At 61.1% G+C, this 459999-nt stretch carries 433 protein-coding genes, 5 tRNA genes, 1 other RNA gene and 1 riboswitch (2 of these 440 only partly in view); of the genes, 191 read left to right on the top strand and 248 right to left on the bottom strand.

Going from position 1 to position 459999, the window contains the following annotated elements; all coding sequences use genetic code 11:
• Positions 1-641, top strand: the 3' portion of a protein-coding gene (locus tag HBO05_RS05500) for a virulence factor family protein (RefSeq protein WP_172311984.1). Its footprint begins 640 nt before the window's first position; the window shows 641 of its 1281 coding nt (coding positions 641-1281); its start codon lies off the left edge, out of view; its stop codon occupies positions 639-641.
• A 111-nt stretch (positions 642-752) separates the two neighbouring features.
• Here HBO05_RS05500 and HBO05_RS05505 read toward each other — a convergent pair whose 3' ends face one another.
• Positions 753-2654, bottom strand: coding sequence for a potassium transporter Kup (locus HBO05_RS05505; RefSeq protein WP_172311986.1), 1902 nt, complete (start codon positions 2652-2654; stop codon positions 753-755).
• Between the two features lie 321 nt (positions 2655-2975).
• Here HBO05_RS05505 and rimO point away from each other — a divergent pair, with 321 nt between their 5' ends.
• The 5 genes from rimO to tsaA all read left to right on the top strand — a co-directional run bounded on the left by rimO (position 2976) and on the right by tsaA (position 6911).
• Positions 2976-4304 carry a 30S ribosomal protein S12 methylthiotransferase RimO gene (gene rimO / locus HBO05_RS05510; RefSeq protein ID WP_169851201.1) on the top strand — a complete coding sequence of 443 codons (1329 nt, stop codon included), beginning with the start codon at positions 2976-2978 and terminating at the stop codon, positions 4302-4304.
• Between the two features lie 103 nt (positions 4305-4407).
• Positions 4408-4878 (top strand): GNAT family N-acetyltransferase, encoded by a 471-nt coding sequence (locus tag HBO05_RS05515; RefSeq protein WP_169954599.1) that lies wholly within the window; start codon positions 4408-4410, stop codon positions 4876-4878.
• Between the two features lie 95 nt (positions 4879-4973).
• The gene (locus tag HBO05_RS05520; protein WP_170041858.1) at positions 4974-5684 is read left to right on the top strand and encodes an rRNA pseudouridine synthase; all 711 of its coding nucleotides are present in this window, start codon (positions 4974-4976) and stop codon (positions 5682-5684) included.
• 66 nt (positions 5685-5750) lie between these two features.
• On the top strand, positions 5751-6212 hold the full coding sequence (locus HBO05_RS05525) for a DUF1456 family protein (RefSeq protein WP_057439364.1): 462 nt from the start codon (positions 5751-5753) through the stop codon (positions 6210-6212).
• Between the two features lie 3 nt (positions 6213-6215).
• Positions 6216-6911, top strand: a complete 696-nt coding sequence (tsaA, locus tag HBO05_RS05530) for a tRNA (N6-threonylcarbamoyladenosine(37)-N6)-methyltransferase TrmO (RefSeq protein WP_172311988.1) — start codon at positions 6216-6218, stop codon at positions 6909-6911.
• 147 nt (positions 6912-7058) lie between these two features.
• Here tsaA and fpr read toward each other — a convergent pair whose 3' ends face one another.
• A complete protein-coding gene (fpr, locus tag HBO05_RS05535) occupies positions 7059-7838 on the bottom strand; it encodes a ferredoxin-NADP reductase (RefSeq protein WP_003172178.1) in 780 nt (259 codons plus the stop codon).
• Between the two features lie 125 nt (positions 7839-7963).
• Between fpr and HBO05_RS05540 the strand changes: the two genes are divergently transcribed.
• The gene (locus HBO05_RS05540; RefSeq protein ID WP_169954596.1) at positions 7964-8890 is read left to right on the top strand and encodes a LysR family transcriptional regulator; all 927 of its coding nucleotides are present in this window, start codon (positions 7964-7966) and stop codon (positions 8888-8890) included.
• Here the strand turns inward: HBO05_RS05540 and HBO05_RS05545 are convergent.
• The 3 genes from HBO05_RS05545 to HBO05_RS05555 all read right to left on the bottom strand — a co-directional run bounded on the left by HBO05_RS05545 (position 8887) and on the right by HBO05_RS05555 (position 10847).
• Positions 8887-9249: a diacylglycerol kinase gene (locus tag HBO05_RS05545; RefSeq protein WP_169954595.1), complete on the bottom strand. Its 363-nt coding sequence runs from the start codon at positions 9247-9249 to the stop codon at positions 8887-8889. The two genes, HBO05_RS05540 and HBO05_RS05545, sit on opposite strands and share 4 nt — an antisense overlap.
• Positions 9250-9323: 74 nt before the next feature.
• On the bottom strand, positions 9324-9974 hold the full coding sequence (gene erdR / locus HBO05_RS05550; RefSeq protein ID WP_169954594.1) for a response regulator transcription factor ErdR: 651 nt from the start codon (positions 9972-9974) through the stop codon (positions 9324-9326).
• 162 nt (positions 9975-10136) lie between these two features.
• On the bottom strand, positions 10137-10847 hold the full coding sequence (locus tag HBO05_RS05555) for a tRNA-uridine aminocarboxypropyltransferase (protein ID WP_169954593.1): 711 nt from the start codon (positions 10845-10847) through the stop codon (positions 10137-10139).
• Between the two features lie 194 nt (positions 10848-11041).
• On the opposite strand from HBO05_RS05555, the gene HBO05_RS05560 reads away from it, so the two are divergent.
• On the top strand, positions 11042-11476 hold the full coding sequence (locus HBO05_RS05560; RefSeq protein WP_169954592.1) for a PA3611 family quorum-sensing-regulated virulence factor: 435 nt from the start codon (positions 11042-11044) through the stop codon (positions 11474-11476).
• A 264-nt stretch (positions 11477-11740) separates the two neighbouring features.
• A complete protein-coding gene (locus HBO05_RS05565; RefSeq protein ID WP_172311990.1) occupies positions 11741-12853 on the top strand; it encodes a TIGR00730 family Rossman fold protein in 1113 nt (370 codons plus the stop codon).
• A 193-nt stretch (positions 12854-13046) separates the two neighbouring features.
• Here HBO05_RS05565 and recX read toward each other — a convergent pair whose 3' ends face one another.
• The 23 genes from recX to HBO05_RS05680 all read right to left on the bottom strand — a co-directional run bounded on the left by recX (position 13047) and on the right by HBO05_RS05680 (position 28391).
• A complete protein-coding gene (gene recX, locus HBO05_RS05570; RefSeq protein ID WP_172311992.1) occupies positions 13047-13514 on the bottom strand; it encodes a recombination regulator RecX in 468 nt (155 codons plus the stop codon).
• An 8-nt stretch (positions 13515-13522) separates the two neighbouring features.
• Complete coding sequence (gene recA, locus HBO05_RS05575) at positions 13523-14581, bottom strand: recombinase RecA (RefSeq protein ID WP_029295312.1); 1059 nt, start codon at positions 14579-14581, stop codon at positions 13523-13525.
• Positions 14582-14664: 83 nt separating this feature from the next.
• Positions 14665-15165: a CinA family protein gene (locus HBO05_RS05580; RefSeq protein WP_169954590.1), complete on the bottom strand. Its 501-nt coding sequence runs from the start codon at positions 15163-15165 to the stop codon at positions 14665-14667.
• 81 nt (positions 15166-15246) lie between these two features.
• Complete coding sequence (locus HBO05_RS05585; protein WP_262381379.1) at positions 15247-15732, bottom strand: lysis protein; 486 nt, start codon at positions 15730-15732, stop codon at positions 15247-15249.
• Between the two features lie 8 nt (positions 15733-15740).
• Complete coding sequence (locus tag HBO05_RS05590; protein ID WP_172312363.1) at positions 15741-16289, bottom strand: glycoside hydrolase family 19 protein; 549 nt, start codon at positions 16287-16289, stop codon at positions 15741-15743.
• A gap of 20 nt (positions 16290-16309) precedes the next feature.
• Positions 16310-17320 carry a contractile injection system protein, VgrG/Pvc8 family gene (locus HBO05_RS05595; RefSeq protein ID WP_172311996.1) on the bottom strand — a complete coding sequence of 337 codons (1011 nt, stop codon included), beginning with the start codon at positions 17318-17320 and terminating at the stop codon, positions 16310-16312.
• A gap of 9 nt (positions 17321-17329) precedes the next feature.
• The gene (locus HBO05_RS05600; protein WP_172311998.1) at positions 17330-17542 is read right to left on the bottom strand and encodes a tail protein X; all 213 of its coding nucleotides are present in this window, start codon (positions 17540-17542) and stop codon (positions 17330-17332) included.
• Positions 17535-17918 carry a phage tail protein gene (locus HBO05_RS05605; RefSeq protein WP_172312000.1) on the bottom strand — a complete coding sequence of 128 codons (384 nt, stop codon included), beginning with the start codon at positions 17916-17918 and terminating at the stop codon, positions 17535-17537. The genes HBO05_RS05600 and HBO05_RS05605 overlap by 8 nt, the downstream gene beginning before the upstream one ends.
• Positions 17918-19276 carry a tail tape measure protein gene (locus HBO05_RS29220; RefSeq protein WP_262381380.1) on the bottom strand — a complete coding sequence of 453 codons (1359 nt, stop codon included), beginning with the start codon at positions 19274-19276 and terminating at the stop codon, positions 17918-17920. The genes HBO05_RS05605 and HBO05_RS29220 overlap by 1 nt, the downstream gene beginning before the upstream one ends.
• A gap of 128 nt (positions 19277-19404) precedes the next feature.
• Positions 19405-19971: a phage tail assembly protein gene (locus HBO05_RS05615; RefSeq protein WP_170041849.1), complete on the bottom strand. Its 567-nt coding sequence runs from the start codon at positions 19969-19971 to the stop codon at positions 19405-19407.
• 108 nt (positions 19972-20079) lie between these two features.
• Complete coding sequence (locus HBO05_RS05620; protein ID WP_170041848.1) at positions 20080-20586, bottom strand: phage major tail tube protein; 507 nt, start codon at positions 20584-20586, stop codon at positions 20080-20082.
• Positions 20586-21752 (bottom strand): phage tail protein, encoded by a 1167-nt coding sequence (locus HBO05_RS05625; RefSeq protein WP_169954582.1) that lies wholly within the window; start codon positions 21750-21752, stop codon positions 20586-20588. Before HBO05_RS05625 ends, HBO05_RS05620 begins: the two co-directional genes overlap by 1 nt.
• Before the next feature lie 2 nt (positions 21753-21754).
• Positions 21755-21958 carry a hypothetical protein gene (locus HBO05_RS05630; protein WP_170041847.1) on the bottom strand — a complete coding sequence of 68 codons (204 nt, stop codon included), beginning with the start codon at positions 21956-21958 and terminating at the stop codon, positions 21755-21757.
• A 90-nt stretch (positions 21959-22048) separates the two neighbouring features.
• Entirely contained in the window at positions 22049-22285 is a 237-nt protein-coding gene (locus tag HBO05_RS05635; RefSeq protein WP_169954581.1) for a tail fiber assembly protein, read from the bottom strand.
• Between the two features lie 11 nt (positions 22286-22296).
• Positions 22297-23049, bottom strand: a complete 753-nt coding sequence (locus HBO05_RS05640; RefSeq protein ID WP_169954580.1) for a hypothetical protein — start codon at positions 23047-23049, stop codon at positions 22297-22299.
• Positions 23050-23082: 33 nt separating this feature from the next.
• Positions 23083-23616, bottom strand: a complete 534-nt coding sequence (locus tag HBO05_RS05645; protein WP_172312002.1) for a phage tail protein — start codon at positions 23614-23616, stop codon at positions 23083-23085.
• Positions 23613-24251 carry a phage tail protein I gene (locus tag HBO05_RS05650; protein ID WP_172312004.1) on the bottom strand — a complete coding sequence of 213 codons (639 nt, stop codon included), beginning with the start codon at positions 24249-24251 and terminating at the stop codon, positions 23613-23615. Before HBO05_RS05650 ends, HBO05_RS05645 begins: the two co-directional genes overlap by 4 nt.
• Positions 24248-25243, bottom strand: a complete 996-nt coding sequence (locus tag HBO05_RS05655; RefSeq protein WP_172312006.1) for a baseplate J/gp47 family protein — start codon at positions 25241-25243, stop codon at positions 24248-24250. The genes HBO05_RS05650 and HBO05_RS05655 overlap by 4 nt, the downstream gene beginning before the upstream one ends.
• On the bottom strand, positions 25240-25572 hold the full coding sequence (locus tag HBO05_RS05660; RefSeq protein ID WP_057439347.1) for a hypothetical protein: 333 nt from the start codon (positions 25570-25572) through the stop codon (positions 25240-25242). The genes HBO05_RS05655 and HBO05_RS05660 overlap by 4 nt, the downstream gene beginning before the upstream one ends.
• A 9-nt stretch (positions 25573-25581) precedes the next feature.
• The gene (locus tag HBO05_RS05665; protein ID WP_172312008.1) at positions 25582-26193 is read right to left on the bottom strand and encodes a phage baseplate assembly protein V; all 612 of its coding nucleotides are present in this window, start codon (positions 26191-26193) and stop codon (positions 25582-25584) included.
• A gap of 3 nt (positions 26194-26196) precedes the next feature.
• Positions 26197-26709, bottom strand: coding sequence for a hypothetical protein (locus HBO05_RS05670; RefSeq protein ID WP_172312010.1), 513 nt, complete (start codon positions 26707-26709; stop codon positions 26197-26199).
• Between the two features lie 21 nt (positions 26710-26730).
• Positions 26731-27063 (bottom strand): phage holin family protein, encoded by a 333-nt coding sequence (locus tag HBO05_RS05675; protein WP_032858418.1) that lies wholly within the window; start codon positions 27061-27063, stop codon positions 26731-26733.
• A 599-nt stretch (positions 27064-27662) separates the two neighbouring features.
• Complete coding sequence (locus tag HBO05_RS05680; protein WP_169954574.1) at positions 27663-28391, bottom strand: XRE family transcriptional regulator; 729 nt, start codon at positions 28389-28391, stop codon at positions 27663-27665.
• A 198-nt stretch (positions 28392-28589) separates the two neighbouring features.
• Between HBO05_RS05680 and mutS the strand changes: the two genes are divergently transcribed.
• Positions 28590-31181 (top strand): DNA mismatch repair protein MutS, encoded by a 2592-nt coding sequence (mutS, locus tag HBO05_RS05685; protein WP_170041840.1) that lies wholly within the window; start codon positions 28590-28592, stop codon positions 31179-31181.
• 142 nt (positions 31182-31323) lie between these two features.
• Positions 31324-31647: a ferredoxin FdxA gene (gene fdxA, locus HBO05_RS05690; protein ID WP_003208688.1), complete on the top strand. Its 324-nt coding sequence runs from the start codon at positions 31324-31326 to the stop codon at positions 31645-31647.
• 497 nt (positions 31648-32144) lie between these two features.
• Here the strand turns inward: fdxA and apbC are convergent, their stop codons facing one another.
• A complete protein-coding gene (gene apbC / locus HBO05_RS05695) occupies positions 32145-33239 on the bottom strand; it encodes an iron-sulfur cluster carrier protein ApbC (RefSeq protein WP_172312012.1) in 1095 nt (364 codons plus the stop codon).
• Positions 33240-33410: 171 nt separating this feature from the next.
• Between apbC and metG the strand changes: the two genes are divergently transcribed.
• The 8 genes from metG (at position 33411) to HBO05_RS05735 (ending at position 40320) form a co-directional block, all read left to right on the top strand.
• On the top strand, positions 33411-35462 hold the full coding sequence (metG, locus tag HBO05_RS05700) for a methionine--tRNA ligase (RefSeq protein ID WP_169954436.1): 2052 nt from the start codon (positions 33411-33413) through the stop codon (positions 35460-35462).
• Between the two features lie 106 nt (positions 35463-35568).
• Positions 35569-36120 (top strand): Rnf-Nqr domain containing protein, encoded by a 552-nt coding sequence (locus HBO05_RS05705; RefSeq protein WP_170041838.1) that lies wholly within the window; start codon positions 35569-35571, stop codon positions 36118-36120.
• Positions 36117-37325 (top strand): electron transport complex subunit RsxB, encoded by a 1209-nt coding sequence (gene rsxB, locus HBO05_RS05710; protein ID WP_172312014.1) that lies wholly within the window; start codon positions 36117-36119, stop codon positions 37323-37325. The genes HBO05_RS05705 and rsxB overlap by 4 nt, the downstream gene beginning before the upstream one ends.
• The gene (locus HBO05_RS05715) at positions 37312-38277 is read left to right on the top strand and encodes an RnfABCDGE type electron transport complex subunit D (protein WP_170041836.1); all 966 of its coding nucleotides are present in this window, start codon (positions 37312-37314) and stop codon (positions 38275-38277) included. Before rsxB ends, HBO05_RS05715 begins: the two co-directional genes overlap by 14 nt.
• A complete protein-coding gene (locus tag HBO05_RS05720) occupies positions 38274-38879 on the top strand; it encodes an RnfABCDGE type electron transport complex subunit G (RefSeq protein ID WP_169954440.1) in 606 nt (201 codons plus the stop codon). The genes HBO05_RS05715 and HBO05_RS05720 overlap by 4 nt, the downstream gene beginning before the upstream one ends.
• Complete coding sequence (locus tag HBO05_RS05725) at positions 38872-39375, top strand: Rnf-Nqr domain containing protein (protein ID WP_170056803.1); 504 nt, start codon at positions 38872-38874, stop codon at positions 39373-39375. The genes HBO05_RS05720 and HBO05_RS05725 overlap by 8 nt, the downstream gene beginning before the upstream one ends.
• 16 nt (positions 39376-39391) lie before the next feature.
• Positions 39392-40030: an endonuclease III gene (gene nth, locus HBO05_RS05730; protein WP_169954442.1), complete on the top strand. Its 639-nt coding sequence runs from the start codon at positions 39392-39394 to the stop codon at positions 40028-40030.
• A 107-nt stretch (positions 40031-40137) separates the two neighbouring features.
• The gene (locus HBO05_RS05735; RefSeq protein ID WP_169954443.1) at positions 40138-40320 is read left to right on the top strand and encodes a hypothetical protein; all 183 of its coding nucleotides are present in this window, start codon (positions 40138-40140) and stop codon (positions 40318-40320) included.
• Between the two features lie 62 nt (positions 40321-40382).
• Here the strand turns inward: HBO05_RS05735 and HBO05_RS05740 are convergent, their stop codons facing one another.
• From HBO05_RS05740 to HBO05_RS05750, 3 genes are all read right to left on the bottom strand, one after another.
• Positions 40383-41015 carry a response regulator transcription factor gene (locus HBO05_RS05740; RefSeq protein ID WP_169954444.1) on the bottom strand — a complete coding sequence of 211 codons (633 nt, stop codon included), beginning with the start codon at positions 41013-41015 and terminating at the stop codon, positions 40383-40385.
• Positions 41016-41638: 623 nt separating this feature from the next.
• Positions 41639-42856: an argininosuccinate synthase gene (locus HBO05_RS05745; protein ID WP_029295244.1), complete on the bottom strand. Its 1218-nt coding sequence runs from the start codon at positions 42854-42856 to the stop codon at positions 41639-41641.
• Positions 42857-42984: 128 nt separating this feature from the next.
• A complete protein-coding gene (locus tag HBO05_RS05750; protein ID WP_169954445.1) occupies positions 42985-43893 on the bottom strand; it encodes an OmpA family protein in 909 nt (302 codons plus the stop codon).
• A gap of 156 nt (positions 43894-44049) precedes the next feature.
• On the opposite strand from HBO05_RS05750, the gene pyrC reads away from it, so the two are divergent.
• Both pyrC and rnt read left to right on the top strand, forming a co-directional pair.
• Positions 44050-45096 carry a dihydroorotase gene (gene pyrC, locus HBO05_RS05755; protein ID WP_032858441.1) on the top strand — a complete coding sequence of 349 codons (1047 nt, stop codon included), beginning with the start codon at positions 44050-44052 and terminating at the stop codon, positions 45094-45096.
• Complete coding sequence (rnt, locus tag HBO05_RS05760) at positions 45093-45764, top strand: ribonuclease T (RefSeq protein WP_029295237.1); 672 nt, start codon at positions 45093-45095, stop codon at positions 45762-45764. The genes pyrC and rnt overlap by 4 nt, the downstream gene beginning before the upstream one ends.
• Before the next feature lie 71 nt (positions 45765-45835).
• Here rnt and HBO05_RS05765 read toward each other — a convergent pair whose 3' ends face one another.
• Complete coding sequence (locus HBO05_RS05765) at positions 45836-46438, bottom strand: peroxiredoxin (protein WP_032858443.1); 603 nt, start codon at positions 46436-46438, stop codon at positions 45836-45838.
• A 235-nt stretch (positions 46439-46673) separates the two neighbouring features.
• On the opposite strand from HBO05_RS05765, the gene HBO05_RS05770 reads away from it, so the two are divergent.
• Both HBO05_RS05770 and bfr read left to right on the top strand, forming a co-directional pair.
• The gene (locus HBO05_RS05770; protein WP_038442994.1) at positions 46674-46892 is read left to right on the top strand and encodes a bacterioferritin-associated ferredoxin; all 219 of its coding nucleotides are present in this window, start codon (positions 46674-46676) and stop codon (positions 46890-46892) included.
• 201 nt (positions 46893-47093) lie between these two features.
• Positions 47094-47564, top strand: a complete 471-nt coding sequence (bfr, locus tag HBO05_RS05775; protein WP_038442996.1) for a bacterioferritin — start codon at positions 47094-47096, stop codon at positions 47562-47564.
• Between the two features lie 79 nt (positions 47565-47643).
• Here bfr and grxD read toward each other — a convergent pair whose 3' ends face one another.
• Positions 47644-47982 (bottom strand): Grx4 family monothiol glutaredoxin, encoded by a 339-nt coding sequence (grxD, locus tag HBO05_RS05780; protein ID WP_172312015.1) that lies wholly within the window; start codon positions 47980-47982, stop codon positions 47644-47646.
• 103 nt (positions 47983-48085) lie between these two features.
• Complete coding sequence (locus HBO05_RS05785) at positions 48086-50194, bottom strand: molybdopterin oxidoreductase family protein (RefSeq protein ID WP_169954447.1); 2109 nt, start codon at positions 50192-50194, stop codon at positions 48086-48088.
• Between the two features lie 435 nt (positions 50195-50629).
• On the opposite strand from HBO05_RS05785, the gene argF reads away from it, so the two are divergent.
• Both argF and HBO05_RS05795 read left to right on the top strand, forming a co-directional pair.
• Complete coding sequence (gene argF, locus HBO05_RS05790; protein WP_169954448.1) at positions 50630-51550, top strand: ornithine carbamoyltransferase; 921 nt, start codon at positions 50630-50632, stop codon at positions 51548-51550.
• Complete coding sequence (locus HBO05_RS05795) at positions 51547-52656, top strand: ABC transporter ATP-binding protein (protein ID WP_169954449.1); 1110 nt, start codon at positions 51547-51549, stop codon at positions 52654-52656. Before argF ends, HBO05_RS05795 begins: the two co-directional genes overlap by 4 nt.
• A gap of 157 nt (positions 52657-52813) precedes the next feature.
• Here the strand turns inward: HBO05_RS05795 and ybaK are convergent, their stop codons facing one another.
• A complete protein-coding gene (gene ybaK / locus HBO05_RS05800; protein ID WP_170041832.1) occupies positions 52814-53284 on the bottom strand; it encodes a Cys-tRNA(Pro) deacylase in 471 nt (156 codons plus the stop codon).
• Between the two features lie 371 nt (positions 53285-53655).
• Between ybaK and HBO05_RS05805 the strand changes: the two genes are divergently transcribed.
• The 11 genes from HBO05_RS05805 to HBO05_RS05855 all read left to right on the top strand — a co-directional run bounded on the left by HBO05_RS05805 (position 53656) and on the right by HBO05_RS05855 (position 66124).
• Positions 53656-54510 carry an MIP/aquaporin family protein gene (locus HBO05_RS05805; RefSeq protein ID WP_169954451.1) on the top strand — a complete coding sequence of 285 codons (855 nt, stop codon included), beginning with the start codon at positions 53656-53658 and terminating at the stop codon, positions 54508-54510.
• Positions 54511-54589: 79 nt separating this feature from the next.
• On the top strand, positions 54590-56095 hold the full coding sequence (gene glpK / locus HBO05_RS05810; RefSeq protein WP_169954452.1) for a glycerol kinase GlpK: 1506 nt from the start codon (positions 54590-54592) through the stop codon (positions 56093-56095).
• A gap of 97 nt (positions 56096-56192) precedes the next feature.
• Positions 56193-56948, top strand: coding sequence for a DeoR/GlpR family transcriptional regulator (locus tag HBO05_RS05815; RefSeq protein WP_038443004.1), 756 nt, complete (start codon positions 56193-56195; stop codon positions 56946-56948).
• Positions 56949-57241: 293 nt separating this feature from the next.
• Complete coding sequence (gene glpD / locus HBO05_RS05820; protein ID WP_170041831.1) at positions 57242-58780, top strand: glycerol-3-phosphate dehydrogenase; 1539 nt, start codon at positions 57242-57244, stop codon at positions 58778-58780.
• Positions 58781-59100: 320 nt separating this feature from the next.
• A complete protein-coding gene (locus HBO05_RS05825) occupies positions 59101-60033 on the top strand; it encodes a glutamate/aspartate ABC transporter substrate-binding protein (protein WP_169954454.1) in 933 nt (310 codons plus the stop codon).
• 192 nt (positions 60034-60225) lie between these two features.
• The gene (locus HBO05_RS05830) at positions 60226-60972 is read left to right on the top strand and encodes an amino acid ABC transporter permease (protein ID WP_169954455.1); all 747 of its coding nucleotides are present in this window, start codon (positions 60226-60228) and stop codon (positions 60970-60972) included.
• Positions 60972-61643: an ABC transporter permease subunit gene (locus HBO05_RS05835; RefSeq protein ID WP_169954456.1), complete on the top strand. Its 672-nt coding sequence runs from the start codon at positions 60972-60974 to the stop codon at positions 61641-61643. The genes HBO05_RS05830 and HBO05_RS05835 overlap by 1 nt, the downstream gene beginning before the upstream one ends.
• Positions 61640-62374, top strand: a complete 735-nt coding sequence (locus HBO05_RS05840; protein ID WP_170041829.1) for an amino acid ABC transporter ATP-binding protein — start codon at positions 61640-61642, stop codon at positions 62372-62374. The genes HBO05_RS05835 and HBO05_RS05840 overlap by 4 nt, the downstream gene beginning before the upstream one ends.
• A 162-nt stretch (positions 62375-62536) precedes the next feature.
• A complete protein-coding gene (locus HBO05_RS05845) occupies positions 62537-64438 on the top strand; it encodes an ATP-binding protein (protein WP_170056801.1) in 1902 nt (633 codons plus the stop codon).
• The gene (locus tag HBO05_RS05850; protein ID WP_170041828.1) at positions 64435-65775 is read left to right on the top strand and encodes a sigma-54 dependent transcriptional regulator; all 1341 of its coding nucleotides are present in this window, start codon (positions 64435-64437) and stop codon (positions 65773-65775) included. The genes HBO05_RS05845 and HBO05_RS05850 overlap by 4 nt, the downstream gene beginning before the upstream one ends.
• 10 nt (positions 65776-65785) lie before the next feature.
• Complete coding sequence (locus tag HBO05_RS05855; protein WP_057438356.1) at positions 65786-66124, top strand: GlpM family protein; 339 nt, start codon at positions 65786-65788, stop codon at positions 66122-66124.
• 1089 nt (positions 66125-67213) lie between these two features.
• Here HBO05_RS05855 and HBO05_RS05860 read toward each other — a convergent pair.
• The 6 genes from HBO05_RS05860 to HBO05_RS05885 form a co-directional block, all read right to left on the bottom strand.
• On the bottom strand, positions 67214-68611 hold the full coding sequence (locus HBO05_RS05860; RefSeq protein ID WP_170041827.1) for a sigma-54 dependent transcriptional regulator: 1398 nt from the start codon (positions 68609-68611) through the stop codon (positions 67214-67216).
• Positions 68601-70379: an ATP-binding protein gene (locus HBO05_RS05865; protein ID WP_169954461.1), complete on the bottom strand. Its 1779-nt coding sequence runs from the start codon at positions 70377-70379 to the stop codon at positions 68601-68603. Before HBO05_RS05865 ends, HBO05_RS05860 begins: the two co-directional genes overlap by 11 nt.
• Positions 70376-71503, bottom strand: coding sequence for a GNAT family N-acetyltransferase (locus HBO05_RS05870; RefSeq protein ID WP_172312017.1), 1128 nt, complete (start codon positions 71501-71503; stop codon positions 70376-70378). Before HBO05_RS05870 ends, HBO05_RS05865 begins: the two co-directional genes overlap by 4 nt.
• 95 nt (positions 71504-71598) lie before the next feature.
• A complete protein-coding gene (locus HBO05_RS05875) occupies positions 71599-72453 on the bottom strand; it encodes an alpha/beta fold hydrolase (RefSeq protein ID WP_170041825.1) in 855 nt (284 codons plus the stop codon).
• Positions 72450-73844 (bottom strand): aminotransferase class III-fold pyridoxal phosphate-dependent enzyme, encoded by a 1395-nt coding sequence (locus HBO05_RS05880; protein WP_057958587.1) that lies wholly within the window; start codon positions 73842-73844, stop codon positions 72450-72452. Before HBO05_RS05880 ends, HBO05_RS05875 begins: the two co-directional genes overlap by 4 nt.
• Entirely contained in the window at positions 73837-74535 is a 699-nt protein-coding gene (locus HBO05_RS05885; protein ID WP_172312019.1) for an MtnX-like HAD-IB family phosphatase, read from the bottom strand. Before HBO05_RS05885 ends, HBO05_RS05880 begins: the two co-directional genes overlap by 8 nt.
• Positions 74536-74765: 230 nt before the next feature.
• Between HBO05_RS05885 and HBO05_RS05890 the strand changes: the two genes are divergently transcribed.
• Positions 74766-75530, top strand: coding sequence for a MipA/OmpV family protein (locus HBO05_RS05890; RefSeq protein ID WP_172312021.1), 765 nt, complete (start codon positions 74766-74768; stop codon positions 75528-75530).
• Between the two features lie 154 nt (positions 75531-75684).
• Here HBO05_RS05890 and HBO05_RS05895 read toward each other — a convergent pair whose 3' ends face one another.
• The 5 genes from HBO05_RS05895 to HBO05_RS05915 all read right to left on the bottom strand — a co-directional run bounded on the left by HBO05_RS05895 (position 75685) and on the right by HBO05_RS05915 (position 79318).
• Positions 75685-76083: an EamA family transporter gene (locus tag HBO05_RS05895; protein ID WP_169954565.1), complete on the bottom strand. Its 399-nt coding sequence runs from the start codon at positions 76081-76083 to the stop codon at positions 75685-75687.
• 11 nt (positions 76084-76094) lie between these two features.
• Complete coding sequence (locus HBO05_RS05900) at positions 76095-76475, bottom strand: transporter (RefSeq protein WP_170041822.1); 381 nt, start codon at positions 76473-76475, stop codon at positions 76095-76097.
• Positions 76472-77392, bottom strand: a complete 921-nt coding sequence (locus tag HBO05_RS05905) for an arginase (RefSeq protein WP_172312023.1) — start codon at positions 77390-77392, stop codon at positions 76472-76474. The genes HBO05_RS05900 and HBO05_RS05905 overlap by 4 nt, the downstream gene beginning before the upstream one ends.
• Before the next feature lie 191 nt (positions 77393-77583).
• Positions 77584-78237 (bottom strand): DsbA family oxidoreductase, encoded by a 654-nt coding sequence (locus tag HBO05_RS05910; protein ID WP_172312025.1) that lies wholly within the window; start codon positions 78235-78237, stop codon positions 77584-77586.
• A 61-nt stretch (positions 78238-78298) separates the two neighbouring features.
• Positions 78299-79318, bottom strand: coding sequence for an alpha/beta hydrolase (locus tag HBO05_RS05915; RefSeq protein ID WP_172312027.1), 1020 nt, complete (start codon positions 79316-79318; stop codon positions 78299-78301).
• Between the two features lie 182 nt (positions 79319-79500).
• On the opposite strand from HBO05_RS05915, the gene metR reads away from it, so the two are divergent.
• Positions 79501-80418: a transcriptional regulator MetR gene (metR, locus tag HBO05_RS05920; RefSeq protein WP_032859924.1), complete on the top strand. Its 918-nt coding sequence runs from the start codon at positions 79501-79503 to the stop codon at positions 80416-80418.
• A 4-nt stretch (positions 80419-80422) separates the two neighbouring features.
• On the opposite strand, the gene HBO05_RS05925 is transcribed toward metR, so the two are convergent.
• From HBO05_RS05925 to HBO05_RS05940, 4 genes are all read right to left on the bottom strand, one after another.
• Complete coding sequence (locus HBO05_RS05925) at positions 80423-81061, bottom strand: LysE family translocator (RefSeq protein ID WP_169954470.1); 639 nt, start codon at positions 81059-81061, stop codon at positions 80423-80425.
• A gap of 25 nt (positions 81062-81086) precedes the next feature.
• Positions 81087-81500, bottom strand: coding sequence for an NUDIX domain-containing protein (locus tag HBO05_RS05930; RefSeq protein WP_170041817.1), 414 nt, complete (start codon positions 81498-81500; stop codon positions 81087-81089).
• Positions 81501-81602: 102 nt separating this feature from the next.
• The gene (locus tag HBO05_RS05935) at positions 81603-82931 is read right to left on the bottom strand and encodes an HD domain-containing phosphohydrolase (protein WP_169954472.1); all 1329 of its coding nucleotides are present in this window, start codon (positions 82929-82931) and stop codon (positions 81603-81605) included.
• Between the two features lie 142 nt (positions 82932-83073).
• A complete protein-coding gene (locus HBO05_RS05940) occupies positions 83074-83346 on the bottom strand; it encodes a type B 50S ribosomal protein L31 (protein WP_169954473.1) in 273 nt (90 codons plus the stop codon).
• A 278-nt stretch (positions 83347-83624) separates the two neighbouring features.
• Between HBO05_RS05940 and HBO05_RS05945 the strand changes: the two genes are divergently transcribed.
• Together HBO05_RS05945 and HBO05_RS05950 are read left to right on the top strand one after the other, a co-directional pair.
• Positions 83625-85244 carry an FMN-binding glutamate synthase family protein gene (locus tag HBO05_RS05945; RefSeq protein WP_169954474.1) on the top strand — a complete coding sequence of 540 codons (1620 nt, stop codon included), beginning with the start codon at positions 83625-83627 and terminating at the stop codon, positions 85242-85244.
• An 11-nt stretch (positions 85245-85255) separates the two neighbouring features.
• Entirely contained in the window at positions 85256-85540 is a 285-nt protein-coding gene (locus HBO05_RS05950) for a putative quinol monooxygenase (RefSeq protein WP_169954475.1), read from the top strand.
• 38 nt (positions 85541-85578) lie between these two features.
• Here the strand turns inward: HBO05_RS05950 and HBO05_RS05955 are convergent, their stop codons facing one another.
• Genes HBO05_RS05955 through HBO05_RS05965 form a run of 3 tightly spaced genes read right to left on the bottom strand, consistent with a single transcriptional unit; the run spans position 85579 to position 88402 of the window.
• Complete coding sequence (locus tag HBO05_RS05955; protein WP_172312029.1) at positions 85579-87072, bottom strand: glucosyltransferase domain-containing protein; 1494 nt, start codon at positions 87070-87072, stop codon at positions 85579-85581.
• Positions 87073-87095: 23 nt separating this feature from the next.
• On the bottom strand, positions 87096-88031 hold the full coding sequence (locus HBO05_RS05960; RefSeq protein WP_170041813.1) for a glycosyltransferase family 2 protein: 936 nt from the start codon (positions 88029-88031) through the stop codon (positions 87096-87098).
• Positions 88028-88402: a GtrA family protein gene (locus HBO05_RS05965; RefSeq protein ID WP_172312031.1), complete on the bottom strand. Its 375-nt coding sequence runs from the start codon at positions 88400-88402 to the stop codon at positions 88028-88030. Before HBO05_RS05965 ends, HBO05_RS05960 begins: the two co-directional genes overlap by 4 nt.
• A gap of 263 nt (positions 88403-88665) precedes the next feature.
• Between HBO05_RS05965 and HBO05_RS05970 the strand changes: the two genes are divergently transcribed.
• Together HBO05_RS05970 and HBO05_RS05975 are read left to right on the top strand one after the other, a co-directional pair.
• A complete protein-coding gene (locus HBO05_RS05970) occupies positions 88666-89802 on the top strand; it encodes an OpgC domain-containing protein (protein ID WP_172312033.1) in 1137 nt (378 codons plus the stop codon).
• 62 nt (positions 89803-89864) lie between these two features.
• Entirely contained in the window at positions 89865-96347 is a 6483-nt protein-coding gene (locus HBO05_RS05975; RefSeq protein ID WP_172312035.1) for an NEL-type E3 ubiquitin ligase domain-containing protein, read from the top strand.
• A 48-nt stretch (positions 96348-96395) separates the two neighbouring features.
• Here the strand turns inward: HBO05_RS05975 and HBO05_RS05980 are convergent, their stop codons facing one another.
• Complete coding sequence (locus HBO05_RS05980; RefSeq protein ID WP_170041809.1) at positions 96396-97814, bottom strand: amino acid permease; 1419 nt, start codon at positions 97812-97814, stop codon at positions 96396-96398.
• Positions 97815-98415: 601 nt separating this feature from the next.
• Here HBO05_RS05980 and HBO05_RS05985 point away from each other — a divergent pair.
• Both HBO05_RS05985 and HBO05_RS05990 read left to right on the top strand, forming a co-directional pair.
• Positions 98416-101547, top strand: coding sequence for a transglycosylase domain-containing protein (locus tag HBO05_RS05985; RefSeq protein WP_172312037.1), 3132 nt, complete (start codon positions 98416-98418; stop codon positions 101545-101547).
• Between the two features lie 118 nt (positions 101548-101665).
• Positions 101666-106678: an NEL-type E3 ubiquitin ligase domain-containing protein gene (locus tag HBO05_RS05990; protein ID WP_172312039.1), complete on the top strand. Its 5013-nt coding sequence runs from the start codon at positions 101666-101668 to the stop codon at positions 106676-106678.
• On the opposite strand, the gene HBO05_RS05995 is transcribed toward HBO05_RS05990, so the two are convergent.
• The 6 genes from HBO05_RS05995 to HBO05_RS06020 all read right to left on the bottom strand — a co-directional run bounded on the left by HBO05_RS05995 (position 106668) and on the right by HBO05_RS06020 (position 113110).
• Positions 106668-107411, bottom strand: coding sequence for a molecular chaperone (locus tag HBO05_RS05995; RefSeq protein ID WP_170056790.1), 744 nt, complete (start codon positions 107409-107411; stop codon positions 106668-106670). The genes HBO05_RS05990 and HBO05_RS05995 overlap by 11 nt on opposite strands.
• Before the next feature lie 14 nt (positions 107412-107425).
• Entirely contained in the window at positions 107426-107953 is a 528-nt protein-coding gene (locus HBO05_RS06000) for a CS1 type fimbrial major subunit (RefSeq protein WP_169954485.1), read from the bottom strand.
• Positions 107953-108690 (bottom strand): molecular chaperone, encoded by a 738-nt coding sequence (locus HBO05_RS06005; RefSeq protein ID WP_169954486.1) that lies wholly within the window; start codon positions 108688-108690, stop codon positions 107953-107955. Before HBO05_RS06005 ends, HBO05_RS06000 begins: the two co-directional genes overlap by 1 nt.
• 15 nt (positions 108691-108705) lie before the next feature.
• Positions 108706-109944, bottom strand: a complete 1239-nt coding sequence (locus HBO05_RS06010) for a hypothetical protein (protein ID WP_172312041.1) — start codon at positions 109942-109944, stop codon at positions 108706-108708.
• 26 nt (positions 109945-109970) lie between these two features.
• Positions 109971-112496 carry a TcfC E-set like domain-containing protein gene (locus HBO05_RS06015; protein ID WP_169954487.1) on the bottom strand — a complete coding sequence of 842 codons (2526 nt, stop codon included), beginning with the start codon at positions 112494-112496 and terminating at the stop codon, positions 109971-109973.
• Positions 112497-112615: 119 nt separating this feature from the next.
• Positions 112616-113110, bottom strand: a complete 495-nt coding sequence (locus HBO05_RS06020) for a CS1 type fimbrial major subunit (protein ID WP_169954488.1) — start codon at positions 113108-113110, stop codon at positions 112616-112618.
• A 522-nt stretch (positions 113111-113632) separates the two neighbouring features.
• Here HBO05_RS06020 and HBO05_RS06025 point away from each other — a divergent pair.
• Both HBO05_RS06025 and HBO05_RS06030 read left to right on the top strand, forming a co-directional pair.
• The gene (locus HBO05_RS06025; protein WP_169954489.1) at positions 113633-114205 is read left to right on the top strand and encodes a PadR family transcriptional regulator; all 573 of its coding nucleotides are present in this window, start codon (positions 113633-113635) and stop codon (positions 114203-114205) included.
• Entirely contained in the window at positions 114202-114969 is a 768-nt protein-coding gene (locus HBO05_RS06030) for a siderophore-interacting protein (protein ID WP_172312043.1), read from the top strand. The genes HBO05_RS06025 and HBO05_RS06030 overlap by 4 nt, the downstream gene beginning before the upstream one ends.
• A gap of 106 nt (positions 114970-115075) precedes the next feature.
• On the opposite strand, the gene HBO05_RS06035 is transcribed toward HBO05_RS06030, so the two are convergent.
• Positions 115076-115702, bottom strand: coding sequence for a Pr6Pr family membrane protein (locus tag HBO05_RS06035; protein ID WP_172312045.1), 627 nt, complete (start codon positions 115700-115702; stop codon positions 115076-115078).
• A gap of 4 nt (positions 115703-115706) precedes the next feature.
• Positions 115707-115940 carry a VF530 family protein gene (locus HBO05_RS06040; RefSeq protein ID WP_057438302.1) on the bottom strand — a complete coding sequence of 78 codons (234 nt, stop codon included), beginning with the start codon at positions 115938-115940 and terminating at the stop codon, positions 115707-115709.
• Positions 115941-116236: 296 nt separating this feature from the next.
• Between HBO05_RS06040 and HBO05_RS06045 the strand changes: the two genes are divergently transcribed.
• The 3 genes from HBO05_RS06045 (at position 116237) to HBO05_RS06055 (ending at position 123080) form a co-directional block, all read left to right on the top strand.
• Entirely contained in the window at positions 116237-118255 is a 2019-nt protein-coding gene (locus HBO05_RS06045; protein ID WP_172312047.1) for a TonB-dependent receptor, read from the top strand.
• A gap of 975 nt (positions 118256-119230) precedes the next feature.
• Complete coding sequence (locus HBO05_RS06050; protein ID WP_172312365.1) at positions 119231-120568, top strand: carbohydrate porin; 1338 nt, start codon at positions 119231-119233, stop codon at positions 120566-120568.
• Positions 120569-120668: 100 nt separating this feature from the next.
• A complete protein-coding gene (locus tag HBO05_RS06055; RefSeq protein WP_172312049.1) occupies positions 120669-123080 on the top strand; it encodes a glucose/quinate/shikimate family membrane-bound PQQ-dependent dehydrogenase in 2412 nt (803 codons plus the stop codon).
• A 202-nt stretch (positions 123081-123282) separates the two neighbouring features.
• Here HBO05_RS06055 and HBO05_RS06060 read toward each other — a convergent pair whose 3' ends face one another.
• Positions 123283-125619 (bottom strand): bifunctional diguanylate cyclase/phosphodiesterase, encoded by a 2337-nt coding sequence (locus HBO05_RS06060; RefSeq protein WP_170041801.1) that lies wholly within the window; start codon positions 125617-125619, stop codon positions 123283-123285.
• Positions 125620-126019: 400 nt separating this feature from the next.
• On the opposite strand from HBO05_RS06060, the gene lon reads away from it, so the two are divergent.
• From lon to cmoB, 5 genes are all read left to right on the top strand, one after another.
• A complete protein-coding gene (gene lon / locus HBO05_RS06065) occupies positions 126020-128440 on the top strand; it encodes an endopeptidase La (protein WP_262376934.1) in 2421 nt (806 codons plus the stop codon).
• A 183-nt stretch (positions 128441-128623) separates the two neighbouring features.
• Entirely contained in the window at positions 128624-129016 is a 393-nt protein-coding gene (locus tag HBO05_RS06070) for a protease inhibitor I42 family protein (RefSeq protein WP_169954495.1), read from the top strand.
• Between the two features lies 1 nt (position 129017).
• Entirely contained in the window at positions 129018-129674 is a 657-nt protein-coding gene (locus HBO05_RS06075) for a lysoplasmalogenase (RefSeq protein WP_169954496.1), read from the top strand.
• A gap of 36 nt (positions 129675-129710) precedes the next feature.
• Positions 129711-130454 carry a carboxy-S-adenosyl-L-methionine synthase CmoA gene (gene cmoA / locus HBO05_RS06080; protein WP_169954497.1) on the top strand — a complete coding sequence of 248 codons (744 nt, stop codon included), beginning with the start codon at positions 129711-129713 and terminating at the stop codon, positions 130452-130454.
• Positions 130451-131407, top strand: coding sequence for a tRNA 5-methoxyuridine(34)/uridine 5-oxyacetic acid(34) synthase CmoB (cmoB, locus tag HBO05_RS06085; RefSeq protein ID WP_170041800.1), 957 nt, complete (start codon positions 130451-130453; stop codon positions 131405-131407). Before cmoA ends, cmoB begins: the two co-directional genes overlap by 4 nt.
• 146 nt (positions 131408-131553) lie before the next feature.
• Here the strand turns inward: cmoB and tadA are convergent, their stop codons facing one another.
• The 10 genes from tadA to lptF form a co-directional block, all read right to left on the bottom strand.
• On the bottom strand, positions 131554-132051 hold the full coding sequence (tadA, locus tag HBO05_RS06090; protein WP_169954499.1) for a tRNA adenosine(34) deaminase TadA: 498 nt from the start codon (positions 132049-132051) through the stop codon (positions 131554-131556).
• Positions 132051-133430, bottom strand: a complete 1380-nt coding sequence (locus HBO05_RS06095; RefSeq protein WP_169954500.1) for a multicopper oxidase family protein — start codon at positions 133428-133430, stop codon at positions 132051-132053. Before HBO05_RS06095 ends, tadA begins: the two co-directional genes overlap by 1 nt.
• Positions 133431-133662: 232 nt before the next feature.
• Positions 133663-134406 (bottom strand): pyridoxine 5'-phosphate synthase, encoded by a 744-nt coding sequence (gene pdxJ / locus HBO05_RS06100; RefSeq protein WP_170041799.1) that lies wholly within the window; start codon positions 134404-134406, stop codon positions 133663-133665.
• A 51-nt stretch (positions 134407-134457) separates the two neighbouring features.
• A complete protein-coding gene (recO, locus tag HBO05_RS06105) occupies positions 134458-135147 on the bottom strand; it encodes a DNA repair protein RecO (protein WP_169954502.1) in 690 nt (229 codons plus the stop codon).
• Between the two features lie 188 nt (positions 135148-135335).
• A complete protein-coding gene (era, locus tag HBO05_RS06110; RefSeq protein WP_029297473.1) occupies positions 135336-136238 on the bottom strand; it encodes a GTPase Era in 903 nt (300 codons plus the stop codon).
• On the bottom strand, positions 136231-136920 hold the full coding sequence (gene rnc / locus HBO05_RS06115; protein ID WP_029297476.1) for a ribonuclease III: 690 nt from the start codon (positions 136918-136920) through the stop codon (positions 136231-136233). Before rnc ends, era begins: the two co-directional genes overlap by 8 nt.
• Before the next feature lie 154 nt (positions 136921-137074).
• Complete coding sequence (gene lepB, locus HBO05_RS06120) at positions 137075-137929, bottom strand: signal peptidase I (protein ID WP_032859965.1); 855 nt, start codon at positions 137927-137929, stop codon at positions 137075-137077.
• A gap of 5 nt (positions 137930-137934) precedes the next feature.
• Positions 137935-139734 carry a translation elongation factor 4 gene (lepA, locus tag HBO05_RS06125; protein WP_003210439.1) on the bottom strand — a complete coding sequence of 600 codons (1800 nt, stop codon included), beginning with the start codon at positions 139732-139734 and terminating at the stop codon, positions 137935-137937.
• 152 nt (positions 139735-139886) lie between these two features.
• Positions 139887-140966 (bottom strand): LPS export ABC transporter permease LptG, encoded by a 1080-nt coding sequence (gene lptG / locus HBO05_RS06130; RefSeq protein WP_169954503.1) that lies wholly within the window; start codon positions 140964-140966, stop codon positions 139887-139889.
• Entirely contained in the window at positions 140959-142077 is a 1119-nt protein-coding gene (gene lptF, locus HBO05_RS06135; protein ID WP_169954504.1) for an LPS export ABC transporter permease LptF, read from the bottom strand. The genes lptG and lptF overlap by 8 nt, the downstream gene beginning before the upstream one ends.
• 282 nt (positions 142078-142359) lie before the next feature.
• Here lptF and HBO05_RS06140 point away from each other — a divergent pair, with 282 nt between their 5' ends.
• From HBO05_RS06140 to rlmF, 5 genes are all read left to right on the top strand, one after another.
• The gene (locus HBO05_RS06140; RefSeq protein ID WP_169954505.1) at positions 142360-143850 is read left to right on the top strand and encodes a leucyl aminopeptidase; all 1491 of its coding nucleotides are present in this window, start codon (positions 142360-142362) and stop codon (positions 143848-143850) included.
• 155 nt (positions 143851-144005) lie between these two features.
• A complete protein-coding gene (locus HBO05_RS06145) occupies positions 144006-144434 on the top strand; it encodes a DNA polymerase III subunit chi (protein WP_169954506.1) in 429 nt (142 codons plus the stop codon).
• 7 nt (positions 144435-144441) lie between these two features.
• Positions 144442-144834, top strand: a complete 393-nt coding sequence (locus tag HBO05_RS06150) for a DNA polymerase III subunit chi (protein ID WP_169954507.1) — start codon at positions 144442-144444, stop codon at positions 144832-144834.
• Between the two features lie 142 nt (positions 144835-144976).
• Positions 144977-147823: a valine--tRNA ligase gene (locus HBO05_RS06155; protein ID WP_169954508.1), complete on the top strand. Its 2847-nt coding sequence runs from the start codon at positions 144977-144979 to the stop codon at positions 147821-147823.
• A gap of 216 nt (positions 147824-148039) precedes the next feature.
• A complete protein-coding gene (gene rlmF / locus HBO05_RS06160) occupies positions 148040-149056 on the top strand; it encodes a 23S rRNA (adenine(1618)-N(6))-methyltransferase RlmF (RefSeq protein WP_169954509.1) in 1017 nt (338 codons plus the stop codon).
• Positions 149057-149122: 66 nt separating this feature from the next.
• Here rlmF and HBO05_RS06165 read toward each other — a convergent pair whose 3' ends face one another.
• On the bottom strand, positions 149123-149404 hold the full coding sequence (locus HBO05_RS06165) for an HU family DNA-binding protein (protein WP_169954510.1): 282 nt from the start codon (positions 149402-149404) through the stop codon (positions 149123-149125).
• 396 nt (positions 149405-149800) lie between these two features.
• On the opposite strand from HBO05_RS06165, the gene yejK reads away from it, so the two are divergent.
• Both yejK and HBO05_RS06175 read left to right on the top strand, forming a co-directional pair.
• Positions 149801-150805 carry a nucleoid-associated protein YejK gene (gene yejK, locus HBO05_RS06170; protein ID WP_169954511.1) on the top strand — a complete coding sequence of 335 codons (1005 nt, stop codon included), beginning with the start codon at positions 149801-149803 and terminating at the stop codon, positions 150803-150805.
• Positions 150805-151158, top strand: coding sequence for a glutaredoxin family protein (locus HBO05_RS06175; protein WP_169954512.1), 354 nt, complete (start codon positions 150805-150807; stop codon positions 151156-151158). The genes yejK and HBO05_RS06175 overlap by 1 nt, the downstream gene beginning before the upstream one ends.
• A gap of 109 nt (positions 151159-151267) precedes the next feature.
• Here HBO05_RS06175 and HBO05_RS06180 read toward each other — a convergent pair whose 3' ends face one another.
• From HBO05_RS06180 to HBO05_RS06200, 5 genes are all read right to left on the bottom strand, one after another.
• A complete protein-coding gene (locus tag HBO05_RS06180; RefSeq protein WP_172312051.1) occupies positions 151268-152197 on the bottom strand; it encodes a glutathione S-transferase family protein in 930 nt (309 codons plus the stop codon).
• An 81-nt stretch (positions 152198-152278) separates the two neighbouring features.
• Positions 152279-152563, bottom strand: a complete 285-nt coding sequence (locus HBO05_RS06185; RefSeq protein ID WP_346266476.1) for a GIY-YIG nuclease family protein — start codon at positions 152561-152563, stop codon at positions 152279-152281.
• Positions 152564-152599: 36 nt separating this feature from the next.
• Positions 152600-153070 (bottom strand): nuclear transport factor 2 family protein, encoded by a 471-nt coding sequence (locus HBO05_RS06190; protein WP_169954515.1) that lies wholly within the window; start codon positions 153068-153070, stop codon positions 152600-152602.
• A 96-nt stretch (positions 153071-153166) separates the two neighbouring features.
• Positions 153167-153802 carry a response regulator transcription factor gene (locus HBO05_RS06195; protein WP_169954516.1) on the bottom strand — a complete coding sequence of 212 codons (636 nt, stop codon included), beginning with the start codon at positions 153800-153802 and terminating at the stop codon, positions 153167-153169.
• Positions 153803-153996: 194 nt separating this feature from the next.
• Positions 153997-154806 carry a response regulator gene (locus HBO05_RS06200; RefSeq protein ID WP_172312053.1) on the bottom strand — a complete coding sequence of 270 codons (810 nt, stop codon included), beginning with the start codon at positions 154804-154806 and terminating at the stop codon, positions 153997-153999.
• Positions 154807-155203: 397 nt separating this feature from the next.
• Here HBO05_RS06200 and HBO05_RS06205 point away from each other — a divergent pair, with 397 nt between their 5' ends.
• The 8 genes from HBO05_RS06205 to HBO05_RS06240 all read left to right on the top strand — a co-directional run bounded on the left by HBO05_RS06205 (position 155204) and on the right by HBO05_RS06240 (position 163011).
• On the top strand, positions 155204-155824 hold the full coding sequence (locus HBO05_RS06205; protein ID WP_172312055.1) for a DUF1120 domain-containing protein: 621 nt from the start codon (positions 155204-155206) through the stop codon (positions 155822-155824).
• Positions 155825-155856: 32 nt separating this feature from the next.
• Positions 155857-156477, top strand: a complete 621-nt coding sequence (locus HBO05_RS06210) for a DUF1120 domain-containing protein (RefSeq protein ID WP_169954519.1) — start codon at positions 155857-155859, stop codon at positions 156475-156477.
• A 25-nt stretch (positions 156478-156502) separates the two neighbouring features.
• Positions 156503-157123 carry a DUF1120 domain-containing protein gene (locus tag HBO05_RS06215; RefSeq protein WP_169954520.1) on the top strand — a complete coding sequence of 207 codons (621 nt, stop codon included), beginning with the start codon at positions 156503-156505 and terminating at the stop codon, positions 157121-157123.
• A 90-nt stretch (positions 157124-157213) separates the two neighbouring features.
• A complete protein-coding gene (locus tag HBO05_RS06220) occupies positions 157214-157840 on the top strand; it encodes a DUF1120 domain-containing protein (protein ID WP_170041794.1) in 627 nt (208 codons plus the stop codon).
• Between the two features lie 33 nt (positions 157841-157873).
• Entirely contained in the window at positions 157874-158575 is a 702-nt protein-coding gene (locus tag HBO05_RS06225; RefSeq protein ID WP_169954522.1) for a fimbria/pilus chaperone family protein, read from the top strand.
• Between the two features lie 193 nt (positions 158576-158768).
• Positions 158769-161192 (top strand): fimbria/pilus outer membrane usher protein, encoded by a 2424-nt coding sequence (locus tag HBO05_RS06230; protein ID WP_172312057.1) that lies wholly within the window; start codon positions 158769-158771, stop codon positions 161190-161192.
• Between the two features lie 11 nt (positions 161193-161203).
• Positions 161204-162346, top strand: coding sequence for a DUF1120 domain-containing protein (locus HBO05_RS06235; protein ID WP_170041791.1), 1143 nt, complete (start codon positions 161204-161206; stop codon positions 162344-162346).
• A gap of 17 nt (positions 162347-162363) precedes the next feature.
• On the top strand, positions 162364-163011 hold the full coding sequence (locus HBO05_RS06240) for a DUF1120 domain-containing protein (RefSeq protein WP_170056777.1): 648 nt from the start codon (positions 162364-162366) through the stop codon (positions 163009-163011).
• On the opposite strand, the gene HBO05_RS06245 is transcribed toward HBO05_RS06240, so the two are convergent.
• Positions 163008-164288, bottom strand: coding sequence for a CynX/NimT family MFS transporter (locus tag HBO05_RS06245; protein WP_172312059.1), 1281 nt, complete (start codon positions 164286-164288; stop codon positions 163008-163010). The two genes, HBO05_RS06240 and HBO05_RS06245, sit on opposite strands and share 4 nt — an antisense overlap.
• Complete coding sequence (locus HBO05_RS06250) at positions 164278-164937, bottom strand: FadR/GntR family transcriptional regulator (RefSeq protein ID WP_172312061.1); 660 nt, start codon at positions 164935-164937, stop codon at positions 164278-164280. The genes HBO05_RS06245 and HBO05_RS06250 overlap by 11 nt, the downstream gene beginning before the upstream one ends.
• Positions 164938-165096: 159 nt before the next feature.
• Here HBO05_RS06250 and HBO05_RS06255 point away from each other — a divergent pair, with 159 nt between their 5' ends.
• Both HBO05_RS06255 and HBO05_RS06260 read left to right on the top strand, forming a co-directional pair.
• A complete protein-coding gene (locus HBO05_RS06255; RefSeq protein WP_169954528.1) occupies positions 165097-165408 on the top strand; it encodes a type II toxin-antitoxin system MqsR family toxin in 312 nt (103 codons plus the stop codon).
• Positions 165405-165899, top strand: a complete 495-nt coding sequence (locus HBO05_RS06260; RefSeq protein WP_170056775.1) for a type II toxin-antitoxin system MqsA family antitoxin — start codon at positions 165405-165407, stop codon at positions 165897-165899. The genes HBO05_RS06255 and HBO05_RS06260 overlap by 4 nt, the downstream gene beginning before the upstream one ends.
• A gap of 56 nt (positions 165900-165955) precedes the next feature.
• Here the strand turns inward: HBO05_RS06260 and HBO05_RS06265 are convergent, their stop codons facing one another.
• The 4 genes from HBO05_RS06265 to HBO05_RS06280 form a co-directional block, all read right to left on the bottom strand.
• Positions 165956-166720 (bottom strand): amino acid ABC transporter ATP-binding protein, encoded by a 765-nt coding sequence (locus tag HBO05_RS06265; protein ID WP_169954530.1) that lies wholly within the window; start codon positions 166718-166720, stop codon positions 165956-165958.
• A gap of 11 nt (positions 166721-166731) precedes the next feature.
• On the bottom strand, positions 166732-167829 hold the full coding sequence (locus HBO05_RS06270; protein WP_172312063.1) for an amino acid ABC transporter permease: 1098 nt from the start codon (positions 167827-167829) through the stop codon (positions 166732-166734).
• Positions 167830-167839: 10 nt separating this feature from the next.
• Positions 167840-169021, bottom strand: coding sequence for an amino acid ABC transporter permease (locus HBO05_RS06275; RefSeq protein ID WP_170041785.1), 1182 nt, complete (start codon positions 169019-169021; stop codon positions 167840-167842).
• A gap of 72 nt (positions 169022-169093) precedes the next feature.
• Positions 169094-170125 (bottom strand): amino acid ABC transporter substrate-binding protein, encoded by a 1032-nt coding sequence (locus HBO05_RS06280; protein ID WP_169954533.1) that lies wholly within the window; start codon positions 170123-170125, stop codon positions 169094-169096.
• 344 nt (positions 170126-170469) lie between these two features.
• On the opposite strand from HBO05_RS06280, the gene HBO05_RS06285 reads away from it, so the two are divergent.
• The 3 genes from HBO05_RS06285 to HBO05_RS06295 all read left to right on the top strand — a co-directional run bounded on the left by HBO05_RS06285 (position 170470) and on the right by HBO05_RS06295 (position 173971).
• Complete coding sequence (locus HBO05_RS06285) at positions 170470-171144, top strand: alpha/beta fold hydrolase (RefSeq protein ID WP_169954534.1); 675 nt, start codon at positions 170470-170472, stop codon at positions 171142-171144.
• A 78-nt stretch (positions 171145-171222) separates the two neighbouring features.
• Positions 171223-172698, top strand: coding sequence for an ATP-dependent RNA helicase RhlB (gene rhlB, locus HBO05_RS06290; RefSeq protein ID WP_172312065.1), 1476 nt, complete (start codon positions 171223-171225; stop codon positions 172696-172698).
• A 145-nt stretch (positions 172699-172843) separates the two neighbouring features.
• Positions 172844-173971: an FAD-binding oxidoreductase gene (locus tag HBO05_RS06295; RefSeq protein WP_170056773.1), complete on the top strand. Its 1128-nt coding sequence runs from the start codon at positions 172844-172846 to the stop codon at positions 173969-173971.
• 17 nt (positions 173972-173988) lie between these two features.
• Here HBO05_RS06295 and HBO05_RS06300 read toward each other — a convergent pair whose 3' ends face one another.
• The 7 genes from HBO05_RS06300 to HBO05_RS06330 form a co-directional block, all read right to left on the bottom strand.
• Complete coding sequence (locus HBO05_RS06300) at positions 173989-178917, bottom strand: RHS repeat-associated core domain-containing protein (RefSeq protein ID WP_346343153.1); 4929 nt, start codon at positions 178915-178917, stop codon at positions 173989-173991.
• Between the two features lie 36 nt (positions 178918-178953).
• Entirely contained in the window at positions 178954-180912 is a 1959-nt protein-coding gene (locus HBO05_RS06305) for a hypothetical protein (protein ID WP_172312067.1), read from the bottom strand.
• Positions 180913-181135: 223 nt separating this feature from the next.
• Positions 181136-181582 carry a molybdopterin synthase catalytic subunit MoaE gene (gene moaE, locus HBO05_RS06310; RefSeq protein WP_169954539.1) on the bottom strand — a complete coding sequence of 149 codons (447 nt, stop codon included), beginning with the start codon at positions 181580-181582 and terminating at the stop codon, positions 181136-181138.
• Between the two features lie 2 nt (positions 181583-181584).
• A complete protein-coding gene (moaD, locus tag HBO05_RS06315; RefSeq protein ID WP_169954540.1) occupies positions 181585-181827 on the bottom strand; it encodes a molybdopterin converting factor subunit 1 in 243 nt (80 codons plus the stop codon).
• Positions 181824-182297: a cyclic pyranopterin monophosphate synthase MoaC gene (gene moaC / locus HBO05_RS06320; protein WP_057438233.1), complete on the bottom strand. Its 474-nt coding sequence runs from the start codon at positions 182295-182297 to the stop codon at positions 181824-181826. Before moaC ends, moaD begins: the two co-directional genes overlap by 4 nt.
• A gap of 149 nt (positions 182298-182446) precedes the next feature.
• Positions 182447-183841, bottom strand: a complete 1395-nt coding sequence (locus HBO05_RS06325) for a PhoH family protein (RefSeq protein ID WP_169954541.1) — start codon at positions 183839-183841, stop codon at positions 182447-182449.
• 323 nt (positions 183842-184164) lie between these two features.
• Entirely contained in the window at positions 184165-185289 is a 1125-nt protein-coding gene (locus HBO05_RS06330) for a polysaccharide deacetylase family protein (RefSeq protein ID WP_169954542.1), read from the bottom strand.
• A gap of 147 nt (positions 185290-185436) precedes the next feature.
• Between HBO05_RS06330 and yaaA the strand changes: the two genes are divergently transcribed.
• The 13 genes from yaaA to HBO05_RS06395 all read left to right on the top strand — a co-directional run bounded on the left by yaaA (position 185437) and on the right by HBO05_RS06395 (position 203626).
• A complete protein-coding gene (yaaA, locus tag HBO05_RS06335; RefSeq protein ID WP_172312069.1) occupies positions 185437-186216 on the top strand; it encodes a peroxide stress protein YaaA in 780 nt (259 codons plus the stop codon).
• A gap of 813 nt (positions 186217-187029) precedes the next feature.
• Complete coding sequence (locus HBO05_RS06340; protein WP_172312071.1) at positions 187030-188346, top strand: nucleotide sugar dehydrogenase; 1317 nt, start codon at positions 187030-187032, stop codon at positions 188344-188346.
• Between the two features lie 145 nt (positions 188347-188491).
• A complete protein-coding gene (gene alg8, locus HBO05_RS06345) occupies positions 188492-189976 on the top strand; it encodes a mannuronan synthase (RefSeq protein WP_169954569.1) in 1485 nt (494 codons plus the stop codon).
• 37 nt (positions 189977-190013) lie between these two features.
• On the top strand, positions 190014-191183 hold the full coding sequence (locus HBO05_RS06350; RefSeq protein ID WP_172312073.1) for an alginate biosynthesis protein Alg44: 1170 nt from the start codon (positions 190014-190016) through the stop codon (positions 191181-191183).
• Between the two features lie 164 nt (positions 191184-191347).
• Positions 191348-192727: an alginate biosynthesis TPR repeat lipoprotein AlgK gene (algK, locus tag HBO05_RS06355; RefSeq protein WP_170056769.1), complete on the top strand. Its 1380-nt coding sequence runs from the start codon at positions 191348-191350 to the stop codon at positions 192725-192727.
• Positions 192724-194211, top strand: a complete 1488-nt coding sequence (locus HBO05_RS06360; RefSeq protein ID WP_172312075.1) for an alginate export family protein — start codon at positions 192724-192726, stop codon at positions 194209-194211. Before algK ends, HBO05_RS06360 begins: the two co-directional genes overlap by 4 nt.
• On the top strand, positions 194211-195800 hold the full coding sequence (gene algG / locus HBO05_RS06365) for a mannuronan 5-epimerase AlgG (RefSeq protein ID WP_172312077.1): 1590 nt from the start codon (positions 194211-194213) through the stop codon (positions 195798-195800). Before HBO05_RS06360 ends, algG begins: the two co-directional genes overlap by 1 nt.
• A gap of 11 nt (positions 195801-195811) precedes the next feature.
• Positions 195812-197260 carry an alginate O-acetyltransferase gene (locus tag HBO05_RS06370; RefSeq protein ID WP_169954549.1) on the top strand — a complete coding sequence of 483 codons (1449 nt, stop codon included), beginning with the start codon at positions 195812-195814 and terminating at the stop codon, positions 197258-197260.
• Positions 197261-197268: 8 nt separating this feature from the next.
• Positions 197269-198369 carry a mannuronate-specific alginate lyase gene (locus tag HBO05_RS06375; RefSeq protein WP_169954550.1) on the top strand — a complete coding sequence of 367 codons (1101 nt, stop codon included), beginning with the start codon at positions 197269-197271 and terminating at the stop codon, positions 198367-198369.
• Positions 198370-198584: 215 nt separating this feature from the next.
• Positions 198585-200117 carry an MBOAT family protein gene (locus HBO05_RS06380; protein ID WP_169954551.1) on the top strand — a complete coding sequence of 511 codons (1533 nt, stop codon included), beginning with the start codon at positions 198585-198587 and terminating at the stop codon, positions 200115-200117.
• Positions 200118-200128: 11 nt separating this feature from the next.
• Positions 200129-201319 (top strand): alginate O-acetyltransferase, encoded by a 1191-nt coding sequence (locus HBO05_RS06385; protein ID WP_172312079.1) that lies wholly within the window; start codon positions 200129-200131, stop codon positions 201317-201319.
• A gap of 16 nt (positions 201320-201335) precedes the next feature.
• The gene (locus HBO05_RS06390; RefSeq protein ID WP_172312081.1) at positions 201336-201989 is read left to right on the top strand and encodes an alginate O-acetyltransferase AlgF; all 654 of its coding nucleotides are present in this window, start codon (positions 201336-201338) and stop codon (positions 201987-201989) included.
• Between the two features lie 185 nt (positions 201990-202174).
• Positions 202175-203626: a mannose-1-phosphate guanylyltransferase/mannose-6-phosphate isomerase gene (locus HBO05_RS06395; protein WP_169954554.1), complete on the top strand. Its 1452-nt coding sequence runs from the start codon at positions 202175-202177 to the stop codon at positions 203624-203626.
• Between the two features lie 111 nt (positions 203627-203737).
• Here the strand turns inward: HBO05_RS06395 and HBO05_RS06400 are convergent, their stop codons facing one another.
• Positions 203738-206476 carry a DUF6543 domain-containing protein gene (locus tag HBO05_RS06400; protein WP_172312083.1) on the bottom strand — a complete coding sequence of 913 codons (2739 nt, stop codon included), beginning with the start codon at positions 206474-206476 and terminating at the stop codon, positions 203738-203740.
• A gap of 203 nt (positions 206477-206679) precedes the next feature.
• Here HBO05_RS06400 and HBO05_RS06405 point away from each other — a divergent pair, with 203 nt between their 5' ends.
• Positions 206680-207144 (top strand): multidrug transporter, encoded by a 465-nt coding sequence (locus tag HBO05_RS06405; RefSeq protein ID WP_172312085.1) that lies wholly within the window; start codon positions 206680-206682, stop codon positions 207142-207144.
• A gap of 20 nt (positions 207145-207164) precedes the next feature.
• Entirely contained in the window at positions 207165-207977 is an 813-nt protein-coding gene (locus HBO05_RS06410) for an SDR family oxidoreductase (protein WP_172312087.1), read from the top strand.
• Positions 207978-208018: 41 nt separating this feature from the next.
• Here the strand turns inward: HBO05_RS06410 and HBO05_RS06415 are convergent, their stop codons facing one another.
• Positions 208019-208873 (bottom strand): LysR family transcriptional regulator, encoded by an 855-nt coding sequence (locus tag HBO05_RS06415; protein WP_170056765.1) that lies wholly within the window; start codon positions 208871-208873, stop codon positions 208019-208021.
• 110 nt (positions 208874-208983) lie between these two features.
• Between HBO05_RS06415 and HBO05_RS06420 the strand changes: the two genes are divergently transcribed.
• A complete protein-coding gene (locus HBO05_RS06420) occupies positions 208984-210171 on the top strand; it encodes an MFS transporter (protein ID WP_172312089.1) in 1188 nt (395 codons plus the stop codon).
• The gene (locus HBO05_RS06425; RefSeq protein ID WP_172312368.1) at positions 210171-210575 is read left to right on the top strand and encodes a DUF4440 domain-containing protein; all 405 of its coding nucleotides are present in this window, start codon (positions 210171-210173) and stop codon (positions 210573-210575) included. The genes HBO05_RS06420 and HBO05_RS06425 overlap by 1 nt, the downstream gene beginning before the upstream one ends.
• A gap of 100 nt (positions 210576-210675) precedes the next feature.
• Here HBO05_RS06425 and HBO05_RS06430 read toward each other — a convergent pair whose 3' ends face one another.
• The 4 genes from HBO05_RS06430 to HBO05_RS06445 are packed head-to-tail and all read right to left on the bottom strand — an operon-like array spanning position 210676 to position 215443.
• Complete coding sequence (locus HBO05_RS06430; protein WP_170041768.1) at positions 210676-211536, bottom strand: HlyD family secretion protein; 861 nt, start codon at positions 211534-211536, stop codon at positions 210676-210678.
• A gap of 10 nt (positions 211537-211546) precedes the next feature.
• Positions 211547-211747: a DUF1656 domain-containing protein gene (locus tag HBO05_RS06435; protein ID WP_029297878.1), complete on the bottom strand. Its 201-nt coding sequence runs from the start codon at positions 211745-211747 to the stop codon at positions 211547-211549.
• Positions 211737-213920, bottom strand: coding sequence for an FUSC family protein (locus HBO05_RS06440; protein ID WP_169954561.1), 2184 nt, complete (start codon positions 213918-213920; stop codon positions 211737-211739). The genes HBO05_RS06435 and HBO05_RS06440 overlap by 11 nt, the downstream gene beginning before the upstream one ends.
• An 11-nt stretch (positions 213921-213931) precedes the next feature.
• On the bottom strand, positions 213932-215443 hold the full coding sequence (locus HBO05_RS06445; protein WP_172312091.1) for an efflux transporter outer membrane subunit: 1512 nt from the start codon (positions 215441-215443) through the stop codon (positions 213932-213934).
• Between the two features lie 181 nt (positions 215444-215624).
• On the opposite strand from HBO05_RS06445, the gene HBO05_RS06450 reads away from it, so the two are divergent.
• From HBO05_RS06450 to HBO05_RS06470, 5 genes are all read left to right on the top strand, one after another.
• Positions 215625-216593, top strand: a complete 969-nt coding sequence (locus HBO05_RS06450) for a LysR family transcriptional regulator (protein ID WP_169954563.1) — start codon at positions 215625-215627, stop codon at positions 216591-216593.
• A gap of 133 nt (positions 216594-216726) precedes the next feature.
• Positions 216727-217701 carry a D-glycerate dehydrogenase gene (locus tag HBO05_RS06455; RefSeq protein WP_170056761.1) on the top strand — a complete coding sequence of 325 codons (975 nt, stop codon included), beginning with the start codon at positions 216727-216729 and terminating at the stop codon, positions 217699-217701.
• A 98-nt stretch (positions 217702-217799) separates the two neighbouring features.
• A complete protein-coding gene (locus HBO05_RS06460) occupies positions 217800-218702 on the top strand; it encodes a chemotaxis protein (protein ID WP_057438202.1) in 903 nt (300 codons plus the stop codon).
• A gap of 3 nt (positions 218703-218705) precedes the next feature.
• The gene (locus tag HBO05_RS06465; RefSeq protein WP_169956327.1) at positions 218706-219188 is read left to right on the top strand and encodes a GNAT family N-acetyltransferase; all 483 of its coding nucleotides are present in this window, start codon (positions 218706-218708) and stop codon (positions 219186-219188) included.
• Between the two features lie 108 nt (positions 219189-219296).
• Positions 219297-220040 (top strand): YkgJ family cysteine cluster protein, encoded by a 744-nt coding sequence (locus tag HBO05_RS06470; RefSeq protein ID WP_170041764.1) that lies wholly within the window; start codon positions 219297-219299, stop codon positions 220038-220040.
• 71 nt (positions 220041-220111) lie between these two features.
• Here HBO05_RS06470 and HBO05_RS06475 read toward each other — a convergent pair whose 3' ends face one another.
• The 3 genes from HBO05_RS06475 to HBO05_RS06485 all read right to left on the bottom strand — a co-directional run bounded on the left by HBO05_RS06475 (position 220112) and on the right by HBO05_RS06485 (position 223364).
• Positions 220112-221686 (bottom strand): PAS domain-containing methyl-accepting chemotaxis protein, encoded by a 1575-nt coding sequence (locus HBO05_RS06475; protein ID WP_172312093.1) that lies wholly within the window; start codon positions 221684-221686, stop codon positions 220112-220114.
• Between the two features lie 97 nt (positions 221687-221783).
• Positions 221784-222992 carry a transporter substrate-binding domain-containing protein gene (locus tag HBO05_RS06480; protein WP_172312095.1) on the bottom strand — a complete coding sequence of 403 codons (1209 nt, stop codon included), beginning with the start codon at positions 222990-222992 and terminating at the stop codon, positions 221784-221786.
• A 138-nt stretch (positions 222993-223130) separates the two neighbouring features.
• A complete protein-coding gene (locus HBO05_RS06485) occupies positions 223131-223364 on the bottom strand; it encodes a hypothetical protein (RefSeq protein WP_057438192.1) in 234 nt (77 codons plus the stop codon).
• A 215-nt stretch (positions 223365-223579) separates the two neighbouring features.
• On the opposite strand from HBO05_RS06485, the gene HBO05_RS06490 reads away from it, so the two are divergent.
• The 6 genes from HBO05_RS06490 (at position 223580) to HBO05_RS06515 (ending at position 233166) form a co-directional block, all read left to right on the top strand.
• A complete protein-coding gene (locus tag HBO05_RS06490) occupies positions 223580-224746 on the top strand; it encodes an efflux RND transporter periplasmic adaptor subunit (RefSeq protein WP_170041761.1) in 1167 nt (388 codons plus the stop codon).
• Positions 224743-227838, top strand: coding sequence for a multidrug efflux RND transporter permease subunit (locus HBO05_RS06495; RefSeq protein WP_172312097.1), 3096 nt, complete (start codon positions 224743-224745; stop codon positions 227836-227838). Before HBO05_RS06490 ends, HBO05_RS06495 begins: the two co-directional genes overlap by 4 nt.
• 9 nt (positions 227839-227847) lie before the next feature.
• Positions 227848-228525: a heavy metal response regulator transcription factor gene (locus HBO05_RS06500; protein ID WP_169956339.1), complete on the top strand. Its 678-nt coding sequence runs from the start codon at positions 227848-227850 to the stop codon at positions 228523-228525.
• Positions 228515-229879, top strand: a complete 1365-nt coding sequence (locus HBO05_RS06505) for a heavy metal sensor histidine kinase (RefSeq protein WP_169956341.1) — start codon at positions 228515-228517, stop codon at positions 229877-229879. Before HBO05_RS06500 ends, HBO05_RS06505 begins: the two co-directional genes overlap by 11 nt.
• 380 nt (positions 229880-230259) lie before the next feature.
• Positions 230260-231582, top strand: coding sequence for an OprD family porin (locus tag HBO05_RS06510; protein WP_169956342.1), 1323 nt, complete (start codon positions 230260-230262; stop codon positions 231580-231582).
• An 84-nt stretch (positions 231583-231666) separates the two neighbouring features.
• A complete protein-coding gene (locus HBO05_RS06515; protein WP_169956344.1) occupies positions 231667-233166 on the top strand; it encodes a sensor domain-containing diguanylate cyclase in 1500 nt (499 codons plus the stop codon).
• Positions 233167-233322: 156 nt separating this feature from the next.
• Here the strand turns inward: HBO05_RS06515 and lpxC are convergent, their stop codons facing one another.
• From lpxC to rsmI, 18 genes are all read right to left on the bottom strand, one after another.
• Positions 233323-234234, bottom strand: a complete 912-nt coding sequence (lpxC, locus tag HBO05_RS06520; RefSeq protein WP_029297841.1) for a UDP-3-O-acyl-N-acetylglucosamine deacetylase — start codon at positions 234232-234234, stop codon at positions 233323-233325.
• Between the two features lie 112 nt (positions 234235-234346).
• Positions 234347-235537 (bottom strand): cell division protein FtsZ, encoded by a 1191-nt coding sequence (ftsZ, locus tag HBO05_RS06525; RefSeq protein ID WP_057444456.1) that lies wholly within the window; start codon positions 235535-235537, stop codon positions 234347-234349.
• Positions 235538-235601: 64 nt separating this feature from the next.
• Complete coding sequence (gene ftsA / locus HBO05_RS06530) at positions 235602-236861, bottom strand: cell division protein FtsA (protein WP_029297837.1); 1260 nt, start codon at positions 236859-236861, stop codon at positions 235602-235604.
• 15 nt (positions 236862-236876) lie between these two features.
• Positions 236877-237743, bottom strand: a complete 867-nt coding sequence (locus HBO05_RS06535) for a cell division protein FtsQ/DivIB (RefSeq protein ID WP_169956346.1) — start codon at positions 237741-237743, stop codon at positions 236877-236879.
• Between the two features lie 4 nt (positions 237744-237747).
• Positions 237748-238719: a D-alanine--D-alanine ligase gene (locus HBO05_RS06540; RefSeq protein WP_169956349.1), complete on the bottom strand. Its 972-nt coding sequence runs from the start codon at positions 238717-238719 to the stop codon at positions 237748-237750.
• Positions 238716-240167 (bottom strand): UDP-N-acetylmuramate--L-alanine ligase, encoded by a 1452-nt coding sequence (gene murC / locus HBO05_RS06545; protein WP_029297832.1) that lies wholly within the window; start codon positions 240165-240167, stop codon positions 238716-238718. The genes HBO05_RS06540 and murC overlap by 4 nt, the downstream gene beginning before the upstream one ends.
• Positions 240160-241230, bottom strand: coding sequence for an undecaprenyldiphospho-muramoylpentapeptide beta-N-acetylglucosaminyltransferase (gene murG / locus HBO05_RS06550; RefSeq protein WP_169956351.1), 1071 nt, complete (start codon positions 241228-241230; stop codon positions 240160-240162). The genes murC and murG overlap by 8 nt, the downstream gene beginning before the upstream one ends.
• On the bottom strand, positions 241220-242431 hold the full coding sequence (ftsW, locus tag HBO05_RS06555; protein ID WP_169956403.1) for a putative lipid II flippase FtsW: 1212 nt from the start codon (positions 242429-242431) through the stop codon (positions 241220-241222). The genes murG and ftsW overlap by 11 nt, the downstream gene beginning before the upstream one ends.
• Before the next feature lie 8 nt (positions 242432-242439).
• Positions 242440-243786: a UDP-N-acetylmuramoyl-L-alanine--D-glutamate ligase gene (gene murD, locus HBO05_RS06560; RefSeq protein WP_172312099.1), complete on the bottom strand. Its 1347-nt coding sequence runs from the start codon at positions 243784-243786 to the stop codon at positions 242440-242442.
• A 6-nt stretch (positions 243787-243792) separates the two neighbouring features.
• The gene (mraY, locus tag HBO05_RS06565) at positions 243793-244875 is read right to left on the bottom strand and encodes a phospho-N-acetylmuramoyl-pentapeptide-transferase (protein WP_029297824.1); all 1083 of its coding nucleotides are present in this window, start codon (positions 244873-244875) and stop codon (positions 243793-243795) included.
• Entirely contained in the window at positions 244875-246245 is a 1371-nt protein-coding gene (gene murF / locus HBO05_RS06570; RefSeq protein ID WP_170056752.1) for a UDP-N-acetylmuramoyl-tripeptide--D-alanyl-D-alanine ligase, read from the bottom strand. Before murF ends, mraY begins: the two co-directional genes overlap by 1 nt.
• Complete coding sequence (locus tag HBO05_RS06575; protein ID WP_169956355.1) at positions 246238-247701, bottom strand: UDP-N-acetylmuramoyl-L-alanyl-D-glutamate--2,6-diaminopimelate ligase; 1464 nt, start codon at positions 247699-247701, stop codon at positions 246238-246240. The genes murF and HBO05_RS06575 overlap by 8 nt, the downstream gene beginning before the upstream one ends.
• Positions 247701-249443 carry a penicillin-binding protein 2 gene (locus HBO05_RS06580; RefSeq protein ID WP_169956405.1) on the bottom strand — a complete coding sequence of 581 codons (1743 nt, stop codon included), beginning with the start codon at positions 249441-249443 and terminating at the stop codon, positions 247701-247703. Before HBO05_RS06580 ends, HBO05_RS06575 begins: the two co-directional genes overlap by 1 nt.
• Positions 249443-249736 carry a cell division protein FtsL gene (ftsL, locus tag HBO05_RS06585; RefSeq protein ID WP_169956357.1) on the bottom strand — a complete coding sequence of 98 codons (294 nt, stop codon included), beginning with the start codon at positions 249734-249736 and terminating at the stop codon, positions 249443-249445. Before ftsL ends, HBO05_RS06580 begins: the two co-directional genes overlap by 1 nt.
• Entirely contained in the window at positions 249733-250674 is a 942-nt protein-coding gene (gene rsmH / locus HBO05_RS06590; protein ID WP_170041953.1) for a 16S rRNA (cytosine(1402)-N(4))-methyltransferase RsmH, read from the bottom strand. Before rsmH ends, ftsL begins: the two co-directional genes overlap by 4 nt.
• 2 nt (positions 250675-250676) lie before the next feature.
• Positions 250677-251132: a division/cell wall cluster transcriptional repressor MraZ gene (gene mraZ / locus HBO05_RS06595; protein WP_003171868.1), complete on the bottom strand. Its 456-nt coding sequence runs from the start codon at positions 251130-251132 to the stop codon at positions 250677-250679.
• A 355-nt stretch (positions 251133-251487) separates the two neighbouring features.
• Positions 251488-251841, bottom strand: an RNA gene (gene rnpB, locus HBO05_RS06600) — RNase P RNA component class A.
• A 95-nt stretch (positions 251842-251936) separates the two neighbouring features.
• Complete coding sequence (gene rsmI, locus HBO05_RS06605; RefSeq protein ID WP_169956359.1) at positions 251937-252809, bottom strand: 16S rRNA (cytidine(1402)-2'-O)-methyltransferase; 873 nt, start codon at positions 252807-252809, stop codon at positions 251937-251939.
• A 219-nt stretch (positions 252810-253028) separates the two neighbouring features.
• Here rsmI and HBO05_RS06610 point away from each other — a divergent pair, with 219 nt between their 5' ends.
• From HBO05_RS06610 to HBO05_RS06625, 4 genes are all read left to right on the top strand, one after another.
• Positions 253029-254840 (top strand): penicillin-binding protein activator, encoded by a 1812-nt coding sequence (locus HBO05_RS06610; RefSeq protein WP_169956361.1) that lies wholly within the window; start codon positions 253029-253031, stop codon positions 254838-254840.
• Positions 254840-255211, top strand: coding sequence for a YraN family protein (locus HBO05_RS06615; protein WP_172312101.1), 372 nt, complete (start codon positions 254840-254842; stop codon positions 255209-255211). The genes HBO05_RS06610 and HBO05_RS06615 overlap by 1 nt, the downstream gene beginning before the upstream one ends.
• Before the next feature lie 104 nt (positions 255212-255315).
• A complete protein-coding gene (locus tag HBO05_RS06620; protein ID WP_003171862.1) occupies positions 255316-255909 on the top strand; it encodes a phosphoheptose isomerase in 594 nt (197 codons plus the stop codon).
• Positions 255906-256487, top strand: a complete 582-nt coding sequence (locus HBO05_RS06625) for a BON domain-containing protein (protein WP_169956365.1) — start codon at positions 255906-255908, stop codon at positions 256485-256487. Before HBO05_RS06620 ends, HBO05_RS06625 begins: the two co-directional genes overlap by 4 nt.
• Before the next feature lie 68 nt (positions 256488-256555).
• Here HBO05_RS06625 and HBO05_RS06630 read toward each other — a convergent pair whose 3' ends face one another.
• The 8 genes from HBO05_RS06630 to HBO05_RS06665 all read right to left on the bottom strand — a co-directional run bounded on the left by HBO05_RS06630 (position 256556) and on the right by HBO05_RS06665 (position 269471).
• Positions 256556-257317 carry an OmpA family protein gene (locus HBO05_RS06630; protein ID WP_029297808.1) on the bottom strand — a complete coding sequence of 254 codons (762 nt, stop codon included), beginning with the start codon at positions 257315-257317 and terminating at the stop codon, positions 256556-256558.
• Positions 257318-257483: 166 nt separating this feature from the next.
• Complete coding sequence (locus tag HBO05_RS06635; RefSeq protein WP_172312103.1) at positions 257484-258128, bottom strand: MBL fold metallo-hydrolase; 645 nt, start codon at positions 258126-258128, stop codon at positions 257484-257486.
• Between the two features lie 12 nt (positions 258129-258140).
• On the bottom strand, positions 258141-260330 hold the full coding sequence (locus HBO05_RS06640) for an OsmC domain/YcaO domain-containing protein (RefSeq protein ID WP_172312105.1): 2190 nt from the start codon (positions 260328-260330) through the stop codon (positions 258141-258143).
• 72 nt (positions 260331-260402) lie between these two features.
• Entirely contained in the window at positions 260403-263141 is a 2739-nt protein-coding gene (locus HBO05_RS06645; protein ID WP_172312107.1) for a LuxR C-terminal-related transcriptional regulator, read from the bottom strand.
• A 256-nt stretch (positions 263142-263397) separates the two neighbouring features.
• Positions 263398-264762: a DUF1329 domain-containing protein gene (locus HBO05_RS06650; protein ID WP_169956372.1), complete on the bottom strand. Its 1365-nt coding sequence runs from the start codon at positions 264760-264762 to the stop codon at positions 263398-263400.
• A 42-nt stretch (positions 264763-264804) separates the two neighbouring features.
• Complete coding sequence (locus HBO05_RS06655) at positions 264805-266676, bottom strand: DUF1302 domain-containing protein (protein ID WP_170041750.1); 1872 nt, start codon at positions 266674-266676, stop codon at positions 264805-264807.
• Positions 266677-267012: 336 nt separating this feature from the next.
• On the bottom strand, positions 267013-268695 hold the full coding sequence (locus HBO05_RS06660; protein ID WP_170056745.1) for a fatty acid--CoA ligase: 1683 nt from the start codon (positions 268693-268695) through the stop codon (positions 267013-267015).
• 146 nt (positions 268696-268841) lie between these two features.
• Positions 268842-269471 carry a LysE family transporter gene (locus HBO05_RS06665; protein ID WP_169956378.1) on the bottom strand — a complete coding sequence of 210 codons (630 nt, stop codon included), beginning with the start codon at positions 269469-269471 and terminating at the stop codon, positions 268842-268844.
• 84 nt (positions 269472-269555) lie between these two features.
• Between HBO05_RS06665 and HBO05_RS06670 the strand changes: the two genes are divergently transcribed.
• The 3 genes from HBO05_RS06670 to HBO05_RS06680 all read left to right on the top strand — a co-directional run bounded on the left by HBO05_RS06670 (position 269556) and on the right by HBO05_RS06680 (position 272396).
• Positions 269556-270521: a 2-hydroxyacid dehydrogenase gene (locus HBO05_RS06670; protein ID WP_172312109.1), complete on the top strand. Its 966-nt coding sequence runs from the start codon at positions 269556-269558 to the stop codon at positions 270519-270521.
• 31 nt (positions 270522-270552) lie between these two features.
• Positions 270553-271551, top strand: a complete 999-nt coding sequence (locus tag HBO05_RS06675; RefSeq protein WP_172312111.1) for a class I SAM-dependent methyltransferase — start codon at positions 270553-270555, stop codon at positions 271549-271551.
• 51 nt (positions 271552-271602) lie between these two features.
• Positions 271603-271722, top strand: a riboswitch (yybP-ykoY riboswitch).
• An 89-nt stretch (positions 271723-271811) separates the two neighbouring features.
• Positions 271812-272396 carry a TMEM165/GDT1 family protein gene (locus HBO05_RS06680; RefSeq protein WP_029297789.1) on the top strand — a complete coding sequence of 195 codons (585 nt, stop codon included), beginning with the start codon at positions 271812-271814 and terminating at the stop codon, positions 272394-272396.
• 122 nt (positions 272397-272518) lie between these two features.
• Here the strand turns inward: HBO05_RS06680 and HBO05_RS06685 are convergent, their stop codons facing one another.
• Positions 272519-273337 carry a M48 family metallopeptidase gene (locus HBO05_RS06685; RefSeq protein WP_172312113.1) on the bottom strand — a complete coding sequence of 273 codons (819 nt, stop codon included), beginning with the start codon at positions 273335-273337 and terminating at the stop codon, positions 272519-272521.
• 217 nt (positions 273338-273554) lie between these two features.
• On the opposite strand from HBO05_RS06685, the gene HBO05_RS06690 reads away from it, so the two are divergent.
• The gene (locus HBO05_RS06690) at positions 273555-275696 is read left to right on the top strand and encodes a methyl-accepting chemotaxis protein (RefSeq protein ID WP_172312115.1); all 2142 of its coding nucleotides are present in this window, start codon (positions 273555-273557) and stop codon (positions 275694-275696) included.
• 130 nt (positions 275697-275826) lie between these two features.
• On the opposite strand, the gene HBO05_RS06695 is transcribed toward HBO05_RS06690, so the two are convergent.
• Genes HBO05_RS06695 through HBO05_RS06705 form a run of 3 tightly spaced genes read right to left on the bottom strand, consistent with a single transcriptional unit; the run spans position 275827 to position 276939 of the window.
• Entirely contained in the window at positions 275827-276447 is a 621-nt protein-coding gene (locus tag HBO05_RS06695) for an SOS response-associated peptidase (RefSeq protein WP_169956388.1), read from the bottom strand.
• Between the two features lie 36 nt (positions 276448-276483).
• Positions 276484-276744 (bottom strand): DUF2007 domain-containing protein, encoded by a 261-nt coding sequence (locus tag HBO05_RS06700; protein ID WP_029297781.1) that lies wholly within the window; start codon positions 276742-276744, stop codon positions 276484-276486.
• A gap of 12 nt (positions 276745-276756) precedes the next feature.
• Positions 276757-276939, bottom strand: coding sequence for a CPXCG motif-containing cysteine-rich protein (locus HBO05_RS06705; protein WP_029297780.1), 183 nt, complete (start codon positions 276937-276939; stop codon positions 276757-276759).
• Between the two features lie 143 nt (positions 276940-277082).
• On the opposite strand from HBO05_RS06705, the gene HBO05_RS06710 reads away from it, so the two are divergent.
• Positions 277083-278246 carry a 1-acyl-sn-glycerol-3-phosphate acyltransferase gene (locus HBO05_RS06710; RefSeq protein WP_169956393.1) on the top strand — a complete coding sequence of 388 codons (1164 nt, stop codon included), beginning with the start codon at positions 277083-277085 and terminating at the stop codon, positions 278244-278246.
• A gap of 134 nt (positions 278247-278380) precedes the next feature.
• On the opposite strand, the gene HBO05_RS06715 is transcribed toward HBO05_RS06710, so the two are convergent.
• On the bottom strand, positions 278381-278638 hold the full coding sequence (locus tag HBO05_RS06715) for a hypothetical protein (RefSeq protein WP_169956395.1): 258 nt from the start codon (positions 278636-278638) through the stop codon (positions 278381-278383).
• Positions 278639-278821: 183 nt separating this feature from the next.
• Between HBO05_RS06715 and HBO05_RS06720 the strand changes: the two genes are divergently transcribed.
• Positions 278822-279031, top strand: coding sequence for a hypothetical protein (locus tag HBO05_RS06720; protein ID WP_032860067.1), 210 nt, complete (start codon positions 278822-278824; stop codon positions 279029-279031).
• Positions 279032-279088: 57 nt separating this feature from the next.
• On the opposite strand, the gene HBO05_RS06725 is transcribed toward HBO05_RS06720, so the two are convergent.
• Positions 279089-279676 (bottom strand): YajG family lipoprotein, encoded by a 588-nt coding sequence (locus HBO05_RS06725; RefSeq protein ID WP_172312117.1) that lies wholly within the window; start codon positions 279674-279676, stop codon positions 279089-279091.
• Positions 279677-279846: 170 nt separating this feature from the next.
• On the opposite strand from HBO05_RS06725, the gene HBO05_RS06730 reads away from it, so the two are divergent.
• Together HBO05_RS06730 and mqo are read left to right on the top strand one after the other, a co-directional pair.
• Positions 279847-280083: a hypothetical protein gene (locus tag HBO05_RS06730; protein ID WP_169956397.1), complete on the top strand. Its 237-nt coding sequence runs from the start codon at positions 279847-279849 to the stop codon at positions 280081-280083.
• A 733-nt stretch (positions 280084-280816) separates the two neighbouring features.
• A complete protein-coding gene (gene mqo, locus HBO05_RS06735) occupies positions 280817-282325 on the top strand; it encodes a malate dehydrogenase (quinone) (protein ID WP_169956399.1) in 1509 nt (502 codons plus the stop codon).
• A gap of 69 nt (positions 282326-282394) precedes the next feature.
• Here mqo and HBO05_RS06740 read toward each other — a convergent pair whose 3' ends face one another.
• The 3 genes from HBO05_RS06740 to HBO05_RS06750 form a co-directional block, all read right to left on the bottom strand.
• On the bottom strand, positions 282395-282682 hold the full coding sequence (locus HBO05_RS06740; protein WP_169956401.1) for a PA4642 family protein: 288 nt from the start codon (positions 282680-282682) through the stop codon (positions 282395-282397).
• A gap of 230 nt (positions 282683-282912) precedes the next feature.
• Positions 282913-283380 (bottom strand): WbuC family cupin fold metalloprotein, encoded by a 468-nt coding sequence (locus HBO05_RS06745; RefSeq protein WP_169950856.1) that lies wholly within the window; start codon positions 283378-283380, stop codon positions 282913-282915.
• A 3-nt stretch (positions 283381-283383) separates the two neighbouring features.
• On the bottom strand, positions 283384-283941 hold the full coding sequence (locus tag HBO05_RS06750; RefSeq protein ID WP_078046900.1) for a hypoxanthine-guanine phosphoribosyltransferase: 558 nt from the start codon (positions 283939-283941) through the stop codon (positions 283384-283386).
• A 163-nt stretch (positions 283942-284104) separates the two neighbouring features.
• Here HBO05_RS06750 and upp point away from each other — a divergent pair, with 163 nt between their 5' ends.
• Both upp and HBO05_RS06760 read left to right on the top strand, forming a co-directional pair.
• On the top strand, positions 284105-284743 hold the full coding sequence (gene upp, locus HBO05_RS06755) for a uracil phosphoribosyltransferase (RefSeq protein WP_029291751.1): 639 nt from the start codon (positions 284105-284107) through the stop codon (positions 284741-284743).
• A 2-nt stretch (positions 284744-284745) separates the two neighbouring features.
• Positions 284746-286020 (top strand): uracil-xanthine permease family protein, encoded by a 1275-nt coding sequence (locus HBO05_RS06760; protein WP_169950858.1) that lies wholly within the window; start codon positions 284746-284748, stop codon positions 286018-286020.
• A 130-nt stretch (positions 286021-286150) separates the two neighbouring features.
• Here HBO05_RS06760 and hisC read toward each other — a convergent pair whose 3' ends face one another.
• From hisC to HBO05_RS06810, 10 genes are all read right to left on the bottom strand, one after another.
• Entirely contained in the window at positions 286151-287203 is a 1053-nt protein-coding gene (gene hisC / locus HBO05_RS06765; RefSeq protein ID WP_172312119.1) for a histidinol-phosphate transaminase, read from the bottom strand.
• Positions 287204-287206: 3 nt separating this feature from the next.
• Positions 287207-288523, bottom strand: coding sequence for a histidinol dehydrogenase (gene hisD / locus HBO05_RS06770; protein ID WP_169950862.1), 1317 nt, complete (start codon positions 288521-288523; stop codon positions 287207-287209).
• A gap of 127 nt (positions 288524-288650) precedes the next feature.
• Positions 288651-289286 carry an ATP phosphoribosyltransferase gene (gene hisG / locus HBO05_RS06775; RefSeq protein ID WP_003188599.1) on the bottom strand — a complete coding sequence of 212 codons (636 nt, stop codon included), beginning with the start codon at positions 289284-289286 and terminating at the stop codon, positions 288651-288653.
• Positions 289287-289442: 156 nt separating this feature from the next.
• Positions 289443-290708, bottom strand: coding sequence for a UDP-N-acetylglucosamine 1-carboxyvinyltransferase (gene murA / locus HBO05_RS06780; protein WP_029291769.1), 1266 nt, complete (start codon positions 290706-290708; stop codon positions 289443-289445).
• A 23-nt stretch (positions 290709-290731) separates the two neighbouring features.
• Positions 290732-290971, bottom strand: a complete 240-nt coding sequence (locus HBO05_RS06785) for a BolA family protein (protein ID WP_010567702.1) — start codon at positions 290969-290971, stop codon at positions 290732-290734.
• 114 nt (positions 290972-291085) lie between these two features.
• Positions 291086-291391 (bottom strand): STAS domain-containing protein, encoded by a 306-nt coding sequence (locus HBO05_RS06790; RefSeq protein WP_169950867.1) that lies wholly within the window; start codon positions 291389-291391, stop codon positions 291086-291088.
• Positions 291388-292041 (bottom strand): ABC transporter substrate-binding protein, encoded by a 654-nt coding sequence (locus tag HBO05_RS06795; protein ID WP_169950869.1) that lies wholly within the window; start codon positions 292039-292041, stop codon positions 291388-291390. Before HBO05_RS06795 ends, HBO05_RS06790 begins: the two co-directional genes overlap by 4 nt.
• 11 nt (positions 292042-292052) lie before the next feature.
• Positions 292053-292520: an outer membrane lipid asymmetry maintenance protein MlaD gene (gene mlaD, locus HBO05_RS06800; protein WP_076963541.1), complete on the bottom strand. Its 468-nt coding sequence runs from the start codon at positions 292518-292520 to the stop codon at positions 292053-292055.
• Positions 292520-293317: a lipid asymmetry maintenance ABC transporter permease subunit MlaE gene (mlaE, locus tag HBO05_RS06805; protein ID WP_170056740.1), complete on the bottom strand. Its 798-nt coding sequence runs from the start codon at positions 293315-293317 to the stop codon at positions 292520-292522. The genes mlaD and mlaE overlap by 1 nt, the downstream gene beginning before the upstream one ends.
• Positions 293317-294126, bottom strand: a complete 810-nt coding sequence (locus HBO05_RS06810) for an ATP-binding cassette domain-containing protein (RefSeq protein ID WP_038443322.1) — start codon at positions 294124-294126, stop codon at positions 293317-293319. The genes mlaE and HBO05_RS06810 overlap by 1 nt, the downstream gene beginning before the upstream one ends.
• A gap of 288 nt (positions 294127-294414) precedes the next feature.
• Here HBO05_RS06810 and HBO05_RS06815 point away from each other — a divergent pair, with 288 nt between their 5' ends.
• The 10 genes from HBO05_RS06815 to HBO05_RS06860 all read left to right on the top strand — a co-directional run bounded on the left by HBO05_RS06815 (position 294415) and on the right by HBO05_RS06860 (position 301425).
• Positions 294415-295389 carry a KpsF/GutQ family sugar-phosphate isomerase gene (locus tag HBO05_RS06815; protein ID WP_169950873.1) on the top strand — a complete coding sequence of 325 codons (975 nt, stop codon included), beginning with the start codon at positions 294415-294417 and terminating at the stop codon, positions 295387-295389.
• A complete protein-coding gene (locus tag HBO05_RS06820; protein WP_032860082.1) occupies positions 295390-295914 on the top strand; it encodes an HAD family hydrolase in 525 nt (174 codons plus the stop codon).
• 8 nt (positions 295915-295922) lie between these two features.
• Complete coding sequence (gene lptC, locus HBO05_RS06825; protein WP_169950875.1) at positions 295923-296495, top strand: LPS export ABC transporter periplasmic protein LptC; 573 nt, start codon at positions 295923-295925, stop codon at positions 296493-296495.
• On the top strand, positions 296482-297015 hold the full coding sequence (gene lptA / locus HBO05_RS06830; protein WP_169950877.1) for a lipopolysaccharide transport periplasmic protein LptA: 534 nt from the start codon (positions 296482-296484) through the stop codon (positions 297013-297015). Before lptC ends, lptA begins: the two co-directional genes overlap by 14 nt.
• The gene (gene lptB, locus HBO05_RS06835) at positions 297015-297740 is read left to right on the top strand and encodes an LPS export ABC transporter ATP-binding protein (RefSeq protein ID WP_029291791.1); all 726 of its coding nucleotides are present in this window, start codon (positions 297015-297017) and stop codon (positions 297738-297740) included. Before lptA ends, lptB begins: the two co-directional genes overlap by 1 nt.
• Before the next feature lie 184 nt (positions 297741-297924).
• Positions 297925-299418: an RNA polymerase factor sigma-54 gene (locus tag HBO05_RS06840; RefSeq protein ID WP_169950879.1), complete on the top strand. Its 1494-nt coding sequence runs from the start codon at positions 297925-297927 to the stop codon at positions 299416-299418.
• A gap of 75 nt (positions 299419-299493) precedes the next feature.
• Complete coding sequence (gene raiA, locus HBO05_RS06845) at positions 299494-299799, top strand: ribosome-associated translation inhibitor RaiA (RefSeq protein ID WP_032860085.1); 306 nt, start codon at positions 299494-299496, stop codon at positions 299797-299799.
• 12 nt (positions 299800-299811) lie between these two features.
• Positions 299812-300276 (top strand): PTS IIA-like nitrogen regulatory protein PtsN, encoded by a 465-nt coding sequence (gene ptsN / locus HBO05_RS06850; protein WP_029291796.1) that lies wholly within the window; start codon positions 299812-299814, stop codon positions 300274-300276.
• Between the two features lie 2 nt (positions 300277-300278).
• Positions 300279-301136, top strand: coding sequence for an RNase adapter RapZ (gene rapZ / locus HBO05_RS06855; RefSeq protein ID WP_169950881.1), 858 nt, complete (start codon positions 300279-300281; stop codon positions 301134-301136).
• 16 nt (positions 301137-301152) lie between these two features.
• Positions 301153-301425 carry an HPr family phosphocarrier protein gene (locus HBO05_RS06860; RefSeq protein WP_170041742.1) on the top strand — a complete coding sequence of 91 codons (273 nt, stop codon included), beginning with the start codon at positions 301153-301155 and terminating at the stop codon, positions 301423-301425.
• A gap of 121 nt (positions 301426-301546) precedes the next feature.
• Here the strand turns inward: HBO05_RS06860 and HBO05_RS06865 are convergent, their stop codons facing one another.
• The 6 genes from HBO05_RS06865 to pmbA all read right to left on the bottom strand — a co-directional run bounded on the left by HBO05_RS06865 (position 301547) and on the right by pmbA (position 306818).
• Positions 301547-302440 carry a ZIP family metal transporter gene (locus tag HBO05_RS06865; protein ID WP_169950885.1) on the bottom strand — a complete coding sequence of 298 codons (894 nt, stop codon included), beginning with the start codon at positions 302438-302440 and terminating at the stop codon, positions 301547-301549.
• Positions 302441-302471: 31 nt separating this feature from the next.
• Positions 302472-303083: a superoxide dismutase gene (locus tag HBO05_RS06870; RefSeq protein ID WP_169950887.1), complete on the bottom strand. Its 612-nt coding sequence runs from the start codon at positions 303081-303083 to the stop codon at positions 302472-302474.
• Between the two features lies 1 nt (position 303084).
• On the bottom strand, positions 303085-303528 hold the full coding sequence (locus HBO05_RS06875) for a hypothetical protein (RefSeq protein ID WP_170056738.1): 444 nt from the start codon (positions 303526-303528) through the stop codon (positions 303085-303087).
• Positions 303529-303555: 27 nt separating this feature from the next.
• Positions 303556-304932 carry a class II fumarate hydratase gene (locus HBO05_RS06880; protein ID WP_169950891.1) on the bottom strand — a complete coding sequence of 459 codons (1377 nt, stop codon included), beginning with the start codon at positions 304930-304932 and terminating at the stop codon, positions 303556-303558.
• On the bottom strand, positions 304925-305320 hold the full coding sequence (locus HBO05_RS06885) for a FagA protein (RefSeq protein WP_169950894.1): 396 nt from the start codon (positions 305318-305320) through the stop codon (positions 304925-304927). Before HBO05_RS06885 ends, HBO05_RS06880 begins: the two co-directional genes overlap by 8 nt.
• Positions 305321-305471: 151 nt before the next feature.
• A complete protein-coding gene (gene pmbA / locus HBO05_RS06890) occupies positions 305472-306818 on the bottom strand; it encodes a metalloprotease PmbA (RefSeq protein ID WP_169950896.1) in 1347 nt (448 codons plus the stop codon).
• A 108-nt stretch (positions 306819-306926) separates the two neighbouring features.
• Here pmbA and yjgA point away from each other — a divergent pair, with 108 nt between their 5' ends.
• Positions 306927-307448, top strand: a complete 522-nt coding sequence (yjgA, locus tag HBO05_RS06895) for a ribosome biogenesis factor YjgA (protein WP_029291815.1) — start codon at positions 306927-306929, stop codon at positions 307446-307448.
• Positions 307449-307493: 45 nt separating this feature from the next.
• Here the strand turns inward: yjgA and tldD are convergent, their stop codons facing one another.
• The 8 genes from tldD to mreB all read right to left on the bottom strand — a co-directional run bounded on the left by tldD (position 307494) and on the right by mreB (position 318656).
• Positions 307494-308936 carry a metalloprotease TldD gene (gene tldD, locus HBO05_RS06900; RefSeq protein ID WP_169950898.1) on the bottom strand — a complete coding sequence of 481 codons (1443 nt, stop codon included), beginning with the start codon at positions 308934-308936 and terminating at the stop codon, positions 307494-307496.
• 16 nt (positions 308937-308952) lie between these two features.
• Positions 308953-309801 (bottom strand): carbon-nitrogen hydrolase family protein, encoded by an 849-nt coding sequence (locus HBO05_RS06905; protein ID WP_169950900.1) that lies wholly within the window; start codon positions 309799-309801, stop codon positions 308953-308955.
• Positions 309802-309849: 48 nt separating this feature from the next.
• Positions 309850-313665 (bottom strand): YhdP family protein, encoded by a 3816-nt coding sequence (locus tag HBO05_RS06910; protein WP_170056737.1) that lies wholly within the window; start codon positions 313663-313665, stop codon positions 309850-309852.
• A 75-nt stretch (positions 313666-313740) separates the two neighbouring features.
• Positions 313741-315198, bottom strand: coding sequence for a ribonuclease G (gene rng, locus HBO05_RS06915; protein ID WP_169950904.1), 1458 nt, complete (start codon positions 315196-315198; stop codon positions 313741-313743).
• Between the two features lie 69 nt (positions 315199-315267).
• A complete protein-coding gene (locus HBO05_RS06920; RefSeq protein WP_169950906.1) occupies positions 315268-315864 on the bottom strand; it encodes a nucleoside triphosphate pyrophosphatase in 597 nt (198 codons plus the stop codon).
• A gap of 50 nt (positions 315865-315914) precedes the next feature.
• Positions 315915-316403, bottom strand: a complete 489-nt coding sequence (gene mreD, locus HBO05_RS06925) for a rod shape-determining protein MreD (protein ID WP_169950909.1) — start codon at positions 316401-316403, stop codon at positions 315915-315917.
• Entirely contained in the window at positions 316403-317479 is a 1077-nt protein-coding gene (gene mreC / locus HBO05_RS06930) for a rod shape-determining protein MreC (RefSeq protein WP_172312370.1), read from the bottom strand. Before mreC ends, mreD begins: the two co-directional genes overlap by 1 nt.
• A gap of 139 nt (positions 317480-317618) precedes the next feature.
• On the bottom strand, positions 317619-318656 hold the full coding sequence (gene mreB, locus HBO05_RS06935) for a rod shape-determining protein MreB (protein ID WP_002555108.1): 1038 nt from the start codon (positions 318654-318656) through the stop codon (positions 317619-317621).
• Between the two features lie 210 nt (positions 318657-318866).
• Here mreB and gatC point away from each other — a divergent pair, with 210 nt between their 5' ends.
• From gatC to HBO05_RS06965, 6 genes are all read left to right on the top strand, one after another.
• A complete protein-coding gene (gene gatC / locus HBO05_RS06940) occupies positions 318867-319154 on the top strand; it encodes an Asp-tRNA(Asn)/Glu-tRNA(Gln) amidotransferase subunit GatC (RefSeq protein WP_003216077.1) in 288 nt (95 codons plus the stop codon).
• 16 nt (positions 319155-319170) lie between these two features.
• Entirely contained in the window at positions 319171-320622 is a 1452-nt protein-coding gene (gene gatA, locus HBO05_RS06945; protein ID WP_169950911.1) for an Asp-tRNA(Asn)/Glu-tRNA(Gln) amidotransferase subunit GatA, read from the top strand.
• A 10-nt stretch (positions 320623-320632) separates the two neighbouring features.
• Positions 320633-322078 (top strand): Asp-tRNA(Asn)/Glu-tRNA(Gln) amidotransferase subunit GatB, encoded by a 1446-nt coding sequence (gene gatB / locus HBO05_RS06950; protein WP_169950913.1) that lies wholly within the window; start codon positions 320633-320635, stop codon positions 322076-322078.
• A gap of 157 nt (positions 322079-322235) precedes the next feature.
• Positions 322236-322607 (top strand): septal ring lytic transglycosylase RlpA family protein, encoded by a 372-nt coding sequence (locus tag HBO05_RS06955; RefSeq protein ID WP_169950915.1) that lies wholly within the window; start codon positions 322236-322238, stop codon positions 322605-322607.
• 59 nt (positions 322608-322666) lie between these two features.
• Positions 322667-323716, top strand: a complete 1050-nt coding sequence (locus HBO05_RS06960) for a calcium/sodium antiporter (protein WP_169951388.1) — start codon at positions 322667-322669, stop codon at positions 323714-323716.
• Entirely contained in the window at positions 323713-324120 is a 408-nt protein-coding gene (locus tag HBO05_RS06965) for a carboxymuconolactone decarboxylase family protein (RefSeq protein ID WP_170041738.1), read from the top strand. The genes HBO05_RS06960 and HBO05_RS06965 overlap by 4 nt, the downstream gene beginning before the upstream one ends.
• Positions 324121-324163: 43 nt before the next feature.
• Here HBO05_RS06965 and HBO05_RS06970 read toward each other — a convergent pair whose 3' ends face one another.
• The gene (locus tag HBO05_RS06970) at positions 324164-325105 is read right to left on the bottom strand and encodes an AEC family transporter (protein WP_169950919.1); all 942 of its coding nucleotides are present in this window, start codon (positions 325103-325105) and stop codon (positions 324164-324166) included.
• Positions 325106-325379: 274 nt separating this feature from the next.
• On the opposite strand from HBO05_RS06970, the gene HBO05_RS06975 reads away from it, so the two are divergent.
• From HBO05_RS06975 to HBO05_RS06985, 3 genes are read left to right on the top strand one after another with little or no spacing between them, the layout of a single operon-like run.
• Entirely contained in the window at positions 325380-325979 is a 600-nt protein-coding gene (locus HBO05_RS06975) for a GNAT family N-acetyltransferase (RefSeq protein ID WP_172312121.1), read from the top strand.
• A gap of 27 nt (positions 325980-326006) precedes the next feature.
• Positions 326007-326870: a 1-acyl-sn-glycerol-3-phosphate acyltransferase gene (locus HBO05_RS06980; RefSeq protein WP_172312123.1), complete on the top strand. Its 864-nt coding sequence runs from the start codon at positions 326007-326009 to the stop codon at positions 326868-326870.
• Entirely contained in the window at positions 326867-327571 is a 705-nt protein-coding gene (locus HBO05_RS06985; protein WP_172312125.1) for an HAD family hydrolase, read from the top strand. The genes HBO05_RS06980 and HBO05_RS06985 overlap by 4 nt, the downstream gene beginning before the upstream one ends.
• A 6-nt stretch (positions 327572-327577) precedes the next feature.
• On the opposite strand, the gene garD is transcribed toward HBO05_RS06985, so the two are convergent.
• The 4 genes from garD to kdgD all read right to left on the bottom strand — a co-directional run bounded on the left by garD (position 327578) and on the right by kdgD (position 333026).
• Positions 327578-329131 (bottom strand): galactarate dehydratase, encoded by a 1554-nt coding sequence (gene garD / locus HBO05_RS06990; RefSeq protein WP_170041735.1) that lies wholly within the window; start codon positions 329129-329131, stop codon positions 327578-327580.
• Positions 329132-329143: 12 nt separating this feature from the next.
• A complete protein-coding gene (locus HBO05_RS06995) occupies positions 329144-330508 on the bottom strand; it encodes an MFS transporter (RefSeq protein WP_169950930.1) in 1365 nt (454 codons plus the stop codon).
• 106 nt (positions 330509-330614) lie between these two features.
• Positions 330615-332060, bottom strand: a complete 1446-nt coding sequence (locus HBO05_RS07000) for an aldehyde dehydrogenase family protein (RefSeq protein WP_170056728.1) — start codon at positions 332058-332060, stop codon at positions 330615-330617.
• 54 nt (positions 332061-332114) lie between these two features.
• Positions 332115-333026 (bottom strand): 5-dehydro-4-deoxyglucarate dehydratase, encoded by a 912-nt coding sequence (gene kdgD / locus HBO05_RS07005; RefSeq protein WP_172312127.1) that lies wholly within the window; start codon positions 333024-333026, stop codon positions 332115-332117.
• 227 nt (positions 333027-333253) lie between these two features.
• Between kdgD and HBO05_RS07010 the strand changes: the two genes are divergently transcribed.
• A complete protein-coding gene (locus tag HBO05_RS07010) occupies positions 333254-334411 on the top strand; it encodes a phospholipase (protein WP_170041733.1) in 1158 nt (385 codons plus the stop codon).
• A gap of 192 nt (positions 334412-334603) precedes the next feature.
• Positions 334604-334801, top strand: a complete 198-nt coding sequence (locus tag HBO05_RS07015; RefSeq protein WP_169950937.1) for a hypothetical protein — start codon at positions 334604-334606, stop codon at positions 334799-334801.
• Between the two features lie 24 nt (positions 334802-334825).
• Here HBO05_RS07015 and HBO05_RS07020 read toward each other — a convergent pair whose 3' ends face one another.
• From HBO05_RS07020 to rplM, 8 genes are all read right to left on the bottom strand, one after another.
• On the bottom strand, positions 334826-335575 hold the full coding sequence (locus HBO05_RS07020; RefSeq protein ID WP_169950939.1) for a FadR/GntR family transcriptional regulator: 750 nt from the start codon (positions 335573-335575) through the stop codon (positions 334826-334828).
• 158 nt (positions 335576-335733) lie between these two features.
• Positions 335734-336147 (bottom strand): ClpXP protease specificity-enhancing factor, encoded by a 414-nt coding sequence (locus HBO05_RS07025; RefSeq protein ID WP_057438071.1) that lies wholly within the window; start codon positions 336145-336147, stop codon positions 335734-335736.
• Between the two features lie 17 nt (positions 336148-336164).
• Complete coding sequence (locus HBO05_RS07030; protein WP_027604841.1) at positions 336165-336782, bottom strand: glutathione S-transferase N-terminal domain-containing protein; 618 nt, start codon at positions 336780-336782, stop codon at positions 336165-336167.
• A gap of 150 nt (positions 336783-336932) precedes the next feature.
• The gene (locus HBO05_RS07035; RefSeq protein WP_169950943.1) at positions 336933-337712 is read right to left on the bottom strand and encodes a cytochrome c1; all 780 of its coding nucleotides are present in this window, start codon (positions 337710-337712) and stop codon (positions 336933-336935) included.
• Complete coding sequence (locus HBO05_RS07040; protein WP_003188526.1) at positions 337712-338923, bottom strand: cytochrome bc complex cytochrome b subunit; 1212 nt, start codon at positions 338921-338923, stop codon at positions 337712-337714. Before HBO05_RS07040 ends, HBO05_RS07035 begins: the two co-directional genes overlap by 1 nt.
• Positions 338923-339516 carry a ubiquinol-cytochrome c reductase iron-sulfur subunit gene (gene petA / locus HBO05_RS07045; RefSeq protein WP_038443372.1) on the bottom strand — a complete coding sequence of 198 codons (594 nt, stop codon included), beginning with the start codon at positions 339514-339516 and terminating at the stop codon, positions 338923-338925. Before petA ends, HBO05_RS07040 begins: the two co-directional genes overlap by 1 nt.
• A 267-nt stretch (positions 339517-339783) precedes the next feature.
• Entirely contained in the window at positions 339784-340176 is a 393-nt protein-coding gene (gene rpsI, locus HBO05_RS07050) for a 30S ribosomal protein S9 (protein WP_003171743.1), read from the bottom strand.
• Positions 340177-340190: 14 nt separating this feature from the next.
• Entirely contained in the window at positions 340191-340619 is a 429-nt protein-coding gene (gene rplM / locus HBO05_RS07055; RefSeq protein ID WP_029291908.1) for a 50S ribosomal protein L13, read from the bottom strand.
• Positions 340620-340867: 248 nt separating this feature from the next.
• Here rplM and HBO05_RS07060 point away from each other — a divergent pair, with 248 nt between their 5' ends.
• A complete protein-coding gene (locus HBO05_RS07060; RefSeq protein ID WP_172312129.1) occupies positions 340868-341908 on the top strand; it encodes an NADP(H)-dependent aldo-keto reductase in 1041 nt (346 codons plus the stop codon).
• Between the two features lie 97 nt (positions 341909-342005).
• Here HBO05_RS07060 and HBO05_RS07065 read toward each other — a convergent pair whose 3' ends face one another.
• Complete coding sequence (locus tag HBO05_RS07065; RefSeq protein ID WP_172312131.1) at positions 342006-343142, bottom strand: acyl-CoA dehydrogenase family protein; 1137 nt, start codon at positions 343140-343142, stop codon at positions 342006-342008.
• Between the two features lie 220 nt (positions 343143-343362).
• Between HBO05_RS07065 and HBO05_RS07070 the strand changes: the two genes are divergently transcribed.
• Positions 343363-344283 (top strand): GlxA family transcriptional regulator, encoded by a 921-nt coding sequence (locus HBO05_RS07070; RefSeq protein ID WP_169951391.1) that lies wholly within the window; start codon positions 343363-343365, stop codon positions 344281-344283.
• Positions 344284-344412: 129 nt separating this feature from the next.
• Here HBO05_RS07070 and zapE read toward each other — a convergent pair whose 3' ends face one another.
• The 3 genes from zapE to HBO05_RS07085 form a co-directional block, all read right to left on the bottom strand.
• A complete protein-coding gene (gene zapE, locus HBO05_RS07075; RefSeq protein WP_115129004.1) occupies positions 344413-345507 on the bottom strand; it encodes a cell division protein ZapE in 1095 nt (364 codons plus the stop codon).
• Between the two features lie 79 nt (positions 345508-345586).
• Positions 345587-346942, bottom strand: coding sequence for a tryptophan--tRNA ligase (locus HBO05_RS07080; RefSeq protein WP_172312133.1), 1356 nt, complete (start codon positions 346940-346942; stop codon positions 345587-345589).
• A gap of 24 nt (positions 346943-346966) precedes the next feature.
• Complete coding sequence (locus tag HBO05_RS07085; protein ID WP_172312372.1) at positions 346967-347596, bottom strand: alpha/beta fold hydrolase; 630 nt, start codon at positions 347594-347596, stop codon at positions 346967-346969.
• A 147-nt stretch (positions 347597-347743) separates the two neighbouring features.
• Here HBO05_RS07085 and HBO05_RS07090 point away from each other — a divergent pair, with 147 nt between their 5' ends.
• Positions 347744-348181 carry a DUF1043 family protein gene (locus tag HBO05_RS07090; protein WP_029291922.1) on the top strand — a complete coding sequence of 146 codons (438 nt, stop codon included), beginning with the start codon at positions 347744-347746 and terminating at the stop codon, positions 348179-348181.
• Between the two features lie 198 nt (positions 348182-348379).
• Here HBO05_RS07090 and HBO05_RS07095 read toward each other — a convergent pair whose 3' ends face one another.
• Complete coding sequence (locus tag HBO05_RS07095; RefSeq protein WP_029291924.1) at positions 348380-348940, bottom strand: response regulator transcription factor; 561 nt, start codon at positions 348938-348940, stop codon at positions 348380-348382.
• Positions 348933-350195 carry an ATP-binding protein gene (locus HBO05_RS07100; RefSeq protein ID WP_169950955.1) on the bottom strand — a complete coding sequence of 421 codons (1263 nt, stop codon included), beginning with the start codon at positions 350193-350195 and terminating at the stop codon, positions 348933-348935. Before HBO05_RS07100 ends, HBO05_RS07095 begins: the two co-directional genes overlap by 8 nt.
• Before the next feature lie 227 nt (positions 350196-350422).
• On the opposite strand from HBO05_RS07100, the gene HBO05_RS07105 reads away from it, so the two are divergent.
• The 12 genes from HBO05_RS07105 (at position 350423) to HBO05_RS07160 (ending at position 367018) form a co-directional block, all read left to right on the top strand.
• On the top strand, positions 350423-351130 hold the full coding sequence (locus HBO05_RS07105) for an SIMPL domain-containing protein (protein ID WP_172312135.1): 708 nt from the start codon (positions 350423-350425) through the stop codon (positions 351128-351130).
• A gap of 86 nt (positions 351131-351216) precedes the next feature.
• Positions 351217-352818, top strand: coding sequence for an ABC transporter substrate-binding protein (locus HBO05_RS07110; RefSeq protein WP_076964039.1), 1602 nt, complete (start codon positions 351217-351219; stop codon positions 352816-352818).
• Between the two features lie 258 nt (positions 352819-353076).
• On the top strand, positions 353077-354702 hold the full coding sequence (locus tag HBO05_RS07115; RefSeq protein ID WP_169950957.1) for an ABC transporter substrate-binding protein: 1626 nt from the start codon (positions 353077-353079) through the stop codon (positions 354700-354702).
• 306 nt (positions 354703-355008) lie between these two features.
• Positions 355009-356613 (top strand): ABC transporter substrate-binding protein, encoded by a 1605-nt coding sequence (locus HBO05_RS07120; RefSeq protein ID WP_172312137.1) that lies wholly within the window; start codon positions 355009-355011, stop codon positions 356611-356613.
• 170 nt (positions 356614-356783) lie between these two features.
• Complete coding sequence (locus tag HBO05_RS07125; RefSeq protein WP_169950959.1) at positions 356784-358187, top strand: OprD family outer membrane porin; 1404 nt, start codon at positions 356784-356786, stop codon at positions 358185-358187.
• Between the two features lie 80 nt (positions 358188-358267).
• Complete coding sequence (locus tag HBO05_RS07130; protein ID WP_169950960.1) at positions 358268-359863, top strand: ABC transporter substrate-binding protein; 1596 nt, start codon at positions 358268-358270, stop codon at positions 359861-359863.
• Between the two features lie 73 nt (positions 359864-359936).
• Entirely contained in the window at positions 359937-360947 is a 1011-nt protein-coding gene (locus tag HBO05_RS07135) for an ABC transporter permease subunit (RefSeq protein ID WP_032860135.1), read from the top strand.
• Between the two features lie 10 nt (positions 360948-360957).
• Positions 360958-361869, top strand: coding sequence for an ABC transporter permease subunit (locus HBO05_RS07140; protein ID WP_169950961.1), 912 nt, complete (start codon positions 360958-360960; stop codon positions 361867-361869).
• A 10-nt stretch (positions 361870-361879) separates the two neighbouring features.
• Entirely contained in the window at positions 361880-362848 is a 969-nt protein-coding gene (locus HBO05_RS07145; protein WP_169950963.1) for an ABC transporter ATP-binding protein, read from the top strand.
• Entirely contained in the window at positions 362848-363819 is a 972-nt protein-coding gene (locus tag HBO05_RS07150; RefSeq protein ID WP_057958423.1) for a peptide ABC transporter ATP-binding protein, read from the top strand. Before HBO05_RS07145 ends, HBO05_RS07150 begins: the two co-directional genes overlap by 1 nt.
• A gap of 341 nt (positions 363820-364160) precedes the next feature.
• Positions 364161-366419 carry a TonB-dependent siderophore receptor gene (locus tag HBO05_RS07155; RefSeq protein WP_169950965.1) on the top strand — a complete coding sequence of 753 codons (2259 nt, stop codon included), beginning with the start codon at positions 364161-364163 and terminating at the stop codon, positions 366417-366419.
• Between the two features lie 260 nt (positions 366420-366679).
• A complete protein-coding gene (locus HBO05_RS07160; RefSeq protein WP_169950967.1) occupies positions 366680-367018 on the top strand; it encodes a hypothetical protein in 339 nt (112 codons plus the stop codon).
• A gap of 64 nt (positions 367019-367082) precedes the next feature.
• On the opposite strand, the gene HBO05_RS07165 is transcribed toward HBO05_RS07160, so the two are convergent.
• Entirely contained in the window at positions 367083-368666 is a 1584-nt protein-coding gene (locus tag HBO05_RS07165; RefSeq protein WP_169950969.1) for a peptide chain release factor 3, read from the bottom strand.
• 331 nt (positions 368667-368997) lie between these two features.
• Here HBO05_RS07165 and HBO05_RS07170 point away from each other — a divergent pair, with 331 nt between their 5' ends.
• The 5 genes from HBO05_RS07170 to HBO05_RS07190 all read left to right on the top strand — a co-directional run bounded on the left by HBO05_RS07170 (position 368998) and on the right by HBO05_RS07190 (position 374038).
• The gene (locus HBO05_RS07170) at positions 368998-369714 is read left to right on the top strand and encodes an ABC transporter permease (RefSeq protein WP_169950971.1); all 717 of its coding nucleotides are present in this window, start codon (positions 368998-369000) and stop codon (positions 369712-369714) included.
• Positions 369715-369734: 20 nt separating this feature from the next.
• Positions 369735-370628: a glycine betaine ABC transporter substrate-binding protein gene (locus tag HBO05_RS07175; RefSeq protein WP_169950973.1), complete on the top strand. Its 894-nt coding sequence runs from the start codon at positions 369735-369737 to the stop codon at positions 370626-370628.
• 13 nt (positions 370629-370641) lie between these two features.
• Positions 370642-371295, top strand: a complete 654-nt coding sequence (locus HBO05_RS07180; protein ID WP_027604864.1) for an ABC transporter permease — start codon at positions 370642-370644, stop codon at positions 371293-371295.
• On the top strand, positions 371292-372449 hold the full coding sequence (locus tag HBO05_RS07185; protein ID WP_029291958.1) for an ABC transporter ATP-binding protein: 1158 nt from the start codon (positions 371292-371294) through the stop codon (positions 372447-372449). Before HBO05_RS07180 ends, HBO05_RS07185 begins: the two co-directional genes overlap by 4 nt.
• Before the next feature lie 425 nt (positions 372450-372874).
• Positions 372875-374038: a type III PLP-dependent enzyme gene (locus HBO05_RS07190; RefSeq protein ID WP_032861941.1), complete on the top strand. Its 1164-nt coding sequence runs from the start codon at positions 372875-372877 to the stop codon at positions 374036-374038.
• A gap of 26 nt (positions 374039-374064) precedes the next feature.
• Here the strand turns inward: HBO05_RS07190 and HBO05_RS07195 are convergent, their stop codons facing one another.
• Positions 374065-374811, bottom strand: coding sequence for a tetratricopeptide repeat protein (locus tag HBO05_RS07195; protein WP_169950975.1), 747 nt, complete (start codon positions 374809-374811; stop codon positions 374065-374067).
• A 2-nt stretch (positions 374812-374813) separates the two neighbouring features.
• On the bottom strand, positions 374814-375494 hold the full coding sequence (locus HBO05_RS07200; RefSeq protein ID WP_172312139.1) for a Fe2+-dependent dioxygenase: 681 nt from the start codon (positions 375492-375494) through the stop codon (positions 374814-374816).
• 216 nt (positions 375495-375710) lie between these two features.
• On the opposite strand from HBO05_RS07200, the gene HBO05_RS07205 reads away from it, so the two are divergent.
• Positions 375711-378014 carry a TonB-dependent siderophore receptor gene (locus HBO05_RS07205; RefSeq protein ID WP_172312141.1) on the top strand — a complete coding sequence of 768 codons (2304 nt, stop codon included), beginning with the start codon at positions 375711-375713 and terminating at the stop codon, positions 378012-378014.
• A gap of 137 nt (positions 378015-378151) precedes the next feature.
• Positions 378152-380674, top strand: coding sequence for a sulfite reductase flavoprotein subunit alpha (locus HBO05_RS07210; RefSeq protein ID WP_172312143.1), 2523 nt, complete (start codon positions 378152-378154; stop codon positions 380672-380674).
• Positions 380675-380719: 45 nt separating this feature from the next.
• Here the strand turns inward: HBO05_RS07210 and HBO05_RS07215 are convergent, their stop codons facing one another.
• The 4 genes from HBO05_RS07215 to ptsP all read right to left on the bottom strand — a co-directional run bounded on the left by HBO05_RS07215 (position 380720) and on the right by ptsP (position 387858).
• Positions 380720-382261, bottom strand: coding sequence for an alkaline phosphatase D family protein (locus HBO05_RS07215; protein WP_169950983.1), 1542 nt, complete (start codon positions 382259-382261; stop codon positions 380720-380722).
• A gap of 78 nt (positions 382262-382339) precedes the next feature.
• A complete protein-coding gene (locus tag HBO05_RS07220; RefSeq protein ID WP_172312145.1) occupies positions 382340-384046 on the bottom strand; it encodes a PTS fructose-like transporter subunit IIB in 1707 nt (568 codons plus the stop codon).
• Positions 384047-384057: 11 nt separating this feature from the next.
• A complete protein-coding gene (pfkB, locus tag HBO05_RS07225) occupies positions 384058-384999 on the bottom strand; it encodes a 1-phosphofructokinase (protein ID WP_170056715.1) in 942 nt (313 codons plus the stop codon).
• Positions 385000-387858, bottom strand: coding sequence for a phosphoenolpyruvate--protein phosphotransferase (gene ptsP, locus HBO05_RS07230; protein ID WP_172312147.1), 2859 nt, complete (start codon positions 387856-387858; stop codon positions 385000-385002). It lies immediately after the preceding gene.
• A 283-nt stretch (positions 387859-388141) separates the two neighbouring features.
• Here ptsP and cra point away from each other — a divergent pair, with 283 nt between their 5' ends.
• Together cra and HBO05_RS07240 are read left to right on the top strand one after the other, a co-directional pair.
• Positions 388142-389137, top strand: a complete 996-nt coding sequence (gene cra, locus HBO05_RS07235) for a catabolite repressor/activator (RefSeq protein WP_169950992.1) — start codon at positions 388142-388144, stop codon at positions 389135-389137.
• A 2-nt stretch (positions 389138-389139) separates the two neighbouring features.
• Complete coding sequence (locus tag HBO05_RS07240) at positions 389140-389943, top strand: TatD family hydrolase (protein WP_172312149.1); 804 nt, start codon at positions 389140-389142, stop codon at positions 389941-389943.
• Here the strand turns inward: HBO05_RS07240 and HBO05_RS07245 are convergent.
• The 5 genes from HBO05_RS07245 to HBO05_RS07265 all read right to left on the bottom strand — a co-directional run bounded on the left by HBO05_RS07245 (position 389863) and on the right by HBO05_RS07265 (position 396381).
• Positions 389863-390303: a hypothetical protein gene (locus HBO05_RS07245; RefSeq protein WP_169950995.1), complete on the bottom strand. Its 441-nt coding sequence runs from the start codon at positions 390301-390303 to the stop codon at positions 389863-389865. The two genes, HBO05_RS07240 and HBO05_RS07245, sit on opposite strands and share 81 nt — an antisense overlap.
• A 129-nt stretch (positions 390304-390432) precedes the next feature.
• Positions 390433-392463: a methyl-accepting chemotaxis protein gene (locus tag HBO05_RS07250; protein WP_172312151.1), complete on the bottom strand. Its 2031-nt coding sequence runs from the start codon at positions 392461-392463 to the stop codon at positions 390433-390435.
• Between the two features lie 299 nt (positions 392464-392762).
• Positions 392763-393599 (bottom strand): regulatory signaling modulator protein AmpE, encoded by an 837-nt coding sequence (ampE, locus tag HBO05_RS07255; protein WP_170056712.1) that lies wholly within the window; start codon positions 393597-393599, stop codon positions 392763-392765.
• Positions 393596-394159: a 1,6-anhydro-N-acetylmuramyl-L-alanine amidase AmpD gene (ampD, locus tag HBO05_RS07260; protein ID WP_169951005.1), complete on the bottom strand. Its 564-nt coding sequence runs from the start codon at positions 394157-394159 to the stop codon at positions 393596-393598. Before ampD ends, ampE begins: the two co-directional genes overlap by 4 nt.
• 62 nt (positions 394160-394221) lie before the next feature.
• Positions 394222-396381: a DUF1631 domain-containing protein gene (locus HBO05_RS07265; RefSeq protein ID WP_169951008.1), complete on the bottom strand. Its 2160-nt coding sequence runs from the start codon at positions 396379-396381 to the stop codon at positions 394222-394224.
• A gap of 269 nt (positions 396382-396650) precedes the next feature.
• Here HBO05_RS07265 and nadC point away from each other — a divergent pair, with 269 nt between their 5' ends.
• A complete protein-coding gene (gene nadC / locus HBO05_RS07270; protein WP_170041720.1) occupies positions 396651-397499 on the top strand; it encodes a carboxylating nicotinate-nucleotide diphosphorylase in 849 nt (282 codons plus the stop codon).
• A gap of 78 nt (positions 397500-397577) precedes the next feature.
• Here nadC and HBO05_RS07275 read toward each other — a convergent pair whose 3' ends face one another.
• On the bottom strand, positions 397578-397883 hold the full coding sequence (locus HBO05_RS07275) for a DUF6388 family protein (protein ID WP_169951014.1): 306 nt from the start codon (positions 397881-397883) through the stop codon (positions 397578-397580).
• A 403-nt stretch (positions 397884-398286) separates the two neighbouring features.
• Between HBO05_RS07275 and HBO05_RS07280 the strand changes: the two genes are divergently transcribed.
• Positions 398287-398502: a hypothetical protein gene (locus HBO05_RS07280; protein ID WP_172312153.1), complete on the top strand. Its 216-nt coding sequence runs from the start codon at positions 398287-398289 to the stop codon at positions 398500-398502.
• Positions 398503-398563: 61 nt separating this feature from the next.
• Here HBO05_RS07280 and HBO05_RS07285 read toward each other — a convergent pair whose 3' ends face one another.
• The 31 genes from HBO05_RS07285 to HBO05_RS07435 form a co-directional block, all read right to left on the bottom strand.
• Positions 398564-399964 carry a tail fiber domain-containing protein gene (locus HBO05_RS07285; protein ID WP_172312155.1) on the bottom strand — a complete coding sequence of 467 codons (1401 nt, stop codon included), beginning with the start codon at positions 399962-399964 and terminating at the stop codon, positions 398564-398566.
• Positions 399961-400683 (bottom strand): hypothetical protein, encoded by a 723-nt coding sequence (locus HBO05_RS07290; RefSeq protein ID WP_172312157.1) that lies wholly within the window; start codon positions 400681-400683, stop codon positions 399961-399963. The genes HBO05_RS07285 and HBO05_RS07290 overlap by 4 nt, the downstream gene beginning before the upstream one ends.
• 25 nt (positions 400684-400708) lie before the next feature.
• On the bottom strand, positions 400709-402331 hold the full coding sequence (gene terL, locus HBO05_RS07295; protein ID WP_172312159.1) for a phage terminase large subunit: 1623 nt from the start codon (positions 402329-402331) through the stop codon (positions 400709-400711).
• Entirely contained in the window at positions 402321-402659 is a 339-nt protein-coding gene (locus HBO05_RS07300; protein WP_172312161.1) for a hypothetical protein, read from the bottom strand. Before HBO05_RS07300 ends, terL begins: the two co-directional genes overlap by 11 nt.
• A complete protein-coding gene (locus HBO05_RS07305; protein WP_172312163.1) occupies positions 402659-405199 on the bottom strand; it encodes a hypothetical protein in 2541 nt (846 codons plus the stop codon). Before HBO05_RS07305 ends, HBO05_RS07300 begins: the two co-directional genes overlap by 1 nt.
• Before the next feature lie 63 nt (positions 405200-405262).
• Entirely contained in the window at positions 405263-407182 is a 1920-nt protein-coding gene (locus tag HBO05_RS07310; RefSeq protein WP_172312165.1) for a hypothetical protein, read from the bottom strand.
• Positions 407179-409197: a hypothetical protein gene (locus tag HBO05_RS07315; RefSeq protein WP_172312167.1), complete on the bottom strand. Its 2019-nt coding sequence runs from the start codon at positions 409195-409197 to the stop codon at positions 407179-407181. The genes HBO05_RS07310 and HBO05_RS07315 overlap by 4 nt, the downstream gene beginning before the upstream one ends.
• Positions 409197-409715 (bottom strand): hypothetical protein, encoded by a 519-nt coding sequence (locus HBO05_RS07320; protein WP_262381382.1) that lies wholly within the window; start codon positions 409713-409715, stop codon positions 409197-409199. The genes HBO05_RS07315 and HBO05_RS07320 overlap by 1 nt, the downstream gene beginning before the upstream one ends.
• A 1-nt stretch (position 409716) precedes the next feature.
• On the bottom strand, positions 409717-410160 hold the full coding sequence (locus HBO05_RS07325; protein WP_172312169.1) for a GNAT family N-acetyltransferase: 444 nt from the start codon (positions 410158-410160) through the stop codon (positions 409717-409719).
• A gap of 10 nt (positions 410161-410170) precedes the next feature.
• A complete protein-coding gene (locus HBO05_RS07330) occupies positions 410171-412321 on the bottom strand; it encodes a hypothetical protein (RefSeq protein WP_172312171.1) in 2151 nt (716 codons plus the stop codon).
• A 2-nt stretch (positions 412322-412323) separates the two neighbouring features.
• Positions 412324-412908 (bottom strand): hypothetical protein, encoded by a 585-nt coding sequence (locus tag HBO05_RS07335; RefSeq protein ID WP_172312173.1) that lies wholly within the window; start codon positions 412906-412908, stop codon positions 412324-412326.
• 74 nt (positions 412909-412982) lie between these two features.
• Positions 412983-413507 carry a hypothetical protein gene (locus HBO05_RS07340; RefSeq protein WP_172312175.1) on the bottom strand — a complete coding sequence of 175 codons (525 nt, stop codon included), beginning with the start codon at positions 413505-413507 and terminating at the stop codon, positions 412983-412985.
• Positions 413508-413549: 42 nt separating this feature from the next.
• Positions 413550-414416, bottom strand: coding sequence for a phage capsid protein (locus HBO05_RS07345; protein WP_172312177.1), 867 nt, complete (start codon positions 414414-414416; stop codon positions 413550-413552).
• A 198-nt stretch (positions 414417-414614) separates the two neighbouring features.
• Entirely contained in the window at positions 414615-415460 is an 846-nt protein-coding gene (locus tag HBO05_RS07350) for a hypothetical protein (RefSeq protein WP_172312178.1), read from the bottom strand.
• A 2-nt stretch (positions 415461-415462) separates the two neighbouring features.
• On the bottom strand, positions 415463-415702 hold the full coding sequence (locus tag HBO05_RS07355) for a hypothetical protein (protein ID WP_172312180.1): 240 nt from the start codon (positions 415700-415702) through the stop codon (positions 415463-415465).
• A complete protein-coding gene (locus HBO05_RS07360) occupies positions 415699-417291 on the bottom strand; it encodes a portal protein (protein ID WP_172312182.1) in 1593 nt (530 codons plus the stop codon). Before HBO05_RS07360 ends, HBO05_RS07355 begins: the two co-directional genes overlap by 4 nt.
• Entirely contained in the window at positions 417288-417491 is a 204-nt protein-coding gene (locus HBO05_RS07365; protein ID WP_172312184.1) for a hypothetical protein, read from the bottom strand. The genes HBO05_RS07360 and HBO05_RS07365 overlap by 4 nt, the downstream gene beginning before the upstream one ends.
• 4 nt (positions 417492-417495) lie before the next feature.
• The gene (locus tag HBO05_RS07370) at positions 417496-417897 is read right to left on the bottom strand and encodes a hypothetical protein (RefSeq protein ID WP_172312186.1); all 402 of its coding nucleotides are present in this window, start codon (positions 417895-417897) and stop codon (positions 417496-417498) included.
• Between the two features lie 71 nt (positions 417898-417968).
• Positions 417969-418406, bottom strand: a complete 438-nt coding sequence (locus tag HBO05_RS29225) for a lysis protein (protein WP_262381383.1) — start codon at positions 418404-418406, stop codon at positions 417969-417971.
• Between the two features lie 10 nt (positions 418407-418416).
• Positions 418417-418644 carry a hypothetical protein gene (locus HBO05_RS07380; RefSeq protein WP_172312190.1) on the bottom strand — a complete coding sequence of 76 codons (228 nt, stop codon included), beginning with the start codon at positions 418642-418644 and terminating at the stop codon, positions 418417-418419.
• Positions 418645-418670: 26 nt separating this feature from the next.
• Entirely contained in the window at positions 418671-419141 is a 471-nt protein-coding gene (locus HBO05_RS07385; protein ID WP_172312192.1) for a lysozyme, read from the bottom strand.
• Positions 419138-419347 (bottom strand): hypothetical protein, encoded by a 210-nt coding sequence (locus HBO05_RS07390; protein ID WP_236299026.1) that lies wholly within the window; start codon positions 419345-419347, stop codon positions 419138-419140. The genes HBO05_RS07385 and HBO05_RS07390 overlap by 4 nt, the downstream gene beginning before the upstream one ends.
• 92 nt (positions 419348-419439) lie before the next feature.
• Positions 419440-419835 (bottom strand): hypothetical protein, encoded by a 396-nt coding sequence (locus HBO05_RS07395; RefSeq protein WP_172312196.1) that lies wholly within the window; start codon positions 419833-419835, stop codon positions 419440-419442.
• Between the two features lie 12 nt (positions 419836-419847).
• The gene (locus HBO05_RS07400) at positions 419848-420234 is read right to left on the bottom strand and encodes a hypothetical protein (protein ID WP_172312198.1); all 387 of its coding nucleotides are present in this window, start codon (positions 420232-420234) and stop codon (positions 419848-419850) included.
• 2 nt (positions 420235-420236) lie between these two features.
• Complete coding sequence (locus HBO05_RS07405; protein WP_172312200.1) at positions 420237-420533, bottom strand: hypothetical protein; 297 nt, start codon at positions 420531-420533, stop codon at positions 420237-420239.
• Complete coding sequence (locus HBO05_RS07410; protein ID WP_172312202.1) at positions 420530-420802, bottom strand: hypothetical protein; 273 nt, start codon at positions 420800-420802, stop codon at positions 420530-420532. Before HBO05_RS07410 ends, HBO05_RS07405 begins: the two co-directional genes overlap by 4 nt.
• Positions 420799-421242, bottom strand: coding sequence for a RusA family crossover junction endodeoxyribonuclease (locus HBO05_RS07415; RefSeq protein ID WP_172312204.1), 444 nt, complete (start codon positions 421240-421242; stop codon positions 420799-420801). The genes HBO05_RS07410 and HBO05_RS07415 overlap by 4 nt, the downstream gene beginning before the upstream one ends.
• A complete protein-coding gene (locus HBO05_RS07420) occupies positions 421235-421954 on the bottom strand; it encodes a replication protein P (RefSeq protein ID WP_172312206.1) in 720 nt (239 codons plus the stop codon). Before HBO05_RS07420 ends, HBO05_RS07415 begins: the two co-directional genes overlap by 8 nt.
• Positions 421881-422558, bottom strand: a complete 678-nt coding sequence (locus HBO05_RS07425; RefSeq protein ID WP_172312208.1) for a DnaT-like ssDNA-binding domain-containing protein — start codon at positions 422556-422558, stop codon at positions 421881-421883. Before HBO05_RS07425 ends, HBO05_RS07420 begins: the two co-directional genes overlap by 74 nt.
• A 98-nt stretch (positions 422559-422656) precedes the next feature.
• Positions 422657-422965: a CII family transcriptional regulator gene (locus HBO05_RS07430; RefSeq protein ID WP_172312210.1), complete on the bottom strand. Its 309-nt coding sequence runs from the start codon at positions 422963-422965 to the stop codon at positions 422657-422659.
• Between the two features lie 2 nt (positions 422966-422967).
• Positions 422968-423156 (bottom strand): hypothetical protein, encoded by a 189-nt coding sequence (locus tag HBO05_RS07435; RefSeq protein ID WP_044272759.1) that lies wholly within the window; start codon positions 423154-423156, stop codon positions 422968-422970.
• 101 nt (positions 423157-423257) lie between these two features.
• Between HBO05_RS07435 and HBO05_RS07440 the strand changes: the two genes are divergently transcribed.
• The 17 genes from HBO05_RS07440 to HBO05_RS07520 all read left to right on the top strand — a co-directional run bounded on the left by HBO05_RS07440 (position 423258) and on the right by HBO05_RS07520 (position 433166).
• A complete protein-coding gene (locus HBO05_RS07440) occupies positions 423258-423935 on the top strand; it encodes an XRE family transcriptional regulator (protein WP_172312212.1) in 678 nt (225 codons plus the stop codon).
• Positions 423935-424588 (top strand): hypothetical protein, encoded by a 654-nt coding sequence (locus HBO05_RS07445; protein ID WP_172312214.1) that lies wholly within the window; start codon positions 423935-423937, stop codon positions 424586-424588. The genes HBO05_RS07440 and HBO05_RS07445 overlap by 1 nt, the downstream gene beginning before the upstream one ends.
• Positions 424589-425068: 480 nt before the next feature.
• Positions 425069-425341 (top strand): hypothetical protein, encoded by a 273-nt coding sequence (locus tag HBO05_RS07450; protein ID WP_120732045.1) that lies wholly within the window; start codon positions 425069-425071, stop codon positions 425339-425341.
• Positions 425338-425568: a hypothetical protein gene (locus tag HBO05_RS07455; protein WP_172312216.1), complete on the top strand. Its 231-nt coding sequence runs from the start codon at positions 425338-425340 to the stop codon at positions 425566-425568. The genes HBO05_RS07450 and HBO05_RS07455 overlap by 4 nt, the downstream gene beginning before the upstream one ends.
• Positions 425569-425695: 127 nt before the next feature.
• Positions 425696-426079, top strand: coding sequence for a hypothetical protein (locus tag HBO05_RS07460; protein ID WP_172312218.1), 384 nt, complete (start codon positions 425696-425698; stop codon positions 426077-426079).
• Positions 426080-426243: 164 nt separating this feature from the next.
• Positions 426244-426579, top strand: a complete 336-nt coding sequence (locus HBO05_RS07465) for a hypothetical protein (RefSeq protein ID WP_172312219.1) — start codon at positions 426244-426246, stop codon at positions 426577-426579.
• Entirely contained in the window at positions 426576-427388 is an 813-nt protein-coding gene (locus tag HBO05_RS07470) for a PD-(D/E)XK nuclease-like domain-containing protein (RefSeq protein ID WP_172312221.1), read from the top strand. The genes HBO05_RS07465 and HBO05_RS07470 overlap by 4 nt, the downstream gene beginning before the upstream one ends.
• Positions 427385-428269 carry a recombinase RecT gene (locus HBO05_RS07475; protein ID WP_172312223.1) on the top strand — a complete coding sequence of 295 codons (885 nt, stop codon included), beginning with the start codon at positions 427385-427387 and terminating at the stop codon, positions 428267-428269. The genes HBO05_RS07470 and HBO05_RS07475 overlap by 4 nt, the downstream gene beginning before the upstream one ends.
• Before the next feature lie 6 nt (positions 428270-428275).
• On the top strand, positions 428276-428476 hold the full coding sequence (locus tag HBO05_RS07480; protein WP_172312225.1) for a hypothetical protein: 201 nt from the start codon (positions 428276-428278) through the stop codon (positions 428474-428476).
• 9 nt (positions 428477-428485) lie between these two features.
• Entirely contained in the window at positions 428486-429304 is an 819-nt protein-coding gene (locus HBO05_RS07485; RefSeq protein ID WP_172312226.1) for a DNA translocase FtsK, read from the top strand.
• Between the two features lie 64 nt (positions 429305-429368).
• On the top strand, positions 429369-431045 hold the full coding sequence (locus tag HBO05_RS07490) for a DNA cytosine methyltransferase (protein WP_172312227.1): 1677 nt from the start codon (positions 429369-429371) through the stop codon (positions 431043-431045).
• Positions 431042-431374 carry a hypothetical protein gene (locus HBO05_RS29230; protein WP_262381385.1) on the top strand — a complete coding sequence of 111 codons (333 nt, stop codon included), beginning with the start codon at positions 431042-431044 and terminating at the stop codon, positions 431372-431374. The genes HBO05_RS07490 and HBO05_RS29230 overlap by 4 nt, the downstream gene beginning before the upstream one ends.
• On the top strand, positions 431371-431547 hold the full coding sequence (locus HBO05_RS07500) for a hypothetical protein (RefSeq protein ID WP_172312229.1): 177 nt from the start codon (positions 431371-431373) through the stop codon (positions 431545-431547). Before HBO05_RS29230 ends, HBO05_RS07500 begins: the two co-directional genes overlap by 4 nt.
• Positions 431540-432034 (top strand): hypothetical protein, encoded by a 495-nt coding sequence (locus HBO05_RS07505; protein ID WP_172312231.1) that lies wholly within the window; start codon positions 431540-431542, stop codon positions 432032-432034. The genes HBO05_RS07500 and HBO05_RS07505 overlap by 8 nt, the downstream gene beginning before the upstream one ends.
• Before the next feature lie 67 nt (positions 432035-432101).
• The gene (locus tag HBO05_RS07510) at positions 432102-432341 is read left to right on the top strand and encodes a hypothetical protein (protein ID WP_172312233.1); all 240 of its coding nucleotides are present in this window, start codon (positions 432102-432104) and stop codon (positions 432339-432341) included.
• Positions 432338-432838, top strand: a complete 501-nt coding sequence (locus HBO05_RS07515) for a hypothetical protein (RefSeq protein WP_172312235.1) — start codon at positions 432338-432340, stop codon at positions 432836-432838. The genes HBO05_RS07510 and HBO05_RS07515 overlap by 4 nt, the downstream gene beginning before the upstream one ends.
• Positions 432839-432917: 79 nt before the next feature.
• Positions 432918-433166, top strand: a complete 249-nt coding sequence (locus tag HBO05_RS07520; RefSeq protein WP_172312237.1) for an AlpA family transcriptional regulator — start codon at positions 432918-432920, stop codon at positions 433164-433166.
• Here HBO05_RS07520 and HBO05_RS07525 read toward each other — a convergent pair.
• The 4 genes from HBO05_RS07525 to HBO05_RS07540 form a co-directional block, all read right to left on the bottom strand.
• Positions 433136-434368, bottom strand: coding sequence for an integrase arm-type DNA-binding domain-containing protein (locus HBO05_RS07525; protein ID WP_172312239.1), 1233 nt, complete (start codon positions 434366-434368; stop codon positions 433136-433138). The genes HBO05_RS07520 and HBO05_RS07525 overlap by 31 nt on opposite strands.
• 167 nt (positions 434369-434535) lie before the next feature.
• A tRNA-Thr gene (locus HBO05_RS07530) sits at positions 434536-434608 on the bottom strand.
• Positions 434609-434647: 39 nt separating this feature from the next.
• Complete coding sequence (locus HBO05_RS07535; RefSeq protein ID WP_172312241.1) at positions 434648-436054, bottom strand: O-antigen ligase family protein; 1407 nt, start codon at positions 436052-436054, stop codon at positions 434648-434650.
• A 63-nt stretch (positions 436055-436117) separates the two neighbouring features.
• Complete coding sequence (locus HBO05_RS07540; RefSeq protein ID WP_172312378.1) at positions 436118-436528, bottom strand: pilin; 411 nt, start codon at positions 436526-436528, stop codon at positions 436118-436120.
• A gap of 203 nt (positions 436529-436731) precedes the next feature.
• On the opposite strand from HBO05_RS07540, the gene HBO05_RS07545 reads away from it, so the two are divergent.
• Genes HBO05_RS07545 through yacG form a run of 4 tightly spaced genes read left to right on the top strand, consistent with a single transcriptional unit; the run spans position 436732 to position 439647 of the window.
• On the top strand, positions 436732-437952 hold the full coding sequence (locus HBO05_RS07545; protein WP_172312243.1) for a type II secretion system F family protein: 1221 nt from the start codon (positions 436732-436734) through the stop codon (positions 437950-437952).
• An 8-nt stretch (positions 437953-437960) separates the two neighbouring features.
• Positions 437961-438827: an A24 family peptidase gene (locus HBO05_RS07550; RefSeq protein ID WP_275942349.1), complete on the top strand. Its 867-nt coding sequence runs from the start codon at positions 437961-437963 to the stop codon at positions 438825-438827.
• Positions 438824-439447 (top strand): dephospho-CoA kinase, encoded by a 624-nt coding sequence (gene coaE, locus HBO05_RS07555; RefSeq protein ID WP_172312247.1) that lies wholly within the window; start codon positions 438824-438826, stop codon positions 439445-439447. Before HBO05_RS07550 ends, coaE begins: the two co-directional genes overlap by 4 nt.
• Complete coding sequence (gene yacG, locus HBO05_RS07560) at positions 439444-439647, top strand: DNA gyrase inhibitor YacG (RefSeq protein ID WP_092238375.1); 204 nt, start codon at positions 439444-439446, stop codon at positions 439645-439647. The genes coaE and yacG overlap by 4 nt, the downstream gene beginning before the upstream one ends.
• Here the strand turns inward: yacG and HBO05_RS07565 are convergent.
• The 3 genes from HBO05_RS07565 to HBO05_RS07575 all read right to left on the bottom strand — a co-directional run bounded on the left by HBO05_RS07565 (position 439644) and on the right by HBO05_RS07575 (position 441076).
• The gene (locus tag HBO05_RS07565; RefSeq protein WP_057441062.1) at positions 439644-439859 is read right to left on the bottom strand and encodes a hypothetical protein; all 216 of its coding nucleotides are present in this window, start codon (positions 439857-439859) and stop codon (positions 439644-439646) included. The two genes, yacG and HBO05_RS07565, sit on opposite strands and share 4 nt — an antisense overlap.
• A 63-nt stretch (positions 439860-439922) precedes the next feature.
• Entirely contained in the window at positions 439923-440612 is a 690-nt protein-coding gene (locus tag HBO05_RS07570) for an energy-coupling factor ABC transporter permease (RefSeq protein WP_170041715.1), read from the bottom strand.
• Positions 440609-441076, bottom strand: a complete 468-nt coding sequence (locus HBO05_RS07575) for an FAD/FMN-containing dehydrogenase (RefSeq protein ID WP_172312249.1) — start codon at positions 441074-441076, stop codon at positions 440609-440611. The genes HBO05_RS07570 and HBO05_RS07575 overlap by 4 nt, the downstream gene beginning before the upstream one ends.
• Before the next feature lie 102 nt (positions 441077-441178).
• Here HBO05_RS07575 and HBO05_RS07580 point away from each other — a divergent pair, with 102 nt between their 5' ends.
• From HBO05_RS07580 to HBO05_RS07590, 3 genes are read left to right on the top strand one after another with little or no spacing between them, the layout of a single operon-like run.
• Positions 441179-441808, top strand: coding sequence for a DUF1780 domain-containing protein (locus HBO05_RS07580; RefSeq protein WP_029292005.1), 630 nt, complete (start codon positions 441179-441181; stop codon positions 441806-441808).
• Positions 441809-441847: 39 nt separating this feature from the next.
• Positions 441848-442021: a DUF3094 family protein gene (locus tag HBO05_RS07585; protein ID WP_169951032.1), complete on the top strand. Its 174-nt coding sequence runs from the start codon at positions 441848-441850 to the stop codon at positions 442019-442021.
• A 60-nt stretch (positions 442022-442081) separates the two neighbouring features.
• Positions 442082-443380, top strand: coding sequence for an NAD(P)/FAD-dependent oxidoreductase (locus HBO05_RS07590; RefSeq protein ID WP_172312251.1), 1299 nt, complete (start codon positions 442082-442084; stop codon positions 443378-443380).
• A gap of 130 nt (positions 443381-443510) precedes the next feature.
• Here HBO05_RS07590 and HBO05_RS07595 read toward each other — a convergent pair.
• The 7 genes from HBO05_RS07595 to rluD form a co-directional block, all read right to left on the bottom strand.
• A tRNA-Pro gene (locus HBO05_RS07595) sits at positions 443511-443587 on the bottom strand.
• A gap of 96 nt (positions 443588-443683) precedes the next feature.
• A tRNA-Lys gene (locus HBO05_RS07600) sits at positions 443684-443759 on the bottom strand.
• A gap of 5 nt (positions 443760-443764) precedes the next feature.
• Positions 443765-443841, bottom strand: a tRNA-Pro gene (locus HBO05_RS07605).
• Between the two features lie 9 nt (positions 443842-443850).
• Positions 443851-443926, bottom strand: a tRNA-Asn gene (locus tag HBO05_RS07610).
• Between the two features lie 300 nt (positions 443927-444226).
• Positions 444227-446791, bottom strand: coding sequence for an ATP-dependent chaperone ClpB (gene clpB / locus HBO05_RS07615; RefSeq protein ID WP_092230488.1), 2565 nt, complete (start codon positions 446789-446791; stop codon positions 444227-444229).
• Positions 446792-446945: 154 nt separating this feature from the next.
• Positions 446946-447671, bottom strand: coding sequence for a peptidoglycan editing factor PgeF (gene pgeF / locus HBO05_RS07620; protein ID WP_172312253.1), 726 nt, complete (start codon positions 447669-447671; stop codon positions 446946-446948).
• A complete protein-coding gene (gene rluD, locus HBO05_RS07625; protein WP_029292014.1) occupies positions 447668-448630 on the bottom strand; it encodes a 23S rRNA pseudouridine(1911/1915/1917) synthase RluD in 963 nt (320 codons plus the stop codon). Before rluD ends, pgeF begins: the two co-directional genes overlap by 4 nt.
• Before the next feature lie 149 nt (positions 448631-448779).
• On the opposite strand from rluD, the gene HBO05_RS07630 reads away from it, so the two are divergent.
• Together HBO05_RS07630 and HBO05_RS07635 are read left to right on the top strand one after the other, a co-directional pair.
• A complete protein-coding gene (locus HBO05_RS07630) occupies positions 448780-449805 on the top strand; it encodes an outer membrane protein assembly factor BamD (protein WP_169951038.1) in 1026 nt (341 codons plus the stop codon).
• Positions 449806-449931: 126 nt separating this feature from the next.
• Positions 449932-450165, top strand: a complete 234-nt coding sequence (locus HBO05_RS07635) for a PP0621 family protein (RefSeq protein ID WP_169951040.1) — start codon at positions 449932-449934, stop codon at positions 450163-450165.
• Between the two features lie 27 nt (positions 450166-450192).
• Here HBO05_RS07635 and thiO read toward each other — a convergent pair whose 3' ends face one another.
• From thiO to pilV, 5 genes are read right to left on the bottom strand one after another with little or no spacing between them, the layout of a single operon-like run.
• Positions 450193-451290 carry a glycine oxidase ThiO gene (thiO, locus tag HBO05_RS07640; protein WP_172312255.1) on the bottom strand — a complete coding sequence of 366 codons (1098 nt, stop codon included), beginning with the start codon at positions 451288-451290 and terminating at the stop codon, positions 450193-450195.
• Positions 451291-451349: 59 nt separating this feature from the next.
• A complete protein-coding gene (locus HBO05_RS07645) occupies positions 451350-451748 on the bottom strand; it encodes a type IV pilin protein (RefSeq protein ID WP_169951045.1) in 399 nt (132 codons plus the stop codon).
• A 12-nt stretch (positions 451749-451760) separates the two neighbouring features.
• Positions 451761-452252, bottom strand: coding sequence for a PilX N-terminal domain-containing pilus assembly protein (locus HBO05_RS07650; RefSeq protein WP_169951047.1), 492 nt, complete (start codon positions 452250-452252; stop codon positions 451761-451763).
• 34 nt (positions 452253-452286) lie between these two features.
• Entirely contained in the window at positions 452287-452994 is a 708-nt protein-coding gene (locus tag HBO05_RS07655; protein ID WP_172312257.1) for a pilus assembly protein PilW, read from the bottom strand.
• Positions 452991-453476, bottom strand: coding sequence for a type IV pilus modification protein PilV (gene pilV, locus HBO05_RS07660; protein ID WP_170057083.1), 486 nt, complete (start codon positions 453474-453476; stop codon positions 452991-452993). Before pilV ends, HBO05_RS07655 begins: the two co-directional genes overlap by 4 nt.
• Before the next feature lie 192 nt (positions 453477-453668).
• On the opposite strand from pilV, the gene HBO05_RS07665 reads away from it, so the two are divergent.
• Positions 453669-454247: a GspH/FimT family pseudopilin gene (locus HBO05_RS07665; protein ID WP_169951051.1), complete on the top strand. Its 579-nt coding sequence runs from the start codon at positions 453669-453671 to the stop codon at positions 454245-454247.
• Here HBO05_RS07665 and ispH read toward each other — a convergent pair.
• From ispH to ribF, 5 genes are all read right to left on the bottom strand, one after another.
• Entirely contained in the window at positions 454201-455148 is a 948-nt protein-coding gene (ispH, locus tag HBO05_RS07670; RefSeq protein WP_032861885.1) for a 4-hydroxy-3-methylbut-2-enyl diphosphate reductase, read from the bottom strand. The two genes, HBO05_RS07665 and ispH, sit on opposite strands and share 47 nt — an antisense overlap.
• A gap of 121 nt (positions 455149-455269) precedes the next feature.
• Entirely contained in the window at positions 455270-455707 is a 438-nt protein-coding gene (gene fkpB, locus HBO05_RS07675; RefSeq protein WP_169951398.1) for an FKBP-type peptidyl-prolyl cis-trans isomerase, read from the bottom strand.
• A 7-nt stretch (positions 455708-455714) separates the two neighbouring features.
• A complete protein-coding gene (lspA, locus tag HBO05_RS07680) occupies positions 455715-456224 on the bottom strand; it encodes a signal peptidase II (RefSeq protein WP_169951053.1) in 510 nt (169 codons plus the stop codon).
• Positions 456217-459048 carry an isoleucine--tRNA ligase gene (gene ileS, locus HBO05_RS07685; RefSeq protein WP_172312259.1) on the bottom strand — a complete coding sequence of 944 codons (2832 nt, stop codon included), beginning with the start codon at positions 459046-459048 and terminating at the stop codon, positions 456217-456219. Before ileS ends, lspA begins: the two co-directional genes overlap by 8 nt.
• Positions 459049-459061: 13 nt before the next feature.
• On the bottom strand, positions 459062-459999 hold the 3' portion of the coding sequence (gene ribF, locus HBO05_RS07690; RefSeq protein ID WP_057441100.1) for a bifunctional riboflavin kinase/FAD synthetase. The gene runs 1 nt beyond the window's last position; 938 of the gene's 939 nt are visible here — the last part of the coding sequence; the start codon is cut by the window's right edge — 2 of its three bases fall inside, at positions 459998-459999; the stop codon is at positions 459062-459064.

The raw sequence follows: 459999 nt of genomic DNA on the forward strand, positions 1-459999 counted from the left end.
CGGACAATGGCGGCCTGGCGATCCCGGTGGTGGAAGTGCCGGCCGGCCAGGCCAAGGACACCGTGACCCTGTTCCTTTCCGGTGACGGCGGTTGGCGCGACCTCGACCGCGACGTGGCTGGCGAGATGGCCAAGATCGGCTACCCCGTGGTCGGCATCGATACCCTGCGCTATTACTGGCAGCACAAAAGCCCGGAGCAGAGCGCCAAGGACCTGACCGAGCTGATGCAGCACTATCGGCAGAAATGGGGCACCAAGCGCTTTGTGCTGACGGGTTACTCGTTCGGCGCCGATGTATTGCCGGCCATCTACAACCGCCTGCCGGAAGCCGAACAGCAACGGGTAGACGCGATAATCCTGCTGGCCTTTGCCCGCACGGGCAGCTTTGAGATCGAAGTGGAAGGCTGGCTCGGCAATGCCGGCAAGGAAGCCGCCACCGGCCCGGAAATGGCCAAGCTGCCGGCGACCAAGGTGGTGTGCATCTACGGTGAGGAAGAAGTCGACGAGAGCGGCTGCACCGACAAGAGCGCCGTGGGCGAAGCCATGAAGTTACCGGGCGGCCATCACTTCGACGAGAACTACCCGGCACTGGCCAAGCGCCTGGTGGATATCATCGAGAAGCGCCAGGTCAAGACCGAGTAATACCCCATCACGGTAGGATCTGGCTTGCCGGCTCCTCAAGGTGATCAGCCAGTTTCCCAAGGCACAAAAAAGCCCCCGCTGCCGCATGGCAACGGGGGCTTTTTGTTGGAGTTACATTTCTACCTGGGTCCCCAACTCAATCACCCGGTTCACCGGCAACTTGAAGAAACGCAGGTTGCCGTTGGCGTTCTTCAGCATGAAAGCAAACAACCCCTCGCGCCAGCGCGCCATGCCTTCGAGCTTGGAGGCGATGACCGTCTCGCGGCTGAGGAAGTAGGTGGTACGCATAGGACTGAAGTCCAGGTCGTCCAGATGGCAAAGCTTCAGGGCTTCGGGCACGTCCGGCTCATCGGTAAAGCCAAAATGCAGGATCACCCGGAAGAAACCGTCGCCATAGGAATCCACTTCGAAGCGGCGCTGGGCCGGGACGCGCGGGATATCTTCATAGGCCACCGTCAGCAGCACCACCTGCTCGTGCAGCACCTGGTTGTGCAGCAGGTTATGCAGCAAGGCGTGGGGCACCGCGTCCGGGCGGGCGGTGAGGAACACCGCCGTGCCCTGCACGCGATGAGGCGGCTGGACGCGGATGCTGCTGATAAAGATCGGCAGCGGTAATCCGCCCTCATCCAGGCGTTCCACCAGCAATTGCTTGCCGCGCTTCCAGGTGGTCATCAGCACAAACAGCACAATCCCCGCCAACACCGGGAATGCACCGCCCTGCACCACTTTCGGCACGTTGGCCGCAAAGAACAGGCCATCCACCAGCAAAAAGCCCAGCAATACGGGCACGGCCAGGACCGGCGGCCATTTCCACAACAGCAGCATCACGGCGGAAACCAGGATGGTGGTCATCAACATGGTCCCGGTCACAGCTACCCCGTAGGCCGAGGCCAGGGCGCCCGAGGACTCGAAGCCCAGCACCAGCAGGATCACGCCGACCATCAGCGACCAGTTCACCGCGCCGATATAGATCTGGCCCTGCTCGGCGCTGGAAGTGTGCTGGATATGCATGCGCGGGATGTAGCCGAGCTGGATCGCCTGGCGCGTCAACGAGAACGCACCGGAAATCACTGCCTGGGAAGCAATCACCGTGGCCAGGGTGGACAAGCCCACCAGCGGCAGCAAGGCCCAGCTTGGCGCCAGCAGGTAGAACGGGTTGCGCGCGGCCTCGGGGTCACCGAGCAACATCGCGCCCTGGCCAAAATAGTTGAGCACCAGCGCCGGCAGCACCAGGATGAACCAGGCCCGGGCAATGGGTTTGCGGCCGAAGTGGCCCATGTCGGCATACAGCGCTTCGGCGCCGGTCAAGGCCAGCACCACGGCGCCGAGGATTGCTACGCCGATACCCGGATGGACCATGAAGAAACGCACACCCCACATCGGGTTCATCGCGTTGAGCACTTCGGGGTGCTGGACGATGCCATAGACGCCCAGGCCGCCCAGCACCAAAAACCAGGTGACCATCACCGGCCCGAACAGCTTGCCGATGCGGTCGGTGCCATGTTTCTGGATCAGGAACAGCCCTACCAGCACCACCAACGCCACGGGCACGACCCAATGCTCAAGGCCGTCGAACGCCAGTTCCAAGCCCTCGATGGCCGACAACACCGAAATCGCCGGGGTGATCATGCTGTCGCCATAGAACAGCGCCGCGCCACACAGGCCGCACACCACCAGGAAACTGCGCAGCCGCGGATGATTGCCCGCCGCCCGTCGGGCCAGCGCCGTCAGCGCCATGATGCCGCCCTCGCCCTGGTTGTCGGCGCGCAGCACGAACAACATGTACTTGATGGACACCACCCAGATCAACGACCAGAAGATCAGCGCCAGGATCCCCAGCACCCCATCATGATTGACCTGCACCCCATAACTGCCGGAAAACACCTCTTTAAGGGTGTAGAGCGGGCTGGTGCCGATATCGCCATAAACCACCCCGACCGCCGCCACCAACATGCCGATTGGCTTTGCGCTGGAATGCCCGGCACCCGCCGCCTGACTATTTACCTGACCCATCAACCACTCCCGCCCTTTTGACCTGAGGTCTTTTATAAACAGCCCAGCTATACACTTAAGCCCAAAGCTAAGCTATACACAGCATGTGCCGCTGTACTTCTGGTAACAGATTATTTGTTGACTACCAACCTAACCCCGGTGCAACGGCGCGCAGCATAGCGCAGCACTCGTCGTATTTCCCTGCATAAAGCTGGTCAAGTGCGTTTCCCGTCGCTAGAATTGCGCACTTTTTGATCAGAGGCACATCAAGTGCCCGTCCGCTGCCCTGTCGTGCCCGACTGGCGGCGTCATTCAATACCGAGGTTAGACATGTCCACCACCATCGCAAAAGCCAACCCCAAGGTTGGCTTTGTTTCCCTGGGTTGCCCGAAGGCGCTCGTCGACTCCGAGCGCATCCTCACGCAACTGCGCATGGAAGGCTACGACGTCGTGTCCACTTATCAGGACGCCGATGTGGTGGTGGTCAACACCTGTGGCTTCATTGACTCAGCCAAGGCAGAGTCTCTGGAAGTGATCGGCGAAGCCATCAAGGAAAACGGCAAGGTCATCGTCACCGGCTGCATGGGTGTGGAAGAAGGCAATATCCGCAACGTGCACCCAAGCGTGCTGGCCGTGACCGGTCCGCAGCAATACGAGCAGGTGGTCAACGCCGTGCACGAGGTAGTGCCGCCGCGCCAGGACCACAACCCGCTGATCGACCTGGTGCCACCACAGGGCATCAAGCTGACCCCGCGGCATTATGCGTACCTGAAGATTTCCGAAGGCTGCAACCACAGCTGCAGCTTCTGCATCATCCCGTCGATGCGCGGCAAGCTGGTCAGCCGCCCGGTGGGCGATGTACTGGACGAGGCCCAGCGCCTGGTCAAGTCTGGCGTCAAGGAACTGCTGGTGATCTCCCAGGACACCAGCGCCTACGGCGTCGATGTGAAGTACCGCACCGGTTTCTGGAACGGCGCGCCGGTGAAAACCCGCATGACCGAACTGTGCGAAGCCCTGAGCAGCCTGGGTGTGTGGGTGCGCCTGCACTACGTGTACCCTTACCCGCACGTCGACGAATTGATCCCGTTGATGGCCGCCGGCAAAATCCTGCCGTACCTGGACATCCCGTTCCAGCACGCCAGCCCCAAAGTGCTCAAGGCCATGAAACGCCCGGCCTTCGAAGACAAGACCCTGGCGCGCATCAAGAACTGGCGCCAGATATGCCCCGAGCTGATCATCCGCTCGACCTTTATCGTCGGCTTCCCCGGCGAAACCGAAGAAGACTTCCAGTACCTGCTGGACTGGCTGACTGAAGCCCAGCTGGATCGCGTCGGCTGCTTCCAGTACTCGCCGGTGGAAGGTGCCCCGGCCAACCTGCTGGACCTGGCCGTGGTGCCGGATGACGTCAAGCAAGACCGCTGGGAGCGCTTCATGGCCCATCAACAGGCCATCAGCTCGGCCCGCCTGCAACTGCGTATCGGCAAGGAAATCGAAGTGCTGATCGACGAAGTGGACGAGCAAGGCGCGGTCGGCCGTTGCTTCTTCGACGCACCGGAAATCGACGGCAATGTATTTATCGATGACGCCAGCGGCCTCAAGCCAGGCGACAAGGTCTGGTGCACGGTCACCGACGCCGACGAGTACGACCTCTGGGCGCAAAAACGCGACTAAGCTGTAAAAAATTGAAAAAGCCCTGCTTCTGGACAAGATGCGGGGCTTTTTTAGGTCTATCGTTTGCCCCATCAACGCCAACAAGCAGCAAGGAGCAGCGGGCATGGGCCAGCACTCGGTCATCCACACCCCAAAAACCAGCGACTACCCGGAGCTGACCCGGATCTGGGAGGCCTCGGTGCGCGCCACCCATGACTTCCTGCCGCAAAGCTACATCGAACGCCTCAGGCACCTGGTGCTGACGCGCTACCTGGATGCCGTGATGTTGATCTGCACCAAGGACGCGCGCCAACGGATCACCGGGTTTGCCGGCGTTGCGGCGGGCAAGGTGGAAATGCTGTTCATCGACCCGCACTACCGGGGCCAGGGCCTGGGCCGGCAGTTGCTGCACTATGCCATTACCTCGATGAATGCCGATGAGCTGGACGTCAACGAACAAAACCCCCAGGCCCTGGGCTTCTATATCAAGCAGGGTTTTGAAGTGATCGGGCGCACCGAGCATGACGGCATGGGGCAGCCTTATCCGTTGCTGCATATGCGTTTGCGCCAGGCCCAGCAAACACGCAGTGGCTGACACCTCCCACAAAAAGCAACTGCGGCGAAATGGGGCCGGGATTAACCGGCTCCAGGCAGGTACAATAGCTGCCCCCTTTTGTTACGGCCCTTGTCATGACTGACCCCATACGCCTCTCCAAACGCCTTATCGAACTGGTCGGTTGCTCCCGTCGGGAGGCCGAGCTGTTCATCGAAGGCGGCTGGGTCTCGGTGGATGGCGAAGTGATCGATGAACCGCAGTTCAAGGTCACGACACAAAAAGTCGAACTTGATCCCGAGGCCAAGGCCACCGCTCCAGAGCCGGTGACTATCCTGTTTCATGCGCCGGCCGGCGTGGACGTCGACAGCGCGATGCAGTCCCTCAGCGCCGAGACCCTGTCCGAGGAGCACCGCTTCAGCAAGCGCCCGCTCAAGGGCCACTTCCTGCGCCTGACCGCCAGCGCCGACCTGCAAGCCAAGGCCAGCGGCCTGTTGGTGTTTACCCAGGACTGGAAGATCCTGCGCAAGCTGACGGCCGACGCCGCCAAGATCGAGCAGGAGTATGTGGTTGAAGTCTCAGGCGACGTGGCCGCGCACGGCCTGAACCGCCTCGCCCACGGCCTGATGTACAAAGGCAAGGAGTTGCCTGCAGTCAAAGCCAGCTGGCAGAACGAGAACCGCCTGCGCTTTGCCCTGAAAAACCCGCAGCCCGGCATCATTGCCCTGTTCTGCGAAGCCATTGGCCTGAAGGTTGTGGCCATTCGCCGCATCCGCATTGGCGGCGTGTCCATCGGCAAGGTGCCGGTCGGCCAGTGGCGCTACATGTCCGGCAAAGAAAAGTTCTAAGCCACCCTATCTCTCGACCTCGCCCGCCCGGGCGAGGTCTACAGTCGAATACCAGGATTGCCCACCATGATTCACAACGACGTACTGCGCAGCGTGCGCTACATGCTCGACATCAGCGACAACAAGATGGTCGAGATCATCAAGATCGGCGGCATGGAAGTGTCCAAGGACGACCTGCTGACCTACCTCAAGAAAGACGAGGAAGAAGGCTTCGTGTTCTGCCCTGACGAAGTCATGGCGCACTTCCTCGATGGCCTGGTGATCTTCAAGCGCGGCAAGGACGAAAGCCGTCCACCGCAGCCGATCGAAACCCCGGTGACCAACAACATCATCCTCAAGAAACTGCGCGTGGCCTTCGAACTCAAGGAAGACGACATGCACGCCATCCTCAAGGCAGCCGAGTTCCCGGTGTCCAAGCCGGAACTGAGCGCGCTGTTCCGCAAGTTCGGCCACACCAACTATCGCCCGTGTGGCGACCAGTTGCTGCGTAACTTCCTCAAGGGCCTGACCCTGCGGGTTCGCGCGTAAGCTATGAGTTACAACGTCTCGCCCATCGGCTTCGTACGCTCCTGTTTCAAGGAGAAGTTCGCCATCCCGCGCCAGCCACAACTGGCGCCCGCCGCCCGCGGCGTGTTGGAGTTGGTCGCGCCGTTCGACCAGGGTGAGGCAGTACAGGGCCTGGAGCAGGTCAGCCATGTGTGGCTGCTGTTCCTGTTTCATCAGGCCCTGGAAGACAAGCCGCGCTTGAAAGTGCGCCCGCCACGCCTGGGCGGCAACACGTCCATGGGCGTATTTGCCACCCGCGCGACCCATCGCCCCAATGGCATTGGCCAGTCAGTGGTCAAGCTGGACAAGGTAGAGCCGGGCCGGCTGTGGATTTCCGGGATCGATCTGCTCGATGGCACGCCGGTCCTGGATATCAAGCCGTATGTGCCCTATGCCGACATCATCGACACCGCCACCAACAGCATCGCCAGCAGCGCACCACCGCTGATTCCTGTGCAGTGGCTCAAGACCGCCCTGCACCAGGCTCACAGCCACGGCCAGCGCCTGGACGAGCCGCTGGTAGAGCTGATTGAGCAGTGTCTGGCGCAGGATCCACGGCCGGCGTATCAGACGCCAGGGCCGGAGCGCGAATATGGAGTGCGCTTCTGGGATGTGGATGTGCGTTGGCACTATCCCGAGGCGGGGATGATTTGTGTGCTTGAAGTGGTTGCGGCCGAATAAACGCCAAAAACAAATATGGGAGCTGGCCGGTGTAGGAGCTGGCTTGCCTGCGATGGCATCACTGTGGTGTAACTGATACACCGAGGTGCCTATATCGCAGGCAAGCCAGCTCCTACACCGGGCAGCTCCCACATTTTTTGACCGCGTTTATTTCTCGACGAACGCACGTTCGATCAGGTAGTCACCCGGCTCACGCATGCGTGGCGAAACCTTCAGGCCGAAGCTGTTCAGCACTTCGCTGGTCTCGTCGAGCATGCTCGGGCTACCGCACAGCATGGCGCGGTCGTCTTCAGGATTGATCGGCGGCAGGCCGATATCGCTGAACAGCTTGCCGCTGCGCATCAGGTCGGTGAGGCGGCCTTCGTTTTCGAACGGCTCGCGGGTCACGGTCGGGTAGTAGATCAACTTTTCACGCAGCGCTTCGCCGAAGAACTCGTTCTGTGGCAGGTGCTCGGTGATGAATTCGCGGTAAGCGACTTCGTTGACGTAACGCACGCCGTGGCACAGGATCACTTTTTCAAAGCGCTCGTAGGTTTCCGGGTCCTGGATCACGCTCATGAATGGCGCAAGACCAGTACCGGTGCTGAGCAGATACAGGTGTTTGCCCGGCTTCAGATCGTCGAGCACCAGGGTGCCCGTCGGTTTTTTGCTGATGATGATCTCGTCGCCTTCCTTCAAATGCTGCAATTGGGAAGTCAGCGGGCCATCCGGGACCTTGATGCTGAAGAACTCCAGATGCTCTTCCCAGTTCGGGCTGGCAATGGAGTAAGCACGCATGAGCGGGCGGCCGTTGGGCTGCTGCAGGCCGATCATCACGAACTGACCGTTCTCGAAGCGCAGGCCCGGATCGCGGGTGCACTTGAAGCTGAACAGAGTGTCGTTCCAGTGATGAACACTGAGGACACGCTCGTGGTTCATGTTGCTCATGTACGGGGAACTCCTGGAAATGGGTCTGCGCCAAAATGATAGGTGCGCAATTGCACAGTATTCTAATGGCGGCGACAATATCTGTTAACTGGATTATTAAGATAAGGGTTATCGGTTATATCGATATGCGATTTACTCTCCGTCAACTGCAAGTCTTCGTCGCCGTCGCCCAGCAGGAAAGTGTGTCACGCGCTGCTGGCCTTCTGGCCTTATCTCAATCCGCCGCCAGCACCTCGATCACCGAGCTGGAGCGCCAATCCAGCTGCCAATTGTTCGACCGCGCCGGTAAACGCCTGAGCCTCAACGCCCTGGGTCATCAGTTGCTGCCCCAGGCGGTGGCGCTGCTGGACCAGGCCAAGGAAATCGAAGACCTGCTCAACGGCAAGTCCGGCTTCGGCTCCCTGGCAGTCGGCGCGACCCTGACCATCGGCAATTACCTGGCCACACTGCTGATCGGCAGTTTCATGCAGCAGCATCCCGAGAGCCAGGTGAAGCTGCATGTACAGAACACTGCGCATATCGTGCATCAGGTTGCGCATTACGAAATTGATCTGGGTCTAATCGAAGGTGACTGCAGCCACCCGGACATTGAGGTGCAAACCTGGGTCGAGGATGAACTGGTGGTGTTCTGTGCGCCCCAGCATCCCCTGGCCCTGCGTGGCCAGGCGAGCATGGAGCAGTTGACCCATGAAGCCTGGATCCTGCGGGAGCAGGGCTCCGGGACGCGCCTGACGTTTGATCAGGCCATGCGCCATCATCGCAGCGCGCTGAATATCCGCCTGGAGCTGGAGCACACCGAGGCGATCAAGCGCGCCGTGGAGTCGGGATTGGGGATTGGCTGCATTTCCCGCCTGGCGCTACGGGATGCGTTCCGGCGCGGCAGCCTGGTGCCCGTCGAGACCCCGGACCTGGACCTGGCCCGGCAGTTCTACTTTATCTGGCATAAACAGAAGTACCAGACCTCGGCCATGCGCGAGTTCCTCGAACTGTGCCGCGCCTTTACCGCCGGGGTGCAGCGCAGCGACGAGATCGTGCTGCCGAATATCGCCTAGATCAGGATCACGGCCCACACCACGGTAATCATGGTCAGCGCGACGAATTGCGCGGCGCTGCCCATGTCCTTGGCGTTTTTCGACAAGGGGTGGCGATCCAGGGAGATCCGGTCGATGGCCGCTTCCACCGCCGAGTTGAGCAACTCGACAATCAACGCAAGCAAGCACACGGCAATCAACAGTGCGCGCTCTACACGGCTGACGCTGAGGAAAAAGCTCAACGGAATCAGGATAACGTTGAGCAACACCAACTGACGAAAAGCCGCCTCGCCGGTGAAAGCGGCACGCAGGCCATCGAGGGAATAGCCCCCGGCGTTGAAGATACGTTTGATACCGGTTTGACCCTTGAAAGGCGACATAGGTAGGCAACTGAGCAAAAAAGATGGAAGGAAGCTAGAGCACGCCAAGTCAAAAAAGCGTGAATCGAGCAGGCCTATGAGTGGGAAATTGACTCAAGTTGTTGCAACAGCAGCGCCGCCTGGGTGCGGGTGCGCACGCCCAGCTTACGGAAGATCGCGGTAACGTGTGCCTTGATGGTCGCTTCAGACACGCTCAGCTCATAGGCGATCTGCTTGTTCAGCAAGCCCTCGCAGACCATGGTCAATACACGAAACTGCTGTGGCGTGAGGCTGGCGAGCCCTTCCTGGGCGGCCTTGGCTTCGGCGGACACGTTGATTTCTTCGAATGCCTGCGGCGGCCATGAGACATCACCGTCCAACACCGTGCGCACCGCTGCTTGAATCTGCTCCATGGAGCTGGACTTGGGGATAAAACCACTGGCCCCGAACTCGCGGGAACGCACTACGACGTCTGCCTCTTCCTGGGCCGACACCATCACCACCGGAATCTGCGGGTATTGCCCGCGCAACAGCACCAGGCCGGAAAACCCGTAGGCACCGGGCATGTTCAGGTCCAGCAGCACCAGATCCCAATCGGTCTTGTCAGTCAGGCGGGCTTCCAGCTCAGCGATGCTGCCCACTTCCACCAGGCGGACGTCCGGGCCCAGGCCCAGTGTGACGGCCTGGTGCAGCGCGCTGCGAAAAAGCGGGTGGTCATCGGCAATCAGGATTTCGTATGTGGCCATTTATTAAATGATCCTGTTTTTTATGGGAGCACCGATGGGTTCGGTGCTCGCCAACGTACAAGGTGCCAGCCAGCGGCTGTCACGAACAGTTACGCTTGATGGCATTTTAGCCGGCTCAGGCGATGCAGTGCCATCATGCAAAGGTCATCTGACCCCGAAGTCCTACAGATAAGGTGCCAGACGGGTGTGGACACTGTCCGTCGGATCCAGCGCCAACTGGAACTTGGCCGCCAGGTAATGGGTACTGAAAACATCCAGGTAGGCGTCCAGCACTTCGCTGGCCTGCTGGTCCTCGGCCAGTTCCAGGCACAACGCGGCCACTTCGGCGGTGCAGAAGTGGTCATCACGCTTGGAGCGGCGCAATTTGTAGCGCGAAAGCTGCTCCGGCTCCAGGCTCAGTACCGGCAGGTGCTCCAGATACGGGCTCTTGCGAAACATCTTGCGCGCTTCGCTCCAGGTGCCGTCCAGCAGGATAAACAACGGGCGCTTGCCCTGCGCCACCTTCACCTCGCTGACCACCCGCTGCGGCGCCACAAACTCGCCGGGAAAGACGATGTAGGGCTGCCATTGCGGGTCGGCCAGCAGCGCCAGCAACTCAGGTTCGACGGCCGTGCGCGTCCAGGGGAAGGCGCTGGTGTCTTCGATCACATCAGCGATCAGCCAACCGGTATTGCTGGGCTTCATCGGCTCCACATCGTGCATCAACAGGCACATGGCCGACCTGGCCTGGACCTTGGGACGCCAGGCGCACAGGCAGTATTGGGGGATCACTCGGCATCTGGGGCAACGTTCGGCACGCGAGCCGCGTGCGACAAAGGGGCTGACGGCACGGGCCAGGCGCTGGGTACGCAGACGGAACACCGCGTGGCTCATAGCGGGTGCCGTTGTGAAGCGATGAAAATCGACACGGACAAAACTCGGGGGCAGGCAAAAGTGCCAGCAGTTTACCAGAGCCGCCCCGCCAATACGCCTGGCCGTCGCGGCGACAGGTCACCTATAATCCTGCGCCACTGAACGCATAGCGCAGTGATGGGTCTATGGACCAGTAACCGAATCAGGAGAGTTTCATGCTGCGTCTTATGTTGCGTCTTGCCGCCCCGACCGTCGCCCTGGCGCTGGTATTGCCCTTGGGCGCCCAGGCAGCCTCCCTGGTGGAGCTGCAAATGAACAAGAAACTGCAAAGCGTCGCGGCAGAAAGCAACAAAGACCTGCCCAGGGAAATTGATGAGCAAACCCTGGAAGTGGCCTACACCGTCGAAGGCATGCAACTGATTGACCACTTGAGCGTGCTGCCCGAGCGCGCCGAGCAAATGCGCGCCAACCCCAAAGCCGTGTACTTCCAACTGGGACAAAGCGTTTGCCTGAACAAAGGCTATCGCGAGTTGATGGCCAAGGGCGCCGTGATGCGCTACGAAATCACCGAAAACAAGACCAACCGGCCAGTGGCCTCGGTCAAGTTCGTCGAGACTGATTGCCCGGCCCCGGCCAAGAAGAAAAAGTAAGCCCCCTCTCCCACGCGCCGTTGGCCAACGGCGCGACAGCTCCCGCCCGCAAAACCTCGATCAATGCCCATTAAGTTATTGCCAGACAAGACTTTAGGGGCTCATGATCGAGCGATCCGGTAACATTTCCAGGGCAAAAAAGGTTGCCCTCGCGTGACTTGCAGTGCAAAGGTTTTTAACCACAAGGAACATACAGAGCCTGTTTCGTCGCCGTCAGCAGCCTGCAAGCAAGACGCCGGGGCTCTGTAACGAAGGAGAAGCTGAATGCCTGATCAACCGAATGACCTGCTGTCCCGTCATTTTCCAGAAAACGGGACCGACCTTACACAACAGGTCGAAGCGCAACTCAAGCTGATTGCCCCCAGCAGCCCGAATATCTCCCTGTATCGCGACATGATCCTCACCGTGCTGCGCATGGCCCAGGACGACCGCGACCGCTGGAACGCCAAGATCACATTGAAGGCGATAAATGAACTGGACCATGCGTTTCGCGTGCTCGAACAGTTCAAGGGCCGACGCAAGGTCACCGTCTTCGGCTCGGCCCGCACACCAGTGGAAAGCCCGCTCTATGCCCTGGCGCGGGAAGTGGGCGCAGCCCTGGCCCGCTCGGATCTGATGGTCATTACCGGCGGCGGCGGCGGCATCATGGCCGCGGCCCACGAAGGGGCGGGCCTGGAACACAGCCTGGGGTTCAATATCACCCTGCCCTTTGAGCAGCATGCCAACCCGACCATTGATGGCACGGAAAACCTGCTGTCATTTCACTTCTTCTTTACCCGCAAGCTGTTTTTCGTCAAGGAAGCTGATGGGTTGGTGCTCTGCCCCGGCGGCTTCGGCACCCTGGATGAAGCGCTGGAAGTCCTGACGTTGATCCAGACCGGCAAGAGCCCGTTGGTGCCTGTGGTGCTGCTGGACGAGCCCGGCGGCGGTTTCTGGAAAGGTGCCCTGGAGTTTGTTCGCAACCAACTGGAGGCCAACCGCTACATCTTGCCCACCGATCTCAAGCTGGTACGCCTGGTTCACAGCGCTGAAGAGGCGGTGCATGAAATCAACCAGTTCTATGCCAACTTCCATTCCACTCGCTGGTTGAAGCGCCAGTTCGTGGTGCGCATGAACCATCCGCTCAGCGAGCAGGCAATGGCGCATATACAGACGGCCTTCGCTGATCTGCGGCTCAGTGATGACTTCCAGCAACTGCCCTACGGGGGCGAAGAGCACGATGAAGCACGCTTCAGCCACCTGACGCGCCTGGTGTTCAACTTCACCGGGCGGAACCAGGGGCGGTTGCGGGAGTTGGTGGATTACATCAACCTGCCGGAGAACTGGGCTGAGGCTCAGGGTAAAGCACAGCAACGGGTAGCGCCGGAACCGGCGTGATGCCGTAAAACACAAAAAAGGCCCGCTATTTTCATAGCGGGCCTTTTTTTAGTGCTGTTTTATGTGGGAGCTGTCGAGCCCCTGCGAGGCGCGATGGCGGCGTGTCAGGCAATACACTATTCGCTGTGAGGCCACCATCGCAGCCTCGCAGGAGTTCGACAGCTCCCACCTTTGATCGTCGCTTGCCGAAGAATCAGTCGTCCAGATCTCGACCGCTCAACAGCCGGCTGATCATCTCCATCGAAAACCCGCGATAACTCAAAAAACGCCCTTGCTTGGCACGCTCACGGGCATCAATAGGCAGATGGCCAGCAAATTTGCGGCGCCAGGTGTCTTCCAGTTGTGTTTGCCAACTGATGCCACACTCGCGCAGTGCCAGATCGATATCCGCGCGCAGCAAGCCCCGCTGACTCAGCTCCTCGCGAATCCGCGCAGGCCCGTAGCCCGAGCGTGCCCGGTAGGAAACAAAACTTTCGAGATATCGGGCTTCGGAAAGCAGCCCCTCTTCCGTCAGGCGGTCGAGGGCTGTTTCAATCATTTCGGGAGGGGCGCCACGCTGACGCAATTTACGCGTCAGCTCGACACGACCATGCTCGCGTCGTGCGAGCAGGTCCATTGCCGTACGCCGTACGGCAACCAGCGTATCGAGTACAACTGTCATCGTTGGACTCAGATATCAGCGTCGGCTTCTGCCATGTCATCAACAGGTTCACGGTTAGCCGCAGCCTTGACGTCTGGCGCCGGGGTCAGCAGCTTGTCGCGGATTTGCTTCTCAAGGGTCGCCGCGATATCCGGGTTGTCCTGCAGGAACTTGGCCGAGTTGGCCTTGCCCTGACCGATCTTGCTGCCGTTGTAGGCATACCAGGCACCGGACTTCTCGACAAAACCGTGCAGCACGCCCAGGTCGATCATCTCGCCGTTCAGGTAGATACCCTTGCCGTAGAGAATCTGGAACTCAGCCTGACGGAATGGCGGGGCTACCTTGTTCTTCACCACCTTGACGCGGGTTTCGCTACCGACAACCTCGTCACCTTCCTTCACCGCGCCGGTACGGCGGATGTCCAGACGGACCGAAGCGTAGAACTTCAGCGCGTTACCACCGGTGGTGGTTTCCGGGCTGCCGAACATTACGCCGATCTTCATCCGGATCTGGTTGATGAAGATCACCAGGCAGTTGGCGTTCTTGATGTTACCGGTGATTTTACGCAGGGCCTGGGACATCAGACGGGCTTGCAGGCCGACGTGCATGTCGCCCATTTCGCCTTCGATCTCGGCCTTCGGCACCAGGGCCGCCACGGAGTCGACCACGATCACGTCGATGGCGTTGGAGCGCACCAGCATGTCGGTGATTTCCAGGGCTTGTTCGCCAGTGTCCGGCTGCGAAACCAGCAGGTCGTCGACATTGACGCCCAGCTTGCCCGCGTATTCAGGATCCAGGGCGTGCTCGGCATCGACGAACGCGCAGGTGGCGCCCATTTTTTGGGCCTGGGCAATCACCGACAGGGTCAGGGTGGTTTTACCAGAAGACTCTGGACCGTAGATTTCAACGATACGGCCTTTTGGCAGGCCGCCAATGCCGAGCGCGATGTCCAGACCCAGAGAGCCAGTGGAAATAGCCGGGATCGCCTGACGGTCGTGATCGCCCATACGCATTACGGCACCCTTGCCGAATTGACGTTCGATCTGACCCAGGGCCGCAGCCAAGGCTTTCTTCTTGTTGTCGTCCATTAAAGTCCTCACGTAATCAATAAGGCCTGACGGCCAACACCTGTATAAGTAGACAGTATTGTTCCATAAAGATCGGGGATCGCCTACCCCTGATTTTCTATTTCTGCTGCAGCTCGTCGCAACAGCCCCTCTAATGCGGCCTTTACCGTTTGTCGGCGGACCTCGTCGCGGTTGCCGGGGAAGTGCTGGCACTCGGCCGTAACCTCTTCGCCGACGCCCCAGGCCAGCCATACGGTGCCCACCGGTTTGTCCGGCGAGCCGCCATCGGGGCCCGCCACACCACTGACCGCCACGGCAAACCGCGCCAGGCTTTTTTCCTGGGCGCCCCGGGCCATGGCCTCGACCACTTCACGGCTGACCGCGCCGACCTTGGGGAACAAACCCTGTGGCACATTCAGCTGGCGGGTCTTCTGCCGATTGGAATAGGTCACGTACCCGGCCTCGAACCAGGCCGAACTCCCCGGAATACGGGTGATGGCTTCGGCAATACCACCACCGGTGCAGGACTCGGCGGTGGTGACGTGGGCATTGAGCACCTGCAAACGCCGGCCAAGTTCGGCGGCGAGTTGGGTAATTTCCTTCACGGTCGTCTCCAGGAAAGTGCGGGGGTTTGCCTACCCTACAGGAGCCCATCGGCCACGCAAGGTGCAGACGGGTTCATCGACTTACCGGGAGATGACCTGCACATAGGCCTGGCAGGCCCGCAACGCGATCAATCCGTCATCGCCGGCATCGGTGATGCCGATAATTCGTTGAGCATGCGCCGGGTCAAGTCGGCCTCGCGCGGCGCCATGAACCACGCTGCCGGCAGCGGTGGCTGGCATTGCGTGGCTGTTGGCGGGGTCGGCGGCGTCGAGAAGGACTGACAAGCGCACATCAGCAGTGGCCAGCCGGTCGCGCAGATAAACCTGGTGACGCTGTGCATCGTTCAACTCCCGGGTGTGTTGTTGATCGCTGGCCTGAAGCTGTTGCTCCAACGCCTGGCGCCTGTGCTGTTCAGCCCGGTATTGGCCCAGCGCCGCCTGGCTTTGTCGGTTGAGCACCTCTGAATGCCGCGCAGCCTGGCGTTCAAAGGCAAGGCCATGGCGCCAGGCCTGGACCTGCCAGCTGGCCGCCGCCGGGATGACCATCAGCAGGACAACAGCCAGCATGCGCCAGCTCAACTGCATAACACCGCCCTCGCCTTCGCCCACAATTGCTGGCGATGCTCCAACCCATTGAGGCCGCCATTGATCCGGCGGGTGATGGCGGTGAACTGGTCCTGGTCCGCCAATTCATTCAAGCCATTGCTGTGCCAGAACCAGGCGGCGGATTCCGCCGCCCATTGCGGTTGTTCCAGCAGTTCGGGGAAATGCAGCAGACGTTCATCGCCAAACAGCGCCCGGCTGCAGGCCAGGTAATTGCGCCGCCCGGTAATCTGGATCAAGCCGCGGCCCCGGTACTTCTGGCCGTCACCGTCGGCGTCGGGAGTGTTGCCCAGGCGTGCAGCCAAGGTGCCCGTGTCGTATTTGCTCAGGTAGTGCTCGCCGCCCAGTTCACGCACGTAACGCAGCTCGCCGGACTCGTGCCCGACCTGGGCGATAAAGGCCGCCATCCGCTTAGGCCCGGTGATGTGTCGATGGAGCATGGCGGCGTTCAGCGCCAAAATAAAAACGCCCGCTTGGGCGCGGGCGTTAGGCAGGATCTGTTGCAACTGCGTCAGCGTCATCATCCTTGATCTCCAACCATTTAAGAGGCCAATCCACGGGCCATGATCGAACTGCGATACCCCGTCGCGGTGTCGCCTGCGTGGGTCACCTTGTCAATCGACCAACGCCCCTGCATATACCCCGGCCAGGTTTCATCCAGCAGCAACAGCCCTTCGGCGGACAGCAACGGGTTACCAGGGCAGTCGATAGTGATGCTCAAACCTTCACGCCCCACCCGGCGCAACTCGCCCTGTGCCACTGAGCGCGCTTCGGTTTCACTCTGGCACCGTTGGCGCAACGTCTTGAACGGTGCGATCCCCACCTCGACCACGCGCTGGCGAGAGGCCGCGGCATCCCACCAACTGACACGGCAACCCTGGTATTTGGCCCGCGCATTTTCATCAACCCGGGCACTGATAAACGCCTGCTCGCCGGGACGGTTGTCATGGGTCACCGACAGCCGCACATCCGGCAGTTGCTGGCCCGAGAGCGACTTGACCTGGCCGCTTTCCGCCAGCACATACAGCTCGTTGACCGGCTTGGTCACCGCGTTGTAACGCCCGGCCAGGCGGGTGATAAAGCCCATGTCGGTCTCGTTGGACTGGTCGATATGATCAATCGCAATCCCATCCAGCGACGGCGCCACCCTGGGCGAAAACCCATGCCGCGTCGCCAGTTGGCGAAACAGCGCACCGAGGGTCGTGGGCCCATGGCTGGCGGAACGGCGCTGGCGGTAGCCACTCTGGTCCATCACGCTGAACGGCGCCGCCGTGGCCACGATCACCAGGCGCATGGGAAACAGGTAAGGTGTGCGCTGGGTAATCACAAACTCGCCTTTTTCCACCAGGCCCGACTCGCGGTAACCCACGCGCAAACCGATCTTGGCGCCCAGGCTAGGCAGGCCTTCCAGGCCCTCGATGTTGATGGTCAGTTCCAGGCGGTCGGATTCGATCCCCGCCGCATCGGTGTGCTTCCACTGCATCAGCCGCGGGTTGATCAGAGCTGCGTTGGCGCCATAAATCTCCACGACCGGGGTAAATCCCATTGCCATGCTGCCTCCTTAATCCCAGGCCGAAATGGGCTTTGCAACACCCGGTTGCGCGTCCATCTCGGGCACGATCACCCCTACGCCCGCCGGCAACACCGGGCCATGCTCGGCAAGCCCGGGGTTCAAGCGCCAGAGGGTTTCTTCGGCTGCGTCATCGCACCGTCCAAGCTCGCGGTAAAGCAGCAGGTTGACCGAATCACCGGCAATACTTCGCACTCTACGCATTGATAAATTCCTCCAGCACCAGCGACCAATTGATCAACATGGCAGTGCCGTCGTCGATCACATTGGCCTGGTTTTCCGTGAGCCCGGTAATGCGCCACAGGCCCCAGTTGCGGCCGATGCCATCAACCAACGGCAGCGGTGCCCGTGCATCCTGCAAGGCGCGCAATTGGTCCAGGCGCTGCATGCCAACGGCCGCCATGGCGGTGCCGGCGAAGGTCAGTTTTTCCAGCTTCTGGCCGTTTTGCCGCGACTGGGGCTTGCTGGCAATAATCTCCAGGTCACCCCAGCCGCCATCACTGCTGCGCTGGAGCGTGGAATAGGCGAACCCTCGGGACAGCCCGAAAATAAAGTCGCCCAGCACCATCTGCTGTCGCATTAATCACCTCCATCGGTCAGTGCCGCGTTGCGCCGAACCGCCAGTGAATCGCTGAGCATCGGCACGCATTGGTTTTGCAGGGTTTGCAGGACCCGGTCGACCACCTGCTGGGCGTCGGCGGGGTTGACGCCGGTGATCTGGATGCTCGGTGCCAGGGTGACCTGGACGTTGTCCGAGCGGGCGCTGTTGAGCTCTTTGCTCACTGCATCGGGCGATGGCAGGCGATTGCTGGAAGGGAAGAGTTTCTCCCCCAGCCAGGTGCCCGCTTCGCCGCCCAACAGGCCGCCGATCAGGCCACCGACGGCAGTGCCAACGCCTGGCAAAACCAGGGTACCAAGGGCTGCGCCGGCAGTGGCGCCGGCCCATGCACCGCCGGCAGTGCCGAGGCTACTGCCAACCGCTTGCAGGTCGCCATTGCGCACACCTTGGACGAGGTTGACGGCGGTGTCGGCGTAGCGCAGCGGCGCAAGGGATCGAGTGCCGACGGACTCCAGTTTGGTCATCGTTGAAACCAGGCTGGAGGGGATAGTCTTGGGCAAAACGAGCGCTGGAGCGCTGAGCAACAGCGGCCCACGAACGGGTGAAACAAGCGCCTTGGATGAACGCTCGCCCAGGCGCGGAGCGGGCCGATCAGCTTGAAACGACGCACCATGAAAACCCACTTTGGGCCCGTCAAACGCCTTGCTGGCCTGTCCAAAAAAACGCTGCAGCGTTGCCATTGACCCAGCAATGCTGCTGCCGACGCGGGTGGTTTTTTTCGACGACGACCGCTCCGTGAGTCTCTCGCGCAGCGTTTTTTTCGGCAGAAAACGCGCACGTCCCTTCAAGGTTTCGGTTGCCCCTGGGCAGCAGCAATCCTTGCTATCGTCGCGGAACAGTTTCCCCACGCCGGGCAACTTGCCAAGCGTCACATCGACAGCCTTGCCCGTTAACCGGCTCCTGGCCGTCTCGAGATAGCCCTCCCCCAACCACTTTGCCCCCTTGGTGTACCAGGAGTCCGCTGCCGGCTCCTTGTCTTGGGTGGCCTCTGGAGCCACAGGGACGGAGCTTGCAGCGACACCACCGAGCAGGGAGCCGCCCGTGATAAACAGGGTGCCATTAAGGGTTTCCAGGCTCTCGCGCAGGCGCACCTGTTCTTCGGTCAACGCGTGGATATGCAGGCTGGCATTGGCCAGGGCCAGGCTCAGCTCAGACGGCGGTTCTGTTGCGCCGCCCACACTGGTGGCACCAACCAGACTTTCGTCCTGTGCTTCAAGCAGACCCGGCAGTTGCAAGGCTCCACTTTCGGCCAATGCGGGAAAGGTCATCCAGCGCTTGTCTTCGTCGGCGAGCTTGAGCGTATATCGAGGGTCTTGCATCTCGCTCTACTCCTATTTGACGCCAAGGCGATTGATCGCGATGTCGTAGCGGCGCAATGCTTTTGCGGCATCCCATTCAAGAATTTCCGCTTCGTTTACCGAGTAAACCAGCGGTACAACATCGAGGATTACTTCGATATCGCGCTGCGAAAGAAGTCCGCCGGTTTGTTTAAAAAATCGTCGATGCGCTCCTGCAGCTCCGTCCAGTCCGGCACGGTCAGGCCGTCCAGGTCGGGGATCATCAGGCCGGTGCAGTGCGAGGTAATGAACTCGGCGCGCTCTTTGTTGGTGGCGAGCTTTTTCATCACCTTGGTGGCGCGCAGGGCGGGCATTTCCAGGGTGACGCTGGTCAACACGCGGCCGGCCACGTCCAGTGGCAGCAGCAGTTGCACCTGTTCGCCGGGCTCGGTGGAACCTTCCAGGAAGAACGAAGCCGGGCGCGTCGACAGGTCGTGCACGTACTGCACGATGCTCACGTAGTCCGGGCGCTTGAGTTGGTCGAGTTCTTTTTCCGAAAGGCCGGTGGCCAGCTTGGCCAGTTCGAAGAATTGATCGTCCTCGTCATCGCCCGCACGGGCCAGCGCCTGTTTTTGTGGGGCGTAGAACAAGGGTTTGAGTTGGATCTGCTCGATCGTCGCACCGCTGTCGGCGGTGATGGGCGCCAGCAGAATATGCAGGGGTGGCTTCCAGGCCATGGGCGAAATTCCTTGATGAACAATGTTGAACACGTGGACACGGTCAATGTGGGAGCTGGCGTGCCTGCTCCCACACTGGCCGTGCCTATTTCCGATTCGTGGAAAGGTTTACGGCATCAACACCGCACGCCGGGCATCGCCGAGGATGTCGACGCCGTTGAGCACAAACTTTTGGGTGCGCACGTCGATGTCGATCACCGGCACGCCGTTGTCCAGGCGATGGTAGGTGCGGCAGGACAGATCCAGGGTGGTGGTCGCCTTTTCGCCCATCTTCAGCTTGGCTTCCTCCAGGGATTTGAGCTTGCCGCCGACGGTGTGGTAGGTGAAGTAGGTCTTGCCGTCCTGGTCCTGGCCCGCTTCGCGCACGTTGAGCAGGATGTCTTCGCCCAGGCGCACGCCCAGGGCCAGCATGATTTCGGGACCGGCGCCTTGCAGCACCAGCTTGGCGTTCAGCACCTTGGCACTCTTGGCCATTTCCTCGGCGATAAAGCGCCCGCCGGACATGGGCTCCATGTCGAACTCGATCTTCGGCGGGGTGAATTCCTCGACGGTCGCCGACAGCGGCAGGCCCTGGAGGGTGGCCGCAATGGCCTGTCTTACTCGGTTGGTAAACATTAGAGAACGTCCTCCAGGAATTGCTCGATGATTTCATCGCGGGCATTGAGTTGATAAACCATGTGTTCGTTCGGCGCGTAGCGGCCGTAGTCGATCACGATGAACCAGGTGCCGTTCTTGTACTTCTCGACACTGTTGAGTTCCGGGTGCAGGTACACGCTGCCACCGGGGATGGTTTCGTCGGCCACCAGGGTTTGCAGCCAGTCGTTGATGCGCTTGACCTCCTGGTCCATGAACGACTTGGTCAGGTTGTGCGCCATGGCTTTCTGCCCGGCCTTGACCAGCTTGCGGCTGATGGCGTCTTCCAGGCCGACATAGCTGATGAACTTGCCGGTGACGGAGCGGTTACCCAGCAGCGAGAAGCCACCGAGGACGGTGCGCGCGTAGTAGCTCACGCCGTAGCGGTTGAGCAGGTCGCCTTCGGTGGAGGTGTCGAGGATGTTGTACTCGACCACGCGGGAAACATCTTCGGCGAAGGTCACCTGATTGCCCGGGCTTTCCCACTGCTTGACCTTGGCCAATGCGGCGATGGCCAGGGACGACGGCGCGAGGAACACGTTTTTCTTCGCCGCCTTGGAGTACACCGACGGCATGTTGTGCACCAGCAGGCAGCGGTCGAAACCCAGGCCTTCGCCACCCAGCTCGCCGCTGTAGGTCACTTGGTCGGCGACGCTGGCGTCTTTGCCGTCCAGCACCACACGGGCCTTGATGCGCTTGCCGAACGCGGCAAATTCACCGGCCACAGCCTTGGTCCCGGTAAAGCCCGGGGCGCCGATGATGGTCAGGTCTTCGGGCACGCTGCCAAGCGCCGCGAGGCCCAGTTTGCGACCGGTCACCGGCTCATTGCCGCCGATCACGTTGTTGAGGGTATCGGCCGGGGTCGCGCCCTCTTCGACGATCACCACATACACCGGCACCTTGACCACTTTGAGGATCTGGTACACCGCATGAAACAGCGTGCCCGACTCGGCGCCGGTGGGGTCCAGCAGCGCCTGGGCGGTGAAGCTGTTGATACGGAACGGGGCGTTTTTCGGGATCGACAGGTGCGCATTGGGCGCGGTGCCGACCAGGCCGATCACGTTGTCACCCAGGCCACCCATGGCCTCGGGGGATTCGCTGGCATTGACGGTGATGCCGTTATGCTCGAAGTTCAAAACCTCAGCCATGATTATTCAGCCTTCTTGGTGACGGCCTTCTTGGCCGGTGGGGTGTCTTGGGCGGCAGCCAGCACGCTGGTCAATTCCAGGCGGCCGGCGGTGCGCAGGGCGGTTGCTTCGACGTCCAGCAGGTCCAATTCCTGGCCGACGGTGGACCAGTGGCCACCTCCGGTGGGGAATGGGATGAGGACGGTGTAGGTTTGGCGGTTGGCCATGGGGGGAATTCTCCGGGTGCAAAAAGCGCAAAACCCCTGCGGGAGGGGCTTTGGGCGGGCGAAAAAAAACCGCTGTCGCGGTGGGGTGAGTTACTTCAGGAAGGCCGGTTTTTCAGGCCAGATCACAGCATCCGGGTCGGCGCCCTGGTCGGGGATATCGCGCAGTGCCTTGCGGTAGGCGACGAACACCGGGCGGTCTTTATCCGCCATGGGGTAATCCGGCATTGCCGCATAATCGCTGGCGGCCAGATCGGCGTCGCGCGATGCTCGAATGACACTCCATTTAATCAACGGATGCAGTTCAGCAGATGCAAATACAGGTTTCATCAAAGGTCTCCTTAACCCAAAGCCAGCATGCAAGACCAGTCGGCCGGATTAGTCACGACACCGGTACAGGCACCAGCAAGCATGACCTCGACTGTCCCACCGACAGAAACACGTTCCGGGTGCATGATCATGTACTGACCAAACACGCCGGCCGGCTGGATTGCCAAAGAACACCAACGCCATTTGCCCGACTCAGCACCCGTCGCCCAAGTGCCCCTGATCTCGCCCTCAACCACCCGGACAAAGGCGCCCATCGTCAGCATCGAGTTCAAAAGCAGGGTCCCGCCACCACTTGGCCGTGCGGCGTCGATGGAATGTGGAAACGCAAGCCACGGGCTTCCGAGGTTGTCCGACCATTTCATCTGCCAGACATGGATAGGGTTTCGCCAAAAGTCGGCAGCGTGGATTTCGAAGTCCGGGAACTGCTCGCGTACATCGGCTTGCACTTCTCGCATAAAGTCGACATCGGCCTGGGGGCGACCCGCACTCTGTGACGTAGCGACGATCGAACGCAGTTTGGTAGTAGTGACCTGCTGATGAACATCCCAGCCATCAACCAAGTTGCCATTGGCGTCCGGGACCATGGTGAAGTTTTTCGTAATCGCCAGCCTGGGCAAACGTTGATTCAGGCTGGCGAGCTGTTCGCGGTAGGTTTGTTGTGCAACTTCAAGGGCGCGGTCAATCTCGCCAATCTTGCCAGTCACAACACCCGTCAGATTATTTGCCGCGCTGACAACCGCGGCCAATTGCTGTTCAGTACTCAATGTTCAAACTCCTTGTAGTGCATTGATCTTGTGTTAAGCCTTCGCTTCAAGCGCCATCAATCGGAATAAAACTCCGACTCCTCGCGCCATGTTGTCGATGCTCGCCGCCGAGAGCGACGCCAACTCATCCACCATTAGGATGTTGAGGTTTTCCGAGCCCACGATCACGGTGACGCTATCCGCCGGCAACGGCGAAATATCCAACGTGAACTTCTGTAGCACCCGCGCCGCCGCCGCCTTATACGTCAGCAACTGCCCCGCCACCGAATACACGGCCAACAGCGTCCCGCTGGCGAGATAAAACCCAAACTCGCCAATCTCATATTCGCCATCGCCATCAAACAGCGCGGCCATGCGCAGTTGGCGCTGGCCCAGGTCTTCGTAGTCCACAATGGCTACGCGCTGGCGCTCATTGCGCAGGGAGGTTTCGTTGCCGGTGGGGTTGTAGCGGCCGGTGCCGGCGGCGATGTGGGTGATTTCGCCTTTCAAGCCTTGGTTCTTTGCCTGCAGCACTTCATCCAAACCCTTGGAGGTGAAGCGCACCAGGCGCGTGATGTCATCGGTCATGGCTGCGCCCTGAGGTCGTAGTCGTTAATGGTGTAGTGCTGGGCGATGCCGGCACTGTTTAGCCTTGAACTCAATGCGAGTTCCGGCAGCGCGCCCCACAACGACAACTCGCCGTCGCTCAGTGCACGGTGGGTGGCGCCGGTCATCGGCAGCCCACCGAACACTTCGTGCACCAGGGTGATGGTGGCCAGATCGCGCTCGCTTTTGGCCGCGTTGATGCGGCGGATCAGGCGGTTGTGGTCGCCACTGGACCAACTGCGGCCGATGATCGCCTGCACGTCAAAGGTGTAGGGCTGGGCCTGCGGGCGCTGTTGGTACCAGGCCAGAATATTGGGGGTAAACCCCAGGGATTCGACCGCGTGGCTCAACGCCTTGGGCGTGCCGGCCTGGCGCTGGATTTGCCAGGACAGGGCGACCGTGAGGCGTTTTTCGGTTTCGCTGGCAGACGCATTCCATTCGCTGACGCCACGGTCGGCGGCCAGGTAAGGCAGGAACGGCGCGGGCGTTTGCAGCGGGTTCATCAACGCCGGGAATGGCGGGGCGACCCGTTCGAGCAGTCGGCCAAAGCCCAGGTCCAGCGCCTTCTCCAGCGGTGAGCTGTTGGCGGGCAACAGGCTGGGAGATTGTTCAGTCATAAGCTGCGCACCTCCACCTCGACACCCATGCAATACGGGGCCTGGAATGCCGTGGTGATAATCGGCGCCAGCGGTTCGAGAATCTCCAACTGCGCCGCCCCGGCGGTGTGGATGGTGTAGTCGATCCAGCTCGGGTCCACGCGCCCTTCCAGGCAGTGGCAGGATTCGGCATAGGTTTGCAGTAGCTGCTGGGCCGCCACTTGCGTCAGCCCCGAGTCGGGGCCGGCGTTGATCTTGGCCACCACGCGGATCTTGTACGGCACGATCTGCGCGCCCTGCACCGTCACCCAATCGGTTTCCGGACGTACATCGGGCCGGGCGAAATGACGCCGCACCCCTTCAAGCAAATCTGCCGACGGCGTGCCATTGCCGGTACGAGACAGCACGGTGACCATCACTTGCCCAGGTGCGGTGCGCCGGGCGTTGCCGTCCTTGACCTGGGCGGCATAGCCATCCGGGTCGAAGGTATAGCTGACGGTGACCACCCCCGCCGCAGTACCGTGGACTTTCACCACCGGCCGTTCGCCGAGGGTAAAGACCTCGCGCCGATACTGCATGCGCGAACCAGCGGCCGGCGCGTGGGGTGCCAGGTAGTAGCGCAGCCGGGCATCGTCATCGCTTTCGAGGGTCGGCGGCACCGGCGGGAACGCCGCCGGGTCGCCGGGGTCGAGCACCTGGCGCTCCAGGCCCATATCGGCCAGGCGCGCATCCAGGTTGCTGCCGTTGGCCCACCACGCCAGCATCTGCTGGATGCGCGCGTTGTACTTGCGCTCATGGGTTTGCAGGCGCACACAAAACGCCTCCAGGGCCAGGGTCAGCAACTCGCTCTCATTGTCCAGGCTGACCTTGAGCTTGGCCGCGCTTTGCGGGGCGCGGGCGGCGACATAGTCGACGACAAACGCCTTGAACTGCGCCAGTAACGGCTCGAATTCGTCGACGGCGATCAGGTCGGGCGGCGCCAATTGGTTCTGCCCGGGGATCAACATGCTCATGTCACCACCTCGAAGGATTGCTTGCGGTTTTTCCAGGTCCCGGCAAACCGCAGCAACAGGCCAGCGCCCTGGCGATTGGCGACGATGACTTGCGGATCAAAATCGGCGATGCCGTTCTGTGGGTTGTAAAAAGCCTGGGCGGCGTGGCTTTGGGCGAGGATCAACAGGTCATCGCCCAGGTTCTGCCCCAGAAGTTGCGGGATCAGCGAACCGTACAGCGGGCGTTTCTGCCGTGTGCCCAAAGGTGTGGTCAGGGCCCGGGTGGCGCGCTGGACAAATTGCGGCCAGTCGTCCACCACGGCCCCGGTGTTTCTCTCTATTCCGATCATGGCAAATCCTTATGCCGTGCTGATAACTCGGCCCTGGTGGTCCACCACCGGGCCACTCAAGTGCACGCCGGACGCATCCAGCAGCAGGCCAACTGCACCGACCTGCACGCTGATGGTTGCGGCGGTCATGACCAAACGGGCGGCGCCCAGACTCATTTCCACCTGCTCGCGTGAGCCGCTGAATGCCGTGGGCCCATTGTTCCAATCCAGTACATGACCGGCGGCGTCGTAGGCGCTTTGCGTGCCGTCCGGATAACGCCGGCTCGTGAGGCTGACCACACTGGACAGCGGCGGGAAGCGATCACTGTTGAGGCCAAACAGCGCCACCGACTGCCCGCCGCCCTCGCCGCCACCGTAGTTGAGCAGCAGGCATTGCTCACCCACGGTGGGAATCCGCGTTTCCGTCTGCGCCCCGGCGCTGGGGTTGAAAAAACGAATCGCCGGGGTCAGCAATTCGCCATGCCTGACCTTGCAGGTATTGCTGGCCGCGTCGACCTCCTGGCATACGCCGATCCGGCAAAAACTCTCGGCGCGCCGATAGAGGTCCTCAAGCTGGGTTTCCATCTGCGCCAGGCGCTCGACGATGGGCGCCAGTTGCAGGCGTAACAGTGCATCGAACATGGGCTACTCCTGCAATGGCCGGTATTGATCGGGGTCGTCGATATTCGACACCTCCCAGGTGCAGGCAAACAGCGGCTTGCCGATAGGGTCGTCAAGCAGCGGCGGGCCGAGATAGAGGGTTTGGTTGAAGGACACGGTCCAACTGTCGTAGTGAGTGTCGGCCCCCACCAGGGTCAACGGCAGCGCAACGATATTGACGGGCACATCGCACTGGGCCGCCGGCAACTGCCAACGATTATCCAGCACCAGGTCCATCAGCCGGCTCGCCAGGTCACAGGCATCAAAAGGCTGCGCGCCCTGGGCGGACATGACCTTGAGCGAGATCGACAGCACATGGGCCTTGCGCCCCTCCAGGGAACGGACGCCTGGGCCATTACGCTCGACGGTAATTGCCACGCAGGGTTCATCCGCCGCGAGGATGCTCGGCGGGCTGCCCACCCGTAGCTCGGGAAACGCCGTACGCAGGGCCTGGCCGATGGCTATCGGCAGTTGTGAAGGTTTTTCAATGAGGGTCATGGTGTGGCTTCCTTGCAACGATCACTTTGAGTCCGGGGGCTGGTTGACCCCGATGCGCTTGGCGGCCCAGCGCTCATAAAGGCCGATAGCGACATCGGCGCCGGCCATGGCGGTCAAGCAACCCAGGGCACCGGCCGTCCAGATCGACATGCCGGCGGCGTACAACAGCATCAACGCCGATACCCCGCACACCATGCACGCCCCGGAACGCAGGGCCAGGCGGCGCACCAGTGACCAACCGCGGGCGCCCTCCTTGTCGGCGCGCCACATCTCCCCGGATACACCGCCAATCAGGGCCAGAATAATCACCAGCCAGATAGGCATTTCTGCCAACGCTTGCTGCTCGTTTGTCATGTCACGCCTCCTGGAATGCGTAAAACCGGCAGATGGCCGGTGCTTTGTTAAATAGATGGATGGGGGTGTCGGTAGGCATTCCAAAAAGCCCGGTGGCCCGGGCTTTTCAGTAATGCGGTCCTTGGATCTTTCGGCGCTACTGGCGCGGTACGGATCTTTCCTCGATGTTTTTCCGACCACGATCCCTGTCTGCCGGATAACTGCTTGTGGTGCTTTACGCTGCACACCCGGGTCAGTTGCCAACCCTCTGAACCGTCAAGGCCGGTTCATCGCTGCCTGTTGTAAAACCGTGAAACTAAAGAGCGTCGGCATCCTTGCCGGTGTTGCCTGGCGTCCTTGCCATCACTCGGTGGCGTCCATGCCAGTGTTGCGTGCCTTCCTTGTCTTCCTTGGCAGCATCCTTGCCGCCTCCACCAGGCCTTGTTGGCTGGCTTGAGATGGAGAATATGCATGTATGCATATACAGTCAATGCATAAATGCATTTATATCGCCACCAAAAATGCGTTAACGCATAAAACCCTTATATAGCGGACACTTGCGGTTTTGCACAGACGAAAAAAAGCCCGCTCGTGGGCGGGCTGTTTCTTACGGAGCGAGGTTAACGGGCGTACATGCCCCACCAGAAAACGTGACCGAGGATGCTGATCTGCTCCTCCTGGATATCCTGGAAGCTGTAGTCCTCATCCGGATGCTCGTCACGATTGAAACTGCGCAAGCGAATCCCCGACGGCAGGCGATAGAGTTGTTTGACCCGCAATTGACCGTTGTGATTGATGGCATACAAGTCACCATCCACGATATCGCCGATCCCGCTCTTGCCGGCATTCACCCCCACCGTCGCCCCGTCGCGCAACACCGGCAGCATGCTGTTGCCACGCACCGTCACACACTTGGCCTGGTCGAACTGCACACCGTTATGCCGCAGGCTGCGCTTACCAAAACGCAGGCTGGCCTTCTCGCTTTCCTCGATGACGAATCTTCCTGATCCAGCAGCCAATTCAACCTCGCGCAAAAAGGGGATCGACACCTCGTCATCATTAACGGGCGTGTCGTCGTCCCACAGGCTTATATCCTTGAGCTCCGAATGCATCGGATCGCGTTCATCCTGCCACGCCGGCCCCGCGCGCCCGCGCAACTGGTCGGTGCTCACCCGGAAGTAATCGGCAATACGCGAGATGTGCTTGTCCGACGGATCAACGATCTTGCCGCTGAGAATCCGGGACAGAGTGGATTGAGGCACGCCGGTACGCCGGTGAAGCTCCGTGGGGGAGATCCCGTCGCGAGCGAGCAGCTCTCTTAAGACGATAGAAACGTTGCGTTTTTGCATAAATGGGATAGTGACGGGAGTTTTTGGGGTTGGCAAATGCTAATTTGCATATTTTGTGCATGGTGCATGCGGTTGTACCTGGCCGTTTGTGAACTGCGAAGCACTGACCTCACATGTTAACCTTGCCGCCATCGCAAAAAATGCTGGGCCAAGCGCCCCCTTTGCCCCATCACTTTCAACGAATTTGCCTACTACCCAATGAGTAAAAATACGTCCGATCTGTCCTCCCACACCCCAATGATGCAGCAGTACTGGCGCCTGAAAAACCAGCACCCTGATCAGTTGATGTTTTATCGCATGGGCGACTTCTACGAGATCTTCTATGAAGATGCGAAGAAGGCCGCCAAGTTGCTGGATATCACCCTGACCGCGCGCGGGCAGTCGGCTGGGCAGGCGATTCCGATGTGTGGGATTCCCTATCATTCGTTGGAAGGTTACCTGGCCAAGCTGGTCAAGCTGGGTGAGTCGGTGGTGATCTGTGAGCAGATCGGCGACCCGGCGACCAGCAAGGGGCCGGTGGAGCGTCAGGTGGTGCGGATCATTACGCCGGGGACGGTGAGTGATGAGGCGCTGCTGGATGAGCGGCGCGACAATCTGATCGCTGCGGTGCTGGGGGATGAGCGGCTGTTCGGCCTGGCGGTGCTGGATATCACCAGTGGCAATTTCACCGTCCTGGAGATCAAGGGCTGGGAGAACCTGCTGGCGGAGCTGGAGCGTATCAATCCGGTGGAGTTGATGATCCCGGATGATTGGCCCAAGGATCTGCCGGCGGAAAAACGCCGTGGGGCCAAGCGTCGCGCGCCGTGGGATTTTGAGCGCGATTCGGCGCTGAAAAGCCTGTGCCAGCAATTCTCCGTACAGGATCTGAAAGGTTTTGGTTGCGAGACCCTGACCCTGGCCATCGGCGCTGCCGGTTGCCTGCTCAATTATGCGAAGGAAACCCAGCGCACCGCCCTGCCGCATTTACGCAGCCTGCGCCATGAGCGCCTGGACGACACGGTAGTGCTCGATGGTGCCAGCCGGCGCAACCTGGAACTGGACACCAACCTGGCCGGTGGGCGCGACAATACCCTGCAGTCGGTCGTCGACCGTTGCCAGACCGCCATGGGCAGCCGTTTGCTGACCCGTTGGCTGAACCGCCCGCTGCGCGATTTGACCGTGCTGCAGGCGCGCCAGTCTTCTATTACCTGCCTGCTGGACGGCTACCGCTTTGAAAAGCTGCAACCGCAGCTCAAGGAAATTGGCGATATCGAGCGGATTCTTGCGCGGATCGGCCTGCGTAATGCCCGCCCGCGTGACCTGGCGCGCCTGCGTGACGCGCTGGGTGTGCTGCCCGAGCTGCAACAGGCGATGACCGAGCTGGAAGCGCCGCACCTGCAACAACTTGCTGTCACGGCCGGCACTTACCCGGAACTGGCTGCGCTGCTGGAAAAAGCCATTATCGACAACCCGCCCGCGATCATCCGCGACGGCGGCGTGCTGAAGACCGGTTACGACAGTGAGCTGGATGAGCTGCAGGCCTTGAGCGAAAACGCCGGGCAGTTCCTGATCGACCTGGAAGCCCGCGAAAAAGCCCGCACCGGCCTGGCCAACCTGAAGGTCGGCTACAACCGCGTGCACGGCTACTTTATTGAGTTGCCGAGCAAGCAGGCCGAGCAGGCCCCGATTGATTACCAACGTCGCCAAACCCTTAAAGGTGCCGAGCGCTTTATCACCCCTGAGCTCAAAGAGTTCGAAGACAAGGCGCTGTCGGCCAAGAGCCGCGCCCTGGCCCGGGAAAAAATGCTCTATGAGGCCTTGCTCGAAGACCTGATCGGCCAGCTCGCGCCGTTGCAGGACACCGCTGCGGCCCTGGCCGAGCTGGATGTATTGAGCAACCTTGCCGAGCGCGCGCTGAACCTTGACCTGAACTGCCCGCGTTTTGTCAGCGAGCCGTGCATGCGCATTGTCCAGGGCCGCCATCCGGTGGTGGAGCAAGTGCTGACCACCCCGTTCGTGGCCAACGACCTGTCGCTGGACGACGATACGCGCATGCTGGTGATCACCGGTCCGAACATGGGCGGTAAATCCACCTACATGCGCCAGACCGCATTGATCGTGCTGCTGGCGCATATCGGCAGCTTCGTGCCGGCGGCCAGTTGCGAGTTGTCTCTGGTGGACCGCATCTTCACCCGTATCGGTTCCAGTGATGACCTGGCCGGTGGCCGTTCGACCTTTATGGTGGAAATGAGCGAAACCGCCAATATCCTGCACAACGCCAGCGACCGCAGCCTGGTGCTGATGGATGAAGTGGGGCGCGGCACCAGCACTTTCGACGGCCTGTCGCTGGCCTGGGCGGCCGCCGAGCGCCTGGCACACTTGCGGGCCTATACGCTGTTCGCCACCCACTACTTCGAATTGACCGTGCTGCCGGAAAGCGAGCCATTGGTGGCCAACGTGCATCTCAATGCCACCGAGCACAACGAACGCATCGTGTTCCTGCACCACGTGCTGCCAGGGCCGGCCAGCCAGAGTTACGGCCTGGCCGTGGCCCAGTTGGCCGGTGTGCCGAACGATGTGATCCTGCGCGCCCGCGAGCACCTCAGCCGCCTGGAAACCACCGCCCTGCCCCACGAAACCGTGGTGGCCAGCCCAGCCAAGGCCGCCAGTAAACCGGGTGTGCCGATGCAGAGTGATATGTTCGCCAGCCTGCCTCACCCCGTGCTGGATGAGTTGGCAAAGCTTGACCTGGACGACTTGACTCCACGAAAAGCGTTGGAATTGCTCTATGCACTGAAGACACGGGTCTAACGCAGACGCTTGCAAGCTGATAGAATCTCGCGCGGTTTGGGATGCTGCGGGCTTTTAGCCTGGCCTGCAGACTATCGCTCCCAAACCTCGCGAGCCCTGCCACAAGGGGTTTCGCTGCCGCCGCCTGAGGAGAAAATTAGAAATGACCTTCGTCGTCACCGACAACTGCATCAAGTGCAAGTACACCGACTGCGTAGAAGTGTGTCCGGTGGACTGCTTTTACGAAGGGCCGAACTTCCTGGTAATCCACCCGGATGAGTGCATTGACTGCGCCCTGTGTGAGCCAGAATGCCCGGCCGTTGCGATTTTCTCCGAGGATGAAGTCCCGGCAGAGATGCAGGAATTTATTCAGTTGAACGTCGAGCTGGCGGAAATCTGGCCCAACATCACTGAGCGCAAAGACCCGATGCCGGATGCGGCAGAGTGGGATGGCAAAAAAGGCAAGATCGCAGACCTCGAGCGCTGATCGCGTCGATGTCCTCTAAAAGGCCCCTTGCGGGCCTTTTTGCATTTCTACGGGGTGGATTTCACTTTTCTACGGGCAAAAAAAAGGGGCGGTTTGACCCGCCCACATTTTTTCCCTAGTCCCTGTGTTCCTTTTCATCGTCCTGATGAATCGCATCCTGCGAACTTCCCTGAGTCATCGTTCCTTGATGACTGTGTCAATCCGTGGACACAGGGCTGATATTAGAGACTTCCCGAACAAGTTCAACGGGATCCATTCGCAAGCACAACCTGCCACGCTCCTCAAACAGAAATAAATAAACCTTACTTTTCAAATAGTTATAAATATGCACAGGTAATTCGAGACGTCCCGGCGCGGTTAAAAAACCAAACACTTACTCAAAAGTAAGCGAATGCTTACAACGCCCATTAGGAAAATGCACACCCGACCGCCCAAAAGGTTTACGCCAGGCAAGAAAAAGCCCCGACAGGGTCGAGGCTTTTCTGCCTTCAGGCCGATCAGTCGTCGCTGACAGTGATGGTCGGCATTGCCTGGGTGCTGGCTTCCTGCAAGACAATCCGCGCCCCGACGTGACGGGCCAGTTCCTGGTAGATCATGGCGATCTGTCCATCGGGTTCGGCAACTACCGTCGGCCTGCCGCCATCGGCCTGCTCGCGAATGCCCATCGACAGCGGCAACGACGCCAGCAATTCAACATCATATTGGGTGGCGAGCTTTTCGCCGCCGCCTTCACCGAACAAATGCTCGGCGTGACCGCAGTTGGAGCAGATGTGCACCGCCATGTTTTCCACGACGCCCAGCACCGGGATGTTGACCTTGCGGAACATTTCCACGCCTTTGCGCGCATCCAGTAACGCCAGGTCCTGGGGCGTGGTGACGATCACCGAGCCTGCCACCGGTACTTTCTGCGCCAGGGTCAGCTGGATATCGCCAGTGCCTGGTGGCATATCGATCACCAGGTAGTCCAGGTTGCCCCAGCCGGTCTGCATCACCAACTGCATCAAGGCCCCGGATACCATGGGCCCGCGCCACACCATCGGGGTGTTGTCATCGGTGAGGAAGGCCATCGACATCACTTCCACGCCATGGGCCTGGATCGGCACGAACCACTTCTGGTCCTTGATCTTGGGCCGCGAACCTTCGGCGATGCCAAACATCACACCTTGGCTGGGGCCATAGATATCGGCGTCGAGGATGCCCACCCGCGCGCCCTCACGGGCCAGGGCCAGGGCCAGGTTGGCCGCCGTGGTCGACTTGCCCACGCCGCCCTTGCCGGATGCCACGGCCACCACGTTCTTGACGTTGGCCAGGCCCGGGATCTGCGCCTGGGCCTTGTGCGCAGCGATCACGCATTGGATGTCGACCTTGGCCGAGCGCACGCCATCCAGGCCTTCAATGGCCATTTGCAGCATCTGTGCCCAACCACTCTTGAACAGACCTGCGGCGTAGCCCAGTTCAAGCTGGACCGAAACCTGGTCGCCCTGCACATCAATGGCCCGGACACAGCCGGCGCTGACCGGGTCCTGGTTCAGATAGGGGTCGGTGTACTGGCGAAGAACGGCTTCCACCGCTGCGCGATTGACGGCGCTCATGGGCTACTCCCGGAAAAGACAGACTAAAACAGGCGGCTATCCTAACCGTTCCGAGGCGTGAGGGGCATGCTTTCGCGACATTGGAAAACCCTGAAACAGCCTCACGGGGTGAAATAAATTTCCCGGCGCTTTATAGTGGCCGACCTCCGTTTCATCAAGTAGCCGAGCCCCATGTCCGAGCCACGCAAGATCCTCGTCACCAGCGCCCTGCCCTATGCCAATGGTTCCATCCATCTTGGCCATATGCTTGAGTACATCCAGACCGATATGTGGGTGCGCTTCCAGAAGCATCGCGGCAATCAATGCATTTATGTCTGCGCGGACGACGCCCACGGTTCGGCCATCATGTTGCGCGCCGAAAAGGAAGGCATCACCCCGGAACAACTGATCGCCAACGTCCAGGCTGAACACAGCGCCGACTTTGCCGAGTTCCTGGTGGATTTCGACAACTTCCACTCGACCCACGCCGAAGAAAACCGCGAGCTGTCGAGCCAGATCTACCTCAAGCTGCGTGACGCCGGGCACATTGCCACCCGCTCGATCACCCAGTATTTCGACCCGGAAAAGAAAATGTTCCTGGCCGACCGCTTCATCAAGGGCACCTGCCCCAAGTGCGGCACCGAAGACCAGTACGGCGACAACTGCGAAAAATGCGGCGCCACCTACGCGCCGACCGACCTTAAGGATCCGAAGTCGGCGATTTCGGGCGCCACCCCGGTGCTCAAGGATTCCCAGCACTTTTTCTTCAAGCTCCCGGATTTCCAGGAAATGCTGCAAGCCTGGACCCGCAGCGGCACCCTGCAGGACGCCGTAGCCAACAAGATCGCCGAATGGCTGGATGCCGGCCTGCAACAGTGGGACATCTCCCGCGATGCGCCGTATTTCGGCTTCGAGATCCCCGATGAGCCGGGCAAGTACTTCTATGTGTGGCTGGACGCGCCGATCGGCTACATGGCCAGCTTCAAGAACCTCTGCGACCGCACGCCAGAGTTGGATTTCGACGCGTTCTGGGGCAAGGACTCCACCGCCGAGCTGTACCACTTCATCGGCAAGGACATTGTCAATTTCCACGCCCTGTTCTGGCCGGCGATGCTCGAAGGTTCGGGCTACCGCAAGCCGACCGGCATCGCCGTACACGGTTACCTGACGGTCAATGGCCAGAAGATGTCCAAGTCCCGTGGCACCTTTATCAAGGCGCGCACCTACCTGGACCACCTGTCGCCGGAGTACCTGCGCTACTACTACGCGTCCAAGCTGGGCCGCGGCGTCGACGACCTGGACCTGAACCTGGAAGACTTCGTGCAGAAGGTCAACTCGGACCTGGTGGGCAAGGTGGTCAACATCGCCAGCCGTTGCGCCGGGTTTATCCACAAGGGCAATGCTGGCGTGATGGTGCCGGTCAACGCCGCACCGGAGCTGACCGATGCCTTCCTGGCAGCCGCGCCAAGCATTGCCGACGCCTATGAAGCCCGCGACTTTGCCCGCGCCATGCGCGAGATCATGGGCCTGGCCGACCGCGCCAACGCCTGGATCGCCGACAAAGCGCCGTGGTCGCTGAACAAGCAGGAAGGCAAGCAGGATGAAGTCCAGGCCATCTGCGCCACCGGCATCAACCTGTTCCGCCAGTTGGTGATCTTCCTCAAGCCGGTGCTGCCGTTGCTGGCCGCTGACGCCGAGGCCTTCCTCAACGTTGCGCCGTTGACCTGGAATGACCACGCCAGCCTGCTCAACAACCATCAGCTCAACGAGTTCAAGCCGCTGATGACCCGTATCGACCCGGTCAAGGTGCAGGCCATGACGGACGCGTCCAAGGAAGACCTGACCGCCAGCCAGACCGACACCGGCGAAGCCGCCCCGGCCGGCAATGGCGAGCTGGCCAAGGATCCGTTGTCACCGGAAATCGACTTCGACGCCTTTGCCGCCGTGGACCTGCGGGTTGCACTGATCATCAAGGCCGAAGCCGTGGAAGGTGCCGACAAGCTGTTGCGCCTGACCCTGGATATCGGCGACGAGCAACGCAACGTGTTCTCCGGGATCAAGAGTGCCTACCCGGACCCGTCCAAGCTCGATGGTCGACTGACCATGATGATCGCCAACCTCAAGCCACGAAAAATGAAGTTCGGCATCTCCGAGGGCATGGTGATGGCAGCCGGCCCTGGCGGTGAAGAAATCTACCTGCTCAGCCCCGACAGCGGCGCCAAGCCTGGCCAGCGCATCAAGTAACCCGAAGCGCCCTGTCGCGGTGATTGGCCGCGACAGGGCGGTTTGCGCTAGTACCCTCTCCCTGCTTGCCGGATAATCAGGCCCTGTTTGCTTAACCGGCTCGACCATGACCGAACTGCTTGTCGCCCTTCTCTGCGCCGCCCTGATCAGCCATTACCTGCTGCGCCTGGCGCTGCCTGGAGATCCCGGGGTGGAGCGACTGCGGGTACACGCCCTTGGGTTGGCGACCACGCTGTTGATGGTGCTGACGGGTGTTTCGAGCTACCTGCTTGTTCATTTCGTGTTGCAACCCTTGGCGCTGGACGCGTTATGGCTGTTTGCCTATGTGCCCGTGGCAATCCTGTTGAGCCAGCCGTTGCTGAATGGGCTTTCGCGCCACGTGCCCGCCCTGCCCGTCGATGGCTTATGGGTGCCACTGCTGGCTAACGCCGGCGTGCTCAGCGTGGTACTCCTGGGCCCGGGCAACGCCAGCCAACTGATCTACAGCCTGGGCATCGGCCCGGCGTTCTGGCTGACCTTCAGCCTGTTCAGCGATTTGCGCCAGCGAATAGATGAAAACGATATCCCCCAGCCCTTTAAAGGCCTGCCCGTGGACCTGCTCAGTGCCGGGCTGATGGCCGTGGCATTCCTGGGCTTAAACGCAATGATCAAACCATGAGCCTGATTCAACGTATCGACGCCCTGCTGCCCCAAACCCAATGCGGCAAATGCGGGCACCACGGTTGCAGGCCCTACGCCGAAGGCATCGCCCAGGGCGAGGCCATCAACAAGTGCCCGCCGGGCGGCCCCGAAACCATTGCCGAACTGGCGCAGTTGTTGAACCTGGTACCGCTGGAGCTGGACAGTTCCCGTGGTGAAGCCCCGGCGCAGATCGCCTTTATCCGCGAGGCCGAGTGCATCGGCTGCACCAAGTGCATCCAGGCCTGCCCGGTGGATGCGATTGTCGGCGCGGCCAAGCTGATGCATACCGTGATCGTGGATGAATGCACCGGCTGCGACTTGTGTGTGGCTCCCTGCCCGGTGGACTGCATCGACATGCTGCCGCTGCCCCTGGCCGCGGTGCTGCCGATTGTCGCGGGCTACGCGATTACTGCCGAGGAGCGCCAGGCGCGCGGGACCAAGCGTGATCGCGCCCGCCGTCGCTTCGAGCAACGCAACGCAAGGCTGCAACGCGAGGAAGAACACAAGCTGGCGGAGCGCCTGGCCCGCAGCAAACGCCCGGCCCCCATCGTGCAGGCCAATAGCGACCCATTGCAGGCCGCCATCGAACGCATGCGCGCACAAAAAGCCGCAGAGATCGACACAGCGTTAAAAAAAGCCAAGGTCAACCTGGCAATGAGCCGGGCGCAACTGCACAAATCCCTGAAAGCCTTTGGCCATCCGCCGACCTTTGAGCAGCAGTCGCAGTTGATCATCCTGCAGCAGCAGTTTGAGTCCGCCGAACAGGCATTGACCGCCCTCGAAGCGAACGCCCCCACAGTGGCGTCCCCCCAGGCCAGTAAAGACCCTGAGCTCAAGCGCGCAAAAATCCAGCTGGCCATGCGTCGCGCCGAGCTGAAAAAGGCCCAGGACGCACTGGCCGATGCAGAGCAACTGACCACACTCGGCGCAGCCCTGGCCGCCGCCGAACGGGTGTTGCACGCAGCCGAAGAAAAATCCGAGCAGCCCCGGCCGGACCTGCAACGTATCGAGAAACGGCCCATCGACCGTCACCTGCGCCAGTTGAAGACCGCCCTGGCCTATGCCCGCGCCGATCTGAGCAAACTTGAGCGCCAGCCCACCAGCAGTGCCGCCGAGCTGACGGATGCCAGGCTGCGCGTGGATGAAGCCCAACGGCAAGTAGATAGTCATGTCAGCGCCTGAGGTGGTTGATCGCCAGCAACACGCCATGCAGCGATTATTGCTGGCCACAACGCCCGGCGTGCTGGTGCTGTTCTGGCTGTATGGCTGGGGCGTGCTGATCAATCTGTTGCTGGCCGGCAGCTGTGCATGGGCCGTCGAAGCCGGTGTGCGCCAAGTGCGCGGCCATGATTCCCGCGACTTGGGCGGCCTGGTCAGCGCGGTGTTGCTGGCCTTGGCGCTACCACCTTATTGCCCGTGGTGGTTATGCCTGGGCGCTGTCAGCAGTGGCTTGCTGTTGGGCAAACACCTGTATGGCGGCAAGCAAAACCCCTTCAACCCGGCCATGCTCGGTTATGCGTTGATGCTGCTGGCCTTTCCCCAGCCAATGACCCATTGGCCGGCGTCCCACGGCCTGGACCTGCTGGCCGGCCTGCAACAAGTGTTCGGCCTGCACGGCGAGACCGCCGATGCCTGGGCCCGGGCCACTGCGTTGGACGCCTTGCGCATCAATAACAGCCTGACTGTCGACGAGCTGTTTGCCCGCCACCCGGCTTTCGGCCAGCTCGCAGGTAAAGGCACTGAGTGGGTGAACCTGGCATTTCTCGCTGGCGGCCTCTATTTACTGCAGCAACGGGTCTTCAGCTGGCATGCGCCGGTGGGCATGCTCGCCAGCCTGTTTGTCATCAGCCTGCTGTGCTGGAACGGCTCGGGTTCGGACTCCCATGGCTCGCCGCTGTTTCACCTGCTGACCGGAGCCACTATGCTCGGGGCCTTCTTTATCGTCACCGAGCCGGTGTCGGGTGCAAAAAGTGCGCGGGCGCGCTTGTTGTTTGGGGTGGGCGTGGGATTGCTGACCTATCTGGTCCGCACCTGGGGCAGCTACCCGGATGGCGTGGCGTTCGCGGTGCTGATGATGAACCTGGCAGTGCCGGCACTGGAGCGCTGGACGCGGCCGCAGGCGGTGGAAGCATGAAGCGCACCTCGCAAGCCTTGAGCGTGCTTTTGATCGCCGCCGGCGCGGTAGGCCTGACCCTTGGCCTGCAACAGCTGACCGCCAAGCCCATTGCCGCGCAGCAGCGTGAAATGCAAAGCCGGGCGTTGCTGGATGTACTGCCTGCTGGCAGTTATGACAATCAACCGTTGGAACGCCCCTTGGACGTTACTTCGGCAATGCTGGACAACAGCCAACTGCTGGGAGCTTACCTCGCGACCTTGGCCGGCAAACCCAGCTCCGTGGTGCTGCGCTCCCAGGTCGAGGGTTATGGTGGCCGCATCCAATTGCTAATTGCCATCGACCGCAACGCCAAGCTGCTCGGGGTCAAGACCCTGGCACACACGGAAACGCCCACGCTGGGCGGGCATATCGGCGAACCCGGCAATCCCTGGCTTGCCTCATTCAAGGGGCTGTCGCAGGAAAATCCACAGGCTTGGGCGCTGAAGAAAGACAGCGGCCAGTTCGACCAAATGGCCGGTGCGACCATCACGTCCCGCGCCGTGATCAACGCGATCCACGATGCCCTGCGGTATTTTGACGAGCACCGCCAGGCCCTGCTGGAGCGCACCGACCATGACTAAGCCATTGGTCCTCGGCAACCTGTTGCTGCTACCGGCGCTGCTGGGTGTCAGTGACACGCCGGCGAGTGCTGCAACGTTCTGGGTTATGTGGACGCTGATCATGATGCTCCATGGCTGGAGCTGCGGCTGGGTGCGCAATCGCCTCAGTGGCCAGTGGCAGCTGATGGCCAATGTATTACTGGCCACCACCTGGGTCAGTTGCGCCAACCTAGTGGCGCAGGCAGTGGCCTTTGCCCCGTCTACGGGCCTGGGGGCATACCTGGCCTTGATCGGCCTGCAATGCGTGCTGCTTGAGCACGAAGGCCTGTTCGCCGCCCACCAGCGCAGGGCACAACTTAAACTGTTCGCGCTAGTAACCGGGCTACTGGCTGCAATCACCCTCTCGCGCTTGTTACTCGGCAGTAGCATCGCCACCCTCGCCCCCACAGGGTTTATCCTGCTCGGGTTGCTGCTCGCCGGGTGGCAGGCCTGGACCCAACGCCACACACCACATTGAAGGAACCGCTCGCCCAATGAACGCCGCAAAACGCCTGGAGATCTTTCGTCGGTTTCACGAGGACAACCCCGAGCCCAAGACCGAACTGGCCTACTCATCGCCGTTCGAGTTGCTGATTGCCGTGATCCTGTCTGCGCAATCGACGGATGTGGGCGTCAACAAGGCCACGGCCAAGCTGTTTCCCGTGGCCAACACCCCGGCTGCTATCCACGCCCTGGGAGTCGAAGGATTGTCGCAGTACATCAAGACCATTGGCCTGTACAACAGCAAGGCGAAAAACGTCATTGAAACCTGCCGACTACTGGTCGAGTTGCATAACGGTGAAGTGCCAGAGACCCGCGAAGCACTTGAAGCCCTGCCCGGCGTAGGCCGCAAGACGGCCAATGTGGTGCTCAATACGGCGTTTCGCCAATTGACCATGGCGGTGGACACCCATATTTTCCGTGTCAGCAATCGCACGGGAATCGCGCCGGGCAAGAATGTGGTGGAGGTCGAAAAGCAATTGATGAAGTTTGTGCCAAAGCCTTACCTGCTCGACTCCCACCACTGGCTGATCCTGCACGGTCGGTATGTGTGTCAGGCCCGCAAGCCGCGCTGTGGCAGCTGCCGCATCGAAGACTTGTGCGAATACAAGGAAAAGACGTCGGACGATTGAGCAATCATTGGTTTTATTGATCAGTCGATTGAAAAAATCTTTTTTACCCGGTGCACGATTGTCGATATAAGGAGCGCCAACGGCAGTCTTAGCCTGGAGTTAACCTTATGAGCACTGGCAAAGAACAACTGGATGTAGAAGAAGACTTTGTGGCCGCAGACACGGACGAGGCAGCCGAGGCGCCTGTAGAAGTTGCCAAGACCAATTTGAGCAAACGCCGCACCATCGACAACCTTCTGGAAGAGCGACGCTTGCAAAAACAGTTGGCCGATTACGATTTCGATCTCTAGCCAAACGATCACACAGAAGCCTCCGCCATGGAGGCTTTTTTCTGCCTGTTGCTCCCTGCTTCTTAAACCAGGCCGTTACGCTGGGCAAGCTCGATCAGGTCCACCAGGGACCGGGCGTTGAGCTTGAGCAGCAAGCGCGTCTTGTACGTGCTCACAGTCTTGTTGCTGAGGAACATGCCATCAGCGATCTCTTTGTTGGTCTTCCCCTGGGCCAGTTGCTGCAGCACCATCATCTCCCGGCCTGAAAGCCGCTCGACCATGTCGGCTTCGCAGGTATTACCCTGGCTGGAACGCACCGAGTTGAGTGCCTGGTTGGGGAAGTAGCTGTAGCCGGACAGCACCGCCTTGATCGCGCTCAGCAACTCGGTCAGATCCTGTTGCTTGCACACGTAGCCAGCCGCGCCCGCGTGCATGCAGCGCATGGAGAAGTGGCCCGGCGCCTGCGACGTCAACACCAATACCTTGAAGGGTTGCGCCTGCTTGGTGGAAGACAGGCGACAAATAACTTCCAAACCGTCAAGTTTGGGGATTCCAATATCCAGGATGACAATATCCGGCATATGCTCCCGCGCTAGTTGCAACGCGTCGACTCCGTTATCGGTCTCTGCAACGACCTCATAACCATGACGTTCCATTAGCATGCGTACAGCAAGGCGAATGACGGGATGATCATCCACGATCAGCACTTTATTCATGGGCAAGTCCAATTTCGCTGTTCGAATTATTCAGAACCAGCACAATAGCCTAGTCGTTTCCTCCTTGGCATAGCACTCCCCCCCAAGTAACGACAAGCAGAGACCCAACCCACAAAGTTATGAGAATAGGCCTACAAAAAAACGCCTATATGGATGCGTGGGTTATTGTTTGGCCTTTCAGAACTTTCCGTGAGCAAACATATTTTGAGCAAAAAAACGCCTGCCAAACCAGCAAAAGTAAACACGACGCACGCCACTTTCAGGAAATGCCCCTTGCCAGGGTTGTACCCGCAGGGACCAATACAGAAAAACACCTCTCGGAAAAGTTCCATGGAAAAATTCACTACTAACCATGTACCGAACCATCTGACAGATAATTCCTAAGATAAAACCAGATACCTGATCCGTCCTACTAATTAACCGAATGAATTTAAACACAAATACTCATATACGGTTAACCTACCAACTTCCAGATACAAAAATCACAAGCAACCCATAATAAACAGCAACACCCTCAACATCAGAAAAAATATTAAACATGATTAAACAACAACGCCCAAAATTACAGTCAAAAAAAATGGCCCCTCATTCGAGGGACCACTTTTTATCCAGCCTGGACGACATCAGAACAACTTGCGGCCCTTGTTGGCCGCAATGCGCATGCGCAGAGCGTTGAGCTTGATGAAGCCAGCGGCGTCGGCCTGGTTGTAGGCGCCGCCATCTTCTTCAAAGGTCGCGATGTTGGCGTCGAACAGCGACTCATCGGACTTGCGACCGGTGACAATCACGTTGCCCTTGTACAGCTTCAGGCGCACAACGCCGTTCACATGGACCTGGGACGCGTCGATCATCTGTTGCAGCATCAGGCGCTCAGGGCTCCACCAGTAGCCGGTGTAGATCAGGCTGGCGTACTTGGGCATCAGCTCGTCCTTGAGATGAGCCACTTCACGGTCCAAGGTGATGGACTCGATGGCGCGGTGAGCGCGCAGCATGATGGTGCCACCCGGGGTTTCGTAGCAGCCACGGGACTTCATGCCCACGTAGCGGTTTTCGACGATATCCAGACGGCCGATACCGTGCTCGCCACCGATACGGTTCAGGGTCGCCAGTACGGTGGCCGGAGTCATTTCGACACCGTCCAGCGCAACGATGTCGCCGTTGCGGTAGGTCAGTTCCAGGTACTGCGGCTTGTCAGGAGCGTTCTCCGGGGAGACGGTCCATTTCCACATGTCTTCTTCGTGCTCGGTCCAGGTGTCTTCCAGTACGCCGCCTTCATAGGAAATGTGCAGGAGGTTGGCATCCATCGAGTACGGGGACTTTTTCTTACCGTGGCGCTCGATCGGGATGGCGTGCTTTTCAGCGTAATCCATCAGCTTTTCACGGGACAGCAGGTCCCACTCACGCCAAGGAGCAATCACTTTCACGCCTGGCTTCAAGGCATAGGCGCCCAGTTCGAAACGCACCTGGTCGTTGCCCTTGCCGGTGGCACCATGGGAAATGGCGTCTGCACCGGTTTCATTGGCAATTTCGATCAGGCGCTTGGCGATCAGAGGACGTGCGATGGAAGTACCCAGCAGGTACTCGCCTTCGTAGACGGTGTTGGCGCGAAACATCGGGAAAACGAAATCGCGGACGAATTCTTCGCGCAGGTCGTCAATGTAGATCTCTTTGACGCCCATGGCTTGCGCCTTGGCTCGTGCAGGTTCGACCTCTTCGCCCTGACCCAGGTCAGCGGTAAAGGTCACCACTTCACAGTTATAAGTATCCTGCAGCCACTTGAGGATCACCGAAGTGTCCAGGCCGCCGGAATACGCGAGAACGACCTTGTTTACGTCGGCCATGCCATCACTCCACGGGGTTTTACGGAAAGGCGTCGATTCTACCGATCAAAACCGTGAAATTACAGGGGCGCGACAGCAAATGAAGATAAAGCGACAGATTATGTCGGGCGAGCGACGAATGGCCGCACCTAAGAGGTCGCTGCCGCATTCGCCGGGCCCGCAGCCTGAGGCGCCGGTTTTTCAGGGGCAGGCACGCGGTCGAGGTGGATATTCACCCGTCGGTTCTTCGCCCGGTTGGCCGGATTGGTATTGGGTACCAAGGGATAACGTTCACCGTGGAAGCGCAGGACGATCTGCGATTCGGGAATGCCATTGGCCTTGAAGAAGTCCATCACGGCCAAGCCCCGGCGTCGGGACAGGTCACGATTGGTCAGGCGGTTGCCGCTGTTGTCCGAGTGGCCGTCCAGCTCGATATGGTTGACCGTAGGATCGGCCTTGATGAACTCAAGCATCACCATCAACTTGGCCTTGGCGGCCGGGTCCAGGTCGATGCCGCCGCCCGGAAAGCCGACTTCAGCCTGCTTGACCTGCTCGAAGTTCATCGGCAGCAACTTCGCGGTACACAACTGGTAGTCGCTGTAGGCCTTGTTAAAGCGTACCGGCAGCAGGCGGATCTCCGAATAACCGCCATCCCGCGAATAGTGGCGCACGGTCGGGCTGCGGCCATCGAGCAAGCCATTGAACAGGCGCCCGGCCTGGGCCTGGGAACTGTTGAACAGCACATCACCACTGCCGGCCCGCACGGCGCCGAGGTTGATATCACCGCGCCCAGGCTGCCACGGCGCGGCCGCCGCCAATAGTGTTGCAGAGCCGACGCCCAACGCACCGTTGTAGGCTTTCAAACGAAATGTCGCCTGCTCGCCGGCCCGGCGCACGAACTCACCCGAACCAAAATCGGCGATAGGTTGGCTCAAGCGGCACTCGAACTTGTCGCCTTCCACCTTCCACTCAATATTTTCCAGGCGCGTCTGGAACGTCAGGGCCATCGCGGGCAGGCTGGCGAACACGCTGAGCAGGGCTAGATATTGCTGGCGCACGGGCGGCTCCACTGGTTTCTACAACACAACAAGGCGTCATACATCGTTAAGGCATACCCAGGGATATCGGTCGCGTCCTGCAAAACTTGATAGCGAGTGCCTGCAAGAGTCTTTTCCGGTAGCATTCCCACCAGATTGACCCGCCTGGAATCCCCAATGTCCGACCGCCTGACCCTGCTGCGTCCCGACGACTGGCATATTCATCTTCGCGATGGTGCTGCGTTGCCCCAAACCGTGGCCGATGTTGCGCGCACGTTTGGCCGCGCCATCATCATGCCTAACCTGGTACCTCCGGTGCGCAATGCCGCAGAAGCCGACGCCTATCGCCAGCGCATCCTCGCTGCGCGGCCGGCCGGCAGCCGCTTCGAACCGTTGATGGTGCTCTACCTGACCGACCGCACCCAGCCCGCCGAAATCCGCGAGGCCAAGGCCAGCGGTTTCGTACACGCCGCCAAGCTGTATCCGGCCGGCGCCACGACCAACTCCGACTCCGGCGTGACCAGTATCGACAAGATCCTGCCCGCCATCGAAGCCATGGCCGAAGTGGGCATGCCGCTGCTGATCCACGGTGAAGTCACCCGTGGCGATGTCGATGTGTTCGATCGCGAGAAGATCTTCATCGACGAACACATGCGCCGTGTGGTCGAACTGTTCCCGACCCTCAAGGTGGTGTTCGAGCACATCACCACCGCAGACGCCGTGCAGTTCGTCACCGAGGCGTCGGCCAACGTCGGCGCGACCATCACCGCGCATCACCTGCTGTACAACCGCAACCACATGCTGGTGGGCGGGATCCGGCCGCACTTCTATTGCCTGCCGATCCTCAAGCGCAACACCCACCAGGTGGCGTTGCTCGATGCGGCTACCAGTGGCAGTGCGAAGTTCTTCCTCGGCACCGACTCGGCGCCCCACGCCCAGCACGCCAAGGAAGCGGCCTGCGGCTGTGCCGGCTGCTACACCGCTTATGCGGCGATCGAGCTGTACGCCGAGGCCTTCGAGGCGCGTAACGCCCTGGACAAACTCGAGGCTTTCGCCAGCCTCAATGGCCCGCGCTTCTACGGCCTGCCGGCGAATACCGACCGTATTACCCTGGTCCGTGAAGACTGGACCGCCCCCACCAGCCTGCCATTTGGCGAGCTGACCGTTATCCCGCTGCGCGCCGGTGAAACACTGCGCTGGCGCCTGCTGGAGGAACACAAGTGAGTGAAGACCATTACGACGACGAACAGGAACACGGTGGCGGCGGTTCGCGCCATCCGATGGCCGAGCGTTTTCGCGGCTATCTGCCTGTCGTTATCGACGTAGAAACCGGCGGCTTCAATTGCGCTACCGATGCGCTGCTGGAAATTGCAGCAACCACCATCGGCATGGACGAACAGGGCTTTGTGTATCCAGAACACACCCATTTCTTCCGCGTCGAGCCGTTTGAAGGCGCCAACATCGAAGCCGCAGCCCTGGAATTCACCGGGATCAAGCTCGACCATCCGTTGCGCATGGCCGTCAGCGAAGAAGCGGCATTGACCGATATCTTCCGTGGCGTTCGCAAGGCCCTGAAGGCCAACGGCTGCAAACGCGCGATCCTGGTCGGCCACAACAGCAGCTTCGACCTGGGCTTCCTCAACGCCGCCGTGGCGCGCCTGGACATGAAGCGCAACCCGTTTCACCCGTTCTCCAGCTTTGACACCGCCACCCTGGCTGGCCTGGCTTATGGCCAGACCGTACTGGCCAAGGCGTGCCAGGCAGCCGGTATCGACTTCGACGGTCGCGAGGCCCACTCAGCTCGCTACGACACCGAGAAGACTGCCGATCTGTTCTGCGGCATCGTCAACCGCTGGAAGCAGATGGGCGGCTGGGAAGATTTCAGCGACTGATTGAATCGCCAAATCCCACGCATAAAAAAACCGGCCCTCTCAGGCCGGTTTTTTTTCACCGCGAACCTGGCTTACAGCTTGCCAGCGTTCTCGGTCAGGTAAGCCGCAACGCCTGCTGGCGAAGCGTTCATGCCTTTGTCGCCTTTTTTCCAGTTGGCTGGGCAGACTTCGCCGTGCTCTTCGTGGAATTGCAGAGCGTCGACCAGGCGGATCAGCTCTTCCATGTTACGGCCCAGCGGCAGGTCGTTGATGATCTGCGAGCGCACAACGCCCTTGTCGTCGATCAGGAACGCGCCACGGAAAGCCACGCCGCCTTCGGACTCAACGTCGTAGGCCTTGGCGATGTCGTGCTTCATGTCGGCAGCCATGGTGTATTTGACTTTGCCGATGCCGCCATCATTGATAGCGGTGTTGCGCCAGGCGTTGTGGGTGAAATGGGAGTCGATGGAAACGGCGACCACTTCAACGTTACGCGCCTTGAAATCGTCCATGCGGTGATCCAGGGCGATCAGCTCGGACGGGCAGACGAAGGTGAAGTCCAGCGGATAGAAGAACACCAGGCCGTATTTGCCTTTGATGGCTTCAGACAGCTTGAAGCTGTCAACGATTTCGCCATTGCCGAGGACGGCTGGGACGTCGAAATCCGGGGCTTGTTTGCCGACGAGTACGCTCATTGGTTATCTCCTGATGGTAATTGAAGTAAATGGACCGCCCTTGAGTCTGCCGCGAATTGACGACAGGCCTGTGACGCGATCACGCTTCGTAAAGACCGACCATCATACCTGAAAAAAGCCGTTCGTCAGTGTGGGGGCCAGGGCGGGCAACGGTTTGAGAAAGCACTTTGACAATCATTCTCGTTAACATTAAGATCCATCGCACTTAAGCCTTAAACCGCGATGGTTCTCCCTTATGTATGTCTGCCTCTGCACTGGCGTCACCGACGGACAAATCCGCGAAGCGATCTATGAAGGTTGCTGCAGCTACAAGGAAGTGCGTGAAACCACCGGCGTTGCCAGCCAATGTGGCAAATGTGCCTGCCTTGCCAAGCAAGTGGTACGGGAAACCCTGACAAAACTGCAGGTAGCCCAGGCGGCGATCCCCTACTCGGCAGAATTTACACACGCCTGAAACAGCCTATTTTAAAGAACCGGACTTAGTGTCCGGTTTTTTTATGCCTGTAATTCAAATAGTTAGGGCCAAGACGCGGAACACAAACATTCTTATTCCGATTAATTTTCATTTATTATTCAATAACTTAGGTTTGACACCAGTAATTGCGCAGCTCAAACTCCGCCCTATATACAACGAACACAGGGCAGGACCCCAATCATGAAAGGCGACATCTCAGTCATCCAGCAACTCAACAAAATCCTTGCCAATGAACTGGTCGCGATCAATCAGTACTTCCTGCATGCACGCATGTATGACGATTGGGGTCTGGAAAAGCTCGGCAAGCGTGAGTACAAGGAATCGATCAAGGCCATGAAGGACGCAGACGCGCTGATCAAGCGCATCCTGTTCCTCGAAGGCCTGCCGAACGTCCAGGACCTGGGCAAGCTGAACATCGGCGAGCACACCCTGGAAATGCTCAACAGCGACCTGGGCTTCGAGCGCAAGAGCCATGCCGACCTCAAGGCCGCCATCGCCCATTGCGAAACCAAGGGCGACTTCGGCAGCCGCGAACTGCTGGAAGACATCCTCGAAGACCAGGAAGAACATATCGACTGGCTGGAAACCCAAGTTGGCCTGATCGACAAAGTGACCCTGGAGAACTACCTGCAATCGCAAATGGGTGAATAACCCATCGCCTGCCGGTAAACATCAGGCACAAAAAAGCCCCGCTCTCGAATGAGAAGCGGGGCTTTTTATTGCGCGCCAATTACGCTTCGGTCTTGGCCGCCGCTTTTTCAGCAGCATCCTTGATCAGCGTTTGCAACGAACCATCAGCCGCCATTTCGGTGATGATGTCGCTACCGCCGACCAGCTCACCGGCCACCCACAGTTGTGGGAAAGTAGGCCAGTTGGCGTACTTGGGCAGATTGGCGCGGATTTCCGGGTTTTGCAGGATATCGACGTAAGCGAACTTTTCGCCACACTGCATGACAGCCTGGGAGGCCTTCGCGGAGAAGCCGCACTGCGGGGCATTCGGCGCGCCCTTCATGTAAAGCAGAATGGTGTTGTTAGCAATCTGCTCTTTAATCGTTTCGATGATATCCATGGAACACCTCGGCTGGAACTTTGCGACTCACAGGTCGGCACGGTGGCGCATTGTAACGCAAAATCCCAGCGTGGTGCTCGGGCTCCCCGACAGACTCACTGCGTCACGCCGCCGCGACCTGCACCGGCACGCCATTCAATGCCGCGTTGCCCGACAACTCATCCAACTGCCGCTCATCCGTCAGGTCGTTGGCACTGGCCCCCGGCTGCGCGCTGGCAATGTTCATGTGCACGCCCGGCCGGTCATGACCCCAACCGTGGGGCAGGCTGACCACACCGGGCATCATCTCCAGGCTGGCCAGCACTTGCACCTCGATCATGCCGATCCGCGAACTGACCCGCACACGCTGCCCGTCACTGAGCTGGCGATTGGCTAAGTCATCCGGGTGCATCAGCAACTGGTGCCGCGGCTTGCCCTTCACCAGCCGGTGATAGTTATGCATCCATGAATTATTGCTGCGTACGTGCCGGCGGCCGATCAACAGCAACTCATCGACCTTGGGCAACGGCAATGCGGCAAACCGCGCCAGGTCCGCGAGGATCACTGCTGGCGCCGCCTGCACCCGACCATTGGCGGTTTTCAAGCGCGCGGCCAGGTTGGCCTTCAGCGGCCCCAGGTCCAGGCCGTGGGGATGCTCGGCCAACATCGCCACTGACAACTTGTGCGTGGAGGCGTCGCCATAGGCTCCCGCCCGCAGGCCCAGGTCAATCATCTGCGCCGGCGCCAGGGTCGGCTTGAGCGGGTTGCCGGTGCGGGCCGCAAACGCTTGGGCCAGGCCGACGAAAATCTCCCAGTCGTGCAGTGCACCCTCGGGCTTGGGCAGAATCGCCCGGTTGAAGCGCGTGACATTGCGCACTGCAAACATGTTGAAGGTGGTGTCGTAGTGATCGTTTTCCAGGGCCGAGGTCGATGGCAGGATCAGGTCGGCATAGCGTGTGGTCTCGTTGATATACAGATCGACACTGACCATGAACTCCAGGCCGTCCAGCGCCTGCTCGAGTTGCCGCCCATTGGGCGTGGACAGCACCGGATTGCCAGCCACTGTCACAAGTGCGCGGATTTGTCCTTCGCCCTCGGTGAGCATTTCTTCGGCCAGGGCCGACACCGGCAACTCGCCACTGTACTCGGGACGCCCGGACACCCGGCTCTGCCAACGATTGAAGTGCCCGCCGGACGTGGCCGCCACCAGGTCTACCGCAGGCTCAGTGCACAAGGCACCGCCGACCCGGTCCAGATTGCCGGTAACCAGATTGATCAACTGCACCAGCCAGTGGCACAAGGTACCGAACGCCTGGGTCGACACCCCCATGCGCCCGTAACAGACGGCCTTGTCTGCCGCCGCAAAATCCCGCGCCAACTGGCGAATCTGCTCGGCCGGCACCGCGCATTGCGCGCTCATGGCCTCGGCGGTAAAGCCCGCGACAGCGCGGCGCACCTCGTCCAGACCATCCACCGGCAAGTGGCTGTCGCGGGTCAGGTGCTCGTTGAACAATGTGTTGAGTAACCCAAACAGCAACGCCGCATCGCCACCGGGGCGCACAAACAGATGCTGGTCGGCCATGGCCGCCGTCTCACTGCGCCGGGGGTCGACCACCACCACTTTGCCGCCACGTGCCTGAATGGCCTTCAGGCGTTTCTCCACGTCCGGCACGGTCATGATGCTGCCATTGGAGGCCAGTGGATTGCCGCCAAGGATCAGCATGAAGTCGGTCTGGTCGATATCCGGGATGGGCAGCAACAGGCCATGGCCGTACATCAGGTGGCTGGAAAGGTGATGGGGCAACTGGTCTACCGATGTCGCAGAGAAGCGGTTGCGCGTCTTCAACTGCCCGAGGAAGTAATTGCTGTGGGTCATCAAGCCATAGTTATGCACGCTGGGGTTGCCCTGATACACCGCCACCGCATTGTGCCCATGCCGTGCCTGGATCCCCGCCAGCCGTTCGGCCACCAGGGCGAAGGCCTCGTCCCAGGGGATCGGCTGCCATTCGCTGCCCACCCGCAACATGGGTTGGTGCAGGCGATCGGGATCGTTCTGAATATCCTGTAGGGCCACGGCCTTGGGGCAGATATGGCCGCGGCTGAAGGTGTCCTGTGCATCACCCTTGATCGAGGTGATGGCAATACTGCCATCATCCGAGGTGGTGGTTTCCAGGGTCAGGCCGCAGATGGCTTCGCACAGGTGGCAGGCACGGTGATGGAGAGTCTTGGTCATGGCCAGTCTCTTTATTAGGGCTTTGGCCCGACTATGAGCCGCGCCCATCGGCGGCGCCAGCAACGTTCGCCCCGTGAATCAACGGGCATCAGGCCAGGCCATGGGTAAGCATGAGCAAATGTTTCAGAAACCTCCCACACCGCCCAGGAAACCGACCCAACCTGGCCCGGGGCCGTCATCACACATTGCAAAAGGTCGCGGCGCCAGTGTACAAATGACCCGCTGCTGTCCGTAAACAGGCCTCAAAAGTGCAATTCCCGCCCCTTTGAACACCCCTAAAAAACCGTAGCCTATTGGTAAGACGCGACATTTAGTGTCAATATCGCGCCTTCCCCTATTTCGTCGCCCCGTGCGGCTTTCGCCGCAGGTCTCGCCCGTTGTCACAATAAACAAGGCTTTGAGTATCTGCGGTCTGTTGCAAAAAGGTAGTTAATGATGAGCGCAAGGCACTTTCTCTCCCTGATGGATTGCACGCCCGAAGAGCTGGTCAGCGTGATCCGTCGAGGCATTGAGCTTAAAGACCTGCGTAATCGCGGCGTACTGTTCGAGCCTTTGAAAAACCGCGTACTCGGGATGATTTTCGAGAAATCGTCCACCCGTACCCGCCTGTCCTTCGAAGCCGGCATGATCCAGCTCGGGGGCCAGGCCATTTTCCTGTCGCCACGGGACACCCAACTGGGCCGTGGCGAGCCGATCAGCGATTGCGCCATCGTCATGTCGCGCATGCTCGATGCGGTGATGATCCGTACCTTCGCCCACAGCACCCTCACCGAATTTGCCGCCAACTCGCGGGTGCCGGTGATCAACGGCCTGTCCGATGACCTGCATCCCTGCCAGTTGCTCGCCGATATGCAGACGTTCCTCGAACATCGCGGCTCGATCCAGGGCAAGACCGTGGCCTGGATCGGCGATGGCAACAACATGTGCAACAGCTATATAGAAGCGGCGATCCAGTTCGACTTCCATCTGCGCATCGCCTGCCCCGAGGGCTATGAGCCGAGCGCCGAATTCCTGGCCAAGGCCGACGCCCGCGTACAAATCGTGCGCGACCCGAAGGACGCCGTGATCGGCGCGCACCTGGTGAGTACCGACGTCTGGACCTCCATGGGCCAGGAAGACGAGACCGCCAAGCGCTTGGCCCTGTTCGCACCTTATCAAGTCACCCGCGAATTGCTCGACCTCGCCGCGCCGGATGTGCTGTTCATGCACTGCCTGCCGGCCCATCGCGGCGAAGAAATCAGCCTCGACCTGTTGGACGACTCGCGCTCCGTCGCCTGGGACCAGGCAGAAAACCGCCTGCACGCCCAGAAGGCCTTGCTGGAGTTCCTGGTCCCACCGGCGTACCACCACGCATGAGCCAGCCACTTCTGCTGAATCTACGCAATCTGGCATGCGGCTATCAGGACCAACGGGTGGTGCAGAACCTCAACCTGCACCTTAACGCCGGCGATATCGGTTGCCTGCTGGGCTCCTCGGGCTGCGGCAAAACCACTACCCTGCGGGCGATTGCCGGGTTCGAACCGGTGCACGAAGGTGAGATCAACCTGGCCGGCGAAGTGATCTCCAGCGCCGGCTTTACCCTGGCACCGGAGAAACGTCGCATTGGCATGGTGTTCCAGGACTACGCGCTATTTCCGCACCTCTGCGTGGCCGACAACATTGGCTTCGGCATTCGCAAACACCCGCACAAAGAGCGCGTGGTCGCCGAGCTGCTGGAATTGGTCAACCTGAAGAACCTGGGCAAGCGCTTCCCCCACGAACTGTCTGGCGGCCAGCAACAGCGCGTGGCCCTGGCCCGTGCGTTGGCGCCGGAGCCGCAATTGCTGCTGTTGGACGAACCCTTTTCCAACCTTGACGGTGAACTGCGGCGCAAGCTCAGCCATGAAGTGCGCGACATCCTCAAGGCGCGTGGCACCAGTGCGATCCTGGTCACCCATGACCAGGAAGAAGCGTTTGCCGTGAGCGATCACGTCGGCGTGTTCAAGGAAGGCCGGCTGGAGCAGTGGGATACGCCCTACAACCTCTATCACGAACCGCTGACACCCTATGTCGCGAGCTTTATTGGCCAGGGTTATTTCATCCGTGGCCAGTTGAGCACGCCGGAGTCGGTCAGCACCGAGTTGGGCGAGTTGCGCGGTAATCGTGCCTATACCTGGCCGACTGGCTCTGCGGTAGACGTTTTGCTGCGCCCGGATGACATCGTGTATGCACCGGACAGCGCCTTGAAAGCGCAGATTGTCGGCAAGACCTTCCTGGGTGCCTCGACCTTGTACCGCTTACAGTTGCCGACCGGCGCCCAGCTGGAATCGATTTTCCCCAGCCATGCCGATCATCAGGTGGGTGCGCAGGTGGGGATCCGCGTGGCGGCCGAACACCTGGTGCTGTTCCAGGCCTCGGGGAGCACGGCGGCGCAGATTCCGCAGGTGGAGTCCGGCGTGCGGCGCTACAGCACTGCCAGCTGAAGAAACCGAATCCAAAATGTGTACAGGCTTGTGTGGGAGCCTGGCTTGCCCGCGATGCAGGCGCCTCGGGTTGTCAGCTACAGCGAGGTGATGCTATCGCAGGCAAGCCAGCTCCCACAGAGGCTCGCTCCCACATTTGATCCCACCGTTATTGAATTCAAGCCCGGCCAATCGGCGCAAATTTGCCCTGGGTCTGCTCGGCCAACACCGCCGCCGCCAACTCCACTTCCAAGCCCCTCCTACCCGCACTGACAAAAATTGTCGCAAAAGGCTGTGCGCTCTCATCGATGAAGGTGCGCAAGCGTTTCTTCTGCCCCAGCGGGCTGATTCCTCCCAACAAATAGCCGGTGGAACGCTGCGCCGCCGCGGGGTCGGCCATTTCGACTTTCTTCACCCCTGCCGCGTGCGCCAGGGCCTTCAAATCCAGACTTCCGACGACCGGCACCACCGCCACCAATAACTCGCTCTTTTCGCTGCTGGCGAGCAGGGTCTTGAACACCCGCGCCGGGTCGAGACTCAACTTCTCCGCGGCCTCCAGGCCATAAGAGGCAGCCTTGGGGTCATGTTCGTAACTGTGGATACGATGTTCGGCGCGAACTTTTTTCAACAAGTCCAATGCGGGTGTCATGGGGGCTCCAGGCTCGGGGGAAACGTGGAAAAGCAGGCCACCGATTCTAGGACAAACCCAGGCAAAACGCTCTAGTGCAGGGCGCTGTGCGACGAATCCGCGCAGATCCTGGCCACGCTCGCCGCCCATTGCGTCGCCTTGTTGCGGCGATCATTCACCGTGTTAATAGTTTGAAAATGACCGACCGTTCACTTTCGACCTTTGACAGCGGTGTTTCTTGTCTATATTTTTTCGTTTCCGAATACTGTAGGAATCTATCCACAGTGTCCGAGCAGTAAGCCGTGACCAGGATGGGGATCCTCGTCGCGGTGAAAATCGCGCACCGCCCGTTGTGGCACCGCGCCAGACAAGAAAAAAAATCGAGGTTTTCAATGACAACTGCTCTTCAACAGCCTTCTCTTTCAAGCCAATGCATGGCCGAGTTCCTCGGCACAGCGCTGCTGATCTTCTTCGGCACCGGCTGTGTCGCTGCGCTCAAGGTCGCGGGTGCCAGCTTTGGCTTGTGGGAAATCAGCATCATCTGGGGGATCGGCGTGAGCATGGCGATCTACCTGAGCGCCGGCATTTCCGGGGCTCATCTCAATCCAGCCGTCAGTATCGCGCTGTGCATCTTTGCCGATTTCGACAAGCGCAAACTGCCCTTCTACATCATTGCCCAGGTTGCCGGCGCCTTTTGCTCGGCCGCGCTGGTCTACACGCTCTACAGCAACCTGTTTTTCGATTACGAACAAACTCACCAGATGGTCCGCGGCTCCGCAGCCAGCCTGGAGCTGGCCTCGGTGTTCTCTACCTACCCCCACGCCTTGCTGAATACAGCCCAGGCGTTCCTGGTGGAAATGGTCATCACCGCCATCCTCATGGGCGTGATCATGGCCTTGACCGACGACAACAATGGCTTGCCCCGTGGCCCGCTGGCCCCGCTGCTGATCGGTTTGCTGATCGCGGTGATCGGCAGCGCCATGGGCCCGCTGACCGGGTTTGCGATGAACCCGGCACGGGATTTCGGCCCTAAACTGATGACGTTTTTCGCCGGTTGGGGTGAAATGGCCTTCACCGGCGGGCGCGATATTCCTTATTTCCTGATTCCGATCTTTGCACCGATTGTCGGTGCCTGCCTCGGCGCTGCGGCCTATCGCGGGTTGATTGCCCGCCATCTGCCCAACGCCACAGCGGCTACAACTGATGCAGCCGAAACCGCCGCCAGCGGTAACACCCGAACTTCCTGAAAGCGGTAGCCTGGGCCCTTCTGCCCCTTTGCGGCCCAGGCTACTTACCCATTCCCTTTTTCCGTCCAAGGCAATCGACATGACCGACACACAGAATAAGAACTACATCATTGCCCTCGATCAGGGCACCACCAGTTCCCGGGCGATCATCTTTGATCGTGACGCCAACGTGGTGTGCACCGCCCAACGCGAATTCGTCCAGCACTACCCGCAAGCCGGCTGGGTCGAGCACGACCCGATGGAAATCTTCGCCACCCAAAGTGCCGTGATGGTCGAGGCCCTGGCACAAGCCGGCCTGCATCACGACCAGGTTGCCGCCATCGGCATCACCAACCAGCGTGAAACCACGGTGGTCTGGGACAAGATCACCGGCCGCCCGATCTACAACGCCATCGTCTGGCAGTGCCGACGCAGCACCGAGATCTGCCAGCAGCTCAAGCGCGACGGCCATGAGCAATACATCAGCGACACCACCGGCCTGGTCACCGACCCGTACTTCTCCGGCACCAAGCTGAAGTGGATCCTCGATAACGTCGAAGGCAGCCGCGAACGCGCGCGCAACGGCGAACTGCTGTTCGGCACCATCGACAGCTGGCTTATCTGGAAATTTACCGGCGGCAAGACCCACGTCACCGACTACACCAACGCCTCGCGCACCATGCTCTTCAACATCCACACCCTGGAGTGGGATGCGAAGATGCTCGAGGTGCTGGACATCCCGCGGGAAATGCTGCCGCAAGTGAAGTCCTCCTCGGAAATCTATGGCCGCACCAAAAGCGGGATTGCCATCGGCGGCATTGCCGGTGACCAGCAAGCCGCTCTGTTCGGCCAGATGTGCGTCGAGCCGGGCCAGGCGAAAAATACCTACGGCACCGGCTGCTTCCTGCTGATGAACACCGGCGACAAGGCCGTCAAGTCCCAGCACGGCATGCTCACCACCATCGCCTGCGGCCCCCGTGGCGAAGTGGCCTACGCGCTCGAAGGCGCGGTGTTCAACGGCGGCTCCACCGTGCAGTGGCTGCGCGACGAACTGAAGATCATCAACGACGCCCACGACACCGAATACTTCGCCAACAAGGTCAAGGACAGCAACGGCGTATACCTGGTGCCGGCGTTCACCGGCCTGGGCGCTCCGTACTGGGACCCCTATGCCCGTGGTGCGCTGTTCGGCCTGACCCGTGGCGTACGCGTGGATCACATTATTCGTGCAGCCCTGGAGTCGATTGCCTACCAGACCCGCGACGTGCTCGACGCCATGCAGCAGGACTCCGGCGAACGCCTCAAATCCCTGCGGGTGGACGGCGGTGCGGTGGCCAATAACTTCTTGATGCAGTTCCAGGCCGATATCCTCGGCACCCAGGTCGAGCGCCCGCAAATGCGCGAGACCACGGCGTTGGGCGCGGCCTACCTGGCCGGCCTGGCCTGTGGTTTCTGGGGCAGCCTGGATGAATTGCGTGGCAAGGCGGTGATCGAGCGCGAATTCGAACCGCAACTGGACGAGGCAGCCAAAGAAAAACTCTACGCCGGCTGGAAAAAAGCGGTCAGCCGCACCCGCGACTGGGAACCCCACGAAGGCGCCGAATAAGCCACGCGCCGGACCCACTTAGGGTTGTAACTGGCAGGGAGCAGATTCCTGCGTCATCATGGGCCACTTTTTTGTACGGCAGCCCAAAGGACGCCCCATGAATCTGCCTCCCCGTCAGCAGCAAATCCTCGAACTGGTCCGCGAACGCGGCTACGTCAGTATCGAGGAAATGGCGCAGCTGTTCGTTGTGACCCCGCAAACCATCCGCCGCGACATCAACCAACTGGCCGAAGCCAACCTGCTGCGTCGCTACCACGGCGGCGCCGCCTATGACTCCAGCGTCGAAAACACCGAGTACGCCATGCGTGCCGACCAGATGCGCGATGAAAAACAGCGTATCGGCGAAGCCATTGCCGCACAGATCCCCGATCATGCCTCGCTGTTCATCAATATCGGCACCACCACCGAATCCATCGCCCGGGCGCTGCTCAACCACAGCCACCTGAAGATCATCACCAACAACCTCAACGTCGCCATGATGCTCAGCGCCAAGGACGACTTTGACGTGCTGCTGACTGGCGGCAATGTGCGCCGTGACGGCGGCGTGGTGGGCCAGGCCAGCGTGGACTTCATCAACCAGTTCAAGGTCGACTTCGCCCTGGTGGGTATCAGCGGCATCGATGAGGACGGCAGCCTGCTCGACTTCGATTACCAGGAAGTGCGGGTTTCCCAGGCGATCATTGCCAATGCACGCAAGGTGATCCTGGCGGCGGACTCGAGCAAATTCGGGCGCAATGCCATGATTCGCCTGGGGCCGATCAGCTTGATTGATTGCCTGGTCACCGATCAGCAGCCGGTGCCGGCGCTGGTGCAGTTGTTGAGCCAGAACAAGATTCGCCTGGAAGTCGTCTGATCTGGCCCTGAGATCTCTGGCGCCTGGACCACCTTCATCGCGGGCAAGCCCGCTCCCACAGTTGGAATGCGTTCAACCTGTGGGAGCGGGCTTGCCCGCGATGGCAACCTAAAGAGCAACAACCCTCTTGAGCCAGCAGCAGGCTCAATGTTCACAATTTTTCCTTTCCCCGCCCTTCGATGAGTTTTTTCAATCGAAGTCGACTGGCTGTGCCCGCGTTTATAGGCTACCATTTTCGCAAATGAACATTAATGTTCGAATTCAAATATAAATAAAGATCGCGAGGCCAGCCGATGACCCCTTCTACCTTGCCTGCTCCACCCCTTGCCGAAGTCTATGATGTTGCCGTTATCGGTGGTGGGATCAATGGCGTGGGCATCGCGGCAGACGCGGCCGGTCGCGGCCTGTCGGTATTCCTTTGCGAAAAGGACGACCTGGCCAGCCACACCTCGTCCGCCAGCAGCAAGCTGATCCACGGCGGCCTGCGCTATCTTGAACATTACGAATTCCGCCTGGTGCGCGAGGCCCTGGCCGAACGCGAAGTGCTGCTGGCCAAGGCTCCGCACATCGTCAAGCAGATGCGCTTTGTGCTGCCCCATCGCCCGCACCTGCGCCCGGCCTGGATGATTCGCGCCGGCCTGTTCCTGTATGACCACCTCGGCAAGCGCGAAAAACTCGCAGGTTCCAAGAGCCTGAAGTTCGGTGCCGACAGCCCGCTGAAAAGCGAGATCACCAAGGGCTTCGAATACTCCGACTGCTGGGTCGACGACGCACGCCTGGTAGTACTCAATGCCATGGCCGCCCGGGAAAAAGGTGCGCATATCCACACCCAGACCCGCTGCGTCAGCGCCCGTCGCAGCAAGGGCCTGTGGCACCTGCACCTGGAACGCGCCGATGGCAGCCTGTTGTCGATCCGCGCCAAGGCCCTGGTGAATGCGGCCGGCCCGTGGGTCGCCAAATTCATCAAGGATGACTTGAAGCTCGATTCGCCCTACGGCATCCGCCTGATCCAGGGTAGCCACCTGATCGTGCCAAAACTGTACGAAGGCGCCCATGCGCACATCCTGCAGAACGAGGATGGGCGTATCGTCTTCACCATTCCGTACCTCAACCACCTGACCATCATCGGCACCACCGACCGTGAGTACACCGGCGACCCAGCGAAAGTGGCGATCACCGAAGGTGAAACGGACTACATGCTCAAGGTGGTCAATGCCCACTTCAAGCAGCAGTTGAGTCGCGACGATATCGTGCACACCTATTCCGGCGTGCGTCCGCTGTGCAACGACGAGTCGGATAACCCGTCGGCCATCACCCGCGACTACACCCTGGCGCTGTCCGGTACTGGCGAGGAAGCGCCGATCCTGTCGGTGTTCGGCGGCAAGCTGACCACCTACCGCAAGCTTGCCGAGTCGGCCCTGGCGCAACTGGCCCCGTACTTCCCGCATATCAAGCCAAGCTGGACGGCCAAGGCCAGCCTGCCCGGCGGCGAAGACATGAGCACCCCAGAAGCCCTGGCCTCGGACATTCGCAGCAAGTTCGAGTGGATCCCCAGCGAAATCGCCCGCCGCTGGTCGACCACCTATGGCAGCCGCACCTGGCGCCTGCTCGAAGGCGTGCAATCGCTGGCCGACCTGGGCGAACACCTGGGTGGTGGCCTGTACACCCGGGAAGTCGACTACCTGTGCGCCGAGGAATGGGCGACCCAGGCCTACGACATCCTGTGGCGCCGCACCAAACTGGGGCTGTTCACCACCTCCGAGGAGCAGGAAAACCTGCAGCGCTACCTGGTCAAGGTCGAGCAGAACCGCAACAAGATCGAAGCGGCCTGAGTGACAAAGCCCCTGCACCGAAAGGTCCAGGGGCTTTTTTTGGCTCGCACATCGTAAGCAGACTCCTACAAATTCGGTTTTCCGAACGCGATACCTCCCCCTATTCGGTTTGCCGGACTTAAACACCGGATAAACATCGTCACATAAAGTTAATCACCATATAAATCATATAGTTAGATCTTTATTAGCAGTCTGGCACGACTCATGCTCTACACTTGGGACGTGTTTGCCTGAGATGCTTCAGGAGCCGTCACAGGCATTCGCTGTATCGAAAGAGCCGTCCAGGCTTCATAAAAAAAACAAATGTCGAGGAAGTATTGATGCGTATCGTTCCCCATATTTTGGGCGCAGCCATTGCTGCCGCTCTGATTAGCACTCCAGTCTTCGCCGCCGAACTGACCGGCACGCTGAAGAAAATCAAAGAGTCGGGCACCATCACCCTGGGCCACCGCGACGCCTCCATTCCGTTTTCCTACATTGCGGATGGTTCGGGCAAGCCAGTGGGCTACTCCCACGACATTCAACTGGCCATCGTCAAAGCTGTCGAGAAAGACCTCGGCATGAAGGAAGGCGAGCTGAAGGTCAAATACAACCTGGTCACGTCGCAAACCCGTATCCCGCTGGTGCAGAACGGCACCGTGGACGTTGAGTGTGGTTCCACCACCAACAACGTTGAGCGTCAGCAACAAGTCGACTTCTCCGTCGGCATCTTCGAAATCGGTACCCGTCTGCTGTCCAAAAAGGACTCGACCTACAAGGATTTCGCTGACCTCAAGGGCAAGAACGTCGTGACCACCGCCGGCACCACGTCCGAGCGCATTCTCAAGTCCATGAACGCTGATAAGCAGATGGGCATGAACGTGATCTCCGCCAAGGACCACGGTGAGTCCTTCCAGATGCTGGAAAGCGGCCGCGCCGTTGCCTTCATGATGGACGATGCGCTGCTGGCCGGTGAAATGGCCAAGGCCAAGACGCCTACCGACTGGGCCGTGACCGGCACGCCGCAATCCTTCGAAATCTACGGCTGCATGGTTCGCAAAGGCGATGCACCGTTCAAGAAGGCTGTGGATGACGCCATCATCGCCACCTACAAGTCTGGCGCAATCAACGACATCTACACCAAGTGGTTCAGCTCGCCGATCCCACCAAAAGGCCTGAACCTGATGTTCCCGATGAGCGACGAACTCAAGGCCCTGATCGCCAATCCGACCGACAAAGCGGCGGACGACAAAACGGCTGAAAAAAAGTCCTGATTCCGAACTAACCTTATCCCCTGGGGGAGCCAACCCTCCCTCAGGTGCCTGTTACTACCTGCTGGCATTATTTGGAACACTCGACCTGGCGGTTTGCGAGCCGATCGTGTGTGTCTGACGTTCACCGTCAGGCGGGAATGGATCTTCCCCAAGCGGGTGCTTGTACATCGATCGATTTCGGGGGAGACCCTAATGAATTACAACTGGGACTGGGGCGTATTCTTCAAGTCCACCGGCGTGGGCAGCGAGACTTATCTCGACTGGTTCATCTCCGGTTTGGGCTGGACCATCGCCATCGCCGTCGTGGCATGGATCGTCGCCTTGCTACTGGGCTCGATGCTGGGTGTGATGCGCACGATGCCTAACCGCCTCGTAGCCGGTATCGCCACCTGCTACGTGGAACTGTTTCGTAACGTGCCGCTGCTGGTTCAGCTGTTCATCTGGTACTTCCTGGTACCTGACCTGCTGCCACAAAACCTGCAGGACTGGTACAAACAAGACTTGAACCCGACCACCTCGGCCTACCTGAGCGTTGTCGTGTGCCTGGGCCTGTTCACCGCCGCCCGCGTATGTGAACAAGTGCGTACCGGTATCCAGGCGCTGCCTCGCGGCCAGGAAGCCGCCGCGCGTGCCATGGGTTTCAGCCTGTCACAGATCTACTGGAACGTGCTGCTGCCCCAGGCCTACCGGATCATCATCCCGCCGCTTACCTCGGAATTCCTCAACGTGTTCAAGAACTCCTCCGTGGCGTCCTTGATCGGCCTGATGGAATTGCTGGCACAAACCAAGCAGACCGCCGAATTCTCGGCCAACCTGTTTGAAGCCTTCACCCTGGCCACGCTGATCTACTTCACCCTGAACATGAGCCTGATGCTGCTGATGCGCCTGGTCGAGAAGAAAGTCGCGGTGCCTGGCCTGATTTCCGTGGGGGGCAAATAATGGACTTCGATTTCAGCGGCATTATCCCAGCCATGCCCGGCCTGTGGAACGGCATGGTCATGACCTTGAAGCTGATGGTCATGGGCGTGGTCGGCGGTATCTTCCTCGGTACCATCCTGGCCTTGATGCGCCTGTCCTCCAGCAAACTGCTGTCGCGCGTGGCCGGCGCCTATGTGAACTACTTCCGCTCGATCCCGCTGCTGTTGGTGATCACCTGGTTCTACCTGGCGGTACCATTCGTATTGCGCTGGATCACTGGCGAAGACACGCCAATCGGTGCATTCACCTCCTGCGTCGTGGCCTTCATGATGTTCGAGGCGGCGTACTTCTGCGAAATCGTGCGGGCCGGCGTGCAGTCGATCCCCAAGGGCCAGATGGCTGCGGCACAAGCGATGGGCATGACCTACAGCCAGACCATGCGCCTGATCATCCTGCCCCAGGCGTTTCGCAAGATGACCCCGCTGCTGCTGCAGCAGAGCATCATCCTGTTCCAGGACACCTCGCTGGTCTACACCGTGGGCCTGGTGGACTTCCTCAACTCCGCCCGCTCCAACGGCGACATTATCGGCCGCTCCAATGAGTTCCTGATCTTTGCCGGTGTCGTCTACTTCATCATCAGCTTTGCCGCCTCGCTGCTGGTCAAGCGTCTGCAAAAAAGGTTTGCCGTATGATCTCTATCAAGAACATCAACAAGTGGTATGGCGACTTCCAGGTGCTGACCGATTGCAGCACTGATGTCAAAAAAGGCGAAGTGATCGTGGTGTGCGGGCCATCCGGCTCGGGCAAGTCCACCCTGATCAAGTGCGTCAACGCCCTGGAACCGTTCCAGAAAGGTGACGTTGTGGTCGACGGCACCTCGATTGCCGACCCGAAGACCAACCTGCCGAAACTGCGCTCGCGCGTGGGCATGGTGTTCCAGCACTTCGAACTGTTCCCGCACATGACCATCATAAAGAACCTGACCGTCGCACAGGTGAAGGTGTTGGGCCGCAGCGAAGAAGAGGCCAAGAAGAAAGCCCTGCAATTGCTCGAACGCGTGGGCCTGTCGGCGCACCAGGACAAGCATCCAGGCCAGCTTTCCGGCGGCCAGCAACAGCGCGTGGCGATTGCCCGTGCCCTGGCCATGGACCCGATCGTCATGCTGTTCGACGAACCGACTTCGGCCCTGGACCCGGAGATGGTCAACGAAGTGCTGGACGTGATGGTGCAACTGGCCCAGGAAGGCATGACCATGATGTGCGTGACCCACGAAATGGGCTTCGCCCGCAGAGTGGCCGACCGTGTGATCTTCATGGATGCCGGCAAGATCATCGAAGACTGCCCTAAAGATGAGTTCTTCGGCGATATCAGCGCCCGTTCCGAACGTGCGCAGCACTTCCTCGAGAAAATCCTGCAGCACTAAGCACAACACAGCGTCCACTGTAGAAACCGGGCCCTGTGGGAGCGGGCTTGCCCGCGATTGCGGCGTATCAGTCAACCTGTCTGTGGTTGACCTACCGTCATCGCGGGCAAGCCTGCTCCCACACCGGTCCAGGCAAGCGCTGGTTGACCCAAGGCATCTGTGATGAAATGCGACCCCACCCTCTATCGCGCCGCGCCGCCATCACTTGCCGTGAAGCCTCGTCTGATTCGCCAGTTGTTCCTGCCGCCCCTGATCATCCTGTTGATGATCGGCCTGGGTTTTATCGGCTTCTGGACCAGCGAGCACTACGGCATCCGCACCCTGGGCGAGAACGGCGAGCGTCAGTTGGAGCTGCATGCGCGCACGGTCGAGAGTGAGATCAGCAAATACACCTACCTGCCCAGCCTGCTGGAACTGGAATCCAGCGTCTCCAGGCTGTTGGCCGAGCCAAGCCCGGAACACCGGCAAGCCGTCAACGAATACCTCGAAGGCCTGAACCGGCGTAGCCGCAGTCGGGCGATTTATGTGATGGACACCACCGGCCGTGTGATGGCCACCAGCAACTGGCGCGATGTTGACAGCTACCTGGGTGAAGACCTGTCGTTCCGCGCCTATTTCCAGAACGCCGTGCGTGGCCAGCCCGGCCGTTTCTATGGCATCGGCAGCACCAATGGCGAACCCGGCTACTACCTGGCCCATGGCCTGGAAGAACGCGGCAAGATCATTGGCGTCGCGGTGGTCAAAGTGCGCCTCGAAGCGCTGGAAGAACGCTGGCAGCGCGCGCGCCTGGAAGCTTTTGTCAGCGATGAGAACGGCATCATCATCCTCTCCAGCGACCCGGCGCGCCGGCTCAAGGCCGTGCGCCCGCTGAGCGACGATACCAAGGAGCGCCTGGCTCGCAGCCTGCAATATTACTGGGCGACCCTCAACGAACTGCAACCCCTGGCCCGCGAACAGCTGGATGCTGGTACCGAGAAGCTGACGTTCCCGGCCAACAGTGAAGTGGTGACCGACGACCAGGAAGTCACCTACCTCGCCCAGACCCGACCGCTGAACGACACGCCGTGGAACTTCACCCTGCTCACCCCGCTCAACGACCTGCGCCAGGCGGCGATCAACCAGGGCATCCTCGTCGCCGTGGCCTTTGCCCTGGTGGCGTTCCTGCTGATTGCCTGGAACGAGCGACGCAAGGTGATCGCCACGCGCCTGGCTGCCCGCGAGGCCCTGCAAGAAGCCAACAACCAGCTGGAGCGGCGGATTGCCGAGCGCACCGCCGACCTGCGGGCCAGCAACGAACGGCTCAAGGCGCAGATCCGCGAACGCCGCCAGGCCGAAGAAACCCTGCGCCGGGCCCAGGACGAATTGGTCCAGGCCGGCAAACTGGCGGCCATCGGCCAGATGTCCACCAGCATCGCCCATGAACTGAACCAGCCCCTGGCGGCCCTGCGCACCTTGTCCGGCAACACCGTGCGCTTCCTGGAACGCGGAGCCCTGGATACTGCCAGCACCAATCTCAAGACCATCAACGAACTGATCGACCGCATGGGCCGCATCACCGCCAGCCTGCGCTCGTTTGCCCGACGCGGCGACGACCAGGGCGAAGCCAGCCTGGGCAAGGCCGTGGATGCGGCGTTCCAGGTCCTGGGCAGCCGCCTCGACAGCCTGCCGCTGACCGTCCACCGTGGTTTTAGCCAGGCCCTGTTGCAGATCGACCAGACACGCCTGGAGCAGATCCTGGTCAACCTGATCGGCAACGCCCTGGATGCGATGCACGCCCAACCCGCCCCCGAGTTGTGGCTGGAAAGCGATATCAGCGACGGAAAATATCGCCTGCGGGTGCGGGACAACGGGCATGGCATCGACCCTGAGACCCGCAAGCATCTGTTCGAACCCTTTTTTACCACCAAACCCGGCGAGCAAGGGCTGGGCCTGGGCCTGACCCTGTCGGCCAGCCTTGCAGCGGCCACCGGCGGCAACCTGGCCGTCGAGCCCCCGGCCGTTGGTGGTACGGCCTTTGTCCTGAGCCTGCCCCTGGCAGGCCATCAACCCGGCGAATCGATATGAACAGCCAACCCAATACCGAACTGACCGTGCTGATCGTCGAAGACGATCCCCATGTGTTGCTCGGCTGCCAGCAAGCCCTGGCCCTGGAAGATATTCCCAGCGTCGGCGTGGCCAGCGCCGAAGAGGCTCTCAAACGTGTCGGCGAAAACTTTGCCGGCATTGTGATCAGCGATATCCGCTTGCCCGGTATCGACGGCCTGGAGCTGTTGACCCGCCTCAAGGCCCTGGATAAAAGCCTGCCGGTGGTGCTGATCACCGGCCACGGCGATATTTCCATGGCCGTGGGCGCGATGCGCAACGGTGCCTATGACTTCATGGAAAAACCCTTTTCCCCGGAGCGCCTGGTAGACGTGGTGCGCCGCGCCCTCGAACAGCGCGGCCTGGCCCGGGAGGTCTGGGCGCTACGCCGGCAACTGGCCGAGCGTGACTCCCTGGAAGGCCGGATCATCGGGCGCTCGCCGGCGATGCAGAACCTGCGCGAGCTGATCGCCAACGTCGCCGACACCTCGGCCAACGTGCTGATCGAAGGCGAGACCGGCACCGGCAAGGAGCTGGTCGCCCGCTGCCTGCACGACTTCAGCCGCCGCCACGCCCACCAGTTCGTCGCCCTGAACTGCGGTGGCCTGCCGGAAAACCTGTTCGAAAGCGAGATTTTCGGCCACGAAGCCAACGCCTTTACCGGCGCGGGCAAACGGCGGATCGGCAAGATCGAACATGCCCACGAGGGCACGCTGTTCCTCGACGAAGTGGAAAGCATGCCGATGAACCTGCAGATCAAACTGCTGCGGGTCTTGCAGGAGCGCACCCTGGAACGCCTGGGTTCGAACCAGAGCGTGGCCGTGGATTGCCGGGTGATCGCCGCCACCAAGTCCGACCTCGACGAATTGAGTCGCGCCAACCAGTTCCGCAGCGACCTGTACTACCGCCTGAACGTGGTCACCCTGGAACTGCCGCCGCTGCGCGAGCGTCGTGAAGATATCCTGCAACTGTTCGAACACTTCCTGCAGCAGTCCTCCCTGCGCTTTGACCGCATCGCCCCGGAACTGGACAACCAGACCCTGTCCAGCCTGATGAGCCACGACTGGCCCGGCAACGTGCGAGAACTGCGCAACGTCGCCGAACGTTTTGCCCTGGGCCTGCCGGCCTTCAAGAAAAGCGGCACCAGCCCCGACAACCATGGCCTGGCCTTTACCGAGGCGGTGGAAGCCTTTGAACGCAACCTGCTCAGCGACGCCCTGCAACGCAGCGGCGGCAACCTGACCCAGGCCAGCCTGGAACTGGGAATGGCCAAGACCACCCTGTTCGACAAGGTCAAGAAATACGGCCTGAGCCATTAAGGAGAACTGCGTGGATTTAGTCTTCAAGGCCGCCCTCGGTGCGGCGGTGGTATTGCTCCTGGCGGTGCTGGCCAAAACCAAGAACTATTACATCGCCGGCCTGGTGCCGCTGTTTCCGACCTTTGCCCTGATCGCCCACTACATCGTCGGCAAGGGCCGGTCGGTAGACGATCTGAAGACCACCATCGTGTTCGGCATGTGGTCGATCATTCCGTACTTTGTGTACCTGGCGACGCTGTACGTGATGGTCGATCGCATGCGCCTGGAGGCCTCACTGGCGGTGGCCGCAGTGGCGTGGTTGATGGCGGCGACGGTGCTGGTGAGTGTGTGGATTCGAATCCACGCCTGACACTCCACCGCTCCCCTGTGGGAACTGGACCAACTCGACACCCCCATAAAACCGAGCTGCCTACATCGCAGCCTCGCTAAAGCTCGACAGCTCCCACATTTGCTCCGTGTGCCTCCCCAATCCCTTGTAGGAGCTGTCGAGCCCCGGCGAGGCTGCGATAGGATCAACTCGGTACACCTGCAAAACCGAGCTGCCTGCATCGCAGCCTCGCTAAAGCTCGACAGCTCCCACATTTGCTCCGTGTGCCTCCCCAATCCCTTGTAGGAGCTGTCGAGCCCCGGCGAGGCTGCGATGGGATCGACTCGGTACACCTGCAAAACCCAGTCGCCTGCATCGCAGCCTCGCTAAAGCTCGACAGCTCCCACATTTGCTCCGTGTGCCTCCCCAATCCCTTGTAGGAGCTGTCGAGCCCCGGCGAAGCGGCGATAGGATCAACTCGGTACACCCATAAAACCCAGTCGCCTGCATCGCAGCCTCGCTAAAGCTCGACAGCTCCCACATTTGCTCAGTGTGTATCCCCAATCCCTTGTAGGAGCTGTCGAGCCCCGGCGAGGCTGCGATGGGATCGACTCGGTACACCCATAAAACCCAGTTGCCTGCATCGCCGCCTCGCTAAAGCTCGACAGCTCCCACACTTGCTCCGTGTGCCTCCCCAATCCCTTGTAGGAGCTGTCGAGCCCCGGCGAGGCGGCGATGGGATCAACTCGGTATACCTACAAAACCGAGCTGCCCGCATCGCCGCCTCGCTAAAGCTCGACAGCTCCCACACTTGCTCCGTGTGCCTCCCCAATCCCTTGTAGGAGCTGTCGAGCCCCGGCGAGGCGGCGATGGGATCGACTCGGTACACCTGCAAAACCCAGTTGCCCGCATCGCAGCCTCGCTAAAGCTCGACAGCTCCCACACTTGCTCCGTGTCCTTCCCCGATCCCTTGTAGGAGCTGTCGAGCCCCGGCGAGGCTGCGATAGGATCAACTCGGTACACCCATAAAACCGAATTGCCCGCATCGCAGCCTCGCTAAAGCTCGACCGCTCCCACATTTGCTCAGTGTGCTTCCCCGAACCCTCATGGGAGCTGTGTGACTCCCAGGGCTCAGCGCACGATCTTGTCAATCTGGATGCCGAGCTTTTTCAAGCGGTACCAGAAGCTGCGCTCGGAGATCCCGATCCTTGACGCCGCAGCCGCCTGCACCCCATTGCTCTCCTGCAACGCCGCCAGGATGTACGCCTTCTCCACTTCTGCCAGCGCCGCATCCAGGTCCCGAGGCACGCCCGGGCCTTCGCTGAGAATCGTCGTCACATCACCCGCCGTCGGCTGGGACGCAAACAGATAGGCCGGCAGGTCAATGTCCTCGATCACCGGGCTGGCCGCCACGATGGTCGCGCGCTCCACGCAGTTTTGCAGCTCGCGGATATTGCCCGGCCAGTTGTAGGCGGCCATGGCCTGCAAGGCATCTGCGCTGAAGCCGGTGATGCGTTTGCCGGCTGTGGCGCTCAGGCTGCGGGCAAAGTGCCGGGCCAGGGGGGCGATGTCTTCGACACGCTCGCGCAGGGCGGGCAGCGGGATCGGGAAGACGTTGAGACGGTAGTAGAGATCCTCGCGAAACTCCTTGTTCGCCACCGCATCCAGAAGGTTCTTGTTGGTGGCGGCGATCACCCGCACATCCACCTTGCGTTCACGCGGGTCACCCACCGGCTCGATCACCCGCTCCTGCAAGGCGCGCAGGATCTTGGCCTGCAACGCCAAGGGCATATCGCCTACTTCGTCGAGAAACAGCGTGCCCTTGTCCGCCTGCATGAAGCGCCCTACCCGGTCAGCCACGGCGCCGGTAAACGCGCCTTTGCGATGACCGAACATTTCGCTTTCCAGCAAGCCTTCGGGGATTGCCGCGCAATTGACCGCCACAAAGGGTTTGTCTGCACGGTTGCCATGCTTGTGAATGGCGCGGGCGACCATTTCCTTGCCGGTGCCGCTTTCGCCGGTCAGCAAGATGGTGGCATTGCTCTCGCGCACCGAATCCACCGCCTGTAACACCCGGCGAAACGCCGGGCTGTCACCCACCAGGCTGTCGAACTGGGCGTGCTCATCAAGCTCGGCGCGCAGCCGTGCGTTGTCGCGCATGATGTCGCGAAACTGCAAGGCCTTGGCCACGGTGATGTCCAGCTCGTCGATATCGAAGGGCTTGGCAATGTAGTCGTAGGCACCATTGCGCATCGACTGCACGGCATTTTTCACCGTGCTGTAGGCCGTCATCACGATCACCGGCAACTGCGGGTAGCGCACCTTGATCTCGGCCAGCAGTTGCGGGCCGTCCATGCCGGGCATGCGCCAGTCGCTGATCACCAGGTCGATGTCTTCCTGCTCCAGCAACTTGAGGGCATGCAGGCCGTTGCCGGCGATAAACACCTGGATCTCGTTCTGGCTCAGGGCCGACGCCAGCAAGTCGCAGAGCTTGGGCTCGTCGTCGACCACCAATATGTTATGCGTCATGACTGTCCTCGTCGTCGCCGTCATCTTCACCGTTGGCCGGTATGTACAGGCTGAAGGTAGCACCCGCATCCTTCTCGCTGGTGCACTCGATGCGGCCATCGTGACTTTCCATGATTGAGTAGACTTTCGCCAGGCCCAGACCGGTGCCCGAGGCCTTGGTGGTGACGAAGGGGGTAAAGATCCGCTCGATCATTTCCGGCGCGATGCCCGGGCCGCTGTCGCTGATGCTGATCACCGTGAAGTGTTCGACGCGGCTGATGCCCAACGTCAGGCGCCCACCCTCGGGCATGGCATCGACGGCATTGAGGATCAGGTTCAGGCACGCCTGCTTGATTTGCTTGGCGTCCACATACAGGGTCGCGCCGGGCGCCTGGTCGTCGAGGTGCGCGTCGATGGCATGACTGGCCAGCTCCGGCGCGCAGAAACCGAGGATTTCTTGCGCCAGCGGCCGCGCCAGTTGCTGGCTGCGCAGCGGTTCGCTGGGCTTGGCAAAGTCGAGGAAGTCGGTGATCAGGTCATTGATCCGGCTGACTTCGCTGATCACGTATTCCAGGTGGCGCTTGTCGGTCTCCGGTAGATCGGCGCGGCGGTGCAGCAGTTGGGTCGCCGTCTTGATGATGCCCAGGGGGTTGCGGATTTCATGGGCCAGGCCCATCGCCACTTCGCCCAGGGCATGCAGGCGATCGCGGCGCCGCAGTTGCGCTTCGAGGTGATGCAACTCACCCAGGCGTTCGGTCATGTGGTTGAAAGTGCTGCTCAGTTGCGCCAGCTCGTCACCGCCGGTGACGGCCACGCGGTGCTGGTAGTTGCCGCTGATCACCGCGCTCACGCCCTGGGACAACTCGCGCAGCGGCCGCGTCAGGTGCCGGGAAACCAGCACCCCGGCGCCCAGGGACAAGGCAGAGCTGAGCAGGAAGATCAGCACGAACAGATTGCTCTGGTTCACCAGCCCCACCAGGCTGGTGTGGCGCAGCAGGCCACTGAAGATCACACCCTGCAACTCGCCGGTGTCATTGAAGATCGGCCAGTACAGGCCGCTGTAGTTGCTGGTGAACTGTTCGCTGGGCTGCTTGGTGCTGCGCAGCAGGGTTTCCACGGATTTCGGCACGCGGGTCGGGTGGTCTTCAAAACGCTGGGTAGAGAAGATCTCCGAGAAACCATCGGTATTGGCCAGGTACAGGCGCAAGTCCAGGGAATGCACCTCGGCGACACTGGTCAGGAAACTGCTGTCCAGGTAGGTGCCGACCAGCAGTTCATAGTCGACGCCATCCTGGCTGGTCTCGAACGACGAAATCACGGCCCCGGTGGCCACGCCGCCGACCTGCACGGTTTGCAGTACGGCATTGGGAGCGAGGCTGATTTGTTTCACCACATCATCGCCCACGGTGCTGAACATCACCTTGCTGTCACTGCTGCGAATCAGCGTCACCACGTCAATATCAGTGGCGCTGGCAATGTCCGCGATCAAACGGTCATGACGCATCGCTTCATGGCTGGAGGGCGGACGCACATACCGCAGGAAGATCTGCGCCACACGGGCGTTGTCGTGCAGGATGTCGCTGACTTCATCCTTGACGATGCGGGTCGACTCTTGCAGCCAGATGCGCACGTTACTGTCGAAAATCTGCGACAGGGTGGTGGCTGCCAGCTCCGCGGCGATCATCGTCGGGATCACCGTCACCAGCCAGAACGCCAACACCAGCTTGCGCTGCAGGCTCCAGCGGGAAATGGCAAACGGGCGGGCTTTCTGGCGGGTTTTGGCAATCATCGGGTTTCGCTTATTGCAGCAGCCATGGCAGGGTCGGATCGGTCCGGGCGAATAAACATTCTTACCAGCTTGAGCAGGGTGTCGAGCAGACGGTTGCGATGCTGGAAGAACAGCGCATTACCCGCGAACTCGCAGCCCAGGCGTAGCTTACTGGCATACCCGGCCTGCCCGCACTCATACAACGCAATATTGTGCGCGATGCAGTAGTCGACGTTGGTCAGCCAACTGCGAAAGTACAGGTTATGTTCGCGGCTGTGGGCCAGGTCGTGGGCAAAGAACTTGTCGATCAGCCGGTGCTGGTCCAGCAGCACCAGGTTGAACGCCACCAGTTGCCCGTCCACCCAGTAAAGTACACAGCGCGCCCGTTGTTCAAGCTGGGCGAGCACCTGGCTGAAATACCCGGCGGGCAGGCGTTCGAATTGCAGGTCAGCGCGGGCCAGCGTGGCCTCGTAGAGGCGCATGATATCCGGCAGCACATCATCGATATTGTCCCGCCACTCCACCTGCGGCCCCGGCGCGCGCAGCTTGCGCCGCAAGTCCTTGCGCGTGGATTTGCCCAGGGAGCCCAGGTAGGCATCCACCGAACCGTAGGGCAGCGGCAACAGCCCGGTAGGCAGGCTCGGCATGCTGTGCAGGCCGGCAGCCTTGCAGCTGTCGGCCCAGTCCGGGTCCAGGGTCGGGGCGTCCTTGACGGCCAGCAAGCCGATGCCAAAGGCATCGGCATCCCGGCGCGCGGCGGCCAGCAGGTGTGCCAACAACGCGCCACGGCGTGAAGCGGGCACGTGGCTGGCGACACCGGCATGGCATTGCTCGGCCACCGGCGAGCCGATCGCATACAGGCCCAGGCGCAAAACCCCGGGCCGCCAGCGCTCCAGGCGTTGGGTAAAGCGTTTGGCGATGCCCGACACGGTGGTGTCGAGGCGGTAATGGGTGATGAACGCCGGGGCAACGGCCAGCAGTTGCCCATCCTCATAAAGGGCCAGGTAGCGCCATTGGAAATCCTCGATGGCGGCGTTTTCCACGGCAACGTAGTAGTCCCAATCTTCCAGGGCCTGGGGAAAGCAGTCGTTCCAGGCGCTGCGGTCGATGGCTTGGATAGTTGAATAGGCTTTAGTGCTGATCACAGCGTTTCCTTCATCTAAAAACACCGCGTAAACCGGGCCATATGCGTCATCGTTCACGACCATCGCGGGCAAGCCCGCTCCCACAGGTGGCGGTGTCAAGCCCGGAGATATTCGTCCACAGGGGTGGTGTGTTGTTCAATAAAGTCCGCACTCAGCTCGATCACCCGCCGGTATTGCAGGTCAACGGTGATCATGTGGTAGCAGTTGTCCAACAGGATCTTGGTCACCGGGCCGCCCAGGTGGCGTTCCACGTAGTCGGCGTTCCAGCGGCTGGTGATGTCGTCCTCGATGGAGTGCAGGACCAGCGCCGGGGTCTTGATCGACGGCATGCGTTTTTTCACCACCGCGTTCATCCAGTGCAGCTCGCGTACGGTGACGCCCTCCATGGTCAACAACCCGGCCTCGCTGCTCTCGCCCTCTTTCATCTGCCGCTCGACGATGGCCCGCAGGCGTTCGTTCTTGATGCCGTAGGGCGGCTTCTCGGTAAAACGGAACAGGCGCACGCCGAACGGAATACGGATCAGCAACGGCGTGATGAAAGCAAATTTGTTGATGCTCCAGCCGTCGTACTTGAGGGTCGTGGAGTACATCAGCAACCCGGCGACCTGGCCCGCAAACTCCGAAGCCAGGTACATCGACATCACCGCGCCCATGGACAAGCCACCGACGAACACCTGCGCATGGCGCTGCTGCACGCCGACAAAGGTCTTGCGCACACCCTCGTACCAGTCGCGCCAGCCGGTGGCCTGCAGGTCTTCGTTGCCCCCGCAGTGCCCGGCCAGGGTGGGCACGTACACCGTGCAGTTGCCCGCCTTGGCCAGGCCCTGGGCGACCCGACGCAACTCGGTCGGGGTGCCGGTCAGGCCGTGGATCAACAGGATCCCGACCGGACCGTTGCCGAGAACGAAGCCGGCGTTGCCTTCGCCGAGATCGATATCGGCCAGGCTCACCGCTTCATCGCTCGGGTCAGCAGTTGCTCCAGCAGCTTCAGGCCCAGGTCGATTTCCGGGTAGCTGATTTCCAGGGACGGCGCCAGGGTGATCACGTTCTTGTAGTAGCCGCCCACATCGAGGATCAACCCGAGTTTCTGGCCGTCGACCAGCATGTCGCCTTTCATGCCCTCGTCAACCATGTAGTCCAGGGTCGCCTTGTCCGGGGTGAAGCCATCGGGGCCGCAGATTTCGCAGCGCAGGGCCAGGCCCAGGCCATCGACGTCGCCGATGATCGGGAAGCGCTTTTGCAACTCTTGCAGGCCTTCCAGGAAGTATTTGCCCTTGGCCATGACCATCGCGCCGTAGTCGACTTCGCTGGTCATCTTGAACATTTCCAGGCCCACCGCCGTACCCAGCGGGTTGGAGGCAAAGGTGGAGTGGGTGGAACCCGGCGGGAAGACTTTCGGGTTGATCAACTCTTCCTTGGCCCAGATGCCGCCCAGGGGGTTGAGGCCATTGGTCAGGGCTTTACCGAACACGATCACGTCCGGCTGCACATCGAAGTGTTCGATCGACCACAACTTGCCGGTGCGCCAGAAGCCCATCTGGATTTCATCGACCACCATCAGGATGCCGTGCTGGTCGAGCACCTGCTTGAGTTCGCTGTAGAAGTTCATCGGCGGGATCACGTAGCCGCCGGTGCCCTGGATCGGCTCGACGTAGAACGCTGCGTACTCGCTCTGGCCGACTTTCGGGTCCCACACACCGTTGTATTCAGTCTCGAACAGGCGCGCGAACTGCTGCACGCAGTGGCTGCCGTATTCTTCCTTGGTCATGCCCTTGGGGCCACGGAAGTGGTACGGGAACGGGATGAAGTTGGCGCGTTCGCCGAAGTGGCCGTAGCGACGACGGTAGCGGTAGCTGGAGGTGATGGACGACGCGCCAAGGGTGCGCCCGTGGTAGCCGCCCTCGAAGGCGAACATCAGGCTCTTGCCGTTGGTGGCGTTACGTACGACCTTGAGCGAATCCTCGATGGACTGCGAACCGCCGACGTTGAAATGCACCCGGCCATCAAGGCCGAATTTTTTCTTGGCGTCCACCGCGATCATTTCCGACAGCTCGATCTTGCCCTTGTGCAGGTACTGGCTGGCGATTTGCGGCAGGGTGTCGATCTGCTGTTTCAGCGCATTGTTCAGGCGCGGGTTGGCGTAGCCGAAGTTGACCGCCGAGTACCACATTTGCAGGTCGAGGTAGGCCTGGTCTTCGGTGTCCCACACGTAGGAGCCTTCGCAACGGCTGAAGATACGCGGTGGGTCGATGTAGTGGACGGTGTCGCCGTAGGAGCAGTACTTGGCTTCTTTATCCAGCAGAACCTGGTCTTCGGCGGTAGCGATACGGATATCAGACATGATGAAAGAGTTCCTGATTTTCAAAAGTGAAATGGGTGGCGTTGGCGGCGATGCCCTGGGGCAGCTTGGCCAGCAAGGCCGGCAGTTCGGCAAAGGTGTCGAAGCGCAGATGGGGGATGGCGTGGGCCTGGCAGTATTGGGCCAGGCTGCCCTTGGCGAAGACGAAATCGGCGGTGGTCGACACGCACATATCGGACTTGCCGTCGCCGATCACCAGCACCCGTTTGTTACGCGGGGTGGACTTGCATTTGCAGTTGCCCGAGGCCGCGCGGCAGGCGTCGCTGGCATGGGGGAAGTCGATGCGCCAGCTGTTCTGGTCAACCTGGCGCAGGCGGTTGGCGATGATCGGCAGCAAGGTCACGTAGTTGCGCGAAAGGATCCGCGCGATGCCTTGCTCGATGCCGTCGCTGACCACCTCAAGGGACGCGCCCTGGCCCAGGACATGGTCGACGAAGTCCGGGAAGTCCGGGTCGATCTCGACGGTGTCGAAATACGCCAGCAGTTCGGCCGGGCTCGCCTTGATCAGCGCCAGTTGGCGGCTCAGGCATTCGCGCGAACCGATATGGCCTTCCAGCCATTGCTGCTCGATGGTTTCCCATTCGGGGCCGGCGAAGCGTTGGAGAACATTGTCGATGACATCGGTGGGTGTGATGGTCCCATCGAAGTCACACACGATATGCCAGTCATTCATCTGCGTTTACCTTGGATGCTAGCGCGCTGATGCGCCGTTACCAGGGATAGAGCAGGGACTGTGCCAAGTGGGCAAAACCCAGCAGGGCTGGGGCTCGCGGGCATGGATAGGTGATAAAGGCTGCGGCGAAGCTACAAATTTTGTAGGTCGCTACAAACAACATGAGTGCTTGCACAAGCCCCCGCGCCTGCGCGTTCATGCGCGCATGTTTTGCAAGAGGAGCAAGCAATATGTTCAGGGTGACTTCGCTGGTATTCGCCGGCGTCCTGGGGCTGTGGATGAACTCGGCAGCGGCGGCCGGCATCAGCGGCGAGGTGGGCCTGGGCTTGAGCTATCAGCCACGGGAACCCGCCGCCAGCCGTTATCAGACTGTGCCTGTGCCCTACTTCGACCTGGATTGGGGAGATGTCAGCCTCGATACCGATGACGGCCTGACCTGGCGCGCGCTCGACAGCAATGGCTTGAGTGCCGGGCCGTACCTCAATTACCTGCCGGGACGCACGGCCAACGGGCCGCTACAGGGCTTGCGGGATGTGTCGGACATGGCCGAGGTCGGCGGTTTTATCCAGTACGCGCCTGCCGACTTCTGGCGGGTCTATGCGCAACTGGGCCGGGCTGTGGGCGGTGCCCGCGAGCAGAGCGGCGTGCTCGGCAAGTTGGGTGGGGAGTTGGGCTACCCGCTGGGCGGCGCAGTGATTGGCAGCACGGGCCTGGTCGCGCATTTTGCCGACGGCCGCCAGACCCAGACATTTTTCGGGGTGGATGAGCATGATGCGACAGACTCCGGGATCCGTCCGTACAGCGCCAGCGGCGGGTTCCAGAACCTGACCCTGACCCAGAGCGTGCAGATCCCCCTGGCACCGAAGTGGACGTTACTGACCAGTGCCAGTTGGGTGCATCTGCTGGGATCGGCGGCCGACAGCAGCATCGTGCGCCAGACCGGCGAGGTCAACCAGGGACAGGTGCAGACGGCGATCAGCTATACCTTCGATTGATTGTCTCAAGGGCGACACCCATCAAAATGTGGGAGCTGGCTTGCCTGCGATAGCCTCACCGCGGTGTAACTGAGACACCGAGGCGCCTGCATCGCAGGCAAGCCAGCTCCCACACAAGCCCGCTCACACATTTAGTCCGTATTTCACAGGGCACTCAGTTTTCTTCGCCCTCGGCCAGCAGTGCAATCCCGCCAATAATCACCACCACGCCCACCCAATGCAGCAAGCTGATGTGCTCGCCCAACCCCAGCCAGGAGCCGAGCAACACCACCACAAACACCAGCGAGCTCAAGGGGAAGGCCAGGGACAGGCTGCTGCGTCGCAGGATTAGCATCCACACAAAGAACGCGCCGATATAGCAGGCAATCGCCGCCAGGATCCCCGGGTTGACCGCCACCGCCGCCAACCACTGCCAACTGAAATCCATCTGCCCTATCTGATCGCCGGCCACCTTGGTAAACAGCTGCCCGGCGCTTTCGGTGAGGATCAACAACGCCCATAACACTACGGTGCCCAGGCGCCCATGCAGCCAGCCAACCGGACGGATAGTCATCTCTTGCGCACTCATGATTGTGCTCCTGCTACAGCCACCAACATCACGCCGGCGGTAATCACCATCGTGCCCAACCAGCGCCGGCGGCTGACGGTTTCGCCCAGCACCACTTTGCCCGCCAGCACCACCCCGCAATAGGCCAGCGCGGCGGCCGGGAACAGCAGGCTCAACGGCGCGCGGGACAAGGCTTCGAGCCAGACGAAAAATTCGATGACATAGGCGCCGATGCCCGCCCACAGCAACGGCGCATTGAACACCTGGCCCCAGAAGGCACTCAGGCGAAACCCGCCGGAAAGCTCCGGCAAGCGGTCCAGGCCCAGTTTGAAACACAACTGGCCGATCACATCGAGCACGATGGAAAAGGCCACCAACAACACCACGGTCAGGGTCACGGAAACAGCTCCTCGAACAGGTTGATCAACGCTTCATTGGTGGTCGCGTTACGCAGCAGGTCGTCGTCGCTCCAGCGTTCGGCCGGTGGCTGGTCGGACTTGGCTTCCCAGCGTTTGAACGCGTTGCTGAACGTAGGCCGGGCAAACTCGCCACACACGTCGATGCCAATAATCCGCTTGCTCGCCGCCAACGCACGCAGGGCTTGCAACAGGTGCGTCAGGCGCATGCCGCCCTGGTCCCAATTGGTGGCCGCGTCTTCGCTGGCCAGCACGTCCTTGTCGAGGGTGATCCATACCGCCTCGGTGGGCAGGCTGGCGATCATTTGCTCAAGGAATGCAGGCCAGTCGAGCTCAGCGAGATTGCGCCAGTGCAGGTGGTTTTCCTGCTGTGCATGGCCGGCGCCATCCCCAACCCGGCCCCAGACTTTCGACGGCGCGTGCTGCCAGGGAAACAACTGCAGGTGCCCGCGCTTCAGGGCGCCAAGATTGCCGCCACGCAGTTGCGGGTTGTGCAGGTCATCGCTGCACGGGCCGAGGGTGACGATGCGCTTGATCGCCGGCATCTTCAGGGCCTGGTTGACCCACGAGCCGCAGTGCCGGCGCGGGGCCAGGCGTACCCAGTCGGGGTGGTTGTCGAAGTGGATCAGGCTGATCGGCTGTTGCACTTCGGCGAGAAAGGCCGGGGTCAGGTGGTGGTAGTCGCCGGAGCCGACAAAGAAGATTTCCGGCCGCGCCGTGCTCGGCCGGGGCCGTTGGGCCAGGCGCTGGGCAAAGCGTTTCCAGGTTTTTTCGGTGGACCACAGGCGCAGTTTCGGGCCCAGGTCGAGCAAATCCAGGCGCGTGGCCTGACCACTGGCCAGACGCCGGGCGATGGGTGCCTGGGCTGTGAGGCTGTGGTCGAGATCGAGAATATTCAAGGTAATGTTTCACCCCTTGGCAGTGCCCAACCGCACGCCGGCTGGGCTTTAGGGGGGTAATGCAAGGGATGGGCCAGGAGCCAATGTGGAAACGGGCTTGCTCGCGAAGGCGGTGGGTCAGTTAAGAGATACTTAGCTGATATACCGCTTTCGCGGGCAAGCCCGCTCCCACCTTTGGCCGGTGGTGTTTGTTAGCTTTTGGCTTCGTTGATGATCTGGCGGATCGCCCCCACAAACGCTTCAGCCGGCTGTCCGCCGCTGACCGCGTACTGGTCGTTGAACACGATGGTCGGCACCGAACTCACCCCGCGCGATACCCACAGTTGCTCCTGCTCGCGCACCTTTGCGGCGTACTCGTCCGAAGCCAGAATCTCGGCTGCGCGCTTGAGGTCCAGGCCAACGCTCTGGGCAATGATTGCCAGCGTGGCGTGGTCGGACGGGTCCTGGCCATCGCTGAAGTAAGCCTTGAACAACGCGTGCTTGAGGTTGTACTGCAAGCCCTCAAGCCCAGCCCAATGCAGCAGGCGATGGGCGTCGAAGGTGTTGTAGATACGACTTTGGCCATCGGTACGGAACGCAAAGCCCAACGCGGTGCCCAGGTCGCGGATGCGCGCGCGGTTGGCCTGGGACTCTTCGGCAGTGGAGCCGTATTTCTCGCTGATGTGCTCCACGATATTCTGCCCTTCGGCAGGCATGTTCGGGTTCAGTTCGAACGGCTGGAAGTGGATCTCGGCCTGCACTTCGGCGCCCAGCTGGTCCAGGGCCTCGGTCAGGCCGCGCAGGCCGATGACGCACCAGGGGCAGGACACGTCGCTGACGAAATCGATTTTCAGGGAAGTACTCATTCAGGCAACCTCGCAGGCATTACACGCCATAAATGTCGCACCATACACCCCTACGCGCCGCTCATAAAACCTTGGAAGGCGGCGCGGGATCAACCTGCGCCCAATGCGCCGCCTCTTCGCGGTGGGCTTGCAGGTACGGCAACACCGCCGCCAGCAACGGCGCCTTGAACGCTTCCTGGAACCGATGGGCCAGACCCGGGATCAGCCGCAACTGGCTGCCCTGGATATGCGCCGCCAGGTGCACCCCATGCATCACCGGCAGCAATGGATCGGCCGTGCCATGCACCACCAGGGTCGGCACCCGCAGTTGGTTGAGCAGCGGCACGCGGCTCGGTTCGGCAAGGATCGCCATGATCTGGCGCTTCACACCCTCGGGATTGAACGCCCGGTCATAGGACTGCGCAGCCTGCTGCAACAACGCCTGGCGATCATCCTTGACCTCGGGGCTGCCCAGGGCCGCCAGCAAGTCGGCCTGCTGCTCCAGGGCCACTTCGCGGTTGGGCGCACTGCGCCGTGACAACAGTTGTACCAGCGCGGCATTCGGCGCAGGCAGGCCTTCGGCACCGGAGCTGGTCATGATCAGGGTCAGGCTTTCCACGCGCTGCGGGGCCATGGCCGCCAGGTGCTGGGCGATCATCCCACCCATGCTCGCGCCCAGCACATGGAACTGGCGCACCTGCAACGCATCCATCAATCCCAGGGCGTCGTCGGCCATGTCGGTCAGGGTGTAGGGCGCGGCCACCGGCAGGCCGAGTTTGTAGCGCAACACTTCAAAGGTCAGGTTGGCGCTGGCCGGGGCCTGACGCCAGGTGGACAGGCCGACGTCGCGGTTGTCGTAGCGGATCACCCGAAAACCTTGTTGGCACAAGGCAACCACCACCTCGTCCGGCCAATGGATCAACTGCCCGCCCAAGCCCATCACCAGCAGCAACGCTGGGTCAGAAGCACGGCCAATGCTCTGGTACGCCAGGCTCACCTCGTCCAGGTCGACCCGCTCAGTCGGGACATTGACATCACATCGAGACGCCGCAAAAGACGGCAGGCCGACCAGTAAGGCAGCCAGTAAAAGCAACACGCGCATGAAAAACACCGAAACGCAGAACCCCAGTAGAGCGCGAGTCTGATGAAGTTTGTTCAAGCGCGCTGCCACAGTTACGTGACAGTTTGATGAAGAGCGCCCAGCGGTCATGGTCGACAGATTTGCCAACATGAGACAAACTCACGCTATCCGAACTTGTCACAAATTGTCTTCATGGAGAGCCCGTGCTCGAAATCCGTCATCTCAAGACCCTGCACGCCTTGCGCGAAGCCGACAGCCTGGTGGAAGCCGCCGAGCGCCTGCACCTGACCCAGTCGGCGTTGTCCCACCAGTTCAAGGAGCTGGAAGAGCGCATGGGCATGCCGCTGTTTGTGCGCAAGACCAAGCCGGTGCGCTTCACCAGCGCCGGCCTGCGCCTGCTGCAACTGGCGGATGCCACCCTGCCGCTGCTGCGCGGTGCCGAACGGGATATTGCGCGCCTGGCCGGCGGTACTGCCGGGCGCCTGCATATGGCGATCGAATGCCACAGCTGCTTCCAGTGGCTGATGCCGACCATCGACCAGTTCCGCGATGCCTGGCCGGAAGTCGAGCTGGACCTGGCCTCCGGCTTTGCCTTCGCCCCGCTGCCAGCCCTGGCCCGTGGCGACCTGGACCTGGTGGTGACCTCCGACCCGCTGGAGCTGGCGGGCATCACCTATGTGCCGTTGTTCACCTATGAAGCGATGCTCGCCGTGGCCAACCAGCACGCCCTGGCGAACAAGCCATACATCGTGCCCGAGGATTTGCTCAGCGAAACCCTGATTACCTACCCGGTGGAGCGCGACCGCCTGGACATTTTCACCCGTTTCCTGGAACCGGCCGACGTCGAACCCGCCCAGGTGCGCACCTCGGAGCTGACGGTGATGATGATGCAACTGGTGGCCAGCGGACGCGGCGTGTGTGGCATGCCCCACTGGGCGCTGCACGAGTACAGCTCGCGGGGTTATGTGAAGGCCAAGCGGCTGGGGGAGAAGGGTCTGTTCGCCACGCTGTACGCCGGGATCCGCGCAGATATGCTGGATGCGCCGTACATGCGCGACTTCTTGCTGACGGCCAAGGACACGTCGTTTTCGACCCTGGATGGGGTCAGCGCGGTGCGGTGACGGCTCACGCGCTGCGCCGTTGCTCCAGCATCAGGCGCACCGCCAGGGCGGCCAGCACAAACCCCATGAAGTAACGCTGCACCGCCAGCCACGTGGGGTTGTGGATAAACCAGGCGGCGATGCTGGCGGCGCACAGCGAGATCAGCAGGTTGACCACAAAGCTGACGCTGATCTGGGTAAAACCCAGCATCAGGCTCTGGGTGAAGACCGAGCCGTGCTCCGGGGTGATGAACTGCGGGAATACCGACAGGTAGAACACCGCGATTTTCGGGTTCAGCGCACTGGTCAAAAAGCCCATGGTCACCAGCTTGCGCGGTGAGTCGGCGGGCAGTTGCTGGGCCTCGAACGGCGAACGCGCGCCCGGTTTCACCGCCTGCCAGGCCAGCCACAGCAGGTACAGCGCGCCGGCCCACTTCAGCACTTCATAGGCCACCGGCACCGTAAGAAACACCGCGGTCAAACCGGCAGCGGCGGCAAACAGGTGTACAAAAAAACCCGCGACCACCCCCAGCAACGACGTCACCCCAGCCTTGCGGCCCTGGCAGATCGAACGGGAGATCAAATAGATCATGTTCGGGCCGGGTGTCAGCACCAGTAGCAGCGAGGCGGCGGCAAAAATCAGCAGGTCATTGAGGGGGATCACGGCTCAGTCCTTTGCGCCCGACAGTTCAGGCAGTGGTAGTCAGCGATGCGCGATAGAACGGCAGGATCAGGTCACGTGTCAAGGGCGCCAACTGCAGGCCGCCATCGCCGGCCGGGTCGATCCAGCGCACTTCTTCGATCTCGGCGGCGGGTGTCACCGGCACATCGATCCGTACTTCAAACAACTCGGCCTCCACGGTAAACCCCGGCTCATTGGCCGCTGGCGCCGAGAAGTGGCCAAGGTACTGCGCCGCTGCCGGGTCGATCCGCAGACCAAGTTCTTCGTGCAGCTCACGCGCCAGGGCCTGCGCCGGTTGCTCGCCCGCGTCGATCTTGCCGCCCGGCTGCATGAAGGCCAGGGTGCCGCGCTTGCGCACCAGTAGAGTCTGGCCGTCGCTGCCGATCAACAGGGCGGCGGCGATACGGATGGTCTTGGACATGAAAAAAACGCCTTGGAGTAAAGGGCGCAAAGGATCACACGGCTGCCCTGTTCCTCGCAATGAATGTAGGAACCGGCTTGCCGGTTCCTACAGAGTTTCGGGTTACTCGGCTTCCTTGATGAACACGCTGTACTTGGCGCCCTCCATGGCTTCAAAGGCGATCAACTTGTCCACCAGCGGCAGGTTCAGCACCTTGCCGGCGTTGAGCAGCAGCATGCCGTTGTCGGCATTGAGGTTGCGCGCCAAGACCATGCCTTCGGCCAGTTCGCGAGTGCCAAGCACCTTGACCATCGGGTCGCCCAGGGTCACGTCGCTGAGGAAGGCCGCGCAGGCCTGGACGAAGTCTTCGACCATGTCCGGGTCATACAGGCGCCCGGCGTATTTGCGGATGTACAGCAGCGCCTCGTCGCTGTTCATCTGCCGCTCAAGGATCAGGCCGCGCTGCAGTTCGATAAAGTCCACCGCCAGCTTTAGCAGGCGCGAGCCAAAGGGAATTGCCTCGCCCTTGAGATGGTCGGGGAAACCACTGCCGTCCCAGCGTTCCTGGTGATGGCGGATCAGCCGCGCGGCGTCCTTCATCGGCTCCAGGGTCATCAACAGCGACTCGCTCTGTGTGGAGTACTCGCGAAAGCGCTCGCGGTCGGTGCTGTGCAGCAAGTCCGAGGGCGCGACCATCATGCTGTCGCTCCAGCTCAACTTGCCGATGTTGTACAGCGCCGCAGCCATGGTCAGGTCGCGGCTGCTGGCATCGTCCAGGCCATGGAGCACGCACCAGGTGCGGACCAGCTCGATGATCTGCCGATTGGTCTGCTTGCTGCGCGGCAGGCGCAGGTTGGCCAGCAGCGAGAACACCTCAGTGCCGGTGGCGTAGCTGTGCTTGAGTTCTTCGTAGGCCAGGTCGAGCATGTCGGCGGTCTGCTGCAATTCACTGGTGCGCGAAACCACGCGTTTTTCCAAGGATGCATTGAGTTGCTTGAGCTCCTCGTTCTGCTGGCGGATCAGTTGCTCAAGACGCAGGCGCTCCCGTTCGGAATGCTGGTGGGCCAGGGACTGACGCAGGGCCAGCAGCAGTTCTTCATCCTTCCAGGGTTTGCTCAGGTAGCGGTAGATCTGCCCTTCGTTGATCGCCTTGATGATCAGGGTCAGGTCAGTCTCGCCGGTCAACAACAGGCGCACCGTTTGGGGATAGGCGTGATGGATCTGCGCCAGCAGCGTGGCCCCGTCCATATCCGGCAGGCGTGCGGCACTCATCACCAGGTCCACGGGCTGGCGCGCCAGAATGGCCAGGGCCTCGGCCGCCGTGGTGGCGCTGCACAGTTCAAAGGGCTCCAGGCGCAGCAGCTGCGCGAGGCGGTCATGCACGTCCGGGTGGGTGTCGATCAACAGCACCACGGGACGATCGGTTTCAGAAAAGGTAACTGACTCTCCCACGGGACACCTCGGATCTAGTCGCGTCGGTGTGCGCTTCCTACGGTCAAGGTAACAGCCTCCTGGCTATTACCTAGTAGTTTAGTCAGTTTTCAGTCGGTAGTGGCTAAATGATGCCATTTGCCACCAGTGTGCCTTAAGCCCCTTAGGCCTCAGCTGCTTTGCCGGACGAACTAAACGAGGCGAAGCGCTTGTTGAAGCCAGCGATCCGTCCTTCGACCTGGGTCTTGCGCTGCTGGCCGGTGTAGATCGGGTGGGATGCGCTGGACACGTCTAGGGCCATATAGGGGTAAGTGTTGCCATCGCTGTGTTGGTAGGTGCGGTCCGTGTCGACTGTGGAGCCGATCAGGAAAAACACATCGGCGGCAGTATCGTGGAACAGCACGGTGCGGTAGTCGGGATGGATACCAGCTTTCATAGGGCCTCCAGGGCGTTCGGGCAGAATCAATACGTTATACAGTAACACAAATAATGCACCCAAACGAGAACGTATTGCAATACCGATAGAAGCCCGGGTTCTATGTGGTTGCCCCGGCAAGGACCTCGCCCGTAAGCTGGGACTCCGTGAGAGCACAGGCATCCATAGCCTGGAGATCCTTGCAGGAGCTGGCTTGCCAGCGATAGCGCGATCGAAAACGCCATTGCCGGCCAGCCGGCTCCCGCAGGTTAGAAAGAGTCCGAACCCAAGGAAACCGTATGAGCCTGTCGTTGCTTAGCCGTTATGCATTCTTTGCCGTGTGTGTGATTTTCACCCTCGCCAGCCTCCCCTTTATCCAACACGAATGGCTGTGGCCCTTTACCCTGGTGACCGGCGTGCTCAGCCTGATCGGCGTGTTCGACCTGCTGCAAAGCCCCCACGCGGTGCGCCGCAATTACCCGATCCTGGGCAATATCCGCTACCTGGTGGAAGGCATCCGCCCGGAAATCCGCCAGTACCTGCTGGAGTCCGACAGCGATGCCCTGCCCTTCTCCCGGGCCCAGCGTTCGCTGGTGTATTCGCGGGCCAAGAATGAAAGCGCCGACAAACCCTTCGGCACCCTGATCGACGTGTATCAGTCCGGCTTCGAATTTATCGGCCACTCCATGCGCCCGGCCCCGTTGAGCGACCCCAGCGCATTTCGCGTGATGGTCGGCGGCCCGCAGTGCACGCAGCCGTATTCGGCGTCGGTGTTCAATATCTCGGCGATGAGTTTCGGCTCGTTGAGCGCCAATGCCATCCGCGCCCTCAACCAGGGGGCCAAGCTCGGCAACTTCGCCCATGACACTGGCGAAGGCAGCATCAGTGCCTACCACCGGGAAAACGGCGGCGACCTGACTTGGGAGCTGGGCAGCGGCTACTTCGGCTGCCGCACCAGCGACGGCCGTTTCGACCCGCAACGCTTTGCCGTGCAGGCGCAAAACCCGCAAGTGCGGATGATCGAAATCAAGATGAGCCAGGGCGCCAAGCCCGGTCACGGGGGGATCCTGCCCAAGCACAAGGTGACCAAGGAAATCGCCGAGACCCGCGGCATTTTGATGGGCGAAGATTGCATCTCGCCATCCCGCCACAGCGCGTTTTCCACGCCGATTGAACTGATGCACTTTATCGCCCAGTTGCGTGAGCTGTCGGGCGGCAAGCCGGTGGGCTTCAAGTTCTGCCTGGGCCACCCGTGGGAGTTCATGGGCATTGCCAAGGCCATGCTGGAAACCGGGATCCTGCCGGACTTTATCGTGGTCGACGGCAAGGAAGGCGGCACTGGCGCTGCGCCCGTGGAATTCACCGACCACATCGGCGTGCCCCTGCGCGAAGGCCTGCTGTTTGTGCACAACACCCTGGTGGGCCTGAACCTGCGCGACAAGATCAAACTGGGCGCCAGCGGCAAGATCGTCAGCGCCTTCGATATCGCCAGCGTGCTGGCCATCGGCGCCGACTGGGCCAACTCGGCCCGGGGCTTTATGTTCGCCATCGGCTGTATCCAGTCGCAGTCTTGCCACACCAACAAATGCCCGACCGGCGTGGCCACCCAGGACCCTTTGCGCCAACGCGCACTGGTGGTGCCGGACAAGGCCCAGCGGGTGTTCAACTTCCACCGCAACACCCTCAAGGCCCTGGCGGAAATGCTCGCGGCGGCCGGCCTTGATCATCCGTCGCAATTGTCGGCCAAGCACCTGGTACGGCGCATGTCGGCCACCGAGATCAAACTGTTTTCGCAGTTGCATGTGTTCTTAAAGCCTGGGGAACTGCTGACCGGCGAAGTGAACGGCGAGTTTTATTCGCGTATGTGGCAGATGGCGCGAGCCGACAGTTTCGAGCCCCATGAAGTAGAAGCTGCCTAAGGACCGATCTGATGTTGAAAGTTATTGCTGAAGACTTTATCCAACCCGAACACCTGGACACCGTGCGCCCCTGGTACGCCGAACTGGTGGAAAAAACCCGCCAGGAACCGCTGTGCATTGCCTACGACTTGTTCATCGACCAGAAAGACCCGGGGCACTTTATCTTTATCGAGCAATGGCCCGACCAGGCCGCGCTGGATGCGCACTGCCAGACCGAACACTTCACCCGCCTGGTGCCGCAGATCAATGCGTATCAGGCCAGGCCGTGCCGGGTGTTGTTGATGGATGGGTTTTAAATAATCTCCCGCTGCCGATCATCGATTCGGCAGCGGCTCTAGGGGATGTCATTGTAGTTTTCGGAATCGCGTATTTCTTTCATGACAATGTACCCCCCTTCAGAGGTCACATAAATCGAATAGAACTTACTGTCCACCACAGGCGAACCCACGCCATTTAAAGCAACCAACTTGTTAAAAACATCACGCTTACCGCCAACAACATTATTGATTCCCAACCGAGGAAAAAAGTGAGGATGCAGCAAGACGTTAGCATTACTCAAAATATACCTCAGTGCTGGCATATAGGTCATGGCATCGTGCCCCCGAGGTAGCCAGTTACCCCCCGTTTGTGGACCTACAAAATAAAATACCGGTACCAATCCCAGCTGTTTTTCCGAAACAATGTCTTTTGCAATGTATTGAGCCATCGCCATCTCAAGCTCTTTTTTCGCGATAATTACCTGACCATAGGCATAACAAAAGGCAAACATGAACAACACCGGAACTACCAACACCCATCGAGCGGCTAGCCAAGCTCGCCCCAGCACCTCATAGTTCAAATACAAGACAAGAATCAAGACAGCGGAAAATCCGATGTAATTTCTTGCATCCAGATTTGGCTCCACGAGAAACAGCATGACGCCAGGGATACTTAACAGCAATATTGGAAAACCAAGCAAATACACAGCCAGCACTATAACTCTGCTGAGTACTCCTCCTGGCATATCAACGATATTTTTCATAAATAAAACAAACGCAAACGTCGCTACAAGCAGCAACAAAACAGTAAAATAAATTGCCCCAGGGTTAACCAATAGACCAACCTGTTCCATAGCGAAGATCAGTTTTTGACCCGCTACCTCAAGCCATCTAGCGTCAAAAACACTCAAGTTCCCTCGTCCATCCACAGTCAACTGGTAGGCAGTCAGAGCATAGATCAGGCTTCCTGCAGTCAGTTGCACAAACCTCTGCGTAGCTAATGACAAAGCTTTAACGGTAGAAATCCTATTTTTTACTCCACAGACGAATTCAACAATGCTCAAGCCAACAAACAGCGACAGGGTGGGCTGGTACAAGCTCAATGAAATAGCTATCAATAATGCGGATGCAAAACCCCGATAAACCACATGCTCAATAGTGCAGGTAATTGCATAAATGATCGCAACAACCGCCAACACCATGCCTGGACCATCAAACTGATAAGTCAGATTGCCCAAGAAAAAGGGGTTGCATAAAATGGGCAACACCACCAGGCAACTTAAAATACAGGGGCGAGTAAAATACCACAGGGTCAACCGCGTCATGGCCAATGCAAGTGCGAATACAGATATCAACAGCGGCAGAGGAAATATATTGGTTGTACCACCGGTAAACGTCAAGACCCTATGCAACACTTCAAGCAAGATCCGGCCTTGATTTTTCCACGCTTCTTGCGCCTGATGCAAAGCTCGCCAATTATCATCGACATAGGCATAGTCCGCATGAACAAGTGGATAAATATAAGCGAAGGAAAGCACTACAAACACTATCATTATTTCTTTTCGGCTCAACTCCCTTTGATTCCACATCGCACCTACCTCCGAGCCATGTTCCGAACTACTTCTTTCACTACATACCTCGGCCGATGCTTAGCCTCCATATAGATCCGCCCCACATACTCCCCCAATATGCCTATTCCGATCAGTTGCACGCCCCCCAGAAAGAGGATCGCCGTCATCAACGACGGATACCCCGGCACCTCATTGCCAAACAGCAACTTGTCGACAATCAGGTACCCCGCATACCCCAGTGCCAATAACGAAATACCGGCACCGATATAACTCCATAACCGCAACGGCAAGGTACTGAACGAAGTGATGCCCTCCAGCGCCAGGTTCCACAACTTCCAGGCATTGAATTTGCTCTGGCCAGCCACCCGTGAGGCCCGGTCATATTCGACAATCGCCACGGTGAACCCGGCCCAGGACAACACGCCCTTCATGAACAGTTGCTGCTCTGGCAGCGCCTTGATCACGTCCACCACCTTGCGGTCCATCAGGCGGAAGTCGCCGACGTTTTCTTCGATATGGGTGTAAGCGATGCGATTGAGCAGGTGGTAGAACAGCGAGGCGCTGTGGCGTTTTAGGTAGCCATCGCTGGAGCGGTCGCGGCGTTTGGCCAGGACCACATCGGCGCCCTGCTGCCATTTCTCGATCAGGCAAGCAACCACCTCCACCGGGTCTTGCAGGTCGGCGTCCATCGGCACCACCGCCTCGCCACTGGCGTACTCAAGGCCGGCAAACAACGCCGGTTCCTTGCCGAAGTTGCGCGAAAAGTTGATCAGCACCACGTTGCGATCAAGCAGCGCGATATCCCTGGCGATCTCCAGCGTGCGGTCGGTGCTGCCATCGTTGATAAAGACGATCTCGACCTCATGCTCCAGCAGCGATGGCTCGCGGCGTATGGCCTGGTAGAACGGCTCGATCGCCAGTTCTTCATTGAACAACGGCACGATCAGCGAAAGCCTCATGATTCAGGCCTGCGAAACACCAGGTACTTGGACAGCAGGAAGCCACACAACAGGCTACTGAGGGAAAACACCACCACCGTGGCCAGGCCGGGCAATCGCCAATAGTCACCCATCCAGCCGACCACCAGACTCAAACTGCCCAGGCACAGCATGAATAACAGGTAGCGGCCAAGCGAAGCGGATACCCCAAAGGTGAACGTGGCATTCACAAAAAACGAGAAGCTCGCCGCCACGCAAAACGCCAGGAAATTGCTCAAGGCCTGGCTCAGGTCAAGCGCTGCCCGGAGCACGAAAAAAAGCTGCCAGTGGATCACTGTGTTGGCGATGCCAATCACCGTATAGCTGGAGAACCCTATCCATAGTCTGCTCATGCCACCATCACGCCTCGTTGCCTATCGCAGCCGATAGGCAAGCAAGCCATGCTCACAAAAGCCCGTCTACTGTCAGAAATAACAGGTAGCAGCGCTTATACGACCAACGGCATGACCCTTTCGGGCAATTGAGACATTCAGTAATACCCAACCTTTGCAATTGCTTACAAATACCGCCAACCTGCGCCGGCCCGACGTACGGCGCGTACCATTGCCGACCATCCCGGGTCATTACTTAACGACTTGTTCAAGAGCCCGCAGCCATGCTTAACGGACGCGACCCGCGCATCGATTTTTTTCGGGGCCTGGCGTTGATCTTCATTTTCTGGGATCACGTGCCCCACAACCCGCTCGGTCAGATCACCCTGCGCAATTTTGGTTTCAGCGACGCCGCCGAGGTCTTTGTGTTCCTCGCCGGCTACGCCTCGGTGCTGGCCTACAGCAAGGTGTTGCAGCGCGAAGGCTACCCGATGGCCTGCCTGAAAATCCTGCGCCGCGCCTGGGTGTTGTATGTGGTGCATATCTTTTTGCTGGCGATGCTGATGGGCATCGTGTTCTTCGCCAACAGCAAGGTAGAAACCCGCGACCTGGTGCAGGAAATGGGCCTGACCCACTTCATCACCAACCCACAACAAGCCCTGACCGATGAATTGCTGCTGCGCTTCAAGCCCAACCTGATGGACCCGTTGCCGCTGTATATCGTGTTGCTGCTGGGCTTGCCGCTGGTGCTGCCGGTGCTGGTACGCAAGCCCCTGGCGGTGGTAGTGGTGTCGATGGTGGTGTACCTGCTGGCGCCACGGCTGGGCTGGAACCTGGCGGCGATTGCCGATGGCGTGTGGTACTTCAACCCGGTGACCTGGCAGTTCCTGTTCGTCCTCGGCGGTGCGGCGGCGATCCGCGCAGGTATGCCCCGCGCACCACAAACCCGGCCATTGCACAGGCAGCCGCTGTTTCTTGGCGCGACGGCCTATACGCTGCTGGCTGGGGTGATCACCCTGTCCTGGCGCTGGCCCGAAATCCACGATGCCGTGATGCCGGCCGTGTTGAGTGAGCTGCTGTACCCCATCAGCAAGACCGACCTGTCGCCGGTACGCCTGCTGCACTTCCTGGCCCTGGCCTATGTCACCGCCAAGCTGCTGCCCGGCCGGGGCTGGACGCAAAACTGGCTGGCGCAACAAAGCTGCCGCATGGGGCGCTACTCCCTGGAGGTGTTCTGCCTGGGGGTGCTGCTGGCGCCGCTGGCTGACATGCTCAACGCCCAGGTCGACGACGCCTGGCCGATGCAGATATTCAGTGCGCTGCTGGGCCTGGTGTTGATGGCCGGGCTGGCGGCGTGGCTGGAGTTCAACAAGCAGTTGAACCAGGCCCAACGCAGTGAGGGCCGCCCGTTAAATAGTTAGGCCCCGGGCGCGCATGCGCAGTGCTTCCATCTGCCTTCCACTTATCGTGAAAGGTAGAGCGCATGCCGACTCATCATTTACTCAACGGCCTGTCTGGCAATCTGCAATCGAGTACCTCCTGGGCCCAGCAACAGGCGCTGGAGCTGATCCAGCGCAATGTGACCCAAGCCCTACAGGGCCTGGACACCGAAGAACAACAGCGTTTCGTGCAACTGCAACGCCAGGCCCACGCGGCGCTGGCGGCCGTTGAAAGCGAAAAAGAACGGGTGGTGCGTTCCTTCAAGGCCGATGGCCTGGCGCAGTTGCGCAGCCGGATCGGCGGGCGCGATCCCGAGCAGTACCGCTTCGACACCACCTACATTGAAAAAATCGAGCAACCCTTACCCTGGGATCGCCAGCCCGGCAGCCACATCCGCACGCCGCGCCGCTCCGATATCGATTACCGCGAAATCGAACACGTCAAGAGCATGTCCCTGTGGGAAGCAGCCTGTGTGAACTTCGGCTTCACCTCAGGCCTGCGCCAGGACTCCGGCTACAGTCTGGTCGACGCCAGCAAAGTGGTGGGCCCCGACGGCGATCGCAGTCTCAAGGCCCGGGAGTTTATCGCCATCGCCCGCGAGCTGGACCTGGGCCACCAACTGCAAGTGAAGATCAAGGCCACCCTCGATCAGCAGGGTACGCTGCGCCGCTTGATGGGCGTGGCAGCGCAGGCCCTGTTGCAGTTCGATGCCCTGGACGCCTGGCGCAACCGCGCCCATAACGGCCTGACGCAAACGGTGTACGCAAGCCTCACCGCCTCGCTCGATGGCAGCGGGCCGCCACTGGCGGTCGAGAGCCTGAGCCTGACCTCGGGCGTCACCCCGATTGCCGCCGTGCCCTTCGTGCCCTGGGAGAGCGCCATTCCCGTGCCGCTCCTGCTGATCCGCGTGGCCAGCCTCGGGGTGCTGTCGTATTTCCCTTTCCGCCCCGGCGGTGCGTTTCGCTACCACCCCGACGCGCGCGCGGCAGAAGCCGACTTTCGCCGGCAACTGCGCGACAGCCATCGCCAGGACGACCTCGGCTGGTTTGCCCGGCAACTGCCGCTGGTGGGGCTGTCGGTGTTCAAGCCGTTGCTGACCCTGGAGAAGCGCCCCGAAGGCCTGAACTGGCTGGCCGGCAAGCTGTACGACGGGTTTCACGCAGCCTTCCCCGAACGCACCCTCGACGACATCCGCTTCGCCGCCGATCCACCCAGAGGCCCCGCCGAAACCCTGCTGCAAACCCTGACTTATCGGCAGGTCCAGCGCTGCCAGGCCGATATGGACACCCTGGCCAACACCCGCTCCGAAGCCGATTGGCAAGCACTCAAGGACGCCGCTGCGGCCATCGCCGCCGAAGTCCTGCAACTGCTGCTCACGCCCCTGCCCGGCGGAGTCACCGGAATGAACCGGGTGATGCAACTGGCGGTGCTGGGCAGCATGACCTACAGCGTCAGCGTGGGCCTGAATGAAGCAGCCAAGGGCGATGCCAGCAGCTTTGCCACGACCCTCAGCGATGTCGCCGACCTGGCCATCAGCGGGCGCCTGATCAGCATCGCCGGCAGGGTCCATCGCCAGCGCATGCTCGAACACCTGCAGCGCCTGGGCAACCCGCGCAAGGTGACCCGGCCCGACGGGGTCGATGAACTGTGGAAGCCTGACGCGCACCCCTACGCCCATGACGAGCCTTACCTGCTGGAGGGCAAGACTGCCGATGCCCTGTGCGTATTCGACGTGCAGGGCAAGCAGTACGTCAAGCTGCACCATGAACAGCAGACCCAGGTCGCCGAAGTCACCCACGACCAGCAAACCCAGCGCTACGTGCTCAAGAACGGGCGCAGCAGCTACAAGCCACCCATCGTGTTCGACCCGGCGCTGCAAGCCTGGACCTTCGACCTGCATAACGCCCAGGCCCTGTCGGATACCCAGTTGCTGCGACAGATGCTGCCCGGCGACTCCTCGAACATCACCCAGCTCGACCTCGAGCAAATGTTGCTCTGCACCGCCACCTCCCGTGCAACCCTCGACAAGGTATGGCACGGCGAGCCGGCGCCGTTGAACCTGATCGAAGGTGTGCGGCGCCTGCAAGCCGACCAACTGATCCAGCACATCATCGGGCGCTTCCATCAAGCCGGTTATCTACCGCCCTATGGCGACAGCGTAGTGCTGTGCCTGCTGACCCAGTTGCCCGAATGGCCGGCCACCGCCCTACTGAGCATCCGCGATCCGCAGCGCAGCGTGATCGAGACCTTCGGCAAAAGCACCCAGCCACTGCTCGAGCCGACGACCATTACGATCATCCGCAACGAAGACGGCAGCTACCAAAGCGAAGAGGATAGCGGCCAGGTGCCTTACCGCGCCGAACCGCTGTTGGGCCTGGTGATCAGCCTGCAACCCGGCACCTCGCAACTGGGCCTGAGCAACCAACCCGATGCCACACCGGCCCAGCGGATCATGGCGGTGCGCCAGGCCGTGGTCGCCCTGGCACGCCAGGAGCGCCTGACGCTGTTTGCCGCGCTGGTCAGTTACGCCGGCTATGAAAAACCCGAGCAACTGCCGCCCGCCGCTGTGCGCCGCTTCCTGCCCGTCAAGGCCTCCGCGCCGCTGGTAGCCGTCACACCGCTGCTGAAAAAACTGCGCGACCTCAACCGCCCCCTGTCTGCAGCCCTGCTGGAACGGCTGCTGGAACAACAGCCGCTGACACCCCGCCAACAACGGGCCTACCTGCAAGGTGGGGAACTGCCCGGCGCCTTTCGTGAATTGCTGGACAACCACCGCACTTGCCTGCGCATCGACGCGGCCATCGATGGCCTGTACCACCCACGGTTATTCAACAACGACGCCGACCAATGGGCCAGGGAGTTCGCCTCGGCCCTGGTACGCCAGCGGCTCCAGCGCGGCTTCGTGATTACCGAGGTGCGCGACGGCGGGATCGCCAAACCCTATCGCTCCAGCGGTCCTGACGATCTCACCGTGGAGCTGCGCCACAGCGGCGAGGGCCACTATGAAGCCTATGACATGCGTAACGCGGGCACGATCGCCGTAACCCCGGCCGTCGACAGTTTCTACCTGGCCATCGGTTCGGTGTTGCAACCCCATGAGCGGGAACTGCTGGGCATGGCCAGCGTGACCGACGCCCCAGGCCTGCGAAACACCTTGGGCAAGTACATGAGCGACCAGCGCAACCCGCAAGGCTATGTGCGCCTGGCCGACGGTTCGCTGAAGCAATACGAGCACACCCTGTCTCTGCCGGCCAAACTGCTGCCCGATACCCAGGGGCTGTATTCCCATGAGGGCGAGCATTACCTGCCGTTGTTTGGCTCGCTGTACCGCGTCATCTATGACCAGCGGGTTTTCCGGTGGCGGCTCAAGCACCCGGACAAGATTGGCGTCGATACGCCCACCCTGGAACACAACCGTGAAGGGGCCTGGCGTCTGTCCAGCGAGAACCCCATGGAATGGGACGAGCATCGACTGCTGTACCGCCTGGGGGGTGACCACCAACTGGTCGACGAGGGCGAAGCTGCGAAAATCATCGCCCTGACCGACACCCCGGCCCACGTGCTGCGCCAGGTCCACCGCAGCGGCCGGCCGGCCCCGCCGATGCTTGCCGATACCTGTAAGCGCTTCAGGATGGACCAGCAGATCACCCAGTTCATCGTCTCGCTCTATCAGGTGCCCAGCACCTCGGTCGCCAACCCGGACCTGCGCCTGCTGATCCTCACCAGCCTGCCAGGCTGGCCCGCCAGCCACGTGCTGGAGATTGTCGGCAGCGCCAGCCCCCTGCGCTACCCAACAAACCAAGCACCCGGGGCCAAGGTGGTACAAGTCACCGACCAGGACATCAGGAGCCCAGGGCTCCTGGAAAAACTCGTCACCGACGACGACCTTGCCCTGGCCCTGCTCGGCGAGCTGCCGCAAACCCTGGAACAGCGCCTGGTCCAACTGATCAACCGGATGGTCGAATACACTGAGCGCGAGCGTGGGCAAATCCTCGAATCCATGTACCAGCGCAGCGAGGCCGCAACCACCGCCCAGGAGCGCCCCGTCAAGACCCAGTACCCGGCGCTGCCGAACAACGCGGTCAAGGCGATTCTCGGCCATGCCTCGCCGCGGGAACTCAAGCAACTGCATGAAAAAAACCAACTGAGCCTGCGCCTGTCAGAACAGGCGCGCCTGACAACCCATGACTTGCGCCTCAACCGTGCCTTCGAAGGCTTGTATGTGGACGCCTGCGCCAATGCCGACAGCGACCGGATCACGCTGTACCTGCTGCGCCGGCTGCCGACCTGGCCGAAGAACCTGCGCGTCGATATCCGCGAATGGGACGACCAGGGACGCCTGCTGGAAACAGCGGGGCACCTGGCGGGTTCGTCACGCAAGACCGTGGCCAGGACCAACCGTGGATATCAGGCCTATGACGAACACGGCAAGACACTCGGCCAACCGTCGACCCGATTGCTGATGGTCATTCTCAGCACCTTGTCCGCTGCCGAGCAGGTGTTGCTGGAGGCTGACACCGACAGCGCGATTGCCGAGTTGCGCCGCCAGATCGCCGAGCAGGCCCTGGCTCGCCGCGTGGAGATCAAGGGCCTGCTGGATATCCCGCACTTGCAGCCCTGGATGCAACCGCCCATGGGCCTGGATCGTTCGTTCCTGGTGTACCCGCTGTGGCAGCGCCTCTGGCCGTTTCACGGGCCACGGCCGCCGAACCTGGTAGCCAAGGTCCAGGAGCTGTACCCGCGCTTGGGCAATGCCGATGCACGCAGCTTCCTGAGCGCGTTGAACATGACCGACCCGGAAAAACTGCTCGAACTGGAACGGCTGAAAGCCGAGTACCAGGCCATGGATACGCAACTGACGCGCTGGAGCGAAACCCCTGTGGCGGCCGACAACCCTCTGATCGACCCGTTGGGCACCGGCCGGGGCAGGCGGCGCTATATCGCCTCCCAACTGTGTGCGGCATGGCGCCGGGAAACCTCCACGGTGTACATGGCCGGCCTGTTCAACGTACCGTCACTGGAGTTGCAACTGGACGACGAAGGCTTGCCACCGGCCTCGTTCATAACCGGGACCAGCGGTTTCGATCACATTCAATTCCTGCGGATTTCCGGTAACGCGTTCCCCGCTTCGGGGCCGGACTTTTTGACCAAGTTCACCGGGCTCGCAGTGCTGCGCCTGGATTGTTACCTGACGGAACTGCCCAGCGCGGTCACCGATATGACCACGCTCAACCACCTTGACCTGAACGACAACGACCTTCGCCTGACCGAAGACGCCGTGCAACGCCTGGCCGGCATGGTCAATCTGCAACACCTCGACCTCAACGATAATCCGGACCTGGACCTGACCCCGGATGTCAGCCAAATGAGCCGGCTACGCCGCCTGCGCCTGGCCAACACCGGCATCAGCCAATGGCCGATCGGCGCCGGCACCCTGCCGGTTTTGGAGGAGTTGCACCTGCAGACCAACTCGATTAGCACCATTCCCGAAGAAGTGTTCACCAACCCGTGGCTGCAAGCCGCCAATCGCAACACCTTTTTGCATGAGAACCCGCTGACCGCCGAGACCCTGGCACGCATCGACCGCTACTACCTCGAGACCGGTATTCGCCTGGGTGGCCAACTGCGCACCCCCGCCCATGCCCCAGCGACGCCGAATGACTTCGACACCTGGCTGACCGACATCGCCGAGAAGGACGTAACGCCGCGCCGACAATTGTGGGAACAGCTCAAGGCCAATGAAACGGCGAGTGCCGATGATGTATTCCGCGTGCTGCGTGACCTGAAGAATACGCACGCCTACCGCAACAAAAAGTTGAGGCCTGGCCTGACCAAGCGAGTCTGGACCTTGTTGCAGGCCATGGGCGAGTCGACGCAACTGCGCAACGCGGTGTGCCTCAACACCTACGGCTCCGGCAACTGCGGCGACAGTGTGCTGCTGGCCTTTACCAACATGGAACTGCACCACCGGATCCATCAGGCCAAGTTGCAACCGCGCAGTTATCTGGCTGACCGGGCGTTGCTGGAATTGGCCGAGAGTTGCTTCTACCTCAACCAACTGGACCACTTTGCCGACCAGTTCATTCTCGAGCGCGAGCGTGCCGGGCTGCCTGTCGATCCGGCCGAGGTCACGGTATACCTGCGCAGCCAATTGGCCAGTGAATTCAAATTGCCGTTTTATCCGCTGGAGCTGCTGTACACCGTGGATGACTATGTCACCGATGAGGTGGTGGGCCGGGCACGCAGCACCCTGCGCAGACTCGGCCAATCACCGGCCGTGCAGGAGGCGATTTTGATGAGTGAGTTCTGGATTGAGTATTTGGCCAACAGTCATCCGGAGCCTTTTATCACGGTCAAGCAAGCCGTGAGCTACAAGGTCAGCCTGTTGAATCGGGAACTCCAGGACAAGCGTTCGCAGGTATTTCTGGAGCGCCGCCAGGCACTGGTTGACCTGGAAACCAGCGAACATAACCGCCTGGTCCGGCAGTTGACAGAGGGCACGCAACGGGCGCTGATGCGCACCTGAACCTGGGCCGGCCTGTCGCAGGTGACAGGCCGGCCAGGGCTCAAGGGTTTACGCCGAACGCTGTGAGCCGACGCCGGCCTGGGTCGGTTGCAGCTTGAACACGTAGAACAGCACGGTCAGGAACAGCAGGAACACCGGCCCGACATACAGCGCGATACGGGTATCGGGGAAGTACGCCATCAGGCCCACCACCAGCACCAGGAACGCCAGGGCCAGGTACGAACTGACCGGGTACAGCCACATGCGGTACTTCAAGGCCTTCTGTTCGGCCGGGCTCAGGCTTTTGCGGAACTTGAGCTGGGCCAGCAGGATCATCACCCAGGTCCAGATCGCGCCGAAGGTGGCGATGGAAGTGACCCAGACGAAGACCTTGTCCGGCACCAGGTAGTTGAGCAGCACGCCCAGCAGCAGGGCGAAGATCGACAGCAGCAGCGCATTGCGGGGTACGCCATTGCGCGAGGTGGTGCCGAAGGTCGCCGGGGCCTGGCCGTTCTGCGCCAGGCTGTAGAGCATGCGCCCGGTGCTGAAGATCCCGCCGTTGCACGACGACAGCGCGGCGGTGATCACCACGAAGTTGATGATGCCGGCGGCAGTCTTGATGCCCAGGCGCTCGAAGGTCATCACAAACGGGCTGCCCTGGGTGCCGATTTCATTCCATGGGTAGATCGACAGGATCACGAACAACGCACCGACGTAGAACAGCAGAATGCGCCAGAACACCGAGCCAATGGCATTGGGGATGGTTTTTTGCGGGTTCTTCGCTTCACCGGCGGTCAGGCCGATCATTTCCACGCCCAGGTAGGCAAACATCACCATCTGCAAGGACATCAACACACCCTGCACGCCATTGGGCATGAAGCCACCGTGGGCCCACAGGTTGGAAATCCCCAGCGCCACGCCGTCGTTGCCGAAACCAAAGGCAATGATACCGACGCCGCCAATCACCATGGCAATGATGGTGACGATCTTGATCAGGGCGAACCAGAACTCGAACTCACCGAAGGCCTTGACCGCGATCAGGTTGATGGTGCCCATGCTGATCAGGGCGGCCAGGGCCCAGATCCAGCGCGGTGTATCGGGGAACCAGACGCCCATGTACACGGCGACGGCGGTGATTTCTGCAACGCAGGTCACCAGCCACAGGAACCAGTAGTTCCAACCGGTCAAAAAGCCCGCCAACGGGCCGAGGTAGTCCTGGGCGTAACGGCTGAAGGAGCCGGCCACCGGGTTGTGTACGGCCATCTCACCGAGGGCGCGCATGATCACCAGGATCGCCAGGCCGCCGATGATGTACGAGAGCATGATTGCCGGGCCGGCCATTTCAATGGCCTTGGCCGAACCAAGGAACAGACCGACACCGATACAGGCGCCGAGCGCCATCAAGCGAATATGCCGTTCGCCGAGTTCGCGTTTGAGCGGGCCGCCGGAAGCGGTCTCGCCGTGGGGCTGATGGTTGCCAACAGGCATAGGGGTACAACCTCATTTTGTTATTGGATTGAACCACCGAGTCTCGGGCGTACCAGCGGGTGGGCTCGTACGCCTGGGTCACCGGGCCTACCTTGTGGGCAGATCCGTCTGACAGGAAAACCGGCCAGATCAGCGGGCGTGCAGTATAAAAAGCTCCCTATAGAGCTTTTCACTCAATAAACGGCAAAATTCAGCGAGAACTCTCGGCAAAAGCCGATATGACGGCGAGGCATCATCTGCCTGGAACGCCGTTCTCCCTGGAAAACGGCGGCGAGTATTGCACAGCATGGGTGCAGCGTCATGCCCCTACCCTGGTCGCATTTACCAATCGCAAAGGCTCTAGAACGGCACTTCGCCCTCAGGCCAGGGCGGCGCGTCAAAGAACAGCTCGCGCGCCATGCGCAAGTGGATTTCGCCGCGATGAATCGCCAGGGTCTGCGTCACGCGCCCGCTCTGCCCGGCCTGGATGCTGCGAAAGGCCGCGCCCGCTGCCGTCGGTGGTAGTCGGTCATGGCCGGCGCAGACAAATTCCTTGCGTGGACCAATCAGCGACTACGCTTGAAACAAGTCCGATCAATCTGCGTGAATGGATCAATCGACTATGGGTGTTTTATGGCAAACCGATTCGACCCAGGCTGCGGTGCCAACCGACAGTGCGGATGAACCGCCTTTGCCACAAAAAACCCGCCCACGCCGCTTCGGCTGGCGCATGTTCTGGCTGTTGCTGGTGATGCTGCTGATCGGCCTGGCCTATGCCGCGTCCCGGGAAATGCGCACCTCCAAGTGGCAGGCCCGGGAATTCAGCCGGATCGCCGCCACCCTCAGTTACCAGGTGCAGCCCGGCCCGAGCGCGGCGATTGTCTACCCCGGCGCCGGCCCCTTCGACAAACGCCTGGGCTACAGTGCCCTGAGTGATTTTCTGCCACGCCTGCTCAAGCGCAATTACCTGATCCAGAGCCAGGCGCAGTTCTCCCAGGCCTTGCTCGACTACAGCCGCCAGGGGCTGTTTGTGCCCTATGACGAGAAGATCCAGGCAGGCCTGACGATCAGCGATTGCCGCGCCGAGCCGCTGTACCAGTTCAGCTACCCGCAGCAGTTCTATCCGACCTTTGCCGCGATCCCGCCGGTGGTGGTCAACAGCCTGCTGTTTATCGAGAACCGCGAGCTGCTCGACCCCGCCCAGCCCCAGGCCAACCCCGCCGTGGACTGGCCGCGTTTTGCCAAGGCCGCCTGGTCGCAGGTGGCCCGGCTGCTGCACCTGCCGGGCCAGACTGCAGGCGGCAGCACCCTGGCCACGCAGTTGGAGAAATATCGCCACTCGCCCGACGGGCTGACACTGTCGGGTGGCGAGAAGATCCGCCAGATGATTTCCGCCAGCGTGCGCACCTACCTGGACGGCCCCCAGACGCTGGTAGCGCGCCAGGCGATCGTGCGCGATTACCTCAACAGCGTGCCGCTGTCGGCGGTGCCCGGGCATGGTGAAGTGCATGGTATGGCCGAAGGCTTGCGGGTCTGGTACGGCGCCGACTTCAACCGGACCAACAGCCTGCTGGCCAGTGACGACCCCAAGGATCTTGCGCAAAAAGGCCTGGCCCTACGTGAAGTGCTGTCGCTGACCATCGCCCAGCGCCGTCCTTCCCACTACCTGTCAAAGGGCCGCGACGAGCTGGCCAGCCTCACCGACAGCCATATCCGCCTGCTGGCGCAGAACGCGGTGATCGATCCGGCCTTGGCCAGCGCCGCCCTGGCCAGCCAGGTCACTTACCGCAACTGGCAGCAGCAACCGACCCTGCAGCCCATAGAAACCAACAAGGGCATCAGTGTCGCGCGCAGCCGCCTGGCCGCCCTGCTCGATCGCCCGCTGTACGACCTCGACCGCCTCGACCTGGCCGCCACCAGCACCCTGCAAAGCGATCTGCAAAGCCAGGCCACCGCGTACCTCAAGCAATTGGCCGACCCGGCCTTCGCCGGCCAGCTCGGCCTGCTCGGGCCGCGTCTGCTGACCCCCGCCAGCACGGCCCAGGTGCGCTATAGCTTCACCCTCTACGAAATGACCGCCGACGGCGCCCGGGTGCGGGTGCAGACCGACAACACCGACCAGCCCTTCGATATCAATGAAAGCAGCAAGCTGGAACTGGGCTCCACCGCCAAGCTGCGGGTGCTGACCACCTACCTGCAAATCATCAGCGAACTGCACCAACGCTATGCCGACCAGAGCCCGGCGGCGCTGAAAAAAGTCGCCATCGACGAGCAGGACCGCCTGACACGCTGGGCCGTGGATTACCTGGTGCAGAACAGTGACCGCAACCTGCCGACGATGCTCGCCGCAGCCCTGGACCGGCACTACTCCGCCAGCCCCGGCGAAAGTTTTTTCACAGGGGGCGGCCTGCATCACTTCCATAACTTTCGCAACGAAGACAACGGCCGCAACCCGACCTTGCGCGAGGCGCTACGCGAGTCGATCAACCTGCCATTTATCCGCCTGATGCGCGACCTGGTGCGCTACAGCACCTACCAGGGCGCCAACAACAGCGCCGAACTGCTCAAGGACGACAGCGACCCGCGCCGCCAGGAATACCTGGCCAAATTCGCCGACCGCGAGGGCACCACCTTTTTGCTGCGGTTCTGGAAAAAGTACCGTAACAAGGACACCCAGGCGCGCCTCGACACCTTTCTCGACAGCCTGCACCCCACCGCCATCCGCCTGGCCGCCGTACACCGCTACCTGTTGCCGCAGGCCAGCCAGCAAAGTTTCAACAGTTTTGTGCGCGCCCACCTCAATGACCCCACGGCCCGCGCCAAACTCAGCGACGAACGCCTGGCCAACCTCTACCAGAACTACGGCCCCGGTGCCTACGACTTGCCGGACCAGGGCTATATCGCCAAGGTCCATCCCCTGGACCTGTGGTTGCTCGGCTACCTGCTGCAACACCCCGACGCCACCTTCACCCAGGCGGTGGCGGCCAGCACGCACGAGCGCCAGGAGGTCTACAGCTGGCTGTTCAAGAGCCGGCACAAGAGCGCGCGGGACAGCCGCATCCGCACCATGCTGGAGATCGAGGCCTTCCTGGATATCCACCAGCGCTGGCAACAGGTGGGCTACCCGTTCGACCATCTGGTACCGTCCCTCGCCACCGCCATCGGCAGTTCCGGCGATCGCCCGGCCGCGCTCGCCGAACTGGTGGGGATTATTCTCAACGACGGTATCCGCCAGCCGACACTGCGCATCGACAGCCTGCACTTTGCCGCCGGCACGCCTTACGACACACGCCTGGTCAACGACCCCGAGCGCGGCAAGCGGGTGATGCCCAGCGCCGTGGCCACGGCCCTGCGCGAGGCGCTGTCGCAAGTGGTGGATGCCGGTACCGCCAAGCGCGTGGCCGGCAGTTTCAAGCTGGCCGACGGCACACCACTGGCCATGGGTGGCAAGACTGGCACCGGCGACAACCGCATCGAAGCCATCGGGGCCGGCGGGCGCGTGCTCAGCTCCAAGGCCATCAACCGCACGGCGACGTTTGTGTTCTATATCGGCGAGCACCATTTCGGCACCTTGACCGCCTTCGTCCCCGGCGCCACGGCCCAGGGCTTCAGTTTCACCTCGGCCTTGCCGGTGCAGGTGCTCAAGGGCATGGCGCCGATCCTCACGCCTTATCTGCAACCGGGCAGCCACACCTTGTGTGCCCCCGCCTCAATGGCGCTGAACCAGGGCGGTAACCGGCTGTTTTCAAGGTGATGAATTTTGAACGGTTCGCCTGTGTAAGCGGCCTGTTGGACCCAGTATTCAAACTTATTCTCGGCCCCAGCCCAAAATAGACTGAAGCGCTTTCATGGCTCTTTTCAGGATCTGTTGCATGGCTGATTTACTCCCTTCCCCGCGCCCGGCCACGTTTCAAGGCCGGCACTACCCATTGCTTGAAAGTGCCCTGCCGCCGTGGCTGAAAACCACCGCCCCGCACCGCCTGGATGCCTTGCAGGCCGTCGGGCTCCAGGACCCGGCGCCCTACCCGAACGCCGCGCCGGCACAGCACGCCAACCTGCGGCAGGCTATCGCCGGCCACTGGCAAGCCCTCAACACCCTGGATAAGCGCCTCCAGCCCCTCAATGATCTGTATGCCTACGCCGAGCGCATCCTGGGCGGCGCGCTAAGCGCCGACTATGGCCCGATTGATGTGCGCAACACCTATGTGCGCCTGTATGCCAAAGCGTCGACAGCCTGGTGGGTACATGACTTCAAGTCAGGCGTCACCAGCCATACGCTGTCGCTGCTGGATGCGGCGCTGCATAACTTTGCCGCCACCGACAGCTTTGTCGACTATGCCTTCCTGTCTGGCGCCGATGCCCGTGGGCAGCAGCGCAGCCTGACCTTCAAGCACAAGACCCGCGGCACGCCCCTGACCGCCGAGGGTTTCAAGCAACTGTGCCGCGCACTGAACATCGGCGGGCACTACCGTGAACATCTGAAGATTGTCATGGGTGTCTACAACCCCACGGTGGCCCGCGACCTGCGCCGCCAGGTGATCGCCCAGCACCAAGCCGCGTTGAAGGCCGCCGCCCACCTGGCCCTGGTCAAGGGCGACCTGGCCCAGGATGCCTGTGACGAAGTGCTCGCGCTGATCGCTGGCAACACCGCCCTGCGCCTGGATGGCCAGGTGCTTGCCGGCCACACCCTGGACCTGATGAACACGCGCCTGACCGGCATCCTGCTGTTCTGCGCCACGCCCCACTCGGCGGCGCGGGTGATTGCCTATGTGCCGGACGACCCCGCGCACCCCCTCAAGCAATACCCCACGCCCCTGGCCTTCATCCACGAACTGACCCGCCAGTTGCGTGACAGCGAACGCTATCAGGTGTTCTTCAGCCGCTTTGTCGACCATGATCAGCGCGGCTTTTTTTTCGCCAACCTCAATACCCGCCTGAGCCGGGTGCAGTGGCGCGCCAAAGCCGCGACCGATAGCCAACCGACCTGGCAAGACACGCCCCTGGACCATCCCCACCTGCAATTCCATGTGCAGCCCATTGCCGACGACTACCAGAACCGCGCGCATTCAAGCGGCAACAATGACCTGTGGCACTACCGTTACCGGGTGCACCTGAACAAAGTGCTCAATGACGCCCAGGACATTGCCGTCTCGACCAGCCGCGTCGACCGCCTGGCCCGCCAGGCCTGGTGGGACAACCTGGGGCGAATCCTCGGCGATATCCTCAACGCTGCCTTGCAAGTGCTCACCCCGTTTGTGCCGGGGCTGGGGGAAGTGATGCTCGCCTACACCGCCTATCAGCTCACCGACCAGGTGTTCGAGGGGGTGCTCGACTGGGCCCAGGGCCGGGGCACAGAGGCGGCGCAGCATTTGATCGGGGTGGCCCAGGACCTGGTGCAGTTCGGCCTGTTCGCCGCCGGCATCCAGGTGGCGGCGCCGCTGCGCCTCAAGCTGTCGGCGTTTGTCGAAGGGCTCACGCCAGTGACGCTCGCCGACGGCCGCCGGCGCCTGTGGAACCCGGACCTGGCGCCCTATGTCGCCGACCCGGGCGCACCCGCAGATCAACCGTTAATGCGCCACGAGGGTGCGCAGTATCAGGTGCAACACGGGCGCATCGTCCACCCGCGCCGCGCGGATGCCTACCGGCCCCACGTGCATCGGCGCGGCAATGGCATCGTGGTGCATGAAGCCGAGCAGCCGCAAACCTGGGACAGCTCCACCCTGATGCGCCGCCTCGGGCCCAGGGCCGAGGCTTTCAGCGCCGCGCAACTGGAGCAGATCCGCCGCACCAGTGGCTGCGATGACGACCAGTTGCGCGGCCTGTACCTGCATGAGCAGCCTCTGCCGCCGTTGCTGGCCGACACCCTGAACCGCTTCGAGGCCTACGCCAGCGCACAACAGGCCAGCGCGCAAATCCGCGCAGGCATGCCCCTGGCCCCAGACTCCGCCTGGTTCGAGCAAACCGTCACCGAACTGGAGGGCTGGCCCCAGGACAAGGCCCTGCAAGTGTTCCTCAGCGCCAGCCTGAGCGGCGATTCGCACCGCTACGGTAACCTCGCTGCGGCGCCTGCCGACACCCTGCGCCTGAGTGTGGCGCAAGTCATGTCCGGCCAGTTGCCGGAACAGGTACTGGCTTTTCTCGATGAGCCGCAAACCCGTGCCCTGCTCGGCGCCCAGGTGCCCAAGGCCCAGCAAGTGCAACACCTGCGCGAGCAACTGGCGGCCTACGTCACCCGCCAGGCGCCAGAGATCGGCCAGTACGCCCATCATCTGCGCGAGCTGTCCGATGAGCCGGGTGTCCGCCTGCTGCGCGAGCATTTCGCGCAGATGGATTCGAGCGTGGCGCGGGCCTTGCTCGCCACTGCCGATGAAGCCGAGCGCAACCTGATGGCGACCCAGGGGCGCCTGCCGCTGCGCTTGAAAAACCTCGCCCGCGAATTGCACTTCAGCGCCGGCACCAGCCACGCCTATGAAGGTTTCTACTTCCCCTGGCGCCAGAGTATCGACAGCGAACGCATGCTGCTCGGCACCCTCAAACGCCACAGCGATTGGTTTGCCGACCTGCACCTGCAAATCCGCGAGCACAGCGCAGATGGCCGGCTGCGCTGCGAGGCAGGGCCGGCCAACGCCAGTACCCGGCGCATCCTGGTCAGGAAAGACCACCTGGGCTACGAAGTGCGCGATGCCGAGCACCGCAAGCTGCATGACCTCGACACCCTGTACGAAGCCCTGCTGCACGCCGCCCCCCTCGACAGCCGCCGGGCCCTGGGCCTTGGCCCCGGCCAGGGCGAAGGTTTACGGCATTGGCTGCTGACCACCCTGGAGCCTCTGGCCGAACGCCGCGCCGCCCTGGCCCAACCGCCGGTCCCAAGCCACGCCGACCCGCAAACGCTGAAGCTGCTCGGCAAACCCATACCCGTGCGCACTGCGGTACTCAGAAGTGCAGACGCGTTGATCCTGAACGCCTTGAAGACAGTCTTTGCGCACCAGAGCGAAGCGCGCATCCTGGCCTTTATGGACAAGGTCGGCCACGAGCAGATCGGCCCCCGGGTCAACCAGTTAATCGTTGAACATTACCGTCTGGACGGCGATCTGGCGCACTGGTCGCGCCAGCCGGGGCATCATCCGCCCGCCATGGAACGGGAGTTGCGCAGTTTCATTCAGGGGCAAGTTCTCGAATGCTGGCAGGACCAGATCCGCGCCGCCACCGAGCCCCTCGGCTCGCGCCTGGACCTCAGCGGCGTGACACTGCCCGATACGCTGCCGCCGTTGCGCGCCGACTTCAGCCATGTCACGGAGCTGAACCTGATCCGCAGTCAGTTCGGCCCGGCCCACGGCCAGTTCCTGCAGCACTTCCCGCAACTGTCGGCCCTGTATCTGGCAGAGAACCCGCTGGCCCGCCTGCCTGAGGCTATCCGCGAGCTGCGCCACCTGGAAGACCTCGACCTGGCCGGGTGCCCGCTGACTTTGCCGGTCGAAGACATCACCCGCCTGAAAAACCTGCGCTACCTGCGGCGCCTCAAGCTCAACAACACCCGCGCCCAGCAAGCGCCGGACATCGGGCGCATGCGCGACCTGATACACCTGGACCTCAGCCACAGCCCAATCAAACGCTGGCCCGAAGGACTGTTCGAGGTGCCGCGACCGGCGCCGTTCTTCTTGAACCTGCAAGGCACCGCGATCACCCGCCTGCCCGCGGTGGCCCTGGGCAGTCGCGAAGCCGCGCTGGTGGCCCGCACCTACCTCAACCGCTCGGCGCTGGACGCCCTGCAACGCGAACAGTTCAAAGCCTACCGCGCGTCGGTCGGCCTGGACCCGGAGCGCACCTATGAACCTCGCGGCGATTGCACGCCGTGGCTGAACTACCTGTCGCCGGCCGCCCGGGAAGAAGCCCGGCAAGTCTGGGACGCGCTGGAGCACGAACATGGCTCCCAGGGTTTGTTCGAGGTGCTCAAGGCCCTGGAGCAGCCGGAGGTGTTCCAGACCCCGCAAGATCAACAACGCTACGCCGCCAACCACCGCCAGTTGACGCAGCAGGTGTGGCTCTTGCTGCAAGCGGCGGTGGTCGACACGCCGCTGCGCAAACGGTTGTTCGAGATGGCCAGCTTCCCCAGCAACTGCCCGGATGCGGGGACGCAGATTTTCAATGAACTGGGGGTCGAGGTGCTGCTCTACCAGATCGAGCACCAGGCGCAGACGCCAGAGGCGCATGAACTGCAACTGGCCACCCTGATCAGGGGCCGGGCGCGCCTGCAACAGCTCAACGATGTGATCCGCACCGATGTGCAACAACGCCTGGCGCCGGTCGCCGAGGGCGGCCAGGGCCTGCGGTTTCTCACCGAAGTGGTCGACGGCGTGGCCGGCCAGGTCGATGAGGTAGAAATCTACCTGGCCTACCAGACCGCACTTGCCGTGCGCCTGGACCTGCCGTGGATCGCCGAGCATATGCTGTACCGCAGCACCGCCCGGGTCAGCGCCGCGCAGATTGACGCGGCCTATGCCCGGGTGCAGGAGCTGGGAAACGGCGACGGTCTGGTCAACCGCATGCTGCTGGACCCGCACTGGCGCGCCTGGCTGCAAAAGCGCTATGCCGGCCAATACGCCGAACAGCAGCAGTGGCTCAGGACCCAGCATGAGCAGTTGCTTGATCTGCAAGAGATGTGGGAACAGGTGCCGCAGAAAGTACCGTTACCCGCACAGATCGCTGCCCTGGCCAAGGCGCAGGGCATGACCGAGTCGAACCTGGCAGACCCGCTGAAATTCCAAGCTGCCTGCGAAAAACGTGAGGAGGAACTGGGCTACAACGCCGAGGAGTGGATGCGCCAGCGCACCCGCACCGCCTTGATGGCGGCGCGAGAGCTGCGTAATCGCCGGGCTAGCCGCTGATTTCAATCACCCTTTCGGCCGCGCCTTCCACCAGGAAAAACCGATAGATCCGCCCGGCCTGTTTGTCGAAGCTGAACACCCGGCCAGGGAAGATGTGGTTCTTGGTCACGGGCGCGCAGTCCAGGCGATCGGCCACGGCGCAGTCCTTGAACTCGTCTACCACCACCACGGTGTTACCGGCGTTGCGCAAGGTGTAGCGCTGGCCACCGTTCTCGACACGGGTGTCGAAGCGGCTCTGGCTGGGGCGTACGAAGAACACCGTGCCGTAGCCGGACATCACCCGCACCCCGCCCGCCAGCGAGGCCTCATAGGCGGCGCGGTCTTCGTCGCTGACACCGAATTCGTCGTCCTTCTCCGGCGCCACCGGCAGGTAGCGCACGCGGAAGTAACGCTCGCGGTCGCGCTCGCCCATAAACAGCAGGCGCGTGCTCTGCATGGCGTTGGCCGGCACGATCAGGCGCGCCGGGCTGGCCATCAGGCCATCGCGTACCAGGCCAGTGCCGGCCTGGTCCTTGAGCGGCACTTCGTCATAGCTGCCGTCGGGTTTGTAGAGCATTTCGGTGATGTCGACCTTGACGAACGCGGTGCTGGTGCCGCCATTGAACACGCGCTTGAGGTAAGTGTTCTTGTCGCCGTTCATGTAGTCGTAGAAGTCACCGACATTGATCGCCGGTCCCGCCTGGGCATTCAGCGACCACAGGCACATTCCCAGTGCTGCAAACAGGTATTTCATAAGCACCTCATTGATTACGGGCGCAGCGCGTCGAAGATCAGATGCACACTGCCAAAATAGTCGCCGGCCACATAACCGTCCTCGGGCTCGACGGCGGAAATTTCCAGCTGCACACGTTTGCCGGCCCGCGCTTGCTCGGCAGAGACCACTTGGGTATCGGTCAAATCCAGCAACTGGCCGTTGAACTCGACATTGAGCAGGATCAGGCGCCGGCCATTGGACAGGGTCGGCAACTGGCCCAGGCGCGCGACAATGCCGCCGCCGCTGTTCTTCACGTCGAACTGTTCGCGCAGCGGCTTGAGCGTGCGGGTCACCAGGTTCCAGGTCATTTCCTGCTGGCGCTCAAGGAACGCGGGGCGGATCGGCAGCACATAAAAGTCTGCGGTGGGAATGCTCACCGTGACGTCAAACACCTGTTCTTCGCGAATCGCCAGGGCCTGGGTACTGAGCAGGGCCACGGCGAGCAGCAGCAGGGTTGCCGTCAGCACCTTGCACAATTTGCCCGAGCGGCGCGGGGGTTCGGGGGCGCGTTGAATGATCATCAGCCTTTGACCTCGTAGTGTTTTTTCGCGCGGCCCTCGACCAGCGTAAAGCGGTAGGTACGCCCGGCCTCTTTGGCAAAGCTGAAGCTGCGCCCCGGCAGGATGTGGTTCTTGGTCACGGGCAGGCACTCCTGGGTCTGGCCAGTGGGGCAGTCCTTGAACTGATCCACCACCACCACGCTGTTGCCGTCGTTGTGCAGGCCATAGGCGTCGTTGCGCTCATCGACACGGGTGGCGAAGCGGCTGTGTTTGGGCCGCACGAAAAACACCGTGCCAAACCCGGCCAGTACCGTGACCCCGGCGGACAGGCTATTTTTGTAGGTCTCGCGCTCTTCACTGGACACCACAAAGCCGTCTTCGGGCTCTGGCATCACCGGCACAAAACGCAGGCGGAAATAACGCTCCTTGTCGCGCTGGCCGAGGTACAGCAGGCGCGTGCCCTGCATGCCATTGGCCGGCACGATCAGCCGCGCCGGGGTCGCCACCAAGCCGTCACGGGCGGTGTTTTCGGGGTTGCTTTTAAGTTCGACTTCTTCGGAAGTGCCGTCGGCGTTGTAGACAATCTCCATCACCGACACCTTGATAAACGCCGTGCTGTCGCCGCTGTTGAACACCCGCTTGAGGTAGGTGCTCTTGTCCTCAGCCAGGTAGTCGTAGAACACGCCGACATTGATGTTCGGCGCGCCCATCGACAGCGGCAGCCAGCAGAGCGTGCACAGCGCCAACAGATATTTCATACCCATACACCTCATTTAAAGCTCCGAATCCCAGACCACCGTGACCTGGCCCGCATAGGTGGTGCCGCCACGCTCCAGCATCTGGTCGGCGTACTCTTTCTTGACCTCGAAGTGCAACGTGCCGGGCCGGCGGTTGACGTAGAAAGTCGGTTGCAACATCTCGGTGCCGACGCCACTGAGCAACAGCGGTTGGCGGATCACCCCGGCGCCATCCTCACGGTTGAGGCCGTGGGGCAGGCTGACGGCGACATCCACCGGCACCTCGTGACCGTCGCTGGTGTTGCGCAAGGCACAGGTGTCGCCGATCACCCGCTCGCAGGTCATCTGCATTTTGAAGCGTGACGAGGCAGAGATATTGAAGGTCTGGTCGCGAAACAGCCGCGCCGGTTTGCGGCCCTGGTTGACCCAGGCTTGCCAGCCGCCCTGGGGCACCAACTCGACGCGGTTGCCGCCCGGCGGGACCTCCACCTGGAGTTGGTGCTGCACTTCTAGGTTGAAGTTGAAGGTCAGTTGGTTGTCGGTGGGGATCAGCACATCACCAAAGTCATAGTCACCCCGTGGCCCCAGGGTGTAGGTCAGGCTGCCGGTGTACTCGCCACTGGACATACCCAAGGGGTTGGGCGTGCGGATCTCATAGGCGTACTCCATTTGGTAGATACGCATGTAGTCAAGGTCCTGGGACGGCTTGCGACTGCACACCCCGGCGCCTTCCGGGACGATCCAGAAGTAGGTCGCCGTTTGCCGACCCGCCGCAAGGTGGCCAGTACTGACGCAAGGGCTTGGGGCCCTGAGCCATTGAGTCGTCCAAAAAAACCCCGGTTGGGCCCAGCCCGACACGCCCGGCGGATAGGAAACCTGCCACAGCCCACCGAAGCCGGCGATGCGCATCTGCACGGTCTCCACTTCCCCGGTGCGGGTGTGGGTGACTTGTGCATCACGCCAACTGGAGGGCACCTGCACCATAAAACCCTGGCGCTCATCTTCGTGGTTGGCCTGGATCGGCGCGTTGCTCAGGGCGTCGAACGCCGGGATCCGCAGGCTGAACAAGTTCAGCGCCTTGCACTGGCTGGGAATGTGCGACTGACAGATAGAACTGACCGGCGTGGTATTGCGAAACGTGTTCACAAAAGGGTTGCCAGGGTCCGGGGTAAATACCGCCGTGATGTCCTGGGTCAGGGCCAGCGCCGTGGAGCTGCACAACAGTGCCGCGCCCGCGGCCCCAAGCTGGGTGATCAAGGTGCTGATACGTCTCATGGTGCTAGGCAATCTCGTCATGACCCTCAACCTGCGGTCTGAGTGGTAAAGGTGGAATCGGCCAGGGTGTCCGGCGTGCAGCGCAGGTCGCCGATCATCAGCACGTCGTCGGCCTCCCGCGCGCCGCTGGTGTCGAGGCGGAACTGGCAGAGCAGGCGGTTATCGCGGCGCACTTCGAGGGTGGGCGAGCTGGCGTTCATTTCCAGGGAGAAGAACCCGTCGACCTCGCTCACCCCACGGCTGGCGTGGTTGATGATGTGATGGCCCTTGAGCGGCTTGCCCTCGGGGTCCACCAGGCGCCCGAGCACCGTGACACTGCGCATCACGCTGACCTTGCGGTAGTCCACGCCACCCTTGTTCAGGTGGTAGGCAGCGCGCGGCGGCTGGATACTGGCCGCAGGCGCGTGGTTGCCGTCGAAGTCGAAGCTGACCGAGCTACCCTTGTAGGCGGTGATCGGAATAAAGTTGCGCCCCGGACGCAGGACCGTGCTGCCACCGCTCAAGTCATCGGCGCGCAGGACGATGTCATCGACATCGGTTTCTACGTCGACAATCATTCCCGAGCCCGCGCCGGAGTATTGGCTGGTCAGCACCATCCGGTTGCCGCCTAAGGCGAAGGTGCTGTCCAGGTTCAGGCCACCGGTGAGGTCGTTGTTAAACGATGAGCGCTGGACAAAACCATCACCATTGACGCTGTCGGTCTGGAAGCTGGCCATGCCCGACAGGCCCACGCCATAGGTGTCGGCCAGCACCGTGCCCGAGACGCTTTGCAGCACGTGGTCTTGCAGGTCGCGGCGGTAGCTCAGCGAGGCATTGTTGTCACGTTCGCCCTCGCGGGAGGTGCGCGTGCCGATACTCGCCGCCCACTGCTCGCCTGGGCCGCCCAGGGCCAGGCTGACGCTCAGGTCGACCCCACGGTTACGCTTGTCGCCAGTGCTGGCACTGGCCGGGCGGTCGAACAGCGACAAGCGCCAGTTGGCGTCGCTGCCAAACAGATGGCTGCGTTCGTTCCAGCCCAGGTCCAGGCCGGTACCTTGCACATTGCCTTCGCTGTAGGACAGCCGCGCGCTGATGGAGCGCAGGTTGCTCAAGCGATGGCTGAGAGAGACCGACGACAGGCTGGTCTGGCCGACAAACACATCGCGCTGGCGAATGCGCGTACCGTCGGGCAGGGTTTCGTAGGTGTTGCGGGTATCCAGCCAACTGCGGGTGTGGCTGAACACCACGCTGCCCAGGCCGTAGTTATAGAGGCTGTTGAGGTCCACGCCGGTGCCGTAGTCATCGGTCTGGTAGACGTTGGCGTAGAGGCTGAAGTTATTGGCCAGGCTCCAGTCGATGGACGTGCCGTACTGCATGCTGTCCTTGACCTGGCGCCCGGACAGCCCAAGCACCACTCGTGGGTGCGCCAGGTAGTTGACCGAGGCTCCGGCGGTCAGGTCGCCGCTGGACTGGTTGTCCCAGTTGCTCAGCAGCTTGCTTTCCTGGCCGGCAAACACGTTATAGCGCCAGCGGTTGTCGAGGTTGCGCCAGTTGTTGGGCTTGTACACCAACTCCTGGGTGGTGTTGGTGACCTGGCCGTCTTCGAGCAGGCGCACTTCCACTTCATAGATCCCGCCGGGCAACGGCCGCGTATCCAGGCTTTGCAGGCCAGTGCCGACCGCCTGGGTGTTGATCAGCAGGCCGTTGCGGTAGATCTCCACCGAACCCTGGCGGTTGGCGGTGACGTAGATGGGGTAGATGCTCGGCTTGGGGTTGCTGATCATCAGGCTGTCGGAGCTGCCATACATCACGCCTACGGCGGTGTCGGGGCTGGCGCCGAAGGTACGCAGTTGGCGGGTCAGGCCTTCGGCGTTGGGCGTGAAGTAACCCAGGCGCAGGAATTGCCCGTGCAATTCACGCTGGCCGTAGAGCGAGTACACCGCGTGGTTGAGGTCGTCATCATCCGGCCCGCCCAGGCGCGAGAACTGCATGTTCAAGACCTGGTTCCAGTTACCCAGGCTGCCGCTGGCATCCAGGCCCAGGCGTCCGCCGAGGTCCTGGCCCTGGCCGCCGCTGATATTGAGTTGGTTACGCACGATCAAGCCGCTGCTGCCTGCGGTGGGCAGGGTGTAGTACTGGGATTGGAGGCCATCGCGCTCGGCGTTCTCGGTCAGCAAGGTGACCAGGGACTTTTCCAGGTTGTAGTGCACTGCCAGCAATTGCTCCGGGCAATCAGTGGCGCAGGTGCCCAGGGACACGCCCTGCTTGAGGTAGTCACCCCAGCGGTCGCGGTCGATGTCCTTGATCACACTGCCTTCGTGGTCAGTGAAATCCAGCAGGGTCAGGCGGTCATCGCGGGTCAGGACGATCATCGCCTCGGACACAAACTCCTGGTCCAGTTCGACCCGTACCGCCAATGGCACATCAAAAAAATGTTCTTCAAAGTCCGCCGGTAAACCCTTGGCCTGGGACAGCAAACTTCTTGGGGTTGTGCCAGTTGCCGCGTCAGCTGCAAACGCCCCCGTACAAAACAACAAGGCAAGCGCTGCCGCGATGAGAATCATCGGGAACATGAACGGATACTCTGATTACGCTCAGGGGAAGACTTGAATACCGATCAACCGACAGCGGCTGCCTGTCGATCGGTAGAGGTCAAGCAACAAGCCAGGACTTATTGATCAACGCGCCGCGCTCAAGGGTTGGAGACGCGTGGCACGTGGTCGAACACCACGGTGAAGTCGGTGGTGAACAGGCCCGCATCGGTGTCGGCTGGCTTGGCAGCGGCGACCACCATGTCGGCCTGGGTGCCTGGGGTCGAGCTGGCGTCATCGACAACTTGCTGCGGGTTAGCGGTCAGAGTCACGCCGTTGAAGGTGGTGGTCAGGGGAATGGAGGAAGTGCCGTTAGTCAGGGAAGCCGGGCCACCCTGGATGTAGGCGTTGATCGAACCGTCGGTGTTTTTTACCGCATAAGTGGCCCGCAGCGAGCTCAACTGACCGGTGACGGTGTTGTAGGTCATGGTTTCGTCCTTACCGAAGTCCGGATCCAGCGGCTGGGCGTGGAACTGCTTGGTAGGAATCGAGGCCTTGATGTTGATCACGCTGGTGGCTTCACCGGCAGCAAACACGCTGGAGGAAGCGACGGCCAGCAAGGCCAGTGGCAGGGCGAGAGCAGTTTTTTTCAGCATCGTTAAATACCTGTTGGTGCTTTTTAAGTAAGTTAAAGATTCGAGTCGATCGAAACTTCACGCCGCGCAAAAAACCTAACTTTCAATGAAGAGGTCGAGTCCTAAGACGCAAGTAAATGATCAACCGAATTCAACTTCAGGTAAGCCAGCAAATTCCGTGTAACACGTAGTTTCCAGCCCTTATACACAGGCAGAAAAAAACCTTGCTCCTCAATAAATCACGGACTAACTGTCATACATGGAAGACAACTGAAACCTGTTTAACTTACATACTGCAAACATCATTCCGTCAGAAATGTATTACATGCACCCGCACAACTAATCATCACTCGATTTAGAGCAAAGACTCCACGCCTTATTTAAGCCGATAACTCGTTAGTTTGTAGTGGATATTGCAATTATTTGACGTGGCAGACCGGGTACCGCAGGCAGGAGTGCCAGCCTACCGTTCGTCAGAACACATTGCTCGAACCATAAGATATATCTTACGTTATGTCTTAGATAACCACAGAGAGCAGCACAATGAGAGACCATCATTCCCACCGTGAACCCGGTGACGGCCGCGACGGCTTCGAGAAACGCCCAGGCCGCGAGCGCGGTGGCCGAGGCCCGCGGGTCTTTGCCCCCGGCGACCTGAAAATCCTCCTGCCAGCGCTGATCGCCCAGCAGCCGTGCCACGGCTACGACCTGATCCGCCAGATCGAAGGGCTGTTCGACGGTGCCTACAGCCCCAGCCCCGGAGTGATCTACCCCACCCTGACCTTTCTCGAAGAGAGCGAATTGATCAGTGGCGACGCCGAGGGCGGGAAAAAACGCTACACAATCACCGACGCCGGACGTCTCTTCTTGAGCGAACAGAAAATTGCCCTGGACGGTGTGCGCATGCGCATCGACGTGAGCAAGCGTTCGCTGCGCGGCCATGACCGGCCACCGGAGATCCACGAGGCGGTGCATAACCTGCGCCATGCCTTGCAACTGCACCACGGGCGCTGGAGCCCGGCAGAAATCACGCGTGTCGCGGAGCTGCTCAACAGCACCGCCCAAGCCATTGTGGATGGCCCCGCCGTCCAACCTGTACAGGGGAAAAGTGAATGAACAAGCCCGTCATCCACCGCGTCACCCACGAGATTAAACGCCGCTGCCTGGACGTACTGCGGGTGGTCGATATCACCCCGCGCATGCGCCGCATCACCCTGGGTGGCGAGCAACTGGCCGGGTTTGTCAGCCTGGGCAGCGATGACCATATCAAGCTGCTGTTCCCGCAGAACGCCGCTGAATTGGCTGCGCTGCAAAGCCCGACCTTCGCCATCAAGGGCGAAGGCCCACAACCGGCGATGCGCGACTACACGCCACGGCGTTTCGACCTGGCCATTGGCGAGTTGGATATCGACTTTGTGCTGCATGGCGACGGCCCGGCGTCGACCTGGGCCGAACAGGCTGCCGTCGGCCAACACCTGTACATCGGCGGGCCACGGGGCTCGATGATCGTGCCGGATATCTTCGACAGCTACCTGCTGGTGGGCGACGAAACCGCGATCCCGGCCATTGCCCGGCGCCTGGAAGAACTGCCGGCCGGGCGCACGGTGCTGGCGGTGATTGAAATTGCCGATGTGCATGAAAAGCAGGCGCTTGGCAGTGCGGCTAATGTCGAGGTGATCTGGGTGGTGCGCGGGGTCGATGACCTGCTGAGCACCGTGGAGAACCTGCAGCTACCGGGTGGATCGCTGTATGCCTGGGTCGCCACCGAGACCAAGCTATCGCGCCAGGTTCGGCGGGTGCTGCTGGATAAACATCAGCTTAACGACGAGTTCGTCAAGGCGGTAGGCTACTGGCGGGCTGAGGGCAGCAGCGAAGAATAGGACTCACTCGGTCAAAATGTGGGAGCGGGCTTGCCCGCGATTGCGCTGTATCAGTCGGCACATTTGCTACTGATCCACTGCAATCGCGGGCAAGCCCGCTCCCACATTAGTTCTTGGTTGCCCTGGGGAGCTTGTCCAGCCCTACTATCGCCAACGCCACCGCCACAAACCCCAGCAATATCCCCCCTGCATTCATAAACACCTGTGGATAACCCAAGGTGCCTACATCAATAAACGGGTACTGATACTGCCCCAGCACATGCCCGCGCAGCAGCACATAAACGAAATACACCAGCGGGTAAATCACCCAGTAGCCGATGTGCCCGAGGCGCAACGTGCCCTTGGGCACGCACCACCACCAATAGCCGAGGAACAGCAGCGGCATCACGTCGTGGAGCAGTTCGTCGGCGATGAACTGCCAGCCCTCGGGGCTCCACAAATGCCGCAGCAGCACACTATAGGCCAGCCCTACGACCACGATGCTCACGGTTACGCCGCTGCTGACCGCAGGCTGTAGGAAGAAACTGCGCCCGGCCGAAGGCCGACTCACCAGTGCATAACTCAGCACCACCGCCGCCAGGGTGTTGCTCAGCACCGTGAAGAAACTGAAGAAATTCACCAACCCGCCCAACAGGCTGGCATCGACCAGCCAACGTGAGTAGAGGATCAAGTATTGCTGGATCGCCAGGCCTGCCCAACCGGCCAGCGCCGCTGCCGCCACATACCGCTTCATGGGATCAGTCCAGCGGGCGTTTGGTGCGCATCAGCTTGACGTACAGGCCTTCGACCTTCTCCCGCGCCCACGGGGTCTTGCGCAAGAAGGTGAGGCTGGACTTGATGCTCGGGTCGTTTTTGAAGCAGCGGATATCGATGCGCTCGGCCAGGCCTTCCCATTCGTAATGCGCCACCAGTGCGGTGAGCACCTGTTCCAGGGTAACGCCGTGCAGGGGGTTGTTGTTCGATGCGGTCATGCCGGGCCTTTGCCAAGTAAATAAAGAGGAAGCCGCGCACCTTAGCCGAGAGGCCAGGCAGGTGGAAGCATTGCCATGATTGTAGGCCCACTCCCGAACCAATGTAGGAGCAAGCTTGCTCGCGAAAAACGTAGGAGCACTGCGTGTATTCAGGCTGCCCGCGTCATCGTAGACGATCTTCGCGAGCAAGCTCGCTCCTACAGGGGTTTATGAAAAGTTCCGCTTCCCGGAGGAAAAAGAGATGTTATATTGTAACCATTCATATCCAACCTCTCTGCTTTGCCAAGGAACCCCCGATGTCCCTCTCCCCTCTCTGGCGCCTGACCCCGCTGGCCGCTGCCCTGCTGATCAGTACCCAGGCCCACGCCCTGGAACTGCAACCCCAAGTCATCACCGGCAACCCGCTGGGCAGCCAACAACTGGCCTCGCCAAGCACCGTGCTGGAAGGCGATGACCTGACCCTGCAACAAAAAGGCAGCCTGGGCGAAACCCTGAACAAGCAGCCTGGGGTGTCGTCGTCGTACTTCGGCCCCGGTGCCAGCCGCCCGATCATCCGTGGCCAGGATGGCGACCGCATTCGCATCCTGCGCAATGGTGTCGGCGCGCTGGATGCCTCGTCGTTGTCGTATGACCATGCGGTGCCGCTGGACCCGGTCAACGTCGAGCGCATCGAGATCGTCCGTGGCCCGGCCGCCCTGCTCTACGGCGGCAGCGCCATCGGCGGGGTGGTCAATACCTTCGACAACCGCATCCCCACCGAAGCCATCGAAGGCATCCATGGCGCGGGCGAACTGCGCTACGGCGGCGCCGATACCACCCGCAGCAGCGCGGGCAAACTGGAGGCCGGCAACGGCACCTTCGCCCTGCACCTGGATGCCAGCGCACGGCAATTCAACGACCTGAAAATCCCAGGTTACGCCCGTAGCCGCCATGCTGCGGAAAGCGAAAACGGCCCCGGCAAAAACGGCCGCCTGGGCAACAGCGACGGGCGTCAGGACAGTGGTGCAGTGGGCGGTTCCTACACGTGGGACGACGGTTACGCCGGGCTGTCCTACAGCAACTCCGACAGCAACTACGGCTCGCCCGCCGAACAGGACGTGCGCATCCGCATGCAGCAGGAGCACTACGCCTTCGCGTCCGAGATCCGCAACCTGCAAGGCCCGTTTACCTCGGTCAAACTCGACGCCGGCTACACCGACTACGAACACCGGGAAATCGAAGGCGGCGAAACCGGCACCACCTTCAAGAACAAGGGCTATGAAGCGCGCATCGAGGCGCGGCACCAGCCCTTGGGGCCGTTCGATGGCATCCTCGGTGCCCAGGTCAGCCGTAGCGAATTTTCCGCACTGGGCGAGGAAGCTTTCGTACCGCAAACCGATACCAATGCCGGCGCGCTGTTTATCCTTGAAGAAATGCAGGCCACCGAACGCCTGAAACTGAGCCTGGGCGGGCGCCTGGAACACACCACCGTCGACCCGGATGGCAAAGGCAACGAGCGGTTTGCCAATGCCAACAGCTCCAGCAGCTTCACTGCCGGCAGCCTGTCGTCGGGTGCGGTCTACACCCTGACCCCGATCTGGTCGCTGGCCGCGACCCTGGGCTACACCGAACGCGCGCCGACCTTCTACGAGTTGTATGCCAATGGCGCCCACGTCGCCACCGGCACCTATGAAGTGGGCGATGCCAAGCTGTCCAAGGAAAAAGCCGTGGCCAGCGACCTGGCGCTGCGCTTTGACAATGGCACGCACAAGGGCAGTGTTGGCGTGTTCTACAGCCACTTTTCCAACTACATCGGCCTGCTGAACAGCGGTCGCACCTTGAATGACGAGGGCGAAGAGGCTGCCGATGGCATCCCGGAATACACCTACTCGGGTGTGCGCGCACGTTTCGTCGGCTTCGAAGCCCAGGACCATTGGAAACTTGGCGAAAGTGCCTACGGTAAATTTGCCCTGGAACTGTCGGGCGACTACACCCGCGCCACCAACCTGGATACTGGCGAAGCCCTGCCACGGATTGCTCCGCTGCGTCTGAACAGCGGCTTGCTGTGGGAACTGGATCGCTGGCAGGCGCGCATTGATGTTGAGCACGCTGCTGGCCAGGGCCGGGTGCCTAGCAACGAAAGCGGCACCGATGGCTACACCACGTTGGGCGCCAGTGCCGGCTATCGCTTCAACCTGGGCGGCAGCCAGTGGCTGGCGTTCGTCAACGGCGAGAACCTGACTAACCAGACCGTGCGCTATGCCAGCTCGATCCTGCGCGATATCGCGCCGGCGCCAGGCCGTAGTGTGCAGGTGGGCCTGCGCACGACCTTCTAACAGACAGTGATGTTCAGCCTGTGGGAGCTATGTGTTGTCTAGCCAAACCCGTGCTGCAAACGAGCCCCCTGTGGGAGCGGGCTTGCCCGCGATGGCGGTGGGTCAGCCAGCTTATCCGGTGCTGACACAACGCTATCGCAGGCTAGCCAGCTCCCACATTAAATTGAGTTGTCTAGCCAAACCCGTGCTGCAAACGAGCCCCCCTGTGGGAGCGGGCTTGCCCGCGATGGCGGTGGGTCAGCCAGCTTATCCGGTGCTGACACAACGCTATCGCAGGCTAGCCAGCTCCCACATTAAATTGTGTGGTCTAGCCAAACTCGTGCTGTAAACGAGATCCCCTGTGGGAGTGGGCTTGCCCGCGATGGCGGTGGGTCGGCCAGCTTATCCGGTGCTGACACAACGCTATCGCCGGCAAGCCAGCTCCCACATTAAATTCTGTTGTCTAGCCAAACCCGTGCTGCAAACGAGCCCCCCTGTGGGAGCGGGCTTGCCCGCGATGGCGGTGGGTCAGCCAGCTTATCCGGTGCTGACACAACGCTATCGCAGGCTAGCCAGCTCCCACATTAAATTGTGTTGTCTAGCCAAACTCGTGCTGTAAACGAGATCCCCTGTGGGAGCGGGCTTGCCCGCGATGGCGTTGGCTCAGCCAGCTTATCCGGTGCTGACACAACGCTATCGCTGGCAAGCCAGCTCCCACATTAAATTGTGTTGTCTAGCCAAACCCGTGCTGTAAACGAGCCCCCCTGTGGGAGTGGGCAAGCCTGCTCCCACATCGCTCTGCGGTATCTGCGCCGACTGTTACCAAATCCGAAATAATCCATCTTGCGATTAGCCCTTTCTCTCCCCGAGCCGGCGCTTTATCCTTGCCTGCAACAAACTGAAACGTTTCATCATTCAGCCAGACCTGACGAGCGTCCATCCCCCGGCCGCCGTTTGCGTACTAAAACCAAAAACTATTAAGACCTGCCCTTGCCTATGCCTGCTTTCCCAACACTGCGCCTGTGCGCTGCGCTGCTGCCTTTGTGCCTGATCGACTGCGCCCAGGCCGTCCCTGCCTTTGACCATGAGTCCCCGTGGATGCTGGGTGATCTTGGCGGTTCCCGGACAGCGCTGTCTGAGCAAGGCTATGACTTCAAGATCGACTACACAGGCGAGATGGGCAGCAACCTGCAAGGCGGCTCGGACCATGACCGCACCGCTCGCTATAGCGACCAGTGGGCCTTCGGCAGCCACTTGGATCTGCAGAAGATCCTCGGCTGGCACGACGCCGAGTTCCAACTGACGATCACCGAGCGCAGTGGCAATAACATCAGCAACGACCGCATCAACGACCCGCGGGTCGGCGGCTTTACCTCGTCCCAGGAAGTCTGGGGCCGTGGCCAGACCTGGCGCCTGACGCAGATGTGGTACCAGCAGAAATTCTTCGACCAGAAACTGGATATCAAAGCTGGGCGTTTTGGCGAAGGCGAAGACTTCAACAGCTTCCCCTGCGACTTTCAGAACCTGGCGTTCTGCGGCTCCCAGGTGGGCAATTGGGTCGGTGGCATCTGGTACAACTGGCCGGTGAGCCAATGGGCGCTGCGGGTCAAATACCACCTGACGCCCGAGCTGTACGCGCAAATCGGCGCCTTTGAGCAGAACCCGTCCAACCTCGATCGCGGCAATGGCTTCAAGCTCAGCGGCAGCGGCACCCAGGGCGCCCTGTTACCGGTGGAGCTGGTGTGGACGCCAACGTTCCACGACCTGCCGGGCGAATACCGCGCCGGCTACTACTACAGCAGCGCCAAGGCCAGCGATGTGTACAAGGACCGCCACGACCAACCCGCCGCCGTCAGTGGCGAGGCCTATCGCAGCGCCTCCAGCAAGCATGGCGTGTGGCTGGGTGTGCAGCAGCAAGTCACCAGCCTGGCCAGTGACCACTCCCGTGGCTTGAGCGTGTTCGCCAACGCGACGATGCACGATAAGAAAACCAACGCTGTGGATAACTATGTGCAGGCAGGTGTGGTCTACAAAGGCCCCTTCGATGCCCGCGCCCGCGACGATATCGGCTTTGCCGTGGCCCGCGTGCACGTCAACCCGGCCTATCGCAAGAACGCCAAGGCCCGCAACCAGGCCCGTGCGCTCTACGATTTTGACGACGGCGCGTACCTGCCGGTGCAAGACACCGAATACAGCGCCGAGCTCTATTACGGCGTGCACGTCAGCAACTGGCTGACCGTGCGCCCGAACCTGCAATACATCCGTCATCCGGGGGCCGTCGCCCAGGTGGATGACGCGCTGGTCGGCGGGATCAAGCTGCAAGCGTCCTTTTGAATCGCAATAAACGCAATTAGCCCTGAACCAAGCCTGTGCGCAAACGTCATCTACAGTGAACAAGCGCGGGACTACCTTAAACGTCACGGAGAATCACACTATGAGCACTGATGGTGCTTCAAGTCCAAGCCGCCTGCTGCCCAGGTTGCTGGGGATCTTGCTGCTGATCATGGGCCTGGCCTTGTTGGCCGGGGGCATCAAGCTGAGCATGCTCGGCGGGTCGCTGTACTACCTGCTGGCCGGTATCGGCATCACCCTGACCGGCCTCCTGCTGCTGGCCACGCGCCGCGCGGCGCTGGGCCTGTACGCGGTGGTGCTGTTCGCCAGTACGCTGTGGGCCCTGTGGGAAGTCGGCCTGGACTGGTGGCAACTGGTGCCGCGCCTGGCCCTGCTGTTCGCCTTGGGCATCGTCATGCTGCTGCCGTGGTTGCGCCGTCCCCTGCTGCGTGGCCAACCCGCCCCGCTGGGCACCGGCGCGCTGAGCGTGGCCGTGGTGCTGGCCGGCGCAACCGCCATCGCCAGCCAGTTCACCAACCCCGGTGAAATCAAGGGCCAACTGGACCGCGACGCGGTACCGGGCATGACCAATGCCGCGCCGGCCCAGGCCGATGGCGACTGGAATTCCTATGGCCGCTCGGCCTTCGGTGACCGTTACTCGCCGCTGGCGCAGATCACCCCGCAAAATGCCCACAAGCTGGTACCGGCCTGGACTTATCGCACCGGCGACCTGCCTGGCCCGGGCGACCCCGGCGAAACCACTGCGGAAAACACCCCGCTGAAAGTCAACGGCATGCTCTACGTGTGTACCCCGCACAGCCAGGTGATTGCCCTTGACCCGGATACCGGCAAGGAAATCTGGCGTTTCGACCCCAAGCTCTCGACGCAAAAAGCCGCGAACTTCAAGGGTTGGGCACACATGACCTGCCGTGGCGTGTCGTATCACGATGACGCAGCCTATGCCGCCACCGAGCAAAGCCCGGCCACCGGCGCCGCTGCGCCAGCCGCCAATGCCTGCCCGCGCCGCATCTTCCTGCCGACTGCCGACACCCGCCTGATCGCCCTGAACGCCGACACCGGCAAGATGTGTGAAGACTTCGGCGACAAAGGCCAGGTCGACCTGGGCGCCAACATCGGCACGTTCGCCCCCGGTGGCTACTACTCCACCTCGCCGCCAGCCGTCACCAAGAACCTGGTGGTGATTGGCGGTCACGTCACCGATAACGTCTCCACCGACGAGCCGAGCGGCGTGATCCGCGCGTTCGACGTGCACACCGGCAAGCTGGTGTGGAACTGGGACAGCGGCAACCCGGACGACACCACGCCGATTGCCGAAGGCAAGACCTACACCCGCAACTCGCCCAACATGTGGTCGATGTTCGCGGTCGATGAAAAACTCGGCATGCTCTACCTGCCGATGGGCAACCAGACCCCGGACCAGTTCGGTGGCTACCGTACCCCGGCTTCCGAGCTGCATGCTGCCGGCCTGACTGCCCTGGATATCGACAGCGGTAAAGTGCGCTGGCACTTCCAGTTCACTCACCATGACCTGTGGGACATGGACGTGGGCGGCCAGCCAAGCCTGATCGACATCAAGACCGCCGCCGGCGTGAAGCAAGCCGTGATGGCCTCGACCAAGCAAGGCAGCATCTACGTGCTCGACCGCGCAACGGGCGAGCCGGTGGTGCCGATCAACGAAATCCCGGTACCGCAAGGCGCGGTCGCGGGCGATCACACCTCGCCAACCCAGCCCAAGTCCGACCTCAACTTCATGCCACCGCCCCTCAAGGAACGTGACATGTGGGGCGTGACCCCGTTCGACCAACTGCTGTGCCGGATCGACTTCAAGTCCCTGCGCTACGACGGCCCGTTCACCCCGCCCTCGCTGCAAGGCTCGATCGTCTACCCAGGCAACTTCGGCGTGTTCGACTGGGGCGGCATCTCGGTTGACCCGGTACGCCAGATCGCGTTCGTCAACCCAAGCTACATGGCGTTCAAGTCGACCATGATCCCGGCGGAAAAAATCGCCGCCATGGGCCCGCGTGTCAGCGAGACCGAAGGCGTGCAGCCGAACAAAGGCACGCCTTATGGCGTGGTCCTGGAAGCGATGCTCTCGCCCATGGGCCTGCCGTGCCAGGCGCCGGCCTGGGGTTATGTGGCCGCTGTGGACTTGACCAACAACAAGACCATCTGGATGCACAAGAACGGCACCGTGCGTGACAGCTCGCCAGTGCCCATCCCCCTGAGCATGGGCGTGCCAAGCCTGGGCGGGACCTTCACCACGGCCGGTGGCGTGTCCTTCCTCAGCGGTACCCTCGACCAGTACCTGCGTGCCTATGACGTGAAAAACGGCAAGCAACTGTGGGAAGGCCGCCTGCCTGCGGGCGCGCAAACCACCCCGATGACCTACACCGGCAAGGACGGCAAGCAATACGTGCTGGTCGTGGCGGGCGGTCATGGTTCCCTGGGGACCAAGCAGGGTGACTATGTGATGGCGTTCAAGCTGGCGGATTAAGCGACAGCTGCAACAAAAAACCCCGGGATTCCGGGGTTTTTTATTTGAAATACCGCTCAAATGTGGGAGCTGGCTTGCCTGCGATAGCGGTGGGTCAGTGCAACATATGCCAACTGATCCACCGCTATCGCAGGCAAGCCAGCTCCCACACAAGCCCTCTCCCACATAAGCCCTCTCCCACATGTTGACCGCGCCGGGCCCGTCACACCGTGCTGCGATCGCGGCGCATCCACATCTCAAAGGCCATGGCATTCAATGGCCGGCTGATCAGGTAGCCCTGGGCGGTATCGCAATTCCATTGTTTGAGCAGCCTCAGGCTGGGTTCGAACTCCACCCCTTCGGCCACCACCTTGAGCCCCAGGTTGTGGCTCATCTCGATGGTCGAACGCACGATCACCGCGTCGCCGCTGGTGCTGTCGAGGTTGCGCACGAACGACTGGTCGATCTTCAGTTCCTGCACCGGCAAGCGCTGCAATTGGGCCAGGGACGAGTAGCCGGTACCGAAGTCGTCCACCGACAGGCTGATGCCACAGCCGCGCAATTGCTCGAGAATGCGCAACGCCTGTTCCGGGTTGTGCATGATCGCGCTTTCGGTGATTTCGAAAATCAACTGCCCGGCCAGCACCCCGTGCAGTTCCAGCAGCTCGGTGACCCGTGGTGCCAGCCCTTCATCGCCCAGGTCGTCCACCGAAATATTCAGCGACAGCTGCACTTCCAGCCCACGCACGCTCCACTCTGCCAACTGGCGGATCGCCTCTTCGATCACCCAGTGCGTCAGGCTGGCCATGCTGCCGGAGCGTTCGGCCAGGGGGATGAATTCGGCGGGGGACACCAGGCCCAGGGTCGGGTGCTGCCAGCGCAACAGCGCCTCGGCCTGGCGCACATAGCCGTGGCGCAGGTCGAGCTTGGGTTGATAGCACAGGAACAGTTCGTCTTCGATGGCGGCGCGGCGCAGGTCGCGGATCAGGCTGATCTGGCGTTGATGGGCGAGGTCGCGGTCCTGTTGGTAAATCTGTAAATAGCCAGGCAGCGCGGCCGCGTCGTGACGGGCAATGGCGGCGCGGCTGATCAACTCTTCGACCTGCTGGCCATCCTCGGGGTAGGCGGCAATACCCATGCTCACTTCGTGGCGTAGTTCGTCGCCACCGACCCGCTGCGGCTCGGTCAACAGGCTGTACAGGCGGTCGGCGCGGGCCACGGCGCTGTCGAGCTTGGTGTTTTCCAGCAATACGAGGAATTCGCTGCCGGTAATGCGCGCCGCCGAATCCCCCGCCGCCAGGCTCGACAGCAGGCAGCGGCTGGCCTCACGCAGCATTTCCTCGACGCCCTGGGGGCCAAAGCCTTCGTTGATCACCCGGTAGTTTTCAATCCCCAGGTACAGCACTACCACCGGCCGCCGTGCACTGATCGCACTGCCCAGGCGTTCCATGGCCAGCGCGCGGTTGGGCAGGCCGGTCAGCGCATCGTGCAGGGCGTTGTGCGCCAACTGCCGCTCACGTACGGCAATGCCGCTTTGCATCGCGTTGAAGGCCCGGGCCAGCAGGCCGAACTCATCTTTGCCGCGCACCGCCACTGGGGTGCGGTAATCCCCGCCGCCAATACGCTCGGCCGCCTGCACCAGGGCATCGAGAGGGCGGGACACGCGGCGCGCCATCAACAGCGCGCCCACCAGCGAGACCAGCAGGGCTGCCAGGGCGATGCCGAGAAACTGCCGGTCCAGCGGCGCAAAGGATTGCAGGGCATGGTCCAGCGGGCTTTGCAGCAAAGCCATGACTTGCCCGCCATCACCGGTGTTGGCCAGGGGCAGGACCTGGCTGAGAAAACGCTGGCCGTGCAATTCGCTCATCTGCGCCAGCTCGGCGGTACTCGATTCCTGCAGCGCCTGGATGATGGCCGGGCGGTCGGCCGAGGGCTGGGTGCTGAACAGGGTGCCCGGCTGCCCCTGGTCCATGCTCATGAACGACACCTCCAGATTGCTCAGGGAGCGCAATTCGGCGGCAAACACCTCATCCATGGAAAAGCCCATGACCACCCGCGCAATGGGCAGCGGGTCCAGCACCTCTTCCTGCACCAGCAAAAACGGCTGGCCGGCCAGGGCGACGATCAACATTTGCAGGGAGTTGCGCCGGGCATGACGCAGTGCATCGGCATAGGGGAAGGCTTGCTGCGCCGGCACGCCAGCCAGAGTGCTGACGATGACCTGGCCATCGAGCCCCAGCACAAACACCTCGCTGGAACGGATCCCGCTGCCATGCCGGCGCAGGGCCGCGAGGATCGGTGCCGGCTGGCCCTCGGCGACCGCGCGGCGAAATTGCTCGTCCACCGTCAGCCAGTCCAGGCCGTATTGCAGGCGCCGTCCGCGCAGGTCCAGCAGGCGCTCGAACACCCGGCTGCCGGTCTCCAGTTGCACCTGGGCCTGGTTTTCCACGGCGCGGGTGGTGGCAACCTTCACGGCGAAGTACACCGCGCCCACCACCACTAGCAGCAATAACCCCAACACCCCGACCAGCCGCGTCTGGAAAGCGTGGCGCCACTTCATTCGCTTGCCTCCTGGCAGCGTGCCCGCGCCCCAGCTCAAGCGTCCTTTTGTCATACGCATCCCTCGCGACTGCAGACCCGGTGTCAAATAAATGCCCGTTCTCTCGGGGCATTTGGAAAACCCAGATTAGCCGCAGCCGGGCAGAAGTAAACCTAATAAATGCGGGCGCCTGGCTGACATTATTTTGACGACAGATCACCGTCTAAACCCCGCAGGCAGGCCTCAAATCGCCGTGTTTTTTTGCGCAAGAGAGTGCCGGTGCGCGGTGACTTGCCCGTTCCCGCAGCGGCACCGCGCTGACGTCGAAATATCATGCAATTTGTTGCTAACCACCCGCCGCCATTGAAACCACCGCTCACCTGCCCCATCTAACCTCCATACTTCACTATGCAGGTGCCCCATGAGCGACCAGCAAGAATTCCCCGATATCGACCTCAACGACTACGCCGACCCCGAAAACGCACAAACCCCGTCGTCCAACACCGGCCTGGCCCTGCCTGGGCAAAACCTGCCGGACAAGGTCTATATCATCCCGATCCACAACCGGCCGTTCTTCCCGGCGCAAGTGTTGCCGGTGATCGTCAATGAAGAACCCTGGGCCGAGACCCTGGAGCTGGTGAGCAAATCCGACCATCACTCCCTCGCGCTGTTCTTCATGGATACGCCGCCCGAAGACCCACGGCATTTCGACACCTCCGCCCTGCCGCTGTACGGCACTCTGGTCAAGGTGCATCACGCCAGCCGCGAAAACGGCAAGCTGCAATTCGTTGCCCAGGGCCTGACCCGCGTGCGCATCAAGACCTGGCTCAAGCATCACCGCCCACCGTACCTGGTGGAAGTCGAGTACCCGCACCAGCCCAGCGAGCCGACCGATGAGGTCAAGGCCTACGGCATGGCGCTGATCAATGCGATCAAGGAGTTGCTGCCGCTCAACCCGCTGTACAGCGAAGAGCTGAAGAACTACCTCAACCGCTTCAGCCCCAACGACCCGTCGCCCCTGACCGACTTCGCCGCCGCGCTGACCTCGGCCACCGGCAACGAGTTGCAGGAAGTGCTGGACTGCGTGCCGATGCTCAAGCGCATGGAAAAAGTCTTGCCGATGCTGCGCAAAGAGGTGGAAGTTGCGCGCCTGCAAAAGGAAATCTCCGCCGAGGTGAACCGCAAGATCGGCGAGCACCAGCGCGAGTTCTTCCTCAAGGAACAGCTCAAGGTGATCCAGCAAGAGCTGGGGCTGACCAAGGACGATCGCAGTGCCGACGTCGAGCAGTTCGAGCAACGCCTGGAAGGCAAGGTGCTGCCGGCCCAGGCGCAGAAACGCATCGATGAAGAGCTGAACAAGCTGTCGATCCTCGAGACCGGGTCGCCGGAGTACGCGGTGACGCGCAATTACCTGGACTGGGCCACCTCGGTGCCGTGGGGCGTGTATGGCGAGGACAAGCTCGACCTCAAGCACGCACGCAAAGTCCTGGATAAACACCATGCGGGGCTGGACGACATCAAGAGTCGCATCCTCGAGTTCCTTGCCGTGGGCGCCTATAAAGGCGAAGTCGCCGGCTCCATCGTGCTGCTGGTGGGACCGCCGGGCGTGGGCAAGACCAGCGTCGGCAAATCGATTGCCGAGTCCCTGGGGCGGCCGTTCTACCGCTTCAGCGTCGGCGGCATGCGCGACGAGGCCGAGATCAAGGGCCATCGCCGCACCTACATCGGCGCCCTGCCGGGCAAGCTGGTGCAGGCGCTCAAAGATGTAGAAGTGATGAACCCGGTGATCATGCTCGACGAGATCGACAAGATGGGCCAGAGCTACCAGGGCGACCCGGCGTCGGCCCTGCTGGAAACCCTCGACCCGGAACAGAACGTCGAATTCCTCGACCACTACCTGGACCTGCGCCTGGACCTGTCCAAAGTGCTGTTCGTGTGTACCGCCAACACCCTGGACTCGATCCCCGGCCCGTTGCTGGACCGCATGGAAGTGATTCGCCTGTCGGGTTACATCACCGAAGAAAAAGTCGCCATCGCCAAGCGCCACCTGTGGCCCAAGCAGCTGGAAAAAGCCGGTGTGGCAAAAACCAGCCTGAGCATCACCGACGGCGCCCTGCGCGCGTTGATCGACGGCTATGCCCGCGAAGCCGGGGTGCGCCAGTTGGAGAAGCAACTGGGCAAGCTGGTACGCAAAGCGGTGGTCAAGCTGCTGGATGAGCCGGACTCGGTGATCAAGATCGGCAACAAGGACCTGGAAAGCTCCCTGGGCATGCCGGTGTTCCGTAACGAGCAGGTACTGTCGGGCACGGGTGTCATCACCGGCCTGGCCTGGACCAGCATGGGCGGCGCCACCTTGCCGATCGAGGCGACGCGCATCCACACGCTCAATCGCGGCTTCAAGCTCACCGGGCAGTTGGGTGAAGTGATGAAGGAATCCGCCGAAATCGCCTACAGCTACATCAGTTCCAACCTGAAGTCGTTTGGCGGTGACCCGAAGTTCTTCGACGAAGCCTTCGTGCACCTGCACGTGCCGGAAGGCGCCACGCCCAAGGACGGCCCAAGTGCCGGGGTGACCATGGCCAGTGCGTTGCTCTCGCTGGCACGCAACCAGCCGCCGAAAAAAGGCGTGGCCATGACCGGCGAACTGACCCTGACCGGGCATGTACTGCCGATTGGCGGTGTGCGCGAGAAGGTAATTGCGGCGCGGCGGCAGAAGATTCACGAGTTGATCCTGCCAGAGCCTAACCGTGGCAGCTTCGAGGAATTGCCGGAGTACCTCAAAGAGGGCATGACGGTGCACTTTGCCAAGCGGTTTGCGGATGTGGCGAAGGTGTTGTTCTGATAGTTCTGTAGCGCCTGCACTGGCCTCATCGCGGGCAAGCCCGCTCCTACAGTTGGAATGCGTACTCTGTAGGAGCGGGCTTGCCCGCGATAGGGCCAGCACGGCCAACATCACCCCCCTGCTGTAACACCTTGTCTCATCTTCGGTTATGCTCGCCCTTCGTCGCCAATAAACGGAGCCTTCATGACCGCTGCCCGCCTGCTTCTTGCGCTAAGCCTCGCCCTGCTCGGGGCTTGCGCCAGTGCACCGAAGCAAAACGTCACCGTCGAAAAACAGAGCGCCTGCCCGCTCAAGCTCAAGGCCGGGCAAAACCTGACCCTGACCTTGCCGAGCAACCCCACCACCGGTTATCGCTGGGCGATCCAGGATTCGGCAGGCGGCGTGCTGCGCAGCCTCGGCCCCGAGGTCTACAGCAACCCCGAGGACGCCGGCGTGGTGGGTGCCGCCGGGCAATCCACCTGGCGCTTCCAGGCCTTTACCCCAGGCAGTGGCCGCCTGCGCCTGACTTCCCAACAACCCTGGGCCCCGGAAGTGAATCCGGTGGACACCTTTGACTGCGCCATTACGGTGAACTGATATGCCATGGATGATTCTTGCGTTGATGGGTGCCGGTACCTTTATCTACGGTCTGAGCACGCATGCCACCTTGCTTTGCCTGTTGGTCAAGCCGCTACCGGTGCTGGCGATGCTGGGCTGGCTGCATGACGCGCCGCCCAGCGACTATCGACGCTGGATCAGCCTGGGGTTGATTTTCTCCGTAGTGGGCGATGTGTTGCTGGCCTGGCCCGGCGACCTGTTTATCTTCGGCCTGGGCGCGTTTTTGTTCGCGCACCTGGCGTACCTCAAGGCCTACTTCAGCGACTGCCGCCGCCCGGCCCTGTTGCCACTGGCCCTGGCGCTGGGGGTTGGGGCAATTTTGTTGAGCATCCTGATTTCCCACGGCCTGGGCGATTTGCTGATTCCGGTGGTGGTGTACGCGTTGGTGATCAGCGCCATGCTCTGGCGTGCGCTGGCTCGCCTGGGCAGCGACGTGCCCAAGCGCTCGGCACAGCTGGCGGCCATCGGCGCGGCGTTGTTTGTGTTTTCCGACACCCTGATCGGCATCAACCGCTTTGTGGTGACCTTCGATGCGGCGCCGTATCTGTTGATCATCACCTACTGGTTGGGGCAATGGGGCATCACCGCATCGGCTTTCCATCAGACAACCCGCGCATCGCCTCGCCAACCTGGCTAAAATGCCGGCCTTTTCCACTTCGTCGCCGGAACAGCCGTGAGCAAAGAACCCGATCGCCTATTCGCCCAGCCCTTGCCCCAGGTGCCGGACTTCGCCTTTAACGAGGACGTGGTGCGGGTGTTCCCGGATATGATCAAGCGTTCGGTGCCCGGTTACCCGACCATTGTCGAGAACCTCGGCGTACTGGCGGCGCAGTTCGCCCAGCCGGGCAGTGTGCTGTATGACCTGGGTTCGTCCCTGGGCGCGGTGACCCAGGCCCTGCGGCGCCATGTGCGCACCGACGGCTGCCGGGTGATCGCTGTGGATAACTCGGCGGCGATGGTCGAGCGCTGCCGCGAATACCTCAACGGCCAGGACTCGATGTTCCAGGAGCTGCTGCCGGTGGAGGTGATCGAAGGCGATATCCTCGCCCTGCAGTTCCAGCCGGCCTCGGTGGTGGCGCTGAATTTCACTCTGCAATTTATCGCCCCCGAGGAGCGCCTGGCGCTGCTTGGGCGGATTCGCCAGGCGCTGCTGCCGGGTGGCGCGCTGATTCTCTCGGAAAAACTGCGTTTCAATGATCCCGAAGAACATGCATTGCTCACCGATCTGCACGTGGCGTTCAAGCGCGCCAACGGCTACAGCGAACTGGAAATCGCCCAGAAGCGCAGCGCCATCGAAAACGTCATGAAGCCCGACAGCCTCGAGGAACACCGTGAACGCCTGCTGGCGGCCGGGTTCTCGAAAGTCGTGCCGTGGTTCCAGTGTCTTAACTTTGCCTCGTTGATTGCCTTGCCATGATTGATCTGTCTCCCCTCGCCCGCCATCTGGTCGGCACTCCCCTGGCCGTATGGGCCCAGGGCCTGCAAGCACAACTCGATGCAAAGATGGAAAAGGGCCATGGCGACCTGGCCCGCTGGCAAAGTGCGCTGGACGCCTTGCCCAAGATCCTGCCAAGCAAAATCGACCTGCTGAACGGCCTGACCCTGGACACCGATTGCGATGACGCAACCCGTGAGCAGATGCATGCCGCGCTGATGGGCCTGAGCCCGTGGCGCAAGGGGCCGTTCAACCTGTTCGGGGTGCATGTGGACACCGAATGGCGCTCGGACTGGAAATGGTCGCGGGTCGCGCCGCACCTGAACCTCAAAGGCAAGCGCATCCTCGATGTGGGCTGTGGCAACGGTTATTACATGTGGCGCATGCTCGGCGCCGGCGCCGACAGTGTGATTGGCGTGGATCCCAACTGGCTGTTCTTCTGCCAGTTCCAGGCGGTGCAGCGCTACCTGTCGGCCCCCAACGCCTGGCACCTGCCGTTCCCGTTCGAGGACCTGCCGCCGAACATGGAAGGTTTCGACACGGTGTTCTCCATGGGCGTGTTCTACCATCGCCGCTCGCCGATCGAGCATTTGCTGGCGCTCAAGGATTGCCTGGTCAAGGGTGGCGAACTGGTGCTGGAGACGTTGGTGATCGAGGGTGATCAACAACAGGTACTGGTGCCAGAAGACCGTTACGCACAGATGCGTAATGTGTGGTTCCTGCCTTCGGTGCCGGCGTTGATGCTCTGGCTGCGGCGTGCCGGGTTCAGCGAAGTGCGTTGCGTGGATGTGAGCGTGACCACGGTCGAGGAACAGCGTGGGACAGAGTGGATGAAGTATCAGTCCTTGAGTGACTTCCTCGACCCTGAAGATCACAGCAAGACGATTGAAGGGCTGCCGGCGCCGATGCGCGCGGTGATTATCGCCAAGAAGTAACCCCCAATCGCCCTGAGAAAATGCAGATCAAGAATGTGGGAGCTGGCTTGCCTGCGATAGCGGTGGGTCAGCTACACATTTGGCAACTGGCAGACCGCTATCGCAGGCAAGCCAGCTCCCACAGTGATTGGGTTTTCACATTGAGATCAGGTGCTGGGCTTGGCCCTTCTGGCCTTGAAGAACTCACTCAACACCGTCCCACACTCCTCGGCCAGTACCCCGCCTTCATACAACACCCGGTGATTGAGAAAGCCCTGGCTGAAGAACTGCCCCTGGCTCTGCACAATCCCGGCCTTGGGCTCCAGCGCGCCGTACACCACCCGGGCGATGCGCGAGTGGACGATCAGCCCGGCGCACATGCTGCACGGCTCAAGGGTCACGTACAGCGTGCTGCCCGGCAGGCGGTAGTTGCTGACGGCCTGGGCCGCCGCGCGGATGGCGACCATCTCGGCATGGGCGCTGGGGTCGCTGCCGCTGATCGGGCAGTTGAAGCCGCGCCCGATGATTTCGCCGTCCTGCACCAGCACCGCGCCTACCGGTACTTCACCCAGGGCCGCGCCCTGGGCGGCAAGAGCCAGGGCTTCACGCATGAAGTCCTGGTCACGGCTGCGGTCGATGATCGCCGTGGGGCGAATCTGGCGCATCACGCCACCTCGATGGCGGCCATCAGGCCGGTTTCCATGTGGTCGATCACATGGCAATGGAACATCCACACCCCGGGGTTATCCGCCACCAACGCCACGCGGGCGCGCTCGTTCTTGCCCAGCAGGTAGGTGTCGGTGAAGTACGGCGTCACTTTATGGCGGTTCGAGGCGATGACCTTGAAGCTCATGCCATGCAGATGGATCGGGTGCTGGTACTGGGTCATGTTTTTCAATTCAAAGATGTAGCTCTTGCCCAACTCGAGCTTGGCAATCGGCCGGTCGGCGCAGGTCTTGTCGGTGATATCCCAGGCCTGGCCGTTGATCTGCCACAGGCTCGGCGGCCTGTTTTCGACGTTGACCGAGACCGAGCCGACCCATTCGAAATTGAAGTTGAGTTTCTCGGCATTGGCCAGGTCCGGCTCGGCAATCGGGTTGGCCGGCAACGCGGGCGGCCACTCGCCCGGCGCATCAGTATTAGCCACCGAGCGGAAGGTACCCAGGCGCACCGGGCCATTGCGGATCGACAGCTCTTCGCCGGCCGGCGGAGCCTTGATTGCCAGGCAGATGCGCATGCCCGGGCCTAGCCAGTATTCCTTGCCCAAAGGCCGTGGCTCGATGGGGTTGCCGTCCAGCGCGTAGATCTGCGCCTGGGCGTTGGGAATGTTCAGGCGATAGGTCAGGGTGTTGTCGAGGTTGAGCAGGCGCACCCGGGTGATTTGCCCGGCAGGCAGGTCGATGACCGCCTGCGGCACACCGTTGATGGTCGACAGGCGCCCGGCCGTACCGCCACGGGCTGCTTCGCGGGGGATGCTGAACTCGACAAATTCACCCTGCTCGTCGATATGCCAGTTTTTCAGGCTCAGGGTGCGTTCGTGCTGGAAGCCGGTGGGCTCGCGCTCCTCGACAATCAATGGGCCGACCAGGCCACGGCCCAGTTCTTCGCTGCTGCTGACATGGGGGTGATACCAGTAGCTGCCGGCGTCGGGCACGCGGAACTGGTAGTCGAAATACTCGCCAGGCAGTACCGGCAATTGCGAGACGTACGGCACGCCGTCCATTTCCAGGGGCAGGCGGATGCCGTGCCAGTGGATGGTGGTGGCAACGGGCAGGTGGTTGATAAAGCGCACCCGCAGCCATTCGCCCTGGCGTACACGCAACTCGGTGCCCGGCGCCGAGGGGCCAAAGGCCCAGGCTTGGGTCTTGTGTCCCGGCACCAGTTCCACGTCCAACGGTGCGGCAATCAACTCGTAATCACGCCCGGCGCTGGCGTCCGCGACTTTCCCCAGCCAGTAGCGATAGGCGCCACCGGCACCGACACCCACCACTGCCAGGCCGGCGAGGCCACCAAGGATTTGTCGACGGGAAAAGGATCGGGACACAACAACCTCACGGATCTGCGCGGGCCCAGGGCCCGCAAAGGGCAAATACGATACACCCCTGCCGGCTAAACAGTAAGGCTTCGCATTGCCGCATGTGGGAAAGGGCTTGTGTAGGAGCGGGCTTGCCCGCGATAGCGCTGTGTCAGTCAATAGAGGTATCGACTGAAACTCCCTTATCGCGGGCAAGCCCGCTCCTACACAAGCCCGTCCCACGTTGGATCTTCAGCGTTGGTTAGGGCTTGGCGGCGGCCAGGATCAGCGCTTTCATCTCAGCGACCGCGCCCTTGAAACCGACGAACAGCGCATGGGCGACCAGGGCGTGGCCGATGTTCAGTTCGTTGACGCCCTTGATCGCCGCCACGGCTTCGACGTTGTGGTAGTGCAGGCCATGGCCGGCGTTGACCACCAGGCCCTCACGCAGGCCGCAGGCCACGCCATCGATGATGCGTTGCAGTTCGTCGGCGACTTCGGTCGGGGTTGTGGCATCGGCGTAGCGCCCGGTGTGCAACTCAATGGCCGGGGCGCCCACACGGCGCGAGGCTTCGATCTGCCGTTCGTCGGCGTCGATAAACAGCGAGACTTCACTGCCGATCTGCGACAGGCGCTCGACGGCGGCTTTGATCCGCGCTTCCTGGCCGGCCACATCCAGGCCGCCTTCGGTGGTCAGTTCCTGGCGGGTTTCCGGGACCAGGCAGATATGTGCCGGGCGGATGCGCTCGGCGAAGGCCATCATTTCTTCGGTGATGCCCATTTCGAAGTTCATGCGGGTTTGCAGCACGTCCTTGAGCACCAGTACGTCGCGCTCCTGGATGTGCCGGCGGTCTTCGCGCAGGTGCACGGTGATCCCGTCGGCGCCTGCTTCTTCGGCATCCAGCGCAGCCTTCACCGGATCAGGGTAGCGAGTGCCCCGGGCCTGGCGCAGGGTGGCGACGTGGTCGATGTTGACGCCAAGAAGAATGCGATTGCTGGTGGTCACGGAAGCGCTCCTGAAAAGGGAAAGAATCGGTGCACAGCATACACGGGGATGTCAGGGCTTTCGAAACAACTCGCGACTGACCAGCGGCCGACCGCCCAGATGCACGGCCAGGGCCTGGCGCATCAGGCGCTTGGCGGCAGACAGGGCACCAGGCGCTGTCCAGTCAGCCTCGCTCATGGCCAGCAGTTCGGTGCCCTGGAACAGGCCCGGTTGCAGCAGATAGACGCGCTCCAGCCCGGCGTCCACTTGCAGGCGGTACATGCCGTCGCTGGCGATTGGCTCGCCGTGCAGGTCGTTGCTCAGTTCAAAACCGTAGCCCAGGTCGTCGAGCAGGCGCCATTCGAAGGCACGCAACAGCGGCTCCAGGGGACGGCCTTCGGCCAGGGCCAGCAAGGTGGCGGCGTAGTGATCGAACACCGCGGGGTGCGGGTCTTCGGCGGGCAGCAGGCGGATCAGCAATTCGTTGAGGTACAGGCCACTGAACAGCGCCTCGCCATTGAGCCAGGCCGAGGTGCCGATGCTTTCCAGGCGGCCGACGTTTTTCAGCTCACCCTTGCCGCGAAACTCCACCTCCAGGGCCACGAATGGCCGCGCCAACGTGCCCGCCTTGCCCCGCGCGCTGCGCAGTACCGCGCGTAGCCGGCCTTGGGGCGTGAGGAAGTCCACCAGGGCGCTGGTCTCGCGGTAGGCGCGGCTGTGCAGGACGTAGGCGGGTTGGCTGGGGGGTGGGGATTGGGACATGAATGTCTCTTCGCAGAACTTAAGAACAGCGATAAACCAATGTGGGACCTGTCTTGTGTGGGAGCTGGCTTGCCTGCGATGCAGACGCCTCGATGTGTCACGTAGACCGAGGCGATGCTATCGCAGGCAAGCCAGCTCCCACACAAGCCCGCTCCCACATTTTGTCCTGCGGTGTTACTGGTGACTGATTACAGGTCGCCGTAGCCCAGGGAGCGCAGTGCGCGCTCATCATCAGACCAGCCACCCTTAACCTTCACCCACAGGTTAAGCATGATCTTGGAATCGAACAGCAATTCCATGTCCTTGCGCGCCTCGGTGCCGATGCGCTTGATGCGCTCGCCCTTGTCGCCAATGATGATTTTTTTCTGGCCGTCACGTTCGACGAGGATCAGCGCATGGATATGCAGGGTCTTGCCCTGCTGCTTGAACTCTTCGATTTCCACGGTGATCTGGTACGGCAGCTCGGCACCCATCTGGCGCATGATTTTCTCGCGTACCAGTTCGGCGGCGAGGAAACGGCTGCTGCGGTCGGTGATCTGGTCTTCCGGGAAGAAGTGCTCGTTCTCCGGCAGGTAGCCGGCGATCACCCGCTCCAGGGCTTCGAGGTTGTGCCCGTGCTGGGCCGAGATCGGCATGATCTGGGCGTTCGGCAGTTGTTCCTGCAACCAGCTCAGGTGCGGCATCAACTCGGCTTTGTCTTCGATACGGTCGGTCTTGTTCAGCGCGACGATCAACGGGCCGGTGACATACTGCACACGCTCCAGCACCATCTGGTCCTCATCGGTCCACTTGGTGCGGTCAACCACGAAGATCACCACGTCGACGTCTTTCAACGCCGCCGAAGCGGTCTTGTTCATGTAGCGGTTCAGGGCTTTCTCGCCGCCTTTGTGCATGCCCGGGGTGTCGACATAGACCGCTTGCACGTTGCCTTCGGTCTTGATGCCCAGCATGTTGTGGCGGGTGGTCTGCGGCTTGCGCGAGGTGATCGCCAGCTTCTGCCCCAGGATATGGTTGAGCAGCGTGGACTTGCCCACGTTGGGACGGCCGACGATGGCAACATAGCCACAGCGTGTTGCGGTTGAATCAGTCATGGCCATTCTCCACGCCCAGGGCAATCAGTGCTGCAGCGGCCGCTACCTGTTCGGCAATACGACGGCTCACACCCTGACCTCGGCTTTTTTCGTTCAATAAGGTGACTTCGCATTCGACGAAGAACACACGGCAATGCGGCTCACCCTGGATATCCACCACTTCGTAGCGTGGCAGTTCGCAGCCGCGCGACTGCAAAAATTCCTGCAAGCGGGTCTTGGGATCCTTGTTGGTATCCACCAGGGTCAGGCTGTCGATTTCCGACGCCAGCCAGGCCATGACCCGCTCCTTGGCCACTTCCATCCCGGCATCGAGATAGATCGCGCCGATCAGGGCTTCCAGGGCATCGGCCAGGATCGACTCGCGGCGGAAACCGCCGCTTTTCAACTCGCCGGAACCCAGGCGCAGGTATTCGCCCAAGTCAAAACCACGGGCCAGGACGGCCAGGGTCTCGCCTTTCACCAGGCGCGCGCGCAGGCGCGACAACTGGCCTTCACGGGCCAGGGGGAAGCGGTTGAACAGGGCTTCGCCAGCGGCGAAGTTGAGGATGGCATCACCGAGGAATTCCAGGCGTTCGTTGTTGCGCCCGGCAAAACTGCGGTGTGTGAGGGCAAGGACCATCAATTCCTGGTCCTTGAAGGTGTAGCCGAGCTGACGCTCAAGACGACTCAAAGAAACGCTCACGGTTTACCTACTTTCAGTACGTGGCGGCAAAGGCCATCGACGATTAACGCTGTGTTCAAATTCAAATCCTGGCAATGCTGTGTGTTGCTCGAGGCCGGACCAATGTCCAAGCCCCAGAAAAGCATTCGGCGCTGTGTTCACAGCGCCGCATGGATTACTTGATCAGCCCCACCCGCGAGAAGTTCGGCAGGTGGCTGAGCTTGGGTTCGGGCCAGCTCATCCAGACCGCGAAGGCCTTGCCGACGATATTCTGGTCGGGAACCATGCCCAGCAGCTCCTTGGGAATGCTTGGATCATCCCAGTAGCGGCTGTCATTGGAGTTGTCGCGGTTGTCGCCCATCATGAAGTAGTGCCCGGCAGGCACGGTCCACTGGTTGTCGGGCGGCGAACGGTAGCGGCTCATTTCCTTGCGGATCTGGTGCTCGACCGCCCCGAGTTTTTCCTCGTACAGCTCGGCGCTGCCCAGGGTGTTCGGCTCGGAACCGATGAGTTTCTCGGCCACCGATTCGCCATTGACGAACAGGCGCTTGTCGCTGGTGTAGCGGATCACGTCACCCGGCAGGCCGACCACACGCTTGATGTAGTTGACGTTCGGGTCGCTTGGGTAGCGGAACACCATCACATCGCCGCGCTGCGGATCACCCACCTCGATGATTTTCTTGTCGATCACCGGCAAGCGGATCCCGTAGGAAAACTTGTTCACCAGGATGAAGTCGCCCACATCCAGGGTTGGTTTCATCGAGCCCGAAGGAATCTGGAACGGCTCTACCAGAAACGAGCGCAGCACCAGCACGATGAACAACACCGGGAAGAACGACTTGCCGTATTCAACCAGCAAAGGCTCTTTGTTCAGCTTCTCGATCACTACGCCATCGGGCTGGCTGACGCTGCCCTGATAGGACGCGATGGCCGCCCGACGACGCGGGGCGAAGAACAGCAGATCGAGCAGCGCCAGGAGACCACAGACGGCAACGGCGATGACCAGCAACAGCGGGAAATTTAGTGACATAGGACCTAACTATCCAACCTGAGCACCGCAAGGAAGGCTTCTTGTGGAATTTCCACGTTGCCCACTTGCTTCATGCGTTTTTTACCGGCCTTTTGCTTCTCGAGCAGCTTGCGCTTACGGCTCACGTCGCCGCCATAGCATTTGGCCAGTACGTTCTTTCTGAGTGCCTTGACGGAAGTCCGCGCAATGATCTGCCCGCCAATGGCGGCCTGGATCGCGACGTCGAACATCTGGCGCGGAATCAGTTCTTTCATCTTCTCGGTCAGTTGGCGACCTTTGTAGTGCGCATTGTCCTTGTGGACGATGAGCGCCAGGGCATCAACCTTGTCACCGTTGATCAATACATCGAGCTTCACCAGATTGGCCGATTGATAACGGTCGAAATGGTAATCCAGCGAAGCATAGCCGCGACTGGTGGATTTGAGACGGTCAAAGAAGTCCAGGACCACTTCGTTCATCGGCAAATCGTAGGTCACTTGGACCTGGGTACCGAGGAACAGCATGTCGTGCTGCACGCCACGCTTTTCGATACACAGGGTAATGACGTTGCCCAGGTGTTCCTGCGGCACGAGAATATTGGCGCGCACGATCGGTTCGCGCATGTCTTCGATGGACGACAGATCCGGCAACTTGGACGGGTTGTCGACGTAAATCGTTTCACCGGTTTTCAGCGCCAGCTCAAAAATAACGGTTGGCGCGGTGGTGATCAGGTCCAGGTCGTACTCGCGCTCCAGGCGCTCCTGGATGATCTCCATGTGCAGCATGCCCAGGAACCCGCAGCGGAAGCCGAAGCCCAGGGCATCGGAGCTTTCCGGGGTGTACTGCAACGACGAGTCGTTGAGGGTCAGCTTTTGCAGGGCTTCGCGAAAATCCTCGAAGTCGTCGGAGCTGACCGGGAACAGACCGGCATAAACCTGTGGCTGGATGCGCTTGAAACCTGGCAGCACGTCGACATCAGGCGTCGAGCTCAAGGTCAGGGTGTCACCGACCGGCGCACCGTGGATATCCTTGATACCGGCAATGATGAAGCCTACTTCACCGGCTTTCAGATCAGTGGTAGCGGTGTGCTTGGGGTTGAATACACCGACGCTGTCCACCAGGTGGATCTTGCCGGTGGACTTGACCAGAATCTTGTCGCCCTTCTTCACCCGGCCATGGCGCACGCGTACCAGGGACACAACGCCCAGGTAGTTGTCGAACCAGGAGTCGATGATCAACGCTTGCAGCGGATCTTCGTAGTTGCCGGTTGGCGCGGGAATGGTCTTGACCAGGCGCTCGAGCACTTCGTCGACACCCAGGCCAGTCTTGGCGCTGCACTCGACGGCGTCGGTGGCGTCAATGCCGATGATTTTTTCGATTTCTTCCTTCACGCGGTCCGGATCGGCCTGTGGCAGGTCGATCTTGTTCAGCACCGGCATGACTTCCAGGCCCTGCTCGATGGCGGTGTAGCAGTTGGCCACGGACTGGGCTTCTACGCCCTGGCCCGCATCCACTACCAGCAACGCGCCTTCACAGGCCGCCAGGGAACGGCTGACTTCATAGGTAAAGTCGACGTGGCCCGGGGTGTCAATGAAGTTCAGCTGGTACTTGATACCGTCTTTGGCGGTGTAGTACAGGGTAACGCTGTGGGCCTTGATGGTGATCCCGCGCTCGCGTTCGAGGTCCATGGAGTCCAGGACCTGGGCTTCCATTTCACGCTCGGCAAGGCCGCCGCACATCTGGATGAATCGATCGGCCAGCGTCGACTTACCATGGTCAATGTGGGCGATGATGGAGAAATTGCGGATATGACTCAAATCACTCACGGATCAACACTCAAAAAGGCTGCAGGCAGATTGCCCGCTGAAAAATAGCCGGGAATTGTACCTGATGCTCGGGCCAGACGTCATCTTTGGCGACCAATAACAAAAATGCCCCGTTCTTGCGAATGGGGCATTTTTTGTTCAACAAGCGCGGATCAACCGGCCCGGCGCAGCAGCCAGAACCCGGCCAGGGCACAGATGGCGGTCGGCACCAGCACCGCAAACAGCGGCGAGAAGCCGAATACCAGGCTCGACGGCCCCAGCAGGTCCTGGGCAATGCGGAAGGTGAAACCGACCAATACCCCGGTAAATACCCGCTGGCCCAGGGTTACCGAGCGCAACGGGCCGAAAATAAACGAAATCGCCATCAACACCAGTGCAGCGGTCACCACCGGCTGCAACACCTTGACCCAAAATGCCAGCCAGTAGCGGCCGTTGTTCAGGCCCTGGTCCTTGAGGTAGTGGATATAGCTCCACAAACCGGAGATCGGCAGGCTTTCCGGGATCATCACCACGGTATTGAGCAGTTCCGGCTTGAGCGCGATGTCCCAGGCCTGTGTCGGCTCGTTGATCACCTCGGTGCTGGCCTCGGTGCCTTTGCCGGGGTTGCGGAAATGAGTGGTGGTGACATCGCTCAACACCCACTGGTTGTCATTGAACTGTGCCCGTTTGGCAAAGCTCGACGACAGCATGTGGCGCTCTTCATCAAAGCGATAACGGGTGACACCCACCAACAGGCCACCGGGTTGCACCGCGTTGATGTGGATGAATTCATCGCCCTGGCGGTGCCACAGGCCTCGCTTGGAGCTCTGGGCATCGCCCGAACCCTGGGCCAGCGCACGGTTGGCCTGGGCGGTGGTTTCCGCCGGTGGCGCCACGTATTCGCCGATCAATACACTGGCGGCCATCAGCAGCAGCATGGGTTTCATCACGGCCCAGACGATACGGGCGATGGACACCCCCGCCGCGCGCATGATGGTCAGCTCGCTGTTGCTGGCCAGGCTGCCCAGGCCGATCAGGCAGCCGATCAGCGCGGCCATCGGCATCATGTCGTAGAGGCGGCGCGGTGCGGTCAGCGCCACGTAGCTCAGTACGTCAGTGACCGTGTAGGTATCGGTGACGTTGCCCACTTCATCAATGAAGGCAAACAACGACGCCAACCCGAGGATGATGCCCAATACCGCCAGGATGGCGACCAGTACGCTGCTACCGATGTAGCGATCCAACTTACCCACGAGCCATCTCCTTCATGCCGCGACGGCTCTGCATTTTCAAGCGAATCGGTTCCCAATACAGCAGGCCCAGGCCAATCACCAGGAAGATGCCGTGGACCCACCACAGCCCCAGGGTCGGCGACAGCTTGCCCTTCTCCAGGGAGCCACGGGCGGAAATCAGGATGGTCAGGTAGGCCATGTACAGCAGGATCGCCGGCAGCAGCTTGAGGAAGCGGCCCTGGCGCGGGTTGACCCGGGACAGCGGCACCGCCATCAGCGTGACGATAAACACCAGCAGTGGCAGGGAAATACGCCATTGCAGTTCGGCAATCGAGCGCAACTCCTTGCTGCCGATCAGGGCCGGGGTCGGGATCGCGTCGCGGTCGGTGACCTCGTTGCTCACATCCGGCCGGGCCAGCATCACCCCGTAGGTGTCGTACTTGATGGCGCGGTAGTCGGCCTGGCCGGGGCTGCCGTCGTAGCGATAGCCGTTCTCCAGGATCAGGTAGCGGCTGCCATCCGGACGCACTTCCTGGCGCCCGCTATCGGCCACCAGTACGGAAATGCCACGGTCTTTCTTGTCCTGGCCCAGGCGCTTCTCGGAGATGAACACGCCGCCGAGGTTGGCCCGATCGTCGGTCATGCGCTCGGTGTAGGTCACGCGGGTGCCGTCGTTGAGCGCCTGGAAGCGGCCCGGCTCGAGGGTGTCGAACTCGGTCATCGCGTCCTGTTTGTTGAGCACCAGTTGGAACTGCATGGCGCCCTGGGGGGCCAGGCTCAGGCTCAACCAGGCCACCACCAGCGCCACGCCAGTGGCCGGGACCATGGTCATGGCCAGCAGGCGCTGCTGGCTCATGCCGGTGGCAGAGAGCACGGTCATCTCGCTTTCGAGGTAGAGCCGGCCATAGGCCAGCAGGATCCCGAGAAACAGGCCCAGGGGCAGGATCAGTTGCAGGAACCCCGGCAGGCGAAAGCCCATGATCAGGAACAGCGAACCCGGATCCAGGGCCCCCGAGGCAGCCTGGGCCAGGTATTTGACGAAACGACCACTCATGATGATGACCAGCAACACCGCACTCACGGCACTCAGGGTCAGCAGGACTTCGCGGGACAGATAACGGAAGACAATCAAACCAGACACTCCAGGGTTGTCAGGCTAAGGCGGCCAAACAAGCAAGCATATCAAGTCGCCCCGTTGACACGGGCCGGCGAAAAAGATGGCGCATTATCCTGTGATTGTCGGCGCCTGTCACGGAGCTTGCTCACAGCCGTGCACAAAGCTGGCGTCAAGGGTTGTCAGGCTCGGGCGGCGCGGTACAAACTGCGGGCCTTGTCGGGCTCGCCTACAGGCGGCCCAGCCTACAGGCCGGAGTACAGACTCCAGGCTCTTTGACCTTATATAAGGGACCCGAACATGGAATTGGTTGTAAAAAGCGTTAGCCCCGAAACGTTGAAGACCGCCACCCTCGTGGTCGCCATCGGCGAAGGCCGCAAGCTCGGCGCGGCCGCCAAACAAGTCGATGAACTGAGCGGTGGCGCCATCAGCGCCGTGCTCAAGCGTGGCGACCTGGCCGGCAAGGTCGGCCAAAGCCTGCTGCTGCAAAGCCTGCCCAACCTCAAGGCCGACCGCGTATTGCTGGTGGGCGTGGGCAAGGACGCCGAACTGGGCGACCGCCCGTTCCGCAAGATCATCAGCGCCATCCTCAACACCCTCAAGGGCCTGGGCGGCAGCGATGCGGCACTGGCGCTGGACGAAATCGTGGTCAAGGGCCGCGACAGCTATGGCAAGACCCGCCTGCTGGCCGAAACCCTGCTGGATGGCGGCTACACCTTCGACCAGTTCAAGAGCCAGAAAGCCGAACCCCGCGCCCTGAAGAAAATCACCCTGCTGACCATCAAGGCCGCCCAGGCTGAAGTACAGCGCGCCACCACCCACGCCCAGGCCATCGCCGCCGGCATGGCGTTCACCCGCGACCTGGGCAATATGCCACCCAACATCTGCCACCCGACCTACCTCGGCGAACAGGCCAAGGCCTTGGGTAAAGAGTTCAAGGGCCTGAAAGTCGAAGTGCTCGACGAGAAGAAGATCAAGGAACTGGGCATGGGCTCGTTCTATGCCGTGGGCCAGGGCAGCGACCAGCCACCCCGCCTGATCGTCATGCAATACAACGGCGGCAAGAAGGCCGACAAGCCGTTCGCCCTGGTCGGTAAAGGCATCACCTTCGACACTGGCGGCATCAGCCTCAAGCCGGGCGCCGGCATGGACGAGATGAAGTACGACATGGGCGGCGCCGCCAGTGTCTTCGGCACCCTGCGTGCCGTGCTCGAACTCAAGCTGCCGATCAACCTGGTGTGCATCCTGGCCTGTGCCGAGAACATGCCGAGCGGCGGGGCTGCGCGCCCAGGTGACATCGTCACCACTATGAGCGGCCAGACCGTGGAAATCCTCAACACCGACGCCGAAGGTCGCCTGGTGCTGTGCGATGCCCTGACCTACGCCGAGCGCTTCAAGCCACAGGCGGTGATCGATATCGCGACCCTGACCGGTGCCTGCATCGTCGCCCTGGGTTCCCATACCTCGGGCCTTTTGGGCAACAGCGACGAGCTGGTCGAGCAACTGCTCAGCGCCGGCAAGGCCGCCGACGACCGTGCGTGGCAACTGCCGTTGTTCGATGAGTACCAGGAGCAACTGGACAGCCCGTTCGCCGACATCGCCAACATCGGCGGACCAAAGGCCGGCACCATCACCGCCGCCTGCTTCCTGTCGCGCTTTGCCAAGAACTTCAACTGGGCCCACCTGGACATCGCCGGCACCGCCTGGACCAGCGGTGGCAAAGACAAGGGCGCTACCGGTCGTCCGGTGCCGCTGCTGACCCAATACCTGCTGGATCGCGCCAAGGCCTAAACATCACGGCCCCTGCTTGACCCTGTAGGAGCGAGCTTGCTCGCGAAAAACCTGAGGACAACGCGTTCATTCAGAATGAACGCGTCATCGTTAACGATTTTCGCGAGCAAGCTCGCTCCTACAGGTAAAGCATGCAGGCCGCTGCAGGACATGTAATGACCCAAGTCGACTTCTATATATTGCCCAGCGCCGATCCGTCGGCGCGCCTGGACTTTGCCTGCAAGCTCACGGAAAAAGCCTGGCGCATGGGCCATCGCATCTACCTGCATTGCAGCGACAGCGCCCAGCGTGACGACCTCGATGCCCGCCTGTGGCGCTTCAAGGGCGAGAGCTTCGTGCCCCACGGCCCCGCAGAATCGGAGCCTGAGAGCCTGGTGGTACTGGGTGTGGGCGACAGTTGTGGTGATCACCATGACCTGTTGGTCAACCTGGACCTGAAAGTGCCGGCGTTCGCCAAGGGTTTCGCCCGCGTGGCGGAAGTGGTGGTGGAAGATCCGGCTATTCGTCAGGCCGCGCGGGAGAGTTTCCGTTTCTACCGCGAACAGGGCTATTCTCTGCAAGATCACCGATTACAGCGACTCTGAGCACATGATGGACACTTCAAACCCGCTAAAACCGTCTGACCACCTGCTGGACGACCTTGAGTCGATCCGCCAGTTGCTGGGTGATGACAACCTGCAACCACCGCTGCTGACCGATACCGTCGCAGAAGAGGTACAGATCCCCCTGCTGTTCGACCAGGTCGGCGCCAAGCCTGGCGTAGCCGAGCCTGTCGAGCCGCCCGTCGTACAAGCGGCGCCCACGCAACCTGCCGCCGAAAAAGCCCCCGACGCTCTGCTGCTGCACCTGGACAACGAACTGCGCGCCGCTGCGCAATTGATCATGCAGGACGTGATCGACGACTTTGCCCCGCACATCGAAACCGAGATCAAGCGCCGGATGGATGCGCGCATGGAGCGGTTGCTCAGCCAGTACCAGTCCTGAGATCCCCTGTAGGAGCGGGCAAGCCCGCTCCTACATTTGACCCGCGCCAGTCTTAGCCCTTCTCTTCGTCTCGCCCTCTCCCCTATCCCTCGTTATACTTGTCGGCTTTCCTGAATAAATGCCAACTAGGGTCCCGCCGCGCATGGATAAGACCTACCAGCCGCACGCTATTGAAACTTCCTGGTACCAGACCTGGGAGTCCGAGAACTATTTCGCTCCGCAAGGTGCGGGCGAGTCCTACACCATCATGATCCCGCCGCCGAACGTCACCGGCAGCCTGCACATGGGTCACGGTTTCAACAACGCGATCATGGACGCCCTGATCCGTTTCCGCCGCATGCAGGGTCGCAACACCCTGTGGCAGCCGGGCACCGACCATGCCGGCATCGCCACCCAGATGCTGGTGGAGCGCCAACTGGAAGCCACCGGCCAGAGCCGTCACGACCTGGGCCGCGAGAAATTCCTGGAAAAGATCTGGGAATGGAAGGACCAGTCCGGCGGCAATATCAGCCGTCAGATCCGTCGCCTCGGCTCGTCCGTAGACTGGAGCCGCGAGCGTTTCACCATGGACGACGGCCTGTCGGAAGCGGTCAAGGAAGCTTTCGTGCGCCTGCACGAAGATGGCCTGATCTACCGCGGCAAGCGCCTGGTGAACTGGGATACCAAGCTGCACACGGCGATTTCCGACCTTGAAGTGGAAAACCACGACGAGAAAGGTTTCCTGTGGAACCTCAAGTATCCGCTGGCCGATGGCGCCAAGACCGCCGAAGGCAACGACTACCTGATCGTCGCCACCACCCGTCCGGAAACCATGCTCGGCGACGCCGCCGTGGCCGTTAACCCGCAAGACGAACGCTACCAGGCCCTGATCGGCAAATTTGTCGAGCTGCCATTGGTCGGCCGCCGCATCCCGATCATCGCCGATGATTACTGCGACCCTGAATTCGGCACCGGCTGCGTGAAAATCACCCCGGCCCACGATTTCAACGACTACGAAGTCGGCAAGCGCCATAACCTGCCGCTGCTGAACATCTTCGACAAGAACGCCGCCGTTCTGCCGGCCTGCCAGGTGTTCAACCTCGACGGCACGCTGAACGACAGCATCGACGGCAAGATCCCGGCCGAATACGCCGGCCTCGACCGCTTTGAAGCACGCAAGCAGATCGTTGCCGCGTTCGATGCCGCCGGCCTGTTGGTCAGCGTGGATGACCACGCCCTGAAAGTACCGAAAGGCGACCGCTCCGGCACGGTGATCGAGCCGTGGCTGACCGACCAGTGGTACGTCTCCACCAAGCCGTTGGCAGAACCTGCGATTGCTGCCGTGGAAGACGGCCGTATCCAGTTCGTGCCCAAACAGTACGAAAACATGTACTTCTCGTGGATGCGCGACATCCAGGATTGGTGCATCAGCCGTCAGTTGTGGTGGGGCCACCGCATTCCGGCCTGGTACGACGAGTCGGGCAAGGTCTACGTCGGCCGCGATGAAGCCGAAGTGCGCGCCAAGCACAACCTCGGTGCGGACGTGGCGCTGCAACAGGACAACGACGTGCTGGACACCTGGTTCAGTTCGGGCCTGTGGACCTTCTCGACCCTGGGCTGGCCGCAGCAGACCGAGTTCCTGAAGAAATTCCACTCCACCGACGTGCTGGTCACCGGTTTCGACATCATTTTCTTCTGGGTTGCCCGGATGATCATGCTCACCATGCATTTGGTGAAGAACGAGGACGGCACCCCGCAGGTACCGTTCAAGACCGTGTACGTGCACGGCCTGGTGCGTGATGGCCAGGGCCAGAAGATGTCCAAGTCCAAGGGCAACGTGCTGGACCCGCTGGACATCATCGACGGCATCGACCTGGAGACCCTGGTGCAAAAACGCACCTCGGGCCTGATGCAGCCGAAACTGGCGAAAAAGATCGAGAAGCAGACCCGCGACGAGTTCGCCGACGGCATCGCCAGCTACGGCACCGATGCCCTGCGCTTCACCTTCTGCTCGCTGGCGTCCACCGGTCGCGACATCAAGTTCGACATGGGCCGCGTCGAAGGCTATCGCAACTTCTGCAACAAGATCTGGAACGCGGCGCGCTACGTGCTGGACAAGGGCGAAGACTGCGGCCAGAACGGCGAAGCCTTTGAGCTGTCCCTGGCTGATCGCTGGATCATCTCGCAGTTGCAGCGCACCGAAGCCGAAGTGACCCGCCAACTCGACCAGTTCCGTTTCGACCTGGCCGCACAAGCGCTGTACGAGTTCATCTGGAACCAGTATTGCGACTGGTACCTGGAACTGTCCAAGCCGGTGCTGTGGGACGAGAACGCACCGATCGAGCGCCAGCGCGGCACCCGTCGCACCCTGGTGCGCGTGCTGGAAGTGGCGTTGCGCCTGGCGCATCCGTTCATGCCGTTCATCACCGAAGAAATCTGGCAGCGCCTGGCGCCGCTGGCCGGTATCGAAGGCAAGACCATCATGCTGCAACCTTGGCCGGTGGCCAATGAAGCCCGCATCGACGAGGCTGCCGAAAGCGATATCGAATGGCTCAAGGCCCTGATGCTCGGCACGCGCAACATCCGCGCCGAGATGAACATCGGCCCGGGCAAGCCTTTGGCGGTGTTCGTGAAGAACGCCAGTGCCGAAGACCTGCGCCGTCTCACCGAGAACGACGCCTTGCTCAAGAAGCTGGCGAAGCTGGAGTCGATCACCGTATTGGCTGATGGCGCCGAAGCACCGCTGTCTGCCACCGCACTGGTTGGCGAGATGGAAGTGCTGGTGCCGATGGCCGGCCTGATCGACAAAGGCGCCGAACTGGCACGCCTGGACAAGGAAATCCTGCGTTTGCAGGGCGAAGTGCAGCGCGTCGGCGGCAAGCTGTCCAATGCGGCGTTCGTGGACAAGGCCCCGGCCGAAGTCATCGACAAGGAACGCGCCAAGCTGGCCGAGGCCGAACAGGCGTTGGGCAAGCTGGCGGAGCAACATGCGCGGATTTCCAGCCTGTAAGGGCCGGCCTGCGTAAAAAAGAGACCTTCGGGTCTCTTTTTTTTGGCACTGCAAACCCAATCAATGTAGGAGCCGGCTTGCCAGCGATAGCATCACCTCGGTCTGCCCGATACACCGAGTCACCCGCATCGCCGGCAAGCCGGCTCCTACAGTTGAACGGGTTGGGCTCAGGATGTGTGACAATGGCCGCCACTTTGAGCCAACACCAGAATCATCATGACCGCCCCCAGCACACCCAAACCGCCCCGCAAGAAGCCGAAAACCGCCGCCACGGCCAAGCCCGTCGCGCCGCGCAAGGAAGCGACCCTGCACCCGCGCAACCGCCACCAGGGCCGTTACGACTTCCCCGCGCTGATCAAGACCACGCCAGAACTGGCCCAGTATGTGATCCTCAACCCCTACGGCAAGGAAAGCATCGACTTCGCCAGCCCGGACGCGGTGCGGGTGTTCAACCGGGCGCTGCTCAAGGCGTTCTATGGCGTGCAGCACTGGGATATCCCGGCTGACTACCTGTGCCCACCGGTGCCGGGCCGTGCCGATTACGTGCACTTCCTCGCCGACCTGCTGGCCAGCGTCAACGACGGCAAGATTCCCCGTGGCTCGATCGTCAAGGTGCTGGACATCGGCATGGGCGCCAACTGCGTCTATCCGCTGATCGGCTACATGGACTACCGCTGGAACTTCCTCGGCTCCGAGATCGACCCGACCGCCGTGGCCGCCGCCAAGGCCATTGTGCAGTCCAATGACCTGAGCAAGGTCATCCAACTGCGCCAGCAAACCAATCCCAAGCATATTCTGCTGGGGCTGCTGGAGCCGGGTGAGCGTTTTGACCTGACCATGTGCAACCCCCCCTTCCATGCCTCCATGGATGAAGCGACCAAAGGCAGCGAGCGCAAGTGGCGTGCCCTGGGCAAGGCCGATCCCAAGCGCAAATTGCCGGTATTGAACTTCGGCGGCCAATCGGCAGAGCTGTGGTGCGAGGGCGGTGAGGCGCGGTTTGTCACGCAATTGATCGCCGAAAGCGCGCATTTTGCGCATAAAGTGCTGTGGTTCAGCACTCTGGTGTCAAAAGCGTCCAACCTGCCTGCCATCGAGACCGCGCTGAAAAAGGCCGGGGTCCTGGAAAGCCAGGTGGTGGAGATGTCCCAGGGCCAGAAACAGAGCCGTTTTGTGGCATGGACCTTCCAGACCAAGAACGAGCAACAGATCTGGCGCCAGCGCTGGGTGCGCTAGAGGCAAATCGCAGGCAACAAAAAACCGTGCCCGGATCGCTCCGATGCACGGTTTTTTTGCTGCGTATTACTTGTTGATCGAGTCGGTCAGGCCTTTGGCCACAACCAGCTTGATCACTTTCTTCGCAGCGATTTCGATGGCAGCGCCAGTCGAAGGGTTACGGCCGGTACGGGCTGGACGCTCGGCCACTTTCAGCTTGCCAACACCTGGCAGAGTGATTTCGCCGCCGTTGTCCAGCTGGTCACCAACGATCTGAGCCAGTTGCTCCAGTACTGCACGTACTTGAACCTTGGTGGTGTCAGTGGATTCGGCGATATCAGCGATCAGTTGGTCTTTAGTCAAAGCCATTGTGGTGTTCCTTCCCTATCAAATTCATTTGGATTGCAGAGTGCAGTGTCAGCCATCGAGCCCGACCGTCAAGGCCTGGCACCCCTGGCCATAACCGCGAGAGATCGGGGTTATAGATGCTTGAAACGGGGTTTGGTTCGACCTGACAAATGCTGAATGCACGCTTAACGCCGATACATCGCGTAAGACGGGGCAAAACTAGCACAGAGACGGGGAAATATCCGCTTCTACCTACCCATTTGGTCAGCTTTATCGCTCTAAACCGTGAAAAAAAGGCATATGGGCCGTCAGAGGCCTGCCAAAACCGCTGCAAACGACGCCGCGACCAACGGGTGCGGTACACTGGCGACTTTTTCCGGGAGGCCAACCGCTCCCGCCCAACCAGCCGAGAAGCCCATGCCGATCCGTCACTGCATCGTCCACCTGATCGACAAAAAACCCGACGGCACGCCCGCAGTTCTCCACGCCCGTGACTCCGAACTGGCCGAGTCCGCCGCCATCGAGAACATGCTCGCCGACCTCAACGAGAGCTATAACGCCAAGCAAGGCAAGGCCTGGGGTTTGTTCCATGCCGAGTCCGGCGCGCACCCGTTCAGCGGCTGGTTGAAGGAATATTTCGACGGCGCCAAGGATTTCACCGCCTTCAGCCGGATTGCCGTGGAACACCTGCAGAAGCTGATGGAGGAATCCAACCTCTCTGTCGGCGGCCACGTGCTGTTTGCCCACTATCAACAGGGCATGACCGACTACCTGGCCATCGCCCTGCTGCACCACAGCGAAGGCGTGGCGGTGACCGACGAGCTGGACGTGACGCCCTCGCGCCACCTGGACCTGGGCCAGTTGCACCTGGCGGCACGGATCAACGTGTCCGAATGGCAGAACAACAAGCAGTCCAAGCAGTACATCTCGTTTATCAAGGGTAAGAACGGCAAGAAGGTCTCGGAGTACTTCCGCGACTTTATCGGCTGCCAGGAAGGCGTCGACGGCCCGGGCGAGACCCGCACCCTGCTCAAGGCCTTCAGCGACTTCGTCGAGAGCGAAGACCTGCCGGACGAGTCCGCCCGCGAGAAAACCAAGACCCTGGTGGACTACGCCAGCAGCCAGGCCAAGCTCGGCGAGCCGATGGGCCTGGAAGAACTGTCGGGCTTGATCGATGAAGATCGGCCAAAGGCGTTCTACGACCATATCCGCAACAAGGACTACGGCCTGTCACCGGAAATCCCCGCCGATAAGCGCACCCTCAACCAGTTCCGCCGCTTCACCGGGCGCGCCGAAGGCTTGTCCATCAGCTTTGAAGCGCACCTGCTGGGCGACAAGATCGAGTATGACGAAGCCGCCGGCACCCTGATCATCAAGGGCTTGCCGACCCAACTGACCGACCAGCTCAAGCGCCGTAACTGATGCTCGGCGGGGTCCTGAAGAAAGTCCTGCTGGTGCTGCTGGTGGTGGTGGCGATCCAGAACTGGGGCAAGATCGAGCGGTTGTTCAACCCCTCGCAGGTGGTGCCGGAGCAGGTGCGGGCCACCGCCCGGGTGACGCTGTACACCACCGAGTGGTGCGGGTACTGCAAGCAGACCCAGCGGTTCCTCGATCAGAAAGGCATTCCCTACAAGAGCGTGGATATCGAAAAGGATACCCAGGGCCGCAAGGCCTATGAGGCCCTGGGAGGCGGCGGGATTCCATTTGTGGACGTGAATGGCACGCAGATTCGCGACTACAACCCGGATGCCATCCTGTCCGCCCTGAACCTGTAGGCGCGAGCAAGCCCTAATGCCGATCAGTTAAGCGCAGATCAAATGTGGGAGCGGGCTTGCCCGCTCCCACAGGCGATCTGCGCATTAACCCACGCCTATAGCGGTTTGATTAACGGATTAAGAAGCCCAGGCGCGGAAAGTGCACATGCACAGTGCCGCCGCGCTCATCCGCGCGACGCAGGATCAGTTCTTCACGGCCGGCAAACATCAACTCCCCCGCCACCGGGTCGACGCCATAGTCGGTCGCGGCGATGGTCACTTGCTGGCCGACCTTGAACCCGTCGGGCTCTGCAAACACTTCATCCGGCAACGCTGCAGGCGCGCTATCGCGGGCGATTTCCAGGGCCTGCTTGGCACTCATCTCGCTGGCAGTGCCATGCCCAAAGCCCAGGACCCGCGCCAGCCAGGCGCTGGCAGCCGGATAGTTATCCACCAGCGGCGAGGTCACCGACGAGCCTTTGAGGAACCACAACGGATGGGCCATGGCAAAGTCGGCAATCGATGGCTCGCCAAACAGGAAATCCCCCGACTGGCGCTGCAATTGCTGCTCAAGGCGCGCAATGATTGCCGGCCACTGGTGCCGCGCCACGTCCAGTTGCACGCGGCTGGCGCTGCCGTCGCCGAACATCTTGCTGCGGTCGGCCACCAGCACCTGCAGCAACTGCGGCGGCACCTTGGCAAATTTCACGGCCAGGGATTCGGGCTGGAACACCAAGGCCACGGCATGGGAAAACACCACCGAATCGGCCCAGGCGGCAAAGCTCTGGCTGACCAGTTCCTGGCCTTCGGGAAACAGCGGCGGCGTGGCCTTTTCCTGTTCCAGGCGGCGTGCGATCAGCGCGGTGTCGCAGTAAATATCTGCACCCACTTGCAGCACCGGGGTTTTACGGTAGCCGCCGGTCAGGGCCGTCAGGTCGGGCTTGGGCATCACCGGGGGAATGGTCACCGAATGCCAGGACAGCCCTTTGTAGCCCAGGAGCAGGCGGGCTTTTTCCGCGAAAGGGGATTGGGGGTAGTGGTGCAGGATCAACTCAGACATGCCGGACTCCGCCAGATGAAGGAGCGGCCAGATTATCGTGCAAAAACCCTGCGGCCTAGCCATTGGCCTGATGGGAACTGATCAGTCAGATTGATAAGCCCGGGCCAGACACTCCTTGGCGCTTTTCTTGAGCTTTTTTATCAGGCGTTCCTGGCGCAGCGCCTCGCCCTTGCTCGCGCAGGCCTCGGTATACACCAGCGCGACCGCCGGGCTGGACAGGAAAAACCGCGCGCCCTTGCCGCTCTGATGCATCGCAAAGCGGCGCAGCGGATCGTTGCTGATCCCGCAATAGAGCGAGCCATTGGCCGCCCGCACCAGGTAGACAAACCAGGGCTTGGGCGCGATGGGTTCAGGTGGATTGTTCACAAAAGGTTCTGGCAAACGAAAAGAGCGCCAATCTTATCAACGACTGGCCTGGAACGCCTTCAACCCTTTCAACGCCTGGGCGCGCACCGCGTTGCGCACCAGCGGCGTCCAGCCCAGCAGCAGGCCCTTCGCACCCAGGGCCTGGCGCGACCAACGCCACAGGTCGAAGTGGTCGTGGTGCTCGCAGATCTTGCCGTCGCGAAACACAAAACGGGCCTGGATATCGTTGACCACGGTGTTGCCGGTCTGGCTGAACAGATACGTCGCCACCCAATGGGCGCTGCCGAGGGTGTCGTCGCTGCGCACTTGGTCGAAGGTCAGGGAAAAGTCCTTGGCCCGGGTGGTGAGCATGCGCCACATGTCGCCGGCATCGCGCCCGCGCAGTTCACCGAACGCCGGGTCGCTGAACCGCACATCCTCGGTGTAGCAGGCACTCATGGCCTCGGCATCCAGGCGCTGGAAGGCGCTGTAGAACTCGCTGATCAGGGCGTTGTGGGCGTCGCTCATGGGTTGCATCCGGCAAAGGTGGGAAGTCAGTCACGATAGTGTGCAATGGCCTGCAACGCCATCGGCATCAATCCCGGGAATGCCAGGGGTAAACCCCTAAGGCACCATGCCGCAGCTACGGGCATAGGCGAACAGATCCACGTCGGTGGAAATACACAGGCGGTTCATGGCCGTGCTTTTCTGTTTGCTGATGGTGGAAATACTGCGATTGACCCGAGCAGCGATCTGGCTGACCGTCATGCCGCTGGCGAGCATGCGCACCACTTCCCGTTCCTTGCCGGACAATTGCGGTTGTTGCGACTGATCGCCGGTGCCCGCCTCCACCAGTTGCACCCGCAGGCATTCACTGACAAAGGTCTGGCCGGCGCTCACCGTCTTGATCGCCTGGGGCAACTCCTTGGCCGAAGCACTCTTGGCGACAATGGCCTGGGCGCCATGGGCAAAAGAAGCCCGTAGGGTGGCGACGTTGGCAAACATGGTCACCAGGATCACCGGCAACTGTGGATACTGGCGGTGCAACAGGCTGAGCAAGCCGTAGCCATCGGCCTGCTGCCCGCCGGGCATGGCGAAGTCGGTCACCAGCACATCGCACGCAGTGGTTTGCAGTAACCGCAGCAGCTCATCGGGCCCGTCAGCCTCCCCCACCACTTTGCACCGACCGTTCGCCTCGATCACCACTCTCTGCCCGATACGCACAATGGGATGATCGTCAGCAATAATTACGCGAAGCATAAATCCCCACGGATGATGGCAACTGAGCCCGCAAAATACCCTCGCCGGCGGCCCTCAACAACCGTCCATACCCCAGGCTTTTGCGTGGCGATCAGTGTTTTGTAGTGATTTTTTTAAAGCCTACAAAGTAAACAGAAATTACCTACATACATAACCCGCAGTACAGATTGGCAATGACCTACAAGCCCCCCTGATCACAACGCCCCCAAGTAACGAAGGTACGCCCGCAAGTCCTCCTGGAAGGCGTCCAACTGCTGTTTGCTCAGCACTATGCCCTGGGTGTGGATGCGCTCGATCAGGCTCATCCCGCGCAGCTCCAGTTCGGCGACGCCGAGGAACGCCAGGCTGCCCACCAGGCGGTGCAGGCGCTCGGCGGTCAACGGCGCATCCAGGGCTTGGCGCGCGTGAGCCAGGGCGGCGCTGTCTTCCCGGGCTTCGCACAGCAGGCTGGTGAGCATCTGGTCCACTACGCGGGCATCGCCAAAGGTCTCGATCAGGCCGGCACGGGTCGGCCAGGGCACCGGCGCGATGGCACTCGGGGCGATGGTCGCCGGGCCGGGTAGCCATAGCGCCAGCACGCCATGCAGTTGCTCGAGGCTCAGCGGCTTGAGCAACCAGGCGTCCATGCCGGCATCACGACAGCGTTGGGGATCGTCGTGGACCAGGTTGCCGGTCAAGGCAATGATCGGTACACGCCGCTGTGCGTTGGCGTGTTCGCGCAGGCGGATCGCCCGGCTCATGGTGTAGCCGTCCATCAGTGGCATCTGGCAATCGCTGATCACCAGATCGAACGGACGTTCGGCCAGGGCAGCCAGGCCGTGTTGCCCGTCGCCAACCAAGTGATGGCCCAGCCCCAGTTTTTTCAGGAACCAGCCCATCAGCGCGCGGTAGGTGGAGTGGTCCTCCACCACCAATACGGTCAGGTGCTGCCAATGCAATGGGGGGGCGCTCGAGGGTGTCAATTCACGGGAAAGCACTGCGCTCAACGATACGTCAGTCTCCATGTTCACCTCATTGTGACGATCCGTCCTGCAGCGCACGAGGGCGCTGACGCAACAGCCAAACCCTCATGACTGCTATCGCCGCCTGAAAATAGCCTTATGGATGGCGGCATGACGATGCAACAACTACGAAAAACCCAACTTTCCTACATATCCAGCAACCTATTCCGACACAAACAAAACTGATTTCCGCCTCCCGGTGATTGTCGTAATAGTTGTATTTCCCCCGCTCCCCCCCGTCGCTAAATTGCGCTCCACCCCAATCAGAGGGAACGGGCAGGCCGCACTGCGGCCACCCCGAAACAGATACGCCAAGCCGCCTTGCAACCCGCCCCTTCCAAGGGACAGGCACTGCCGGCTGCACGCATCAATCGCCGAACTTGCACTGGAACAACCTGAAATGAACAAGTCGCTAAACCTGGTGGGCACCGCCCTGTTGCTCGCCAGCGCTACCTCCGCCTTCGCCGCCAGCAGCGTGGACCTGGCCGTCAAAGGCCTGATCACCCCGAATGCCTGTACTCCCGCGCTTTCCGCCGGGGGCGTGGTGGACCACGGAAAAATCGCCGCCAAGGACCTGCTCCAGAACAATCCCACCTCATTGCCCCGGGTGACGCTGCAATTGACCATCGATTGCGACGCAACCATTCCCTTCGCCCTCAACCCCATCGACAACCGCAGTGGCACCTCCACCAGCGGCAGCGACTTCGGCCTGGGCCTGGTCAATGGCAACAAGCGGTTGGGCCGGTTTTACCTGACCCCGCTGAACATGCTCGCCGACGGCGTGAGTGTGCAACCTATCGCCTCCGGTGACGGTGGCCGCACCTGGTACAACGAGCGCAACTGGGAACTGCAGACCCTATGGGGCGCCGGCGCCCTGGACGACGCCACCACCCTGCTGCCGGTCAAGAGCCTGGTGATGGACCTGGAAGTCGGCGCCAGCATCGCCCGTGCCGACCAGTTCGACTTCAGTCAAGAGACGCCCATCGACGGCTCCGCGACCCTGGAAGTGCTGTACCTGTAACTAAAACCCCGTCCACACGGAAGGTTCCAATCATGCATTTTTCCACCGCTATTCCATTGGCCGTGTTGTGGCTTGCCGCCTCGCCACTGGCCCTGGCCGCCAGCAGCACCGACCTCGCCGTCAAAGGCACCATTACCCCCAGCGCCTGTGCGCCGCTGATCTCCGGCGGTGGCATGGTCGACTACGGAAAAATGGCCGCCAGGGATCTCCAGGCCGAGCAGTACACCGCACTGCCCAGCCAATCCATGCAGTTGAGCGTGCGCTGCGAGGCGCCGACGTTCTTCACCTTGACCACGGTCGACAACCGCGCCGGTTCCTCGGCCAACCATGCCAGCTGGCACGGCCTGGGCATGACGGCAGAAGGGGAAAAACTCGGCGGTGCCGCGTTCCATCTGTATGCCCCCGTGGCCGATGGTGTGGCGGTGCGCACCATCACTTCCGTGGACGGCGGCGTGACCTGGCTACCCACCAGCCTGCTCACCCACAACATGCTGACGGCCGTCGCCCTGGGCAACCAACTGGTGCCGATTGCGGTACGGGACTTCGACGCACAGATCCGCCTGTACACCCACATCGCCCCCGCCGATGGCCTGACCCTGACCGACGAAGTCCCCGTCGATGGGCACGCCACGGTCCAAGTCACCTATCTGTAAACCTAATCGAAAGGAATTCGTCCCCATGAAGCCCCTGTTTACCGCCCTCGCCACCAGCCTGATGCTGCTCGGTTGCGCCACCACCTACGCCGCATCGACCGTCGACCTCACCGTCAAGGGCTTGATTGTGCCTAGCGCCTGCACCCCCAACCTGTCCGGCGGCGGGGTGATCGACCACGGCAAGATTTCCGCCAAGGACTTGCGCCCAGACAACCCGACGCATATCGGCAGCCACGTCATCACCCTGGCTGTGCTGTGCGATGCGCCGATTCAGTTTGCCCTGCACTCCATCGATAACCGTGCCGGATCCTCCACCGTGGCCTCCGACTACGGCCTGGGCCTGATCAACGGCACCCAGAAGCTGGGCTGGTATCAACTGACCTTGCGCAATCCCGTGGCCGATGGCGTGGCGATGCAACCGATTGCTTCCGGGGACGGCGGCAACACCTGGTACAGCGAGAAGTTCTGGGACGCGGGCTTGTACATGGCAGTCGCCGCCCTGGACGACGCCACCCAGCCCGCCTCCGTCAAGGAAATGGTCACCGAGCTGCTGGTCGTCACCAGCATCGCCCGTACCGATAGCCTGGACCTGAGCAACGAGGTCACCCTCGACGGCTCGGCAACCCTTGAAGTGAAATACCTGTAACGCCATGGGCGCCCATGCCTGGCAACCCCTCTGCGGCATGGGCGTTGTTTTTGTATCGCCCGCATTCACCCCGACCCGTGGCGCCCACTGATGAACACGCTCCCTCGCCTCCTGACAGTATTGCTTTTGTTGACGACCACTGCGGCGACCTTAGCCGCTTCCTTTGTCGACCTTGTAGTGACCGGCCGCCTGACACCGGATGCCTGCCACGTCACGCTGTCTGACGACGGCACGGTCGATCACGGGAAGATTCCTGCCCATACATTGATCTCCAACGAGTTCACCGTGCTGCCCAGCCAATTGCTGGAGCTCAACGTGCAGTGCAACAGGCCGATGCTGTTTGCCCTGGTGGGGCTGGACAACCGCGCCGAGTCCTCACTGGCGCCCGGTTTTTTCTACGGCCTGGGCCGCAACATTCACGTCCCGGCCGAGCGCCTGGGATCGGTGGCGCTGTCTTACCGCAACCCGGTGGGTGACGCGCAACCCATGCAAACCCTGGCCTCCAGCGACAACGGTGAAACCTGGTCGCCGGAACCCAATGCCTACCCCAAATCCTATGTCGGCTTTGCCCCGCCCGGTGACCGCCAACCCGACTTTATCGGCCAGTTGAGCGCCCAGTTGCGCATCGACACGTCCATCAACTTCGCCCAGTACCTGACCCTCAATCAGGAAGTGCCGCTCGATGGCTCCATCGTGCTGGACTTGCGCTACCTCTGACCTCTTCACGCAGCCCCCATGGAAAACCCCGTCATGACGACGACATTGTTCAACACCAGGGCCTGCATCGTGGCCCTGACACTGCTGTTTGGCGCCCCTGCGCAGGCCGACGGCATGGTCCCGGATACCTCCGTGGTCATCGTCTACGAAGCCGAAGGTGAGGCCGCTGTTTCGGTCACCAACACCGACAGCCAACTGGCCCTGCTGCACGTCACCTTGCAAGACATTCCCGAAGACAGCGAACCGCTGCTGGTGGTCACGCCGCCGCTGTCGCGGGTGGAGGCGGGCAAATCGCAACTGGTGCGGTTTATCCTGCAAAGCCCGCAACCGCTGCTGACCCAACGGCTGAAGCGGGCGATCTTCGAAGGTATGCCCCAGGGCCGCCCGGCCACCGAAGCGGGGCATGCCCGTGTGGGGGTGACGGTCCGCCAGAACCTGCCGGTGATCATTCATCCAAAAGGCCTGGCGCCCAATCGCACGCCCTGGACCGGACTCACCTGGTCGCAGCACGGCAACACCCTGCAGGTGCGCAACGACAGCCCGTATGTAGTGCGCCTGGCCCAGGAACTGCGCCTGCTGCCCGGCGATGGCAAGGCCATGCTGCCACGCACCTACGTGTTGCCAGGGGAAACCCTGAGTGTGCCGGCCACCGGCGGCCCTGCCAGCAAAGTGCGGCTGCAACCGGCCACCGTCTATGGCTTTGCCGTGGCCGCCTACGAAGCCCCTATCACCTGACGAAAAAACCAAGAGCCAGGCGTCCTGCCCCCCTGTAGGCGCCGGCTTGCCGGCGAAAAAAACGAGAGCAACGCGAGGCACCAGACCCCCCGCGCAATCGTCGACGGCTTTCGCTGGTCAGCCGGCGCCCACAGTGGGCCTGCTCGAAGACCGTCGCCAGGGCGCACAGACGCCCATCACTCGAGTGCCTTTCGTGAAAACAGTATTGAGCTGCCGTGCCGGCAACGCCGTGCCCACACGGTTCACCTTCCCCACCCTGCTGCTGGCGGGAGTCCTATTGCCCGCCACGGGCTGGGCCCAGGAGCAGCCGGGCTTCGACGCCACCACCCTGCACCAGCGCGGTATCGACCCGCAGTTGGCCAGCCTGCTACTGGACGCCCCGCGTTTTACCGCAGGCCAGCACGCCGTGACCTTGCGGGTCAATGGCCAGCACCGCGGGCGCCTGGAAGTGCGCTTCGATGCACAGGGCCGCCTGTGCTTTGACCAGGCCTTGCTGGACGCCGCCAACCTGGTGGTGCCCGATGACAGCGGCCCCTGTCACGATGTGCTCGCGCAGTATCCGCAAAGCCTGGTAGAACCCGAGCCGGCCAACCTCAGCGTATCGCTGGTGGTGCCGACCGAGGCGCTGCGGCCGTTGCAACAGGACGTCTCGGGCTATCGGACCGGGGGATTTGCCGGCCTGCTCAATTACGATCTCACCGGGTTCTACAACCGCTTCGGTGACGACGACAGCCGGTTCGGCTCGGCCAACACCGAAGTGGGTTTCAACGCCGGTGACTGGATCGTGCGCAGCCGCCAGGTACAGACCTGGCAGGATGGCCTGTCGCGCAGCACCCACCTGGAAGCCTACGCCCAACGCACCTTTGCCAACCATCAGGCAGTGCTGCAGACGGGGCAGATCAACCTCTACAACCCGGTACTGGCCGGCGCGCAGATCACCGGGGTGCAAGTGCTCACCGAACAGGCCCTGCAGGAGCAAGGCCAGGGCGCAACCATCGAAGGCATCGCCAACAGTCCGGCCCAGGTCGAGGTGCGGCAGAACGGCGCGTTGATTCACTCCACAGTGGTGCCAGCCGGGCCGTTTTCCCTGACCGATGTGCGCCGCCTGAACTCACGCTCGGACGTCGAAGTCACGGTCAAGGAAAGCAGCGGTGGCGAACGCCGCTTTACGGTCCCCGCCGCCATGCTCGGCCTTGGGTTGCCCGCGCCGGGGTATTCGGTGGCGGCAGGCCGCGTGCGCAATATCGGCGATGCCCAGGGCGACGATCCGTGGGTGGTCAGCGCGGGCTGGACCGGCGCTGTACATCCGCAGCTGTCCCTGGGCAGTGGCGTGCTGGCGTCCAGCGAATACCGGGCGGCGGGGCTGAGCCTGGGGTGGCTGCCGTGGCTCGACAGCCAGGTGCAATTGGCCACCCAAGTGGCCGACACCCAGGCCCCGGACAAAGTCCGGGGGGTGCAGACCGACCTGTCATGGTCCCAGCGCCTGAATGACCAATGGGCGTTCAGCGTAGCCAACTCCTGGCGCACACCGGGCTACCGGGAACTGGAAGAAGCCACCTATGAACCGCAATCCACCCAGCAGCGCCGCTCCCGTTATCGCGATCAACAGAGCGCCACGGTGGGCTGGTCCCACCCATGGCTGGGGGCGTTCAGTGCCGGGGTGTCGCGCTCCAGCAGCTTTGATGGCGACAGCAGCAGCCGCGGCCTGGCGTCCTGGGGCACCAGCGTCGGTAGCGTGTCGTTGTCGGCCAGTGCCGAGTGGCAGATGGGCGGGCACCAGCAGCAGGACAACGCGGTGTACCTGAATGTCAGCCTGCCGTTGGGTGAGAACCGTCGGGTGCGGGGCTGGGTCCGCAATTCGGGCGGCGAACATCGCACGGGGCTGGGACTGAACGAACAGATCGACGATCAACTGAGTTATCGCGTCAGCGCCGAACACGATACCCGTGACCAACAAGTGGAAACCACCCTCGGCGTCTCCGCCCTGCCCCGCTACAGCCAGCTGGACTTCAGTTACAGCCGCTCCGACGCCGAGCGTTCAAGCTACCAGGGCAGCGCCCGCGGCGGCGTGGTGGTGCACGACGGTGGCGTGACGTTTTCCCCTTATCCGGTGCGCGACACCTTTGCCGTGGTCGCGGTGGGCGACATGGGCGGGATCAAGCTGAGCACCCCCAGCGGCCCGGTATGGACCGACTGGCAAGGCCAGGCCGTCGTCCCCCAGGTGAGCGCCTATGGCCGCAGCCCGGTGGAAGTGCAGACCCGCTCGCTGCCGCGCAATGCCGATATCAACAATGGCCTGACGATGATCTCGGCCGGGCGCGGGGCGGTGGATCGGGTGGACTTCGCAGTGACGTTGACCCGCCGGGTGTTGCTCACCGCACGCACCGAACAGGGCGTGCTGTTGCCCCGCGGGGCCTCGGTCAGTACCGCCAGCGGCGAGTTCGTGACCCTGGTCCAGGACAGCGGCCAGGTGTTTCTGCCCAACGTGCTGGAGCCATCGGGATTGTGGGTCAGCGCGCCAGGTCTGGCGCGTTGCCGGCTGCAGTTCGAACTGCCGGCCAAGGGCGATCCCCAGGTGTATTTCGAAACCGCGCCCGCGCGCTGCAACCCCTTATGAGGAAGATCACCATGCCCCTTCTGCGCGCCCTGCGGCGACTGACCGCTGCAGTGCTGAGCGTCGGCCTCGCCGGCAACGCCCTGGCCAATGACGAGTGCCAGTTGAATATCAGCGAGTCGCTGCTGGACTTCGGCCAGATGAGCCGTCTTGCACAAAACGACAGTGCCCCCCAGCGTCTGCTCGGCGAACGCCGCTTGAGCCTGAACCTCAATTGCCCGCAACCGTCGGACATGAGCGTGTTCTATAGCGCCCTGGCTGCAAATGCACACCGCCTGCAATTTACCGAGCACGGCACCTATGCCCTGCATGTCAGCGATGGCGTGCTGGATGGCCAGGCCGTGGAGCTGGGGTTGTTGCCTGGCGCCGGCCAGCCACCGGCCAGCGTCGCTAGCGCATTGAGCTGGCGGCCAGGCCATGGCGTCGCACCGGTACAAGGTGCCAGCGTGGTCCAGGGCCGGCAGTTTTCCCTGCAACTGAGCCTCAGCGCCTGGGCCGATGTGGCCGCCACCCACGTGCGTGAGGCAACCACCTGGGAAGTGTCCGGGACATTCGACGCACGCCAGAGCGGGCGCTACCGGGAACTGACCCTGCACGCCCACTTCGCCCCAGCCGCCTGCACCCCATTGCTGTCCAATGGCGGCCTGGTGGACTACGGCACGTTGCTGGCCAAGGACCTGAGCGCCACCCAAGAAAACCCACTGCCCACCCGCACCTTGCAGTTTTCCGTGAGCTGCGATGCGCCCGCACGCTTTGCCTTGCTGATGCATGACAACCGCTTCGGCTCGGCTACCGGCGGCACCGATGAAACCGCCTACGGCCTGGACCTGGACGCCAGCCGGAACAAGATCGGACGCTACTACCTGAACATCGACCCCGCAGACTTCAGCGCCGATAGTTTCGGCACGCTGTATCGCACCGACTCCACCAGCAATGGCCGGGCGTGGAGCAGCTCCAGTGCCCGGCAAATCCCAATCGCCGCCAACAGCCTGATGGGCTTCACCAACAGCGTCGGCAACACCCAGGGCCCGATTGCCATCCAGCACCTGGCCGGCACGGTACGCGTCAAGGCCTACCTGGCTCCGATCCAGTCCCTGGACCTGCGCAACGTGGTGCATATCAACGGCTCCGGCACCCTCGAAATCATCTACCTCTGACCTCTGGAACCTGTCTTATGAACAACTTGAGCCTGGCTGTTTCTTCCCTGCTGCTGTGGGCCGCCCTCCCTGCGACAGCAGCCTCGACCGTCGACCTGAGCGTCACGGGCCGGATCACGCCCACCGCCTGCACCCCACTGCTGTCCAGTGGCGGGCTGATCGACTACGGCAAGATTTCCCAGCAGGACCTGAACCTCGAACGCGGCACGCGCCTGCCAATCAAGCAACTGCAAGTCAGTATCGGCTGCAACGCCCCGAGTCGCTTTGCCTTGCGCATGCGCGACAATCGCGATGGCACGGCCACGGTCAACAGCGAGATTTACTACGGGCTGGGGCTGGACCACAGCGGCAATCGCATCGGCCTCTACTCCATGAGCTTCGACCCGCGCCACACCCTGGTGGACAGCACCGCAACGGTCTTTGGCACCGAGTCCACCACAGGCGGCCTGGCCTGGCGCACGGCCAACCTCAACCCCATCGATATCGGCGCCAACAGCTACTTGGGGTTCACCGACATTCAGGGCAGCACCGCCGGGCCGTCGGCGATCCAGGAGCTGGTCAGCACGGTCAAGGTCGAAGCGGTGATCAATGCCCGGCAGAACCTGGACCTGAGCCGCGACACCCCGCTCGACGGCTCGGCGACCCTGGAAGTGCTGTACCTCTAGAGTTTTTCGCTGCTGACCTGCACATACAGCGCACGCCCGGCGCCGAGCCCGGCGGCGATTGCGCCAAGGCCGATCAGCGCGAAAATCCAGCCGATGGCAGTCCAGCCGCCGGTCCAGTCGTGGACCAGGCCGACCGCGAACGGGCCGAGGGAAGCCAGGGTGTAGCCGATGCCCTGGGCCATGCTCGACAGGTTGGCGGCCACGTGGGAGTCGCGCGAGCGCAGCACGATCAGGGTCAGCGCCAGGCTGAACGTGCCACCCTGGCCCAGGCCCAGCAGGATCGCCCAGCCCCACAAACCGTCCAGCGGTGCGTACAGGCACCCGAACAAACCGCCGAGGGTCAGCAGCATGACCACCACGATTGCCAGGCGCTGGTCCTTGCCACGGGTGGCCAACCAGGGTGCCGCCAGGGAACTGGCCAACTGCACGATGATCGAGCCGGACAGGGCCAACCCGGCTTCGGTGGCACTCAGGCCACGGCCGATGAGGATCGACGGCAACCAGCCGAACACGATGTAGGCCAGGGAGGATTGCAGGCCCATATACAAGGTCACCTGCCAGGCCAGCGGATCACGCAACAGCCCCTTGACCCGATAAGCCACCTGGTGCGCACCGTGCCTGTGCCCCACTTGCGGCAACCAGAACAGCGCCGCCACCAGTGCCGGCAGCATCCAGAAGCCCAGGCCGATGTTCCAGCTGTCAGCGAAATAGTGGCTCAACGGCACGCTGGCACCGGCCGCCAACGCCGCGCCCAGGCACAGGGCCATGGTGTAGACACCGGTCATGGCCCCGGCCTGCCTGGCAAAGTCACGCTTGACGATACCCGGCAACAACACCCCGATGATGCCGATACTGGCCCCGGCCAGCAGGCTGCCGGCGAACAGCCCGACCTCACCGAACGAGCTGCGCAGAATGATCCCGGCGGCCAGGGTCAATAAAATCCCCAGCACCACCCGCTCGGCGCCAAAACGGCGGGCCAGGATCGGCGCCATGGGCGCAAACAGGCCCAGGCACAGTACCGGCAAGGTAGTCAGCAGCCCGGCCTGGGCCGCCGACAGCCCCAGGCTGCTGGACACTTCGCTGAGCAACGGCGCCATGCTCGACAGCGCCGGACGCAGGTTCAACGCCACCAGGATCAGGCCCAGCAACAACAGCCACGGGCGATGCACCTGCACCGGGCTGTGCTGGACCACCGCATCATCGGCTTCGGCGTCGATCAGCAATTCTTCAAGGGCGTTGTCTGCACGGGGCATGGCGTTCTCGGGTTCAAGGTTCATTGATCACCTGCCGGGACAGCGCCTTGGCACGCTCCGGGTCCTGCTGTTCCACGGCCTCGAGCAGTTCGACATGCAGGTCGAATACCGCCTGGCGGCGCGGCTTGATATTCAGGGTTTGGCGCAACTGGGCGCCGACAATGCTCGAAAAGTACTGGTACAGCTCACTCAGGGCCGGGTTGTGGGCCGCATCCACCAGGCGCTTGTGGAACACCAGGTCGCACTGGATGTAGTGCTCCAGGTCACCGTGGTAGTGCTCGCCACTGGCCTGCAGCGCCTGGCGCAGCTGTAGCAAATCCTCCGGCGTACGGCGCAAGGCCGCCAGGCCAATGGCCTCGACTTCGAGAATCTGCCGCGTCTCCTGGGCCTGGACCAGGGTGCAATGGGACATGGCATTCATCACCCCCAGCGGGTCGGTCATCGAGCGTAGGTAGCTGCCGTCCCCTTGGCGGATCTCGATCAACCCGGAAAACGCCAGCACGCGCATCGCCTCGCGCACCGTATTGCGGCTGATGCCCAGCTCGGCAGACAGCTCCGGCTCGGTGGGCAGGCGTTCACCAATGGCCCACTTGCCCTGGGTGATGCGCTGGCGCAGTTGATCGAGGGCCAGATCGACCAGGGAGCGTTTGATAAGCGGGGCGATGTTTGGCATGGGCCTGGTGCTTTCGTCCAATCATAGGATGAATTTTCGTACAGCCTATTCGGAGTTGCCTACGGAAGCAACGCACTAGGGTTTTCAGGCGGGCAAAAGAACCGAATTTTCGATTAGTAAAATTACCCTCTGAGGGTAATTATTGAACGCAGGTGTCTTATGGAAAAGTACACACCTCATTACGATTTGGCGGTGATAAAGGCGGATGTCAGGCGGCTTGGGAGGAACGCATTTACCAAGACAGCACAGCAATGTGCCTGGAACCTGCGCTTGAGCATCGAGGAAATGCAGGAAGTGATCTATGCGTTGGAAAACTGGATGTTGTACAAGTCGATGACCACTTATGGAGACCATCGAGTCTGGCAGGACGTGTACCACACTCACTCAAAAGACCGGGAGATTTACATCAAGGTCACTTACCGCACAGACGGAAGGCCTCCGGTAATCTCCTTCAAGGAGAAAAATCCATGAAAAAAACCGAGCTGTGCTACATCTGTGGCGCCCCTGATGCCTTGAGCTATTTCGAGGGCCGCAGCGAAACCATCAGTGTCCACGGCATGGAGCGTCGGGTCGACAATCTTTCAGGCTGGGAATGCAAAGCCTGCGGCGACGGCTTTTGGGACCCCGAGACCGATAGTGCCGATCGCTATGGAGAAGCAGGTGACGAGTTGGTTCTGGCAGCTCGGAAAATGATCGGCACCGAGATGAAACGCATCCGTCGAAAACTTCACCTTACACAAAAGGAAGCGGTGCAATGGTTGTCCGGGGGCGGCCACAACGCGTTCTCTCGGTATGAGCGCGGTGAGCTTATGGCGCCCAAACCCTTGGTGCTGTTGATGCGGTTGTTGGACCGTCACCCACACTTGCTGGCGGAGGCAAAAGTCCTCGCCGAAGGTGCTGATTTGCGCGCAGCCTTCACGTATGCCGTAAACAACGACGCAGAAACACTCAAAGCTTCCTAGCCCGCAAAAACAAACCCGGCGCCAGGCCGGGTTTGCTTTTGAACATCACATCGCAATCAATGCAAAATCTGACTCAAGAACAACTGGGTCCGCTCATTCTGCGGGTTGTCGAAGAAGTCATTGGGCGCCGCCTGTTCCACGATCTCGCCTTTGTCCATAAAGATCACGCGGTTGGCCACGGTGCGCGCAAAGCCCATTTCGTGGGTTACGCACAACATGGTCATGCCGTCCTCAGCCAAGCCGATCATGGTGTCCAGCACCTCCTTGACCATCTCCGGGTCGAGGGCCGAGGTTGGCTCGTCGAACAGCATGATTTTCGGCTTCATGCACAAGGCACGGGCAATGGCCACGCGCTGTTGCTGGCCGCCGGACAATTGCCCCGGAAACTTGTGGGCCTGCTCCGGGATGCGCACGCGTTCCAGGTAGTGCATGGCAATTTCCTCAGCCTTGCGCTTGGGCATCTTGCGCACCCACATCGGCGCCAGCGTGCAGTTCTGCAGGATGGTCAGGTGCGGGAACAGGTTGAAGTGCTGGAACACCATGCCCACTTCGCGGCGCACGCTTTCGATCTGCTTGAGGTCGTTGGTCAGCTCCACGCCATCGACCACGATGCGCCCCTGCTGGTGTTCTTCCAGGCGGTTGAGGCAGCGGATGGTGGTGGATTTGCCCGAGCCCGACGGGCCGCACAGCACGATACGCTCGCCCTGCTTGACGTTGAGGTTGATGTCTTTCAACACATGGAACTGGCCGTACCACTTGTTGACGCCCTGCATCTGGATAATGCCTTCAGGGCTCACAGGCTGTTTGATTGCTTCGCTCATCAAAAGAACTCCTAACGCTTGTGGCCAGTGTCGAGCTTGTGTTCCAAATGAATGGAATAGCGCGACATACCAAAACAGAAAATCCAGAACACCAGGGCCGCGAACACATAGCCCTCAGTGGCCATGCCCAGCCATTTCGGGTCGGAGGCGGCTTGCTTGACGCTGTTGAGCAGGTCGAACAGACCGATGATGATCACCAGGCTCGTGTCCTTGAACAGCGCGATAAAAGTGTTGACGATGCCGGGGATCACCAGCTTCAACGCTTGCGGCAGGATCACCAGGCCCATGCTGCGCCAGTAGCCCAGGCCCATCGCGGCGGCGGCTTCGTATTGCCCCTTGGGAATCGCCTGTAGGCCACCGCGCACCACTTCCGCCACGTAGGCCGACTGGAACAGGATTACGCCGATCAACGCCCGCAGCAGCTTGTCGAAGTTCATGCCTTCTGGCAGGAACAGCGGCAGCATCACAGACGCCATGAACAGCACCGTGATCAACGGCACGCCGCGCCAGAACTCGATAAAGGTCACACAGATCACGCGAATCGCCGGCATCTTGGAGCGCCGCCCCAACGCCAGCACGATGCCCAGCGGCAAGGCGCCAGCGATACCGACGGTGGCGATCACCAGGGTCAGCATCAGCCCGCCCCATTGGCTGGTCGCGACGTTGGCCAGGCCAAGGATTCCGCCGTGCAGCAGGAAGAAGGCGATGATCGGGTACACCACCAGAAAGCCCAGGCCGTAGATCGCCTTGGGTTTAAAACGCGAGATGAACAACGGCGCCACGCCGACGATGGCCAACCACACGGTCAGGTCCACGCGCCAGCGCAGGTCGCCGGGGTAATAGCCGTACATGAATTGCCCGAAGCGCTGCTGGACAAACACCCAGCAAGCACCCTCCTTGGTGCAATCGGCCTGGGTAGTGCCGACCCAGTTCGCGTCGAGGATCGCCCACTGCACAATCGGCGGCACCACCAAGTAGACCAGGTAGATCGCCAGCAACGTCAGCAGGGTGTTGAACCCACTGGAGAACAGGTTGGCGCGCATCCATGCCATCGGCCCGAACACTTTGTTCGGTGGCGGCATGTCAGGTTTGAAAGTATGGGAAGTCATGCTGGTTTCCTCACCGCTCGATCAGCGCAATGCGCTTGTTGTACCAGTTCATCAGCAGGGAAATGCTGATGCTGATCGCCAGGTACACGCTCATGGTGATGGCAATGACCTCGATGGCCTGGCCGGTCTGGTTGAGCACCGTGCCGGCAAACAGCGACACCATCTCCGGGTAGCCGATGCCGGCGGCCAGGGATGAGTTTTTCGCCAGGTTCAGGTATTGGCTGGTCAAAGGCGGAATGATCACCCGCAGGGCTTGCGGGATAATGACCTTGCGCAGCGTAGGCCCCGGGCGCAGGCCCAGGGAGCGCGCAGCTTCGGTCTGGCCGTGGCTCACCGACTCAATGCCCGAGCGCACGATTTCGGCGATAAACGCGGCGGTGTAGACGGTCAGTGCCAAGGTCAGCGCCAGCAGTTCGGGGATCAATACCCAGCCGCCGACAAAGTTGAAACCCGCAAGCCTGGGTATTTCCCAGTGCAGCGGCACACCGAAGATCAAGGTGCACAACGTCGGAATCACGATGAACAGCGCCAGGCCCGCCCAGAATTTATGGAACGGTACGCCGGTGGCTTCAAAGCGCTTGTTGGCCCAACGCGCCATCAGCACGATTGCCACGATGGCCACCACCACACTGGCCACAAACGGCCAAAAACCGTCGGCCGCCAGCGCCGCCGGCATATTCAGGCCCCGGGCGCTCATAAAGAAGGTGTCGCCCAGGTTATGGCTGTTGCGCGGCAACGGCATGGTCAGGAACACCGCGAAATACCAGAACAGGATCTGCAACAACGGCGGAATGTTGCGGAACACTTCCACATACACGGTCGCCAGTTTGTTGATCATCCAGTTCGGTGACAGCCGCGCCACCCCAATGACGAACCCGAGCAGCGTCGCCAGGACCACACCGATCACGGTCACCAGCAAGGTGTTGAGCAGGCCGATCACAAAGACCCGGGCATAACTGTCCGATTCGGTGTAGTCGATCAAATGCTGAGCGATGCCAAACCCGGCACTGCGCTCCAGGAAGTCGAAACCGGAGGTAATGCCCCGGTGCTGAAGATTGGTTTGCGTGTTGTTAAACAGGTACCAGCCCAACGAGACCACCGCCACGATGGTGATGATCTGGAACAGCCACCCACGCACTTTTGGATCACTGAAGCTGAGCTTCTGTTTTGGTGCGCCGATTTGAGTTTGCATTAAGTGCCCCAGGAATAATGGAACAGAACATCACCCGGCGGTTGGCCCACCGGGTGATAGAACCATCAGCTATCAGCGCACTGGTGGTGCGTATTGAATGCCACCGTTGTTCCACAGCGCGTTCAGGCCACGGTCGATTTCCAGTGGGGTGCTCTTGCCCAGGTTGCGCTCGAACACTTCGCCGTAGTTGCCGACCTGCTTGACGATCTGTACCACCCAGTCCTTCTTCACTTTCAGGTCTTTGCCGTATTCGCCGTCAGCCCCCAGCAGACGCGCAACGTCCGGGTTCTTGGTGGACTTGGCTTGGTCCTCGACGTTTTTCGAGGTGACGCCGGCTTCTTCAGCATTGAGCATGGCGTAGCCTACCCAACGCACGATGGCCAGCCACTCGTCGTCGCCGTTGCGCACGACCGGGCCCAGGGGCTCCTTGGAAATGGTTTCCGGCAATACCACGTAGTCTTTCGGCGCGGCCAGTTTGCTGCGCTGGGCGAACAGTTGCGACTTGTCGGAGGTCAGCACGTCGCAGCGCCCGGACTCCAGGGACTTGGCGCTTTCGTCGGAGGTATCGAAGGTGATCGGGGTGTACTTGAGGTTATTGCCACGGAAGTAGTCGGAAACGTTCAGCTCAGTGGTAGTACCGGCCTGGATGCAGATGGTTGCACCGTCCAGTTCCTTGGCACTTTTTACCCCCAGCTTGCTGTTGACCAAAAAGCCGATGCCGTCGTAGTAGGTGATGAACCCTGGGAATTTCAGGCCCATGCCCGCATCACGGGAGCTGGTCATGGTGGTGTTGCGCGAGAGGATGTCGACTTCGCCAGACTGCAGCGCGGTGAAACGCTCCTTGGCATTCAACTGGCTGAACTTGACCTTGGTCGCGTCACCGAACACGGCAGCGGCCACGGCGCGGCAGTAGTCAGCGTCGATCCCGAGGATCTTGCCGCTGGCATCCGGCACCGAGAACCCCGGTAAACCATCACTGACGCCACATTGCACAAAACCTTTCTTCTGTACCGCATCCAGGGTGGCACCGGCCTGGGCCAGGCCACTGATGCCCAGGACGGTCGCCGCGGTCACGATGGCCAGGGTAGACTTCAATACCTTCATTCAAACCTCCAATTGCTCTTGTTGTGTCGGAGCTCCAACCTCTGCGCACCCTTATGAGGCGATATCGACCCGTGTTGGCTTTTTTTTGGGTCAAGCGACAGAGGCTTTCGCTGTAATTGCAGCGGCTATCCCAGAGGCGGCAGTCACTGATAGTGTTACCGTCCTCAGATAGTTCTGACATCGACCTACACATAGCAAGCGGCGTACCAGAGTGTCTGCTGAGCCGTTTCAGCCCAGGATCCATCGCAAAACAGTCAACCATGCGACATCTTGTTAACTGAGCCACCGTCCACGCACCGCCCCGACGCCCCCCATCGGCGCGCACGCACATTTTTGGAGCAAACATGACCGAACCCTTGATTCTTCAGCCCGCCAAGCCCGCAGACGCCTGCGTAATCTGGTTGCATGGCCTGGGTGCCGATCGCTACGACTTCCTGCCAGTGGCCGAAGCGTTGCAGGAAACCTTGCTGTCGACGCGCTTTGTATTGCCCCAGGCGCCGACCCGTGCGGTGACCATCAATGGTGGCTACGAGATGCCAAGCTGGTACGACATATTGGCCATGAGTCCGGCACGGGCCATCAGCCGCGAACAGCTGGATGAGTCGGCAGACATGGTCATCGATTTGATCGAACAACAAAAAGCCAGCGGGATAGACGCCTCGCGAATTTTCCTTGCCGGCTTTTCCCAGGGTGGCGCCGTGGTCCTGCACGCCGCGTTTGTGAAATGGCAGGGTGCCTTGGGTGGCGTGCTTGCCCTCTCCACTTATGCGCCGACTTTCAGCGATGAGCTGGAACTGTCCGCCAGCCAGCAGCGAATTCCAGCCCTGTGCCTGCATGGCCAGTACGATGAGGTGGTGCAGAACGCCATGGGCCGCAGCGCCTACGAGCATTTAAAGCTGCGTGGTGTCACCGTGACATGGCAGGAATACCCAATGGGTCACGAGGTGTTACCCGAAGAAATCCGCGACATCGGCACCTGGTTGTCCGGCCGCCTGGGCTCAAAGCCCGCCATTATGTAGCCGCATGACCAACGCACTACGCCGCGCCCGATTCTTGCATTACACTGGCCGGCGTACATTCCTTAACCAATTGATGAGATGACCGTGCTCAAAGCACTCAAGAAGATGTTCGGTAAAAGCGAGGCTGAACCACTCGCCCCTGTTCCCAGCGCCCCTGTCCAAACGTCCGGCAGCCGCAATGATGGTAAACAGCCTGGCCGAACCGCGCCTGTTGCCTCGCCAAAACCGCCGCCCGCCACGCCTGCTGTCCCGGCCCCTGTCGCCGCCCAGCCCGCAGAAGAACCGCCGCGTGCAGAAAAACCGCGCCGCGAACGCGCGCCAAAACCTGTGGTAAAGCCGTGGAAGCTGGAAGACTTCGTGGTCGAGCCCCAAGAGGGCAAGACTCGCTTTCATGACTTCAAGCTGGCTCCGGAACTGATGCACGCCATCCAGGACCTGGGGTTTCCGTATTGCACACCGATCCAGGCCCAGGTCCTGGGCTTTACCCTGGCCGGCAAAGACGCCATCGGCCGCGCCCAGACCGGCACCGGCAAGACCGCTGCGTTCCTGATCTCGATCATTACCCAGTTGCTGCAGACCCCACCGCCCAAAGAGCGCTACATGGGTGAGCCACGGGCGCTGATCATCGCCCCGACCCGCGAACTGGTGGTGCAGATCGCCAAGGACGCCGCCGACCTGACCAAGTACACCGGCCTCAACGTCATGACGTTCGTCGGTGGCATGGACTTCGACAAACAGCTCAAGCACCTGGAAGCGCGGCACTGCGACATCCTGGTCGCCACCCCGGGCCGTTTGCTGGACTTCAACCAGCGCGGCGACGTGCACCTGGACATGGTCGAGGTGATGGTGCTGGACGAAGCCGACCGGATGCTCGACATGGGTTTTATCCCACAAGTGCGCCAGATCATTCGCCAGACCCCACCGAAAAACGAGCGCCAGACCCTGCTGTTCTCCGCGACCTTCACCGAAGACGTGATGAACCTTGCCAAGCAATGGACCACCGCCCCGTCCATCGTCGAGATCGAGGCACTGAACGTTGCCAGCGAGAACGTCGAGCAGCATATCTATGCCGTGGCCGGTGCCGACAAATACAAGCTGCTCTACAACCTGGTCAACGACAACGGCTGGGAGCGGGTCATGGTGTTTGCCAACCGCAAGGACGAAGTCCGGCGCATCGAAGAACGCCTGGTACGCGATGGCGTCAACGCCGCGCAGTTGTCGGGCGATGTGCCGCAGCACAAGCGCATCAAGACCCTGGAAGGCTTTCGCGAGGGCAAGATCCGCGTGCTGGTGGCCACCGATGTGGCGGGCCGCGGGATTCATATCGATGGCATCAGCCACGTGATCAACTTCACCCTGCCGGAAGTGCCGGACGACTACGTACACCGCATCGGTCGTACCGGCCGGGCGGGCGCTGCGGGTGTATCGATCAGCTTTGCCGGGGAAGACGATTCGTATCAATTGCCGTCGATTGAAACCCTGCTGGGCCGCAAGATCAGCTGCGAGACGCCGCCGACGCACTTGCTGCGCCCCGTAGAGCGTAAACGCCCTTAAGCTGGAATGCGGTAAACCATGTGGGAGCGGGCTTGCTCGCGAATGCAGTGGATCAGTCAATATTTCCAGAGACTGACACACCGCATTCGCGAGCAAGCCCGCTCCCACATTGGCTTTCAGCGCTTTTATATTCAAGGAGGAACCCATGAACCAGGCCGACTACCTCATCATCGGCGGCGGCATCGCCGGTGCCAGCGCCGGTTACTGGCTGTCTCGACACGCCCGCGTCATCGTGCTGGAGCGTGAGTCCATGCCGGGCTATCACGCAACCGGCCGCTCCGCCGCCCTGTACATCGCGGCCTACGGCACGCCGCAAGTGCGCGCCCTGACCCTGGGCAGCCGCGACTTCTTCGATCACCCGCCCGCAGGTTTCAGCGAACACCCCTTGCTCACGCCCCGTGGCGAACTGCTGGTGGACCTGGTGGGCGACCCTGACGAGTTGCAGCGCCAATACCTGAGCGCCAAGGCCCTGGTGCCCGAGACGCGGCTGCTGAGTGCCGAGCAGGCGCTGCGCATGCTGCCGATCCTGCGCGCGGAAAAAGTCCACGGCGCGATCTACGACCCGACGGTCTGCGATATCGACACCGACGCGCTGTACCAGGGCTACTTGCGTGGCATTCGGCGCAATGGCGGGCAAATCCACACCGACAACGAGGTGCAGAAACTGGCCCGTGACGATCAAGGCCAGTGGCAAGTGCGCACCGCGCAACAGCGCTTCAGTGCCCCAGTGATCATCAACGCCGCCGGGGCCTGGGCCGACCAAGTCGCGGAACTGGCCGGCGCCGAAAAAATCGGCCTGCAACCCAAGCGCCGCAGTGCCTTTATCTTCGCCCCGCCGGCAGACGTGAATATCCATGCCTGGCCGGAGCTGGCCGCCCTCGACGGCTCGTTCTACATGAAGCCCGACGCCGGCATGTTCCTCGGCTCCCCGGCCAATGCCGACCCGGTCGAGCCCCACGACGTGCAACCCGAAGAACTGGACATCGCCACGGGGATTTATCACATCGAACAGGCCACCACCCTGAGCATCCGCCGCCCCACGCGCACCTGGGCCGGGCTGCGCAGTTTTGTCAGCGATGGCGACCTGGTGTGTGGCTTTGATCCGCAGGTAGAGGGCTTGTTCTGGGTCGCGGCCCAGGGTGGCTACGGCATCCAGACCTCACCGGCGATGGGCCAGGCCAGCGCGGCGCTGGTGCGTGGGCTGGCGTTACCCGAAGCGTTGGTGGGAGCGGGGTTGAACGAGGCGATGTTGTCGCCCCGGCGTCTGGGTTAATGCGGCGTTTGCCAAGACTACCCTCGATACAATTCCCCCAGGATGGGCTGGCGAATGCGCGAGGCTTCCTCTCTGAATGACTGGTAGAAGCCGGCGCTGCTGCCGGGCATATCGACCACTCGACTGGCAGTGGGTTGTGACTGGGGTTGGGCTGGAGCAGGGCCGCCGCCTTCCGGTCGAGGTGTGGCCGGTGAGCCGACTCTCGCTTGAATCGAGCGCCCCAGATTGGTAAATCTCAATACAGCCCGTGTAGCCCCAAAAAGCTGGCTGTATGGGGTGATGCCCCATTTATCGGTGAATTTGTAGGATAAGCCCAACATGCGTTTGCCCCCCGCGATTAACCCCAAGGCGGCGGGACTTTCCAGCAGTTTTCCGGTTCCGGCCGCCTTTGAGGCCGCAGAGGTGTAGGTCATGTGCCACGAGGTATAAGCCCCCCCAATACCCACTACCAACGAGGCAATTGAAAACCCGAGGGAGGCCCGCCCCAGCCTACGGATGATTTGCGAACGGTCCCACCCCATGGCTTTATCGACCTCGGCAGTAGCCAGCCCCGCGACACTCAACGTCCCGCCGACAACACCGAGCCCCGCTCCGACGGTGATCGCTGCCTTGGAGGCGATAACCCACCCTGTGGCGGCAGCGGCGGCAGCGGCAATCGTAGCGCCAGCCGCAGTCGCAGTGGCTGCCGCGCCCGCAAAAACCCCCGCAACGACCGGCGCCCCCACAGCGGTCATCGCCACTGTTGCCGCAGCTAACCCCGCAGCAACTGACGTTGCCGAAGCTGCAGCAGCTGATACCGTGGCCGCAAGACCGACAGCCCCAAACCCAAGCGTTACCACCGACAACGCCAGTGCTACCCCGGTCAATACCCACTTCACCCAGCCAGGCCACATCCCACTAGGATCGCGCATGTTGATCGGGTTGCCGACACAGTAGGCATAGCAATTGATCCCCCCCTCATCAAATGGGCCCAACAGATCAGGCTGCAAGAACATCCTCAGGCTAGGACTGTAGGCCCGCAGACCATTACCGAGGAAATACAGGTTGGTCGGCACATCCAGACGTTCGCCATTGAACGCCGGCAGTTGCAGGTCGGCCATGCTGCGGACCTTGCCATCATCCAGGGGGATATATGCATCACCATAGGGCGTGTAGTGCCGGCGGACATGGGGCTGACCGGGAGTTGACAGGCCGCGCACACTACCGCTGGCATCGTTCATATGCAGTTGTGGGCCGTCCACGCCACCACTGCGCGCCATCACCTCATCCCCACCGTCAGCGAAACGGATCTTTTTACTGCCTTCAACCAGCAGATCCAGACGCCGACCGGCGTATGCCAGCATCACGGGCGGTTCAGCGCCCCGGGATGCATGCACCTGGCGCGCCTCGGCATCGTACTTATAGCTGTAGTTGAGGGGGCCGGCCTTCACCGCCGTCAGTTGTTCAAAGCCATTGTACGTATAGGCGTGGCCCTCTGGGCTCGCCTGCAAATTGCCCGCTGCATCATATGTCAGGGTGACATCCTGCACCGGGCGGGTATGGGTCAGGCGGGTCAACTGCGTGGGGTCGGTACCGGTAAAATAACGTTGGCAGGTGTCTTGTGTGCCATCGGCAAATGCAGTGACGACCCGCGTGATGTTATTGAGGCTGTCGAAGGTGTAATCCTCCTCGACAATGCCCCGGCCCAGGTGATCCTTGGGATGTTCAGGCCCCTCACAGCGATAGGTCTTGAGCCGCAGGTAGGCGTCGTAGGTGAAGGTCTCGCCAATGACCACCTGTGAACTCGCATTGCGAAGAAACCGAGTCGCCAACATACCGTTGACGTAATACGTACTGGCCAACACCTGGAACAATGCACCGTTTTGCTCAAAGCGGCGCTCAGCTTCCCGACCCAGCGAGTCGTAGGTCACGCGTGTGAGAATCTTCGTGCTTTCATAGGTGGTGGTCAGGTTCTGCGGCCGGCCCAGGGTATCGTAAGTCTGTTCGATCACCAGGGGGCCGGTGGTCATCTTGGAAAATCGCCCGAGGGTATCGTATGCAAGCGCACTGCGCTGGCCATCGGCTGAGGTCTGATGCAGCAGGCGCCCTGCGGGGGAGTAGCCATACTGGGAAGTCAGCGACGTACCGCTGGCGGTTTGAATGTCCTTCTCGGGATGGCCGATGGCATCCTGGAAAAGCTCATGGATCAGGCCATTGGCCTCCGAACGCGTCAATGCTCCGCCCACCGGATCATACCGGTAGGTGCTCACCGGCAGTCCTGTCATCTCAATCCGAGTCGGCACATCGAGTTGCTTGTCATAGGTCATGACCTGGCGCCCACCCCGGGGGGAAACCATGGCAATAGGTTCAAACCAACCGGCCTCGTATTCCCAGGTCGTAGCCTGTCCCGTCCCACGCACCTGGCTGGTCATCCGGCCCAGGCTGTCGTAAGTACGGGCCCCCAACCGCTTGCCGTCGACGGTGATGGCACTGGCCAACTCACTGCTGGTTCCTGGGACGTAGTCAGTTTTACTCAGCCGCTGCGGGGTACCGTCGACCGGTTTCTGCAGGGTCGTCACCAGCCGGTCAAACCCGTCGTAAGTCAACTCAGTGAGGGTTTTATTGATATCCAATACCGTCAGGCATCGCCCCAGGCCATCGTAGGTGTACGACTCCACTTCAACTTTATTGTTGCTGGCATCCAGGCGCTCGACCTTGATCGGCTGGTTGTAGGCATTGAAATAGGTAATACGGCGTTCCCCGCCCACAACGCCCTCTTCCGTGAGATTGAACAGCGGGTCGTACTCATTGATCACTACGCGGCCATCGGCGTGGGTGACACGGCTCGCGTTGCCCCAGCGGTTGTAGGTGTGGGTGCTTTTCAACAAGCGTTGCCCTTCGGTCACGTAATCCATATCGACCACTTCGACGGTTTGCCCGAGCGCGTCATAACGCCAGGTACAAGTGGGTCGCTCCTGATTCGAGCCGATCACCTGTGCTTCGGCCACCTGGCGGCCAGCACCATCATAGTAAGTAATGGCCTTGATCCCTTGCGCATCCGTGGTGATCAAATGGGCACGCGTCACCCCCTGCGCAAAATGGTAGGCGTATTGCCGCGTGGCTTTTTGCGGTGTGCCGGGAGCAACCGTTTCCACCGTCAATCGGCCACTGACGTCGTAAGCCAGATCCAGAGTGCTTTCGCCGTCTCGCGTCATCGACAACAGGCGTCGATTGACCAGCGAAAGCGTGCGCTTGGCCTCAAGCCATTGCCCCTCGCGCCCCTTCAGCCGCCGGGTTTCGAGCACATTATCGCCTTGAATCACGTAACTGAACTCACTGGTCAGCGCCTGCCCGCCGACCGTACTGGTGGCGCTCTTCAACCGGCCAGCCAGCTCGACAGGGGTTTGGTAATAAGTCTGCTGCATGGCCAGCACACCAGCCTGGTTGATGGATTGCTGCAGCACAAAATAGCTACTGCCCGTCTGCGGGACACGTGTATGGGTATATTCCGTGAGCCGCGCGGCAGGCGCGCCTCCTACGGGCACGAGTCGCTCTTCTTTGAGGTAGCGCTGGAACAAACCGTGGGGGTCGGCAGGGCACTTGCCGCTTTCTCCCGCAATCGGGTAATAGCTGTATTCGGTACGGATACCGGAAGGCTCAGTGCGACTGAGTTCGTTGCCGTAGTCGTCAGTTTCTATCTGCTGGATCTCTTCCCTCGGGGTACCACCAGCCACTAGCTCATAGCGTTTGGTGATGGTTTTGGCAAGGTGGAGATTGGCTGGCTGGGCGGGAAACAGGCCGGGGACCGTGTTGTACGTGATGTTCATTTGGGTCCGCGTCCCCTCACGCGTAACCCGTTCTTCGGTCAACAGGTGAAACTTGTTATAGGTGGTGCGGCTGACGCTCAGCACCGCATTATTAGCACTGCGGCTGGTCTCTTCGGTCCAGTAGTCATAAGCGCTGCCTACCAAGTACAGGTTGTCTTCGCCTTCGCGAAAACCGCCGGAGAACGGGTAACCGGTAAAATTCTTGCCCTGACTGTAGGCATAGGTCCGGATCATGTCCGGCTGACTGGCCCCTGGTGTCTGCACCCAACGGACGACCCGTGGAATGTATTGGTTGTTGGCATATTGGTGCCCGTTCTCCTCATAACTAATCAGTTCCTCCCCACCCATCGGCGAATAAACTCGCTTAAGAGGGACCAGGCCGTTGCGAAACTCCGGCCAGTATTCAAACGCATAAGCCGCAGCGCCGGGCGGTTCATTACGATCATAGGGGGCCGTCACTCTCGTCAAAAGATTATTGATCTGTGTAAATTGAATGCGGGCATAACGCCCCCCTTCGACCCGAGCATCTACGTACGACAAACGCCCGGTGGAGTAGGTCAGAATAAGTAGATCTTCTTGCTTATGGTTGAGGATCCGCTCCAAAAAACCTGTAGTGCCGTACCGGAAAGTCAAGCGCTCGCCATTCTCGAACAATATAGCGTCTATCCGGTACGGCACAGTACTGCTTGTGCGACGTAAAACTTCTACAGATCCATCTTTGTAAATTACATGCAGCGTATTGGTATCCGGCCGTTTGACGACTAGATCTTTTAACTTGTAATCCTTGAATATCATCGTGCCGCCTACCGAAGGCAGACCACTGGTTTGATATCTTCCGCCATTGAGCAAGGTAAAATTCAGGCTGACCAAATCAAATGAAGTATTACTGAGCTGCCATCCGATACCGTAAGGGCTATTAATTGAATTAAGCATAGAAAACGACAGCATAATATCCCGACTCACCTCTTGTGGGCCTTCAGGATACAAAGTGGCCAAGCGAATTTGCCCACCATACTGCCCCGTGCGCGGATCAACTGAACCGTTGAGATACGAACTGAAATTAAAAGCATTAGAATAGACATTCATTTTTAACTCCTCAACTGTACAGACAACCAGCAAAATAGTTAAATCCAAACGCACACTACATACCCGAACTCGCCATCAGAAATCGCACACTCATGCATCTCTCAGTTCTAAACTACGCCCACTGTCCGCCTTCACTATAAAAAATCTATGCTCACATCCAAAATTATCCCAGACACGCAATGTACTTTTTGTATCACCTTCAACAATTGGATTTGTTGTCCAAATTTTCACTACACGAAAAATAGTAGACACAACATTGTATTCAATATAAGGATTACGAAAGTTTGCATTTTTCTGAACATCATGAGTCCGCAGCTTCAAGCCTGGCACATCTTTTTGCAAGACAACACCGGCCTTACAATACCGATATCCATCTCTGTTGATTCTTTGCGAAAATGACGTTTGAAAGTAATCACCCTCATCATTGACTTGCAAAGGGTTGTCAAGTCCCATCGTGGAGACAATCCTCAGTCCCGCCGGTGGATTATAATAAAAAACATCTGCGTCACTATTAGCATCATGCTGCGCATCAAAATCATGATAAACTGTCAAATCGCGCACGCTTAGACGGTATGGTCTAATCGGAAGAATATCAATTGAACTACCACCTGGAGTAGATATCGGATTAGTTGTATAAACAACCCCATCTATTATGATTCTGGCCATGAATTTTTGAGTTTCGATCGGAGTGGTCGAGTCGAAACGCATATACCGATCAATTATTTCTGAAAACGGTACCGAACCATTATCATCCGGGCCTATGTTGCGTTGCTCATCTTCCATGATGCCATCTCTCACCCAGCGTCCCGTGTCAAACATGTTTTTTTCAACATCACAAGACCATCCAGGCGGCAATACTTCGTGTACATTTGTTGAGTAACGTGTAATCGTCACACTAGCACGCTGCTCTGCAGTCAGTGGAACAGGACCTGCACCCTCGCGCTCCAATAGCACCTCGACCTGGACCTTGCACTGATGACGACCGTTGCTATAAAGAGCATCCGTCCAAGTTTGATTATTAGGAAGCTTTATCTTGAAATAGGTCAAGTTTAGGTTTGGCCCCTTATCTTTTATACGCAAGCCTTCATAGTCAGCACCGGCCGACTCCAATACAAACTGATGTAAGTTTCCAAAATTATCTATCAAACTCCATGTGCTATTCGAGTCGTGCGTAACATCAACTTTCAAAGCAAGAGATCGTGCCGTTATTGCCCTCATGATGGTCGGCCGCATATCAGTCCGCACATAATGGTTGTAAACCGGAACACCGTAAGGCTTGAATATATCCGACCGCATAACGGGAGAGTTCTCCTTATTAACAACTACCCCCCCCTTATGGGGAGTGTTATTGCCCTGTTTTGCATAAGCGTAACCAGTCTGAAAATGGTCACCCTCGTAGTCCATATCCAACGGCCGATCAAGACCTTCTTGCGCAACGAACACCACCCCAGCAGGAGGAGTCCAATAATACACCGTCGCATAGAACGTTGTATCCGAAACTGCTGCATGTTTATACTCAACCAAATCTTTCACAGAGAGTCTAAATGGAACCACTGGCTGGAGGGTAACCGACGAATCAAAACCGCTATCTTTCGCCAACGACTTGGTTTTATAAACCTGACCGTTCAAAACCATACATGCTACAAGTCTGACTGACTCCATAGAGCCTTGCGAACTGAAACGCAAGTAACGAGAAACCCTCTGAACCAGGGGACCCGGATTATAATCAGTTGGTTTCAGTTCTACTTTTTTATCACCTTCCCAAAGCCCTTCACTGTAAATATTTTTTCTCTCATCACAACTCCAACCACTAGGTAAAAATCCTCCATCTTCTGAAAAAAACGAAACAACTCTGATACTTTCAATTTCTTCATCAGTTAATTCAGTACGCTCCCATACCCCAATTCTATTTGGGCACTCTTTTATTACTTCAACAACAACCTCACATTGATGGCGCCCGTTGGCATAAAGATTATCCGTAAAGTTCGAGCCATCCGGGCATGTAACCCTGAAATGGGAAAGCCTGGACAGTTTATTTTCCTCAGTCATTTTTTTCTCCCTGAAACTTTCATCTTCGATGAAGTACAATCGGAGGCATAACTACTTAATACAGCCTGGTTATCTCTAAAGGAAAACCCAATGCCCGTTAGTGTAATTAAGTATTAAAGGAGAATGACGAACAACTGTCAGAATTGACAGTTGTGCAGAACCTTTTGGCCTAAACCAAAGGTTTTATAGGTCAAATAGAGCTAGTAGTGGGTGCTGCTCGCCACTACCAGCGATCCGCCGCCGCATGATCACTGTCGCGCCCCTCCACCCAGCGCGGCCCCTCACTGGTGTTTTCCTTCTTCCAGAACGGCGCGCGGGTCTTGAGGTAGTCCATCACAAACGCACAGGCATCAAACGCCGCCTGGCGATGGGCACTGGCAGCCGCCACGAACACGATGGGCTCGCCAGGCTCCAGGGCGCCGATGCGGTGCAGCACTTCCAGCTTGAGCAGCGGCCAGCGCTGCTCAGCCTCGACAGCGATCTTGGCCAGGGCCTTTTCGGTCATGCCGGGGTAGTGTTCGAGGAACATCCCCGCCACATCGAGGCCGTCGTTGAAATCGCGTACATAGCCGACAAAGCTCACCACTGCGCCCACGCCTACATTGGCGGCGTGCATGGCGTTGACTTCGGCGCCGGGGTCAAAGGGTTGGGCTTGCACACGAATGGCCATGGTCAGCCTCCGGTCACGGGCGGGAAGAAGGCCACTTCATCGCCGGCCTGCAAAGGCTCGTCGAGGGCGCACAGTTCCTGGTTGCGCGCGCACATCAGGCTGGCCTCATTGAGCACCTCGAAGCCAGGATCTGCGGCCAGTGCCTGGCGCACGGCATCGACGGTGGCGAAGTCGCCTTCGACCTCCAGGGAGTCCAGGCCTACCGCCTCGCTGTAGCGTGCAAAAAACAGTACGTGGATGCTCATGCCTGGTCCGCCTTGAAATGCCCGCTCTTGCCGCCAAGCTTTTCCAGCAGGCGGATGTTCTCGATGGTCATGCCACGGTCCACCGCCTTGCACATGTCGTAGATGGTCAGTGCGGCGACACTGGCGGCCGTCAGCGCTTCCATTTCCACGCCGGTCTGCCCGGACAGTTTGCAGCGGGCGATGATGTGTACGGTATTTTCCCCTTCGGCGGCCAGCTCAACCTTGACGCCCGTCAACATCAGCGGATGGCACAGGGGGATCAGGTCGCTGGTTTTCTTCGCCGCCTGGATCCCGGCGATGCGGGCCACGGCGAACACATCGCCCTTGGGGTGGGCGCCGTCGACGATCATTTGCAGGGTCTGGGGCAGCATGCGCACCCGCGCTTCGGCCACGGCTTCACGGAACGTCACGGTTTTGTCGGTGACGTCGACCATATGGGCACGGCCCTGGGAATCGAGATGAGTCAGCACGGGGATACTCCTGATCAGAAGCCCCCGATTGTAAACCCAACGCAGATCAAAAGGTGGGAGCTGGCTTACCTGCGATAGGAGCGCGTCAGTCAACTTATCATCGACTGACCCACCGCTATCGCGGGCAACCCCGCTCCCACACTGGGCGGTTACAGGTGGGATTCGGCGTATTCGGCCAGAATCGAGCGAGGGACGCCCTGCAAGGCGATGTGCACGCCGTTCGGGAAATCCTTGAAGCGTTCCGTCAGGTAGGTCAGCCCGGAGCTGGTCGCGGACAGGTAAGGGGTGTCGATCTGCGCCAGGTTGCCCAGGCACACCACTTTGGAACCGGCGCCGGCACGGGTGATGATGGTTTTCATCTGGTGCGGGGTGAGGTTCTGGCATTCATCGATCAAAATCAGGCTCTGCTGGAAGCTGCGACCTCGAATGTAGTTGAGGGATTTGAACTGCAACGGCACTTTGCTGAGGATGTAGTCGACGCTGCCATGGGTGTTTTCGTCATCCATGTGCAAGGCTTCGAGGTTGTCGGTGATCGCCCCCAGCCACGGTTCCATTTTTTCCGCTTCGGTGCCGGGCAAAAAGCCGATCTCCTGGTCCAGGCCCTGCACGCTGCGGGTGGCGATGATGCGGCGATAACGCTTGGTGACCATGGTCTGCTCGATGGCCGCCGCCAGGGCGAGGATGGTCTTGCCCGAACCCGCCGCGCCGGTCAGGTTGACCAGGTGGATGTCCGGGTCGAGCAACGCGTACAGCGCCAGGCTCTGGTAAATATCACGCGGTTTCAGGCCCCAGGCTTCCTGGTGCAACAGGGGTTCCTGATGCAGGTCGAGGATCAGCAGCTTGTCGACCTGGATCTCTTTGATCCAGCCTACAAAACCCTGTTCGTCGATGATGAATTCATTGATATGCACCGCCGGCAAGTTGTCGGTCAGCTGTACCTGATGCCAGGTGCGGCCATGGTCCTGGCGGGTCTCGACCTTGCTGACGCGGTCCCAGAACGAGCCGGTCATGGTGTGATAACCACGGGACAGCATCGATACGTCGTCGACCAGTTGGTCGGTACTGTAGTCCTCGGCGGCGATCCCACACGCTCGTGCCTTGAGGCGCATATTGATGTCTTTGGTCACCAGCACCAGGCGCAGGTCCTTGTCGCGTGCGTGCAGGTCGATCAGTTGGTTGATGATCTTGTTGTCGTTGAGGTTTTCCGGCAGCAGGCTGTTGGGTTCGCTGCGCTTGCTCATCAGGATCGACAGCAAGCCCTTGGGCCCGCTCTTGCCACGCTGGATCGGTACGCCGACTTCCACATCCTCGGGCGAGGCTTCGCCCAGGGTCTTGTCGATCAGGCGGATCGCCTGGCGACATTCGGCGGCAACGCTGTGGTGCCCGCTTTTGAGTTTGTCGAGTTCCTCGAGCACGATCATTGGGATGGCGACGTGGTGTTCTTCGAAATTGAGCAACGCGTTTGGATCGTGGATCAATACATTGGTATCAAGCACATAAAGGATTGGCTGGTCGGAAGAAGGGTTACGTCCATGATCATCCATACTCGGTCACCTTTGTGGGAGCCAGTCGACGCAATACCACAACAGTGCTGCGCCTCGATTCGACCGCCGAACACACCGCAAAGGGAGTCTGGGAAGACGCCACCTGTGGTGCAGGTTTCGGCGATCTGCCTTCGTAATACCGCAAAACCCATGACAGGAAAAAGCACTTTGACGCTTTTTTGAAGTTTATTTTTCAGGATGACGAATAGCACTGGCGGGCCGCCACACACACCGCTAAAGTCGGAAGTCCGCCTGCATCGAAATGTCGCAGCAAATCACCCCGAAACGCCATCATCCCCAACAGGGCCGGGCCTTTGCGTTTTTCAGCGAAACGCCTCCCGACAGTCCTGCCAGCCCAGCCCACTTTGCGCCGTTGCCTGGAGCAACAGCGGCAATGCGACCCGCGCCTTGTCCTGGGTGTCGTGGAACACAATCACCCCTTTGCGCCACAACAGCATCAGCGTCAGCACCCGCTGGGCCGACTCGTCGGCCTTGAGCTGGCCGGGCTCGTCCTGGGAGTCGATATCCCATAGCGCCACTTGCAGGCCCTGGCCCTGGAAGAAGCCCTGGCTGTCAGCCCGCCGCTGGCCGTAGGGCGGGCGAAACAGCGGCACGTAGTTTTCCGGCAACAGGTTCTGGGTCAGTGATGCCGTGCGGGTGATCGAACTTTGCCAGTCGACCCAATGGCTATGGGAGCGGTACTGCCAGCCCTGGATGCCCACGCACTGGCCCTGGTACAACGCCTGCATATCGGCGGGCGAGGTCTTTTCCAGGCGGGTTTGCAGGCTATTGCCGAGGGCAAAAAAGGTCGCGGTCATTTTTTGCTTGCGCAGGTAGTCGGCCAGCCAGTCGGTATTACCGCTGATCGGTGACGGGCCGCCATCGAAGGTCAGTAAAAACAGGCGGTCATTGAGTTCATCACCGTTGCGCTCGAAATCGCCAAAACGTGCGACTTCGCTGCTGATCTGTGGAAACAGGGCGGCCTTGCGCAACAGCTCGTCCAGGTAGCGCTGGTGAAACGCGCGGCTGGGGCCGGCCCAGCCTATATAGAAGGACTGCTCGCCCACCGCGAACTTGCCGGCCTGCTCGCGCAGGTCGTCCATGTTGTCCACCAGGTAGCAGAACGAGGCGTCCTGCTCGCAGCTTTGCTGGGCAAATCCGTAGTTTTCCAGCAACCGTTGCCAGAGGTGGCGACGCAGGTCGTCGATGGCCCCCTGATTGATGATCTTCAGCCCCAGGCGCTGCTTGAGGGCCGGCTCATCCAGGGCCTCGCTGGCCAACAGCGCGTTGGCGAACATGAGGATTTCAGCGCGTGACGCCACATCGAACAGCGCCGGGCTGCTGAGTTTTTCCGGCCAGGTGCCGCGGTCCAGGCTCGCGACATCCACACTGGCCGCCTGGGCACCCAGGCAGGTCAGCCAGGCGCACAACAAAAGCGCAATTCGCACAACGGGTCTCCCCCTCCAGAGTCGTCGGCCACTATAGCCGATCGCAATCCTCCCACAGGGATAACCGTATGGCAGCTATTGCCGCGATAGGTGGAGTCGAAGGCCCCAACCCCCTAGAATCCCCCGACGATTACAGGAGACGACTTCATGCTGATGGTGATTTCCCCAGCCAAAACCCTCGATTTCGAGAGCCCGCCTGCGACCCAGCGCTTTACCCAGCCGCAATACCTGGACCACTCCCAAGAGTTGATCGAGCAGTTGCGCGAGCTGAGCCCGGCGCAGATCAGTGAACTGATGCATGTTTCCGACAAGATCGGCGGCCTCAACGCCGCGCGTTTCGGCATTTGGACCCCCGCCTTCACCCCGGCCAATGCCAAGCAGGCGCTGCTGGCCTTCAAGGGCGACGTCTACACCGGCCTCAACGCCCAGACTTTCAACGACGCCGACTTCGCCTACGCCCAGGATCACCTGCGCATGCTCTCGGGCCTGTACGGCCTGCTGCGCCCGCTGGACCTGATGATGCCGTACCGCCTGGAGATGGGCACCAAACTGGCCAATGCCCGTGGCAAGGACCTGTACGCCTTCTGGGGCACACGCATCAGCGAATGGCTCAACGAAGCCCTGGCCGAGCAAGGCGATGACGTGCTGTTGAACCTGGCCTCCAACGAATACTTCTCGGCGGTCAAGCGCCCGGCCCTCAACGCGCGGATCATCAACACCGAGTTCAAGGACCTGAAGAACGGCCAGTACAAGATCATCAGCTTCTACGCCAAGAAAGCCCGGGGCATGATGAGCCGCTTCGTCATCGAAGAACGCATCAACGACCCGGCGCAGCTCAAGCAGTTCGATGTACAGGGCTATCGCTTCAGTGCCGAGCAGTCCAAGCCGGACAACCTGGTGTTTTTGCGCGACCACGCACCGCAATAGGTCACCAATACAGCACAAATCCAATGTGGGAGCTGGCTTGCCTGCTCCCACATTTTTATCTGCATTTCCCCCATGAAATCGTCATTATTTTGGCGTCAATAATTTTTCTTCAGATTTCCTAACGTTTCTTTCACTCGACATTCGTCAGTTTTTTTCGTAGTGGCACCACTTTTTTAAAACAGTAGTGGCATAAAACTATATCCCCGCGCCAACTCCCTATAACCACTAGCCCAATCCGCAAGTGCTATCAATATAGTACTAGTGCCATCTTTCCTAATATTTCAAGAAATTTCGAGAAACAGGATGAGCGGCCCGGAACTATGTCTTCCAGGGCCGTTCATACCACCGGTAACGATTATCTCTGTTCTTGTGCGATATGACTTACACAGCGACCAAAAGAAGTAGTGAAGTTGTCACATACAACTATGACTCTTCGGTCTAATTACCAACTGTTTAGTTGAGGGCGGGCGATAAGGTTGCATGACCATCCCCTACAAGGCCAAGGCTAAGCCTACCCGAATGGGCCAGTGAGACAACCCAAGGCATTGATAGATAAGGGCTTCATGTCCATATCAAGGCATTGCGGCACTGGCGCCAGACCCTTCTCACCGAAGGCTGGCTGCATTTCAGGGCAAGCCCCAACAACAAGGCCAAGTTGCGCACAACTTGAGTGCATTAGTTAGTCACTCGACTTTTAACATGCCTGTACATGGCAATGCTGTGTCTATTCACGGCATTACCTAGTGCATGAGTGACGCTTGAAAACATGAACTCCGGCCATCTAATGGCGTGATTAAGATAGAGGTAAATGCGATGCGCATCAGCATATTTGGTTTGGGTTACGTGGGTGCAGTATGTGCCGGTTGCCTGTCTGCACGGGGCCACGAAGTGGTCGGCGTGGATATTTCCAAGGATAAGATCGACCTGATCAACGCGGGCAAATCCCCCATCGTTGAACCCGGCCTGGGCGAACTGTTGAGCCAGGGCATTGCCACCGGCCGGTTGCGCGGTACCACCAACTTCGCCGACGCCATCCGCGATACCGACCTGTCGATGATCTGTGTGGGCACGCCGAGCAAGAAAAACGGCGACCTGGAACTCAACTACATCGAAGCGGTATGCCGCGAGATTGGTTTTGTCCTGCGTGACAAGACCACCCGCCACACCATCGTGGTGCGCAGCACCGTGTTGCCCGGCACCGTGGCCAACGTAGTGATCCCGATCCTCGAAGACTGCTCGGGCAAGAAAGCCGGGGTCGACTTCGGTGTCGCGGTCAACCCGGAGTTCCTGCGCGAATCCACCGCCATCGCCGACTACGACCAGCCACCGATGACCGTGATCGGCGAACTGGACAAAGCCTCGGGCGACGTCCTGCAGTCGCTGTACGAAGAACTCGACGCACCGATCATCCGCAAGGACATCGCCGTTGCCGAGATGATCAAGTACACCTGCAACGTGTGGCACGCCACCAAGGTCACCTTCGCCAACGAGATCGGCAACATCGCCAAGGCGGTCGGCGTGGATGGTCGCGAAGTGATGGAAGTGGTCTGCCAGGACAAGACCCTCAACCTGTCCCAGTACTACATGCGCCCAGGCTTTGCGTTCGGCGGCTCGTGCCTGCCAAAAGACGTGCGCGCCCTGACCTACCGCGCCAGCACCCTGGACGTGGAGGCGCCGCTGCTCAACTCGCTGATGCGCAGCAACGAATCCCAGGTGCAGAACGCCTTCGACATCGTCTCCAGCCACGACAAGCGCAAGGTCGCCCTGCTGGGCCTGAGCTTCAAGGCCGGCACCGATGACCTGCGCGAAAGCCCACTGGTGGAACTGGCGGAAATGCTGATCGGCAAGGGCTTTGACCTGAGCATCTACGACAGCAACGTCGAATACGCCCGTGTGCATGGGGCCAACAAGGACTACATCGAAGGCAAGATCCCCCACGTGTCGTCCCTGCTCAACTCGGACTTCGACGATGTGATCAACAGCAGCGACGTGATCATCCTCGGCAACCGCGACGAGAAATTCCGCGCCCTGGCCCAACAAGCCCCGCACGGTAAGCAAGTGATCGACCTGGTGGGCTTCATGTCCCAGGCCACCAGCGTCAATGGGCGTACCGAAGGCATTTGCTGGTAAGCGCGCTGATCGCCGGCAAGCCGGCTCCTACAGGTCGCGCATGTCATGTAGGAGCCGGCTCGCCGGCGATGGCGCCCCACTGTAAGCCTGCCACAACCCCATCGGGCCACCCCACAGGCTCGCCCGAGACTCCAGACGGATGCAGATTATGCACAGGCTAAAGCACGGCCTCCTTCAGGCCGCCGGTTGGCTGTTGTTTTTAAGCGTGTTGATGTGCCTGGCCCTGGCGTTGCCGGCGAGCACATTCGACTCGCAGTCGAAGAATTTCATTTTCCTGATTGGCGCCGTTGGCATCTGGCGCTACTCCATGGGCGCTACGCACTTTGTGCGCGGCATGCTGTTCCTGTACGTGGTCTACCCGCACCTGCGGCGCAAAGTGCGCAAGCTGGGCAAGGCGGCGGACCCCTCCCACGTATTCCTGATGGTCACCAGCTTTCGCATCGACGCATTGACCACGGCCCAGGTCTACAGCTCGGTGATTCGCGAGGCCATCGAGTGCGGCTTCCCCACCACCGTGGTCTGCTCGCTGGTGGAAATGTCCGATGAGCTGCTGGTCAAGAGCCTCTGGGAAAAGATGAACCCACCGGCTCACGTCAAGCTCGACTTCGTGCGCATCGCCGGCACCGGCAAGCGCGATGGCCTGGCCTTTGGTTTCCGCGCCATCTCCCGCCACCTGCCGGACGACCGTGCCGTGGTGGCGGTGATCGATGGCGACACCGTGCTCGCCGAAGGCGTGGTACGCAAGACCGTGCCGTGGTTCCAGCTGTTCGGCAATGTCGGCGGCTTGACCACCAACGAGTTCTGCGAAGTGCGCGGCGGCTACATCATGAGCGAGTGGCACAAACTGCGCTTCGCCCAGCGCCACATCAACATGTGTTCCATGGCCCTGTCCAAGCGCGTGCTGACCATGACCGGGCGCATGTCGGTGTTCCGTGCCAGCGTGGTCACCGACCCCGGTTTTATCGCCGATGTGGAAAGCGACTCGCTGCAACACTGGCGCCTGGGCCGCTTCAAGTTCCTCACCGGCGATGACAAGTCCAGCTGGTTCAGCCTGATGCGCCTGGGCTACGACACCTTCTACGTGCCCGACGCGGCGATCAACACCGTCGAGCATCCACCGGAAAAGAGCTTTATCAAGGCCAGCCGCAAGCTGATGTTCCGCTGGTACGGCAACAACCTGCGCCAGAACTCCCGGGCCCTGGGCCTGGGTATGGGCCGACTGGGCCTGTTCACCAGCGTGGTGCTGTTCGACCAGCGCGTGTCGATGTGGACCTCCCTGCTCGGCCTGACCGTGGCGATCATCGCCACCTTCAAGTACGGCGGTGCGTTCATCCTCGCTTACCTTTTGTGGATTGGTATCACGCGCCTGATCCTGACCCTGTTGCTGTCGTGCTCGGGCCACAAGATCGGCCCCGCCTACCCGGTGATTCTCTATTACAACCAGATCATGGGCGCGCTGGTGAAGATCTACGTGTTCTTCCGCCTCGATCAACAATCCTGGACCCGCCAGGACACCAAACTGACCCGTGATTTGGAAAGCGCACAGCGTTGGTTCAACACCTGGTCGTCTCGGACCATGACCTTCTCCGCCGGCAGCATTTTCGTCGCCGTGTTGCTGATGATGGTCTGACCCTGCCAAGCCTGAATTAACTTAAGGAAATGCCCTGATGAACAGTCAAGTAAACGCCAATGTTGTCCACGAATCCGAAGCCCAGCGCCAACACGCCCGGGTCAAAATCCCGGCCAAGCTGCGCTTCTTCGGCGCCGACCGCACCCCCATGGAAGTACGGGTCATCGACCTGTCCGCCGGCGGCCTGGCCTTCAATGCCGCCCAGCAACCGCTGAAGGTTGGCGATGTGCATAAGGCGCGCCTGCAATTTGTCATCGACAACCTCGGCCTGGCGATGGACGTGGAGCTGTTGATCCGCTCCCACGACCGCCAGACCGGCCGCACCGGCTGCCAGTTCCAGAACCTGGATGCCCAGGATATTTCCACCCTGCGCCACCTGATCACTTCGCACCTGTCCGGCGATATCGTGACCATGGGCGATGTACTGGCGACCTTGCAGCGCGACAACTTCACCAAGGCACGCAAGGTCAAGGACAGCGGCAGCGGCATGACCGCCTTTGGCCGCCTGCGCGCCGTGACCTTCAGCCTGGCGATCTTCCTGGTGGGCCTGGCGGCATTCGGGTTTGTGTTCAAGTCGGTGTATGGCATGTACTTCGTCAGCCATGCCCAGGCCGGCCTGGTCAGCGTGCCGGGGATGAACGTCACGATGCCCCGCGACGGCACCGTGCAAAGCCTGATCAAAGACAACGGGGTTGCCGCCAAAGGCGCGCCACTGGCGACCTTCAGCACCAGCATGCTGGATGTGCTCAAGGGCCACCTGGACGAAGACCAGCTGCAACCGGCCAAGGTCGAAGAGCTGTTCGGCAAGCAAATGACCGGCACCCTGACCTCGCCCTGCGATTGCGTTGTCGCCCAGCAGTTGGTGGCCGACGGTCAATACGCGAGCAAGGGTGATGTGATCTTCCAACTGGTGCCGCGCGGCAGCCAGGCGAATGTCGAGGCGCGTTTCTCCTATCGCCAGTTCGGTGATGTGCGCCCAGGCACCCCGGTGAGCTTCCAGGTCGCCGATGAAGAACAGACCCGCACCGGCACCATCGTCAGCAGCACCAGCCTCAACAGCGCCGACCTGTCCTCGGATATCCGCGTGCAGATCAAGCCCGATGCCCCGCTGGACAGCGCCTATGCCGGCCGCCCGGTAGAAGTGACGAGCGACCGTGGCCCGTCCCTGAACTGGCTGATTGATAAAGCCATGGCTGCTGGTTTGTAAGCGAGGATTTGCCTGTGAACCCTATTTCAAGAACAACACAACCCTTGTGGGAGCCCACTTCTGTGGGAGCCGGGCTTGCCCGCGATAGCATCGACTCGGTGCAGCAGGCAAGCCGAGTCGCGCGCATCGCAGGCAAGCCAGCTCCTACAAAAGCTCGCTCCCCCATGCGACCTGTGGCGCTGCTGGCATTGGCCGTCACACTGGCCGGTTGCGCCGGCCTGCCCGACCAGCGCCTGGCCAATGAAGCCCTCAAGCGTGGCGACACCGCCACCGCCGCACAGAATTACCAGCAACTGGCAGAACTGGGCTACAGCGAAGCCCAGGTCGGCCTGGCCGATATCCAGGTCGGCAGCCGCGACCCGGCGCAGATCAAGCAAGCCGAAGCCACCTACCGCGCGGCCGCCGATATCTCGCCCCGCGCCCAGGCCCGTCTCGGCCGCCTGCTGGTGGCCAAGCCCGGCGCCACCGAAGCCGAGCACCGTGAAGCCGAAGGCCTGTTGAAAAAAGCCTTTGCCAATGGCGAAGGCAACACCCTGATCCCCCTGGCCATGCTGTACCTGCAATACCCCCACGATTTCCCCAGCATCAACGCGCAGCAGCAGATCGATACCTGGCGCACCGCCGGCTATCCGGAAGCAGGTCTGGCGCAGGTGCTGCTGTACCGCACCCAGGGCACCTACGACCAGCACCTGGATGACATCGAAAAAATCTGCAAGGCCGCGCTCAGCAGCACCGATATCTGCTACGTCGAACTGGCCACCGTCTACCAGAAGCGCGAGCAGCCGCAGCCACAGGCCGAACTGCTCAAGCAGATGCAAGCCGGCTACAGCCGTGGCACCGTCAGCGCCCAGCGGGTCGACAGTGTGGCCCGTGTGCTGGGTGATGCCTCACTCGGCAAGACGGACGAAAAGACCGCCCAGGCCCTGCTGGAAAAAATCGCCCCCGGCTACCCGGCGTCCTGGGTCAGCCTCGCGCAGCTGCTCTACGACTTCCCGGAACTGGGCGACGTCGAGCAAATGATGAAGTACCTCGACAACGGCCGCGCCGCCGACCAGCCCCGCGCCGAACTGCTGCTGGGCAAGCTCTACTACGAAGGCAAGTGGGTGCCGGCCGATGCCAAGGCCGCGCAAGCGCACTTTCAGAAAGCCCAGGGCCGGGAAGTGGCCGCCGATTACTACCTCGGCCAGATCTACCGCCGTGGCTACCTGGGCCAGGTCTACCCGCAAAAAGCCCTGGATCACTTGCTGACCGCCGCGCGCAACGGCCAGAACAGCGCCGACTTTGCTATCGCCCAGCTGTTTTCCCAAGGCAAGGGCACCCAGCCCGACCCGCTCAACGCCTATGTGTTCAGCCAACTGGCCAAAGCCCAAAACACGCCGCAAGCCAATGAACTGGCCGCGCAACTCGAACAACAACTGCCGCCTGCCCAGCGCGCCGAGGGCCAGCGCCTGCTGCAACAAGAGCTGGCCGCCCGTGGCGCCTTGAGCCAAAGCGCGCTGCAACTGCACGCCCTGCAAGAAGATGACGGCGAGGAAACCCTATGAAACTCAATCCATTCGTCAAGGCCGGTATTGGCCTGACCTTCGCCCTGCTGTGGTCGTGCCCGACCCTGGCCGCGCTGACCGAAGACAAGAACTTCGGCCTGGAAGTGAAAGTCACCGGCCAGTCCGAAGATGACCGCGACCTCGGCACCCAGCGCGGCGGCGACGTCAACGGCATCGGTCTGGATGTACGCCCGTGGATCTATGGTGAGCGCGGCGCGTGGAGCGCCTACGCCATGGGCCAGGCGGTGGCGTCCAGCGACATCATCGAGACCGACACCCTGCAACAGTCCGATGGCGACACTACCGAGCAATCGAGCAACAACGACCGCAAGACCAAGAAGAACTACCTGGCCCTGCGCGAGTTCTGGGTCGGCTACAGCGGCTTCACCCCCTACCCTGGCGAGATCCTCAAGCTGGGCCGCCAGCGCCTGCGCAATGACGACGGGCAATGGCGCGACACCAATATCGAAGCGCTGAACTGGACCTTCGACACCACCCTGCTCAAGGCCAATGTCGGCGCCGCCGAGCGCTTCAGCGAGTACCGCACCGACCTCAAGGAACTGTCCCCCGAAGGCAAGGACCGCCAGCACTTCTACGCCGACGCGGCCTACCAGTGGACCCCGGGCCACTGGGTTGGCGTGCGCGGCCATCACAGCCATGACGACGGCAAGCTCGACTACCCGCAACCGGGCGTGGCCGCCGACTCATTGGACAAGCGCCAGAACGGCGACCTGACCTGGCTCGGCCTGGAGGCCAACAGCGACGCCTATAACTGGCGCAACACCAACAGCGTCAACTACTGGGCCAGCGTCACCGGCATGCAGGGCGAGCGCAGCAACGTCAACGCGTTGAACGCCGACGGCAGCCGCCCGGCCAACGCCAAGCGCAATACCGATGTGGATGGCTGGGCCACCGACCTCGGTGTGCGCCTGCGCCTCGACCCGCAGTGGCAAGTGGGTGCGGCCTATGCCCGCGCCAGCGCCGACTACGAACAGAACGGCCTGCAAAGCAACCGCTCGAACTTCACCGGCACGCAATCGCGGGTGCATCGTTTTGGCGAGGCGTTTCGCGGCGAGATGAACAACATGCAGTCCATGAGCCTGTTCGGTTCCTGGCAGTTGCGCGACGACTACGACGCCAGCCTGGTCTACCACAAGTTCTGGCGTGTCGACGGTAACAAGCCGGTGGGCAGCAATGGCATCGACGCGGTGCAGAACAACTACGACGACGTCACCGGCGCCGTGCTGTCCAGCGCCTCCCTGCCTTTGGAAGACGGCAAGAAAGACCTCGGCCAGGAGATGGACCTGGTGGTCACCAAGTACTTCAAGAAGGGCCTGCTGCCCGCCGCCCTCAGCCAGTCGATCGACGAACCGTCGGCCCTGGTGCGCTTTCGTGGCGGCGTGTTCAAACCGGGCGACGCCTATGGCAAGCAAGTCGACTCGTACATGCACCGCGCCTTTGTCGATGTGATCTGGCGTTTCTGATGGGAGCCTGCGCAATGAATCCTCACGCCCTCAAAGGCTCGGCCCTGCTCGCTGCGGCAATGCTGCTGGCGTGCGCCCCGGCCTTTGCCAATGTCGAGCCGCAGGTCAAGGCGCCCACCATCGCCAAGGAACTGCAACAGGCCAAGACCTACACCATCACCAGCCCGCCCACCGCGCCGCTGGAGCTGGCCAAGCCGACGCTGCCGGACCTCTCGGGCTACACCGCACAAGCCGTGGCGAAGAAAATCGTGCGCAGCAAGGCCGGCAAGGTCAGCGTGCGCCGGATGATGCAGGAAAACGCCCTCAAGGACTTTATCGGCGGCGACAACAAGATGGCCGAATGGGTGGTGCGCCAGCACGGCATTCCCCAGGCGATCTTTATCGACGACGGCTACATGAACCTCAAGGACCTGCTCCAGAAAGTGCCCAAGCAATACCTGAGCGAAACCTCGCCCGGCGTGTTCCTGGCCAGGCTACCGATTGTGGTCGGCGAAAAAGGCATCCTCGAAATCGATCAACAGACCCAGGAACTGCGCCTGTCCCAGGAGGCCGGCGCGTTCCTGGTCAACGACGGCCAGCTGTTTGTGCGCGACACCAAGATCACCGGCTGGCGCGAGAAAACCAACGGCCCGGCGACCTTCCGCTCGCCCAAGGAATTCCGACCGTTCCTGCTGGCCTGGGGCGGCACCCAGACCTACATCGTCAACAGCAAGATGGCCAGCTTCGGCTATGCCAACAGCAAGTCCTATGGCGTGAGTATTTCCCAGTACACGCCGAACATGGCCAAAGTCCTCAAGCGCCCGGAGCCCACCGGCTGGATCGTCGATTCCGAGTTCTCGGACATGTGGTACGGCTTCTACTGCTACGAAACCACCGGCTTTGTGATCAAGGGCAGCACCTACAAAGACAACATCGTCTACGGCATCGACCCCCACGACCGTTCCCACGGCCTGATCATTGCCGACAACACCGTGTACGGCACCAAGAAGAAGCACGGCATCATTATTTCCCGTGAGGTCAACGACAGCTTCATCTTCAACAACCGCAGCTACGACAACAAGCTTTCGGGCCTGGTGATCGACCGTAACAGCGTGAACAACCTGATCGCCGACAACGAGATCTACCGCAACCACACCGACGGCATCACCCTCTATGAGAGCGGCGATAACCTGCTGTGGGGCAACAAGGTGATCAGCAACCGCCGCCACGGTATTCGTATCCGTAACAGCGTGAACATCCGCCTGTACGAGAACCTCGCCATGGCCAACGGCCTGACCGGCGTCTACGGCCATATCAAGGACCTGACCGACACCGACCGCGACATCGAGCTCGATCCGTTCGACACCAAGGTCTCGCTGATCGTGGTCGGCGGCGAGCTGGCGGCCAATGGCAGCGGGCCGCTGTCCATCGACTCGCCGCTGAGCATCGAGCTGTACCGCGTGTCGATGCTCGCGCCGACCAAATCCAGTGGCATCAGCTTCTCCGGCGTTCTGGGCGAGCGCCAGGAAGAGATTCTCGACTTGCTGGTACGCCAGAAAAAAGCCGTGCTGATCGACCCTGTCGAACGCCAGACCCCATTGCAGGACTGAGGATGACCTTTATGCACCCACACATGATCAAGCTGCTCAGCCTCTCGGGTTTGACCCTCGGCATCCTGGCCGCCAGCAGCGGCGTGCGCGCCGATGAAGCCAAGGCGCCGAGCTTTACCGCCGAGCCGTGCTGCAACCTGTGCCCCGAGGCTCACGACGCAAAGAACTACACCACCCGCTACCAGCAGAATTTCACCACCCTGGTACAGGCCCAGGGCGACTGGCTGTTCCGTACCCAGGAAGACCTGCGCACCGAATTCGACACCACCCCGGCCGGCTACAAACGCATGCAGCAACTGCACGACGCGTTCAAGAGCAAGGGCGTGGAACTGGTGGTGGTCTACCAGCCGACCCGTGGCCTGGTGAACCGCAACAAGCTCAACCCGGCAGAGAAAGCGCGCTTTGACTTCGACAAAGCCCTGGGCAACTACAAGAGCATGCTCGGGCGTTTTGCCAAGATGGGCTATGTGGTGCCGGACCTGTCGCCGCTGACCAACGAGCAATTGCCGGACGAACTGCCGGCCCACGACTTCTACTTCCGTGGCGACCAGCACTGGACCCCCTATGGCGCCCAGCGCACTGCGAAAATCGTCGGCGCCAAAGTGCGCGCCATGCCTGAATTCGCCGGGATCCCCCAGCGTGAATTCGAGACCAAGAAATCCGGGCGCATGGGCAAGACCGGCACCCTGCACAACATGGCAGGGCAACTGTGCGGCACCAGCTACGCGATCCAGTACATGGACCAGTTCAGCACCGAGCCCAAGGGCGAAGCGGCGGACGGCGACCTGTTCGGCGACTCCGGCAACCCGCAGATCACCCTGGTGGGCACCAGCCACAGTGGCAAGAACTACAACTTCGCCGGTTTCCTGGAACAGGAAATCGGTGCCGACATCCTTAACGTCGCCTTCCCCGGCGGCGGCCTGGAAGGCTCGATGATCCAGTACCTGGGCAGCGAAGAGTTCCAGAAAAGCCCACCGAAGATTCTGATCTGGGAATTCTCGCCGCTGTATCGCCTGGACCAGGAAACCATCTACCGCCAGATGATGGCCCTGCTCGACAACGGCTGCGAAGGCAAGCCGGCGCAGATGAGCGCCAGCACCACCCTCAAGCCGGGCAAGAACGAATTGATGGTCAACAGCAAGAACATGGACCTGCGCAACAGCCGCCACCAGGTCGACATTCGCTTCGCCGATCCCTCGGTGAAAACCCTGCAAGCCACCCTCTGGTACATGAACGGGCGCCACGAGGACATCAAGATCGACAAACCCGAGACATCCGAGACAGACGGGCGTTTCGCCTTTGAACTGCGCACCGATGAAGACTGGGCCTCGCAGAACCTGCTGGCCGTGGAAGTGCAGGGCCCCGAAGCGGGTGCTGCGGCGCAGAAAGTCGAAGCGAAAATTTGCACACGCAACGTATTCCCAGCGGGTGGTCAACAGACTGCCTCTGCCGGGCAATGAGGTTACCTATGCAGAAGTTATTGATTCCAACCTTGCTCGGCCTGGCGATGTTTGCCGGCCACGTAAACGCCGCCGCACCGCTGCGTCCGCCCCAGGGCTACTTCGCGCCGATTGAAGCGTTCAAGACCGGCGACTTCAAGAACGACTGCGACGCCATGCCCACGCCCTACACCGGCTCGCTGCAGTTTCGCAGCAAATACGAAGGCTCCGACAAAGCCCGTTCGACCCTGAATGTGCAGTCGGAAAAAGCCTTTCGCGACAGCACCGCCGATATCACCAAGCTGGAAAAAGACACCAGCAAGCGGGTGATGCAGTTCATGCGCGACGGTCGCCCGGAGCAATTGCAATGCACGTTGAACTGGCTGGTGAGCTGGGCCAAGGCCGATGCGTTGATGTCCAAGGACTTCAACCACACCGGCAAGTCGATGCGCAAATGGGCGCTGGGCAGCATGGCGTCGGCCTATGTGCGCCTGAAGTTTTCCGAGTCGCAACCGCTGGCCAAGTACCCGCAGCAATCGCAGCTGATCGAAGCCTGGTTCAACAAACTGGCCGAGCAAGTGGTCAGCGACTGGGACAACCTGCCCCTGGAAAAAACCAACAACCACTCGTACTGGGCCGCCTGGTCGGTGATGGCCACGTCCGTCGCCACCAACCGTCGCGACCTGTTCGATTGGGCAGTGAAGGAATACAAGGTCGGCGCCAACCAGGTTGACGCCCAGGGCTACCTGCCCAATGAACTCAAGCGCCAGCAACGGGCCTTGGCCTACCACAACTATGCGCTGCCGCCACTGGCGATGATCGCCAGTTTCGCCTTGGTCAACGGCGTGGACGTACGCCCGGAAAACAACGGCGCGCTCAAGCGCCTGGGCGACAAGGTGCTGGCCGGGGTCAAGGATCCGCAGCTGTTCGAGCAGAAGAACGGCAAGGAACAGGACATGCAGGATCTGGAGCAGGACTCGAAATTCGCCTGGCTCGAGCCCTTCTGCACCCTCTACACCTGCGCCCCGGAGGTACTGGAGCGCAAGCACAAGATGCAGCCGTTCAAGACCTTCCGCCTGGGTGGCGACCTGACCAAGGTCTACGACCCGGCGCATGAAAAAGGCAGTTGATGGAACGGGTTACACATGTGGGAGCGGGCTTGCCCGCGATAGCGGTCTGACATTCAGCATTGATTTCAACTGACACACCGTTATCGCAGGCAAGCCAGCTCCCACAGAGACCCCGTTTCGTCAGTGCAAATGTAGTACCACCCTCCCCGGTTTTTCGTGGGGGGTTTGGGGGGGCCGTTGGCCCTTGACTGTTGGTTAAACATGGAGAGATCGGGATGGTTTTCTCGTCCAATGTGTTCCTGTTTCTGTTCTTGCCGATCTTTCTCGGCTTGTACTATTTGAGCGGGCAACGCTATCGCAATCTGCTGCTGCTGATTGCCAGCTACGTGTTCTACGCCTGGTGGCGAGTGGACTTCCTGGCGCTGTTCGCCGCCGTGACCCTGTGGAACTACTGGATCGGCCTCAAGGTCGGTGCCGCGGGCGTGCGCACCAAACCGGCCCAGCGCTGGCTGCTGCTCGGCGTGGCGGTCGACCTGTGCATCCTCGGCTACTTCAAGTACGCCAACTTCGGTGTCGACAGCATCAACCTGATGATGAAATCGGCGGGCCTGGAGCCGTTTATCCTGACCCATGTGCTGTTGCCGATCGGGATCTCGTTCTACATCTTCGAGTCCATCAGCTACATCATCGACGTGTACCGCGGCGATACCCCGGCCACCCGCAACCTCATCGACTTTGCGGCGTTCGTGGCGATCTTCCCGCACCTGATTGCCGGCCCCGTGCTGCGTTTTCGCGACCTGGCCGACCAGTTCAACAACCGCACCCACACCCTGGATAAGTTCTCCGAGGGCTGCACGCGGTTCATGCAGGGTTTTATCAAGAAGGTGTTTATCGCCGACACCCTGGCGGTGGTGGCCGATCATTGCTTTGCCCTGCAAAACCCCACCACCGGTGACGCCTGGCTCGGCGCGCTGGCGTATACCGCACAGCTGTATTTCGACTTCTCCGGCTACAGCGACATGGCCATCGGCCTGGGCTTGATGATGGGCTTCCGCTTTATGGAGAACTTCAAGCAGCCGTATATCAGCCAGTCGATCACCGAGTTCTGGCGGCGCTGGCATATCAGCCTGTCCACCTGGCTGCGTGATTACCTGTACATCACCCTGGGCGGCAACCGCAAAGGCACGCTGACCACCTATCGCAACCTGTTCCTGACCATGCTGCTGGGTGGCCTGTGGCACGGCGCGAACATCACCTACATCGTCTGGGGCGCCTGGCACGGCATGTGGCTGGCGATTGAAAAAGCCATCGGCCTCAACACCTCGCCACGCAGTTTCAACCCGGTGCGCTGGGCCTTCACCTTCCTGCTGGTGGTGATGGGCTGGGTGATCTTCCGTGCCGAAAACCTGCACGTCGCCGGGCGCATGTACGGCGCGATGTTCAGCTTTGGCGAGTGGTCGCTGTCGGAACTCAACCGCGCCAACCTGACGGGCCTGCAAGTGGCGACCATGGTGGTGGCCTACGCCACGCTGGCGTTCTTCGGCCTGCGCGACTTCTACAGCAATCGCCCGGCCGACAAGGCCAAGCCGGCTGATCCGAGCCTGATCAAGGCAGTGCCTGGGGATAACCCCGGCAGCATCCAGGAGCCCGGTTTCAGCGTCGGCAGCAACGCCGCCGTGCAACCGGCCTACTGGACCGCCGACTGGCCACGCTACGCCATGCGCGCCCTGATCCTGCTGCTGTTCGTGGCGTCGATTCTCAAACTCTCGGCGCAAAGCTTCTCGCCGTTCCTTTACTTCCAATTCTGAGGGAGCCGACCATGACCCGTTCATTCCGCATCCTCTACGCCGCGCTGTTCATGGCCCTGCTCATGGCCCTGGGCGCGTGGTCGGTGCGCAGTTTCTTCGGTTTCAATACCAACGCCGACGCCACCGTGCTCAACGGGCGCTGGGCCAAGGCGGTCGAAACCCATTACGACGATGAGTTCCCGATCAAGCGCCTGGGCACCAACCTCTGGGCGGCGCTGGACTACAAGCTGTTCAACGAAGGCCGCCCCGGCGTGGTGCTGGGTCGCGATCACTGGCTGTACAGCGACGAAGAGTTCAACCCCGCCGTCAACGAAGAGCAGAACCTGCAAGACAACTACGCCCTGGTCGAAGGCGTGCGCCAGACCCTCAAGGCCAAGGGCGTGCAGTTGGTGATGGCGATTGTCCCGGCCAAGGTGCGCCTGTACCCCGAGCACCTGGGTGAAGTGCAGCCGGCGAGCATTCATGCCGGGCTCTACCAGGACTTCCATGCCAGGGTGGCCGCCGACAAGATCCTCGCTCCCGACCTGCTGGGCCCGCTGCAACAGGCCAAGCTCCATGGCCAGCAAGTGTTCCTGCGCACCGACACCCACTGGACTCCGGATGGCGCCGAAGTTGCCGCCAAGCAATTGGCCCGTGTGATCAACGCCAAGACCCTGCTCAGCGGCGAACCCCAGCGTTTTGTCACCGACGCCGAGGGCATCGCCCCCCACAGCGGTGACCTGCGCCTGTTCCTGCCCCTGGACCCGTTGTTCGAAAACCTGATGCCGCCCAAGGAGCCCCTGCAAAAACGCGTGACCCACGCGGTGCAGGCCCAGGCCGCAGGCGACGACGCGCTGTTTGCCGACAGCGAGATGCCGGTGGCCCTGGTGGGCACCAGCTACAGCGCCAACCCCAACTGGAACTTCGTCGGTGCCCTGAAGCAAGCCCTGGGCAGCGAAGTGGTGAACTACTCCGAAGACGGCCACGGCCCGATCCTGCCGATGCTCAGCTACCTGAAAAGCGCTGACTTCAAGAACAGCCCGCCGCAAGTGCTGATCTGGGAGTTTCCTGAACGCTATCTACCGGTGAACAACGAAATCGGCGAGGCCGACCCCAAGTGGGTCGCGCAGCTCAAACACGCCGGTACGCGCCAACAGAACATGGCAAGCAACACCCCCGTCAAAACCGAAAAATCCGAGACGCCCGACCGGGCGCAAAACTGAAAGAGAGGTAACTCACATGACTTTCACTACTAATCCGCGTCGTCTCGCCAAGACCCTGGCCCTGGCTGCCGGCATGAGCTTCGTATCCATGTCCGTCTTCGCCGGTGACGCCGCCCTCTACGGCCCCGTTGCGCCAAAGGGCTCCAGCTTCGTGCGCCTGTTCAACGCCAGCAACCAGGAAGTCAGCGCCAGCGTCGGCAACACCGCGCTGAGCGATGTGGCACCGCTGGCCAGCAGCGACTTCAGCTTCCTGCCGGGCGGCGACTACAGCGCCAAGGTCGGTAGCCAGAACGTCACGGTCAAGCTGGCCGCCGATCACTACTACACCCTGGTCAACAGCAGCACTGGCCAGCCGCAACTGATCGAAGAACCGCCGTTCAAGAACAAGCAGAAATCCCTGGTGCGCGTGCAAAACCTCAGCGACAAGGCCCTGACCCTCAAGACCGCCGACGGCAAGACCGACGTGGTCAAGGCCGTGGCCGCCAAGAGCCGTGGCGAGCGCGAGATCAACCCGGTGAAGGTCAGCCTGGCGCTGTACGACGGCGACAAGAAGGTTGGCGACGTGAAGCCGGTGGCCCTGGAACGTGGTGAGGCGGCGGTGCTGTATGTCACCGGCTCCGGCAGCAACCTGTCGCCAGTGTGGGTCAAGCGCCCCGTGTCGACCCGTTGATGATTTCCCTGAGTTGAGACGCCCCCTTGTGGGAGCTGGCTTGCCAGCGATGGCGGTCTTGAAGGCGCTATCGCAGGCAAGCCAGCTCCCACACTGTCCGCGTGTCGACTCAGGACCGAGACAAAAACAAGAGTGAAACGACAAACCTTCGTAGCTCTGACCCAAATCGATTCAAGGAGAAACACATGATCCCAGTAATCCTTTCCGGTGGTAGCGGCTCACGTCTTTGGCCGCTTTCCCGTAAACAGTTCCCTAAACAGTTCCTCGCCCTGACCGGCGAGCACACGCTGTTCCAGCAAACCCTGGAGCGCCTGGTGTTCGAAGGCATGGACGCACCGATCATCGTCTGCAACAAAGACCACCGCTTTATCGTCAATGAGCAACTGAGCACTCGCAAGCTCGACAGCCAGCGCATCCTGATGGAACCGTTCGGGCGCAACACCGCGCCGGCCGTGGCCCTGACCGCGATGATGCTGGTCAACGAAGGCCGTGACGAGCTGATGCTGGTCCTGCCTGCCGACCACGTACTGGACGATCAAAAAGCCCTGCAACGCGCCCTGGCCCTGGCCACCGTGGCCGCCGAGCGTGGCGAGATGGTGCTGTTCGGCGTGCCGGCCACCCGCCCGGAAACCGGCTACGGCTACATCAAGTCCACCAACGATTCACTGCTGCCCGAAGGTGTCAGCCGCGTGCAGCAGTTCGTCGAAAAACCCGATGAAAAACGCGCCGTCGAGTTCGTCAAGAGCGGCGGTTACTTCTGGAACAGCGGCATGTTCCTGTTTCGCGCCAGCCGCTTCCTCGAAGAGCTGAAAAAGCACGACCCGGACATCTACGACACCTGCGTGCTGACCCTGGAGCGCAGCGAACACACCGCCGACACCGTGACCTTCGACGAAGCTACCTTCGCCTGCTGCCCGGACAATTCCATCGACTACGCGGTGATGGAAAAAACCCAGCGCGCCTGCGTGGTGCCGCTGAGCGCCGGCTGGAGCGACGTGGGTTGCTGGGCTTCGCTGTGGGCGGTCAACGACAAGGACGCCAACGGCAACGTGACCAAGGGCGACGTGGTGATCCAGGACAGCAAGAACTGCATGATCCACGGCAACGGCAAGCTGGTGTCGGTGATTGGCCTGGAAAACATCGTGGTGGTGGAAACCAAGGACGCGATGATGATTGCCCACAAGGACAAGGTCCAGGGCGTCAAGCAGATGGTCAACACCCTCAACGAACAGGGGCGCAGCGAGACCCAGAACCACTGCGAGGTGTACCGCCCGTGGGGCTCCTACGACTCGGTGGACATGGGCGGGCGTTTCCAGGTCAAGCACATCTCGGTCAAGCCCGGCGCGTGCCTGTCGCTACAGATGCACCACCACCGCGCCGAACACTGGATCGTGGTCAGCGGCACCGCCGAAGTGACCTGCGACGAAAACGTGTTCCTGCTCTGCGAGAACCAGTCCACCTACATCCCGATTGCCTCGGTGCATCGCTTGCGCAACCCGGGCAAGATCCCGTTGGAGATCATCGAAGTGCAATCGGGCAGTTATCTGGGCGAGGACGATATCGAGCGGTTTGAAGATATATACGGGCGCTCGACCCCGATCGAGCGTGGCGTTTCGGTAAAAACCATCGCGCAGTAATACCGCAGACCAAAAAGCCCTCGCCCGGCCCATTGCGTCCCCTATCCGCAGTGGGTTGAGTGGGGGCTTTTTCTGAGTGCGGCATTGATCACCCTCCCAGGGTGGCAGCCTTCATTGGAAATAGTCCTTGAACGTGTTCGTCCCCAGATACAGGAAGTTCGACGGCGTCAGCTTGATTTCCTTGGGCATTTTAAGCTCAACAAACGGACTGCCTGCGGTGACCGGGCCTAGATCCGTGGGCGCCTGCTCAGAGCTGAATATCACCATGTAGTCGCCACTGCCCACGTAGCGTTCATTGCCTAGGAACAGCAGGTTCTCAACGTTTTCACTGTTGAATTGCTGGCCTGGAGGGTTAACGTACACCCCGCCCTTGGAACCCGCGCGCCGTTCACCACGCGCCAAATCGTTGATACTGTGCTCGCGGGCGATGGCTTCTGAACCTGCCTTGCTGGTGTAGTGAATGTAAACGGGCTTGCCGGTGTAGGTGCCCGAGTCGACGATCGATTGCCAATCCTGATGATTGACCAATGCTTGATTCGCCGCTGAGCTTGATGCCAGCGGGCCGGACCCGGCCGGGCGTTCTCGGGAAGCGTTGACACCCTTGGCTTGTTTGTTCCCCCCAAGCATCCTGCTCGAACGCCATTCGCCATTCGCCCCCGCTTCGACGGTCAGTACGGGTTTACCCGTCAGAGGGTCAACAATCTGGACGTATCCGTCACTGAGTTTGAAATCACTTTTGATCTCATACGTATTGGCAATACCTGACTGATCGGTGTAACGGATAAACCACCGATCGGCTCCCGCCTCGTCCTTGAATTGATAAATCCCTTTGCTATTGAGGGTGCTCCTGGCGAGCAATGCCTCGCCATCCGCGACGACATAGGCGCTCAGATTGCCCGCTTGTGACGGTCGCAACAGATTGGGCACATCGACACCCGCGTTGGCGAGTTCAAGGACTGCCGGCTCTTCAGTGGGCAGTGCAAAGGGGTCTTCGGCTGCCGAGCCGGTACCCACGGAAGAGAACAAGGTGTTGAGCATTGCGTCGAACGTCTTCGACGCCCCATCACGGCGCTCGGCCTGGGTGTCGCCCGACGCCTCCTTTTCGCTGCCCAGTACAATTTCCGTGAGGCCTGTAACCACCGCGGCAGCGGCGACCGGTGCGCCCAACGGCGCCAGTTTGAGCAGCAATTGTGCTCCGACCGAGATGTCGTTGAGCCAGGTGTCACGCGTGACTTGGCTGTTGGATTTGATCGCGGTGTCTGCATCGTTGTTCATGCGCTGCTGGCTCAGGTCCGCCATGTGGCTGAACACATCGCCCTTGATCGCGAAGTTGCCGCGGTCAATGACGCTGCCCTCCTGATCGCTGACACTTGCCGTACCGAGGTACTCCAACGTGGTATCCAGGCCATCTTTGGGACGGATATCAGGCACCAGGGAGCTCAGCGGTACTATTGCGTTGAGCAAGGTGCTGCCAAATCCCCCGGTATCGCTGTTCTGCCGATCAGCCAGGGAAAAGTGCGACTCCAGGGCGGTGCGCGACTGGGGCGTCCTGGCCTGCTCGCTGACCCACTGATCCATTTTTTCCAGCGAGGCGAACTTGAGAAAAGCCGGCTGGGCATCAGGGATATAGAGAATCTGCACGCCATCCAGCCGACCGTTGACATATTTTGGGGAGCCCTCCCCGGGCAGGGTAAAACGCACAATGTCACTGGATTGAAAACCATTGATATCGAAGGTATGGACCTGGACGTCGCCACTTACCGGGGATTTCGCCTGCAGTTTGTCGACGGTCAGGGGCTGGTCTTCAGCCAATGCCTCACCGGTAACAGCCTTCATCAGCCGTAGATAGTCGCTGTGGGTGAACTCATGCTCGGCCGGCTGCAGCGCCCGCTCAGCCGGTAGCCTGGCCTCCTGGGCCTTGAGTTGCTCGCCGGCCTTATAGATGAATATGCCTTTCTGAACGGTGCGGTAGTCGTCGGCGTGGTCTTTCCAGAAGCTGTGGATTTTTTCGGACATGCTCGTCTGGAAATCGGACTTCCACAGGGCCTTCATGAAGTCCGAAGGCTTCAGGGGGATTTGGTTATGAGCACCGTAGCCGGCTTTTTGGCTTTGCCCGGGGCCGTCTTTATACAAACCTGCTTCCGAGTCCAGAGTGCCGGGAATCCCGTCGTGCTCGGAAAAGTTCTTCAATACCGCGTCGGTCAACGTGATGGATGAAGTGGGCTCTTCCTTCAAGTGTTCCCAACCGGTAACGGTGGCCGCAGATTGTGATGCGTCAAACCGATTCAAATAGGTCTTGTCGGCGTCCACATGGGTTCCGGTCAACTGGAACACAATAGCTTGCGCCAGCTTTTTGGCTTCTTGGCGCACATCGGGAAATGCCACCGCGGTATCCAGCGCAATGGACTTGAACTTGGCTTTCTCCAGATTGGCCCTGGCCACCTGCTCGGTAATGACTGCGTAGGCATTGGAGATGGCTGTGGGCTCTAGGGACGATACGGTCTGCCTGAGTTGGGTGAGCTCTTCGCGGTTTTGCGGAACGCTCCAGCCATTGGCGGTGATGTATTGCGCAAGGCTGATGTGTAGGGTCGGGCCTGAGTGTGGCGCATCCGGCGCCAGGTGGATCTTGGCCGTCTGCAAGGCTGGAAAAATCCGCTCATTGGATATACGGCCCGTGGTAATGCCTTGCTCCAGGCCGGCCAGTGTCAGGATCAGCGAATTACGGTGGTCCAGGTCACTGCTGCCAGAGGGTGATTGGGTATTGGATACAGGTTTTGTCGGACTGCTCTCTTGGGCAGCATCGACGAGGTGGTAAGTGGGAAGAGAAAAGTTTCGTATGGGAAAGCTCATGGGGTGTGTGCTCCGCACGTCTATAGAAGACCGCAGATCAACGGTTGTCGCTCTGTGGCTGTATATATTTAAGTGAGGCGAACGCCGCCCATGATTCCAGCGCCAAGGTATCGGGGCGTGTCCGCGTGCGGGCAACCGCAACCCGATAGGCAACCGCCTGCTGTCAACGGTACGATGGTTCACCTATCCGCGAGGCTGCCCCCATGTTCTTCGGTGTTCTACTGATCATCACCTGGCTGATCCTGCTGCTGCGCTACCCGGCCAGGGCGTTGCCGGTATCCCTCGCCGCCGCTGTGGGCCTGGGCTGCGTGGCGATGTGGGTGGTCTGGCTGGACAATCGCGAAGCCGCGCAACTGGCGCGCCTGGAGCTGCGCATCAGCTACGCCCCCGACCAGTGCCCCGCCGACCGCCCCTTGCAGCTCAAGCTGAACAACGGCAACGACGTCCCCCTGACCGAACTGCGCTGGCGCGTCGGCGCCTATGCGCCGGGTGATACGGTGAACCTGGCCGATAACGTCTATGCTGCCCCGCGCTATCGCGGCCCCGGCGAGCTGCAGGCCGGCGCCACCTGGGAAGATTGCCTGCCGGTGCCGCCACTGCGCCCCGGCTACCGCCCGCATACCCTGGAGTTTCGCGCCGAACACCTGCAAGGCAGCTTCTCCGACTAACAACCGCACAGGATTGATCCATGCCCAACGTGCTTATCACCGGTTGCTCCAGCGGCATTGGCCGGGCCCTGGCCGATACCTTCAAAACCGCCGGCTACAACGTATGGGCCAGCGCCCGCCGCCCCGAAGACGTCGCCGCACTCACAACTGCCGGCTTGCAGGCCGTGCAACTGGACGTCAACGATGGCGCGGCCCTGGCGCAACTGGCTGGACAGGTAGGCGAGCTGGATGTGTTGATCAACAACGCCGGCTACGGCGCCATGGGCCCGCTGCTCGACGGTGGCACCGAGGCCATGCAGCGCCAGTTCGAGACCAACGTGTTCGCCATCGTCGGCGTGACCCAGGCGCTGTTCCCCGCCCTGCGCGCACGCAAAGGGCTGGTGGTGAATATCGGCAGTGTGTCCGGGGTGCTGGTCACGCCATTTGCCGGCGCCTACTGCGCTTCCAAGGCCGCCGTCCATGCCTTGAGCGACGCGTTGCGCATGGAGCTCGCACCGTTTGGCGTGCGGGTCATGGAAGTGCAGCCGGGGGCGATCAACACCCACTTTGCCAAGAACGCCGGCACCCAGGCCGAACTGCTGATCAATGAACAATCGCCATGGTGGCCACTGCGCGAAAACATCCGCGCCCGCTCCCAGGCCTCCCAGGACAAACCGACCCCGGCCAGCGTGCTTGCAGCGGATGTGCTCAAGGCCGTGCAACAGGGCCAACCACCACGCCTGCTGCGCTCGGGCAATGGCAGCCGGGCGTTGCCCTTGATGGCGGCGCTGCTGCCCAAAGGGTTGTTGGAGAAGGTGTTGAAGAAGCGGTTCGGGCTCAGTGGAGCGCTTTGATCATTGTGACGAGCGGGCTTGCCCTCTGCACAGGGGCTTCGCTATTTCATGAAATCAATAAACGCCCGCACCTTCAGCGGTAAATGCCGCGTGTCCGGATACAGCGCATACACCCCCTGGGGCGCGAAGCGATGATCCGGCAACAGGCGTACCAGCCGCCCCGCGTCCAGATCCGCCTGCACCAGCCACTGCGGCAGGACCGCCACGCCATGGCCGCGCACGGCAAATGCCTGCAGCACGGCAGCACTGTCAACCACCAGCGCACTGGGGCCCGAGCGATATTGATGCTCGCCACCTGCCGGGTCGGTCACGCTCAACTCGGTCAAGCGGCCATGCCCCAGCTTGGGCAGTTGTTCTAGTTCATCCAGCGTTTGGGCGGTACCCAAACCAGGCGCCGCGACGGCAAATACCTGGTAAGTGGATAACTGCACCGCACGATGATTGGAGTCCACCAGGCGCCCCAGCCGGATCGCCACGTCAAACCTTTCGGAGATCAGGTCGGCATGGGTCGAGGATGTGGATAAGTGAATGTTGAGGTCCGGGTGCAGGCGGCGAAAACCTTCCACTGCGGGCGCGACCACCGCCAGCGCATATTCAACAGTCGTGGTGATGCGCAACGTGCCCTTGAGCTGGGCGTGTTCAGAGCGTGCCTCTTCCACCGCCAGCCGTGCTTCTTCGAGCATGCGTGTACAACGCAGGTAGAAACGTTCACCGGCATCGGTGAGCGCCAGTTGGCGGGTACTGCGGGTGAGCAGGGTGACGCCCAGTTCGGCTTCCAAACGTTTGAGATTGAAGCTGACCACCGCGCGGGTCTGGCCCAGCAGATCGGCGGCGGCCGTCAGCGAGCCGGCCTCGACCACGGCCTTGAAAGTGTCGAATCGGTCCAGGCTAACCATGGCCACCGCCCCCTTTGTCAAAATATTTTTGACAAACTAACAGGCAAACCCGTGTATCCCAAGCTCTGCGACCGGCCTACCCTGCCAGCCTCAAACGCTGGATCACCCCTATGACCTACCGCTCGAAAGTCGCCTGGATCTTTTTACTGGGGTTCGCCCTGGACCTGGTGAACATGTTTGTCGCCACCGTCGCCTACCCGGATATCGCCCACGAACTGCAGGCCTCGGTCACGCAATTGGCGTGGATCAGCAACGCGTACCTGCTCGGCCTGACCCTGATTATCCCGCTGAGCGTCTGGCTCGCCGCAGTGCTGGGCGAGCGGCGGTTGATCGCCGCGAGCCTGGGGCTGTTTGGCATGGCATCGGTGCTGGTGGGCCAGACCGAATCGATCCAGGCCTTGATCGGCTGGCGGCTGTTGCAAGGCTTGGGGGGCGGATTGCTGATACCGGTGGGCCAGGCCTTGGCGTACCGACACTTTGCCCCTGGGCAGCGTCACCAACTGACGGCCCGAGTGATGTCGGTGGCGCTGCTGGTGCCGGCGCTCTCCCCGGCGCTGGGCGGCTTGCTGGTGGACACGGTGTCGTGGCGCTGGATTTTCTACGCCAACCTGCCATTGGTCCTCCTGACCCTGCTGCTGGCACTGCTGTGGATAAAACCCGATGTGCCCGCCACCACGCGACCGGCCCTGGCTTTGGGGAGTCTGTTCAACCAGATCCGCCACCCGATGCTGCGAGTGGCGATGCTGGTGTATCTGTTCATCCCCGGCGTATTTATCGGCACCAGCCTGATCGCCATCCTCTACCTGCGAGACCTTGGATACGACGCGACACGCACCGGGGCCTTGATGCTGCCGTGGGCCCTGGCTTCGGCCCTGGCCATCTACCTGAGCAAGCAGTGGTTCAGCCGGTGCGGGCCCAAGCCATTGCTGCTGGCCGGCATGGCCTTGCAATGCGCCGGCATCCTGCTGCTCAATGCGGCCCAACCCGCCCTGCTGGTGGGCGCCTATGCCCTGATGGGCCTGGGTGGCAGCCTGTGCAGCAGCACCGCGCAGACCCTGGCCTTTCTGGATATTCCTGCCGAACGCATGGGCCACGCCAGCGCGCTGTGGAATATCAATCGGCAAGTGAGCTTTTGCCTGGGTGCAGCGGCACTCAGCGCCGTGCTATCGGCCTCGGATTCCTTCACCATGACCTTCTTGATTGCGGCAGCCCTGACACTGCTACCGCTCTTGGCAGTGCCAAGCCTGGATACCTGCAGGGTTCACGCACTGCTTCACCCTGCCTGCGAGCCTCAATGATGATTGATTACAGCGACTTTTTTGAAGAAGTGATCCAGACCCACATCGAGATCGAGCAATGGTTTGCCGGCACAGCCCCCGAAGGCACCCTGCAGAACCTGCTGGCGCGCTTCTCCACCGAGTTCAGCATGATCGCCCCCGCCACCGGCGCACGGGTCAATACCGCGGGGGTCAAGGCCCTGTTCACGCGCCTGGGTGGTATGCGGCCCGGCTTGAAAATCACCTTGAGTGAACTGGCGGGCATCGACCGCCATGCACGCGGCGCCACGGTGACCTACCGCGAACACCAGATCGATGCCAGCGGCACGCAAACGGACCGCCGCGCCACCGTGGTGTTCGAGAAACAGGCCAGTGGCGCGCTGCTGTGGCGGCACCTGCACGAGACCTATATCCAGGGCCAATAACCCTCCCCTGTAGGAGCCGGCTTGCCGGCGATAACGGTGTGTCAGTCAACTGGTGGATGGCTGACAGGCCGCTATCGCCGGCAAGCCAACGCCTACAAGTTTAGTGTTGTGCCTGGTTGACGATCACCGTGCAGGTGATCCCCGCCGCCAACAACACACCCTGCGGCACTTCATCAATATGAATGCGCACCGGCACTCGCTGGGCCAGGCGTACCCAGTTGAAGGTCGGGTTCACGTCGGCGATCAGTTCGCGGCTCTCGGGGTTGTCGCGATCGTAGATGCCACGGGAGATGCTTTCTACGTGGCCCTTGAGGGTCTCGCCGCTCATCAGTTGCATGTCGGCTTTATCACCGACCTTCACATGGGGCAGCTTGGTTTCTTCGAAGAAGCCGTAGACCCAGAACGAGTTCATATCGACTACGGCCATCTTGGCTTCGCCAATGCGTGCGTAGTCGCCGCGATGCACGTTGAGGTTGGTGACATAGCCGTCTACGGCCGCCAGCACTTGCGTGCGTTTCAAATTCAGCTCTGCCGCTTCCAGTTGCGCCAGGGCATGTTGGTAGTCGGCCAGGGCCGAGTCGGCGATGTTGCTGGCGTCGTCGCGGTTCTCTTTGGAGATCACCAGGGCGTCGAGGTCGGCGCGGCGGTGGGCGTTGACCTTGCGCATCTCCCAGGTGGCTTTGCGTGAGGCAACCAAAGATTGCGCCTGCTTGACCGCGATGCGGTAGTGCTCGGGGTCGATCTGCATCAGTAGGTCGCCCTTTTTCACCAACTGGTTGTCACGCACCGGCACGTCCACCACTTCGCCGGTGACATCCGCGGCCACGTTGATGATATCGGCGCGCACCCGGCCATCGCGGGTCCATGGGGTCTGCATGTAATGGACCCATAGGGTACGGCCAATCCAGATCGCCAGGGCCAACACCAGCAGGGTTGCGAGCAGGCTGAAAAACTTTTTCATCGGGGCATTCTCAACGGTAGACGGTCAGCGCCATGGCGCCGAAAAGACAGGTGAACAGGCTCAGGCGCAGCAGCGCCGGGTGCCAGAAAAAACGGTACAGGTCAAAGCCCGCCAGGAACCGATCCAGGGCCCAGGCCAGTCCCGCGGCGATGAAGAACATCAGGGTCATGGTCGGCATATAGATGCCGTGGAACGCGATTTCACGAGGCATGGGCGACTCCGGAAGGCTTGAAGGCAGCCAGGGGCGATTGCGGGTCCAGCAGGGAGGTGCGGATAAAGTGCAGGTAGCTTTTCACCCGGCGCAGGGCCGAGGTATCGAAGTGGGGGGCGAAGGGTTCGTCGGTGGCCTGCACGCGGCTGATGGCGTGATCGACCGCCACCAGCGCGCGCTCCAGGTTGCTCTGGCTCGGTTGCAAAAACAGCCGCACCAGCGAGCGCCCCATCACCCGGATTGCCTGGCGCCAAGGCTGGGATTGGGCATAGGCCGGGTGCACCGGCAGGATTGCCTGTTCCTTGCGCAACTCAATGATCGCGTGGCCGACCTCCAGCACCACGAACATCCAGCGCAACAGGTTGCGTTGCACCAGGGGCTGGCCGGCGGCCAGGCCGTAGGCCTGGTGCAGCAGGTCGCGGGTGCGGCTTTCAAAACCCGAGGCCAGGCCCTTGAGCTTGCCGCTGATGGCATATACCACTTGCTCGCGCAGGTCGCGCTCCAGGCGGCGCCACAGCCACGGGCTGTTGGGCGGCAGGATGATCGCCCCGGCCGCTGCACACACCAGCATGCCGATGATCATGGCGATGTAGTCGTTGATAAAGGTGTAGGGGTTGTAGATCGTCAGGTTATCCGGCACCGAACCGGTGCTGAAGAAAATCAGCAAGCCAAGGCCAACCCCGGCGTATTGCGGGCGCGACGAGAGGAACGCGCCGAGCACGATTACCGGGGCGAGCATCACGCAGAGCAAGGGAAAGCCGTCGATCCAGGGAAACACGAAGAACATTTCGACAAACCCCACCAGCGCGCCGATCAAGGTCCCACAGGCCATCTGGAAGGCCATGCGCTTGGGGTTTGGCGTGGCGGCCGACAGGCCCACGGTGGCCGCGGCAATCAAGGTCATGGTCGCGCCGCTGGGCCAGGCCGTGGCCACCCAGTAACTGCCCAGTACCAGCAGAATGAATGACGCGCGAATCCCCGAGGCGGCGCAGGCCAGCCAGTTGGTTTTCGGGGTGTAGGGCTCGTCCCAATGCTCGCGTTCGTGGCTGTGCTCGGCCAGGGAGGCGTGGGTCTGCGCGTAGTTGTGCAGGTCATCGACAAAGCGGTACAGCAGCTCATAAGCGGTGTGGAAATCCAACTGCTCGGCATCGCTGGGGCTGCTCTCCTGGAACATCGCCCGCAGGCTGCGGACCTTGGCCGGCAGGCTCTCCTTGTAGGCCGTCAGTTGGCTCACCAGGCGCGCAGCATCGGGGCTGGTCAAGGCGCGCCCGCTGAAGCCATCGAGCAACTCGGCCAGGTCCTGCAGGCCGGGCTTGATCGCGGCCACCACATGGTCGGCGGCATCGCTGCGCAGGCGTTCAAGCAACTGGTGCAGGGCGTTGAACCGGGTGGTGATGCCCATGAATTCGCTGTTCAAGCGACTGAGCCGGCCATTGCGCCGACGCATATGCGGGTCTTCGAATACGGTGACGCTACGCAGCCCTTCCAGGCCCACGGCTTCGGCGATAAAGCGTACGTTGCTGCTTTCAAAACCTTCACGCTGGCTGCGCCCGCGCAGGCCATCGGTGACAAACAACGCAAAGGTGCCGAAGCGCTGGTACAAGGCGTTGCGCATCGCCGCGCTGCTGGTTTGCGGCAGGATCGCGGCACTGACCAGGGTCGCACACAAAATCCCCAGGGAGATTTCCAGCACCCGCCAGACCGCCGCCATAAAGGCGCCGTCGGGGTGGGCGAGCGCCGGCAGGCCGACCATCGCCGCCGTATAGCCGGCCAGTACAAAACCATAGGCGCGAAAGTTACGGTTGCGGGTCGCGCCAGCCGTACACACGCCAACCCAGATCGCCAGCGCGCCCAGGAACAGCTCGGTGTTTTGCGCAAACAGGGCAATCAGCAACACCATCACCGCCGACCCCGCCAAGGTGCCGAGGAAGCGGTAGAAGCTCTTGGCAAACACCTGGCCGCTTTGCGGTTGCATCACGATAAACACGGTGATCATCGCGGTACGCGGTTGCGGCAGTTCCAGGCGCATGGCCAGCCACAGGGTGAGGAACGCGGCGATCAGTACTTTGAAGATATACACCCAGGTCACGCCGTCACTGCGCGCCCAGTCGAAAAAGCCACGGCGCCATTCCAGGGAATGCAGCCAACGCAGCGGTGCAGGCAAGGGAGTCATGGGCAACCTGATCAGTGATCGAACACGGCCAAGGCCGCCGGGGTCTTGCTCGGGAGTGTCTTATCGGGTGCCGGCCCATCGTTGCCCGCGCCAAGGCCGCCGCCCAGGGCGGTCACCAGTTCGGCATGGGCGCTCAAGCGCGCGGCCTGGACCTGTTGCTCGACCTGTTGCTGGCGAAACAGCAGGGTCTGGGCATTGAGCACATTGAGGTAATCGGTCAGCCCGCGCTGGTAGGCGATCATGGCGATGTCATAGGTTTTCTGCGCCGAGGCCACCGACTCGACGGCGAAGGTTTGCTGCTTGGCCATGGATTCACGGCGGATCAGTTGGTCGCTGATGCCCTTGAGCGCATTGACCAGGGTCTGGTTGTAGCGGGCCACGGCAATATCGTAGCCGGCGCTGGCCGCGCCCAATTGCGCGCGCAGTCGGCCACCGTCGAAGATCGGCAGGGTGATCGCCGGGCCGACGCTGTAGTTGAGCTTCTTGCCGGCGAGAAACTCCAGCATGCCGCCGCCGGTGGCGACGTAGCCGAGGCTGCCCACCAGGTCGACATTGGGATAGAAGCCGGCGTGGGCCACGTCGATGCCACGGGCCTGGGCCGCGACTTGCCAGCGGCTGGCAACCACGTCCGGGCGCTGGCCGAGCAATTGCGCGGGCAGTGCCGAGGGCAATTTCAATGGTGCGCCGAGAGCCAGGGTTGGCCGCTGCAATCTCGCACCCTCCCCCGGGCCCTTGCCGGCCAGGGCGGCCAGTTGGTTGCGGGTCAGGGCGATTTCTTCGTCGAGGGCGTCCAGTTGCCGATGGGTTTCGGGCAACGGCGTCTGGGCCTGGCTGACTTCAAAGTGCGTGCCGATCCCACCCTCCAGGCGCTTTTGCGCCAGGTCGAGGATCTGCTGTTGCTGGGCCAGGGTGGCGGCGACGATATCGCGCTGGGCGTAATGCAGCGACAGCTGGATATAGGCGCGCACCACGTTGTTCTGCAGCTCCAACTGGGCCTGGCGCGCCTGGGCGACACGCCGATGCGCCAGATCGAGGGCGCGCTCGCTGGCATTGCGCTCGCGGCCCCACAGGTCGAGGGCGTAGCTCAGGCCCAGGGCAGCGTTGTTGTCCCAAGTGGTGGAATTGTCCAGTTTACCGGGGCCGTAGAACTGATCGCTGGGCCAGTTGTGGCGCTTGAGGGTGGCGTCGCCGTTGATCTGCACGGCCTCGGCCGACTCGGCCAGCCCGGCCATGGCCCGCGCTTCACGCACCCGGGCGGCGGCTTCGGCGATGCTTGGGCTGCCTTGTACGGCAAGATCGATCCAACGGTCGAGTTGCGGGTCGCCATAGGCCTGCCACCACTGGCTGGTCGGCCAGTGGGCATCCCGGGCAGCGCTCTGGATCGCGTCGTCGGTGGCCAGGGTATTGGCGGCGAGGTGCTTGCCTTGGGGGGCAATCCCTCCGGTTCCGATGCAGCCGCTGATTGCTAACGATAAAGCCCAAACACTGAGAGTCTTCAGCTCTCTGCTGATGCGACGCGGCACTGCTGCGAATTCCTGAGGTGGTGGTGCGGGGACGGTGCGGCAATTCTAGGGGGCGCGGGGAATGGCGATAAGGTGGGATTCCTGTGAATCTTTGTTACCGTTCAGGCGATAATCCATTGGTAGGGATCACTGGTAGTCGTAACTTTCTGTCACAATTTGTCATCTCCCTTGAGAGCACCCCATGGACACTTTGCAAAACATGCGCGCCTTCAGTTGTGTCGCCGAGGCCGGCAGCTTCACCGCCGCCGCCGTACAACTGGACACCACCACGGCCAACGTCTCGCGCGCGGTCTCCAATCTGGAGGCCCATCTGCAAACCCGCTTGCTCAACCGCACCACCCGCCGCATCGCCTTGACCGAGGCCGGCAAGCGCTATTTATTACGCTGCGAGCAAATCCTCGCCTATGTCGAGGAAGCCGAGGCCGAGGCCAGCGACGCCCACGCGCGCCCCGCCGGGCAGCTCAAAGTGCATACCATGACCGGCATCGGCCAGCATTTCGTGATCGATGCGATTGCCCGCTATCGCCGCACCCACCCCGACGTGACCTTCGACCTGACCCTGGCCAACCGCGTGCCAGACCTGCTGGACGAGGGTTATGACGTGTCCATCGTGCTCGCCAGCGAGCTGCCGGACTCGGGGTTTGTCTCCCAGCGCCTGGGGATCACCTACAGCATCGTCTGTGCCTCGCCGGCCTACGTTAAAGCCAATGGTTGCGCGCAGCGGCCCAGTGACCTGCTCAACCATGCCTGCCTGCGCCTGGTCAGCCCGGTGATCCAGCTGGACAAATGGGCCTTCAACGGGCCGGACGGCCAGGAAAGCGTGAGCATCAACAGCTCGCCGTTCCTGGTGAACTCCGCCGATGCGATGAAGACCGCGATCATCAGCGGCATGGGCGTCGGCCTGCTGCCGGTGTACGCGGCCATCGAGGGCCTGCGCAACGGCACCCTGGTGCGGATGATGCCGACGTATCGCTCCCAGGAGCTGAACCTGTACGCCATCTACCCGTCGCGCCAGTACCTGGATGCGAAGATCAAGACCTGGGTGGAGTACCTGCGCGGCTCGCTGCCGGAGATCCTGGCGGCGCACCAGGCGGAACTCGCGGCGTATGAGTTGAGCGGCAGTTTGGGTGGGGTGCGGCTGGGTAGCTGACCTGCCGTCATCGCAGGCAAGCCAGCTCCCACATTTTGCCCTGTGCCCACAGAGGTCTAGCGGTGTCCTGACATTCGCAGCGAGGAATGTTAGCGTGCTTGGCATTCTTCCCCGTCGATGAGCCTCACTTGCGATGAAAAAGACTGTCCTCGCCTTCAGCCGTGTCACCCCCCAGATGATCGAACGCCTGCAACAGGACTTCGAGGTCATCGTCCCCAACCCCAAGCAGGGCGATATCAACGCGCAGTTCAATGAAGCCCTGCCCCACGCCCACGGCCTGATCGGCGTCGGCCGCAAGCTGGGCCGGGCGCAGCTCGAAGGGGCGAACAAGCTGCAAGTGGTGTCCAGCGTCTCTGTGGGTTACGACAACTACGACGTGGACTACTTCAACGAACGCGGGATCATGCTCACCAACACCCCCGATGTGTTGACCGAAAGCACCGCCGACCTGGCCTTTGCCCTGCTGATGAGCAGCGCCCGCCGTGTGGCCGAGCTGGACGCCTGGACCAAGGCCGGGCAGTGGAAAGCCAGCGTCGGCGCGCCGTTGTTTGGCTGTGATGTACACGGCAAGACCCTGGGTATCGTCGGCATGGGCAATATCGGCGCAGCCATCGCCCGCCGTGGGCGCCTGGGCTTCAATATGCCGATTATCTACAGCGGCAACAGCCGCAAGACCGCGCTGGAACACGAGCTGGGCGCGCAGTTGCGCAGCCTGGACCAGTTGCTGGCCGAGGCAGATTTCGTGTGCCTGGTGGTGCCGTTGAGTGAAAAGACCAAGCACCTGATCAGCCATCGCGAGTTGGGCCTGATGAAATCCAGCGCGATCCTGGTGAATATTTCCCGAGGCCCGGTGGTGGACGAGCCGGCACTGATCGAAGCCCTGCAAACCCAGCGCATTCGCGGCGCCGGGCTGGATGTGTATGAGCGCGAGCCCCTGGCCGAGTCGCCGCTGTTCCAACTGAGCAATGCGGTGACCTTGCCGCATATCGGTTCGGCCACCCATGAAACCCGTGAAGCCATGGCCAACCGTGCCCTGGACAACCTGCGCAGCGCACTGCTGGGCCAGCGCCCGCAGGACCTGGTGAACCCGCAGGTGTGGAAAGGCTGATCGGCATTGTAGGAGCCGGCCAGCCAGCCCCTACAGTTTTTGGCGCGAACGTCGATAACCCGCTATAGATTGTTATCGCTGATCCACAGAAGGTTTTTATGTCCACCACCAAAGCCCGCGCAGATTCACTCTCGCTTCTGCTCTTTACCTTGCGCAGCGGCAAGCTGATGGCCATCAACCTGCTGAAAGTCAGCGAAATCATTCCCTGCCCGCCGCTGACCAAGCTGCCGGAGTCCCACCCGCACGTCAAAGGCATCGCCACCCTGCGTGGCGCGGCCTTGTCGGTGATCGACCTCAGCCGCGCGCTGGGCGAGATGCCCCTGCAAGACCCCGACGGCGGTTGCCTGATTGTCACCGATGTCAGCCGTTCCAAGCAGGGCCTGCATGTGCAGGCGGTGAGCCGGATCGTGCATTGCCTGACCACCGATATCCGCCCGCCGCCCTTTGGCTCTGGCGGCACGCGCTCGTTTATCACCGGCGTGACCCAGGTGGACGGGGTGCTGGTGCAGGTGCTGGACATCGAAAAAGTCATCCACGCCATTGCCCCCGCGCAGATTGAAGTGGCGCCGACTGACCTGACCATGGAAGAAGCCGAAGTGCTCGGCCATGCACGCATCCTGGTGGTGGACGACAGCCAGGTGGCCCTGCAGCAATCGGTGCACACCCTGCGCAACCTCGGCCTGACCTGCCACACCGCACGCAGCGCCAAAGAGGCCATCGACGTGCTGCTGGAACTGCAAGGTAGCGCCGGGCAGATCAATGTGGTGGTGTCTGACATCGAAATGTCGGAAATGGACGGCTACGCCCTCACCCGCACCTTGCGCGAAACCCCGGACTTCCAGGACCTCTACGTGCTGTTGCACACCTCCCTGGACAGCGCGATGAACAGCGAAAAAGCCCGCCTGGCGGGTGCCGACTCGGTACTGACGAAGTTTTCGTCACCCGAGCTGACCAAATGCCTGGTGGTCGCCGCCCAGACCGTGGCGCAAAAAGGCCTGTAAATAGTGACAGCGTATTACCAACTGCTACGCCGCGACCTCACCGGCAGCCTGCCTGCACCGCAGTGGCCAGCCGATACCCACCTGGATCATTACCGCCCTGCACTGGCCCCGGCGATCCATGCGGTATTGCGCATGACCCAGGAACAGGGCGGCGGCCGCGTGGCCAACCTGGAGGCCTGGCAGCAGCAATTTCTCAGCGACGCAGAGTTCGACCCCACGCTATGCCTGGTAGCAAGTAACGCCGAGGGCATTCTTGGCGTGGCCCAATGCTGGACCAGTGCCTTTATCCATCACCTCAGCGTCCACCCCTGCGCCCAGGGCCAGGGGCTGGGTCGTGCCTTGTTGCTGCACAGCTTCCAGGTGTTCAAGCAACGCGGCGAGCCCTATGTGGACCTCAAGGTGCTGGAGAGCAATCTGCGCGCACGCCAGTTGTATGAAAGTGCCGGCATGGTGTTTGTGCTGCGCGACGTGGTCAGCGAGGGCTGAGCGGCACTGGCGCATAACTTGCTTCCAGAGTTCCTGAACGGCGCAAAGAGGTAAAAACCCGTCACCGTTCAAGAGAGCCCTCTGACCTGGCCTGGTAGCAGATCCTCCATGAATACCCATTTTTCCTGCGTTGGTTGCGGTAAATGCTGCACCGACCATCATGTACCCCTGACCCTCGACGAAGCCCGCCAGTGGGCGGCGGACGGCGGCAATGTCATCGTGCTGGTGGAAGGTTTCCTGGGCAATGGCCTGGGCCTGCCTGTGCAACAACGCGAGCATGCCGAACGGCGTTCGGTGGTGGTGCCCAGCGGCAATACCCAGGCGTTCGTGGCGATCACCTTTGCCGCTTACAACGCCGGGCGCTGCCGGAATCTTGACGAAGACAACCGCTGCGGCATCTATGAACGGCGGCCGCTGGTCTGTCGTATCTACCCGATGGAGATCAATCCGCATATCCCGCTGAACCCGGCCGCCAAGGATTGCCCGCCGCAATCCTGGGAACAGGGCCCGGCACTGATCGTCGGCGGCGAGCTGATGGACCGGGAACTGGCCGAGCTGATCCACCGCTCACGCCAGGCCGACCGTGACGATGTACAGACCAAGGAGGCGGTGTGCGCCCTGCTGGGGATTCGCACCACGGCGCTCAAGGGCGATGGTTTTACCGCGTACCTGCCGGACATGGGCGCCTTTGCCCAGGCCATAGCGCTGGCGGTGGAGCAACCGGCCATGGCCAATGAATGGGTGTTTCATGTGTCCGGGATGGACATTGCCGAACAGTTGCTGGATGCCGGGGCGCAGATCGCCACCGAAGTGCCGGCCAACTATGCGTTTATCTCGCTGCGCGCTGCCTGAACCTTTTGGGAGCCGGCTTGCCGGCGATGGCGTGCGCGAAATCGCCATTGCCGGCAAGTCGGTTGCGAAGATTAGCGGCGTTTGCCCCAGAACTCTTCAGCCAGCCGCCGCAGGTCCTCCGCCAGGGCCGCTACGTCGCCCGAGCTGAGCTGGCTCTGTTGGCCGGCGCTGACGGTGGCCTCGCCGGCATCGCGAATGCCGACAATATTGCGATTGATGTCCTCGCTCACCGCGCTCTGTTCCTCCACCGCCGTGGCAATCTGCACGCTCATAGCGGTGATCTGGTTGACCCGCTGGCTGATGCCATCCAGGGCCGACGCCGCGCGCTGGGCATGCTCGACGCTGACTTCGACGTGCTGGCTGCTTTGCTCCATCGCCATCACCGCATCGCGGGCGCCGCCCTGCAGGGTACTGATCATGCGCTGGATTTCATTGGTCGATTGCTGGGTGCGCTGGGCCAGGCCGCGGACTTCATCTGCCACCACCGCAAAGCCACGGCCCTGCTCGCCCGCCCGCGCCGCCTCGATGGCCGCGTTGAGGGCCAGCAGGTTGGTCTGCTCGGCAATCGCCCGGATCACCTCCAGTACGCTGGAGATATCCCCGCTGTGGCTTTCCAATTGATGGATCACACTGGTGGCCCTGGCCAGCTCCTGGGACAGACGCAGCACCGCATCACGGCTTTCGTCCACCCGCTGATGGCCTTCGCGGGTCTCGCTGCCGGCCTGGTCGGCCGCTTTCGAGGCTTGCTGGGCATGGTTGGCGACTTGCGCCACGCTGGCCGCCATCTCCTGGATCGCGGTGGCCACCTGGTCGGTCTGGGTCTGCTGGCCCAGGGTACTGGCGTGACTGCTGTCCAGTTGCTGGACCAGAGCGGCGGCGTGCCCGGATAAACGCTGCGACGCATCGCCAATCCGGCCGACCACCGCGCCCACCTGGGCTTCGAGCATCTGCATGGCAAATTCGATTTGCCCCAGCTCATCGGCACGCCCGGTGTAGATCGCCTGGCTGACGGGGTTATCGGCAATCTGCCGGGCCCGCTCGCTCAATTGCCTCAAGGGGCGCAACAACAGGTTGATACCCAAGACCCCCGCTGCGCCCACCGCAGCCAGGCCCAGCACCTGCAAGGCCCACGAGTAGCTCGCCAACCCGGCCCCCACTCCCCAGGTCAGGGCGCAGGTTGCACCGGTGACCAGCGACAACTTCATGGGCATCTCCAGCACTGGCCGCAAGCGCCGACTACCCGCGCGCAGGCGGGCGTAAGCGCGCTCCGCCGCCATCACCCGCCGCGCATCGGGCTTGGTGCGTACCGACTGGTATTCCACCGCGACACCGTCGCGCGTGACCGGCGAGGCATAGGCGCTGACCCAATAGTGATCGCCGCTCTTGCAGCGATTTTTCACCATGCCCATCCACGAGCGGCCGCTTTTGAGGGTCTGCCACATATGGGCAAAGGCCGCCGACGGCATGTCCGGGTGACGCAGCAGGTTATGTGGCGCGCCCAGCAATTCCTCGCGGTTGTAGCCGCTGACGTCGATAAAGTCCTGGTTGGCGTAGGTAATCGAACTGCCTAAGTCAGTGGTCGAGAGGATGTTGGCGTCTGGGGCAATGTCCACACTTCGACCCGTGACCGGGAGATTGATCTTCATGGAAAGCGCGCTCGGGGGTTATTGAGGGAGTCGGCAGGGGCACCGACTCTAAGCGCACCGGTTGAGCAAATACTGATCCAGCTCATGTTCCACGCATTTAGTTGGCTACCGCTGCCTCCGGCTCGCGGTACTCCTCGATCAGGGCCACGCACTCCAGCGCCACCCGCGCGCTGCGCGGTAAGCGGCGCACCGCCAGTACGCTGCGGGCGGGCAACCGGCTACGGTCGAAGTAGCCCAGGTACACCTCGTTGACCAGGGCCAGGTCATCCAGGTCGGCCAGCATCAAGGTGCACTTGACCACCCGGTCCAACGAGGAATGATGACGCTCCAACAGGTCGTGCAGGGTCTTCATCACCTGCTTCATCTGCGCGCCAGTGCCACCCTTCACCGGGTTGCCGCGAACATCCAGCCCCGCAATATTGGAAATGTACAGCGTGTTGCCAACCCGTACTGCCTCGGAAAAAGGCAGCGCAATTTCAGTGGGGTAAAAGTGTGGTCCGTCGCCCTCCGGCGCCGCTGCCGTCTCGGGCTCCTCCTGCAGATAGCGCTGGAGAATGCGCTGGTGCTCGCCGCTCTGCTTGAGCTGCTCCAGCGCCCGGTTGAGGTCACCGCGCAATTGCGGGTCGGACTTGCGCACACCGATGGCCACGGCGGTGCCCATCTGTTGGCCAGTGACCGGCCGGCCGACAAAATCAAATGGCTGCCCCTGCTCGGTGTCGAGCAGCTCCTGGCGGATTTCGGCGGTGCCTTGCAGCGTCGCGTCGATATCACCGGCCACCAGGCTGCGGATTAACTGGTCGTTGAGCCAGTAGCTCTTGATGATCACGCCCGCCGGCGCCCATTGCGCCAGGGCAAAGGCTTCGCGATTGCTGCCGGTAAGTACTCCCACGCGCTTGCCCTTGAGGGCACGCACCGTAGGCAGCAGGCCGGAATACTTGCGGGCTACCAGGTGTGTGGTGAGGGGGTACAGGTCGTCGGTAAAGTCGATCAACTGCCGGCGCTGGGGGGTTGAAGCCATGCCCATGATTGCATCGAAACGCCGGCTTTCCAGGGCGTCGATGCTAAGGGTGAAAATCTGGTCGACCCAGGTGCAACGGGCGTCGAGCTGGGCGCACAGGGCATTGCCCAACTCGATGTTCAGGCCTACCAACTGGCCTTGGGCATCGCGGCTTTCATAGGGGGGAAACAGTGGGGAGATTGCGAAGCGGATTTCGCTGCGCGCTGCAGCAGCTGTCGCTGCGCCTATAAACAAACCACCCGACAGCAGCGACCCAACGGATAAAACGAAGATCTTTGCCAAAGCCATGAAGAAGTCCCTTTCTTGAAAGACCCGCTCCCTCAACCGGTACTTCTGCCAACCAGACGCGGCGAAGGGGAATCGAGAAAGCTTTCAAGAAAAGGTCATGGGCCGACAAGGCGAAAAGTCAGCAAGAGCTGTAGGCAGTCAGCGTTTGCCCATCGAACGACGGGTGCCCGGCGGCGCCATGCCGGGGGTCTTGGTGTGGCCGTTCTTCGCGCCGTTTTTGTACCACGGCTGATTGCTGTCTTTCGCCCCGGCCAGTTCACCCGGTTTGAAAGGGAACTTGAAGGCCGGGATCACCGGTTTAGCTTCACTGTCGAGGCTGTCTGGATCAGCGAGTTCGGCGCTTTCAACAGGCGGTTGTGTCGGGGAATTCATGGAAGCTCCGGGGCGTGCAAAAAATGACGCGGGCCCGACTTGCGGGCCACACTGGCGCGCAGTATACCTGCGCGCCCTGGATCTTTAACCACCGCCTGTACCAATTGTCGACCTTTGCTGACAGCGCTGTCAGTTAACGGTCACTTTGCTGACCGGGTTTGCAGGCTATAAAGAACCTCCACTCTTCCCATTCTCTGTCCGGACGCCGCGAGCCCATGCACATTCAACGCAAAACCACCTTGATTGTGCTCGCCGTCGTGGCCCTGGCGGTCGTGGCCTGGGTCTCGACCCGGCCGGCCAAGACCAAGCTGTCTGCCTCGACTGCGATCCCGGTGCGGGTGGTCAGCGTCACGCAGCAGGACATCCCGCGATTTGTCAGCGGCATCGGCTCGGTGCTGTCGCTGCACAGTGTGGTAATTCGCCCGCAGGTCGACGGCATCCTCACCAAACTGCTGGTCAAGGAAGGGCAATTGGTAAAAACCGGCGACCTGCTGGCAAGCATCGATGACCGGGCGATCCGCGCCAGCCTCGACCAGGCCAAGGCCCAACTGGGCGAAAGCCAGGCGCAGCTGCAGGTGGCGCAGGTCAATCTCAAGCGCTACAAGGAGTTGAGCATCGACGACGGCGTGTCGAAGCAGACTTACGACCAGCAGCAAGCCCTGGTCAACCAGCTCAAGGCCACCGCCCTGGGCAACCAGGCGGCGATTGATGCAGCTCAGGTCCAGCTTTCCTACACGCAGATTCGCTCCCCCGTCAGCGGTCGGGTGGGGATTCGCAATGTGGATGAAGGCAACTTCCTGCGTACCAGCGATGCCCAAGGCCTGTTCTCGGTGACGCAGATCGACCCGATCGCCGTGGAGTTTTCCCTGCCGCAACAGATGCTGCCGACCCTGCAAGGCCTGATCGCCGCGCAGCACCCGGCCAGTGTCGATGCCTTCCTCGGCGCCGACACCGATAGCCCGGCGGCGGTGCTGCTCGGTGAAGGCCGCCTGAGCCTGATCGATAACCAGATCAGCGCCACCACCGGCACCATCCGCGCCAAGGCCGAGTTCAGCAATGCCACGCAAACGCTGTGGCCGGGGCAACTGGTCACGGTGAAGATTCAGACCGCCCTCGACAAGGCCGCCCTGGTGGTGCCGCCGACCGTGGTCCAGCGCGGCATGGACTCGCACTTCGTGTACCGCCTCAATGGCGACAAGGTGGACGTGGTGCCGGTGCACGTGGCCTATCAGAACAGCGCATTGACGATTGTCACCGGCGTGCAGGCCGGTGATGTGCTGGTCAGCGACGGCCAGTCACGCCTCAAGGCCGGCGCCCAGGTGGAGGTGCTCAAGGAGCCGCCGCAAGTGATCCAGACCGCCCAAGCGCAGGCCCAGCCATGAAGGGCCGTGGCTCGGTATCGACGTGGTGCGTCGACCATCCGGTCGCGACCCTGCTGCTGACCTTTGCCCTGGTACTGCTGGGCTTGATCGCCTTTCCGCGCCTGCCCGTCGCGCCCTTGCCGGAGGCGGAGTTCCCGACGATCCAGGTCACCGCCCAACTGCCCGGCGCCAGCCCCGATACCATGGCGTCCTCTGTGGCAACGCCCCTGGAAGTGCAATTCAGCGCCATCCCCGGCATGACCCAGATGACCTCAAGCAGCGCCCTGGGCTCCAGCCTCCTGACCCTGCAATTTACTCTCGACAAGAGCATCGATACCGCCGCCCAGGAAGTACAGGCGGCGATCAACACCGCAGCCGGCAAGTTGCCCAGCGACATGCCCAACCTGCCGACGTGGCGCAAGGTCAACCCGGCGGACAGCCCGGTGCTGATCCTCAGTATCAGCTCCAACAATATGCCCGGCACCGAACTGAGCGACTACGTGGAAACCTTGCTGGCCCGGCAGATCAGCCAGATCGACGGGGTCGGCCAGATCAGCATCACCGGCCAGCAACGCCCGGCGATTCGCGTGCAGGCCTCGCCGGACAAACTCGCCGCCATCGGCCTGACCCTGGCCGACATCCGCCTGGTCCTCCAGCAATCGAGCCTGAACCTGGCCAAGGGCGCGCTGTATGGGCGCGACAGCGTGTCGACGCTGTCGACCAACGACCAACTGTTCCACCCCGAGGAATACGGCGACCTGATTGTTTCCTACAAGGACGGCGCGCCGGTGCAGTTGCGCGACGTGGCACGGGTGATCAACGGTTCGGAAAACGCCTACGTGCAGGCCTGGTCCGGTGATACGCCGGGGGTCAACCTGGTAATTTTCCGTCAGCCGGGGGCCAATATCGTCGACACCGTGGACCGCATCCAGGCCGAGCTGCCGCGCTTGCAGGCGATGCTGCCGGCGTCGGTGGACGTCAGCTCGTTGTCGGATCGCACCAAGACCATTCGTGCCTCGCTGCATGAAGTGGAAATCACCTTGTTGATCGCGGTGTTGCTGGTGGTGGCGGTGATGGCGCTGTTCCTGCGCCAGTGGTCGGCGACCCTGATTGTATCCAGTGTGCTCGGGGTCTCGCTGGTCGCCAGTTTTGCCTTGATGTACGTGATGGGTTTCAGCTTGAACAACCTGACCCTGGTGGCCATCGTGATTGCCGTGGGGTTTGTGGTGGACGATGCGATTGTGGTGGTGGAGAACATCCACCGTCACCTTGAGGCCGGCCTGGACAAGCGTGAAGCAGCGATCAAGGGCGCCGGCGAGATCGGTTTTACCGTGGTGTCCATCAGCTTCTCGCTGGTGGCGGCGTTTATCCCGTTGCTGTTCATGGGGGGCGTGGTCGGGCGCCTGTTCAAGGAATTTGCCTTGACCGCGACCTCGACCATCCTGATTTCGGTGGTGGTGTCCCTGACCCTGGCGCCGATGCTGGCCGGGCAGTTTATGCGCGCCCCGACCCACCACCCCCATGACAAGCCAGGGTTTGGCGAACGCCTGCTGGCCGGTTACGCGAGGAACCTGCGCCGGGCGCTGGCCCATCCACGCACGATGCTCGGTATCTTCGTCGTGACCCTGGGCCTGGCCGTGGCCGGCTACGTGTTTATCCCCAAGGGGTTTTTCCCGGTACAAGACACCGGTTTCATTCTTGGCACCAGCGAGGCGGCGGCCGATGTGTCCTACCCGGATATGGTGGCCAAGCACCAGGCCCTGGCCGAGATCATCAAGGCTGACCCGGCTGTGGAAAACTTTTCTCACTCGGTGGGCGTGACCGGCAGCAACCAGACCATCGCCAACGGCCGCTTCTGGATTGCCTTGAAGGATCGCGGTGATCGCGACGTGTCCGCCAGCCAGTTTATCGACCGGATCCGCGCCAAGCTGGCCCAGGTCCCGGGGATCGTGCTGTACCTGCGCGCCGGCCAGGACATCAACCTCAGCTCCGGACCCAGCCGCAGCCAGTACCAGTACGTGCTCAAGAGCAACGATGGTGCGACCCTGAACACCTGGACCCAGCGCCTCACCGAAAAACTGCGCGCCAACCCGGCCTTTCGCGACCTGTCCAACGACCTGCAACTGGGCGGCAGCATCACCCACATCAGCATCGACCGCCAAGCCGCCGCGCGTTTCGGCCTGACCGCCACCGATGTCGACCAGGCGCTGTACGATGCGTTCGGCCAACGCCAGGTCAATGAGTTCCAGACCGAGACCAACCAGTACCAAGTGGTGCTGGAGCTGGACAGCCAGCAACGGGGCAAGGCCGAGAGCCTGAACTACTTCTACCTGCGCTCGCCCCTGAGCGGCGAAATGGTGCCGCTGTCGGCGCTGGCCAAGGTCGATCCGCCGACGGTCGGGCCGTTGTCCATCAGCCATGACGGCATGTTCCCGGCGGCCAACCTGTCGTTCAACCTGGCGCCGGGCGTGGCCCTGGGTGACGCGGTGATCATGCTCGATCAGGCGAAGAACGAGATCGGCATGCCGAGCACCATCATCGGCAATTTCCAGGGCGCGGCCCAGGCGTTCCAGAGTTCATTGGCCAGCCAGCCGTGGCTGATCCTCGCGGCGCTGGTGGCGGTCTATATCATCCTCGGCGTGCTGTATGAGAGTTTCGTGCACCCGCTGACCATCATCTCGACCCTGCCCTCTGCCGGCCTGGGTGCGTTGATCATGCTGTGGCTGCTGGGCCAGGACTTTTCCATCATGGCGTTGATCGGGTTGGTGCTGTTGATCGGCATCGTCAAGAAAAACGGCATCCTGATGATCGACTTTGCCCTGGAGGCCCAGCGCGTTCGCGGGCTGGCGCCTGGCGATGCGATTTACGAGGCCTGTATCACGCGCTTTCGGCCGATCATCATGACCACCCTCGCCGCCCTGCTGGGCGCGGTGCCGCTGATGCTCGGCGCAGGTCCCGGCGCGGAATTGCGCCAGCCGTTGGGCATCGCGGTGGTCGGCGGGTTGCTGGTGAGCCAGGCGCTGACCCTGTTCACCACGCCGGTCATATACTTGTACCTTGAGAAACTTTTCCATAGACCCACACCGGCCCCTGGGCTGGCGACCACACATTGAGGCGGGGTCATGCGCGTCCTGATTATTGAAGACGAAGAAAAAACCGCCGACTACCTGCATCGCGGGCTGACGGAACAAGGCTACACCGTGGACGTGGCCCGCGACGGCATCGAGGGCCTGCACCTGGCCCTGGAGAGCGACTACGCGGTGATCGTGCTCGATGTGATGCTGCCCGGCCTCGACGGCTTTGGCGTGCTGCGCGCACTGCGGGCACGCAAGCAGACCCCGGTGATCATGCTCACCGCCCGCGAGCGTGTGGAAGACCGCATTCGTGGCCTGCGCGAAGGGGCCGACGATTACCTGGGCAAGCCGTTTTCCTTCCTCGAACTGGTGGCACGCCTGCAAGCCCTGACCCGCCGCAGCGGCGGGCATGAACCGGTGCAGGTGACCATCGCCGACCTGTGGATCGACCTGATCAGCCGCAAGGCCAGCCGCGCCGGCCTGCGCCTGGACCTGACCGCCAAGGAGTTCTCGCTGCTCAGCGTCCTGGCCCGGCGCCAGGGCGAGATCCTGTCCAAGACGGCGATTGCAGAAATGGTCTGGGACATCAATTTCGACAGCGATGCCAATGTGGTCGAAGTGGCGATCAAGCGCCTGCGGGCCAAGCTCGATGGGCCCTTCGAACACAAGCTGCTGCACACTATTCGTGGCATGGGCTATGTGCTGGAGAACCGCAGTGTCGAGTAACTCGATTGCCCTGCGCCTGAGCGGCATGTTCACCCTGGTCGCGCTGGTGATTTTCCTGCTGATCGGCGGCGCGCTGTACCAGCAGGTGGACCGTGGCCTGGGCTTGTTGCCGGGGGCCGAGCTGGATGCGCGCTACAGTGTGCTGGAGTCGTCGATCACGCGTTTCGGCACGCCGGATCACTGGGTGAAGATGACCAGCAAACTCAAGCTGCTGGGGGAAGAGGACACACGGATTCGTTTCTGGGTGGTGAGCAGTGACCCGACCTACGAATACGGCAACCCGGACGCACGCATCCGCGAATTCGCCGCCGGCCCCACGGGCAAGCGTGATTTGTACCTGCCGGGGCATGCGTATCCGTTCAAGGTGCTGGTCAGCCAGTTCCCGGCCAAAGACCAGCGCCCGCCGCTGCGCTTTATGATCGCCATCGACACCGCCAACTTCCGCGCCACCCAGCACCATCTGCTGATGGCGTTGATCAGCCTGGCGTTTGTCGGCGTAGTGCTGGCTTCGCTGCTGGGCTTTTGGGTCGCGCGCATCGGTCTCAAGCCTTTGATCAAACTCTCGGACGAAGCGCAAAAACTGGCACCGCCAAAACTGTCCGGGCGCTTGCAGTTGTCACCGTTGCCGCCGGAGCTCAAGCAGTTCGTCAACTCCTTCAACTCGACCCTGGAGCGCGTGGAAACCGCGTACTCGCGCCTGGAATCCTTTAATGCCGACGTAGCCCACGAACTGCGCTCGCCGCTGACCAACCTGATCGGCCAGACCCAGGTTGCGCTGACCCGTGGCCGCTCGGCCGAGCATTACTTCGAGGTCCTGCAATCGAACCTGGAAGAGTTGGAGCGCCTGCGCTCGATCATCAATGACATGCTGTTCCTGGCCAGTGCCGACCAGGGCAGCAAGGCCACCAAGCTGATCGAAAGCTCCCTGGCCGATGAGGTGGCGACCACCCTCGACTACCTGGATTTCATCCTCGAAGACGCCCAGGTGCAGGTCACGGTGGTCGGCGATGCCTTGGTCCGGATCGAAAAAGCCCATTTGCGCCGGGCCCTGATCAACCTGCTGAACAATGCCGTGCAGCACACCTCGCCGGGGCAGGTGATCGAGGTGCGGATTGAAGCGCAGGAGCAACAGGTGCTGATTGGCGTGACCAATCCAGGTGAGCTGATTGCCAGCGAGCATCTGCCCCGCTTGTTCGAGCGCTTCTACCGCGTCGACGCCTCGCGCAGCAACAGCGGGGCCAATCATGGGTTGGGGCTGGCGATCGTCAAGGCAATTGCGTTGATGCATGGCGGGGATGTGTTTGTGCGCAGTGAGCACGGGGGCAATACGTTTGGCATCAGCCTGCCCGTATAAACACCTCGGCCTACTGTAGGAGCCGGCTTGCCGGCGATGGCGGCCAGTCAGTCGACTTATTCATCACTAATCCACTGCTATCGCCGGCAAGCCGGCTCCTACAGTTGATCTTCGATATCTTGACTGTTGCGGTTTGGGCAACAGTCATTATCTTGTTACACTCTGTACCGTACCGCTCGCCTGCGCCAATATGTCGCATCGACGAGCGAGACGGCAAAGACAGCCGACCCGCCCTGCCATTTCCCTCGACTTATTTCCAGGGCTCTACACTGGGAATCTGTCTTAAAGCCGCTGACTTCAGCGGCTTTTTTTTGCCGTAAAAAAGGCCAGGAACACCCCACGACATTGGCCGTTCAGACTTACCCAAAGGAGCTCCCCCGGTGAAACCCGCGCTGACATTCACCCCGTTATTCCTCGCGATTGCAGCAACTATCTCCCCGCTCGCCCTTGCAGCAGATGCCCCTCCCGCCGACGGATTCGTCGAAGGTTCAAGCCTCACTATCAACACCCGCAACTACTACATGAATCGCGACCGCCGCGACATTCACATCAACGACAGCAAAGAGTGGGGCCAAGGCTTTCTCGGCATCTTCGAGTCCGGCTACACCCAGGGCACCGTGGGTTTGGGCCTGGATGTGCATGGCATGCTCGGCCTGAAGCTGGACGGCGGTGGCGGTACCGACGGCTCCAGCATCCTGCCGTACGGCAGCGGCAGCGGCAAAGCGCCGGGCTCGTTTTCTACCGGTGGCGGCACCCTGAAAATCCGCGCCTTGGATACCGAGCTGAAGGCCGGCGACCTGTTCCTCAACAACCCGGTGATTGCTGGCGGCATGACGCGCATGCTGCCCGAGACCTTTCGTGGCGTCAGCCTGACCAACCACAGCCTTGACGGCTGGATGTTCGAAGGCGGCCAGGCCAGTTTTGCCAAGCTCTACAACCAGAGTGGCCATGGGCGCATCGGCACCAGCTATGGCGCACTGCCCAAGGGCCAGGACAGCCAGCACATGAACTGGGCCGGCGTGGCGTGGAGCGGTCTGCCAGGGCTGACCAGCAACCTGTACGCCTCCGAACTCAAGGACGTGTGGAACCAGTACTACTACGACCTGGACTACACCTACGCGCTCAATGACCTGGTCAGCCTCAACCCGGGCCTGCACTTCTACCACACCCAAGACACCGGCAATGCCCTGCTGGGGGATATCGACAACAACACCTACAGCCTGCATTTCACCGTGGGCGTGGGCAATCACAGCGTCACGGCCGCGTACCAGCGGGTCAATGGCAACACGCCGTTCGACTACATCGCCCAGGGCGACAGCGTGTACCTGGACAACTCCCAGCAATACTCGGACTTCAACGGCCCCAACGAGCGCTCGTGGAAACTCAAGTACGCCTATGACTTCGCTGGTCTTGGCGTACCCGGCCTGACCTCGGCGGTGTCCTACATCAGCGGCAAGACCGACCTCACCAAAGTCGACCCCAACAGCCGCGGCTACTCGGCCTGGTACAGCGCCGATGGCAAGAACGCCAAGCACTGGGAGCGCGATATCGACCTCAAGTACGTGGTGCAGGGCGGCAAGGCCAAGGACCTGGCGGTGCGCCTGCAATGGGCTACCAACCGAGGCAGCAATGGCTACTCGGCGGTGGACCGCGATGTGGATGAGTATCGGGTGATCATCGACTACCCGATCAATGTGTTCTGACGGCCAATTATCTTTTTCGCCAATGACTTAATTTAATGCGCGCGGAACTAAACTGCCATCATCGTCACCGCCGAAGTCAGTCCGATGAGTCAACGCCGCGCCCTTAACCTGCCTGCACGCCCGGAGCTTTTGCTGATTCTGGGCAGTGGTCTCACAGTTACCCTGATCCTGATCATCGTTGCCGTGCTGCTGATCCGCGAACATGCCAGCACACTGCAGACCGCCCAGCGCTCCACCAGCAATATCACCCAGTTGATCAATGCCGATGTGCTGCGCAACGTCGAGCTCTATGACCTGGCGTTGCAAGGCCTGATTGCGGCAGCCGGCAAGGACATGTCAGGGCTGCCGGGGGATGTGCGGCACCAACTGCAATTCGACCAGTCCACTGCGGCGCCGTACAAAGGCGAAGTCTTGCTGCTGGACGCCCAGGGCGCGGTGCTTGCCGACTCATCCACACTGGCACCCACGCGGCGCAACTTCGCCAACCGCGACTATTTCCAGGTCCATCAACAGAACCCCGACGCCGGGCTGTTTATCAGCCGCCCGTTCAAGATCCGCTGTGATTGCGAGCAGATCTGGCGCATCGCCTTCAGCCGCCGCGTGACCGGGCCCGACGGTGAGTTTGCCGGGGTGGCCGTGGCGACCATGCGCCTGGCATATTTCGACCAATTGTTCAGCAGCCTGACCATCGGCAGCGGTAACACCATCAATCTGCTGAACAACCAGGGCATCCTGCTGGCCCAGCAACCCCTGCTCGAGAGGGACATGATCGACAAGGATCTGAGCTCACGCCCCAACTTCAAGCGCATGCTGCAAGAAGGCAGCGGCAGCTTCCGGGCCATCTCTGCGATCAGTGGCACCCCACGGCTCTACACCTTTACCAATGTGGGCCGGTTGCCATTGATCGTGGTAGTGGCCTTGGCCAGCGACGATGTATTCGCCGCCTGGCAACGCGCCGCGTGGCTGACGGCGGGGGCCACCGGGGTGTTGTGTGTGGGCCTGCTGTGGCTGAGCTGGATGTTGCGCCTGGAACTGCGGCGTCGCTACCGTGCCGAGAAAGTACTGTCAGAACTGGCAGCCACCGACGGCCTGACCGGCCTGGCCAACCGCCGCATCCTCGACCAGCGCCTGGCCCTGGAATGGGAGCGCGCGCGCCGCTCGACCGAGCCCTTGGCCCTGTTGATGATCGACGTCGACCACTTCAAGGCCTTCAACGACCGCCACGGCCACCAGGGCGGCGACGAAGCGTTGCGCAGCGTGGCACAGGTGATCGGCAGCCACATCCGCCGCCCGGCCGACCTCGCGGCGCGCTATGGCGGTGAAGAGTTTGCGGTGATCCTGCCGCATACCGACGCCAGCGGTGCCCGGGCGATTGCTGAGCGTATCCGCCAGGGGATCCAGCACTTGCCGCCGGTTGCGGGTGATAGTGAGCCAGTTACGGTGAGTATCGGCTTGAGCACCTGGGACAAACGCAGCAGCGCGTCATTGGAGCAGTTGCTGCTCAGTGCTGACCGGGCGTTGTATGAGGCGAAAAATAGTGGGCGCAACCGCGTGGTCGATGCGGCCACACTGCTGGCGCCTTGAATGTAGGAGCCGGCTGGCCGGCGATGGCGGCCGGATGGTCGGTGCAAGGTTCAGGGGCCTCATCGCCGGCAAGCCGGCTCCTACAGCGGGATGTTTGCCAATAAAAAAAGGCCACCCGAAGGCAGCCTTTAAAAACTAAAGAAAGAGAGTTGTTACTTACACCGCCGCAACGGGACGCATGTAAGAGATCGGTGCGGTGCTGGCATCTTCGAAGGTCACGACTTCCCAAGCGTCTTTCTGCTCAATCAACTTGCGCAGGAGCTGGTTGTTCAGTGCATGGCCCGACTTGAAGCCTTTGAACTCGCCTATCAGGCTATTGCCCAGCAGGTAGAGGTCACCAATTGCATCGAGGATCTTGTGCTTCACGAATTCGTCTTCATAGCGAAGGCCGTCTTCGTTCAGTACACCATCCGCGTCGACCACGATGGCGTTTTCCACGCTGCCGCCGAGTGCGAGGTTGTGCTTGCGCAGGTACTCGATGTCACTCATGAAACCAAAGGTACGGGCGCGGCTGACTTCTTTTACAAACGAAGTGCTGGAAAAATCCACGCTTGCACTTTGGGTGCGGTCACGGAATACCGGGTGATCGAAATCGATCTCAAAGCTCACTTTAAAGCCTTCGAACGGGACGAAGGTGGCGCGCTTGTCGCCGTCTTCTACTGTCACTTCCCGCAGAATGCGAATGAACTTCTTGGCTGCGTCCTGTTCTTCCAGGCCGGCAGATTGAATCAGGAATACGAAAGGTCCAGCGCTACCATCCATGATCGGGACTTCAGACGCGGAGAGCTCGACGTAGGCGTTATCGATGCCCAGGCCAGCCATGGCCGAGAGCAAGTGCTCCACCGTGTCCACTTTGACGTCACCGTTGACCAATGTGGTCGACATGGTGGTTTCGCCAACGTTTTCCGCGCGAGCAGGAATCTGCACCACAGGGTCCAGGTCGGCACGAACAAACACGATGCCGGTGTCGACAGGTGCGGGCTTGAGAGTCAGATATACCTTCTCCCCGGAGTGCAGACCTACACCTGTGGCACGGATAATATTCTTCAGGGTGCGTTGTTTAATCATGGCTTGGACCGCTTCAGCGCAAATTGCGAACTGGTATCAACAAAGGCTGGCGATAATAGCAGACCAGACCTTTGCTGAACACCAATCACCTTCATAGCCCTGATACATTCCATTAATCGGCCTGACGACGCAGGAAAGCCGGGATGTCCAGGTAGTCCAGATCATCTTGCGGATTCGGGCTACGGGACGCCGCAGCACCGGCCTGGGCCTGGTTGCGCATCACGGTCGGACGATCCAGATCACGGTAGTTCACCGACGGCAGTTCCTGGCGAGCAGGTGCTGGAGCGGCGGCCGAGGCCTGGCTGGTGTGCACGGTATTGTCGATAACCTTCACAGGTTTCTCGATTTTTGCGCCCAGACCTGTGGCAACCACGGTCACATGCAGTTCGTCGCGCATGTCCGGATCGATAACGGTACCGACCTTGACCATCGCGTGCTCGGAAGCGAAGGCTTCGATGATGCTACCCACGTCGGAGTACTCGCCCAGGGACAGGTCGGGACCGGCGGTGATGTTCACCAGGATGCCGCGTGCACCTTGCAGGTTCACGTCTTCCAGCAACGGGTTGCGGATGGCCGCTTCGGTCGCTTCACGTGCACGGTTAGGACCGCTGGCGCAGCCAGTGCCCATCATCGCCATGCCCATTTCGCTCATGACCGTACGTACGTCGGCAAAGTCGACGTTGATCATGCCCGGACGCTTGATGATGTCGGAGATACCGCGAACGGCACCGGCCAGGACGTCGTCAGCCTTGGCGAAAGCCGACAGCAGGCTTGCGTCTTTACCGAGGATGGTCAGCAGTTTTTCGTTGGGGATGGTGATCAACGAGTCAACGCTTTCAGACAGCAGACGGATACCTTCGTCGGCGATCTGCATGCGCTTGCGGCCTTCGAACGGGAACGGACGGGTCACGACTGCGACGGTCAGGATCCCCATTTCCTTGGCCACTTCGGCAATGATTGGCGCCGCACCGGTACCGGTACCGCCGCCCATGCCGGTGGTGATGAACACCATGTTGGTGCCTTGCAGCACTTCGGCAATACGCTCGCGGTCTTCCAGGGCGGCTTGACGGCCGACTTCCGGATTGGCGCCAGCGCCCAGGCCCTTGGTCACGGCTGTGCCCAATTGCAGGATGGTCCGCGCGCCGATGCTTTTGAGCGCCTGGGCATCAGTGTTGGCGCAGATGAATTCAACGCCTTCAATGTTGCTCTTGACCATATGGTTGACAGCGTTGCCGCCGCCACCGCCGACACCGATTACTTTAATAACCGGGCTTGCGGGGATGTTGTCTACGAGTTCGAACATTTTCCCTCTCCTTCATTTCTCTAGTTTTTTCGCCTACTACTTGAAACGGTGTTGCGGTAAATCTTTAGAAATTGCCCTTCACCCAAGCCTGCAGACGCTCCAGCAACGGCGCTTTGGGCTCGTCACTGCTATAGCTTTCGCGGCTGCCAATGCCCGACAGGGAAATGCCGTCGGTCTGCTTTTGCAGGCCATACAACAGCAAGCCCACACCGGTGGAATAAATCGGGTTGCGCACCACGTCGCCCAGGCCCTTGACGCCATGGGGCACGCCCAGGCGGACCGGCATGTGGAAGATTTCCTCGGCCAGTTCGACCGCGCCTTCCATCTTCGAGGTGCCACCGGTCAGCACGATGCCGGCCGGGATTAAATCTTCGTAGCCACTGCGGCGCAGTTCAGCCTGGATCAGGGTGAACAGTTCGTCATAGCGCGGCTCGACCACTTCGGCCAGGGCCTGGCGCGACAGTTCGCGCGGTGGGCGGTCGCCCACGCTCGGCACCTTGATGGTTTCACCGGCACCGGCCAGCTTGGCCAGGGCGCAGGCGTAGCGGATCTTGATTTCTTCGGCGTACTGGGTCGGTGTACGCAGCGCCATGGCGATGTCGTTGGTCACCTGGTCACCGGCAATCGGGATCACGGCGGTGTGACGGATCGCACCCTCGGTGAAGATCGCGATATCGGTGGTGCCACCGCCGATGTCCACCAGGCACACGCCCAGCTCTTTTTCGTCGTCGGTCAGGACCGAGTAGGCCGAAGCCAGTTGCTCGAGAATGATGTCGTCGATTTCCAGGCCGCAGCGGCGCACGCATTTTTCAATGTTCTGTGCCGCATTCACCGCGCAAGTCACGACGTGGACCTTGGCTTCCAGGCGTACGCCCGACATGCCCAGGGGCTCACGCACGCCTTCCTGGTTATCGATCACGTAGTCCTGCGGCAAGGTGTGCAGCACACGCTGGTCAGCCGGGATCGCCACAGCCTGGGCGGCGTCGAGGACGCGCTCAAGGTCGGCCGAGCTGACTTCACGGTCGCGAATCGCCACGATGCCGTGGGAGTTCAGGCTGCGGATGTGATTGCCCGCCACACCGACGAACGCCGAGTGAATCCGGCAGCCGGCCATCAGTTGCGCTTCTTCGATGGCGCGCTGGATCGATTGCACGGTGGATTCAATGTTGACCACCACGCCCTTCTTCAGGCCCCGGGACGGATGCGTGCCGATTCCGACGATTTCCAGCGTGCCGTCGTCCGCGACCTCGCCTACCAGCGCCACCACCTTGGAGGTGCCGATATCGAGACCGACGATCATTTTGCCGCTTTGCACGTTTGCCATGGGTCCTGCCTCTTCTTAATTCTTCGCGACAGCGGGCTGCGCTGTCGTGGGCGCAGCCGGTTCGCGCCAGCTAACGGCAAGGCCGTTGGCGTAACGCAGGTCGATGCTCGCAATGTTCGTAATCTGTTCTTTCAAGGTTTTGTCGTAGATGGCGATAAAGCGGCGCATCTTCTCCACCAAGTGGTCGCGTCCCAGCAACAACTCGATGCCCGGGCCGGAACTGCCTGCCCCGGTGGTCAAAAACCAACTGCCCCGTTCGCGCAATTCCAGGCGCGCAATGGAGAAGCCCAGTGGCCGCAGCATCTGGCTCAACGCCTGGTACTGCTGCATCACTTGCTGCTGTGCCCGTTGTGGTCCGAACAACTGCGGCAAATGCTCGTAGTTGGCCAGCTCACGCGGGTTGAACGCCTGGCCCTGGTTGTTCAACAGCGCTTCGTCGCCCCAACGGGCCACGGGCAGTTGTTCTTCCAGGCGGATCGTCACTTGATCCGGCCACACGCGCCGTACTTCGGCGTGGGCAATCCACGGCATCTGTTCCAGTTCGGCACGCATGCCGGCCAGGTCGATGGTGAAGAAGCTCGCCGCGACAAAAGGCGCGATCCGCTGCTGCACCGCTTGCTGGCTGATGTAGCTCAAGTCGCCCTGCACGCTGATCTTGGTGATCGGGCGGTCGGCATACGGCAACAGGCGCTGTGCACCTTCATAGGTGCCAAAGCCCAACGCCACCAACAGCACCGGCCAGAACAGGGCCTTGAGAAAACCAAAGTTGGCTTTCGGCAGGCGCGCCGACATCGGCTCTTTAGCCACCATTCGACTGGCACCACGCGGCACCGGCTTGCGGCCGGGTGCGGGTTGCTGATGACGAAGCGATGCGCCTTGCATGGTCTTAACCTCGTGCCTCTTCATTACTGGCCACATAACTGGCCGCCAGGATCGCCAGCACCAATTGCTGGAAGTCCAAGCCGGCCGCACGTGCAGCCATGGGCACCAGGCTGTGGTCGGTCATACCCGGCGCGGTATTGACTTCCAGGAACCAGAAGTTCCCCTGGTCATCCTGCATCACGTCTGCCCGCGCCCAACCGGCGATACCCAACGCCTCACAGGCTTTCGCCGTGAGGTCCATCAATTCCTGCTCTTTGGTTGCATCGAGCCCGCACGGGATCCGGTACTGGGTATCGGAGGCCAGGTACTTGGCGTCGTAGTCGTAAAAGGTGTGGGGCGTGCCCAATGCGATGGGCGGCAATACCTGGCCACGCAGGGTGGCGATGGTGTACTCGGGACCCTGGATCCACTGTTCCACCAACACTTGCGAATCGTAGGTACTTGCCGCTTTCCATGCGTCGATCAATTCGGCGGCCGAGTTCACTTTAGCCATGCCGATACTGGAGCCTTCATGGGCTGGTTTGACGATCAAAGGCAGGCCCAGTTCCTTGGCTGCAGAAATACAATCGTCTTCACTGCACAGAACGCTGTGACGCGGCGTCGGAATGCCCAGGCTGTGCCACACCTGCTTGGTGCGCAACTTGTCCATGGCCAGGGCCGAAGCGAGGATGCCACTGCCTGTGTAGGGAATGCCGGCGCACTCCAGCAGGCCCTGCATGCTGCCGTCTTCACCACCACGGCCGTGCAGGATGATGAAGGCGCGGTCGATCTTCTCGGCCTGCAGGCGGGCGAGGAAGTCATCGCCCACGTCGATACCAAAGGCATTCACACCGGCACTTTGCAGCGCCTGGAGCACGGCATTGCCGGACTTGAGCGAGACTTCACGCTCAGCACTCTTGCCGCCGAACAACACGGCCACGCGACCGAAGTCGGCAGGTGCGATGGTGGAGAACAGGGAGGCGTAATTCGCAGTCATTTCGACTTCCCCTGTACAGCGGCGGCAGCAAACAGCGGGCTCGCCAGCAATTTAGGGGCAAGGCCGCCGATATCACCGGCACCCTGGCACAGCAGGATGTCGCCGGCGCGCAGCAGCGGCTTGACGATCGGCGCCAGGTCCACGCCTCGCTCGATATAGATCGGGTCCAGTTGCCCGCGCTGGCGGATGCTGTTGCACAGCTTGCGACTATCGGCACCGGGGATCGGTTCTTCACCGGCCGGGTAGACTTCCATCAGCAGCAATACGTTGGCATCGGCCAATACATTTACGAAGTCGTCGTACAGGTCGCGGGTACGGCTGTAGCGGTGCGGCTGGTAGACCATCACCAGGCGACGCTCTGGCCAGCCACCACGCACAGCCTTGATCACGGCCGCGACTTCGGTCGGGTGGTGACCGTAGTCGTCCACCAGCATCACGTCGCCGCCGTCTACCGGCAACTGGCCGTAGACCTGGAAGCGCCGACCCACGCCGGCAAAGCCCGACAGGCCTTCGACGATGGCTTCATCGCTGACGCCTTCGTCGGTGGCGATGCAGATGGTCGCCAGGGAATTGAGCACATTGTGGTTGCCCGGCATGTTCACCGACACATCCAAGGGCTCGCGATCCGGACGCAGCACGGTGAAGAACGTCTGCATGCCTTGCTGGCGAACATTGATCGCGCGCACGTCAGCGTCTTCGCTGAAGCCATAGGTCACGGTCGGGCGCTTGACCAGCGGCAGGATTTCGCGCACTACCGGATCGTCCAGGCACACCACGGCCAGACCGTAGAACGGCAGGTTGTGCAGGAACTCGACGAAGGTTTTCTTCAACTTGTTGAAGTCGCCGTCGTAGGTCGCCATATGGTCGGCGTCGATGTTGGTGACCACGGCCACCAGCGGCTGCAGGTGCAGGAAGCTGGCATCGCTTTCATCGGCTTCGGCAATCAGGTAACGGCTGGTACCCAGTTGTGCATTGGTACCTGCTGCATTCAGCCGCCCACCGATCACGAAGGTCGGATCCAGGCCGCCGGCGGCGAACACCGAGGCGATCAGGCTGGTGGTGGTGGTCTTGCCGTGGGTACCGGCGACGGCGATGCCGTGGCGATAGCGCATCAGCTCGGCCAGCATCTCGGCGCGGGGCACCACGGGAATGCGCCGCTCAAGGGCGGTGGCCACTTCCGGGTTGGAGGTGTTCACAGCGCTGGAGACCACCAATACATCAGCCTGCGCGGCGTTCTCGGCACGGTGGCCGATAAAGATCTGCGCGCCGAAGGATTCCAGGCGCTCGGTGACCGGCGAAGTCTTGAGGTCGGAGCCGGAGACCTGATAACCCAGGTTCAGCAACACCTCGGCAATCCCGCACATGCCCACGCCGCCGATACCGACGAAGTGGATGCGACGGATGCGGCGCATTTCCGGTTGCGGCATGGCTTTTTGATTCTCAACCATGGGCCACCTCCAGGCAGATATCGACCACGCTGCGGGTGGCGTCGGGTTTGGCCAGGCGGCTTGCGGTGCTCGCCATGCTGTTCAGTCGTTCGGGTTGCATCAAAACCTCAGTCAGGCGTGCGGCCAGATCGGCGGCGCCAGTCGTTCTTTGCGGCAGCAGGAAGGCAGCGCCCTCCCCGGCCAAATATTCGGCGTTGCGGGTCTGGTGATCGTCGATCGCATGGGGCAAGGGCACCAGCAAGGACGGCAGACCGGCGGCGGCCAGTTCACTGACGGTCAACGCACCTGCGCGACAGACCACCAGGTCGGCCCAGCCATAGGCATGGGCCATGTCTTTGATGAAGGGCTCTACGGTCGCCTCGACACCGGCCTCGCGATAGCGGGCGGCGGTCACTTCATCGTGATTCTTGCCTGCCTGATGGAAGATCTCGGGACGCAGCTCCACAGGCAGCTGCGCCAATGCCTGCGGCAGCAGTTTGTTCAGCGGCTCGGCGCCCAGGCTTCCACCGAGGATCAGCAGATGCGCCTTGCGCCCGGCCAGGGCCTGGCGGGCAATGTCCATGAACAGTTCGGTACGCACCGGGTTGCCGGTGGTGCGGCGCTTGTCCATGGCCGCAAACGTATTCGGGAACGCCTCGCAGACCCGTGCCGCCAACGGCGCCAACAGCCTGTTGGCAGTACCGGCCACAGCGTTTTGCTCGTGGACGATCACCGGCACACCGGCCAAGCGCGCGGCCACACCGCCGGGACCGGTGACATAGCCACCAAAGCCCAGCACGCAGACCGGCTTCAATTCGCGAATGACCTTGCGCGCCTGCCACACAGCCTTGAGCAACACGAACGGCGCCTTGAGCAGGGACAATTTGCTCTTGCCGCGCAGGCCGCTGACGTTGATCAGATGCAGGCGCAAACCGGCCGCCGGGACCAGTTCATTTTCAATGCCACGGGGCGTGCCCAGCCAATGCACGGTGTAGCCACGGGCCTGGAACTCACGGGCACAGGCCAGCGCCGGGAACACGTGGCCGCCGGTGCCGCCGGCCATGATCAGCACGTTAGCGCCCATGGGTCGGCTCCTCGGCAAAATCGCTCTCGCTGAATTCCATTTCTTCGCTGCCCAAATGGGTTCGACTCTCCCACTCGATACGCAGTAACAAGCCGAGACAGGCACAGCAGATCACCAACGAGCTGCCACCGTAGCTGAGGAACGGCAAGGTCAGGCCCTTGGTCGGCAGCAAGCCAACGTTCACGCCAATGTTGATCAAGAACTGGCCGATCCACAGGAAGGCCAGGCCGTACGCCACATAGGCGGCAAAGAATTGTTTGGCTTTCTCGGCCCACAGGCCGATGTACATGGCCCGCACACAGACGAACACGAACAGCCCGACGGTGACCAGGGAGCCAACCACGCCCAGCTCTTCGGCCAGTACCGAGAACACGAAGTCGGTATGGGCTTCCGGCAGGTAGAACTGCTTCTGCACACTGTTGCCCAGGCCCACGCCCAGCCACTCGCCGCGACCGAAGGCAATCAGCGCCTGGGTCAACTGGTAGCCGGAACCGAACTGGTCGGACCAGGGGTCGGTAAAGGTGATCAGACGCGCCATCCGATAGGGTTGCGCCTGCACCAAGATCGTTACGGCCGCCACGGCGAGCCCGACCATCAGGGCAAAGCGGAACAAGCCCACCCCACCGAGGAACAGCATCGCGGCGGCGGCGCCCATCATCACCACGGTGGCGCCGAAGTCCGGCTCCATCAGCAACAGGCCAGCCATGGGCAGCAGCACGATGAAGGGCTTGAAGAAGCCCATCCAGCTTTCCCGCACTTCTTTCTGGCGACGCACCAGGTAGCCCGCCAGGTAAATCACCACGAAGACCTTGGCGATTTCCGACGGCTGCACGTTGAACGCGCCGAAGCCGATCCAGCGCATCGACCCATTCACCTCGCGACCGATGCCGGGGACGATCACCATCACCAGCAGGCCGAAGGCGCCAATCAGCATCAGCCAACCCAGGCGCTGCCAGGTGGCGATGGGAATCATCATGGTGACGATGCACGCACCGAGGCCGATCACCAGGTAAATCAGGTGGCGGATCATGTGGTACAGGGTGTTGCCCGACTGTACGGCGGCCACTTCCGAGGACGCCGAGGTGATCATCACCAGGCCCAGGCCCAGCAGCGCCAGGCAACCGGCGAGCATTGGGAAGTCGAGGTCGATCCCGCGCCCAGTGATGATCGGCGATGGGTACGGCTTGATAATGTTCTTCAGGTCCAGACTCATGCCAAGCCCTCCACGGCGCGGGCGAACAACTGGCCGCGCTCTTCGTAGTTCTTGAACATGTCGAAACTGGCGCAGGCCGGCGACAGCAGCACCGCATCGCCGGGCTGGGCCAGGGCGCGGCACTGAGCGATGGCATCGTCCAGGGAGGTGGCGCGCACTTGCGGCACCGCGTCACCCAGGGCGGCGGCGATCAAGTCGCTGTCACGACCCATCAGCACCACGGCACAGCAATGAGCAGCCACCGGGCCCTTGAGGTCCTTGAAGTCGGCACCCTTGCCATCGCCACCGGCGATTAGCAGCAGTTTGCCGTCGATATCGGCCCCCAGGCCTTCGATGGCGGCCAGCGCGGCGCCGACATTGGTGGCCTTGGAATCGTTGTAGTAGCTCACGCCATCCAGGTCGCGCACCCACTGGCAGCGGTGTTCGAGGCCGGCGAAGGTGCGCAGGCTCGACAGCATCGCGTCGAACGGCAAGCCGACCGCATGCCCCAACGCCAACGCCGCGAGGGCATTGGACTGGTTGTGGGCGCCACGGATCTTCAGTTCACGCACCGGCATCAGGTTCTGGAATTCGAAGGCCAGGTATTTCTCGCCATTCTCTTCACGGATACCAAAGGCCTTGAAATCGGGTTTGCTCAGGCCGAAGGTCCAGCATGGCAGGCCCTCGCCCATCAACGGACGGCTCAGGGCATCCTGGCGGTTGACCACTACCTGGCGCGCACCACGGAAGATCCGGTGCTTGGCCAGGTGATAAGCCGGCAGGCCGCTGTAGCGGTCCATATGGTCTTCGCTGACGTTCAACACGGTGGCCACTTCGGCGCCGAGTTGATCGGTGGTCTCCAGTTGGAAGCTCGACAACTCCATGACGTACAGCTCGATATCGTCGCTGAGCAAATCCAGCGCCGGCGTACCCAGGTTACCGCCCACGGCCACGCGCTTGCCGGCCGCAGCCGCCATTTCGCCAACCAGGGTGGTGACGGTGCTCTTGGCGTTGGAACCGCTGATCGCCACGATGGGCGCCTTGGCGTTACGCGCAAACAGTTCGATATCGCCGGACAACTTCACGCCACGCGCCGCTGCCGCTTGCAGGGCCGGGGTCGCCAGGGCCAGGCCGGGGCTCACGTAGAGCTCGTCGGCACGGCACAGAAACTCGACATCCAACTCGCCACAACGCACTTCCACGTGCGGGTAGTCACGGCGCAGCGTGACCAGCTCCGGTGGATTTTCCCGCGTATCGGCCACGGCAAACGACGTGCCCCGGTTCGCCAGGAAGCGAACCAGGGACATGCCGCTCTTGCCGAGGCCGACAACGATGCGGAAGTGGTCTGAAGCGATCAGGGACACTCGTTTCTACCTCAGTTTCAGGGTGGCAAGGCCAACCAGCACAAGAATCACGGTGATGATCCAGAAACGGACGATCACCCGTGGCTCCGGCCAGCCCTTGAGTTCAAAGTGGTGATGAATCGGCGCCATGCGAAACACGCGGCGGCCGGTCAACTTGAAGGACGCAACCTGGATCACCACCGACAGGGTCTCCATCACGAACACGCCGCCCATGATGAACAGGACGATTTCCTGGCGCACGATCACGGCAATGGTGCCCAGGGCCGCACCCAGCGCCAGGGCGCCGACGTCGCCCATGAACACCTGGGCCGGATAGGTGTTGAACCACAGGAAGCCCAGCCCGGCACCGATCAGCGCGCCGCAGAACACAATCAATTCACCCGCGCCCGGTACATACGGGATCAGCAGGTATTCAGCGAATTTCACGTTACCCGACAGGTAGCAGAAGATGCCCAGGGCGCCGCCCACCATGACGGTCGGCATGATCGCCAGGCCATCAAGGCCATCGGTCAGGTTGACCGCGTTGCTGGAGCCGACGATCACAAAGTAGGTCAGCACCACGAAGCCAATGCCCAGCGGGATACTGGCGTCCTTGAGCATCGGGAAAATCAGGGTGGTTTCCACCGCGCTTGGCGCAGTCATATAAAGGAAGATCGCCGCGCCCAGGCCGAACACCGACTGCCAGAAGTATTTCCAGCGGCTTGGCAGGCCCTTGGAGTTCTTCTCGATCACCTTGCGGTAGTCATCGACCCAGCCGATGGCGCCGAACAGCAGGGTCACCAGCAACACCACCCAGACGTAGCGGTTGGCCAGGTCGGCCCAGAGCAAGGTGCTGATGCCGATGGACGACAGGATCAACGCACCGCCCATGGTCGGTGTGCCGGACTTGGACAGGTGCGACTGTGGGCCGTCATTGCGCACGGACTGGCCGATCTGCAGGTTTTGCAGGGTACGGATCATCCATGGCCCGAGAAACAGCGACAAACACAGCGCGGTCAGCACACCCAGGATCCCGCGCAGGGTCAGGTACTGAAAGACCGCGAAGCCTTTGTGGAACTGTTGCAGATACTCAGCCAGCAGCAGCAGCATTAATGTTTCTCCGTACTTGAGCCACACAAGGCCGCGACGACGTTTTCCATCACCGCGCTGCGCGATCCCTTGATCAAAATAGTTGTGTGTTTGTCTTGTTCGGCCGCGCCCAGCGCCTGGATCAACTCGGCCTGGCTCGCGAAATGCCGCGCGCCCAAACCGAAAGCGGCGACGGCATGGGCCATGTTCGGACCGACGGCGTAGAGGGCGTCGACTTTGCCACTGGCGTAGGCACCGACTTCACGGTGGGACTGTTCGGCCCATTCGCCCAGCTCGGCGATATCCCCCAGCACCAGCACCTTGCGACCGTCGAAGCCTTTGAGCAGGTCAATGGCAGCGCAGATCGAGGACTGGTTGGCGTTGTAAGTGTCGTCAATCACGCGCATGCCGTTGCTCGCCAGTTGCGCCACGGTACGGCCCTTGACCGGTTGCACTGCGCCAAGGCCGGTGGCAATGCCGAACAGCGACACGCCCAGGGCGTAAGCAGCGGCGGCGGCGGCCAGGGCGTTGGCAACGTTATGGTTGCCCAGCAGGTTCAGTTGCACGTGTTCGTCACCTTGCGGGCTGTGCAGGGTGAAGGCCGGGCAGCCACGGGCGTCGAGCGTGATGTTCGATGCATGGAAATCGGCTGCGGCGTTGTGCACGGCGAAGCTCAGGACCTTGCGCCCGGCGGCACGTACACGCCAGGTTTCGAAGGCCTTGTCATCGAGGTTCAATACGGCGATGCCGGAAGCGTCCAGCCCCTCAAGGATTTCACCCTTGGCCTGGACGATCTTCTCGGGGCCGCCAAACTCGCCAACGTGGGCGGTACCGGCGTTGTTGATAATCGCAACGTGTGGCCGGGTCATGGCCACGGTGTAGGCAATTTCGCCAATGCGCGACGCGCCCAGCTCGATCACGGCGGCGGTATGTTCCGGGGCCAGTTCCAGCAGGGTCAGCGGTGCGCCAAAATCATTGTTGAGGTTGCCACGGGTCGCCAGCACCGGCCCGCGCGTGCGCAGGATACCGGCGAGCAGTTCCTTGACCGTGGTCTTGCCGCTGGAACCGGTGATCGCCGCCACCGGGTTGGTGAACGCTGCGCGGTTCAGTGCACCCAGCTGGCCAAGGGCCAGGCGGGTGTCGGCCACCAGCAACTGCGGCAGTGTCGAGTCAGTGACTTCACGCTGCACCAGGGCGCCGACCGCGCCTTTGGCGGCCACCTCATTCAAATAGTCATGCCCGTCGAAGCGCGGGCCGGCCAGGGCGACGAACAGTTGCCCCGGCTTGATGTTGCGACTGTCGATACTGACGCCGTCGAAGCTGCAATCACTCGACAACACACGGGCCGACAAAGCCTGGGTCAGTTCGCTGAACTGCATGGCCTTAAGCATGGGCCACCTCCCATGCGGTCAAGGCGCGATCGGCCTCGACCAGATCGGAGAAGGCATGGCGCTCGCCGTTGATTTCCTGGTAGTCCTCATGGCCTTTACCGGCCAGGACTACCACGTCGTCGGCGCTGGCGCTGGCAATCAACTGGGCAATGGCGTCGGCGCGGCCGGCAACAAAAGTCACTTGGGAGGCGTCTTTGAAGCCTGCGCGGATATCGTCGAAAATCTGGCTCGGCGCTTCGCTGCGCGGGTTGTCATCGGTGACCAGCACGCCGTCGGCCAGGCGCTCGACGATCTCGGCCATCAGCGGGCGTTTGCCGCGATCGCGGTCGCCGCCGCAGCCGAACAGGCACAACAACTTGCCCCTGGCATGAGGACGCAAGGCTTCGAGGACTTTTTCCAGGGCATCCGGGGTGTGGGCGTAATCGACCACCACCAGCGGTTGCGTCCCGCCACCCAGGCGCTGCATGCGCCCGGCCGGGCCTTCGAGCTTGGGCAATACGCGCAGGATTTCATCCAGGGCATAATCCAGGCCCAGCAAGGCGCCGATGGCTGCGAGCACGTTGCTCAGGTTGAAGCGACCGAGCAAGGTGCTGCGCAGATGGTGTTCGCCCTGGGGCGTAACCAGCGTTGCGAGTACGCCTTCATCGTTGAACTGGGCTTCGCGGCAATACAGGTAGGCGCTGGAATCTTCCAGGCTGTAGCTGATCAGGCGCGCTTCGCTTTTTTCGGCGGCCAGTTGGCGACCGAATGCATCATCGAGGTTCACGACGCGGCACTTCAGATCGGTCCAGCCGAACAGCTTGGCCTTGGCGGCGGCGTACGCCTCCATGCTGCCGTGGTAGTCCAGGTGGTCGCGGGACAGGTTGGTCATCACCGCCACGTCGAACGCCAGCGCAGTCACCCGGCCCTGGTCCAGGCCGTGGGACGACACTTCCATGGCGACGGCCTTGGCCCCGGCCTTTTTCAGGTCGGCCAGGGTCGCCTGCACGGCGATCGGGTTCGGCGTGGTATGCAGGCCGCTTTGCAGCGCGCCGTAGAAACCGGTGCCCAGGGTGCCGACGATGCCGCAGTGCTGGCCTAGCAGGTCCAGCGCCTGGGCCACCAGTTGGGTGACGCTGGTCTTGCCGTTGGTGCCGGTGACGCCGACCAGGTTGAGTTGACGGCTCGGGTCGCCATAAAAACGCCCGGCGATATCCGACAACTGCGCCGCCAGGCCTTTGACCGGAATCAACGGCACATCGGTAATCGGCAATACGGTGGCGCCTTCTACTTCATAGGCCACGGCCGCCGCGCCGCGCTGCAAGGCGTCGGCGATATGCGCACGGCCATCGAACTTGCCGCCCGGCACAGCCAGGAACAGGTCGCCGGCGCGTACGTTACGGCTGTCCAGGCTCAGTTCACGAATCAATAGGTCGCGACCAGCGTGGGCGAAAATCTTGTTCAGGCTAAGAGACATCAGCCGCGCCCTCCATTGGCTTTTACAGCAGCGGCCGGTGGTCCGGCGTTGGCTTGTTGGGTCGGCGGCAGGTTGTCCGGCGTGATGTTCATCAAGCGCAGGGTGCCGGACATGACTTTGCTGAATACGGGAGCCGAGACCAGGCCACCGAAGTAGCCGGCCTTGCTCGGCTCATCAATGACCACGACGATGGCGTAACGCGGATCGCTCATCGGGCCGAAGCCGGCGAACAGCGAACGGTAGGAGTTTTCGGCATAGCCCTTGGTGCCCACCGACGTCTTACGCGCCGTACCGGACTTGCCGGCCACGTGATAGGCCGGCACCTGGGCACGGAACACGCCGCGCGGCGCCTCGATCACTTGTTGCAGCATGGTCTGCATGGTCTTGGCGACGTTTTCCGGGATGACCTGTTCGGATTTCGGCGCTTCGTCAACGTGGATCAGGCTCAATGGCGTCATGCGGCCATTGTTGGCCAGCACGGAAAAGGCATGGGCCAGCTGGATCGCGGTCACCGACAGGCCATAGCCGTAGGACAGGGTCGCGGTCTCGGCCTTGCGCCACTCACGGTAGTTGGGCAGGTTGCCGACGCGCTCGCCCGGGAAGTCCAGGCCCGTGGGCTGGCCGAGGCCGATCTTCTGCGCCAGGTGGTAGATGGTCTCGCCGCCGATATCAAAGGCGACTTTACTCATGCCCACGTTACTGGAGTTGATCAGGATGCCGGTCAGGTCCAGCACCGGGCCTTCGCTACGGGATACGTCGCGGATGGTGTATTTGCCCAGTTGCAGGGTGCCGGGATAGACCTCGACCTTGTCGGTCGGCTTCCAGCGCCCGGACTCCAGGGCCGCACTCATGGAGATGGCTTTCATGGTCGAACCCGGCTCGAACACGTCGATCATCGCGCGGTTGCGCATCATCGCCGGTTGCAGGTTGCGACGGTTATTCGGGTTGTAGGTCGGCTGGTTGACCATGGCGAGGATCTCACCGGTCTTCACGTCCATGATCACCAGGCTGCCGGCCTTGGCGCCGTTCTCAATGATGGCGTTACGCAGCTCACGATTGGCCAGGTATTGCAGGCGCAGGTCAATCGACAACGCCAAGGGCTTACCGGCCTTGGCGTTTTTGGTGACCTGGACATCCTTGATCAATCTGCCGCGTCGATCCTTGATGACCTGCCGTTTGCCGGGAACCCCGGCCAGCCATTCGTCGTAGGCAAGTTCCACCCCTTCGCGGCCATGGTCATCAATGTCGGTGAAGCCGACCATATGGGCAGTGGTCTCGCCGGCCGGGTAGAAACGCCGGAATTCCTCGATGCCGTAGACACCGGGGATTTTCAGGTCGAGCACGCCTTGCCCCTGTTCAGGGGTGAGGCCGCGAACCAGATAGATGAATTCTTTATTGGCCTGGGCTTCAAGGCGCTCTTTAAGGGCCTTGGGATCCTGGCCGAGGGCGTGGGCCAGCTCGGTCCACTTGTCCTTGGCCACTTGCAGTTCCTTGGCGTTGGCCCACAGGGTGGTCACCGGGGTACTGACAGCCAGGGGCTCGCCGTTACGGTCGGTGATCAGGCCGCGGTGCGCAGGAATCGGGATATGACGCAGGCTACGGGCATCGCCCTGGCCGATCAGGAAGTCGCGGTCCACCACCTGCAGGTCGACGATGCGCCAGGCAATCGCGCCCACCATCAGTGCGAGCAAGCCCAGCACGACGCGGAAGCGCCACGGGTAGAGTGCGCCTTCGAGTTTCATCATGGCGCCACCATGCGGACTTCAGCCGCGCCAGGAATGTGCATCTTCAGCTGTTCGGCGGCCAGCACTTCGATGCGGCTGTGGGCCGTCCAGGTGCTTTGTTCCAGGATCAACCGGCCCCACTCCGCCTGCGCCTTGTCGCGCACGCTCAACTCGCCGTACAGGCTATTGAGCAACTGGCGATTCCAGTGGGCGCTGTAGGACACCGCAATCGCGGACACCAGCACGCCGACAAACAGCAGCAACATAAAGAAGCTGCCGCCCGGCAGGGGCTTGGCGAAAAGCTTGCTCACCGCAGCTTCTCCGCAACGCGCATGACGGCGCTGCGAGCACGTGGGTTGGCCTTGAGTTCGGCTTCGGAGGCGAACTGCGCTTTGCCATGGATTTTGATTTTCGGCACAAAGGCTTCGAAACGTACCGGCAGGTTGCGCGGCAGGTTATCGGTCTCGCCCTTGACCAGGCGACGCATGAACAATTTGACGATGCGGTCTTCCAGGGAGTGGAAGCTGATCACCACCAGGCGACCGCCCACTTCCAGGGATTCCAGGGCAGCCTCGAGGCCGGCCTCAAGGTCACCCAATTCGTTGTTGACGTGAATGCGCAGGCCCTGGAACGCACGGGTTGCCGGGTTCTTGCCCTTTTCCCACGCCGGGTTGGCGACTTTCAGCACTTCGGCCAGGTCGGCAGTGCGTTCGAACGGCTGGATTTCCCGGCGCTCGACCACGGCACGCGCCATGCGGCCGGCGAATCGCTCTTCGCCGTATTCCTTGAACACACGGGTGATTTCTTCGTGAGGTGCGGTGGCGATGAACTGCGCGGCGCTGATGCCACGGCTCGGGTCCATGCGCATGTCCAGCGGGCCATCATTCATGAAACTGAAGCCGCGCTCAGGGTCGTCCAACTGCGGCGACGACACGCCCAGGTCCAGCAAGACCCCGGCCACCTTGCCCGCCATGCCCCGCTCGGCGACTTCAGCGCCCAGCTCGGCAAAGCTGCGCTGCACAACGACAAAGCGGCCGTCTTCGGCCGCTAGCGCTTGCCCGGTGGCAATCGCCTGGGGATCCTTGTCGAACCCGAGGAGCTTGCCCTGCGGGCCGAGCTGGCTGAGGATCAACCGACTGTGCCCGCCGCGCCCGAACGTGCCATCCAGATAGCAGCCATCAGGGCGCACGGCGAGAGCCTCGACGGCTTCGTCAAGCAGCACGGTGATGTGGTTAAAGCCGCTATCAATAGTCACAGGATCAAATCACGCAGTTCATCAGGCATGGCGCCCGGTTGTTGAATAGCAGCCAGGTCAGCTGCAGACACAGCATCCCAGGCATCTTCGTCCCACAATTGGAACTTGTTCAGTTGGCCTACCAGCATCGCGCGCTTATCGAGCTTGGCGTATTCGCGCAGACGCGGTGGAACCAGGAAACGACCACTGCCATCGAGTTCGAGATCGACGGCATTACCAATCAGCAAACGTTGCAGGCGACGGTTTTCTTCACGCAACGAAGGCAGAGCGCGCAACTTGGTTTCAATCAACTCCCACTCATCGAGGGGGTAAACACACAAACAGGGATCAACGGCATCAATCGTGATGATTAATTGCCCGGAACTTCGCGAAATGAGCTCGTCACGATACCGGCTCGGCATGGCGAGACGGCCTTTTGCATCGAGACTTATAGCGTTAGCTCCGCGAAACACAGATGCGTTTCTCCAAATTTTAGCGTTTTACGTTCAAAAAACCCACTTTGTGCCACTTTCCGCCACTTGCGCACACTATAGGAATGCGCCCACCACACCGTCAAGGCGCGGATTAAAGGAAAAGCCTTACAGAACGGAGATTTAGGAGCGCAAAAGGAGGAGAAACGAGAGTTCGGCGATGTTTTTGACTCAACAACCCCAAATAGCTCAAAGAGCTAGAGCTTGAACTTAAAGTAATTTATTAAGAGTAAGATTTTTTCGGTATTACGAAGACGCATCTGCCAATGATTTGGCAGGGAGGGATTCTTGCGTTACTACCTGGTTTCTGCCCGAGACTCGTGCAGAAGGAAAAAAGGTGGAGAGTCGATCTATAAGCCGGGTTCTGTCTTGAACAGTCATTCGTCTACGATGGCCATCACTGGACATCTTTAGCAACCTACCCGGTTCCAGCGCGGGCCACGCCTTGGAACCCTATTTGGTCTTGCTCCAAGTGGGGTTTACCTAGCCACGAACTGTTGCCAGTCGCGCGGTGCGCTCTTACCGCACCTTTTCACCCTTACCGGCACCGAAGTGCTTAGGCGGTTATTTTCTGTGGCACTTTCCGTAGGCTCACGCCCCCCAGGCATTACCTGGCACTTCGCCCTATGGAGCCCGGACTTTCCTCCCCCCCCTAATTTTCATAGAGGGCAGCGACTGTCCAATCGACTCTCCGCCGCGAAGGTTAACGGCACGAGCGCCTTAGAACAAGTATTAAAAGACAGCATTGCCATCATGTTCCGACGTCGTGCACGTTAAACCCAGGAACTATTCGCTCTTTTGTTTATCAAGTGCGGCCTGATACAACACGTTCTTGCGCACGCCGGTGATTTCTGCGGCCAGGGCTGCGGCACGCTTGAGCGGCATTTCCTTGAGCAACAGGTCCAGCACGCGCATGGCCTCGCTACCCACGGCATCTTCACTTTCCGGCGCCGTCCAGCCCGCAACCAGCACCACGCACTCGCCACGCTGCTGATTGCTGTCGCCCTCGACAAACCCACGCAGCTCTTCCAGCGGCAGGCCCTTGAGGGTTTCAAAGGTCTTGGTCAGCTCCCGCGCCAGCAAGGCCAGGCGTTCGCCACCGAAGACCAGTTCCATGTCTTGCAGGCACTCAAGGATACGGTGCGGCGCTTCATAGAAGATCAGGGTGCGCGGCTCTTCCTTTAACAACTCCAGGCGCGCCCGGCGCCCTACGGCCTTGGCCGGCAGGAAACCTTCGAAGATAAAACGATCCGACGGCAAGCCCGCCGCCGAAAGGGCTGCAATCAACGCGCACGCCCCGGGAACCGGGACTACATTGATACCTGCGGCCCGCGCCTGGCGGACCAGGTGATAACCAGGATCGGAGATCAGCGGGGTACCGGCATCGGAGATCAACGCCACGTCATCGCCCGCGAGCAGGCGGGTAATAAAGCGGCTGCCTTCGTCACGTTCGTTGTGCTCATGGCAGGCCGCCAGGGGCGTGGCGATACCGAAGTGCTGCATCAGGCGCAGCGAGTGCCGGGTGTCTTCGGCCGCAATCAACTTGGCTTCACGCAACACTTTCAGCGCCCGCGCACTGATGTCGTCCAGGTTGCCAATGGGCGTCGCCACCACAAAAAGCGAGCCAGCAGTGGAATTCAAAGGACCTGGAGCAGTCAAAGCGCACACCTCGATGATTGGCAAAAGCCATATTGTAGCGCGTAGACGTCAAGAAAATGCGCCGACGGGGTCGCGTCCAGACGGTCTGTTTGCGGCGGTTACTGACGCCCTGCAACATTTAAACGATCTAAATAGACGGTTTCACGCCAGTAACATCGCGCCCCGGCCAGTGCTTGGGTACAATTCCACGCTAATTTGATCGGTATCAGGAACACTTACATGATCGCTTGCCTGCGGCTGTTCTCTGCCCTTTGCCTGGCTGCCCTGTTGGCGGCTTGCGCAAGCTCGCCCTCGTCAAGCCTTGGCGAACTCCCACGGACCCCGGATGCCACCATCGAGCAACTGCTCGAACAGGCGACCTCGGCCAAGACCCCGGAAAAAGCTGCACTGCTGCGCCTGAGCGCGGCAGACATGGCCTTCCACCAGAACAATCCAGGACGCTCCGCGCAGATCCTCGCGCAAGTGCCACTGGACAGCCTCAAGCCTGCCGCCCAGGTTTTTGCCAGCACCCTGTCGGCAGAACTGGCCATGACCCGCAACCAGCCCAAGGCTGCGTTGACGGCGTTGAGCCATCCGAGCCTGCAAAGCCTCAAGGAGTTGCCGCCGGAGCAGCAGGTCCGCACCGGCACCGTGCATGCCCGCGCCTATGAAGCCGACGGCCAGACCCTGGCTGCCGCCCGCGAACGCGTGGCCATGGCCCCGTTGCTCACGGGCGATGCCGCCACCAGCAACCATGAAGCCATCTGGAGCCTGATTGCCGCCGTGCCTGGCGAGCAGTTGCAGGCCAGCGGCAACCCGGTCCTCGACGGCTGGATCAGCCTGGCCCAGGCCGTGAAGAACGCCGGCACCCTGGAGCAGCAGCAAGCCGCCATCGACACCTGGCGTGCGCAGAACCCTGCGCACCCGGCGGCAGTGCAACTGCCGATGCCGCTGACCCGGCTCAAGGAACTGGCCAGCCAGCCATTGAACAAGATCGCCCTGCTGTTGCCGCAACAAGGCCCGCTGGCCAGCGTGGCCAAGGCCCTGCGTGAAGGCTTCATGGCCGCGCACTACCAGGCGCAACAGGCCGGGCAGAAGCCGCCGGTCATCGAGTTCTATGACAGCTCGCGCGTCAGCTCCATCGATGAGTTCTACAAAAAGGCCCAGGCTGACGGCGTGCAATTGGTCATCGGCCCGTTGGAGAAGCCGCTGGTCAAACAACTCAGCGCCCGCCCGCAACTGCCCATCACCACCCTGGCCCTGAACTACAGCGAAGGCGACCAAGCCCCCGCGCAACTGTTCCAGTTCGGCCTGGCTGCCGAGGACGAAGCCCGCGAAGTGTCGCGTCGCGCCCGCGCCGACGGCCTGCACCGCGCGGCGGCCATGGTGCCGAAAGGCGAATGGGGCGACCGCGTGCTCAAGGCCTTCCGCCAGGACTGGGAAGCCAATGGCGGCACCCTGATTGGGGTCGAACATGTCGACCAGCCTGTGGCCTTGGCCCAGCAAATCGCCGACCTGTTCAAGCTGCGCCAGAGCGAAGGTCGCGCCAAGAGCCTGCAAAGCACGGTTGGCGCGGATGTCGCGGCACAGCCATCGCGTCGCCAGGACATCGAGTTCATCTTCCTCGCCGTGACGCCGCAACAGGCCCAGCAGATCAAGCCAACGCTGAACTTCCAGTACGCAGGCGATGTGCCGGTGTATGCCACTTCCCACGTGTTCAGTGCCAGCGGCGACAAGAACCAGTACAACGACATGAACGGCATCATGTTCTGTGAAACGCCGTGGCTGCTCAACACCACCGATCCACTGCGCAACCAGGTCACCGCCCAATGGCCACAAGCCAATGGCAGCCTGGGCCGCCTGTACGCCATGGGCGTGGATGCCTACCGCCTGGCGCCGCGCCTGGGTCAGCTCAAGGCACTGCCTGATACCCGTATCGATGGTCTTTCCGGCAACCTGGGCATGAGCCCGAGCCAGCGGATCGAACGCCAGATGCCTTGGGCCAAGTTTGTCAGTGGCCAGGTCGAACGCCTGCCCGATACCCCGCGCTGATGCCCCCACGCTCCAGCGCCCAAAGCGGCAAGGATGCCGAACAACAAGCTCTTGAACACTTGCAGCAACAGGGTCTGCGCCTGCTGGCGCAGAACTGGTTATGTAAACGCGGCGAGCTTGATCTGGTCATGCTTGACGGCGATACAGTAGTATTTGTCGAAGTCCGCTACAGAAAATACGCACAATGGGGTGGTGCGCTCGCCAGTATCGACGAGCGCAAACGTCAAAAGCTGATACTCGCCGCGCAGTTTTTCCTGCTCAGTGAGTGTCGCTGGGCTGACTCCCCCTGCCGTTTCGATGTGGTTGCCATACAAAGCACCCCCCACGGAACCGCTGATCTGCACTGGCTGCGCAACGCCTTCGACGGCTGAGTGTTACCGGTACCGATCAGACATCTTCACCGCACACTTTTGCTCTTTGCTTTGCGGGCTGCACATTCGTGTGCCATACAGCCGCGCTACTTAAGGTCACACAGATGGACATGCAATCCCGAATTCGCCAGCTTTTCCAGGCCAGTATCGATACCAAGCAACAGGCGATGGACGTACTTGCACCGCACATCGAGCAAGCCAGCCAGGTCATGGTCAACGCCCTGCTCAACGAAGGCAAAATGCTTTCGTGCGGCAACGGTGGTTCGGCCGGCGACGCCCAGCACTTTTCCTCCGAACTGCTCAACCGCTTTGAGCGCGAGCGGCCGAGCCTGCCGGCTATCGCCTTGACCACCGATTCGTCGACGATCACCTCGATCGCCAACGACTACAGCTACAACGAAATTTTTTCCAAACAAATCCGCGCCCTCGGCCAACCGGGCGATGTGTTGCTGGCTATTTCCACCAGCGGCAACTCGGCGAACATTATTCAGGCGATCCAGGCCGCACATGATCGCGAAATGATTGTCGTAGCATTGACCGGGCGCGACGGCGGCGGCATGGCCTCGCTGCTGCTACCCGAGGATGTGGAGATCCGCGTCCCGGCCAATGTCACTGCACGTATTCAGGAAGTCCATCTGCTGACGATCCACTGCCTGTGCGATCTGATCGACAGCCAACTGTTCGGGAGTGAAGAATGACCGTTAACCGCCTCAGCCTTATAGCCATCACGCTGTGCCTCGCTATCAGCGGCTGCACCTCGGCCATCACTGCGACCCGCGACACCCCTATCCAGGACGACCGTGGCACACGCACTTTTGGCAGCAAGATCGATGACTCGCTGATCGAGACCAAGGTCGGCGTCAACGTCGCCAAGGCCGCCCCCGACCTGGGCAACGGCGCATCGCGTATCGTCGTGACCAGCTTCAACGGCATCGTGCTGCTCGCCGGGCAAACCCCGCGCGCCGACCTCAAGACCCAAGCCGAACAGGCAGCCTCAACCGTGCAACGGGTGAAAAAGGTCCACAACGAACTGCAGGTCGCGCAGCCCATCACCCTGCTGGCAATCAGCAATGACGCCGTGCTGACCACCAAGATCAAGGCCCAGATGCTCACCGACAGCGCAATTCCCGGCTCGCGGATCAAGGTTGTGACGGACAACGGCATCGTCTACCTCATGGGCCTGCTGACCCAGCAGGAAGCCACCCGCGCCACCAACCTGGTACAGGGTGTGTCCGGGGTACAGAAAATTGTGAAACTGTTCGAATACATCGACTGATGTAATCGCCAGCCACAAAAAAGGGCGCCGTGCATTGACTGCACGGCGCCCTTTTTATTGGCTGACGGTTACTGGTACTGCTGGTACGGATTGCCTTGGAACTGGTTGTTCTGCTGCTGTTGCTGCGCAGGCTGGCCATACTGCTGGCCGGGGATCGGGCCGAGGTTGACCTCCACGCGACGGTTCTGCGCACGACCGTTGACGTCGGCGTTGCTGGCAATCGGGTTATCCGGGCCGGCACCACGGGTGGTCAGGTTGGTCGGGCTGACACCTTGGGACGTCAGGTAATTGGCCACGCTTTGCGCACGACGCTGGGACAGGTCCATGTTCAGTTGGCGGCTGCCGGTGCTGTCGGTGTAGCCGACGATCTGGATGGTGTTCTGGTTGAACTGCTTGAGTGACCCAGCCAGGTTGTTCAGCGGGGTGTAGAAGCTGCTGGCGATAGCATCGGAGTTGGTCGCAAACGTGATGTTGCCCGGCATGATCAACTTGATCTGGTCACCCTGGCGCTGCACCTCGACGCCGGTGTTGGCCATGCTTTCACGCAGTTTCTTTTCCTGCTGGTCAGCGTAATAGCCATAACCCGCAGCGCCGATACCGGCTACCGCTGCGCCGATCAGCGCGCCTTTGCCACGGTTGTTATGGTCAATGGCGGCACCGGCCAACGCACCCGCCAGCGCGCCGAGGCCGCCGTATTTGGCGGTTTTGCTCATGCCTTGCGAACCGTTGTCCGCCTGTCCCTGGCTGCCATCGTAAGGGTTAGGGGAAGCACAGCCCGACAATAGGGCTACCGCGGTAGCAACAACAAGCAGACGACGCGAAGTGAACATGAAGGAAGCTCCTACTTTTGCATTCTGTGATGCAGAGGACATTGGCAATGGACCTGTGCCGAGTTTGGAACGCGACAAACGGTAAAAATTCCGTACTCCGCCGCGCACCTGTGACAAAAGATAAACGCCGGCACGCTCACCTAAACCCTAGCAGAGCCTCACGCTGTCAGGCCCTGACAAACGGATTTTCGCGCATTTCATCCCCCAGGCGCGTATCCGGGCCATGCCCGGTCACCACGGTCGCCCCTTCGTCCAGGGTATAAAGCCGCTGCTTGATCGACCGCACGATGGTCGCCTGGTCGCCGCCCCACAAATCCGTGCGCCCTACCCCGCGCCGGAACAAGGTATCGCCGGCGATCAGCAGCTTGGCATCGGCAAACCAGAAACTCATCGAGCCCGGCGTATGCCCAGGCGTGTGCAAGGCGACGCCGCGGCCACAGGCCAGCTCTTCATCATCGGCCAGCCAGCGATCCGGCGACGGCACCGGGGTGTAGGGCACACCGAACATCTGGCACTGCATTTCGAGGTTATCCCACAGGAACTGATCCTCCTTGTGCAGGTGCAGCGTGGCGCCGGTCTTTTCTTTCAACTGGCCGGAGGCCAGGAAGTGATCCAGGTGCGCATGGGTGTGGATGATGCTCACCACCTTCAAGCCCAGTACGTCGAGGCGTGCCAGGATCAGCTCATGGTTGCCGCCCGGATCGACCACGATGGCCTTCTTGCTGATCGGGTCACCGATGATCGTGCAGTTGCACTGCAACGGGCCGACGGGGAAGGTTTCACGGATCAGTCCAGGAGTTGTGATTTGCATAAGGAGTCCCTTCTAGCTGTTGGCCCGTGCCGCGTGCAGTTTTTTGTAGCTGTCGATCAACCGCAGGTGCCGGTCCAGCCCTTCCAGCTTCATACTGGTTGGGGTCAGGCCATAAAAGCGCACGCTGCCATCCACCGAACCAATGGCGGCGTCCATGCGCTCGTTGCCAAACATCCGGCGGAGATTGGCCTCGTAGTCTTCCAGTTCCAAATCCTCGTCCAACTGCATCTCCAGCACTGCATTCACCGCCTGGTAGAACAGGCCGCGTTCGACGGTGTTGTCGTTGTATTGCAGGAACATCTCTACCGCTTCCTTCGCCTCTTCAAACTGCTGCAAGGCGAGATAGATCAGCAGCTTCAGCTCCAGGATCGTCAACTGGCCCCAGGCGGTGTTGTCGTCGAACTCGATGCCGATCAGGGTGGTGATATCCGTGTAGTCATCCAGTTCGCTTTCCACCAGGCGCTCGACCAGCGCTTGCAGGCCCTCTTCATCCAGGCTGTGCAGGTTCAGGATATCGGCGCGGAAGAACAGCGCCTTATTGGTGTTATCCCAGATCAGGTCGTCCACCGGATAGATTTCCGAATAGTCCGGTACCAGGATCCGGCAAGCCTTGGCGCCGATATGCTCGTACACCGCCATGTAGACCTGCTTGCCCATGCCTTCGAGAATGCCGAACAGGGTGGCAGCCTCCTCGGCGTTCGAGTCTTCGCCCTGGCCGGAGAAATCCCACTCCACGAACGCGTAATCGGACTTGGCACTGAAGAAACGCCACGACACCACTCCGCTGGAGTCGATGAAGTGTTCGACAAAGTTGTTCGGCTCGGTCACCGCATGCCCCTCAAAGGTCGGCTGCGGCAAGTCGTTCAAACCTTCGAAACTACGGCCCTGGAGCAACTCGGTCAGGCTGCGCTCCAGCGCCACTTCCAGGCTTGGGTGGGCGCCAAACGAGGCAAATACGCCGCCGGTGCGCGGGTTCATCAGGGTCACGCACATCACCGGGAACTCGCCGCCCAGGGACGCATCCTTGACCAGCACTGGGAAGCCCTGCTCTTCGAGGGCCTGGATACCGGCGAGAATGCTTGGGTATTTGGCCAGCACGTCGGCCGGTACATCCGGCAGGGCAAATTCACCTTCGATGATTTCGCGCTTTACCGCGCGCTCGAAAATCTCCGACAGGCACTGCACCTGCGCCTCGGCCAGGGTGTTACCGGCACTCATGCCGTTGCTCAGGTACAGGTTTTCGATCAGGTTGGAGGGGAAATACACCACCTCGCCGTCAGACTGGCGCACAAACGGCAGTGAGACGATGCCACGCTCTTCATTGCCGGAGTTGGTATCGATCAGGTGTGAACCGCGCAACTCGCCATCGCGGTTGTAGATCTTCAGGCAGTACTCATCGAGAATTTCAGTCGGCAGCGCGTCTTTGCGGCCCGGCTTGAACCAGCGCTCGTCCGGGTAGTGCACAAACGCCGCGTTGGCGATGTCTTCGCCCCAGAATTGATCGTTGTAGAAGAAGTTGCAGTTCAGGCGCTCGATAAACTCGCCCAACGCCGACGCCAGTGCGCCTTCCTTGGTCGCGCCCTTGCCGTTGGTAAAGCACATCGGCGAATGGGCATCGCGGATATGCAGCGACCAGACATTGGGCACGATATTGCGCCACGAAGCGATTTCAATCTTCATGCCCAGGCCCGCAAGAATGGCCGACATGTTGGCGATGGTCTGCTCCAGCGGCAGGTCCTTGCCCGCAATATAGGTACCCGTGTCTGACGCAGAAGCCGGCATCAGCAACGCCTGGGCGTCGGCGTCGAGGTTTTCTACCTCTTCGATGACAAACTCAGGCCCGGCCTGTACCACTTTCTTTACCGTACAGCGGTCGATGGAGCGCAGGATGCCCTGGCGATCCTTATCGGAAATATCGGCAGGCAACTCGACTTGAATCTTGAAGATCTGGTTGTAGCGGTTTTCCGGGTCGACAATATTGTTCTGCGACAGGCGGATATTGTCCGTGGGGATATTGCGCGTGCTGCAGTACAACTTCACAAAGTAAGCCGCACACAACGCCGACGAAGCCAGGAAGTAGTCGAACGGACCGGGGGCCGAGCCATCGCCCTTGTAGCGAATCGGCTGGTCGGCCACCACGGTGAAGTCGTCGAACTTGGCTTCAAGCCGGAGGTTGTCGAGAAAATTGACCTTGATTTCCATGCGGGATTACCAGAATAGCGGAGCAAACGAATTGGCCGCCATTATCCGGCTTTTGCGGCGCAAGTCTCCCCCTTACCCCAACAACCCCATCTCCTGCGCCCGCGCGACGGCCTGGGTACGGCGTTCCACTCCCAGTTTGCTGTTGATATGGCTGGCGTGGGTCTTGACGGTGTGCAGCGAGATAAACAGTTGGTTGCTGATTTCCTGGTTGGAACACCCTTGGGCGATCAACTGCAGCACCGCCAGCTCACGGGCGCTCAAGGTTTCGCCGGTGTGGGTGATTTCGATCGGCTCGCGCAGGGCAACTACCGGCAGCAAGGCCCACAAGCTTTGCCGCAGCAGGTCATTCGGCGCGTGGCCCAGTTGCTCACGCATCCAGTCCGGATAACGTTCCAGCAAACGTTGGAAGGGTTGCAACGCACCGCCGCTCGCCACTTGCAGGGCGCGGGCAAAAACCGGGCGGGCCGATGCAGCCTGACCGTCATCCAGCAACAACAGCACGTACTGGTTCAGGGCCATCACTGCGATCATCTGCTGGCCTTTGCCTTCAGCTTGCCGGGCGAGTGCATCGAGCCGGCGCAGGGCGTTTTCGGCTTGGCCACGAATGGCATCAAGGGCCGCCTGCTGCAATTCGATATGTTGCGGCAGATGTGGATGAAACTCCGGGGCGGCGGCAGCCTGGTCGCCGTTGTAGGTTTGCCCCAGCCGCGCCAGCCAGGCATCGGCCAGGTCCGTACGGCCCTGGGCCAGCCACAACTCGCATTTGATCAATGTGATCATGGCCAGGTAGTAAATCGGCGGCACATCCCAGATATGCATCAGCCGCTCGGCTTCGGCCAGCTCGGCAAAGGCCTTGGGGAAATCGCCACGGCGCCCCTCGAGGTTGGCGATGACACAGTGGCCGATCAACACGCTGATATCCCGGCAGGCGCGAGCCTCGGCTAACCCGGCACGCAGGCGCAACAGCCCGGCTTCGGGCTGGCAACGCATCAGCAGCAGGAACCCTTCGTACAGCGACAGGCGCGCACGCACCGCATACAGGCGCTGAGGCGCCAGGCCCTGCAAGCGTTGCAGGCCCTCGCGTACCTCGTCCAGGGAGCGCAGGATTTCCCCGCGCGCCTGCAGCACCCGCGCCCGATCGTAATGGGCCAGGGCCTCGAACAGCGGGTTGCCGACGCGTTGCGCCAGCTCCAGGGAATCGCGATTCAAGCCGCGTGCGCGCCACAGGTCGGCGTCGACGATGGCCAGGTTCGACAGGGTCGAAAGGCACATCAAGCGCTGGCCGTAACGCTTGAGCGGCAGGCTTTCCAGGGCTTCGCTGCAATACAGCTGGGTCAGCTCGCGGTTGCCGCGCCCACGGGCAATGATGCCACTGAGGGCCAGCCACTGGGCGAGCATCGACTTCTGCGCCGTGGCCGACGGTGCCGGCAGGAAGCGGCTGAGATGGCTGGACAGTTCTTCTGCGGCGTCCAACTGACAGGCCAGCCCCAGCGCCCAGCTGTAGAGCACGATCAAGCGGGGCGTGCTGATCAATAGGCTGTCGGGCAAGTCCATCTTCCAGCGTAGGAGCATGCCGACATTCTGTTCAGCCAGCAGTTGCTCCTCAGACAGGTTCTGCACCAGGTTCGCCGCTACATCCAGATGCCCGGCGCGCAGGGCCTGTTCCACGGCTTCATCGAGCAAGCCCTGGGCATTGAACCAGCGACAGGCGCGCAAGTGCAGGCTGGCGGCCGGCAGCATCGCATTCGGCGAGCGCCGGGTGCGCAGCAAATCGGAAAACAAGTGGTGATAGCGGTACCAGTGACCCTGTTCGTCCAGCGGCACCAGGAATACCTGATGAGCTTGCAGGTAACGCAGGATTTCCGCGCTGTCATGGACCTCGCGCACCGCATCGCAGAGCTCGCTGCAAAAACGCTCCTGGGGGGCGGTGTCGTATAAGAACGCCTGGACTTCCGGCGGCAGGCAATCGATCACCTCTTCCAGCAGATAGTCACGGATCAGCCCTTCGCCACCATGCAGGCCTTGGGGCAGGTTGGCCTCGCTGCCGGCTTCGGCGGCCGCCAGCAACCAGAAGCGCAGGCCGGCCACCCAGCCTTCGCTGCGGCGGATCAGGTTGTCCAGTGCCTCACCGCGCAACGAACTGCTGTGGCGGTCAAGCAAGGCCAGGGATTCGTCGTTGGTCAGGCGCAGGTCTTGCTCATGCAACTCCAGCAAATGCCGGGACAAACGCAACCGCGCCAAATGCCAGTCGGGACGCTGGCGGCTGGTGACCAGCACCAACAAGCCATCAGGCAAATGATTGAGGAAAAATTGCAGGCAGCGATCCAGCACCGGCCCCTGGGCCAGGTGGTAGTCATCCAGCACCAGTAATAACGGCGTGCGTGTGGATAGATGGACGGTCAATTCGTCGAGCAAGCCATCGAGCCATTCTTCAAAGGCAAACGGTTGGTGGCGCTGACGCATTTTCAGCAGGCCCAGGGCCTGGCTGCCTACCTGCGGGAAATACTGTTGCAGACCCTCCAGCAGGCGTTCAAGGAAACGCCCCGGATCACTGTCCCGCGCACTGAGGCCCAGCCACAGGCTTTGCCAGTGATCCGGCAGGCTTTGGCAGAACTCCACCGCCAGCGAGCTCTTGCCGAACCCGGCTGGCGCGCTAACCAGCAGTAAACGGCCCTCCAGGCCCGCGCTCAGGCGCTCGCAAAGGCGTGGGCGCAGCACATAGCCATCAGGCAGTGGGGGTCGATAGAAGCGCCCTTCCAGCGTGGGGATTACCGCACTGGCAGGCCCTTGGATTGGGGACAGATCAGTCATCGCCGGGCTCTTGTAGTAGGCTGTGGTCGGCATTGCAGATGTCCGCAGACTAGCGTTAAAACCCGTCGCTTTGTAGATCTTTGCAACATTTGTCTGAAAAAGACTACAACAAGAAATAACCAGCGTTGTTCAGCCCCCCAAACAAATGTAGGAGCTGGCTTGCCTGCGATTGCATCGCCTCGGTATGTCAGATAGACCGAGGTGATGCGATCGCTGGCAAGCCAGCTCCTACAGAGGCCAACGTGTTTACTGCACGTTAGCGAACACCGTCCTGGCGCAGGGCCGCCGGGGTGAAGTCTTTGGTGGTGGCGGTGAAGCCGAAGTCATAGGCCTTTTTCTCTTCGTTCTTCATGCCCAGTGCCAGGTAGCGGCCGGACTGCAGGTCGTAGAGGGTTTCCAGGGCGTACCACGGCACTTGCTTGTCGTAGTAGTTCTCGCCATGGGCTTCAGCCACGCGCCACAGCTGGCCACGACCGTCGTAGTGGTCGATCACCGCCGCTTGCCAGGTGTCTTCATCGATGTAGAAGTCACGTTTGGCGTAGATATGGCGCTGGCCCTCCTTCAGGGTTGCGACCACGTGCCAGACGCGGCGCAGTTCATAGCGTGCCAGGTCCTGGTTGATGTGCCCGGCCTTGATGATGTCGGAGTACTTGAGCTTCGGATCGTCGAGCTTGTAGCTGTTGGACGCGATGTAGATTTCCTTCTTGCCTTCCAGCTTCCAGTCGTAGCGATCCGGCGCACCGTTGTACATGTCGAGGTTGTCGGAGGTACGCAGGCCATCGGCAGCGGTACCCGGCCCGTCATAGGACACTTGCGGCGCCCGGCGTACACGGCGCTGGCCGGCGTTGTAGACCCACGCCGCGCGCGGTTCCTTCACCTGGTCCAGGGTCTCGTGCACCAGCAATACACCACCGGCCAGGCGCGCCGGGGCGGTCACTTGCTGCTTGAAGTAGAACAGGATGTTGCCCGGGTTTTTCGGGTCGTAGTCCTTCATCTTGTCGCGGAACACGAACTGATCCTGGAAGTACACCAGGCTGTACGAGCCGTTGGCCTGTGGCGTGGCCTGGGTCACCAGGCGCGTGACGCTGCCGCCGCGATAACGGGTGATGTGGTTCCAGATCACCTCGACCCCGCTTTTCGGGATCGGGAACGGAATCGCGGTCTCGAAGTTTTCCAGGCCGTTGCCGCCACCTACCAGGTTGGTGCTGGTGGCGTTTTTCTTGATGGCGGCGAACACTTCCGGCGGCACGGTGGCGCCGCGATGGGTGGTGTACACCGGCATCTTGAAGGTTTCGGGGTAGCGCTTGAACATCGCGTACTGCCCCGGGGCCAGCTTGTCTTTGTACTGCTCGACGTTCTGCGCGGTGATGGTGAACTGCGGCTGCTCGCTGGCATACGGGTTGGCCAGGAAGCCCTTGGCATCCACGGCGCCGGCGTTGGTCGGCAGGGCTTTCCAGGCCGGGATGGTGCCGGCAGCGTTGCCGGCCATTTCCGCGCCCATCGGGGTCAATGTGGTGCCCAGCTTGGCGGCTTCATCCGCCGAGACCGCCGCCATGACGCTGCTGGCCATGATCGACAGTCCCAGCACACCCACGTGCAACAGACTTTTGGTTATTTTCATGTTCTGGTCTTCCTGAAAATACTGACTGCTTAAAGAGTGTGCTTAGAAGTTCACGCCGGCGCTCAAGGCGACAAAATCGCGGTCATCCACCGTGCTGAAGTCGCCACCAAAGAAGTTGGTGTAGTTCAGGCTGACGGTGTAGGTGTTCTGGTATTCAGCATCCACACCCAGGCTGACGGCCTTGCGGCCCTCTTCAAAGTTGCCGCCAGGGCCTGGCGAGTAACCTTTGACGTCATGGGACCAGGCCACGCTTGGCTTGAGGTTGACACCGGCGAAGACGTCCGGGTATTCCCAGATCGCACGGGCGCGGTAACCCCAGGAAGTGGCGGTGGTGTAGCCGTCCTGGTTGCAATTGGTGTTCAAGCCGGCAGTACTGCCACCCAACCCGGCACCAGCGGAGGTCGAAGCATTGAGACGGTTACAGAAACCGCCGGGCAAGCTGCCTGGCCCAAACACCGGGTCACGCCCATAACGCGCGTCAGACTTACTCTCAAGCCCCCCGACATGCGTCACACCAATCTCACCCACGGTCGTCAGGCGGCTTGCCCCCATGACCTGATCGAAGAAGTGCGTAAAGGTAGTTTGGAATTGGCTGACTTCTTTGCGGCGATAGCCATGCAAGTCCTGCCCAGGCTGCCCCTTGAGTACCGAGGCGTTGTTATACCCATTAACCCCAGTAACACCTGCAAACAGGATATCCGTGGTGTTGAGTTGTACAGGCGCATTCGGACGGTAGCTCAACTCACCACTCCACGCCGTGCCCGTAGGCAAGGTGGTGGAGAAACTCAAACCGTAGAGGCGAATGTCTTCCGGGTATTCAACAAAATAGTTGGAATTACCCGCGACAATAACCGGCGCCAGGCCGGCCAACGGGGCTGGAAGGTTATTGGCAAGGTTGAACACGCGCTGGGAGGCGCCCTGGCCACTGAAAATCGGCGCACGGCTGTGATAGTTCATGAAGTACGCACCGAACTCGGTATCCAGCGGTTCAAAGTTGTAGTGAAACGCAAAACCGAACTGCCCACTGTCACGTGCATCGCGGTCAGGTCCACGGGCGACTTTCACACCCTCTTCGTTCATGTCGACCCCTTGGGACGTCAGGAACGGGATCGCTGTTGCCGGGAATTGCGAACGCTTGTTCAGCACCCGCAGGTTGTCGTTGCAACCATCGGAAATAACATCCGGCTGCGAGAAAAAAGTCCCACAGTTGTCGGTAACCGTCTGGTCCCACTCCAACTGATAGAACGCTTCCGCCGACAGGTTATCGGTCAAGGATTGCGACACGTAGAACATGTTGACCGGAATCAGGCCTTCCTTGATCTCGGCACCCGGACGACGGAACGCAGACACGTCGATCGGGTTGATGGAGTTGATACCGCCACCGATAAAGGTACTTTCACCCCAGCTCACGACTTGCTTGCCAAAACGCACCGAACCCGGGGCATCGGCAATGGAATAGTTGTGGTAGATGAACGCATCGAGGATCTGCCCGCCAGAAGACTTGGCGCCCTCTTTGCGATTGTGGTCGCTGATGTCCTTGAACTCGCGGCTTTCGTCCTTGAGTTCAAAGTCATACCAATACTTGCCACGCACAAACACACCGGTATCGCCGTACTTCAGTTCCAGGTCATGGATACCCTTGAAGATCTTCGAGAACGTCTCCCCACGCTTGAAGTTCAAGTGGCCGTCATCGGAGGTCTGCGACAGCCCCCTGCCGCCGTTGTTGGCACCGATCAGGTCCTTGTTGGGCTTGGACGTGCCCCAACTGGCCCCCACCGACAGGGACGAGTCGAAGCTGCCTTCGACCTCACCAATGTTGAAACTGACGCCGAATGCGGGCCCGGCGAGGGTCGAGGCAAGACTGACCGCCAGGGGCAATCTCGCCCGGCGCCAGAACTGATTTACTGAGGTCATCGACGCTACTCCATGTGCATTTTATTGTTATGGCAGTGAGCCTTTTCAAACACGCTTGTAACGGCCGGAATACAACGATTCCAATGCCAGACTGCCGCCGGACCACCCAGGACCGCAGCGCCGCATCCTTGAAAAACTCTGGGAGGGACTATAGCCAGCAGGGGGGTAGCGCTTGATCCCTCTAAAGTGTGATTTGCATCACCAACCCGTCTGCGACAGCCCTTTCGCCATGTCAGCGAGGGCTGACGCGAAAGAGAATGGCTCAAATTACGCAAATAACAAGGCGAAGGCCTGTAATAGAGCATTGCCGTGCCCGGGCGGGCACGGCTGGAGGGGTCAGAGCGTGGAGAGGAAGGTGCTGTTATTGGCCTGCCATTCGATGATGTCGATCCGGATACGCTTCTTGTCCAGCTTGCCGACGCTGGTCTTGGGAATTTCCGTAACAATGGCAATCTGACTTGGAATCGCCCACTTGCTCAGGTGGCCCTGCTCGACATACGGCTTGAGGTGCTCCTTGAGTTCGCGCGCGCCAATCCCGTGGCCTTCGCGCACCACCAGCAGGGCAAACGGGCGCTCGCCCCACTGCGGGTCGGCAATCCCGACCACCGCTACTTCGCGTACCGCCGGGTGACGGCTTACCAGGTCTTCCAGCGCCAGGGACGAGATCCACTCGCCGCCGGTCTTGATCACGTCCTTGATACGGTCGCGAATATCGATCACGCCAAAGGCATCGAGGGTGGCCACGTCGCCGGTGTGCATCCAGCCGCCTTCCCAAAGCTCGGCGCCTTTGTGCGGCTCGTTGAAATAGCCTTCGCTGAGCCATGGCGCGCGCAGCACCAGTTCGCCTTGGGACTCGCCATCGGCCGGCAGGAAGTTACCGTTGCCGTCGATGATCGCGGCTTCCACCAACGGCCCCGGCACACCGGCCTTGATCCGGTAGGTGGTGCGTTCGTCTTCGCTGCCGGCCATCAGTTCTTCATTGAGGTGGGCACAGGACACCAGCGGTCCGGTCTCGGACATGCCGTAGGCCGCCGTCAGCTGGATGCCACGGGTCTTGGCCGCTTCGTACAGCGAACGGTTGAGGGCACTGCCGCCGATGACGATCTTCCAGCCGCCAAAATCCACACCCTGGGCGGCCTTGGCGTTGAGCAGCATCTGCAGGATGGTCGGCACGCAGTGGGAAAACGTGACCTTTTCCTTGCGCCACAACTCCACCAGGTATTCCGGATCGTAGCGGCCTGGATAAACCTGCTTCAGCCCGAGCATGGTCGCCACATACGGCAAGCCCCAGGCATGCACGTGGAACATCGGCGTGATCGGCATGTACACATCGTTGGTGCCGAGCAGGCGCACACTGTCGACGCTGCCCATGATGGTCGCCACGCCGATGGTGTGCAGCACCAGTTGGCGGTGGGTGAAATACACACCCTTGGGGTTACCGGTGGTGCCAGTGGTATAGAAAGTGGTGGCCACCGAGTGCTCGTCGAAGTCCTCGAAGGTGTACTGGGTACTGGCAGCGGCCAACAGGGTTTCGTACTCGCCTACCAGGTTGGGCAGGTCAGCGGTTTTTTCGTCGCCATCGGTCAGCAACAGGGTCTTGTCGACGGTGGTCAACTGCCCGGCAATGGCCTGGTACAGGCCGACGAACTCGCTGTTGACCAGCACAAAGCGGTCTTCGGCGTGGTTCATCGTGTACAGGATCTGCTCTGGCGACAGGCGCACGTTGATGGTGTGGATCACCGCACCAATCATCGGGATGGCGAACATGCACTCCAGGTAACGGTGGCTGTCCCAGTCCATCACGGCCACGGTATCACCGGCCTTGACTCCCGCTGCGGTCAGCACATTGGCCAGGCGGGCGACGCGTTCGGTCAGGGTTGGGTAGGTGTAGCGCAGTTTGTCGCGGTAGACGATTTCCCGGGTTTTCTCGTAGCGGGCGCCCGACATCAACAGGCGTTTGATCAACAGCGGGTATTGGTACGCGCCTTCGGCGGGCGGGATAACACGAGTCTGCAACATACGAATCCCTTTTTATGACTGCACGGTCTTGGCTAAAGGATTTGCACTGTAGAGACCTTGCACGCCGGCCAAATCAGCCGAAGGAATGATTTGCAGAATCGGATGAATGCTAGCTTTGCGCCAGCATTCATTCACGAATGACGCACTCAGCGGTCGGTGAAAGCCACTTTCACACCGATGGCAATCAGCACCACGCCCATGCTCCGATCAAACCAGTGGCCCATGCGCGCAAAGCCTGCGCGCACGCGCTGCTGGCTGAACAACATGGCCACCATGCAGAACCACAGGGCGGTGGCCACGGCCAGGTACAGGCCATAACCGGCCTGGATCGCCAGCGGCGTGTGGGGGTTGATCACCACGGTGAACAGCGACAGGAAAAACAGCGTGGCCTTGGGGTTCAGGCCATTGGTCACAAAGCCCGAGGTAAAGGCGCCGCGAGCGCTGCGCTCGCCCACTTCACGGTGCAGCTCTTCTGCACCGGCAGGCTTGGCCGGCTGCGCCCGCAGGGCTTTGAAGCCGATGTACAACAGGTAGGCCGCCGCCGCCCATTTCAAGGCGTTGAACAGCACGATGGACTGGGACACGATCAAGCCGATACCAAGCAGCGAGTAGCCAACGTGAAGAAAAATCGCCGAGCCGACGCCCAACGCCGTCCAGGTACCGGCGCGCCGGCCATGGGTCACGCTCTCGCGTACCACCACGGCAAAGTCAGGCCCGGGACTGGCCACGGCCAGCAGGTGAATCAACGCCACGGTCAAAAACTCGGTGAGGTACATGCACACTCCAAGAAGTAACTGATTATTTCATCTGGTAGGCTCGGCAGATTACGCCTTCGAACTCTGTCGCAAAAGGTACAGTTGATGACGAACAATCGCCGCGCCGTCTTCCTTGATCATCCTTCCCTGGACCAGGGAGACCTCGACCTCAGCGAATTGCGCGAGACGTTCAGCGAATTGCAGCTGTGTGAGCAGACCTCGGCCGATCAGGTGGTCGAACGCCTGCAAGGTGCCCAGGTAGCGATCAGTAACAAGATCCTGCTCAACGCCCAGACTCTGGCCGCCTGCCCCGAGCTGAAGCTGATCCTGATCGCTGCTACCGGCACCAACAACGTCGACCTGGCCGCTGCCCGCGCCCGGGGCATTACCGTTAGTAACTGCCAGGGTTACGGCACGCCATCGGTGGCGCAACACACGATCATGCTGCTGCTCAACCTCGCCACACGCCTGAAGGACTATCAAAAAGACGTCGACGCCGGCCTGTGGCAGCAAGCCAAGCAGTTCTGCCTGCTGGATTACCCGATTGTCGAGCTGGAAGGCAAAACCCTGGGCTTGCTGGGCCATGGCGAGTTGGGCGGCGCCGTCGCGCGCCTGGCCCAAGCGTTTGGCATGCGCGTGCTACTGGGCGCTATCCCCGGCCGCCCGGCCCGTGCAGACCGGGTGCCGCTGGACGAACTGCTGCCGCAGATCGATGCGCTGACCCTGCATTGCCCACTCAACGAACACACGCGCCACTTTATCGGGGCCCGTGAGCTGGCGCTGCTCAAGCCGGGCGCGTTCGTGGTCAACACTGCACGCGGCGGCCTGATCGATGAACAGGCCCTGGCAGACGCCTTGCGCGGCGGTCATCTGGGGGGGGCGGCCAGCGATGTGCTGAGCGTCGAACCGCCGACCACCGGCAACCCGCTGCTGGCCAGCGACATCCCACGGCTGATCATCACGCCACACAGTGCCTGGGGCAGCCGCGAAGCACGGCAACGGATCGTCGGCCAATTGACTGAAAACGCCCGGGGCTTTTTCAGCGGAGCACCGCAGCGCGTCGTCAGTTGATAAACTGCGCTCCTTTTTCAGGGAGCAGACCATGGATCCGCGCAGTGAAGTACTGCTTCGTCAGGCCGAACTTTTTCAAGGCAACGTGTTGCTGGCCGGCCTGCCCGCCGATGACCTGCTGGGCCGCCTGCCCAATGCCCATGGCTGGTGCTGGCATGCGGGCGACCAGGCAGCGCTGGATGCGCGGTTTGCCGAGCGCAGCCATTTCGGGGTCGATGTGCCGCAACGCGCATTCGACACGGCGGTGGTGTTCCTGCCCAAGTCCAAGGATCTGGCCGACTACATCCTCAAGGCCGTCGCGGCACGGCTGCCGGGCGCCGAGCTGTACCTGGTGGGTGAAAAACGCGGCGGCATCGAAAGCGCCGCCAAGCAACTGAACGCCTTCGGCAAGCCACGCAAGCTCGACAACGCACGGCACTGCCAGCTGTGGCTGGCCACCGTGGCCGATGCTCCGGCGGCGCCGGAACTGGCGAGCCTGGCCCAGGTGTTTGAAGTGCCACTGGCCGACGGACCGCTCAAGGTCGTCAGTCTGCCGGGCGTGTTCAGCCATGGCCGCCTGGATCGCGGTACCGCGCTGTTGCTGGAACACCTGGACAAACTGCCCAGCGGTCATCTGCTGGACTTCGGCTGTGGCGCCGGCGTGTTGGGCGCGGCGGTCAAGCGGCGCTACCCGCACAACACCGTGACCCTGCTTGATGTGGACGCCTTTGCTACCGCCAGCAGTCGCCTGACGCTGGAGGCCAATGGCCTGGAAGGCGAAGTGCTGACCGCTGATGGCATCGACGCCGCGCCCATGGGCCTGGATGCGATTCTGAGTAACCCGCCGTTCCATGTCGGGGTACACACGGATTATTTCGCTACGGAAAACCTGTTGCGAAAAGCACGCCAACATCTGAAAAACGGCGGCGAACTTCGGCTAGTCGCCAATAGCTTCCTGAAGTATCAACCGCTGATCGAAGAGCACCTGGGCGTGTGCGCAGTCAAGGCCGAGGGCCAGGGTTTTCGCATCTATCGGGCCAAGCGCGGCTGACGGGCGTTTGAAAAAGAAGGCTTGCCGAATGGATTTTGCCAAGGCAGAATCCGCTCCGTCCTAGGGGAGTAGTCTCCCACGAGCAACATGCTCGTCCGGCATACGTCAACATACTTGGTCAGCAGACCATGGCGTATGCGACCCAGGAGTCCGCACAGACGGACCGGGGTTTGACAAGACCTATGACACGCACACCTTACCCGGGGCGGGAAGGCTGTACGTGTCATAGCCGTGTCGACCCGCCCCTGGAAACCTACCTGATGCTGGATTCACTTCTCGTTCCTACCGCAATCGTTGCCTTGGCCGAAATCGGCGACAAGACGCAATTGCTCGCGCTCATCCTCGCCGCACGCTTTCGCAAACCCTGGCCAATCATCGCCGGCATCATCGCCGCGACCCTGGCCAACCACGCCGCTGCCGGTGCCGTGGGTGCCTGGTTTGGCAGTTTCTTCTCGGATGCGGTGCTGCACTGGATCCTCGCCGCGAGCTTCTGCGCCACGGCCCTGTGGACCCTGGTGCCAGACAAGCTCGACGATGATGAAGCCAGCACCTCGCGCAAGTTCGGGCCGTTCCTGACCACCCTGATTGCGTTCTTTATCGCTGAAATCGGTGACAAGACGCAGATCGCCACGGTGATGCTGGCGGCGCAATACCCCGAGTTGTGGCTGGTGATTATCGGCACCACCCTGGGCATGTTGATTGCCAACGTACCGGTGGTTCTGGCGGGGAATTTCGCGGCGGAGAAACTGCCGTTGACCTTGATTCGGCGCCTGGCGGCTTCGGCGTTCTTCATCCTGGCGTTGGTGGCGGTGTACAAGGCCATGCAAAGCAGCGGCTGGATCTAATTGCAAATGTGGGAGCGGGCTTGCCCGCGATGGCGGTGGGTCAGTTAAATATATCTAACCTGACATTCCGCCATCGCAGGCAAGCCAGCTCCCACATCTGGATCTTCACAAGGCCTGGATTATCAGGACTTCTTGGCCTGCTGGTACAACGGCATCACCTTGGGAATCGCCGCCTGCAACGAGGCGATCCGGCTGCTGGAGGCCGGGTGGGTGCTCATGAATTCAGGCGGTGCGCCTTCGGAAGCCTTGGCCATTTTGTTCCACAGCGTGATCGCCGCGTTCGGGTCGTAACCGGCGCGGGCCGAGAGCTCCAGGCCGATCAGGTCGGCTTCGTTCTCATTGCTGCGGCTGTTAGGCAAGGTCATGCCGTAGTTGGCCACGGTATCGGCCAGCGCCATGCTGTCCTGGCCCAGGCCCAACAATGCGCCAGCGCCCTGCTTGGCCATTTCGATGCCGTAAGCCTTGGACATGGCTTCGCGACCATGCTCACGCAGGGCGTGGGCAATTTCATGGCCCATGACCGCCGCCAGCTCGTCATCGGTCAACTTGAGCGTGTCGATCAAGCCACTGTAGACAAAGATCTTGCCGCCAGGCCCACAGTTGGCGTTCATCTCGTCGCTCTTGATCAGGTTCACTTCCCACTTCCACTGCGCCGCATCCGGACGGAAGGTGGGGGCCTGGGCGATCAGGCGCTTGGCAATGGCCTGCACACGCTTGGCGTTGGCGCTGGTCTTGTCTACCAGGCCCTTGCCACTGGCTTCGCCCAGGGTCTGCTGGTACGACTGCGCGTACATCTGGTCGACTTCCTGGCTCGACAGCATGCTGAACATGTACTGCTTGCGTTCCACACCCACGGCACCGCCGCTGGTGGTGTTGACCGACTGGCAACCGGCGAGCAGCAAGGCTGCGCTCAATGCCGTTACCGCCAATGTTTTTTTCATGCACATTCTCCCTGAAAACATGGCGCGTATCGTAGGCCCTCTCATGTATCGGCGCCAGATACACCTGACGCTTAACCGCTAATTTCAGCGGCCACCGACGCCCACGACCATTCTATAAACGACATGCCTGGTTCTTTTGCAGGGCAGCGCCTCATGTCTGCGTGGCCTGTGGCCGATACACAAAGGCAGATCATGCCCCCAAGCGCCAGGAGCCTTCATGAAATTCAAGTCGATTCAGTTTTCTGTCGCGGCGTTGGCCGGGGCCATTGTCCTGAGTGTCGTGGCGGCCCTGGTGCTGTACGCGCTGTTCGCCGGCGCCCGGACCCAAGAGATGGTGCAGGACCGCACCCAGGCGCAATTCGAGCAAATCATCGAGCAACGCCTTACGGCGTTGGCGCAAACCCAGGCCACGCTGATCCAGCGCGAGCTGGAAGCGCCGCTGGTGACCGCCAAAGGCCTGGCCACCACCAATGCGCTGATGGGCATGAAGGACGCAAACGGCGCGGCCCCGCTGCAGGTCAGCCGTGAACAACTGATCAACCTGCTGCACGAAACGGTGGTACGCAACCCGAAAATCCTCGGTTCCTATATCGCCTGGGAACCCAACGCCATCGACCACAATGACGCCAACTACCTGAACACCGCCGTCGTCGGCGTAGAACCTGCCAACGGGCGCTTCATGCCCTGGTGGTTCCGCAATCAGGATGGCAGCCTGGGCCTGGAAAAACTCGCCGACCTGACCGACCAGAAAATCCTCGCCACCGGCATTCGCGCCAGCGAGTACTACCTCTGCTCCAAGGAAACCCAGAAGCCCTGCGCCATCGACCCGGCGCCCTATCGCGTGGGCAACACCACGGTGATGCTGGCCTCGTTTATCGAACCGATCATGATCGACGGCGCGTTTCAGGGCATTGTCGGCGCCGACCTGTCGGTCAATTTCATCCAGGAAATGCTCACCGCCGCCGACCAGAAGCTTTACAACGGCGCTGGCGAAATGGCGCTGATTTCCAGCAACGGCCGCCTGGTGGCCTACACCAAGGACCCCAGCAAACTGGGGGAAAAGGCCAGCGACCTGCTCGACCAGAATGAACTGGAGAACCTCGGCCAGTTGAAGGTCGGTGACGTGCGTTACGACATCGACCAGGCAAACGGGCATATCGAGTTGTTCCTGCCCTTCAATATCGGCCAGACCGATGCGCGCTGGACCCTGATGCTGCAACTGCCCCTGGGCGCGGTAATGGCCGACCTGCACACCCTGCAAGGCGACCTGGACGCCCAGCGCAAGACCGATATCTTCGGCATGACCATGGTCGGCCTGCTGATTGCCGGCATCGGCCTGCTGGTGATCTGGCTGGTGGGCCACGGCATTGCCCGCCCACTCAAGCAAATGGTGGCGATGCTCAATGACATCGCCCAGGGCGAAGGCGACCTGACGCGCCGCCTGACCAGTGACCGCGCCGATGAACTGGGCGCGATTGCCGCCGGCTTCAATACCTTCCTGATCAAGCTGCAGGGCATGATTAGCCAGGTGGTGAGCTCGGTACAGAAGGTCAGCGACTCGTCGGAACACACCGCCGACATTGCCATCCGCACCAACCAGGGCGTGCACAAGCAAATGGTCGAGATCGACCAGGTCGCCACGGCCGTGCACGAAATGACCGCCACCGCCCAGGACGTGGCGCGTAATGCCACCCAGGCAGCCCAGGCCGCCACCCATGCCGACCAGGCTGCAAGCCAGGGCATGCAGATCGTGCGCGACACCTCCACTTCCATCGGCGCCCTGGCCCTGGAGATCGGCAAGGCGGTGACGGTAGTCCAGGCCCTGGCCAAGGACAGCGAGAACATCAACGCGATCCTGATTGCCATTCGCGGCATTGCCGAGCAAACCAACTTGCTGGCCCTGAACGCCGCCATCGAAGCCGCCCGGGCCGGCGAACAGGGCCGAGGTTTTGCGGTGGTGGCCGACGAAGTACGCAACCTGGCGCAGAAAACCCAGAAGGCCACCGAAGAAATCCAGGCCATGATCCAGCAATTGCAGCAAGGCACGCGGGATGTGGTGCGGGTCATGGAAGACAGCCAGCAGCGCACCGATGAAAGCGTGCAACACGCCGCCAAGGCCGCGCAGGCCCTGGAGACCATCACCCAGGCCGTGTCGGTGATCAATGACATGAATACGCAGATTGCCAGTGCGGCGGAGGAACAGAGCGCGGTGGCCGAGGACATCAACCGCAATGTGATCAATATTGGCCAGGTGGCCAATGAGGTGGCGGGCGGGGCGGATGAGTCCAGTGCCGCCAGTGCGGGGCTGACCCAGTTGGCGGAGCAGCAGCGGCGGCTGATCAATCAGTTCAAGGTCTGAAGGTTTCAGTGGCGTTTGGGGCCGTATCGCAGGCAAGCCAGCTCCCACATTTGAAGGTATTCACAAATCAAAATGTGGGGGCTGGCTTGCCTGCGATGGCGCCAGCGAATCCCCCACACAACTCCCAGTCTCAACCCGGGGTCAAACACTCCGGCCCATTGAGCTTCGGATCATTGACCATGTTAGCCAGCACCCGCTCACGCAACGCCGCCGGCTCGCTGGCCAGCAAGCCCTGCAACACATGCAACGGCGTCTCGGGATCCAGCCAGGCCGCTTGCCCCGCCGCGTCCAGAATCAACGGCCGGCGCTGGCTCTGCGCCGCCTGGGTCACCACCGCCGCGCTCAGCCACACTTGCTCCTGCACCGGGTAGGCCTCCCAGATCGCTGCGAAAAACAGGGTCGAGCCCTCCCCCGGCGTAAGCCAGTACGGCCGCTTGCGCTGGGTGCCGCGCCATTCATAAAAACCATTGGCTGGCAGCAGGCACCGGCGCAGGCGAAAGGCCTCGCGAAACATCGGCTGTTCGGCCAGGGTTTCGGCGCGGGCGTGGGCCGGCGTGCGGGACAGATCGGTCAGCCACGGCGGCGTCAGCCCCCAACGTGCCCGCGCCAGGGTGCGCTGGCCATCGGTGGCGCGCTGGATCAGCACTGAATCATTGGGGGAGATATTCCACTGGGCCTGTTGATCCGCCGGGAACCCCGGCAAGGCAGCAAAGGCGGGATTCCAGCGAAACAGGGCATAACGTCCACACATGGGGCAACACGACTCTTGGGTAAACCGGCCGACAGCCTAACAGACCAGCACGTCGGGGTAGCTGTCGGGTTCATCGCCGGGCAGCGGTTGCGCACCGATATAGGCGGTGATCAACTCGCGGGCGTAGGTGGCCTGGTCGTTCTCCACCTCCAGGCCCAACAGGCCGAAGATCGGCAGTTCACCCGTGCCACCGAGCAGATGGCGCCCCACCAGATGGGCGTCGATGCCTTCGCTGGCGAGCATTTGTTGCAGCAACTCGCCTTCCATCAGGTTTTCCGGCTCGTAGATTCGTTGCATGGCCGCCCCCCTTTATTCATTCTCGCTGCGCACTTCGAGCATCCATTCATCGCCGTGGACCTGCAGGTCGAAAATGATCGGCCGACAGCACACCTGGCAGTCTTCTATATAGTTCTGGTCGCCACCGGACAAATCCACGCTTGTCTCGATCCGTTCACCACAATAAGGACAATCGTACAGCGCACTTTCGAGCATCGCGGTCTCCCAGGTGACTTGTGCGTATAATCGCCGGTCTATTTGCAGGGCTTTTTCGTTTGATGCCATTTGTTCAGACCTCGCCCTGTCACTTATCGATCCAAACCTTTACTTACCCTAGCCGTTTCTAACAAGAGAGCATGATGGGCGAATTCGATACCATCCGACCTTACAACGACAGCGAAGTCCCGGCAGTGCTGGCCCGGCTGTTCAGTGACAAGGCCTTTCTGGACATCCTGACCCACTTTCGCTTCCCGCGCTTTGCCGGCGCCTTTGGCTGGCTGCTCAAGCCGCTGATCGCCCAGAAGCTGCGCCGTGAGTTCGCCGGTGTCACCACCGTCGCCACCTTGCAGGACAAAGTCGAGTTTTACGTCGACCACACCATCGATCGGGCGACCGACGGCGTCACCTATACCGGGGTCGAGCAGCTCAAGTCCGGCACGGCCTATGTTTTCCTGGCCAACCACCGCGATATCGTGATGGACCCGGCCTTCGTCAACTACGCGGTGTACCACGCCGGCCTGCCAACACCGCGGATAGCCATCGGTGACAACCTGCTGCAAAAGCCGTTTGTCAGCGACCTGATGCGCCTGAACAAAAGTTTTATCGTGCATCGCTCCATCACCGGGCGACGCGAGAAGATGGCGGCGTATCAGCTGCTGTCGGCCTACATCAACCATTCGATCCGCAATGACTGCCAGTCGATCTGGATCGCCCAGGCCGAAGGCCGCGCCAAGGATGGGGATGATCGCACGGAATCGGCGATCCTCAAGATGTTCCATATGAGCCGCAAGGAAGAGCCGTTCGCCGACGTCATCCTGTCGCTGAACCTGACCCCTGTGTCCATCAGCTACGAATACGATCCGTGCGATGCGGCCAAGGCTCGCGAGCTGTATATCCGCGCCACCACCGGCACCTACACCAAGGCGCCCGGTGAAGATGACGTGAGCATTGCCCTGGGCATCACCGGTTACAAGGGCCGGGTCCATATCAACTTTGCGCCACCGATTACCGAACGTTTTGAAGACACCAAGCTGTTGGCCACCGAGATGGACCGGCAGATTCTCGGCGGGTATCGGTTGTTCCCGGTGCATTACCTGGCATACGCACAGTGGAGCGACGCCGACCCGCAATTGCAGGTGCCGACGGCTGCCGAGGTGTTCCCGGCGGATGAGTTGGCCAAGGCGAAAGCGGAGTGGGAGCGACGACTGAATGCCTGCCCGGCGGAGCACCGACCGTACCTGGTGCTGCAATATGCGACGCCGGTGCGTAATCAGTATCGGGTCAAGGCCGGGATCCCCCTGTAACCCAACAGCTTGAATAACACACAACACAACGTGGGAGCGGGCTTGCCCGCGATAGCGGTGGGTCAGTTGATAACTATTTGACTGCCCCACTGCTATCGCGGGCAAGCCCGCTCCCACATTGGTTTTGGGTATTTTTACAATTGAGTGCTGAGCCAAGAGACGACAAGCGCCAGCCCGATACAGGCAAACCCTAGGCGGTAGCCAAGGCGATGACTGCGCTCGGTACGCACATCCAGGAACAACATCGGTTGATCAATCGCTCTATCTTCACTTTGCGCGGTGAGTCGAGCCATCGCCCGCTGCTCGCGCAGGCGGGTCACAAACAACAGCCCGGCGCCTGGGCAGGCGATCAACAAGGCAGCGGTATTTAGCAATAATGCCGGCAGCGACATCAAAAACCTCGGTGTAACAGTGACCAGGTATCCATTCAGATACAAACCTGAACGAATTGCGCCCTCCTGCGCCTCACAGCTCCCTCCCCCATTGACGACTAATGTATCGAGTAATTTACAGCGTCACCTGAACGTCACCTTAACAAGCCACTCTGTTGCCCTTCGCACACCCGGGAGCTTGTCATGTTGCACGCGCAGAACCAGGATCGGCTGTACCTGATCGCCCCTACCGATGAGCAAGAGGCGCTGGTCGGCGGCCTGGCGTTCAATGTCCAGGACCGGCACTGGCTGGTATATTGCGCCCTCGGCGGGCATCAGCATGCCGACCTGCCAGAGCTGGATCTGTTGACGGGAGTGAGTGTGCTGGACTTTTATGTCGAAACGGCGGCATGACCGCAGCAGACACAAAAAAGCCGGGCCCTTAGCGGGGCCCGGCTTTTTTACAACCGATTACTGCGAGCTGAGGATCTGGCCGATGCTTGGGTCCTTGAACAGACGCGTCAGGGCATCACTCAACACGTCGCTGACCAGCTTGGTGTTGGTTTCCTGGTTCGGCGCCATACCAAAGCGCTGGTCCAGGGACGCAGCGTAACGGCCGTTGTAGCGGCGGTTGCCGGCCGACACATCAGAGCGGAAGGTCGCGCCGATGGTGGCTTCGGTCACGTACAGGCCTTCCTTGGGCGACTGATACTTCAGCTCGGCTAGGGTCACCGTCAGTTGCGGTGCGCCTGGCGAGTTGCTGATCGGGGTAAAGCCCAGCAGGCGCACAGCCGCTTCGGCCTGGGCTTGCAGCTTGGGCAGCACGTCGGCACCGGTCACCGTGATGGCGCTGGTTTCCGGGTACAGGCCACCGCGGGTGCCCAGGGTCGGCGACGGACGGCCATCAACCACACGCACCGAGACCGGCTGGCCATGGCCCACAGGCGCCAACTGGGTGGTGAGCTTGGGTTGCGGGCTGAGTTGCTGCGGGCTGTGGGCGCAGCCAACCAGGGTCAAGCTGGTCACAGTGATCAAACCGAACAACAGGCGTTGCAACATGCTTTTCTCTCCAGAATTCAGGTACCGACAGTGCGCCAGTATAGCGGCGCGTCACCGCCTGGAACTAGCGCCAGTTACAACCTCAGGTCCAGGCCTGCGTGCAGCGACTCAGTGTCACCCAGATGTCATTCTTGACAGATATGCTTGGCGTCATTCTCAGGAGGCCCGCCATGCTCAATCTTCTCTGGCGCTTTTTCGCGCGCACGCCCGCCCATCGCAACTTTGCCCTGCTCGACTCGCAAGGTCGCTGCCAGGCCTTCAAGCAGTGCAGCCAGCCGCCCGTGGGCGAAGGCTGGGTCGAAGTCCAGGAGATCCGCCTGAGCTGGATGCACCATCCTCTGCCCGCCCGCGCCCGTGTCAGCCCGCGCCGCGCACGGTCATCACACCGCCTGCCGTTGACCGCCTGACCGAAGCGCTAATAAAAGTCATAAAACACGTCCATTTCCCGACAGTTCTTCGCTACAATCTCCCCCCGATTATAAGGACGTCTCCTGATCGGGCCTCGCAGCATCGCTAATGCCCTGGTATTAGCTCCCCCGCACCGCCCACAGAGAGCCGCCCACACAGATCGAGTGAAGCTGGCGAGCTGGCTGTTTTGTCTGCAAACCTGCGCCTTTACCGAATCTGCCAGAGCTGCCATTGCGCTCGGCCACTTGAGTTGTTTGCCCGTTATGCCGCGTGTCGGCAGTGATTTCGGGCCAGGTGCCAGGCTGGGGCAGCCCTTTTTTGAGGTTCACGTCTTCAAAAGAGCGTGAAAAAAACGGGTTTTCACAACTTCACAAGAGTGTGGCGAGCAAATGAATAGTTTTGCGTTTGTACAAGCACCATCAACGTCTGGCACTGCCCAACCACACAGGACCGAGTACTCCTCAAAAACCGGAGCTTGAAGCCTGTCCGCTACGGATTTGGTTGCACGATCGGACGTACTTGACCATAAGTCGAATTGCCACAGGGCCCCTTAAATGCGTTCATATGCAGATAAGGCCTGGTCGGCAGCGTCCGCTGAAGTTGCAAAAAAATTGCGAAGAATCGGACATGGCGATCCTGGCCATGGGTAACCTGGGGCATCACGTGAACCGCCCCGTCACTCCTGGCAGCCATGCCGTCAATTTGGTGCTGCAGATTTTGGAGACGCGTTAAATGGCGCATAACGAAGCAGTCGACGTAGTACTGGTAGGTGCGGGCATCATGAGTGCCACCCTTGCCGTGCTGCTCAAGGAGCTCGACCCCGGCCTCAAGCTGGAAGTCGTTGAGCTGATGGATTCGGGTGCCGCGGAGAGTTCCAACCCGTGGAACAACGCCGGTACCGGCCACGCCGGCCTGTGCGAGCTGAACTACACCCCGCAGGCGGGTGATGGCTCCATCGACATCAAAAAAGCCGTGCACATCAACACCCAGTTCGAGGTGTCGAAGCAGTTCTGGGCGTACCTGACCAAAAAAGGCACCTTTGGCTCGTCCAAGTCCTTTATCAGCCCAGTGCCGCACCTGAGCTTCGTGCAGGGCGAAAAAGGCGTGTCGTTCCTCAAGAAGCGCTTTGAAACCCTCAGCCAGCACCACGCGTTCTCGGATATGCACTACACCGAAGACCGTGCCGAAATGGCCGAGTGGATGCCGCTGATGATGCCGGGCCGCCCGGCTGACGAAAAAATCGCCGCGACCCGCGTGATGAACGGCACCGACGTCAACTTCGGCGCTCTGACCAACCAATTGCTCGCGCACCTGAGCAGCTCGGCCGATGCCCAGGTCAAGTACAGCAAGCGCGTCACCGGCCTCAAGCGCAATGGTGCTGGCTGGACCGTGAGCATCAAGGACGTCAACAGCGGCAACACGCGCCATGTCGACGCCAAGTTCGTGTTCCTCGGCGCCGGCGGCGCGGCCCTGCCGCTGCTGCAAGCCTCAGGTATCGAAGAGAGCAAGGGCTTTGGCGGTTTCCCGGTCAGCGGCCAGTGGCTGCGTTGCGACAACCCGCAAGTGGTCAAGCAGCACCAGGCCAAGGTCTACAGCCAGGCCGCCGTGGGTTCGCCGCCGATGTCGGTGCCGCACCTGGACACCCGCGTGGTGGATGGCAAGAAATCCCTGCTGTTCGGGCCATATGCCGGCTTCACCACCAAGTTCCTCAAGTTCGGTTCGTTCCTTGACCTGCCGATGTCGATTCGCCTGGGCAACATCGGCCCGATGCTGGCCGTGGCCCGGGACAACATGGACCTGACCAAGTACCTGGTCAGCGAAGTGATGCAGTCCATGGAGCAGCGCCTGGAATCCCTGCGCCGCTTCTACCCCGAAGCCAAAGCCGAGGACTGGCGCCTGGAAGTGGCCGGCCAACGGGTGCAGATCATCAAGAAAGACCCGAAGAAAGGCGGCGTGCTGCAATTCGGCACCGAGCTGGTCGCGGCCAAGGACGGTTCGCTGGCGGCACTGCTGGGCGCCTCTCCAGGGGCTTCGGTGACTGTTTCGATCATGCTGGATCTGATCGAACGCTGCTTCCCGACCCAGGCGGCCGGCGAGTGGGCGGCCAAGCTGCAGGAGATCTTCCCGGCCCGGGAAAAAGTCCTGGAAACCGATGCCGAGCTGTATCGCAAGATCAGCGTGCAGAACAACATCAGCCTGGAGCTGGTTGAGCAAGGTAGCGAGGCCGCAAGCTACGCCTGACGCCTACAAAAAGACAAAAAACGCCCCGCTCTCGTGATGAGAACGGGGCGTTTTTGTATGTCTTGGAAATCAGCCGCGGGCTTGTTCGATCAGCTCGAGGTACTCATCCGCGTTGCGCTGGTCCTTGATCAGATCGACGAAGGTCTGGCCATGCTCATCCTTGCCGTCGAGGTCCAGCCCGGCCTCTTTGAAAAAGGTCAGGAAACGTCCGAAGTCATCGATGCGCAGGCCGCGATAGGCTTTGATCAGTTTGTGCAGGGACGGTGAAGTGGCGTCGACCGGTTCAAAATCCAGGAACAGCTTGATCTGATCGTCGCCGATCTCGTCACCAATCACTTGTTTCTTATCTTTACGCATTGCCGACTCCAGCCTGCAGACATTTACACGGGAGTGGAAGTCTACCTGCGGGACACAAGGTTCGGAAGCCACGAGGCTCTATGTGAGAGCGGGCTTGTCGGGTCGCCGCATCGCCGCGATGGCGGTGGGTCAGTCGAATATATCTAACCTGACACTCCGCTATCGCGGCGATGCGGCGACCCGACAAGCCCGCTCCCACACAAGCCCACCTGTTGTTTTTGCTGCCAGGTTCAATCGAACTGGGCCAGCATCCAGCGATGATACTCAGCCATGCCAGCCTCGCCTTCCCGGGGCGCCCAGGTGGCCAGTTCGCCCTCGCCCACCGGGCGATAGGGGCCAGCCTTGCACTCGAACATCATCGTGTCGGGCTCAAGCACCACCAGGCCATGGAAAACGCCGGGCGATAGGTCGACACCCAGGCAATCTCCACCCGCCTGCAAGACGCGCCGCTCCAGGACCTCGCCTGACTCGCTGAAGATCAGAATGCCCAGGCGCCCCTTGAGTACCAGCAGGGTCTCGGCTTTGTCAGCGGTGAGATGACGATGGGGCTGCACATAAGTGTGTGGCTGCAACCCAACAGCCATGCGATGGCAAGGCTCTTCCATCTGGTGGAAGTTGACGTTCTGCCGGCCACGGGGGTTGAGGGCGGCTTTCTCGGCCAATTCGGCAAACAGCGACTGATCAAGAAAACGCGCCATGGCTTACATCCCCTTCACGGCAAAGATGCCATTGGCGTTGCGCCAGTAGCCCTTGTAGTCCATGCCATAACCGAAAATGTAACGGTCGATGCACGGCAGGCCAACATAATCAGCCTTCAGGTCTGGGCGGGCCTTGCGGTCGTGGTCCTTGTCGATCAGCACGGCGGTGTGCACTTTGCGCGCGCCGGCGTGTTTGCAGAAGTCGATGATCGCGCCCAGGGTATGACCTTCGTCGAGGATGTCATCGATGATCAGCACGTCACGGTCGATGAACGACACTTCCGGCTTGGCCTTCCAGAACAGGTCGCCGCCGCTGGTTTCGTTGCGATAGCGCGTGGCGTGCAGGTAGGACGCTTCCAGCGGGAATTGCAGATGAGTCAGCAATTTGCCGGCGAAAATCAGACCGCCGTTCATCACACAGAACACCACCGGGTTGGTATCGGCCATTTCACGGGTGATGTGCGCGCCGACCTTGGCGATAGCCTCTTCGACTTGCGCTTCGGTGTACAGGCAGTCAGCCTCGTGCATGATTTGACGGATATGCTCGAGATCAGCGGACATGGCGCTCTCCAGGGGTACTGTGGCAAGAAAAGCGGGCGAAGGTACGCCTCTGGGACGCAACGTTCAAGCCTTTATGGACTAACGTACTGGTTGTCTATAGGACAACACCCTCGGATAGATTAATCTAGGCCGGTTTTTTTGCCCGCCGCCGGAGCCTTTCCCCATGCCCATCCGTGAGATCCGCCACCCGCTGATCCGACACAAGCTCGGCCTTATGCGCCGCGCCGACATTAGCACGAAGAACTTCCGTGAGCTTGCTCAGGAAGTCGGAGCGTTGCTCACCTACGAAGCCACCAAAGATTTGCCCCTGGAAAACTACGAGATCCCCGGTTGGTGCGGTCCCGTCCAGGTCGAGAAAATCGCCGGCAAGAAAATTACCGTGGTGCCGATCCTGCGCGCCGGTATCGGCATGCTTGAAGGCGTGCTGAGCCTGATCCCGGGCGCCAAGGTCAGCGCTGTGGGCGTCGCCCGCAACGAAGAGACCCTGCAGGCCCACACCTACCTGGAAAAACTCGTCCCGGAAATCGACGAACGCCTGGCGATGATCATCGACCCGATGCTGGCCACCGGTAGCTCCATGGTTGCCACCATCGATCTGCTGAAGAAAGCCGGCTGCAAGGACATCCGCGCCATGGTGCTAGTCGCTGCTCCCGAAGGTATTGCCGCCGTCGAAAAAGCGCACCCGGATGTAGTGATCTATACCGCGTCCATCGATGAGCGCCTGAACGAGCACGGCTACATCATTCCGGGCCTGGGCGATGCTGGCGACAAGATCTTCGGCACCAAGCAGAAGGACGCGTGAGCATGCAGGATGAATTCAACGACCCGCTTTGGCGCCAGATCCTGTCTGGCGCACAAATGCTCTTCGTAGCATTTGGCGCGCTGGTGTTGATGCCACTGATCACAGGTCTTGATCCAAACGTTGCGCTGTTTACCGCAGGCCTGGGCACATTGCTGTTCCAGGTCGTCACGGGGCGCCAAGTGCCGGTGTTCCTGGCCTCGAGCTTTGCCTTTATCACCCCGATCATTCTCGCCAAGGGCCAGTTCGGCCTTGCGGCGACCATGGGCGGGGTGATGGCGGCGGGTTTCGTCTACACCTTCCTCGGCCTGGCCGTGAAGATCAAAGGCACCGGTTTTATCGACCGGCTGCTGCCGCCCGTGGTGATCGGACCGGTGATCATCTCCATCGGCCTGGCCATGGCGCCGATTGCCGCGAACATGGCAATGGGCAAGTCGGGCGACGGTGCCGAGCTGATCCACTACCAGACGGCAATGCTGATCTCGATGCCGGCGCTGCTGACCACGCTGATCGTGGCCGTATTCGGCAAGGGCATTTTCCGCCTGGTGCCGATCATTGCCGGGGTGCTGGTGGGTTTTGGCATGTCGTTCTACTTTGGCGTGGTCGACACCGCGAAGATCGCCGCCGCCCCGTGGTTCGCCCTGCCCCACTTCACCGCGCCGGAATTCAACTGGCAGGCGATTCTGTTCATCGTCCCGGTAGCCCTGGCACCAGCCATTGAACACATCGGCGGCGTGATTGCCGTGGGTAGCGTGACCGGTCGCGATTACCTGAAAAAGCCCGGCCTGCATCGCACGCTATTGGGCGACGGCATCGCCACCACCACGGCTGGCCTGTTCGGCGGCCCGCCCAACACTACCTACGCCGAAGTGACCGGCGCGGTAATGCTGACCAAGAACTACAACCCGAAAATCATGACCTGGGCGGCGGTATTTGCCATCACCCTGGCCTTTGTCGGCAAGTTCGGCGCGCTGCTGCAGAGCATTCCGGTGCCGGTGATGGGCGGGATTCTGTGCCTGCTGTTCGGTTCGATTGCGGCGGTGGGGATGAACACCTTGATCCGTCACAAGATCGACCTGGGGGAGGCGCGCAATCTGGTGATTGTGTCGGTGACCCTGGTGTTCGGGATAGGTGGTGTGCTGATCGGCACCGGCACTGGCCCGGACGATTTCGGCCTCAAGGGCATCGCCCTGTGCGCGGTGGTAGCGATTGGCCTGAACCTGCTGCTGCCGGGCAATGATGGCTGGAAGCACAAGAAGCCGGACGAGCCGTTGCTCTGAAGGTTAGGGACTGTCGGTGTTGCTGATGGCCTCATCGCGGGCAAGCCCGGCTCCCACATGGGAACGCATTCCAATGTGGGAGCCGGGCTTGCCCGCGATGAGGCCAGTCCAGCCAATATAGATCTAAGCCTTAAAGATCGCCCAAGCCATCGATCAACGCCTGGTTCTGCTCAGGCGTACCGATGCTGATCCGCAGGAACTGGGCAATCCGCTCCTGCTTGAAGTGCCGCACGATCACCCCTTGCTCACGCAGCTTGGCCGCCAGGCTGGCCGCGTCGTGCCGTGGGTGGCGAGCGAAGATGAAGTTGGCAGCCGACGGTAGCACTTCAAAGCCTTTGTCCTGCAACTGCGCAACCACCTTCTCGCGGCTGTCGATCACCAATTGGCAGGTCTTCTCGAAGTATTCACGATCTTCAAAGGCCGCCGCCGCGCCGACAATCGCCAGGCGATCCAGTGGATAGGAGTTGAAGCTGTTCTTGACCCGCTCCAGCGCCTCGATCAGGTCCGGATGCCCCACCGCCAGGCCTACCCGCAAACCGGCCAGTGAGCGCGATTTGGAGAGGGTCTGGGTGACCAGCAGGTTGGGGTAGCGATCCACCAGGCTGATGGCGGTTTCGCCGCCGAAGTCGATATAGGCTTCATCGACCACCACCACCGAATCCGGGCTGGCCTTGAGCAGCTGCTCCACCGCGTCCAGCGCCAGCACGCAGCCGGTCGGCGCGTTCGGGTTGGGGAAGATGATCCCGCCGTTGGGCTTAGCGTAGTCCGCCACGCGGATCTGGAACTGCTCGTCCAGCGGCACCGGGGCCGAGGTGATGCCATACAGGCCGCAGTACACCGGGTAGAAGCTGTAGCTGATATCCGGGAACAACAGTGGCAGGTCGTGCTGGAACAGACCGTGGAAGATATGCGCCAGGACTTCGTCGGAACCGTTACCGAGGAAGACCTTGCTTCCATCCACCCCGTAGTACTTGGCCACGGCCTGCTTGAGCAGGTCGCTGTTGGGGTCCGGGTACAAACGCAGGTTGTCGTTCAACTCGGCCTGCATCGCCGCCAGGGCCTTGGGCGACGGGCCATAGGGGTTTTCGTTGGTGTTGAGCTTGACCAGCTTGGTCAGCTTCGGCTGCTCGCCGGGCACGTAAGGCACGAGGTCCTTGACGAAAGGGCTCCAGAATTTGCTCATGTCTTACTCCCCCTTGACGATGCGGTATTCGGCGCTGCGGGCGTGCGCGCTCAACGATTCACCACGGGCCAGCACCGAGGCGGTCTTGCCCAGTTCCGAAGCCCCTTGTGGCGAGCAAAAGATGATCGACGAGCGCTTCTGGAAGTCATACACCCCCAGCGGCGACGAAAATCGCGCAGTGCCCGAGGTCGGCAACACGTGGTTGGGGCCGGCGCAGTAGTCACCCAGGGCTTCGCTGGTGTGGCGGCCCATGAAGATCGCACCGGCGTGGCGAATCGATGGCAGCCACGCCTGTGGGTCGGCCACCGACAGCTCCAAGTGCTCAGGGGCAATGCGGTTGGCCACTTCGATAGCCTGTTCCATGTCCCGCACCTGGATCAGCGCACCCCGGCCATTGATCGACTTCTCGATAATCTCGGCGCGGTCCATGGTCGGCAGCAACTTGTTGATGCTGGCCGCCACCTTGTCGAGGAACTCGGCGTCGGGGCTGACCAGGATCGCCTGGGCGTCTTCGTCGTGCTCGGCCTGGGAGAACAGGTCCATGGCGATCCAGTCCGGATCGGTCTGGCCGTCGCACACCACGAGGATTTCCGAAGGGCCGGCGATCATGTCGATCCCGACTTGGCCAAACACATGGCGCTTGGCGGTGGCGACATAGATGTTGCCGGGGCCGACCACCTTGTCTACTTTCGGCACGCTTTCGGTGCCATAGGCCAACGCGGCGACGGCCTGGGCGCCACCGATGGTAAACACGCGGTCAACGCCTGCGATGCAAGCGGCAGCCAGCACCAGTTCGTTGATTTCACCGCGCGGGGTCGGGACCACCATGACCACTTCGGTCACGCCCGCCACTTTGGCGGGAATGGCATTCATCAGCACCGACGAAGGGTATGAAGCCTTGCCGCCTGGCACGTACAGGCCGGCGCGGTCCAGGGGCGTGACTTTCTGCCCCAGCACCGTGCCATCAGCCTCGGTGTAGCTCCAGGAATCCTGCTTCTGTTTTTCGTGGTAGCTACGCACCCGCGCGGCCGCGACTTCCAGGGCTTCACGCTGGGGCGCGGTGATGCGCGTCAGGGCCAACTCCAGGCGTTCGCGGGGCAGGATCAGGTCGGCCATGGACTTGACGTCCAGGCCGTCGAACTGGCGGGTAAAGTCCACCAGCGCCGCATCGCCGCGCTCACGCACGGCCTTGATGATGTCGAGCACCCGCTGGTTGACCGAGTCGTCGGACACACTTTCCCAGCTCAGCAGATGATCCAGATGATGGGCGAAATCCGGGTCGGCAGCGTTGAGTCGGGCAATTGCAGTGGACGTGGTCATAGCGAGGGCCTCAATAGTATTGGCAAAAACTCAGGCGCCCTAAACTAGCAGTCGTTTCCGCTTGGGCACCTGAGAATTCTGGCTATGAGGCGGATAGACGGGCGCGACCTAGGGCCGCGCAGGTGAGTCAACCGCGGTGTCGAGACTCCACTGCCTTGCGCAGGGTGTCGATCAACGCCTGGATCCGGGCGTGCTGCATTTTCATCGAAGCTTTGTTGACGATCAGGCGGGAGCTGATGTCAGCGATAAAGTCCTGGGGTTCCAGGCCGTTGGCGCGCAGGGTGTTGCCGGTGTCGACCACGTCGATGATCTTGTCGGCCAGGCCGATCAGCGGTGCCAGTTCCATCGAGCCATAGAGCTTGATGATATCGACCTGGCGGCCTTGCTCGGCGTAATAACGCTTGGCGACGTTGACGAACTTGGTGGCCACCCGCAGGCGGCCTTTTGGCTCGACGTCACCGACACGACCGGCAGTCATCAGCTTGCACAGGGCGATACGCAGGTCCAGCGGCTCGTACAGGCCCTGGCCGCCGTATTCCATCAACACGTCTTTACCGGCGACACCAAGGTCGGCGGCACCATGTTCCACGTAGGTCGGCACGTCGGTAGCCCGCACGATCAACAGGCGAACGTCGTCCTGGGTCGTGGGGATGATCAGCTTGCGGCTCTTGTCCGGATTCTCGGTCGGCACGATGCCCGCTTCAGCCAGAAGCGGCAAAGTATCGTCAAGGATGCGGCCCTTGGACAGTGCGATGGTCAACATGGGAAACGTCAGTCCTTCATCAGGCTATTGCTGTCCGGTCGCAAACGGCGCCAGACACAGATCGAGGCCATTACAGCCTCGATTTGAAACAAATTCAGCCAAGGCGTGCCTGTGCACACCTCGGGCGGGCGCTTCCCTGCGCCCGAGCAGTGGGGACTAGCCCGGTACGCGGCGAATTTTTGCGCCGAGCATCTGCAGTTTTTCTTCGATGCACTCGTAGCCACGGTCTATGTGGTAGATGCGATCGATCAGGGTGTCGCCGTCAGCGCACAGCGCCGAGATCACCAGGCTGGCCGAAGCCCGCAGGTCGGTGGCCATTACTGGCGCGCCCTTGAGCTGCTCGATACCGGTGACGATGGCTGTGTTGCCTTCGACCTGGATCTTGGCGCCCATGCGGTGCAGTTCGTACACGTGCATGAAACGGTTCTCGAAGATGGTCTCGATCACAGCACCGGTGCCTTCGGCAATCGCGTTCAGGGAGATGAACTGCGCCTGCATGTCGGTCGGGAACGCCGGGTACGGAGCGGTACGCACGTTGACGGCTTTTGGCCGCTTGCCGTGCATGTTCAGCTCGATCCAGTCTTCGCCGGTGGTGATTTCGGCACCCGCTTCGCGCAGTTTTTCCAGGACCGCTTCCAGGATGGTCGGATCGGTATCCTTGACCTTGACGCGACCACCGGTGACGGCAGCAGCAACCAGGTAGGTACCGGTCTCGATACGGTCCGGCATGACCTTATAGGTAGCCGAGTGCAGGCGCTTCACACCGTCGATGGTGATGGTGTCGGTGCCGGCGCCAGTGATGTTGGCACCCATGGCGATCAGGAAGTTGGCCAGGTCGACCACTTCCGGCTCGCGCGCGGCGTTTTGCAGGACGCTGCGGCCGTTGGCCAGGGCAGCGGCCATCATGATGTTCTCGGTACCGGTCACGCTGACGGTATCAAAGAAGAAGTTCGCGCCACGCAGGCCGCCTTCCGGCGCCTTGGCCTTGATGTAGCCGCCTTCGACGTCGATGGTCGCACCCATGGCTTCAAGGCCACGGATGTGCAGGTCCACCGGCCGCGAGCCAATGGCGCAACCGCCAGGCAGTGCCACTTCGGCTTCGCCGAAACGGGCAACCATCGGGCCCAGTACCAGGATCGAGGCACGCATGGTTTTCACCAGTTCGTACGGGGCGATCAGGGTCTTGATGGTGCGCGGGTCGATTTCGACCGACAGCTTCTCGTCGATCACCGGCTCAATGCCCATGCGACCGAACAGCTCGATCATGGTGGTGATGTCGTGCAGGTGCGGCAGGTTGGCTACGGTAACCGGGCCATCACACAGCAAGGTAGCAGCCAGGATCGGCAAGGCCGAGTTTTTAGCCCCGGAGATACGGATTTCGCCATCAAGACGGGCACCGCCGGTAATAATCAATTTATCCATAAGAATCTCGACGCCTTGGGGGCTCAGGTGCGCTCGGCCCAGGCCGCGCGGCTGAAAAATTTCATAGTGACCGCATGGATGCTGCCATCGGTGATCCACGGGTTCAAATGGGCATAGATCTGCTGCTGACGCTTGACCGGGCTCAATGCCGCCAGTTCATCGCTAATCACGTTCAGCTGGAAATTGCAGCCTTCGCCTTCAACTGCAACCTCAGTATTCGGCAGCTTTCCTTCAAGGAAGCTTTTAACTTCTAGGGCCTGCATGCTCAACCTCTATCGGCGCCCAGTGCGCGCGGGTCGCACATCATACAAAAAAGCCCCGCGCCTGCGAACCCCGCATAGCAGGACTCTGACGGGGGGCTTCTTCAATAATGTGTATTAAGGATGCGCCAACAGCTCGGCCAGACCGCAAACCTGGGCAATTTCCCGCATATCCTCGGGTAATGCACGAATACTGGCAGGTTTGTTGACCGCCGCGGCGTCGCGTAGGAAACACAGGAGCAATGACAAGCCAACACTGCTGGACTTCACCACCGCCGAGCAGTCGATAACCACTGCCGACGCAGTGCTGGCATTGATCAGCGCCTGGCCCTGCTTGCGCAGGGCCGGCCCGGTGCTGTAGTCGAGCACGCCACTCAAGAGCAGCTCGCCGGCCTGGCCTTGACGAACAGCCGACTCAGTCATGGGGCCTGCTTCTCTGCGGCTTCTTCGGTCACTTCCTTGGCCTTGGCCACTTCGCCGGCCCAACCATCGATGGTCTTGTCCAGATCGTTGCCATTGCGCTGCATGGCATCGGCGAACTGGTCACGGAACAGCTTGCCGATGTTGATGCCGTTGATGATCACGTTGCGCACTTTCCATTCACCGTTGATTTTCTCGAGGGTGTAGGAAACCGGGTAGATCGAGCCATTGTTGCCCTTGACCTGCATATCCACGCTGGTACGGTTGCCAGACTCATCCTTGGCCGGAGATACGACGATACCCTGGTTGTTGTATTCCAGCAGGGCGTTGCCGTAGAACTGCATCAGGCTGCGCTTGAAGTTTTCCTGGAAGCGCTGCATCTGCGCAGGCGTGGCCTTGCGCGAGTACTTGACGGTCATGATGCTGCGGGAGATGCCATCAGCATCGACCACCGGGCCCACGATACCGTTGAGGGCATCGTAGAACGCGCTTGGGCTCTGCTTGTACTGCTCTTTGTTTGCGGCAAGGTCAGCCAGCAGCTCTTTGGTGGTTCTATCAATTATGTCGTGCGCCGAAGGCGCTGCCACGGCGTTAGCCATCAATGGCAAGGCTGCCAACAGCACCAACAGGCCACGTCGCAAGGTTGAGATCATGAACAAACTCCTCATTTGGCGTCTTTACTAACCGTATTAAGCAGGAATTTACCGATCAGGTCCTCCAGCACCAACGACGACTGTGTGTCATGAATGGTCGAACCATCCTTGAGCAAGGCTTCTTCCCCGCCCACGCTGATACCGATGTACTTCTCGCCCAGCAGACCCGCCGTGAGGATAGACGCCGTGGAGTCAGTCGGCAGGTTATCTACCTTCTTGTCCAGTTGCAGGGTCACTCGGCCGGTGAAGCTGTCGCGGTCCAGATCGATTGCCGTGACCTTGCCGATGGTCACACCGGCCATGGTCACTTTGGATCTGACCGTCAAACCGGCGATATTGTCGAAGTAGGCGTAAAGTTTATAGGTGTCGGCGCTGGAGCTGGCCGACAAGCCGCTGACTCGCAGGGCAAGCAACAGTAAAGCCAGGATGCCAGCCAGCAAGAAAAGGCCGACACCGATTTCCACAGTGCGGTTTTGCATCAGAAATCTCCAAACATCAAGGCGGTCAAAATGAAGTCAAGACCCAGTACCGCCAGCGAGGCGTACACAACGGTCTTGGTGGTGGCACGACTGATCCCTTCTGAAGTGGGCTCACAGTCATAGCCTTGGAATACGGCGATCCAAGTCACGACGAAGGCGAAGACGATGCTCTTGATAATGCCATTGAGCACGTCACCGCTGAACGTCACGCTGTTTTGCATGTTGGCCCAGTAGGAGCCGTCGTAGACCCCCAGCCAGTCCACTGCCACCCATGAGCCGCCCCAGATCCCGACCACGCTGAAAATCATCGCCAGCAGAGGCAGGGAAATGAAGCCGGCCCACAGGCGCGGGGCAACGATGTACTTGAGCGGGTCCACGCCGATCATTTCCAGGCTGGACAACTGCTCGGTGGCCTTCATGTTGCCGATCTCCGCAGTCAACGCAGAACCGGCGCGCCCGGCAAACAGCAACGCGGTGACCACCGGCCCCAGTTCACGCAGCAGCGTCAGCGCAACCATCTGCCCCACCGCCTGCTCGGAACCGTAGCTGGACAGGATATTGAAGCCCTGCAACGCCAGCACCATGCCGATGAAAACCCCGGAGACCACGATGATCACCAGGGACATCACGCCCACCGAGTGCAACTGCTTGAGCAGCAAGCCAAAACCGCCGCCGATACTGCCGCGGCCCAGCAAGGCGTGAAACAGGAAAATCGTCGAACGCCCGAGCACTTCGACAATGTCGATGCCGGAACGACCGAAAAGGCGAACCTTCTCGATTAAAGATGTCTTGCGCATCAGCGCTTCCCCAGGAGATCTGCGCGGTAATCCGCTGCCGGAAAATGAAAAGGCACCGGGCCATCAGGATCGCCGGTCATGAATTGGCGAATGCGCGGGTTATCAGCGTTCATCAGCTCTTCAGGCGTGCCCTGGCCCAATACCTGGCCATCGCCGACCACATAGAGGTAGTCGGCAATGCTCGCGGTTTCGGCCAGGTCGTGGGAAACCACGATACTGGTGATGCCCAGCGCATCGTTGAGCAGGCGGATCAGGCGCACCAGGACGCCCATGGCGATAGGGTCCTGGCCGACGAACGGCTCGTCATACATGAGGATCTGCGGGTCGAGCGCAATCGCCCGCGCCAGGGCGACACGCCGCTTCATACCGCCGGAGAGTTCATCTGGCATCAGGTCGATGGCACCGCGAAGGCCGACGGCCTGCAGCTTCAACAAAACAATGTCACGAATCATTTCTTCGGACAGCTGGGTGTGCACTCGCAGCGGGAACGCGACGTTTTCGAAAACATCGAGGTCGGTGAACAGAGCGCCGCTCTGGAACAGCACCCCCATGTGCTTGCGCGCATCGAACAAGTCGCTGCGCGACAGGGTCGGCAGGTTCTGGCCATTGACCCAGACCTCCCCGGCAGTCGGACGCAACTGCATGCCCATCAGGCGCAGCAGAGTCGTCTTGCCGCAACCGGAAGGGCCCATGATACCCGTCACCTTGCCGCGGGGAATGCGAATATCGACATTATTGAAGATGCTGCGCGTACCGCGCTTGAAGGAAAGGCCCTTCAGCTCGACCGCGTAGGCGTTATCGGCACTCATCTAAACTCCTTGGGATGCAGCTTCTCACTCAGACACCATGCTTGGGACAACTGCTTGCGACAGTTAGACACATGTGCGCTGCGCGGACCGAACTGGCGGCGAACTATATCACTGCTGACGTAGAGCGCCCAAGGCCGCAGCAGCGCTTGTTCAGAAACAGGACAGGTAAAAAGCGCATTTGGGACTGATCTCACTCTCTAGAAGAACAACAGCTGACGAACTTGCGTGAGGGAATTGCTCAATCCCGCTATAATCGCCGACTTTTCGTCAGGCTATACGATTTCAGACATGAGCCAATCCAACGACCTTATTCAATCCGCACAACGCACCATCCGCCTCGAGCTTGAAGCCGTAGAAGGCTTGCTGGCCCATATCGACGCAGATTTCGTACGCGCCTGCGAGATGATCCTGGCCAGTAAAGGCCGGGTTGTCGTGGTCGGCATGGGCAAGTCAGGCCATGTCGGCAACAAGATTGCCGCCACCCTGGCGAGCACCGGCACCACGGCTTTTTTCGTGCACCCGGCCGAAGCCAGCCACGGTGACATGGGCATGATTACCCGCGACGACGTGATCGTCGCCCTGTCCAACTCCGGCACCACCAACGAAATCGTGACCCTGCTGCCCCTGATCAAGCGCCTGGGCATCAAGCTGATCAGCATGACCGGTAACCCGGACTCGACGCTGGCCAAGGCCGCCGAAGTGAACCTGAACGTGCATGTGACCCATGAAGCCTGCCCACTGAACCTGGCGCCGACCTCCTCCACCACCGCCGCCCTGGTCATGGGCGACGCGCTAGCCGTAGCCCTGCTGGAAGCCCGTGGTTTTACTGCCGAAGACTTCGCCTTTTCCCACCCGGGTGGCGCCCTTGGCCGTCGCCTGCTGCTGAAAGTGGAAAACGTCATGCATGCTGGCGATGAGCTGCCACAGGTACAGCGCGGCACCCTGCTCAAGGACGCGCTGATGGAAATGACCCGCAAGGGCCTGGGCATGACCGTGATCCTCGAGGCCGACGGGCGCCTGGCCGGGGTGTTCACCGACGGCGACCTGCGTCGCACCCTGGACCGCACCATCGATATCCATACCGCGACTATCGATCAAGTCATGACCCCCCACGGCAAGACCGCCCGCGCCGAAATGCTCGCGGCGGAAGCCCTGAAGATCATGGAAGACCATAAAATCGGCGCCCTGGTGGTGGTCGATGATGCCGATCATCCGATTGGCGCCCTGAACATGCACGATTTGCTGCGCGCAGGAGTGATGTAAATGAGCAACGACCTGTTGCAACGGGGCAAGGCCATCAAACTGGCAATTTTCGATGTGGACGGCGTGCTGACCGATGGCCGCCTGTACTTCCTCGAAGACGGCAGTGAATTCAAGACGTTCAACACGCTGGACGGCCAGGGCATCAAGATGCTGATGGCCTCTGGCGTGCAAACCGCGATTATCAGTGGTCGCAAGACCCCGGTCGTGGAACGCCGCGCACAAAACCTGGGGATTCCTTACCTGTATCAGGGCCGCGAGGATAAACTGGTGGTCCTGGATGAGCTTCTTGGGAAACTCAACCTAAGCTATGAGCAGGTCGCCTATCTGGGTGACGACTTACCTGACTTGCCGGTGATTCGCCGCGTCGGCCTGGGCATGGCGGTGGCCAATGCCGCGTCATTTGTTCGCGAACACGCCCACGGCATTACCCAGGCCCGTGGCGGCGAAGGTGCCGCGCGCGAGTTCTGCGAGTTGATCCTGCGCGCCCAGGGCAGCCTTGAAGCGGCCCACGCCGCCTACCTATAGAGCCTTCTATGCTGAGCAAAAAGATTCGCAACTTCCTGATATTCGGAGCCATCGCCGCGCTGTTCCTCGCGGTGGGCTACTGGAATATCAGCCCGGAGCGCTTCCTCGACCAGCCTGTCGCGCAGGTCGACCAGGGCGCCATCGACTATTACGCCACCAACGCCTACAGCGTGCAGTTCCTGCCAGACGGCAAGGTGCAGTACGAAATGACGTCGGACAAGGTCGAACACCTGAAGGCTTCGGAGGTCACACTGCTGACCAATCCGGACCTGAACCTGTATCGCGGCACCGAATTTCCGTGGCACGTCACCAGCAAGCGTGGCGAGGTCAACCCGGACGGTACCGAAGTGGAGCTGATCGACTCGGTGCGTGTTGCCCGCACTGACGCCCAGAACCGCGACACCATTATTACCAGCAGTCGCATGACCGTATTCCCACAGAAGCAATATGCGCAGACCGAGCAAGACGTTAGAATCGACGGCGCTGGCGGTGTATCGACTGGCAAGGGAATGAAAGCGTATTTGAAAGAAAGCAGGATACACCTGCTATCGAACGTAAGAGGACAGTATGAGGCTCGTTAAAACCCTCCCTATTTTGCTCGGTCTGGGCGCAGCACTGGGAAGCGTGAGCGCCTGGGCTCTGCCGAACGATAGCCAGCAACCGATCCACATTCAGGCTGACGATGCGCAGTTGGATGACAAACAAGGTATCGCGACCTACAAGGGCGACGTAATCATCACTCAAGGCTCGATGAAGATTACCGGCAATACCGTAACCCTTACCCGCACCCCGGCTGGCGACATCGACGTCGTGACCTCGGTGGGCAACCTGGCCTATTTCGAGCAGCAACAGGCGGCGACCGACCCAGCTCCGATCAAGGGCTACGGCGTGACCATCCAGTACCATGCCCCGCAGAATCGCATCGTACTGACCGACCGCGCCAAAGTGATCAGCAGTGACGGCAACTCGACCGAAGGCGAGAAAATCGTCTACGACACCGTCAAGCAGGTCGCCACTGCCGGCCGCGCCAATGGCACCAAGGTCACTGCGCCACGTCCGCGCATCGACATGGTTATCCAGCCGAAGAAGAAGGCCCAGTAATGGCAACCCTGAAAGCCCAGCATCTGGCCAAGGCCTATAAAAGCCGTCAGGTCGTGCGCGACGTCAGCCTGTCGATCGACAGCGGCCAGATCGTCGGCCTGCTTGGCCCCAACGGTGCCGGCAAGACCACCTGCTTCTACATGATTGTCGGCCTGGTCCAGGCGGACCAGGGTCGCGTATTGATCGACGACCTGGACGTCAGCCACCAGCCCATGCACGGTCGTGCACGTGCCGGGATCGGCTATCTCCCCCAGGAGGCGTCGATCTTCCGCAAACTGTCGGTGTCCGACAACATCATGGCGATCCTTGAAACCCGCAAGGAACTGGATCGCGACGGACGCCGCCAGGAGCTGGAAAGCCTGCTGCAGGAGTTCCACATCAACCACATTCGCGACAACCTCGGCATGAGCCTGTCCGGCGGCGAGCGCCGTCGCGTGGAAATCGCCCGCGCCCTGGCCACTGCACCGAAGTTCATCCTGCTGGATGAACCCTTCGCCGGTGTCGACCCGATTTCGGTAGGCGACATCAAGCAGATCATCCATCACCTCAAGGCCAAGGGGATCGGCGTACTGATCACCGACCACAACGTGCGTGAGACCCTGGATATCTGCGAAACCGCCTACATCGTCAACGACGGCCAACTGATTGCCGAAGGCGACTCCGCCACCATCCTGGCCAACGAACTGGTCAAGGAAGTGTACCTGGGGCACGAGTTCCGCCTGTAAGCGCTGGGGTGTCAGGACATTCGCCATCAGGCGCGGGAGTCAATAAAAACCTCATTATTTTTATTGTTACCGCGCTCTAGGCAAAGCCCCCGATATCAGGCATATAATTTGCTTATGTTTGGCGCTCACGCGCCCTGTCGTGGATGGCGCATTGCGCCGGCGAATAAGGTGTTAAGCCCCTGCCATGAAACCATCGCTAGTCCTGAGAATGGGCCAGCAGCTGACGATGACACCGCAGCTGCAACAGGCCATCCGCCTGCTCCAATTGTCGACCCTGGACCTGCAACAGGAAATCCAGGAGGCCCTGGAGTCCAACCCGATGCTCGAACGCCAGGAAGAAGGCGACGACTTCGATAATGCCGACCCGCTGGCCGACAACATAGAGCAAAAACCCAACACTGACGTCCAGGAACCGTCCTACCAGGAAACCGCACCCACGGTGGATAACCTGGAAGAAGGCGAATGGAACGAACGCATCCCCAATGAACTGCCGGTGGATACGGCCTGGGAAGATGTCTACCAGACCAGCGCCAGCAGCCTGCCCAGCAACGATGATGACGAGTGGGACTTCACCACCCGCACCTCCGTCGGCGAAAGCCTGCAGAGCCACTTGCTGTGGCAACTGAACCTTGCCCCGATGTCCGACACCGATCGCCTGATCGCCGTGACCCTGATCGACTGCATCAACAATCAGGGCTACCTGGACGAAACCCTTGAAGAAATCCTCGAGGCCTTCGACCCGGAGCTGGATATCGAGCTGGACGAAATCGAAGCGGTCCTGCACCGCATCCAGCAGTTCGAGCCTGCCGGCATTGGCGCGCGCAACCTCAGCGAGTGCCTGTTGCTGCAATTGCGCCAGCTGCCCGCCAAGACACCTTGGCTGACCGAGGCCCAACGCCTGGTCACCGACTACATCGACCTGTTGGGCAGCCGCGACTACAGCCAGTTGATGCGGCGGATGAAGCTCAAGGAAGATGACCTGCGCCAGATCATCGAACTGGTACAGAGCCTCAACCCGCGCCCAGGCTCGCAGATCGAGTCCAGCGAAGCCGAATATGTCGTACCTGACGTAATTGTGCGCAAGGACAACGAGCGCTGGCTGGTGGAACTGAACCAGGAATCGGTGCCACGCCTGCGGGTCAACCCGCAGTACGCAGGCTTCGTGCGCCGGGCCGATACCAGTGCCGACAACACGTTCATGCGCAACCAGTTGCAGGAAGCGCGCTGGTTCATCAAGAGCCTGCAAAGCCGCAACGAGACCCTGATGAAAGTGGCCACCCAGATCGTCGAGCATCAGCGCGGCTTCCTGGAGTACGGCGACGAAGCGATGAAGCCATTGGTGCTGCATGACATTGCCGAGGCAGTCGGCATGCATGAATCGACTATTTCCCGGGTCACTACGCAGAAATTCATGCATACCCCACGGGGTATATATGAGCTGAAATACTTTTTCTCCAGCCACGTCAGCACCTCCGAGGGCGGCGAATGCTCGTCCACGGCGATCCGCGCGATCATCAAAAAACTGGTTGCGGCGGAAAATCAGAAAAAGCCGTTGAGTGACAGCAAGATCGCTGGTTTACTGGAAGCACAAGGCATTCAGGTCGCCCGTCGAACCGTCGCCAAGTACCGCGAGTCCCTTGGGATCGCGCCTTCCAGCGAGCGTAAGCGGTTGATGTGACGGGCAGGCCACAGCGTTCCAGTGGCGGGTATCCCTACCCGCCGCTTTATGCACTGGCAACGAAGGAGAAGCTGTATGCAAGTCAACATCAGTGGACACCAACTGGAAGTGACCGAACCGCTGCGCGCCTACATCAGCGAAAAACTCAAACGAATTGAGGGGCATTTCGACAAGATCACCAATGTGCAAGTCATCATGTCTGTCGAAAAGCTGAAGCAGAAAATCGAAGCCACCTTGCGTATACCCGGCGGGGAAGTAGTCGCCAATGCAGAGCATTCAGACATGTATGCCGCCATTGACGACCTGACCGACAAGCTGGATCGCCAAATCAAAAAGCATAAGGAAAAGCAGCAGAGCCTTCTTCAAGGCACAGGCCGCTAACACTCCCCACCCATGATTCGACTTGAAACCATCCTGACCCCCGGCCGTTCCCTCGTGAACGCGCCGGGCGGCAGTAAAAAGAAAGCCCTCGAACAGATTGCCAACCTGATCAGCCGCGAAGTGCCTGAACTGGTGATGCAAGACGTGTATGAGGCCCTGATCGCCCGTGAAAAACTTGGCTCGACCGGTTTTGGCAACGGCATCGCTATTCCTCATTGCCGCCTCAAAGGCTGTGAAACACCGGTAAGCGCCCTGCTGCACCTGGACGCCCCCACTGATTTCGACGCCATCGATGGCGCTCCGGTTGACCTGCTGTTCGTCCTGCTGGTCCCGGAAGCGGCCACCGATGCACACCTGGAGCTGCTCCGGCAGATCGCCAGCATGCTCGACCGTGAAGAAGTACGTAAGAAACTGCGTAGCGCCAGCACCAATGAAGCGCTGTATCAGGTTGTCCTGGATGAGCAAAGCGGGCAGTAATCATGCGTTTGATCATCGTCAGCGGGCGTTCCGGCTCAGGTAAAAGTACGGCCCTCAATGTGCTAGAGGACAACGGCTTCTATTGCATCGACAACTTGCCGGCCGGCCTCCTGCCCGAGCTGGCCGAGCGCGCGCTGATCCATACTGAACTGGCGCAACCGTTGGTGGCCGTTTCGATCGACGCACGCAACCTACCCAGCCACCTCACGCGATTCCCGGAATTGCTTGAAGAGGTACGTGCCAAGCATATTCATTGCGACGTGCTGTACCTGGACGCCGACGAAGAAACGCTGCTCAAGCGCTTCTCGGAGACCCGTCGCCGCCACCCGCTGAGCAGCCCACACCGCTCGCTGGCCGAAGCCATCGAAGACGAGACCAAGCTGTTGGGGCCGATCATCGATTTGGCCGACCTCAAGATCAATACCACTAGCCTGAACCTTTACCAGCTGCGTGACGCCATCAAGCTGCGCCTGCTGAACCAACCGGAACCGGGCACGGCCTTCCTGGTTGAATCCTTTGGTTTCAAGCGGGGCATGCCGGTAGACGCCGACCTGGTATTTGACGTGCGTTGCCTGCCCAACCCTTATTGGAAGCCGGAACTGCGCGATCAGTCCGGGCTGGACCTACCGGTTGCCGAGTACCTGGCGGCGCAACCGGATGTGGAAGAGATGTTCCAGGACATCTCCAGCTACCTGCTCAAGTGGCTACCGCGCTTTGCCGCCAGCAACCGGGCCTACGTCACCATCGCTATCGGCTGTACCGGCGGGCATCACCGCTCCGTCTACCTGACCGAGCGGCTGGGCCAGGTCTTGCAGAAAACCCTCAAGAATGTCCAGGTTCGCCACCGCGACCTCAGCTGAAAGGAACACCTTCGCGATGCCCGCTCTGGAAATTGAAATCATCAACAAACTGGGCCTGCATGCCCGCGCGTCGGCTAAATTTGTCGGGGTAGCGGGCCAGTTTCCTTGCCAGGTGCGTGCCGGGCGTACACCGGAGTCCATGGTCGATGGTAAAAGCATCATGGCCATGATGATGCTCGCCGCAGGCAAGGGCACCAAGATTCATCTGAAGACCGAAGGTGAGCAGGAGCAGGAAGCGCTGGATGCGCTGGTGAAGTTGATCAACAATTACTTCGATGAAGGCGAATAGCCCCTGTACGGGCTTGCGTGGGAGCTGGCTTGCCTGCGATAGCATCACCTCGGTCTAGACGAAAAGCCGAGGTGCCTGCATCGCAGGCAAGCCAGCTCCTACATTGGGTTTGCGCTAGGCATCAGCCCAGCGCTGTATCCATTGCCATCATCAAGCAAAACCCAATGCACAACCCCAGGCTGGCGAGCTTGTCATGGCCATTGCGGCGCGACTCGGGGATCACTTCATGAGTCACCACCAATAGCATCGCCCCCGCCGCCAGGGCCAGGCCCAAAGGCAGCAGCATCTCGGCTAGGCTGACCAACCAGGCACACAGCACGGCAAACACCGGTTCCACCAGCCCGGATGCCGCGCCGATCAAGAAGGCCTTGACCCGCGACATCCCCGCCCCAGCCAACACCAACGCGATCACCAACCCTTCCGGTACATCCTGCAAGGCGATGCCCATGGCCAGGCTGTCGGCATCGGGCATGCCGCCCCCCGCCGAGACGCCCACCGCCATGCCTTCGGGGATGTTGTGGGCAATAATGGCAAATACAAACAGCCAGATGCGTGGTGGAATTACCGGTTTGTCAGGGGTGCCAACCAGCAGCTCCGGACTGGCACCGGAGACCTTGCGGTCCACCAGAAACAGGCCGAAGGCGCCCAGCATGATGCCGAAGCTGATCAGGCCGCTGGACGCCCAGGGGCTGAGCCCCAGGTTTTCAGCGGCGGCAATCCCCGGCACGACCAGCGAAAACGCGGTCGCCGCCAACATCACGCCAGCGCCAAACCCCAGCAGTGTGTCGCTGACCGCCAACGGCATCCGCCGGATCACCAGTACCGGCACCGCGCCCAATGCAGTGCCCAGGGCACAGATTGCGCCACCTTGCAGGGCACGCAGGATCCGCGGCTCGAGGTTCAGCCAGGCCAGCCCGTGGGCCACCAGCAATGCAGTTCCCGCCAATAGCAGCAGCGAGCCAAACGCATAGCGGAACATTCGTACGCTGCTGATCGCCAGTGTTTCAGTGCCCATAGTCGGCCTTAGGTCTTGTTATGAGAGGGCATTAAGCCAGTGCAGCCTGGTAGCGCTCAGCGACTTCCGGCCAGTTGATAACACTGTAGAAAGCGTTGATGTATTCAGGACGGCGGTTCTGATATAGCAGGTAGTAGGCGTGCTCCCAGACGTCCAGACCGAGGATCGGCGTATTGCCGTTCATCAACGGGCTGTCCTGGTTACCACTGCTCTCGACCACCAGGGTCTTTTGCGGGGTCACGCTCAGCCAAGCCCAACCACTGCCGAAGCGGGTCAGCGCAGCTTTGGTGAAGGCCTCCTTGAAGGCATCAAAGCCACCCAACTGCGCATCAATCGCCTGGCCCAGGGCGCCTTCGGGCTTGCCGCCGCCTTTGGGCGACATGACCGCCCAGAACAACGAGTGGTTGGCATGCCCGCCCCCCTGGTTGATCACCGCTGCGCGCAGTTTTTCCGGCAGTTGCTGGACGCTGGAGACCAGTTTCTCGATGGGCCAGCCGGCGAACTCGGTGCCTTCGACGGCGGCATTGAGGTTGTTGATGTAGGTCTGGTGGTGCTTGGTGTAGTGGATTTCCATGGTTTGCGCATCGATATGCGGTTCCAGGGCGTCGTAGGCGTAAGGCAAGGCAGGCAAGGTGTAGGACATATCAATGTGCTCCATAGAAAGGGCTGTTGCGGGTCGGCGCATCCGTCTGCGCCGTATTGCTGCCCAGCAAGCGATGGGTACGGGGGTACTCGCCGTGATCGCTGATGAAATTCAACAGTTCGACGTAGGTCTTGCTGCTCTGGCGCAAGGCTGCCTCGCGCAATGCTTGAGGCAGCCGGGTGTCCTGCATGGTCTGCAGCAAGCGCTGGTGAATGGCGCAGAGGTATTCGGCGCTTTCTTCAGGCTGGTTCAGGCGCAGATGCAGGTCCGCCAGGTTGTGATGGGAAATGACGCAGGCCGCCACCGCCTCGTCGGCATCACCCCAGCGCTCGAACAACACTTGGGCCAGGGCCAGGGCTTGCAGGTAATGCTCGCGGGCATCCACCAGTTCGCCTTGCACAAAGCAGCGATTGGCCCGTTCGATCGTGCGTTTCCAGTGCTCCATGGTGAGCCTCCAAAGCAGGGTCGGTAATTACACGCCACCCGCCGTGAGCTTTTCCGGGTCCAAGAGGACTTCCAGTTGGCTGCGGGGCAGGTCGGTGTGCTCGAGCGCCACATCAATCACCGGCCGGCCTTGTTGATAGGCTTTCTTGGCGATTTCAGCGGCCTTTTGGTACCCAATGATCGGGTTGAGTGCGGTGACCAGGATCGGGTTGCGCGACAGCGCTTCCTTGAGCTTGGGTTCGTTGACCTTGAAGCTGGCGATGGCCTTGTCTGCCAGCAGACGACTGGAGTTGGCCAACAGCTCCAGGCTGCTGAGCAGGTTCTGGGCGATGATCGGCAGCATCACGTTGAGTTCGAAGTTGCCGGACTGACCGGCGATGGTGATTACGCTGTCATTGCCGATCACCTGTGCCGCAACCATTGCGGTGGCCTCTGGAATCACCGGATTGACCTTGCCCGGCATGATCGACGAGCCTGGTTGCAGGCCTTCGAGCTCGATTTCACCGAGACCGGCGAGTGGGCCGGAGTTCATCCAGCGCAGGTCGTTGGCGATTTTCATCAGCGACACGGCAATGGCCTTCAGTTGGCCGGAGACGGCGACGGCGGTGTCCTGGGAGCCAATCAGAGCAAACAGGTTCGTACCCGGTGTGAACTGCACCTGGGTCAGGCTGCTCAACTGCTGGCTGAAACGCGCAGCAAACTCAGGATGCGCATTGATCCCGGTACCTACCGCAGTACCGCCCTGGGCCAGGGCCTGCAGGCTTGGCAACAAGCCCTGCAAGTGAGCGATATTGGCCTTGAGTTGCTGCGCCCACCCTTCGAGCACCTGGCTCATGCGTACAGGCATGGCGTCCATCAGGTGAGTGCGCCCGGTCTTGATGAACGGATGAACCTCTACCGCCTTGCGCTCGATCACCTCAACCAGGTGCAGCAATGCCGGCAACGTCTGTTCATGCAACACCAGCGCGGCGCTGACGTGAATGGTGGTCGGGATGATGTCGTTGCTGCTTTGCCCACAATTGACGTGGTCATTAGGGTTGACCGGTTCGCCCAACAGGCGGCTGGCCAGGGTCGCAAGCACTTCGTTGGCATTCATGTTGGAGCTGGTGCCGGAGCCGGTCTGGAAGATATCCACAGGGAAGTGCTGCATGAAGTCACCTTCCAGCAAACCCTGGGCGGCGTCGACGATGGCTTTGCCCTGGCTTGCACTGATCTGCTTGAGATCGACGTTGGCCTTGGCGGCCGCGGCCTTGGCCAGGATCAGGGCACGGATGAACTGGGTCGGCATGCGCTGGTGGCTGATCGGAAAGTTATCCACCGCACGCTGGGTTTGTGCGCCATACAACGCGTCGGCCGGCACTCGCAGTTCGCCCATGCTGTCGCGTTCGATACGGGTATTACTCATCGGAAGATCCTTGCACCAAGTCGGAGTGAGAAATCGAAGGTTGCAGTTCGCAAGTCGCCAATTGCCAGGCAAAGGTCTGCCAGCGCTTGAGGCGACAGGCGCAGTGAGAGAGGTTTTCCAGGTCGCGCAGCGGGCGCCAGGCCTGGTCCAGGCACGTGGAGCGCCAATGCCAGGGCAAGGCGATATCGGTGGCGGTATCGATCAGCAGGCGGAACGAGGTCTCGGCGATGGTCCACGGGTGCGTAGCCGTGCAGCAGGCCAGGTAGCGCCCCTCGTTCAGATAATGCTCGATCAGGCGCGGCTCGTCAGGGTTGAGCCCACAGCGAATCTGGCGACTCATCCAGCGCCAGCTTTCCAGGTAGGGATCCTCGTGCAGGACAGAACTCATGATCCACGCTCACTCGATAATGATATTTATTATTAAATGATATTGAGAATCAATACAAGCTCTTGAACCTATACCTTTGTCGGCCTTGGGATATTCCAGGCAAAAAAAAGCGCCACCCTTGGGGTGGCGCTGTTGTGTAACCGGTTGGTACTTAGCTGCCGGCGACGGTCATGCGTTCGATCAGCACCGAGCCAGTGCGGATATTGCTGCGCAGTTCCAGATCGTTACCCACGGCGACGATCTGTTTGAACATATCGCGCATGTTGCCGGCGATGGTCACTTCCTGGACTGCGAACTGAATTTCGCCATTCTCCACCCAGAACCCTGCCGCACCTCGGGAATAATCCCCCGTCACCATGTTCAAGCCATGGCCCATCAATTCGGTCACCAACAAGCCACGGCCCATGCGCCGCAGCAGCGCCGCCTGGTCTTCGTCGCCATGGGTCACGAACAGGTTGTGCACGCCACCGGAGTTGGCGGTGCTGGGCAAACCGAGCTTGCGCCCGGCGTAGGTACCGAGCACGTAGGACACCAGCTCACCGTTCTCGACAAACGGCTTGGCGTAGGTTGCCAGGCCATCGCCATCAAAGGCCGAGCTGCCCATGGCGCGCATCAGGTGCGGGCGCTCATCCAGGGTCAGCCACTCGGGAAACAACTTCTGCCCCAGCGCGCCCTCAAGGAACGACGACTTGCGGTACAGGTTGCCCCCGGAAATCGCCCCCAGGAAACTGCCGAACAGGCCACCCGCCAACTCCGCCGAAAACAGCACCGGCACTTCGCACGTCGGCACCGGGCGTGCGCCCAGGCGGCTCGCGGCCCGTTGCGCGGCGCGCTGGCCAATGCTCACCGGGTCCGCCAACAACTCACCCTGGCGACTTACGTCATACCAGTAGTCACGCTGCATCTGGCCATCGGCCTCGGCAATCATCACGCAGCTCAAGCTATGGCGTGTCGACGCGTAGCCGCCGATAAACCCGTGGCTGTTGCCATACACACGGCAACCTTGATGGGTACTCAGGGTAGTGCCATCGGCATTCTTGATCCGGCTGTCGGTGTCGAACGCCGCGGCTTCGCAGGCCAGGGCCTTTTCGATGGCCTGCTCGGGGGTGATATCCCAGGCGTGATACAGATCGAAATCTTTCAGGTCCCGCGCCATCAGGGCCGCATCCGCCAAGCCCGAGGCCTCGTCTTCGGAAGTGTGCTTGGCAATCGCCAGGGCGGCGGCGACGGTTTCGCGAATGGCTTCCGGGCCACTGGCCGAGGTGCTGGCCGAGCCTTTGCGCTGCCCCACATACAAGGTGATGCCAAAACCCTGGTCGCGGTTGAACTCAACGGTTTCCACCTCCCGCTGGCGTACCGAAGTCGATAGGCCCTGCTCCAGGGATACCGCCACTTCACAGGCACTGGCACCCTGGCGCTTGGCCTCCGCGATGATCTGTTCAACTTGTTCCTGCAGTGCCGGTAACGCTTGTGGACCGACGCTTTGGGCTGCACTCATGGTGTTCTCCACTCAAATTCTGCTTTCGGTTAAGGCCATCGAGCGACCGGGCCGGACAAGCGGCCCCCGACTGGTTATCATGGCGGCGTTTCTTTGCGGACTGCCACCATGGTTGATTCTTACGACGACTCCCTCGATGGGGAGAAAAGCAAAACCCAGGTCAAACGCGAGCTGCATGCTCTGGTTGATCTCGGCGAGCGCCTTACAACACTCAAGCCGGACTTGATTGCCAAACTGCCTCTGACCGACGAAATGCGCCGGGCCCTGGCAGATGCACCCAAGCACACGGCGAATATCGCGCGTAAACGGCACATCATGTTTATCGGCAAGCTGATGCGCGACCAGGACACTGACGCCATTCTGACTTTGCTCGACCAACTCGATGCTTCCACACGCCAGTACAACGAACGTTTCCATAACCTGGAGCGTTGGCGCGACCGCCTGATCGGCGGTGACGACGCTGTACTGGAGAAGTTCGTCCTGGACTATCCGGATGCCGACCGCCAGCAACTGCGCTCCCTGATCCGTCAGGCCCAGCACGAACTGGCACAGAACAAGGCGCCGGCCACCAGCCGTAAAATCTTCAAGTACATCCGTGAGCTGGACGAGACTCAACGCGGCCTGCGCTGATCCTCTTCCCCGGGTGGCGGTCTTCGCCACCCGAAGCTCCACGCCTTACGACCCCGTGCCACCCACGGTGATCGCATCAATTTTCAGAGTTGGCTGGCCGACACCGACCGGCACCGACTGCCCATCCTTGCCACACATCCCCACCCCGCTGTCCAGCGCCAGGTCGTTACCGACCATCGACACCTTGCTCATGGCTTCCGGGCCGTTGCCAATCAGGGTTGCCCCCTTGACCGGCGCGGTAATCTTGCCGTCCTCGATCAAATAGGCTTCGCTGGTGGAGAACACGAACTTGCCGCTGGTGATGTCCACCTGACCGCCACCAAGGTTGGCGCAATAGATCCCGCGCTTCACCGAGGCAATGATCTCTGCCGGATCGCTTTCGCCTGCGAGCATGTAGGTATTGGTCATGCGGGGCATCGGCAAATGCGCGTAGGACTCGCGACGACCGTTGCCGGTGCGCGCCACACCCATCAGGCGCGCGTTGAGCTTGTCTTGCATGTAGCCCTTGAGCACACCGTTTTCGATCAGCGTGGTGCACTCGGTCGGCGTCCCTTCGTCGTCGACGCTCAGGGAACCACGGCGGCCAGCCAACGTGCCGTCATCGACGATGGTGCAGAGTTTGGAGGCGACCATTTCGCCCATGCGCCCGCTGTAGGCGGAACTGCCCTTGCGGTTGAAGTCGCCTTCCAGGCCATGCCCTACCGCTTCGTGGAGCAATACACCCGACCAGCCCGAGCCCAGCACCACCGGCAACGTACCGGCCGGTGCGGGGATGGCTTCCAGATTGACCAGCGCCTGGCGCAACGCCTCGCGGGCATAGCCCATGGCGCGGTCTTCGGCGAGGAAATAGCGATAATCCGTACGCCCACCGCCGCCATGGCCGCCGCGCTCGCGACGCCCGTTCTGCTCGACGATCACACTGACATTGAAACGCACCAGCGGCCGCACATCCGCCGCCAGGCTACCATCGGTGGATGCCACCAGGATCCGCTCCCAGACCCCGGCCATGCTCACGCTCACCTGCTGGATGCGCGGGTCAAGGGCACGGGTTGCAGCATCCACGCGTTTGAGCAGCTCGACCTTTTCGGCTCGGGTCATGACTTCCAACGGGTTATCCGGGCCGTACAACTGGGTCACGTCCTGGGTGCTGAACGCTTGCACGGTGCCATTCTGCCCAGCGCGGGAAATCGAGCGCGCCGCGCGGGCGGCCAGGCCCAGGGCTTCCAGGGTGATGGCATTGCTGTAGGCGAAGCCGGTCTTTTCACCGGATTGCGCACGCACGCCAACCCCTTGGTCCATGTTGAAGCTGCCATCCTTGACGATCCCGTCTTCCAGGGACCATGACTCGGAGATCTGGCCCTGGAAATACAGGTCTGCGGCATCGATGCCCGGCCCGGCCAGGTCGCCCAGTACGGTTTGCAGATTTTCGATGGTCACGCCACCGGGCGCCAGGAGGTGTTCACTGACTGAGGACAACAACTCGCTCATAGGTTCGGCCTTAAATTCATCGTTCTGAAGCAGGTCGCTGCGCGCCCTGCGAGAAAAAGCGCCGGTGGCCTGCCACCGGCATGCGCGCCCGTATCGACGCTTGTTCGCTGCTATCGCGTTCGGCCAACAACACCGCTTCGCCTTGATTCTGTTGTGCCAGCACTCGCCCCCATGGGTCGACAATCGCCCCATGGCCATAGGTTTCCCGCGGCCCCGGATGTACTCCGCCCTGGGCGGCCGCCAGCAGGTAACACTGGGTTTCGATGGCCCGAGCACGGATCAGCACATCCCAGTGCGCCGCGCCGGTTACCGCCGTAAAGGCCGAAGGCGCGGTAATCAATTCGGCGCCCGCCGCGCGCAATTCGCTGTACAGCTCCGGGAAGCGCAAGTCGTAACAGACCGTGAGCCCCAGACGCCCTACCGGCGTATCGGCCACCACCACTTGGTTGCCGTAAGCATAGTCGTCGGATTCACGATAACGACCGCGCGTGTCAGCCACATCCACGTCAAACAGGTGCAGCTTGTCGTAACGGGCCGCGATCTGCCCCTGCGCGTCGATCAACAGCGAGCAGGCGTTGGACTTGGCGTCGGGCTGCCCGAGGGGAGGCAATGGCAAGGTACCGGCCACTATCCATAAGTTGAGGTCGCGGGCGGCCAGTTTCAACCAGGGCAGGATCGGCCCCTCGCCAACCGCTTCGGCGCGGCCGATAGCCGCCACGTCGCGGCGGCCCATGGCGGCGAAGTTTTCCGGCAGGACCGCCAGTTGCGCGCCCCCTGCCGCCGCCCGCTCCAGCAAGCTCCGGGCTTGGGCTAGGTTGGCCAGGACGTCGCTCTGGCTGACCATCTGGATTACCGCAAAGCACATGGGCCGACACTCCAAAAAAAGCATGGGGCCATGCTACTCCACAGGCGCTTACTGTGGTTTTTCAAATGGCTTGTCAAAGGTGATTTTGGGATCTTTCCAGGGCCCTTCCACCTTGTACTGGACGCTGGCGAAACGCGACACCCGATCACCGATCAGCTTGTCGATCAGGAACAACGCGCCACCAATGGCCGGCGCGCCCACAATCAACGCGGCAATCGGCAGGTTGTTGGTCACCGGCAAAGTCACCAGCAACTTGGCATCCACACGATCGGCAACCAGGTCCAGGGTGCCGTTAAGCTCCAGGTTGCTCGACGGCCCGGTGAGGATGATCGGCTCGCGGGTCACAAACACACCATTGCTGGCGGCCAGCAGGCCCTTGACCCGGTCGTAGCTCAGGCCCTTGCCAAGCAAATCCGAGAAGTCCAGGCGCAAACGCCGGCCAATCGAGTTGAAGTTCAGCAGGCCAAATACCCGCAACGCCTGGGCACCGCCCTCGACCTCGACGAACTGGCCCTTGCGGAACGAAGCATCCAGGCTGCCGGAAAAACGCTTGGGCCCAACCCACGCGGGCGAACCCGGCCAGCGCCCGTCAACATCCAGATGGAAGTCCTGGCTGGTGACCGTGGGCGCAAAACCCCAGCCCTTGAGCACATCGGCGATGTTCTTGCCGTCCAGGCGCCCCTTGTACCAACTGCTGCTGGCGCCCGGCGCACCCTCCCAGCCACCGGCCCCCTTGAGCTGCATGCCCTTGAGGCCCAGGTCGAGGTTGTTGAACGCCATGCCCTTGGCTGTCGGACGCACCTTCAACGACCAGGCGCCGATCAAGTCAGGCCCCTGGAACAACTGGGCAATGGCGATATCCAGCGCGGGAATGTCCTTGGGATCGATGCTCGCCAGGGGATCAGGCGCGTTTTCATCGGCCTGCACCGTAGGATCGACCGCCGGCAACTTCACGTACTGCAGGTTGATGGCAATGGGGGCGCCCTTGGCATCCGGCAGGCCAACAGTGCCCTTGACCTGCTGGCTGTCGAGCTGCAAGCCCCAGGCGGCAGGCTTGCGGTCCAGTTTCAGGGCGACCTGGTCGAGTTGGGTACCAAACCCTGTCAGCTTGCCGATCTTGAAGTCGGCACTGCTCAACAGTTGCTTGGCATTGCCGCCTGGGTCATTGCCGGCGTAACGGTCGACCAACTTCTTCCAGGGATCGATATCCAGCTCCGACAATACCCCGCGAATCCGCAAGCCCTTGCCACCGGGCAGCAAGGCATCACCATCCCCGAGGAACAGCTCGCCACGGCCCTGGGTAAAATTGTTCGCCGGAGCGGCAAAGGTAAAGTTTGCCAACTCGCCGTAATCAAACCAGTAGCGCCGCTCCGCGCCCTGCAACGTCATGCGCAACACACTGTCACGGCCCTGGCTGGCGGGCATGCCAAATGGCGCAGGCAAATCCACCGCCACGCCCTTGAGGTTGGAGCTGACCCGCAACTGGCTGTCGGCACCGTCCAGGTCCAGTTGCAGTTGATAAGGGATATCTCCGGATACGGGCAGCGGCTGGCTGACTTTCAGCCAGTCGGTGAGCCGCTTGACCGTCACCTGGCCCTTGGCCGTGACCCGCGTGCTGAGATTGCCCGGTCTGCCACCGGCCGCAATCTGCGCCGTGATCGGCCGGTCGAAGGCTTGGGCGCTGATGTTCTGCCCACTCAGGCCCTTGGCACTGTCGAAGCGGAACTCACCCTTGAGCTGGTTCAGGTCCAGAGTCGGCTCGGCCAGTTGCAGGCGCGCCTTGTCGGTCTTGAAGTCCACCACGATCTTCGGCTCGGTGCCCTTGGCCAGGGGAATATCCAGGTCCAGGGAACCTTGCAGGTCGCCCTCGCCCTTCCAGCCGGCAAACGTCGATGCCGTACCGATGGGCGCGTCCTGGAGGATCTTCAGGCCGTCCCCCAGCCCACCGGCAAACCCGCCCGTCAGCAGCAGATGGCTGTCATGGCCGGGCAACGCATGGGGAATGTTGACGTAGATCCCCTTGACCTTGGTATCGAGCAATTGCCCCTTGCTGGCCAGGATGCGCACGCCGGTCTCTTCGACAAACACTTCACCGGCCACCTTGCTCACATGAGGCCAGCCCGGCTGGAACGCCAACTCGGCATCATGCACCTTGAAGAACAGGCTGATATTGCGTGCCGCCGTCACCGCATCGTGGTTCAGCGAGCCTTGATACTGGAAGAAGCCTTCATCGACCGCGCCCTTGAGAATTGCCGTACGCAGCCATTCATCCAGGGCCGGGCTCAGGACCGCCGGCAAGTATTTGGGGGTAAAGCGCCCATCGCCATCGACCATGCCGACCCGCAGGTCCATGTAGTCTTCCTGGCTATGATCGAAATGCAGGCGAATCAGGAAATCCGCTGCGATCTTGCCCTCTTCCCCCAGCACCTTGATATACGGCGCGATCAGCGTGAAACCTTGCTTATCCAGCTTCCACGTCAGGCGCGCGTTGGCCTGGAGGTACTGCCAGGGCTTGGCGAAAATCGGGTCCAGGTGCAGGACGAAATCCTTGCTGTCCATGCGCAGTTCGCCCTGGCCCAGGTCACCGCTGATGCTGCCGGAGACGTTGCGGGCTGCCGGCGCGCCGAAATAGGCGTCAAAGCCCACGCGCTCGAGGTTGGCAGCAAAGCTCACGCGCTGATCGCCCGCGTCCTGGGGACGATAATCCACCAGCACATTGCGCAGCACGCCCGTGGCCTTCAACGCTTCGACGGTCTTGGCAAAACCTTCCGGCAATGGCGCGAGGGCGTTGAGCAGAGGGGTAATCGGTGTCAGGTCCAGGCGGTCGGCCTGCAGCCTCCAGGTTTCCTGCGCCTTATCAGTGGCCAGGGTTTGCTGCAATTGCAGGTGCGACTCCCAACGGGTGTCGCCCAGGTTCATGGCCAACGAATCGAAGATCACCTTCAGGCCGCTGTCGCTGCGCTGCAGGTAAGCCGTCAGGCCCAGGTTCTGGATGCTCGTGGGCTTGCGCTGGGCATAACGGACCTTCACCTGTGGCGCATTGAGCCGGGCGGCGGCGCTTTGCAGCGTGCCATTGGCCCAGGTCAGCCAGAATTCACCGCCGGCTTTCAACTCGCTGAGTTTCCAGTCCCGAGTCAACTTCGCCGGAATCCACTGCGCCCAATTGCTCTGGGGCAGGCTCAGGTAGGCCTGCACTTCACCGTCGCGCCACTGGCTGGCACGGATCCGCGTGCGCAGGCTGAGGGCCAGCGGTTGCCCATCGGGCAAGGTCAGGCGCGCATCCAGGCGCTGGCGGGTGGTACCGGTTTGCAGGCTCAGCCCCACATAGGTCAAGGTCAGCGGCGCTTGCTCGAACGGCTGCAAGGTGACCTGGCTGTCCAGCAGCGAGACCTTGGCCACCGCCTGCATGCGCTTGAGCAGTTGCTCGGGGTCCAGGGGCTGGTCGTCCTGCACCGGCAGGCCTTGCAACGCCCAGCGGCCGTCCTGGTCTTCCTTGACGCTGAGCTGCAAGCCGCTGACTTCCAGATGGGCAATGCGCACATCCCACGCCAGCAGGCTGGCCCACAGGTCGGGCACCACTTGCACCTGGTCCAGGCGCAAGGCACTGCTGCCTTCACCGACCATCACGTCATGGGCCAGCAATACCGGGGCAAAACCGCTCCAGCGCCCCTCCAGGCTGCCAATACTCAGGGGCATAGCAACCGCCGCCTGCGCCTTGGCCTCGACTTCGCCGCGGTACTCCGCCACCAATGGCGTCAATTCACGACCCAGGCTGACGTAGACCGCCGCCAGTACCAACAGCAATGCACACAGGCCAAGGCCCCAACGGGTCAGTGCGGCAAAAAAGCGTTGCAGACGCTCCATGTCAGGCGACCCTCAAGGTAATAGTCGGACGGCAGATCAAGGTCTGGCGGTCTCGTTGAAAAAGACTGATGCGGATCAGAGCAGCACCACGTCGTATTGTTCCTGGGAATACATGGTTTCGACCTGGAAACGGATGGTGCGGCCAATAAAACCCTCCAATTCCGCAACGTTGCCCGACTCTTCGTCCAGCAACCGGTCCACCACCTTCTGGTTGGCCAGGACTCTATAACCCTCGGCCTGGTAAGCGCGTGCCTCCCGCAGGATTTCCCGGAAAATCTCGTAGCAAACCGTTTCCGGGGTCTTCAACTTGCCGCGCCCCTGGCAACTGCTGCACGGCTCGCACAGCACCTGCTCAAGGCTTTCGCGGGTGCGTTTGCGGGTCATCTGCACCAGGCCCAACTCGGTGATCCCGATAATGTTGGTCTTGGCGTGATCGCGCTCCAGTTGCTTTTCAAGGGTGCGCAATACCTGGCGCTGATGCTCTTCATCTTCCATGTCGATGAAGTCGATGATGATGATCCCGCCCAGGTTGCGCAGGCGCAGTTGGCGGGCAATGGCGGTGGCGGCCTCGAGGTTGGTCTTGAAGATGGTTTCTTCAAGGTTGCGATGGCCGACGAAAGCACCGGTGTTCACATCAATGGTGCTCATGGCTTCTGCCGGGTCGACCACCAGGTAGCCACCAGACTTGAGTGGCACCTTGCGCTCCAGGGCCTTCTGGATTTCGTCCTCGACGCCATATAGGTCGAAAATCGGCCGTTCACCGGGGTAGTGCTCCAGGCGGTCGGCGATTTCCGGCATCAATTCGGCAACAAATTGCGTGGTGCGCTGGAAGGTTTCCCGCGAATCGATGCGAATTTTCTCGATCTTGGGGCTGACCAGGTCGCGCAAGGTCCGCAGGGCCAGGCCCAGGTCTTCATAGATGACGCTCGGCGCGCCGACGGTCTTGATCTGGGCACCGATCTGGTCCCACAGGCGCCGCAGGTAGCGGATGTCCATGAGGATTTCATCGGCACCGGCACCTTCGGCGGCGGTACGCAGGATAAAGCCGCCGGCCTCCTTGATGCCTTCGGCCGCCACGCAATCGCTGACGACCTTTTTCAGGCGCTCACGCTCACCTTCGTCTTCGATTTTCAGGGAAATACCGACATGGGCAGTGCGCGGCATGTACACCAGGTAACGCGAAGGAATCGACAACTGTGTGGTCAGGCGCGCGCCCTTGGAGCCGATCGGGTCCTTGGTGACTTGCACCACCAGGCTCTGCCCTTCATGCACCAGGGCGCTGATGCTTTCGACCGCCGGGCCTTCGCGCAGGGAAATTTCCGAGGCATGGATAAACGCCGCGCGGTCAAGGCCGATATCGACAAAGGCCGCCTGCATGCCCGGCAATACCCTTACAACCTTGCCTTTATAGATATTGCCGACAATCCCGCGCTTCTGGGTGCGCTCGACGTGCACTTCTTGCAAAACACCGTTTTCTACCACCGCCACGCGCGATTCCATCGGCGTGATATTGATCAGAATCTCTTCACTCATGGCTGGGTCTCGTTCAGGCGTTTTCACAATAGTGGCCGATCGCTTAAATATGGCGCTGGAGTTAGGCGTTCAGCGCACGGAAAGGTGTTGCCAACAGGGTATGCCGAAATGGCCCAGCAGTTCTGCTGTTTCGCAGACCGGCAAGCCAACGACCGCGGAGTAACTGCCATTTAGCCCGGCGACAAATACCGCCGCCAAGCCTTGGATAGCATAGCCGCCCGCCTTGTCCTGAGGCTCCCCGCTGTGCCAGTAAGTCGTTGCCTCGTGCGTGCAAACCTGGCGAAAGCGCACTCGGCTGCTGACCAGACGCGTTTCGCAGCGCAGGTCACTGAGCACGGCAATGGCGGTGAGGACTTCGTGTTCACGATCAGAAAGGGCCAGCAACATGGCCAGGGCATCGGCCTGGTCCAGGGGCTTGCCCAGGATCCGGCCATCCAGGATGACGGCGGTATCGGCGCCCAGCACGCAGGCATTGGCGGTATCGGCCAGTGTCGCCAGGCCTGCGGCGGCTTTGCCACGGGCCAGGCGTTCGACGTAGGAGGCCGGCGACTCGTCGCCCAGGGGTGTTTCATCGATAGCCGCGCTGACCACAGTGAACGGCACCCCGATCTGGGTCAGCAATTCACGCCGCCGAGGAGAGCCGGAGGCCAGATAAAGTGCATGCATTGCAGACTCTCCCTGTGGGTTCGATAACCAGGCAGAGCCTCGCGACCCACTCAATTGATTTTATAGCGGCGACGCAACCCACGCAGGCCGAAGCTGACCCATGGCCACAGCAGCGCGCTGACCAGGGCCGGCAAGACCAGCGCCAGGGTCGGTTGGCGGTTGCCGGTCAAGGCACTGAGCCACAGCTGCACCAGTTGGGCCAAGCCGAAGATCACCAGGATCACCAGGCACTGCTGCCACATCGGGAACATCCGCAGGCGTTGCTGCAACGACAGCACCAGGAAGGTAATCAGCGTAAGAATCAAGGCGTTCTGGCCGAGCAACGTGCCATACATCACATCTTCAGCCAGCCCCAGGCACATGGCCGTGACCATGCCGACCTTGTGCGGCAGGGCCAGCGCCCAGAAGGCCAGGAGCAACGCCAGCCACAGCGGGCGCAGGATTTCCATGAATTGCGGCATCGGCGAAACGCTGAGCAGCATGCCGATGGCAAAGGTCAACCAGACCATCCAGCCATTGCGCGAATGAGTGCCGGCCATTATTGCGCCCCTTGTCGAGTGGTTGGCGGTGCAGGTGCCGCCGCTGGCGCAGTCGCCGCTGGCTTGACCGGCCGAGCCGGTTGGGCCACCGGTTTGGCAGGTGTCGCCACAGCAGGCGCGGCAGGTGCAACCGGTGTCGCCACGGGTGCCGCCGGTTTGGGTACGGTTGCCGGAATAACCGGCGTCGTGGTGCCGTCTTGCTTGTCCTGCGCTTCCTGGGCCTGGGCGGCTTCGTTGGCGCGCTCTTCCGGCGTACGCGTGTCGCTGAACACCAGCAACAGGTAGCGGCTACGGTTCAGCGCGGCCGTCGGCACGGCGCGGACAATCGCAAACGGCTGGCCGGAATCGTGGATCACTTCCTTGACCGTCGCCACCGGATAGCCTGCCGGGAAACGCTGGCCAAGGCCGGAGCTGACCAGCAGGTCGCCTTCCTTGATGTCAGCGGTGTCCGCCACATGCCGCAACTCCAGGCGTTCCGGGTTACCGGTGCCGCTGGCAATCGCCCGCAGGCCATTGCGGTTGACCTGCACCGGAATGCTGTGGGTGGTGTCGGTCAGCAGCAGCACGCGGGAGGTATAGGGCATCAACTCCACCACCTGGCCCATCAGGCCACGGGCATCGAGCACCGGCTGGCCAAGGACCACGCCATCGCGCTCGCCCTTGTTGATGATGATGCGATGGGTGAAGGGGTTGGGGTCCATGCCGATCAACTCGGCCACTTCGACCTTTTCGTTGACCAGCGCGGAAGAATTGAGCAACTCGCGCAGCCGAACGTTCTGCTCGGTCAGGGCCGCCAGCTTTTGCATGCGTCCCTGCAACAGCAGGTTTTCAGTCTTGAGTTTTTCGTTTTCGGCCACAAGCTCGGTACGGCTGCCAAACTGGCTGGCCACACCTTGCCATAGCCGTTGCGGCAGGTCGGTGATCCAGTAGGACTGCATCAATACCAGCGACATTTGGCTACGCACTGGCTTGAGCAGTGTGAAGCGGGCATCGACCACCATCAGCGCGACCGATAGCACGACCAGCACCAACAAGCGCACGCCCAATGAGGGGCCTTTAGTGAAGAGCGGTTTAATAGGCCGCTCCTCCCGGGCAGATATTGTCTTTATTCATACGGCATCAAACCGGCCTGGATGCAGATTGAAGAAGATAAACGCCAACAGGCAGCACTGCAAAGTGCTGCCTGCCTGGCGAAACATGGTGCAACCAACGATCTTATTCGCTGGAGAGCAGGTCCATGGTGTGTTTATCCATCATTTCCAGTGCACGACCACCGCCACGGGCAACGCAGGTCAGCGGGTCTTCGGCGACGATCACCGGCAGACCGGTTTCCTGGGCCAGCAGCTTGTCGAGGTCGCGCAGCAAGGCGCCACCACCGGTCAGCACCAGGCCACGCTCGGCGATATCGGAAGCCAGCTCCGGCGGCGATTGCTCCAGCGCGCTTTTTACTGCCTGAACGATGGTGGCCAGGGACTCTTGCAGAGCTTCCAGCACTTCATTGGAGTTCAGGGTAAAGGCACGTGGTACGCCTTCGGCCAGGTTGCGACCGCGAACATCGACTTCCCGCACTTCGCCGCCCGGGTAAGCGGTACCGATTTCCTGCTTGATGCGCTCGGCGGTGGATTCGCCGATCAGGCTGCCGTAGTTACGACGCACATAAGTGATGATCGCTTCGTCGAAGCGGTCGCCGCCAACCCGTACGGATTCGGCATACACCACGCCGTTGAGGGAAATCAGGGCGATTTCAGTGGTACCGCCACCGATATCCACCACCATCGAACCGCGCGCCTCTTCAACCGGCAGGCCGGCGCCGATGGCAGCAGCCATTGGCTCTTCGATCAGGAACACTTCGCGGGCACCGGCACCAAGGGCCGATTCACGGATGGCACGACGCTCCACCTGGGTGGATTTGCACGGCACGCAGATCAGCACACGAGGGCTGGGCTGCAGGAAACTGTTTTCGTGAACCTTGTTGATGAAGTACTGCAGCATCTTCTCGCAGACGCTGAAGTCGGCGATCACGCCGTCTTTCATCGGACGAATGGCGGCAATGTTGCCAGGTGTGCGGCCGAGCATGCGCTTGGCCTCGGTGCCCACGGCAACGACACTTTTCTGATTACCATGGGTCCGAATGGCCACAACCGATGGCTCATTCAGGACGATACCGCGCTCGCGCACGTAAATAAGGGTGTTGGCAGTGCCCAGGTCGATGGAAAGATCGCTGGAAAACATGCCACGCAGTTTCTTGAACATGGGAAAGGGACCCTAGGCAACGCGTGGGTAAAAAAGTGCGGCAAACTCTAACAACGACAGGGATTTTGGGCAAGGCGCCAATGTGCTAAATTGGCCGACTTTCTGTGCACCTAACCCCACAATCGCGGCCTTATGACCGTAGAAATGCGGTAGTGTTCCGACAATCTAACACACGGATAGCTTCCGTTCTGTTTTCCACTGGAGAATCCCATGGCGCTTGAACGCTCCGACGTGGAAAAAATCGCTCATTTGGCCTGCCTGGGCCTCAATGAAGCCGATCTTCCACAGACCACCGCAGCCCTGAACAGCATTCTCGGGCTGGTCGACCAGATGCAGGCGGTGAATACCGACGGCATCGAACCCCTGGCCCACCCACTGGAAGCCAGCCAGCGCCTGCGCGCAGACGTCGTGACCGAACGCAATAATCGCGAGGCCTACCAGTCCATCGCACCAGCGGTCGAAAACGGCCTGTACCTGGTTCCGAAAGTCATCGACTAAAGGGAAAGAGCCTGCAATGCATCAATTGACTCTGGCCGAGATCGCCCGCGGTCTCGCCGACAAAAAGTTTTCTTCCGAAGAGCTGACCAAGACCCTGCTGGCGCGCATCGCCGCTCTGGATCCGAAGGTCAACAGCTTTATCAGCCTCACCGAGGAGCTGGCACTAGGCCAGGCCAAGGCCGCCGACGCCCGTCGCGCCAACGGTGAAAGCGGCGCGCTGCTGGGTGCGCCAATCGGTCACAAGGACCTGTTCTGCACCCAGGGTATCCGCACCAGCTGCGGCTCGAAGATGCTCGACAACTTCAAGGCGCCCTACGACGCGACCGTGGTCGCCAAGCTGGCCGAAGCCGGGGCCGTGACCCTGGGCAAGACCAACATGGACGAATTCGCCATGGGCTCGGCCAACGAATCGAGCTACTACGGCGCAGTGAAAAACCCGTGGAACCTGGAACACGTGCCCGGCGGCTCTTCCGGTGGCTCGGCAGCAGCCGTGGCCGCGCGCCTGCTGCCGGCCGCTACAGCCACCGATACCGGCGGTTCGATCCGCCAGCCAGCCGCATTCACCAACCTCACCGGCCTGAAACCGACCTACGGGCGCGTTTCCCGCTGGGGCATGATTGCCTACGCCTCCAGTCTCGACCAGGGCGGCCCCCTGGCCCGCAGCGCCGAAGACTGCGCAATATTGTTACAAGGCATGGCTGGCTTCGATGGGAAGGACTCCACCAGCATCGATGAACCCGTGCCGGACTACAGCGCCAGCCTCAATACCTCGCTCAAAGGCCTGCGTATCGGCGTGCCGAAAGAGTATTTCAGCGCCGGCCTCGACCCACGTATCGCCGAACTGGTGCACAACAGCATCAAGGAGCTGGAAAAGCTCGGCGCGGTGATCAAGGAAATCAGCCTGCCGAACAACCAGCACGCGATTGCGGCTTACTACGTGATCGCCCCGGCAGAGGCCTCGTCGAACCTGTCGCGCTTCGACGGCGTCCGTTTCGGCTACCGCTGTGAAGCCCCGAAAGACCTCACCGACCTGTACAAACGCTCCCGTGGCGAAGGCTTCGGCGTGGAAGTGCAGCGCCGGATCATGGTCGGTGCCTACGCCCTGTCGGCCGGCTACTACGACGCGTACTACCTCAAGGCGCAAAAAATCCGACGCCTGATCAAAAATGACTTCATGGCGGCCTTTAATGAAGTCGACGTGATCATCGGTCCGACTACACCGAACCCGGCCTGGAAGATCGGCGCCAAGACCGGTGACCCGATCGCCGAGTATCTTGAAGACCTCTATACCATCACCGCCAACCTCGCGGGCTTGCCGGGCTTGTCCATGCCTGCAGGTTTCGTCGATGGCCTGCCGGTGGGCGTGCAGTTGCTCGCCCCGTATTTCCAGGAAGGCCGCTTGCTCAATGTGGCGCACCAGTACCAGTTGAACACTGACTGGCACACTCGCACCCCAACCGGCTTCTGAGGAGAACACTATGCAATGGGAAGTTGTGATCGGGCTGGAGATTCATACCCAGCTCGCCACCCAATCGAAGATTTTCTCCGGTAGCGCCACCACATTCGGCGCAGAACCCAACACCCAGGCCAGCCTGGTAGACCTGGGCATGCCTGGCGTATTGCCGGTACTGAACCAGGAAGCGGTACGCATGGCGGTGATGTTCGGCCTGGCGATTGACGCCCAGATCGGCCAGCACAACGTGTTCGCGCGCAAGAACTACTTCTACCCGGACCTGCCCAAGGGCTACCAGATCAGCCAGATGGAGCTGCCGATCGTCGGCAAGGGCTACCTGGATATCCCCCTGGAAGACGGCACCATCAAACGTGTCGGCGTGACCCGTGCGCACCTGGAAGAAGATGCTGGCAAGAGCCTGCATGAAGAATTCAACGGCGCCACGGGCATCGACCTGAACCGCGCCGGCACGCCACTGCTGGAAATCGTGTCCGAGCCGGACATGCGCAGCGCCAAGGAAGCCGTGGCCTACGTCAAGACCATCCACGCGCTGGTGCGCTATCTGGGCATCTGCGACGGCAACATGGCCGAAGGCTCCCTGCGTTGCGACTGCAACGTGTCGGTGCGGCCAAAAGGCCAGGTCGAGTACGGCACTCGCTGCGAGATCAAGAACGTCAACTCGTTCCGTTTCATCGAGAAGGCGATCAACACCGAAGTCCGTCGCCAGATCGAGCTGATCGAAGACGGCGGCAAGGTGATCCAGCAGACGCGCCTGTACGACCCGAACAAAGACGAAACCCGCGCCATGCGCAGCAAAGAGGAAGCCAACGACTACCGTTACTTCCCCGATCCGGACCTGTTGCCGGTGGTGATCGAGGATTCGTTCCTCAATGACGTGCGCGCCACCCTGCCGGAATTGCCACCGCAAAAACGCGAGCGCTTCCAGGCGCAGTTCGGTCTTTCGGTGTATGACGCCAGCGTCCTGGCGTCGAGCCGCGAGCAAGCCGACTACTTTGAAAAAGTCGTGAGCATTGCCGGTGACGCCAAGCTGGCCGCCAACTGGGTCATGGTTGAACTGGGCAGCCTGTTGAACAAACAGGGCCTGGAAATCGACGAAGCCCCGGTAACGGCCGAACAGTTGGGCGGCATGTTGCTGCGCATCAAGGACAACACCATCTCCGGCAAGATCGCCAAGACCGTGTTTGAAGCCATGGCCAGCGGTGAAGGCAGCGCCGACGAGATCATCGAGAAACGCGGCCTCAAGCAAGTCACCGACAGCGGCGCGATCTCGGCCGTGCTGGATGAAATGCTGGCGGCCAACGCCGAGCAGGTCGAGCAGTACCGTGCAGCGGACGAAGCCAAACGCGGCAAGATGTTCGGCTTCTTTGTGGGCCAGGCGATGAAGGCCTCCAAAGGCAAGGCCAACCCGCAACAGGTGAACGAATTGCTCAAGAGCAAGCTCGAAGGCTGATAACGGTTGCCGCCCTGTGGGAGCCGGCTTGTGAAGGAGCTGGCTTGCCTGCGATAGCATCACCTCGGTGCATCTGAAAAACCGAGGCGCCCGCATCGCAGGCAAGCCAGCTTCTACAAAGGTCGGTTCCCATATCAATTTTGGGGACACCTTGAAAATGAAGCGTCTACTCGGCCTCTGCGCCCTGTTTTCACTGCTCACCGGCTGCGCCAGTGGCCTGATCGATCCCAACGGTTATGACGAAACCGGCACAGCGTCCTACTACGGCGCCAAGCACCACGGCAAAAAAACCGCCAGCGGTGAACCCTTCAACCAACACGCCATGACCGCCGCCCACCGGCGCCTGCCATTCGGCACGCGGGTGCAGGTCACCAACCTGGCCAACGACAAATCCGTGGTGGTGCGCATCAATGATCGCGGCCCACACACACGTGGCCGGCTGATCGATCTTTCACGCCAGGCCGCCGAGCAGTTGGGTATGCTGCGCAGCGGAACCGCGCGCGTGCGCGTGCAAGCCCTGAACAACTGACTGACGGAGCCCTGGCCATTTTCGGATTAAGCGCCCTCTCGCCCCTGAGCCTGATTGAACTGATCAGCGGCCTATTGCTGCTGATTGCCGGCGCCGAGATGCTGGTACGCGCCGCCGTGCGCCTGGCCGCCAGCCTCAAGGTCAGGCCGCTAATCATTGGCTTGAGCATCGTGGCCTTTGGCAGCAGCGCGCCGCAAATCGCCGTCAGCCTGCAGGCCACCCTGGCCGGCAATACCGATATTGCCGTGGGCAGCGTGATTGGCAGCAGCATCTTCAATATCCTCGTGACCCTGGGCCTTTCAGCGCTGATCATTCCCCTGCGCGTGTCGCGGCAACTGGTGCGCCTGGATATCCCAGTGATGATCGGCGCCAGCCTGCTGCTGTTCATCCTCGCCAGCGATGAGGCCCTGACGCCGCTCGACGGCCTGACCTTACTGGCAGCCCTGCTCGCCTACCTCGCGCTGTTGCTGTACCAGACCCGCCATTCGCGCCGCCCGCGGACCCGCGACACGGTAGTGCAGGCGCCGTGGCTGAGCAGTTTGCTGTGGATGATCGGCGGGCTCGCGCTGCTGGTATTCGCCGGGCATCTGCTGCTGGGGGCGGCCGTGGAAGTGGCCAGCGACCTGGGCCTGTCCGAACGGGTGATCGGCCTGACCATCGTTGCCGTCAGCACCTCTCTGCCGTGTCTCGCCACTTCGCTGATCGCCGCTCTGCGCGGCGAACGAGAGATTGCGGTGGGCAACGTGATCGGCAGCAACCTGTTCAACCTGTTGGGGGTGCTGGGGTTTACGGCGCTGGTGGCGCCATTGCCTTTGTCGGTGTCGCCCAATGCCCTGGACTTCGACCTGCCGGTGATGCTCGGCGTGGTGGTGTTGTGCTTGCCAGTGTTTTACACCGGCTACCGCATTACCCGCGCCGAAGGCTTGCTGTTGCTGGGGCTGTACCTGGCGTATGGGCTGCACGTGGTGTCGTTCACCACCGGCATGCCGCTGGCCAATAAACTCGAACAACTGATGCTGTACTACGTCCTGCCAGCGCTGGTGGCTTTCCTGTTGTTCACTTCGCTGCGGGCCTGGCGCCGCCAACACCACAAGAGGGAGTCGCAATGACCGATCAACCGAAATCCGGCGAGCAAATGCGTCGCCAGGTCATGGGCGACGTATTTGTCGACCGCGCCTTGGGCAATGCCACCGAGTTCACCCAGCCGTTGCAGGACTTCGTCAACGAACATGCCTGGGGCGGGGTGTGGAACCGTGAAGGCCTGCCGCTGAAGACCCGCAGCCTGATCACCCTCGCGGCATTGACCGCCTTGAAGTGCCCGCAGGAGCTCAAGGGCCATGTGCGCGGCGCGCTGAACAATGGCTGTACTGTCGAAGAAATTCGCGAGGCGTTGCTGCATTGCGCGGTGTATGCCGGTGTGCCGGCGGCGATTGATGCGTTTCGGGCGGCGCAGGAAGTGATTGAGACGTATCAGCCAGCTCCCACAATTAGTGGTGAACACCCTCAAGTGTAGGAGCGGGCTTGCCCGCGATAGGCCCTAAAAAACACCACTCATTTCAGATCCAGCCACCGGCCTGCAACACAAAGATCCCGATATTGGTGGTCACTGCCGCCATCAGGGTGGTGATCACAATGATCGCCGCCGCCAACTCATGGTTGCCCTGGGCCGCACGGGCCATGACAAAGCTGGCGGCGGCCGTCGGCGCGCCAAAATACAAAAACAGAATCCCCAGCTCCGGTCCCCGGAAGCCATACAGCCAGGCCCCGACGGTGGCCACGAGCGGCAAACCGATCATTTTCACCAGGCTGGCACTCAACGCCATGTTGCCACTTTGGCGCAAGGCCGCCAGGGACAGAGTGCCCCCAATGCAGATCAATGCCAGGGGCAGGGTCATGTCGGCCAGGTACCTCCCGGAGGTTTCCAGCCAACTGGGCAGGCCGATCTGGAAATAGGCGAATGGCGTGGCGGCAATCACACTGAGGATCAGCGGGTTGGCCAGTACGCTCTTGCAGATGCTCCACGGGTCCGACTTGATCACCGGGCTGTACACCGCCAGCACAATGGTCGACAGGGTGTTGTAGAACAGGATCACCAGCCCCGCGAGGATCGCCCCCAGGGAAATCCCGTAGTCGCCGTACATGCTGGCCGCCAGTGCCAGGCCGATCACCCCGTTGTTCCCGCGAAACGCGCCCTGGGCATAAATGCCCCGGTCTTCCCGCGGGCAACGGAAAATCGCCCAGCCCCAGGCCAGGGCGAAGCTGGCGACCGTGGCCACGGCAAAATAGATCAGCAGTTCTGGCTTGAGCGCCGAATGCAGGTCGGCGTGCAAGATCCCCAGAAACAGCAACGCCGGCATGGTGACGTTGAACACCAGGGCTGACGCGGTGTGGATAAAATTGTCGTTGATCCAGTTGATGCGCTTGAGCAGCACCCCCAGGAACAGCATGGCAAACACCGGCGCAGTGATGGTGAGCGTCGCAAGGAAAATGGCGAGCATGCTAAGTCCTGTTTTCAGGGAATCGTCATGATAAAGCAGTGGGCTGCACTGTTGATATTGGATTTCGAAACATAAACACGAACTAAAAAAGTCCAGAATTGGGAACTGTGGCTACTTCGTAGGAGGTAATCCCACTATCCCGGCCGGGGTTCACCCGTCCCACAAAGCACTGCACAAGCTCCCACGCACTAACGAGAATCCACACCTCCGCTTCAGTAACGCCGCCCCTGAAAATCCCCCTCCTGTAACAACTGAATAACTCCAGGGGGGCCCCATGCGTAGATCCGTCAACCATTTACACAATGTGCATATCAGAAGCTGGGACGATGAGGACATTGCGGGTTACACCGAACTACTCAGTGACCCCGAGGCGATGAAATTCATTTCCGCCGGCACCACCCGGGACATGACCGCCGCCGCCAACGAAATCGCCACCTTCAAAAAAGAAATGACCGACCAAAACTGGTCACGCTGGGCGGTGAGCATTGGCCTGCAAGGCCCTTTTATCGGTTATGCCGGGTTCGCGCAAAAAGAATACGGCATCAACTTCGGCAACCGTTTCCTCAAGAAATACTGGGGAACGCCCTACCCCTTTATTGCCATCCACCTGGCGCTTGAATACGGCTTTGAGCACCTGGGGTTCGAGCAGATCTACACCCTGACCAATATCCGGCACCACCGCGCACTGGAAATGAACCGGGCGTTTTTGCACGCGCCACAACTGGCCGGGCAAGTGATTGAAACCCCTTACGGCCCCCACGTGAAGATTGATCTTACCCGCGAACGGTTCAGGGAAATCAGCCCTGCCAACCTGGCGCGCATCGACCGGTTTTCGCGCCGGATGAAAACCGCCGAACACACCAAGCTGGCCTGACCAAAACCCTCACTGAGCAACATCCCCGTGAAAAACATTCTGCCTCCACCCGACCCCCTTCACTCAGTAGCGGGCCTGTGCACCCGGGAAACCTGGGCCTACCGCTGCTTGCGACGCCAGGTCTACCTGCCGTTTGGTTGCGTATTGGCGGGCCTGCGCCTGCTGTCGATGGTCGTGGTGAGCCTGCTCGCCTGGCCGCTTCCGTTGGCTGCCAGGCCCATGATGTATCGAGGGCTCCTGTGGATAATGGGCATTCGCATCCGTTGCAGCCATTCATCGCGGCAAATCGCCCTGATCACCGACGGCTGCGTAGTGGCCGCCAATCACGTCAGCGTGATTGATCCATTCGCCATCCTCGCGATGCCAGGCGCGACACTCGTGGCGGCCAGTGGCTACAACCGCTTTATCACCTTCACCGCCTTCCTGTTGCTCAAATGCTCGGGCGGACAGTTCTGGAACGGTGCCGATAAGAAGGCATTCTCCCGTAACCTGCATAAACTGCGCACCAACCCGCAAGGCACCGCCCTCTACACCACTCCCGAAGCGACCATTAACAACGGCCGGGGTTTGTATCGCTTTCGCGCGGGGCTGCTGAGCCGCGGCTTGCCCGTCGTGCCCCTGGCCGGGCGCCTGATTCTGCCCTTCGGCCTGGTCGCCAGCCCACTGCATGCCTCTGGCCTGGCAAGTTTCCTGCGCTTGCTGACGATGCCCTGGATGATCTGTGAAATGAGCTACCTGGAACGCTGCGAACGCCAGGAGCAGCAAAGCGGCCAGGCCTTTGCAGACCAAATCCAGGCCCGCATCGCCCAACACCTGGGCATTGCGGCCACCCCGTGGACCCGCGAAGACAAACACCGCTATCGCCAGCTCGATGCGCAGGCACGCCCATGACCGCAACCGGCACTACCCATGTGATTTTCGACTTTGACCAGACCCTGGTGAACCACGAAAGCACCCTTGCGATCATCCAGTCGGCGATTGGCGACAGCCCCGCTGGGCAAGCCATGCTGGAGCAACTGCAACTGATCGCGTCCAAGGCGTTGGCCGGTCGCGCCAGTGCCTGGGAACTGCTGTCCTTGATCAAGGTTATCCCGCGCATCCGCCGCCAGCATATCCAGCGCTATGTCGACACGGTCATTGGCAGCCTCGACCCGGCCCTGATGCTGACCCTGCACAACCTACAGCGCGAGGGCGTGCAGGTGCATATCCTGTCTGGCGGCTACACCGAATGGATCGCCCCGATTGCCCGCTCGCTGGATATCGACACCCGCAACGTGCTCGCCAACCGCCTGTTCTGGGCCGGTTCGCGGGCCCTGTGCCCCCGGCCTTCGCCGCTGATCAACCCCGGTACCGGCAAAAGCCGGATCGTGCGACGGTGGCGCGAAAGCGGCAGGCTCAAGGGCCGGGCGCTGATCGTCGGCGATGCCCGCTCAGACCACCAGGTGTATGTCGATGGCTGGGTCGACGGTTTTGTGTGTGCGGACTACTACACCCGCCACCCCATGCCCGAGATGAGCGGGCACATCCTTCGCGCGGCCAGCCCGCAGCAGGTCTACCCCCATCTGCAGGCCTTGATCGGCGCCCTGTCCTGACCTGGGCTAGGTGATCGGCGCCGGATTGAACAAGGTGATGTCATTGTGCAGCTTATGTTGCTCGGCCCAGGTCTGCTTTTTGCCGCTGGCCACATCCAGGTAGAAATGGAACAACTCCCAGCCCAGTTCCTCGATGGTCGCACGCCCGGTGGCGATCCGTCCGGCATCGATATCGATCAGGTCCGGCCAGCGCTGGGCCAATTCCGTACGGGTCGAAACCTTCACCACTGGCGCCATCGCCAACCCGTAGGGCGTGCCGCGGCCGGTGGTGAATACATGCAGGTTCATCCCCGCCGCCAGTTGCAAGGTGCCGCAGACAAAATCACTGGCCGGGGTCGCACAAAAGATCAGGCCTTTGCCCTTGAAGCGCTCGCCCGGCCCCAGCACGCCATTGATCGCGCTGCTGCCGGACTTGACGATAGACCCCAGGGACTTCTCGACAATGTTCGACAGGCCGCCCTTCTTGTTGCCCGGCGTGGTGTTGGCGCTGCGATCGGCCTCGCCCTTGGCCAGGTAGCGGTCGTACCAGTCCATTTCCCGCACCAGTTCCCGCGCGACCTCCTGGGTTTCGGCGCGGGAGGTCAGCAGGTAAATGGCATCGCGCACTTCAGTCACTTCGGAAAACATCACCGTCGCCCCGGCCCGCAGCAACAGGTCCGACGCGTAGCCCAGCGCCGGGTTGGCGGTGATCCCGGAAAACGCGTCGCTGCCGCCGCATTGCATGCCCAGGATCAGCTCCGAGGCCGGTACGGTTTCCCGCCGGCGCAGGTCGAGTTTCTTCAACCGGGTTTCGGCCAGTTCCATGATTTGCTCGATCATTTCGCTGAACCCATGGCTTGCGTCCTGCAAGCGGTACAGCCACGGTTCGCTGAGGTCCACCGAGCTGTCGTTGTCGTGCATCACCTGCCCGGCTTGCAGCTTTTCGCAGCCCAGGCTGATCACCAGGGCTTCGCCCCCCAGGTTCGGGTTGCGCGCCAGGTTGCGCACGGTGCGGATCGGGATATAGGCGTCGGTGGCGGTAATGGCCACGCCGCAACCATAGCTGTGGGTCAGTGCCACCACGTCATCGACATTCGGGTATTTGGGCAGCAACTCGTCCTTGATGCGCTTGACGGCATGGTCCAGCACGCCGGTCACACACTGCACGGTCGTGGTGATGCCGAGGATGTTGCGCGTGCCCACGGTGCCATCGGCATTGCGATAGCCCTCGAAGGTGAAACCTTCCAATGGCGCCTGGGCCTCGGGCACTTCGGTGGACAGCGGCAGGCTGTCCAGCGGCGGTGCGGTGGGCATGCGCAGTTGATCCTCCTGGACCCAACTGCCGCGTGGTATCGGTTGCAAGGCGTAACCGATGGTCTGGCCATAGCGAATGATCTGACCACCTTGTGGGATATCTTCCAGGGTCACCTTATGGCTCTGGGGGATGAACTCCACGGTCACCAGGCCATCCGGGAACTCGGTGCCGGCTGGCACACCCTGGTCATTGACCACGATTACTACGTTGTCGCGCTCGTGCAACCGAATGGAGCGCGGCGAGTCGGCATGTTCAATCAACTGCATCACACGGCCCCTTCAGGATTGCGCTTGGGAAAGGTTAGTCAATTCAGGGCCTTTGCTCGGTGGCTCGTTGAGCACCACGCGCTTGATCGGGCCGACGATCACCAGGTAGCTGAATACCGCCACCAGCGCATTGGCGCCGACGAACACCAGGGCCCACTTGAACGAACCGGTGGTGCTGATGATGTAGCCGATCACGATAGGCGTGGTGATGGAAGCCAGGTTGCCGAAGGTATTGAACAAGCCGCCGCTGAGGCCAGCGATTTGTTTGGGCGAGGTGTCAGACACCACCGCCCAACCCAGTGCGCCAACGCCTTTACCGAAGAAGGCCAGGGCCATGAAGCCCACGATCATCCACTCCACATCCACATAGTTGCAGGCAATGATGCTGCTGGAGACCAGCAAGCCAGCAATGATCGGCGCCTTGCGTGCGAAGGTCAGGGAGTGGCCCTTGCGCAGCAGGTAGTCGGAAATCACCCCGCCCAGCACGCCGCCGATAAAACCGCAGATCGCCGGTAGCGAAGCGATGAAGCCGGCCTTGAGGATGGTCATGCCGCGGTCCTGCACCAGGTACACCGGGAACCAGGTGAGAAAGAAGTAGGTAATGCCGTTAATGCAGTACTGGCCCAGGTACACACCGAGCATCATGCGGTTGGTCAGTAACTGGCGGATGTAATCCCACTTCGGCCCGTCGGTTTTCTTACCCTTGGCCTTGTCCTGGTCCATATCGACCATCGCCCCATTGGCGGCAATGTGCTTGAACTCAGCCTCATTGATCAGCGGGTGCTCGCGCGGGCTGTAGATCACTTTCAGCCAGATCAGCGAGAACACGATGCCAATCACGCCCATCACGATAAATACGTGCTGCCAGCCGAAGCTGTAGACGATCCACCCCATCAACGGGGCAAACAACACAGTGGCGAAGTACTGCGCCGAGTTGAAGATCGCCGAAGCCGTGCCGCGCTCGGCGGTTGGGAACCAGGCCGCGACTATGCGCGCATTACCGGGAAAGGATGGCGCTTCGGCCAGGCCGACCAGAAAGCGCAGCATAAACAACGCAACCACCGCGGTGGAGACGCCGAACTCACCGACATAGCCTTGCAGCACGGTGAACAGCGACCAGGTGAAGATGCTCAGGGCATAGACTTTTTTCGAGCCGAAACGATCGAGCAGCCAGCCGCCGGGAATTTGCCCGGCCACGTAGGCCCAACCGAAAGCAGAGAAGATGTAACCGAGGGTGACGGCGTCGATGCCGAGGTCTTTTTGCAGGCTGGAACCTGCGATGGCGATGGTGGCACGGTCGGCGTAGTTGATCGTGGTCACCAGGAACAGCATGAGCAAGATCAAATAACGGACGTGCGTCGGCTTGGTCGCTTGCATGTAGATGTACTCCCACTAATTATTTTTTTTGCGGGTAATTGTCGTGTTGGTGCTGCGCACTGCTTTTTTGCGGGAGCAGGCAAGCCTGCTCTCACATGTATTGCGTTTACGAACCGATGTAGCTGGTTTTCACCACGGTGTAGAACTCCTGCGCATAGCGACCTTGCTCACGCGACCCGTAGGATGAACCCTTGCGACCCCCGAAGGGAACGTGATAATCCACGCCCGCCGTCGGCAGGTTGACCATCACCATCCCGGCCTGGGAGTGGCGCTTGAAGTGGTTGGCGTACTTGAGCGAGGTGGTGGCAATGCCCGCCGACAGCCCGAACTCGGTGTCGTTGGCCATGGCCAGTGCTGCCTCGTAGTCCGCCACGCGCACCACATTGGCCACCGGGCCGAAGATTTCTTCACGGCTGATGCGCATGGCGGCTTCGCTGTCGGCAAACAGAGTCGGCGCGAGGAAGTAGCCTTGGGTGTCACACGTCACCAGGCCACCACCGCTGACCAGCCGCGCGCCTTCGCCCTGGCCGATGTCGATGTACTTCAGGTCCTGGTCCAACTGGGCCTGGGACACCACCGGGCCAATGTCGGTCCCGGCATGCAGGGCATGGCCAACCTTGATCGACTGCATGCGCTCGGCCACGGCGGCGACGAATTGGTCATGAATCCCGGCGGTCACGATAAAGCGACTGGATGCCGTGCAGCGCTGGCCGGTGGAGTAGAACGCGCTCTGTACCGACAACTCGACAGCCTGCTTGAGGTCGGCATCGTCGAGAATGATCTGCGGGTTCTTGCCGCCCATTTCCAACTGCACCTTGGCCTGGCGCGAAACGCAACTGACCGCGATCTGCCGGCCCACGCCCACGGAACCGGTGAAGCTGATGCCGTCGACCTTCGGGCTATGGACCAGCGCATCGCCCACTACCCGGCCGCTGCCCATCACCAGGTTGAACACACCACTGGGAAAGCCCGCACGGGAGATGATTTCGGCCAGGGCCCAGGCACAGCCGGGCACCAGGTCTGCCGGCTTGAGCACCACGCAGTTGCCGTAGGCCAGGGCCGGGGCGATTTTCCAGGCGGGGATCGCAATCGGAAAGTTCCACGGGGTGATCAGGCCCACCACGCCCAGGGCTTCGCGCGTGACCTCGACGTTGACCCCCGGGCGTACAGACGGCAGGTAGTCACCGGACAGGCGCAAGCACTCGCCGGCAAAGAATTTAAAGATATTACCGGCACGGGTCACTTCGCCGATGGCTTCCGGCAGGGTCTTGCCCTCTTCGCGGGCCAGCAGCGTACCGAGCTCTTCGCGGCGCGCGAGGATCTCGCTGCCGACTTTATCCAGGGCGTCATGCCGGGCCTGGATACCGGAGGTCGACCATGCCGGGAACGCCGCGCGGGCGGCGTCGATAGCGGCATGGACCTGAGCCACGTCGGCTTTGGCGAAATCGCCGATGACATCCGACAGATCCGACGGGTTGATATTGCTTGAGTAGTCAGCACCGGCCACCCACTGGCCACCGATGTAGTTGTCAAAACGCTTGGCTTGGGACACGCATCTTCTCCTTACGCAAAAAGCCGCTGATCACTCAGCGGCTTTATTAATGGGTTACTGCGCGCCTTGCTTGTCGATCAGCGCGGCCAGGGCTTCGTATTCTTCTGGCAACAGATCGGTGAGCGGGGTGCGCACCGGGCCTGCGTCATAGCCGGCGATTTTTGCGCCCGCCTTGACGATGCTTACGGCGTAGCCGGCCTTGCGGTTACGGATGTCCAGGTAAGGCAGGAAGAAGTCGTCGATGATCTTGTCGACGGTGACGTGATCCTCCCGGGCAATCGCGTGGTAGAAGTCCATTGCGGTCTTAGGAATGAAGTTGAAGACCGCCGAGGAGTACACCGGCACGCCGAGGGCCTTGTAGGCAGCGGCGTAAACCTCTGCGGTCGGCAACCCGCCCAGGTAGCTGAAACGATCACCGAGGCGACGGCGGATCGACACCATCAGCTCGATATCGCCCAGGCCATCCTTATAGCCAATCAGGTTCGGGCAACGTTCGGCCAGGCGCTCAAGCAGCGGCGCGGTCAGGCGGCAGACGTTGCGGTTGTAGACCACCACGCCGATTTTTACCGACTTGCACACGGCTTCGACGTGGGCGGCAACCCCGTCCTGGCTGGCTTCGGTCAGGTAGTGCGGTAACAGCAGCAGACCCTTGGCCCCCAAGCGCTCGGCTTCCTGGGCGTACTCGATGGCCTGGCGAGTAGAGCCGCCAACACCGGCGAGGATCGGCACGCTGGTGGCGCAGGTATCCACTGCGGTTTTCACCACTTGGGAATATTCACTGGCCGCCAGGGAGAAAAACTCACCGGTGCCGCCCGCTGCGAACAAGGCTGTGGCGCCGTAAGGGGCCAGCCACTCCAGGCGTTTGATATAGCCTGCCTGGTTGAAATCGCCCTGGGCATTGAAATCGGTCACCGGAAAAGACAGCAGACCGTGGGAGAGGATGGACTTCAGTTCTTGTGGATTCATTATTCGAACACCCTGGGTAAAGACTATCGATGAACAGTTGTTGTTAATGTTGTACGTCATCGTACAACTATAAAATCATCCGTCAATGTTATTTCGTCGGCTTGCCAGGGTTTTGCGGTCGGTTATTGAGAGCGCCTTGACGTAGGAAATTATTCCTCTATGCTTGTGACAGCTGTATATACATACAGCTGTCAAGGAAGATTCATACGACATAGCAAGGAGCTAACATGTCAGAACTAAAGTCGATCAACACCGAAAACCCTATCCCCGCCCTACGCTTCGAAGGCGGCGAGCACACCGCCATTGGCGACGAGACCCTGCTGCGTTTTGTCCCGGGCAAGCCAGCAATTGCTGGGGCAAAAGTCCAACTGCACCTGCCCAACGGCCTGGCCCTGACCTATGGCCAGATCATTGCCCTGGGCGGCGATTTCTACGGGATTCCCGGCCAGCCCATCAGTGACGGTGCGTCACCCACCGAGCGTGTGCAGCGTTTCATCGCCGCGTTTAACTCGCTGGCAACTTTGCCGGCGTCACGGGAGGAAGCGGGCAAAATCCTCGCAGTCATGCAAAAAGAGATCAACGCAGTGAAGCAGGCCATACAGGATGGCAAGCAACCCCATGAGGCCTACGACGCGCTAGGAGATACGTTGTCCGAAGAGTGGAACCGCATCACTGGCGGTGGCAGCGTGGTTTCAGCCATGGTTCCCCTGGGGCGCTACCTGAAGCTGGCGGCCGATAATGCCGACCATTTCGGCGAATGGGCGCTGTCTGCCTACCTAGCTGGGCATACCGCCGCCCTGCAACAAGCGGTCGTGGCCCACCAAAGCGGCAGTGGCCAGCAATTGGAACTGGCTTACGCCATGAACAGCTTTGCTGATCACTTCTTGACCGACCTGTTTTCCGCAGGGCACCTGCGCGTCCCACGCAAACAACTGGCGGCCGTGGTGACACCGGGTGAACTGGGGTCGTTGATCAGCCGCTTTATGCACGATGAAGACAGCAAGTTCGGGCTCAATGTACGCAATGCCCTGGGCGATGAGTGGCATGCCTATGGCGACAAACGCTATTTCGATAGCAATGACGCCGCCAACCGCACCCAGGTCAAGCGTGCGGTGCAGTCTTCGGCCGATGAGATCTTCGACGCGTACATCAGCGGTATCGCGCCCTCCCCGGCCACGTTCAAGGCACCGCTGCACGTGCCGGACCTGAATGCGGCGAACAACCCGGCGAACAACTTTTCGCCACTGTTCAAGGCTGAGGGCGACAAGGTGTTGCGACGCAAGGACGTCAACAACCTGAACGACAAGCAATGGACCAATGATTGGTGGGGGTGGAGTACGTATCTGTTGCTTAAGGATTACAAGCCGAACAAGCCGCAGCCTTGAGGTAGCCATAGTTCCCCTGTGGGCGGATGACTCGTACACAGGGGACCGTTCGTCGTCACTGTGAATTCTGACAGTATCGGCGACCGGCTCGCTGCCCCTAGATTGGGTGCGACCGCCGGGTTACCTCAGCACATGCAGCAGGTGCAGTCACCTTGGAGGCCCTTTACTCATCCACAACCAGTGAGGCACACCATGGCTACCGAAAAAAAATGCACATTTAAATCCAAATCCAATAATTCCAAGGCATCGACGCAGAACATCGATCCTGTGGACCTACCCAATATTGGTGACACCATTCAACTTGATGGTGACCCGCCGGCCCTGGTCCTGGGCAAGAACTTCCATATCAACAATGGTGAAGTTACCCAAATCGACTTTTTCTTGGCGTGACATGCCTTCCTGGCAGGCATCGAATTATCCGCGCTGCGCCTGCGCCTCTTCATGAGCCTGGCGCAGCCGCTCTCGACTATTAGTCAAATGCAATCTCATCGCCGCCCGCGCCGCATCCGAATCCTGGCGGGCAATCGCCTCATAAATCTCTTCGTGCTCACGGCTCAGGCGGCTCATGTAGTGCTGCTGGTCGTCATGGGCCAGGCGCGCTGAGTTCAGGCGGGTGCGCGGGATAATGCTGGTGCCCAGGTGGGTCATGATGTCGGTGAAGTAGCGGTTGCCGGTGGACAAGGCAATCTGCAGATGGAACTGGAAGTCCGAGGCCACTGCATCGCTGGCGTGCGCCGCACTTTCATTCAACGCATCGAGGGCTGCGCGCATTGCTGCCAGCTGTTCGTCATTGCGACGCTGGGCCGCGAGGCCGGCGGACTCTACTTCCAGGCTGATGCGCAACTCGAGGATCGCCAGTACATCACGCAGCGTGACCACGGTCGCCGGATCAATGCGAAACCCGCTGGGGCTCGGCGTATCCAGCACAAAGGTGCCGATGCCATGCCGGGTTTCCACCTGCCCAGCTGCCTGCAGCCGCGAGATTGCCTCGCGCACCACCGTGCGGCTGACCCCATGGGCTTCCATAATCGCTGACTCGGTGGGCAGCTTGTCGCCACGCTTGAGCTGACCATCGCGGATCTGCTCGGACAACACCGTGACCAGTTCCTGGGCAAGGCTACGGCGCTTGCGGGGAAGACGCGGGGCTGTGCTGGGGTTTTCCATGGGCAGGCAACTATCTCGATGATTCAAAGGGGCATCATAGCCCAAGCGGGTTGTACGATCACCGCTCTGGATGATTTGCCCAAAGCTTATCGCGCGCAAAAAAATGCCCCAGCCTAAGCCGGGGCACTTTCAACACATACCCGCAGGCGCATGTTTTGTCACTTCACCACTTTCAAGCTCGGCCGGCCGCTAGGGCGCGGTGGCTCGGAATCTGGTGGCGGCAGATCATCTTCAATTTCAATCGCTTCGTCGTCTTCAAGGGACGACTCCAGATCAAACACCATGCCCTGGCCATTTTCCCGGGCATAAATCCCCAGGATCGCGCCGATGGGCACATAGAGCGTATGGGGTACCCCACCAAAACGCCCTTCAAAGCTGACCGCTTCATTGTCCATGTGCAGTTGGCGTACGGCACTGGGCGAAACGTTCAGGACAATCTGTCCGTCACTGGCAAAACCTTGTGGTACCTGCACCGCAGGAAACTCGGAATTGACCAGCATGTGCGGGGTGCAATCGTTGTCCACAATCCACTCGTAGAGCGCGCGGACCAGGTAAGGTCGACTGGAGTTCATCAACGGCTCCTTAAGCCTTAGCGCATATCACGTTCGACGCCAGACAGACTTGCCTGGAAAGCCTCACGCGCAAACTGGCGCTCCATGTAATCAAGCAGCGGCTTGGCAGGCCGCGGCAGTTCAATGCCCAGAATCGGCAAACGCCAGAGTATGGGTAATAGGCAGCAATCCACCAGGCTTTGTTCCTCACTGAGGAAAAAAGGTTTGTCGGCGAACAGCGGCGAAACCCCGGTCAGGCTCTCGCGCAATTCCTTGCGCGCCTGCACACGGGCAGCTTCTTTGCTGCGTGTATCCAGAATCAGATCCACCAGCCCGCACCAGTCACGCTGGATCCGATGGATCAGCAGGCGGCTGTTGGCACGCGCCACCGGATACACCGGCAGCAAAGGTGGATGGGGGTAACGCTCATCCAGATATTCCATCACCACGGTTGACTCCCACAACGCCAGGTCACGATCGACCAGGGTGGGCAAGCTGCCGTAAGGGTTCACTTCGATCAGTTTCGGCGGATGACGACCCACCTCCACACTGATGATCTCGGCGCTGACACCCTTCTCTGCGAGTACGATGCGTACTCGGTGGGAATAGTGGTCGGCGGGGTCGGAGTAACAGGCCAACCGGTTGGTCACGCCCATGGCGGTCCTCCTCGCTTGTTGAAATTATCGAAAGCTCAAAAACGAGCGCGCCCAGAAAGCATCTCTCGTAACACCTGGATCAACCAGAGCGTTACCCGTTCAGAGACGTCGCTGGGCGCGCAAGATTAACAGCAATTGCCTAAGGTTGGATCAATGCACATCCTTCCAGTATTCACGCTTGAGCAAATAAGCGAATACGAAGAAGAAAGCCAGGTACAGCAACACATAGGTACCGATGCGTTGATGCTCCAGTTTGACCGGGTTGGCGGAGTACGCCAGGAAGGTCACCAGGTTCTTGACCTTCTCGTCGAACTGCTCCTCGTTCAGCGCACCGCTCTTGGGCACGATGGTCAGTTGATCACAGGCCTCATGGGTCAACGGCGTGCCGGTCAGCGGGTCATATTGCTTCTTGCCGTTTTCCACGACTTGAACCTGCTTGCATCCTACCACCTGGCGCCCTTGCAGGCCGACCAGCACGTTAGGCATACCGACGTTCGGGAAGACCTTGTTGTTCACGCCCCAGGGACGTGTAGGGTCTTCGTAGAACGATTTCAGGTAGCCGTACAGCCAGTCGGTGCCACGTACGCGCGCTACCAGGGTCAGGTCGGGCGGCGCAGCCCCGAACCAGGCCTTGGCGTCGGCCGGTTGCATGCCGATGTTCATGTGGTCGCCAATCTTGGCACCGGTGAACACCAGGTTCTTGAGCATCAGCTCATGGGGGATACCCAGGTCATCGGCAACCCGCTCGTAACGCTGGAACTTGGCACTGTGGCAGCCCATGCAGTAGTTGGCGAACGTACGGGCGCCGTCTTGCATGGCGGCCTTGTCAGAAACGTCGATGTCGACTTTTTCCAGCTCTGCGCCGTGCTCGGCCGCGAAGGCCAATACCGGCAGGGCAGCAAGAATCAATGCAGCAAATAATTTTTTCATCAGCCAGTCACCCTTTCCGGAACCGGTTTTGTCTTCTCGAGCCGGGTGTAGAACGGCATCAGAATGAAGTAGGCGAAGTACAGGAAGGTGCAGACCTGCGACAGCAACGTGCGCTCTGGGGTCGGCGCCAGTACGCCCAACACACCCAGGATCACGAACGAAATGCAGAACACCCACAGCCAGATCTTGCTCAGCCAACCCTTGTAGCGCATGGACTTGACCGGGCTACGGTCGAGCCATGGCAACACGAACAGCACGGCGATGGCCGCACCCATGGCGATCACGCCCATGAGCTTGTCGGGGATTGCCCGCAAAATGGCGTAGAACGGCGTGAAGTACCAGACCGGGGCAATGTGTTCCGGGGTCTTGAATGCGTTGGCCTGTTCGAAGTTCGGCTTTTCGAGGAAATAGCCGCCCATTTCCGGGAAGAAGAACACAATCGAGCAGAACACGAACAGGAACACCACTACGCCGACGATATCTTTCACGGTGTAGTAAGGGTGGAATGGAATGCCGTCCAGCGGAATGCCGTTCTCGTCCTTGTGCTTCTTGATATCCACGCCGTCCGGGTTGTTCGAACCCACTTCGTGCAGCGCCAGGATGTGCAGCACCACCAGGCCGAGAATCACGATCGGCAAGGCCACCACATGCAGGGCAAAGAAGCGGTTCAGGGTAATCCCGGAGATCAGGTAGTCACCACGGATCCACTGCGTCAGGTCGTTACCGATGACCGGGATCGCACCAAACAGCGAGATGATCACCTGGGCGCCCCAGTAGGACATCTGGCCCCACGGCAGCAGGTAGCCCATGAAGGCCTCTGCCATCAGCGCCAGGTAAATCAGCATGCCGAACACCCATACCAACTCACGCGGCTTCTGGTACGAGCCGTAGAGCAAGCCACGGAACATGTGCAGATAGACCACGATAAAGAACGCCGAAGCGCCGGTGGAGTGCAGCAGGCGCAGGATCGAGCCGTACTCGACGTCGCGCATGATGTATTCGACGGAGGCAAACGCTTCTTCCGCCGACGGGGTGTAGCTCATGGTCAGCCAGACACCGGTAACGATCTGGTTGACCAGTACCAGCAATGCCAGGGAACCAAAGAAGTAGAAGAAGTTGAAGTTCTTCGGCGCGTAATACTTGCTGAGATGGTCTTCCCACATTTTGGTAGCGGGGAAGCGCGCATCCACCCAATCCATGAACTTGCTCATTACGCGCTCTCCTTATCGACACCAATGACAATAACGTCGTCAGATTCGTAGTTGTGCGGCGGAACCGGCAGGTTCAACGGAGCAGGCTGGGACTTGTAGACGCGACCGGCCAGGTCGTAGTGGGAACCGTGGCAAGGGCAGAAATAGCCACCGACCCAGTCCTTGCCCAGGTCCACTGGCGCGACTTCCGGGCGGAAGGTCGGCGAGCAACCCAGGTGTGTGCAAAGACCGACCAGCAACAGAATCTCTGGCTTGATCGAACGCACTTCGTTTTGGGCGTAGGCGGGTTGGTCGGAATTCTTGGACTCGGGGTCAGACAACTGGCCCTCGATCTTCTTCAGATTCCCCAGGATTTCCTCGGTACGACGAACGATGAATACTGGCTGGCCGCGCCATTCAGCAATCATCTGCTGGCCTGGCTCGATCTTGCTGACATTCACCTTCACCGGTGCACCTGCGGCTTTCGCCTTGGCACTGGGAAACCATGACCCCACGAACGGGACCGCAGCCCCCACCGCTCCTGCAGCACCCACCACGGATGTGGCTGCTACCAAGAAGCGACGCCGGCCTGCATTCACGCCGTCATTGCTCATTCAGTCCTCTCCCATCAGCTTTTTGGCCTGTTAAATCAGGCGTCTACTAAGTATTAAATCTGAACTTATAAAAATTTTGCCGAATGGTAATGAAAAGCCCCACCTCTGACAAGGTAATTACCCGCAGCCTAGCTTCCAAGCCTTGTAGTATAGGGGGTCTACGGATGTGGCAAGTTGTCACACAGAAAAAACCCGCATAAAACGCGGGCAATAAAAAACGCCCAGCTCCGTGAGGAGGCTGGGCGTTTTTGTGGAACGTAAAGCGAATTAACGCTTCGAGTACTGCGGACGCTTACGCGCTTTACGCAGACCGACTTTCTTACGTTCAACTTCACGGGCATCGCGAGTCACGAAGCCAGCTTTGCGCAGAGCGCCGCGCAGGGTTTCGTCGTACTGCATCAGAGCGCGAGTGATACCGTGGCGGATTGCGCCAGCTTGACCACTTACACCGCCACCGATAACGGTGACGTAGATGTCGAACTTTTCAACGGTCTCGGTCAGTTCCAGCGGCTGACGAACTACCATGCGGGCAGTTTCGCGGCCGAAGAAGTTGTCCAGAGTGCGGTTGTTGATCGAGATGTTACCAGTGCCCGGACGCAGGAAAACGCGTGCGGTTGCGGTTTTGCGACGGCCAGTGCCGTAATTTTGAGTCGCCGACATAATGAACTATTCCGTTAAAACTTCAGTTCTTGGGGCTGCTGAGCAGCATGAGGGTGAGCAGCGCCCGCATAGACTTTCAGCTTGCGATACATGTCGCGACCCAGTGGGCCCTTCGGCAGCATACCTTTAACCGCGATCTCGATCGGGGCTTCAGGCTTCTTGGCAATCAGGCCTTCGAAGTTCGAAGACTTGATACCGCCTGGGAAACCGGAGTGACGGTAGTACATTTTGTCGCTTGCTTTGTTGCCGGTTACACGAACCTGCTCAGCGTTGATGATCACGATGTAGTCACCGGTATCGACGTGAGGGGTGTACTCAGGCTTGTGCTTGCCACGCAGACGGCTGGCGACTTCAGTGGCCAGACGACCCAGGGTCTGACCAGCGGCGTCGACGACAAACCAGTCGCGCTGAACTGTTTCCGGTTTTGCAGTAAAAGTTGTCATTCTTTAATAGCCTCAGGGGCCGCCCTGTAAATTAGACGGCGGATCTTACTGAATAGTGCGTACTTTGACAAGTCAAAGGCAGCCGGATACAGACGCTATCGGGGGCTCGGGTCAGCGCGTCCGTTCAACGGCAAGATTCTTCGGCAGGCGGCGCATCACTTCCACTGCAGAAAGAGGTGGGCAATTATGCAGATTGCGAAAAAAAATTCAACCTGCTTTTATGATTGTTTTCCCCAAAGGAGTACCCGATGGATTATCGAAAGCTGGGCCGGACCGATCTGAACGTAAGCGCGATCTGCCTCGGGACCATGACCTGGGGCGAGCAGAACACCGAGGCAGAGGCCTTCGCCCAGATTGAGCGGGCCAAAGGCGCAGGGATCAACTTCCTCGATACCGCAGAAATGTACCCGGTGCCGCCCAAGGCCGACACCTACGCCACCACCGAGCGCTACATTGGCAATTACTTCAAGAGCCGTGGCGACCGCGCCGACTGGATCCTCGCCAGCAAGATCGCCGGGCCCGGCAACACCATCGACTACATCCGCGACGGCCAGCTCAAGCACAACCGCAAACACATCGTCGACGCCCTGGACGCGAGCCTCAAGCGCCTGCAGACCGACTGGATCGACCTGTACCAGTTGCACTGGCCGGAACGCAGCACCAACTTCTTCGGCCAACTGAGCTACAAGCACCAGGAAGAACCCGACCTGACGCCACTTGAAGAAACCCTCGAAGCCCTCGACGAGCAGGTCAAGGCCGGCAAGATCCGCCATATCGGCCTGTCCAATGAAACGCCGTGGGGCACCATGAAGTTCCTGGCCCTGGCCGAGGCCCGTGGCTGGACCCGCGCGGTGTCGATCCAGAACCCCTACAACCTGCTCAACCGCAGCTTTGAGGTGGGCCTGGCGGAGATTGCCATCCGTGAACAATGCGGCTTGCTGGCGTACTCGCCGTTGGCGTTCGGCATGCTCAGCGGCAAGTACGAAGGCGGCGCACGGCCGGCCAAGGGCCGCTTGAGCCTGTACAGCCGCTTCAGCCGCTACTTCAACCCGCAATCGGAAGCTGCGTGCAGCCGCTATGTGGCCCTGGCCCGCGAGCACGGCCTGGACCCGGCGCAGATGGCCCTGGCGTTTGTGACGCAACAGCCGTTTGTGACCAGCAATATCATTGGGGCGACGACGCTTGCGCAGTTGGACAGCAACATCGCCAGTGCTGACCTGAAGCTGTCGAAAGAGGTGCTGGAGGGGATCGAGGCGATTCAGAAGGATCATCCCAATCCTGCGCCTTGATTGATCTCTAGAACGCCATCGCCGGCAAGCCGGCTCCTACATTTGGAACCCATTCCCCTGTAGGAGCCGGCTTGCCGGCGATAGCAGCACCAACGATTCAAAGCGCCCGCGCAATGATTTCCTTCATGATTTCATTGGTCCCCGCATAAATGCGCTGCACCCGCGCATCCGCCCAGGCCCGGGCAATCGGGTATTCCCACATGTAACCGTAGCCGCCGTGTAACTGCACGCACTCGTCGAGCACCTTGCATTGCAAGTCAGTGGTCCAGTATTTGGCCATCGCCGCCGTCGGCACATCCAGCTTGCCTTGCAGATGCTGTTCCAGGCACTTGTCGACGAATACCCGGCCGATCTGCACCTCGGTGGCGATCTCCGCCAGCTTGAAGCGGGTGTTCTGGAAGTCAGCAATCGCCTTGCCAAACGCCTTGCGCTCGCGGGTGTAGTCCAGGGTCCATTGCAACGCCGCTTCGGCCGAGGCCAGGGCGCCAATCGCCACGGTCAGGCGCTCCTGGGGCAGTTCCTGCATCAGGTAGGCAAAACCCATCCCCGCCTGGCCCAGCAGGTTCTCCTTGGGCACCCGCACGTCCTGGAAGAACAGCTCGGAGGTGTCCTGGGCCTTCATCCCCACCTTCTCCAGACGCTTGCCCTTGTCAAAGCCCGGCGTATCGGCCTCCACCAGAAACAGGCTGGTGCCCTTGGCGCCGGCCTTGGGGTCGGTCTTGGCGACCACGATCACCAGGTCCGCCAGGAAACCATTGGTAATAAAAGTTTTGGAGCCGTTGATCACATACTCATCGCCATCCAGCACGGCGGTGGTCTTGACCCCTTGCAGGTCCGACCCGGCGCCCGGCTCGGTCATGGCAATGGCCGTGACCATCTCCCCGGAAACGAGCTTGGGCAGGTACTTGTGCTTCAGCGCCTCACTGCCGTAATGCAGGATGTAGGGCGCAACAATGTCCGAATGCAGGGAGAAGCCAATCCCGGTCAGGCCCAGGCGGCCGATCTCTTCGATCACCACGGTGCTGTAGAGAAAGTCCGCGCCCAGGCCTCCGTATTCTTCCGGCAGGTGGGAGCAGAGCATCCCCGCCTCCCCCGCCTTGGTCCACAGGGCGCGGTCAATATGGCCCTGCTTCTCCCATTGCGCATGGAACGGCACCGCGTCTTTTTCGAGGAAGGTGCGCACGCTCTGGCGGAAGAGTTCGTGCTCGGAGCTGAACAAGGTTCTGGGAATCATGAGTCACCTGCGTCGATTGTCAGACAAAAACAAGATCACAGAGCCTAAGCTGCACGGACGTCACGGGACACTGGACACATGCGACAAAAAATAAGACGATCCAGCCGTTAGTTGACCACTTTCCCCTATAAGAATAATCGAAATTATGTCTAGCCTCGTCTCCACGCCCTTGCGGCGCGTCAGCATTTTGGCCATTGATCGGGTGTTTGCTTCTACCCTCATGCAAGCCAAGGATTTCTTCCACCTCGCCAGCCTGCGTTACGGCAAACAACAGGGCCTAGGCCTCACGCCGGCCTTTGAAACCCGCCTGGTAAGCCCCGACGGGCAATCGGTATGCAGCTTCAGCGATGTGATCATGCCGGTGGACGGTGGCCTGGAAAACGCCGACATCATTGTGCTGCCGGCGTTCTGGGACGACTTCGACGCCCTGAGCAGACGTTACCCGCAGATCCTGCCGTGGCTGCGCGAGCAGCATGCCCGGGGGGCGGTGCTATGCGGTGAGGCCACCGGGGTGTTCTGGCTCGCCGAAGCCGGCCTGCTCGATGGCAAGGAGGCGACCACCTACTGGCGCTTCTTCAACGCCTTCAGCGAACGCTTCCCCAAGGTCCAGCTCAATCAGGACAAGCATCTGACCGACGCCGACAACCTGTACTGCGCCGGCGGCACCACGTCGGCCTGCGATCTGTATATCTATCTGATCGAGCGTTTTTGCGGCGCCAACATCGCCCAGGCCGTGGCCCGCGACATTCTCTACGAAGTGCAGCGCAACTACGCGCCGGGGCGCATCGGTTTTGGCGGGCAGAAGCTGCACCAGGACGTAATCATCCTGCAGATCCAGCATTGGCTCGAGGAGCACTTCGCCGACAAATTCCGCTTTGAGGACGTGGCCCGCGAACACGGCATGAGCATCCGCAACTTTATGCGAAGGTTCCAGACGGCTACCGGCGACAAGCCGTTGCATTACCTGCAACGGCTGCGGATCGAGACGGCCAAGGGCTTGCTGTCGGGCAGCCGCAAGAGCATCAAGACCATCAGCTATGAGGTGGGGTATGACGATGCGAGCTTCTTTGCGCGGCTGTTCAGGCAGCACACGGAGTTGTCGCCGAATCAGTATCGCCAGCAATTCCAGCAGGCCGCCTAACTAAAGCCGGGCACAATCAAATGTGGGAGCGGGCTTGCTCGCGAATGCGGTGTGTCAGTTAACGAATAAGCCGACTGATACACCGCATTCGCGAGCAAGCCCGCTCCCACATTTTGGTTCGGTGTTTGCCTAAGGCTTGTGCGCCCGCGCCAGGAATTCGTGGGACTGCATCTCCAGCAAGCGGCTCAAGGTCCGTTGGAACTCGAAGTTCAAGCGCCCACCGGTGTAGAGGTCCTTGAGTTCGACTTCAGCCGAGATGATCAGCTTGACGTTCCGGTCATAGAATTCATCGACCATGTTGATAAAGCGCCGGGCGATGTCGTCGGTGGTGACGCTCATTTGCTCGACGCCACTCAAGATCACGGCGTGAAAGATCTTGCCCAGTTCGATGTAGTCGTTCTGGCTGCGCGGGCCGTCGCACAGTTCGCGGAAGTCGAACCAGGCCACGTCATCGCAAGTACGCAGGGCAATGATCTGGCGATTTTCGATCATCAACTTATCGTTTTCCACCGCCTGGGTGCATTCCGGGGTCAGCGCGCGGAAGCTCTTGCGCAGGCTTTCGTGGGCCGCGTCGTCCAGGGGGAAGTGGAACAGCTCGGCTTGCTCAAGGTGACGCAGGCGGTAGTCGACGCCGCTGTCGACGTTGACGATATCGGTGTGCTGCTTGATCAGGGCGATGGCCGGCAGGAAGCGCGCGCGCTGCAGGCCGTCCTTGTACAGGCCGTCCGGCACGATGTTCGAGGTGGCGACCAGGGTCACGCCGTTCTTGAACAACTCCTCCATCAGGGTGCCGAGAATCATCGCGTCGGTGATATCGGACACGAAGAACTCATCGAAACAAATCACCCGCGCCTCTTGGGAAAAGCGCTTGGCGATGATAGTCAGCGGGTTCTTCTCGCCGTGCAGGGTCTTCATCTCTTCGTGCACGCGCTTCATGAAGCGGTGGAAGTGAGTGCGTGACTTTTCCTTGAACGGCAGCGCTTCGAAGAAGGTGTCGACCAGGTAAGTCTTGCCGCGACCCACGCCGCCCCAGAAGTACAAGCCCTTGACCGGCGTCTGGTCTTTCTTGCCAAACAGCTTGCTGAGCATCCCCGGCTTGCTCTGGGAAGAGGCGACCAGGTCTTCGTACAGGCGCTGCAAGTGGCGCACCGCCGTTTCCTGGGCAGCATCATGGAAGAAGTCGGGGCGCTTCAGATCAGCTTGATATCGTTCTAGGGGCGTCATAATTTCGTTAGCAAGGCAACAAAAACGGGCCGTCACTGTAACGACGGCCCCGGATAATGGCAATCAACCCTTGGTCGGGTCAGTCTTCGATTGGGGTCAACGCCACGCGCACAGCTTCGATGGCGGCATCCCGCGCAGCGCTATCGGCAAAGGCCGGGCTGTCGGCGATACACGCGCCGTCGAGCCACACCGTAAAGCCCAGGGCCTCGCTGCGCACATCCAGCGCCTGGCCGGACTGCAACTGCTTGGTGACAGCGCCCGCCGCCTTGCCATCGGCGAAGTTGCGCGACAACAACAGTTGTTCGCCGTCAGCCGCCAGCAGGCGGAAACGGAAGCTGCCGTCGTCTTCACGAAAGCTGACAAAACGCGCAGCCTTGACGGCCTTCTTCTTGGTGCTGACAGCCTCGGGGGCCTGGTTGACGAACGAGCGCAGGCCCACCGCCTCACGCAGTTCTTGCAGGAATGGACCGGCAACGGCGCGGGCCTTCGTGGCGCCGATCAGCAGCAAGTCTTCCATGTCCGAAGGACGCGCCATCAATTGATGGTAACGCTCGCGGGCTTCGCCCAACTGGCCGTCCAGCAGTTGGAACAGGCGGCTCTTCGCCTCACCCCAACCCAGGCCATCGAGCAGTTCGCTGCGCAGTTGCTGCTCTTGTTCAGGCGTGGCGAACGCCTGGTACAGAGTGAACAGGTGCGAGTTGTCCGGATCCTTGGCTTCACCCGGCGCGCGGGAGTCGGTGACGATCCGCGAGATCGTGTCCTTCATATCCTTGGCGCTGGTGAACAACGGGATGGTGTTGTCATAGCTTTTCGACATCTTGCGCCCATCCAGGCCCGGCAAGGTGGCGACGCTTTCTTCGATCAACGCCTCGGGCATGGTGAAAAACTCCCTGCCCTTGCCAAACAGGTGGTTGAAACGCTGGCCGATATCACGGGCCATTTCCACGTGCTGGATCTGGTCGCGGCCGACCGGCACCTTGTGCGCGTTGAACATCAGGATGTCCGCCGCCATCAGTACCGGATAGCTGTACAGGCCCATGCTGATCCCGGCATCCGGGTCTTCGCCGTTTTCCAGGTTCTTGTCCACCGAGGCCTTGTAGGCGTGGGCGCGGTTGAGCAGGCCCTTGGCCGCGACGCAGGTGAGCAGCCAGGTCAGCTCGGGAATTTCCGGGATGTCGGACTGGCGGTAGAACGTCACCCGGTTCACATCCAGGCCACCAGCCAGCCAGGTCGCGGCGATTTCCATGCGCGAGCGCTGGATGCGCTGCGGGTCATCGCACTTGATCAGGGCATGGTAGTCGGCCAGGAAGTAGAACGAATCGGCATTGGCATCCTGGCTGGCGAGGATCGCCGGGCGGATGGCACCGGCGTAGTTGCCCAGGTGCGGGGTGCCGGTGGTGGTGATGCCGGTGAGGATACGGGTACGAGTCGTCATGGGTAATCGCTTATCAGACTGCTATCAATTCGAAAGGCGCGGCAGCACAAGATCCTTGAGATCGGTGAGCTTGCCATGAAAAAAGTGCCCGCATTCTGCCACTTTCAGCAGCTCATGGGGGCGTTTGAGGGCCGCGGACCAGTCGTAGACCAGTAGCGGGTCGACCACTTCGTCGGTTTGCGGCTGGATCACGGTCAGCGGGCAGCCCTGTGGAAGCTGGTCCTCATCACGCAAACGCATGACGGCCGGAGCGACCATGAACAGGTGCGCGAGTTTTTCGCCCTTGGCTTCCAGGCGCCCGCCCAGGCTTGCGGCCACAAATCCACCGAACGAGAAACCCAGCAAGGTGATGGGCAGGTCCGGGTGTTTTTCACGCAGCCAACTGACGGCAGCTTCGGCATCGTCCACTTCACCGGTGGCCATGTCATGGGTACCGGCACTGGCACCCACGCCACGGTAATTGAAACGCAAAGTAATCAAACCGGCGTCGCGGGCGGTGCGTTGCAGGGTCGATACGACTTTATTGAGCATGGTCCCACCCTGCACCGGGTTGGGGTGGCAGATCAGCGCCAGGCCACGCGGCTCGGGGTGATCCAGGTACAAGGCTTCCAATTGGCCTACCGGGCCATCGATCAAAACGGGGGTTTCACGCATGAGCAAGGAATGAACTCCGTGACCTCTCAAGGGGTCGACTCGTCTAGCTAAAAGTCTGTGCATGGCATCATTGCGAGCTTAATCGCGGTATACAGCGCAGGTCCGAGCCGTTAACGTAAAGCAAAGCCGTTTATAGAGGAAGGACTCGTGGAACACTCGCTCTTAGTTTGGTTGTTGCCGACTCTTGCCCTGGTTGCCGGTGTCGCCATTGGATTCCTGGTTGCTCGCCTGCTGCCGAATGCCGCGCCTAACCGCACGCAGCGTCAGCTGGATGACATTCAGGAACGTTTTGACAGTTATCAGAACGAGGTTGTTACCCACTTCAACAGCACCGCGACCCTGGTCAAGAAGCTCACCCAGAGCTACCAGGAAGTACAGGATCACCTCGCCGATGGCGCCAACCGCCTGGCCCTGGACGACATCACCCGTCAGCGCCTGCTGGCCGCGCTGCATTCCGATGCCACGCAAGCCCCACGGGAGCGCCTGACCCCGCCGCGGGAAAACCAGGAACCGCCGCGGGACTACGCGCCAAAAACGCCGAACGCCCCCGGCATGCTGGATGAGCATTACGGCTTGAAAAAGTAAGGCGTTTTCAAACCACACAAAAAGCCCGGCTGATCGATGATCAGCCGGGCTTTTTGTTGGAACTGGATCGGCAGAACAATGGAGATCCCATGTGGGAGCGGGCTTGCTCGCGAAGGCGCAGTGTCAGTTATTAAAGACTTGACTGACATTCCGCCTTCGCGAGCAAGCCCGCTCCCACACAAGCCCACTCACCGTAGTTCAGCGCCGTACCGGACGCTTCTGCAACTTGCGCTGCAAGGTCCGGCGGTGCATGCCCAGGGCGCGGGCAGTGGCCGAAATGTTGCCTTCATGCTCGGTCAGCACGCGCTGGATGTGCTCCCACTGCAGGCGGTCCACCGACATCGGGTTCTCCGGCACGAGGGTGTCGAGGTCGGCATGCTCGGAGAGCAAGGCGGCCAGCACATCATCGGCGTCCGCCGGCTTGCACAGGTAGTTGCAGGCGCCGCGCTTGATCGCCTCGACCGCAGTGGCAATGCTCGAGTACCCGGTGAGGATCAGCACGCGCATTTCCGGGTCCAGCTCCAGCAACTTGGGCAACAGCACCAGGCCCGAGTCCCCGTCCATTTTCAGGTCCAGCGCCGCGTAGTCCGGCAGGTCGGCCTGGGCGATGGTCAGGCCTTCTTCGGCGGAACCTGCGGTGCTGACGCGAAACCCGCGACGGCTCATGGCTCGCGCCATCACGCGGGTAAAGGTGGCATCGTCATCTACCAGCAACAGGTGCGGCAGTTCTTCGCCTTCGACTTGGATCTCGTCACTCATCGATGTCTCCTCGTGCAGCACGGGGCAGGCGCAGCTCGGTGAGCGTGCCGCCTTCCTCATGGGGGTAAAGTTTCACCGAGCCGCCAGCACGGGTCACGCTGGCCTTGCTCAAGAACAGGCCCAGGCCGAAGCCTTTGCCCTTGGTGGTAAAGAATGGCTTGCCGATCTGCTCGGCAATGGCCAACGGCACACCGGCACCGTGGTCGCGAATGCTGATGGTGAGGTTTTCCCAATCCCAGTCCAGCTGCACTTCCAACCCTTCCGGGCAGGCATCGGCTGCATTGTTCAACAGGTTCAATAACGCCTGGGTCAAATCCGGTGGTGGCGCCATGCGCGGCACTGCGCCCTGCCCCAGCAGGTGGAAACGGTAACTGGCTTCGGGCCGCATCAAGTGCCAGCGGTTCAGGGCTTCGTCCAGCCACTGGGTGACGTCTTGCATATCCACCGCCAGGCGCCGGTTGGCTTCAGCGGCGCGCACCAGTTGCTGCAGGGTTTGCTTGCACTGCTTGACCTGTTCCTGCAGCACGCTGAGGTCGTCCTGCAAGGCCGGGTCGTGATGGTCCTGGCGCATTTCCTTGATCAGCACGCTCATGGTTGCCAGCGGCGTGCCCAGTTCATGGGCCGCGCCGGCGGCCTGGGTCGCCACTGCCAGCAGTTGCTGGTCGCGCAGGCCTTCTTCACGGCGGATAGCGCGCAGTTCTTCCTGGCGCCGCAGTTCTTCGGCCATGCGCGCGGCAAAAAACGTGATCACCGCCGCCGACAGCGCGAAGCTCAGCCACATGCCGTAGATCTGCAGGTTTTCCCGGGCGATCGGGAAGGTTTCCAGGGGATAGAACTGCGCCAGCAACAAGGTGTACAGCGCCAGGGCAATCCCCGACAGGATCACCGAATAGCGCCACGGCAAGGTCACGGCGGCGATGGTCAGCGGTACCAGGTAATAGGAAACGAAGGGGTTGGTGGAACCACCGGAGAAATACAGCAACACACTGTGGATAAACAGGTCGCAGGCCAGTTGCAGGGCGTACTCAAGCTCGGTCACTGGCCAGGTGGTGCGCAGCCGGATGGCCGTGAACACACACAGCACCGTGGAAAAGGCCAGGGTCACCCACAGTTGCAGCCAAGGCAGCGGCAGCAGTTCAAACCAATAGGCGAGCCCGACGGAACCGGCCTGTGCGGCCAGCACCAGGGTGCGGATAAACGTCAGGCGCCAGAGGTTCTGGCGAGTGGCGGAAGTCAGTTTTACGGGGGCGAGCATGAGCTCTCCTGATGAGCGCTCCAGGCGGATCGCAGCAAGTATAAACGAAGCGACAGTACAGGCAGCGCGTGTGTGGCCCTTTGACGCAGGTCATGGCTTATATGAAGGGTCAAGGCGGATTTTACCGTTCGTCGGCATCGTACCCAGATGTAGAGAATTTGTAACCCGCCGAACCCCAATCGCCCGTCTACAGTCTTACCGAACACGATCACCCTCAAGGAGCTTCCATGTCACGTTTCACTCGCAGTGCCGCCCTTATTGCCCTCAGCGTCGCCAGCCTGCCTGCGCTGGCCGCCGATCAACTGCACTACAACCAGATTTCCCTGCGGGCCGAAGTCAGCCAGGAAGTGGCCCGTGACAAGATGATCGTCACTCTCTACACCGAGTCGCAAAACACCGACCCGGCCAAGCTCGCCGCCGAAGTCACGACCATCATGAACAAGGCGTTGGGCGAGGCTCGCGAAGTAAAAGGCGTGACCCTGCGCCAGGGCAGCCGCAACAGCTATCCGATCTACGACAACAAGAACCAGAAGATCACCGGCTGGCGCGAGCGCGCCGAACTGCGCCTGGAAAGCGCGGACTTTCCGGCGCTGTCCAAGCTCACCGGCGAGCTGCTCAACACCCTGAAAATGGACAATATGGACTTCGCCATTGCCGACCCAACCCGCAAGGCCAGCGAAGATGCCCTGCTCAAGGATGCGGTCGCCGCGTTCAAGGCCCGCGCCCAACTGGCCACCGATGCACTCGGCGGCAAGGGCTACAAGATCGTTAACCTGAACTTCAACACCAACGGCTACCCAATGCCGTACGCGCGAAATGGCGGCATGATGATGAAGGCGGCGGCAATGGATTCGGCGCCGACACCTGAAGTCGAAGCCGGCACCAGCCAGGTCAGCATGAGCGCCGATGGCGTGATTGAAGTACAGATGCCATAAGCCTTACCTGATGACCCACAACGGCGGTAACCTCGGTGACCGCCGTTTTTTTTGGCCGTTGTTTACCTGCCATCTCAGGGGTCACCATGGATAGAACTGTCTTCAAGCCGCTCCTTCTCGCTGCCAGCCTGCTGGCGTGCATGCCCACGGCCCAGGCGGCAAGCACCCTGGTCTACTGCTCCGAAGCCAGCCCCGCCGGGTTCGATCCAAGCCAGTACACCAGCGGCACCGATTTTGATGCCTCGGCCGAAACCGTGTTCAACCGCCTCACCCAGTTCAAGCGCGGCGGGACCGAAGTCGAGCCGGGCCTGGCGACCCGTTGGGAGGTGTCCAAGGACGGCCTGGCCTACACCTTTCACCTGCGCGACGGGGTCAAGTTCCACAGCACCGAGTACTTCACCCCGACCCGCGACTTCAATGCCGACGATGTGCTGTTCACTTTCCAGCGCCTGCTGGACGCCAACCATCCATTCCGCCAGGCCTACCCGTCCGAGTCGCCGTACTTCACCGATATGGGCCTGAACACCACGATCAAAAGCGTGGAAAAGCTCGACGAGCACAGCGTGCGCTTCAACCTCAATAACGTCGATGCCGCTTTTGTGCAGAACCTGGCCATGAGCTTTGCGTCCGTGCAATCAGCCGAGTACGCGGCGCAGTTGCTTAAAGACGGCAAGGCCGCCGATATCAACCAGAAACCGATCGGCACCGGGCCGTTTGTGTTCAAGCGCTACCAGAAGGACTCGCAGATTCGCTACGTCGCCAATAAAGACTATTGGAAGCCTGAGGATGTGAAACTCGACAGCCTGGTGTTTGCGATCACCCCGGACGCCGCGTCGCGCCTGCAAAAGCTCAAGGCCGGCGAATGCCAGGTCAGCGGCTATCCGCGCCCATCGGATATCGAGGTGATGAAGCAGGATCCAAACCTGCGTGTGCTGCAGCAGGCGGGCTTCAACCTGGGCTTCCTGGCCTACAACGTGACCCATCCGCCGCTGGACCAGCTCAAGGTGCGCCAGGCCCTGGACATGGCCATCGATAAGCCGGCGATTATCCAGGCGGTGTACCAAAGTGCCGGGCAATTGGCGCAGAACGCACTGCCGCCGGCCCAGTGGTCTTATGACCCCAGCATCAAGGACGCACCGCACGACCCTGCCAAGGCCCGGGCGCTACTAAAAGAAGCAGGGGTTGCACCAGGTACCACCATCAATCTGTGGGCGATGACTGTGCAGCGCGCCTCCAATCCCAACGCGCGAATGTCGGCACAGATGATCCAGCAGGATTGGGCCAAAGTCGGGATCACTGCCAATATCGTCAGCTATGAGTGGGGCGAATACATCAAGCGCGCAAAAAACGGCGAGCACGATGTGATGATCTACGGCTGGACCGGCGACAACGGCGACCCGGATAACTGGCTGGGCGTGCTCTACAGTTGTGCCGCGGTCAAGGGCAGCAACTATGCAAAATGGTGTAACCCGCAGTACGACCAACTGGTGCAGAAGGCCAAGCTCAGCAGTGACCGTGACGAACGCATCAAGTGGTATCAGCAGGCGCAAAAAATACTTAAGGATCAAGTACCTATAACGCCTATTGCGAACTCGACGGTTTTCCAGCCGCTGCGCAAGGAAGTCCAGGACTTCAAGATCAGCCCGTTTGGCCTGACACCGTTCTACGGCGTAAGTCTGAATAAGTAACAACCATGCCCCAACCGGGTGCGCCAGACACCTCGGTTGGGCTTATTCGGTGCGCTCCACGCACCGAAAAAAGCCCTCGAAAATACAGTTTCGTGTCGAAAATTATATGAATGCGACATTCCTGTACGTTCGTACCACTCTTTGGCAGTTGTAGCCTCTCAACGTCTTGCAATGGGTATGGGGCCTGCATAAGTATCCGCAGGCCGACTCACGAGGTCGCCCTCAATTCCAAAAATGACAACAAATCATGAGGCCAACATGCTTAAACACGCAGTCATTCCGTTTTTAGTCAGCGCCGGTTTAATGGCCGCTGCACCTTTCGCCCAGGCGGCGACTAATCTGGTGTTCTGCTCCGAAGGGAGCCCGGCGGGTTTCGACCCAGGCCAATACACCACCGGAACAGACTTCGATGCTTCGGCCGAAACCATGTTCAACCGGCTCAGCCAGTTCGAACGCGGCGGCACCGCCGTGATTCCTGGCCTGGCCACCAGTTGGGACGTTTCCGAAGACGGCCTGACCTACACCTTCCACCTGCGCGAAGGGGTCAAGTTCCACACCACGCCGTACTTCAAGCCAACTCGTGAATTCAACGCCGACGACGTCCTCTTCACCTTCAACCGGATGATCAATAAAGACGATCCATTCCGTAAGGCCTACCCCACCGAGTTCCCGTACTTCACGGACATGGGGATGGACACCAACATCAAGAACATCGAGAAAATCGACGACCACACCGTCAAGTTCACCCTTGGCACCGTGGACGCCGCGTTTATCCAAAACCTGGCCATGAGCTTCGCCTCGCTACAGTCGGCTGAGTACGCCGCCCAACTGTTGAAGGAAGGCAAGCCCCAGGACATCAACCAGAAGCCGGTCGGCACTGGTCCGTTCGTGTTCAAGAGCTACCAGAAAGACTCCAACATCCGCTACACCGGCAACAAGGACTACTGGAAGCCTGAAGACGTGAAGATCGATAACCTGATCTTCGCCATCACCACCGACCCATCGGTGCGTATCCAGAAGCTCAAGAAGAACGAATGCCAGGTGACCTTGTTCCCACGTCCGGCCGACCTCAAGGCACTGGGCGAGGACAAGACTTTGAAACTGCCGCACCAGGCCGGTTTCAACCTGGGCTATATCGCCTACAACGTCATGCCTGTGCTCAAGGGCCAGACTGCCGCCAACCCATTGGCCGACCTGCGCGTGCGCCAGGCCCTGGACATGTCGGTCAACAAGCAGCAGATCATCGACTCGGTGTACCAGGGCGCAGGCCAACTGGCGGTCAACGCCATGCCGCCGACCCAGTGGTCCTATGACGAGACCATCAAGGACGTCCCGCACGACGTGGCCAAGGCCAAGGAACTGCTCAAGCAAGCCGGCGTCAAGGAAGGCACCGAGATCACCTTGTGGGCCATGCCCGTCCAGCGTCCGTACAACCCCAACGCCAAGCTGATGGCCGAGATGCTGCAAAACGACTGGAAGCAGATCGGCTTGAAGGTCAACATCGTCAGCTACGAGTGGGGTGAGTACATCAAGCGCTCCAAGGGCGGCGAGAACCAGGCCATGATCATCGGCTGGAGCGGTGATAACGGTGACCCGGACAACTGGCTGAACGTGCTGTTCGGCTGCGACTCCCTGTCCGGCAACAACTTCTCCAAATGGTGTGACAAGAAATTCGACGGCATCGTAAAAGAAGCCAAGGCCACCTCGGACGTCGCCAAGCGCACCGAACTGTATAAACAGGCGCAACACGTCCTCAAAGATGCAGTCCCCATGACACCTATCGCGCACTCGACGGTGTATCAACCCATGCGTTCCAACGTGCAGGACTTCAAGATCAGCCCATTTGGCTTGAATTCCTTCTACGGGGTGAGCGTCAGCAAGTAGTGATCTTTGACGGCGACGTTTCATAACGTCGCCGTTATTGCATCCGCCAAGATCCTAGGAATCGAACTACTTTCGAAGAGGCTGCCGTCCTACAGCAGCTAACTGCGCAGGTTCCGTCCGATACCTACACGGTCTGTCCGGTTCTGCGCATTTACTGCCCTGCCCTCGTTCCCTAACGTCGAGGTAGGCAAACGCGTAGTTCCGATACGGCATTTGCTGTGGATGGGAGCAGTGCTTTCGCCAAGCCAGGTAAGGCGTGGCGACTGTTCACTGACGAAAACGATAAACATGGATTGGGGGACAGTCATGCGCCATACCACCGTTCTATCCGCGATATTTGGCACCGGCCTGCTGGCCGTCGCCTCGATGGGCCAGGCTGCCGAGAAGAAAAGCCTGGTGTTCTGCTCCGAAGGCAGCCCGGCCGGGTTCGACACCGCGCAATACACCACCGCCACCGACAACGATGCGGCCGAACCGATCTACAACCGCCTGGTTGAGTTCGAAAAGGGTGAAACCGGCGTCGTACCAGGGCTGGCTACTAAGTGGGATATTTCGCCAGACGGCCTGACCTACACCTTCCACTTGCGCGAAGGGGTGAAGTTCCACAGCAACAAGGAATTCAAGCCGACACGGGATTTCAACGCCGATGACGTGCTATTCACCTTCAATCGCATGCTTGACCCCGACCACCCGTTTCGCAAGGCCTACCCCACCGAGTTCCCGTACTTCAACGGGATGAGCCTGAACAAGAACATCGCCAAGGTCGAGAAAACCGACCCGTACACCGTGGTGATGACCCTGAACACGGTCGACGCCGCGTTTATCCAGAACATCGCCATGAGCTTCGCCGCGATCCTCTCGGCCGAATATGCCGAGCAACTGCTCAAGGCCGGCAAACCCAGCGATATCAACCAGAAGCCGATCGGCACCGGGCCGTTCGTGTTCCAGCGTTACCAGAAGGATTCGCAGATCCGTTTCGCCGGCAACAAACACTACTGGGACCCGAGCAAGGTCAAGCTCGACCAGCTGATTTTCGCCATCAACACCGACGCCTCGGTGCGCGTGCAGAAGCTCAAGGCCAACGAATGCCAGGTCACCCTGCATCCACGCCCCGCCGACGTCGACGCCCTCAAGGCCGACCCGAACCTGCAACTGCTGACCAAGCCCGGCTTCAACCTCGGCTACATCGCCTACAACGTGCGACACAAGCCCTTCGACCAACTCGAAGTACGCCAGGCCCTGGACATGGCGGTGAACAAGCAGAGCATTCTCAATGCCGTGTACCAGGGCGCGGGGCAACTGGCGGTCAACGGTATGCCGCCAACCCAGTGGTCCTATGACGACACCATCAAGGACAGCGCCTACAACCCGGAAAAAGCCAAGGAATTGCTCAAGGCTGCCGGCGTCAAGGAAGGCACCGAGATCACCCTGTGGGCCATGCCCGTCCAGCGCCCGTACAACCCCAACGCCAAGCTGATGGCCGAGATGCTGCAAAGCGACTGGGCCAAGATCGGCCTCAAGGTCAAGATCGTCAGCTATGAGTGGGGCGAGTACATCAAGCGCATCAAGAACGGCGAGCACGATATCAGCCTGATCGGCTGGACCGGCGACAACGGCGACCCGGACAACTGGCTGGGCACCCTCTACAGCTGCGACGCCATCGGCGGGAACAACTACTCGATGTGGTGTGACCCGGCGTACGACAAGCTGATCAAGCAAGCCAAGGTCGTCACCGACCGTGAACGAAGGACTGTTCTGTACAAACAGGCGCAGCAACTGCTCAAACAGCAGGTGCCGATCACGCCTGTCGCCCACTCGACGGTCAACCAGCCGTTAAGCACCAAGGTCGAAGGTTTCAAAGTGAGCCCCTTCGGCCGCAACGTGTTCTCGGGCGTCAGTATCACCCCATAAAAAAATAACCGGATGCGCAGGGCTACGTTGGCCCTGTCGCAAACGTGTAGCTGTAATTCGCGAAATCTCCTACAGCAAACGTTTGCAAATGCTTGAAGAGTTACACACCCAATAGCCGGTTCACCCAATAAGGCCGGCATAAAAAAAAGAGAACCAAAGGAGCTCCACCCATGAAATTGAGCAGCAAAGTGCTACTGGCCATGGCCATCAGCAGCATCACCGCCACCGCTTACGCCGAACCTGCAAGCCAGCAATTCGTGCCGACCACGCTGGCCAGTGCCAGCGCCCAAAGCGAGGCCAAGGGCTTTATCGAAGATTTCAGCCTGGGCGGCACCACGCGTAACTGGTACTCCCACGAGAGCCTGTACCGTGGTGGCAAGTTCAAATACAAAGAGCACGGTGTGGCGAAGACCGACCGCAACCGTACCAACTGGATCCAGGGCACCATCCTCAACGCCAGCTCGGGGTTCACCCAGGGCACTGTTGGCGTCAAGACCGAAGTAGCGGTGTACAACGCTCTGGTTCTGGACCGCAGCAAACGCGATATCAAGGGCGGCTCTAACCGTACCTTGGCTGACTCTGACGGTAATGCCGTAGACCAGTGGAGCAAACTGGGCCTGGCCAACGTGCAGTTCCGTGTCTCCAACACCACCTTGACGGCCGGTCGCCAGAACTTCAGCAGCGGCATCGTCGATACCATCGGCAACCGTCCCCTGCCATCGAGCTTCCAGGGTGTGAGCTTCAACAGCGAAGAGTTCAGCAACCTGTCGTTCCAGGGCGGCGTGTTTGACCGCGTCTCCCCACGTTCCGAACAGAGCCTGTCGAAGTTCCGCAGCGAGTACAGCCAACAAGGCGCCAACAGTGCGACAACCGACAAGGTCTACACCCTGGGCGCCAACTACCAGCCGTTCGAGAGCCTGAAAACCAGCTTCTTCGGCGCCAACGTCAAGGACTTCTGGAACCAGTACTACTTCGGTGCAACCCACCAGTTGGGTGACAGCCAAGTCCTGGCCTTGACCACCGGCCTGAACTACTACAAGACCGTCGATGAAGGCAAAAAGCTGATGGGGGAGATCGACAACGATACCTACTCCCTGTCCCTTGGATTGGCTCACCAGGCTCACAGCCTGACCTTCTCCTACCAGCAAGTGAACGGTAACGAGTACTTCGACTACCTGCACGAAACCAACGGCATCTACCTGGCCAACTCCCTGACGTCGGACTTCAACGGCCCGAACGAGAAATCCTTCCAGGTCGCCTACGCCATCAACATGGCCGAATACGGTGTGCCGGGCCTGAAGTTCAACATCTACTCCGCACGCGGCTGGGGCATCGACGGTACCCACTACACCGGGAACAGCAACGGCGCCTACGCCTACACCGGCATCGAGACCCAGGACGGCGAAAAACACCAGGAATACGGCGTGGGCGCGGCATACGCGGTCCAGAGCGGCCCGCTCAAGGCCACCGCGATTCGTGCCACCTACGTCGAACACCGTGGCAGCGCCAACCAGTTTGACGGCAGCGTCAAAGAATTCCGTCTGGTTACCACCGTCCCGTTCAACATTCTTTAAATCGCACCAGGTAGACGGCGGGCTCAGGACGAGCCCGCCGTCTACGCTTGCCTGGTCCCATCGATTGCAGAGGGCTCTGAATGAAAATGCTCCCGCTACAAGCTGCCGTTGCCGCTGCGCTATTAAGCGTCGCTATCGGCGTATCGGCCAAACCCCTGGTGGTCTGCACCGAAGCCAGTCCGGAAGGCTTCGACCCGGTCCTGTACACCACGGCCGTCACCGCCGATGCCGCCGCCGAAACCATGTTCAACCGCCTGGTGGACTTCAAGCCCGGCACCACTGAAATCCAACCCGCACTCGCCAAATCGTGGGACATCAGCGAGGACGGCCTGACCTATACCTTCCACCTGCGAGATGACGTCAAGTTCCACACCACCGACTACTTCAAGCCCACGCGCAACCTGAATGCCGACGACGTGCTCTGGAGCTTCCAGCGCCAACTGGACCCCAAACACCCGTGGCACAACAAGTCCACCACCGGCTTCCCCTATTTCGAAAGCATGGGTTTCAAGGAACTGCTCAAAAGCGTCGAGAAGACCGATGACCACACCGTGGTCTTCACCCTGACCCGCCCTGAAGCTCCGTTCCTGGCCGATGTCGCGATGCCCTTCACCGCCATCCACTCTGCCGAGTACGCCGACAAGCTGCTGGCCGCCAACAAGACCGGCGAGCTCAACAGCAAGCCGATCGGCACCGGCCCGTTCATCTTTACCCGCTACCAGAAGGACGCCCAGGTGCGCTTCAAGGCCAACCCGGAATACTTCCGTGGCAAGCCGCCCGCCGACCCGCTGATCCTCGCCATCGCGGTGGATAACAACGTGCGCCTGCAAAAGCTCAAGGCCAATGAGTGCCAGATCGCCCTGTATCCCAAGCCTGACGACCTGCCCAGCATCAAGGCCGATCCAAACCTGAAGGTCGCGGAACTGGCGGCGATGACCACCGCCTACACCGCCATGAACACCACCCACAAGTACATGAGCGACGCGCGGGTACGCCACGCAATCAACATCGCGTTCGACAAACATGGCTATAACGAATCCCTGTACGGCAAAGGCAATGCCATCGACGCCACCGGCCCGTACCCGCCGACCCTGCTAGGCTTCAACGACAAGCTGAAAAACCCGGCCCGCGACCTGGACAAGGCCCGTGCCCTGCTCAAGGAAGCCGGCGTGCCGGAAGGCACCGAGTTCAGCCTGTTCACCCGCAACGGCGGCGGCCCGACCAACCCCAACCCTATGCTCGGCGCCCAGCGCATGCAGGCGGATCTGGCGCAGATTGGCCTCAAGGTCAATATCAAGGTCATGGAGTGGGGCGAGATGCTCAAGCGCGCCAAAGCCGGCGAGCACGACATGGTTTCCGCCGGCTGGGCCGGGGACAACGGCGACCCAGACAACTTCCTCACGCCGAACCTGAGTTGCGATGCAGCGAAAAACGGCGAAAACTACGCCCGCTGGTGTAACGAAGAGTTTCAGGGCCTGATCGACAAGGCCCGCGCCGTGGCTGAACCCGCCGCGCGCGCCACACTCTATGAACAAGCGCTGGACGTTTTCGACAAGGACCAACCGTGGATCCCCATGGCTTACCCGAAAATGTTCACTGCCATGCGCAAGAACGTCGAGGGTTATACCCAAAGCCCCCTGACCAACAATAACTTCGCCACCACCCAGGTGAAGTAATAAGAGACGCCCGGCCCCGTCGACGTTGACGGGGCCGGACCTGCCTAACCGGCTGATTGAGGTACACAACACGATGTTTAGTTTTATTGCCCGCCGATTGGGGTTATTGATCCCCACATTCTTCGGCATCACGCTGCTGACCTTTGCGTTGATTCGCATGATCCCTGGCGACCCCGTAGAAGTCATGATGGGCGAAAGGCGGGTTGACCCCGAGATGCACGCCCAGGCAATGGAACGCCTTGGCTTGAACAAACCCTTGTATGCGCAATACCTGGACTACGTCGGCAAGCTCGCCCAAGGCGACCTCGGCGAATCCCTGCGTACCCGCACCAGCGTGTGGACCGAGTTCAGCGCCCTGTTCCCCGCGACCCTGGAACTGTCCATGGCCGCCCTGTTGTTCGCCGGCATCCTCGGGCTATTGGCCGGGGTGATCGCGGCACTCAAGCGAGGATCCCTGTTCGACCATGGGGTGATGGGCATCTCCCTGGCGGGATATTCGATGCCGATCTTCTGGTGGGGCCTGATCCTGATCATGTTCTTCTCGGTAAGCCTGGGCTGGACCCCGGTTTCCGGGCGTATCGACCTGCTCTACGACATCGAGCCACGCACCGGCTTCATGCTGATCGACACCCTGCTGGCCGACGAACCGGACGCGTTCTGGGATGCACTGCATCACCTGATCCTGCCGGCCATCGTGCTCGGCACCATCCCGCTGGCAGTGATTGCGCGGATGACCCGCTCCTCGATGCTTGAAGTCCTGCGCGAAGACTACATCCGCACCGCCAAGGCCAAGGGCCTGTCGCCGGCGCGCGTGGTGTTCGTGCACGGCCTGCGTAACGCGCTGATCCCGGTGCTGACCGTGGTCGGCCTGCAAGTCGGCACGCTGCTGGCCGGTGCGGTCTTGACCGAGACCATCTTCTCCTGGCCCGGCATCGGCAAATGGCTGATCGAAGCCATTGGCGCGCGGGACTACCCGGTGGTGCAAAACGGCATCCTGCTGATCGCCTGCCTGGTGATCCTGGTGAATTTCGTGGTGGATATCCTCTACGGCTTCGCCAACCCACGCATCCGTCACCAGCGCTGAGACCATGACCATGACCACACCAACTCAAGTGTCAGCAGTCGATCAGAGCCTGCTGTACCCGTCGCCGTACAAAGAATTCTGGCAAGCCTTCTCCAAGAACAAGGGCGCGGTTGCCGGCCTGCTGTTTATGTTGCTGATCGTGTTCTGCGCGATTTTCGCCCCCTGGGTCGCGCCCCATAACCCCAGCGAGCAATACCGCGACTTCCTGCTGACCCCGCCGTCGTGGCTGGAAGGCGGGCAGATGCAGTTTTTGCTGGGCACCGACGAACTGGGCCGTGACTTGCTGTCGCGCCTGATCCAGGGCTCGCGCCTGTCATTGCTGATCGGTTTGTCGTCGGTGGTGATGTCGCTGATCCCGGGGATCCTGCTGGGCCTGTTCGCCGGGTTCTTCCCGCGCTTGCTCGGCCCGACCATCATGCGTCTGATGGACATCATGCTGGCCCTGCCCTCGCTGCTGCTGGCCGTGGCGATTGTCGCCATCCTCGGCCCTGGCCTGATCAACACCGTGATCGCGATTGCCATTGTGTCGTTGCCGTCCTACGTGCGCCTGACCCGCGCGGCGGTGATGGGCGAGCTCAACCGTGACTACGTGACCGCCGCGCGCCTGGCCGGTGCCGGCCTGCCGCGCCTGATGTTCGTCACCGTGCTGCCCAACTGCATGGCGCCATTGATCGTGCAGGCCACCTTGAGCTTCTCCTCGGCGATTCTCGATGCCGCCGCCCTGGGCTTCCTCGGCCTTGGCGTACAACCGCCGACGCCTGAGTGGGGCACCATGCTGGCTTCGGCCCGTGACTACATCGAACGCGCCTGGTGGGTTGTAAGCCTACCTGGCTTGACCATTTTGCTCAGCGTGCTGGCAATCAACCTGATGGGCGACGGACTGCGCGATGCGCTGGACCCGAAACTCAAGAATGCCGCGTGAGGAGATTCCCATGTCACTGCTAGAAATCAAGAATCTCAATGTGCGCTTCGGCGACAAAACCGCTGTGCCGGTGGTCGATGGCCTCGATCTGGCCGTGGACAAAGGCGAAGTACTGGCCATCGTTGGCGAGTCGGGTTCGGGTAAATCCGTGACCATGATGGCGCTGATGGGCCTGATCGAGCATCCCGGCATCGTCACCGCCGACTCCCTGACCTTCGACGGCAAGGACATGCTCAAGCTGAGCAACCGCCAGCGCCGGCAGATCGTCGGCAAAGACCTGGCGATGGTGTTCCAGGACCCGATGACCGCGCTGAACCCCAGCTACACCGTGGGTTTCCAGATTGAAGAAGTACTGCGCCTGCACCTGAAGATGTCCGGCAAGCAAGCGCGCAAGCGTGCCATCGAACTGCTGGAAAAGGTCGAGATCCCAGGCGCTTCCAGCCGCATGGATGCCTATCCGCACCAGCTGTCCGGCGGCATGAGCCAGCGTGTGGCAATTGCCATGGCGATTGCCGGCGAGCCAAAACTGCTGATCGCCGACGAGCCGACCACGGCCCTGGACGTGACCATCCAGGCGCAGATCATGGAGCTGCTGCTGGCCCTGCAAAAAGAGCAGAACATGGGCTTGGTGCTGATCACCCACGACCTCGCGGTAGTGGCCGAAACCGCCCAGCGCGTGTGCGTGATGTACGCCGGCCAAGCAGTGGAAGTCGGCCAGGTGCCCGGCCTGTTCGACGTACCGGCGCACCCGTACAGCGAGGCATTGCTGGCCGCGATCCCGGAACACAGCATGGGCGCTGCGCGTCTGTCGACGCTGCCGGGCATCGTCCCCGGCCGTTATGACCGCCCGCAAGGCTGCCTGCTGTCGCCACGCTGCCCGTATGTGCAAGACAGCTGCCGCCAGACCCGTCCGACCCTGGACCCGCAAGCCCACAGCCTTGTGCGCTGCTTCTACCCCTTGAACCAGGAGGTGGCGTAATGGCCGTCGTTCTTACCGCCCGCGACCTGACCCGTCACTACGAAGTGTCCCGTGGCCTGTTCAAGGGCCACGCCACCGTGCGCGCCCTCAATGGCGTGTCGTTCGAGCTGGAAGCCGGCAAGACCCTCGCCGTGGTGGGTGAGTCCGGGTGCGGCAAATCCACCCTGGCCCGCGCGCTGACGCTGATTGAAGAGCCGTCGTCCGGCTCCTTGAAAATCGCCGGCCAGGAAGTCGCCGGCGCCGACAAGGCCCAGCGCAAGCAACTGCGCAAAGACGTGCAGATGGTGTTCCAGAGCCCCTACGCCTCGTTGAACCCACGGCAGAAAGTCGGCGATCAACTGGGCGAGCCGCTGCTGATCAACACCAATCTGTCCGCCGCCGAGCGCCGTGAAAAGGTCCAGGCGATGATGAAGCAGGTGGGCCTGCGCCCTGAGCATTATCAGCGCTACCCGCACATGTTCTCCGGGGGCCAGCGCCAGCGGATCGCCCTGGCCCGCGCGATGATGCTGCAACCCAAGGTGCTGGTGGCGGATGAACCAACCTCGGCGCTGGACGTGTCGATCCAGGCCCAGGTGCTCAACCTGTTCATGGACCTGCAGCAGCAGTACAACACGGCGTATGTGTTCATCTCCCACAACCTGGCGGTGGTGCAACACGTTGCCGACCACGTGATGGTGATGTACCTCGGCCGCCCGGTGGAAATGGGCGCGAAGAACGACATCTACGAGCGCCCGCTGCACCCTTATACCCAGGCGTTGCTGTCGGCCACCCCGACCATTCACCCGGACCCGAACAAGCCGAAGATCAAGATCGTCGGTGAGTTACCCAACCCGCTGAACCCGCCCTCCGGCTGCGCCTTCCACAAGCGCTGCCCGTATGCGACCGAGCGCTGCAGCAGTGAAGAACCGCTGCTGCGCGAACTGGACAACCGCCAGGTGGCTTGCCATCACGCGGAGCAATTCGTCGCCTAACCCCCTGTAGGGGTGGGCTTGTGTGGGAGCGGGCTTGCCCGCGATAGCATCAGCGCGGTTTAACTGACAGTGCAAGGTGCCTGCATCGCGGGCAAGCCCGCTCCCACACAAGCCCGCTGCCACAGGGCGATACAGCGTTGTACAGCCTCTCCCGCCAGATTGCGCATCAGTCTGGCGGGAGGGGCTTTTTTGTTTTTAGCTAAGTGTAAAAATTGTAAATGATATTTACTTGTATTTGATAATGACTAGCATTCCGGCGCGTAGAGCGCGCCGAATCCTGCTGGAAGGCAATTCTGGTGCATCTCGCTCAGTTGCCACCTTTCATAAAGGATTTTGCGGACATGTCACCTCGATTCAGGCTCAGCCACTTCTCCCTGGCGTTTATCGCCGCCCTTTCATCCCCTGCGCTGCTGGCGGACACCCTGGAAAGAGAGCGCGACAAAGTGCCGGTAGAAGCTAGCGACCTGCCCGTCGATGGCACCTCCCAGGCCCTGGAGCTGAGCGAAACGCGCATCCTGGGCACCGCCGCCGAAGAGCTCAAGCAGGCCCCCGGCGTGTCGATCATCACCGCCGAAGATATCAAGAAACGCCCACCCACCAACGACCTGTCGGACATCATCCGCCGTGAACCCGGCGTCAACCTGAGCGGCAACAGTTCCAGCGGCAGCCGTGGCAACAACCGCCAGATCGACCTGCGCGGCATGGGCCCGGAAAACACCCTGATCCTGATCGATGGCAAGCCGTCGACCTCGCGCAATGCCGTGCGCTACGGCTGGAGCGGCGACCGTGATACCCGTGGCGAAACCAACTGGGTACCGGCCGAGGAAGTCGAACGCATTGAAATCCTGCGCGGCCCGGCCGCCGCGCGCTACGGCTCCGGGGCCATGGGCGGGGTGATCAACATCATCACCAAGCGCCCCACCGACCAGTTGCACGGCTCGCTGACCACTTACGTGTCGCTGCCCGAAGACGATGCCGAAGGCATGAGCAAGCGCACCAACTTCAACCTCAGCGGGCCGCTGAGCGATACCCTGGCGTTCCGGGTGTATGGCGGCCTGAACAAGACCGATGCCGACGACTCCACCATCAACCAGGCTGAACAGGCCACCGCCGACTCGCTGGTTGCCGGCCGCGAGGGTGTGCGCAACAAAGACGTCAACGGCTTGCTCAGTTGGCAATTCACCCCTGAGCAAACCCTGGACCTGGAAGCCAGCTACAGCCGCCAGGGCAATATCTTCGCCGGCGACACCATGCTTAACGGCGGCGGCGTGTTCGTTAACAGCCTGGTCGGCAAAGAAACCAGCGTGATCCAGCGCAGCAGTTTCTCCGCCACCCACCGTGGCGAGTTCGACTGGGGCTCGACCCTGGCCTCCCTGAGCCACGACCTGACCCGCAACGCACGCCTCAACGAAGGCCTGGCCGGCTCCGGCGAGGGCGCACCCTCCGCCACCGCTGGCCGTTTCGAATCGCGCCTGCGCAACACCCGGGCCACCGCCGAGGTCAACCTGCCCCTGAGTTTCGGCACCGAGCAGGTGCTGACCCTGGGCAGCGAATACCTCTACGAATCGATGAACGACCCAGGCTCGCTGCGCCCACAAAGCTACGACCCAGGCACCGGCGGCGTGCCGAGCATTCCGGGGATGAGCCGCAGCAGCACCAAGACCACGGCCTCGAGCTACGCGCTGTTCGCCGAGGACAACATCGAAGTCGGCAGCAAGACCATCATCACTCCCGGCCTGCGCTACGACGATCATGAAGAATACGGCGGCAACTGGAGCCCGAGCCTCAACGCCTCGCACCAGTTGACCGATGAACTGAGCCTCAAGGGCGGGATTGCCCGGGCCTACAAGACGCCCAACCTGTACCAGTCCAACCCCAACTACTTGCTGTACAGCCGTGGCAACGGCTGCAACGCCGGCGAAACCAACTCCGGTGGCTGCTACCTGGTGGGCAACCCGGACCTGAAACCGGAAATCAGCGTCAACAAGGAAATTGGCCTGGCCTATGACAAAGGCACCTGGCGCACCAGCGCGACTTACTTCCGTAATGACTACAAGAACAAAATCAACGCCAGCAACACCGCCGCCTACCGCCTGGACGGCGGGCGCCGTGTGCTGGAATGGGAAAACAGCGGCGCCGCGCTGGTGCAGGGGGTCGAAGGCAACCTGTTCATGAGCTTGCGCGACGACCTGGACTGGAACACCAACCTGACCTACATGATCGACTCCAAGGACAAGGACACCGGCGAGCCGCTGAGCGTCATTCCCAAGTACACGGTCAACACCACGCTGGACTGGCAGGCCACCGACAAGCTGTCGTTCCAGGTCAGCGGCACCTACTACGGCAAGCAGGAGTCGCCAACCCTCAACTCGCGCAGCGCCAGCAACTATGATCGCAGCGCCCAGCAGGACGTGGACCCGTACGGCTTGATGGGCTTGAGCAGCGGCTACGAGTTCAACAAGAACCTGAGCGTACGCGTGGGCATCGAAAACCTGCTGGACAAGCGCCTGTATCGCAAAGGCAATGCTGATGATGCGGGCGCCCAGACGTACAACGAACCGGGTCGGGCGTATTTTGCGTCGGTGACGGCTTCGTTCTAAGGCCAGTTACCTGCGCCTGTATCTCTGCTCCGCCCGGCATGCCTGGCGGAGCTTTTTTAATGGTCATTCTGGCGCACGTAATTACCGCCTATTCGCGATAAAACCAACGACAAGCCCGACATTAAAAACAGCACCAATCCCCGCCTCACAGACTAACTTTCTGTAACTTGTAACCTCTATGTTTCCGCAATTGCGCAACGCCACGCGCAAAGAATAAAGTCCGCCCGCTGCAACTTCTTATATTCTTTGCGAGGGCTGTCATGCGAGACATTTCAAAATCCCTGGAAAAGCTGCTGTCTGATATCTACGAGGACGGCGACGTGTCGCTGGCGGAGTTCAAGGCCTTGCAGGTCGAGTCTGACCGGCGCTGGGAAAGAGTGGTCGATGAACTGGGGAATAACAATACACTGCTGTCTTTTCAAAGTGCGATGGATGTTGCCATGCACCTATTGTTCTTGAGTGTGAACTATATAAAAAATCAGGAAATCACTGACGTGGGCGAAGCAATTGTCAAAGATGCAATAGCCGCACAAGTTGAAACCCTAAGGGCGGGGGCTGATCTAAGTCTTAAACAACTTAAAGTTGGGCCCAATACCTAATAATCTACCGCCGAATAAAAAGGCGAAGCCATCACAGCTTCGCCTTTTTTCGTACCGCTAACCCTTAGTGATGCTCGCGCGTCGCCCGGAATTTCACATCCGGCCAGCGCTCTTCCATCAGCGCCAGGTTGACCCGCGTCGGCGCCAGGTAGGTCAGGTGGCCGCCGCCATCGATGGCGAGGTTTTCCACGGCCTTGTTGGAAAACTCTTCGAGCTTCTTCTTGTCGCTGCAATCAATCCAGCGCGCGGAGTACACGGTGATCGGCTCGTAGGAGCATTCGACCTTGTATTCCTCTTTCAAGCGGCTGGCCACCACATCGAACTGCAGCACACCCACGGCGCCGAGGATGATGTCGTTGCTGCGCTCGGGGAAGAACACCTGGGTGGCGCCCTCTTCCGCCAACTGCTGCAAGCCCTGGCGCAGTTGCTTGGACTTGAGCGGGTCGCGCAGGCGTACGCGGCGGAACAGTTCCGGGGCGAAGTGCGGGATGCCGGTGAAGCCCAGCGCTTCGCCTTCGGTGAAGGTGTCGCCGATCTGGATGGTGCCGTGGTTGTGCAGGCCGATGATGTCGCCGGCAAACGCCTCTTCCAACTGCTCACGCTCCGAGGAGAAGAACGTCAGGGCGTCGCCGATACGCACGTCCTTGCCGGTGCGTACGTGGCGCATCTTCATGCCTTTTTCGTATTTGCCGGAGCAGATACGCATAAAGGCGATACGGTCGCGGTGCTTGGGGTCCATGTTCGCCTGGATCTTGAACACGAAACCGCTGAATTTCTCTTCAACCGGCTCCACGGTCCGTTCGTTGGCAACCCGCGCCAGTGGTTTCGGTGCCCAGTTGACCACCGCATCCAGTACGTGGTCGACGCCGAAGTTGCCCAGAGCGGTACCGAAGAACACCGGGGTCAGTTGCCCGTCGAGGAATTCCTGCTGGTTGAACTCGTGGCAGGCGCCCTGCACCAGCTCTAGTTGGTCGACGAAGCGGTCGTACTCGTCACCCAGGTGGGCGCGGGCCTCATCGGAGTCGAGTTTCTCGATGATCTTCACATCGGTGCGTTCATGACCGTGGCCGGCGGTGTAGACAATGATGTAGTCGTCGGCCAGGTGGTACACGCCCTTGAAGTCGCGGTAGCAACCAATCGGCCAGGTGATCGGCGCGGCCTTGATCTTCAGGACGGCTTCGATTTCATCCAGCAGTTCGATCGGGTCGCGGATGTCACGGTCGAGTTTGTTGATAAAGCTGACGATCGGCGTGTCACGCAGGCGGCACACGTCCATCAGGGCGATGGTGCGGGGCTCGACACCCTTACCACCGTCGAGGACCATCAAGGCCGAGTCCACCGCGGTCAGGGTGCGGTAGGTGTCTTCGGAGAAGTCTTCGTGGCCCGGGGTGTCGAGCAGGTTGATCATGTGGTCGCGATAGGGGAACTGCATGACCGACGTGGTAATGGAAATACCCCGTTGCTTCTCCATCTCCATCCAGTCGGAGGTGGCATGGCGATCAGACTTGCGGGATTTCACCGTGCCGGCCACTGCGATCGCCTTGCCCATCAGCAGGAGCTTTTCGGTGATGGTGGTTTTACCGGCATCGGGGTGGGAAATAATGGCGAAAGTGCGGCGTTTCGCGACTTCGGCGGCCTGGTGGGTCATGGGAAATCGCCTGGCAGGTGAGTCAAAAAAGGGCGGCGAGTATAGCGCAAACCCAGGGAGCCGGACCACCGTTCACCCGATTGGGGGTGGCTAAATGCTGCCAAGTATGGAACCTTTTAAAAGGTAGAGACGTCCACTCCCCTGCTACCGCACTCGTAACAGGGGCTGAAAAATCAGCAAGTTAGCCTGACGAGGCTGCGCTCATGGCTTGATCGCATACCGCATTGCCGGTATCGGCGAGCTGCTTTTCGCGAACATATTCGCCGACAGCCAGGAATGGCATTGCCGCTCGGAAATGTGTTCGCCGACAAAAGAAAAAAGGAGTCCGCCTGTGGCTATTCGCTATGGCAAAGGGCTGATAGGAGGAGCGGTTGTCGTCGCTCTCCTGGCCCTGCTGGTCCACTGGATCGGCATCAACACGATCGAGATGTACCGCGACGATTTGTTGTTTTACCTGCAAGCTCACCTGATTCTTGTACTTGTCTCCATGCTGGCTGCCCTGATCGTAGGGATCCCCGCCGGTATCCTGCTCAGCCGACCGAATATGGTCGGGCGCGCAGAACGCTTCATGCAGATCTTCAACATCGGCAACACCGTCCCTCCCCTGGCCGTACTGGCCATCGCCCTCGGCGTCCTCGGCATCGGCAGTGGCCCGGCCATCTTCGCCCTGTTCCTCGCCTCCTTGCTGCCCATCGTGCGCAATACCTACGAAGGCCTGAAAAACGTACAGGGTTCCTTGAAGGAAGCCGCCGTCGGCATCGGCATGACCCCGCGCCAGGTGCTGTTTCGCGTCGAACTGCCCAACGCCGTGCCGATCATCATCGGTGGTGTACGTGTGGCCCTGGCGATCAACGTCGGCACCGCACCGCTGGCGTTCCTGATTGGCGCCAACAGCCTGGGCAGCCTGATCTTCCCCGGCATTGCCCTGAACAATCAGCCGCAATTGCTACTCGGCGCCGCGTGTACCGCGTTGCTGGCGTTGCTGCTTGACGGTCTGGTGACCATGGCCAGCCGCCTCTGGCTGGAACGCGGGTTGCGTCCGTCTTAAGGCTGGGTAAAGGAATCGACATGAAAAAACTGACTTTGATATTGAGCTGCGTCCTGCTGTTTGCAGGCATTGCGCAAGCCGCTGAAAAACCGGTGATCCGTATCGGCGCCCGGGTCTTCACCGAGCAGACCCTGCTCGCCGAAATTACCTCCCAGTACCTGCGCACCAAGGGCTACGACACCCGCGTGACCGGCGGCCTGGGCAGCAACCTGGCGCGCAGTGCCCAGGAGAGCGGGCAACTGGACCTGATCTGGGAGTACACCGGCGTGTCCCTGGTGGCCTACAACCATGTGGACGAGAAGCTCGACAGCGAACAGTCCTACGCACGGGTGAAAGAACTCGACGCAAAAAAAGGCCTGGTCTGGCTGTCGCCGTCGAAGTTCAGCAACACCTACGCCCTGTCCCTGCCGGAAAACGTGGCCAAGGAGTATCCGCAGATCAACACCATCAGCGACCTGACCAAGGCCCTGGCCGAGCCAACCCGTGAAAACCGCCTGGTGGCCCTGGATACCGAGTTCGCCAACCGTTCCGACGGCATGGCCGGCATGGTCAAGCTGTACGGCATGAACCTCACCCGCAAGAACACCCGGCAGATGGACGCAGGCCTGGTCTACACCGCCCTGCGTAATGGCCAGGTATTTGCCGGCCTGGTGTACACCACCGATGGCCGCCTCAACGCCTTCAAGTTGAAGCTGCTGGAAGATGACCTGCACTACTTCCCGGACTACACCGCAGCCCCGGTGGTACGCCAGGTTTATCTGGATGCCCACCCGCAATTGGCCGCCGACCTCAAGCCACTGGCGGCGCTGTTCGACGATGAAACCATGCGCCAGCTGAACGCGCGGGTCGACGTCGACCATGAAAGCCCATCGGCCGTTGCCGCTGACTTCCTGCGCCAGCACCCACTCAACTAAAAGAGGAGAAGACATGGAATTTCTGAACGCCTTTTCCCATCTTGATTGGGCCCAAGTCCTGCACCTGACCTGGCAGCACATCACCCTGGTCGGGATCGCCGTGATCCTCGCGATTGTCGTAGGCGTGCCCCTGGGCGTGCTGATGACCCGCTTCCCGACCCTGGCCGGCCCGTTGCAGGCCAGCGCCACGGTGCTGCTGACCGTCCCGTCGATTGCCCTGTTCGGCCTGCTGCTGCCGTTCTACTCCAAGTTCGGCCAGGGCCTGGGGCCGATGCCGGCGATCACCGCCGTGTTCCTCTACTCCCTGCTGCCGATCATGCGTAACACCTACCTGGCCCTGACCGGTGTCGAGCCGGGCATCCGCGAAGCCGCCAAAGGCATCGGCATGACCTTCGGCCAGCGCCTGCGCATGGTCGAGCTGCCCATCGCCGTGCCGGTGATCCTCGCCGGCGTGCGCACCGCCGTGGTGATGAACATCGGTGTGATGACCATTGCCGCCACCATCGGCGCCGGTGGCCTGGGTGTACTTATTCTGGCTTCCATCAGCCGCAGCGACATGTCGATGCTGATCGTTGGCGCCGTGCTGGTCAGTCTCCTGGCCATCTTCGCCGACCTGCTTCTGCAATGGCTGCAACGCTCGCTGACTCCAAAAGGATTGCTCAAATGATCGAACTTCAAAACCTGTCCAAGACCTTCCAAAGCAACGGCAAGACTGTCACCGCCGTTAACGACGTGAGCCTGACTGTCAATGAAGGCGAGATTTGCGTATTCCTCGGCCCCTCGGGTTGCGGCAAGAGCACCACGCTGAAAATGATCAACCGCCTGATCAAGCCCACCTCGGGCAAGATCCTGATCAACGGCGAAGACACCACCGACCTCGACGAAGTGACCCTGCGCCGCAACATCGGCTACGTGATCCAGCAGATCGGCCTGTTCCCCAACATGACCATCGAGGAAAACATCGTGGTGGTGCCCAAGCTGCTGGGCTGGGACAAGCAGAAGTGCCACGACCGCGCCCGTGAGTTGATGAGCATGATCAAGCTCGAACCCAAGCAGTATCTGCACCGCTACCCCCGTGAATTGTCCGGTGGTCAGCAACAGCGGATCGGCGTGATCCGCGCCCTGGCGGCCGACGCGCCATTGCTGCTGATGGATGAGCCATTCGGCGCGGTCGACCCGATCAACCGCGAGATGATCCAGAACGAGTTCTTCGAGATGCAACGCGCATTGAACAAGACGGTGATCATGGTCAGCCATGACATCGACGAGGCGATCAAGCTGGGCGACAAAATCGCCATCTTCCGCGCCGGCAAGCTGTTGCAGATCGACCACCCGGACACCCTGCTGGCCCATCCTGCCGACGAGTTTGTCAGCAACTTTGTCGGCCAGGACAGCACCCTCAAGCGCCTGCTGCTGGTCAAGGCCGAAGACGCGGCGGACAACGCCCCGTCGGTCAGCCCGGAAACGCCGGTGGCCGATGCCCTGGAGCTGATGGACGAGCATGACCGGCGCTATGTGGTGGTCACCTGCGCCGAGAACAAGGCCCTGGGTTATGTACGACGTCGCGACCTGCATCGTCAGACGGGTACCTGCGCCCAATACCTGCGCGAGTTCAACGCCACGGCGGCGTTTGACGAGCACTTGCGCATCCTGTTGTCGCGCATGTACGAGTTCAACCGCTCGTGGCTGCCGGTGATGGATGCCGAGCGGGTGTTTTTGGGTGAAGTGACCCAGGAATCGATTGCCGAGTACCTGAGCTCCGGTAAGTCCCGTGGGGGCAAGACCAGTATCGTGTCGCCTGCCGAGACTGCCTTGGCCTGATAGACCGCTATCACAGACAAGCCAGCTCCCACAGTTGGAATGCAATCCCTGTAGGAGCTGGCTTGCCTGCGATGAATACACCGCAAATCCATCTGATCAGCCCCATCCGGGGAACATCAATCCGTCACACCGGTCGGTTACATAAGTAGCTGCACGGGATCGCGCGACGAACGCGTGCAAAAACGCGACATTTTTAGTTGATCTCAAGCTCCTCACGCCCTAAAGTTCGCGCCGAACGTCCATGCTGGAAACGATCCATCCGGCTCAAGTACTGACGACGAGACAGCAAGGCCAAGGGAAGCTTATCCCGTGGCCTTTTTGCTTTCGGCGACATGCCTTGGGAAGTAGGCGAACCAAAGTGGGGATACGGAGGACGTTCATTTGCACCCATTGATCAATTTAGTTTGCCCTTAGGAGTTCCCAGCATGTCGATCAACGTCGAAGACTATTTCGCGCGCGCCACCTTTGACAAAATGAAGGCGTTCGCCGACAAGCAAGAAACCCCGTTCGTGGTGATCGACACCGCGATGATCAGCCAGGCCTACGATGACCTGCGCGCCGGTTTCGAATTCGCCAAGGTGTACTACGCCGTCAAGGCCAACCCTGCCGTCGAGATCATCGACCTGTTGAAAGACAAGGGTTCGAGCTTCGACATCGCCTCGATCTACGAGCTGGACAAGGTCATGGACCGCGGCGTCAGCGCCGACCGTATCAGCTACGGCAACACCATCAAGAAATCCAAGGACATCCGCTACTTCTACGAGAAAGGCGTGCGCCTGTTCTCCACCGACTCCGAAGCCGACCTGCGCAACATCGCCAAGGCCGCGCCGGGCTCCAAAGTCTATGTGCGTATCCTTACCGAAGGCTCGACTACGGCTGACTGGCCTTTGTCGCGCAAATTCGGCTGCCAGACCGACATGGCCATGGACCTGCTGATCCTCGCCCGCGACCTGGGCCTGGTGCCCTACGGCATCTCGTTCCACGTGGGTTCGCAGCAGCGTGATATCAGCGTGTGGGACGCAGCCATCGCCAAGGTCAAGGTGATCTTCGAGCGTTTGAAAGAAGAAGACGGCATCCACCTCAAGCTGATCAACATGGGCGGTGGCTTCCCGGCCAACTACATCACCCGCACCAACAGCCTGGAAACCTACGCCGAGGAAATCATCCGCTTCCTCAAGGAAGACTTCGGTGACGAGCTGCCGGAAATCATCCTGGAGCCGGGCCGTTCGTTGATCGCCAACGCCGGGATCCTGGTCAGCGAAGTGGTATTGGTTGCACGTAAATCCCGCACCGCCGTCGAGCGCTGGGTGTACACGGATGTGGGCAAGTTCTCCGGCCTGATCGAAACCATGGACGAAGCCATCAAGTTCCCGATCTGGACCGAGAAAAAAGGCGAGATGGAAGAAGTGGTGATCGCCGGTCCTACCTGCGACAGCGCCGATATCATGTACGAAAACTACAAGTACGGCCTGCCGCTGAACCTGGCCATTGGTGACCGCCTGTACTGGCTGTCCACCGGTGCGTACACCACCAGCTACAGCGCCGTTGAATTCAACGGTTTCCCACCGCTGAAATCCTTCTACGTCTGACCCCGTAGGAGCCGGCTTGCCGGCTCCTACAGCTCTTCTGCGCGTTGCTGGTAGGCAGCAGCCATGGCGCGAATCTGCGGATCATTCGCCGCCGCCAGCGCTTTGTGCGCCACCTGCAAAAACTTCAGATTCCCGCCTTCCAGCGCCCGGTGCAGCCACTCCAGCGCCGCCTCGACCTGGCCTTGATCCGCCAGCACCGCCGCATAACTGAACTGCCCGCGAAAATCCCCACCTTCGGCCGAGCGACGATACCAATCGCGCGCTGCGGGCAGGTCTTGCGCGCAAAATTGCCCGTCTTCCAGGTATCGCCCCAACAGGTTCATCGACTTGGCATGCCCCCGTTCGGCAGCCTGGCGATAACAGGCCAGCGCCTGTTGCTGGTCTGGCGTCACACCGCGCCCGGTGGCCAGCAAGTTGGCGTAGTTGTACAACCCCCAATCCAGCCCCGCCTCTGCTGCCTGGCGATACTCGACGGCCGCCGCCCGCTCATCGGCGGCGCAACCCCAGCCGTGTTCCAGGCAACGCCCCGCCATATTGCGTGCCATCAGGTGCCCGCCCTGTGCCGCAATCCGGAACCAGCGCAGGGCCAGTGCCTCATCGCGCTCGATCCCGCGCCCTTCCAGGAGAATTTGCCCCAGTAGCGCCTGGGCATCGAGCACGCCCTCCTTCGCCGCCATCAGGATCGCCTGGGCCGCGCGGGCCGGTGATTCGTCAAGCATGGCGCGCAGTTGTTCGCCGTCGAGGCGTTCTTCGCGGCGCAAGTGAAAAGCCATGCTCAGACCTCGACCCAGCGACGCAACAGGTTGTGATAGGTGCCGGTGAGCTGGATCAGCGCCGGGTGGTCCGGTACGTCACGGCTCAGTTGCTGGATCGCACCATCCATTTCGAACAGCAACGTGCGCTGGCTGTCTTCACGCACCAGGCTTTGGGTCCAGAAAAACGCGGCATACCGCGCGCCACGGGTCACGGCGTTGACTTTGTGCAGGCTGGAGCCGGGGTACAGCACCATGTCGCCGGCGGGCAGCTTGACCCACTGCTGGCCGAAAGTGTCCTGGATCTGCAGTTCGCCGCCGTCGTACTCATCCGGGTCGCTGAAAAACAGCGTGGCAGACAGGTCGGTGCGCACCCGCTCGGGGCTGCCCTTGGGCTGGCGCACGGCGTTATCGATATGAAAGTCGAAGCTGCCCCCCGCGGTGTAGCAATTGAGCAATGGCGGGAAGACTTTGTGTGGCAGCGCCGCCGACATGAATTGCGGGTTTTGCCACAGGCGCTCGAGCATGGCCGCGCCGATTTCCTTGGCCAGTGGGTGGCCTTCGGGCAATTGCAGGTTGTGCTTGGCCTTGGCCGACTGGTGCCCGGCGGTGATCTTGCCGTCTGCCCAGTCCGCCTGCTCCAGGGCTTCGCGGATGCGCAGGACTTCTTCGCGGGAGAACAGGCCGGGAATATGCAGCAGCATGAGACGTTACCTGAGGGCAGAGGGGCGCCAATGGTATTGATTACTATTGACGCTGTAAAACCCTGATCCGACGGGCAGACGTATGAGCCCGAAAAAACCGTAACTCCAGAAGTGTAAATTTTGTAAATAGAGTGCAAATAGCAATACCTCTCAATTGCTATGCATAATTGTTTACAATATATTTCGCGCCCTAACATCCTTGGGGTAGGGAATTTCATGTCGCGCCACATTACAAAAACACCAAACAGTTCACCGCGCTTGCTGGCCTCGGCCATTGGCGTGGCCATCAGCGCCAGCTCTGTCGCCCATATGGCGCAAGCGGCCGAAGAGACCGAACAAAAAGGCGAGCGCAACAGCATTTCCCTGGGGGCCACCAGCATCACCGGCCAGGAACAGGACGCAACCTCCTACCAGACCGAAAAATCCTCTTCGCAGAAATACACCGCGCCCCTGGTCGACACCCCGCGCTCCGTCACCGTGGTGCCAGCGCAGGTGCTCAAGGACACCGCCGCCACCTCGCTGCAGGACGCTCTGCGTACCGTGCCGGGGATTACCTTTGGTGCCGGTGAAGGCGGCAACCCCCAGGGCGACCGTCCGTTTATCCGTGGCTTCGATGCCCAGGGCGACACCTACCTGGACGGCGTGCGTGATACCGGCGGCCAGAGCCGGGAAATTTTCGATATCGAGTCCATCGAAGTCAGCAAGGGCCCCAACTCCTCGTTCGGTGGCCGTGGCTCGGCCGGTGGCAGCCTCAACCTGGTGAGCAAGACCCCACAAGCACGGGACTTCCTCAACGGCGGCTTTACCTACGGCTCCGACCAGACCCGGCGCTATGCCCTCGACGTCAACCGCCAGTTCCTCGACAACGCCGCGTTCCGCCTGAACCTGATGAGCCACGAACAGAACGTGGCCGGCCGCGACGCGGTCAATTACGACCGTTGGGGCGTGGCGCCGTCGCTGACCTTTGGCCTGGGCACCCCGACCCGCGTCAACCTCAGCTACTACCACATGGAAAGCAACGACCTGCCGGATTCGGGCATTCCCTACGGCTACAGCAACAGTTCCGCGACAGCTGTGCATGTGCATGACAAACCCACCGACGGTGGCGACAGCAGCAACTTCTATGGTTTGAAGGATCGCGACTTCCGCAAGACCCGCGCCGATATCAGTACGTTCTCCATCGAGCACGACCTGAACGACAACATGACGATCAAAAACACCCTGCGCCACGGCAGCACCGGCCAGGACTACGTACTCACCCAACCGGACGACAGCCAGCACAACGTCAACCAGTTCGGTACCGTCTGGCGCCGGGCCAACAGCCGCGTGTCCACCACCACGACCACCACCAACCAGACCGATCTGTTTGGCAGCTTCCAGGCCCTGGGCTTCAAGCACAGCTACTCCACGGGGCTGGAATTTACCGGTGAAGAAACCCGTGTCAGCGGTTACACCGTCAGCCCCAACAGCAACCCGAGCTGCACCGTGGCCGGCGGCGGCAAGGGCGGCCAGTGCACCTCGTTGAGCGACCCGAACCCCAACGATGCCTGGACCGGCAGCGTCGCCCGCAACTACATGGGCACCAACACCAAGGCCACCAGCCGCGCCGCGTACGTGTTCGACACCATCGAACTCGACCCGCAGTGGCTGCTGAACGTCGGCCTGCGCTACGACACGTTCGACACCGAGGCCAACACCAACGCGGTACCCTCCGCCACGGTAAAAGCCCGCACCAAGCTCAAGGACGACAGCCAGTTCTTCAACTGGCAGGCGGGCCTGGTCTGGAAGCCGATGGAAAACGGCAGCATCTACACCTCCTATGCCACTTCGGCCTCGCCTGCTGGCGGCCTGGTGGGTGAAGGTGTCGACTCCAACGCCATCCCAACCGGCATCAACACCAGCGACATGAAACCGGAAGAAACCGTCAACTACGAGCTGGGCACCAAGTGGGACCTGTTCCACGACCGCCTGTCCCTGACCGCTGCCGTGTTCCGCACCGAGAAGAAAAACGCGCGGGTTCTGGTCAACTCCAACACCTATGAAAACGCCGGTGAGTCCCGGGTCGATGGTCTGGAGCTTTCCGCCAGCGGCAAACTCACCGAGCAGTGGCAGGTATTCGCCGGCTACAGCTACCTGAAAAGCGAGTTGGTGGACCCAGGCAAAAACGGCAACCGTTTGGGTGTCGTCACCGCCGGCTCCAACAAAGGCAACGAAATGCCCAACACGCCGAAGCACTCCTTCAGCCTGTGGACCACCTATGACATCACCTCGAAACTGACCGTCGGTGGCGGCGCGTTCTATGTCGACGACGTCTACGGCGACCCGGCCAACACCGTCTACGTACCGTCCTACACCCGCTACGACGCCATGGCCAGCTACAAGCTGACCAAGAACGTCGACCTGCAATTGAACGTGCAGAACCTGACCGACAAGACCTACTACGACAAGGCCTATGGCGCACACTTCGCCAACCAGGCAGCCGGTCGTACGGCCCTGTTGACCACCAGCTTCCACTTCTAAGACGCTGTAGGTTTCATGCAAAAAGCCCCGCGCATCGGATGCCCGGGGCTTTCGTATGTAAAAAAGAATCTTTCTCGACAACTCACGGCATAATGCGCGCCGTAAAATTCCTATCCAGCTCAGCGAGGCCGTCCGACGTGTTGAAGAAGACCCTATTCCAGTTGCACTGGTTTTTCGGCATTACCGCCGGGCTGGTGTTGGCATTGATGGGGATTACCGGGGCCGCGTACTCGTTCCAGGATGAAATCCTGCGGGCGCTCAACCCCACGGTACTGACCGTGCACCAGCAACCCGCCGGGGTGCTGCCACCCGCTGAACTGGTGCGCAAACTCGAAGCCACCGAAGGCAAGGCCGTGTCCATGCTGTGGGTGGAAAGCGAAAGTGGCAACGCCGCCCGGGTCTTCTTCACGCCGCCACCGGGCGAACGCCGGGGGCAGATGCGCTACTTCGACCCGTACACCGGCGACTACCTGGGCGATGCCGTCGGCCAGGACTTTTTCGGTCTGATGCTGCAACTGCACCGCTTCCTCGCCATGGGCGATACCGGCCGGCAAATCACCGGCGCCTGTACGCTGATCTTGATTTTCTTCTGCCTCTCCGGCCTGTACCTGCGCTGGCCGCGCCAGGTGGCGAGTTGGCGTGCCTGGCTGACCCTGGACTGGCGCAAGAAAGGCCGCAGTTTCAACTGGGACCTGCACTCGGTGTTCGGCACCTGGTGCCTGCTGTTCTACCTGTTGGCCGCGCTCACCGGTTTGTCGTGGTCCTACGAGTGGTACAACAAGGGCCTGACCAAGCTGCTGTCCGATGCCCCGCAAAACGAGCGGGTGCGCAATCGCGGCCCGGCGCCGGCGGGCCCGGCACCCGTGGCCAACTACGAGGCGATCTGGAGCAGCATCTACAGCACCGCCGGCCCGGGCCTGAGTGCCTACAACATCCGTATGCCGGCCGTCGCCGGGCAACCGGCCACGATCTACTACCTGTTGCAGAACTCTCCCCATGACCGCGCGCTGAACCAGATCAACCTGGACCCGGCCACTGGCGTGGTCAAAAGTGTTCAACGCTATAGCGATAAAAGCCTCAAGGCGCAATTGCTGACCAGCATCTATGCGCTGCATGTGGGCAGTTACTTCGGCCTGGTGGGGCGGATCATCCTTACCGTCACTTCGCTGTGCATGCCGCTGTTCTTTATTACCGGCTGGTTGCTGTACCTGGACCGCCGCCGCAAAAAGCGCCAGGTGCGCGATGCACGCAAAGGTCTGGGCGAAAACCCTGGCAATGCACCGGCCTGGCTGATCGGTTTCGCCAGCCAGAGCGGCTTTGCCGAGCAACTGGCCTGGCAGACCGCCGGCCAGTTGCAGGCGGCCGGGTTGCCGGTGAAGGTGCAGCCCCTGGGCAGTGTCAGTGAAGACGACTTGCGCCAGTCGGAACATGCGCTGTTTGTGGTCAGCACCTTCGGCGACGGCGAAGCCCCGGACAGCGCGCGCGGCTTCGAACGCAGCGTGCTGGGCCAAGACCTTGCCCTCCAGGGCCTGAACTACTCGGTGCTGGCTCTGGGCGATCGTCAATACCAGCACTTTTGCGGCTTTGCCCGGCGCCTGCACTTCTGGCTGACCAACCAGGGCGGCAACCCGTTGTTCGCCCCGGTGGAAGTCGACAGCGGCGACCAGGAGGCCCTGTTGCACTGGCAACAGCAACTGGGGCAGATCACCGGCCACGCACCGGCCGCCTGGGCCAGCGCCAGCTACGAAAGCTGGACCTTGGACCGGCGCACCCTGCTCAACCCAGACAGCAGCGGCTCGGGCGTCTACCTGCTGGGGCTCACCCCGCCCGCCCCACGGAACTGGCTGGCCGGCGACCTGGTGGAAATCCTGCCACGCAATTGCCCGTGGGCCGTCGAACATTTCCTCGACGGCCTGGGCATCGCCGGCACGGACGAAGTGCTGATCGATGGCCTGGCGCGGCCCCTGGAACAGGTGCTTGCCAGCCGCCAGTTGCCGGACAACCGCTCCCACCTGGTCGGCCTGCACGCCCAGGCCCTGGTAGAGGCGCTGGTGCCGGTGGGCATGCGCGAATACTCCATCGCCTCGATTGCCAGCGATGGCGTACTGGAACTGATCGTGCGCCAGGAACGCCACGCCGACGGCAGCCTGGGCCTGGGTTCAGGCTGGCTGACCGAACACGCGCCGCTGGGCGCGGCAATCAGCCTGCGGTTGCGGCGCAACAGCGGCTTCCACCTGCCGACTGACCCGGTACCGCTGATCCTGCTGGGCAACGGCACCGGCCTTGCCGGCTTGCGCAGCTTGCTCAAGGCGCGCATCGCCGACGGCCAGCAGCGCAACTGGTTGCTGTTCGGCGAACGCAACATCGCCCACGACTACCACTGCCAGGACGAGCTGCAAGGCTGGCTGGCCAGTGGCGACCTGGCGTTGCTGGACCTGGCGTTTTCGCGGGATCAAGAAGAGAAGATCTACGTCCAGGACCGCCTGCGCGAATCCGCCGATGTATTGCGTAAATGGCTGGCCGAGGGCGCGGCGATTTATGTCTGTGGCAGTTTGCAGGGCATGGCGGGCGGGGTGGACCAGGTGTTGGTGGACGTCCTGGGAAGCGAGGCGGTGGAACGCCTTATCGAACAGGGCCGCTACCGCCGGGATGTGTACTGACGTACCCCCAGCAAAATGTGGGAGCGGGCTTGGGCGCATTTCAGGTCAGGCGGGTTGGAGTTTTTGTTCGAATACCGACACGCCATCGAGGTCGCGTAGTGTGACCGTCAACTCCGCCGTCTGCCCATCAATCTGCACCTCGCCAAAAAACTGGAACCCCGCAAACGGCGATGTGTTTTGCACCGCCGGGGCCTTTTCAAATACCACCTGCGGGCCAAAGGTCTTATCCAAAGGATTGGGCCCGAAGCTCCCGGCGTTCAGCGGCCCCGCGACGAATTCCCAGAACGGCTCGAAATCCTGGAACGCCGCCCGGTCCGGGTGGTAGTGGTGCGCCGCGCAGTAGTGCACATCGGCGGTCAGCCACACATGGTTACGCACCTGTTGTGCGCGCAGGAAGCCCAGCAATTCGGCAATTTCCAGCTCACGGCCCTGGGCCGCGCCCGGGTCGCCGTTGGCCACCGCCTCCCAGCGCGGCACACCGGGGCTGACTTCGCCGTCGGGCACGCCGAGGCCGATGGGCATGTCGGCGGCGATTACCTTCCACTGCGCCTTCGAGGCCTTGAGTCCGCCCTTGAGCCAGTCCAGTTGCGCCCGCCCCAGAAACGGTTTGGTCCCGCCCAGGTTGTCATCGTTGGCCCCGCGATAGCTGCGCATATCCAGCACAAACACATCGAGTAACGGCCCGTAGCTGAGCTTGCGGTAGATGCGCCCACCCTGGTCGGCGCCCTGCAAGCGCATCGGCGCATATTCCAGCCAGGCCTGGCGTGCGCGGCCCACCAGGGTGGTGATGTCCTTGGTCTGGTAACGCTCGTCCAGTTGCTTGCCGGGCGACCAATTGTTGACCACTTCGTGATCGTCCCATTGCCAGATCTGCGGCACCTGGGCATTGAAGCGGCGCACGTTGTCGTCCATCAGGTTGTAGCGGTAGTTGCCACGGTATTCATCCAAGGTTTGCGCGACTTTGCTCTTGGCCTCGGTAGTAAGGTTGCGCCAGATGCGCCCGCCTTCGGTGGTCAATTGCGCCGGTACCGGGCCGTCGGCGTAGATGGTGTCGCCGCTGTGGATAAAAAAGTCCGGCAGGCGCAGGCGCATGGCTTCGTAGATGCGCATGCCGCCAATATCCGGGTTAATCCCAAAGCCCTGGCCGACGGTGTCGCCGCTCCACACAAAGCGGATATCGCGCCGTTGTTGCGGCACGCTGCGCAGGTGGCCGAACCAGGGCTCGCTGGCCACGCCGGTCTGCGCATCCTCAAATTGCACACGGTAGAAAATCGCCTGGTCGGCGGGCAGCCCGGTCAGCTCGACGCGGGCGGTGAAGTCGCTGCGGCTGTCGGCCAAAGGCGAGATGAAACGGCGCGGGTTGCCGAACAGGCTGCGGGTATCCCACTCGACCACCATCCGTGCCGGGCGGTCGCAGCGGCTCCAGATCATGGCGCGGTCGCCCAACAAGTCGCCAGACTGCACGCCATCGGTCAACTGCGGCCGGTCCTTGACTGAAGCAATTACCGCCGGCGCCAGCCCCGGCAGCAACAGGCCGGCGCCGACGCCCTGGATCACCCGACGACGGCCGGGATTGAAGTGGCTCATGGGTTTGCCTCTGCACAGCAAAAGGAAAACTAAAGCATGGCCGGATGAAGCACAGATGACAGGTGTCGCTACCTACACTCAGGCAACGGCCAGTTCGACGGCCTCCGGGCGCTTGATCACGGCGTACACCAGCCCTGTGAGTACGCTGCCGGCAACGATCGCCAACAGGTACAGCAGCGCATGGTTGATGGTGTTCGGGATCAGCATCACAAACAGCCCGCCATGGGGTGCCATCAACTTGCAGCCGAAGTACATCGACAAGGCGCCGGTCAACGCGCCGCCGGCGATGCTGGCGGGGATCACGCGCAGCGGGTCCTTGGCGGCGAACGGGATGGCGCCTTCGGAGATAAAGCACATGCCCAGAATCAACGCGGCCTTGCCGGCTTCGCGCTCGGTCTGGGCGAACTTGCGCCGGGCCAGGAACGTAGCGATAGCCATGCCAATCGGCGGCACCATGCCCGCGGCCATGGTGGCGGCCATCGGCGCGCCGCTCTGGGAGGCCAGCAGGCCGACGGAGAAGGCGTAGGCCGCCTTGTTGATCGGCCCGCCGAGGTCGGCGCACATCATCCCACCCAACAGGATGCCCAGCAGCACCGCATTGGTGGTGCCCATGGTGCTGAGAAAGTCCGTAAGGCCCGCCAGCATCTGCGCCACGGGCGGGCCGATCAGGTAGATCATCGCCAGGCCCGTGACCAGGCTCGCCAGCAACGGGATGATCAGGATCGGCTTGAGCGACTCCAGGCTTTGCGGCAATGGCACCGCGCGGGTGATCAGCTTGACGCTGTAGCCGGCGAGGAAACCGGCGAAGATCCCGCCGATAAAACCTGCGCCCAGGGTACTGGCCAGCAGGCCGCCGATCATCCCCGGCGCGAGGCCCGGACGGTCGGCAATCGAGTAGGCGATGTAGCCGGCGAGCAGCGGCACCATCAGGGTGAAGGCATGGTCGCCGACCGCTCTGAGGGCTGCGGCCAGGGTGCCAGGTTCTTCGTAGGCGTGGATCCCGAAGACGTAGGACAGGGCAATCAACAAGCCCCCCGCCACCACCATCGGCAACATGAACGACACGCCGGTCAGCAGGTGCTTGTAGACCCCGGTTTTCTCCGCCTTGGCCACCGCGCCACTGGCCGCGCTTTCCTGTTGGCCTTCGGCCAGTGCTTTGTCGAGGATTGCGGCGGACTGCTTGAGCGCAATGCCGGTGCCGCAACGGTAGATTTTCTTGCCGGCAAAGCGCTCGGTGGCCACTTCGATGTCGGCGGCCAGCAGCACCACATCCGCGTCGCGAATGGCTTGCTCGCTCAGGGGCGTGCGTGCGCCCACCGAGCCCTGGGTTTCCACCTGCAGCTCATAACCCTTGGCCTTGGCGGCTTGCTGCAAGGCTTCGGCGGCCATAAAGGTGTGGGCCACGCCGGTGGGGCAGGCGGTGATGGCGACGATACGCGGGGCGGCTTTCGCCGCCGGCACCGCGGCGGTTGCCACGTACAACTGGGCCTGTTGCGCGCCCCGTTGCAGCACCGCTTCAACGTCCTGCAACGCCTGGGCCGGGGTGCTCTGGTACACGCGCTTGCCGACAAAGCGCTGCATGTCCACCGGCGTGCTGGCGACCAGCAACACCCATTCGGCCGCGTCGAGGGTGGCCTGGGAAAGTGCGCGCTCGGGGTGGTTCACGTCCACCACCTCCACGCTGGTGCTCCAGCCCTGGCGCTGGGCGGCGGCGTCCAGCAAGCGGGCGCACAGCACACTGGTGACCATGCCGTTGGGGCAGGCAGTAACAATGGCTAATTTCATGACAATCCCTCTTATTGTTCTGTCAGCGGGCGTACGTGCACGCCGCTTTCGAGGCGCGCCAGCTGCGCGTCGTCGCTGATGCCAAAACCGATCTGCGTGACGGCCATCGCGGCGATGGCCGTGGCCCGCGCCAGGGTTTGCCGCGGTGCCTCCATCGCCAGCAAACCGTGCAGCATGCCGGCCAACAACGAGTCGCCCGCGCCTACGGTACTGGCGACGGTGACCCGTGGCGGCGTGGCCTGCAGGGCAGCGTCGGGACCGAACCAATTGACCCCATCGGCGCCGTGGGACACCACCACATGCTCGACACCTTGCAGGTGCAGGCGCTGGGCGGCCTGGGCCTGTTGCGCGACGGTAGCGGTCGGGCAATCGAGGGCGTCGGCCAGCTCTTCGGTGTTGGGCTTGACCAGCCAGGGGCCGGCCTGCAACCCGGCGCGCAGGGCTTCGCCGCTGGTGTCCAGGGCGACTTTCAACCCGAGGTTTTTCAGGTGCAACAACAGGCCCTGCAACCACTGCGGGCTGACACCCTGGGGCAGGCTGCCGGCGACCACCACCACATCATGGCCCGGGGCAATCTGCGTCAACTGGTCGAGCAGGGCCTGTTGCGCCTGCGCGCTGACCACAGGCCCCGGCGCGTTGATATCGGTCACCCGGCCGTCCAGCTCGGCCACCTTGATATTGCTGCGGGTTTCCCCCGGCACACGAATAAACGCATCGACAAAACCCCGACGGGCAATCAACGCTTCAAATGCCTGGGGATTGTCTGCCCCCAGAAAACCGCCAACCGTCACGTGATGGCCAAGGTCTGCCAACACCTGGGCGACGTTCACGCCCTTGCCCGCCGCATGGGTCAGCATGGCCAGGCTGCGATTGACCGCTCCCGGCTCCAGGCGTGTCAGTTGTACGGTCAGGTCCAACGCCGGGTTCAGCGTCAGGCTTAGAATCCTTGCCATTTACACAGCCTCCACAAGGGCACGCACTTGCGCGGGAGAGCCCACGGCCAAGGCGTTTTGTGCGAGGGCCTGGGCCTCGCCCAGGGTGAATTCACGCACCCGGGCCTTGACCTCGGGAATGCTGCGCGCCGAGACGCTCAACTCATCGACCCCCAGGCCCACCAGCACCGGCACTGCCAGCGGGTCGGCCGCCAGCTCACCGCACACCCCGACCCACTTGCCATGGGCATGGGCGGCGCGCACGGTGATGTCGATCAGTTGCAGCACGGCCGGGTGCAGGCCGTCAGCCTGGGCCGACAAGGTTGGATGACCACGGTCGATGGCCAGGGTGTACTGGGTCAGGTCATTGGTGCCGATACTGAAAAAGTCCACTTCCTGGGCCAAAACCGGCGCCAGCAGGGCCGCCGAGGGGACTTCGATCATGATCCCCAGTTGCAGGTCCGCCACTGGGATCTGCGCGCGCAGGCGCTCGGTCATGTCCCGGGCCTGGCGCCACTCATCAACGCTACCGACCATGGGGAACATGATGCGCAGTGGGCGGCCATCCGCCGAGCGCAACAGCGCACGCAGTTGGGTTTCCATGATCTGCGGGCGTTGCAGGGTCAGGCGGATGCCGCGCACGCCAAGGAACGGGTTTTCTTCCTTGGCAATCGGCCAGTACGGCAGCGGCTTGTCACCACCCACATCCAGGGTGCGCACCACCAGCGGCCGCCCAGCCAGGCCGTCGAGCACACGACGGTACTCGGCTTCCTGGGTGGCTTCGTCCGGGGCCTGGGAATGGGCCATGAAAATCAGTTCGGTGCGCAGCAGGCCAATGCCTTCGGCGCCCTGCTCGACCGCAGCGGCCACACCGGCGCTTTCGCCGATATTGGCGAACACTTCCACCGCATGCCCATCGCGGGTCAAGGCCGGTTCATGGCGTTGCGCGGCGGCGGCCTGCAAGCGTTGCTCGCGGGTGTCGCGCTCCTGGGTAGCACGCTGCAAGGTCTCGGCATCGGCATCCACATGCAGGCGCCCGCGCTGGCCATCGAGCAACAATGGCGTGCCCGAGGCCAGCAGCAAGACCGCCGGCCCGGCGCCGACCAGCGCGGGAATCCCCAGGGCGCGGGCGACGATGGCGCTGTGGGCGGTGGCACCACCGCGTGCGGTGAGAATCCCGGCCACGCGCGTCGGGTCGAGGCGCGCCACATCCGACGGGCCGACCTCATCCATCACCAGAATGTAGGGCTCGTCGGGCTCCTGCGGGGTGTCGATACCACACAGTTGCGCCAGCACCCGCCGGCCGATGTCCCGCAGGTCGGCGGCGCGTTCGGCGAGCAGTGCGTCCTGCAAGGACTCCTGCTGTTTGGCCGCTGCTTCGATCACGCTCATCCACGCCGCTTCGGCGCTTTCGCCTTGCTTGAGGCGGGTGTCGACTTCGTCGGTCAGCTCCGGGTCGTCGAGCATTTCCTGGTGGGAGATGAAAATCTCGCGGATCGCCTTGGATGTGCTGCGCTCGATCAAGCCCTGGATATCGTGGCGCACATCGCGCAATGCTGCGGATAACCGCTCGCGTTCGACGTTGGCCGACTCGCCGCACAACGGATAGTCGAACGGCTGCAACACCTGGATATGGGCCGGGCCGATGGCGATCCCCGGTGCCGCAGGGATTGCCTGAATCAGGCTGCCGGAGCGCGGCGCGCTGATCAGTGGTTCGACCTCAAGGGTCTCAACCCGTGCACTGACGGCCGGCAGCGGCTCGACGTCTTCACCCAGCCCCTCTTGCACAGCCGCCAGCAGCGCCGGCAGCGCATCGTCGGCAATGCCGGGTTCGGCGACAAATTCCAGCACCTGGCCACGCCGGGCGCCGAGGCTGAGCAGCTTGCTCAAGCTCTTGACCGACACCGCACCACCCTGCCCGTCGACGATCCGCACGCGGATCTCGCCGTCGAAGCATTTCGCCAGTTGGGCCAGGGCCTTGGCCGGCCGCGCATGCAGGCCGTGGGCATTGGCCAGGGCGATACGGGCGCTGGGCCAATCGGCGGGCAGTTCGCCACCCAACACTTCGAGGACCGCTCGGCTGCTGGTGGCGCGCCCCAGTTCCTGGCCGCGCCCTTCAATCAGCAAGGCGCACAGGCGCTCAAGCAATGCCTGGTGGGCCTCGCCGAGGCTGGCCAGGCAAAACAGGCCGCTCAATGGCTGGCCCAGGTAGCGCATGGGTTTGTCCGGTGTGACAAAGGCCAGGCCCGGGCGCTTGACCGTTTGTTCGCTGTGCAGCCACCACAGGCCATCGCCCAGGGGCAATGCATCGACTTGCTGCAACACCGCGGCAAAGCCATTGCTCACGCAATCGGCCTGGCGCAACAGGCGGGCGCCGCGCCACACCAGTTCTTCGAAATCGTCGGCAGACACGCCCAGGCCGATCATTTGGGCATCCAGCGCCAGCTCCTGGGGCGCGCCTTGCAGCAGCTTGAGCAAGGCGTCGGCCGAGGTGGCGCGGCACAGCGCCTGGCCCAGGTCGGTTTCACCAAGGGCGCGGGTCAGCAGTTGCAGCAGGCGCAGGTGCTCATCGGACTTGGCGGCAATGCCAATCGCCAGGTAGACGATCTGGCCATCGCCCCAATCCACACCGTGGGGAAATTGCAGCAGGCGCACGCCGGTGGCGAACACCTGGTCGCGGGTTTCGGGGGTGCCATGGGGGATCGCAATACCCTGGCCGAGGAAGGTCGAGCCTTGCGCTTCACGGGCTTGCAGGCCGCTCAGGTAACCCTCGGCGACCAGGCTATCGGCTACCAGTTTTTCGGCGAGCAGTTGCAAGGCAGCAGACTTATCCACAGCCAACTGGCCCATGGATATCTGCTCTACGGTGAGCTCAAGCATGCCTTTCTCCTAGTTAGTGCGGGGTGCGCACTAGGTATTGTTTTGATTAAACCGTGCAAAAATAACTGACTGAGCGGTCAATTGGCAGTAGGCACTCAGCGGCGAACATCGTAAAAATACGCTTGCTGAAACGTTTAATCTAGAATTTATGGCAGATTACTGGGTAATTTTGCATCGTTGAAGCACCACTCGGCGCTTGAGTTGCGACAATGGTCGCGTGCAGGAATCGGTTACGATTGGACAAAATGTCGGGGCAAGCTCTAAAAAACAAGGAAATCCCGGTTTGAAACTCAGTGATATTGCACGTCTAGCCGGTGTGTCCGTGACCACCGCCAGCTACGTCATCAATGGCAAGGCCCAACAGCAACGGATCAGCACCGCCACCGTGGAACGGGTGCGGGCGGTGGTCGAGGAGCATGGCTTCACTCCCAACCCCCAGGCCGCAGGGCTGCGCAGCCGACATACCCGCACCTTGGGCTTTATCCTGCCGGACCTGGAAAACCCCAGTTACGCACGGATCGCCAAGCTGTTGGAACAAGGCGCGCGGGCCCGTGGCTATCAATTGCTGATCGCCAGTTCCGACGACGATGCCAACAGCGAGCGCCAGTTACTGCAACTGTTCCGTGCGCGGCGTTGTGATGCGCTGTTCGTCGCCAGTTGCCTGCCTGCCAGCGATGACAGTTATCGCGAGCTGCAAGCCAAGGGCCTGCCGGTGATCGCCATCGACCGGGTGATGGAGGCCGAGCAGTTCTGCTCGGTGGTCAGCGATGACCGCCAGGCCTGCCAGCAGTTGACCAGCAGCCTGCTGCAACCGCTGCCCCGGCAGATCGTCTTGATCGGCGCGCGCCCCGAGCTGAGCATCAGCCAGGAACGCGCGGCGGGTTTCCAGCAAGCGTTGCACGGCTTCAAGGGCGAAGTGCTGATCGAGCACGGCGAAGCCTTCAGCCGTGATTGTGGCCGCAAGTTGATGGAGGAACTCCTGCAACGCCTGGGGCATTTACCCGACGCGCTGGTGACCACTTCCTACGTATTGCTACAAGGGGTGTTTGACGCGCTGCATGACTTCCCGCTCAAGTCCCGGCCACTGCGCCTGGGCACCTTTGGTGACACCCAGTTGCTGGACTTCCTGCCGCTACCGGTCAACGCCATGGCCCAGCAGCACGCGCTGATCGCGCAGACGGCCCTGCGCCTGGCGCTGGCGGCGATTGAAGAACAGCACTACCAGCCGGGCGTGCATGCCATTGGCCGGACCTTCAAGCAGCGGATTCACGAGGCGTAGGCGTGGAGCTGATCGACAGCCACACCCACCTCGACTTCGAGGACTTCGACGCTGATCGCGACGAGGTGCTCAGGCACAGCCGCCAGCTCGGCGTGCGGCGCATGGTGGTGCTGGGGGTGTACCAGCGCAATTGGCAGCGGTTGTGGGACCTGGTGCAACAGGACCCGGACCTGCATGGGGCCTTCGGCCTGCACCCGGTGTATCTGGATGAACATCGTCCCGCAGACCTGATCGAATTGGGCGACTGGCTGAGCCGCCTCAAGGGCCATCGCCAGGTTTGCGCCGTGGGGGAAATCGGTCTCGATTACTTTCTCGAGCACCTGGACCGCGAGCGTCAGCAAATATTGTTTGAAACGCAATTGCAGTTGGCCGTGGACTTCCAACTGCCGGCGCTGCTGCATGTGCGCCGCAGCCACGCGGCCGTGATCGCCACCCTCAAGCGCATCCGCCTGGCACGGGGCGGGATCATCCATGCCTTCGCCGGCAGCCGCGAAGAAGCCCGCGAATACATCAAGCTGGGGTTCAAGCTGGGCCTGGGCGGCGCGCCGACCTGGCCCCAGGCCTTGCGCATGCACAAGGTCATCGCCCAACTGCCGCTGGATTCGGTGGTGCTGGAAACCGACTCGCCAGACATGGCCCCCGCCATGTACCCCGGCCAACGCAATAGCCCGCAGCACCTGCCGGCAATCTGCGGCGCCCTGGCCGAACTGATGGGCATCAGCCCTTCAGCGTTGGCCGAAGCGAGCACCCGCAACGCTTGCGAACTGTTCAACTGGCCGCTCGATAGCGGGGTTGACCGCCTGTAGCGTCAGGGTCATGCGATGCCGGTGGCGAGCATGACGCAGGGTCAAGAAGTGAATCAGGATCGCCACCAGCGACACGTTCAATTGCCCGACCTTGCTGATCAAGCCGACCCACTCCACCACCAGGGCCACCAACAAGGCCACGCTGGTCAGCACCAGCATGCTCGGGCGCAGCAAGGCCAGGTTGTCCAGAGACTTCAACTGGCGCAGTTGCCTGGGGCAATTGAGCTGTAGGACTTTGTGACAATACGGACAATCAAAGGGCTCGTTGAGAGCAATGGCATTGAGCTGCCAGGGCTTGAGGCCGAAGGTGATGTCGCAATGGGCGCAATGCCCTTTCACGCCTGGGGTTGTCGCGGTCATGGCCCTGCCTCCCGGAAGCGCTGGATGGGGTGTGAAACAAATTCTCACCCAATCGCACTACAAAAAAAGCTCACACGGGAAAACAGGACATGCACTACATCACCAACAAACAATACCTACAGACATAACTCACACGCGAAATGCGCCGATCAGCTTTTTCAGCTCAATCACCTGCAGGGACAATTGCCGGCTGGCCTCTTCGGTCTGGTGCGCGCCTTGGGCTGCGTGCTCGCCAGCCCGATTGATCTCGACAATGTTCTGGTCGATGTCGTGGGCCACCGCCGTCTGCTGCTCCACCGCCGCCGCGATTTGCTGGTTCTGATCGACGATCATGCCTACCGCACCGAGGATGTTTTCCAGGGCCAGCTGGACTTTTTCCGACTGACCAACCGTACCACTGGCCATTTTATGGCTGCTGCCCATGGCCTTCACCGCTGCGCTGACGCCCTGGTGCAGCTTGGCGATCATCTGCTCGATTTCTTCGGTGGAGTGCTGGGTGCGTCGGGCCAGGGTGCGGACCTCGTCGGCCACCACCGCAAACCCGCGCCCCTGCTCACCGGCCCGTGCCGCCTCGATGGCCGCGTTCAAGGCCAGCAGGTTGGTTTGCTCGGCAATGCTCTTGATCACTTCCAGCACGCTGCTGATGGATTGGCTGTCGATGGCCAGTTGATTGATCACCAGCACTGACTGATCGATCTCCGATGCCAGCAGCGCGATGCTGCCTTGCTGGGATTGCACCAGGCCACGCCCGCTGAGGGTCTCATCGTTGACGCTGTGGGCACTGCTGACAGCCGCTGCCGCACTGCGTGCCACTTCGTGGGCGGTTGCCGACATCTGGTTCATGGCCGTCGCCACCTGCTCGATCTGGCTGCGCTGGCCCGACACCGCCTGGTTGCTGCGCGCCGACACCGATTCCACTTGCCCGGCCTGATGCTCGACTTCATGGACGGTCTGCCCTACCCGTTCGATCAGGTCGTGGATTTTCGCCACGGTGCCGTTGAACACTTCGCCCAACTCCCCCAGTTCATCGCGGCTCTGGGACTTGAAGCTGACGGTCATGTCCCCGGCAGCGACCTTATCCATCATCGCGCCCAGGCGGCGCAGGGTGGTGCGCGTCGAGGCGTAGAAGCCGCCGTACAGATAGAAAATCAACAGGAACACCGCCGCCAGCGCCGCGACCAGCAGCACCATGTGCGTGCGGTTCTGGGCCAGGCGCTGTTGCAGCTGCTGGTCGAGGAAGGACAGGGTCGCGTCGTCCAATTGATAGGTCTTGGCCATCAAGGCCGTCACGTCGTCATAGAAGGTCTGCCATGGCGCCTCCAGGGTTTCGGCCATCACCACCTGCTCTTCAAACAGTTCGCTGCCCTGCTTGAGGCTGGCCTGGCTGGCTTGGGCCAAGGCATCCAGGGAGCCATGGGCGGCCTTGCTGGAGCCGAGGGCGTCCTGCACTTTCAAGCCGTATTCAGCCTGGAGCTTTTCCAATTGCTGCAGCAGTTCGTCAAAGCGCGTACTGGACGAGGAGTTGAGAAAACCCTGGCCCAGGGAGTACGCGCCCATGGCCCGGCCCTCGCCCAGGGCCTGGGTGACTTGCGGGGTGACGCTGGTCACCAGGTCGCTGAGTTGGCGCACATCGCTCTGCACATCACGGCTCAACCCCGACTGGCTGGCAATGATCTGGCTGAACATCTGTGCCTTGTTGAGCAACTTGCCGATCAACGCACTTTTGCTCAACAGTGAAGACTCGGTTTGCTGGCCCTTGAACGCCGCAATCATTTCATCGCGCTTGCTTTCGAACACTGCGACCTGCTCCGGATAGGCCGTCATCGCCTGGAAGCCTTGCAGGCGTTCAAGTACGCGCTGCTCCAATGCCGTGATGCGGCTTTCGATATCCCCCGCCTTGCCTGCCTGGCCGAGGGTGGCGTTGATCTGTACCTGATTGTTCAGGGTTTCCAGGTCGCGGCGCAGGATCAGGCTGCTGCCCAGCAGGTCCAGGCTCTGCAACTCCACCTGCGTGCCCTGGAACTCACGCCAGGAGTCGCGCACCAGGTAATAGTTGGTCACCAGCATCGGCAGGAAAAACAGCACGCTGATCAGGCTGAACTTCATGCCGAAGCTCAGACGATTCATCAACGCAATGGCGGGATAGAGCAAGCTCTTCACAGATGAACTCCCTTTTCTTTTATTTTTATTGAAGGCGCAGGGCAGCGGCAGAAAGCCACTATTGGGCGCGCTGTCTGTATAGCTTAAATCGGCGGGGAGTTTTGTAACTTAAGGTTAACGCGATCGGTGGGGCTTGGCGGCGGGCCGATTTTTGAAGCCACAACAGACTCTATGTGGGAGGGCTTGTGTGGGAGCGGGCTTGCCCGCGATAGCGGTGTGTCAGTACCAGATTTTTTGACGGCTACGCCGCATCGCGAGCAAGCCCGCTCCCACACAAACCCGCTCCCACAAGGTATTTTTCAGGGCAAGACGGTCCAGATCGCAAACCCGGCGTACCACAACACGGCAGCGCGCAGCAGCAGTTCCCACAACCGGTCCAGGCTGTTGATACCTTCGGCACCGACCACCGGCGCAGGAATTTCGCCGGCCACCAGGCCGACCTTTTCCACCAGTTGCGCTGCGCTGATATCCCAGCTCAGCAGCTCATGCAGCATCACCCGGCTGACCGCGACAAAGTTGCCGACCAGGGCAAAACTTGCCGCCAGCAACCGCACCGGCAACCAGTCGAAGGCATGGCGCAATTGCCCGGCGCGCTCGACCACCAGCGGGTTTTGCCCGTGTTCGGTAGCCAGTGCCAGCAAGCGGTAGGCCAGGACGACCACCGGGCCAAGGAGGAAGTACCAGAAAATCACCGCGAAAAAGCTCTGGTAGGCCTGCCACAGCAAATGGCCCTGGACCCGCTCCAGCAGTTGCTCGCCGCTGTCGGCGCCAATGGCCAGGTCGCGCTCGGCAACGTGTTCAGCCGCTTGCAGGTCACCCCGGCGCCAGGCATCACGAAAAGGCCCCAACTGGCCCAGCAGGTCACCACGGCCCAGGCTGTAGATCACCACCAGCAGGTGCACCGGCAGTGCCAGCAAACCATAGGCCACCGGCTCCAGGACCAGCAGCAACAGCCCCAGCAGCGCGACTGGCAGCAATACCAGCAACACCAGGATCAGCCAGGGTTGCGTGCCCAGCCGCGCGCTCGACTCAAGCCGGGCCAGTTCGCGCAGCCAAAGGCCATCGCGTTGTACCCGCGAACGCAAGGCCGAGAACTTCTCGATCCATACCGCCAGCACCAACACCAGGAAACTCATTGTGCATGTCCTCCTTCCTGCAAGGCGCCGCGAAAACGCGCCCAATCAAAAGCCGGTCCAGGATCGGTCTTGCGTCCTGGGGCGATGTCACTATGACCGCAAATGCGCTGGAGCGTGATGCCCGGGTAGGCGGCCAGCAATTGGCGACTCAGTTCGATCAAGGATTGGTACTGAGCGTCGGTAAAGGGCTGGTCGTCGGTCCCTTCAAGCTCGATCCCCAGGGAAAAGTCGTTGCAGGTCTCGCGCCCCTCGAAACAGGAGACGCCGGCATGCCAGGCACGGTCCTGGCAGGAGACAAACTGCGTCACGGCGCCGTCGCGCTCAATCAGAAAGTGCGCAGAAACCCGTAGGTCGGCAATACCTGCAAAGTAGGGATGTTCCGTGACATCCAGGCGATTCTGGAAGAACTCCTGCACTTTGCCCGTGGCGAACTGGGCCGGTGGCAAGCTGATGTTATGCACCACCAACAGGGAAATCTCGCCGCCCGGGCGTTCATTGAAGTTGGGCGACGGGCAATGGGCAATGCCCTGGCACCAACCGCTGGTGGGGTCCAACTGCATACAGGTTCCTTGCGCAAGACGTGGGAGCGTCCAGTATGCCGTGATCCGCCGGGTGGTTGCGATCACTTGGCGCGATTGAGTTGCCGCAGATTGCCAATCACCGACGCCAGCGCGCGGTCGAACAGCAGTGCATCATCGAGGGTACGCACCCCGCCACGCTTGAACTCCAGGGCCAGTTCAGTGCAGGTTTTCTCCAGCACCTTGAGGCCTGTGCGATTGACAAATATATAGCTGTTGGCGGGCGCGATAATCGCTGTCAGCTTGCAGCGCAGGGTGTTTTCCTCATCTTCGCGAAATTCGACCCAACTGCCGATGCGCAGTTGTCGGACCTTGAGCAGATCGGGATCGTCCTCCGCCAGGCTGACCGTCTGCCCTGGCGCCCCAGCCGCCGCGTCCTCGCGCACTTGGACCAGTGTCACGCCGGGCAGCGCCGCCCCCTGGAACGCCTGGGTATGCAGGGCCTGCAACTGGACAAAAAACTCCCGGGTGACAAACGAATCAAACGCCGCCTCGCTCAACCCTTCACGCAGGGCCTTGAGCAACGCGGGCAACTGTTCCAGCAGGCGGTGGCCAGCCTCGGTGTCTTCACTCAGGCCGACACTCCAGATCAATTCGTCCATGGCCCGCAACCGCGCCTGCCATTGCGGCGAGTGTTGCCCGTGCTTGAGGCATTCGAGCAACAAGACCTGGCTCCACGCCTGTTGCAGGAACTGCACCACGAACTGCGGCAAGACCTTGCCCAGCAAGCGTTGGCTAACCGCATCGGCGACCCGTTGCCGGGCCTGCTCGGTGCGGGCGCGCCCTTCTTCGGCGTCGCGGGTGCGCTGTTCGAGCAACTCACTGCGGCGGCGCTCGTCCTGGGTGTATGCGGTGAACTCCTGCAGCAGCACGGAGAAAATCGCCGGGTCGTCGACAAAATCATTCAACAGGCACTGCACCACCTGCTCAATGCGCACGTACAGGCTGTCACGCTGATAGTCGTCACGCTTGCCCCAGCCCATGGCGGCGGTCCCGATTTCATTGAGCAAGCGCCGCGCCGGGTGGCTGCCACGGCTGAAAAAACTCTTGTCCAGCACGGCCACTTTCAACATCGGAATCTGTAGGCGCGCGATCAACGCCTTGAGGGAATCGGGCAGGGTGCGGTCGTCGAGGATGAATTCGAACAACATGGCGATCAGGTTGATCACATCCTCGTCGGCATCTTCCACTACCCGCGACTTGCCACTCTTGACGCTGACCCGGGTGAGCAGTTCTTCCAATTGGCGGCGCAGGTCGAAATCGTCCTCGACCGCAGGTTCCGGCACATACTGCTGCAGGTGAGACAGCAGGCGCAGCAGGTCACGGGTAGAAATCGGCTGGGCCTGGGCGCTGGCCTCCAGGGTCGGGGCCACACTGCCGCGCACGGTCAGCAGCAGTTCTTGCAGAGCCGCGAAGACTTGTTGCTCGGCCTCATCGGCCTGCGGGTCGGCAGCAGGGGCCGCTTCGACCGGCGGGCGGGCCCTGCTGGCACGCTCGCCGGCACGCCGCGAAGGGACGGCCTTGAGTTCGGGCAGCACGCCGGTGGCGACCAGCAACTGATTGGCCTCGCCGTAGAGCAGGTCGGCATCGCTGAGCACGTACTTTTCAAACAGTTTCAAAATGATCAGCTTGACCCGGATCTCCACCCCCAGGCTGCGCCCGGCCCGCAGGAAGTACTCGCAGAGCATCGCCGGGCCCAGGGGGTTTTCCCGATCGTCGAGGCGCTTGCCCAGCAGCGCACCGAGGCGGGCGGTCAGTTGCCCAAGGGCCAGGCCATCACGGTGCATGACCTTGTCGAGCATGGCCTCCAGGGCCACGGCTTTTTCCAGGTCATCGGCGCACGCGCCGGGCACTGCTTCGTAGGAAACCGTCGGCAACAGCAACTCGCCTTGCCCGGCCTGCCCCAGGTTGGCGAATGCGTCGAAGAATTGCTCCATGAACACGCGCTCGAAGTTCTTGCGCTTGAGGCGCAGGTCGCGCATGGCTTCAAAGAAAATATTGTGGTCGGCGTTGTTGCGGGCCTTGTCGGCCATTTCGAACAGGGTGTCGTCGGCGTTATCGAACAGTTCCTGCAAACCCCGGTCGAGTTGCTGGGTGGCCTTGTCACGCACCTGGAGCACGATCACAGGCAGGCGGGCGAGCGGCGACGGCATCGCTTGTGCGGCGATCTTGTTGATCGGCACCACCTTTGCGTCATTGTGCATGCTGGCCTCCTGGAACGACGGGGTTCGGTTTTGTGAGCGCTCGCGCGGCAACCGCCAATGGAATACCGGCGGGAGCGCGATTATCTGTAGATCACCGAGACGTCAAAGCTATGACGCCAATTGCAAGGCGCGAGATTATCTTGCAAATAGCCCCTGTAGCGCCAGCAAACTCTGTAGGTGCTTTGTAATCAGGCAGGTTATGCCGGCATACCTTGGGTTCGGCGCTGCCATGCCCCTATAATCGGGGCACTTTGTATGTGGAGCCCGCTATGCCGAATCTACGCCTCGCCGACCTTACCGCCGAAATCGAAGCCAACGTGCGCCGCGCACTGCTGGAAGACATCGGCAGCGGCGATATCACCGCGCAATTGATCCCGGCCGAACGGCTGGCCAAGGCCACGATCATCACCCGGGATACTGCCGTGATCAGTGGCACCGCCTGGGTCGATGCCGTGTTCCGCCAGTTGGACCCGCGGGTTGCCGTGCATTGGCAGGTGCGCGACGGTGAACGCGTCAGCCCCAATCAGGCGCTGTTCCACCTCGAAGGCCCCGCCCGCTCATTGCTGACCGGTGAGCGCAGTGCGCTGAATTTCCTGCAACTGTTGTCGGGCGTGGCCACGCGCGCGCAGTACCTGGCGGACTTTGTCGCCAGCACCCAGGTCAAGCTGCTGGACACCCGCAAGACCCTGCCGGGCCTGCGTCTGGCGCAAAAATACGCAGTGACCTGCGGCGGTTGCCACAATCATCGCATCGGCCTGTATGACGCGTTCCTGATCAAGGAAAACCATATCGCCGCCTGCGGTGGCATTGCCCAGGCCATAGCTGCCGCCCACAAGATCGCCCCGGGCAAGCCGGTGGAAGTCGAAGTGGAAAGCCTGGAAGAGTTACGCGAAGCCCTGGCGGCGGGCGCCGATATCATCATGCTGGATGAGTTGAGCCTGGACGACATGCGCGAAGCCGTACGCTTGAACGGCGGCAAGGCCAAGCTGGAAGCCAGCGGCGGGATCAATGAAAGCACCTTGCTGCCCATTGCCGAGACCGGCGTGGACTACATCTCCATCGGGGCGATGACCAAGGATGTGAAGGCAGTGGATTTGTCGATGCGGCTCAGTATCTGACACCGTCATCGCCAGCAAGCCGGCTCCTACACAATTGTGCGACACCTGTAGGAACCGGCTTGCCGGCGATAATAGCGTTTAAACCACCAGATTGTTCATCTCGCAGTACTCTTCCCACTCGACACCCAGCACCTCGGCCGCCTCTTTGTGCAAGGCCAGGCGCGCCGCTTCGAATTCTTCCGCTGTGGTCGTGTACTTGAGGGTCAGTTCCCAAGGCTGGAAGCCCTGGCTCTCGGCCTCGTCCTCGAATGCCCACTGGATCTGGTCGCGCTGGTCATCGGCGTTCAGTTCCTTGATCTCTTCCTTAAGCTGCGGCGATTCCTCGAGATATTTCTTGAGGGCTTCTGCGTGCCGCACTTCCTGGGTCATTGCTGTCGTGGTCATGTCGTTCTCTTAGATCGAGGAATGGGGATGCATCTGGGTCATCAAGGTTGCGCAGATACAAAAGAACGGGCACGAATACCGGTTCATCTGGCCTTCAGAACCATTCTGGGATCATCTGAAAACTGTGGTGCCTTTTTGCCCGAGACAGGAAGCGCATTTAGCGAAAATTCTCCAGTGTTTGCTGGCTGCCCCTGTCAATCTCTGCTCACGCTGTACTAGCCAGTGTACTTTTGTGGTCGTGCTGGGCGATCTCCAGCCAGGCCACCAATCGATCATAAGTCAGTCAGTCGGCCAAGCATAGACCATGCGACAACAGGGGCATCAACCCTGACACCGCCGACGTTCGCTTGTAGAATGAACCTCATCTTGACGGACCAATTAAAGCCACATGAAAGGTAATTAAATGATAACTAAAATCATGCTGTTCGCCTCAAAGGTAGTTGGAATATACGAAAAAATATTCGGCGGTATCGAAAATTACTACCGGGAAGACTTTGAAGAATCAAAGGGGCCTAGAAATTTTTCACGATTCCCGGGCGGCGAATACGAAAACAAAGAGCTTGAAGCGGAATGGAAGAATTTCCGCGACGCCAGAAGCCAAGAAGATTCTTGCATTTGAAAACGGAAGATTTAAATCCCGGCCCAGTAATCAGTGTGGACCGGGATATTATCTCCTGTGTTTATGCGTCCTCTAGCGCTGAAATCCTAGCCTCAAGGCCGGCCGCCATAAAGAACAGCAAACCCTGCTCGCGAAAGCTGTAGAGGTCCCCCGCTTTTCTCGTTTGCTCTGTCCATGTCTCTTTTACCGTTTCTATCCATGCTTCCTTGTCATCTGTCGCAGGGTGTTCAACTGTCTCGGCTGGATGATCAGTAAACTCGTCGCCCCACACGTCATGGCAGATGAACCCATAACGCATTGCATCCAGGCCGTTGCTTGCGAATATCTCAATAGCTCGCTGCACTGTCATGCTTACATGGAGGCGAGCGCCATCAGCCCCTTTATCACTGATAGATTCCAGAAACTGCCAAATACCTATTTCCTTCACCAGTTCTTTCGCGGCTTTAATTTCGGAGACCGATAACTTCCTTACTTCTGTTTTTTTACGGGCATCGGAAACAACTTGCGGAGCGGTTCCGAAGTAGCCACCAGACCAATACCGGTCAGAGTCACCAAGCAACTGAGTGTTAGCCGATCCTGGGCGTACAGTCCCCCCGTTTGCCCCACTTAGAATTTCGAGTCGAGGTAGGGCATTGGCGTAGAACGATATAGCCGCATCAGCTTGAGAGCCAAAAAATACGGATGTTGGCGAGGATTCGATAAACGCTGTTGCGCTGCCAACGCCTGGGCTAGTGGCCTCAAAAATGCTACCTGGCAGCCCCATTTTCCCTAATTTAAGGGCCCCCACCATAATGCTAGGAGCGTCCCCAGCAAAGAAAAGGTTAAGGGACTCTTTCCCTGGGACCTTGGCTTGATCCGTACGGAGCACCACGGAAGAGTCCGCGACAGACATTTGCCGCACATTGATTGCAGCTTCAGAGGCACAGGTCCCTCCGGCACTATCAGGCTGCCGAAGTCCAGTCACATCTATGTGAACTCGGGATGCAATATGCCCAGTTCCGTACTGGGTTGGTCGGTAGATAGCCCCGTAGAAAGCCTGGATACTCCCTGTACCCTCGTAGCTGTTCCTGTCCTGAAAAGTGAACATGTGATCTTGTGCGTTACTACCGCGCAGAATAGTTGTTCCGTCGAATGTTCCATATCCGCCGTAGTCAGTTACGCCGTCAATCACGGTCCTATCAGCAAATGCATGGCAGTCAGTCAAGCCTTCTACGGTCCTGCCCACCACGATTGCATCACGCTGCGCACCGCCGGAAAGCTCTTCATCCCCGGCAATTATGTAAGGCGCACGAACACGCTTATTTTGGTCAATGCTGAGAAGCCCTGCTTTGGCCGTATTGAACGCTGCATCACTAGGATAATTTATCCTATCAACTAGATTTTTATCATCAGTCAGTGTGGCCACAGTTTTTGTATGAAGCTGGTCCAAACTCTGAAGGTTATCGGTTCTTAACGTACTCATGGGTTCAGCTCTCCATCAGCGATAGTCCAGAATGAACCATCAGAAACTGTTACTACTTGACCAGCTGCAACCGACATAACAGGGCCGAATGACCACGCGTTTTTGTTGGGAGGGATCGTTACACTGCTCTGGACAATTTGTCCGTGCCAAGAAATCTCTGAGAACGGAGATGCGACAGGGGGTATTGAGCCGCTCATTTGAGCTTGCAGGTTTGCATCTGCTGCGGCTCGAGCGGCGGCCTCTATAGATACCGCACGATCAACTGAATTTCTTGTCGCGGCGTCCTGCTGCTCTACTGGGTCGTGCAGGTCCCTGATCCCATTGCCATTCGCTCGGTACCATCCCGCCCCGTCAACATCAAACATTCCAAGGCGTAGCGATCTGGACGCCCAGCCGTACAGCTGCTTGAGCGCCTGCCAGATCCGGTCGAAGTCCCGGTTCAACGTTTCTGCGAGCAAGTCGCCATTTTCCTGGTAGTCGGTGAGGCGCTGGAAAGGCACGTCAAGCAGCAGGTACAAATCCCCCAGCGGGGGAGTCGTAAAGGTCAGGGTGCTGGTAGGGTTGCCGATCCCGGTGTGGGTATACCCGGAGGTCATCAAAACGTCGTTGAGATAGACATTCAGGTCGCCGGCCTCAATCACCAGGAACGGGACGGTGTAGATGGTGGACACGCCATTCGCGGCGTAACGTTTATCGGTTGGTCCCGGTTGAACTGACATGCTCTGCCCCTTTGGTGGTGGCGGGCTAGTAGTCCACTTGAACCTCATGCACGCCCGCATCTGGGCGCCAATCGTCTCGCCGGGCCTCTGTCGGTTTCCCGACTATCCGGCCTATGCGGACTGGGGTTTGAGCGATAGCGCCAGCACCAGAGTCGATGAAGTCATCTTCCTGGGTGGTCAATGCTGGATTGAAGTCGCGCATCTGATCCCAGATCGTGCGCAGCACGTCGACGTGGGCCCACAGAAAACGGGCAGACAGGGGCGATTCGAAGCCGTCGAGGATTCGTTTCTGCTTGTTGGTGCTGGAGTGTTCTTCCCCTACCCCGCACCCGGTGCCCTTCAATGCTTGCTTGAGGATCGACGGGGCAAAGCCGCCCGGGCCGTTGGTCTCGATGATGACGCGGGGGATCTGGTGCTTGATGACCAGTTCGCGGATCTGGTGCACCTGCCCGCCAATGATCTTGTCGCGGGCGTCGAATTCGGCGATTTCACCGGTGAGGCCCACGGCCAGGTGCCAATACAACTGCCCGCGCGCATCGGTCAGGATCAGGGAGAAGGCCGAGGCGTCAGACTTGATCTTGCCCAGGGAGCAGTCCCAGTAAGCGACGGCGCCGACGATCTGCGTTGAGCCCAGGAACATGGCAGCCGCCCCGTTGGCATAACGCATGTTCGGCTGAACGTCGTACGGAATGATTCTGGCAGGGTCCAAGCGAACCTCCGTGACGGGTTTCGAGTGGAGCTGATACTGCGAATCCCATTCGTTGATCGTGCGGGTCTCGCGGCGCCGGGTTTCCAAGGTGGCCAGGTCGAAACGTTCCGGCCAAGCGCTGCCGGCGTAGCAGTCCACCAGGGTTCCGGGCGGCGTAAAGAAGGCGATACCGGTTTTCGTCTGCTGGTAATCCTTGCCCAGCACCAGCACACGGGCATGCTTGCCGATACCGGAGAACACCACGTCAGGCACGAACGGCACGTCATAAGCGCAGTGCTTGGCGTCCTCTATCCGGTGTTCCTGGGCGAACATGCGGATGGTCAGGCAATCGGCGCCCATACTCTCCAACTCGTCGTAGAGGCTGTCGTGGGTGTGCGGTGTGCCGATGTAGAGCTTGCTGCCCCCAGGCACCAGGATGTGCGTCTGCTCACCCAGGCGGTAGCGCAGCTTCTCCCGCGCCTCTGGGGTTTGGATGTTTCGCGGAACCTCGACGTCATCGTTCTGGCATTCATCCGCTCGAGCAGACGTGACGTTCGACAGGATGCCCTTGGCAAACATACTGGCGTTGCGGAAGTCGGAAGCGCCCTCGACCCACCATTGCTCTACCGTGCCCTGGTTGGGTGGCAGTAGATGGCGGGTCAACGGGTGATTGCGGATAACGTTCTGGGTGTCCCGGCTGGTTTTGTAGGCCGTGGGGTCAGATTCGGATTGGTGCAATATCCGGTCGGTCGGGTTCTTGTAGTACCGCCAGGCGTTGTAGATCGCCAGCAAGGTGGACTTGCCGAATCCCCGGAAGCAACGCAAAACGGCCAGAGACCCTTTAGCCTCCAGCCATATCAGCGCACGAACGTGGATATCGGGAACATCCCAGCGCATGCGCCGCGCCCACAGCATGAAGAAAACCAGCAGGCTGACTTTTTTATCGGGGTCAGTGGACATTCCCGGCCTTCTGCATCCGCTCGATGATGGCCTGGGCCTCACGTTCGGCGGCAGCCAGTTCACCGTCCAGCTCATCAACAGCGTGGCCAGCGTCCGGCGCCGGCTTCTGTCGGTTCATGATGCCGGCGATGTTCACCACCTTGAGCAGGAGCGTCATGGTGGCGGCGGCGTTCTTCTTGCACCAATACCGATTGCCCCGTTCTTCCTGGGTCAAGTCGGCCGGCAGCTTCTCGGCAGCGGGCCAGTTGTGCGGGTCCACCTCGGTGATGACTACTTCGCCAAGGCGCTCGCTGAGTGCTTGCAAACGGGTGATCTGATCGTCGCGCATTACTTCGCTCCTACAACTGCGCCCAGGTTCGGGGCGCGATCTGGTGTCGTGTCGCCTGGCTCCCACCAGAACGATTGCTTGAATTCCTTGCGGGCGCGTTGCTTCATCCGGCGCAGATACCCGGGCGAGAAGTAATCCTGCAGTTGGTTGAAGATCAGGTGATCGGTGGCGGCCTTCGTGTACCAGAGGTTTGCGCCGGGCAAGTGGCTCTTGGCCAAGCGCACTAGGTTCCCGCCGACCTGATCGCCCTTGCCCTCTGCCGCTGTGCCTTTCAACTTCAACAGCGCCTCGGCATCACCAGCGATGGGCCCCAGGAACGAAACAACCGCCGACGTACCGGCCTGCGTGGTGTCTGAGAACAGGAAGTCGCCGTACATGCCCAGCGATCCACCCTTGAGGAGCGCGGCCATACCGAAGCGCAGGCCCGGAACGCCTAGCGCGCCGTCGTCCAGGATGTTTTTCGGGTCGCGCCCGGCGACGATCTCGCCCAGCTGGATGGCCATGCCGCCCAATACCGTGGTGCTGGCCATCAATGCGGCCATGTACCCGGCCTTGCCCCACCCATCCTGGGCCATGGCTCGCTTGCCGTGGCGCATCATCATGGCAATGGAGAAGCTCTTGAACTGCCAGAACGAGCGCATCAGCTCGCCCTTGACGGTGCCGCGCTCGATGCCGCCGTGCATCAGGGTCTTTTCCCGGGCGCCTGGCTCGATGATCGCCATGTTGGTTTCGTCCAGGATGGTGCCAAGCAGCTTGGTGGCGGCCTGGTCCTTGAGGCGCTGCGGGGTTGTCTTGAGCTGCTTTGCCAGCGGCACCAGGTCGGCGTTCGGAATTCGATAGATGCTGTTGGCAGTCAGCACTGTATCGCCAACGCCGCGCCAGTCCTCTGGCTGGGCCAGGCGCCATACAGACCAGTCCGTCTCTGTTACGCCCTGCCCGATCAAGCGCTTGGCGTCTGCTGGGTCCATGGCCGCGAGCGTCTGGTGACGCCGGGACATATCGCCGATGGTGTCCAGCATGGTCGCGCCGAACGCCCGCTGTGATCCTGCTGTCAGGGCGTTCATTGCAGATACTTGCATGACCTTGCTGGCAGCGGTCTGGGAGTACTTCGACAGCTTGCCGGACACGGCCTCAGTGGTGCCCAGGCCGTCAGCGCCAAAGCGGTTCAGGCTGCCGATCAACTGATTGAGGCCCAGGCCCGCACGCTGGGCCATCCGGCGATCTGCGGCGCTGGCCGGGTTGAGCATGCGCAGCTCGTTGGCAAACACCTGCATCACCGGCATTCCGTTCATGGACGCGGTAAGGCCCAGGGTGCCCTGGTCGGTAATGGACGTGATGACAGCAGAGCCCAGGCGGCTGGCGACGTTCAGCGCGCGGTAGGTGTCGAAGCCGTTGGCCAGGGCGGCGGACACTGGCGGTTCGCGGGTGCCGGCCACTTCCTCATACAGTTGCTCGATCTTGCGGCGCTGCTTGGCTGTCTTGGTAAAGTCCTTTGGCTTGGCCGTGTCCATGGCCTTTTGGCCAGCATCCAGGAAGTAACGCATCTGGTTGTTGGGGTTTGGGCCCAGGGTTTCCACCAGGGCAATATCCCGCGATGCGCGGTCGATGTGGCCAATCAGCAGTTCCAGCAGGTTGCGCTCGCCATATGCCTTCTGGGCGGCGATGAAGCTCTCGGCGTCCTTGTAGTGGATCTGCCGCGACTCGCTCCCACGGTTGGCGCGCATGCCGTTCCCCGCCGCTTGGCCGGGCTCCATCTTGTTGGCGCCGCCCGTGGCCAGCGTGGTCCAGGCATGCCCAAGGAAGTCGGCCAGCTCGGCGTCATTCATCGGCGTACCGTCCTCCTTGAGGTATTTGCCACGGTTCGCCCACTTCACATGGTCGGCAACCCATGCGGCCTGGTCCTTGGCCACCTTCACCTGCGAGTGGTCGCGTGGCATCGACCAATCATCGAGCATGCCGATATCACCACCGGCACGGTTGAAGCGCTGACGCATCTGCTCGGCAACGTCCTTGAACTGCTTGGCGGCGGACTTGGCTACCGCGCTGCCGGAATCCTCGCCGTGCAGTTCGCGCACCAATGCCAGGTTGCCGGCCTCGTTCTGGAACAGCCCCAGAAACTTGCCCTTGGTCTGGTCGATCACCTCAAGCATGCGGCTCAGGGAGTCATCGCGGACGGCCCGCGCCGCTGACTCGATGGACTGGATGCCGCTCTTGCCATCGCTGGAGAAGGCCAGCAATCGATCAAGCCCTTCAAGGGGCTGATCGGGGAACCGCTTCATGTAGCTGTCAATGCGGTCATGGGCAAGGATGGTCAGCGCAACGCGCTTTTTCTTGAGGTCGGCCTCGCCCACCAGATCCTTTGCGGATTTGGTGGCTGCCTCGTTGAGTCGGTCAGCGGCAGACTTTGATTGCCAGGTGGGATCGGTCTGCGCCAATTGCTTCATGTTGCGGCGCACGCGGTTCTCGATGCCCTGGATTTCCTGCTGGTTGAGCGTGCGGCCTATGGCCTGGGTCACGGCTTGGATGCATTCGGGGCGCATGGGCTTGCTCCTGGTTGAATGGGAGCAAGCCTATGGGTCGGCGGTAGACGGTTTCCCGACTATTTAGAAGCCGCGTTGCAGGAAGCAAGCAGCAGCAGCGGCGAACCCTTTCGAGTCCTGTTGGGCCCTGGCGATATCCGCATCAGCACTGGCCATCAATTCCTTGGCCGATACGGTGATGGCGTTGCCGTCCTCATCCATAGCACCCGTGGAAATGCGCACGTCGTCCACGCGGGCCAGGATTTCATCGGCGACCTGAACAACTGGGTCAGCATCGGCGCTATCGCCGGCAGGCCGTGTTGCATCATTTGGCGTTGATGTTGCATTTTCTGGGTCAGATGTAACGGTTTTGGCCGTTTGTGTTGCATCTTTTCCGGGTTTTGTCGCATCAGTTGCAGATTTTGTCGCGGCGCGGGGCCGGCCAATGTCCAGTGGTTTGGCCTGCAATGTCGGCTCGGCCCGCTCGATATCGTCGAGAATCCGCGTGATTTCCTGGCGGGCGATCTGCGCCATGGTCAACTTGGTGTTGGCCTCGGCCACTCCGGCGGACAGCGGTTTCTTGTCGAAGCCCTTCACGATGGTGTCAGCGCGCTGGGTAATGCGGTCCTGGAAGCGCTGCGGGACTTCGCCACGGTCCAAGGCGTTCAGGTCTGCACGGGCTTGCTCGGCGCTACGGTTACCGCCCAATGATTCATTGAGCGAGGCCTGGCGGTCGGTTAGGTCCAGGCGTTCCGCCTCGATGGCTTGGCGTGCCGACTGCTCGGCCTGCTTGCGGCTCTGGCCCTGCTGCTGGAACTCTTTGGCGCGGGCCTTTAATGAGCCGTCCAGGGCTTCCAGGCTGCGGGCTACAGAGGACAGCTCGGCCTTGACGTCCTTGACGTTCGGCAAGATGCCGGCCGCCTCCTGCTCCAGCTCGACGCGCAGGGTTGGTTCCAAGTCCTGGCGGGCGGTGATCAGCGCCGAATCGCGGGACGGGGCAACTACCGAGGATTCCTCTGTGGTTCGCATGAACTGGGCACTGTGGATGCTATCGGGCAGTACCACCGGTTCCCCGCGGCTGATCTGGTCTATGGCCGTCCGGATGGCGTCTTGATGGGCCATCGCTGAGCGCGGGTTGATTGGCGCACCTGGTGCAGTGTCAATATCGGCATGCTGTGTGGTGCGCTCTGTCAGCGCGGCGTCAACCTGGGCGGTCGTGGGCCGGCGCATGCTGGCCCGGCCCAAGCCAAAGAACGCAGCACCCAGCACCGCGTCAGTAATCAGGGCTGTACCGTCCATGACTTTGTACTGTTCGGCCTGGGCGTGATACCCGTTACTGTCCAGCAGCGCAGCGGTGGCTCCCCGCCCGGCCATGCCCAGGCCAACGTTCGCTCCCACAGCTATACCCAGGTCGCCAATCAATGGTTTGACGAAACGGGCAGCCGGCAGCGCTGCGCCAATGCCCACGGTTGCGGCATCAATCAGACCCTTTTTCGTGGCGGTCTCTGGGTCCAGGCCTTCGGCAATGCCCACCTGCTTACCCGAGTAGCCGGCAGGTGCGCCAGCAGCGATAGCCGTACCAGCAGGGCCAGCCAGGACCGTGCCCACCACCGCGCGCGGCAGGACAGCGGCAGCTTCGCCCAGGATCTGCCCGACCATGCCCACTTCAGCAGGATCAGGACGGAGACGCATCACCTCGGCGGCGGTGCCCTGCCCCAGGGTTTCCTGGCTAGATTCCTCGGCGCTGGTGACATTGGGTGTCCCGCCGAACTTCGGTTCAGGCAACAGCATGCTGGCCGCCGTGTCGAGGCCGGTCTGCCAAAGCGAGCTGAACCCCGATTCAACAGCGGCGCCAGCTTCAAGCCCGCCACGCAACAGGCCGGGTCCGATGGTACTCAGTGCGCCAGTGAATGCCCCAGGCTGCAAACCCTCGGCAGTGCGCTCAAGCCGTTGATCCTGGCTCGCCGCCTCATTGTCTTCGACCATCCCGTCTAGCCAGCTCATTTGACGATCACCACCATTGGTTGCTGGGTGTCTGGGTCGATCTGTATCCGGCCCGCGTTCATCAGGTAATAGGAGCCCTCCTTGCCCGGTACCGGTGACAAAGGCATGTCCTCCAGTTGGCCGATAGGGATCTTGCTGTTCTTGGCCATGCCATCAATCTGCATGTCTACGGACTTGTTGAAGGCGTCGTCATCCATGCCATAGGGCTTGATGACCTTCGCCCCGGCGCGCTCGCTGACGCCGCCCGTGGCCATGTCAAACGCCGCCTGCGCGGTCTTGCTGTCGAGGTCGTCGCCGTCCTCGTATTGCAGGCCCTTAGATGTTGCCTTGCCGGCGTACAGCGACTTGAACGCCAGATAGGCCTGCTCCCGCTGTGGCGTGCCAGGCAGCAGTGAGCCGCCTGCACTTTCATCAAATGCCGCCCTGAACAAGTTTTCCTTGGGCATTGGCACGGACTTGTCGGCCAGCACCTTGGCGCCCGCCAGCAGGGTGCGGGGCACGTCGGTCCCGTCTGCACCCTTGAGCCCACGGAACTGAGCCATGCCCGCCAGGGTGACGATAGGGTCATCAGCCACCAGGGGCTTGATGGCGGCGGCATAGTCGGCGCCGGTTGGCGATGATGCAGCGATGGCGCCGAACAACTGCAGCTTGGTCCCGTCGTCGGCCTGCTTGATCAGCGAGGCAAGCATGACCTGTTCTTCTGGCTTGAACGGGTTGCGTGCCACCTCTGGCCCGTAGGACTTGCGCACGGAATTCACCACGTCGAAGCGTTCGGCGATCTGCTCGCCCAGCTTCTGCTGGCCTTCCTGGCTGGCAATGCCTGAAACGTCAAGCGGCGCCACATCGGCGCCGGTACGCATTGCGTTAAAGGTCAGCGGGTTCTCGCGCATCATCTTGGTGTTGTTATCTACGGCGGCCTGCAATCGGTTCAGGTTGGCTTGCTGGGCCACGCTGCCACCGTTGGCCTGCATCTGCTGGCGCTGCTTGTCAATGAGCTGCTGGGCGACTGCTGGCGGCTGGCGTAGCAGGCCCTGCACCTGGGTCATTTCCTGCATGCGGGTATTAAACTCGCCGGCAGCGGACGTGCCGGACAGTGCCGCCTTCCACCGCTGCTGGTCTGCTGGGGTTGGCGGAACGCCCGTGGATGCCTGGCGGTCCATCTGGGTCAGCACCCGCTCGGCCTTCATTTCCCGCATTTCTGCCTGGCGCTGCTGGTGTTCCTTCACCTGGAATATGCGCCCGCTGACGGTGTTCAACAGTTGGTTGCGCTTCTCCGGGTCCAGCTTCTTGGCGTAGAAACCGTCCTCGGCGGTCAAGTCATGCTCCAGCTTTTGCAGACTGCCGATGCTTTCGCGGGACTCAATAACGCGCTGTGTCGCGTGCGTAGTCCAGTTGCCGTCCTTGAATTCCTGCTTTTTGCTGGTCCAAGCCTCGCCGAATGCCAGGCGCCCAGCCACGTCGATATCCTCGGCGTCCATCCGGGCGTTGATCTGTTCGACGTTCGCCCCGGGCATGGCGGCATCTTTGCCCAACATATCCATGCGGGACGTCAGATCGCTTTGGGCAGACAGGATGCGGCCCTTTGCCGAAGCCGCGCGCACGCTCTCCAGGCCGCCAATCTGCATGCGCTTGACGGAGTTACCAATCTCGCCCATTTGCGCCTCGTCGAGGCCTGGCGTATCCAGCGGATCCAGCTTCGACACCGCCGCCTGGTAGGCTTCCTCTGACTTGTCATAGCTCAGTTGGCCGGTGCGGATCTGCTCATCCAATTCCGTGGCGATGGTCTTGATCTGCGATTCTCGGTCGATCAATGCGTTACTGGCCTTCACCCGGGCCAGGGCTTGATCCTCTTTGTTGATGTTGTCCAGAACGCCAAAGGCTGCATTCTGCACAGCGCTGGCAGCCTGCTGTGCAGCCTGGGCCTGGCCCCGGTTGTCCACGGTGATAACGCGGTTCTGCGCTGCATCAGGCAGAACGCGGGGTTGTGCAAAGTTACCCAGTGGGATCTGTGCCATTACTTGCTACCCCCAACGCCTGCAACGGTTCCATTTCTGCCGGCAGCCGATGCCTTCCAGGACATACCCGCGCTGGCGCCGGCATTAAGCACTGTGCCAATGGATTGCGAATTGGCTGCGCTGCGGGCCTGGTTGCCGGCCAAGCTGTAATTGCTCGCGTCGGTGTAGCCTCGGGCACGCTGGTTTTGCCCGTTGAAGATGGTTAACGCCGCGTCTTCTTCGGCATTACCGATGATTTCCTCGTTGATGTTGATCGCTGTCCCGGCGCCGGTCTCAACCCCGGAGGCCGCCAGGGAGGCATTCGCCTCGCTCGCCTGGTTGCGGGCCATCCTGCGGATGCGGTCGGCCTGCACCACGGCTGCGCTGGCCGCTACGTCTGCATCCTTCTGGGCCTGCTCTGACTGGGCGTCCGCGTTCAACTGGGCTTGCTTGCCAGACTGCTGGGTCGTGTACACCGAATACGCCGTGGCCGCTGCTACTGCCGCATAAGCGGCCATTCCCATCGCACCTACTGCCATGTCAAATCTCCATCATCAAAAGCGGGCCGATGTTGCGCAAGCCCTGGGACTCATACAGTCGGGTCGTGCCGTCGACGCTGACACCGGTCCCGATCCCCATATAGATTTGCTTGGCGCCCTTGATCTTTGCCCACTCCTTGAACGTCTGGATCAAGCGGACGGCGATCACGCCATTGCGCTTGGATGGCTCAACAAACAGCGAGTAGTCGTAGGCGATCAGGTCATCACTGAACCACTGATCAGTAACGGCGCCGGCCATGCCGCCCACCACCTCGCCGCGAACCTCGGCCACGAACACGACGCCTTGCCCATTGATGAGGTCATGAAGGAAGCGGGCCGACTTGTCCGGGCAGAAGTTCATGGCCGAATAGCTGGTGGTGGAATGCAGCAACGTGCCCAGCTCAATCAGCCTGGGCACGTCGGAGTGTTTAGCGGGCCTGATCATGGGGGGCACCTCAATCGTTGATCGTAATTTTCTTGATGACGTTGAGCAGATGGAACGGCAGTGGCTGGTCCTGGGTGATATCCAGGGTGGCCTGGCCGCGTTCCCAGCCCAGTTTTTCCATGCGCTTAACGCCAGTGAACAGGCCGGTTGCCTTGTCCAGTACGCCCTCACCGGTACTCCTGAACGAAACGGTCTGGCCATTGATCTTGCAACCGATGGTGTCGAGGAAGCGGAGCGAGATTTCGCCAATACGCATGCTGTTGCCCTGGGCGCTGCCGACGTTGCCGGTAACTTCTGGGGTCAACGTCTTGATCCTGGTCTTGAAGTTGAGGCCGATCGATGTTGAGAAGGCGTTGCGCGGGATGGTGACTTGGCCACCGGTTACCACCTGCTGCTGCATCACGACGCCATCCGCGACGATATCGACGGACTTACCCTCCAGGTGGGCCAAGCCGCCCCATACCTTGGAACCGCCAACGCTGGTGGCATTTACACCGGAGTCAACACGCAGATCCGTGGCGAACCGCTCGATGTAGCGAACGTTCTGGCCGTTGATGGTGCGGCGGACCACTGCCCACACCTGGTCGCCATTCTCTGTAGGGATTGACGCAACGGACTCGAAAGCCCCGTCGGTGATCTGCCGGGCCCAGCCAATGACGTCCTGATCGCGGTCCACGGTCATGGTGGCCAGAACGCCGTCGGCCCGAACCAAGTAGAGAATGGATTCGGGCTCTTGCTGGTAGGCCATGTCGATGATGCCGGACTTCGTAGCATGCTCAGACAGCACAGACATATCGGGGGAGCCGAACGTGTCGGAGTCGTACTTGTAGGCCATGGCGCGCAGCTTGCGGCCAGCGCGCTGCATGAAGTACAGCTCATTGCCGATCCGCACCGGGCGGACCTTGTTGCAGCCGTACACCGATGGGTTCTTGGCGCGGATGTTGGTCGGGGTTATGGCCTTTTCTACGCCGCCGCTCACGGTGAACTCACCGCCGTAGGTCAGCGGGATCAGTGCGTTGATCTGCCCGATGTGCAGGATTGGGTTGATCTGGTCGGATGACAGGTTGTACGAGATTGCATCGTCGTCCTTGGTGCCCAGTTCGAAGTTCAGGTACTCCCCGGTGCGCGATTCCCAAATGGTTTGGGGAAAGTTGGGCGAACCGCCCAGGGCAAGACGCTGTTCGTACAGCGTGCCAGTGGCTGGATACCCGTCAATGTCGTTCCAGACCGAAGCCTCAAGCGACCAGGCGTTGGCCGGGGATGCAACGGCAGATGTAGGAGCGGAGCGGATAACGCCAGAAGCCGCTGTAGGGCTGGTATAGGTGACGACCTCCAGAAGCCCACCGTTGATCTTGACGAACTTGCCCACGTCGGTGGCGCGCCAGCCGGCGACCCCCAGCGTCATGCTGACGGACGCCCCCACGGGCGTTGCGGCGCTGAGCGTGTTGGTAGTCTGTGGCGAGCCCTTCAAGGACCAGGTGGGCCGCGTGGGGGCGCTGAACGCGTTGGTTACCTCGACGGTGGCCACGGTGGAGCTGGTAACGGCTGTGATCTTGGCAACGCCGCCACCCGACCAGATTTCACGGCCCACGTCGGCAGCCAGGAATGCAGGCTCTGCGGCAGTTACGGTGCGGCCAGCGCCCACCGCTGGGTTGTCGATGGTGAACAGGGTCAGGAAGTCGATGCCCTTTTCGTCGAAAGGCTTTGTCACAAATGGTGCCGGGGCCAGGCTCCACTCGGTATTGGTGATGCGACGCAGGCGATAGACAGGCACCGTATTGCAGAAGATGAACATCGTGTCAGCACCCTGAACATAGTCCAGGCGGTCAAGGATGGTATGCGCGTAAGGGCTCACCAGTTCAATCCCGCTGTAGGTGCCGTCGGGGAAGTGAATGCGCACATACAGGTCACCCATTTCAACCATGTACGCCTGGGAGGCGTTGAACACGTATGGGACCAACCTGCAGTTCTTGTCCGGGAACTTGGCCGGGGAACACATCAAAGTGCCGTCACGGCGAACAGCGCCACCATGGATGACTGGCCAAGCGTTCTGGATGATCTCGGCGCCGTTCTGGTAGCGCGCGATATCGACCCGCCCCAGCATGCGCGGGGAGACTTCGCCGGCAGTGAAGTTGGTTTGATTGAGCGTCAGGCGGGTCATTATCAGTAGCTCCCGAAGCGCGAGGCAAGAAGGCGCTCATCACCAAGCATCTGTGGTGGATCCTCCTGGCCATCAACTGCACGGGCACGGCGCAGCATCAGCTCCAGCTTCTGCTCCTCGCCGGCCTGCTTGGCCGTGGACTGGGTTACCGGATAGGCCAGAGCTGCACACATCGCCTGGGTTGCCAGCGCCACAAGGTGCGCATCCCAGGTGTTCTCTACCTCGTTGCGGAACACATAGCGCAACTCCAGAACCGTGGTGTCGGCCTGTATGGTTCGGCCCTCAACCAGGTGATCAATGATGCAGCCATTGGTGCCGACCTCCAGCACGCGCAGAAAGTCCGATGGCAGCTCAAACGCATGGGAGTAGCCGAAAGCCGGCGCAACAGCGTCAGGCGCCAGCACGATTCGCTTGATGCAGCAGTTCCAGGGGTGGGAGCGCAACAGATCGTCGCGCACGGTCGGATACAGGTTGGCGCACAGCTTGGCCCGATCCAGATCAGTTTCGTCCGCGAAGTCGTTGATGGTCTGGGCACCCAACATCAACAGGGCGTTGGAGCAGATCGAAACGCCGGTCGCCGTACTCATCGTAAACCTCCAGATAAAAAGACCGGGGCACATGGCCCCGGTAAGTTATTTGCCATCCATGGCCGCCACGAGGATCAGTTGCCGTCGATGTACTGCAACTTGAGGCTGACGGTGCCGGCGCCAGTTGCGGCTGCCGTCAGGGTGATTGCCACGTCGTATTGCTTGCCCGGGTCAGCAGCGAGGCCCAATGCCTGCCACAGTGGTTTTTCAATGTCGGCCAGGCCGAAGCCCGCACCAGCGTCCGCCGCGTCGGCTTCGTGGGTAACGTCCGTATTCACCAGGGCGGCAGACAGATCCTGTGCCGAGGCGAAGAAGTCAGCGTCAACCACGGCGCCAGCATTGACCGCTGTCACGTCGTACAGGCCGATGTTCCCCGCAGCAGTGGTGATCGCATCGCACGACAGCAACAGGCGGGACACGCGGTCCACCGAGTTGATGCGCATCAAGCGATACACAGAGCCGATGGAGTCGGTTGCGGTCGCCTCAACGAAACCGACACGCTCACGCAGGCGGCCACCGTCGATACGCTGCGGCGAAAGGGTTTGCGGGAGCGCGTCAGAGTTGGTGACGGCCAGGGATTTGGTGGTTACTACTGCCATGATTCATGCTCCTGAACTGGTTGGGAGAAGGGCTAAAGCCGCTTACGCGGCTTCGGCTGCTGCAATCTCGACGACCTTCTCTTCTTCCACCCGCACAGAGCCGATGGACATTTTTGCGTAAATACGCACGTTGAAGCCTTTGCCCGGATCCTTGCCCACCTCGGTGGTGATATCCGCGCCTTTGCCCAGGGTTACGCCAGACTTTGCCCAGGCGTAGAGCAGGCGAGTGCCGCCAGACAGCGGGGTACGCTCGGATGGAATCCAGGTGAAGCCCATCCACTTGCCTTCCACGTCGCCGTCTTCAAGGAACTTGCCGGCCAGGTAGTCAGCGCTGGTCAGGGTGGCGTCTGCGAGAATGTCAGCGGCTGCCTGGGCGCTGTAGGTGATGAACAGTTCTTCACCGTTGTGGTTGTCTGCCTCGTTTTGACGGAACAGCTTGCGGGCCTGGATGATCTTGGCCTTGGTCAAGCCAGTGCCGCCGACGGCGATCTTCTGCTTGGTCGGCAGGATGATGTTGCCGGTGGTGGATCGAGAGAAGCCGCCCAGGCTGCTGATAATCACGTCATCCTTGGCACGGTTCAGCGAGGAAACCATTGCCTTGACGTAATCCGAAGTCGGGTCGACCAACATGCGGATCTTGTCCTGGTCGTCGATCATGTCGCCGTCTTCCCAGTCGAACAGGTCCACAAAGCGCGTGCTGTGTGGTTGATCGTTGATCGGGGTATCGCCGTGGCGAGTGGTGCGGCGCTTGGCGGTACGCTGACCCAGGCGGTTTACAGATTTGGACATACCAACGATGTTTGGCTCGATGGTTACGTGGCTCTCAAGCCGCGACGTCATTTGCTGTGACAGGTGGCGGAAGTTGTCGCCGTACTGCTGGACAAAGGCTTCAGTGATTTGGAAAGACATACGGTGCACTCCAATGCAGATAAGGGATTGCCTGCCGGTTGTCCGCATCGCGGGCCGGGATTCCTGGCGTGCATCGGCTGTGCTGCGCCTCGGGGCGTTCCGGTTGTCTGCATGCCATCGCAGGCCGGCCCATTACTGGGATGCCTGCGATGTTTGTGCATGGGGGGTGTCGGTTTCCCGACTATTTGCCGGCTGGAATCAGCTCAGGCGGGATTGGCGCGTGTTGTACTTGCGGTCGTAGAGCGCATCCAGTTCCGCCTGGACGCCCTTGCGCTTTGGATCGTGCGCAGGAAGGGCCTGCAACTGGGCGCGAAGCTCGGAGGTTTTGACGTCGAAGTCGCCGTCGCTGGCCGTGGCGCCGTTGATTGGCGTGTCTTCCTTGAGTTCCTTGCCGATGTTTGCGGTAAAGGCGATGAAGTCCGGGTCGTTGCCATACTTGGCCTGGAGCGCTGCGAAGTTGCCGGGCTTGCCGGGTTCGCTGGCAAATGCCTCGGCTGCACGATAGGAGGCACGCACGTTCTGGGTCATGGCCTGATCATCTGGCCATACAGCTTTGAGCGCTGCGGTGCAGTCCTGAACGCTCAATTGCACACCACCCTCGATCAGGCCGGGGGCCGCCTTCATGTACTCGCCAATCACATACTGCACCTGGTCGTTGGTCAGGCCCTTGGCATGGGCACCCTTCAAAAACGACTGCGTGTCAGGGTCGGCCTTGAATTCGTCCCAGTCGAAGCCCTCGACGCCTTCCAGCTTGACCGCGTATTCGTCGGCACTCTTGGGCGGAACATCACCAGAGCCGAAGCGGGTTTCAAGGTGCTTGTACGCTTCGGCAACCTTGCGTGACGATGCTTCTTGATCAAGGCTGCCGTCCTCTTTCATGACCCTGAGCTTTTCTGGGATGTAGTCGGTACCGGTGTTGCCGGTGTCCAGCACAGAGCCAGCAGGTGCTGCTGGGGCAGCGGCAGCCGGCGTGGATGGGTCACCGCCCTCGCCAGCTTCGGCCATGAAAAAATGGCCCAGTCGGCCATGGATAAACATGTTCATCGTTATTCCTCTTGATCGTTGGGATCGGCTTGCACGCCGTTGGCGCGGTTGATGCGGTTTACAACGTGGTCCAGGACCTCGCGGGCCCCGGCTTGCTTGTACGTGGTGAGAATGGCGTCGATGCCGCCGACGGTGCAGGCGTTCTTGGCGAAGCGCTGAATCAGCAGCTCCAGAACGATGCGCCCCTCGTGGTGCTCCTCGAAAACGCGCTTGAACATCGCGTCGATCTGCTCAGGCGTCATGCTGCAGCTCCCTGTTTCATTGCGGCTTCACCGGCCTGCTGCATCATCATTTGCTGTTGCTGCTGCTCCATGGCGTCCTGCTGGGCCTGGGCTCGATCAGCCCTGATCTTGTCCCTGTCGGCAGAACTGCGGATGACAGAGCCGGGCACACCCAACGCCTCACCCTTGAACCGCTGGGCCTCATCCATGTCGATGTTGTCCATAACGGTCAGATCAACCGCGGCGATGACCAGGGCGCCCTGGATGAACGTGTCGATAGCGGTGACTTCCTCCAGCTTCTGCGACCGGGCCAGGGGCGACAGGTAACGCACGGTGAAGTTGCGACCGGCCAACGACTCAGGCGCAACGCCCAGGATGCCGGCGCGGTAGGCGATGCCGAAGCACCGCTCAATCATTGGTTGCAGGTACTCGGTTTGCAGCCGGCCATACACCGGGCCCAGCAACTGGCGGATCAGGTTCACCCGCACATGCACCTCGGTGGCGGTCATCGTCGGGCCGTCCTGGGCCTGGAGCTGGTCAGCCATGAGGATCTTGCGGATAGAGCCCTGCAACCGGGCGATCTTGGTTTCGGCGTACTGGAAGTTTGAGCCGCTTTGCAGGGGCTTCATGCTGTCCACAGAGTTGGCCACGATGATCTTGCGCGGGCCCACCTTGACGGTGCGCGGGTTCAATACGCCGTCATCCTCGGCAATCCACATGCCGGCGATGGCCAGGTCACCGGCTGCCAGGTCCATGCGGCACAGCTCGTTCAGGGTGCGGGCGTCCGGCAGCGCGTCGAACACCGGGCCCACGGCGTAAACGCTGTCCGGGATCATCATCCAGCGCGGAACCACCACCGGCATTTCGTGGTAACCCGACTCGCTCACCAGCTTCTTGGCCTCTACCTCGACCTTGCAGGAAGCGATGGGCATGTTCTTGGCCAGCCTGGCGCCGACCATGTGTGTGGTGCGCGGGTAGATCGCGTGAACGAACCGCACCATTTCCTGCGGTTTGTCCTTGGCCAGCTTGCGGGTGTTATCGCTGACGTTTTCTTCGCCGAACTCGTTTATGGCCTGCTCGGCGGTCAGCTTGTACTCGCGGTACACGGTGTCGATCTTGCCGCCAGCCTTGGACGCCGAGGCGTAGACGCTCGCGATGGGCCACAGATCGAAGGTAAAACCGCCCTTCTCCATGTCCTGATCGATGTACAGGGCAAACCACCCAGCGCACACAACGTCAATCAGCCCCTCAAATGCAGCCGCGTCGAAGTTGGATGCGTGGATGTTCTGCCAGAGAATGTCCGCCGAGTCGTCCAGCCAGCGGCGTTCGTCCTCGGTTTCCTGGCCGACGTCCATGCCGAACCACAGGGAGTTGGCCGGGGTCAGGCCCGACATGATGCCGGACGACAGAATCCGGGCCGCGTCCGTGGTGGTGCCGTCGATCATCCTGGCCTTGCGCATCTGCGCTTCCATGGCCGTGATCTGGTCGGTACAGAACCCGCTACCCCGGATGGGATAGCTGTGATCGAAGCAATCGCGCCAGACCGACTCATGCGGCGAGCGCAGCGACTTCAAGGTGCCCAACGTTTTGGCGATCTGGTCTGCGTTCATGCGCCGAGTGTCCTTTTCCCTTGGTCCATGACACTGCCAGCTGCGCCCCCGGTGGAGAGCAGGCTGCTCTCGGCCTTGCGCTTCTTGCGGGTGGCGGTTTCTTCGTTGGCCTTCTGCGCGGCCAGGTCGGCGGCCTTCTGGGCCTCGACCTGCGGGTCAGGCGCTTCGACCACCTTCGGTTTCTTTGGTCCGCTGCTCATGGTCTTACCCCTTCACTACAGGCTCTGGGCACAACCAGCCGGCTTCGGTCAGCACGGCTTGCTTGAGCGCGGTTGCGTCGATATCGCTGGTGGTGATGACTGCCTGTGGCTTGGTCTCGGTGACCCGCTCAGGATCCAGCACCAGGGGCTCGCCACCAGCGGTAAGGCGATCAGCCTCGGCCAGCGCCTCATCCTTGGTGCCGGTGAAGTCGCCGACCTTGACGTCTTTGCCGTCAACCTGCGGGGCATTGGCGTCGTACACGATCCAGCGCCCGCCACCGTTGTGCTTGGCGGTGAACGCTGGAAGGGCTGGCGCCTGTGGCTCGGTCTCGGTGGTGGGAGCAAGCGGCGTGATGGCGGCGAGGGGCTCGCCAGGTGTCTGCGTGGTGAGTTCTGGTGCTGGCATGGTGCTGGCCTCGATGATGGTTGTTGATCAACGAGGGCCAGAATCAATGGGGAGGGCTGTCGGGTTCCCGACTATTTCGAAGGGGGTCGGGTGCAACTGCGGGCGATGGCCTGCAACCCCTCGACCTGGGCTGTCACTACCTCGAAGGCGGCAACGAGCGCGGCATAATCCTGTCGAGCATCTGCTGCAAGTTCGGGGGTGGCTGCATCAACGCTGCCGGTGGGCTGGGGACTGGCTGGCACACAGGCGGCACGGACGTACACGCGCTTAACACCAGCATTGAGGTCAGCAACAAGCTGCGGCTTGGATAGTTCGGCATTGCGGATTGCCTCCTGATACTGGTAGTCGATGGAATCTCGGACGGTCAGGGCCTGCTCGTATGCTGCTGCCTGCCCCTCCAGCACACCGACACGCTCCGTTGCGGCATCAGCCCTGGCGCTGACATGGTCAAGACGCCAGAGCGCCAGCACAAGCGCCAAGGAAAGCCCTGCGATTAAGTAGCGAACCATGGCGCCGCCCTCACTCAGCCGGTGGAGCGTTGAACGCCTCGACCTGCTTGTCGATCACCTTCAACGTCTCGCGCATGGAGCCGAGCTTGAAGACGATGCGGTTGTGTTCGTCCTGGCCCAGGTGGCACCACTCATCAGTGCCCAGGAATGTTTCCAGCTGCTTGATGCTGTCGGCGAGCTGGGTTTGCTCGGCAACGATGCTCTGCTGATACGGGGTCAGTACTTGGGGTTCGTTCACGGGGGTAGCCTCGGTGATGGGGGAATTCATAGTCCGGCCTCGCACAACTCACGTTCAGCGGCGCGGCGATTGACCAGGCCTGCCAGCTTCTTGCCCTTGGCATAGACCCAGCGGCTCAACTCGGCACAGGCGCTGCGTGCGTCACCGGCATTGAGCTTGCGCAACAGGGTGGATGCCTTGAACTGGGGTTCGCCGACGTTGTAGACGAACGATGCCAGGGCGGCGCGGCGGGTCTCGGGGAGTGGCGCGGTGACGTTGCGGTCAACGCCGGCCATGGCGATGGACAGTTCGGCCTGTAGCAGCGCGTCACACTGTGCCGGTGTCTTGGTCTGGCCCAGGCGCACACCACGGGTAACGCCTTCGCAGATGGTGGGAATGCCAACAGGATCGAGGTACGCCACCAGGCTGCGGCCTTCGAACTTGGTCACCAGCACACCGGCCATGCCCACGGCGCCGGCAAGTGATGCCGCGATGATGCGTTGCTGTAGCGGGCTCATTGCGCGCCAGGCCGGTTAGGGCCGATCCATTCACGGAACTGCGCCCAGTAGCGCGGGACCAACAGGCCGATCTGCAACAGCAGGTACAGCACTGTCAGCGCCGTGACCCATTCAGCGGGCGTCATACCGAACAGCATCGCGCCTGACACGATGATCGGCGGCGCGGCCTTGGTTGCCTCAACAGCTACGTCTTGGGCTGCGTTCAAGTTGGTCTCTCCCTGCACAAACAAAAAGCCCCGCTCGGTGGCGGGGCAGCGATGACGGCAAGGATCATCGGGGGCAGGTGTCGGAATCCCGACTATTTCTTGAAAAGCTTGCGAATCCATTCTGGCCACTCGCCTGACTGATCGGGCGATGCCGGCACTTCAATCGGCTCAAAGAACCACACACCACCCCGCATCATCGGCGCACCAACCCCCACAACACGTACCAGCCTGTGGTAATTCGGCCACCCCAGCGCAACGATATCGCCAGCTGCCACACCATCGCTGAACTGTGGGTAAGCCGGATGTACTTCGTTTTTTTCCCGATCAACCCAGCCATCATCAGGATGAGCGGCCTTCACACCTTGGGCACGCAGGGCTGCAATCCAGTTGTCTTCCTCGACCTGGCCTTCACGGCAGCTGTCCGCCCAGGCTCTGGCGAACCCCGGGTTGGTGGTGGTAACAAGTCCGATCATGTCGATGGGCTTCATGACTATTTCGCCTCATGCTTTCGAGTGATAAGCCCACCAGTCACCGACGGCGACCATGGGAAGTTTGGAGCGGTCCCGGCTCAATGTCCGGCACCAGAGCGAGACAAGCCGCTCGCCTTCGGTGTAACGGGGCTCGGCGCCTTGCTTCCATCCGATCAGGGTTGAGCGAGGGACGCCGATTGCATCTGACACAGCGTGCGGGGAAAGCCCTGCACGGGAGAGCTGGGTAATGACCTTGAACCAATCAACCCGGCGATCTGCCTGGGGAACTGCCCGTGGCTTCTCGCGCTGGGGGATCGATAAGCGGGCGACCACCTGCCCGTGGCGAGCATCCGCAACGGTGTCTGCTGCCTGCGTGAAGCACAGGGCGAGCTGATCGGGGTGGGCCTGGGGGCGCATGGTTAGGGCTCCTGATCCGGCAGTGTGTAACCATCTTGCCGGAGGTACTGAGCTACGGCCTGCTGGCACAGCGCATCACACCGGTCAAAGTGCTGCTGCACATCTGGCGGATAGCTGGCGGCCATCGTGTAGCCGGCGTCGGTCCGCGTAATGGTCATAGTCGGCAGCGTGAGCTGCATCACGTCGAGCTTTGCCTGCGCGAACGGCTGGATAACCCGCTGCACGCCCTCCAACATGCGGTGGTACTCGTCGACGCTCAGTTGGCGGTACTTGATCTTGCTGGCCTGGGTTGCGTTCATGCAGCACCCCCAAACGCGTGCGCGCGCGAGACAGAGTGGTCTGGCGCGCCCATCCCCGCCCCTCTCCTGATCTGCTTATCCATTTCGGATATAACCGCCGTGAACGCTATAACCGGATTCTCGGCTTCGTCAAAATGGAATGGGTGGACCGCTCTGCGCAGCCCCAGCATGCATTCCGGTTCTTCTGGCGTGGACAGGTCCACATCGACGCCGATCATCACCCAGCCGTTGTTCAGCTCGCGGCAGGCCCATTGCAGTAGTGGTTTCATGAGTTCGCTCCCACAAGTGGTACGACGCGCACGGTTACGCCTGGTGTTGCGCTGAATCGCTTGCTCAGCGAGACGTTGACCACCTGGACGTCATCGCAGAACACGATGCCGTTGATGCCGTCACAGATCGCTTTCAGCACGTTGTCGGCGTCGGGCTTCTTGGTCGGCATGACTTCGCCTGTCAGCGCTGCAGCGGTTTTCTTCTTGGACCAGGACGCGGCCACAGGCACACGAATAGCCAATTCCATCATCACGGGGCCGGCGATCAGCTCGCGGCCCTGCATGGATTCATGCGCAACTTCGGCGATCAGGGTTTCGTAGTCGGCGGTTTTCTTGGGCGTGAACATGCGAGCGTGTCCGCCGATGGTGGTTACACGCGGCCTGCCCTTGCCTACTGGCTCGCCTGGCACGAAGAACGACACGGGCTTGAGGTCATGCATGTTCGTCTCTCCGGATGCCGAGTTTTGCCAGCAGCAGTGCGCGGCATGATTGGGGGTCTTTTGGGATTTCGAGGATGGCGACCAGGTCGTCGGCGACCTTGCGGGAGTGTTCCAACTGGATCTGCTCACGCGGGCGCATGCTGTCGTGGCCCAGGCCTTTTGCGATTCGCCCTTCCAGCGGCTGGCCGGTCTGTGCACGGCGCATGACGATGGCGTAGTTGCGTTCGAAGCGTTGCTTGAGCGCCTTGTCGCTGTGGTTGCCTGCCCGAAGATCAAACGTGCTGGTAGCTTCGGCGGCGATCTTCACAGCCTTGTGGCTGTAGGTTCCGCGCAGAGCTTCGTCCCATGCCTGGGCTTCCGACGGCAGATCGTCAACGCGCCTGCACAGGTCCATGAAGTCGCTGGGCGATGGCGGAAACTTGCACTCCAGCACCATGCGTTGCAGGCCACGGTCTACCGCGTCGTCGCCCAGTTCCTGGATGGCGAGCATCCACACTCGGCGGGCGAGCGTCTCGGCGCGCTTATCGCCGTAGTGTTTTTCGTACCAAGCCGGGAACGAGATTTTCAGCGTGGTGAATACACGGCGCACGGCGCTGCGTGCTTCCTGGTCCAACGGGGTGACGTTCTCAGCCGCCAGCTCACCAGTCGGGGTCGGTGAGGATGTCGTGAGCGTTACGCGTGCGGCTTTGAGCAATTCGTCTACCGGTTTCATTGGGTGTTCCCCCGTTGGCTTGCTGGGTGCGGGCTTGGCGTTTCAGTTGCTGGGCGAGCGCGTGCTCCCACTGGGCCTGTGTTTTCAGGTCGTCGGGTCGGCTGATCCAGTAGGAGCGGAATTCAAGAAGCTGGTCGGCTTCGAAGGTTTGGTTTGCCATGCCATTGCGGAACAGGACGGCGGTGAACGTCTGGGGGTCTGGCTCCCAGGCATCGTGCAGCGAGAATTTCGTCTGCGCGGTATGTGTGTGTTCTTGATCTTCTCTAATCTTCTCTAATCTGTCGTGACTTCCCGTGACAGAACGTGACGTGTCATTTTTGGGCTTTTCCGCCTTGCCATTTCTCTCCCGATCACGCTGGTCTCTTTTGCGTTGCGCTGCCGACTTGGCCCCTGTTTCTGGGTTCCCGGCGTCTTCTCGCTTAGGTTGGCGCCCTTCCCATCCGGTCAGCTTGTCACCGTCAATAACGCGCCCCTGCATGGCAGAAAAAACAGCGTCTACTTGATCGTCTGTCACGTCCAAAGCGGACGCTATGTCCTCTTTCGTGACTGTCACGTGACCGCGCGTGACATTTACGGATGCATCAACAAGCAGGTGCAGGTACATCGCCTGTACCAAGGCAATGGGTTGGCCTGAGACGCGGGCAATCGTCCGCCACTTCGGATCGTTGGGCATGTCGTGCCAAAGCCTGAGCCAGTCCACAGCTATTCCTCCTGCAACTGGTCAACGTTCTGGATCAGGTCCATGTACCGCTTGGCCTGGTGCAGAAGGGTTTCAATGTCGCGCTTGTCAAAGCACTGCATGGCCTTTGGGACGACCTTCAAGTCGAGCACTGCCAGGATTTGGCAGAACTGCTCAAACTTCTCCGGTTTCATTCGGCTGATCGTTGCTTCATCGACGCCTACTGCAAGCGCCACGGGTGCATTGCCGACGGATGCAAGCGCCTGCATGAGAACCACGTAGTTCCTGCGGGCCCTTGCGGTCTGCTCTTGGTTCAATGGGCTCGTCGACATGGTCAGGCCACCGACTTGGAGGCTTCCGCCTCTTTGTGCATGGCCTCAATCGCTTTACCGGCGTTGTAGCCGATACCTGCGCCCTTACTGGCGCGGTGAATTGTTGGCTGGGTTGTGCCGGCTTTTTTGGCGATTGCTGCCTGGGAAAAGCCCCAGCCGGCAAGGTCTGCAAGCATTTTCTGAATGGTCATTCTGGCTCACCAATGCATTTACGTATTGCCCGATGATACGCAAGCGCATTGGATGCCGCAATAGACTCCTTTTTTAATACGTTTTCTTATTGGGTGTTTGTATGAAGATTGGCGAAAGACTTGCTGCGGAAATGGAGCGCCTGGGCTTGTCGGAGGGCGAGCTGGGGCGGCGCTCTGGCGTCAATCAGCCCACCATTCACCGGATCATTACCGGCGACTCAAAGAACCCTCGCCAGGACAATATCGACAAGATAGCCAAGGCTCTGGGCGTGACCACCGATTGGCTTTGGCGTGGCGGCGACAAAGGATCAAATGTTGTTTTGGCGAACTTCGCTGGCAAGGCGAAGGGCGATATCGATATCCCTCAATACGACGTGGTGGGATCTATGGGACCAGGGCAGGTTGTACCAAGCGACTATATCGAGACGATCCGAAACATCACCGTTCGCCAGGAGTACTTGCGGGAGCAAGGCGTCAACTACAGCAGGCCAGAAAATCTGGCGGTAGTGACCGGTTTCGGCGAAAGCATGGAAAAGACTTTTACCAGTGGCGACCCACTCATCATTGATAAGGGTGTGAATGAGGTTGTGGTAGACGGCGTCTACCTGTTTTCTCTGGATGGCGTTCTGTACATCAAGCGCTTGCAGCGGCTGCCGAAAATGATTCGGATGATTTCCGACAACGACGCCTTCCCGCCCTACGACATAAAGGGCGCCGAACTAGACATGTTGCGTATTCATGCGCGCGTACTGCTGGCCTGGAACTCAAGGAAGCTGTAATGAAAGAACTCAATACGCCACTTAAAAGGGTTGGTTTCCTCGTATTTATTACTGGGCTATTAATCTTAATTGTTGGTATGTACCAAATTTCTGAAGATGCTTACAGCCTGAGTAGTTTTTTTGAAAAATGGATTGAGTCTGCCTTTTTTGAGCGGCATAGCTTTAGAGATTATCCAGCAGCGGGCTATGGAACATGGATAACGTTAGTCGGCCTGTTTTCATCTTTCTTGTATGACAAAATCACATACCGGCTAATCAGATGGATTAAATCAGGGAGCAAGGTTGAGTTACCCGCCTCAACACCGCCCGTGCAGCTTCACTTTAAAGATGGGGCCGCCGCACTTGCGTATATCTGTGAATACATGGATGTCTCACTTGTTGAAAACGAACTGACCCCCTGTTTGGTTGTTGCAACAAGCCAGTCGAAGGAAACGGGGGCATTTGCTGTGATCAACATCCCCTCAGCCGACGGCCCGAAAAAGTCCATAGCAGGATTTCTGAGCGATTCCGTTCCGACTGATGTTGCAGGAAAGCTCTGCGCAGCGATGATTGGGCCGTCCATCGAGAATTCCGGCACCCCTACCTTCTTTCTGTGCGCCGAGCTTGAGCCGTCGTGGAGCAATGGCGCCTGGAAGGTAAGGCGCCGCTTTTAACTAGACCTCGAAAAATTGGCCCGCCACTGAGCGGGCTTTTTTTCGTTCGGAGAAAAATCAATGCATTTACGTATTGACTCAATCAATCCGTTTTCGTATTGTTCGCACATCGCAGCAATACGCGATCCGCTCTTTAGATCCACCGCCTCACCCTTGCCGGATCACCACCGGCCCAGATTCAAAGGCAAGCGATGGACCGGCCTCAACGGTCCAGAAGGATGGCAACTGTCCCTGGGTGCGCAGCGCAAAGCCCCGAATCAGTTTTCCAGCGGACAGGGTCGCGGCTGGAGAGAAGGAAACACCGAAGCGCCTGGGCAACCAGGCTGCATCGGAGAACGCCCGGCCCTCTGTCGTGATAGCAGGGTGGCCACCTTGTCCTGAGCCAGAGCGGATTTTGTCGCGGCGTAGACGGGCAACACCCAGAGGGATTCGGGCGTTCTACCAATGCAGAAGCACCAACAACCCGCCCCTGGAGGCACCATGAACCATGAAATTGCTGTTGAAGGGTACGTCCTCCAGGTGGAGGTGACGTATTGCGAGGACATTCCGCCAGCCGGGATAGCGAATGGTAGCCGTGAACTGACGTTCAACGTGTTGTCCGGGACCATGTACGACGCCGACCGCGTTCCGATGGACGTGTGCCAGATGGAGCTGGCCGTAATTGCCGAGAGCAAGGATTACGTCCCGATGATCGAGAAGGAACTGTGGTTCGAGATTGACGCCCGCAAGCGCCGGCAACGGTGGGCAGCATGAGCCGACAACATCAAATCGCCGTGGACCTGATCGACCGTTGGTTCACCTCAATGAGCGTCGAAGGCTCAACGCCGGTACTTCACGGCGAAACAACCATGATCGTCGAGACGGCCTATGCCCTGTCGGCGATCACTGACGACGAGCACCGGCACTACAAGGCCCGCTTGCACCGGATCTTTGAGCGCCAGCATCAACAAACCATGCAGGCCTTGGAGTATCGCCAATGACGATCGTTTGCCGAACTGCCAAAGAGTTGAAAGAAGCCCTGCATAAGCGGGGCTTTTTCTTGGTCACTGACTTGCCGCGCCCGCTGCGAGTAGAAATTCGCCGCGGCATGTTGATTGCGAGGATGCCATGAAAGCAGCCCCTACAAAATTCTCTCCCATCGAGCTGCTGCACGTCCGCTACGCCGAGAACCGTATCGCGATCCGTGAAATCGCGAAGCAGATCAACGCTCTGACCGACTGGACGCGCGACGACAAAGGCGTGCACCTGGATGGCCTGCGCGACGAGTACCTGGAACAGGGTGATCGTTGGCGCGGCTGGAATCACGCCATCTGTATCGTTCACGGCGCCTTCGATCCAGAAGACGAAGAAGATTTTTTCCTGACCGAGGACCAGCGAAAGCTGGCAGATCTGCTGGACCAGAAAGCCGCGCTGCGCGTCGAGGTCGGGAAGATCAAGCGAGCCATCTTCGTTATGGGCGAGCGGCTCATAAAGTTGAGAGCCTCGCTATGACCACCCGCCAGCGTGACCGGCGGCGCGCCATCCGCTGGACCTCGGCCATCGTTGGCCTGACCTTCCTCACCATCGTTCTACTGGGCCCCGCTATCGGCGGGCTCATTACTCAATAACCCCTTTCAATCCCTCAATGCTGCGCACGTCGCGGCAAGGAAACTCTTGTGTCTGAATTAACTCACACGCCCGGGCCATGGTCAGTGGTTGCCGGCTATTACCCCGGAATGCTCGATATTGTTGGCCCGTCGTTCAAAATAACGGTCGTAACAACAGCGATCGACCTTGAATTCAAGGACTTCGTGGCACGAACGAACGATTGCCATCTGATCGCCGCGGCGCCAGATCTTCTGAAAGCACTTGAGCGCATTGCTCGCCCCCATGACTGCGGCTGCGTGCCATGCACCGGTTCCTGCACTTCGCAAGAAGCCCTACAAATCACCATTGATGAAATGCGTGAATTGGCTAAGGCCGCCATCGCCAAAGCCAGGGGGCAATCATGAATCCCGGCTACTACACCAGCATCCCGAACGCCGACTACCACGGCGGCGCGGGTGTCTCGAAATCCCAGCTCGACCTAATCGAGAAAGCGCCGGCCCTGTTCCAGTGGGGTAAGGCAGCGCCCGAGGACGAAGAAAAGAAATCGTCCTTGAATATCGGCGACGCAACCCACGCCTACCTGCTGGAGCCGGAGCGCTACGCAGCTGAATACGCGGTCGGCCCAGAGAACGCACCGCGCAACACCAAGGCCGGCAAGGAAGCGTGGGAACGGTTTGAAGCCGGGTTGGCCGGGCAAAAGATCCTGACACCCGAAGAAGGCCGAAAGATTGCCCTCATGCGGGAAAGCGTCATGGCCCACCCCCACGCCAGATGGATGCTGGAGGCCCCTGGCGACGTCGAAGCCAGCATCTACTGGAACGACCCAGAGCATGAGGTGCTGTGCCGCTGCCGGCCAGACAAGGCCATCCCATCCATGGGCTGGATGGTGGACGTCAAGACCACCGCTGATATCAAGAAGTTTGAAAAGTCCTTCTACGAGTACCGCTACCACGTACAGGACAGCTTCTACAGCGACGGCTACGCGGCGCACTTCGGCGAGGATCTACAGGGATTCATCTTCCTAGTGGTCAGCACCAGCATTGAATGCGGCAAGTACCCCGTCCGGCTGTTCGTCCTCGATGCCGAGGGCAAGGCCGTTGGCCGTGACGCCTACAACCGGAACCTTTCCACTTACGCCGACTGCATGCGCACTGGCGAGTGGTCCGGCATTGAAACCCTCTCTCTGCCCTACTGGGCCAAGGAACGTTCATGAGCAATCAACCTGCACCATTCTCCCAATCCGACCTCGGCAAGACCCAGGGCGGCGAGTCGCGCCAGCTGTCGCCAGTAGCCCAGCTCGGCAACTTCATGGACAAGCTCAAGGGTCAAATGGCCCTGGCCCTGCCGAAGCACCTGACCGCCGACCGCATGACGCGCCTTGCACTTACCGCGTTCAGCACGTCTCAGCAGCTCCAGCGCTGCAATCACCAAAGCATCGCGGCTTCGATCATGACTGCCGCACAGCTCGGCCTTGAGCCAGGCGTAAACGGCGCCGGCTTCCTAATCCCCTACGGCACCACCTGTACCTTTGTCCCTGGCTGGAAAGGGCTTGTTGATCTGGTGGCGCGCAGTGGCCGGGGCACTGTGTATACCGGTGTCATCTTCAAGGACCAGAACTACACGTTCACCGACGGCGCCCGCCGCGATCTGGTAATTCACAACGAGACGGACCTTGATGAGGCGAGCGATATCACCCATGCATTCGCCATCGGCTGGGTGCAGGGCGCCAGCATGCCGATCATCGAACTGTGGACGGTGGGCAAGATCACCAAGCACCGCGACAAATACAACAAGGTCGGCAAGAAGCACTACAGCTTCCGCGATTGGGAAATGTACTGCCGCAAGATCCCGCTATTGCAGGTGTTGAAGTACATGCCCTGCTCCGTTGAGGTCTCCAACGCAATCGCCGTCAGCAACGCTGCCGAGCAGGGCCGTGGAGCAACGATTGAGAACGGGATCGTCATCGACATGGACGATCAACCGACGCACACGCCGGCGCCAGTGCAAGAGGCCGCCGCGGTTGAACACGTCGACCCCGACACAGGCGAAATCATCCCGAATGACCTGCAGGACTACGGTTCAGCCAGGGAGTAACAGCCCATGACAGCCCAATCCATCCTCGACATTTACGACAGTGTCGAGGAGTTCGCTTCCATCCTGGTCGCCGCTGAGCTGCACGCCAGCGGGGAATGGGAACTGGAATTCGTCGAGAACATGCGCGCCAGCTTCAAGCGGTACGGCGCGCATACCAACCTGAGCCCGCTTCAACAACAACACCTTGAGCGAATCGCCAAGCACTGAGGGAACCACATGAAGACTGAACACCGCGACATTATCGAACGCGCCAAGCTGGCGGGCTTTGAACCATCCATGCTCGCGCACGAACTGCTGGTGCATGACCTGGTGAACATGGTCCTGTTTGAGGTGAAGAACATCCACTCCCCGTGGTCCAAGCTGAATGAAGGCTGCCAGCAGGAAGTGATTGACCGCGCCGTCAAGAGCGCTACCGAGGCGGCTCACACCGCGATCAACATCATCAGTTCGCGCAATGTTGACGTCGTTGAAGTGAAGGTGATCGACGCCAAGTTCAAGGAAAAGGCGATTACCATCACCGCGAACATTGACGTGAACGACCCAAACGGCGGTGCCCTGGCCAAGGTTCCCGGGAAGATGTGTCTGCTGGTGGTGGCGCCGACCGACTACGACGAAGGCCTCGACTTCATCCAACCAGACCGCGACCAGAAGGATTTGCCGCTGCACGTCAGCGACCTGACCGGCAACCTGTTCCAGGGCGGCACCGGGCCAGATGAGCCGGACGGTGAGCACCCGCTGGGCAACGCTGACGAACTGGCCGAGCGTACCGGTGGTGCTGACAACGCAGGTGCCGACCTGGACAAAGAGTTCGGCGAGTTCACCTACGACGACGCCAAGCAACTGATCGTGCTCAAGTCCAACAGCAAAGCGTTCAAGGGCCACTGGGTCCAGAGTCGCCTGGCCATCGACAGCGACAAGACAGCCACCCTGCTGCTGCGCCTGCTCGATGACAAGGTGCTTGAGATCGAAACCGAGGGTGAATCGGCGTTTGACCACAGCTTCAAGGTCATCGCCACCCTGGACGAAGTCGTCTAGCCCAACCCCGCAACACCACCAGGCGCCTACGGGCGCCTTTCTCTTGTCCAAAGGAAACCGCCGCATGATGCTCAAGCGAATTTTTAAGCACTTCCATTTTTGCTGCGGCCTCGGCGGCGGCGCCAAAGGGTTCAACAACGCCAAGCCCGTGGTGGGCAACATGCAAGCCGAATGGCAATGCATCGGCGGCATCGACGTTGACCCGGCCGGGCTGCGCGACTTCCAGCGTCTGTCTGGTGTGCCTGGCACGCTGCTGGACCTGTTCACCCTCGGCATGTACACCGCCTTCCATGGCAAGCAGCCACCTCCTGGATGGGTTGAAGCTGGCCCTGACGACGTGCGCAAGGCTGCTGGCTATCAGCGCCCCGACGCTGTGTTTATCTCCAGCCCCTGCAAAGGCGCCTCGGGCTTGCTGTCCGAAACCATGAGCCTGACCCCGAAGTACCAGGCCCTCAACGAACTGACGCTGCGCTGCGTGTGGCTGATGTGTGAAGCCTGGAAGGATGACCCGGTATCGTTGATCGTTTTCGAGAACGTACCGCGCCTGGCCACCCGTGGCCGGCACCTGCTGGACCAAATTAACAAGCTGTTGAACCACTACGGTTATGCAGTTGCAGAAACCACGCACGACTGCGGCGTAATCGGCGGCCTGGCCCAAAGCCGCAAGCGCTTCTTGCTGGTGGCCAGGCACATAGAAAAGGTGCCGCCCTTCCTGTATGAGCCAGAGAAAAAGACGCTCAAGTCTGTGGGTTCGATCCTGGGCCGCATGCCAATGGCTGGTGATGTTGCCGCCGCCGGCCCAATGCACCGGGTACCGGCGCTGCAATGGAAAACGTGGGTTCGCCTCGCCCTGGTCGAGGCTGGCAAGGATTGGCGCTGCCTGAATGATTTAGCGATCGAGGACGGCTACCTGCGCGACTTGGTCATTGTTCCCCAGTTCCGGGATGGCTTCCTTGGCGTTCACGACTGGAGCGAAACCGCCGGTACCGTCGCCGCACGCAGCGGCCCAACCAACGGCAAGTTTTCGGTAGCGGATCCACGGGCCAGGGCCGGCGCCCTGCAATACCAGCAGTACGGCGTTCGGCGCTGGGACGAAACCAGCGGCGCAGTGATCGGCGTCAAGTCGCCCGGGCAAGGGACATTCAGCGTTGCTGACCCCCGCGACCCTGGCATTGGGCACGCGAAGTACAACGTGGCCCAGTGGGACGGCACCTCGCGCACGGTAATTTCTGGCAGCACCACCGGCCAAGGCGCTTTTGCTGTTCAAGACCCACGCCCAGGCATGAAACGCACCAAGGGCGATGCCTACCTAACCGGCGGCCATTACGGCGTTGTGGGTTGGAGCGACCAGTGCGGCGCCGTTTCAGCCAGTGCCCGCCAGGACAATGGGCGTTGGTCCGTCGCTGACCCACGCATGCCGGAAGCCAACGAGCGGCTGACCTGCGTTATTGAAAGCCTCGACGGCACTTGGCACCGGCCATTCACCACGCTTGAGCTGGCAGCGCTGCAAAGCCTGGTTGAGCCGGAGGAATGGTTTGAGCTGGACGGCCTGAGTGATCAGGCATGGCGCGAGCGGATCGGGAACGCAGTTCCACCGGCAGCCGCCGAAGCAATCGCCCATGTGATGGGCACCACCCTGTTGCTGGCCGAGGCCGGCGAAACCTTCATGCTCAACAGCATGCCGATCTGGGTTCAACCCGTGGCGGTAGCATTGAGCGTATCCCAGCAGGTAACCCCATGAACCCCATCGCAATGCGCGCCCTTGAACAGGCGCTGACCCGCGCTGCTGCGCCGATCCCGAAGCCAGCCCCAACGGCCAAGCTACTACCGCCGATCACAGCCAGCGAGCCGTTGCCCGAACTGGTCATCACCGGCCCCATCAACCGCGTCATGGAACTGGAGGGCAAGCGGTACGCCCTTGAGTTTGTGCGGGCCCTGGGCCCTTCCATCCGGCGCGAACCGACACGCACCAAGGCCATAGCTGACCTGACCCGGTACGCCGCGCAGCAACCGGCCAGCGTGGCCAGCGGTATCAAGCAGGTCATTGATATGTTGAAGGTCGACCCATGACCGCCCTACGCCGCACCACCAAGATTCGCGGCGCGCCGATGCGCCCGCTAGACCTACAGACCATCTGCGATCAGTGCGGGCACTCCCGCGCCCACGGCAACCACGACAAATGCAGCAAGGCCCGGCAGGCGGAAATGGCCGAGCTGCGCGCACGGGAGAAGAATCATGAGTGAAGTGAAGCGTTACCACGTAACCGATGCCGGGCTTGTTGAAGGCCAGGCCCTGGGCCGCATCAACGTTGTGCTGGGCCCTGACTATGACAGCGCAGTGCAGTGTTTCCTTACTGCTGCCGAGGGTTGCGTTGCTGCCGAACGCCGCAAGCGAGCCCTGCAAGCCCTGCTGACCGCAGCGGATGAGCGGGTGGATGTGCTGGAGGCAGCGCTCCGCACCATCATGGGTTCGCACCGCTTCAATATGCCTGGAATGAAGGTCGAAGAAATTCATGCAATTTGTTTCGATGCGCTGACCGGTAAAGCCGCACTCAAGCCAGCAGAGGGTGGTGGCAAGCCTTGCGCCTGCCCTGGGTGCGAATCCACAAGGCGTGAAAACTCGCCGTTTTGCGCCGCCCACCGATCTGTAAAAAGCAGGACTCGCGGGCAAGACCCACTCACTGCTGAGCGTCTTGAATTCATGATGCAGCGCGACGGCTACCAGCAATGAAAGCCCAACTTCCCGCCTACTGCTGGTGCCTGCTGGCACGGGCACAACTGATTTGATGAGGTGATTTATGACAGCAATTACTGACCACGACATCGCGTTTGCCCAAGCGGTAGTCGCTCTGGCGCGCCAGCACGGCATGACCGGAATCGACATGGGGTTTCGCCAGAACTTCGACTTGTCGCAGCAGACCGGATGCTATTGCAGCAAGAGTATCACCTGGACAGAAGGTCGCCACGGCGATACTGCGCCAATCAAATTCCGCACTGAGGCGGAAGCATCAGTGCCCGAAAAGGTAGCCAAGCCATGACCACCAACCAAACGATTGACGGCGTGCCGCGCAGGATCTGCCATGCCTGCGTAACCTTCCCCCGAAAGGCGTACTGCCCTGTCTGTGATGACGAGCCATCCGCCCAGCCCCAGGGCGAGCCGGTGGCGTGGCGATCCTGCGCTGCAATCAATGGAAAGCACTACATCACCGAAGATAGCCCGGATCAGCAGCAGGAGCGGATAGATAAGTCGGATCCGGGTGCTTACCTTCTTGCAAGCCAGCCGCTGCACCTTGGTCCGCCCGAGCAGCCCGCGCCGGTAGCGGTGGTGCTGCCTGAGCGCGTTGTGCTGCGAGATATCATCGCCCAGGCCATCGGCGGTGACGCCTACGATTGCACCAGGGTGTGGAGCGCATGGGGTGTCGGCACTATGTCTGATGACGACTTCGTCCCGATAGTTGATCAGGAAGAACGCCTTTACGAAATTGCAGACGCCTGCCTCGAAAAAGTAACGCAGCTGAACGCCAAATCCCGATAGGAGTACATCCGTACTCCACGCTGTAAACTTCCAACCAACACCATGAATCCAGCCGGCAACGGCGTGGCGAGGTATTTCTATGAACACTGCACGAACCGACACCCCACCAGAAACCCACATCGAGTACATCAAGCTGCCAGAGGTCCGGCGAATCTGTGGCCTTAGCACCCCGACTATTTACCGCCTGGCGGTAGCCGGCAAATTCCCCAAGCAGGTCAAGCTGGGGGTGAAGTCTGTAGCCTGGATCAGGGCCGAGGTCGATCAGTGGGCAGCCAGCAAGGCCGCTGCCCGTGGCGATCAGGCGCCAGCAGCGACAGAATCCAAGTAGTCAGCCCACTCCTGCATCATCACCCGCCGTTGCTCCACGTATTCGGCATGGTTGTAAGACCTGCGCACCTGGCTCCCGCTGGCGTGCGATAGCTGTGCCTCGATCCAATCCGCGTTGTATCCCATCTCATTTAAGGCTGTTGAAATCGTCGCGCGTATCCCGTGCCCGGTGAGCCTCCCCTCGTACCCCATGCGTTTCAGTGCTGAGTTGACCGTGTTGTTGCTGATCGGCTGCCGTGGGTCATTGCGACCCGCGATCAGCAGGCGGTAGCCACCGGTCAACTGGTGCACCTTGCGCATTTCCTCCACCGCCTGTCGCGACAGCGGCACCAGATAGGGCGGTACTTCATCCTCCTTTGATTGTCTCCTAACCCTTTTCTTCAGCTGCTTTACCGCGTCGGGCGGGATCGACCACAGTCCGGCATCCAGATCGACCTGTTCAATCGTTGCGTTACGCAGCTCCGTGGTACGCACGCCGGTAAGGAACAGGATGCGGATTGCGCACTTGACGTAGGCGGCTGCCGTGGATTCCTCCAGCGAGCAGAAAAAATCTTTCAGTTCGCCAAGTACCAGCATCGGGTTATGCCGCACGGGCGGCTCTTGCTGGGCCACGATGTCCAGGTCTGAGGCCGGGTTGATGTCCAGATATCCGGACACCATGCCGTAGCGGAAAATCTCGTTCAGCCAGGAACGGCACTTGCGCGCCGAGTTGAGCGCCCCGCGCTTCTCGATGCGGCGCAGCGCGGCCAGTACATCGGAGCGCTTCACGTCGGCTATCGGGATCTTGCCCAGGACCGGGATCAAATCCTTGTCCAGGTAGAACCGGGCCTGAGCCGAACCGCCACTGGTGGACACAACCATGCGCGGCGCCTTGAAGGCGTGCCACTCATTGGCCACAGCCTCAAACGTGTTCATGGCCAGTGCGCTGGCTTGGTGCTTTTCCTCGCGGCGCTTGGCTCGCGGATCAATCCCTTTGGCCACAAGCCCCCTGGCCTGGTCGCGCAGCTCGCGGGCGTCCTTGAGGGATATCTCCGGATAGGTGCCCAGCGACATGCGCGGCTGCTTGCCCAGCCATGAGAACCGGAAGTGCCACGACTTGGTGCCATTGGTGGCGACGAACAGGGATAGGCCGCTGCCGTCCGTGAGGGTGAAGTCTTTGGCAGTCGCCCTGGCCTGGCGTACAGCGGTGTCGGTGAGGGGCATTTAGTACATCGCCTGAGCAATCGAATTTGCATGTGCTGCGCAATGTACTAAAAAAACTGAGAAGGTGTAATAACTAGTGAGAAGTAGCGAGAACAAAAAAGCCGCACAGGCTGGCGGCTTTATTGGCTTTATGAGAAGGCTTGAGCAGGCATGAGAAGTTACCAATATGCCCGAGACAGGAGTCGAACCTGCGACCTTCGCGTTACGAGTGCGCTGCTCTACCAACTGAGCTACACGGGCGGTGGGCTAAAGCTAGCACTGCATTGGGCGCCCGGCAACTTACCGAATGTGCGGCGCAATGACTCCCTGGACCCAGAACCGTGGCTGCAGATGGCTTTTGGCAACGTCAATGTAGTGTTGGCTGCGCTCAGTGGCACCAGGCAAGTCGCGATACACGACAAATACCAGCCACACCACCGCGAGCACTGCCGACGCTTGCCAGGCCCGGTACAACAGCGGCATCGGCGCGACAACCGGCGTGCGCCACGGATGCAAGGCCATCAGCCAACCCACCACCAGCGCCAACCAGAGTTGCGAATAGGGCATCACAATCACCCCATCGACCATGGCCTGCACCGTCGCGCCCAGCAGCGCGGCAAATAGGCACAGGCGCAGCAGGTCTTGCGCGGACCCTGCCGCCCCTTGCCGATGAATGACCACCAACGTGGCCCAGCCGCCGCGCAACGCCAGCAGCGCCACACACAAGGCCGATGGCACGCCCCACTCACTGGCCCATTGCAGGATCGCCTGGTGCGGGTGGGCGGCAATCGGGTTAGGGATATCGGCAAAGTGCATCGGCCCGAAACCCAGCCACGGCCGTTCGCGGATCATGTCCCAGGCTTGCCACCAGATCACTTCACGGCCCGAAAGGCTGGTGGTGAGCCGGTCATTGGAAAGACTGGCAATTTCCAGCCCCAGGTAACGCGCCAGGACCGTGAACAACAACCAGTACAAAAACAGCCCGCCACACAGTGCAGCCAACTGCCAGGTCAACCAGCGGCGCCCCGCAGCCCCCAGGAAAGCCACGACGATTGCAGCCACGCCGATGCCCAGCCAGGTGCCACGGGTGCCGCCACTGATTGCAATCAACCACCAGGCACACAACAGGGCAAATACCAGCCCACGCGCCAACCGCGAGGTGCTCGCGAGCAACAGCGGCAATGCCAGCAAAGGCAAGGTAAATGTCTGGAACTGGCCGTAGAAGCGCTTGTTGGAGAACCCGGAAAGCAGGAGGTCAGTGTCCAGTGTCGGTGCGCCACTGGTAAACGCCAGCACGCCCGCGTACCCGTATTGCACAACCTTGATCAGGCACAGCAGCAACACAAACAGGATCAGCACCTGATCCAGGGTTGGATCGCCATTGCGCCGCAACCGGGCAAAAGCTGCGGCAATCACCCCGCAGGTGATCATCAGCGCCCACTCGGTCAGCGCCCAGAGTGGCTGGTGGGCCAACGACGAAGAGATCAGGCCCAGGCCGAATACCAGCGCCAGGCCGATAGCGGTGGGCTTGTCGACCAGGCGCATGGCGGGAGTCACCAGGCAATAGAGCAACGCACAGACACCCACGCCGACCTGCATGACACGCTGCCAGTCATGGCCACTGAAGGACAGGGTAATACCCAGTAGCAAAAGGCTCAGCGCCAGCACCAGGAACACGCTTCCTCGCTGTTGCACGGATAACGTCATGGGCAACCTTTACTTGGGAGCCCGTCACGCCGGGCTCCTATCACTGATTAAGGCAGCCCGGCCTCAGTTGCCAGCCGCACACCCCTTTGCAACGTACTGCTCGTCAGCGCTGGTGGTGCACTTCCAACCCTCACTGGCACTGCGCGCCAGGGTAATGAGCTTGCCCTGGATCGGCGCAGGCGCATCAAGGATTTCGCAGGCAATCGAGCCCGTCCCCGCAGCCACATCACCCACCACGCTGATCACGCAGTTGGCGGTCGGGCTGGTGCCACCGATCAGCGCCAGCGTGGGCACCGTGCCTTGGTTGAAGGTGTCTTCGAAGCCCGCCTTCAACGCCGAGATTTCCGCCAGCCCAGCCGTGAACTTGGCCTTGGCCTGGTACTTGGTGTACATGGGCAGGCCAATGGTGGCCAAGATGCCGATGATCGCCACGACGATCAACAACTCGATCAAAGTAAAGCCGTTCTGACGCATCACACTCACTCTCCAGAATAAAACCCCATCGCAAGGCACGTCCTGCGCCCTGCCCTCAACAACCGCGCCAGTGTACTCATCCGCGCCGGGCAAGGCCCTCACAAGACGCACAATCTGACATTTTCCCCTTGTCCAATAGCCTGACGGACACAGAGGCCTGACTAAGCTGTAGATCGTCACCTGCCGATGAGCTGTCGCCGCCAATGAATGATGTCACCGCGAACCCCGCCACCACCTACGCCTGGGAAGGCACGTTGCGCAATGGCCGCAAGGTCTCTGGCGAAACCCGTGGTCATAGCCCCGCCGTGATCAAGGCCCAATTACGCCGGCAAGGTATCAACCCGCTTCGGGTACAGATGCGCTCCAGCCTCCTTTCGGGCCTGGGCAACCCCATCACCCCGGCCGATATTGCGCTGTTCACTCGCCAACTGGCCACTCTGCTGAGGGCGGGAATCCCCCTGCTGCAAGCCTTCGACATGATTGGCGAAGGCTTTGACAGCCGCGCCATGCGCACGATGGTCCAGGGATTGAAGCAGGAGATTGCCGCAGGCAACAGCCTGACCGGCGCATTATTGAAACAGCCGCAGTGTTTCACCCCACTGTATTGCAGCCTGATCGCGGCCGGCGAACAGGCTGGCACCCTGGAAACCCTTCTGGAACGAGTAGCCACCCACCTGGAAAAGAGCCAACGCCTCAAGGCCCGGATCAGGAAGGCCATGACCTATCCACTGGTGGTCCTGCTCGTGGCGGCGCTGGTCAGCAGCATCTTGCTGATCCACGTCGTACCCCAATTCGAAAGCCTGTTCGCCGGCATCGACACACCGCTGCCGCGCTTTACCCAACTGGTTATCCTGCTGTCCGAATTCATGCAGAGCGCATGGTGGATGCTGTTGCTGGCCGTGGCCGCGACTGCCTGGGGGATACGCCGTGGCTACCGTCGACACAACGGCTTGCGCCTGTGGCTGGACACTGGTTTGTTGAAACTGCCATTGGCAGGCACACTGCTGAAAAAAACCGCTGTCGCCCGTTACGCTCGCACACTCGCCACTACCTTCGCCGCCGGCGTGCCGCTGGCACAGGCGTTGGATTCAGTGGCCGCAGCCACCGGCAACGAGCGGTTCACCCAGGCAATCACGCGCATGCGCCAGGACGTGGCAATAGGAATGCAATTGAATCAATCCATGAGCGCCAGCGGCCTGTTCCCTGGCATGGCGATCCAGATGACAGCCATCGGCGAAGAGTCGGGCACGCTGGACAGCATGCTGGAGAAGGTCGCCGAGCATTATGAAACGGACGTCGACAACCTGGTGGACAACCTGACCAGCCTGATGGAGCCGCTGATCATGGTGGTGCTCGGCAGCATTGTCGGGGCGCTGGTGATCGCCATGTACCTACCGATCTTCCAGCTTGGCACGGCGTTTTGAACATGACCCTGGAACAACTCCTGATCCTCCACCCCTGGCTGTTCGTCTGGGCCGCACTGGTACTGGGACTGATCATTGGCAGCTTCCTCAACTTGCTGGTCTGGCGCCTGCCGAAAATGCTCGAGCGGGACTGGCGCGCCCAGGCCCATGAAATACTCGGCCTGCCCCCGGAGCCCAGCGGCCCGACCTATAACCTGCTGCACCCCAACTCCTGCTGCCCGCACTGCTCACAGCCGATTCGCCCGTGGCAAAACATCCCGGTGCTCAGCTACTTGCTGCTGCGGGGGCGCTGCGCGCAGTGCCACGCCTCCATCAGCCCACGCTACCCGCTGACCGAACTGGCCTGCGGGCTGCTCTCGGCATTTATTGCCTGGCACTACGGCTTCGGCTGGCCGGCCGCTGGAGTGCTGTTCTTGAGTTGGGGCCTGCTGGCTATGAGCCTGATCGACGCCGATCACCAACTGCTGCCGGATGTGCTGGTGCTGCCACTGCTGTGGCTGGGGTTGATCCTCAATTATTTCGAGTTGTACGTGACCCTGCCCGATGCCCTGTTGGGCGCGGTTGCCGGTTACTTGAGCCTGTGGTCGGTGTTCTGGCTGTTCAAGCTGTGCACTGGCAAGGACGGCATGGGCTATGGCGACTTCAAACTACTGGCCCTGCTCGGCGCCTGGGGTGGCTGGCAGATCCTGCCGCTGACGCTGCTGCTGGCATCGCTGGTGGGCGCGATAGCAGGGGTGATTCTGTTGCGCATGCGTAACGCGCAGACATCGGTGCCACTGCCGTTTGGTCCCTATCTGGCGATTGCCGGCTGGATTGCATTGCTCTGGGGTGGTCAAATAACCGACTTCTATTTGCAGTCTGTCGGTTTCAGATGACCACTTCTGTCGCAACACCCTGGATTCTTGGCTTGACGGGCGGCATCGGCAGCGGCAAAAGCGCTGCCGCCCAGCACTTTATCGACCTTGGCGTAGACCTTATCGACGCCGACCATGCCTCGCGCTGGGTGGTGGAGCCCGGTCGGCCGGCGTTGGCAAAGATTGCCGAGCACTTTGGCAGCGCAATCCTGCTGCCCGATGGCCAGTTGGATCGCGCTGCCTTGCGCAAGCGTATTTTCGAGACGCCGCAAGAACGCCTGTGGCTTGAGGCCCTGCTGCACCCACTGATTGCCGACGAGATCCGCAGCCATCTGGCCCGCGCCCGCTCGCCCTATGCGATCCTGGTGTCGCCGTTGTTGATCGAGTCGGGCCAGCACACCATGACCCAGCGCATCCTGGTGATCGATGTGCCGCAATCAACACAGATTCAGCGTACCCTGCTGCGCGATGGCATCAGCGAAGGACAGGTGCAGGCAATTCTCAAGGCCCAGGCCTCACGGGAAGATCGCCTGCGCCATGCCGACGATGTACTGGTCAATGACCAGGACCTGGCCTGGCTACAGGCCGAGGTCGAGCGACTGCACCACTTTTACCTTACTTTGCGTGGAGGCCGAACATGAGCCAACCCTTGACCGTCGAATGCCCAACCTGCGGCGCCCCCGTGGAATGGAAAGCGACCAACCTCAACCGGCCATTCTGCTCGGATCGCTGCAAACTGATCGACCTGGGTGCCTGGGCCTCAGAGGAACACAAGATTCCGGTCAGCCCGGACGCCGAAGACGAACTGTTCTCCGAAGACCTGCCACCGCGCGCCCACTAAGGCCGCATAAAGCCGTAGTCCTGTTGGTCGTCGAGGTTTTCCGCTAAAAACTGCAACTCGTCGGCCAGGTCTTCGGCACTACGCACGCCCTTGCTCTGCTGCACCACTGCACTGAGCAAGGCGCGCAGGCTCAAGCCCGGGTCAAAACCGATTTCCTGTGCCGCATCCTGGCTTCTGCGCAACTCCTGCCGTGCCCACTCGTACACACTCATGATCGTGCTCCTGGAAGTTTCGCAGAGCATGCGACCACTTTTGCGTCACGCCTTTGATTTGGATCAAGGGCGTGAATTGTCATCTTTCCAGGGCGCCGAGAGGTAGCGCGTGCGGTTGAAAGTCTCAAGCCATTCCGGGCAAAACACCACCAGCGCACTGATCACCATGCCGTTGATAAACGCTTCGGGAAAGATGATCAGCCACAGGTAACCGATGAAGTCCTCGATCCACTCGGGCATGGCAAAGCGCCCGTCCAGCCACAGCAGGCCCAGGCCGGCCAACAGACACAGCAACGCCGACAATGCGGCGGCAAAAAAGCCGGAACAGAAGATATACACGAAGGGATTGCGCGGCTGCGCCCGTTCCACCAGCAACGCGCACGTCTCAGTCACCAATACAGGCAAGAAGACCAGCAGCGCGCCGTTGACCCCGACTGCCGCCAAGTCCTGGCGCCCGAGCACCACTAGGCCCAGTTGCGCCGCGAGCCCGCCGACGATTGCCAATGGCCAGTCGAGCAGCAGGGTCACGGCGGTCATGCCGATAAAGTGGTAGGACACCCCGGTGTCGAAGTCCCGGCGCACCAACCACAGCATGAACAGCGCGAACACCGTGCCAAATAACAGGTGCTGACGCCGCCGGTCGGCAAACAGTTCGACCCAGGACGAGCGCAGGATCGCCCATACAATCACCGGCGCATACAGCAGCCAGCCCAGCCACAGGGTGTGCGGTGCCAGCACGGCGGCGCTGATCACGGCTGCACCTGCTCCAGGGCCTGGCGCAGTTCGGCGGCAGAGGCGTACTCATGGCGCGCCACCAGCTTGCCGTCTTCCAGTTGCAGCCACAGCACTTTATCCACAGGCGCCGAATAACGCGGAGCAATCCGCGCATCACGGTCAAGCATCACCCGGTAGTTGTAGGCCCGCATCGCAGGGACCGCGAAGAGCTTGGCGATCAGCCTCGGCATGCGCTGGATATCGGCGACAAACACCCCATGGCGCGCCTCCAGATACCCCTTGGGCTGGCCCTGCAATGCCGTATCCATCAGTTTGGCCGCGTCCATGCTGCGCGCCACCAGCAGGACCTGCGCCTGGCTATCCAGGGTGTAGGCCTGGTCGAATTGGTCGAGCAGGGTCCACGGCGCCAACCGCTCCCCGAGTTCAACCGCCTGGGCCCACAGGGGCAGAAAGCTCAGAAATACCGCAAGCAAAAACCTCACCGCAAACTCCTTGTGCAAAACCGTCAACCGAACCGCCAGTCTACACCGAGCCTTTTCACACGGGACTTCCTGCGGTCATCATTTGAACGCTAAGCTGGAACCATGGATGACTCAGATTATTTGCGCCTGCTCACCATAGCGGCCGAACAAGCCAACGCGTTCCTGTCCAATGCCCGCAAATGGGAGCGTGAGCGTTGGGTCTGCCAGCGCCTGCTGCAAGGCCTGAATGTGCCCTACCGCGCCGAAGAGTTTCATGCCGCGGGCCAAGAACCGCCCGATGTGCTGTTTCGCGATGCCAGTTTCGAGGTGTTTTTTGTCCTCGACGAAGGCCGCCGCCTGAATGACGAATGGCGCGACGAACTGCTGCGCCGGCGCAGTGCCTTTTCCCTGAGCCAATTGGTGCGGCGCGAGGCCAAGCCCAGGCGCATTCCCGCCCATGAATTCCTCCTGCGCCTGGCGCCGACCCTGCGCAAGAAAGCCCATAACTACAAAGAGCGCGGCATGGACCTGGGCGAGCTGGATATCATCGCCTTCGCCAGCCTCAAGCGCGAAGTGCTGGACCTCAACAGCCATTTCCCGCCGCCCACCGAGTACCTGCGCCAGGGCTGGCGCTCGCTGTCATTGGTCGGTCCGACCTTTGCGCGGGTGCTGTTCGCCCATCCGGACGCGCCGGATTTCTTGCGCAACAACCTGGGGCGCAGCATAGTGTTCGATGTGGGTATCAGCCTGTAACGTGGTGCCCTTCTGCAACGTCTACCTGACGAGGCCTTTATGACCAGCCGCCTGAACCCTGACGACCAACAACATGTCGAAGAGTACCTGCAACTGTCCCAGCACCAGGTTGAGCGCAAGCCTTTCCGGCCGTGGCTGCTCCTTGGGGTGGTACTGGTTGTGGTGATTGGCCTGGGCATTCTGAGCCGTCTTTTGAGTTACCTGACGCTATGAGCTGCCTGGCGCTCGCTCGGGTAACTGCACCGATTTCTTTTAGCCTTGCGAGATACCCCCATGACCCATCGTATTATTATCGTCGGCGGCGGCGCCGGCGGCCTGGAGTTGGCTACCCGCCTGGGTAAGACTCTGGGCAAGCGCGGTACCGCCAGCATTACGCTGGTCGATACCAACCTGACCCATATCTGGAAGCCCCTGCTGCACGAGGTGGCGGCCGGCTCGCTGAACTCTTCTGAAGACGAACTCAATTATGTTGCCCAGGCAAAATGGAACCACTTCGAGTTCCAGCTAGGGCGCATGAGCGGGCTCGATCGTGAACAGAAGAAAATCCAACTGGCCGCAACCCTTGATGAAGAAGGCCGCGAGCTGGTGCCTGCACGCGTGCTGGGGTATGACACCCTGGTGATTGCCGTCGGCAGCACCACCAATGACTTCGGCACCGAAGGCGCGGCACAGCACTGCCTGTTCCTCGATACCCGCAAGCAGGCCGAACGTTTCCATCAGCAATTGCTCAACCACTACCTGCGCGCCCATGCCGGGCAAACCGATGTGGTGGAACAAATCAGCGTGGCAATCGTTGGCGCTGGCGCTACCGGCGTCGAACTGGCCGCCGAACTGCACAACGCCGCCCATGAACTGGCGGCCTATGGCCTGGACCGGATCAAGCCGGAAAACATGCACATCACCCTGATCGAAGCCGGCCCTCGGGTATTGCCAGCCCTGCCAGAGCGGATCAGCGGGCCTGTGCATAAAACCCTGGAAAAGCTTGGCGTGACGGTCATGACCAACTCGGCCGTGAGCGAAGTCACTGCCGACAGCCTGATTACCAGCAGCGGCCAAGTTATCCCCGCCAGCCTCAAGGTGTGGGCCGCAGGGATTCGCGCGCCAGGTTTCCTCAAGGACATCGACGGCCTGGAGACCAACCGCATCAACCAATTGCAGGTGCTGCCAACCCTGCAGACCACCCGTGACGAGAATATCTTCGCCTTCGGTGACTGCGCCGCCTGCCCGCAGCCAGGCACCGACCGCAACGTTCCACCACGGGCCCAAGCAGCCCACCAGCAGGCGTCACTGCTGGCCAAGTCCCTGAAATTGCGCATCGAAGGCAAGACACTGTCCAGCTACAAGTACACCGACTATGGCTCCCTGATCTCGCTGTCGCGTTTTTCGGCTGTGGGTAACTTGATGGGCAACCTGACCGGCAGTGTGATGCTCGAAGGCTGGCTAGCGCGGATGTTTTATGTGTCGCTGTACCGCATGCACCAGATGGCGTTGTACGGGTTCTTCCGCACGATGATGTTGATGCTGGGCAGCAAGATTGGCCGAGGCACCGAGCCGCGGCTCAAGCTCCACTAACAACACGGCCCAGTGTGGGACTGCTCAATGTGGGAGGGGGCTTGCCTCTTCCCACATTTGATCGAGGTAACTTCAGCTTTTGCACAGGCAAAAAAAATCCCCGTATCTTTCGATACGAGGATTTTTAATATGGTCGGGGTAAGGGGATTCGAACTCCTGACATCCTGCTCCCAAAGCAGGCGCGCTACCGGACTGCGCTATACCCCGGTAAAAAAAAGGCGACCTTTTCAAGTCGCCTTCTTCGATCAGGACTTTTGGCCTCTGATCTTAAGATTCGATTCCAGCGTTAACTGGTCTCAAAAATGGTGGGTCGTGTGGGATTCGAACCTACGACCAATTGGTTAAAAGCCAACTGCTCTACCAACTGAGCTAACGACCCAAAAATGGTCGGGGTAAGGGGATTCGAACTCCTGACATCCTGCTCCCAAAGCAGGCGCGCTACCGGACTGCGCTATACCCCGGTTTGAAATTGGCTCCGTGACCAGGACTCGAACCTGGGACCCAATGATTAACAGTCATTTGCTCTACCGACTGAGCTATCACGGAACTACATATTTCAAAGTACTACGATACTGCTTACTACCTTCTCTTCAACCCGTCCGTATCGCTACGTTCGTGTGTCTGAGGCGCGCTATTCTACAATCTTAAAAACCCCTGTCAACCCTTTAAATTGCTTTTAAGACAATGATTTGCGCTTCTTTCTGATTTCTCCTTGGGGAGAAGAAACCCGTGGGCTGACGTTGCTGCGGGGCGCACTTTACAAGCCTTTGCCTTACAGTTCAACGCCCTATCGAAAAAAAAGGCCCCGCAATGCGGGGCCTCTGCTTATAACCACCAGTTGCAGGCTTAGTGGAAGACGATTTCGTCGTTTTCCACGGTGGCCTTGACGCTGGTCCCCGGCATAAAGCTGCCCGAGAGGATCAGTTGCGCCAGCGGGTTCTCGATCCAGCGCTGGATCGCACGTTTCAAAGGTCGTGCGCCATACACCGGGTCGTAGCCAACCGCGATCAACTTGTCCAAGGCCTCGCTGCTCAGTTCCAGCATCAGCTCGCGCTCTGCCAGACGGCTGCGCAGGCGACCCAGTTGGATCTCGGTAATGCCAGCGATCTGATCCCGCGCCAAAGGCTCGAAGATCACCACTTCGTCGACCCGGTTGATAAATTCCGGGCGGAAGTGGCTGGTCAGCGCGTCCATTACCGCAGCACGCTGGCCTTCACGATCCCCGACCATCTCCTGGATCTGTACCGAGCCCAGGTTGGAGGTCATCACGATCACCGTATTACGGAAGTCCACGGTACGCCCGTGGCTGTCTGTCAGCCGGCCATCTTCCAGCACTTGCAGCAACACGTTGAACACATCCGGGTGGGCCTTCTCGACCTCATCCAGAAGGATCACCGAGTAAGGCTTGCGCCGTACCGCTTCGGTCAGATAGCCGCCTTCCTCGTAGCCCACATAGCCTGGTGGCGCTCCGATCAAACGAGCCACGGAGTGTTTCTCCATGAACTCGGACATATCAATACGCACCATCGCCTCTTCAGTATCAAAGAGGAACTCGGCCAGGGCCTTGCACAGCTCGGTCTTGCCCACACCGGTCGGGCCGAGGAACATGAACGAGCCACTCGGGCGATTCGGGTCGGACAAACCGGCCCGTGAACGCCGCACCGCATTGGACACTGCCACCACGGCCTCTTCCTGGCCGATCACGCGTTGGTGCAACAGGCTTTCCATACGCAACAGTTTGTCACGCTCGCCTTCCAGCATCTTTGACACCGGAATGCCGGTCCACTTGGACACAACCTCGGCAATTTCTTCCTCGGTCACCTTGCTGCGCAGCAACTGGTTTTCGCTGTGGCCATGCTGGTCGACCATTTGCAGGCTGCGTTCCAAATCCGGGATCACCCCGTACTGCAACTCGGCCATGCGGTTCAGGTCGCCTTTACGGCGGGCAGCTTCCAGTTCCTGGCGCGACTGCTCTATTTTTTGCTGGATCTGTGCGGAACCCTGTACTTCGGCTTTTTCCGAGGTCCAGATTTCTTCCAGGTCCGAATACTCACGCTCCAGGCGGACGATTTCTTCCTGGAGTTTTTCCAGGCGTTTCTTCGCCGCGTCATCGTCCTCTTTTTTCAGCGCCTGGGATTCCACTTTCAGTTGAATCAGGCGGCGCTCCAGGCGGTCCAGCACCTCAGGCTTGGAGTCGATCTCCATGCGAATCCGGCTGGCCGCTTCGTCGATCAAGTCAATGGCCTTGTCCGGCAGCTGACGATCAGTGATATAGCGATGGCTCAACTTGGCCGCCGCGATGATCGCGCCGTCAGTGATTGCCACGCGGTGGTGGACCTCATAACGCTCTTTCAGGCCACGCAGGATCGCGATGGTGTCTTCTTCGCTCGGTTCTTCCACCAGGACTTTCTGGAAGCGACGCTCAAGGGCCGCGTCCTTTTCAATGTACTGGCGGTACTCGTTGAGCGTGGTCGCACCCACGCAATGCAACTCACCCCGGGCCAGCGCTGGCTTGAGCATGTTGCCTGCATCCATCGAGCCTTCGCCTTTACCTGCGCCGACCATGGTGTGCAGTTCGTCGATAAACAGAATGATCTGCCCTTCCTGCTTCGACAGCTCATTAAGCAGGGATTTGAGGCGTTCTTCGAACTCGCCACGGAACTTGGCACCGGCGATCAACGCCCCCATGTCCAGGGACAGCAAGCGCTTGCCCTTGAGGCCGTCCGGCACCTCACCATTAATGATGCGCTGGGCCAGGCCTTCGGCGATGGCAGTTTTACCCACCCCAGGTTCACCGATCAGCACCGGGTTGTTCTTGGTACGACGCTGCAGGACCTGGATGGTGCGACGAATCTCGTCATCACGCCCGATCACCGGATCCAGCTTGCCGTCTTCGGCGCGCTTGGTCAGGTCGACGGTGTATTTGTCCAGGGCCTGGCGTGACTCCTCATGATTGGGGTCATTCACCGCCTCGCCGCCGCGCAGGTTGTTGATGGCATTTTCCAGGGCCTTTTTGCTCACGCCCTGGCCCAGCAACAACTTGCCGAGCTTGCTGTTGTCATCCATGGCGGCGAGCAACACCAGTTCGCTGGAGATGAACTGGTCACCCTTCTGCTGGGCCAGGCGATCTGCCTGGTTGAGCAGGCGCGCCAAATCCTGGGACATATTCACGTCGCCCGTCGGATTCTGGATTTTCGGCAGTTGGTCGAGCTCTTTGCTCAACTCTTTGCGCAGGCTGTTGACGTCGAAGCCCACCTGCATCAACAGGGGCTTGATAGAACCACCCTGCTGTTCGAGGAGTGCCTGCATCAAGTGCGCGGGCTCGATGGCCGGATGGTCGAGGCCAACCGCCAGGGATTGGGAATCCGATAACGCCAATTGTAATTTGCTGGTTAAACGATCAATACGCATTAGTCACCTTCCTTTTGAGCAGGCCGGAGCTATGTGCGAGCGAGCTTGCCCGCGATTAACGCATCCTGAATGAAGAAACCTGCCAGATACCCCTATAGATGGGGTGGATTCTGGAAGATTCAAGCCGGCACTGCTTGATATGGATCAGCAGAGTCTAGCGTTCGAGCCAGATCAGGGAGGCAAATCGACCGGTGCGCGGGCTGCGCCGGTAAGAAAAGAAGCGCGGATCGGTCACGGTGCACAAGCCGCCACCATAGACGGCGGTGATTCCACGCGCAGCCAGGCGCAGGCGCGCCAACTGGTAGATGTCGGCCAGGAACTTGCCGGGGTTGTGGCTGGGAACGAAGGCCTGCGCGGTTTGCGGGTGTTGCTGCATAAACGCTTCACGCACTTCCGGGCCGACTTCAAAGGCCTTGGGGCCAATCGCCGGGCCCAACCACACCAGTACGTCGGCCGGCACAGCCCCCAGGCTGTCGGCGGCAGCTTCCAGTACACCCGCCGCCAGGCCACGCCAGCCGGCATGGGCCGCAGCAACCCGGGTACCGGCCTTGTTGCAAAACAGGGCCGGCAGGCAATCGGCGGTCATCGCCGTGCAGGCGACGCCCGGCGTCTCGGTCCAACTGCCATCAGCCTCGGCAATCTGTCCCGGGTCGGCGTTAACCACGACCACGCCATGCACCTGGCGCAGCCAGGCGGGCTGGATATCGAACGCGGCAGTGAGGCGACGACGATTTTCAAGCACAGCTGCAGGGCTGTCCTCGACGTGATCACCTAGGTTGAGGCTGTCGAACGGCGCCAGACTGACGCCGCCCGCACGGGTGGTGACGCAGGCTTTCACCCCGGCCGGCGCAGGCCAGTCAGGAATCAGCCAGTCATTCATCCGACAAAGGCCTCGCGGTCCTGCTTGAGCAACGACAGCAACCAGACAAAGTCGTCGGGCAGTGGCGATTCCCAGCTCATCCGCTCACCGCTCGTCGGATGATCCAGTTCCAGGAAGCGTGCATGCAGCGCCTGGCGCGGGAACGACTTCAATGACTCAACCATGGTCACGCTGGCGGCCGGCGGAATACGGAAGCGACCACCGTAGGCCGGATCGCCGACCAACGGGAAGTTGATATGCGCCATATGTACCCGGATCTGGTGGGTACGGCCGGTTTCCAGCTTGACCCGCACATGGGTGTGGGAACGGAAGCGCTCCAGCACGCGATAGTGGCTGACGGCCTGCTTGCCGCCCTCCATCACCGCCATGCGCTGGCGCTGCTGGCCGTGACGACCGATAGGCGCGTTGATCTTGCCACCGGCCACGACCACACCAATCACGATGCACTCATAGATGCGGCTGACACTACGACTCTGCAATTGTGTGACCAACTGCGTCTGCGCCTGGATGGTCTTGGCCACTACCATCAGACCGGTAGTGTCCTTGTCCAGGCGGTGGACGATGCCGCAGCGCGGGACATTGATGATGTCCGGCACATGGTGCAACAAGGCATTGAGCAAGGTGCCATCAGCGTGCCCGGCCGCCGGGTGAACCACCAGGCCTGCGGGTTTGTTGATCACGAGGATGTCGTCGTCTTCATAGACGATATCCAGCTCGATGTCCTGGGCGATCCATTCTCCCTGGGCTTCCTGCTCGGCAGTCAGCTCAAGAACCGAACCGCCATGAACTATGTCTCGCGGGCGGATAACCGCTCCATCCACAGTCAGGCGGCCGTCTTTGATCCAGGCGGAAAGGCGCGAGCGCGAGTGCTCAGCGAATAGTTGTGCGGCGACTTGATCGAGGCGTTGGCCGCCCAATTCGGACGGCACCTCTGCGCGAAGTTCAATTTTATCGGACATGCTCAGACTAGGCGTGGCACAGCCTTTGGTTTCGGCTGCGCGCTTGTGGTTAAATACGGCGTCTTTTGCCCCGAGGCTTTCATCGGGGCGCTCATCATAACAGGACGGCCCCGCCCAAGACAGCGGCCGTCATAGGGACGCAAGCCGCCATGCAAGTGAAACACCTGCTGCTGATCGCCATCCTCGCCATGACTGCTGCTTGCTCGTCAACAAAGGACGTCGTCGACGAAAACCTCAGTGAAGTCGAGCTGTACCAGCAGGCTCAGGCCGACCTGGACAACAATAGCTACACAAGCGCCACGGCCAAGCTCAAGGCCTTGGAGTCGCGCTATCCGTTTGGCCGCTATGCCGACCAGGCCCAGCTCGAACTGATCTATGCGAACTACAAGAACGCCGAGCCGGAAGCTGCCAAGTCCGCTGCCGAGCGTTTTATCCGCCTGCACCCGCAGCATCCGAACGTGGACTACGCCTACTACCTCAAGGGCCTGACCTCGTTTGACCAGGACGTTGGCCTGCTGGCGCGCTTTCTGCCGCTGGACATGACCAAGCGTGACCCAGGTGCTGCGCGCGACTCCTATAACGAGTTCGCCCAACTGACCAGCCGCTTCCCCAACAGCCGCTACGCGCCGGACGCCAAGCAGCGCATGATCTACCTGCGCAACCTGCTGGCTTCCTACGAAATCCACGTAGCCCACTACTACCTGACGCGCCAGGCTTATGTTGCTGCCGCCAACCGTGGTCGCTATGTAGTGGAAAACTTCCAGGAAACCCCTTCCGTGGGTGATGGCCTGGCAGTGATGACCGAGGCTTACCAGCGCCTGCACCTCGACACCCTGGCGGCTACCAGCCTGGAAACCCTGAAACTCAACTACCCGGACCACCCTAGCCTGCAAGACGGCCAGTTTGTGCCGCAGGTTGCCGAAGCGGACAACCGCTCGTGGTTGAGCAAGTACACCCTGGGCCTGATCGAGTCCCGTCCACCGTTGCCGCCGGGCGAAACCCGCGCCAACCAGGACATCCTCAAGCAATACCAGGACGCCAAGGACGCCATTCCGTCCGAGCTCAAGCCGCACGACGAGAACGGCGACGTGATCGAGGAAGAAGCACCAGAGGCCCTGGGCAACAACCAGGATCGCTCGTGGTTCAGCTACATGACGTTCGGTGTCTTTGACTGAACCCGTCTTAGCAGCGCAAGAAGGAGCCCCTCGGGGCTCCTTTTTTTATGGCGCGACTTTATTACCCTGTGCGCCGCTAACATCCTTGGCTAAACTGCCGGATTCCCTGTCGAGAAGCTGCCTGCCATGGTTCGTTTACTGTTCTGGATTGCCCTGATTGCTGCTGCGGTATGGTTCTGGCGCAAATTCAAGCGCCCCGCTTCGACCCAGCAACAGCCCGGCGAACAAAGTGCCGCGCCCATGGTTCGCTGTGCGCACTGCGGCGTGCATCTGCCTCAAGACCGGGCATTGAGCCAACGCCAGGACTGGTACTGCACCCAGGCGCACCTGGAGCAGGGACCGAAATCTATCGAGCGCTGAGTACTCTGGAACGGTAGGAGCCCCGGTTTATATTCGACCAGTGGGCGCATAAGGGGCCGGGTCGATCACCGGCTCATGCCCCAGCAGCAAGTCAGCAAACAACTGGCAAGACGCAGGCGCCAATACCAGCCCGTTGCGGTAATGCCCACAGTTGAGCCACAGCCCTTCAAACCCTGGCACCTTGCCGATATAGGGGATGCCCTCGGGCGAACCAGGCCGCAAACCGGCCCAATGCCCCACCACCTCGGCATCTACCAGCGCAGGAATCAGTTCCACAGCCGAGGCTTTGAGGCTGTCCAGAGCCGATTTGGTCGGTGTCTTGTCGAAGCCTTCATGCTCCAGCGTACTGCCAATCAGGATATGTCCGTCCCGGCGGGGAATCGCATAGCGCCCCTTCGCCAGGACCATGCAGGACAGAAAGTCCGAAGCACACTTGTACAAAATCATCTGGCCCTTGACCGGCTCCACCGGCAGCGTCAGCCCTAGGCTACCCAGCAATTCACCACTCCAGGCACCGGCGGCAAGCACGACCTGATCACCCCGCACCTTACCGTGCGCCGTATTGACCCCAACGATGCTGCCGCCCTCCTGGATAAACCCCTGTACCGCGCAATGTTCATGGAGGGTCACGCCAGGCAACGCCAACAGTGCAGCCTTGAGGGATTTGACCAGGCGTGGATTACGCACGTTGGCCACATCTGCCATATAAATAGCCTGTGCAAACCCCGGTCCCAACACTGGAACCGCGTCACGGGCGGCCGACACATCCACCTTGCTCAACGGCCGGCCTTCCCGCTCAGCCCAGGCCAGGGCAGCGGCCTCGTCGTCGAGGTCCAGCCAATAAAGGCCGGTGGTATGAACCTCAGGATCCACGCCAGTGGCGGCAAACAGACGCTGGGCCAATTGCGGGTAAAAATCCTGGGACCAATGGGCCAGCGCCGTGACGGCCGGGCTGTAGCGCCATGGGTATAACGGCGAAACAATCCCGCCTCCGGCCCAGGAGGATTCCTGACCGACCGACGAACGGTCAAGCACGGCAACCGCCACCCCCTGAGTTGCCAGGTTGAACGCCGTCAACAACCCGATAACACCACCACCCACAACCACGACTTGCTGCTTAGTCATTGTTCGATCCAGCCCATAAAAAGAAAGGAGCGCCGCTGGCGCCCCGTCGCCCACCCGCCTTATCGCCCCCAGCACTCTTGACGCGTAGTGCCGGGCACTGCGCCGGGATTGGTCCGCGCGCCCGTGCTGGTCAAACTGAACACACCACAAGGATCACCCAGCATCGCGCCGGCAAAAGGCGTCGCGATCAAGGTGAAGTCCTGCGGGTCCAGTATCACGGTGATTCTATAGCGATCATTGCCGGTACTGACGCCGCTTGCATCAATAAAAGTGCCATTTCTCACGTGATAGCGCTCAAGGTGCTGAGCTTGCTCCGTGAGCAGCCCGACGATTTCGGTGCGATAGGCCTTTTTCACCTGGGCGGTATACACCGGATAAGTCACCGCGACCAATGTGCCGATGATCGCCAGTGCAATCAGTAACTCTAACAAGGTGAATCCTTTGCAGTTGCCGCTCATCGTGATGCTCACCTACTGAAGTTGTCGCCAGAGAATTCGTCGAAATCGCCCAGCGGCCTCCGGGTCTACCCGCGCATAGACGCTCTCCAGAACCGTGCGCAACTGGCCGCTGATCCCCACTGCAGTGACCCGGTACAAGGTCGCCGGGGTATCGGGCGGCAAATGTGCCAACCCGACAGCGGGCCCCAGGTTTTGAATGCCATAGACGCCTCCCTGTATGCCGACCCAGGTGATAGCCGAAATTGGATCGACGCCCGGCTGGCTGATGGCATAGGCCTCGTTAGGCGGTGCGCAGGTAACTTGGGACTGGCAGGGCGGCAAACCAAATCCGTGTGCCTGCACTGCCGACTCACCGAGCCGGAGCCCACTTTCGGCGGTTTGAAACGATTGGTTGCGATGCCTGAGGCTGCCGGCGAGCTGTTCCTGCGACGTAGAGCCCTGCATCGATGACAGACCGAGAACCGTCAACAACAGCAGCAATACCAGGCTGATCAACAGCACCACGCCGCGCTGCCTGGGAGCCGTGATCCGCCACCCGCTATTCAAGGCGATTACGCACGGCGGCGACGGCGCTGTAGACCTGGTCCCGCACACGGCCTGCCGGGTCGCGAAGCGTCAATAGCACACGCACACTGCGGATCAGCGATTCGTCGCCAGGATGGCTGTCATACCGGTTTACAACACTGGAGCCAGGCTGGCTGGCCATCCCGAAACTCAACTCGAACGCCCCTACGTTATCCACCAGCACCGACTTGGCCGGCGTTGCTGGCGTGCTGAGTTTTAGCTGCCCCGACTCAAAGGTGTAGGTCAGTTTGCGCACGGGAAAGGCGATCTGCCCGGGCCCCGGCTTGGGCGGCACATCCGAATAAGCCTGGGCGTTGTCGACACAATTGCTGAGCACAGTCCAGTCAGGCCGACTGCCTTGGCCACCAACATCGCCGGTGACCAGTGTCAGGCTGGTCGAGGCACCATTGACCACCACGCTGACCGGCCTGGAAAAATCAGCAGGCGCCTGAGCTATCAGAGGCAGGGACAGACACCCGAACATCCCCGCCAGGCGAATCTCCTGGATCATCTTGCCCAGGATGAATCGCCCGTCATCCTGCAACAACGCTGACGCGTGCTGGCTGGCGGCACTGCTTCGGGCGGCCAGGGTTACCTGGACGGCCGCCAGGACCACGAGCAACCCCAGGGTCGCCGCCAGCAATGCTTCGACCAGGCCCAAACCCAGGCTGGAGCGCCTCATCGCACAGGCCTCGGATCGACAGCGACGCGACTGGTCAGGGTAAATATTTCACGGGTATTGCTGGCCTTGGCCGCACGGGAGTCATCCCAACTGATGCTGATGGTCACCTCACGCTGATTGATCGCAATCGAACCTTTGGCGGAATCGCCGGCAAGGTGGCTGATATTGGCCTCGAAGTCATGCAAGTCCTGGTCGCGGACACTCGCGGCCAAGGTGCTGGCAGGCGAGATATCGTCGCTTCCCCAGGAATAGTCGGCACCAGCGTTGGCGCGGATCCGGTCGAGCATGTCGTAGGCGATGAAACTCGCCTGGCTGATCATCCTGGAACTGTCGGTGTACTTGAGCGCATTCAGCTGGATCAGCCCGGCCCCCAGCAGGCCAACACCGAGAATCAGCAGCGAGACGAGCACTTCGATCAGGCTCATGCCGGCCTGTCGGGCGGTAGCAGGGGAGGCACAAGAGGTTGCCGGGCAGGTTCGCATAGCCATCGTCATCCTTGTCGAAGGTCATCAAAACGACCGAGAGAGCCGTGTGTTGCCCAAGACTAGCGCCGCTCCCGTAACCGCGCTGCCTCTCGGAATAAAGGGAAATACTTTGGACAGAAAGGCCATCACCGCCCTGCCCGCAGTGCCGCTATAACTAGTTCAGCCACACGGTCCATGGAGGGACGAGGTATGAAACAACGAGGTTTTACATTGATCGAACTGCTGCTCGGCTTGATCGTCAGCGGCATCCTGGCGCAATTGGCGGTACCCGGCTTCAAGAGCCTGCTGGACTCACAAACGCGACTGAGCGCCGCACAAACGCTAGCGTCCGGCCTGCGCTACGCGCGCACCCAAGCCATTGCACGTAATCGAACGGTGATCATCCATGCGCTGGATGATGACTGGAGCCGAGGCTGGAGAGTGGTGGTGGACATGAATGGGCGCGGTCATCTGGACGACGACAATCCGGTCCTGCTGGAGCGCCAGGACAATGGGCGGATCCCGATCGTGGGCAATACTCCGGTGCGCACGCAGATTCGTTTCAGCGGGTTGGGCGAACCCCTGCTGTCTGCGGGCGGGTTTCGCGCTGGCACCGTACATGTGTGTTCAACGGACCAGCCGCTGAGCCTGCATCAAGTGGTGCTGGCGCCCACCGGCCGGATCAGCCTGCGCAGCGACAAGGCCGAGCAGGCCTTGTGCCGCGGGTACGACGAGTTGGGGCTCAGAGCAGCGAACGAACCCGCAGCTCCTTGGGCATGGAAAAAGTGATGTTTTCTTCACGTCCTGCCAGCTCGTCGGCGCCTGTCGCACCCCACGCCTGCAACTGCTGGATCACGCCGCGCACCAGGACTTCCGGCGCCGAGGCGCCCGCCGTGATACCGATGCGCTCGACACCGTCGAACCAACTGCGCTGCAGGTCTTCGGCGCCATCGATCAGGTACGCCGGGGTGGCCATGCGCTCGGCCAACTCGCGCAGGCGGTTGGAGTTGGAACTGTTGGGGCTCCCCACAACCAGCACCACGTCGCACTCGTCGGCCAGTTGCTTGACGGCATCCTGGCGGTTTTGCGTGGCGTAGCAGATATCGTCCTTGCGTGGCCCACCAATGGCGGGGAAACGGGTACGCAGGGCGTCGATGACACGACTGGTGTCATCCATAGACAAGGTAGTCTGGGTCACGAATGCCAACTTCTCAGGGTTATGCACTTGCAACTCGGCGACGTCTTTTTCGTCTTCCACCAGGTAGATCGCGCCGCCGTTACTGGCGTCGTACTGGCCCATGGTGCCTTCGACTTCGGGGTGGCCGGCATGGCCGATCAGGATGCACTCACGGCCGTCGCGGCTGTAGCGCGCCACTTCGATATGCACCTTGGTTACCAGCGGGCAGGTTGCGTCGAAGACTTTCAGGCCGCGGCCTGCTGCTTCGGTGCGCACGGCCTGGGAAACGCCATGGGCGCTGAAGATGACGATAACGTCATCCGGCACCTGATCCAGTTCTTCGACAAAAATCGCGCCACGGGCCCGCAGGTCTTCGACCACGAACTTGTTGTGCACCACTTCATGGCGCACGTAGATCGGCGGCCCGAAGACTTCCAGGGCGCGATTGACGATTTCGATCGCCCGGTCCACCCCGGCGCAGAAGCCACGGGGGTTGGCGAGTTTGATTTGCATGCTGTGCCTCGTGTCTTTGTGGGAGCTGGCTTGCCGGCGATGGCAGCGCCTCGGAGTAACGGGTACACCGAGGTGATGCCATCGCCGGCAAGCCGGCTCCTACAGGAACCGGTTTCGTCAGTTAGAGCGCTTTAACGTCGATGATTTCAACATCAAAGGTCAAGGTCTTGCCGGCCAACGGGTGGTTGAAGTCGATGGTCACCTGAGTGTCATCGAAGGTTTTGACCACGCCGGGCAGTTCGGTATTCGCCGCATCGTTGAAGATCACCAGCAAGCCTTCCGACAGCTCCATGTCCTGGAACTGCGAACGCGGGATGACCTGTACGTTTTGCGGGTTGGGCTGGCCAAAGGCGTTTTCCGGCGGGATCTGCAGGTTGCGCTTGTCGCCGGCCTTGAAGCCGAACAATGCCGCCTCGAAACCCGGCAGCAGGTTGCCGTCGCCGACCTTGAAGGTCGCCGGGGCCTTGTCGAAGGTGCTGTCGACCGTGTCGCCGTTCTCCAGGCGCAATGCAAAATGCAAGGTGACTTCCGTGTTCTGGCCAATGCGTTGTTCGGCCAATACTTGTTCAGTCATTTACAGCTTCTCCGGGTTTGTTGCCCTTGAACATATCCAGCGCCAGCATGATTGCGCCAACGCAGATGGCGCTGTCGGCAAAGTTGAACGCCGGGAAGTAATGGCGGTTCTGCCAGTGCACCAGAATGAAGTCGATCACATGGCCCAGGGCAATGCGGTCGTACAGATTGCCCAGCGCACCGCCCAACACCAGTGCCAATGCGATAGCCAGCCAAGTATCGTTGCGGCCCAGGCGCTTGAGCCAGACCACCAGCACCGCACTGACCACCACGGCGATCAGGGCGAACAACCAGCGCTGCCAGCCACCACCGTCAGCGAGGAAGCTGAAGGCGGCGCCGGTGTTGTAGGCCAGGGTCCAGCTGAAGTAGTCAGGAATCACCACGATCTGCTGGAACATTTCCAGGGTGCCCTCGAAGTGAGCCTTGCTGACCTGGTCGATGACCAGGACCAGCAAGCTCAATGCGAGCCAACCCAGACGTCCGAACCGGCTGGATTTAGGCATAGTGGCGAACCTCGCCAGCACCGCTGATGTTGTCGACGCAACGACCGCAGATTTCCGGATGCTCCGGGTTCACGCCGACGTCTTCACGGCAGTGCCAGCAACGGGCGCACTTGGCGAAGGCCGACTTGACCACCTTGAGCTTGAGGCCCGGCACTTCGGTTGCGACCGCATCAGCCGGGGCCTGGGCGAATGGCGCCAGGCTGGCTGTGGAGGTAATCAGCACGAAGCGCAGCTCGTTGCTCAACTTGCCCAGGTCGGCGGTCAGGCCGTCCTCGGCAAACAGGGTGACTTCGGCCTGCAGGTTGCCACCGACGGCCTTGGCCGCACGCTGGACTTCCAGTTCCTTGTTCACCGCGACCTTGACGGCCATCACGCCTTCCCAGTACTCGCGACCCAGTTCGAAGTCGGCCGGCAATTCGGTCAGGCCTTCGTACCAGGTGTTGAGCATCACGGACTCGTTACGCTCGCCCGGCAGGTATTCCCACAGTTCGTCGGCGGTGAAGGCCAGGATCGGCGCGATCCAGCGCACCAGCGCTTCAGAGATGTGGTACAGCGCGGTCTGTGCCGAACGGCGGGCCTTGCTGTTGGCGCCAGTGGTGTACTGGCGGTCCTTGATGATGTCGAGGTAGAAGCCACCCAGCTCCTGCACGCAGAAGTTGTGGATCTTCGAGTAGACATTCCAGAAACGGTATTCGCCGTAGTGTTCCTGCAACTCGCGCTGCAGCAACAGGGTACGGTCCACGGCCCAACGGTCCAGGGCGAGCATTTCGTCGGCCGGCAGGATGTCGGTAGCCGGGTTGAAGCCGGTCAGGTTCGACAGCATGAAGCGTGCGGTATTACGGATTCGACGGTAGGCATCGGCGCTGCGCTGCAGGATCTGCTCCGAAACGGCCATCTCACCCGAATAGTCGGTCGAAGCCACCCACAGGCGCATGATATCGGCGCCCAGGGTGTCGTTGACCTTCTGCGGCGCGATCACGTTGCCCAGGGACTTGGACATCTTGCGACCGTTCTCGTCGACGGTGAAGCCGTGGGTCAGCAGTTCACGGTACGGAGCGTGATCGTCGATGGCGCAACCAGTCAGCAGGGACGAGTGGAACCAGCCACGGTGTTGGTCCGAGCCTTCCAGGTACAGGTCGGCGCGCGGGCCGGTCTCGTGACCCATCAGGTGCGAGCCGCGCAGCACGTGCCAGTGGGTAGTGCCCGAGTCGAACCACACGTCGAGGGTGTCGCTGATCTTGTCGTACAGCGGCGCTTCGTCACCGAGCAACTCGGCAGCGTCCAACTTGAACCAGGCCTCGATGCCTTCCTGTTCAACGCGCTGGGCCACCACCTCCATCAGTTCGACGGTACGTGGGTGCAGCTCGCCGCTTTCCTTGTTCAGGAAGAACGGAATCGGCACGCCCCAGTTGCGCTGGCGGGAGATGCACCAGTCCGGACGATTGGCGATCATCGAGTGCAGGCGCGCCTGGCCCCAGGCCGGGACGAACTTGGTGTCTTCGATGGCTTTGATCGCACGCTTGCGCAGGGTTTCGCCAGCTACAGGCTCTTTGTCCATGCCGATGAACCACTGCGCGGTGGCGCGGTAGATCAACGGGGTCTTGTGGCGCCAGCAGTGCATGTAGCTGTGCTTGATGGTTTCGGTGTGCAGCAGCGCCCCGACTTCTGACAGTTTGTCGATGATCGGCTGGTTGGCCTTGAAGATGAACTGGCCGCCGAAGAACTCCAGCGACGGCGCGTACACGCCATTGCTCTGCACCGGGTTGAGGATCTCATCGTTGACCATGCCATAGGCCTTGCAGGTCACGAAGTCGTCCACGCCGTAGGCCGGTGCGGAGTGAACCACGCCAGTACCCGAGCCCAGCTCGACGTAGTCAGCCAGGTATACCGGCGACAGGCGGTCGTAGAACGGGTGACGGAAATTGATCAGTTCCAGCGCGGAGCCGGTGGTGGTGGCGATCACCGCACCTTGCAGCTCGTAGCGGGCCAGGCAGGCCTCGACCATTTCCTCAGCCAGTACCAGCAGGCGATCACCAACGTCCACCAGGGCGTAGGTGAATTCCGGATGCACGTTCAGCGCCTGGTTGGCCGGGATGGTCCACGGGGTGGTGGTCCAGATCACGATGGCGGCAGGCTTGGCCAGGCTTGCCAGGCCAAAGGCCTCGGCCAGCTTGGTATCGTCGGCAATCGGGAACGCGACGTCGATGGTCGAGGACTTCTTGTCTTCGTATTCGACTTCCGCTTCGGCCAGGGCCGAGCCACAGTCAAAGCACCAGTTCACAGGCTTGAGGCCCTTGAACACGAAGCCGCCCTTGACGATCTCGGCCAAGGCACGGATTTCCCCGGCCTCGTTCTTGAAGTTCATGGTCTTGTACGGGTTGGCCCAGTCGCCCAACACACCCAGGCGGATGAATTCGGACTTCTGCCCTTCGATCTGCTCGGTGGCGTAGGCACGGCACAGTTCGCGGGTCTTGTCGGCGCCCAGGTTCTTGCCGTAGGTCACTTCGACCTTGTGTTCGATCGGCAGGCCGTGGCAGTCCCAACCCGGGACATAAGGTGCGTCGAAGCCCGCCAGGGTTTTCGAGCGGATGATCATGTCCTTGAGAATCTTGTTCAGCGCATGACCGATGTGAATCGTGCCGTTGGCATAAGGAGGGCCGTCGTGCAGGACGAACTTCGGACGATCCTTGCCAATCTCGCGCAACTTTCCGTACAGGCCAATACTGTCCCAGCGCTGCAGGATCTGCGGTTCGCGCTGTGGCAGGCCGGCCTTCATTGGGAAGGCGGTGTCCGGAAGGTTTAGCGTGGCTTTATAGTCGGTCATTTAAGGCTCTTCATTAGCGATGGGCGCTAGGTGCGGCTAGTGCACGGGCGGCGGCGACATCCGCATTGATCGCCGTTTTCAGCGCCTCCAGGGAGGCGAATCGCTGCTCTTCACGCAGCTTTTGGTGGAAAACCACCGTCAAACGCCGGTCATACAAATCCCCGGCAAAATCCAAAAGGTGAACTTCCAGGTGGGCCTTGCCATCACCTGCAACCGTTGGCCTGACGCCTATATTGGCGACTCCGGGCCACGGTTGGCCGTCGATATCGACACTCACCAGGTACACCCCGGTCAGTGGCACGCGACGGCGCTTGAGCTGCACGTTGGCGGTTGGCGTGCCCAGTTGGCGCGCCAGCTTCTGGCCGTGCAGGACCCGCCCGGCAATCCGGAACGGGCGACCGAGCAAACGCTCGGCCAAGGCGAAGTCGGCAGCGGCCAGGGCATTTCGCACCTGGGTACTGCTCACGCGCAGGCCGTCCAGTTCGACGGTTTGCGCGGCTTCGACAGTAAAACCCTGGGTCACGCCGGCCTGTTGCAGGAAGTCGAAATCCCCTACCCGGTCGCAACCGAAGCGGAAGTCGTCGCCGACCTCCAGGTGCTGCACGCCCAGGCCATCGACGAGGATGCGGTCGACGAACTCCGTGGCGCTGAGGCTGCGCAAACGCTGGTTGAACGCCAGGCACAGCACCCGGTCCACACCCTCTTCAGCCAACAGCTGCAGTTTGTCCCGCAGGCGAGCCAAACGGGCCGGGGCCGTCTCGGGGGTGAAGAATTCACGGGGCTGCGGCTCGAAAATCACCACGCAGCTGGGCACGCCCAACTCGACTGCGCGCTCGCGCAGCCGCGCCAGGATAGCCTGGTGGCCACGGTGAACACCGTCAAAGTTGCCAATAGTGGCGACGCACCCCCGATGCTCGGGGCGCAGGTTGTGGAGACCTCGAACCAGCTGCA

The sequence above is a fragment of the Pseudomonas sp. WS 5079 genome, assembly GCF_012985465.1.
Classification (GTDB): domain Bacteria; phylum Pseudomonadota; class Gammaproteobacteria; order Pseudomonadales; family Pseudomonadaceae; genus Aquipseudomonas.

Coding starts and splice junctions, on each gene's coding strand:
- HBO05_RS05505 (WP_172311986.1), bottom strand. CDS start 2,654: ATGGGTCAGGTAAATAGTCAGGCGGCGGGTGCCGGGCATTCCAGCGCA.
- HBO05_RS05515 (WP_169954599.1), top strand. CDS start 4,408: ATGGGCCAGCACTCGGTCATCCACACCCCAAAAACCAGCGACTACCCG.
- HBO05_RS05520 (WP_170041858.1), top strand. CDS start 4,974: ATGACTGACCCCATACGCCTCTCCAAACGCCTTATCGAACTGGTCGGT.
- HBO05_RS05525 (WP_057439364.1), top strand. CDS start 5,751: ATGATTCACAACGACGTACTGCGCAGCGTGCGCTACATGCTCGACATC.
- tsaA (WP_172311988.1), top strand. CDS start 6,216: ATGAGTTACAACGTCTCGCCCATCGGCTTCGTACGCTCCTGTTTCAAG.
- fpr (WP_003172178.1), bottom strand. CDS start 7,838: ATGAGCAACATGAACCACGAGCGTGTCCTCAGTGTTCATCACTGGAAC.
- HBO05_RS05540 (WP_169954596.1), top strand. CDS start 7,964: ATGCGATTTACTCTCCGTCAACTGCAAGTCTTCGTCGCCGTCGCCCAG.
- HBO05_RS05545 (WP_169954595.1), bottom strand. CDS start 9,249: ATGTCGCCTTTCAAGGGTCAAACCGGTATCAAACGTATCTTCAACGCC.
- erdR (WP_169954594.1), bottom strand. CDS start 9,974: ATGGCCACATACGAAATCCTGATTGCCGATGACCACCCGCTTTTTCGC.
- HBO05_RS05555 (WP_169954593.1), bottom strand. CDS start 10,847: ATGAGCCACGCGGTGTTCCGTCTGCGTACCCAGCGCCTGGCCCGTGCC.
- HBO05_RS05560 (WP_169954592.1), top strand. CDS start 11,042: ATGCTGCGTCTTATGTTGCGTCTTGCCGCCCCGACCGTCGCCCTGGCG.
- HBO05_RS05565 (WP_172311990.1), top strand. CDS start 11,741: ATGCCTGATCAACCGAATGACCTGCTGTCCCGTCATTTTCCAGAAAAC.
- recX (WP_172311992.1), bottom strand. CDS start 13,514: ATGACAGTTGTACTCGATACGCTGGTTGCCGTACGGCGTACGGCAATG.
- recA (WP_029295312.1), bottom strand. CDS start 14,581: ATGGACGACAACAAGAAGAAAGCCTTGGCTGCGGCCCTGGGTCAGATC.
- HBO05_RS05585 (WP_262381379.1), bottom strand. CDS start 15,732: ATGCTGGCTGTTGTCCTGCTGATGGTCATCCCGGCGGCGGCCAGCTGG.
- HBO05_RS05590 (WP_172312363.1), bottom strand. CDS start 16,289: ATGACGCTGACGCAGTTGCAACAGATCCTGCCTAACGCCCGCGCCCAA.
- HBO05_RS05595 (WP_172311996.1), bottom strand. CDS start 17,320: ATGGCAATGGGATTTACCCCGGTCGTGGAGATTTATGGCGCCAACGCA.
- HBO05_RS05600 (WP_172311998.1), bottom strand. CDS start 17,542: ATGCGTAGAGTGCGAAGTATTGCCGGTGATTCGGTCAACCTGCTGCTT.
- HBO05_RS05605 (WP_172312000.1), bottom strand. CDS start 17,918: ATGCGACAGCAGATGGTGCTGGGCGACTTTATTTTCGGGCTGTCCCGA.
- HBO05_RS29220 (WP_262381380.1), bottom strand. CDS start 19,276: ATGCAAGACCCTCGATATACGCTCAAGCTCGCCGACGAAGACAAGCGC.
- HBO05_RS05615 (WP_170041849.1), bottom strand. CDS start 19,971: ATGGCCTGGAAGCCACCCCTGCATATTCTGCTGGCGCCCATCACCGCC.
- HBO05_RS05620 (WP_170041848.1), bottom strand. CDS start 20,586: ATGTTTACCAACCGAGTAAGACAGGCCATTGCGGCCACCCTCCAGGGC.
- HBO05_RS05625 (WP_169954582.1), bottom strand. CDS start 21,752: ATGGCTGAGGTTTTGAACTTCGAGCATAACGGCATCACCGTCAATGCC.
- HBO05_RS05630 (WP_170041847.1), bottom strand. CDS start 21,958: ATGGCCAACCGCCAAACCTACACCGTCCTCATCCCATTCCCCACCGGA.
- HBO05_RS05635 (WP_169954581.1), bottom strand. CDS start 22,285: ATGAAACCTGTATTTGCATCTGCTGAACTGCATCCGTTGATTAAATGG.
- HBO05_RS05645 (WP_172312002.1), bottom strand. CDS start 23,616: ATGACCGATGACATCACGCGCCTGGTGCGCTTCACCTCCAAGGGTTTG.
- HBO05_RS05650 (WP_172312004.1), bottom strand. CDS start 24,251: ATGACTGAACAATCTCCCAGCCTGTTGCCCGCCAACAGCTCACCGCTG.
- HBO05_RS05655 (WP_172312006.1), bottom strand. CDS start 25,243: ATGAGCATGTTGATCCCCGGGCAGAACCAATTGGCGCCGCCCGACCTG.
- HBO05_RS05660 (WP_057439347.1), bottom strand. CDS start 25,572: ATGATCGGAATAGAGAGAAACACCGGGGCCGTGGTGGACGACTGGCCG.
- HBO05_RS05665 (WP_172312008.1), bottom strand. CDS start 26,193: ATGTTCGATGCACTGTTACGCCTGCAACTGGCGCCCATCGTCGAGCGC.
- HBO05_RS05670 (WP_172312010.1), bottom strand. CDS start 26,709: ATGACCCTCATTGAAAAACCTTCACAACTGCCGATAGCCATCGGCCAG.
- HBO05_RS05675 (WP_032858418.1), bottom strand. CDS start 27,063: ATGACAAACGAGCAGCAAGCGTTGGCAGAAATGCCTATCTGGCTGGTG.
- HBO05_RS05680 (WP_169954574.1), bottom strand. CDS start 28,391: ATGCAAAAACGCAACGTTTCTATCGTCTTAAGAGAGCTGCTCGCTCGC.
- mutS (WP_170041840.1), top strand. CDS start 28,590: ATGAGTAAAAATACGTCCGATCTGTCCTCCCACACCCCAATGATGCAG.
- fdxA (WP_003208688.1), top strand. CDS start 31,324: ATGACCTTCGTCGTCACCGACAACTGCATCAAGTGCAAGTACACCGAC.
- apbC (WP_172312012.1), bottom strand. CDS start 33,239: ATGAGCGCCGTCAATCGCGCAGCGGTGGAAGCCGTTCTTCGCCAGTAC.
- metG (WP_169954436.1), top strand. CDS start 33,411: ATGTCCGAGCCACGCAAGATCCTCGTCACCAGCGCCCTGCCCTATGCC.
- HBO05_RS05705 (WP_170041838.1), top strand. CDS start 35,569: ATGACCGAACTGCTTGTCGCCCTTCTCTGCGCCGCCCTGATCAGCCAT.
- rsxB (WP_172312014.1), top strand. CDS start 36,117: ATGAGCCTGATTCAACGTATCGACGCCCTGCTGCCCCAAACCCAATGC.
- HBO05_RS05715 (WP_170041836.1), top strand. CDS start 37,312: ATGTCAGCGCCTGAGGTGGTTGATCGCCAGCAACACGCCATGCAGCGA.
- HBO05_RS05720 (WP_169954440.1), top strand. CDS start 38,274: ATGAAGCGCACCTCGCAAGCCTTGAGCGTGCTTTTGATCGCCGCCGGC.
- HBO05_RS05725 (WP_170056803.1), top strand. CDS start 38,872: ATGACTAAGCCATTGGTCCTCGGCAACCTGTTGCTGCTACCGGCGCTG.
- nth (WP_169954442.1), top strand. CDS start 39,392: ATGAACGCCGCAAAACGCCTGGAGATCTTTCGTCGGTTTCACGAGGAC.
- HBO05_RS05735 (WP_169954443.1), top strand. CDS start 40,138: ATGAGCACTGGCAAAGAACAACTGGATGTAGAAGAAGACTTTGTGGCC.
- HBO05_RS05740 (WP_169954444.1), bottom strand. CDS start 41,015: ATGAATAAAGTGCTGATCGTGGATGATCATCCCGTCATTCGCCTTGCT.
- HBO05_RS05745 (WP_029295244.1), bottom strand. CDS start 42,856: ATGGCCGACGTAAACAAGGTCGTTCTCGCGTATTCCGGCGGCCTGGAC.
- pyrC (WP_032858441.1), top strand. CDS start 44,050: ATGTCCGACCGCCTGACCCTGCTGCGTCCCGACGACTGGCATATTCAT.
- HBO05_RS05765 (WP_032858443.1), bottom strand. CDS start 46,438: ATGAGCGTACTCGTCGGCAAACAAGCCCCGGATTTCGACGTCCCAGCC.
- HBO05_RS05770 (WP_038442994.1), top strand. CDS start 46,674: ATGTATGTCTGCCTCTGCACTGGCGTCACCGACGGACAAATCCGCGAA.
- bfr (WP_038442996.1), top strand. CDS start 47,094: ATGAAAGGCGACATCTCAGTCATCCAGCAACTCAACAAAATCCTTGCC.
- grxD (WP_172312015.1), bottom strand. CDS start 47,982: ATGGATATCATCGAAACGATTAAAGAGCAGATTGCTAACAACACCATT.
- HBO05_RS05785 (WP_169954447.1), bottom strand. CDS start 50,194: ATGACCAAGACTCTCCATCACCGTGCCTGCCACCTGTGCGAAGCCATC.
- argF (WP_169954448.1), top strand. CDS start 50,630: ATGAGCGCAAGGCACTTTCTCTCCCTGATGGATTGCACGCCCGAAGAG.
- HBO05_RS05795 (WP_169954449.1), top strand. CDS start 51,547: ATGAGCCAGCCACTTCTGCTGAATCTACGCAATCTGGCATGCGGCTAT.
- ybaK (WP_170041832.1), bottom strand. CDS start 53,284: ATGACACCCGCATTGGACTTGTTGAAAAAAGTTCGCGCCGAACATCGT.
- HBO05_RS05805 (WP_169954451.1), top strand. CDS start 53,656: ATGACAACTGCTCTTCAACAGCCTTCTCTTTCAAGCCAATGCATGGCC.
- glpK (WP_169954452.1), top strand. CDS start 54,590: ATGACCGACACACAGAATAAGAACTACATCATTGCCCTCGATCAGGGC.
- HBO05_RS05815 (WP_038443004.1), top strand. CDS start 56,193: ATGAATCTGCCTCCCCGTCAGCAGCAAATCCTCGAACTGGTCCGCGAA.
- glpD (WP_170041831.1), top strand. CDS start 57,242: ATGACCCCTTCTACCTTGCCTGCTCCACCCCTTGCCGAAGTCTATGAT.
- HBO05_RS05825 (WP_169954454.1), top strand. CDS start 59,101: ATGCGTATCGTTCCCCATATTTTGGGCGCAGCCATTGCTGCCGCTCTG.
- HBO05_RS05830 (WP_169954455.1), top strand. CDS start 60,226: ATGAATTACAACTGGGACTGGGGCGTATTCTTCAAGTCCACCGGCGTG.
- HBO05_RS05835 (WP_169954456.1), top strand. CDS start 60,972: ATGGACTTCGATTTCAGCGGCATTATCCCAGCCATGCCCGGCCTGTGG.
- HBO05_RS05840 (WP_170041829.1), top strand. CDS start 61,640: ATGATCTCTATCAAGAACATCAACAAGTGGTATGGCGACTTCCAGGTG.
- HBO05_RS05845 (WP_170056801.1), top strand. CDS start 62,537: ATGAAATGCGACCCCACCCTCTATCGCGCCGCGCCGCCATCACTTGCC.
- HBO05_RS05850 (WP_170041828.1), top strand. CDS start 64,435: ATGAACAGCCAACCCAATACCGAACTGACCGTGCTGATCGTCGAAGAC.
- HBO05_RS05860 (WP_170041827.1), bottom strand. CDS start 68,611: ATGACGCATAACATATTGGTGGTCGACGACGAGCCCAAGCTCTGCGAC.
- HBO05_RS05865 (WP_169954461.1), bottom strand. CDS start 70,379: ATGATTGCCAAAACCCGCCAGAAAGCCCGCCCGTTTGCCATTTCCCGC.
- HBO05_RS05880 (WP_057958587.1), bottom strand. CDS start 73,844: ATGTCTGATATCCGTATCGCTACCGCCGAAGACCAGGTTCTGCTGGAT.
- HBO05_RS05885 (WP_172312019.1), bottom strand. CDS start 74,535: ATGAATGACTGGCATATCGTGTGTGACTTCGATGGGACCATCACACCC.
- HBO05_RS05890 (WP_172312021.1), top strand. CDS start 74,766: ATGTTCAGGGTGACTTCGCTGGTATTCGCCGGCGTCCTGGGGCTGTGG.
- HBO05_RS05895 (WP_169954565.1), bottom strand. CDS start 76,083: ATGACTATCCGTCCGGTTGGCTGGCTGCATGGGCGCCTGGGCACCGTA.
- HBO05_RS05910 (WP_172312025.1), bottom strand. CDS start 78,237: ATGAGTACTTCCCTGAAAATCGATTTCGTCAGCGACGTGTCCTGCCCC.
- HBO05_RS05915 (WP_172312027.1), bottom strand. CDS start 79,318: ATGCGCGTGTTGCTTTTACTGGCTGCCTTACTGGTCGGCCTGCCGTCT.
- HBO05_RS05930 (WP_170041817.1), bottom strand. CDS start 81,500: ATGTCCAAGACCATCCGTATCGCCGCCGCCCTGTTGATCGGCAGCGAC.
- HBO05_RS05940 (WP_169954473.1), bottom strand. CDS start 83,346: ATGAAAGCTGGTATCCATCCCGACTACCGCACCGTGCTGTTCCACGAT.
- HBO05_RS05945 (WP_169954474.1), top strand. CDS start 83,625: ATGAGCCTGTCGTTGCTTAGCCGTTATGCATTCTTTGCCGTGTGTGTG.
- HBO05_RS05950 (WP_169954475.1), top strand. CDS start 85,256: ATGTTGAAAGTTATTGCTGAAGACTTTATCCAACCCGAACACCTGGAC.
- HBO05_RS05960 (WP_170041813.1), bottom strand. CDS start 88,031: ATGAGGCTTTCGCTGATCGTGCCGTTGTTCAATGAAGAACTGGCGATC.
- HBO05_RS05965 (WP_172312031.1), bottom strand. CDS start 88,402: ATGAGCAGACTATGGATAGGGTTCTCCAGCTATACGGTGATTGGCATC.
- HBO05_RS05970 (WP_172312033.1), top strand. CDS start 88,666: ATGCTTAACGGACGCGACCCGCGCATCGATTTTTTTCGGGGCCTGGCG.
- HBO05_RS05975 (WP_172312035.1), top strand. CDS start 89,865: ATGCCGACTCATCATTTACTCAACGGCCTGTCTGGCAATCTGCAATCG.
- HBO05_RS05980 (WP_170041809.1), bottom strand. CDS start 97,814: ATGCCTGTTGGCAACCATCAGCCCCACGGCGAGACCGCTTCCGGCGGC.
- HBO05_RS05985 (WP_172312037.1), top strand. CDS start 98,416: ATGGGTGTTTTATGGCAAACCGATTCGACCCAGGCTGCGGTGCCAACC.
- HBO05_RS05990 (WP_172312039.1), top strand. CDS start 101,666: ATGGCTGATTTACTCCCTTCCCCGCGCCCGGCCACGTTTCAAGGCCGG.
- HBO05_RS05995 (WP_170056790.1), bottom strand. CDS start 107,411: ATGAAATACCTGTTTGCAGCACTGGGAATGTGCCTGTGGTCGCTGAAT.
- HBO05_RS06000 (WP_169954485.1), bottom strand. CDS start 107,953: ATGATCATTCAACGCGCCCCCGAACCCCCGCGCCGCTCGGGCAAATTG.
- HBO05_RS06005 (WP_169954486.1), bottom strand. CDS start 108,690: ATGAAATATCTGTTGGCGCTGTGCACGCTCTGCTGGCTGCCGCTGTCG.
- HBO05_RS06010 (WP_172312041.1), bottom strand. CDS start 109,944: ATGAGACGTATCAGCACCTTGATCACCCAGCTTGGGGCCGCGGGCGCG.
- HBO05_RS06015 (WP_169954487.1), bottom strand. CDS start 112,496: ATGTTCCCGATGATTCTCATCGCGGCAGCGCTTGCCTTGTTGTTTTGT.
- HBO05_RS06020 (WP_169954488.1), bottom strand. CDS start 113,110: ATGCTGAAAAAAACTGCTCTCGCCCTGCCACTGGCCTTGCTGGCCGTC.
- HBO05_RS06025 (WP_169954489.1), top strand. CDS start 113,633: ATGAGAGACCATCATTCCCACCGTGAACCCGGTGACGGCCGCGACGGC.
- HBO05_RS06030 (WP_172312043.1), top strand. CDS start 114,202: ATGAACAAGCCCGTCATCCACCGCGTCACCCACGAGATTAAACGCCGC.
- HBO05_RS06035 (WP_172312045.1), bottom strand. CDS start 115,702: ATGAAGCGGTATGTGGCGGCAGCGGCGCTGGCCGGTTGGGCAGGCCTG.
- HBO05_RS06040 (WP_057438302.1), bottom strand. CDS start 115,940: ATGACCGCATCGAACAACAACCCCCTGCACGGCGTTACCCTGGAACAG.
- HBO05_RS06045 (WP_172312047.1), top strand. CDS start 116,237: ATGTCCCTCTCCCCTCTCTGGCGCCTGACCCCGCTGGCCGCTGCCCTG.
- HBO05_RS06050 (WP_172312365.1), top strand. CDS start 119,231: ATGCCTGCTTTCCCAACACTGCGCCTGTGCGCTGCGCTGCTGCCTTTG.
- HBO05_RS06055 (WP_172312049.1), top strand. CDS start 120,669: ATGAGCACTGATGGTGCTTCAAGTCCAAGCCGCCTGCTGCCCAGGTTG.
- HBO05_RS06060 (WP_170041801.1), bottom strand. CDS start 125,619: ATGAAGTGGCGCCACGCTTTCCAGACGCGGCTGGTCGGGGTGTTGGGG.
- lon (WP_262376934.1), top strand. CDS start 126,020: ATGAGCGACCAGCAAGAATTCCCCGATATCGACCTCAACGACTACGCC.
- HBO05_RS06070 (WP_169954495.1), top strand. CDS start 128,624: ATGACCGCTGCCCGCCTGCTTCTTGCGCTAAGCCTCGCCCTGCTCGGG.
- HBO05_RS06075 (WP_169954496.1), top strand. CDS start 129,018: ATGCCATGGATGATTCTTGCGTTGATGGGTGCCGGTACCTTTATCTAC.
- cmoB (WP_170041800.1), top strand. CDS start 130,451: ATGATTGATCTGTCTCCCCTCGCCCGCCATCTGGTCGGCACTCCCCTG.
- tadA (WP_169954499.1), bottom strand. CDS start 132,051: ATGCGCCAGATTCGCCCCACGGCGATCATCGACCGCAGCCGTGACCAG.
- recO (WP_169954502.1), bottom strand. CDS start 135,147: ATGTCCCAATCCCCACCCCCCAGCCAACCCGCCTACGTCCTGCACAGC.
- era (WP_029297473.1), bottom strand. CDS start 136,238: ATGACTGATTCAACCGCAACACGCTGTGGCTATGTTGCCATCGTCGGC.
- lepB (WP_032859965.1), bottom strand. CDS start 137,929: ATGTCACTAAATTTCCCGCTGTTGCTGGTCATCGCCGTTGCCGTCTGT.
- HBO05_RS06140 (WP_169954505.1), top strand. CDS start 142,360: ATGGAATTGGTTGTAAAAAGCGTTAGCCCCGAAACGTTGAAGACCGCC.
- HBO05_RS06145 (WP_169954506.1), top strand. CDS start 144,006: ATGACCCAAGTCGACTTCTATATATTGCCCAGCGCCGATCCGTCGGCG.
- HBO05_RS06150 (WP_169954507.1), top strand. CDS start 144,442: ATGGACACTTCAAACCCGCTAAAACCGTCTGACCACCTGCTGGACGAC.
- HBO05_RS06155 (WP_169954508.1), top strand. CDS start 144,977: ATGGATAAGACCTACCAGCCGCACGCTATTGAAACTTCCTGGTACCAG.
- rlmF (WP_169954509.1), top strand. CDS start 148,040: ATGACCGCCCCCAGCACACCCAAACCGCCCCGCAAGAAGCCGAAAACC.
- HBO05_RS06165 (WP_169954510.1), bottom strand. CDS start 149,404: ATGGCTTTGACTAAAGACCAACTGATCGCTGATATCGCCGAATCCACT.
- yejK (WP_169954511.1), top strand. CDS start 149,801: ATGCCGATCCGTCACTGCATCGTCCACCTGATCGACAAAAAACCCGAC.
- HBO05_RS06175 (WP_169954512.1), top strand. CDS start 150,805: ATGCTCGGCGGGGTCCTGAAGAAAGTCCTGCTGGTGCTGCTGGTGGTG.
- HBO05_RS06180 (WP_172312051.1), bottom strand. CDS start 152,197: ATGTCTGAGTTGATCCTGCACCACTACCCCCAATCCCCTTTCGCGGAA.
- HBO05_RS06190 (WP_169954515.1), bottom strand. CDS start 153,070: ATGAGCGACGCCCACAACGCCCTGATCAGCGAGTTCTACAGCGCCTTC.
- HBO05_RS06195 (WP_169954516.1), bottom strand. CDS start 153,802: ATGCTTCGCGTAATTATTGCTGACGATCATCCCATTGTGCGTATCGGG.
- HBO05_RS06200 (WP_172312053.1), bottom strand. CDS start 154,806: ATGGAGACTGACGTATCGTTGAGCGCAGTGCTTTCCCGTGAATTGACA.
- HBO05_RS06205 (WP_172312055.1), top strand. CDS start 155,204: ATGAACAAGTCGCTAAACCTGGTGGGCACCGCCCTGTTGCTCGCCAGC.
- HBO05_RS06210 (WP_169954519.1), top strand. CDS start 155,857: ATGCATTTTTCCACCGCTATTCCATTGGCCGTGTTGTGGCTTGCCGCC.
- HBO05_RS06215 (WP_169954520.1), top strand. CDS start 156,503: ATGAAGCCCCTGTTTACCGCCCTCGCCACCAGCCTGATGCTGCTCGGT.
- HBO05_RS06220 (WP_170041794.1), top strand. CDS start 157,214: ATGAACACGCTCCCTCGCCTCCTGACAGTATTGCTTTTGTTGACGACC.
- HBO05_RS06225 (WP_169954522.1), top strand. CDS start 157,874: ATGACGACGACATTGTTCAACACCAGGGCCTGCATCGTGGCCCTGACA.
- HBO05_RS06235 (WP_170041791.1), top strand. CDS start 161,204: ATGCCCCTTCTGCGCGCCCTGCGGCGACTGACCGCTGCAGTGCTGAGC.
- HBO05_RS06240 (WP_170056777.1), top strand. CDS start 162,364: ATGAACAACTTGAGCCTGGCTGTTTCTTCCCTGCTGCTGTGGGCCGCC.
- HBO05_RS06245 (WP_172312059.1), bottom strand. CDS start 164,288: ATGAACCTTGAACCCGAGAACGCCATGCCCCGTGCAGACAACGCCCTT.
- HBO05_RS06250 (WP_172312061.1), bottom strand. CDS start 164,937: ATGCCAAACATCGCCCCGCTTATCAAACGCTCCCTGGTCGATCTGGCC.
- HBO05_RS06255 (WP_169954528.1), top strand. CDS start 165,097: ATGGAAAAGTACACACCTCATTACGATTTGGCGGTGATAAAGGCGGAT.
- HBO05_RS06260 (WP_170056775.1), top strand. CDS start 165,405: ATGAAAAAAACCGAGCTGTGCTACATCTGTGGCGCCCCTGATGCCTTG.
- HBO05_RS06265 (WP_169954530.1), bottom strand. CDS start 166,720: ATGAGCGAAGCAATCAAACAGCCTGTGAGCCCTGAAGGCATTATCCAG.
- HBO05_RS06270 (WP_172312063.1), bottom strand. CDS start 167,829: ATGACTTCCCATACTTTCAAACCTGACATGCCGCCACCGAACAAAGTG.
- HBO05_RS06275 (WP_170041785.1), bottom strand. CDS start 169,021: ATGCAAACTCAAATCGGCGCACCAAAACAGAAGCTCAGCTTCAGTGAT.
- HBO05_RS06280 (WP_169954533.1), bottom strand. CDS start 170,125: ATGAAGGTATTGAAGTCTACCCTGGCCATCGTGACCGCGGCGACCGTC.
- HBO05_RS06285 (WP_169954534.1), top strand. CDS start 170,470: ATGACCGAACCCTTGATTCTTCAGCCCGCCAAGCCCGCAGACGCCTGC.
- rhlB (WP_172312065.1), top strand. CDS start 171,223: ATGACCGTGCTCAAAGCACTCAAGAAGATGTTCGGTAAAAGCGAGGCT.
- HBO05_RS06295 (WP_170056773.1), top strand. CDS start 172,844: ATGAACCAGGCCGACTACCTCATCATCGGCGGCGGCATCGCCGGTGCC.
- HBO05_RS06305 (WP_172312067.1), bottom strand. CDS start 180,912: ATGACTGAGGAAAATAAACTGTCCAGGCTTTCCCATTTCAGGGTTACA.
- moaE (WP_169954539.1), bottom strand. CDS start 181,582: ATGGCCATTCGTGTGCAAGCCCAACCCTTTGACCCCGGCGCCGAAGTC.
- moaD (WP_169954540.1), bottom strand. CDS start 181,827: ATGAGCATCCACGTACTGTTTTTTGCACGCTACAGCGAGGCGGTAGGC.
- HBO05_RS06325 (WP_169954541.1), bottom strand. CDS start 183,841: ATGGATGATCATGGACGTAACCCTTCTTCCGACCAGCCAATCCTTTAT.
- yaaA (WP_172312069.1), top strand. CDS start 185,437: ATGCTGATGGTGATTTCCCCAGCCAAAACCCTCGATTTCGAGAGCCCG.
- HBO05_RS06340 (WP_172312071.1), top strand. CDS start 187,030: ATGCGCATCAGCATATTTGGTTTGGGTTACGTGGGTGCAGTATGTGCC.
- HBO05_RS06350 (WP_172312073.1), top strand. CDS start 190,014: ATGAACAGTCAAGTAAACGCCAATGTTGTCCACGAATCCGAAGCCCAG.
- algK (WP_170056769.1), top strand. CDS start 191,348: ATGCGACCTGTGGCGCTGCTGGCATTGGCCGTCACACTGGCCGGTTGC.
- HBO05_RS06360 (WP_172312075.1), top strand. CDS start 192,724: ATGAAACTCAATCCATTCGTCAAGGCCGGTATTGGCCTGACCTTCGCC.
- algG (WP_172312077.1), top strand. CDS start 194,211: ATGGGAGCCTGCGCAATGAATCCTCACGCCCTCAAAGGCTCGGCCCTG.
- HBO05_RS06370 (WP_169954549.1), top strand. CDS start 195,812: ATGCACCCACACATGATCAAGCTGCTCAGCCTCTCGGGTTTGACCCTC.
- HBO05_RS06375 (WP_169954550.1), top strand. CDS start 197,269: ATGCAGAAGTTATTGATTCCAACCTTGCTCGGCCTGGCGATGTTTGCC.
- HBO05_RS06380 (WP_169954551.1), top strand. CDS start 198,585: ATGGTTTTCTCGTCCAATGTGTTCCTGTTTCTGTTCTTGCCGATCTTT.
- HBO05_RS06385 (WP_172312079.1), top strand. CDS start 200,129: ATGACCCGTTCATTCCGCATCCTCTACGCCGCGCTGTTCATGGCCCTG.
- HBO05_RS06390 (WP_172312081.1), top strand. CDS start 201,336: ATGACTTTCACTACTAATCCGCGTCGTCTCGCCAAGACCCTGGCCCTG.
- HBO05_RS06395 (WP_169954554.1), top strand. CDS start 202,175: ATGATCCCAGTAATCCTTTCCGGTGGTAGCGGCTCACGTCTTTGGCCG.
- HBO05_RS06400 (WP_172312083.1), bottom strand. CDS start 206,476: ATGAGCTTTCCCATACGAAACTTTTCTCTTCCCACTTACCACCTCGTC.
- HBO05_RS06405 (WP_172312085.1), top strand. CDS start 206,680: ATGTTCTTCGGTGTTCTACTGATCATCACCTGGCTGATCCTGCTGCTG.
- HBO05_RS06410 (WP_172312087.1), top strand. CDS start 207,165: ATGCCCAACGTGCTTATCACCGGTTGCTCCAGCGGCATTGGCCGGGCC.
- HBO05_RS06415 (WP_170056765.1), bottom strand. CDS start 208,873: ATGGTTAGCCTGGACCGATTCGACACTTTCAAGGCCGTGGTCGAGGCC.
- HBO05_RS06420 (WP_172312089.1), top strand. CDS start 208,984: ATGACCTACCGCTCGAAAGTCGCCTGGATCTTTTTACTGGGGTTCGCC.
- HBO05_RS06425 (WP_172312368.1), top strand. CDS start 210,171: ATGATTGATTACAGCGACTTTTTTGAAGAAGTGATCCAGACCCACATC.
- HBO05_RS06430 (WP_170041768.1), bottom strand. CDS start 211,536: ATGAAAAAGTTTTTCAGCCTGCTCGCAACCCTGCTGGTGTTGGCCCTG.
- HBO05_RS06435 (WP_029297878.1), bottom strand. CDS start 211,747: ATGCCTCGTGAAATCGCGTTCCACGGCATCTATATGCCGACCATGACC.
- HBO05_RS06440 (WP_169954561.1), bottom strand. CDS start 213,920: ATGACTCCCTTGCCTGCACCGCTGCGTTGGCTGCATTCCCTGGAATGG.
- HBO05_RS06450 (WP_169954563.1), top strand. CDS start 215,625: ATGGACACTTTGCAAAACATGCGCGCCTTCAGTTGTGTCGCCGAGGCC.
- HBO05_RS06455 (WP_170056761.1), top strand. CDS start 216,727: ATGAAAAAGACTGTCCTCGCCTTCAGCCGTGTCACCCCCCAGATGATC.
- HBO05_RS06460 (WP_057438202.1), top strand. CDS start 217,800: ATGTCCACCACCAAAGCCCGCGCAGATTCACTCTCGCTTCTGCTCTTT.
- HBO05_RS06470 (WP_170041764.1), top strand. CDS start 219,297: ATGAATACCCATTTTTCCTGCGTTGGTTGCGGTAAATGCTGCACCGAC.
- HBO05_RS06475 (WP_172312093.1), bottom strand. CDS start 221,686: ATGAAGATCAATCTCCCGGTCACGGGTCGAAGTGTGGACATTGCCCCA.
- HBO05_RS06480 (WP_172312095.1), bottom strand. CDS start 222,992: ATGGCTTTGGCAAAGATCTTCGTTTTATCCGTTGGGTCGCTGCTGTCG.
- HBO05_RS06485 (WP_057438192.1), bottom strand. CDS start 223,364: ATGAATTCCCCGACACAACCGCCTGTTGAAAGCGCCGAACTCGCTGAT.
- HBO05_RS06490 (WP_170041761.1), top strand. CDS start 223,580: ATGCACATTCAACGCAAAACCACCTTGATTGTGCTCGCCGTCGTGGCC.
- HBO05_RS06495 (WP_172312097.1), top strand. CDS start 224,743: ATGAAGGGCCGTGGCTCGGTATCGACGTGGTGCGTCGACCATCCGGTC.
- HBO05_RS06500 (WP_169956339.1), top strand. CDS start 227,848: ATGCGCGTCCTGATTATTGAAGACGAAGAAAAAACCGCCGACTACCTG.
- HBO05_RS06515 (WP_169956344.1), top strand. CDS start 231,667: ATGAGTCAACGCCGCGCCCTTAACCTGCCTGCACGCCCGGAGCTTTTG.
- lpxC (WP_029297841.1), bottom strand. CDS start 234,234: ATGATTAAACAACGCACCCTGAAGAATATTATCCGTGCCACAGGTGTA.
- ftsZ (WP_057444456.1), bottom strand. CDS start 235,537: ATGTTCGAACTCGTAGACAACATCCCCGCAAGCCCGGTTATTAAAGTA.
- ftsA (WP_029297837.1), bottom strand. CDS start 236,861: ATGGCAAACGTGCAAAGCGGCAAAATGATCGTCGGTCTCGATATCGGC.
- HBO05_RS06535 (WP_169956346.1), bottom strand. CDS start 237,743: ATGCAAGGCGCATCGCTTCGTCATCAGCAACCCGCACCCGGCCGCAAG.
- HBO05_RS06540 (WP_169956349.1), bottom strand. CDS start 238,719: ATGACTGCGAATTACGCCTCCCTGTTCTCCACCATCGCACCTGCCGAC.
- murC (WP_029297832.1), bottom strand. CDS start 240,167: ATGGTTGAGAATCAAAAAGCCATGCCGCAACCGGAAATGCGCCGCATC.
- murG (WP_169956351.1), bottom strand. CDS start 241,230: ATGGGCGCTAACGTGCTGATCATGGCCGGCGGCACCGGCGGCCACGTG.
- mraY (WP_029297824.1), bottom strand. CDS start 244,875: ATGCTGCTGCTGCTGGCTGAGTATCTGCAACAGTTCCACAAAGGCTTC.
- murF (WP_170056752.1), bottom strand. CDS start 246,245: ATGCTTAAGGCCATGCAGTTCAGCGAACTGACCCAGGCTTTGTCGGCC.
- HBO05_RS06575 (WP_169956355.1), bottom strand. CDS start 247,701: ATGTCTCTTAGCCTGAACAAGATTTTCGCCCACGCTGGTCGCGACCTA.
- HBO05_RS06580 (WP_169956405.1), bottom strand. CDS start 249,443: ATGAAACTCGAAGGCGCACTCTACCCGTGGCGCTTCCGCGTCGTGCTG.
- HBO05_RS06610 (WP_169956361.1), top strand. CDS start 253,029: ATGATCGCTTGCCTGCGGCTGTTCTCTGCCCTTTGCCTGGCTGCCCTG.
- HBO05_RS06615 (WP_172312101.1), top strand. CDS start 254,840: ATGCCCCCACGCTCCAGCGCCCAAAGCGGCAAGGATGCCGAACAACAA.
- HBO05_RS06620 (WP_003171862.1), top strand. CDS start 255,316: ATGGACATGCAATCCCGAATTCGCCAGCTTTTCCAGGCCAGTATCGAT.
- HBO05_RS06625 (WP_169956365.1), top strand. CDS start 255,906: ATGACCGTTAACCGCCTCAGCCTTATAGCCATCACGCTGTGCCTCGCT.
- HBO05_RS06630 (WP_029297808.1), bottom strand. CDS start 257,317: ATGTTCACTTCGCGTCGTCTGCTTGTTGTTGCTACCGCGGTAGCCCTA.
- HBO05_RS06635 (WP_172312103.1), bottom strand. CDS start 258,128: ATGCAAATCACAACTCCTGGACTGATCCGTGAAACCTTCCCCGTCGGC.
- HBO05_RS06640 (WP_172312105.1), bottom strand. CDS start 260,330: ATGGAAATCAAGGTCAATTTTCTCGACAACCTCCGGCTTGAAGCCAAG.
- HBO05_RS06645 (WP_172312107.1), bottom strand. CDS start 263,141: ATGACTGATCTGTCCCCAATCCAAGGGCCTGCCAGTGCGGTAATCCCC.
- HBO05_RS06650 (WP_169956372.1), bottom strand. CDS start 264,762: ATGAAAATAACCAAAAGTCTGTTGCACGTGGGTGTGCTGGGACTGTCG.
- HBO05_RS06655 (WP_170041750.1), bottom strand. CDS start 266,676: ATGACCTCAGTAAATCAGTTCTGGCGCCGGGCGAGATTGCCCCTGGCG.
- HBO05_RS06660 (WP_170056745.1), bottom strand. CDS start 268,695: ATGTTGCAGACTCGTGTTATCCCGCCCGCCGAAGGCGCGTACCAATAC.
- HBO05_RS06665 (WP_169956378.1), bottom strand. CDS start 269,471: ATGTACCTCACCGAGTTTTTGACCGTGGCGTTGATTCACCTGCTGGCC.
- HBO05_RS06670 (WP_172312109.1), top strand. CDS start 269,556: ATGACGAACAATCGCCGCGCCGTCTTCCTTGATCATCCTTCCCTGGAC.
- HBO05_RS06675 (WP_172312111.1), top strand. CDS start 270,553: ATGGATCCGCGCAGTGAAGTACTGCTTCGTCAGGCCGAACTTTTTCAA.
- HBO05_RS06680 (WP_029297789.1), top strand. CDS start 271,812: ATGCTGGATTCACTTCTCGTTCCTACCGCAATCGTTGCCTTGGCCGAA.
- HBO05_RS06685 (WP_172312113.1), bottom strand. CDS start 273,337: ATGAAAAAAACATTGGCGGTAACGGCATTGAGCGCAGCCTTGCTGCTC.
- HBO05_RS06690 (WP_172312115.1), top strand. CDS start 273,555: ATGAAATTCAAGTCGATTCAGTTTTCTGTCGCGGCGTTGGCCGGGGCC.
- HBO05_RS06695 (WP_169956388.1), bottom strand. CDS start 276,447: ATGTGTGGACGTTATGCCCTGTTTCGCTGGAATCCCGCCTTTGCTGCC.
- HBO05_RS06700 (WP_029297781.1), bottom strand. CDS start 276,744: ATGCAACGAATCTACGAGCCGGAAAACCTGATGGAAGGCGAGTTGCTG.
- HBO05_RS06705 (WP_029297780.1), bottom strand. CDS start 276,939: ATGCTCGAAAGTGCGCTGTACGATTGTCCTTATTGTGGTGAACGGATC.
- HBO05_RS06710 (WP_169956393.1), top strand. CDS start 277,083: ATGGGCGAATTCGATACCATCCGACCTTACAACGACAGCGAAGTCCCG.
- HBO05_RS06715 (WP_169956395.1), bottom strand. CDS start 278,638: ATGTCGCTGCCGGCATTATTGCTAAATACCGCTGCCTTGTTGATCGCC.
- HBO05_RS06720 (WP_032860067.1), top strand. CDS start 278,822: ATGTTGCACGCGCAGAACCAGGATCGGCTGTACCTGATCGCCCCTACC.
- HBO05_RS06725 (WP_172312117.1), bottom strand. CDS start 279,676: ATGTTGCAACGCCTGTTGTTCGGTTTGATCACTGTGACCAGCTTGACC.
- HBO05_RS06730 (WP_169956397.1), top strand. CDS start 279,847: ATGCTCAATCTTCTCTGGCGCTTTTTCGCGCGCACGCCCGCCCATCGC.
- mqo (WP_169956399.1), top strand. CDS start 280,817: ATGGCGCATAACGAAGCAGTCGACGTAGTACTGGTAGGTGCGGGCATC.
- HBO05_RS06740 (WP_169956401.1), bottom strand. CDS start 282,682: ATGCGTAAAGATAAGAAACAAGTGATTGGTGACGAGATCGGCGACGAT.
- HBO05_RS06745 (WP_169950856.1), bottom strand. CDS start 283,380: ATGGCGCGTTTTCTTGATCAGTCGCTGTTTGCCGAATTGGCCGAGAAA.
- HBO05_RS06750 (WP_078046900.1), bottom strand. CDS start 283,941: ATGTCCGCTGATCTCGAGCATATCCGTCAAATCATGCACGAGGCTGAC.
- upp (WP_029291751.1), top strand. CDS start 284,105: ATGCCCATCCGTGAGATCCGCCACCCGCTGATCCGACACAAGCTCGGC.
- HBO05_RS06760 (WP_169950858.1), top strand. CDS start 284,746: ATGCAGGATGAATTCAACGACCCGCTTTGGCGCCAGATCCTGTCTGGC.
- hisC (WP_172312119.1), bottom strand. CDS start 287,203: ATGAGCAAATTCTGGAGCCCTTTCGTCAAGGACCTCGTGCCTTACGTG.
- hisD (WP_169950862.1), bottom strand. CDS start 288,523: ATGACCACGTCCACTGCAATTGCCCGACTCAACGCTGCCGACCCGGAT.
- hisG (WP_003188599.1), bottom strand. CDS start 289,286: ATGTTGACCATCGCACTGTCCAAGGGCCGCATCCTTGACGATACTTTG.
- murA (WP_029291769.1), bottom strand. CDS start 290,708: ATGGATAAATTGATTATTACCGGCGGTGCCCGTCTTGATGGCGAAATC.
- HBO05_RS06785 (WP_010567702.1), bottom strand. CDS start 290,971: ATGCAGGCCCTAGAAGTTAAAAGCTTCCTTGAAGGAAAGCTGCCGAAT.
- HBO05_RS06790 (WP_169950867.1), bottom strand. CDS start 291,391: ATGACTGAGTCGGCTGTTCGTCAAGGCCAGGCCGGCGAGCTGCTCTTG.
- HBO05_RS06795 (WP_169950869.1), bottom strand. CDS start 292,041: ATGATCTCAACCTTGCGACGTGGCCTGTTGGTGCTGTTGGCAGCCTTG.
- mlaD (WP_076963541.1), bottom strand. CDS start 292,520: ATGCAAAACCGCACTGTGGAAATCGGTGTCGGCCTTTTCTTGCTGGCT.
- mlaE (WP_170056740.1), bottom strand. CDS start 293,317: ATGCGCAAGACATCTTTAATCGAGAAGGTTCGCCTTTTCGGTCGTTCC.
- HBO05_RS06810 (WP_038443322.1), bottom strand. CDS start 294,126: ATGAGTGCCGATAACGCCTACGCGGTCGAGCTGAAGGGCCTTTCCTTC.
- HBO05_RS06815 (WP_169950873.1), top strand. CDS start 294,415: ATGAGCCAATCCAACGACCTTATTCAATCCGCACAACGCACCATCCGC.
- HBO05_RS06820 (WP_032860082.1), top strand. CDS start 295,390: ATGAGCAACGACCTGTTGCAACGGGGCAAGGCCATCAAACTGGCAATT.
- lptC (WP_169950875.1), top strand. CDS start 295,923: ATGCTGAGCAAAAAGATTCGCAACTTCCTGATATTCGGAGCCATCGCC.
- lptA (WP_169950877.1), top strand. CDS start 296,482: ATGAGGCTCGTTAAAACCCTCCCTATTTTGCTCGGTCTGGGCGCAGCA.
- lptB (WP_029291791.1), top strand. CDS start 297,015: ATGGCAACCCTGAAAGCCCAGCATCTGGCCAAGGCCTATAAAAGCCGT.
- HBO05_RS06840 (WP_169950879.1), top strand. CDS start 297,925: ATGAAACCATCGCTAGTCCTGAGAATGGGCCAGCAGCTGACGATGACA.
- raiA (WP_032860085.1), top strand. CDS start 299,494: ATGCAAGTCAACATCAGTGGACACCAACTGGAAGTGACCGAACCGCTG.
- ptsN (WP_029291796.1), top strand. CDS start 299,812: ATGATTCGACTTGAAACCATCCTGACCCCCGGCCGTTCCCTCGTGAAC.
- rapZ (WP_169950881.1), top strand. CDS start 300,279: ATGCGTTTGATCATCGTCAGCGGGCGTTCCGGCTCAGGTAAAAGTACG.
- HBO05_RS06860 (WP_170041742.1), top strand. CDS start 301,153: ATGCCCGCTCTGGAAATTGAAATCATCAACAAACTGGGCCTGCATGCC.
- HBO05_RS06865 (WP_169950885.1), bottom strand. CDS start 302,440: ATGGGCACTGAAACACTGGCGATCAGCAGCGTACGAATGTTCCGCTAT.
- HBO05_RS06870 (WP_169950887.1), bottom strand. CDS start 303,083: ATGTCCTACACCTTGCCTGCCTTGCCTTACGCCTACGACGCCCTGGAA.
- HBO05_RS06875 (WP_170056738.1), bottom strand. CDS start 303,528: ATGGAGCACTGGAAACGCACGATCGAACGGGCCAATCGCTGCTTTGTG.
- HBO05_RS06880 (WP_169950891.1), bottom strand. CDS start 304,932: ATGAGTAATACCCGTATCGAACGCGACAGCATGGGCGAACTGCGAGTG.
- HBO05_RS06885 (WP_169950894.1), bottom strand. CDS start 305,320: ATGAGTTCTGTCCTGCACGAGGATCCCTACCTGGAAAGCTGGCGCTGG.
- pmbA (WP_169950896.1), bottom strand. CDS start 306,818: ATGAGTGCAGCCCAAAGCGTCGGTCCACAAGCGTTACCGGCACTGCAG.
- yjgA (WP_029291815.1), top strand. CDS start 306,927: ATGGTTGATTCTTACGACGACTCCCTCGATGGGGAGAAAAGCAAAACC.
- tldD (WP_169950898.1), bottom strand. CDS start 308,936: ATGAGCGAGTTGTTGTCCTCAGTCAGTGAACACCTCCTGGCGCCCGGT.
- HBO05_RS06905 (WP_169950900.1), bottom strand. CDS start 309,801: ATGTGCTTTGCGGTAATCCAGATGGTCAGCCAGAGCGACGTCCTGGCC.
- HBO05_RS06910 (WP_170056737.1), bottom strand. CDS start 313,665: ATGGAGCGTCTGCAACGCTTTTTTGCCGCACTGACCCGTTGGGGCCTT.
- rng (WP_169950904.1), bottom strand. CDS start 315,198: ATGAGTGAAGAGATTCTGATCAATATCACGCCGATGGAATCGCGCGTG.
- HBO05_RS06920 (WP_169950906.1), bottom strand. CDS start 315,864: ATGCATGCACTTTATCTGGCCTCCGGCTCTCCTCGGCGGCGTGAATTG.
- mreD (WP_169950909.1), bottom strand. CDS start 316,403: ATGGCCGGCACTCATTCGCGCAATGGCTGGATGGTCTGGTTGACCTTT.
- mreB (WP_002555108.1), bottom strand. CDS start 318,656: ATGTTCAAGAAACTGCGTGGCATGTTTTCCAGCGATCTTTCCATCGAC.
- gatC (WP_003216077.1), top strand. CDS start 318,867: ATGGCGCTTGAACGCTCCGACGTGGAAAAAATCGCTCATTTGGCCTGC.
- gatA (WP_169950911.1), top strand. CDS start 319,171: ATGCATCAATTGACTCTGGCCGAGATCGCCCGCGGTCTCGCCGACAAA.
- gatB (WP_169950913.1), top strand. CDS start 320,633: ATGCAATGGGAAGTTGTGATCGGGCTGGAGATTCATACCCAGCTCGCC.
- HBO05_RS06955 (WP_169950915.1), top strand. CDS start 322,236: ATGAAGCGTCTACTCGGCCTCTGCGCCCTGTTTTCACTGCTCACCGGC.
- HBO05_RS06965 (WP_170041738.1), top strand. CDS start 323,713: ATGACCGATCAACCGAAATCCGGCGAGCAAATGCGTCGCCAGGTCATG.
- HBO05_RS06970 (WP_169950919.1), bottom strand. CDS start 325,105: ATGCTCGCCATTTTCCTTGCGACGCTCACCATCACTGCGCCGGTGTTT.
- HBO05_RS06975 (WP_172312121.1), top strand. CDS start 325,380: ATGCGTAGATCCGTCAACCATTTACACAATGTGCATATCAGAAGCTGG.
- HBO05_RS06985 (WP_172312125.1), top strand. CDS start 326,867: ATGACCGCAACCGGCACTACCCATGTGATTTTCGACTTTGACCAGACC.
- garD (WP_170041735.1), bottom strand. CDS start 329,131: ATGCAGTTGATTGAACATGCCGACTCGCCGCGCTCCATTCGGTTGCAC.
- HBO05_RS06995 (WP_169950930.1), bottom strand. CDS start 330,508: ATGCAAGCGACCAAGCCGACGCACGTCCGTTATTTGATCTTGCTCATG.
- kdgD (WP_172312127.1), bottom strand. CDS start 333,026: ATGAATCCACAAGAACTGAAGTCCATCCTCTCCCACGGTCTGCTGTCT.
- HBO05_RS07010 (WP_170041733.1), top strand. CDS start 333,254: ATGTCAGAACTAAAGTCGATCAACACCGAAAACCCTATCCCCGCCCTA.
- HBO05_RS07015 (WP_169950937.1), top strand. CDS start 334,604: ATGGCTACCGAAAAAAAATGCACATTTAAATCCAAATCCAATAATTCC.
- HBO05_RS07020 (WP_169950939.1), bottom strand. CDS start 335,575: ATGGAAAACCCCAGCACAGCCCCGCGTCTTCCCCGCAAGCGCCGTAGC.
- HBO05_RS07025 (WP_057438071.1), bottom strand. CDS start 336,147: ATGAACTCCAGTCGACCTTACCTGGTCCGCGCGCTCTACGAGTGGATT.
- HBO05_RS07030 (WP_027604841.1), bottom strand. CDS start 336,782: ATGGGCGTGACCAACCGGTTGGCCTGTTACTCCGACCCCGCCGACCAC.
- HBO05_RS07035 (WP_169950943.1), bottom strand. CDS start 337,712: ATGAAAAAATTATTTGCTGCATTGATTCTTGCTGCCCTGCCGGTATTG.
- HBO05_RS07040 (WP_003188526.1), bottom strand. CDS start 338,923: ATGAGCAAGTTCATGGATTGGGTGGATGCGCGCTTCCCCGCTACCAAA.
- petA (WP_038443372.1), bottom strand. CDS start 339,516: ATGAGCAATGACGGCGTGAATGCAGGCCGGCGTCGCTTCTTGGTAGCA.
- rpsI (WP_003171743.1), bottom strand. CDS start 340,176: ATGTCGGCGACTCAAAATTACGGCACTGGCCGTCGCAAAACCGCAACC.
- rplM (WP_029291908.1), bottom strand. CDS start 340,619: ATGACAACTTTTACTGCAAAACCGGAAACAGTTCAGCGCGACTGGTTT.
- HBO05_RS07060 (WP_172312129.1), top strand. CDS start 340,868: ATGGATTATCGAAAGCTGGGCCGGACCGATCTGAACGTAAGCGCGATC.
- HBO05_RS07065 (WP_172312131.1), bottom strand. CDS start 343,142: ATGATTCCCAGAACCTTGTTCAGCTCCGAGCACGAACTCTTCCGCCAG.
- HBO05_RS07070 (WP_169951391.1), top strand. CDS start 343,363: ATGCAAGCCAAGGATTTCTTCCACCTCGCCAGCCTGCGTTACGGCAAA.
- zapE (WP_115129004.1), bottom strand. CDS start 345,507: ATGACGCCCCTAGAACGATATCAAGCTGATCTGAAGCGCCCCGACTTC.
- HBO05_RS07080 (WP_172312133.1), bottom strand. CDS start 346,942: ATGACGACTCGTACCCGTATCCTCACCGGCATCACCACCACCGGCACC.
- HBO05_RS07085 (WP_172312372.1), bottom strand. CDS start 347,596: ATGCGTGAAACCCCCGTTTTGATCGATGGCCCGGTAGGCCAATTGGAA.
- HBO05_RS07095 (WP_029291924.1), bottom strand. CDS start 348,940: ATGAGTGACGAGATCCAAGTCGAAGGCGAAGAACTGCCGCACCTGTTG.
- HBO05_RS07100 (WP_169950955.1), bottom strand. CDS start 350,195: ATGCTCGCCCCCGTAAAACTGACTTCCGCCACTCGCCAGAACCTCTGG.
- HBO05_RS07105 (WP_172312135.1), top strand. CDS start 350,423: ATGTCACGTTTCACTCGCAGTGCCGCCCTTATTGCCCTCAGCGTCGCC.
- HBO05_RS07110 (WP_076964039.1), top strand. CDS start 351,217: ATGGATAGAACTGTCTTCAAGCCGCTCCTTCTCGCTGCCAGCCTGCTG.
- HBO05_RS07115 (WP_169950957.1), top strand. CDS start 353,077: ATGCTTAAACACGCAGTCATTCCGTTTTTAGTCAGCGCCGGTTTAATG.
- HBO05_RS07120 (WP_172312137.1), top strand. CDS start 355,009: ATGCGCCATACCACCGTTCTATCCGCGATATTTGGCACCGGCCTGCTG.
- HBO05_RS07125 (WP_169950959.1), top strand. CDS start 356,784: ATGAAATTGAGCAGCAAAGTGCTACTGGCCATGGCCATCAGCAGCATC.
- HBO05_RS07130 (WP_169950960.1), top strand. CDS start 358,268: ATGAAAATGCTCCCGCTACAAGCTGCCGTTGCCGCTGCGCTATTAAGC.
- HBO05_RS07135 (WP_032860135.1), top strand. CDS start 359,937: ATGTTTAGTTTTATTGCCCGCCGATTGGGGTTATTGATCCCCACATTC.
- HBO05_RS07140 (WP_169950961.1), top strand. CDS start 360,958: ATGACCACACCAACTCAAGTGTCAGCAGTCGATCAGAGCCTGCTGTAC.
- HBO05_RS07145 (WP_169950963.1), top strand. CDS start 361,880: ATGTCACTGCTAGAAATCAAGAATCTCAATGTGCGCTTCGGCGACAAA.
- HBO05_RS07150 (WP_057958423.1), top strand. CDS start 362,848: ATGGCCGTCGTTCTTACCGCCCGCGACCTGACCCGTCACTACGAAGTG.
- HBO05_RS07155 (WP_169950965.1), top strand. CDS start 364,161: ATGTCACCTCGATTCAGGCTCAGCCACTTCTCCCTGGCGTTTATCGCC.
- HBO05_RS07160 (WP_169950967.1), top strand. CDS start 366,680: ATGCGAGACATTTCAAAATCCCTGGAAAAGCTGCTGTCTGATATCTAC.
- HBO05_RS07165 (WP_169950969.1), bottom strand. CDS start 368,666: ATGACCCACCAGGCCGCCGAAGTCGCGAAACGCCGCACTTTCGCCATT.
- HBO05_RS07175 (WP_169950973.1), top strand. CDS start 369,735: ATGAAAAAACTGACTTTGATATTGAGCTGCGTCCTGCTGTTTGCAGGC.
- HBO05_RS07180 (WP_027604864.1), top strand. CDS start 370,642: ATGGAATTTCTGAACGCCTTTTCCCATCTTGATTGGGCCCAAGTCCTG.
- HBO05_RS07185 (WP_029291958.1), top strand. CDS start 371,292: ATGATCGAACTTCAAAACCTGTCCAAGACCTTCCAAAGCAACGGCAAG.
- HBO05_RS07190 (WP_032861941.1), top strand. CDS start 372,875: ATGTCGATCAACGTCGAAGACTATTTCGCGCGCGCCACCTTTGACAAA.
- HBO05_RS07195 (WP_169950975.1), bottom strand. CDS start 374,811: ATGGCTTTTCACTTGCGCCGCGAAGAACGCCTCGACGGCGAACAACTG.
- HBO05_RS07200 (WP_172312139.1), bottom strand. CDS start 375,494: ATGCTGCTGCATATTCCCGGCCTGTTCTCCCGCGAAGAAGTCCTGCGC.
- HBO05_RS07205 (WP_172312141.1), top strand. CDS start 375,711: ATGTCGCGCCACATTACAAAAACACCAAACAGTTCACCGCGCTTGCTG.
- HBO05_RS07215 (WP_169950983.1), bottom strand. CDS start 382,261: ATGAGCCACTTCAATCCCGGCCGTCGTCGGGTGATCCAGGGCGTCGGC.
- HBO05_RS07220 (WP_172312145.1), bottom strand. CDS start 384,046: ATGAAATTAGCCATTGTTACTGCCTGCCCCAACGGCATGGTCACCAGT.
- pfkB (WP_170056715.1), bottom strand. CDS start 384,999: ATGGCAAGGATTCTAAGCCTGACGCTGAACCCGGCGTTGGACCTGACC.
- ptsP (WP_172312147.1), bottom strand. CDS start 387,858: ATGCTTGAGCTCACCGTAGAGCAGATATCCATGGGCCAGTTGGCTGTG.
- HBO05_RS07245 (WP_169950995.1), bottom strand. CDS start 390,303: ATGACCGCGACAACCCCAGGCGTGAAAGGGCATTGCGCCCATTGCGAC.
- ampE (WP_170056712.1), bottom strand. CDS start 393,599: ATGAGTTTCCTGGTGTTGGTGCTGGCGGTATGGATCGAGAAGTTCTCG.
- ampD (WP_169951005.1), bottom strand. CDS start 394,159: ATGCAGTTGGACCCCACCAGCGGTTGGTGCCAGGGCATTGCCCATTGC.
- HBO05_RS07265 (WP_169951008.1), bottom strand. CDS start 396,381: ATGCACAATGACGCAAAGGTGGTGCCGATCAACAAGATCGCCGCACAA.
- nadC (WP_170041720.1), top strand. CDS start 396,651: ATGCCGAATCTACGCCTCGCCGACCTTACCGCCGAAATCGAAGCCAAC.
- HBO05_RS07275 (WP_169951014.1), bottom strand. CDS start 397,883: ATGACCACGACAGCAATGACCCAGGAAGTGCGGCACGCAGAAGCCCTC.
- HBO05_RS07280 (WP_172312153.1), top strand. CDS start 398,287: ATGATAACTAAAATCATGCTGTTCGCCTCAAAGGTAGTTGGAATATAC.
- HBO05_RS07285 (WP_172312155.1), bottom strand. CDS start 399,964: ATGAGTACGTTAAGAACCGATAACCTTCAGAGTTTGGACCAGCTTCAT.
- HBO05_RS07290 (WP_172312157.1), bottom strand. CDS start 400,683: ATGTCAGTTCAACCGGGACCAACCGATAAACGTTACGCCGCGAATGGC.
- terL (WP_172312159.1), bottom strand. CDS start 402,331: ATGTCCACTGACCCCGATAAAAAAGTCAGCCTGCTGGTTTTCTTCATG.
- HBO05_RS07300 (WP_172312161.1), bottom strand. CDS start 402,659: ATGCGCGACGATCAGATCACCCGTTTGCAAGCACTCAGCGAGCGCCTT.
- HBO05_RS07305 (WP_172312163.1), bottom strand. CDS start 405,199: ATGCGCCCCGAATGCATCCAAGCCGTGACCCAGGCCATAGGCCGCACG.
- HBO05_RS07310 (WP_172312165.1), bottom strand. CDS start 407,182: ATGAGCTGGCTAGACGGGATGGTCGAAGACAATGAGGCGGCGAGCCAG.
- HBO05_RS07315 (WP_172312167.1), bottom strand. CDS start 409,197: ATGGCACAGATCCCACTGGGTAACTTTGCACAACCCCGCGTTCTGCCT.
- HBO05_RS07320 (WP_262381382.1), bottom strand. CDS start 409,715: ATGGCAGTAGGTGCGATGGGAATGGCCGCTTATGCGGCAGTAGCAGCG.
- HBO05_RS07325 (WP_172312169.1), bottom strand. CDS start 410,160: ATGATCAGGCCCGCTAAACACTCCGACGTGCCCAGGCTGATTGAGCTG.
- HBO05_RS07330 (WP_172312171.1), bottom strand. CDS start 412,321: ATGACCCGCCTGACGCTCAATCAAACCAACTTCACTGCCGGCGAAGTC.
- HBO05_RS07335 (WP_172312173.1), bottom strand. CDS start 412,908: ATGAGTACGGCGACCGGCGTTTCGATCTGCTCCAACGCCCTGTTGATG.
- HBO05_RS07340 (WP_172312175.1), bottom strand. CDS start 413,507: ATGGCAGTAGTAACCACCAAATCCCTGGCCGTCACCAACTCTGACGCG.
- HBO05_RS07345 (WP_172312177.1), bottom strand. CDS start 414,416: ATGTCTTTCCAAATCACTGAAGCCTTTGTCCAGCAGTACGGCGACAAC.
- HBO05_RS07350 (WP_172312178.1), bottom strand. CDS start 415,460: ATGAACATGTTTATCCATGGCCGACTGGGCCATTTTTTCATGGCCGAA.
- HBO05_RS07355 (WP_172312180.1), bottom strand. CDS start 415,702: ATGACGCCTGAGCAGATCGACGCGATGTTCAAGCGCGTTTTCGAGGAG.
- HBO05_RS07360 (WP_172312182.1), bottom strand. CDS start 417,291: ATGAACGCAGACCAGATCGCCAAAACGTTGGGCACCTTGAAGTCGCTG.
- HBO05_RS07365 (WP_172312184.1), bottom strand. CDS start 417,491: ATGAGCAGCGGACCAAAGAAACCGAAGGTGGTCGAAGCGCCTGACCCG.
- HBO05_RS07370 (WP_172312186.1), bottom strand. CDS start 417,897: ATGCCAGCACCAGAACTCACCACGCAGACACCTGGCGAGCCCCTCGCC.
- HBO05_RS29225 (WP_262381383.1), bottom strand. CDS start 418,406: ATGGTTCGCTACTTAATCGCAGGGCTTTCCTTGGCGCTTGTGCTGGCG.
- HBO05_RS07385 (WP_172312192.1), bottom strand. CDS start 419,141: ATGAGCCCGCTACAGCAACGCATCATCGCGGCATCACTTGCCGGCGCC.
- HBO05_RS07395 (WP_172312196.1), bottom strand. CDS start 419,835: ATGAAGCCCATCGACATGATCGGACTTGTTACCACCACCAACCCGGGG.
- HBO05_RS07400 (WP_172312198.1), bottom strand. CDS start 420,234: ATGCGCCCCCAGGCCCACCCCGATCAGCTCGCCCTGTGCTTCACGCAG.
- HBO05_RS07405 (WP_172312200.1), bottom strand. CDS start 420,533: ATGAACGCAACCCAGGCCAGCAAGATCAAGTACCGCCAACTGAGCGTC.
- HBO05_RS07410 (WP_172312202.1), bottom strand. CDS start 420,802: ATGAAACCACTACTGCAATGGGCCTGCCGCGAGCTGAACAACGGCTGG.
- HBO05_RS07415 (WP_172312204.1), bottom strand. CDS start 421,242: ATGCATGACCTCAAGCCCGTGTCGTTCTTCGTGCCAGGCGAGCCAGTA.
- HBO05_RS07420 (WP_172312206.1), bottom strand. CDS start 421,954: ATGAAACCGGTAGACGAATTGCTCAAAGCCGCACGCGTAACGCTCACG.
- HBO05_RS07425 (WP_172312208.1), bottom strand. CDS start 422,558: ATGTACCTGCACCTGCTTGTTGATGCATCCGTAAATGTCACGCGCGGT.
- HBO05_RS07430 (WP_172312210.1), bottom strand. CDS start 422,965: ATGTCGACGAGCCCATTGAACCAAGAGCAGACCGCAAGGGCCCGCAGG.
- HBO05_RS07435 (WP_044272759.1), bottom strand. CDS start 423,156: ATGACCATTCAGAAAATGCTTGCAGACCTTGCCGGCTGGGGCTTTTCC.
- HBO05_RS07440 (WP_172312212.1), top strand. CDS start 423,258: ATGAAGATTGGCGAAAGACTTGCTGCGGAAATGGAGCGCCTGGGCTTG.
- HBO05_RS07445 (WP_172312214.1), top strand. CDS start 423,935: ATGAAAGAACTCAATACGCCACTTAAAAGGGTTGGTTTCCTCGTATTT.
- HBO05_RS07450 (WP_120732045.1), top strand. CDS start 425,069: ATGAACCATGAAATTGCTGTTGAAGGGTACGTCCTCCAGGTGGAGGTG.
- HBO05_RS07455 (WP_172312216.1), top strand. CDS start 425,338: ATGAGCCGACAACATCAAATCGCCGTGGACCTGATCGACCGTTGGTTC.
- HBO05_RS07460 (WP_172312218.1), top strand. CDS start 425,696: ATGAAAGCAGCCCCTACAAAATTCTCTCCCATCGAGCTGCTGCACGTC.
- HBO05_RS07470 (WP_172312221.1), top strand. CDS start 426,576: ATGAATCCCGGCTACTACACCAGCATCCCGAACGCCGACTACCACGGC.
- HBO05_RS07475 (WP_172312223.1), top strand. CDS start 427,385: ATGAGCAATCAACCTGCACCATTCTCCCAATCCGACCTCGGCAAGACC.
- HBO05_RS07480 (WP_172312225.1), top strand. CDS start 428,276: ATGACAGCCCAATCCATCCTCGACATTTACGACAGTGTCGAGGAGTTC.
- HBO05_RS07485 (WP_172312226.1), top strand. CDS start 428,486: ATGAAGACTGAACACCGCGACATTATCGAACGCGCCAAGCTGGCGGGC.
- HBO05_RS07490 (WP_172312227.1), top strand. CDS start 429,369: ATGATGCTCAAGCGAATTTTTAAGCACTTCCATTTTTGCTGCGGCCTC.
- HBO05_RS29230 (WP_262381385.1), top strand. CDS start 431,042: ATGAACCCCATCGCAATGCGCGCCCTTGAACAGGCGCTGACCCGCGCT.
- HBO05_RS07500 (WP_172312229.1), top strand. CDS start 431,371: ATGACCGCCCTACGCCGCACCACCAAGATTCGCGGCGCGCCGATGCGC.
- HBO05_RS07505 (WP_172312231.1), top strand. CDS start 431,540: ATGAGTGAAGTGAAGCGTTACCACGTAACCGATGCCGGGCTTGTTGAA.
- HBO05_RS07510 (WP_172312233.1), top strand. CDS start 432,102: ATGACAGCAATTACTGACCACGACATCGCGTTTGCCCAAGCGGTAGTC.
- HBO05_RS07515 (WP_172312235.1), top strand. CDS start 432,338: ATGACCACCAACCAAACGATTGACGGCGTGCCGCGCAGGATCTGCCAT.
- HBO05_RS07520 (WP_172312237.1), top strand. CDS start 432,918: ATGAACACTGCACGAACCGACACCCCACCAGAAACCCACATCGAGTAC.
- HBO05_RS07525 (WP_172312239.1), bottom strand. CDS start 434,368: ATGCCCCTCACCGACACCGCTGTACGCCAGGCCAGGGCGACTGCCAAA.
- HBO05_RS07535 (WP_172312241.1), bottom strand. CDS start 436,054: ATGACGTTATCCGTGCAACAGCGAGGAAGCGTGTTCCTGGTGCTGGCG.
- HBO05_RS07540 (WP_172312378.1), bottom strand. CDS start 436,528: ATGCGTCAGAACGGCTTTACTTTGATCGAGTTGTTGATCGTCGTGGCG.
- HBO05_RS07545 (WP_172312243.1), top strand. CDS start 436,732: ATGAATGATGTCACCGCGAACCCCGCCACCACCTACGCCTGGGAAGGC.
- coaE (WP_172312247.1), top strand. CDS start 438,824: ATGACCACTTCTGTCGCAACACCCTGGATTCTTGGCTTGACGGGCGGC.
- yacG (WP_092238375.1), top strand. CDS start 439,444: ATGAGCCAACCCTTGACCGTCGAATGCCCAACCTGCGGCGCCCCCGTG.
- HBO05_RS07565 (WP_057441062.1), bottom strand. CDS start 439,859: ATGAGTGTGTACGAGTGGGCACGGCAGGAGTTGCGCAGAAGCCAGGAT.
- HBO05_RS07580 (WP_029292005.1), top strand. CDS start 441,179: ATGGATGACTCAGATTATTTGCGCCTGCTCACCATAGCGGCCGAACAA.
- HBO05_RS07585 (WP_169951032.1), top strand. CDS start 441,848: ATGACCAGCCGCCTGAACCCTGACGACCAACAACATGTCGAAGAGTAC.
- HBO05_RS07590 (WP_172312251.1), top strand. CDS start 442,082: ATGACCCATCGTATTATTATCGTCGGCGGCGGCGCCGGCGGCCTGGAG.
- clpB (WP_092230488.1), bottom strand. CDS start 446,791: ATGCGTATTGATCGTTTAACCAGCAAATTACAATTGGCGTTATCGGAT.
- pgeF (WP_172312253.1), bottom strand. CDS start 447,671: ATGAATGACTGGCTGATTCCTGACTGGCCTGCGCCGGCCGGGGTGAAA.
- rluD (WP_029292014.1), bottom strand. CDS start 448,630: ATGTCCGATAAAATTGAACTTCGCGCAGAGGTGCCGTCCGAATTGGGC.
- HBO05_RS07630 (WP_169951038.1), top strand. CDS start 448,780: ATGCAAGTGAAACACCTGCTGCTGATCGCCATCCTCGCCATGACTGCT.
- HBO05_RS07635 (WP_169951040.1), top strand. CDS start 449,932: ATGGTTCGTTTACTGTTCTGGATTGCCCTGATTGCTGCTGCGGTATGG.
- thiO (WP_172312255.1), bottom strand. CDS start 451,290: ATGACTAAGCAGCAAGTCGTGGTTGTGGGTGGTGGTGTTATCGGGTTG.
- HBO05_RS07645 (WP_169951045.1), bottom strand. CDS start 451,748: ATGAGCGGCAACTGCAAAGGATTCACCTTGTTAGAGTTACTGATTGCA.
- HBO05_RS07655 (WP_172312257.1), bottom strand. CDS start 452,994: ATGAGGCGCTCCAGCCTGGGTTTGGGCCTGGTCGAAGCATTGCTGGCG.
- pilV (WP_170057083.1), bottom strand. CDS start 453,476: ATGCGAACCTGCCCGGCAACCTCTTGTGCCTCCCCTGCTACCGCCCGA.
- HBO05_RS07665 (WP_169951051.1), top strand. CDS start 453,669: ATGAAACAACGAGGTTTTACATTGATCGAACTGCTGCTCGGCTTGATC.
- ispH (WP_032861885.1), bottom strand. CDS start 455,148: ATGCAAATCAAACTCGCCAACCCCCGTGGCTTCTGCGCCGGGGTGGAC.
- lspA (WP_169951053.1), bottom strand. CDS start 456,224: ATGCCTAAATCCAGCCGGTTCGGACGTCTGGGTTGGCTCGCATTGAGC.
- ileS (WP_172312259.1), bottom strand. CDS start 459,048: ATGACCGACTATAAAGCCACGCTAAACCTTCCGGACACCGCCTTCCCA.